The sequence below is a fragment of the Pseudonocardia sp. HH130630-07 genome (assembly GCF_001698125.1).
Classification (GTDB): Bacteria; Actinomycetota; Actinomycetes; order Mycobacteriales; family Pseudonocardiaceae; genus Pseudonocardia.
In genome coordinates this window covers 1,597,916-2,050,026 of the sequence record NZ_CP013854.1, presented here as the reverse complement: position 1 = coordinate 2,050,026, position 452,111 = coordinate 1,597,916, and the positions used below count along the sequence as shown (strand labels likewise).

The following is a 452,111-nucleotide window of genomic DNA, read 5'->3' as shown; positions in this document are numbered from 1 at the left end:
GGGCGACCCGGCTGTTCCTCTATCGCGGTGACATGCGCACGGAGTGGCTGGCCTACGGCACGGCGACCCGCGACGTCGTGACCGCGTTCGTGACCGGGGTCAACGCCTACGTCGACTGGGCGATGGTCGACCCCGACCACCGGCTCCCGCCGGAGTTCCTCGCACTGGGACACCGACCGGCGCGCTGGGCCGCTGAAGACGTCGTGCGCATCCGCACCCACGGCCTGCTCTACAACGCCGAGCAGGAGCTCGCACGGGCCCTGACCGTGCGCGACCTCGGCGCCGCGGCGGAGGAGCTCCGGTCGGTGCGTGAACCGCACACCGACCTCGTGGTCCCCGACGCCGCAGCGCTGGAACATCTCACCGACCAGGTGCTGGAAGTGTACCGCCTGGCCTTCGCCCCGGCCGACCTGAGCAGACCGGCGGGCGCCACGGTGTCCGCGACCGCCGCCCCGCCGGAGACCGCGCCCGCGGGCAGCAACAACTGGGTGGTGTCCGGGCAGCGCACGGCCACCGGCCGGCCGGTGCTCGCGAACGACCCGCACCGCGCGGTCACCGTCCCGTCGCTGCGCTACCTCACCCATCTCGAGGCGCCGGGCATGAGCGTCATCGGGGCCGGTGAGCCGAACCTGCCCGGCGTCTCGATCGGGCACAACGGCCGGGTCGCGTTCGGGCTCACGATCTGGCCCGTCGACCACGAGGACCTCTACGTCTACGAGCTGCACCCCACCGACGACACCCGCTACCGCCACCGCGGGGACTGGGAGTCGTTCACGGAAGTCGAGGAGACCACCGCCGTCGCCGACGCCGGCGACCGGATCCTGCGCCTGACCTACAGCCGGCACGGCCCGGTCGTGCACCTCGACCCGGCGACGCGCACCGCGGTCGCCATACGAGCGGCGTGGCTGGAACCGGGCATGGCGCCCTACCTGTCCAGCCTGGAGTACCAGGACGCCGAGAACGTGGACGCGTTCCGGCGGGCGCTGCGCCGCTGGGGCGCACCCGGGGTGAACCAGGTCTTCGCCGACACCGCGGGCGACATCGGCTGGCAGGGCTGCGGGCTCGTCCCGCACCGGCCCGGCTGGGACGGTGCGGTGCCAGTCCCCGGCGACGGCCGCTTCGAGTGGGCCGGTTTCGCCCAGCTCGACGAACTGCCCGGCGTCCGCAACCCCGACGCCGGGTGGATCTCCACGTCGAACGAGGAGAACCTGCCCGACGGGCACGAGACCGGCGGCGCCGGACCGGTCATCACCACCGACTGGTACTCCTCGGCCCGCCACGAGCGGCTCTCCGGCTGGCTCGACGACGACGACCGGGTCGACGTCGGGACCAGCATGGCGATGCAGGGCGACGCGCTCAACCTCCACGGACGGCGACTGCTCGACCGGCTGCGCCCGCTCGACACCGCCGGGATGCGCCACGCAGCGGACTGGGCGGCGTTGCAAGACTGGGACGGGACGGAGTCGGCGGACTCGCGGCCGGCCCTCGTGTTCCAGGTCTGGGTCCGCAGGCACCTGCGGCCCTGGCTGGTCGATCACGCACTGGACCGGCTCGGGACCGACCCGGAGCGGTCCGCGGCGGCGAGGCAGCGGCTGCTGCGGGCCGACACGCTGTTCTCCGACCTACGTCCGGACCTGCGGATGGTGCAGCTGTTTGACCTCGCCGACACGGCGGACGCCACACTGGTCGCCGAGGGAGTCGACACCACCCTCGGCGCCGCCCTGGACGAGCTCGCCATCCTGCTCGACGGCGACCCGGCCGGGCAGACGTGGGGCGACCTGCACCGCACCGAGCTGCACCACGCGGTGTTCACCCATGTCCGCGACGCCCCGGAGCGGTGGCGTCACCTGCCGTCGGTGGCACGGGCGGGCAGCGGGGACACGGTCGGGCTGGCCGGGCACGACCCGGGCTTCAACGCTGTGATGGGGAGCAGCTTCCGCATCGCGGTCGATGTGGGAGAGTGGGACACGACCCGCGTCCTCAACTCGCCCGGACAGTCCGGGGATCCGCGCTCGGTGCACTACGCCGACCAGCTCAGGCTCTGGGAGCGAGGCGAGGCCTTCGCCCTGGCCTACACCCGTCAGGCCGTGGACGCCGTCGCCGGTTCCACACTGCGACTGACCCCAGCACCCCGTAGAGCTCGGCCCTGATCGAGGACGGGGCCCGGCACCGAGCCTGTCTCCGCTCGACCTCACAAAACTACAGGATTGCTGGCCGCCCGCCGGTCGTCGAACCGGGCCCCGACGCCCTGCGGCTCGTCTCCGACGCCCCTAGGGTGTGTCTCCCAATGCGCGGAGCCAGGTGACGATCGCCTTCAGGACGGCGCCGCCGCGGAAGGTCAGGGCGAGCTTGTCGTAACGGGTGGCCAGCCCGCGCCACTGCTTGACGTGGCAGAACCCGCACTCGACGACGTTGCGGTTTCGGTAGTCGACCGGATCGAATGCGGGCGGTCGGCCACCGCGTGAGCCGCGTCGTTTGCGGTGTCCCTGCTGGTCAGAGGGCTCCGGAATGACAGCGATGATCCGGCGCTCGCGCAGGTGCCGGCGGATCGCGCGTGAGGAGTAGGCCTTGTCCGCGCGCACGCGTTCGGGCCGGGTCCGGGGTCGTCCCGGGCCCGGTCGGGCGATGCTCAGGCGCGCCATCAGGTGCGGAAACATTGGCGAGTCGCCGCCCTGGCCGGGGCCGAGGAGGACCACCAGCGGGCGGCCGTGCCCGTCAACGAGCTGGTGGATCTTCGTCGACAGCCCTCCGCGGGACCGTCCCAGCGCGTGATCTGCTGGTTCGGCGAGCAGATTCGTGTAGTTCGATCCGGCCCCCTGTGTCGCGCTTGAGGGTCGCGGCGTGCTGGTGGGCACGGATGATCGTGGAGTCCACGCTGACCGCCCACCCGAGCACCTCGGCGGCGTCGGCCTCGACCAGAAGAGCAGCCAGGATGTGGTCCCAGGTGCCGTCGCCGCTGTAGCGGCGGTGCCGCTTCCACAACGTCTGCCACGGCCCGAACTCGGCTGGGACGTCGCGCCAGGGAAGCCCGCACCGATACCGGTAGATGATCCCCTCGAGCACCCGGCGGTCATCGCGGAACGGGCGCCCGCGACGACCCTCGGAGGAGGGCAACAGCGGCGCCAGACGGGCCCACTGGGCATCAGTCAGGACAGCGGTACGCGGCACCGATCAAGCATCGCGCACCCCGGTCCGCCTATCTGGGAGACACGCCCTAGCCCGGATCTTTCGTCGGGCAGTCCCGGCTTGATCGACACCGGTGCTCGTCGGTGTGGTGGCGCTGATTCTGCCTGGCGGGTGTGACAGTTCAGCCGAGGTCGCTCGGGTGGGCGCCGGTTTCCACTGGTCCGGTCGGGGTCCTGGGTCGTCGTGACGGCGGGGTCGGGCTCAGCCGGGGACGGCGAGTGCGCGCAGCCGGGCGAGGCCTTCGCAGAGCAGCCTGGCTCAGGGTGCGTGGGCGGGCAGGTGCAGGACGGTTCGGCGGGCGTGCCGGGCTCGCTGTGCGGGCTGGGAGAACAGCCGCAGCCGGAGTCGTTTCGGTTCCCAGCGCCGCGCCGGGTGGTCGGTGTAGGCGAGCATCTGCGCCCAGGCGGTGATCTCGCAGGCGAGCGCGACAACGGCCTGCCAGATCCGGTTCTGGTCGAGCTCGTGCAAGGGCAGGTTGGTCAGCCCGGTGTCCTTCGCCGCCCGGATGCGGTCCTCGGCGCGGGCCCGGCGGCGGTGTCGTAGCTCGAGGTCGGCGAGTTGGCGGCCCGCTCCACCGGGGTGTGTGTTGGTGGCGAATGCGGTGTAGCGCAACCCGTCCGGGTCGGTGATCCGTAGCTGCGCGCCGGGGTGCGGGCGCTCGCGGCGGACGATCACCCGCATCCCTTTCGGCCAGGAGGTCAAGTTCATCAGGCCGGTCGCCTCGATGACCCAGGCTCCGGGACGGGGCTCGCGGTCGGCATCGAGCGCGGTCTGCCAGTCCGTGGCCGGGAGCGCGGCGAGCTGGTCGACCAGAGCCTGGGACAGCCCGAAGCCGACTGAATAGGACAGACGCTGCCCGGCCAGCCAGTCGAGGAGCTCATGCGAGGCACCTGCGCCGTCGACCCGGATCAGAACTTTGCGGCCGGGACGGTTGCCCGGGCGGTGGTCGGGGAGCTGGCGCAGCGCCGCCCGGATGACGGTGACGTGGTCGGTGGCGGTGTTCGACCCGGCGTTCCCGGGGCGTAGCAGCGCCGCGAGAGGCTCACCGGTCCCGGCCGCGCCGTGGTCGCAGAACGCCCACAACGGATGGTGCCCGAAGCCCTTCTTGAACGTCGGTGCGGCGCCCTGCTTGTCCGAGTGGGCGGTGATCAGGGTGGCATCCACGTCGATGACCAGCGGGTTCGCCGCGTCCGTCTGGTGGTCGGGAGCGGCGGAACCGGCCAGCGCCCACACCTTCGCCCGGGCCGTGGCGCGGGCGGCATCGATCGCCGCCAACACCGCGGTCGAGTCGGCGGCGAGGCGATCTACCGTGCGGGAGACCGTCGGGTCTGAGGCCACCGGACCGAACAGAGCGGGCTCCGCACGCAACAGCGCGATGTCGGACAGGCAGTCCCCGCCGGCGGCCAGCGTCAACGCGAGATCGAGCAGGACCTTCGCCGGGTCGTGCACCGCCAACCGCGGCCGCCACGGTTCCAACGCCTGCGACAGAGCGTGGTCGAGCCCGACCTTGCCGATGGTCTCGGTCAGCAGCCTCGTCCCGGCATGCGACACCACCGCTGTCGCGGCCGTGTCGATGTCCGGGCACGAGTAGAACCCGATAGCCTTCTTCACCTGGAGGGTGCTCCTGATTCGCGCGGATACGGGACCTCAGCAATCCCCATCCTTGCTGGTCAGTGGCACCCTCCAGCCTTCTGACACGCCCCGCTCGGCGAACCGCGATGAAAGCCCCGGGTTAGGTTCCGGGGTGGCTTACGGCTGCTATCGCTGTGGCTTGCGAGGCCCAGCACGGCTCGCGGCGGGCCTGGTCCACGACCCGGTCCACGAACTGCACAGCTCTAAGAGGTCGTTGCAGAAGTCGGGGCGTGTTGGTCCTATGTAGATGGACCTGGTCGGGTGATGCTCAGAGTTGATGGCAAGGGCATCGACGGTCGAACGACTGGTCACCGACGAGCTGTGGGAGCTGATTGAGCCGCTGCTTCCCCGTCCTCGGCCACGTCGGCGAGGCGCGCGGACCGGCCGGCCACCAGTACCGGACCGGGCCGCGCTGGCGGGGATCGTGTTCGTGCTGACCACGGGGATCGGCTGGAACGACCTGCCGCCCGAGTTGGGCTGTGGATCAGGGACCACCTGCTGGCGACGGCTACGCGACTGGCAGCGGGCGGGGGTCTGGGATGAGCTGCACCGAGTAGTGCTCGATCGGCTCGGCCAGGCCGGGGTTCTGGACTGGTCGCGAGCTGCGGTGGACTCGGTCAGCGTGCGCGCCAAGCGTCGCGGCGAACAGACGGGGCCCTCGCCGACCGATCGTGGGAAGGCCGGGTCGAAGTACCACGTGTTATGCGACCGCAACGGCCTGCCGCTGCACGCGGTCGTGACCGGCGCGAACACCCACGACAGCCGGATACTGGCCGAGCTGCTCGACACCAACCCCGGCGTCCGCGAACGGCGCGGCCAGGCCGGACGCCCGCGGCGGCGTCCCGGCAAGCTGCACGCCGACAAGGGCTACGACTATCCACGGTGTCGCCGCTACCTGACCGGGCGCGGGATCGGGGTGCGGATCGCTCGCCGCGGAGTCGAAGACTCCTCCCGGCTCGGCCGGGTCCGGTGGGTCGTGGAGCGCACGATGGCCTGGCTGCTGTCGTTCCGGCGGCTCGGGCTGCGCTACGAACGCTCCCGCACCAGCATCGAGGCCTTGCTGAAACTGGCGTGCGCGTTGATCTGTTTGCGCCGTCTGCCCTGAACGACCCCTCGCGGTGGATCAGGACCGCGCCGTCGCGCTCGCCCCGGCCAAACGCTCCAGCGCTCGGTCGGTGGCGACGAGGTCGAAGTGGTGTGGGTCGAACCGGTCCGAGCCCCACCACTCGACCCGCTCGGCGTGCTCAGCATGATCGGGATCGGCGAGCGCGTCGACGAACTCCGAGTAGCCGAACACCCCGCCCACATCCTCGGGCGGACACGCACCCTGACCCTCGACACAGCGTGGGTACCGCACCCCAGGCTCTGGGATGGTGACCGCGTCGACGACCAAAACGTGGTGCCAGTTGTCGCCGAAGTCGTAGACGTAGCCGGCGTCATCACCGGCAGCCAGCACCCGGAACAACTTCGTCTTGGCCTCGTCGAGCGTGCCGGTGTCCCAATCCGGATCAGGCAGCCCGTAGCGGACACCGTCGATCTCGAATTCGTGCAGGTGGGAGTTGGTCCAGCCCATCGCGTCCTGCACGACCTCGTGCAGGACCGCGAGGCTGGCCTCACCCGGAACCTCGACCACCCGTCGCACGGTCGGCTCGACATCGACCAACACGATCTCGATCCGGAAGATCTTCGTCTTCGTCGTCACCCGAGGCCTCGCCATGCTGCGATGCTCCCACCGCTCCTCGCACCCCCAGCACCCGCTCCCGGACTTCTGCAACGACCTCTAATGCCGCTGATGCTCGCCCCGTCACCCGGGGAGCACTCTCGTACCTGCAAATCCAGCCCTGCGGGTGCGGGCGCGCCAACTACGGATCAGAAGGTTAGGGGTTCGAATCCCTTCGGGCGCACTCGTACCGGCACAGGCCGCTCTCCGGAGTCCGGGGGGCGGCTTTCGTCGTTCGGGGCCGGCGGGTCACCCCCGGCGGGGCGTTCACCTCCACCGCTCAGCGGGCCACCAGCCCGATCGCCAGTACCTGCGCGAACAACCGGACGAGGTCCAGGTCCTCGTCACCGAGGTCGCCGGCCTGCAGCGAGTCCACGGTGAGCAGGCCGAGCGGGACGTCCCGGGCCGCGACGGCGACGGCGATGAACGTCCGGTACTCCGAGACGTCGGTCCAGCCGAGCTGGTGCACCTGCCCGACGTCGGTGACCAGCATCGAGTCCAGGCTGTCGACCAGGGCGAACACCTGGGCGTCCGACGGGTCGGCCGGGTCGAACCGCTCGCGCGGCTTGCGGCTGCGACCGTGCCAGGCGCGCAGCCGCAGGGTCCGGCGCCCGGTGGCCGGGTCGTCGTCGAGGTCGTAGAAGCAGGACCGGCTGCGGTCCGGGCCGACGTACTCGGCGGCGAACCCGACCGTCATCTGGCGCAGCGACTGGCGGCCCTCCCGGCGGCCGGTGGCCGTCGTCGCCGTGACGACGTCGGTGACGGCCAGCGACAGCGGGATGAGGATGTCGTTGGTGGTGACCTTGTACGCGGTGATCTGCGCGGCCGCGACCTGCTCGGCGGCGGCGATCCGGCCGCGCTCGCGCCGGATCTCCAGCGCGGGCAGCAGCACGGTCAGCGCCGAGGCGAGCACCCCGACCGTGACCAGGGAGAACTGCGTCGTCGGGGACAGGTCCTCGCTGAAGTAGACCTGGGTGATCCACGCGCCGGACGAGGCGATCGCGGGCAGGGGCAGGTTCCACCACGCGGCAGGGGGGATCCAGCGCCGTCGTCGCTCCGCCACTCGATCTCCCCCGCTGCTCGACCGGGGGACAGTACCGGGTGGACGGTGCGTCCCGTGGTCTCGCCGTGGAGATGGTGTCCGGCTATCCTGAAGGCCTCCGACGACGGCGGGAGCGTAGCGATGACCAGCAGCACGGCAGTGGTGAACGGTCACGTCGACCTGCGTCGTCAGTTCCGCGCGGCCACCGGTGACGCGTCCGGTTACCTGGCCGCCGCCCGGGTGCGCCGGCGGCGGGAGGCGATCGCGGAGCTGTCCGAGGCGGTCGAGGCGAACGCCCGGCCGGCCGCCCCGGCCGACTGGTGGCTGCAACTCTCGATCGTGGTGAGCGTCGCCGGCTGCGTGCTGGCGGCGGTCGGGATCGTCGTGGGCCTCGTCGGCTAGTCGGGCAGGGCGAGCGGTGCCAGCTCGTCGAACCGGTCGCCGGGCCCGGGATTGTCCGGCGCACACGTCCCGCCGAGGTGGTGCACGATCCCCCAGACCGCGTTCAGCGCCGTCTGCACCGCGCCCTCGGCCCAGGCCGGGGTCCAGGACACGTCGTCACCGGCCATGAAGATGCCTCGCTCGGCGGGGGGCAGGTCGTCCTGCACGAAGTGGCAGTACATCCGCCGGTTGTAGCGGTAGTGACCGGGCAGCGCGCCCTTGAAGGCGCCCAGGCTGTGCGGGTCGGACTCCCAGGTCACGGTGATCGGGTCGCCGATCACGTGCGACGCGATGTCCACGTCGGGATAGATCTTCCGCAGGGCCCGCAGCGCCAGCTCGACCCGCTGGGTCACCGGGTACGGCAGCATCTTGAGCGAGTCGCTCATCCACGAGTAGGACAGGCAGATGACGCCGGGGCGGTCCGGGCCGTCGTCGAACAGGTAGGTGCTGCGGGTGAGACGGTCGGTGAGCGTCGTGCTCATGACCTCGCGGCCGGTCGCCGGGTCGACGTCGCGCCAGAACGGCCGGTCCACCATCACGAACGTCTTGGTCGACTGCATGTAGCGGGTGCGGTCCAGGGCCATCCACAGGTCCTGGGCGAACAGCGACTCGTCGGTCTCGATCTGGGTCGAGAGCAGCCAGCTCTGGCAGGTGGTGAGCACGGCGGGGAAGTCCCGGACGCCGCCGAGCACGTCGGTGATCCGGATCGTGTCCGGCCCCGTCCGGTGGATCCGGGCGACGCCGGGGCGGGTCCCGCCGCCGTGCAGCGACGACAGGCTGGTCCCGGCCGGCCAGTGCACCGCGTCCTGCGGGGCCCGCCGCCAGAGTCCCTGTGGGAGCTGCTCCACCCCGCCGACGACGAGCAGCTGGTCCTCGTCGCACGCCGTCGTCACCACGCGCAGGATCTCCAGCATCGAGTTCGGGAAGTCCGAGTCCCACCCGCCGGTACCGAAGCCCACCTGGCCGAACGCCTCGCGGTGGGCGTAGCTCAGCCCGGAGAACGCGGTCGAGGTGGACACGAAGTCGTAGAACGTCCGGTCGTCCCACTGCGGGACCAGCTCGTCCCACAGGCGCTTGACGGTCGCGGAGTCCCGGTCGCGGATCGCCTCCTGCAGCGTCCCGAACGCGGCCCGCTCCTCCAGCGCGGCGTTCCAGGCGTCCGCGACCTCGGTGAAGAACGGCGGCAGGTCCGCGAGCGTCCGGCCGTAGTAGGTCGTCCCCTGCAGGTCGATCACGGTGCTGCCGGCCGCCGGGGTGAGCGGGTTCGGGAACGGCGCGGTGCGCAGGCCCAGCAGGTCGACGTAGTGGTGGAAGGCCGTGGACGAGCGCGGGAAGCGCATCCCGCCGAGCTCGGCGACGACGCCGTCGGTGCCCTCGAACGGCTGGGACCGCAGCCGGCCCCCGAGGTGCGAGGACTCGTAGACGACCGGGCGCAGCCCCATCCGCAGCAGCTCGTAGGCGGCGACGAGCCCGGCGATGCCGGCGCCGACGATCGCCACCTCGCTGCCGTGCCGATGGGCCGGGATCCGGCCGAGCCCGGCGGGATGGGCCAGCCAGTCGTCGTAGGGGAACGGGAAGTCGGGGCCGAACGCGGTGACCGGACGCGGGTCGGGACTCATCGTGGGACTCCTCGGGGTCGGGCCGGGGATCACCCGGCCGGCCGACCCTAATCGCGGGCCCGGCTCAGCGGCGGGAGCGCACCGCGCCGGTCACGATCCGCTGGTAGGCCGTCGGGAGCAGGCGCACCATGGAGTCGATGGCCCAGGCGTCCGGGCCGATGAGGACCCGGCGCCGGTTGCGGCGCACGCCGTCGAGGATGGTGCGGGCGGCCGCGTCCGGGGTGGTGCTGAGCAGCCGCTCGAACTCGGCGGTCGCGGCGTCGGCCGGCTTCCCGGTGGCCGCGGCGACGCTCTCGTGGACCCGTGCGGCCCGCGCGATGTTGGTCTTGATGCCGCCCGGGTGCACGCAGGTCGCCGACACCGGTGACCGGGTGAGCTCGAGGTCCTGGCGCAGAGACTCGGTGAAGCCGCGGACCGCGTACTTGCTCGCGTTGTAGCCGCTCATCAGCGGCTGGGCCGCGACCCCGAAGATGCTGGACAGGTTCACGACGTGCCCGGCACCGGCCGCGCGCAGGTGCGGCAGGAACGCCTTGGTCCCGTAGACCACGCCCCAGAAGTTGATGTCCATGATCCAGCGGTAGTCGTCGAGCGACAGCGCCTCCACGGTCCCGGACAGCGCGACGCCGGCGTTGTTGACGACGAGGTGCACCGAGCCGTGGTCGGCGACGACCTGGTCGGCCCAGCCGGACACGGCCTTCTCGTCGGCCACGTCGAGCTCGGTCGTGGTCACCCGGACCTGCGGGCCGGCGAGCGCGGCGGTCTGCGCGAGCCCGGCGGCGTCGCGGTCGGCGAGCGCCAGGTGGCAGCCGTCGCCGGCCAGGCGCAGTGCGAGCGCTCGGCCGATGCCGGATCCGGCTCCGGTGATCGCGGCAGTGCGGTCGGTGAAGGTCTTCATCGGCGCTCCCCGGACGGCGACAGCGGACCGGGGCAGCCTAACCGAGAACCTACTCTCCGGTAACCAGTGTGGGAGCGGCCACGTACCCCGGTGGCCGTTGCGCCGCCGGGCCGGTCGTGGTGCAGTGGACGACGTGTCCCCCGTCAGCTCTCCGGCTCCTCGCACGTTCGTCGTGTGCCTGATCGCCGTGGACCAGCTGTCGGTGGATGATCGCCGCTGTCGCCCGGGTCGCTGAGCGGACCCCTTTCCCGGTCCGCGTCCGACGTCCGTCCTGCCCGCGACGCTCCGGAGCCGATCCGCCGTGAGTCCCGTAGTGCCCCAGTGCGCGAACCCGCGCCCCGTCGAACCCGTTCCCGCCGCCCGCCCGGCGGCCGGTGGGTCCCTGCCACCGTCCCCGCCGGACACCTCCGGCGCCGGTGACGGCGACCGTCCGCGCCGCGGCCTGCTCGGCCGGGTCGCGGACGCGGTGCGGGCCGCGAACGCCGCGCACGTGCCCTTCTGACCCGCTGATCCACCCGGTCCGGTCCGGGATCTTGCCCGGCCGCGGCGAATGTACGTACATTAGGCGGCATGGAGGTCGCGCACGGTCCGGCGGAGCTGCACCGCCGTCCGGGCCGCCTGCTCTGGGAGCAGCTGCTCGACGACCTCCGCCGCCGGCTCGACGCCGACGCCTTCACCGGTGGGTTCCCCGGGGAGCACGCGCTCGTCGAGGAGTACGGGGTCAGCCGGCACACCGTGCGCCAGGCCGTGAAGGTGCTCCGCGAGGAGGGCCGGGTGGTCGGCACCCGCGGGCGCCCCTCCCGGCAGGCCGAGCCGGTCGAGATCGCTCAGAAGCTGGGCGCGCTCTACAGCCTGCACGAGTCGGTCCGCGCGCTCGGCCTGGACCAGCGCAGTGTGGTGCGGGCCCTCGACGTCCGGGCCGACGGCGTCATCGCCGCCCGGCTCGGCCGGGAGGAGTCGACCCCGCTGGTGTACCTGGAACGGCTGCGCCTCGCCGACGGGGAGCCGCTGGCACTGGACCGGGTCTGGCTGCCGTACGAGCTCGCGTCCCCGCTGCTGGAGATCGACTTCTCCACCGGTGGCCTGTACCGCTGCTACGCCGAGCGGTGCGGTGTCGTGCTCACCGGCGGTGAGGAGACGGTCGCGCCGATCCTGCCCACCCCGGCGGAGCACCGGCTGCTCGGCGGCAGCCCCTCGGCCGCGGCGTTCTCGATCCGCCGGCTCGGCACGGCGAAGGGGCGGCCGGTGGAGTGGCGGCACACGCTCGTGCGCGGGGACCGGTTCGTCCTGCGGGCGGACTTCGCGGCGCGCGAGGGCTACCAGCTGGAGCTGCGCGGGACCCCGGACCGGACGGACCCGCGCCGGTGATCGGGATGCTGGCGGGCCTGCTCGGCCTCGTGGTCGGTCTGGTGATCGGCGCGCTCGGTGGCGGTGGCGGGGTGCTGTCCGTGCCCGCGCTGGTCTACCTGCTGGGCCAGGACGCCCGCGCCGCGACGACCGGCAGCATCGTGATCGTCGGCGTGGTGTCCGCGGTCGGGGTGCTCAGCAGGCTGCGGGACGGCCGGATCGCCTGGGGGACCGGGCTCGCGTTCGGTGCCGTCGGGGTGCCGGCGGCCTGGGCCGGGACGCTGCTGAACCGGACGGTGCCGCAGCCGGCGTTGCTGCTGTCGTTCGCGGTCCTGACGATCGGGGTCGCGGTGCTCCTGCTGGTCCGCGGGTCCGCGGAGCCGGCGCCCGCCGGGACCGCCGGCCCGGACGGATCCGCCGGACCCGACGGATCCGCGGGGCTCGATGCGGCCGCCGGGTCCGCCGAGCCCGTGGCCGGTGGCCGTGGTGCCGCCGTGGCCGCCCGCCGCGGCCGGGCCGCGCAGGCCGTCCGGGTGACCGGCTCGGCGGCGGTGGTCGGCGTGCTGACCGGGTTCCTCGGCGTCGGTGGCGGTTTCCTGGTGGTCCCCGCGCTGGTGATCGTGCTCGGGATGAGCATGCCCGCCGCGATCGCGACCTCGTTGCTGGTCCTGACGTTCAACGCGGCGTCGTCGCTGGGTGCCCGGGTGGGGGACCTGACGGTGGACTGGGCGGTGCTCGGCCCGTTCGTCGGGGTCGCCGTCGGTGCGGCGCTGCTCGGCAAGCTGGTGGCCGACCGGTTGTCCTCGGCGGCACTCGGCCGCGGGTTCGCGGTGCTGCTGCTCCTGGTCGGCGGCGCGGTCGGGGGCGAGAGCGTCGTCGAGGTCCTGCGCTGAGCGGGTTCGCCGGCACCCCGCGCACCGGCGAACCTCCCGCTCAGGCCGCCCGCTGCGTGACGACCTGCGGCCGGTAGCTCTCGATGATCTCCATGAACTCGGTGTGCTCGGGTGCCGGGACGCCGCAGAAGTTGAGCGTGGCCGCGATCTCCATGGCCACCGCGTCGAACTGGTCGTCGGTGATCTGCAGGGTCTCGTGGGCCCGCGTCATGTCCAGGCCGGGATAGCACTGCGGCCCGCCCGCCGCCTGCACCGACCACGCCGTGACCAGGAACTTGTAGCCGGGCGCGTTCGCGGGGTCGCCGTGGTGGGCGTGGACGCCGGCGTTCGCGTTCACCGCGACGTTGGCGAACAACCGGTCGACGAGGATGTCGACCGCCCCCGCGATGCCGTAGGTCCCGCCGAGGCGGTCGTAGAGGGACTGCGGCTCGGACATGCGCTGCTCCACTCCGTCGTGGCCTGCACAGTGACTGCGGTCACAACAACGGTGCCGTCCGGAAGCGGTGCTCGTCAATAGTGCACAACCGGATTCGCTGCGCCGTTCCCCGGCCAGGTGTGGCGCGGGGCGGTGCTCCCGGGGTACGACGACCGGACGGCGGGTCGTCGTCACCCGTCGGCGAACCTCGTCAAGGAGCGTGCATGACCGTCACCGCCGACTCCGGCGCCCGCGCCCAGGCCGCCGCACTGCGCGCGCGGGAGATCTCCGCGCGGGAGCTGCTGGAGCTGCACCTGGACCGGATCGCCCGGCGCAACCCGGAGCTCAACGCGATCGTCTCGCTGGACCCGGAGCGGGCCCGCACCGCCGCGACGGCGGCCGACGAGCGGCTGGCGTCCGGGGCCGCGGTGGGCCCGCTGCACGGGCTGCCGTTCGCGTTCAAGGACACCCACGCGGCCGCGGGCTGGCGGACCACCTACGGCTCGCGGCTGTTCGCCGAGCACGTCCCGGACACCGACGACCTGATCGTGGAGCGCATCCGCCGGGCCGGTGTGGTGCCGCTGGGCAAGACGAACGTGCCGGAGTTCGCGGCCGGCTCGCACACGTTCAACCGGGTCTTCGGCACCACGCGCAACCCGCACGACCCAGGACGCTCGGCGGGCGGGTCGTCCGGCGGGGCGGCGTGCGCGCTGGCGTCCGGCATGGTGCCGCTGGCCGACGGGTCGGACATGGGCGGCTCGCTGCGCAACCCGGCGTCGTTCTGCGGGGTGGTGGGCCTGCGGCCGTCGCTGGGACGGGTGCCGTCCTGGCCGGCGACGAACCTGTGGGAGACCACCTCGACCGGGGGACCGATGGCCCGCACCGTCGACGACCTCGCCCTGCTGCTGTCGGTGCTCGCCGGCCCGGACCCGCGCACGCCGCACGCGCTCGGGGACCCCGGGGCGGGCTTCGCGGACCCGGTGCGGCCGGTCGCGCCGGCCGGGCTGCGGGTGGCGGTGTCGGCCGACCTGGGCGGCGCGTTCGCCGTCGATCCCGATGTGGCCGCGGTCGTCGGTGCGGTGGCGTCGGCGCTGTCGGACGCCGGGGCCGAGGTCGGGTCGGACGTCCCCGACCTCACCGGCGCCGACGAGTGCTTCCGCACCCTGCGGGCCTGGCACTTCCAGGCCGCGTTCGGCGAGCTGCTCGCCGCGCACCCGGACGAGCTGAAGCCCTCGCTGGCCGCGAACATCCGGGCCGGGGAGACGCTGACCGGTGCCGACGTCGCCCGGGCCCACCAGCAGCGCACCGCGCTCGCGCAGGCCGCCCGGGTGTTCTTCGCCGACCACGACGTGCTCGTCCTGCCGGTCTCCCAGGTGCCGCCGTTCCCGGTGGAGCAGGAGTTCCCGGCCGAGATCGACGGCCGGCCGATGGAGTCCTACCTGGACTGGATGCGGTCGGCGTACCTGATCACGGTGACCGGGTGCCCGGCGATCTCGGTGCCGTTCGGCCGGACACCCGGCGGGCTGCCGGTGGGCGTGCAGCTCGTCGCCCGGCACGGCGCCGACCGGTTCCTGCTGGAGGTCGCCGCCATGGTCGAGCGGCTGCGGCCGGTGTGAGGGGACTCATCGCCGATCCGTGGTGACGGCCGGGCCCGCAACGGGAAACCCGGTGGCATGAGTACACGCAACGGCCGCGCGGTCCGGTTCGACCGTCACGGCGACGTCGGCGAGCTGTACGTGACCGACGTCGGGTACGACGACCCGGCCCCGGGACGGGTACTGGTCGAGGTGCGTGCCGCCGGCATCAACCCCGGTGAGGCCGCGTTGCGTGCGGGGGCGTTCGCGGACAGCTGGCCGCTGGAGTTCCCGAGCGGTCAGGGCAGCGACTGGTCGGGTGTCGTCGTCGCGGTCGGCGACGGTGTCACGGCGGTCGAGCCGGGCGAGGACGTCTTCGGCTGGACCGACGAGCGGGCCGCGCAGGCCACCCACGTCGACGTCCCGGCCGAGCAGGTGCTGCACCGGCCCGCCGGTCTGGACGCGGTCACCGCCGGTGCGCTGTACACCGCCGGTGCCGCTGCCGCCGCGGCGGTCGGAGCGGTCGATCCGGAGCCGGGGGAGACCGTCGTCGTCTCGGGGGCGGCCGGTGGCGTCGGGCAGATCGCGACGCAGCTGCTCACGCTGCGCGGCGTCGAGGTCGTCGGCGTGGCCTCGCAGCGCAACCACCGCAGACTGCGCGAGATGGCGGTGACCCCGGTCGCCTACGGGTCGTCCCCGCGCGAGACGGCGGAGAACCTGCGGGCCGCGCTGCCGTCGTCGGTGCACGGGTGGGTGGACCTCGCCGGCGACGGCTACGTCGACCTGGCCGTGGATCTCGGGATCCGGCCGGACCGGATCACCACGATCATCGACTTCGCGGCGGCGGAGAAGCACGGCGTGCGCACCAGCGGCACCGCCGACGCCGCGGGCCGCGAGGACCTGGCCGCGCTCGGCGACCTGGCCGCCGACGGCGCGCTGGAGGTCCCGATCGCCGGCACCCACCCGCTGGACGGGGTCCGCGACGCCTACACGGAGCTGGAGCGGGGCCACACCGCGGGCAAGATCGTCCTGCTGCCACAGGAGTGATCCGGGGCCGCACGGGAACCCGGCCCCGCCCGCGCCGGCCCCCCGCACGTTGCACTCATGGAGCTTCAGCCTCGTCGTACCGGGCCGAAGCTCCATGAGTGGCAGAGGGGCGGAGGGGTCAGGCGCGGCCGAGGGGGCGGGCCAGGCGCCGGAGGAGGACGGCCAGGGCGGCGCCGGCCAGGAGGACGTGCAGGGCCACCTCCACCCAGTGCATCGGCCAGCGCAGCTCGAGCGGGCGGACCAGGACCCAGTTGCCGTCGATGCCGGCGGCGTTCAGGCAGCCGATGTCGTCCTGCATGCAGTTCGCCCCCAGCGGGCGCAGGCCGCCGCCGGTCAGGGTGTAGCCCCCGTCCAGCATCTGGTCCCGGTCGGCGTTCACCGAACCGCCGTAGGGCAGCGGGCCGGTCCGCAGCACCGGCGGGACGAGCACGTTCCGCAGCGCGGCCAGCGCCACCTCGGTCCCGACGACCACGGCCAGCGTGAGCACCGACGCCGCCAGGACCCGCCGCACCAGCAGCCCGACCAGGGCACCGAGCGCGATCGCGGACAGCGTGCGGGCCAGGGGCAGCAGCCCGGTCGCGGAGTACGTCTCCAGCGCGTACCACTGGTCCGGCCCCCGCAGCGGCTGCAGCACCGCGGTCACCGCCGTGACGGCGAGCAGGGCGATCCCGCCCACGAGCGCGAGCGACGTCGCCGCCCAGCGGCGCCGGGACATCCCCTGGCTCAGCAGCAGTACGTGGGTGCCGCGTTCCAGGTCCCCGGCGAGCAGCGGTGCCCCGACGAACGCGCCGGCCAGCGCGGGGGCGAGCGTCGTGAGCACGGCCAGCATCTGGGAGGCGTCGGCCATCAGGATGCCGTCCAGCCCCACCGGGTCCTCGAGCCTCCCGGCCGCGGCGAGCGCGCCCGTCACCAGGCACGCGGCGACGGCGAGGACGACGGTCGTGAGCAGCGCGGTGCGGTGGCTGCGCCAGATCACCCAGGTCATCGGTTCTCCTCCCGGTTCTCGGTGGTGCGCAGGTAGGCCGTGATCACCTCGAGCAGTCCCGGCGCGCTGGTCCGCCAGCCCGGCGTCGCGCCGGTCGGCCCGCCCCGCACCAGGACGGTCTGGTTGCGGCCGTGCACCCGCCGCTCGACGACGGTGTGCTCGGCCGACCACACGGAGTCCTCCGCCGGGCCGTCGAGCAGCCGGTGCTCGGTGAGCAGGTCGTCGGTGTCGGCGTCGAGCAGCACGTGGCCGCGGTCGAGGAACACCACCCGGTCGCAGCTGTCCTGCAGGTCCTCGACCTCGTGCGAGGCGAGCACCGCGGCGGCACCGGTGTCCGCGACGTGCGCGGTGACGGCGGCCAGCACCCGGCGCCGGGTCAGTGGATCTAGCCCGGCCAGCGGTTCGTCGAGCAGCAGCAGGTCCGGGCCGCTCCCGAGCACCAGGGCGAGCGCGAGCATCGCCCGCTGCCCGCCCGACAGCGTCGAGACCCGGCCTCCGTGCGGCAGCGCGCCGGCCAGCTGGGCGGCGCGGTCGTCGTCCCACCGGCCGGGGTTGAGCGCCCGGCCCAGCCGCAGCGTCTCGCCGACGGTGAACCCCGCGGGCAGCGGCCGGGACTGGTCGAGGTACCCGACGGCCGGGTGCGGCCCGCCGGTGGGCACCGGCCCGCCGAGCACCTCGGCGGTGCCCTCGGTCGGCCGGTCGAGCCCGGCCAGCAGCCCGAGCAGCGTCGACTTGCCCGCACCGGGTGCGCCGGTCAGCGCGAGCACGGAGCCGGGCTCGACGGTCAGTGAGCAGTCGCGCAGCGCCCGGGTCCCGCCGTGCCGGCGGCCGAGCCCGGTGGTGCGCACCGCGTGCGTCGCTGCGGTGGTCATGCCTCTCCTCGGTCGTAGTGCCGCGCGAGGGCGGCCCGCGTGAGCGCGTCGGCCTCCTCGCGGCTCAGCCCGGCCGCGACGGCGCGGGCGGCCCAGTCCTCGATCTCGGCCCGCAGCGGCGAGCCCGCGGCGGGCCCGGCGACGGCGGCGTCGGGCCGGATGAACGTCCCGACCCCGCGTTTCGCCTCCACCAGCCCGTCCCGCTCCAGCTCGCGGTAGGCCTTGAGCACGGTGTTCGGGTTGATCGCGGTGGCCTCGACGACCTCGCGGGCCGTCGGCAGCCGGTCCCCGGCCTGCAGCGTCCCCAGCAGCAGGGCTTCTTTCGTCTGCTGGACGATCTGCACGTACGCGGCCACCCCGGAACGCCGGTCGATCCGGTACTCGATCACCGTTGTCCCCCCTCCGGACGGTGTCGTGCCACATCATGCGGGCCGGGTGCCGATCCCCCACCGGCACCCGGCCCGGTGGCCGGCCGGCGCTCCCCGGGTCCCCTCCTCCCGGGATGCGCCGTCCGTGGCTCAGGCGATGATGCCGCAGCTCAGGCGCGGGTCCTCGGGTGCGGGGCGCACCTCGCAGTAGGTGTGCAGGTGCGGGTTGTAGAGCGGGTACTCGCCGACGTACTGACCGTTCTCGGAGATCACGAGCCGGGTGTAGCCGCCCTCGTCGGTCGGGATGTCGACCTGCCCGCCGGCCGGCACCTCGAACGTCGGGCCTTCGCCGTGCACGTTCAGCGCGGTCGCCTGGACGGGGCCGTAGAGCGAGGTCACGGTCATCGGCGTCGGGTCGTCGGTGGCCGGCGGGTCGGCGAGCGCGGTGCCGGCGCCCCCGGCGGCGAGCGCCAGCGTCAGCAGACCGGTGACCAGGATTCGTGCCTTCATCGTGTTCCCCCTCGGTGCGTGTTCCTTGCTTGCTTTCACTAGTTAACTAGTGAAAGCCGGGAAGCGCAACCCCTCCGCCCGGATCGTCCGGCGACCACCGTCCCGTTGCTCCGTTTGCCGGAAGCGGGCCGGCGGAGGTACCTTGCGATGCATGGAACCGGGTCGGGCAGGGCGGTCGGTGAGCGAGCTGCGCCGCGGCACCGTCGCGTTCTGCGTGCTGGCGCTGCTGGACGTCCGGGAGCGCTACGCCGTCGAGCTGGTCTCCGAGCTGGCCGCCAGCGACGCGCTCGCCGCAGGCCAGGGAACGATCTACCCGCTGCTGTCCCGGCTGCGTTCCGACGGGCTGGTCAGCACGACCTGGCAGGAGTCCCCGGCGGGGCCGCCGCGCCGCTACTACCGGCTCACCGAGTCCGGGGCCGCCGCGCTGGCCGCGTTCCGGGAGGAATGGTCGCGGTTCCGCGACGCCGTGGACGGCCTGCTGCTGGCGGGATCGGCATGACGACGCACACCACGACCACGGGGGAACCGTGAACACCGCGACACCAGCCGACGAGCTCGCCGGCCGGAAACCGGCCCGGCCCCGGGGGGCGGGCGCATGACCGACGACGGGGTCCCGGCCGCCGAACTGGTCGAGCGCTACCTGCTGCGGCTGCGCGCCGCGACCGCGGACCTGCCGGCGGACCAGCGCGAGGAGCTGCTCGCCGACCTCGCCGCGCACCTGGCCGAGGCCGTGCCGCCCGGATCCGACGAGCTGACCGCCCGCCGGGTGCTGGACGGGCTCGGTGCGCCCGAGCTGGTCGCGGCCGCCGCGCGCAAGGAGACCGGCCCGGTTGCCCGCCCGGATGCCGGTCCGGTCGAGGTCTACGACGTGATCGCCGTGCTGGTGCTGCTGCTGGGCGGGTTCGCCATGCCGGTCCTCGGCTGGATCGTCGGGGTGGTGCTGCTGTGGGGCAGCCCGCGCTTCTCCGATCAGGACAAATGGCTGGGCACCCTGGCCTGGCCTGCGGTGATCGCCGTGGGCATTGTGGCTTTCGTGGCGGGTGGCCCGCTCATACTGATGGTCGGAGTGCTCGGTCTCGCCGCGCTGATCTGGGTGTGCTGGCACCTGCTCACCGCCGGCCGGAACGCACCGGGCACACCGTCCGTCGCCTAGGGATCTCCGCACTCATGGAGCTTCGGCCCCGTCTCACGAGGCTGAAGCTCCATGAGTACGAAAAAAAGGGGCCGGCTCAGCCGTCGAGTTTGGCCGGGTCCAGGGTCGTCTGCTTCACCCCGAGACGACGGTTCAGCAGCACCGTCACCCCGTACAACACCAGCCCCAGAACCAGCAACAACCCCGCCAGCTCGTACTGGATCGAGTCCCGCCCCGAGAACGGCAACACCAGGTAGAAACTCGCCAACGCCCCCACCACCGGCAACCCCCGCGGCGCCCGGAAATGATCCGCATCCACCCGGTCGCGGCGCAGCACCAGCACCGCGATGTTCACGATCGTGAACACCGCCAGCAACAACAACGACGTCGTCCCACCCAGCGCCGACACCACATCGGAGTCATCACCCAGCGACACGTAACCGATCAACCCGAACGAGATCAACGTCGTGAACACGATCGACACCCACGGCGTCCGCCGGAACGGATGCACCCGCGCCAACGGCCGCGGCAACACCGCCTGGTTCGCCATCCCGTACAACAACCGCGACGCCATCAACATGTTGATCAACGCCGAGTTCGCCACCGCGAACATCGAGATGAACGGCAACACCGCATCCGCCGGGATCCCCGGCGCACCCGCCCGCACCACCTCCACCAGCGGCGTCTCACTCGCCGCCAGCGGACCCACCGGCACCAGCGCCACCGAACAGATCGCCACCAGCACATAGATCACACCGGTGATCGACAACCCGGTCAACATGATCTTCGGGAAGATCCGCCGCGGCTCGTGACACTCCTCGGCCATGTTCACCGAGTCCTCGAACCCCACCATCGCGAAGAACGCCAACGACGTCGCCGACGTCACCGCCAGGAACACACCCTTGTCCTCCGGCGTGTCGAACGCGACCACCCGCGCCCAGTCCGCACCACCACCCGCGATCGCGAACACCCCGACCAGGATGACCAGCAACAACCCCGACAACTCCACCAACGTCAACACCACGTTGACCTTCACGGACTCGCCCACACCCCGGAAGTTCACCGCCGCCACCAACGCCATGAACCCCAACGCGATCAGCAGGATCCCGCCGTTACCCAGCTCCAGCCCGAACCCCGCATCCAGGTTCGCCGCGAACGCCCGCGACGCCGTCGACGCCGACGTGATCCCCGAACACATCACCACGAACGTCACCATGAACGTCAGGAAGTGGATCCCGAACGCCTTGTGCGTGTACAACGCCGCACCCGCCGCAGCCGGATACTTCGTCACCAGCTCCAGATACGAGAACGCCGTCACCATCGCCACCGCGAAGGCCACCAGGAACGGCAACCACGCCGCACCACCGACCTCCTCGGCGACCTGCCCCACCAACGCATAGATCCCGGTCCCCAGGATGTCGCCGATGATGAACAGCAGCAGCAGCTTCGGACCCATCACCCGCCTGAGCGCGGGCTGGCCCTCCGTCGTCGTGGCCTCGGCCATCGGTGTGCGTCCCCCTCCTGCGGCGGGGTGCCCCGTCGCGACCGGGCCAGCCTGGAGGGCGCCCGTCGCGGTGTCGAGTCGAGCGCGTTGCGTCTCGGTATCGGGTCGGTGAGCGGGTTCAGCCCCGGTGCCGCGGGGGAGTCCCCGGCGCGGTGGGCGGCATCTGCCGGGTGACCTGCGCGGCGGCCGGGGCCTGCCGGGCGGCCTGCTCGGCCAGCAGGTCACGGATCTGCCGGAGGACCTCGCCGTCGGTCTCGGCGATCTCGTCCTCCTTGCCCTTGCGGCGCCGCTCCTGCAGCCACCGCATCGGGTAGACGACCAGGAAGTAGATGACCGCCGCGGTGATGAGGAACTGGATGATCGCGTTGAGGAACATCGCGTAGTCGAGCTGCACGTCGTCGGTGAGCGGGATCGTCCCGGGCGGCACCGCGTCCTGCCCGCCGGAGAACAGCCGCAGCAGCGGCTCGAGGAACGCCTTGGTGAACGCCGAGACCACGGCGGTGAACGCCGACCCGATGACCACGGCGACGGCCAGGTCGATGACGTTCCCGCGCAGCAGGAATTCCTTGAAGCCCTTCAGCACGCCGGAGCACTCCTCATGAGGGTCGTGGGGATGGGAACCGTCTCCGGCGTGGGACGGTAACCGCACCGTGATCTGCCGTGCGACCGCGGGCGGGGTCGGTCCGCGATCAGTCCGTGGTGGGGGGTCCGCAGTGGCCCTGTGCGATCAGCCGGTCCAGGAAGTCCCCGGCCTCGCGGGCCGCCCGCTCGACGTCGCGGTCGGCGATCGCCTCGACGATCCCGGAGTGCGAGACGTCGGCGTCGGTGCCGACGGTGCCCGGCATGGTCGCGACGACGCTGCCGGCGACCGCCTCGACGACGCCGCGGTACAGCTCGGTGAGCAGCGTGTTCCCCGCGCACCCCACGACGGTGCGGTGGAAGTCGGTGTCGGCGTGCGCGGCCCGTTCCAGCTGCTCCGGCTCCGGCCGGTCGCCCCGGCGGACGGTGTCCGCGACGGCCCCCACGGCGGCGTCGCGCTCGGCGAGCGCGGCGCGGAGCACGGCGAGGTCCTCGGCCGTGCAGCGGGCCGCGGCGAGCCGGGCGGCCTCCACCTCCAGGGTTCGGCGGACCTCGAGCACCTCCCGCAGCTCGGACCCGCAGAGCGTGCGCAGGGCGCCGGACAGCTCGGTGGTGGCGCGCACGTAGGTGCCGTCGCCCTGGCGCACCTCCAGCAGCCCGCCGTGCGCCAGCGCCCGCACGGCCTCACGCACGGTGTTGCGCCCGACGTCGAGCGAGGACGCCAGTTCCGACTCCGGCGGGATGCGGTCACCGACCGGCCACTCGCCGTCGGTGATGGCGGTCCGGAGCTGCGTGATGACCTGGTCGACCAGGCTGCCGCAGCGGGCTGTGACAAGAGGCACCAGGTCATCCTTCCATCCGAACATCCTACGTCTGTAACAATACCGTTTCGTGAGCATTGCTGAGCACGAGTCCCGCGCGGAGGAGATCGAGATCGCCGGACGTACCGGGCTGACCGGCCGGTCGCGGCACGCGGCCCTGGTGGGCACCCCGATGCTCGTCGTGGGCGTGGCGCTGGCCGCGGCGAACCTGCGTCCGGCGGTGACCAGCATGGCGTCGGTGCTCGGCGAGGTCCGCGACGATCTCGGCGCCTCCGCGGTGTGGACCAGCGTGCTCACCGCCGTCCCGACGATCTGCTTCGGGCTCGCCGCCGTCGCGGCGCCCTGGCTCGGACGGCGCTGGGGGACCGCCCGCGCGATCGGGTTCGCGCTGGCCGTACTCACCGCGGGACTGGTGCTGCGGATCGTGGACGGTCCCTGGGTGGTGCTGGGCGGCACGTTCGTCGCCGCGGCCGGGATCGCGGTCGGCAACGTGCTCATCCCGGTGGTGGTGAAGGAGTCCTTCCCGCATGCCGTGGGCCGGGTGACCGGCGTCTACACGGCCGCGCTCGCCGCGGGCGGCGGGATCGGGGCGGCGTTCACCCCGCCGCTGGAGGCGGTGTTCGGCGGCTGGCGCGGCGCGGTCGGGGCCTGGGCGCTGCTGTCGGCCGGGGCGCTCGTCGTCTGGTTGTGCGGTGCCCGGCACGAGACCGGCGACGGCAGCGCCCCCGCGGCACCGGCCGAGCGTCGCTCGATGCTGCGCCGCCCGCTGGCCTGGGTGATCACCGCGTTCTTCGGACTGCAGGCCTGCGTCGCCTACGTCGCGATGGGCTGGCTGTCGGAGCTGTTCGTGTCCGAGGGCATCTCCCGGACCGACGCGGGCCTCATGCTCGCGCTGATCAACCTCATCGGCATCCCGCTCAGCTTCCTGATCCCGCCGATCGCGCTGAACCGGCCCTCGCAGTCCGGCTGGATCGCCGGGCTGGCGGCCTTCTCGCTGACCGCGGTCGTGGGCCTGGCCGTCGCGCCGGCCGCGGCGCCGTGGCTGTGGACGGTCCTGCTCGGGATCGGGATGGCGGTCTTCCCGCTCGGGCTGGGCGTGATCGCGCTGCGGACCAGGGAGTCGGCGGAGACCACCGACCTATCCGCCATGGCCCAGGGCTTCGGCTACCTGATCGGTGCCGGTGGGCCGTTCCTGTTCGGGATGCTGCACGGCGTGACCGGCACCTGGACGGCGTCGCTGGTCCTGCTCGGCGCGGTGATCGTCGTGGAGATGGTGGTGGGCTGGGTCGCCGGGCGGCCCCGCTTCGTCTGAGCGCGCGGCGGGCTCCGGCCGGAAAGCCGGTGGTGGGCCCGGTGTACCGTCGGTCGCACCCGGCGGCGAGCGGCCCGAGGCCGACCCGCCGACGGTGTGGACAGTGTGAGCGTGCAGCGGCCGCGGGGTCGACCGTGGGGTCCGCAAGATCCGTCAGGGAGTACTCGTGACCGACACCGCCCTTCCCCCGGCCGGGGACACGGCGCGGCTGGTCGACCAGACCGGCCCGTACTTCGGCCGCTTCGGTGGCCGCTTCGTCCCGGAGGCGCTGGTCGCCGCGCTGGAGGAGCTGGAGCAGGCCTACCACGCGGCGATGACCGACGACGCGTTCCAGGCCGAGCTCGCCGAGCTGCACCGCACCTACTCCGGCCGCCCGAGCCTGCTCACCGAGGCGCCGCGGTTCGCCGCGCACGCCGGGGGCGCGCGGATCCTGCTCAAGCGCGAGGACCTCAACCACACCGGCTCCCACAAGATCAACAACGTGTTGGGTCAGGCGCTGCTCACCAAGCGGATGGGCAAGAAGCGGGTGATCGCCGAGACCGGGGCCGGGCAGCACGGCGTCGCCTCGGCCACCGCGGCCGCGCTGATGGGCCTGGAGTGCGTGGTCTACATGGGCGAGGTCGACACCGAGCGCCAGGCGCTCAACGTCGCCCGGATGCGGATGCTCGGCGCCGAGGTCCGCCCGGTCACCTCGGGCACGCGCACCCTCAAGGACGCGATGAACGAGGCCATGCGCGACTGGGTCACCAACGTGGCCGACACGCACTACCTCATCGGCTCGGTCGCCGGGCCGCACCCGTTCCCGGCGATGGTGCGCGACTTCCAGCGGATCATCGGCGTGGAGGCGCGGCAGCAGGTCCGGGACCTCACCGGCGCGCTGCCCGACCTGGTCGCGGCCTGCGTCGGCGGCGGCTCCAACGCGATGGGCATCTTCCACGCCTTCCTCGACGACGACGGCGTCGAGCTGGTCGGGTTCGAGGCCGGCGGCGACGGCGTCGACACCCCGCGGCACGCGTCGTCGATCGGCGGCGGCGACGTCGGGGTGCTGCACGGCTCGCGCAGCTACATCCTCCAGGACGAGGACGGCCAGACCCGCGACTCGCACTCCATCTCCGCCGGGCTGGACTACCCGGGCGTCGGGCCGGAGCACTCCTGGCTGCACGACCTGCACCGGGCCCGCTACGAGTCGGTCACCGACCGCGAGGCGATGGAGGCGTTCCGGCTGCTGTGCCGGACCGAGGGCATCATCCCGGCGATCGAGAGCGCGCACGCGCTGGCCGGTGCCCTGCGCGAGGCGAAGCGCCTCGGCGAGGGCAGGGTCGTGCTGGTGAACCTGTCCGGCCGCGGCGACAAGGACGTCGACACCGCCGCGAAGTACTTCAACCTGATCGACGACCAGGGCAACGCCGTGACGGACGGAGCGGTCTGATGGGCAGCGTGGCGCAGCGGATCGCCGAGATCCGCGCCGAGGGCCGGGCGGCCCTCATCGGGTACCTCCCGGTCGGCTACCCGACCGTCGAGGGCTCGGTCGAGGCGATGCGGGCGATGGTCGCCGGCGGCGTCGACGTCGTCGAGGTCGGCCTGCCCTACTCCGACCCGCTGATGGACGGGCCGGTCATCCAGCGCGCCACCCAGCAGGCGCTGGACAACGGCGCCCGCAGCCGGGACGCGTTCACCGCCGTCCGCGCGGTCGCCGACGCCGGTGCCCCCGCGCTGGTCATGACCTACTGGAACCTCATCGACCGCTACGGCGTCGCGCGGTTCGCCGCCGACCTCGCCGCGGCCGGCGGCTCCGGGCTGATCACCCCGGACCTGCTGCCCGACGACAGCGACGACTGGCTGGCCGCCTCCGAGGCCCACGACCTGGACCGGGTCTTCCTCGTCGCGCAGACGACGACGCCCGAGCGCATGCGGATGACGGCCGGGGCGAGCCGAGGCTTCCTCTACGCCGCGTCGCTGATGGGCGTCACCGGCGTCCGGTCGATCGGGGTCGAGGCCCGCGAGCTGGTGTCCCGGGTCCGCGAGGTCGCCACCCTGCCGGTGTGCGTCGGGCTGGGCGTGCGGACGGCGGAGCAGGCGGCCGACGTCGCGTCCTACGCCGACGGCGTCATCGTCGGGACGGCGTTCGTGCAGGCGCTGGAGTCCGGTGGCCCGTCCGCGGTGGAGGCCACCGCGCGCGAGCTGGCCGAGGGCATCCGGTCGGCCACCCCGGTCGGCGCCTGACCGCGCTGCGCCGCAACGCCCGCGCCGGGTTCAGCCGAGGGTGAACGGGTCGCGGGTACCGCCGGAGAGCTCCACCCACACGGACTTCTCCTCCAGGTACTCGTCGACCGCGTGCACGCCGTTCTCCCGGCCGAGCCCGGAGTGCCCGAACCCGCCGAACGGCACGCTCGGGGCCACCACCCGGTAGGCGTTGATCCACACCGAGCCGGCCCGGATCCGGCCGGCGACCCGGTGCGCGCGGTGCACGTCCTTGGTCCACACCGCGGCGGCCAGGCCGTACGGGGTGTCGTTCGCCAGCGCCACCGCCTCGTCCTCGTCGGTGAAGGTGAGCGCGGCCAGCACCGGGCCGAACACCTCCTCGCGGAACAGGGTGGACCCGGTCGTGACCCCGGTGACCACGGTCGGGCGGACGAAGTAGCCGCCGAGCCCGGCGTCCGGGCCGCCGCCGCAGACGATCGTGTTGCCCTCGGCCCGGGCGGTCTCCAGGTAGCCGAGGACCTTCTCGTACTGCGGGGCGTTGGCGACCGGGCCCATCTCGGTGGACTCGGCCTCCGGGTCGCCCAGCTCGATCGTCGCGGCGCGCTCGGCGATGAGCCGGACCAGCTCGTCGTGCACGTCGGCGTGCACGACGAGCCGCGACCCGGCCATGCAGGTCTGCCCGGTCGCGGCGAACACGCCGGCGATGATCCCGTTGGCCGCGGACTCCAGGTCGGCGTCCGGGAAGACGACCTGCGGTGACTTGCCGCCCAGCTCCAGGGTGACCTTGCTGATGTTGTCGGCCGCGGCCTTCGCGACGGCCCGGCCGGTCGCGGTGGACCCGGTGAACGCGACCTTGTCCACGCCGGGGTGCGCCGCCAGGTGGGCCGCGGTGTCGCGGTCGTTCGTGCTCACCACGTTGACCACGCCGGCAGGGATCCCGGCCCGGTCGATCAGCTCGGCGAAGCGCAGCGTCGAGGCCGGGGAGTGCTCCGACGGCTTGATCACGACCGTGCAGCCGGCCGCGAGTGCCGGGGCGAGCTTCCAGGTCATCAGCAGCAGCGGGGAGTTCCACGGCGTGATCGCGGCGACCACGCCGACCGGCTCGCGGCGGGTGTAGACGAGGTAGTTCGGGTTCGGCGCGGGAATCTGCCGGCCCTCGATCGTCGGGGCGACCCCGGCGAAGTAGTGGTACCAGGAGCCCAGGGCCTCGAGCTGGCCGATCATCTCCCGGTAGAGCTTGCCAGAGTCGGCGACCTCGGCCCTGGCGAGCGGCTCGGCGTTCTCGGCGACCAGGTCGCCGAGCCGGCGCAGGCAGGTCGCGCGGGCGAAGGCCGTCATCGAGCCCCACTCGCCGTCGAGCGCGGAGCGGGCGGCGGAGACGGCGGCGTCGACGTCGTCCGGGCCGGCGTCGGGGACCGTGGCCCAGGCCGCCCCGGTGTAGGGGTTCGTGGTCTCGAAGACGGCGCCGGACGCGGCGTCGGCGGTGGCCCCGCCGATCAGCATCCGGAACGTCTGGAGCTCGGACATCGTGGTCCTCCCGGCGGCGTCGGCGACGTACCGACCCTACGAACGCGGGCCGGTCCGCGCATGCCGGACGGTGCGCCGGATCAGCCCGCGGCGCGGGCGCGGCGCGCTCGGTAGGCGGCCACGTGCGCCCGGTTCGCGCAGTTCCCGGTGTCGCAGAACCGCTTGGAGCGGTTGCGGGACAGGTCGGCGAGCACCGCGTCGCAGTCCTCGCCCGCGCATCGGCGCAGCCGGGACAGGTCGTCGGCCCGGACCAGCTCGACGATCGCCATCGCGATCTCGGCGCCCATCCGGTCGGCCAGCGGGGCGTCCCGCGGGGTGACGTGCAGGTGCCAGTCCCAGCCGTCGTGCCGGGCGAGCCGCGGGCGGGCGTCGGTCTCGGTCAGGATCTCGTTGACCAGCTCGACCGTGCGGTCCCGGTCGGGCGGCTCGGCCGAGCCGGGCGCGGGCCAGAGCGCGCCGATCCGCTCGCGCAGGGCCCGGACCGCGGCGTGTTCCCCGGCGGTGTGCGTGCGCTCGCCGGTGTAGGGCTGCCCGTCGACCCACGCCTCGAACGACGGCGCGTCGGCCAGCGCGTCGGTCCCGTCCGTCGCGGTGTTGACCAGTGCCGCGGCCGCCGCGAGCACGACCTGCGTGTCATGGGCGAATTCCATGTTGACCCCTGACATCTTCGGTTCCTAGTGTCACGAGTCTATGAGTGCTTCGGTCATGACACGGGACCACCTGGTCCGCGGACTCGCGTGGGCGCTGGTGTCGGCGGCCGCGTACGGCTTCTCCGGCCCGCTCGGCGCGGCCTTCCTGGAGGCGGGCTGGTCGCCGGGTCTCACGACGTTGATGCGCATCGCCGGGTCGGCGATCGTGCTGCTCCCGGTGCTGGTGGTGCTGCTCCGCAGGCATCCGCTGGACGGGCCGGGGGCGCGCAAGGTGCTGCTCTACGGCGTGGCCGCGGTGGCCGGGGTGCAGCTCTGCTTCTTCCAGGCGTTGCAGTACCTCTCGGTCGGCGTCGCGCTGCTGCTGGAGTTCCTGGCCCCGGTGCTGCTCGTCGGCTGGACCTGGCTGCGCACCCGCCGGACCCCGGCCGCGATCACCCTCGTCGGCTGCGTCGTGTCACTGGCCGGCCTGGTCCTGGTGGTGGACCCGTTCGGGCCGCAACGGGTGGAGCTCGTCGGGATCGCCTGGGGCGTGGCGTCGGCGGTGGGCGTCTGCGTGTACTTCCTGCTCCCCGGCGGCGGCGGCGACGGCCCCCCGCCGCTGCTGCTGATCTCGGCGTCGATGGTGGTCGGCGCGGTGGCGCTGACCGTCACCGGGCTGCTCGGGATCACGCCGTGGGAGGTCGGCGAGCCGACCGCGGTGCTCGCCGGTGCCCAGGTCGCCTGGCCGGTGCTGCTGGCGATGCTCGTCGTTCTCGCGACGGCGCTGCCCTACGTCACCGGGATCGTCGGGATCCGGATGCTGGACACCCGGGTCGCGTCGTTCGTCGGGCTGTCCGAGGTGATGTTCGGCGTGCTCGCGGCCTGGCTGCTGGTCGCGCAGGTCCCGAGCCTCGTCCAGTTCCTCGGCGGCGCCCTGATCCTGGCCGGGATCGTGCTGATCCGGCGGGCCGAGAAGCGGGCGCCCGTCGCCCCGTCGGAGCTGGCGACGGAGTGAGGCGGCCGCGGAGTGAGGCGGCCGCGGCCGCTCAGCCCTGCAGGACCGACCGGTCGAACTCGCCGTCACGCACGCCGGAGACGAACGCGTCCCACTCCTCGGCGGTGAACCGCAGGACCGGGCCGTCGGCGACCCGGCTCGAGCGGACGAGGATCTCGTCCGCGTCGGAACCGACGGCGACGCAGCCGCCGTGGTGGCAGTAGGAGCTGATCCGGAAGTCGACGTCCACGGAGCAGGAGACTAGGGCCAGGCCCGCCGGCGGCCGACACCGCGGCGGCGACGGGCGGCCGGCAGCGCCCGGCGCTGCCCACGATGCGCCGAAAGGTACCTCGGAGGGAGCATCGGTGCAGGTCATCACCCGATCAAGCCGGTGATGAGCGCCCGGGACCGGTCCGGGTCGAGTGCCTTGGCGACGATGTCGTCCCACACCGCCCGGTACTTGCGCACCTCGGCCGCGGTGTCGAAGTAGGCGTCCACGCCGGTGCTCTCCACGTTGACCACGGTCCAGTCCTGCTCCGAGCGCGGCTCGAAGATGGTGAACGTGCTCGTCGCGCTGGCGTACCCGGCGGAGAACGGCAGGATCCGCAGGTCGACGTTGGGCCGGTGGGAGCGGTCCACCAGCGCGTGGAGCTGCTCGCGCATGGTCTCCGGGGCCCCGGCGAAGCGGTGCAGCGCGGACTCGTCGAGCACGGCGTGCAGCTCGACCGGCTCGGCCGTGGCCCGCGCCGGGTCGACGACACGCTGGCGGCCCATCCGGATGGCCAGCAGCGCCGCCAGCTCGGTGCCGGTCACCGTCGGGTAGGCGCCCTGCAGCATCGCCGTGGCGTAGGACTCGGTCTGCAGCAGGCCGCTGATCGGGGTGCTGTAGATCCGCACCGTCCGGGCCTCGGACTCCAGCGAGATGTACAGGTCCAGGTCCGCCGTGACCCGGACCGAGAACGGCTGCCACCACCCGGGCGAGCGGGCCTCGTTGGCCCACTCCAGCACCTGCTCGCGGACCTCGGGATCGGCGCCGTAGGTCTCCAGGAGCTCGCGGACGTCGCGGAACTTCGGGTCGATGTGGCCCGTCTCGATCCGCGACAGCTTCGACGGCGAGATCGCCAGCCGCCGCGCGACCTCGGACAGCTGCAGGCCACGGCCGGCCCGGAGCTGCTTGAGCACGTTCCCCAGCCTGCGCCGGATGACGACGGGGCCGCGCGACACGGCCATCGGTCCTCCTCGTTCCGCCCCCCTGGCCTGCGAGGGTACCGAGGACCGGATGCCGGTGGCGGCCCCGCCGGTGCGGGTGGTCAGCCCGCGACGGCCCGCCGGATCTCGTCCGGAACCGGGTTCTCCAGGTTCTGCCCGTTCACCCTGATGGTCGGGGTGCTCTGGATCCCGGCCTCGAACGCCTGCTGGGTGAGGCCCTCGGCCCACGGCTCGAAGCGCTCGTCCTCGATGCAGGCCGCGACGTCGCCCTGCGCGCCGGCCTGCTGGGCCAGCTGGGCCATCTGCTCGGTGGTCAGGCCCGGGTCGCCCTCGGTGGGCTGGTTGGCGTACATCAGCTTCTCCCACTCGGGGAACGCGCCGGCCTCGGCGACACAGCCCGCCGCGGCGGCGGCGCGGGAGGAGAAGCGGTCCGGCGAGACCCGGTCGAGGATCGCGATCGGGTGGTAGTTGATCTGCGCCTGGCCGGAGTCGCGCAGCTCGTCCAGGGTCTGCCCGGAGGCCTCCTGGAACTGCTTGCACGCCGGGCACTGGAAGTCGACGTAGACGTCGATCTTCGCGGGGGCCTGGGCGTTCCCGGTCGAGACGCCCTGCGCGGTCGCGTTGGCCGGGACGACCAGCTCCTTGGGCTGGTTGTTCCAGAACACCCCGACCCCGACCAGGGCCGCGAACGCGACGACGACGATGAGACCGATCACCGTCGCCTGCGAGGGCCCCTTCTTGGCGGTGAGCGGGTTCTTGGTCGGGGGCGCCTTGCGCTTTCCGGCCATCATCGGTCCTCCTCGAGGGTCCTGGTCACACCACCGTTGTACTGGTCCCTTGCCGCCGGTGGCGCTCCGGGGTATCACCCGGGCCCGGGTGGGCGGTGTTTGACATCGTGTAGAACCATGGAGGAGTGAGCATCGACAGCGTCACCGACCGCGCGGAGGCGGAGACGGACGTCCGTACGGTCGAGCTGCAGATCGACGGGATGACCTGCGCCGCCTGCGTCGGGCGGGTCGAGCGCAAGCTCGGCAAGCTCGACGGGGTCCGGGCCAGCGTCAACCTGGCGACCGAGCGGGCCACGGTCGAGTACCCGGCGTCGACGCCGGTGGACACCCTCGTCGAGACCGTCCGGAAGGCGGGCTACGGGGCGACCGAGCTGCGCCCGGCCGCCGACTCCGACGTGTCCGACTCCGCCGTTGCCGACGACACCGCGCTGCGCCGGCTGCGCACCCGGATGGCCGTCGCGCTCATCCTGTTCGTGCCGCTGGCCGACCTGTCGCTGGCGATGTCGCTGGTCCCGAGCCTGCGGTTCCCGTACTGGCAGTGGGTCGTCGTCGCGCTCGCGCTGCCCGTCGTCGGCTGGGCGGCCTGGCCGTTCCACCGGACCGCGGTCACCAACCTCCGGCACGGCACGACCTCGATGGACACCCTCGTCTCGCTCGGGGTGGTGTCGGCCTCGGCCTGGTCGCTGGGCGCGATGGCCTTCGAGGGCGACCGGCCGGTGCTCACCGGGTGGGACGCGGTGCTGCACCCGTCCGGCCCGCTGTACCTGGAGGTCGCGGCGGGCGTCACGACGTTCGTGCTGGCGGGCCGGTACTTCGAGGCCCGTGCCCGGCGCACCGCCGGACGGGTCATGCGCTCGCTCGCGACGCTCGGGACCGACGAGGTCACGGTGCTCGCCGGGGGGACCGAACGGACCGTCCCGGTCGGACGCCTGCGGGTCGGCGACCGGTTCCTGGTCCGGCCGGGCGAGCGGATCGCCGCCGACGGCGTGGTCGACGACGGCCGCGCCGCCGTCGACACCAGCGCGATGACCGGCGAGCCGGTCCCGGTCGAGGTCGGGACGGGCGACCCCGTCACCGGCGGGACGATCGCGTCCGGCGGCCGGCTGGTCGTGCTCGCCCAGCAGGTCGGCGCGGACACCCGGCTGGCCCGGATGATCGCGGCCGTCGAGCGGGCGCAGACCGAGAAGTCCGCGACCCAGCGGCTGGTGGACCGGGTCTCCTCGGTGTTCGTCCCGGTGGTGCTCGGGCTCGCGGTGCTCACCCTGCTCGGATGGCTGCTCGGCGGGGCCGGCTGGGCCGGGGCGCTGGCCCCGGCGATCGCGGTCGTGATCATCGCCTGCCCGTGCGCGCTGGGCCTGGCGACGCCGACCGCGCTGATGGTCGCCACCGGCCGCGGTGCCGAGCTGGGCATCTTCGTGAAGGGCTACCGGGCGCTGGAGACCACCCGGGCCGTGGACACCGTGGTGCTGGACAAGACCGGGACCCTGACGACCGGGCGGATGACCGTCGTCGACGTCGCGGTGGCCGGGGGCGGGGACCGCGACGCGCTGCTCGCCCGCGCCGCGGCCGTCGAGTCGGGGTCCGAGCACGCGATCGCCGAGGCGGTCCGGGCGCACGCCGTGGCCGCCGGGCTGGACGTCCGGCCGGTCGCCGACTTCGTCGCGCTGCCCGGGCTCGGCGCCCGCGGGGTGGTCGACGGCGACGTCGTGACGGTCGGGCGGCCGCCGGAGGACGCCGGTGCGCTCGCCGGGCACCTGCGCCGGTGGGAGGAGGCCGGGCACACCGTCGTCGCGGTGCACGTCCGGGCCGATCCCGCCGACCGGGACCACGGCGACCTCGCCGGCCTGCTCGCGCTCGCTGACCCGGTCAAGGACTCCGCGCCCGACGCGGTCGCCGAACTGCTCGCGGCCGGGCTGCACCCGGTGCTGCTCACCGGGGACCGGGCCGCCGCCGCGCACGCCGTCGCGAGCGCCTGCGGGATCACCGAGGTCGTGGCCGGGGTGCTGCCCGACGGCAAGGTCGCGCACGTCCGGGCGCTGCAGGAGCAGGGCCGCACCGTCGCGATGGTCGGTGACGGCGTCAACGACGCCGCGGCGCTCGCGACCGCCGACCTCGGGGTCGCGGTCGGCTCGGGCACCGACGTCGCGCTGGAGGCGGCCGACGTCGTCCTCGTGCGGGACGACCTGCGGGTGCTCCCGGCGACGGTGGAGCTCGCCCGGGCCACGATGACCACGATCCGCGGCAACCTGTGGTGGGCGTTCGGCTACAACGTCGCGGCGATCCCGGTCGCGATGGCCGGGCTGCTCAACCCGCTGCTGGCCGGCGCGGCGATGGCGGTGTCGTCGTTCCTCGTCGTCACCAACAGCCTGCGGTTGCGCAAGGCCGCCGGCTGGGCCGACGAACTGCTCGGCGGAGTCCCCGCCGAGCAGCCCGCGACCGTGGCCGGGGACGTCACGCCGTCCCCGTCACCCCGGTGATCCACGCCGCGTAGACCGACGGGTCCGACGCGACCGTCGGCCCGACGCACAGCGGGTTGCGGTCGAAGTCGCCGTCCCGGCTGAGCACCCCCACCAGCTCCCAGCGCCCGGCGCCGGTGCTGCGCACCATCGGGCCGCCGGAGTCGCCGATGCAGACCTGGGCCGGCTCGGACGGGTGCTCCGAGCAGCGGTCCACGTCGAGGCCGGTGCACCGCTCGTCGGCGACGATCTCGGTGTCCAGCTGCTGCAGGGTGACCGGCGGTTCCGGGCAGAACCGGCCGTCCTCGCAGGTCATGCCCCAGCCCATCGCGCGGACCGGGGTGCCCGGCGCGGCGGGCGAGCCGGTCAGGGCGATCGGTTCCTGCTCGACCGGTGCGTCGAGCCGGAACAGCGCGACGTCCTTGCGCAGCCGCATCGGCTCGCCGGAGAACTCGGGATGCACGACGATCTCCGCGACCTGACGGACGCTGCCGCCGCCGGTGCGGTCGTTGCTGCCGACCTGTACCTCGAGTCCCTGCTCGTCCGGCCCCGACGCGCAGTGCGCCGCGGTGAGCACCCAGTCCGGAGCCACCAGGCTCGCTCCGCACCGGTGGTTGCCGGAGGCGTCACGCACCTCGGCCATGAACGGGTACGGCTCGGTCGCGTCCGTCCCGCCGATCACGGCGTACGCCGGTGCGGCGACGGTGACCGTCAGCGCGGCCATCGCGGCCCCGGCCAGTGCCGCCGTCATCGTCCGCAGCGTCCGGCGCCGTCGTCCTCGGTCGTGGTGCTTGCTCACCGTCGGTGTCCCCTCCGTCGTCGTTCTGACGGGGGTCAGCGTCGCCCGATCCGGTGGTGCGCCACATCGGAGACGAGTGGGATCCCGCGGGCCGGACCACGGTAGGACGACGCCGGTAGCGACCTCATCCTCACCACCAGATCCTCACCACCAGCCGACGACCGCCCAGACCGCCGCCGGCGCCAGCAGCACGGAGACGACGCCGTAGACCAGCAGCCCGCGGAACAGCCGTTCCCGCGCGGACGGCTCGGCGGCCCCGAGGATCAGACCGCCGGTGATGCCGAGCGGGTTGACGTCGACGAGCACCGACGACAGCGCCAGCGCCAGTACCGCGCCCACCGGGGGGACCCCGGCCGCGACCAGCGGCGGGAGCAGCGGCATCGTCGTCACGAAGACCGCGATCGAGCTGGCGGCGAACGACGTCACCCCCGCCACGTAGCAGAGGATCAGCAGGCTCACCATCGGCGAGCCCTCCACCGTCAGCAGCGAGCTGATCCGTTCGAACGCGCCGAGACGCTGCATCAGGCCGACGTAGGTCAGCAGGCCGCCGATCAGCAGCACGACGTTCCACGGGATCCGGGCGACCACGTCGGCGGCGGTCGTGCCGAGCACGAGGTGCAGGCCGACGGCCGCGATCATCCCCAGGTAGCCGATGTTCAGGCCGAAACCGACCGACAGCGTCACGACGGCGAGCAGCGCCAGCACGGTGAGAGCGCGGGTGACCCGGGGCCCGAACCGCCCGCCGTCGGTCTCGGCGTCGGCGGGACGGTCGGTGCCGCTCCCGGCGGGTCCGGACGCGCCCACGGGGACCCGGCGCGGGATGCCACCCGTCCGCAGCCCGACGGCCAGCGCGCCGCCGGACACCAGCACCCCGGCGAGCAGGCCGCCGGCGAGGAACGTCGCCGGTGCGGTGTCCGGCAGCCCGAACCCGAACTGCTCGGCCAGCCGGCGGGCGGTGACGCCGTAGACCGCCAGCGGCGAGAGCAGCCCGCTGACGATGCCGGTGATCCCGACGACCGCGGCGATCAGCGGCGAGATGCCGTAGCGCGCGGCGAGCCCCAGCGCGATCGGGGCGACGATCGCGGTCGCCGCGGCCGGCAGCGTCCCGACCGCGGCCAGCAGCGCACCCACCGGGAACGGGACCAGCGCGATGAGGACCAGCCGGCCGCCGGTCAGGCCGAGGAGCAGGTCGAGCAGCCAGTCCAGGGTCCCGTTCGCCCGCGCGGTGACGAACAGGGCCGCCACCCCGACGATCAGCACCACGAAGTCGGCCGGGAAGAAGCCGGTCACCTCGTCGGCCGGCACCCCGGCGGCGATGCCGACCAGGAACGCGGCCGGCAGCGCGGCCAGGCCGAGATCGAACCGGCGGGTCGTGGACGCCACCACGAACAGCCCGACGAGTACGAGGACCGACACGTCCGCCACGGTCATCGCCGCCCCCTCAGACCGCGCCGTCGCGGCGCAACGCGTCGATCTCGGCGTCGTCGAGACCCAGGCCGCGCAGCACCGGGCCGGTGTGCTCGCCCAGCTCCGGCGCGGGCGTCCGGACCGTGCCGGCGAACCCGGAGAAGCGGCCGGCCGGGGCCTGCACCGGGGGGCCCGCGCCGTCCTCGATCAGCGATCCGCGGGCGCGGACGTGCGGGTCGGCGCAGATGTCGGCGGCCGAGTTCACCGGCCCGGCCGCGATGCCGGCCGCCACGAGCTCGGCCATCAACGGCTCCAGGTCCCGGCCGGCGACGAACTCCGCGACCCGGGCCTCGATCTCCTCCCGGTGTTCGAGCCGGGCCGTCATCGACTCGTGCACCGCGAGATCGGGCGCGCCGAGCACGCCGAGCAGCCGGTTCCACATCTGCTGGGTCGACGCCGGGAGGGCGAGCCAGCGGCCGTCCCGGGTGCGGTAGAGGTTGTTCGGGCTGATGTGCGGGTTCCGGTTGCCCACCCGCCCCCGGCTGTGCCCGGTGCTGCCGAAGTCGACGATGAAGTCCTCCATCATGCGCAGCAGCGGCTCGTAGAGCCCGATGTCGGCGAGCTGCGCCGCGCCGGTCCGGTCCCGCTGGCGCAGCGCGAGCAGCGTGGCGAACGCCGCGTAGATGCCGGTGACGCCGTCGGCGACCGGATAGCCGGCGAACACCGGTGGCCCGTCGGGATCGCCGGTGCGGTGGGTCAGCCCGGCGAACGCCTCGGCGACCCTCGCGAACCCGGGCCGGTCGGCGTAGGGCCCGGTCCGGCCGTAGGCGCTGACGTGCACCATGACGAGATCGGGCCGGTGGGCGCGCAGGTCGTCGAAGTCGATCCGGAAGCGCCGCAGGGTCGCCGGGCGGAAGTTCGTGACCACCACGTCGGCCGTCGCCGCCAGCCGCCCGACGAGCTCCGCGCCGCGCGGGTGGTGGAGGTCGATCGTCACGCTCGACCTGTTGCGGCCCAGCAGCCGCCAGCCCGCGGACGTCCCGGAGTCGTCGAGCGGGGGGTAGGACCGGGCCGGGTCACCCGTCCCCGGCTGCTCGATCTTGATCACCTCGGCGCCGAACTCGGCCAGCAGCGACGCGGCGAGCGGGCCCGCGAGGATGGTCGACAGGTCGAGCACCCGGACTCCGGTCAGAGGGCCGTCGGTCACAGCGGATTCCTTCCACCTCGACGGCGCCGGAACGGCTCCGGTGCCGGTCACGGTGACGATGCACCGCCACCGTCCGCGCCGGAAGCCTCGATCGCGCCTCATCGGTGATAGGCGGAGCCTCTATACCCTCGGGGCATGCGGGTGGAACGGGCGCGGTACTTCCTGGCCGCGGTCCAGAGCGGGTCGCTGCGGTCGGCGGCGGCGCGGTGCGGGATCAGCCAGCCGTCGCTCGGGCAGCAGATCGCGCTGCTGGAGGAGGAGCTGGACCTGGTCCTGCTGGTCCGGAGCCGGCGCGGGGTCCGCCCGACCCCGGCCGGGCAGGCGCTCGTGGAACCGCTGACCCGGCTGGTCGCGGCGCAGGCCACGGTGCAGGAGGCGGCGATGGAGGCCCGCGGCACGTATCACGGGCGGGTGCGGATCGGCGCCGGCTCGGTGACCGCGGAGCTGCTGGTCGCCCCGGTCGTGGGGCAGCTGCGGGAACGGCACCCGGGCCTGCGGTTCACCGTCCGCGAAGGGGGCTCGGCGGACATCGAGTCGGCGATCCGGTCCGGCGAGCTGGACCTCGCGGTGATCACCACCCCGGACCGTCCGCCCGCGGCGGACCTGCGCCGGATCCCGCTGCTGCGCGCACCGCTGGGCGTGCACGTCCGCGCCGATCACCCGCTGGCCGGTCGCGCCCGGCTGAGCTGGGCCGACCTGGAGTCCTGGCCGGTGGTCACGATGCGCCGGGGCACCGTGCTGTGGGACGCCCTGCACCGGAACCTGCCCGGCGCCGACGTGGTGATCGAGGCGATGTCGGCGCGGACGGTCATGGTGATGGTGGGCCAGGGTGCGGGGATCGGGGTCCTCGCCCGGTTCGGGTCCGCCCCGGCCGTGCCCGGCCTGCACTGGATCCCGTTGCTCGACGCCGAGCCCGTCGGGGTCTGCCTGGCCGAGCGGTCCGACACCCGGCCGTCCCGGCCGGAGCTGGTCGTGCGACGGCTGCTCGAGGCCCACGTCGCCCGGTTCGAGGGGGCGAGCGGCTAGCCGCCCCGGCGGAGCTGGGCCAGCATCTCGTTGTAGGCGCGCAGCTCGGCGTCGTTGTCCCGGTCGGCCTGCCGGTCCTTGCGCACCGCCTCCCGGGAGTCGTCCCGCGACCACTGCACCACCAGGGTGACCATCACCAGCAGCATCGGGATCTCGCCGGTCGCCCAGGCGATCCCGCCGCCGACCTTCTGGTCGTTCAGCAGGTCGATCCAGGGCAGCCCGACCTGGGCGTAGAAGTTGCGGCCCAGCACCTCCGACGAGCTCATCACGGCGATGCCGAAGAACGCGTGGAACGGCATGGTCGCCAGCATCACCGCGAGCCGGCCGAGGTGCGGCAACCGGTGCGGCGCCGCGTCCACCCCGATCAGCGGCCAGAAGAACAGGTAGCCGACCAGCACGAAGTGCAGGTTCATCAGCTGGTGGCCCCAGTGGAACCGCAGCGCCTGGTCGAACAGCGAGGTGAAGTACAGGACGTAGAACGAGCCCACGAACAGGATCGCGGCGCACGCCGGGTGGGTCAGCACCCGCGCGACCCGGGAGTGCACGAGCGCCAGCAGCCACTCGCGCGGCCCCGGCGGGTTGCCGCGCCCGGCCGGGCGCAGCGCCCGCAGCGCCAGGGTGACCGCCCCGCCCAGGCTGAGCAGGATCGGCGCCAGCATGTTCAGGGTCATGTGGCTGATCATGTGGACGCTGAACATCGACGGCGAGTAGAAGCCCAGCCCGGACGACGTCGCGAGCACCAGCGTCAGGCAGCCGAGCATCCAGGCCCAGGTCCGGCCGACCGGCCAGGACACGCCCCGGGCCGCGAGCCGGCGCACCGCCAGCGCGTACACCGCGGCCAGCAGCACCGCGCCGGTGCCGAACAGCAGGTTCCAGCGCCACTCGGTGAGCAGGGTCAGCGCGGAGAACGGCCGGTCGATGTCCCAGCCGATCAGCGTCTGCAGCGCGCTGTCGTCGGCGACCCAGAACCGGGGCGGGACCAGCCGGATGGTCGCGACGCCGGCCGTCGCCACCAGCGCGCCGAGCACGGCACCGAGCACGAGCAGCCGTCCGGTCCGCGGCCCGGCGGGCGCGTCGCGCAACGCGGTGCCGATCAGCGCGGTCACCGGCACCAGCGCCACCAGCAGCACCGCCGCCACGGTCGCGGCGCGCACGTAGGCCGATCCGGAGAGCGTGCCCGAGGAGGTCACCACCAGCTGGAAGACGATCTCGCCCAGCAGGTAGCCGACGCCGGTCACGGCGAGCAGGCCGCGGGCCCGGGACACGGTGCGCGGGTCCAGCCGGCCGCCGTGGACCCGGTGCGCGGCCAGCGCGGCCACGACGCCCAGCCAGGCGACCCCGGCGACCGCGCGCAGCACGTTGGCGTCCCCGCTCCAGTCGTGCGCGTCCCCGGTCGCGGCCGGGTTCACCGCGGCGGGCAGCGCGAGTGCGGCCGCCGCGACGACGCCGAGCGCGGCGATCGCCTTCCAGCTCAGTGACCACGCCGAGAGCGCCCCGACGACCAGCAGCACCGCCCCGGCGAGCGCCCAGCCCAGCGGTTCCTGCAGCGTGGCGGCGGGCTCCAGCCAGCCGAACGGGCCGGCCGAGGCCAGCTCGGCGACGGCGTTGCCGCTCGACTCGGCCACCGACAGCCAGCCCACACCGATCGCGAGCACCCCGGCGACGGCGGCGGCGAGCGTCCCGCGGCGGACGGCGCGGTAGCCGTGGACGTCGACGGTGCCGGACGCCTGCGGGGTCGCGAGCAGGCCGCCGACCAGCAGCGATCCGGCGGCCAGCGCGGTCGCGGCCACCGCGAGCACCGTCGTGGCGACGGTCAGCGCCCTGGACCAGGCCGCGGGCTCCGGCAGCCCGCTGAGCTGCCAGAACCCGTAGTCGCCCGCGGTCAGGGCGATCGCCGCCCCGGCACAGACGACGGCGACGACGACGGTGAGCGCGGTGAGCACCGGCCTGCGGTCCCGGACGGGGCGCGCCGGAGAGCCCGCTGCGTCGGGCCGCGACGTCTCGTCCGTCGTGACGGTCGGCTCCGTGCTCGCGCTCACCGAGGGTCCTCCGCAGGTGTTCACCGGCGTGCCGCGTCCTGCGCTACGGCCCGCGCTCCACCCACGATGGTCCCCGAGCCGCCCGGAGCGCGCCGCCCCGGGTCGGCACCGTCACCCGCTGCCGACGAGCTGGGACCACCAGCGCTGGACGCTGTCCCAGAAACCCTGGGCGTCGCGGCCGAGCTCGTCGGGGTCGGGCAGGTTGGTCGGCAGCGGCAGGTCGGTCGGGATCGGGATGTTCGTCGGGATCTCGATGTCGGTGGGCAGCGGGGGCAGGATCCCGCCGTTCTCCGAGGTCGGCGGCGTCGACGTCTCCTCGGTGGTCTCCTCGGTCGTGGTCGTCGTCGGTGCCGCCGAGGTGCTCGACTCGGTGGTCGGCGGCGGGGCGCCGGTGTCCGACCCGTCGTCGCGGAACAGCAGGTAGCCGATGAGCAGCACGAGCAGCGCGACGACGAGCGCGCCGATCGCGATCCACTTCCCGGCGCCGGAGGACCCCAGCTCGCCCTGGCGGGGCTCCGGCTCGGGGCCCGGGGCGACCGCGGCCGGGGCCGGTTCGGCCAGCATCTCGGAGACGACGTGCGCCGGGGGGCGGCGCTGCGGGTCGATCGCGGTCGCCTGGGCGATCGCCGTCCGCAGCGGTTCCGGCACGTCCGACGGGACGACCGCGGGGCGGCGGACCCGTTCCGCGGCCCCCGCCAGCCCCTCGCCCTGGTACTCCTGGCGCCCGGTCCAGGCCTCCAGCAGGACGAGCCCCAGCGCGTAGACGTCGGTCGGCGGTCCGACCTCGCGGCCCTGCACCTGCTCGGGGGACAGGTAGGCGGGCGTCCCGAGGATCTCCCCGGCCGCGGTGTGACCGTCGGCCCCGAGCACCGCGGCGATCCCGAAGTCGGCCAGCCGGGCGCGGCCGTCGGAGTCGACGAGCACGTTCGACGGCTTGACGTCGCGGTGCGTGACACCCTGGCCGTGCACGTAGGCCAGGGTCTGCGCGACCTCGGTCCCGATCCGGCGGATGTCGTCGGGCGGCAGGTCCTCACGCGCGATGACGTCCCGCAGCGACGGCCCGTCGACCAGCTCCATCACCAGGTACGCCCGGTCGGACTCGACCGCGAAGTCGTGCACCGCGACCAGGCCGGGATGGCGCAGGTTCGCCATGACCTGCGCCTCCTGCTCGAAGCGCTGGTCGGCCGTCGGGTCGTCGGCCGCGCCGAAGATCTTCACCGCGACCGGCCGGTTGAGCCGGGTGTCGGTGGCCCGGTGGACGTCCGCCATGCCGCCCTGGCCGATCAGTCCCTCCAGCCGGTAGCGGCCGCCGAGCAGCTCCGGCTGGGTGACCGGGGCCGGGATCATCCGCGTCGCGTCCGGGCGGGGCCGGCGCGGCACGCCGTACGCGGCCGTGGGCGCCGGGCCGATGTTGCGGGTCGTGCCGCCGGGCACGCCGGACCGTCGCGAGCTGGTGGGGCCACCACCGTGGCGGGCTCCGCGCGGTGCGCTACCGGGCGGGCCGACCCGGCGGGTGGCGTCGTCACCGGGGCCTGCCCTGCGGGTCGCGTCGGGTCCCGGGCCGCCGCCCCGGCGCTGGTTCCCGGTCTGCCACGCGCCGGGCTCGGCCCGCCGGGTGCGGTCCGGATCGTCGCCCCGCTGCACGGGTCCTCCCGGTGGTCGCTGTCACGCCCGGTGAACGCACCGGCCGCCCGCCTCGTGGCGGCAAGGGTCGGCCGACCGTACCGCCACGACCGGCCCGTGAGCGGCCCCGGCGCGCTGGCCGCGGGCCCCCGATCAGGGGGTGCTCACCCGTTCCGCGGGCCCGCCCCCGCCCGTCGTCAGCGGGCGCCGGTGGCGGTGGCCAGCCGGTGCAGCAGGTCCGCCAGCGGCTCCGGGTGCAGCTGGACGCCGACGTGGGACGTGTCCAGGTCGTGCACGACGAACGGGTTGTCCGGGGTGAGCGCGTCGGCCTCGGCGATCCAGCGGTCCTGCAGCGCGACCGGCAGCGCGCGGTCGGCGGGCAGCCGTACGTAGTGCCGCGGGATCCGGCCCCAGGTGTCCGCGTCCGCCCGGACCAGGTCGTCGTCGATGACGATGGACTCGTCCGGGTCCTGGGCGTGCAGGAAGGTGAGCAGCTCGTCGCGGGTGCCGTCGGCGAGCAGGGCGGCCTGCAGCGTGTCGAGCAGTTCGGGATCGGCGGTGCGCCAGTTGAACCGCAGTGCCCCGACCACCCCGGGATCGGCGACGACCAGCCCCGCCGTCCGGTGCAGCAGGCTCGACGCGTTCTCCTCGCTCGCGTGGTACTCGGCGACCGAGGCGGTCACCGGGCACTGCGCCGTGACGTAGACCAGCCGGTCGACGAGCTCGGGATGCGCGCCCGCCACCGCGTTGAGGGTGATCCCGCCGCGGCTGACGCCGGCCAGCACGACCGGGCCGTGCTCGCGGACCCGGCGCAGGACCTCGGCGACCGAGCGCACGTCGTCGGCGGTGCCGATGCCGGTCATGCCGCTCGGCTCGCTCGCGAGCAGCCCGGCGTCCTGGGAGCCGAGATAGCCGCGCGGGATCCGGGCGCCGGGTCCGTGCCCCGGCAGGTCGACGGCAAGGGCGCGCACGCCCCGCAGGGCGAGTGCCCGGAGCACCGAGGTCCAGGACGACGAGTTGCAGGCGGCCCCGTGCACGAGCACGACGGTGGGGGAGGCGGGATTCACCCCGCGGATCCTGCCGGTTCGCCGGGCCGTCCGGAACCCGTTTCCCGCCGGGGACGGACCCGGTGCCGGTCAGTGCGCCGGTGCGGGGGTGCGCAGATCGGCGGCGGGGAACGGCGGGCGCTCGTCGAGCCGGACCGACAGCTTCCCGGCGGCCCGCCAGGCGCGGGCGGTGAGATCGCGGTCGTCGTCGGTCACCAGGTTGCCCATCACCCGCAGCGCCACGGTCATGAGCGCGCGCGAGCGCATCCCGACCGGGCCCGCCAGCGGCAGCAGCCGCGGGATCGTGATCAGGCCGGCCAGCCGCCGGGCGATGGAGAACGCGAGGCCGTAGTGCGCCCGCAGGGTGGCGGGCCAGGCGCGGTCGAGATCGGTCCCGTCGACCAGCAGCTCGGTGACGAGCCGGCCGGTCTCCAGGCCGTAGTCGATGCCCTCGCCGTTGAGCGGGTTCACGCAGCCCGCGGCGTCGCCGATCAGCGCCCAGTTGGGGCCGGCGACACCGGACACCGCACCGCCCATCGGGAGCAGCGCCGAGCGCACGAGCTCCACCTCGTCCCCGAGCCCCCACTCGGCGCGGCGGGCGTTCGCGTAGTGCTCGATGAGCCCGCGCAGCCGGATGTTCGCCGGGCGCCGGTCGGTGGCGAGCGTCCCGACGCCGATGTTGACCCGGCCGTCGTTCAGCGGGAACAGCCAGCCGTAGCCGGCCAGGACCTCGTCGGCCTCGCCGCGCAGCTCCAGGTGCGAGCTGATCCACGGGTCGTCGTGCCGGTCGGAGGTGATGTAGCCGCGGGCGGCGACGCCGTAGGCGGTGTCCTGGTGCCACTCCCGGCCCAGCACCCGGCCGAGGGTGGACCGCGCGCCGTCGGCGACGACGAGCCGCCGGCAGCGGATGCTGCGGCCGTCGGCGAACTCGACGGCGGTGACCCGGTCGCCGTCCCGGACGACGTCGACGGCCTTCGCTCCCTCCACCGGTGTCGCGCCGGCGTCGAGCGCCGCCTGCCGGATCCCGGCGTCCAGCTCGGTGCGCGGGATCGCCGACCCGTGCGCCGGGAGCGAACCACCGGGCCACGGCAGCTCCAGCACCTGCCCGAAGCCGTGCGCGCGCAGCCCGCGGTTGGTGCCGTGGCCGTCCACCCAGTCACCGAGGCCCAGCCGGTCGAGCTCGGCGATCGCCCGCGGGGTCAGCCCGTCCCCGCACGCCTTGTCCCGCGGGAACGTGGCGGCGTCGGCGAGCACCACGTCGAGCCCGTGCCGGGCGGCCCACGCGGCGGCGGCCGATCCCGCCGGACCGGCCCCGACGACGAGGACGTCCGTCCGGTCCACCGCGGGCTCGGACGGACGCGACGTCGAGTCGGGGCTGCTCATACCCCCAGTGTCGCAACCGCCCCCCACCCCCCGCCGCCGAGCGTGTCCCCGGTCACGCCTCCGCCCCTTCCCGACCCCGCCCCCCGGTTCCACTCATGGAGCTTCAGCCTCGTGTCACGAGGCCGAAGCTCCATGAGTGCAGGTCGGGGAGCCCCGCCCACGCCGCACTCATGGAGCACGAGCACGGGGAGACGAGGCTGAAGCTCCATGAGTGCGACGAGGGGGAGGGGCGGAGGCGAGGGCGGCCGGCGGTGCCCGATCGTGCGGGGTCCGGCGCGGACGGGTGACGCGGCAGTAGGGTCGGCCGCAGTGGCACCCGTAGCGGGCGGGGCCGTTCGGGGACGGGGGAGACAGGCATGGGCGGAGGATTCCGCGGCCGGCCCCCGCGCGGTGGTGGCCCCGTACCGGGTGGCGGATCGCCGGGTGGTGGCCCGCCCGGGCGTGGGCGTCCGGGGAGCCCGGGCTGGTCCCGGCAGCCCGGGCCCGGCCCGCTTCCCGGGCACGGTGGGCGGCCGCTGCCCCCGCCGTCGCCGCCGCAGCAGCCCGCGCGTGGCCGGGGCCCGCTGCGCAAGCCGCCGCCCGGCCGCGGTGCCGGGCCGCCGCCCCGTGCGGTGCCGCCGGGTGGTGGCGCGATGCCGCGTCCGGCCGGTGCGGCGGGGGCCGGGCCGCCGGTACACCCGGCGTCCCGGGCGCCGCGCGACGGCCGGGTCACCTCGGGCCCGCCGAGCCTGCGACGGGTGGGGCGGGCGTTGCGCGGCCGGTGGCAGGTCGTGCTGGTCCTGCTCCTCGTCGTGCTGGTCGGGTTCGGCGTGTACCTCGACCAGAACATGAGCCGGGTCGAGGCGCTGCCCGCCAGTTCCGAGGCCACCTCCGACGGCACGAACTACCTGATCGTGGGCTCGGACTCCCGGGACGGGCTGACCGCGGAGGACGAGGAGCGCCTCGCCACCGGTGACGCCGCGGGCCAGCGCACGGACACGATGATGCTGCTGCACACCGGCAGCTCCGGCAGCGTGCTCGTCTCGATCCCGCGCGACTCCTACGTGCCGATCCCCGGCAAGGGCAGCAACAAGATCAACGCCGCGTTCGCGTTCGGTGGCCCGCAGCTGCTCGTCGAGACCGTCGAGGGCGCGACCGGCCTGCGCATCGACCACTACGTCGAGGTCGGCTTCGGCGGTTTCGTCGGCGCGGTCGACGCGGTCGGCGGGGTGGACATGTGCATCCCGCAGGCCATCGAGGACCCGAAGGCCGGGCTGAACATCTCGGAGGGCTGCCAGGAGCTCGACGGTGGCACCGCGCTCGGCTACGTACGCACCCGGGCCACGGCGGGATCGGACTTCGACCGGGTGCAGCGCCAGCGGGAGTTCCTGTCCGCGCTGCTGGGCAAGGCCACCAGCCCGCTCACGCTGATCAACCCGTTCCGGATGGTGCCGCTCGCCTCGGCGGTCACCGACACGATCACCGTCGACGACTCCGACCACATCTGGCACCTCGCCGGCCTGGCCTGGGGGATGCGCGGGGTCTCCGGTGGCGACGGCGTGCAGACCACGGTGCCGATCGGCGGCAGCTCCGGATCGAACCTGCGGTGGGACAAGGACCGTGCCCAGCAGCTGTTCGGCGCGCTGCAGCAGGACCAGGCGCCGCCGGAGGAGAGCTTCGGGCCCTGAGCCGGGTGCGATCCGCTGCCGGGCCGGGGGCCGGCTCAGGGCGAGGCGACGCCGGGGCCGGACGCCGCCAGGACACGAGGTACCGCAGGAACCGGTGCCGCCGGGATCGGGTGCCGGGGGACCGGGTGCCGCCGGACCGGGTGCCGTCGGGCGGGCGTGCCCGTGCCCCCCGGGTGGGTCAGGCCGTCTTGCGGGTCGACCGGCGCCGGGTGGTGCCGGACTTCGTCCCGCCCTTCTCCGCGTCGCCGGAGTCGTCGGCCGACTTCGACGAGCGCGACCGGGTCGTCCCGCCGGATGCGGACGCCGGCTTCCGCGTGGAGGAACCGGACTTCGCGCCCCCGGACTTCGCCGCCGCGCCGCCCGAGGACCGGGACGATCCGCCGGAGCCGGAGCCGGAGCCGGAGCCGGAGCCGGAGCCGGAGCCGGAGCCGGAGCCCGCGGACGACTTACCGCCCGAGGACCGCGCCGCGTCCACACTCGCCTGCAACGCCGACAGCAGGTCGCTCATCGAGTCGGCCCCGTCGTCCGCGCGCTCCGCGGCGGGGGCCGGGCGGGCGTCCCCGTCGGACTTCTTGGCCTCGATCAGATCGACCATCGCGTCGCGGTACTCGTCGTGGAACTCGGAGGCGTCGAAGTCCGCGCCCATGCTCTCGACCAGCGACGACGCCATCTGCAGCTCCTGCGGACGCAGCTCGACGTCGGTCTCGAGGATGTCGAAGTCCGGGGTGCGCACCTCGTCCGGCCAGATCAGCGTCTGCAGGACGATCGCCTTCCCGCGGATCCGGAGCAGCGCGAGCGTCTCCCGCTGGCGCAGCGCCACCTTCACCACGGCCGTCCGGTCGGTCTCGTTCAATGCCTCCCGCAGCAGCGCGTACGGCTTGGCGGCCTTGGTCTCCGGCTCCAGGTAGTAGCTCTTGTCGAACAGCATCGGGTCGATCTGGTCGTTCGGGACGAACTCGATGACGTCGATCTCGTGCCCGGTCGAGACCGGCAGCGACGCCAGATCGTTCTCGTCGAGGGTGATCAGCTCACCCTCCGGCGTCTCGAACCCCTTGACGATGTCGGCGTAGGACACCTCCTCGCCGCACACCTCGCAGGTCCGCTTGTAGCGGATCCGGCCGCCGTCGGACCCGTGCACCTGGTGGAACCGGACGTCGTGGTTCGAGGTCGCCGAGTACACCTTGATCGGCACGCTGACCAGCCCGAACGAGACGGCTCCGCTCCAGATCGCCCGCATGCCCGTTCCCCCTGATCGTCATCGGGCGACACGCCGGACCTGGCGCGCCGGCCGTTCGGTGACAGCATGACGGTGTGTTGCCCATGCTCGCCACCCCCGGCGCCCTCCCGACCGGCCCCGGCTGGTCCTACGAGGTCAAATGGGACGGCATGCGCGTGCTCGCATCGGTCACCGAGAGTGACGGCGGCCGGATGCTGACACTGCATACCCGCTCCGGCCGGGACATCACCTCCCACTTCCCCGAGCTGGCCGAGCTGACCGGCCTGGCGCCCGACGTCGTCCTCGACGGCGAGGTCGTGCTGCTCGACTCCGGGGTGCCCAGCTTCGCGGCGCTGGCCCACCGGATGCAGGCCGTGGTGGGTGCGGCGGCGGCGCAGCGACGCCCGGTGACGTTCATGGCGTTCGACGTGCTGCGGCTCTACGGGGTGTCCCTGCTGGACCGGCCGCTGTCCGAGCGCCGGGCCACGCTGGAGCGGCTCGACCTGGCCGGGCGGGCCCACGTGGAGGCGTCCCCGCTGTATCCGGACGGTGCGGCGTTGCTCGCCGTGACCGCGCAGCGCGGGCTGGAGGGGGTCGTCGCGAAGCGCGCGTCGTCGGTCTACCGGCCGGGACGGCGCAGCCCGGACTGGGTGAAGGTGGCGCACCGGCACTCGCAGAGCTGCGTGGTGGGCGGCTGGCGGCCGGAGAAGGGATCGCGGACCCGGATCGGTGCGCTGCTGCTCGGCGTCGGAGGCCCGGACGGGCTGGAGTTCGCCGGCCGGGTCGGGTCCGGTCTCGCCGGCGCGGCGGTGCAGGAGCTGCTCACCGACCGGCTCACGCCGCTGACGACCGGGGACCCGCCGTTCTCCGCCGCCGTCCCGCGGGTGGACGCGGCCGGGGCCACCTGGTGCGGCCCGGGCGTCGTGGTGGAGGTCGCGCACCTCGGCTGGACGACGGCCGGGCGGCTGCGCCAGCCGGTCTTCCGCGGGGTGCGCGACGACGTCGACCCGGGTGACGTGCGGCGCGAACCGGGGTGATGACACGATCGTGGCCCGTGGGTGCACGCGCTGCAGCGTGTGGAACACCGATCCCTGGTCGCGGCGACTCGAACGGTGGTGTGCATGGCGGTCATGCTGAGCTGGCGGTCCGATCCGGAGACCGACGGCGGTTCCGGGCTGGAGGCCGTCCGGATCACCGTCTCCGGCCGTGGGTTCCGCGCGGTCGGCCGGATGATCCGGGGCGGCCCCGGTCAGCTGCTGACGGCGTCCTACCGGCTGGTCGTGGCCGGTGACGGCACCGTGTCCCGGCTGTCGGTGGACGTCGCGGCCGCCGACGGCGAGCAGCAGCTGACGCTGTCCCGCAGCACCGACGGCGTCTGGCTGGTCGACGACGGCTCCGGCGGCACCCGGGGTGGCTTCTCCGGCGCCCGCGACGTGGACCTGGCCTTCAGCCCGGTGTTCCACGCACTGCCGATCCGGCGGCTCGGCCTGCACCGCGACCCCGCCGAGCACGTGCTGCCGGTGGTCTCGGTGGACCTCCCGACGCTGACGGTCGAGGCGACCGAGCAGACCTACCGCACGCTGAGCGCCGGGACCGGCGGCGAGCCCGCGGTCGTCGGCTTCGCGACCGGCGACGTCACCGGCGAGCTGACCGTCGACGCCGACGGTTTCGTGCTGGACCGCCCGGGCGTCGCGTCCCGGGCCGCGCTGTCGGCTCCCTGACCCCGGCCGCGGCTCAGGCCCAGGGCTCGACGACGTCGCCGCGCCGGCCCAGCTCGCGCAGCTCGGCGAGCACGTCGTCCCCCTTGGGTGACACCGGCAGCGCCAGCGGGTCCCGGGTCGCGGACCAGCGCATCCGGGCGTCGTACCCGCTGTGGACGGTCGCGGCCAGTCCGCCGGTCGACGCCAGCGCCCCGCGCATCGCGCCGAGCCGGCCCAGCGCGTCGTCGACGGCGGCGAGCAGCGCGTGCCGGTTCCCCTCGCACATCGCGAGCACCAGCTCCGGCCGGGTCCCGGCGACCCGGGTGCCGTCGGCGAACGACCCCGCGGACAGCGCCAGCGCGAGGTCGTCGCCCTGCTCCCCGGCGCCGACCGAGGCGAGCACGGCGGCGAGCAGGTGCGGGAGGTGCGAGATCCGGGCGACGGCCCGGTCGTGCTCGTCGATCGCGGCCGGGACCACCCGGGAACCGCAGGCCCAGGCGAGCTCGGCGACGTCCCGCCAGACGTCGAGATCGAGGCCGTCGTCGGCCGCGACGACCCAGGCGGCACCGGTGAACAGGTCCGGGTCCCCGGCCGCCCAGCCCGACTCGGCGGTCCCGGCCATCGGATGTCCCCCGACGTAGCGGGCGCGCGGCGCGAACTCGGCGACCGCGTCGGCGACCGCGACCTTCACGCTCACGGCGTCGGTGAGCCGGCAGGCCGGGGCGACGGCGTCGATCCGCCGCAGCACCTGCTCCAGGGCCGGCAGCGGGACGGCGACGACCACCAGCGCGTCCGCGTCCCTGGCCCGGGTCAGCGCGGCGTCGGTGTCGGTCGTGACGTCGAACCCGTCCGCGACGGCGGCCGCCGCGGTGGCCCCGGACGAGGCGGTGCCCCAGACCTCCCGTCCGGCCCGGGCCGCGGCCCGCAGCAGCGACCCACCGATCAGTCCGGTTCCCAGCACGCACACCGCTCGCATGCTCAGAGAGGGTAGGGAGAGATCGGCAGGGGGTGGAGGACGGGTGCCGCCGACGGTTCCGATCCGCCACGAGCCACCGATCAGCGGCGCAGGACCGGCTCCAGCGCGCCGGCCAGGTCCAGCACCGCGGCCTCGCCGACCGTGATCCCGACGAGCTGGATGCCGGCCGGGAGCCCCGGCACCGGGACCGGGAGCGCCACCACGGGCCGGTCGGTGAGGTTGAACGGCGCCGTGGCCTGCAGCATCGCCATCTGCACGCCCGGTTCCGACGGTCCGTCGCCGAGCGGGGTGGCCCGCAGCAGCGTGGTCGGGCAGAGCAGGACGTCGCAGTCGAGCCCGGCCAGGAACGCGGCGGCGAGCCGGTCGCGCTCGCGGCGGGCGCCGAGGTAGGCGTGCGCGGGGGCCTCGCCGCGCGCGGACACCCGGTCGGCGGTCGCCGGCTGGTACTCCCCGCGCCGGGTGGCGAGCCAGTCGCGATGGGTCGCGTACACCTCGCTCCCGGTGATCTCCGCGTAGGTGGCGACGAGCTCCGCCACGTCCGGGGTCTCCTGCCCGGTCACCGGGTGCCCGAGATCGGCGAGTGCGTCCGCCGCGATCCGGACGGCGTCGCCGATCACCGGATCCTGCGGCCGCCACCAGTCGCCGGTCGCGACGCCGATCCGCAGCCGGCCGGTGCCCGGGGTGCCGTCGCCCGCCTCCGGGCCGCCCAGCGCGGCGCGGGCGACCGCCAGCCCGGCCGCGTCCGTCGTGAGGAGCCCGACCGTGTCGAACGACTCGGCCAGCGGGAACACCCCGCCGCCGGGCAGCGCGCCGCGCCGCGGCTTGAGCCCCGCGACCCCGCACAGCGCGGCCGGGGTGCGGACGCTGGCCGCGGTGTCCGTCCCGACGGTCAGCGGGAGGTGCCCGGCGGCGACCGTCGCCGCCGACCCGGACGAGGAACCGCCCGTGATCCGGGTCAGGTCGTGCGGGTTGCGGGCGGGCCCGGTCACCGAGACGTCACCGGTCGGCCCGCAGGCGAACTCGTGGGTGTGCAGCTTCCCGACGACGACCGCCCCCGCGGCCCGCAGCATCGCCACGATCGGCGCGTCCGCCGTCGCGGGCGGGGCGTCGCGCAGGATCGCCGAGCCGCACCGGGTGGGCAGCCCCGCGACGTCGATGATGTCCTTGATCCCCACCGCGACGCCGTGCAGCGGCCCGGCGCTCCCGCCGCGCGCCGACAGCGTGGTCAGCTCCGCGGCCCGGGCCCGGGCCCGTTCCGCGTCGAGCTGCACGACGCTGTTGGTCTCGTCGCCGCCCAGCCGGGACAGGACGTCGTCGACGTGGTCGGCCGGGGACAGCTCACCGGAGCGCAGGGTCCGGATCAGTTCGGGGAGCGGCAGCACCCGGCCAGCCTGCCGCCGCTCCCCGGTGAGGACAAGCGATCACCCGGCGGCCCGGGACAGCTCCCTGGCCTCCTCCTCGTTCTCCGCCGAGGGCTGCGACCCGCGCAGCGGCCGCCCGTTGGTCTCCGGCAGGAACCACAGGCTGACGACGCCGACGACCCCGGCCCCGATCAGGTAGTAGCCGGGCCACAGCAGATCGCCGGTCTCCAGCACCAGCGCCGTCATCACCAGCGACACCGTCCCGGCGAACGCCGAGACGAAGATGTTGAACGCGATCGACAGGCCGCCGTAGCGGATCTGGGTCGGGAACAGCGCGGGCAGCGTGGACGGGCCGGTCGAGGAGAAGCAGATCAGCAGCCCGCCCATCAGGACGAGGCCCAGCAGCACCGACGGGATCGAGCCGTTCTGCATCAGCAGGATCATCGGGATGCCGAGGACGACGAGCCCGCCCGCGCCGACCCAGAGGATGGGCTTGCGGCCGATCCGGTCCGACAGCCGGCCCAGCGCCGGGATGACGAGGACCGCGACCCACAGGACGGCGATCTGCAGCCAGGCCGACGTCTGCGGGTCGATCGTGGCGCCGCCGTGCTCCCCGACGGTGGTCTCCAGGTAGGTCGGCATGTAGCTGGTGAGCATGTAGTTCGTGACGTTCCAGGCGACCACGAACCCGCCGATCAGCATGAACGTCGGGAAGAACCGGGTGAAGATCAGCCGGAAGTTCTCCTTGATCGCCGTGCCCTCGCGCTCCTCGGACTCCGAGAGCATGGTCTGGAACGCCGGTGTCTCCTCCAGCCGCAGTCGCAGGTACACCCCGACGATGCCCAGGGGCAGCGCCACGAGGAACGGGATCCCCCAGCCCCAGCTCGACATGAAGTCCTCGCTGAAGATCAGCGGGAGTACCGAGGCGACGGTCGCGCCGAAGGCGTAGCCGACGAACGTCCCCAGCTCCAGGAAGCTGCCGAACCAGCCGCGGCGGCGGTCCGGGGAGTACTCGGCGATGAACGTCATCGCACCGGCGTACTCACCGCCGGTCGAGAAGCCCTGCACGACGCGGGCGCAGACCAGCAGGATCGGCGCGGCGATCCCGATCGTCGCGTAGGACGGGATGAGCCCCATCAGGAACGTCCCGAACGCCATCATGATCACCGTGATCGACAGGACCTTCGTCCGGCCGATCCGGTCACCCAGCGGGCCGAAGAACAGCCCGCCCAGCGGGCGGAAGAAGAACGCCACGGCGAACGTCGCGAAGACCGCCACCTGGGCCAGTGGCCCCGGGGGGAAGAACTGCGCCTCGATCGTCGTGGCGAGATAGCCGTACACACCGAAGTCGAACCATTCGGTGATGTTGCCGACCGCGGCGGCGGCGACCGCCCGCTTCATCGTGGCGGGCTCGGTCACCGTGACACCCGGATGGCTCCCACCTGCTGCTTCGTCCACGTCCATCCCCCTGCGGACCTCGCCGGGAAGCGATGCTTCCGTCACGTAACTGTCGGTTCCTGGCGATGTGTCCGATTGTGTTCCGGCTGTTTGACGAACGCTAACCAATGGCTCGCGGACCTGCTCGATGGAGGCGGCGAATGGTGTGGCGCGAATCATCGTGAACGAGCCCCGGACGGGGACGACAACGGCTCCGGCGAGTGGGAGCCTCGCAGGTGGGCGCAGTCAGCGTCGTGGTTCGAGCAAGCGCCGTCGTCCCGCCCGGGTCAACCGGACCCGGAGTCCGAGGAGCGGCGCGTGCCCGTGGTGAGGAGGAGCCGTCATGGCGACCGTTTTCCTGTCGATCATCGCAAGCACGGGAGCAGGCCTGGCGGTCGCTTCCGGGCTCGTCGCGTACGCGCAGCGCAACTGGAAGGGCTACGGCCGGGTGTCCACCGCGGAGGAGTCCGCCTGATCGGCGCTGCGGAGGAGTCCGCCTGATCCGCACCGCGGAGGAGCCCGCCTGATCGGCACTCAGCTCAGGGCCGCCAGGGCGAGGCCCGCGTACACCGCGACACCGGCCGGGAACGCGGCCTCGTCGAACAGCACCCGGTTCGAGTGGTTCGGGGCGGCCTCGGCGGGTGCCACGGCGGGCGGCCGCGCGCCGAGGAACGCCAGCGCGCCGGGCACCCGCGCGAGGACGTAGGAGAAGTCCTCGGCGCCCATCAGCGGGTCCGGCATCGGCACGCAGGCGCCGGCCCCGAGCACCCGGCGGCCGACGTCGGCGAGCACCGCGGCGGCACCGTCGTCGTTCACCGTGGGCGGGTAGCCGGGGACGATCGTGACCTCCGCGGTGCAGCCGTGCGCGAGCGCGGTGTGCCGGCAGTGCTCGGTGATCTCCCGGTGCAGCAGCGCACGCACCGGCTCGGACAGGGTGCGCAGCGTCCCGGTCAGGTCGGCGGTCTCCGGGATCACGTTGTCCGTGGTCCCGGCCTCGATCCGGGCGATCGTGAGCACGGCGGGCTGCTGCGGCCCGACCCGCCGGGTGAGCACGGTCTGCAGCCCGCCGACCATCGCCGCGGCCGCGGGGACCGGGTCGCACGCGTCCTGCGGGGCCGAGGCGTGCCCGCCCCGGCCGGTCACCCGCACCCGCAGCACGTCGGCCGCGGCCATGATCGGGCCCGGCCGGTGGTGCAGTTCCCCGCTGGGCACGGTCGAGGAGATGTGCAGGGCGAACGCGAGGCGGGGGTCGTCGTCGAGCAGGCCCTCGTCGATCATGTGCCGGGCCCCGTGGAAGCCCTCCTCGCCCGGCTGGAAGGCGAACACCACCCGCCCGGCCAGCCGGTCGCGGTGCCCGGCCAGCAGCCGTGCCGCCGACGCGAGCATCGCCGTGTGCGTGTCGTGCCCGCACGCGTGCATCGCGCCGTCGACCTCCGAGGCGAACGGCAGCCCGGTGTCCTCGGGCAGCGGCAGCGCGTCCATGTCCCCGCGCAGCAGCACGGCCGGGCCCGGCCGTGCCCCGTCGAGCGTGGCGACGACCGAGTCGCAGGCCGACCCGGTCCGCACCGACAGCGGGAGGTCGTCGAGCGCGCGCAGGACGGCGTCCCGGGTGCGGGGCAGGCGCAGGCCGAGTTCGGGGTGCCGGTGGACGTCCCGGCGGAGCGCGACGGTGCGGGGCTGCAGTGCACGGGCCCCGGCGAGCAGGCCGTCGGGCAGCGCGGCCACCGCGCCCGGGGGCGTCAGGGGCGGCGGAGAAGGGCTCGGCATCAACCGATCGTCGCCCACCACCGCCCGCCGGGCGACCGGCGACGGCGATGTGACCACGCATACCCCGTCGTGGCGTGGCTCACAACAGCCGTCCGACGTACCGTTGTCGCGTGCCCACCCAGAGCGTCGAGGCAGCCCCGGACACCCGGGGCTCCGCCCTGCCCGGATTCGCGGTCGCCGCGCTCCGGGAGGAGGGCCGGTGGCGCTGTGTCCGGCTCGCCGCGACCGCGCTGGTCGATCTCGACGCGGCGATCACGGCACTGCGCGCGCAGCGGTCCACCGGCGCCGTGCTCGGCCTGCTCGACGTGGACGACGAGTTCTTCGTCCTGCTCCGCCCGTCGCCCGGCGGGGTCCGGCTGCTGATCTCCGACGCGGCCGCCGCCCTGGACTACGACGTCGCGGCGGACGTGCTCGACCTGCTGCGCGTCGAGATCCCGCAGGACGACGACGCGCTGGACGACCCGTGGCCGGAGGGCGACCTCGGGATCCTGGCCGACCTGGGGCTGCCGGCCGACGAGCTGGAGGTCCTGGTCGGCGACCTGGAGCTCTACCCCGACGAGCAGCTCGACACGATCGCCCGGCGCTGCGGGTTCGACGCCGAGCTGGACGCGCTCGTCAACTCCTGAGTGTCCGGCTCCGTCCGCCCCGCCGACGACCGCGCGCTCGTCCGGGCCCTCGAGGTCGCCCGGTCCGCCCTCGCGACCGGGGACGTGCCGATCGGCGCCGTCGTGTTCGCCGCCGACGGCACCGAGCTGGCCGCCGCCTGCAACGAGCGCGAGGCGTCCGGCGACCCGACCGCGCACGCCGAGGTGCTCGCCCTGCGCGCGGCGGCCCGCGTGGTGGGGGAGTGGCGGCTCACCGGCACGACGCTGGCCGTGACCGTGGAGCCGTGCACGATGTGCGCCGGCGCGATCGGGCTGGCCCGGGTGGACCGGGTGGTGTTCGGGGCCTGGGAGCCGAAGACCGGTGCCGCCGGTTCGCTGTGGGACGTGCTGCGCGACCGCCGATCGGCCCACCGGCCCGAGGTCGTGGCGGGCGTCCGTGCGGACGAGGCGGCCGCGCTCGTGGCGGGGTTCTTCGCCGGCCACCGTCGGTGACCCCCTGGGCGATCACGCGCGCGGCGTCTAGTAGCCTTCTCGGCGGTAGCGTGTCCGAGCGGCCGAAGGAGCGCGCCTCGAAAGCGCGTGAGGTTCATAGCCTCCGTGGGTTCAAATCCCACCGCTACCGCTGGTCAGAGGGCCGGATCCCGAATCGGGATCCGGCCCTCTGTCGTTTCCGTGTTCCCGTGGCCGTCGCGGACGCTCACGGGCCTGGCTCACGCTCACCCGATCGCGCGAGCATCTGCGGGAGCGGTGAGCGTCCGGGCAGTGATGCGGCTCGGTGCCGGGTGGGTCAGGTCGCCCGGCGCGGGCCGTAGGTCATGCGCCGGAGCACCGTCTCCGCGGGGCCGCGGCGCCCGGCCCGTTCCAGCGCGACCGCGAACCCGATGCCCAGCAGCCACGTCGCCACCGCCAGTACCGCGACCTGCCACACGCTGAGCACCGAGCCGAGGCCCAGTGTCCAGGCGGGCAGCAGCGCGCAGAAGACCACCGACTGCCCGAGGTAGGCCGACAGCGAACGACGACCGGTGGCGAGCAGGGCCGGCGGCGCGACCCGGGTCGCGAGCAGCCCGAACACCGCGGCGAACCCGATCCCGCCGGCGATCCCGCCGACCTGGTGCAGCACCCCGCCGAGCAGCGTCGCGCCGGTGCCGGGATCCCACCAGCCCACCGTGGCGAACGCGAGCGGCAGCCCGGACGGCACCGCGAGGACCAGCCCGGCGACCGCCGTGCGGCGCAGCAGCCGCCGGTGCCGGCCCGGGTCGTCGAGCAGCCCGCGGCGCGCCGCGAGCGCCCCGAGCGCGAGCATCCCGGCGGTGACCAGTGCGGACGCGATCGTCCCGCCGAGCCACTCGACCGTGTGCCGGACGAGTGCGGTCGTGAGGTCCGGCGCCGCCATGCTGGGCCACGCCAGGCCGGTGGGCAGCCCGTTGGAGACACCGACCGCGGCGTTGACCGCGGTCCCGGCGACGGCCAGCGTCACCAGCGTGCCGGTCCGCCCGCGGACCAGGATCCCGGCGCTCAGGACCAGCAGCAGCCCGTAGCCCCCGACGATGTCGGCCGGGAACAGCAGGATGCCGTGCAGCCCGCCGATGACGATCATCCACAGCCCGCGTCGTCGCAGGATCCGGACGGCGTCGTCCGCCGCCCGCCGCCGCGCCGACTGGACGGCGCCGTACCCGACGAGCAGCGCGAACAGCGGATAGGCCCGGCCGTCCACGAGCACCATCTGCAGCACGGTGACGACCTGGTCGGCGATCCCGAGATCGGCCGGGTACCCGCGCAGCCCGGGCGGTCCGTGCAGGTAGAGGTGGATGTTGGCCAGCGCGATCATCAGCAGCATCGCGCCGCGGGCCAGGTCGGGGGCGACGGCGCGGGCCGACGCGGGAACGGAGCCGGTCAGGGTCTGGGACACGGGACGGGAGTCAAGGGTGTGCCGCAGGAACAGGGTCAAGCTCGTGCGTCGCCGGTCACCGCAACGGTTGACCCTGTTCCTGCGGCATGGTTTGTAGTGGTGGCCATGGGGTGGAGCACGCAGGAACTCGCCGATCTCGCCGGGACCACGGTGAACGCGGTGCGCCACTACCACCGCGCCGGTGTGCTCGACGAACCCGGGCGCACCCCGAACGGCTACAAGCAGTACCGCGCCGATCACCTCGTCCGGCTCGTGCAGGTCCGGCGGCTGCGGGACTCCGGGGTCCCGCTCGCGCAGGTCCGCGGGATCCTGGACGGGGACCCGGGCTCGGCCGGGGCGCTGCACGCGTTGTACGGGGAGCTGGGCTCGACGATCGACCGGCTGCAGCGGATGCGGGACCAGCTGGCCGCGGTCCGGGAGCACCGGGTCCCGGTGGACACCCCGGAGCGGTTCGTGGGCGTCCCCCGCCCGCTCGGCGACCGCGACCGGGCCCTGGTCTCGGTCTTCGCCCGGGTCTGGCAGGGCGACCGGCTCGAGGACCTGCGCCGGCTGGTGTCCGAGCGGGACGACTACGAGGACGACCTCGACGCACTCCCCGCCGACGCCGACGACGCGACGATCGACGCGATCGCCGGACGGATGGCCGAGGCGCTCGCCCGGGACCACGCCCGGTTCCCCTGGTTGCGGGACCCGACGAGCGGGTCCACCGGTGGCCGGGCCCTCGTCGAGTCCGTGGTCGGCCCGGTCATCGCCGAGATGTACAACGCGGCGCAGATCGCGGTCTTCCTGCGTGCGGTCGCCCGCCTGGCCCCGGGCACTCCGGTGGGATGAGGCTGCCGGTCGCCGTCGTGGGCCCGGTGGGAACGTCCGGTACGCCCGCCTCCGACCCCGGTCCGACGGCAGGATCCGCCCCCGCTCCGATGCGACGCACCCCCTCCCGGCGGGAACCTGGGTGCACAGCGAGACGAAGAGGGAGCAGGAGATGACCACCATGAGTGCCGACCACAGCAGCCCGGCCCCGCGCGCCGGGGACCCCGACGCCTACCCCGTCCTCACCGTGCTGATGCTGATGCTCGGCGGCTTCGTGCTGCCGGTCGTCGGCTGGCTGGCCGGGGTCGTGATGCTGTGGACCGGCCGGGCCTGGAGCACCGGCGAGAAGTGGCTCGGCACGCTGGTCTGGCCGGCGGTCGTCATCGTGCCGGCCGTCCCGCTGCTCTCCGCCGGCCTGCTGGGCGGGATGAACCAGATCGGTGCCGGTGGTGCCTGGCTGGTCGGGCTCGGCCTGCTGCTCGGGGCCGTCGGCGTGCTGGGCCTGCTGCCCTGGACCTTCGTCCGGCTGCTGCGCGCCGGTCGGCGGTGAGCCCGGGCCCGTCCCGCCCCCACGTCTCCGCACCCGCCGCCGGACCCCCGGCGCGGGTGCGGACCCGTTTCCGCGGTCACCCGTACGGGTGGTTTGCCCTGCGACCAGGCAACGTCGTCATGCGGATCGGGAGAGGGCGTGTCCTCCGCATCTGCGGATAAGGGTGCCCTCACCGAAAGATCGTTGACCTGGGAATCGGGCATCACGGGCGATCGTGACGGCGGAATTCCGTCGACACCGCCGGTTGCTACCGGCGCGTAACCGTCGAACGACGTGCCTCGTTGCCTGCTCCGAGAGCCCGCGGCCGTCCTGCTCCCCGCACCGGACGCCGCCGGGGCCCGAGCACCGCCGCCCCCCGGAGAGGACAACGATGCCCGCTCAGAGCGCCCCCGAGCGCCCGGCGCCAGGCCAGGAAAAGAAGAACGTCAGCCGGCGTCGCTTCCTCGGGTACCTGGTGGCCGCGCCCACCCTGGTCGTCGCGGCCGAGATGGGCCGGCAGACCTTCTTCAGCGGCGTGCCGCAGGCCAACGCGGCGGCGATCCCGTCCCCGCCGTTGCCGGCCGAGCTGTACGACCTGCTCGACGCCCTGCGCGACGCCGCACGGCCGACCGCGAACCTCATCCGGATCGAGGTCAACCGGGACGGCACGGTGTCGTTCGCGCTGCCGCGCGCCGACAACGGCCAGGGCATCATCACCTCGACGCAGATGATCATCGCCGAGGAGATGAACCTCGACCCGGACCAGGTCAACGTCACCCTCGCCGACGCCCGTCCCGAGCTGGTGTTCAACCAGCTGACGGCCGGTTCGAGCACGACGTTCACCACCTACACCCCGATCCGGGTGGCGGCGGCGCTCGCCCAGGGCCGGCTGCTCTCCGCCGCGGCGAACGAGCTCCGCCAGGACGTCAACGTCCTGAAGAGCCGCCAGGGCCTGATCACCGGCCTGAACGGCGAGGAGCTGCCGTTCGGCGAGCTGACCGAGGCGGCGTCGTCGGCGGTCAACGAGGCGAGCGAGGTCGTGCTCAAGGACCGTGAGCAGTTCACCGTCATCGGCACCCCGCGGACCAAGTCCGACGCACGGGCCATGGTGACCGGGAAGAAGCAGTTCGCCACCGACCTGCAGATCCCGGACGCGCTACCGACCGTCATCTGCCGCGGGCCGAACCTGAACTCCGCCCCGCAGGGCGCCAACAACATCGACGAGGTCCGGTCCATGCCGGGCGTCACCGACGTCGTCGAGTGCCGGACCGGCGTCGCGGTGCGGGCGAAGACCTTCGGCCAGGCCGTCGACGCGGTCAACGCGCTGGACGTCAACTGGGACGGCGGCACCGTCGAGGGCGAGAACGACGAGTCGGTGCTGCAGAAGCTGCGGGCCGGTGAGCTGCCGCTGGCCGTGCCGCAGGTGCCCGGCGAGACCGTCGAGGGCGACTTCGCCTTCTACTTCCGCAGCAACTCCTCGCTGGAGACGAACTGCGCGGTCGCCGACGTCCGCGGGAACACCGCCGAGATCTGGGGCCCGGCGAAGAACCCGATCGCCGCCCAGGCCGAGATCGCGAAGAAGCTCGGGATCGCGCAGAACGCCGTGACCTTCCACGTCATCGAGGGCGGCGGCTCGTTCGGCCGCAAGCTGTTCTTCGACGCCGCGGAGGAGGCCGCCGAGGTCTCCCAGCTCATGGGCAAGCCGGTCAAGCTCATGTGGACCCGGGCCGACGACTCGCGCCAGGGCCGCACGCACCCGATGGCGACCACCCGGGTGCGCGCCCAGGTCTCCGGCGACACGGTGACCAGCTTCGAGATCCGGCACACCAGTGTCGCGACCGAGGGCAACCCCGGCCTCGGTGAGGCCGTCACCGCGGCGGCGCAGAAGGCACCGGGCGGGAACTACACGGTCTCCCAGGCGCTCTACCTGACCACCCAGACCAACCCGTACAACGTCGGCGTGGCGACCTCCCTGCTCAACGAGGTCGACATGCGGTTCAACACCAGTTCGATGCGCAACATCTACTCGCCGGACACGGCGACCGCGCGCGAGCTGATGATCGACCAGGTCGCGGCGAGGATGGGCAAGGACCCGTACGAGTTCCGGTCCGCCTACACCAAGCTGACCCGCTGGAAGAACGTGGTGGACCGGGCCGCCGAGGAGGCGGACTGGGGCAAGTCGATGCCCGAGGGCACCGCCCAGGGCATCGCGATGCACGTCGAGTACAAGGGCGTCGCCTGCGCCGTGGTGGAGCTGGACTGCCGTCCGGAGACGGTGAACCGGCAGATCCGCTCGGCCCGCACCGGTCCGCGGGTCACCAAGGTGACCTACGTCGTCGACGTCGGCCTGATCATCAACCCGCGCGGTCTCGAGGCGCAGATGATGGGCGGGATCAACGACGGCATCGCGATGACGCTGACCTCCGGGCTGCACCTGGAGGACGGCCACTTCGTCGAGGCGAGCTGGGACAACTACTTCTACACCCGGCAGTGGAACACGCCGCCGGAGATGAACATCGTGCTCATCGAGGACTCGGAGGCCCCCGAGCCCGGTGGGGCCGGCGAGTTCGGCGTCGCCGCGACCTGCGGTGCCATCGCCTGCGCCTACGCACGCGCGACCGGTGAGGTCCCCACGTACTTTCCGATCCTGCACAAGGATCCGCTGCCGTTCGAGCCGTACCCGACCATCCCGCCCGTGCCGCCGTCGCCGACCGACGGCCGCGAGCTGGCCCGCTGAGGGAGACCGCCATGTCCCAGCACACCTTCACGCTCAACGGCGAGCGCGTCACCGTCGAGGTCGAGGACGACGTCCGGCTGTTGTGGGTCCTCCGCGACGTGCTCGGCGTGACCGGCCCGAAGTACGGCTGCGGGATCAACGTCTGCAAGGCCTGCACCTCGCACCTCAACGGCAAGGCGTTCAACCCGTGCGCGACGCCGGTCGGCACGCTGGCCGAGTCCGACGAGATCACCACGATCGAGGGCCTCGCCGACGGCGACACCCTGCACCCGATGCAGGAGGCCTGGATCGACGGCGACGTCGCCCAGTGCGGGTACTGCCAGCCCGGCCAGATCATGGCCGCGGTCGCGCTGGTGAAGCGCTGCCAGTCCGAGGGCCGCGCGATCGACGACGCCGCCCTCGACGAGATCCGCAACATCTGCCGCTGCGGCACCTACAACCGCATCCGTGAGGCGATCAAGGCCGGCGCCGACAACATGTGACCACCGCGCGGGCGGCGTCGGCCGTCCGCGTCGTGGACCCTGCTCCCCGACGAAGAAGGACGGATGCGATGAAGAACCGGATGCGCCGCACCCTGGTGGCGGCGACCGCCATCGGTGCGGTGGCGTTCCCGCTGGCCGGGATCGCCGCGGCCGACGACGACGAGCACGGCTACCCGAGCACCCAGAGCCCGACCCAGGGGGTGGACGCCGTCGGCGCCACCGCCGGGACGTTCGGCGCCAGCGGTGTGGACGCGCTCGACACGTACTCGCCGAGCAACCGGCAGGACGGCGTCAACGGAACCGACACCGAACTGCCCCAGGCCGACCCTCGGTTCGTCGAGGGACCCCTCGGCGGGCTGCTGGTCAACGGACCCTTCGAGTAAGGGGCTCCCCGGACGGCGGTGGGACCGGTTCTCCCGGTCCCACCGCCGTCACGCCGTGCCCGGGGTGGCGGGCCGCCCGCCGAGGTAGAGTTCCCCGAGCCGCGGGTCCGCGAGCAGCATGGGCGCCGGCCCGCTGATGTGCACCCGGCCCAGGTCGAGCACGCAGCCGACGTCGGCGGTCTCCAGCGCCCGCCGGGCGTTCTGCTCCACCAGCAGGATCGCGATCCCGGCCGTACGCATCCGGTCGATCTGCTCGAACACGACGCCCGTGGTCTTCGGGTCGAGCCCCATCGACGGCTCGTCGAGCAGCAGGACCTTCGGGTCCACCATCAGCGAGCGGGCGAACTCGACCTGCTTCTGCTGCCCGCCGGACAACAGCCCGGCCAGCGACCGCCAGCGCTCGCCGACCACCGGGAACAGCTCCGTCACGAACCGGATGCGCTCGTCGATCCGGGCCCGGTCGGTGATCGAGTAGGCGCCGAGCCGGACGTTCTCCTCGACGGTCATCTCGCGGAACACGCTGTGCCCCTGCAGGACGTGCGCGAGCCCGGCGGCCAGCATCTGCTGCGGGCCGTGCCCGGTGACCTCGCGCCCCTCCACCCGGATGGAGCCCGACCGCGGCGCGAGCATCCCGCTGGCGACCTTGAGGACGGTCGACTTGCCGGCCCCGTTCGGGCCGACCAGGCAGACGACGGAACCGGCGTGCACGTCCACCGAGAGCCCGCGGAGTACCAGCGCGGCGCGCCCGTACCCGGCCTCGATGTCGGTGAGTTGCAGCAGCGGGGTCTCAGACACCGAGATACGCCTCCAGCACCGCCGGGTCGGTACGGACGTCGTCGGGCGGGCCGTCGGCGATCGGCCGTCCGCGGTCGAAGACGACCACGTGGTCGGACAGGCTCATGACCAGCTCCATGTTGTGCTCGACGATGACGAAGGTGCGGCCCTCGGCGTTGAGCCCCCGGACGAGGTCGGCGATCCGGTCGATGAGCGCCGGGTTCACCCCGCCGGCCGGCTCGTCGAGCATGATCGTCTCGGGTTCGGCCATCAGCACGCCGGCGAGCTCCAGCAGCTTCTGCTGCCCGTAGGACAGGTCCCTGGCCTCGGCGTGCTCCAGGTGGTCGATGCCGACCCGGTGCAGCCAGCCCCGGGCGCGGTCGACGTCCTCGGCCGACCGCGAGCCCCGCAGCAGCCGGGCGAACGAGCGGTCGCGCTGGGCGACCAGGACGTTCTCCAGCACGGTGAGCCGTCCGAAGGTGCGGCAGAGCTGGAAGCTGCGGCCGATCCCGGCGGCGGCGATCCGGTGCGGGGCCCGGCCGGTGATCGCGGTGCCGCGGTAGTCCACGGTGCCCGAGTCCGGCCGGATCATCCCGGTGACGCAGTTGAAGAACGTCGTCTTGCCGGAGCCGTTCGGGCCGATCAGCGCGTTGATCCGGCCGTGCTGGAAGGTCACGCTCGCGGCGTCGACCGCGCGCACGCCGCCGAAGGACTTGGTGAGGCCGTCGGTGGACAGGCCGACCTCGGTACTGGTCCGGGTGCCGGTCATCGCCGGGCCTCCGTCGGTTCGGGGGTCTCGGGGACGCGGTCGCGGTCGAGCACCTCGTCCGCGGTGACCTCGCGGATCGAGCTGCGTTGCGGCCGGAAGCGGTCGACGAGGCCGGAGACGGCGGGGATGACCCCGTCCGGCATGAACAGCACGACGACGCCGAGCAGCAGGCCGGTCGCGATCAGGTGGAACTGGGTGTCGCCGAACTCCATCTTGAAGTACTCGATCGCGACCCCGACGACGACGGCGCCGAGCAGCGGCCCGAACAGGTGCCGCACGCCGCCGAGCAGCGCCATCAGCACCATGTAGGAGCCGACCAGGATGGAGAACTGGAAGATCGGGTCGAGGTCGCCGAACCAGAGCCCGTACAGGCCGCCGCCGAGCCCGGTGAACATCGCCGAGACCGTGTACGCGACGAGCTTGTAGGCGAACGTCGGGACGCCGAGCGACTGGGCCTTGTCCTCGTCCTCCCGGACGGCCTTGAGCGCGAGCCCGAACCGGGACCGGTCGAACGCCCACCACACCACGAGGACGACGGCGAGCAGCGCCGCGAACAGGTAGTAGAAGACCAGGTGGTGCTCGGGCCGCAGCAGGTCCGGGAACGGCCGCGGCACGACCAGGCCGTTCGAGCCGCCGGTGAACTCGCCCCAGCTCTGGAAGACCAGCAGCAGGACCAGCACCAGCGCGATCGACACGATGACGAACGAGGCGCCGCGCACCCGCAGCGCCGCGATCCCGATCGGCAGCGCGATCGCCGCGACGATCACCCCGGCCAGCGCGAGCGCCAGGAACGACGGCATCCCGGCCCTGGTCACCAGCAGGGCGGTGCCGTAGGCGCCGAGACCGAACCATGCGGCGTGGCCCAGCGAGATGTAACCGGTGAGCCCGCCCATGACGTTCCACGAGGTGGCCAGCACCGCGTAGGACAGGACGACGACGGCGGCGGAGAGGATGTAGGCGTTCGGCGCGACGAACGGCACGACGAGCACCGCGATCGTGCCGACGGCCAGCGCGAGGGTCCTAGAAACGTTGCGCAAGGCGACCTCCGAAGAACCCCTGCGGACGGAGCATGAGCGTGGCGAACAGGGCGATGTAGAAGACGGTCTGCGCCCACGTCGTGCCCATCGGCAGCTGCAGCAGGCCCTGCCCGATGCCCAGGACCATCGCGGCGATCGCAGCGCCCGGGATGCTGCCGAGGCCACCGACGACGATGATCGCCATCAGCGGGCCGATCCAGTGCCAGTGCAGTGACGGGTAGATCGTGGCGTCCAGCGACAGCGCCGTCCCGCCGACGGCGGCCGTCGCGAGACCCAGGCCGAAGCCGTAGGCGGCGGTCCGGTCGGTGTCGACGCCGACCAGCCGGGCCGCCTCCGGGTGCTGGATGGTCGCGCGCAACGCCGTCCCGAACCGGGTCCGGGTCAGCACCAGCCACAGCGCGAGCAGCGCGACTGCGGCCAGCCCGAACGCGATGAGCTTGACGACCGCGATCCGGGCCCCGAACACCTCGAAGCTCGCACCGCTGTAGCCGAGCTGAATGCGCCGCTGGACGCCGGTGTAGAAGAACCCGAGCGTGCCCTCGATCGCCAGCGCGATCGCGAACGTCAGCAGCACCGACATCATCGTCAGGCTGGCCGGTCGGAGCCGGGAGATGAGCAGCCGCTGCAGCGCGACCCCGACGCCGAAGAACAGCGGCACGGTCACCACCAGCGACAGCAGCGGGTCGATGCCGAAGCGGGTGTTGACGTCCCACGCCAGGTAGGCGGCCAGCACCAGGAACGCGGCGTGCGCGATCATCACCACCCGCATCACGCCGAAGTAGAGCGTGAGGCCCGCGGCCAGCAGCGCGTACAGCCCGCCCAGCAGGATGCCGAGCACCAGGCTCTGCAGCAGGAGCGACCCGGTCACCAGTTCACCTTCGGGAAGGTGAACTCCGCCTGGGCCTGCTCGGCCGGCAGCACGATCCGGATCTCGCCGTCGACGTACTGCTGGATGAGGTGCGCCGACTGCGGGCGGCCCTGCTGGTCCCAGGACAGCGGGCCGACGACGGTGTCCACGGTCGCCCCGCGCAGCCAGTCCACGAGCTGCTGCTGGCAGTCGCCCTGCTCGGCGCAGCCGACCGCGCTGACCGCGGACGCCACTACCTGCCCGGTCGTGTAGGCGTTCGCCTCGTCCTCCGACGGCGGCGAGCCGAACATCTGCGTGTAGTGCTCGACGAACTCGGGGTTGGACGGGAACGACGCCTCGGGCGTGTAGCCGGTCGGCGCGAGGATGCCCTCGGTGCGCGCCCCGATCGCGGCCGGGAACTCCGGGTTCGTCGGCGCGGTCGAGAACGCGGCGAGCCGCGGCTGGTAGTTCAGCTGCTGCAGCGCGACGATGAGGTTCACCGCGTCCTGGTACTGGGTGCCGCCGACGACCATGTCGGCGTTCGAGTCGGCGATCTTGGCCGCGATGCTGCCGAAGTCGGTGGTGTTCGGCGGGTAGACCTCGTCGACGACGGTCCGGACGCCGGCCGCCTCCAGCTTCGCCTTGAGCCCGTACGCGGTGCCCTGGGCGAACGGGTCGTCCATCGCGGCGTACGCCGCCGTCGCGGGCCGCTGCTCCGCCGGCATCGCGATGATCTGCTGGGCGAGGTTGTCGTAGTGGTCGTCGGCGATCGCCGGGGCCGCGTAGAACAGGTTGTCGAAGCCCTGCTCGAAGACCTCGGCGGCGGCCCCGGCCGGTTCGACGAAGAGCATCCCGTACTCCTGGGCGACACGGGCCGACGGCACGACCAGCCGGGTGGAGAACGGGCCGAAGACGAGGTCGACGCCCTCCTGGGCGATCAGCGCCTCGTAGTCGGCGACCACCCGGTCGGCGCTGGACTGGTCGTCGAGGATCCGCAGCTCGACCTGCCGCCCGAGCAGCCCGCCGTTCGCGTTGACGTGGGAGGCCCAGGCCTCGTAGCCGCGCTGCACGCCCTTGCCCGGTTCGGAGAAGTCGCCGGTCAGCGGCAGCGAGACGCCGATGAGGATCGGGTCCCCCGGGCCACCGCCCGCGCCGGCACCGCCACCGCACGCCGAGACGAGGAGAGCCAGTGCGGCGACCACACAGCCCGTCCGGAACCTGCTTCTGACACCCATGGGCTCTCCACACTCATCATCGAGCAACGGAAGCGCTTTCGGAAGCGCTTTCGTACCGTAGGCTGCCGACGTGTCCGGCGACAAGGTGCAGATCGGACGGCGCGACCGAAATCGGAAGGGTGGGCCGGTGGGGGAGGGCTCCACGAACCGGCGGTCGGTGCCCCGGCTGGCCGACGTCGCCGAGCAGGCCGGGGTGTCGCTGGCCTCGGCGTCCCGCTCGCTGTCGGGCAGCGACGGAGTCAGCGAGTCGATGGCCGCGCACGTCCGCGAGGTGGCCGCCCGGATCGGCTACATCGCCAACGTGCACGCCCGCACCCTGGCCGGGGGCGCGACGTCGACGGTCGGCCTGATCGTGCACGAGATCGGGGACCCGTACTTCTCCGAGATCGCCAGCGGGGTCATCGCCGAGGCCGACCGGCACCGCCTGACCGTGCAGATCTGCCACTCCGGCCGGGACCCGGGGACCGAGCTGCGCCAGATCCGCTCGCTGGTGGCGCACCGGACCGACGCGATCATCGTGGCCGGGTCCGGCTACGTCGAGCGCGCCCAGCAGGCCGAGGCGGCGGCCGCGCTGCGGTCCTTCGAGTCCTCTGGCGGCCGGGTCGCCGTGATCGGGCGGCACCACCTGGCGGCCGACGCCGTGCTGCCGGCCAACCGGGAGGCGGGCCGGGCCGTCGCCGCGCACCTCCTGGCCCAGGGCCACCGCCGGATCGGCGTGCTCGCCGGTGCGGCCGCGCTGACGACGGTCGCCGACCGCCTCGCCGGCGTCGAGGACGCGCTGGTCGAGGCCGGGATGGCGCCGGGCGCGCTCGCCGTGCACCACGCCGCGTTCACCCGGGACGGCGGTGCGGCCGCGGCGCACGAGCTGCTCGACGCCCGCCCGGACCTCACCGCGCTGCTGGCGCTGAACGACGCGATGGCCGTCGGTGCGCTGTCGGTACTGCGGTCCCGCGGCATCGGCGTGCCGACGGAGGTGTCGGTCGCCGGGTTCGACGACGTGTCCTTCGCCGCGGATCTCGCGCCGGGCCTGACCACCGTGCGGCTGCCGATGGCGCAGATGGGCGCCTGGGCGCTGGACCTCGCGATGAAGCCTCCCGCGGCCCGGCGGCGGACCCGCCGGACCGGCTTCGAGCTGATGGCCAGGGGATCGACCGGTCCGGTCCGCGCCCCGTCGTGACGATCCTCAGTGCAGGAACTTCAGGCCCGCGACCCCCGCGACGATCGCGACCAGGCACAGCAGCCGGGCCGTCGTCGCGGGCTCGCCGAGTGCCACCATCCCGTAGATCGCCGTGCCGACCGCACCGATGCCGACCCAGATCGCGTACGCGGTGCCGACCGGCAGGTCCCGCAGCGCGAGCGACAGCCCGCCCATGCTGAGCACCAGGGCGACGCCGAACACCACCGACGGGGCGAGCCGGCTGAAGCCCTTGCTCTGGGACAGCGCCGCGGCCCACACGGTCTCCAGCAGACCGGACACCACGAGGTAGATCCACGCCATGACGAGCTCCTTCTCGGGCGTCGTCTTGGCGTTCCGGGTACGGCGCGTCTCGTCCGGGGAACCGCCGGTGGGCGATCCACCCTCAGGATGCCCGGCGCACCGGCGGAGATCCAGTCGTGGTGACCGGTCTGACCAGCTCGCTCAGCCGGGGGAGCGGGCCAGCGCCATCAGGTGCGAGGTCGATCCGGTGATCGCCGGGTCGCGCTCCAGACGTTCCAGGCAGCGCAGGACGAACGCCCGGCCGTCCGGGTCGGCGAGCCGGGAGGACAGGTCCGGTGCCCATTGCAGCGGGCCCTCCACCGGGAGGACGCCGACGTCGACGAGCCCCGCCTCGGCGAGCTCGTCGTGCAGCTCGGCGCAGGTGTGGAAGAACGTGCTGGTGAAGTAGTCCGGGTGCGCACCCGGGTTGCGGTGCTGCCCGCTGCGCAGCGTCTCGGCGACGATCCCGACGAACGTCCCGTCGGCGAAGAACCCGCGGTGGAAGCCGTCCAGCATGCTGGCGTAGCGGGAGATCGCGGCGACGGCGACCGGGGCTCCCGGTCGCGCGACCCGGCGCGCCTCGCGCAGTGCGCGCACCCGGTCGGCGCGCTCGGTGAGGTGGTAGAGCGGCCCGAGCAGGAGCACCGCGTCGTAGCTCGCATCGGGCGCCGTGAGCGCCAGCGCGTCGCCGACGGCCGCCCGGACCGTCCCGGGGGCCGCGGCCTGCTCCACGTGCTTCGGCACGGGATCGACGAGATCGACGGTGTACCCGCGGCCGGCGAGCCAGTGCGCGTGCACCCCGGGCCCGCCGCCGACGTCGAGGACCGTCGCCGGTGCACCGGGCAGTACCCGTTCCAGCAGCACCCGGGTGCGCAGGAGTTCGAGCGACGGCGCCGCGGTGAGCCGGGAGCGCTCGTCGGCCGCGGTGTAGTGCGTGACGAGTTCGGTGCGGTCCTGCATGGCGCCGGACCCTAGGGACGCCCCACAGCCGGAGCCTCCGGTTTTCCCTCGCACCGGCTCCCCGGCCCGGCACGACTCCCCGGCACCCGCACCGGTCCCGGCCCCGTGCGGTGACCCGGATCCCGTGCGGACGTCGCTGCTCAACCGGGCCGTACGTCGTCGCGCAGCCGGTAGTCGTGCAGGAGGACCGGGGCGCCGTCGGGGGTCTTCCACTGCGCCGTCCGGGATCCGGTCCGGACCCACCCGGTCCGCTCGTACAGCGCCACGGCGGCACCGTCGCCGAGCGCGGCGACCTCCAGGGTGAGCGTGAGCCCGTGCCGTTGCGCGTATCCGCGGACGGTGTCGAGCAGCCGCGCCGCGACTCCCCGGCGACGCCCGGACGGACCGACGAACAGCCGGGTGACGACGCAGCTCCCCGGCCCGTCTCCGCACAGCCCCACGTGACCGACGACGGCCCCGGGGGTCACCCCGCCATCATCGCCCTCCCGGGCCGCATCATGGCGGGCATGGTGCGCTCACACGTCGTCACCGGGGCCGGGCGCGGGATCGGCCGCGCGATCGCCGGGAGGCTGCTGGCCGGCGGCGACGCCGTCGTCGTCCTCGATCGCGACGCGCCCGGCTGGGTCCGCGACCATCCCGCCGGAACCCGGGTCCGCGCGGTCACCGGCAGTGCCGACGACCCCGCGGTCGCCGAGGCCGCGGCCGACGCCGCCCGGCAGCTCGGCACGTTCGGCGGCTGGGTGAACAACGCAGCGGTCTTCCGGGACGCTGCCCTCGACACCGATCCGCCCGGGGCGATCGTCGACCTCGTCACCGCGAACCTGGCCCCGGTCCTGGTGGGATCCTCGGTCGCCGTCCGGCGGTTCCGGGACGCCGGCACCGCCGGGTCGATCGTCAACGTGTCGAGCCACCAGGCGCAGCGCGCCGTCCGTGGGGCGCTGCCCTACGCGACGGCGAAGGCGGCGATCGAGGGGTTCACCCGCGCCGCCGCCGTCGACCACGGTCCACAGGGGATCCGGGTCAACGCGGTGGCGCTCGGCTCGGTCACCACCGAGCGGTACGAGGAGTTCCTGGCCGGGCAGGACGCGGCGACCGCCGAGCGGACCCGCCACGAGATGGCCGAGATCCACCCGCTGGGCCGGGTCGGGCTGCCTTCCGAGGTCGCCTACCTGCTGTCCGACGCGGCCGGGTTCGTCACCGGAGCCGTGCTGCCGGTCGACGGGGGGCGTGCCGCGCGGGGTCAGGACCCGGAGGCCCGCTGATCGGGCCACCCCGCCCGGGCGAGGATCTCCTCGATGACCGGGCGTTTCGCCTCGGCGTAGACGTTCACGTCCGGCCACTCCCGCCCGCTCAGGGACCGTTTGACCGCCTCGTAGCGGGAGCGGTCCGGCTCGTCGGATCGCAGCCGGTCGCGGAAGAGCAGGAATCTGCGGACCTCCGGATGCGCGGGCGGGTAGCAGTGCACGTTGACCTGCTCGCCCGGATCGCCGGTCCGCAGGACGCGGTGCGCGTGCTGGCGTACCCGCAGCCGGTACCCCGCAGCGAGGAGATCGGGCAGGTAGGCGGGCTCGTCGTCCGGGTCGTCGATACCCACCACGATGTCCACGATCGGCTTCGCCGCCAGCCCGGGGACCGACGTCGACCCGACGTGCTCGACGAGCCGGGCGCGCTCGCCGAGCAGGGTCCGGAGTTCGGCGGCGCGGGCGGTGAACCGGGCGGGCCAGGCCGGGTCGTACTCGGACAGCGTGACGAGCACGGGCTCGGGCCCGTCCACGAGGGCGGCGTGGAGCGCGGGGTCGGGCATCGGGCGGCCTCCGGGGTGGGCAGCGTTCGAGGCTATCGCCGCCGCCGGCCGGCTGGCACCGTCCGTCCGGTGACCGATCCCGTGGACGACCTGATCCGCTACCTCGGCGAGGCCCGCTCGGCGATGCTGTGGAAACTCGACGGCCTGGACGACTACAGCGTCCGTCGTCCGATGACCCCGACCGGGACCAACCTGCTCGGCCTGGTCAAGCACCTCTCCGCCGGAGAGCTGACCTACTTCGCCCGCGCCTTCGACCGCCCGACCGGCGACCTCGCCTTCCTCGAGACCTTCGATCCGTGGGAGAACGAGGACATGTGGGCCCGCGCCGACGAGCCGCGGGCGGAGATCGTCGACCGGTACCGGCGGATCGCGGCGCACACCGACCGGATCCTGCGGGAACTGCCGCCGGAGACCGTCGGCACCGTGGCGCACTGGCCGGCCGGACGCGACACGGCGACGCTGCACCACCTCGCCGTCCGGATGATCGGCGAGACGCACCGGCACGCGGGGCAGGCCGACGTCCTCCGGGAGGGGCTCGACGGGGCCGCCGGGCACCGCAGCGACGAGTCGAACCTGCCGTCGGACGACGCGGCCTGGTGGGAGCGGTACGTCGGGACGGTCGAGGCGGCGGCCCGGGCCGCAGGGAGGTGACGGGCGACCGGATCGAACGCGTCGACCCGCCGGCGCTGGCCGTGGTGGTGGGGGAGCACCTGGGCGGTGCCCCGGCCGTCGAGGCGGTGTCCACGAATGGCCAGGTCGGGGCGGTGTTCGTCCGCTGGCCGGACGGGCGACGCCGGGTCCTGACCCGGGTCCCCGGCGCCTCTCGGTCGCTCCACGTACTCCGGGCGCTGCGCCGGGGAGGCCACCCCGTGCCCGCGGTCGAGGCCGTCGTCCCGTTCGGGCCGGACGTCGTCTGGGTCCAGGAGGTCCTGCCCGGCGCTCCGGTCCGGCACGTCACGCACGTACTCCTCGACGACGTCCTCTCGTTCAACGCGGGCATGGATCGGGTCGCGCTTCCGGGTGTTCCGGCGGCGGACCTGTATCTGCTCGACGATGGTCCGGGGTTCTGCCTGCACGAGCCCCTGCGCAGGTACGACCGGCGCAGCGCTCGTCTGGACGCCCGCGTGCGTGCGGTCGGCCGGGCGCACCACGGCGCGCTGCCGGGCACCGCCGCCGTCCATCTCGACTTCCACCCGGGCAACCTGCTCACCGATGGGCGACGCCTGTCCGGCGTGGTCGACTGGGGCGGGGCGGCGCGCGGGGACCGACGGTTCGATCTGGTGACGTTCCGGTTCGGACTGCTGAGGACACCCGCGGAACCGGGCGTCGTCGAACGGGTGGACAGGATTCTGGACGGGCTCGCCCCCGACCTGCTCGTGCCTGCCTGGGCGCACATGTCGCTGCGGATGACGGACTGGTCCATCCGGCACTTCGGCTCGGAGGAGACGGAGCGGTGGATGGACCTCGCCGAGACCCGGGACTGGTGAAATGCGCTGTTCCCCCGGCGATCGGCCGGCGACCCTGTCCGGCGTGCGTACGTTCGAGGATCTGGTGTCCGAGGCCGCCGGTGCCGACGTCGACGGATGGGGGTTCGGCTGGCTGGCGGGCCGGGCCACCGAGGAGCGCCCGCCCTGGGGCTACGCCGCGCTCGTCGGCCGGCGGCTGGCGACGGCCGGGTCGGCGCTCGACATCGACACCGGCGGGGGCGAGGTCGTCGCCGGGGCGCCGGTGCTGCCCGAGCGGATGTGCGTCACCGAGAGCTGGCCGCCCAACGCCGTGCGGGCCCGTGAGCTGCTGGGACCCCGCGGCGTCGAGGTCCTGGAACCCGCTCCCGGTGCTCCGCTTCCGGTGCAGGACGGCACGTTCGAGCTGGTCACGAGCCGGCATCCGGTGGCGGCGGACTGGCCGGAGATCGCCCGCGTGCTCGCTCCCGGAGGCCGCTACCTCGCCCAGCACGTCGGCCCGGAGTCCGCGTTCGATTTGATCGAGCACTTCCTGACCCCGACGCTCGGGCAGCGCCGGTCCCGGCACCCCGACGACGACCGGACCTCCGCCGAGGCGGCCGGTCTGGAGGTGCTGGACCTGCGCACCGCCCGGTGCCGCATGGAGTTCCTCGACGTCGGCGCGGTCGTCTTCCTCCTGCGCAAGTGCGTGTGGTGGGTGCCGGACTTCGACGTCGCCCGGCACGACGCGGTACTGCGCCGCCTCGACGCGCACATCCGGACCGAGGGCAGCCTGGTCGCCCACTCGACCCGGCACCTGATCGAGGCCCGCCGCCCGGTTCGAGCTGCACGCTGACGCCCTCCCGGCGGCGGAACCGTGCACGCCGATCGGGCGAGGGGCGTGCCACCCCGGGTCATGCCCGGCGGCGCAGCGTGACGATCCCGGTGAGGGTGAGGCACAGCGTCAGCATGTACACCGCGAACGCCCAGTCCGACGGGTTCCAGGTGGTCAGGGTCAGCAACGTGATCGTCGCCCCGATCCCGACGAGGACGTAGAACAACACGTTCTCCGACCCGGGATCACGCCACGCCTTCCGCACGGTGGGCAGCGCCGCCGCGGCGTCGGCCGCCACCGCGAGGAGCACGGCGAGCGGCGCCGCGTCGAGCGCCAGCCACACGACGAGCGCGATCCCGGCGACGACCGCGCACACGACGTCGAACGCCCCCAGCCGGACGCGCGCGTGGCGGGTCGTCATCCCGGCCACGACGACGATCAACGGCCCGGTCCCCGCCCCGAGGGTGAGGACGGCGGGCAGTCCCACCCCGGCGTCGAGCTGGGCGAGGAACCCGATCAACGGTGCGGCGGCCCACAGCGACCACGTGGCGAGGTTCGGCCGTGCGGTACCCCGGAGGGTGGCGGCCGCGTAGCGGACGCTGCCGGCCAGGCCGAGCGCGGCGCCGAGGAGGACCCAGGCGGGATCGATCATGACGTGTCCGCTCCCGGTCGTCGTTGCGCCGACGGCGAACCCCACCCCGCCGCGGCCCGGCCGTCACTACGGTCCGACGTCATGACAGCGGTCACCACGCGTTCCGTGCGGTACCCGGCCGACGGCCTGACCATGGTCGGGCACCTCGCGCTGCCCGGCGGGACCGGGCGCCGTCCGGGTGTGCTGATCGGCCCCGAGGGCCCCGGACTGAACGACTTCCAGCGTCGCCGGGCCGACGCGCTCGCGAGGCTCGGGTACGTGGCGCTCGCCTTCGACCTGCACGGCGGGCACTGGTTCGGCGACCCGGACGAGATGCTCGCCCGCTGCCTGCCGCTGCTCGATGATCCCGACCGGCTGCGGGACATCGGTCACGCGGCGCTGGACGTGCTGCGTGCCGAGCCCCGCACCGATCCCGCCCGCATCGCGGCCGTCGGGTACGGCACCGGCGGTGCCGTGGCGCTGGAGCTCGGGCGGGCCGGCGTCGACCTGCGTGCGATCGCGACGGTCAACGCACTGATGACCGGACGCCCCGGCGATGCCGCGCGCATCCGCTGCCCGGTGTGGGCCGGGGTCGGGTCGGAGGACCCGATCCAGCCCGTCGCGGACCGGGACGCCTTCGCCGCGGAGATGCAGGCGGCGGGCGTCGACTGGCGGCTCGTGGTCTACGGCGGCGCCCGGCACGCGTTCCACCACCCGCCCACCGATCCGGACGGGTCCGTGCGCCCGGACAGGACCTACGGGCAGCGCGTTCCGGACGGCGTCGCCCATCATCCGCGGCACGCGCGGCGGGCGTGGGACGACGTCGTCGGGGTGCTCGCCGAGACGCTGGGGTGAGGTGCGAGCCCCGCGGTGCGCAGCGTCTCCGCGGTGAAGACGGAGATGAGCCCCACGCCGGAGTCCGCCAGTGCCTCGGCGCCGCCCTCCTCCCGGTCCACCACACACAACGCGTGGTCGATCCGCGCCCCGATGGCCCGTAGCTCGGACGTCGACAGGGCGACCTGACCGCCCGAGGTGACCACGTCCTCGACGACCAGGACCGAACGCCCGTCGACGTCGGCGCCCTCGGCGAGCCGCCGGGTCCCGTACTCCTTCGCCGCCTTCCGCACGAAGACGACCGGCAGCCCGGTGGCAAGGCTCATCGCCGTGGCGACGGGGATGCCGCCGAGTTCGAGTCCGGCGAGGACCTCGGTTCCTGCGGGCACCAGCGCAGCGGCGTGCTCGGCGATCTCCCGCAGGATCCGGGGATCGGACTCGAACCGGTACTTGTCGAAGTACTCGGTGGCGGTACGCCCCGAGCGGAGCCGGAACGACCCGGTCAGGTGCGACGCGTGGTGCAGGGCGGCGGCCAGCTCGTCACGTTCCATGGGGCGATCCTCGCGCGCCGAGATGCACGTCAGCGGGGATTTTCGAGCGCCGCCGCCCGCTGTGCTGCAGCTCGGCACGGATCGCCGCTCGGACCGTGGTGAACCGGCCCGGACGGGGAGGAACGAGACTGGAACCGGGACTGCCGAGTGCTGTCTCGTTCTCGGGTGCGCCCCTTGCGCGCGCCGATCTACGGTTCGGCGGTGACCTATCGACCGCGCATGTCCGAGAGGCGGGTGGAGGACCTGCGTCGGTGGCACGAGCGTGCTTATCAGGAGTTGTCCGCTGCTGGTGAGCGGCGCCTGTCGTATCTGGGTCTCGACCTCGTCGTCCCGCCCACGGTGTTCGCGCCGACGCCGACGTCGGACCTTCTCGGCAGGGCCGTTCTCGACGAGACGCGCGCCGACGATCGCGTGCTGGACAGGGGCACCGGTTCCGGGGTCAACGGTGTCCTGGCCGCCGGCAGGGGTGGCGAGGGTGGGGGAAGAGCGTCGTCGCCCACCTGAAGGGGGCAACTGCAGCCACAACGCCGAACGCCGGGGGCTCCGCGTGGGAACCGCCCGGCGTTCTGCCTGTTCAAGCTGGCGGAGGATAGGGGATTTGAACCCCTGAGGGATTTCTCCCAACACGCTTTCCAAGCGTGCGCCCTAGGCCACTAGGCGAATCCTCCGCAGAGGAGGCTACCCGCCACGACCGTGGGCTCCTCACCGCCCCCTCGCCCCATCGGGCGCCCAGTCCGTGGCACACTGTCCGTGGACCCCGTGCGGCGTCCATCCTGTGAACTCCCCCAGGGCCGGAAGGCAGCAAGGGTCAACAGGCTCTGGCGGGTGCGCGGGGTCCCCTCATGTCTCCGGCCGACCTCCGGAACCGTCAGGGTGCATCGGTAACCTCGGCGGCGTGGCTCTGGCTCTGTACCGCAAGTACCGCCCGGCCAAGCTGGCTGATGTCGTGGGGCAGGAGCACGTCACCGAGCCCTTGGCCGTCGCCCTGCGTGCGGGGCGGATCAATCACGCCTACCTCTTCTCGGGCCCGCGCGGCTGCGGGAAGACGTCGTCGGCGCGGATCCTCGCGCGCTCGCTGAACTGCGTGCAGGGGCCGACGCCGGAGCCGTGCGGGGAGTGCTCGTCCTGCGTGGCCCTCGCGCCGGAGGGGCCGGGCAACATCGATGTCGTCGAGCTCGACGCCGCGTCCCACGGTGGTGTGGAGGATGCCCGCGAGCTGCGCGACCGCGCGTTCTACGCCCCGGCGGAGTCGCGCTACCGCGTGTTCGTCGTCGACGAGGCGCACATGGTCACCAACCAGGGGTTCAACGCGCTGCTCAAGATCGTCGAGGAGCCACCGGAGCACCTGGTCTTCATCTTCGCGACCACGGAGCCGGAGAAGGTCCTCCCCACGATCCGGTCGCGGACCCACCACTACCCGTTCCGGCTGATCCCGCCGGGCACCATGCGGTCGCTGCTGGAGCGGATCTGCGGCGACGAGGAGGTCACCGTCGCGCCGCCGGTGTTCCCGCTGGTCATCCGGGCCGGTGGCGGGTCGGCGCGGGACACGCTCTCGGTGCTGGACCAGCTGATCGCCGGGGCGGGCCCGGAGGGGGTGACCTACGAGCGGGCCGTGGCGCTGCTCGGCGTCACCGACTCCGGCCTGATCGACGACGCGGTGGACGCACTGGCCGCGGCCGACGGGGCCGCGGTCTACGGCGCGGTGGACCGGCTGGTCGAGGCCGGTCACGATCCGCGCCGCTTCGCCTCCGACCTGCTGCAGCGGTTCCGGGACCTGATGTTGCTGCAGGTCGTGCCGGATGCCGCCGAACAGGGCCTGGTCGACGGCGCGGCGGACGAGCTGACCCGGATGGCCGACCAGGCGGCGCTGCTCGGCCCGGCCGCGCTCACCCGGTACGGCGAGATCCTGCACCAGGGCCTGGTCGAGATGCGTGGGGCGACCGCGCCGCGGCTGCTGCTGGAGCTGCTGTGCGCCCGGATGCTCCTGCCCGCGGCGACGATGTCGGACGGCGGCCTGCTCGAGCGTCTCGAACGGATCGAGCGGCGGAACGCGATCGCCCCGGAGCCCGCGGGCGGTGAGGGTGCCCCCGCCAAGCGGTTCGTCCGCGCCAGCGAGCGCGGCGGCGAGGCGCCGGAGCCCCCGTCCCGTCCGGATGCCGGAGCGGCGGATCCCGGTGCGCGGTCCGGTGGGCAGGGCGCGCCGGCGCGGCGCGGTGGCGCGTCCCCGGTGGCAGCTGTGGCAGCTGTGGCGCCGACGGTCGTCGATGGGAACGGTGGACCGGCGCAGGAACCCGGGGACGGGAGCGCGGCGGGCCCGGAACCGGCCGGTACCGGTGCGGCAGCCCGGGTCGACGGCCCCACCGGTAACGGCCCGGCGGCCCCCGGCACGCCGCCCGCCCGCCCGGCCGACGGCGATCCGGCGACCGGCCCGGAGGGGACGGCATCCGGCAGTGGTCCGGCCACGACGGAGGACGGGTCCTCGGCCGCCGCGGACACGGGCCCGAAGGACACGGGCCCGGAGGACACGGCGGCCTCCCCGGCGCCGAGCGGGCCGGGCGAGACCGCCGGGTCGAGCGGATCCGGTACGGCGACCCCTGCACCCGGTGCCGACGCCACCGGAGCGACGGACCAGGGCTCCGGTGACCCCACTCCGGTCGGTACCGGGCCCGGTACGCCCGGAACCGGATCCGGCGCCGCAGCGCCGTCCGGGTCCGACGGATCCGGGTCCGAGGCAGCCGGGTCCACGTCGGCTGGGCCCGGGGAGACCGGGTCAGGGGAGGCCGGATCCGGGACAGCCGGGTCCGGGACGGCGGGGTCCGGGACAGCCGGGTCCGGGACGGCCCGGCCGGACACAGCCGAGCCGGACAGGGCCGGAACCGGGTCCGGCACGCCGAGGACCGGGGCCCGCACCGCCGATGCGGAGCGGACCGGTTCCGGCACGGCCGCGGAGGGCGCAGCCCCGGCGGTGACGGACCATCCCGAGCCCCCGCGCGACGGCGCCCCCGCCGACGCGGTCCCGCCCACCTCCGCCCAGCCCGCGCCCGCGGTCTCCTCGCTGGACGCGACCGCCGTGCGCCGGGTCTGGCCCGAGGTGCTCGCGGCCGTCCGGCAGCGCAGCCGGAGCACCGAGGCACTGCTGGTCAACGCCACGGTCCGGGCGATCGACGGGGACACCCTGGTCCTCGCGATCGGTGCCCCGCCGCTGGCCCGGCGGCTGTCCGAACAGCGCAACACCGACGTGATCAGCGATGCGCTGCGGGCGGTGCTCGGCGTGCAGTGGCAGGTGCGCTGCGACCAGGGGGAGGCCGGGGGCGCGGCGCGCCGGGCCGCCCCGGAGCGGCAGCCGCGGCCGGTGCCGCAGCGGCCGTCCCAGCAGCGCGGGGCGTCTCCCGAGCGTGGCTCGGGCGGCGGGGCGCAGGGCCGTGGGTCCGGCCGGGCCCCCGGGCCGGACGGCGACATCCCGCTGCCCCCCGAGCCGCCGCCGGACGACGCCCCGCCGGACCCGGCCGAGTCCGGCGGGGCCCGTGGTGGCCGCAGCGCACCCGTGCAGCGGGTCAGCCAGGCCGACGCCGAGGAGGCCATGCTCGCCGAGGCCGCCGCCGAGGCGGCGAAGCCGGGGACCCGGCGCGACCCGGAGGCGGCGGCACTCGGGATCCTGGAGGAGCACCTCGGCGCCCGCACGGTCGAGCCCAAGTGACGGAGCCGGGGCTCACCGCCGCAGGTAGGTGAGCACCCCGTCGGCGATCGCCGTCGCGTAGCGGTCCCGGCCCTGCGGGCTCGCGAGCAGGGCGGCGTCCTCGGCGTTGCGCATGTTGCCCGCCTCGACCAGGGCCGTCGGCACGGTCGAGGTGTTCAGCCCGGCGAGGTCGGGGCGACCGTTGAGGCCGTCCCGCCCGATGTAGCCGGCCGGGGCGAGACCGCTGGAGCGCAGGCCGTCCCGCAGCGTCGTCGCCAGCCGCAGCGACTCCGGGCCGGTGCCGTGCACTCCCGGATCGGCGTGGGCGACATGGAACCCCCGGGCCGCCGGCGCCGCGCCGTCGGCGTGCAGCGACACCGCGGCGGCCGCCCCGGCCCGGCCGCCGGCGGCACCGCGCTCGTCGACACAGGGGCCGACGCCGTCGTCGCTGTCGCGGGTGAGGACGACGCGCACCCCGGCCGACTCCAGCCGGGTCCGGACCCGCTGGGCGAGGTCCCAGGCGAACGCGTGCTCGGGGCTGCCGTCCGCGGCCTCGGTGCCGGTGGTGTTGCACGGCTTGGTCCCGCCGCGCCCGTCCGGGACCGGCCGGGCGATCTCGGCGGACGCCGCCCCGTTCCCGCCGTTGTGCCCGGGATCGAGCACGACGACCGGGGCCGGCTCCGGCGGGGCCGGGCGGGTGCTGGCGGCCTCGGCCACCGGCGGCGCGACCGTGGCGGGGGGCGCCGGGGCGGCGGCGGGCGTGCAACCGGCACAGAGCACCGTGGCGAGCAGGGCGGCCGGTACGGCGGTGACGGCGGAGCGGATCGGGGCGTGCACGGTGCGACAGCCTGACACGACTACCCTGGCCGTGGAGACGTCCGCACCGGTCGCGTCGCCGGGGCCACCCGGCCGCACGGAGCCGGGACCCGACAGCGAGGGGTACGCGTGCAACCCGGTCAGCCCGACATGCAGATGATCATGCAGCAGGCGCAGAAGATGCAGCAGCAGCTGCAGGAGGCCCAGGCGGAGCTCGCCGTCGCCGAGGTCACCGGCCAGGCCGGCAACGGTCTCGTCGAGGTCACCCTGACCGCGGGGCTGGAGCCCCGCTCGGTCCGGATCGACCCGAAGATCGTCGACCCGGACGACGTCGAGACCCTGCAGGACCTGGTCATCGGCGCGATGAGCGACGCGGTCGCCCGCGCGCAGGAGCTGCAGCAGCAGAAGATGGGGCCGCTGGCCGGCGGTCTCGACATGGGCGGCCTGGGCCTCCCGGGCGCCTGAGGTGTTCGAGGGACCGGTCCAGGACCTGATCGACGAGTTGGGCCGGCTCCCCGGGGTCGGGCCGAAGAGCGCGCAGCGGATCGCGTTCCACCTGCTCGCGGCGGATCCGGCCGACATCGCGCGGCTGCAGGAGGTCCTGCAGACGGTCAAGCAGGGCGTCGCGTTCTGCGAGGTCTGCGGCAACGTCTCGGCGGACACCCGCTGCCGGTACTGCGCCGACGCCCGCCGGAACCCGACGCTGGTCTGCGTGGTCGAGGAGCCCAAGGACGTGCTGGCCGTGGAGCGGACCCGCGAGTTCAAGGGCCGCTACCACGTGCTCGGCGGTGCGCTCGACCCGCTCGCCGGGATCGGGCCGGACACGCTGCGGATCCGCGAGCTGCTCGCCCGGCTCGGCGGGACCGGCCCGGCGCAGGACGAGACCGAGATCTCCGAGGTCATCATCGCCACCGACCCGAACACCGAGGGCGAGGCCACGGCGACCTACCTGGTCCGGCTGCTGCGGGACTTCCCGGGACTGACCGTCACCCGGCTCGCCTCCGGCCTGCCGATGGGTGGCGACCTGGAGTTCGCCGACGAGATGACCCTGGGCCGCGCGCTCGCCGGCCGCCGCGCGCTGTAGCCCGGACTCGGGCCCGCAGCCGCGAGCGTGCCGGTTCCGCGGGGCCGCGACCACCGGAGCGGGGCCCGCGACCACCGACCGGGCCCGGAAACGACGAACGGCCGGCCCCGTCCTGCGCGGACGTGGACCGGCCACCCGGCGTAGCAACCCCCCGCTACTGCGCCGAACCTCTCTCTCGGGGCTCTCGGGCCCGGGTTCCCGCTCCTTCCACCGATCTCAGTCGGTGTCCTCGTCGCCCCACGCATCCACCTCGTGGTGACCGCCGTGCAGCTGGCGCTGCCTGCGCTCCCACGACCTCCGCCGTTCGGCGGCGATCCGGCGCCAGGCCCCGCTCTGCCGGGACTCCGTCACGCCGATGACGGTCGCGGTGACGACGATGACCGCCAGCCCGGAGAGGACCAGCGCCACCAGGGCGATCACGGGTACCACCGCCCCGTGCGGGCCCCCTCACGCTTGCCGGCGTGCGGCCTCTGTGTCGTGCGGATCATCTGGTTCACCTCGGTTCTTCTCGTTGGTCGTCGTGGTTCCCCCGTACGCGGCGGGCGGTGTGCTGCCCGTCACGATCGGGTACCTCAAGAGTGCCGGATCGGGGCCTGTTGTGCAATTGCAGAACCGGTGAAACTTGCACGGACGGCGAGATTGCACGCACGGTGTGATTGCATGGAGGGCGCACGACCTGGGTGGGGGGAGACGGCGGTGGAGCAGGAACCGGTCGGGGCCCGGCGCCGTCTCGGCGCGGAGCTGCGGCGGTTGCGCGGGAAGGCGGGCCTCAAGCTGGAGGACGTCGCCCGGGCGCTGGCCTGCTCGACGTCCAAGATCAGCCGCCTCGAGAACGGGAAGGGGATCCCGCGCCGCGCCGACGTCGACGGCCTGCTCGACCTCTACGGCGGGGTGGCCGACGTCGAGGCCGAGATGCTCCGCAGGCTGGTGACCCAGAGCCGTACCCGGGGCTGGTGGGAGCCGTTCACCGAGGGACTGAGCACCGACCGCTACGCGCTGCCCGCCCCCGGCCGCTACGCCGCGGTGGAGACCGACGCGACCGGCGTCGACGGGTTCGACCTGTCGGTGCTGCACGGCCTGCTGCAGACCCGGGCCTACGCGCGGGCGGTGCTGCGCGCCCGGCTGCCCCGCCACGACGGGTGGGAGATCGACCAGCTCGTCCACCTGCGCCGCCGCCGGCACGAGGCGCTCGTGGCCGATCCGCCGCTGCGGCTCCGCTCGGTGATCGACGAGGGTGTGCTCGCCCGGGTCACCGGCAGCCGCCAGGTGATGGTCGAGCAGCTGGACCATCTGCTGGAGCTGTCCGAGCTGCCGAACGTCGAGCTGCGGGTGCTGCCGTTCTCCGCCGGGGTCCAGCGGGCGCACGCCGGGCGGTTCGCGGTGCTGGAGATCCCGGACGAGCTCGGCCCCGACGTCGTGCACACGGAGGGTCACGCCGGCGAGACGTTCCTGGACGCGGCCCGGGATCTCGACACCTACCGGCGGGTGCTCGCCGACGTCCGCGCCGACGCCCTGGACCCGGCCACGAGCAGGCAGGTCGTGGCCCAGTGGCGGGACCGGCACCGCTCCGCCGGTCGACCGCTCATGATCGACCAGATGTCACATGATCGGTACGCACGTCCCAATTCGTAGCCCTTTCGTGATGTACAGGTCTACCGGCAGGTAACTCTTCGCTATAGGTTTTCCATCCACCGGGTGTCGCCGCGCTCACATCGAGGCGCCACGTACCGGCAACCGAGTGGGGGACTGATGCAAGCGAAACGGTGGGCCACGGCGATCACCGCTGGACTGCTGGCGCTGACCATGACGGCGTGTGCGGCCTCCGATCGGGGCTCCGGCGGCGAGGACGGCGCGACCGGCGGGACGTTCGTCTTCGGAGCGGCCGGTGCGCCGAAGAACTTCGACCCGACGTTCAACGACGACGGCGAGAGCTTCCGGCCGGCGCGCCAGATGTTCGACACGCTGATCACCTACAAGCAGGGCACCACCGAGCTGGAGCCCGGTCTCGCCACCGCCTGGGAGTCCTCGCCGGACGGCAAGACCTGGACGTTCACCCTGCGCGACGGCGTGAAGTTCCACGACGGCACGGCGCTCGACGCGGCCGCCGTCTGCGCGAACTTCGACCGGTGGTTCCAGATGAAGGGCGCCGCCGCCCAGAGCCAGATGATCTACTACGGCGACGTCTTCGAGGGCTTCGCGCAGAACGAGGGCGACGCCTCCGGCGACCCGGTCTACAAGTCCTGCACCGCGCAGGACCCGACCACCGCCGTGCTGAACCTGAACAAGTTCAAGGGCGCCTTCCCGGCCGCGTTCGGCCTGACCTCGTTCTCGATCTCCAGCCCGGCCGCGCTCGAGCAGTACGACGCCGACGCCGTGACCCAGAGCGGGGACTCCTTCACCTACCCCGCCTACGCCACCGAGCACCCCACCGGCACCGGGCCGTTCCGCTTCGAGAGCTTCGACAAGGCGAACGGCACCATCACCCTCGCCCGCAACGACGACTACTGGGGCGAGAAGGCCAAGGTCGACAAGCTGATCTTCAAGATCATCCCGGACGAGAACGCCCGCAAGCAGGAGCTGGCCGCCGGCACCATCGACGGCTACGACTACCCGAGCCCGGCGGACTACGGGACGTTGAAGGAGCAGGGCAACCAGGTCCTGATCCGGGACCCGTTCTCGATCCTCTACGTCGGCTTCAACACCAAGAACAACCCGGCCCTGCGCGACCTCAAGGTCCGCCAGGCGATCGCGCACGCGATCGACCGGGAGTCGCTGGTGCGCACCAAGATGCCGGAGGGCTCGGCCGTCGCGCAGGAGTTCGTGCCGCCGACCGTCGCGGGCTACGCCCAGCAGGTCACCCAGTACCCGTACGACCCGGCGAAGGCCAAGCAGCTGCTCGCCGAGGCCGGTCAGCCGAACCTGACGCTGAACTTCTACTACCCGACCGAGGTCACCCGGCCCTACATGCCGAACCCGTCCGACCTGTTCTCCGCGATGGCGGCGAACCTGGAGGCCGTCGGCATCACGGTCAACCCGGTCGCGCGGCCGTGGAACGGCGGCTACAAGGACGACGTCCAGAAGGCAGGCAAGCACGACCTGCACATGCTGGGCTGGACCGGCGACTACAACGACGCCGGCAACTTCGTCGGCACGTTCTTCGGCCGGGAGAAGGCCGAGTTCGGCCCGCAGAACCCGGCGATGTTCGACGAGCTGGCCAAGGCCGACGCGATCCCGGACCCGGCCGGGCACGCCGCGGCGTACGAGAAGGCCAACGCCGACATCATGTCGACGTACCTGCCGGCGGTGCCGATCCTCACCACCGGTCCGGCGATCGTCGTCAAGGACAACGTCCAGGGCGTCATCCCGAGCCCGCTCACCGACGAGCGGTTCTACACCGTCAGCAAGAACTGATCCGTTCGCACGCACCGGGCGCCGTGGTGATCCCGCGGCGCCCGGTGACGGCCTCCCCACCACAGAGGACCTCACACGCATGCTGCGCTACGTCGCGCGCCGCCTGCTCCAGGTGATCCCGACGTTGCTGATCCTCTCCGTGCTGTTGTTCGCCTGGCTGCGCTCGCTGCCCGGCGGACCGGCCGGAGCACTGCTCGGCGACAAGGCCACCCCGGAGTCGATCGCGGCGCTCAACCGCACGCTCGGCCTGGACCAGCCGGTCTGGATCCAGTACCTGCGCTACCTGGGCCGGGCGGTCACCGGTGACTTCGGCGCCTCCCTGGTCAGCGGGGACCCGGTGCTCTCCGAGCTCGGCCGGGCCCTGCCGGCCACCATCGAGCTGGCGGTCTCGGCGCTGCTGCTCGCGATCCTGGCCGGCATCCCGCTCGGCTACGTCGCGGCCCGCTACCGCGCCCGGCCGTGGGACAACATCACGATCCTCGGGACGCTCGTCGGCGTCGCCGTCCCGGTGTTCTTCCTGGGCTACATCCTCAAGCAGCTCTTCGCCGTCGAGTTCGGGCTGCTCCCGCCGTCCGGGCGGCAGGCGATCGGCATCGACGCCACCTCCGTCACCGGCTTCGCGATCCTCGACGGGTTCCTCACCCGCGAGTTCGACGCGAGCTGGGACGCGATCGTGCACCTCGTGCTCCCCGCGGTGACGCTCGCGACGATCCCGCTGGCCGTGATCGTGCGGATCACCCGGGCGTCGGTGCTCGACGTGCTGGAGTCCGACTTCGTCCGTACCGCCAACGCCAAGGGCCTCGCGCCCGGCACGGTCCGCGGGCGGCACGTCCTGCGCAACGCGCTGCTGCCGGTGTCGACGACGATCGGCCTGCAGACCGGTCTGCTCCTCGCCGGGGCGGTGCTCACCGAGAAGGTCTTCAACTGGGGCGGGATCGGCACCCTCATCGCCGAGGGCATCGAACGCCGCGACTACCCGCGGCTGCAGGCGGTCGTCCTGCTCGGTGCGCTGATCTACGTGCTGGTCAACCTGCTCGTCGACCTGTCCTACGCGATCATCGACCCGAGGGTGAGGCTCCGGTGAGCGCGGTCTCGCAGTACTCCCGCCGCCGCCGGGACAAGATCGACGAGACGGCCGGCCGGAGCCTGACCGCGGACGCGCTGATCCGGCTCCGCCGCAGCCCCACCGCGATCGTCGGCGCCGTGCTCGTCGGGTTGTTCGTGCTGATCTCGGTGTTCGCGCCGCTGATCGCCCCGCACGACCCGGCCCAGGCGTTCCCCGAGCTGCTCGACGGGCTCCGGCCCGGCACGATCCCCGGCCCGCAGGACGGGTTCCCGCTCGGCTCGGACCAGAACGGCCGCGACGAGTTCTCCCGGCTGGTGCTGGCGTCCCGGCAGACCTTGCTGGTCGGCGTACTGGCGACGCTGCTCGGGCTGTCGGTCGGGGTGCTGATCGGCGCGGTCGCCGGAGCGCTCGGCGGCTGGGTGGACACCGTGCTCATGCGGGTCACCGACGTGCTGCTGTCGATCCCGTCGCTGCTGCTGGCCATCTCGATCGCCGCGCTCGCCGCCCGGCCCAGCCAGGGCACGGTGATCGTCGCGGTCGCGCTGGTCAACGTGCCGATCTTCGCCCGGCTGCTGCGCGGGTCGATGCTCGCCCAGCGCGAGTCCGACCACGTGCTCGCCGCGACCGCGCTCGGCGTCCGGCGCCGGGCGATCGTGCTGCGGCACATGATCCCGAACGCGGTCGGGCCGGTGATCGTGCAGGCCACGCTGACCCTGGCCACCGCGATCCTGGACGCCGCCGCGCTGTCCTTCCTCGGGCTCGGCGACGCCGACCCGGCCCGCGCGGAGTGGGGCCTGATGCTCGCGTCCGCCCAGCCGTTCCTCGACGTCCGCCCGGCGCTGGCGTTCTACCCGGCGATCGCGATCATCGTGGTCGCGCTCGGGTTCACGCTGCTCGGCGAGTCGCTGCGCGAGGCACTCGACCCGAAGGGGCGCCGATGACGCCGCTGCTGTCCGTGGAGGACCTCTCGGTCCGGTTCGTGCGCAAGGGCGAGCCGGCGGTGACCGCGGTCGACGGGGTGTCGTTCGACGTGAACCCCGGCGAGGTCGTCGGCCTGGTCGGCGAGTCCGGCTGCGGCAAGTCGGTCACCTCGCTGGCGATCATGGGGCTGCTGCCCGGCCGTACCCCGCGGGTGTCGGGGAAGGTGCTGCTCGACGCCCCGGACACCGCCGAGCCGGTCGACCTGCTCACGCTGTCCGACGCCGAGCTGCGTGCCCGGCGCGGCCGCGACATCGGGATGGTGTTCCAGGACCCGCTGTCCTCGCTGAACCCGGTGGTGCAGGTCGGGGTCCAGATCACCGAGGCCCTGGTCCGGCACCGCGGGATGGGCAAGGCCGAGGCCCGTACCGAGGCGGTCGAGCTGCTGGACCGGGTGGGCATCCCGGACCCGGCCCGGCGGTTGTCGTCCTACCCGCACCAGATGTCCGGCGGCATGCGCCAGCGCGCGCTGATCGCGATCGCGCTGGCCTGCCGGCCGCGGCTGCTCATCGCCGACGAACCCACCACCGCGCTGGACGTCACCATCCAGGCGCAGATCCTGGAGCTGCTGCGGGAACTCGTCGCGGAGACGGGAACCGCGCTGGTGATGATCACGCACGACCTCGGTGTCGTCGCCGGGCTGTGCGACCGCGTCAACGTCCTCTACGGGGGACGGGTGGTGGAACGGGCGGAGCGGCACGCGCTGTTCGCCCGCCCGCGGCACCCGTACACGTCGGGACTGATCGGTTCGATCCCCCGGCTGGACTCCGACCCGGCCGACGAGCTGCCCGCCATCAGCGGGTCGGTGGCCGACAACCTCCCGTGGGACGACGCCTGTGCGTTCGCCCCGCGCTGCCCGCGTGCCCTGGAGCGGTGCACGTCCACGACACCGGTGGCCGAGTCGGAACCCGACCGGCTGCTCCGGTGCCACAACCCGGTGGGAGCCCGGCGATGAGCCCGCTGCTGGAGGTCGACGGCCTCGAGGTCCACTTCCCGATCACCCGCGGCGTCGTCGTGCAGCGCACGATCGGGCACGTCCGCGCGGTCGACGGCGTCGCGCTGCGGATCGAGCGCGGCGAGACCTACGGGCTGGTCGGTGAGTCCGGGTGCGGGAAGTCCACCCTCGGCCGGGCGATCCTGAAGCTCACCGAGCCCACCGCGGGCTCGGTGACGTTCGACGGGACCGACGTCGCGACGCTGAAGGGCGAGCCGCTGCGCCGGATGCGGCAGCGGTTCCAGATGGTGTTCCAGGACCCGCTGTCCAGCCTGGATCCGCGGCAGTCGGTCGGGGCGATGCTGCGCGAGGGCATGGCGGCGCACGGGCTGGCGCCCGATCCGGAACGGCTGCGCGGGCTGATGAGCGCGGTCGGGCTGCCCGAGTCGGCGCTGCGCCGGTACCCGCACGAGTTCTCCGGCGGGCAGCGCCAGCGGATCGGGATCGCCAGGGCGCTGTGCGTGGAGCCGGACCTGATCGTCGCCGACGAGCCGGTCTCCGCGCTGGACGTCTCGGTCCAGGCCCAGGTGCTGAACCTGCTGCGCGCGCTGCAGAAGGAGCTGGGCCTGACCTATCTGGTGATCGCGCACGACCTCGCCGTGGTCCGGCACGTGTCGGACCGGGTAGGCGTGATGTACCTGGGCTCGATCGTCGAGGAGGCGCCGGCCCGCGCGCTGTACGACCAGCCGCTGCACCCGTACACCAGGGCGCTGCTGTCGGCGGTGCCGCAGCCGGACCCGACCGCGGAGGACACCCGCGAGCGGATCCTGCTCACCGGGGACCTGCCGTCGCCGGCCGCGCCGCCGTCGGGGTGCCGGTTCCACACCCGCTGCCCCTGGCGCCAGGCCGACCGCTGCGACACCGAGCGGCCGGAACTGCGGGAGATCGGCGCCGGGCACCGGGTGGCCTGTCACCACGCCGAGGCGATCCTGGACGGCCGGATCACGCCGCACGAGGTGACCCCGGAGGAGATCGTCACGGCTCCCGACCCGGGCCCGGACCTCCCCGACCCCACCATCTCGATCACCGACGCGATGGGCCGCTGACGTCGCCCTCGCCCTCGGGGGCCGCCCCGGCTGCACTCATGGAGCTAAAGCCTCGTGTCACGAGGCCGAAGCTCCATGAGTGCGGCTGCCGGGGGTGCCGCCCACCCCGCGCCCGTTGCACTCATGGAGCAAGAGCCCGGTGTCACGAGGCTTTGGCTCCATGAGTGGAACCGGGGGCGGGGGAGGGGGCGGGTCAGCGCAGGGCGCGGTTCACGGCGCTCACGACGGCCTTGAGGCTGGCGCTGGTGATCGAGCTGTCGATCCCCACGCCCCAGAACACCTTCTCCTCGACGGCGCACTCGACGTAGGCGGCGGCGCGGGCGTCGTCCCCACCGCCCATGGCGTGCTCGTGGTAGTCCAGCACCCGGACGTCGAACCCGATCCCGGCCAGCGCGTCGACGAACGCGGCGATCGGCCCGTTGCCCGAGCCGGTGATCTCGTGCAGGTCGGACTCCACCCGGACGGTCGCGACGATCTCGTCGCGCCCCTCCCCGTCGCTGCTCACGCGGTGCCGGACCAGCTTGAGCGGGGTCTCCCGGCCCAGGTACTCCAGGTCGAACGCGTCGCGCATCGCCTTCGGCTCGACCTCGCCGCCCTCGGAGTCGGTGTAGGCCTGGATGACGTGGCTGAACTCGATCTGCAGCCGCCGCGGCAGGTCCATCTGGTGCTCGGTCTTCATCACGTAGGCGATGCCGCCCTTGCCGGACTGCGAGTTCACCCGGATGACGGCCTCGTAGGTGCGGCCGATGTCCTTCGGGTCGACCGGCAGGTACGGCACCTCCCACGGGTGCTCGGAGACCGGGTGCCCGGCGTCGGCGGCCGCGGCCTCCATCGCGGCGAAGCCCTTGTTGATCGCGTCCTGGTGCGACCCGGAGAACGCCGTGTAGACCAGGTCACCGCCCCACGGGTGCCGCTCGTGCACCGGCAGCTGGTTGCAGTACTCGACGGTGCGGCGGACCTCGTCGATGTCGGACAGGTCGATCTGCGGGTCGATGCCCTGGGTGAACAGGTTCATCCCCAGCGCGATCAGGTCGACGTTGCCGGTGCGCTCCCCGTTGCCGAACAGGCAGCCCTCGATCCGGTCGGCGCCGGCCTGGTAGCCGAGCTCGGCGGCGGCGATGCCGGTGCCGCGGTCGTTGTGCGGGTGCAGCGACAGCACCAGCGCGTCCCGGCGGTCCAGGTTCCGGTGCATCCACTCGATGGAGTCGGCGTAGACGTTCGGGGTCGCCATCTCCACCGTCGCCGGCAGGTTGACGATCATCGGCCGGTCCGGCGTCGGCTGCCAGATCGCGGAGACCTGGTTGCAGACGTCCACGGCGTAGGCCAGCTCGGTGCCGGTGTAGGACTCGGGGGAGTACTGGAACGTCCAGTCGGTGTCCGGGTACTTCTCGGAGAACCGCTGGACCTCCTCGGCGCCGTCGGTCGCGATCTTGGCGATGCCCGCGCGGTCGGACCGGAACACCACCCGGCGCTGCAGGATCGACGTCGAGTTGTAGAGGTGCACGACGGCCGAGTGCGCGCCCTCGCAGGCGGCGAAGGTCCGCTCGATCAGCTCCGGCCGGGCCTGGGTCAGGACCTGGATCTGCACGTCGTCGGGGATCGCGTCGTCGTCGATGATCTCGCGGACGAAGTCGAAGTCGGTCTGTGACGCGGCCGGGAACCCGACCTCGATCTGCTTGTAGCCCATCCGTACCAGCAGGTCGAACATCCGGCGCTTGCGCACCGGGCTCATCGGGTCGATCAGGGCCTGGTTGCCGTCGCGCAGGTCCACCGCGCACCAGAGCGGCGCCCGGTCGACGACGACGTCCGGCCAGGTCCGGTCCGGCAGCGACACCGGCTCGACCTGCTCGTGGAACGGCCGGTAGCGGTGGAACGGCAGCTGCGAGCCGCGCTGGCGGTTCCAGGCCGGCTGGGCGGCGTGCGGGGCACCGTCCGGGGTGCGGACGTTGCTGCGGGCGCCGGTGGAGTAGGCGTCGGGGGAGGTGGTCACTGCGGTGCTCCTGTGCTGGGTATCGGTCGATGCGACCGGCGAGCACACGAAACCCCGCGACGAGGGGCCGGTCGGTCAGACCCCGCCGCGGCGGCGAAGGAGCAGGCGCGCCATGACCCCACCGTAGACCCGGCACCCCGTCGTCCGGCAACCCCGGTGCACCGGACGGGCGGTCGCGGGCGCAACGAAGTGATCACAACCCGGCGGCCGGCCCCTCGTTGGACCGGCAGCGAGGGCGCCGCGGGTGGACCATGGCGTTCGTCACGATGTGGAGGGTGTTCGATGGCGGCAACCGTGGGGACGACCGTTCGGCAGGGGATCGGGATCATCGCGACGATCGTGCGGATCGTCGGTCTGGTGATCGTGGCGATCCTGGTCGGGCACATCGTGCTGACCCTGCTCGACGCGAATCCGCAGAACTTCCTGACGGAGTTCGTCGCGAGCTGGGCCGCGCAGCTCAACCTCGGTCTGGGTGACCTGTTCACCCCCGAGCAGCCGAAGATGGCGGTGACCCTCAACTACGGCGTCGCGGCGATCCTCTGGCTGGTGGTGACGGCCGTCGTCGTCCGGCTGCTGCGCCGGGTCTGATCACCGGCCCGGGAGCCGGGCGAGGTCGCGGCGCGGGGCGGACGTGGCCGGGTCCAGCCGGATGCGGTGCGCGCCGCAGTGGCACCGCAGGTAGGTGACGACGCCGTCGGACGTGCGGTGCGACGACTCCGGCCGCCACCGGTGGTCGAGGGGTGCGCTCATGCCGTCGACCCTGCTGTAATGACTTCATGCACATCAACCCTTACGGCCAGGATCCGGTGCTGCTGGCGGTGGACCTGGTGAACGCCCGGCCGTCGACGCTCGACGAGCTGGTGGCGCGGTGTGTGCGGGCCGGGCTCGTGCACGACTGGGAGCCGGTGCCCGAGGACCTCACCGCGGTGCTGGCGTTCCTGGACCGCTGGGCGGCGCTCGTCGACGCCGGTCCCGGCGCCGAACGCGCCCGGCTGGTCAACGCGTTGCTCGCCGAGGGGACCGGCCCGCCGCGGCTGACCGACCACGACGGGCACTGGCACCTGCACCACCGTGACGACGGCATCGGCCTCGCCGCCGTGCTGCACGCGCTCGTCGCCATGGGTACCGCGACCCACGTGGCGACGCGGGGGATGGACCGGCTCGGCCGGTGCGCGGCGCCGGAGTGCGACCGGGTGTACGCCGATGTGTCCCGTACCGGGAGGCAGCGCTACTGCAGTGCACGGTGCGGCAACACCGACGCGGTGCGCCGGCACCGGGCGCGTGCGGCGGTGTGAGAGTGCCCGTGCGTGGAGTCGCTGGTGACCGGCCCGGCCGGTGGCCGCGGATCGCTCCCTCCGCGCGCGTTACCCGATCGCACCGCGCGGGGTCCCGCTCGTGTGGCTTCGGTCATCGAGGCCGGGTCAGATCCTGAAATCGGGTGCCCCGCGCCGGTAGTGTGCCGTTCCGACCTGCCGCGGAACACCATCCGTACGTTGCGCGGTCGAAGAGCGAGACCACCCGACGGCTCCAGGTACGGGGCCGGGACAGGAGGCCGGCGTGGCCCTCGTCGTGCAGAAGTACGGCGGTTCATCGGTCGAGAACGCGGAGCGCATCAAGAAGGTCGCCGAGCGTATCGTCCGGACCCGCAAGGAGGGGCACGACGTCGTCGTCGTCGTCTCGGCCATGGGGGACACGACCGACGAGCTGACCGATCTGGCCGAGCAGATCTCGCCGCGGCCCCCGGCCCGCGAGATGGACATGCTCCTCACCGCCGGTGAGCGGATCTCGAACGCGCTGGTCGCGATGGCGATCCACTCGCTCGGGGCGGAGGCGCGGTCGTTCACCGGATCGCAGGCCGGCATGCTCACGACGTCGAGGCACGGCGACGCGCGGATCACCGACGTCAACCCGTACCGGCTGCGCGAGGCCCTCGACGAGGGGTACATCGTCCTCGTCGCCGGCTTCCAGGGGATGAGCGCGGACTCCAAGGACATCACCACGCTGGGCCGGGGCGGGTCGGACACGACCGCCGTCGCGCTCGCGGCGGCGCTGGACGCGGACGTCTGCGAGATCTACTCCGACGTCGACGGCATCTACTCCGCCGACCCCCGGATCGTCCCGCGGGCCAGCCTGCTGGAGACCGTCACCTACGAGGAGATGCTGGAGCTGGCCGCGTCCGGCGCGAAGGTGCTGCACCTGCGCGCCGTCGAGTACGCCCGCCGCTACGGCGTCCCGCTGCGGGTGCGCAGTTCGTACAACGACAAGCCGGGCACGCTGGTCTCCGGCTCGATCGAGGAGATCCCGTTGGAGAATCCGATCATCACCGGCGTCGCGCACGACCGGTCCGAGGGCAAGATCACCGTCACCGGCGTGCCGGACACCCCCGGCATGGCCGCGAAGATCTTCCGCACGGTCGCCGACGCGGAGATCAACATCGACATGGTCCTGCAGAACATCTCCAACTCCGCGGACGGCAAGACCGACATCACCTTCACGCTGCCGCGCAGCGACGGTGACACCGCGGTGTCCGCGCTGGACCGGGCCAAGGCCGAGATCGGCTTCGCCGAGCTGATCTACGACAACGACATCGGCAAGGTGTCGCTGGTCGGCGCCGGTATGCGCAACCACCCCGGCGTCACCGCGAAGTTCTGCGAGTCGCTGTCCGACGCCGGGATCAACATCGAGATCATGAACACCTCGGAGATCCGGATCTCGGTGGTGTGCCGGTCCGACCAGCTGGACGTCGCGGTGCAGGCCCTGCACGAGGCGTTCGACCTGGGCGCCGAGGACGACGCGGTGGTCGCCGCGGGAACGGGCCGGTGAACGACGTGAGCCTCAACGACAAGCCGGTGCTCGCGCTGGTCGGCGCGACCGGAGCCGTCGGCACCACCATGATCGAGATCATCGACTCCCGGGAGTCGGTGCCGTGGGGCGAGATCCGCCTGATCGCCTCCGCCCGCAGCGCCGGCAAGGTGCTGACGGTGCGCGGCGAGGACATCACCGTCCTGGAGCTCAAGCCCGAGGTCTTCGACGGCGTCGACATCGCCATGTTCGACGTCCCGGACGAGGTCAGCGCCGAGTGGGCCCCGATCGCGGCGGCCCGCGGCGCGGTCGCGGTGGACAACTCCGGCGCCTTCCGGATGGACCCGGACGTGCCGCTGGTCGTCCCCGAGGTCAACCCGGACAAGGTGACCGAGCGCCCCAAGGGCATCATCGCCAACCCGAACTGCACGACGCTGTCGATGATGGCGGCGATGGGTGCGCTGCACCGCGAGTTCGGTCTGGAGGCGCTGGTCGTGTCGTCGTACCAGGCCGCGTCCGGCGCCGGTCAGCCCGGCATCGACCAGCTGCAGGCCGAGATCTCGGCGGTCGCCGGCAAGGACGTCGGCAAGGCCGCGGGCGACGTCTCGGCGGTACTGACCGAGGCCGGGATCCCGGTCGGCGACGGCTCGCCGTTCCCGGCCCCGCTGGCGCTCAATGTCGTGCCGTGGGCCGGTTCCCTGAAGGACGACGGCTGGTCCTCGGAGGAGCTGAAGGTCCGCAACGAGTCCCGCAAGATCCTCGGGATCCCGGAGCTGAAGGTCTCCGCGACCTGCGTCCGGGTCCCGGTGGTCACCACGCACGCGCTGTCGATCCACGCCACGTTCTCCCGGGACGTGCCGGTCGAGGCGGCCCGCAAGGTGCTCGCGGACCAGCCGACCACCGTCGTGAAGGACGACCCGGCCGCCGGTGAGTGGCCGACCCCGGCCGACGCGGTGGGTGGCGACCCGACGGTCGTGGGCCGGATCCGGCAGGCGCTGGACTTCCCGAACACCCTGGAGCTGTTCGTCTGCGGTGACAACCTGCGCAAGGGTGCCGCGCTGAACACCTACGAGGTCGCGGAGACGGTCGCCGCAGCAGGCTGATCCGCTCCTCCCGAAGTGGGGCCGGGCCCGGTGGGTCCGGCCCCCTTCTGCGTCAGGGCAGGCGCAGCGTGGTCACGATCGCGCGGTGGTCGGTCCCCGGGACGAGGTGCACGTCGAAGGACTCGGCCGCGATCCCCTGGTTGCTCAGCACGTGGTCGATCTGCGGGCCCATCCACTCCGGCGCGAACGTCGGCCAGGTGCCGGCCAGGCCGTTGCCGGTCGTCTCCCCGGCGTCGGAGCAGCCGGCCATCGCGTTGCGGAACACCGAGTGGTCCAGCGTCGCGTTGAAGTCCCCGGCGACGACGGCCGGTCCGCCCGCCGAGCACCACTGCTGCACCTGCCCGAGGTCCTCGCGCCACTGCCCGACCGAGCTCGGCACCGGCGCGACCGAGTGGAACGCCACGAACCGCAGGTCGCCGAGGCCGCCGCCGGTCGCCTCGATGGCGTGGAAGCGGGTGTTCTCGTCCACCCGGGTACGGACCTCGCCGAGCCGGTCGGACCAGGCCACGGTGTTGCCGCGGACGTCGGCCGTGCGGTGCGAGACCGAGGACTCGACGGAGTAGCCCAGCGGGGAGATCAGCTCCTCGAGCTCCCCCGCGTACCGGCCGCCGGCCTCGGGGACCGAGACGATGTCCGGGTCCTCGGCGCGGATCAGCGCGGCCAGCGAGTCGACGTCGGCCTCGCCCTCGTAGACGTTGAGCGCGAGCACCTTCAGCGTGCGCGAACCGGCCGGCGCCGGGTCGGCCATCGTGCGCGGCAGGACCAGCGCGGCCCCGATCAGCGCGATCAGCGCCAGGAGGACCGGGACCGGCCAGAACCGCCGGTGCAGCGCGGTGACCAGCGCCGCGAGCACCGCGACCACGGCGACCGCACCGACGCTCAGCGGGCGGAACGCGATCAGCTGCGCGAACGGGAAGTAGCGGTCCGCGCCGAGGAGGTCCGGCAGCACGGCGCCGGCCGCGGCCAGGCCGAGCACGAGCGCCCAGAACCAGCGCGGCCGCCCACGACGCCGTGGCCGGCGGGGGATCGGCTCGGTCGCGGGGTCGGAGTGGGGCGGGGCGCTCACGTGATCCAGTCTGCCCGAGCGGTACCCGGCGTCGCCGGGGCCGAACGGTCGTCTGCGCCGATCGCCTGTGAACCCTCTCAGAGTCCCCGCCCCGTTACGCCGAACGGCCGCCCACCGACCGCTCGTCGCCCCCGGACCGTCGTACTCATGGAGCAAAAGCCCGGCGTCACAAGGCTTTTGCTCCATGAGTGCATCGTGGGGAGGGGTGAGGAGAGCGGGAGAGGTGCGGGGTCAGCGCATCAGGAGAGCGGCGCAGCCGGCCAGGGCGACCGCGACCGAGCCGCAGGTCAGGATCGCGACCGCGGGGGAGGCCGTGTCGACGAGCAAACCGGACAGCGGGTTGGCCACGGCGATGCCGATCGTCGTCGCCGAGCCCTGCAGGCCGGTGACCAGGCCGCGCACCTCGTCCGGTGCGAGCTGCCCGACCGTGTCGCTGCCGGCGGCCAGCGTGGACGCCGTCATCAGCCCGGCCGGGAGCAGCAGGAACAGCAGGCTCCACCACGACCAGGCCAGCGCCACCGGCAGCGTCGCCAGCCCCAGCACGGCGAGCAGCAGCGGCAGCGGTGCCGAGCGGCGGGCCGCGCCGTAGACGAAGCCGCCCACCACCGAGGCCAGGCACCAGGCCGCGTTCACCACCGCGATCGCCCACGCGTGCCCGGACGAGGTCAGCGACGCGATGAACGCCAGCTCCGTCCCCATGATCGCGAACACCGCCGCGGAGACGGCGAGCAGCGCACCGACCAGCGGCCGGGTCAGCCAGCTGCGCAGCGGCGGGCGGGTCACGGGGCCGGGACCGCCGCCACCGGCCCGGACCGGCGGGTTCATCCACCACATCGCGACACCGGCCAGCACGAACCCGCCGCCGATCACCCGCATCGACACCGACGAGCCCAGCCACACGGTCAGCAGCGACCCGATCGCCGGGCCGGTCATGTACGACAGCTCGACCGACATCGAGTCCAGCGCGAACGCGGGACGCCGGTGCCCCGCCGGCACCACGGCCGCGATGACCTGCCGGATCACCGAGAACACCGGGATCGTGAGGATGCCGGCGACGAACGCCGCGACGAGCAGCCCGGCGTACCCGAGCAGCGGGGCGACCGACCAGAACAGCAGCCCCGCCACCGTGGTCACGGCGACCACCGGCCGCAGGCCGCGCCGGTCGATCAGCCAGCCGAGCAGCGGTGCGCCGATCGCCATCCCGGTCGGCACCGCGGCGGCCACCAGGCCGGCGGCGCCGAAGCCGTACCCGAGGGTGAGGACGGTGTGCAGGGTCAGGGTGACGCCGATGGCGGTGGCCGGGATGCGCGCCGCCATGCCCAGCGCGGTCACGCCGGCGACGCCCGGCCGGCGCAGGACGTCGAGGAAGGCGCCGATGCCGGTGCGCGGAGCGGTGACGGGGACGGACACACCCCCATCCTGAACCCGGACCCCGACGGTCCGGCGACCGGATTCTGGTTTCGTTCCAGAAAAGCGAGGGAATCCCGCGGAGCACCCACCACCACGAGGAGGCACGGCCGTGACGAGCTCGCAGCCCAAGCCGACCACCACCGACTCCGGCAGCCCCGTCGCGAGCGACGAGCACTCGCTCACGATCGGCCCGGACGGTCCGCTCCTGCTGAACGATCACTACCTGATCGAGCAGATGGCCAACTTCAACCGGGAGCGCATCCCGGAGCGCCAGCCGCACGCGAAGGGCGGCGGCGCGTTCTGCCGCTTCGAGGTCACCGGTGACGTCTCCCGGTTCACCAAGGCGGGGTTCCTGCAGCCCGGCGCCGAGAACCGTGGCGTCATCCGGTTCTCCACCGTCGCCGGCGAGCGTGGCAGCCCGGACACCTGGCGCGACCCGCGCGGGTTCTCGCTGAAGCTGTGGACCGACGAGGGCACCTGGGACATGGTCGGCAACAACACGCCGGTGTTCTTCGTCCGGGACCCGATGAAGTTCCAGCACTTCATCCGCTCGCAGAAGCGCCGGGTCGCCAACAACCTGCGCGACCACGACATGCAGTGGGACTTCTGGACGCTGTCCCCGGAGTCCGCGCACCAGGTCACCTGGCTGATGGGCGACCGGGGGATCCCGCGCTCCTGGCGGCACATGAACGGCTACTCCAGCCACACCTACAGCTGGGTCAACTCCGCCGGCGAGCTGTTCTGGGTGAAGTACCACTTCAAGTCCGACCAGGGCGTCGAGTGCCTGACCCAGGACGAGGCCGACACCCTCGCCGGTTCGGACCCGGACTACCACCAGGCCGACCTGTACAACGAGATCGAGGCGGGCAACCACCCGTCCTGGACGCTGCACGTGCAGGTCATGCCGTTCGCCGACGCCAAGACCTACCGGTACAACCCGTTCGACCTGACCAAGATCTGGCCGCACGCGGACTACCCGCTGCACGAGGTCGGGAAGCTGACGCTGGACCGCAACGTCACCGACTACCACGCGGAGATGGAGCAGGCGGCGTTCGAGCCGAACAACCTCGTCCCCGGCACCGGTCTCTCGCCGGACAAGATGCTGCTGGCCCGCGGGTTCTCCTACGCCGACGCGCACCGCGCCCGGCTCGGCGTCAACTACAAGCAGATCCCGGTCAACGCGCCGAAGGCCGAGGTGAACAACTACCAGAAGGACGGCGCCATGCGGATCACGAACACCCGTGACCCGATCTACGCGCCGAACTCCTACGGCGGCCCGGCCGCGGACCCGAAGCGGGTCGCGGAGGCACTCTGGTACGCCGACGGCGACATGGTCCGCTCCGCGTACGTGCTCCGCTCGGAGGACGACGACTGGGGCCAGGCCGGCACGATGGTCCGGGAGGTGTTCGACGACGCCGCCCGTGAGCGGTTCGTCGGCAACGTCGCCGAGCACCTGTCCGACGGCGTGTCCGAGCCGATCCTCGCCCGCGCCTTCGAGTACTGGCGCAACGTCGACAAGGACATCGGCGACCGGATCGAGCAGGCCGTGCGCAACGGCTCCTGACACCGGACGTCTCGCGGGGAGCCGGGCGCTCCCCGCGAGGCGTTAGGGTCGGCGTCCGTGGCGAACGGAACCGTCGAGATCTGGCACAACCCGCGCTGCTCGAAGAGCCGCGCCACGCTCGCGCTGCTCACCGGGCACGGGGTGGAACCGGTGGTGCGCCGCTACCTCGACGATCCGCCGACCCGGGCCGAGATCGAGTCCGCGCTGGCCGCACTCGGCACCGACGACCCGCGGGCGATCGCCCGGAGGAGCGAGGTCGCGTTCCGCGCGCAGGGTCTCGTCGACGCCGACCGCGACACCGTGCTCGACGCGCTGGCTGCCGACCCGTCGCTGATCGAGCGGCCGTTCGTCCGCGTCGGCGAGCGGGCCGTGCTCGGCCGCCCGCCGGAGAACGTGCTCACCCTGCTGGGGGACTGAGCCCCGGCCCGGTTCGGGGGATCAGCCCGCGAGTGCCCGGCGTACGAAGTCGACCTCGGTCGCGATGAGGTCGAGCTGGTCGGTGACGACGAGCGAGCCGTGCCCGGCGTCGAACCGGCTGACCTCGTAGCGCACCTCCCCGCGGCCGGCCCGCACGGCGAGCGCGTCGAGGTAGTTGTCGATCTGGCGGATCGGGCAGCGCGGGTCGTTCTCCCCGGCCAGGACCAGCACCGGCACCCGGACGGCGTCGACGTAGGTCAGCGGCGACGCCTCCCGGTAGAGCTCCGGCAGGTCCGCCGGGGACCCGCCGAACAACGCCCGGTCGAACGCCCGCAGCTGCTCCATCTCGTCGGCGTAGGCGGCGACGTAGTCGGCCACCGGCACCCCGGCGACGACCGCGGCCCAGCGCTCCGGCTGGGTGCCGGCGGCCAGCAGCGCCAGGTAGCCGCCCCAGGACCAGCCGTCCACGGCGCACCGCGCCGGGTCGACGGTGCCGTCGGCGACCAGCGCGTCCGCGACCGCGGCGACGTCGGCCAGCTCGGTCAGCCCGGGCCGGCCCTCGATGGCGTCCCGCCAGGCCGAGCCGTAACCCGTCGACCCGCGGTAGTTGATCTCGACGACGGTGAACCCGGCGTCGGACCAGGTGGCGCGGCCCGCGTCGAACCGGTCCTCGTCGGCGGCGTGCGGCCCGCCGTGCAGGACGAAGACGGCGGGTGCCGGCCGGTCGCCGTCCCGCGGGGCCTCGGTCACCAAGGCGTGCACGTCGCCGTCCGGGGTGGGGGTCCACACGTCCCGGACCGGCAGCGAACCGGGCGGGCGCTCCCCGGGCGGGGAGACCAGGAGCTCGTCGGTGCCGTCCGGCTGCAGGGCCCGGATCTGCGATGGCGTGGCCGCCGACGACGACGAGTACTCCACGGTGCCGTCGTCGCGGACGTCGGCGGACCCGACGCAGCCGGGCGCGGTCGCCAGCTCGGTGAGGGTGGCGTCGGCCAGGTCGTAGCGGAACAGCCGGGTCCGCGCGGCGTGCGTGTGCGCGACGAGCAGCGCGGTGGCGTCCGGGTAGAAGCCGGCGACCAGCTCGCCCGGCAGGTCGATCTCCAGCTCGGTGACCGCACCGGTGGTCGGGTCCCAGACCAGCAGCTCGTCGCGACCCCGGCGCTCGTGCCCGACGAGCAGCCGCTGGTCACCGGCGACCGGTGCGAACTCCAGCGGGGCCAGGCCCTTGCCGGGCCCGTCGTGCAGCTCGGCGACGGTCGAGCCGTCCTCGATCCGCAGCACCCGCAGCGACGGGTGCCGGGAGTCGCCGTGCTCGGAGTGCGAGATCGCCAGCAGCGTCTCGTCCTCGGACAGCGCGCCCACCCCGGCGTCCTCGGTGTGGGTGTAGACGACCCGGGCGTCGTGCGCCGTGCCGCGCTCGTGCACCAGCAGGGTGGTGCCGTCGTCGGTGGAGACGCCGACGGCGGTCCGGCGGCGGCCGATCTCCAGCCCGGCCGGGTAGCCGTCGCCGGCGCCCGGGACGGCCGGCCCGGTCGCCGCGCCCGGCCCGGCCGACCACGGCTGGGCGACCCAGTGCCCGAACTCGTCGCCGTCGGTGTCGGCGAACCACCACACCTGCTCGCCGTCCGGCGGCAGCACCGCCGAGGTGGTGCCGTTGCGCCGGTCGGTCACCTGCCGGTGCTCGCCGGAGCCCCGGTCCCAGACGTGGATCTCGAAGGTGCCGGTCGCGTTGGACAGGTACACGGCCCGGTCCGGCGCGTCGAGCGCCCAGGACGGCCGCGACATCCGTGCCGCGGTGAACCGGGACCGCCAGCGCTGCTCGCGCTCGTCGTCGAACAGGGTGGCGGGTACGGGGGCGGTGGGATGGGACGTCACGTACCCGATCGTGCCGTGCGCCACGAACGGGTGTACCGGCCGGGGGTCACGGCGGGGGTCGGGCAGCATGGGCGATGTGCGGAGATCGGGCGGAGTCGTGCTCGTCCGGTGGCAGGTGACGCCGGCGGTGCTGGCGGTCCTGGCGGCGCTGTCGGTGATCGCGGGCTGCGGTGCCGTCGCGCCGGTGCGCCCGCCCGGTCCGGTGACCGTGGCCCAGGCCGGTGCGGACGGTCTGACCCCGGTGCGGTTCGACGTCGCCGAGCCGGTCCCGCCGGAGCTGATCCCCACCGTCGTCGTGCCGCGGGGGACGACAGTGGTGCTGACCGTCGGCAGCGACCTGGCCCGCCGGGTGCTCGTCCCGGAGCAGGGCCGCGCGGTGGACGTGACGGCCGGGGGAACCGTGACGATCCGCTTCCTCGCGCTCGGGACGCTCACCGTTCGGGTGGCCGAACCGGGCACGGACCGGGGCGGCGGGACCGTGATCGGCCGGGTCGAGCCGCGGCACTGACCGGGGCCGCGGTCGATCGGGCTGACCGGCCTCAGGCGAAGGCGTCGGTGCGCTCGGCGATCGCGCGGAGTCCGTCTGCGATGTCGCGTCCGGTCGGCGCGGCGTCCGGGTCGAGCATCCACTGCACCATGATCCCGGTGAGCAGGGCCTGGTAGACGGTGCCGAGCACGTGCACCCGGCGGTCCGCGGCCTCGGGGTCGTCGTCGGGCAGCGTGTGGAAGGTGAGTGCCAGTCCCTCGCGGACCTCGTGCTGCGCCTCGGCGAGCCGGGCCCGCAGCTCGGGCAGCCGCTCGGCCTGGGCGAGCGCCTCGACGTGGGTGGCCCACAGCCGGCGCTGGGTGGAGAACAGGCCGATGACCCGGCCCCAGGTGTCCTCCACCCGCCGCGCCGGGTCGGTGGTCACGGCGTTGTCCGGCTCGGCGAGCGCCCGGTCCAGCTCCTCGCCCCACGAGCTGGTGGCGCGCAGCAGGGCCTCGGTGAGCAGCGCGTCCTTGGACCCGAAGTGGTAGCCGATGGAGGCGAGGTTGGTCCCGGACGCCGCGACGACGTCACGCGCCGTCGTCCGGCCGAACCCCTTCTCGTAGAGGCACTGCGCGGCCCCGTCCAGCAGCTCCTCGCGGTGTCCCATGATCGGGAAACCTATCCGGTCCGTACGGACGCTCGTACACCGGCCGCTCGCTACCGGTCGCCCCGGCGGCGCCGTCCCACCCCGGCCGACCAGAGGCACAGCAGCACCGCGCCGGGCGGGGCCGAGACCATGAGGAACCACAGCGGTGACAGGTCCTCGATCAGCAGCGCCAGCACCGCACTCCCGGCCGCCGCGGCGGCCGTCACGCACAGCCAGATCAACGACAGCACCCGCATCGCGACGCCGCCGGGGGTCGCGGCGAAAAGGATGCCGTCGGGTCGCGGCCGGGACCGGGCTGCGGGCAGGTCCCGGGTGACCCGCTCCAGGTCGCCGCGGGTCCGCATCCGCCAGACGTCGGCGATTCGCTCGTCGAACTCGGAGAGGTCGATGTAGCCGTCGTCGTGGGCGGCGCGTAGGCGGTCGGCCACCGCCTGCCGGTCGGCGTCGGCGATCCGGATCTCGTCGGGGCGCACCGGGTCGTTCACCCCGTCGACTATGCCGGTTTCCTCCCGGAGCTGCCACGATCGTGGTCATGGGTGCGCGGGTGGTGCCGGCCAGGGTCCGGTTCGCGGCCGGCCTGGTCGTGACGTCCCCGGCGGACCGGGTGCTCGAGGTCGGCTGCGGCCCCGGTGCGGCCGCGGAGCTGATCTGTCCCCGGCTGCGGACCGGCTCACTGCTCGCCGTGGACCGCTCCGCGGTCGCGGTGCGGCGGACCACCGAGCGCAACGCCGGGCACGTACGGGCCGGGGTGCTCCGGGTCCGGCGGTCCGCGCTGGCGGACCTCGTGCTGCCCGGCGGGTCCCTCGACGTCGCGTTCACCGTGAACGTCAACCTGTTCTGGACCGGGGACCCGGGGCCGGAGCTGGCCGTGCTGCGGGCCGCGCTGGCCCCGGGCGGGGTCCTGCACGTGCTCTACGAGGGCCCGCCACCGGCCGCGGTGACCGCGGGTCTGCAACGGCACGGCTGGACGGTCGCGCCGGTCTCCGGCACCGGGGGAGCCGGGGTCACCGCCCGTCCGGACGCAGGCGGTTCGGCCGATCACCGGACACCCTGACGCCAATCACCGCCCGGACCGCGTGCAGCACGGATCGGTGCAGGTGACGGGCCTGTAACCGGTGGCGCGACCGCCCCGTGGAGGTATACCGTCGAGATCGTCCGGCGGGCGCGCGACCGGCGGATTCGCGACGCCCGGCCCGGGCATGATCAACTGGCCCCGCCCGCCGTGCGCCACCGGACTCCGTCCGAAGGAGGACCAGCACCACCGTGCCCGCCGCCGACCGTCCCGAGAAGAGCTCCGCCGGGAGTCCGGTCGACGGTCGCAGCACCCGCTGGGCCGCCCACCGCACCCGGCGGCGGGAGGAGATCGTCGACTCCGCCCTGGTCGTGCTGGGCCGGGAGGGCCGGGACTTCGGCCTCGACCAGGTCGCGGTCGAGGCCGGGGTCACCAAGCCGGTGATCTACCGGCACTTCGGCGACCGCGGCGCCCTGATCGACGCGATGGCGGACCGGGCGACGAACCTGCTGGTGGAGCGGCTCGTACCGCTGGTGTACGTCGAGGGCCCGCCGGTCGCCCGGATCCGCTCCGCGATGGACGAGTTCCTCCGGTTCCTCGACGGCACGCCGAACGTCTCCCTGCTCTTCCGGCGCCGGCTCCCCGGGCAGAACGACGAGGCCGTCGACGCCGGCCGGGAGCTGGTCGCCCAGGCGCTGACCGGGGTGATCGGCGGTTACGCGGACGCGCTGGGGCTCGAGGAGCCGGCGTTCGTCAAGGTCTGGTCCCAGTCCCTCGTCGGCGCGGCGCAGGCGACGGCGGAGTGGTGGCTGACCACCCGTGAGGTGGAGCGCGACGTCGTCGTGGAGCACCTCACGACGCTGGTGTGGATCCAGATCGAGGGCGTGGCCCGGCGCTGCGGCATCGCCATCGAGCCGGATGTCCCCTTCGCGGTGACGCGCCGGGCCCGATAGCCGTTACCCGGCGTATACGGTACTGTCCGCGTCATCCGGTACGCGGCGCAACTAGTTGACGTGCCGGTGACAGCGTGAACATGCGAACGGGTCGAGGGGGAAGGCCGGGCGCACCGCGTGCGGGAGGGGTCGCGCGCGTGCCGGAGGGGCCGGCGGACATCCCGAGACCGTGACGGGTCGTGCCCGCGACCCGTCTGGTCGGGCGGGCCGGGGAGCGGACCGGGGGGTTCGCGGCCCGGTCCGCCCTCGCGCCGACGAGGAGAGAGCGTGTTCGATCCCGAGCGCGTCACCGCGGAGCTGCACCGTGAGCTGGGTGCGGTCCGGGAGGAACGTCCCGCGGTGCGGCACGCCGGTGCGGTCACCCAGCTGCGGCTCGCGGGCGAGGTGGCCGCGGTCGGCGGGCGCACCGTCGTCCGGGCCGAGTTCGGCTCGCCGGAACCCGCGATGCGGCTGCGCCGCGAGCTGTCGGACCTGTACGGACGGCTGTCGGCCGGTGCGGACGCGCTCGCCGTCGGCAGCCATCCGGTCCGCTACCTCGTCCGGATGGCGGGCCGGGGGTCCGACCTGGCCCGCGCGACCGGCCTGGTCGACCGGACGGGCCGTCCGGTGCTGGGGCTGCCGCCGTCGGTGGTCGGCGGGGGCGCGGTGGTCGCGGGCGGGGTGTGGCGGGGCGCGCTGCTCGCGCGCGGCCGGATCGTCCGGCCGTCCGGGCGGGCCCGGATCCAGGTGGGGTGCCCGGGGCCGGCCGTGGTGATGGCGCTGGTCGGCGCGGCCCGCGGGCTCGGGGTGCTGGCCGTCGCGCACGAGACGGCGACCGAGCACCGGGTCGTCGTCCGGGACCCGGAGAGCATGGACGCCCTGCTGCGGGCCACCGGTGCACCGGGGGTGGCCGACCTGCTGCAACGGTGTGCGTCCAGCACGCCCCGGCCGGTGCCGCGCGGCCCGAGCGTGCCGCTGGAGACGGTGAACGCCCGCCGGGCCGCCGAGGCGGCCGACCGGACCGTCGCCCGGGTGGCGTGGGCGCTCGACGTGCTCGGCCACACGGCCCCCACGCACCTGCGCGCCGCCGGGGTGCTGCGGATGGAGCACCCGTCGCTGTCGCTGTCGCGGCTGGGTCAGATGGCCGACCCGCCGATGTCGAAGGACGCGGTCGCCGGTCGGCTGCGCCGGCTGGTGGCCTGTGCCGAGGAGCTCACCGGCGGCGGCTGACCTCGCCGGGCCCGGCCGCGTGTCCGACCGGCAGGTAGGGTCGGACGGTACGCCCGATTCGACAGGGAAACGTGCCGCAACGCGGGAGTGGTTTGATGCCTCGGTCCGAACCGGTGAGCAAGGACCCGCAGAAGGGCTATGTCGCCCTCCTCGGGTGGAGTTTGAATGCGATCGAGGCGCTCGACCGGTTCGATCGCAGATATGTGGTCGTCGCGCCGGAATGGGCCGAGGATTATTGCACCGAACATGAGATCCCCTATGTCCCCTGGAACTTCGAGCGGCTCAACGACCGCTCGATGGAGATCGCGGAGACGCTGCAGGAACGCGGCGTCGACGTCGCGATCCCGCTGTTCGAGGAGACCGTCGAGTGGGCCGGGGCGATCAACTCCGTCCTGATGGACAACCCCCGGCTGTTCGGGCAGGCCATGCTGCTGCGGGACAAGGCGCTGATGAAGCGCCGGGCCCAGCTCGGCGGCATCCGGGTCGGCATCTTCGAGGAGGCGCACGACCGGGACGACGTGATCCGGTTCCTCAAGCGGGTCAACCAGACCCTGTTGAAGCTCGACGGTGACCCGAACGACCCGATCCACCTCAAGGCGTTCGACAAGGCGGGGTGCCTCGGGCATCGCGTCATCCGCACGCCGGACGAGGTCGACACCATTCCGGACGAGGAGTTCCCGGTCCTCATGGAATCCCATCTCGACGGCTGGGAGTTCGCCGTCGAAGCGTGGGTGCACAACGGTAAGATCAAATTTCTCAACATCTCCGAGTACGTCACGCTCGGATATTCGGTGTTCGTCCCGGCGACCCCGGAGCTGGAGAAGTACCGGCCGCAGATCACGGCCCAGATCGAGAAGCTGATCAAGACCTTCGACATCGAGTTCGGCTTCGTGCACCCGGAGTACTTCGTCACCAGCGACGGCGAGATGTACTTCGGCGAGGTCGCCTACCGGCCGCCGGGCTTCAAGGTCTTCGAGCTGCTGGAGCGGGCCTACGGCTTCAACGCCTACCAGGCGCTGGTGCTGGCGTTCGACCCGAGGACGACGGAGGAGGAGATCGACGCCTTCTTCCCGACCGAGGTCGTCGACGCCGCGGGCGTCGCGGGCTGCTTCGGTGTGTACCCGCGCCGCCGGGTCGTCAGCGACCTGCAGATCCCCGAGGCGACCGAGGACGACGACTACTACGAGTCGCACGACCTCTCGGCGCCGCTGGAGGAGACGGTCACCAAGCGGACCGCGTTCGGCACGCACTGGGGCCTGCTGTACTTCTTCGGCGACGACCCGTACCGCATGCGCGACCTGTTGAAGAAGCAGGAAGAACTCGACTTCTACGTCTGAGGTCCCCGGAGACGGGAACCCGGGCCACGTAGAAGACTCGAACGAGGGAAACCGTGTGAATCCGACCGCCGACGTCACGGGTGGGGACTCGGTGCTGGACAAGCGCCTGGTCTCGCTCGACGACGCCACCCGCGCCCTGGCCCAGACCGCAGACTTCGGCAAGACGACGAAGCTGCGGCGGGTCCTCGAGCAGCTGCGGCGGGTCCTGCTGCAGCCGGGAGGGGCCGCCGCCGTCCAGGCCAGGGCGCAGGCGCTGGAGGAGGCCGGCCTGTTCCTCGGGACGGACTGGGCCACCCCGGAGATCCTCGTCCCGTCGTTCGTCGGGCCGGGGCTGCACAGCGGGGACGCCGACACCGTCGTGATGGAGGCGACCAGCGAGCTGCGGACGCTCGCGGTCGCCCGGGGGGACTACGTCCACCCGTCGCTGACCCCGGAGGACGCCCGACAGTTCCTGTCCCAGGTGCTCGCGATGAACCTGGAGCTGTTGTTCACCCCGCCCAGCGAGGCGGAGCGGACCCGGCAGGGCCGAACGGCGCAGCTCATCCGGGACCTGTTCCGGCACGTGGCCGAGGAGGTGGGCTACGACGTCGTCCTGGACAAGCTGGTCGAGGAGATCTGGCGGGTCCTGCGCCAGCGGCCGATCCAGGTCGACCAGGTCGCGTCGCTGATCACCCGGCTGTCGGTCTGGCGCGGCGACCCGGACGTCGACCTGTCCTCGGGGCAGGGCCTGGACCGGCTGATCACGGCGTTGTTCGGGACCACCGAGGCGTGCCGGGACGATCCCGGCGTCGACGTCTTCCGGTCCCGGCTGCAGGCGATGGACACCGGCGGCCTGCAGTACGAGGCGTCCGGCTTCGCCCGCGCCATGCACGACACCGGGCTGGTCTCGCCGTACCACGCGGAGCTGCTGCAGTTCCTGCGCCACGAGAGCGACTACCTGATCGCCGAGGCGCTCGGGCTGTCCGACACCGGCAAGAACTGCCTGCTCCGCTACCGCGATCTGGTGCACCGGCTGATCGAGGACGCGGTGACCCCGCAGACCGCCCAGTGCATCTACGGGCTGGCCCTGCTGCTCGACCGCGGCATCCTCTACGAGCCGCCGGTGGTGCCGTCGTTGTGGCGGCAGATCGCGCTCGACCTCTCACCGGCCGCCCGGGAACGGCTGGTCGCCGCGTTCGGCGACGATCCGGGCCCGGAGGTGCGGCTGCTGGCCGGGGTGCTGTCGATGCTCGGTCAGCCGCTCGGGATCGGTCAGGGTGACAACCCCACCTGCCAGTCGGCCCGCGCGTTGTCGATGTGGGCCTACAACGACCCGGACTACCTGCTGCAGATGGTCGTCTGGGCGGCCCGCGACGACGAGATCATCATGCACTTCGAGGGCCAGCGGATCTCCTCGCAGGAGAGCACCGCCGGGGTGGCCCAGACGCTGCCGATCGACCTCGACCCGGTGTCGCTGGTCGTCGTGCCGCACCTGGACCGGATCTACGCCGAGATGGGCCGTCGCTGCGCGGACCGCCCGGGTGACCCGCACCGGTGGGTCAACCCGGAGTTCCACGGCTGGTGGGCGGCCCGGGGCTTCCACATCAACGTCGACGTGGCGACCGGCAACCTCGTCGATCTCGACGACTTCCTGCGCCAGTTCCACGCCGGCTACCACCCGGCCTACAACGGCGGGCAGCCGCTGATCCACCCGCAGCCGGCCGGCGTCGCCGTCACCGACAGCGCCGCCCGCTACGTCGGCTGGCACGCCATCACCGTGCTGCGGGTCGCGCCGGACCCGCAGGACGTGATGCGGGTGTACTTCTACAACCCGAACAACGACAGCGGCCAGGACTGGGGCGACGGCGTGGTCGTCTCGACCGCGGGCAACGGCGAGCGCTTCGGCGAGGCGTCGCTGCCGTTCGACCAGTTCGCCTCGCGGCTCTACATCTTCCACGTCGACCCGCTGGAGCGCGGCGCTCCGGACAGGGTGCCCGCGGCCGACATCACGGCGATCGTCGGCTACATCGAGCGCAGCTGGGGTGCGGACCGGTTGCCGGGCGGCGAGCTGCAGGCCGCGGGGAACGGGACGCCGGCCTGACCGATGAGTTGCCGGCCGGCGCCCGGTCGGTACCGGTATGAGCGGATTCCAGACCTATCTCGACAACGCCGAGGCGCAGACCGGGGTCACCCCGCGGCAGTTCCTGGAGCTGGCCCGGGAGCGTGATCTCACCACGGCCAAGGTCGGCGAGGTCGTCGCCTGGCTCAAGGCGGACCACGGCCTGGGGCACGGGCACGCGGCGAACCTCGCGCAGCTGATCACCAAGGGCCCGGACGCCGTCGCGGCGCGCTACAACAACGGCGAGCCGCTGCGGCTGGACGGGCGCGGCACGGACGCGTGAGCACCGCCGCCCCGGTGAGGTGATCACGGATCGGGAAGGATCGCGGCCGGATGTGGCCGCCCGGCTTCCGGATCCGTGATCATCGCCGGGTGAGCTGGTGACCGCCGTCGGGCGTCAGGGTGATCCGCCCCGGCGCCCCGTTCCCGGCTTCGGGTGCCGCGCGCAGCCGGCCCCGAGATCGCCCTCCTCGAAGCGGAGCAGCGTCCCGCTCGCGGCGAGCGGGCGCCGGACGTCCGGGGACAGCCGGGTCGACAGCCGCAGGTGCCGCCCGGAGCGTTCCGCCCGGTCCAGCGCGGCCAGCAGCGCCGACCGGCCGGAGGAGTCGACGAAGTCCACGTCGGCCAGGTCGAGCAGCACGCAGCCGGACCGGACGATCGACTGGCACAGCAGCACGGCCAGCTGCGGTGCCGCGACGACGTCGACCCCGCCGAACAGCCGCAGCACCACCCGGTCGCCCGGCCGCTGCAGGACGTGCACCTGCAGCTCCCCGGCAATCAGGTCGGGCCGCGGTCGCCACGGCGGGATCCGGGAGATCCGGGTGCGGACGTCCGGGGTGCGGGGTCCTGCGTCCGGGGCGTGGAGCTGATCGCCGGCCATCGTGGTGCTCACCTCAGGACGTCGTCGATGACGATGGTGATCTCGGTGGTGTCGAGCCCGGTGATCCGCCGGACACCGTCGGCGACGGCCTGACGTACCCGCGCGGACAGGGCGTGCAGGTCCTCGCCGTAGTCGGCGGCCAGCGTCACCTCGACGGCGGCGCTGCCCCCGGCGACGCCGGCGACCACCCCGGCCCCGGCCGAACCGACCGCGCGGCTCAGCGCCACCCGGACCCCGCGGACCTCCTGCGCGGAGTTCCGGGCGGTCACGACGACGACGCGGGCGGCGATCCGCAGGACGCCGTCCGGACCCGGGATGGTCGCGTACCCGGAGTCGGCCACGGCCGCCCGGAGCTTGCGCAGCAGGGTGTCGATCCGGCCCTCCGGCGGGGCGACCTGCTCGGCCGCGAGGTCCTGGACCGGGGCCCACAGGCGTGCGTACTCGGCGAGCGCGGCCTGGCAGTGCACGCACTCGCGCTGGTGGGCGTCGCGCAGGTGGGCCCGGCCGTCGGCCACCCGGTCGACGAGATCGTCGACGGCCCGGCCGCAGGCGAGCACGTCGGAGCCGTCGTCGCCGTTCCACCGGCCGCTGGTCATGACCACTCCCGCAGGGTGTGGAGGAGCTGGCGCCGGGCCCGGTGCAGCCGTCCGCGGACCGTCGCCTCGGACACGTCGAGGATCGCCGCCACCTCGCGGTAGCTGAGCTGCTCGACGTCGACGAGTACCACCGGTGCGCGCAGGTCCGGGGGCAGTTCGGTGACGGCCGCGAGCGCCGCCCTGGCCCGGTGCCGGGCCTCGGCGCTCGCGTCCGCCCCCGGGGCGGCGAGCAGGTCGGGGTCGAGCAGCGGTTCGTGCCGCGGCCGCCGGTTGATCAGGTTGATGCACCGGTTGACGACGATCCGGTACAGCCACGTGGTGAACAGGCTGTCCCCGGCGAAGCCGGCCAGTGCCGTCCACAGCTGGAGCACGACGTCCTGGGCGACGTCCTCCGCGTCGTGGGTGTCGCCGAGCATGCGCAGCGCGATGCGGTAGATCCGGTCGCGGTGCCGCCGGATGAGCACCTCGTAGGCGTCCATGGAACCCCCGGCGGCCTTGCGGATCAGCCAGTCGTCCGCGGCGGCGTCGAGCCCGCCCCTCTCCGCGCTCACCGGCTCGCCGTCCCCCGTCCGGACGGGCGCCGTCGGGCGGGCACCGGAACACCACGAACGACCACCCCGATCGTCCGCTCCATCCGCGGCACCCCCCTCCCCGTGCGGTGGGACCGGACCCGGTGCGGGCCGGGTCCGGCCGCCGGATCCGCGCAGCTGTCCCCCGACCCGCCACGTCCCCCGGAACCCGACGCCGGTTGGACACGACCCGACATCGTTCGTCACACAACAAGATCGGTGATGCGCATCACAGCATATGAAGACGATCTCCGGGTCCGGGGGTCCGGCGCCGCGGCCCGGACTCAGGCCCGGTGGACCCCGATGCCGTGCGCCTCCAGCGTCCGGACGACCTCCGGATCGGCGTCGGTGTCGGTGACCACCTCGTGGATCCGGTCGATCGGGCAGATCCGGGCGAAGGCGCGTCCCCCCAGCTTGGAGCTGTCCGCGACCGCGACGACCCGCTCGGCGCGGTCGGCCATCAGCCGGTTCACGGCCGCCTCGCCCTCGTGGTGGGCGAACGCCCCGTCGACCGGGTGCAGCGCGTCGACCCCGAGGAAGACGACGTCGATGCTCAGGTTCTCCAGCACCAGGCCGGCCAGCGGCCCGCTCAGCTCGAACGACTGCCGGGCCACGCCACCGGTCATCACGATCTTCATGTTGGGCCGGACGGCGAGCTCGTTGGCGATGTTGAGCGCGTTCGTCACCACCGTCAGTCCCGCCGCGCCGGTGAGGTCCGAGCGCACGGCCAACGCCCGCGCGACGCCCGCGGTGGTCGTCCCGCCGTTGAGGCCCACCACCGCGCCGCTGCTCACGAGCTCGGCGGCCGCGGTGCTGATCCGCTGCTTCTCCGGGGCGTGCCGGGCCGACCGGAAGCGCAGCGGCAGGTCGTAGGCGAGGTCGTTGGCGACGGCCCCGCCGTGGGTGCGGGTGAGCAGCTGCTGCTCGGCGAGGTGGTCCAGGTCGCGGCGGATGGTCGTGGCCGACACGCCCAGCTCGGCCGCGACGTCGTCGACGTCGAGGCCCTCACGCTCCGCGAGCATGTCCAACAGCGTGGTCAGCCGCTCGTGCCGGTTCATCGACTCCGCTCCCGTGCGCTCCGCGTCCCTGCGCGCGTCATTCTCCACCCCGGCCCCGGCGGAACCGTCACAGCTCCCGTGCCCAGGTCTGGCCGACCAGGTCGTGACCGAAGCTGTGGTGCTCCTCCTGCTCGACGAGTGCGAACCCGGTCGCCTCGTAGATCCTCCGGGCCGATCCGAGCACGTCGTTCGTCCACAGGGTCATCCGCCGGTACCCCGCCGCGCGGGCGAACCCCACGCACTCCTCGACCAGGCGGCGCCCGATCCCGTGCCCGCGCCCGGCGGGGTCGACGAGCAGGGTGCGCAGCTTCGCGGTCGCCGGGTCGTCGGTGGCGACGCAGAACACGCAGCCGATCCGGCGGCCGTCGAGCTCGGCGATCCACGCGGCCTCGCGGGCCGGGTCGTGGTCGTTCGCGAACCCGGCCACGATCCGGGCCACCAGCGCCTCGAAGTCGCCGTTCCAGCCGAACTCGGCGCAGTACAGCTCGCCGTGGGCCATGACCACCCAGCCGAGATCGCCCGGTCGGCCGAGCCGGCGCACGACGGCTCCGGACGGTGTCGCGACGTCCACGACGGCCTCCTCACGTCTGCACTGACACGAGTGTGTCAGTAATGGGAGGCTGGTGGGGTGCCGCGCCGGAACCCGAGCCCGTCGGCTCGCGAGCAGGAACTGCTGGAGCTGGCCTACGGACACGTCTGCCGGTACGGCCTGGCGGACGTGTCGCTGCGTCCGCTGGCTGCCGCGATCGGGTCCAGCACCCGGGTGCTGACGTTCCTGTTCGGGAGCAAGGACGGGCTCGTCCGGGCCCTGCTGGCCCGGGCGCGGGCCGACGAGCGTGCGCTGCTCGACCGGCTGCGCGCGGAGGATCCCGGTCCGGCCGGGCCGGAGGGCGTCGCCGAACGGCTGTGGACCTGGCTCTCGGCCGAGGAACACCGGGCGCTGCTGCGGCTGTGGGCGGAGAGCTACGCGCGGTCCCTCGTGGAGCCGGACGGTCCGTGGGCGGGGTTCGCCCGGGCGGCCGTCACGGACTGGCTGGATCTGCTCGCCCTCGCCCAGTCGCAGGCCGAGCGTGACACCCCGGCCGGCGCCGCCCGGCGCACCGCCGTGCTCGCCCTGCTGCGCGGCGCGCTGCTCGACCTGCTGGCGACCGGGGACCGTGAGCGCACCACCGCCGCGGTCGTCAGGGGGCTCCGCGGCGCACCGGCGGAGCCCCCTGACGGTCCCGGCTGACGGTCAGGCCGTGGTGACCGGAGCGTTCCAGTCGACCAGCTGGACGATGATCCCGTTGGGGTCCCGCACCTGGAACGCGCGCTCGCCCCACTCTTCGCTGGTCAGGGGCATCGTGATGGTCACGCCCTCGGCCTGGAGTCGGGCCAGCTCACCCTCCAGGTCCTCGACGGTGAAGGCGAGGATCTGGCCGATCGCGTGGTCGTCGCGCTGGTCGTCCGGCTGCGTGGGGAGACCGCGGCGCAGGAAGATCACGCTCATGCCGACGTCGTCGCGGGTGAGCGAGGCGAAGCCGTCGGCGGACATCTCGGTGACGAATCCGAAGTGGTCGGTCAGGAACGATGCCGACGCCTCGACGTCGTCGACGTTGAGGGACACACCGCTGGCAGTGATCTTCATGGGCTCCTTCTCGGTACGGCGTACGTAGTACACCGTACGCGGATGGACGACGCGCGGCCACCCTCCGACTGCTGGCCCGCGGCGAGGTGCTGGTTCTCGTTCGAAAGACGTGGCGGTTCCTGGTGGTCAGCGACACTGACCTCGAGCGGCCAAGGAGGACCGGCCGGCGTTCGAGAAGCTGAGTCGGTGATGCTCAGCTGAACGTGGAGGGTCGTGTCCCCGTTGATGCTTGATGTTCGGCCGTGGAACCACAGTTGCCTGCCCCGAGCCACGGGGACTCGCGAGCAGGCAACTCTCACGGGGCCGGTCTGGGCCGGACAGCGAGCCAGAGTTCGAAGTCGGCGTGAGCCCCGTTCTCGTCGTGGTAGGTCGCCCGGACGAGCGATGGTGCGGGCACCAGCTCGTAGGGATTGGCGGGTAGCCATTCGCCACCGACAGAGCGCCAGAGAGAGTGCAGCGCCTGTGGGAACGCTCCGGAGGTGGCGAACACCGCCCAGGAGTGCGGTGGAACGTCGAGAACGTCGAACCCGCTGGGGGCAGCCCGGCTGGTGGCCACCCCGATGTAGTACTCGGCCTCGGTGCCCTCGGCCCCGCCCGCCCCGTCGACGTCGTCCCAGACCGAGATGTCGCCGCGCGGCTCCTGGTCCGACAGCTCCTCGAACAGCTCCCAGTCGGCATCTGACAGTGAGCGGACGAGCCGGTCGGCGTCGGGGTTGACACCCTCGTAGGCGACGGTGGATCGGGTCTTGCGACCCACCACGTTGAACGCCGGCTTCTCGACGATGCGGTACTGCATGTCCGTTCTCCCTTCGACGGTGAGGTGAAAGGACAGACGGGGCTGTGACCGCAGCACCGCACCCGGGCGACGTGCCTGCTCGGGCCCGATCCCGTGCACGTTGCGGAACGCGCGGGCGAAGGCATCCGCCGAGGAGTAGCCGAACCGGACGGCGATGTCCTGCACTGCCTCGTTCCCTTCGCACACCGCACTGGCCGCGACGGTCATTCGTCGGCGGCGGACGTACTCCGAGAGCGGCATCCCTGCCAGCATGGAAAAGACGCGGCGAAGTTGGTACTCCGAGGTGAGGGCCACCGCGGCCACGTCCCGGATGGGAACGTCGTGGTCGAGATGTTCCTCGATGGCGTCCATCGCCTGGTTCCACAGCTCCATGTCCGTTCCTTTCTGACATGTCCCAGCGTGGGGAACGCAGACGAGCGGGGCCCGACGATTCGTGCCCGCGATTGTGGGGAGCGCGGTGCAATCGGGTGGAGCGGGCGGGCTCGGACTGCCGTACAGGGCTTCGCCGTTGGCTCGTCGACGACGCTGGATCGCCACACGCGCCGGGCTGGCAACGGTGGTCGCATCTCGCAGGCGCTCGGTGTGGGCCCATGCTGCGGAAGCAACCCCCGGACACGACGAAGACCCTGGTCGGTTCCCACATCGTGAGGAACCGGCCAGGGACTTCGTGTTGTCGGGGTGACAGGATTTGAACCTGCGACCTCTTCGTCCCGAACGAAGCGCGCTACCAAGCTGCGCCACACCCCGATGGCTGAACGGTCTCCCGTGAGCCGAAGGAAACTCTACCCGACGCCCCGCCCGGCCTGCGCGCGGGTTCCCCTCCCGGCGTCGGCGCTGGTCGGGGCCGCGACGAGGGTCAGCAGGGACGCCTCGGGCGGGCAGGCGAAGCGCACCGGCGCGTACGGGGAGGTGCCCAGACCGGCCGAGACGTGCAGCCGGGTGTGGCTGCCCCAGCGGCTCGTCCCGCGGGCCCGGGTGCGGTCGATGCCGCAGTTCGTGACGATCGCGCCGTAGCCCGGCAGCCGCAGCTGCCCGCCGTGCGTGTGCCCGGCGAGGACGAGGTCGTACCCGTCGGCGGCGAAGCCGTCCAGCACCCGGGGTTCGGGGGAGTGGGTCAGGCCGAGGCGGAGGTCGGCGTCGGCGTCGTGCCCGGCGATCTTGCGGTAGCGGTCCAGGTGCAGGTGCGGGTCGTCGACCCCGGCGATCCGGACGCGGCGGCCGTCGACCTCCAGCAGGTGCCGGTCGTGCGTGGCGTCGACCCAGCCGTGCTCCCGGAACGCGGCGCGCAGGTCCTCCCAGGGCAGCGGCGCGCCGTGCGACCGGTGCCCGCTGCCGCGGCGCAGGTAGCGGGCCGGGTTCTTCGGCGTCGGCCCGTAGTAGTCGTTGCTGCCGAAGACGAACGCGCCGGGCCGGTCCAGCAGCGGGCCGAGGGCGGCGAGGACGCCGGGGACCGCGTCCGGGTGCGCGAGGTTGTCCCCGGTGTCGATCACCAGGTGCGGGTCCAGCGCGTTCAGCGAGGCGACCCAGCGGATCTTGCTCCGCTGACCGGGGGTGAGGTGCAGGTCGGACAGGTGCAGGATCCGCAGCGGGCGCGCCCCGGGCGCGAGCACCGGCAGCTCCACGCGGCGCAGCGTCCAGTGCCGCCGCTCGATCCCGGCCGCGTAGCCGAGACCGGCGGCCCCGGTCGCGACGGTTCCGGCGGCCATTCGGACGAGCGTGCGGGCGGTACTCACGCCGCCCAGGGTACGGCGCGGGACTATCGTCGCGTGGCGTGAGCACACTCAAGGAGCAGCTGCGGGCCGACCTGACCGCCGCCATGAAGGCCAAGGACGAGCTGGTCCGCACCACCCTGCGGTCCGCGCTGACCGCGGTGGGCAACGCCGAGGTCGCGGGGGAGAGCGCCCGCGAGCTGAGCGACGACGAGGTCCGCGCCGTCATCACCAAGGAGACGAAGCGGCGGGCCGAGTCCGCCCAGGCGTTCGCCGACGGCGACCGCCCCGAGCAGGCGGCCCGGGAACGCGCCGAGGGCGAGGTGCTGGCGCGCTACCTGCCCACCCAGCTGGACGACGCCGAGGTGGACGCGCTGGCCAGGGCCGCCGTCGCCGAGGTGGCGGCCGAGACCGGCGAGCAGCCCGGGATGCGGCAGATGGGCCAGGTCATGAAGAAGGCGAACGCCGCAGCGGACGGTCGCGCCGAGGGCGGCCGGGTCGCCGCAGCGGTGAAGCGGGCCCTGGCCTCCTGACCGGCCCCTCCCGCCCCGCCCGCGGGGTCACTCATGGAGCTTCGGCCTCGGGTAACCGGGCCGAAGCTCCATGAGTGGCACGTGCGACGGAGTGGCACGTGCGACGGAGTGGCACGTGCGACGGAGTGGGACGGGCGCCGCGGGACGGGTCAGGTGGTGGGGGTCTTGCGGGTTCTCGGGGCCGCGGGCTTCTTGGCGGCGGTGCTCTTGGCCGCGGCGGGCTTCTTGGCGGCGGTGGTCTTCCGCGCGGCCGGCTTCTTCTTGACCGGGGCCTTGGCGCGCCGCTCGGCCAGCAGTTCCGAGGCGCGCTCGTCGGTGAGCGCCTCGACCTCGTCGCCCTTGCGGAGGCTGGCGTTGGTCTCGCCGTCGGTCACGTACGGGCCGAACCGGCCGTCCTTGATGACCATCTTCTTGCTGGTCGACGGGTCCTCACCGAGCTCGCGCAGCGGCGGCTGGGCCGCACCCCGGCCCCGGCCGCGCTGCTTGGGCTGCTTGTAGAGCTCCAGCGCCTCCTCGAGGGTCACCGTGAACAGCTGCTCCTCGTCGGCGAGCGACCGCGAGTCGGTGCCCTTCTTGAGGTACGGGCCGTAGCGGCCGTTCTGCGCGGTGATCTCGTCGCCGGAGTCCGGGTCCTTCCCGACGACGCGTGGCAGCGACAGCAGCTTCAGCGCGTCGTCGAGGGTGAGGGTGTCGACGGCCATCGACTTGAACAGCGATCCGGTCCGCGGCTTCGGCTTGACCGGCTTCTTCTTGCTGCCCTCGGGGACCTCCGGCTCGGGCAGGAGCTCGGTCACGTAGGGGCCGAACCGGCCCTCCTTCGCGACGATCTCGTGCCCGGTCACCGGGTCGGCGCCGAGCTTGCGTCCCTCCTGCGGCACCGAGAACAGCTTCTCGGCGATCTCCTCGGACAGCTCGTCCGGCGGCAGGTCGTCGGGCAGGTTCGCGCGCTGGGACTCGCCCTCGACCATCCGCTCCAGGTACGGCCCGTAGCGCCCGACCCGCACGACGACCTCGCGGTCCTGCGCGTCGGAGAACATCTTGATCGAGTTGATCGTGCGGGCGTCGATCTCCTCCAGGTTGGAGCCGACCAGCTTCTTCAACCCGCCGGCCTTCGCGATCTCCGAGCCGGTGTCGGCGCCGTCGGAACCGAAGTAGAACCCGCTGAGCCAGTGCACCCGGGAGTCGGTGCCCGACGCGATGGAGTCCAGGTCGTCCTCCATCGCGGCCGTGAAGTCGTAGTCGACGAGCTGGCCGAAGTGCGCCTCCATCAGCCCGACGACGGCGAACGCCACCCAGGACGGGACGAGCGCGGAGCCCTTCTTCCAGACGTAGCCCCGGTCCAGGATCGTCTTGATCGTCGACGCGTAGGTCGACGGCCGGCCGATGCCCAGCTCCTCCATGACCTTGACCAGCGCCGGCTCGGTGTAGCGCGACGGTGGGCTGGTGGAGTGCCCGTCCGGGTTCAGCTCGGTCGCGGTGAGCGCCTGGCCCTCGGTGAGCTCGGGCAGCCGGGACTCGGCGTCGTCGGCCTGCTCCTTCGAGCCGTCGTCGACGGTCTCGACGTAGGCCTTGAGGAACCCGGGGAAGGTGATGGTGCGCCCGGACGAGGCGAGGACGACCTCCTCGCCGGTGCCTGCGGTCCCGCTGATCCGGACGCTGACGGTGGTGCCGCGGGCGTCGTTCATCTGCGACGCGATGGTCCGCTGCCAGATCAGCTCGTAGAGGCGGAAGTCGTCGCCGTCGACCTCACGGGCGATGGAGCCCGGCGTCCGGAACGACTCTCCCGCGGGGCGGATCGCCTCGTGTGCCTCCTGGGCGTTCTTCACCTTGCGGGTGTACTGGCGCGGCTTGTCGGCGACGTAGGCGTCCCCGTACAGCTCCCTGGCCTGCGCCCTGGCGGCCTGGATCGCGGTGTCGGACAGCGTGGTCGAGTCCGTACGCATGTAGGTGATGTAGCCGTTCTCGTACAGCCGCTGCGCCCCGCGCATGGTGCGCTCGGAGGAGAACCGCAGCTTGCGGCCGGCCTCCTGCTGCAGCGTGGACGTGGTGAACGGCGCGTACGGCTTGCGGCTGTAGGGCTTCGCCTCGACCGAGGAGACCTGCAGCGGCCGGTCCTGCAGTCCCTCGGCCAGCCGGCGGGCGCCGGCCTCGTCGAGGACGACGACGCCGTCGGACTTCTTCAGCGTGCCCAGCGAGTCGAAGTCCCGGCCGGTCGCGACCCGGCGCTCGTCGACCTGCACGAGCCGCGCGCCGAAGGTGCGCGGGGTGGCCTCGGCACCGGCGTCGAGCGTGGCGGAGATGTCCCAGTACTCGGCGGAACGGAACGCGATCCGGTCCCGCTCGCGCTGCACGACCAGCCGGGTGACCACGGACTGCACCCGGCCCGCCGAGAGCTTCGGCATGACCTTCTTCCACAGCACGGGGGACACCTCGTAGCCGTAGAGCCGGTCCAGGATGCGGCGGGTCTCCTGGGCGTCGACCAGGTCCTGGTCGAGCTCGCGGGTGTTCTCCGCGGCGGCCCGGATCGCGGACTCGGTGATCTCGTGGAAGACCATCCGGCGGACCGGGACCTTCGGCTTGAGGGTCTCCAGCAGGTGCCAGGCGATGGCCTCGCCCTCGCGGTCGGGGTCCGTCGCGAGCAACAGCTCGTCGACCGTCTTGAGGGCCTCGCGCAGCTCGGAGACGGTGCTCTTCTTCTCCGGCGTCACGATGTAGAGCGGGCTGAACTGGTTGTCGACGTCGACGCCCAGGCGGGCCCAGGACTCGCCCTTGTACTTCGCCGGGACGTCGGCGGCGCCGCGCGGGAGGTCGCGGATGTGGCCGACCGAGGACTCCACGACGTAGTCGTTGCCCAGGTAGGGCTGGATCTTCTTGGCCTTGCTCGGCGACTCGACGATCACCAGGCGGCGGACCGGACGGCCGGACGCACTCGCGGTCGAGGTGGGCTTGCGCGTGCTGCCCCCCGACGTGCGTGCCGAACCCGTTCCCGTTGTCGCTGCTGCCACGTGGTCCTACCTCATCTCCTCGGCGGCGTCGCGCCTGGTGCGACGGCTGTGCCACCTGCGTGTCCACCCTGCTCGTCGGTGCACTCGCAGAGCGTGCCGGTCCGGTCGCTCTCCGCGCCCGTATCCGGTCGACGATCGCACGATCTCACACCGTCGCCACCCCGCGTCGTGGGTTCCACCACTGGGGACGGGCGAACGACCAGCGTAACCGGGCCCGCAGTTCGGCAGGTCAGGCGGCCGGACGGCCGTGGTAGCGCGGCCAGCAGGAGGCACCGAGTGTGGTCGGGGCGGGACCCACCAGTTCGACCAGGCGGGCCATCCGCCGGGCACCGTGCAGTCGTAACGCCGGACCCGGGGCACCGTGTTCCCCGGCCGCCACCCTGGCCGGTGGCAATCCGGCGCGGGTCGCGGCGGCGATGAGCGGGCCGTGCGTCCACGGGGCCTGGGGATCGAGCAGCAGCAGATGCCCGCCCCGCAGGTCCCCGACGCCCGCGGCGAGCACCCAGAGCCGCAGCGCCGCGCCGTCGAGCTGGAAGTCCGGCGGGACCCGTTTGCGCCCGTCCGGCCCGCACCAGGTCCGGGCCAGCGGCACGAGGTCCCGGCGGAACGCGCTGCGCAGGCCGGAGGCGCCCGGTGCGAGCGTCACGCCCCGGGCGGCCGCGAGTGCCCCGAGCGACCGCTCCCGGTCGGTGAACGGGAGCGGCACGTCGAACCGGGCCGTGTCCCCGGCCCCGAACCGCTCGATCCGCGCGGGCCCGCAGAGCAGCCCGGCCAGGTCGGTCAGCCCGGCCGGCCGGGCCTCCGCGGAGAACAGCGACATCTGCGGCACCCGCACAGCATAGAACGGATGTTCGACGACCGTCGGCACGCCGACGGTGACGGCGCGCCCCGGCCCGGGCCCGTGGGCTCAGCCCGGCTTGGTCAGCTCGTTCAGCTCGACGCACGGCGGGGCGCTGGCCACCGCCTTGTCCAGCCGGGGGGTCTTGCCGAGCTTGTCCAGGCCCTCCGCGGTGCCGATCGTGCGCAACTTTTCCTCGGCGGACTTGAGCCGGGCCTGGAAACCCGGCACGTCGTTCGGGTCGGCCTGGTCGACCTCGGTCTTGGCCTGGTCGATCGTCGTGCCGGTCTTCTTCAGCAGGTCGTCGATCGACCCCTTGAACTGGTCGCCGCCGGTGATCGGTGCGGCTCCGGCGTCGCCGAGCTGCTTCTTGCCGGCGTCGATGCCGCCCTTGACCGCGCCCAGGTACTCCGACAGCCGGGTCTTGATGCCGGGCAGGTCGGCGCCGCCGTAGTCCGGGCGGGCGCTGAGCGGGCGGTAGTAGGACAGCAGCGCGCCGCAGACCTTGCCGCCCCAGGCGACGGGATCGGCCCCGACACCGGCGGCGGGCCGCGGTGCGGGGTCGGGTGCCGCCGTTCCGGCGACGGTCTGGGCACAACCGCCGGCGAGCAGGGCGGCGAGCAGTGTGGGGAGCAGGACCCGGGCGGCGCGTGCCGGGCGGGGGGTGGCCATCAACGGGCTCCAGGGTCGGGGGGCCGCCGGGGAGCGGGCCCGAAAGATAACGGTCGGGTGACGACGGTAGGACGCCGTCGCAGGTCAGCCGCCGCCACCCTCCCCTGCTGCTCCGTCCGGAGCAACAGCGTCGGGCGTGTTCGGGGCCGATCGGCTGCGGATCTGTTCGGACGACCGGGTCAGCTCGCCGCACGCGGCGGACGCCCGGAAGGCGGGCCCGAGGACGGGATGACCGGTGACCATGGCGAGCGGGCCTGCGGTGCTGCCGAGCCGGGCCACCGGCTCCAGCGCACCGGGGAGGTCCCGCTCGACGGCGGCCGGGTCGTCCGGGTCGAGTGCGGCCACCCGCGACCGGGCGGAGGAGAACGCGGAGCGGATCTCGCCGAGGCCGCCGGCGAGCCCGTCGGACACGGTCTCGCCGTCGTCGACCGGCGCGGGGCCCAGCCGGTCCAGGTCGCCCAGCGTGCGGTCCAGGGCGCCGGTGGTGCGGTCCAGGTAGGCGGCGACGGCCTGTACCTGCTCGCCGGGTGCGGGGCCGGAGCGCGGGGCGTCACCGGCCGTCTGCACGAACGACCGGACGGCCGTGCACATGCCGTCGGTCCATTCCGGCACCGTCGGCCCGGCCGCGCCGCAGCCCGCGAGCACGGCGGCGGCCAGCATGGTGCCGATCACTCCGCCCGTCCGCATGGCCCCTCCCACCGGACGATCTTCGACGTACCGGCGGTCGGAGGGTAACCGAACCGGGTGACGACGCACGACGGCCGCTCGCCCCGTGTGGACGAGCGGCCGTCGTGGAGCGGGGAACCGGTTCAGCCGACCGAACTCTCCGCCGGGGTGTCGGTGATCGTCGACGTGCGGCGCTTGGACACGACGATCGCCGCGGCGATGACCGCCACCGCGACGAGGGCGATCAGGATCCGGATCACCGGGTTGGCGTCCGGGGTCGAGAGCACGACCACCGCCGGGGCGATCAGCACCGAGACCAGGTTCATCACCTTGATCAGCGGGTTGATCGCCGGTCCGGCGGTGTCCTTGAACGGGTCACCGACGGTGTCGCCGATGATCGTCGCCTCGTGTGCGTCGGAACCCTTGCCGCCGTGGTTGCCGTCCTCGACCAGCTTCTTGGCGTTGTCCCACGCGCCGCCGGAGTTGGCCAGGAAGATCGCCATCAGGGTGCCCGCGGCGATCGCACCGGCCAGGTAGCCGGCCAGCGGCCCGACCCCGAGGCCGAAGCCGACCGCGATCGGTGCGAACAGCGCCAGCAGGCCGGGGGTGGCCAGCTCGCGCAGCGAGTCGCGGGTGCAGATGTCGACGACCCGGCCGTACTCGGGCCGCTCGGTGCCGTCCATGATCCCGGGCCGGGTCCGGAACTGGCGGCGCACCTCGAACACGACCGCGCCGGCGGCCCGGGTGACCGCGTTGACCGCCAGGCCGGAGAACATGAACACGACCGCGGCGCCGATGATCACACCGACCAGGGTGTTCGGGCTGAACACCTCGTAGGCGAACGACGTGCCGGCGTTCTCGATGGTCTGCCCGGCGCCCGCGAGCGCCTGGTTGATCGCATCGCGGTAGGAGCCGAACAGCGCGGTCGCGGCGAGTACCGCGGTCGCGATCGCGATGCCCTTGGTGATGGCCTTGGTGGTGTTCCCGACCGCGTCGAGCTCGGTGAGGATGTCGACGCCGTCGCCCTCCACGTCGCCGGACATCTCCGCGATGCCCTGCGCGTTGTCCGAGACCGGGCCGAAGGTGTCCATGGCGACGATGACGCCGACCGTGGTGAGCAGCCCGGTACCGGCCAGCGCGACCGCGAACAGCGAGACGACGATCGAGCCGGACAGCAGGAAGGCCCCGTACACCGCGGCCGCGATCACGAGCGCGGTGTAGACCGCGGACTCGAAACCGATCGAGATCCCGGACAGGATCACGGTCGCCGGGCCGGTCAGCGAGGACTCGCCCACGTCCTTCACCGGCCGGTCCTCGGTGCCGGTGTAGTAGCCGGTCAGCTTCAGGATGACCGCCGCGAGGACGATGCCGATGACCACCGCGATCGAGGCGATGAGCCGCGGGTCGCCGGCGAGCGCCGCGACGGTCGGGTCGGTCGCCTCGGTCAGTTCGCCGAACGAGCCGGGCAGGTACACGTAGGCCGCGACGATCGACAGCACACCGGCGAACGTCGCCGACAGGTAGAAGCTGCGGTTGATCGCGCGCAGCGTGTTCTCGCCCTGGCGGGCCTTCGTCAGGTAGACGCCCAGGATCGCCGTGATGACCCCGATCGCGGGCACGATCAGCGGGAACAGCAGCCCCTGCAGGCCGAACGCCGCGGTGCCGAGGATGAGGGCGGCGACCAGGGTCACCGCGTAGGACTCGAACAGGTCCGCGGCCATGCCGGCGCAGTCGCCCACGTTGTCGCCGACGTTGTCGGCGATCGTCGCGGCGTTGCGCGGGTCGTCCTCCGGGATGCCCTGCTCGACCTTGCCGACGAGGTCGGCGCCGACGTCGGCGGCCTTGGTGAAGATGCCGCCGCCGACCCGCATGAACATGGCGAGCAGGGCGGCGCCGAAGCCGAAGCCCTCCAGTACGCGGGGCGCCTGCCCGGCGTAGACGAGGACGACGACCGCGGCACCGAACAGGCCGAGCCCGACCGTGAACATGCCGACGACACCGCCGGTGCGGAACGCGATGCGGGTCGCCTTCTCCCGGCCACCGGGCTCCCGGGCGGCCGCGGCGACGCGGATGTTCGCCCGCGTGGCGAGCCACATGCCCAGGTAGCCGATGATCGCGGAGAAGACCGCCCCGACGACGAAGAAGATCGACCGGCCGACGCGTTCGCCGACGTCCTCCGCGGGGAGCGCGAAGAGCAGCAGGAACACGGCGGCGGCGAAGACCGCGAGGGTGCGGAACTGGCGGTTGAGGTACGCCGTGGCGCCCTCCTGGACCGCGCGGCCGATCTCCTGCATCTTGGGGGTGCCCTCGCCGTGGGCGAGTACCTCCCTGAGCAGCAGACCGCCGACGGCCAGGGCGACGAGGGCGACCACCGCGACCACGCCGACGACGGCGAGATCTCCCGCACCGAGCTCGAGGCCCTGGGCGAGGGTGGACTGGGACATCCGTCCTCCTGGTTGCAGCGAGGTTCACCAGATCCGTCGTGCCGGAGGGCCCGTCCCGGAGGCGGGACCCGCCCGACGACGACATCACTGGCGCCGACTGGGCCCGTCCGGCGAACCGCCGCCGTCGGGCGCGTGCAGTGTAGGAGTGTGTCGTATCCCTCAGTGCGAGAGGGATCACAAGACGTAACGATCTTGCCAAAGTGATCAATCCCACAGATCTTGGTGTCGATGTCGGGAACCTGCGGACGGCATGGGGCACAACGGGGTCCGCGTCAAGATCCGGCCGGGCGATCCGGCGCCGGCGGTTCCGGGACTCCCGGGGAGCGCGTTCGAACGTCTGTGCCAACCTGGCTGGTCGTGGGATCGACCGGAGAGCCGGACAACGGCGCGGACCGTGGGCTGGAGCTGTTGCGCCGGGTGCTCGCCGGCTCCGGTACCGACCCGGCGGACCTCGACGCCGTCGTCGCGGGCCGGGCGGACACGACGCCCCCGGGCGACGGTCCGGCGGGTGTGGAACCGGGCTCGCCGGGGGCCGGCGGCTCCGTGGAGCCGCTGCGGCACGTCGTCCGGATCCCGCCGCGGACCGGCCGGGTCGCCGGGTGGCCGGACTGGACCCCCGACGAGCTCCGCGCGGCCTGGGCCGGGCGCGGGGTCGAGCGCCCGTGGGCGCACCAGGCGCAGGCGGCGGACCTGGTCCGGGCGGGGGCCGACGTCGTCGTCGCGACCGGTACCGCCTCGGGCAAGTCGCTGGTGTACCAGCTCCCGGTGCTCACCGGGCTGACCGAGGATCCCCGGGCCCGCGCGCTCTACCTCGCACCCACGAAGGCGCTCGCGGCCGACCAGCTGCGGGCCCTCGACGGGCTGGCCCCGCCCGACGTGCGCCCCGCCGCGTTCGACGGCGACACCCCGATGGACGAGCGCGACTGGATCCGGCGGCACAGCCGCTGGCTGTTCTCCAACCCGGACATGCTGCACCGGTCGGTACTGCCGCGGCACCGCCGGTGGGCGTCGTTCCTGCGGCACCTGCGCTACGTGGTGGTCGACGAGTGCCACACCTACCGCGGGGTCTTCGGGTCCCACGTGTCGCTGCTGCTGCGGCGGCTGCTGCGGGTCGCCGCCCGCTACGGGGCCCGGCCGACGGTCGTCCTCGCCTCGGCGACGGTGGCCGCCCCCGCGGACTTCGCCTCCCGGCTGACCGGGCGCGACGTCGTCGCCGTCACCGAGGACGGGTCGCCGCACGCCGGTCGGACGGTCGCGTTCTGGGAGCCGCCGCTGCTCACCGAGATCACCGGGGACAACGGCGCCCCGGTCCGCCGGGCGGCGGGGTCCGAGGCCGCCCGGATGCTGGCCGATCTCGTGCTGGAGCAGGCCCGGACGCTCGCGTTCGTCCGCAGCCGGCGGTCGGCGGAGCTCACCGCGCTCGGTGCCCGCCGCCAGGTCGCCGAGGTCGCGCCGGAGCTGACCGAGCGGATCGCCGCCTACCGCGGCGGGTACCTGCCCGAGGAACGGCGGGCGCTGGAGGGCGCGCTCATGTCCGGCGACCTGCTGGGCGTGGCCACGACGAACGCGCTGGAACTCGGCGTCGACATCTCGGGGCTGGACGCGGTCGTCCTCGCCGGGTTCCCGGGGACCCGGTCCTCGTTCTGGCAGCAGGCCGGGCGGGCGGGCCGGGCGGCGGACGAGGCGCTGGTGGTGCTCGTGGCGCGTGACGACCCGCTGGACACCTACCTCGTCCACCACCCGCAGAGCCTGGTCGGTGCGCCGGTCGAGAGCTGTGTGCTGAACCCGGTCAACCCGTACGTGCTCGCCCCGCAGCTGGCCTGCGCCGCCGCCGAGCTGCCGCTCACCGACGACGACGTGGAGCAGGTCTTCGGCGGCGAGCCGGCCCGGGAGGTGCTCGACTCGCTGGTCGAGGAGGGTGTGCTGCGCCGCCGCCCGCACGGCTGGTTCTGGCCGGACACCGGCGAGGTCCCCGCGGCCCGGGTCGACATCCGCGGATCGGGCCTGGGTCAGATCGCCGTGGTGGAGGCGGCCACGGGCCGGATGCTCGGCACGGTCGACGGGGCCTCCGCGCCGGGGACCGTGCACGCCGGGGCGGTGCACCTGCACCGGGGCGAGAGCTACGTGGTCGACGAGCTCGACCTCGACGGCGGGGTCGCGCTGGTCCACGCCGAGGAGCCGGAGTGGCGGACGGAGTCGCAGTCGGTCTCCGACGTGGCGGTGCTCGAGGTACTGGAGTCCCGTCGGTACGGGCCGGTCCGGGTGAGCTTCGGTGCGACCACCGTGACCAGCCAGGTCGTCGCCTACCGGCGGCGGGCACCGGACGGCACCGTGCTCGACCGGATCGCCCTCGACCTGCCCGCGCAGAGCCTCGACACCCGTTCGGTGTGGTACTCGATCGAGCCGGAGGCGCTGGAGCGGGCGGGGCTGGACGAGACCAGGCTGCCGGGTGCGCTGCACGCGGCCGAGCACGCCGCGATCGGGCTGCTGCCGCTGTTCGCGATCTGCGACCGGTGGGACATCGGTGGCCTGTCGACCGCGCTGCACCCGGACACCGGCCTGCCGACGGTCTTCGTGCACGACGGTCACCCCGGCGGGGCGGGCCTCGCCGAGCGCGGCCACGAGGTGCTGCTGCGCTGGTTGTCCGCGACGCGGTCGGCGGTGCACGACTGCGAGTGCCCGTCCGGCTGCCCGTCCTGCGTGCAGTCCCCGAAGTGCGGCAACGGCAACAACCCGCTGGACAAGGCCGGCGCGGTGCAGGTCCTCGACCTGGTGCTGGCCGCGGTGGGCGAGCCGGGCCACGATCACGGCGAGGTACCGCCGGCCCGCCCGTCGGGGGCGTGGGCGGACCGGCGGCGACCACGTGCGACGGGGTCGGACGGGGGCGCGTGATGCGCTCCGGCCCCATCGCGGTCTGGGGAGCGTGGTCGGTGTGCCGGGGACGAACCGGGCCCGGCCCGTCTCCGTTGCGGATTCCAGTAGGCCGCAGGATGCTCGCCGTGACCAGGGGTGCACGCTCCGACGTCGGTGATCGGTCCGGTCGCGACGACGAAGCAACGCCGCAGCGGGCCACCGGGCCCTCCCGGCCGTGACGCGGGCGTGCTGCGGTGTTCTCCGCCCGTTCACCCGGAACGGGTGACCGTTCGCCGAGAGCATGATCACGTGTCCTCCTCGGGAGCAGGCCGTTGCCGGGCCCGGGACCATCCGTGGGTCCGGTGGGCGTGGTCTGCGCACCGGCTGGTGCCGGACCGGCACGGGCCCGGGCGGTCGCGGGGCCCGCGACCGGGAGCAGGCCGGAGCGGTCGACCCGGGTCCGGACGAGTGCGTCCCACCCGTCGAGCCGGCAGTCGGTGAGCAGAGCGCCGTTGCGGGCGGCCAGCTCGGTCGCCGCCCGGCAGGCCGCGTCGGCGCCCTCGACCGATCGCCCGGCCGCGGCCAGTGCCGACAGGTCCGCCGCGGCCGTGGCGACGTGCCGGGCCCGGACCGCGGCCGCGACGTCGACGCACACCGCCGCGGTGAGCAGCAGGACGGCGGTCGCGGTGGCCGCCCACACCGAGGCGACCCCCGCGTCCTCCGCGCGTAACCGGTGGCCCGCTGTCGTGTCCGCCATCGGGTTCACCCGCCACCCGCGTCACCGGGTGGGGCCGCTCCCACGCCCGCTTCGGTGACGGCGACCGACGAGCCCTCGACGGCGAGGGGCAGCAGACCCACCGGCCGGGCCCGGACGGTCGCGACGACGGTCTGCCCGCCGAGGCGCAGCTCCGTCTCCGCCCCGCCCGGTGCGAGCGCGGCCGCGGCGATCCGCCCCTGGTCGGCGTCGCCACGAGCGGCGAGCCGGGCCAGCTCCCGGGCGGCGTCGGTGCAGCGGACACCGGCGGCGACCGTCGCGACGGCGGCCACCGCCGCGGCGGTCACCAGCACCAGGGTGCCCAGCGCCATCGCCGCCTCGACGGTGACCGCCCCGGTGTCGTCGCGGACCGGGTCAGAACGTCGTGGACAGTGCACGCTGCACGATCCCGGTGAGCGCGGCCATGATGTCGTCGCCGCTGACGATCGCGTAGAGCAGCGCCGCGAAGGCCGCGGCGGCGACCGTGCCGACGGCGTACTCCACGGTGGACATCCCGTCGTCGTCGACGGCGAGTGCGGCCAGCCGGGCGGTGTGGGGGGAACGGGTCATCGGTGTGCTCCTTCGTCGGGACCCGCGGGATCGCGGGCCGGTCCTCGGTGCCCGGTGTCACCACCGGGCGAACGCCTCCCCGGCCAGCCCGATCACGACCGGCACGATGCCGAGGACCAGGAAGGCGGGCAGGAAGCAGAGCCCGAGCGGTGCGGTGATCCGGACCGCGGCGCGTTGCGCGCGCTCCTCGGCACGGTCGGTGAGCCCGGCCCGCAACCGGACCGACTCGGCCGCGGCGGACCGCCCGAGCGCGGCACCGGTGCCGGCCGACCGGGCGGCGGCGCGGGCGAAGACGGCGAGAGCGGGGGTCGCGGCCGCGGCGGACCAGGCGTCCTCCGCGGGGGCGCCGAGCACGAGCAGCCCGGCGACCCGGCGCAGCGCCGCGCCCGGTGCCCCAGGCAGCCTCTGGGCCGCGGCGGCGACCGCGTCCGGAACGGTCAGGCCGGTGGCGAGACAGGTGGCGAGCAGATCCCAGGCGGCGGCGAGGTCCGCGTCCTCGACGAGGGCGTCCCGCCGGCCGGAGCCGTGCCGGGCGAGCAGCACCGCGGCACCACCACCGGCGAGACCCCCGACCACGGCCCCGGCCGGGCCGGCGACGACCCAGCCGAGCGCCGCGCCCGCCGGGACGAGCAGGGCCGGTACCGCGGTGCGCGAGCGCTCCGCCGGCCGGCCGGGAGCGGCCCGGTGCACCAGGCGCAGCCGCCCGGACGCGGGGCGCGTGCAGCCGACCAGCACGGCCGCGGCGGCGATCCCCAGCGCCGCGGCGCTCACGACGACACCGCCGCGGCGCTCATGACGGCACCGCCGCGCGCAGGATGCGGTCGGTCCAGGCGGCGCCGCCGAGGGTGAGGAGCACTCCCGCCCCGAGCAGGAGCGGTCCGTGCAGACCGGTGCGCAGCACCTCCAGCGGCGCGATCCCCATCAGCTGGCCGAGCCCGATGCCGGCCAGCGGCAGCCCGGTCAGCACGCTCGCGGTGGCCCGCGGCCCGGCGAGCTGCGCCCGCACCCGGGCGCCGTGGGCGATCCGCCAGCGGATGTCGTCGAGCAGGCCGTCCAGCAGCGCGGCCAGCGGCACCCCGTGCCGGTCGGCCAGGTCCCAGGCGGCCGCGACCCGCTCGACGTCGCGCCCGGCCGGCCCGTGCGCGGCCCGGCGCAGCGCGTCCGGCACGGGTTCGCCGATCCGGGCCGCCACCGCCGCCGGTTCGATCAGGGCCCGCACCACCGGGCCGTCGTGGTCGTGTCCGGCGAGGGCCGCCGCCGGATGGGCGCCGGTGCGCAGCTCGTCGGTGATCCGGGCCAGCGCACCGGCCAGCTCGGCGGCGGCCGCCGTGTCGCGCGCCGCGGCCCGGCGGGTCGCCAGCCGCCTGCGGACGAACCAGGCGACACCGCAGGCGCACACCGCCCCGGCGGGGCCGAGCAGCAGCCAGCCGCACGCGGCGACGGCGGGGCCGGTGAGCACCGTGATCGGGATGCGGCGGATCCGGCCGTCCGCCCGCCCCGCGGTAAGCGTGCGCAGCCGCCGCCGGGCGGCCGGGCCGGGCGCGGCGAGCAGCGCGGTCGCGAGGAGCACCAGCACGGCGGCCGCCCGCACCGCGGGGGCTCCGGATGCGCCGGGCCCCGCGGTCGGCACCGCGACGGCGAGCACGGCGTGCGGCCCGCTCAGCACGGCGCACCGATCCCGCGTTCGTGCAGCAACGCCCGCAGCTCGGCCAGGCCCGGCCCGGCACCCGACGCGCGGGTCCAGGCGGCCTCGACCCGCAGCGCTCCGTCGGCGCCCCGGCAGAGCACGCCGATCTCGTCCAGCACGCGCCCGACGCCCGGGTGCCGGCGCATCTGCAGCACGACCTGGACGGCCGCGGCGAGCTGCCCGTCGAGCGCCGCCGGTGCCATGCCGCCGAGGCCCGCCAGGGCGCGCATCCGCGCCGGGATCTCGCGCACCGAGTTGGCGTGCACGGTGCAGGCACCGCCGTCGTGGCCGGTGTTCATCGCCGCCAGGAGGTCACCGACCTCGGCGCCACGCACCTCGCCGACGACGAGGCGGTCCGGCCGCATCCGCAACGCCTGCCGGACGAGGTCGCGCAGCCCGATCCCGCCGGACCCCTCGATGTTCGGCGGGCGCGCGACCAGCCGGACGACGTGCGGGGGCGCGGGCGCAGCTCCTCGGCGTCCTCGACGGTGACCAGACGTTCGGACGGGTCGACCGCACCCAGCAACGCGTTGAGGACCGTGGTCTTGCCGCTGCCGGTCCCGCCGGAGACGAGCATCGCCAGCCGGGCGGCGACGATCGCGCGCAGCAGGTTCTCCCGGTCGGCGTCGAAGGTCCCGGTCCGGCGCAGGGCCGCCATGTCGTGGCTGGCGGGGCGCAGCACCCGCAGCGAGATCGCGGTGCCCGCGGCGGCCACCGGCGGGAGCACGGCGTGCAGCCGGACCCCGGCCTCGGCGAGACGGCCGTCGACGCACGGGCTCGCGTCGTCCAGCCGGCGCCCGGCGGCCAGGGCCAGCCGCTGCGCGAGGCGGCGGACGGCGTCCTCCCCGGGGAAGACGACCGAGCTGCGGCGCAGGCCGTCACCGCGGTCGACCCACACCGCGTCGGGCGCCGTGACGAGCACGTCGGTGGTGGCCGGGTCGCGCAGCAGCGCGTCCAGCGGGCCGGCGCCGGTGAACTCCTGGCGCAGCGTCCGCAGGGCGGCGAGCACGTCGAGATCCGACGCGACCCCGCCCGCCTCGGCCCGCACCGCCGCAGCGACGGCGGCCGGGCCGGTCTCCCCTCCGGCGTCGGCCAGGCGGGCCCGGACGCGGTCGACCATCGGGTTCACGACGCCGCCCGCAGATCACGACCGGTGGCGGACAACCGGGCGCAGACGACGCCCGCCGCACCGGTGAGCGGGCCACGGCCGGTACCGGGGGTCCGGCCGCGTTCCAGCGCGGCGGTGAGGTCGCGCTCCGAGCGCATGGCGGCCAGCAGGGGCAGACCGAGGGAGCCGGCGATCTCGTCGGGGGTGAGGCCGCCCGGTGCCGGTCCCCGCACCACCAGCTCGACCACCCGCGCGTGCTCGGCCAGCAGCTCGGCGACCCGGGCCGCGGCGGCGCTGCCCCGCAGCGTCGACGGCACGACCAGGACGGTCAGCTCCGCGGCGCCGATCGCGGCCAGCGCGGCGTCGGTCGGGTACCGCGGCAGGTCGCAGACCACGGTGCCGCCGGCCCGCCGCCCGGAGTCGAGCACCGCGGTGACGGCCGCCGGCTCCGGGCCGTGGGCGGCCCGGGCACAGGACAGCACCGAGAGCGCCGCGCCGCGCGCACCCGCGGTGGGGAGGGCGGCGTGCAGTGCGGCGGCCCGGATCCGCCCGTCCCCGACGGCGAGGTCGGGCCACCGCAGGCCCTGCTCCTGCTCGATCCCCACCAGCAGGTCGAGCCCGCCGCCGAGCGGGTCGCAGTCGACCAGCAACGCATCCCCGGACCGGGCCGCGGTGACCGCGACGGCGGTCGCGAGCACCGAGGCCCCCGCACCACCGCAGCCGCCGACGACGGCGAGGACCCGCCCGGGCCGCCCGGTGGCGCCGGCGCGTTCCCGCGCGTCGTCGAGCAACCCGGCCAGGCCGGCCTCGCCCTGCGGGAGCTGCACCACCCGGTCGGCGCCCAGCACGACGGCCGTGCGCCAGTCGGCGGCCGCCGGTTCCCCGGCCACCGCGATCACCACCCCGTCCCGGCGGGGGAGGCCCGCGTCGTGACAGCGGACGGCCCCGGCCCGGTCGAGCAGGACCACCGCGGCGCCGGCCCACGCCCGCCGGGCGTCGACCGCGTCGGCGGCCCGCAGCGCGTCCATGTCGGCGGCCGCGGCGAGTCGCAGCAGCGCGTCGAGCACGTCCGGGTCGTCGGCCACGATCAGGCAGCGCCGGTCCATGGGGTCCCCCTCCGTCGCGGCCCGCCGGTGCGGGCCCCGACATCGAGCCTGGGGCCGGACGGGCCCCGGAGACGGGTCGACCGCAAACCTGTGGACAACTCGGCGACTCGGGCCGAACCTGTGGATGGATCCGCTCCGGGCGCCCGGAACCGTCGGACCGGTCCGGGAAGATCGAGTCCGGGGGTCCCCAAGACAGGAGACGGGCCGGACGCCGGACATGGGACGGCCCCCGCCAGGGGGATTGGCGAGGGCCGTCGGTGGTTCAGCCCCGGGGGGTCGAGCTGAACCCGCCCGGACCAGGTCCGAGCTCACCCAACTGTAGCCGGAAGTGCCGGTTCGCGCCCATACCTCCGCCGTGGCCTGCGCTGACCGGTCCGGCGGCGCGGGCACCGGAGCGCGCCCGACCGGGTGGTCCACGACGCCACCGACGGGTGGGACCGGGCGGTCGCCGTGTACCCGGTGTCACCGGGTGCCGCTGCGGGGTGAGGCGGGCACCGCCCGTCGCGCGGCCACCGGGATCGGGCACGCTGGACGGGTGCCCGCCCTCCCCACCGACCCCCGACCCGACGTCCCGGCCGATGCGGTGCCGCAGGCGGTGTTCCTCGACCTGGACAACACGCTGATCGCCGGGTCCAGCGCGCTGGCGTTCGCCCGGCCGTTCGCCCGGCACGGGCTGATCGACCGGGCCACCGTGGCGCGCGGTGTGTGGGCGCAGCTGCTGCTGGTGCTCTCCGGCGCCGACGCGGCGACGATGGACACGCTGCGCCGCCGGATGACCCTGATCAGCCGGGGCTGGGAGGTGCGCCGGGTCAGCGAGATCGTCGCGGAGACCCTGCAGGAGGTCGTCGGCCCGCTGGTGTACCCGGAGGCGGTCCGGATGATCGAGCGGTTCCGGGAGCAGGGCTCGGAGATCGTGCTGCTCTCGGCGTCCGGGCTGGAGGTCGTGGAGCCGATCGCCGGGCTGATCGGGATCGAGCGGTTCCGCGCCACCACCATGCGGATCGACGACGGCCGCTACTCCGGCGAGATCGACTTCTACTGCTACGGCGCCGGCAAGGCCGAGGCGGCCCGGGAGATCGCGGCCGAGTCCGGGTTCGACCTGTCGCGCTGCGCGGCCTACACCGACTCGATCACCGACCTGCCGCTGCTCGAGGTGGTCGGGCAGCCCGCCGTCGTCAACCCGGACCGGGAGCTGCGGGCGGTCGCCCGGGAGCGCGGCTGGCCGGTGCTGCGGTTCGTCCGCGCCGCGTCGCGGCGGGACCGGCTGTCCCGGCTGCGCGACCGCCTCTCCGACCGGTTCCCGGCGGACGCGGCCGGAGCGGGCGCGCTCGGCGGGGCCGCCTCGGCGTCGCGGCGGGAGCCGGAGCTGCCGGTGGTGCTCGCGGCCGGCGGGGTCCTCGCGGCGCTCGCGGCCGGGATCCTCCTCGCCCGCCGGAGCCGGTGAACCCGCCGCGGGGGTCCCGTGACCCGCGGCCCCGCGACGGCCGTCCGGGCGAGAGCGCGGAACGGACGGGTGGCCCCGGCGTTCACCCACCGTTGCTGAACCGGTGCACCTGCGCGCGGGTTGTCCGCCACCGCCGGGCAGGACTAGGAACGAGGGCACGGACCCCGGTCAGGCCAGGGGCGGTTCGGAGGAGAAGAGCCCGTCTCCCCCGGCCGGGCTCCGTACGCGAGAGCCGGGTGCTCCACGCCGAGCACGCCGCGGGAGGCATGTCGTCGTGGGCCTGCGCACCGGGACGCCGGGCGCCGAGGCCACCGGACACGACACGTAGTGCACGAACAGGACCCCGGTTCTCGCGTCGGGCCGGGCGGTGCTCTCCGAGGGGCGCCGTCCGGCTCCTTTTCCGCCGGCCGGGTCTCAGGCGGACTGCGCCGCGGCGATCGACAGGCCCTCGCGCGCCCCGGCCTCCCACTCGGTGCAGGTGTGGACGATCCATCCGGTCAGCCCCTCGGCCGACCCGGTGGCGAACGCCTCCGCCGCGGCCCGGTACTCGGTGGGCCGGCGCAGGAATCCGACCTCCGGGACCGACAGGCCACGGGGGTCGAGCCCGGAGGTCATCGCGGTGAGCCGGGCCGCGGCGCGGGCGACGACGCCGTCCGCGGTGCCGAACGGCCGCAGCGTCAGCAGTTCGCCGTGCACGACGGCGACGAGCACCGGCGCCGGCACCGACGTCCCGCCGCCGAGCAGGTCGGCGAGCAGCGACAACCGGCCCGACGCGCCGTCGCGGGGCCGCCCCAGCCGGGCGGTGTGCTCGGCCGCCGGGACGAGATCGGTGGCGGCCAGCACGTGCAGCCGGGCCAGCGCCTGCAGCGGCGCACGCTCCCAGGTCTCGACGAGCCGGGCGCGCTCGTCGGCGATCCGGACCGCGCCCGCCAGTACCGGGTCGGACACGTGGTCGGCGGTGGCCGGCTGCAGCGGGGCGCCGTCCAGCGCCGCCGAGGACCGGGCCGCCCGCAGCGCGGCCTCGGCCGCCGTCGCCGGCCAGCCACGGCGGTTGACCGGCTGGTTGTGCACGCCGGTCGTCGCGTCCCGGGCCCTGGCCACCGCCTCGGGTACGCCGGGCAGCGCCGCGAGCGGGGCGAGCGGGTCCTCCTGGGCGGTGCGAGCCATGCCGTCATGGTGCCAAAGCGACCACCTGTCCGCCCTGACGGTGCGGATGATCTTGCGGTTCACTAGCGTCGGACCGCACACGTGTGCGCACCCCCGTGCGCCCGAGGCCGTTTCCGGGCCCCTATCGCCGCCCCATCGAGGAGGACGCAGGACATGGTCGAATCCGAGAAGAGCAGCGCACTGAGCGCACTGTCCACGGAGAACCGGTCGTTCCCGCCGTCGGAGGAGTTCGCGGCCCAGGCCAACGCCACCGCCGACTGGTACGACCGGGCCGACGCCGACCGCGAGGGTTTCTGGGCCGAGCAGGCGCAGCGCCTGCACTGGACCAAGGAGTGGGACGCGGTCCTCGACTGGCAGCCGCCGTACGCGAAGTGGTTCGTCGGTGGCGAGCTGAACGTCGCATACAACTGCGCCGACCGGCACGTCGACGAGGGCAACGGCGACCGCGTCGCGATCCACTGGGAGGGTGAGCCGGGCGACAGCCGCACGATCACCTACGCCGACCTCAAGGCCGAGGTCTCCAAGACCGCGAACGCGCTGGCCGAGCTGGGCGTCGGCGCCGGCGACCGGGTCGCGATCCAGCTGCCGATGATCCCCGAGGCCATCTTCTCGATGCTGGCCTGCGCCCGGCTGGGCGCGCTGCACAGCGTCGTGTTCGGCGGGTTCTCGCCCGGGGCGCTGAAGGCCCGGATCGAGGACGCCGAGGCGAAGGTCCTCATCACCTCCGACGGCCAGTTCCGCCGCGGCAAGCCGGCGCCGATGAAGGAGAACACCGACCAGGCGGTCGAGGGCACCTCGATCGAGAAGGTCCTCGTCGTCCGCCGGACCGAGACCGAGGTCCCGTGGACCGACGGCCGCGACGTCTGGTGGCACGACGTCGTCGACTCCGCGTCCGAGACGCACACCCCGGAGTCCTTCGACTCCGAGCACCCGCTGTTCATCCTCTACACCTCCGGCACCACCGGGAAGCCGAAGGGCATCCTGCACACCTCCGGCGGGTACCTGACCCAGGCCGCGTACACGCACAACGTCGTGTTCGACCACAAGCCGGGCGAGAGCGTCTACTGGTGCACCGCCGACATCGGCTGGGTCACCGGGCACACCTACATCGTGTACGGCCCGCTGGCGAACGGCGCGACGCAGGTCGTCTACGAGGGCACGCCGAACACCCCGCACGAGGGCCGGCACTGGGAGATCGTCGACAAGTACGGCGTCTCGATCTACTACACGGCGCCGACGCTGATCCGCACGTTCATGAAGTGGGGCGACGACATCCCCGCGAAGTACGACCTCTCGTCGCTGAAGGTCCTCGGCACGGTCGGGGAGCCGATCAACCCCGAGGCCTGGATGTGGTTCCGGGAGAAGATCGGCGGCGAGCGCTGCCCGATCGTCGACACCTGGTGGCAGACCGAGACCGGGGCCCAGATGATCGCGCCGCTGCCCGGCGTGACCGCGGCCAAGCCGGGATCGGCGATGCGGCCGCTGCCGGGGGTCTCGGCCACCGTCGTCGACGACTCCGGGACGCCGGTCGGCAACGGCGAGGGCGGCTACCTCGTGCTGGACCAGCCGTGGCCGTCGATGCTGCGCGGCATCTGGGGCGACGACGAGCGCTACCAGGAGACCTACTGGTCCCGGTTCGCCGAGCAGGGCTACTACTTCGCCGGGGACGGCGCCAAGTACGACGCCGACGGCGCGATCTGGCTGCTCGGCCGGGTCGACGACGTCATGAACATCTCCGGGCACCGCATCTCGACCACCGAGGTGGAGTCGGCGCTGGTCAGCCACCCCACGGTGGCCGAGGCGGCGGTCGTCGGCGCGTCCGACGAGACGACCGGCCAGGGCATCGTCGCGTTCGTGATCCTGCGCGGTGCGTCGGCCACGGACGAGGCGAAGGGCGAGGCGGCGCTCAAGGCGCTGCGCGACCACGTGTCCTCCGAGATCGGCCCGATCGCCAAGCCGCGCCAGATCATGGTCGTGGAGGAGCTGCCGAAGACCCGCTCCGGGAAGATCATGCGCCGGCTGCTGCGCGACGTGGCGGAGAACCGCGAGGTCGGCGACGTCTCGACGCTGGCCGACTCGTCGGTGATGGACATGATCAGCGACGGCATGCAGGACGCCAAGGAGGAGTGATCCCGGCGTGACCGCGTGACGACGTGACGGCCGCGCCGCACAACGATCCACATGTGCACCGCACAATGATCCCCATGTGCACCGCACAATGAACCGCATGGACGACGGCGGGATCGAGGTGCGGCGCGGCTTCGTCGTCCCGGCCCGCGAGCTGCGCTGGCGGTTCTCCCGGGCGTCCGGCCCCGGTGGCCAGTCGGTGAACACCACCGACTCCCGCGCCGAGCTGTCCTTCGACGTCGCGCGCTCCCCGAGCGTGCCCGACGACCTGCGGGAACGGGCGCTGGAACGGCTGGCCGGGCGGCTGGTCGACGGCGTCCTGACGATCACCGCGGCCGAGCACCGCAGCCAGCTCCGGAACCGGGAGGCGGCCCGCGACCGGCTCGCCGCCGTCCTCGGTGAGGCGACCGCGAGCGGCCCGCGCCGCCGTCGTCCCACCCGGCCGACGGCCGGATCGCGGCGCCGCAGGCTCGACGCGAAGACCCGCCGGGGGAACACCAAGCAACTCCGGCGCCGTCCCGACGAGTGAGGATCGAACCCGCCGCCCGGAGCGGCGTGGCGCAGCCGAGCAGGGGCGGTATCCCCGTGGCACGATGGCGGCTCACGCGATCTACAGGCGTCCGGGGACACACCCTCCGGAGGCGGAGGGTGCAGGAGGGTTGACGGTGGCCAGCAACAGCCAGTCCGGTAGCGCGGAGGTTCCGCCCGTCCTGCCCTCGATCCCGCTCTCACCGGAGCCGGGACCGCGCGACGCCTCGCTCGGCGCGCTCGCCAAGGACGTGACGACGCACCTCTCGACGCTGGTCCGCTCCGAGGTGGAGCTGGCCAAGGCCGAGGTCACGGCCGAGGTGAAGAAGGGCGTCCAGGGCAGCGTCTTCTTCGTGATCGCCGCGGTGATCGGGCTGTTCAGCCTGTTCTACCTGTTCTTCACCCTCGCCGAGTTCCTGTCGCTGTGGCTCAACCGTGCGGCCGGTTTCGGGATCACCTTCCTCGTCATGCTGCTGGCCGCGGGGCTCTTCGGCTTCCTCGGCTACCTGCGGGTCCGCAAGATCCGCAAGCCCGAGCGCACGATCGACTCGCTGAAGGACTCCGCGCAGGTGCTGACCCAGCGCGGCCGCGGTGACTCCGGCGGCGACGACCGCGGCGTCCGCGAGCTGTCGGACTCCTCGGCCGGACGGCCCGCCGCGGGCTGAGACGTGTCCGGTGCCCGGCCGGACCCGGCCGTCGTACGGGTCCCGGGGCCGTGGACCCATCGCGCGGTGTCGGCCAACGGCATCCGCATCCACCTCGCCGAACACGGTCCGCAGGACGGGCCGCTGGTCGTCCTGCTGCACGGGTTCCCCGAGTTCTGGTGGACCTGGCGCCACCAGCTGCTCGCACTCGGCGACGCCGGGTACCGCGTGGTCGCCCCGGACCTGCGGGGGTACGGCGACACCGACAAGCCCCCGCGCGGGTACGACCTGTGGACGCTCGCCGGTGACTGCGCCGGGCTGATCCGGGCGCTGGGGGAGCGGCGGGCGCACGTCGCCGGGCACGACTGGGGTGCCGCGATCGCGTGGACGGTCGCGGCGCTGCACCCGCGGCTGGTCGTGTCGCTGACCGGGCTCGGTGCCCCGCACCCGACGACGATGCGCGACGCGCTGCTGCGCGACCCGCTCGGGCAGGGCCGGGCCAGCCGCTACATGGCCGGGTTCCAGCTGCCCCGGGTGCCGGAGCGGTCGCTGCGCGGGACCGACCGGGTCGAGCGGATCATGCGCGGCTGGGCCGGTACCGAGTGGGCCGGCACCGCCGACTTCGCCGAGGCGGTGGCCCGCAACCGGGACGCGATGCGGATCTCCGCGGTCGCGCACTGCGCGCTGGAGTACTACCGGTGGTCGGTGCGGTCGCAGTTCCGCACCGACGGGCGGCGGTTCGCCCGCGAGGTCGACGGGCCGGTCGGCGTCCCCGTCCTGCAGGTGCACGGGGCCGACGACCCGTGCGTGCTGGACTCCACGATGCGGCGCACCGAGCGGCGGGCCGGTGCCGGGTTCACCCACCACGCGCTGCCCGCGACCGGGCACTTCCCGCACCAGGAGCACCCGACCCACGTCAGCACACTGATCGGCGCCCACCTGGCGCGGACCGGCTGAACGACCGGTACACGCATACCGGTTCCCCGGCCCCGGACGTGCACGGATACGCTCCACGACCGTGCGAGTCCTGGTCGTGGGTAACGGCGCGCGAGAGCACGCCATCTCGGTGTCCTTGGCGCAGGATCCGGGGGTGACGGCCCTGGCCTGCGCCCCCGGTAACGCGGGTACGGCGGCCGTCGCGGAGTCCCCGGGTCTGGACGTGGCCGACAACGACGCCGTCGTGGCCCTGGCCCGCAGCTGGCAGGCGGACCTGGTCGTCATCGGTCCGGAGGGGCCGCTGGTGAACGGGGCCGCGGACGCCGTCCGGGCCGCCGGCTTCGCCTGCTTCGGGCCCGGCCGCGAGGCCGCCCGGATCGAGGGGTCGAAGGCGTTCGCCAAGGCCGTGATGAGCGCCGCGGGCGTGCCCACGGCGTCCTCGGTGGTGGTGGACAACCCGGCGCACCTGGAGACCGCGCTCGGCGTGTTCACCCCGCCCTACGTCGTGAAGGACGACAGCCTCGCCGCCGGGAAGGGCGTCGTGGTGTCCCCGGACCTCGAGGTGGCCCGCGCGCACGCGCTGAGCCTGCTCGACGCCGGGCACCCGGCCCTGCTCGAGTCGTTCCTCGACGGTCCCGAGGTGTCGCTGTTCTGCCTGGTCGACGGCGACACCGTGGTCCCGCTGCTGCCGGCCCAGGACTTCAAGCGGGTCGGCGACGACGACACCGGCCCCAACACCGGCGGGATGGGCGCCTACGCGCCCCTGCCGTGGGCCGGTGACGACCTGGCCGCCGACCTCGTCGAGCGGATCGTCCGCCCGGTCGCGGCCGAGCTGGTGAACCGGGGCACGCCGTTCTCCGGCCTGCTCTACGCCGGTCTCGCCATGACGTCGCAGGGGCCGGCCGTCATCGAGTTCAACTGCCGGTTCGGGGACCCCGAGACCCAGGCCGTGCTCGCCCTGCTGCGCACCCCGCTGGCCGGGCTGCTGCACGCCACGGCCACCGGCACCCTGGCCGACCACCCGCCGCTGGAGTGGGCGGACGGGTCCGCGGTGACGGTCGTCGTCGCGGCGGAGGGCTACCCGGCCACCCCCCGGCTCGGTGACGTCGTCACCGGGGCCGACGCCGCGGGCGTGCTGCACGCCGGTACCCGGCGCCGCGACGACGGCGCGGTCGTCTCCTCCGGCGGGCGGGTGCTGTCGGTCGTCGGGACCGGCGCGGACCTCGCCGCGGCCCGCGTCGACGCCTACGCGCGTCTCGAACCGATCCGGCTGGCCGGATCGCACCAGCGGACCGACATCGCGCTGAAGGCCGAGCGCGGCGAGATCCGGGTGCCGGACGCGACCGGGTGACGTTTCCGCGGTGTTGCCGCCGAATGGCCTAGTGACGCTGGTCCTAACGGCGGTGACGTGCGGGTTCCGGTCGGACGGCGGCGCCGGTGTACGGAGCTGGTGAAGACGGGGTAAAACCGGACACCGGAGATTGATCTCCGCCGGTGGATGACGGAATCGTCCTGGTCACGACGGGCACAGCCGGTGCCCGCGAGTCACAGGAGGATCCACCATGGCCACCGCTCCCCGCCGCCGCCGCACCCTCGCGATCGTGGGCGCCGCGATCGCCGCGCCGCTCGCCACCCTGGCCTTCACCGGTTCGGCCCAGGCCGCCGAGCTGACCCCGGTCGCCGAGTACCTCGACGAGACCGTCGCCGACACCGACGCCCAGATCGGCGCCGTGGTCGACGCCCTGGGCTTCGAGGCGGAGTAACCCTCCCCTCGGCCGGGGTCACTCATGGAGCTTCGGCCCGGTGTGGCCGGGCTCGAGCTCCATGAGTGCATCGGCTGGTGGGGTGAGCACCGACCCGTGCGCCCGGCCTGGGCTCCCGGCCGGGCGCACGGTGCTCCGGTGGGCGGGTGCGTTGCACCGCGGGGCAGTGGCGGGCCGGTGCGCAGCCGGGCCGCCTACCCTGGGGTCGTGACCGGATCCACCGCTGCACAGTTCACCGTCGCGGCCCGCGCCGCCGTCGCCCCGTTCCACGTGATGGACGTCTGGGCCGCCGCCGCCGAGCGCGAACGTACCCACGGTGACCTGGTGAACCTCTCCGCCGGGCAGCCGTCCACCCCGGCACCGGAACCGGTGCGGGCCGCCGCGGCGGCGGCGTTGCAGGAGCAGGTGCTCGGCTACACCGTCGCCCCCGGCATCCGGGAGCTGCGCGAGGCCGTCTCCGGTCACTACCGCCGCACCCGCGGCCTGGAGATCGACCCGTCCGAGGTCGTCGTCACGACCGGGTCGTCCGGCGGCTTCCTGCTGGCCTTCCTGTCCGCGTTCGACGCCGGGGACCGCGTCGCGCTGGCCAGGCCCGGCTACCCCTGCTACCGCAACATCCTCTCCGCGCTCGGCTGCGAGGTCGTGGAGCTCCCGTGCGGGCCGCAGACCCGGTTCCAGCCGACGGTGGAGATGCTCGACGCCCTGGACGAGCCGGTGAAGGGCCTGATCCTCGCCAGCCCGGCCAACCCGACCGGGACGATCCTGGAACCGGCCGAGCTGGCGGCGCTCGCCACGTACTGCGAGGACCGCGGGATCCAGCTGATCAGCGACGAGATCTACCACGGCATCACGTTCGCGGGCAGCCCCGCGACGGCGTCGGCGCGGGAGACCTCCGGCGAGGCCGTGCTCGTCAACTCGTTCTCCAAGTACTTCTCGATGACCGGCTGGCGGCTCGGCTGGCTGGTGTGCCCGCCACGGCTGCGCCGCACGGTCGAGGGGCTGGCCGGCAACTTCACCGTCTGCCCGCCCGCGTTGCCGCAGCACGCGGCGATCGCGGCGTTCGACGAGGTCAGCTACGCCGAGGCGGACGCGCACGTGGTCCGCTACGGGCACAACCGCGACCTGCTGCTCGGCGGGCTGCCCGCGCTCGGCATCGAGCGGCTCGCCCCGGCCGACGGCGCGTTCTACGTCTACGCCGACGTCGGGCACCTGCTGCGCCCCGGCGAGGACTCGATGGGGCTGACCTACCGGCTGCTCGCCGAGACCGGCATCGCGGTCGCCCCTGGACAGGACTTCGACCCGGTCGACGGCGGGAACTACATCCGGTTCTCCTGCGCGGGTGCGTCCGAGACGATCGTCGAGGCCCTCGACCGGCTGCGCGCCTGGATCTGAGCCCCGCTCACAGCACCAGCTCGGGTTTCACCGTCGCCGGGGTCCACACCCGCTGCCGCCGCGCCGCCAGCGTGGCGACGAGCACGGCGAGCGCGAACCACCCGGCCAGCACCGGGACCGCGGTCCCGACGACCCCGGCCAGCTCACCGCCGTACATGAGGTGCCGCAACGCGTCGACCGCGTAGCCCATCGGCATCAGGTAGTGCACCGGGTAGAGCGGTTCCGGGATCGTCTGCCAGGGGAACGTCCCGCCCGCCGAGACCAGCTGCAGCACCATCAGCACCAGGCCGAGGAACTGCCCGACGCTGCCCAGCCAGGCGTTGAGCGCGTGCACGATCGCGGTGAAGACGACCGAGACCAGGCAGAGGAACCCGTACGTCGCGAGCGGGTGCACCGGCGTGATGCCCAGGGCGAACACGACGACGGCGTACATGCCCGTCACCTGGGCCACACCCAGCAGGCCGGCCGGGATCCAGCCGCCGAGCGCGACCCGCAGCGGGCTCTGACCGGCCGCGATCGCCCGCCGCGACAACGGCTGGACCAGCAGGAACAGCACGTAGCCGCCGATCCAGGTGGCGAGCGCCATGAAGAACGGTGCGAGCCCGGCGCCGTAGGTGTCGGCCTGGGTGTACGCGACGTCGCGGGTGGCGACCGGGTCGCCGATGGTGCGGGCGGTGGCGTCGCGGACGCCCGGCTCCGGGTTCGGGATCTGCCCGAGACCGTCGGCCAGGCCGTCGCGCAACCGGCCGGCCCCGTCCGCGAGCTCGCCGGTGCCCGAGTCGAGCTGGTGCGCGCCGGCGGCGAGCCGGTCGGTGCCCTCCACGGCGGTGCGCTCGCCGTCGGTGAGCTGCTGCGCGCCGGTGCGCAGGGCGGTCGCCCCGGTGGACAGCTGCGTCGCGCCGTCGGCGAGCCGTCGCACGCCGCCGGACAGCTCGGACGCCCCGTCGCGCAGCGTGCCCGCGCCGTCGGCGGCGCTCGCGATCCCCGAGCTCAGCTGCGGCGCGGACCCGGCGAGCTGCTCCGCACCGTCCGCGACCTGCCGGGCGCCCGAGCCGAGCCGGTCGAGCTGGCCGGAGACCTGCTGGACACGCTCGTTGCCCTGCTGCAGCGGCTGCTTCGCGGTGGCGAGCGCGGCCAGCGCCTGCTGCACCTGCTCCTCGGTGAACCCACGCTCGCGCAGCGCGGCCGCGATCGCGCCGTCGGCGGCGTCGAGGTCCGCGGCCAGTCGTGCGCTCTCCTGTGCGACCCGGTCCCCGGCGTCGGCCAGCTGGGCGTTGCCGTCGGCGACCTGCCGGGCGCCGCCGGCGAGCCGGCGGGACTGCTGGGGCAGCTCGGCAGTGGCGTCGCGCAGTGTCCCGAGACCGGTCGCCAGCTCACCGGCGCCCGCCCCGAGCCGGTCCGCGCCGGCCGCCGCGGTGCCCGCCCCGCCGGCGAGCGTGCCCGCCCCGGTGGCGAGCTCGCCCGCCCCGCCGGAGAGCTGCTGGGCGCCGCCGAGCAGGCGGCGCTGGCCGGACGCCAGCTCGTCCGCCCCGGAGGCCAGCTGCGCGGCACCGTCGTGCGCCCGGGTCGCGCCGGACGCCAGCTCGCCCGCGCCGTTCGCGGCCTCCTGGGTCTTGGCGTAGATCGTCGAGAAGCCGGTGAGGAAGGTGTCCGCGGCCTCGGTGCCGACCTGCTGCGCCACCGACTGGCGCACCTTCGTGGTGAGGGTGTCGGCGATCGTGCGGACCAGGTAGTTGTTGGCGTCGTTGGTGGTCAGCACCATGACGCCCTGGCGGGGCGCGAGGTCCGCCGACGACCGCAGGGCCGCGGTGAAGTCGCGGGGCAGGGTCAGCGCGAAGGTGTAGGAGCTGTCGCGGACGCCGCGGTCGGCGTCGGCGGCCGACACCCGGTGGAAGTCGAACGAGCCGGACTCCTCCAGGTTGCGGGCGACCTCCTCGCCGACGTTCTGCGGGTCGCCGTCCGCGTCGGTCCCGCCCGCGTCCTCGACGACGAGCGCGGCCGGGACCCGGTCGAGGCGGGAGTACGGGTCGCCGTTGGCGTAGAGGTAGAAACCCGCGTAGAGCATCGGGACCAGCAGCAGGGCCAGTACGGCCAGCACCGGCAGGCGTCCGGCGGTGATCCGCCGCAGCTCGCTGACGGCCATCCGGATCGCGCTCATCGGGTCTGCTCCGGATCGTCGGTGGTGCCGGCCGGGATGCGGGGGATCGGGCGGGTGTGCCGCCCGGCGCTCTCGACGACCGGGTCCGGGCCGTGACCGCCGAGGCGCACGACGGGGACGCCGAGCAGCGCCGCCGTGCTCTCCGCGCAGGTCACGACCACGGCGAGGCCCGCACCGGCCTGCTCGCACGCCACCTGCCACCAGGCCGCCGGGGTCCCGCCGTGCCGGTCCGGTGCGGTCAGGACGAGCACCTCCGTACCCGGCCGGGACGCGGCGAGCCCGGTCATCAGCGTGATCCGGACCGGTGCCGGGACGTCCTCGAACCGGGTCCGGGCCCACTGTCCGGCACCGCGCTCGTCGAGCCAGGCCACGACGGAGCGGGGGAGGGTGCCGCGCCCGGCCATCGCCAGCTCCTCGCCGACGACGGTGCGCAGCGGCAGCACCGGCTCCGGCTCGCTCACCCCGGGGGTGTCGACGACGGCGACGGCGCGGCGCAGGCGGTCGGCGGTGTCGCCGCCGTCCAGGGTGACCCGGCCGGTGCTCGGGCGCATCCGCCCGGCCAGGCACAGGGCGAGCGCGGTGTGCCCGGATCCGGGCGGCCCGGCGACGACCACGACGCGGCCGCGCGGGGCGTGCAGCGAGGTCGGTTCGAGCAGTGGCCCGTGCGCCCCGCGGACGGAGACGCCGTCGGCGACGATCCCCTCGGGGAGGGCGGCTCCGGTGGGTGCGCCGGAGTCGGGTTCAGGTGCTTCAGGGCAGGTCATGACGGTCCCGGGTCGGTGGCGGAAGCCTAGGCGGGCGCCCGCTCCGGCGTCCGGCCGTCACCCAGTCTGGACCCGATCGTGCGGCCCGACTTGGCCTCGCGCGACACCGGTTTGACCCTGCGCGACAGTGTGACCGGGGGTACCGGGGGTACCGGGACCTCAGGCGAGGGCGGAGCGCGGCGGCTCCGGCGGCTCCCGGTGCCGGGAGAACTCGGCGGGCGGCCCGCCGGGCGATCCGGTGCTGGACGGGCCGACCTCGCCGATCCGGTCCAGCGCGGCGGCGACGTGCCGCTCGGTCAGGTCCCGGTGGGTCATCAGCCGCAGCTTCCCGGCGATCGCACCGGCCCGCACACCCCGCTCGCCGAACGCGGCGATCGTGCCGCGCAGGTCGGCGACGTCCATCAGGACGATGTTGGTCTGCGGCTCGCGGACCCGCCAGCCCCGCTCGCGCAGGCCCGCGGCCAGCGCGGTGGCGAGCTCGTGGTCCTCGGCGAGGCGGTCGACGTCCTCCAGTGCGACGAGGCCGGCCGCGGCCATGATCCCGCCCTGCCGGACACCGCCGCCGAGCATCTTGCGCAGCCGTCGGGCGTGCCCGACGAACTCGGCCGAGCCCGCGACGACCGATCCGACCGGCGCCCCGAGCCCCTTGCTCAGGCACACCGACACGGTGTCCGCGCCGACGGTCAGCGCCCCGGGCGGGACCCCGAGCGCGACGGCGGCGTTCCAGAGCCGGGCCCCGTCGAGGTGCACGCCGAGCCGGGCCGCCCGGGCCGCCGCGGCGACCGCGGCGTGCTCCTCCGGTGCGGTGACGGTGCCACCGGCGGAGTTGTGCGTGTTCTCCAGGCAGAGCAGGACCGCGCGCAGCGAGGTGTAGGAGCCGTCGGAGTCCGCGGCCGCCCGCCGGACGGCGTGCGGGGTCACCTTGCCCGGCCCGCCGTCGTGCGGGAGCGGGCGTGGCATCCCGCCGGCCAGCCAGGCCGCCGTCCCGAGCTCGAAGTCGAGGACGTGCGCGCCCTGCGGGGCGAGGAAGGACTCGCCGCGGCCGAGCCTGCTCATCAGCGCGATCAGGTTCGCCATCGACCCGGTCGGTGTCCACAGCGCGTCGGCGGCGCCGAGCAGGCCGGCGACCCGCCCCTCCAGCTCGCGCATCGTGGGGTCGCGGTCGAGGACGTCGTCGGCCACATCGGCGTCGGCCATCGCCTTGCGCATCGCCGTGGTCGGTGCGGTGACGGTGTCCGAGCGGAGGTCGATCGGCTCGGCCGGGTCGACGCCGGAGGCGGAGCCGCGCAGGGTGCTGCGCGACGCGCGACGGCTGCGGGGTGACGGACGCACGCTCCCAGTGTCGTGCATCGCGGCCCCGGACGACACAGCAGGGTCACGAAAAGGTTACGACAGTGCCCCCGTCGAGCATGTGACATGGGGACGAATATCGGAACTGGCTCGTAAGACGGGCCGTCCACCGTGCAGGATATGCGGGTGGCAGCCCCGGGCAAGCAGACCGAGAAGGGCGAGCGGCGCCGTGCGCAGCTCGTCGCGGCCGCTGCCGATCTCCTCGCCGAGGGTGGTTTCGAGGCGATCCGGCACCGCGCCGTCGCCGAGCGTGCCGGGGTGCCGCTGGCCGCCACGACGTACTACTTCTCCTCGCTGGAGGATCTCGTCGGCGCCGGCCTGGAGAAGCTGGGCCGCGAGGAGCTGGCCGCCGTCCGCGCGAGCCTCGACGCGGGGGAGGACCCGGAGGGTGTCGTCCTCGACCTGATCCTCGGACCGCGGTCGCGGACCGAGGGCCTCGACGCCGTGCAGCGCCGGTTCGAGCGGCTGATCGGGTCCGGCCGGCGGCCGTTCCTGGCCGGGCTGCTGCGGGGTCAGCGGGTCGACTTCGACGCCCTGCTCGACGAGGCGCTCGCCCGGATGGTCGGGCGGGTCCCGGACGCCGGGGAGGTGCGCCGGGTGACCGCGCTGGTCGACGGCGTGGTCATCAACGCGCTGATCGAGGCCGATCCGGATCCGCGCGGCATCGCCCGCGAGGCCCTGCGGGACGCGCTCACGGTCGTGTGAGCCCCGGCTCCCGGCGACCGTGACGGCCGGACCGGCCATTACCATCGCGCCACGTGATCCCCAACGTGCTGGCCGCGCGCTACGCGAGCCCGGAGCTGGTCCGTCTCTGGTCGCCGGAGTACAAGATCCAGCTGGAGCGACGGCTCTGGATCGCGGTCCTGCGCGCCCAGCGCGACCTCGGGATCGACGTGCCCGAGCAGGTCGTCGCGGACTACGAGGCCGTCGTCGGCGAGGTCGACCTCGCGAGCATCGCCGAGCGCGAGCGTGTGACCCGGCACGACGTGAAGGCCCGGATCGAGGAGTTCAACGCCCTCGCCGGACACGAGCACGTGCACAAGGGCATGACCAGCCGCGACCTCACCGAGAACGTCGAGCAGCTGCAGATCCGGCTGTCGCTGGAGCTGGTCGCGGAGCGCACGGTGGCGCTGCTCGCCCGGCTCGGCCGCCGTGCGGGCGAGTACGCGGAGCTGGTCATGGCCGGGCGCAGCCACAACGTCGCCGCGCAGACCACCACGCTGGGCAAGCGGTTCGCCTCCGCGGCCGACGAGCTGCTGGTCGCGCACGCCCGGCTGGAGGACCTGCGCTCGCGCTACCCTCTGCGCGGCGTCAAGGGCCCGATGGGCACCAGCCAGGACATGCTGGACCTGCTCGACGGCGACGCGGCCAAGCTGGACGACCTGGAGCGCAGGGTGGCCGAGCACCTCGGGTTCGCCGAGGCGTTCACCAGCGTCGGGCAGGTCTACCCGCGCTCGCTGGACCACGACGTCGTCTCCGCGCTGGTGCAGCTGGCCGCGGCGCCGTCCTCGCTGGCGACGACGATCCGGCTGATGGCCGGTGCCGAGCTCGCCACCGAGGGCTTCGCGCCCGGCCAGGTCGGGTCGAGCGCCATGCCGCACAAGATGAACGCGCGTTCCGCGGAACGCATCAACGGCCTGATGGTCGTCCTGCGCGGGCTCTCGGTGATGACCGCGGAGCTTGCCGGTGCGCAGTGGAACGAGGGCGACGTCAGCTGCTCGGTGGTGCGCCGGGTCGCGCTGCCGGACGCGTTCTTCGCCCTCGACGGGCTCTACGAGACCGCGCTGACCGTGCTCGACGAGTTCGGCGCCTATCCCGCCGTCATCGCCCGCGAGCTGGACCGCTACCTGCCGTTCCTCACGACGACGGCGGTGCTGATGGCCGCCGTCCGCGCCGGGGTCGGCCGGGAGACCGCGCACGAGGTGATCAAGGAGCACGCGGTGGCCGTCGCGCTCGCCATGCGCGAGCAGGGCCAGGGCGACAACGACCTGCTGGAGCGCCTGGTCGCCGACGAGCGGCTCGGCCTGCCCGCCGGCACCCTCGACGGGCTGCTCGACGACCCGCTGCGGTTCACCGGAGCGGCGTCCGCCCAGGTCGCGGCCGTGAACGGGAAGATCGCCGCGATCACCGCGACGCAGCCGGAGGCCGCGGCCTACACGCCGGGAGGGATCCTGTGAAGCTGGTCCACTCCGGGAAGGTCCGCGAGCTCTACCTCGACGGGTCGACGGACCCGGCCGAGCTGCTGCTCGTCGCCTCCGACCGGTTGTCGATCTACGACGTGGTGCTCCCGACGCCGGTGCCGGACAAGGGCGCGATCCTCACCGCGCTCTCGCTGTACTGGTTCGACCGGACCGCGGACCTGGTGGGCAACCACGTCCTCGGCACGCACGACGTGCCGGAGGAGTTCGCCGGTCGCGCGGTGCGCTGCCGCCCGCTGCAGATGCTGCCGGTGGAGTGCATCGCCCGCGGCTACCTCACCGGCCTGGGCCTGCAGGAGTACCGGCGCACCGGCGCGGTCTCCGGCGTCGCGCTCCCGGCCGGGCTGGTCGAGGGCTCGCAGCTGCCCGAGCCGATCTTCACCCCGACCACCAAGGCGCCGGGCGGTGAGCACGACGAGTTCATGACGTTCGACGACGTCGTCGCGCTCGTCGGTGCGGACACCGCCGCCCGGCTGCGGGACCTCACCCTGGAGGTCTACCGGCGGGGTGCGGCGTCCGCGGCCGAGGGCGGGATCCTGGTCGCCGACACCAAGCTGGAGTTCGGCCGGGACGCCGCCTGGGAGATCGTCCTGGGCGACGAGGTGCTGACCCCGGACTCGTCGCGCTTCTGGCCCGCGGACTCCTACGAGCCGGGGCGGGCGCAGTTCTCCTTCGACAAGCAGTACGTCCGGGACTGGTCCGCCGGCCTGGACTGGGACCGGACCGCGCCGGGGCCCGAGGTGCCGGACGAGGTGGTCGGGGCGGTGCACGACCGCTACGCCGAGGTGTACCGCCGGATCACCGGGACGCCGTGGCGGTCGCGGGGCTGAGCGGCACCACCGGACGGCGCCGGGGGTCCCGGTGGCGCCCGGGTGATCGGATCCCGGGCGGCGTCCGGTGCCACCCACGGCACCGGATGCGTCCGAGGATCCGATCACGACCGGGGACGGCCCGGCCTGCGGCCCAGGTGCGCCGTCACCCGGCGTCGAGCGCGTCCAGCAGGGACTGAGCCGTCGGCACGTCGGTGACCAGGCGGTTGAACAGCCCGGCCCGGGCCCCGCTCACGATGCTCGGCACCTTCTCCGTGCCGACGGCGACCGCGATCGTCCGGGCGACCTTCCGCAGCTCGTCGGGGGAGATGCGCACCATCCGCTCGCTGCCCGGGAAGTCGATGGCGTCGCCGTCGGCGCGGTAGAAGTTCAGGCACACGTCGCCGACGCCGGCCCGCAGCCCCTCGTCGTCCAGCGGGACCGAGGTGGAGATGGAGTCCCGGCCGGCCGGCGGCGCGCCGACGCCGACCAGTGCCGCGTCCGCCCGGGCCCAGAAGCCGGTGACCCGCTGGAACTCGGGGTCCTCGACGAGCGTGTGCCGCATCGCCGGTGCCGGCATCGCCTGGGTGAACAGGAAGTTCGGCCGGCCCTGCATCCGCTCGGCCACGGCCCGGGTGATCTCGTTCGTCTGGTGCCAGGCCTCGGGCTCGGCCACCCCGCCCACGGTCGGCACGATCTCCAGCCCCGGCACGGCGGGCAGCGCCTCGTGGCTCAGCTCCCAGACCGTGCGCCCGGACGACACGAGCAGCACGTCCCCGGCGCCCAGGCCGGCCTCGCGCAGCGCCTCGCCGACCGGTTCGGCCAGCGCCGGGCCGAGATCGGTGGCGGCGACCGGGGCCAGCCAGACCTTCTCGATCCCGAGCGCTCCGGCGAGCCGGAGCGCCTCGTCGCCGCCGGTGGCCAGGGTGTCCGGATCGTGCACGGTGATCCGCACGATCCCGACCCGCCGGGCCTCCGCCAGCAGCCGGGACACGGTCGGCCGGGAGACCGAGAGCCGATCCGCGATCGCGGCCTGGTTGAGCTCGTCGAGGTGGTACAGCCGTGCCGCCCGGTACATCAGTCCCAGGTCGCGACGGGTGAATCCGCGCGGAGCCATCGACGTCCCCCTTCGGTCAGGAGCGATCCTGCCGCACGAGCGTACTGCACGTTTGTTCAGGTTGGAACCGATGTGTTGACGGATATTCACGATAGAACGCATGCTCAGAACAGACGCTCATGCAGATGTCCGCATGGCACCAATGGAGGTTCCGCCGTGGCTGTCGAGACAGCGATCCCCACCCGGATGCAGGCCGTGGTCGTACACGGTCCGGAGGACTACCGGCTGGAGGAGGTGGACGTCCCCGAGCCGGGAGCGGGCGAGCTGCTGATGCAGGTCGAAGCCGTCGGGGTGTGTGCGAGCGACCTGAAGTGCTACCACGGCGCCGCGAAGTTCTGGGGCGACGAGAACCGCCCGGCCTGGGCCCAGACCGGTGTCACCCCCGGTCACGAGTTCGTCGGCCGGATCGTCGGTGGTGACGCCGACGGGCTCGCCCGGCACGGCGTCGAGCTCGGCGACCGGGTCGCCTGCGAGCAGATCGTCCCGTGCGAGCAGTGCCGCTACTGCCTGCGCGGCCAGTACTGGATGTGCGGGCCGCACGACATGTTCGGCTTCCGCAACTTCAACGGCGCGATGGCGCAGTACATGCTGGTCCCGACCCGGGCCAGGGTGCACCGGGTCTCGCAGGACCTGGAGGCGCAGCACGCCGCGTTCGCCGAGCCGCTGTCCTGCGCGCTGCACGCCGTCGAGCGGGCCACGATCTCCTTCGACGACGTGGTGGTCGTCGCGGGCTGCGGCCCGATCGGGCTCGGCCTGATCGCCGGGGCCCGGGCGAAGAACCCGCGCCTGCTGATCGCGCTGGACCTCGACGACGACAAGCTCGAGCTCGGCCGCCGCACCGGCGCCGACCTGACGATCAACATCGCCCGCGAGGACGCCGTCGCCCGCGTCCGGGAGCTGACCGAGGGCTACGGCGCCGACGTCTACCTGGAGGGCTCCGGCGCCGTCCCGGCGGTCGCGCAGGGCCTGAACCTGCTGCGCAAGCTGGGCACCTACGTCGAGTACTCGGTCTTCGGCTCGGACGTGACGGTCGACTGGTCGATCATCTCCGACGACAAGGAGCTCGACGTCCGCGGCGCCCACCTCGGCCCGCACTGCTGGCCGGCCGCGATCAAGATGCTGGAGGACGGCAAGCTCCCGATCTCCGACATCTGCACCCACCAGGTGCCCCTCGCGGACTTCCAGAAGGCCCTCGACCTCGTCGGCGACACCTCCGGTGCGTCGGTGAAGGTCTCGATCCTGCCGAACGCCTGAGGGGACCGACGATGAGCAGCGCCGCCATCAACCACTCCGCCGGAGCACCGCACGAGACCTTCCTCGACCGCATCGGGATCCCGCACTCGTTGCGCTGGGGCTTCCTCGGCGTGCTGGTCTTCATGACCGGCAACGGCACCGAGTCCAACTTCATCTCACCGCACATCGAGACGGTCCTCGGCTCGCCCGAGGCGACCGTCGCCACGGTCATCACCGGCTACAGCCTCGCCGTGCTGCTGGCCAGCTACCTGTCCGGTGCGCTGGCCGACCTCTGGGGCCCGCGCCGGGTGATGACGCTCGGCGTCGTCGTCTGGGTGGTCTTCGAGGTCCTGTTCCTGCTGAGCCTGCAGCTCGGCAGCCTGCCGCTGGTCGCGGCCACCTACTTCCTGCGCGGGTTCGGCTACCCGCTCTTCGCGTTCGCCTTCCTGGTGTGGATCAACGTGGTCACCCCCTACGAGCGCAACGGCGTCGCGGTGGGCTGGTTCTACGTGATGTTCACCGGCGGCCTGCCCACCCTGGGCTCGCTGTTCGCGCTGGGCATGATCCCGGCGTTCGGCGGGGCGACCGGTGGCGAGACCGCCGCCATGGTGGGCTCGACCGCGCTGGTCGTGGCCGGGTTCCTGATCGCCCGGTTCGGGGTGAAGGAGGAGCACGCCGACAAGCGGCTCGCCCCCGCGGGCGAGTCGAACGGGCAGGTGCTCACCGCGGGCCTGCGGCTGACCGCCCGGAACCCGAAGATCCTGATGGGCTTCCTGGTCCGGCTGATCAACACCGCGCCGCAGTACGGCATGTTCATCATCCTGCCGACGGTGATCGCGGTGGACCTCGGCTGGGGGCAGAGCCGCTGGCTGACCATGACGGTCTTCGTCTACGCGACGAACATCCTGGTCAACGCGCTGTTCGGGGCGATCGGCGACCGCTGGGGCTGGCGCCGCACCGTGCAGTGGTTCGGGGTGTTCGGCTCCGCCATCGGCCTGCTGCTGTGGTGGTACGTGCCGCAGTTCGTCCCGGCCGGATCGACCTGGGGGTTCTGGGTCTCGGTCGCCGCGGGCTGCATCTTCGGCTGCCTGCTCGCCGGGTTCGTCCCGATGGGCGCGATCATGCCCGCGCTCGCACCCGACCACAAGGGCGCCGCGATGGCCATGTACACCACCGCCGCCGGTGGTGCGGCGTTCCTCGGCTCCGGTGTCGTCGCGCTGATGCTCGCGCTCGGTACCGGCAACGTCGGGGTCGTCTGGGCCTTCGTCGTCCTCTACGCCGCCGCCTTCGTGATGGTCTCGTTCCTCAACGTCCCGCAGGACGCGAGGGAACTCCGCGCGACGGCCGCCGCCCACTGACCACTCCCGGGGCGCTGCCGCCGGACCCGCCTGTGAGGAGGGCGCATGACCAGGATCTTCGATGACCCGGCCGAGTTCGCCGACGACCAGCTCGCCGGTTTCCTCGACCTCTACGCCGACCGCGTCCGCGGGGTGCACGGCGGGGTGGTCGCGCACCGCGGCGAGCAGCCGCAGGTCGCCGTCGTGATCGGCGGCGGGTCCGGGCACTACCCGGCGTTCTGCGGGACGGTCGGCCCGGGCCTGGCCACCGGCGCGGTGGTCGGCAACATCTTCACCTCGCCGTCGGCGGCCCAGGCGTACTCCGTGGGCCGGGCCGCCGACCAGGGCCGGGGCATGATCTTCAGCTTCGGCAACTACGCCGGGGACACCATCAACTTCGGGATCGCCGCCGAGCGGCTGCGGGCCGAGGGGATCGACGCGCGGATCGTCGTCGTCACCGACGACGTCGCCTCCGCCGAGCAGGAGTCGCAGCGCCGCGGGATCGCGGGCGACTTCACGGTCTTCAAGGTCATGGGTGCGGCGGCGGCGCAGGGCCTCGGCATCGACGAGGTCGAGCGGCTCGGCAACGCCGCGAACGCCGCGACCCGGACGCTGGGCGTCGCGTTCTCCGGCTGCACCATGCCGGGCGAGGACGAGCCGCTGTTCACCGTCCCGGAGGGGCACCTCGGCCTCGGGCTGGGCATCCACGGCGAACCCGGGATCCGGGACGTCCCGATGCTCCCGGCCCGCGAGCTGGCCCAGCTGCTGGTGGACGACGTGCTGAAGCACGCGCCGTCGGGGTCCGGGAAGCGGGTCGGGGCGATCCTCAACGGGCTCGGCACCACCAAGTACGAGGAGCTGTTCCTGCTCTGGCGACACGTCGCGCCGCGACTGCGCGACGCCGGGCTCGAGATCGTCGACCCGGAGGTCGGCGAGCTCGTGACCAGCCTGGACATGGGCGGATGCTCGCTGACCCTGATGTGGCTGGACGACGAGCTGGACCCGCTGTGGCGCGCCGACACCTACACCCCGGCCTACCGCAAGGTCGGTGCCCCGCTCGCGGCGCTGCGCGCACCCACCGCCGACGAGCTGGAGCAGGCCCGCGCCGTCGTCACCGCTCCGGAGGCGGGCGACGCGGGGCGCCGGCTGGCGGGGACCGTCCGGGAGGTGCTCGCCGTCGTCGAGACGACGATCCGGGACAACGAGCACGAGCTGGGCCGGATCGACGCCGTCGCCGGGGACGGCGACCACGGCCGCGGCATGGTCAAGGGGATCACCGCCGCGACCGCCCGGATCGCCGAGTGCGACGACGGCACCGGCGGCGGCTGGTTGCTGCAGCAGGCCGGGCAGGCCTGGGCGGAACGGGCCGGCGGGACGTCCGGGGTGCTGTGGGGCGCCGCCCTGGAGTCGCTCGGGCGGCACCTGGGCGACACCGCCGACGGGTACCCGCCGGACGTCGTCGCGGCCGGCGTCCGTGAGTTCGCGACGACGATCCAGCAGCTCGGCGGCGCCGAGCCGGGGGACAAGACGCTGCTCGACGCGCTGCTGCCGTTCGTCGACGAGCTCGAGCGCGGGGTCGGTTCCGGCACCGGCCTGGCGCGGGCCTGGACCGCCGCCGCGGACACCGCGACGGCGAGCGCCCGCCGGACCGCCGAGCTGCGGCCGCGGATCGGCCGGGCCCGCCCACTGGCGGAGAAGAGCGTGGGCACGCCGGACGCGGGCGCGACGTCGATGGCGTTGATCGTCACCGCCGTCGGGACCGTCCTGACATCGCAGGAGGAGCGGAAGTGAGCGAGAAGCTGCGCATCGTGGTCGGCGCCGACGACGCCGGTGTCGACTACAAGGAGATCCTCAAGGCCGATCTGCTGGCCGACGACCGGGTGGCCGAGGTGATCGACGTCGGCGTCGGTGCGGACGGGCACACCGCGTACCCGCACATCGGCGTCGCCGCGGCCCGCACGGTCGCCGAGGGACGGGCGGACCGGGCGCTGCTGGTGTGCGGCACCGGGCTCGGCGTCGCGATCTCGGCGAACAAGGTGCCCGGCATCCGGGCGGTGACCGCGCACGACACGTTCTCGGTGGAGCGCTCGGTGAAGTCCAACGACGCCCAGGTGCTGTGCTTCGGCCAGCGCGTCGTCGGGATCGAGCTGGCCCGCCGGCTGGCCGCGGAGTGGCTGGACCACCGGTTCGACCCGGAGTCGGCGTCGGCGGCCAAGGTCGCCGCGCTGAACAGCTACGACAGCCGTGACGGCGACCGGCTCGCCGGATCCGGCACGGCCGGGACGGACTGCTGATGTTCGACCTGGGCGGGAGGGTCGCGCTGGTCACCGGGGCCGCGTCCGGGATCGGGGCGGAGACGGCGCGGGCGCTCGCCGCGGCCGGTGCCACGGTCGCCGGGGCCGACCTGCGCCCGGAGTCCCTGGACCACTGCGCGTCCGGGCACCGGGCCGACGTGTCCGATCCCGACTCGGCCCGGGCCGCCGTCGCCGAGGTGGCGGCCCGGCACGGCCGGATCGACGTGCTCGTCAACTCGGCCGGGATCGCGTTGCTCGCCCCGGCGCTGGATCTGGGGATCACCGAGTGGCGGCGCACCCTGGAGGTCAACCTCACCGGGTCGTGGCTGATGGCCCAGGCCGCGGGCGCGCTCATGGTCGAGCAGGGATACGGCCGGATCGTGAACCTCGCCTCGCAGGCGGCGAGCAGCGGTCTGGAGTCGCACGCCGCCTACTGCGCGTCGAAGGCCGGGATCAACGGCCTGACCCGGACGCTGGCCGTCGAGTGGGGGCCGCACGGGGTGACCGTGAACGCGGTGTCGCCGACCGTGGTGCTCACCGACCTGGGCCGCAAGGTCTGGGACAACCCGGCGGGCGACGCGCACCGGGCCGAGATCCCGGCCCGGCGGTTCGCCGAGCCGACCGAGGTGGCGGCGGCGGTGGTCTACCTGGCCTCGTCCGAGGCGGCGATGGTCAACGGCACCGAGCTGAAGGTGGACGGCGGCTTCACCGCCCGCTGACCGGACCGCCGTGTGCAGCTCATCCGGGGTTCACGTCGGTACGGCCCAATAGGCGTCATGAGCACACTGCTGGTGTCGCTGTCCGGCCTGACCGACGGCGACGACGCCGACCTGGCCCGCGCCGCCACCTTCGCCTCCGAGCTGTACGGGCGGCACGTGCCGCTGACCCACCTCGTGCAGCCCAAGGGCCCGGACGGTCCGCTGCGCCGCGGCGACGCGCTCGTCGGGTGGATCACCGAGCGGGTCGCGGCCGGCGACGACCTGCTGCTGCACGGCTTCGACCACACCGGGTCCCCACTCGGCGTCCGGCCGGTCGGCGCGGTCGGGCGGATGCGGCGGCGCAGCGAGTTCGGCGCGCTGCCCCGGCACGAGGCGACGCTGCGGCTGACCGGCGCCCGCCGGCTCCTCGCCGCGACCGGCCTGTCCACCGACGGGTTCGCCCCGCCCGGCTGGGCGGCGTCCCCCGGGACCGTCCTGGCGCTCGCCGACCTCGGGTTCACCCTGTGCGCCGACGAGACGTCCCTGGGGACGCCCGGCGGCCCGGTGCACCGGGCGAAGGTGCTCACCTTCCGCAGCACCGAGCCGTGGCTCGCCGACCGGGCCGCGGGCGACCGGCGTCGCGGACGCGCCCTGTGGCACCAGGCCGTGCGGACCGCCGAGCGTGGCGGCATCGTCCGGATCGCCGTGCGCGCCAAGGACCTGCGCACCGACCGGCGGGTCAGCGCGGCGCTGGAGGCGATCGACGCGGCCCGCGCCGCCGGGGCGGTCCCGGCGGTGCACCGCGGCATGGTTCCGGCCCTTCCGGCGGCCGCCTGACCACGGGATCGGGGCAGTTGTCCACAGTGTGTGTTCTGCTGTGGACAACCCTGTATCCCTGTGGACGGATCCGTCAACGGACCGCCAGGTCGGCGGTGACACCGGCGAGCACTGCCCGCGCCCGATCGCGTTCGGCGGCGACCGTCCACAAACGGTCGGTGAGCCGGTGGTAGACGGTCACCTCGTCGTCGTCCTCGATCCGGATCTCGGCGGTGATGTTCTCGATCAGAACGACATCGTCGAGCAGCCAGTAGCCGTGCATGGGCATGTACGGCATCTGCTGGTTCAGCGGGAGGATCCCGAACCGGACCGACGGCAGGCCGATCAGCGCGGTCAGCCGGTCGAGCTGGGCCGCCATGATCTCGGGCGGGGCGACCGGGTACCGCAGGGCGGCCTCGGCCACGAGGATCTCGATCGTCCTGGTGGTGTCGTACAGGAGATTCTGCCGAGTCATCCGCGCGACCACGGCAGAGTCGACGTCGAGGTCGAGTCCGTGCAGGTCGGCGTGCAGAGCGAAGACATGCCGGGCGTAGTCGGGGATCTGCACGAGGCCGGGCACGACGCCGAAGTCGACCGCGCGGATCCGGGCGGCATCCTGCTCGTCGGTGGCGGCTCGCCGCTGACGGTTGCGATAGCCGCCGCTCGCCAGGGTGCGACGCCACGACGCGTACTCGACCCGGAGATCTACCAACGTCTCGATCAGCTCGGCCGCAACCGACTCCGATGCACCCGTGGCAGCGCACCACGCGATGACGTCGGAGTCGCCTGCGATCTGCCGGCCGGTCTCCAGCTTCGAGATCTTCGAGGTCGGCCATTCGAGTCGGTCGGCGAGTTGCCGCCCGGAGAGTTCGCTCTCGTCCCGCAGCGCACGGAGGCGGCCGCCGACCTCGACGCGGCGACGGTCGATGTCGGTCACGGGCTCCTCGGTCGGGGTGTCGTCAACTCGGTGGACTCGGCTCGGCGTGTTGCCAGGCGCTGTTCTTCCAGGCGAGGTGTCGGGCGAGGGTATCGGGGTCGTCACGCACCTCGGTGGTGAGGAGACGGCCCGCCGGTGAGAAGTGCAGGATCGCGATCCGGGCGTCGTCGAAGATCCAGAAGTCGTACCGTTGCGGCAGTCCGAGCGAGCTCGCCTGCTCTGTGGTCAGGCTGCGGATGTCCTCTCCGGCCGCCGCATTGTGGGCAGCGACAGCCATCTCGAAATCCTGGTACGGCGTCGGTGGGTCGGCGAGCACCCGAACCCGTTCGAAGCGCCGGCCGGCGACGGTGGCGTTCTCGACGCCGATCAGCCATTCGGAGAGGTAGGACACGTCTACTTCACCGGACTCGGCGAAGCGCCGGAACGGCTCGATCTCCTCGTCCACCTCGTAGGCGGGGTAGGTCTCCAACCGCCAGGCCGAACGCCGGAAGGTGGCGAACAGCCCGGCGAAGTCCGGGCCGGGCTCGACCCACCGCGTCACTCGGCGACCCGGGGGAGGAAGGTCGCCAGTGCCTTCGGTATCGCCACGACGGTCTCGTGATCGGGGATACCGATACCGCGGGCGGCGACCTGGGCCAGGACGTCGGGATCGGTGACGATCGAGCCCTGGATCAGGTACTCGGTCTCGGTCTCGTACGCGGTCGGGCAACTGCCACCGGTCGAGGTGGTGCCCAGGAATCGGATCGTCGTCATAGCGGTCTCCCACGGTCGGCGTTCTGCTGCTCGGCCGGCATCGGCCGGTTCCATGGAAGCGCGAGCCCGACGAGGAGAATATCGGCCATACAGGTGGAAGTTCTCTGAGAAGTTCTAAAATTTCTCGCACCTGCCCGCGCAGTGGTGCAGGATCCCTCTTGTGGCAACCGCTGAAGCCGACGAGTCATCTGCATCGCGACGCTCCATGATCGCCGGTGAACAGGCGGAGGGTTCGTGATGAAGGTGGATGCCTACGTCGAGGTCGAGCCGGGTACGGGCGTGTCGTACGACCTGCTCCCGGTCGAGCAGATGATCGAGATCGAGATCGGCTCTGCCCTCGTGCACACCGGGAGTGCGTTACGCCTGCAGTTCTCCGACCCGGACACCCTGGCGCGGCTCGCGCAGGTGGCGACCGCCGCGCGGTACGCGCTCACGACGGGGTACCGATCGCCGGAGTCGGTTTGCGCCCGACGCCTCCCGGACGTGTAACCGGTCCCTGTGACAGCGGTGCACACCACCCGGGACCGCGAACCGCGCGCACGAGTCCACCGGTCCGGCGCACCCGTCGTCCCGCAGGCGATCCACGGTCCTCTACGGGGCAGGGCTTCGCGCGGCCGAAGCGCTGATGCGGGGCCTGCACCGTCGAAGCGCGGTCCGTTCCGTGGCGGCCACGGTCCGTCGTCGCCACGTCGGTGTCGGGGCGGGGCGAGCAGACGGGCCGACGCAGTGAACTCTCGCGGGTCCTCTTCCGGAGGCCGTGGATTCACCGGACCCGGCGGTGAGTCCAGTCCGGGACACCCCGGGGGCCGGCCCGCCCGGGCGTCCTCAGCACGGGCGGCTCGCCGACCACCACTCACCGGGGCCGGCCCCGCCCCGGCCCGGTCTCCGGGTACGAGCCGGTCGAACGGCACGCCACCTGTCCCGTTACTTGGCTGCAGGGCTCACCGTGTGCCACTCGGCGGGTAGCGGCCCGTTCCCGGACCAGGCAGCGCCCCCGGGCGCCGATACCCGCGCCGAGATGCACGTCAGCGGGCCGAGAGACGCTCCGGCGCCCCTTCCTGTGCATCTCGGCACGGGTGCCTCGGCCCGGTCCCCGTGCCCCGGCGCGGGGCGGCCGCCCGCGATGGCTGCGCCACCGCCGGTGCGCCTCTGACCCGTCCGGACGCGACGGGTCCTCCGGTGCCCCCGGGGTGCAGTCGCCGATCGTGCGGGCGCCCGTCCGCACGGCCTCGCACGCAGTCCCCGGATCCGCACGGGGCCGGGCCCGGTGCGGGCTCGACGACCGCGTGCGGCGCCGATGATTCCGTGCGGCGCCGCGACCCGACGCGGTGCCGACTCCGTGCGGTGCCCGGAAACCCGTGCGAGCCGACGAGCCCGTGCGGGCCGAGAAGCCGAGCGGAGCCGAGGAACCCCGCGCCCGGGAACCGGGAGGCGCCGGGGCGCGGTCAGCTCCGCAGCTCACCCAGGACGCAGAACTCGTTCCCCTCCGGATCGGCGAGGACGGTCCACGGCTCGTCGCTGTGCTGCCCGACGTTGACCCGGGTCGCCCCCAGCATCAGCAGCCGGGCGACCTCGGAGTCCCGGACCCCGTCCGGACGCAGGTCGATGTGCATCCGGTTCTTCGTCCGCTTGCCCTCCTGCACCGAGACGAAGATCAGCCCGGGGGTGACGCCCTCGGCCGGCTGGATCTCGAACTCGTCCCGCGACGGGTTGACCACCACCCAGTCCAGCGCCTCGGCCCACCAGCGGCCCAGGCGTACCGGATCGCGGGCGTCGACCACGGCCTGCTCCCACCGCATGCCCATCAGAGACCGACCGCCACGCCCCGGTCCGGGACCAGCATCGTCGTGGCGTCCGGGCGCAGGTTCTCGAAGAACCGGTAGTGCATCGCCGGGTCGGCCAGGGTCTGCTCGTGGATCGGCACCACCGTCCGGGGCGCCACCGTGCGCAGGTAGTCGACGGCCTCGGAGATCTTCAGCCAGGGCGCGCCGGTCGGCAGCAGCAGCGTCGTGAGGTCGTCGACGCCGGGCGGGACGTAGGCGTCGCCGGGGTGCAGCAGCGCGCCGTCGACCAGGTAGCCGTTGTTCGCGACGATCGGGATGGCGGAGTGGATCTCGGCGTGGTCCCCGGTCCCGACGACGGCGACCTCGGCCCCGCCGAGCGTCAGCCGGTCACCGGGGGCGGCGGTCCTGGCGTCGATGCCGTCGAGCTGCCCTGCGGTCTGCCCGTCGGTGACCAGGGCCGCGTCCGGGTTGCGGCGCAGCAGGTCCTGCAGCGTCCCGGCGACGACGTGGTCGGCGTGCTGGTGGGTGACGAGGATCGCGTCGAGACCGTCGAGCGACTCGAAGCCCGCGGAGAACGCGCCCGGGTCGAACAGCAGCCGGGCGGCTCCGGTGTCGACCAGGACGCAGGCGTGGCCGTAGTGCGTCAGGTGCATGGGCCCAGCATCCCCGTTCCGGCCCCGGTCGTGCGGACCGGCGGGGCCCGGCGCGTCGCGACCGATGAGTTCGGCGCCCACGGCCGGTCCTGATGGGTGTGGACACGCACACACTGCACCTGCCCGACGCCGACATCGTCTACGACGTGCACGGACCCGATCCGGAACCGGGCCGGCGGACGCTGGTCGCCGTCGGCCAGCCGATGGACGCCACCGGGTTCCGCGCGCTCGCCGCACGCCTGCCCGACCGCCGCGTCGTCGCCTACGACCCGCGCGGCCTGGGCCGCAGCACCCGGCGCGACGGCCGCGCCGACTACGACCCGCCGACCCTGGCCGCGGACGTGCACGCACTGATCACCGCGATCGGTGGCCCGGTGGACGTGTTCGCCAGCAGCGGCGGCGCGGTGACGGCACTCGCCCTGGTCGCCACGCACCCCGGCGACGTCGCGGTGCTGGTGGCGCACGAGCCCCCGGCGATCGCCGTGCTGCCCGACGCCGACGCCGCCCGGCGCGGCTGGGCCCAGGCGGAACGGGCCTACACCGAGGGCGGCTTCGGCGCGGGGATGGCCGAGTTCATCCGGTACACCTCCTGGAGCGGGGAGTTCACCGCGGACTACGTCACGGCCGGGCCCGCCGACCCGGCCGCGTTCGGCCTCCCCACCGACGACGACGGCAGCCGCGACGACCCGCTGCTGTCCGGCTGCTCCACGGCGGTCATCGAGTACGTCCCCGACCCGGTCGCGCTCGCCGCCGCCGGCACCCGGATCGTCCTCGCGGCGGGGGTGGAGAGCGGGGACACCGTCACGGCCCGGGCCGCACGCGGCGTCGCGGCCCTGCTCGGGCAGGAGGCGGCGGTGTTCCCGAGCCACCACGGCGGGTTCGCCGACGGTGAGTTCGGCTGGGCCGGCGCCCCGGACGAGTTCGCCGCCGAGCTGCGCCGGGTGGTCGGGTAGCCCGGGTCAGCCCGCGTGCGCCCGGAGGACCGCCTCCTCGTCGGTGCTGCTCAGCCCGGCCGTGCGGGTGCGATCGAGGCCCAGCTCGCGCTCCCGGTCCAGCGCGGCGTCCGCGGTCTCGCCGAGCGGCCGGGCCTGCAGGCCCGCGTCGAGGGTGGCGGTCACGTCCCGGTCCGCCATCCCCCACAGCTCCTCCGGCAGCCACAGTGGCAGCGACCGCGGCCCGGACCAGATCGACACCCCGGCGGCCTGCAGCACCGGCACCGGCACCCGGACCAGTTCGAGGTCCGGCGTCCCGACGGCGGCCGCCACCTCGCGCAGGATCCGGTCGAGGGTGGACCGGGGCCCGGTCCCGTCGAAGGTCCCGGTGGTTCCGGACTCCGCGCACCGGACGATCCACCCGGCGAGGTCGCGGACGTCGACGACCTGTATGGGCTGTTCCGGAACGTCCGGGACGACGGCCCGGCCGCCGCGGGAGAACCGGGCCGCCCAGTACCCGAACCGGTCGGAGAGGTCGCCCGGCCCGACCATGAGGCCGCCGCGCACCACGAGCGCCTTCTCGCCGAGTCGTTCCCGGACCAGCTGCTCGCTGCCGGTCTTGGCCGCCCCGTAGAGGTCCGGGTCGGTGTGCTGCCGGGCCCGGTCCGGCTCCTCCAGCAGCGGCGGCAGCGTGGCCGACCGGGCGGTGCCGCCGCGCTCGGACAGGTCGGCGTAGGCGTTGATCGAGGAGACGAACGTCCAGTGCCCGGCCCGGTCCCCGACCGCGTCGAGCGCGTCGGCGACCCACGGGGCGGACATCGTCGCGACGTCGACGACGGCGTCGAACGACTCCCCGGCCAGTGCCGCGGCCAGCTCGCCGGGCACCGAACGGTCCGCCCGGAGCACCCGTGCCCCGGCCGGGGCGGAGCCGGAGACCCCGCGGGACACGCAGGTCACGTCGTGCCCGGCGGCGAGTGCGGCGGTGGCGACGGCACGGGACAGGAAGATCGTTCCACCCAGGACGAGGATGCGCATGGGCCGATCCTGCGGCCCGGGCGCCGTGGTGTCAGCCCTGTTCACCGTGGGCGCAGCGATCCGCGTGGAGCGAACCTCTAGGCTGGCGGCGTGGCCAGAGTGGTGGTGGACGTGATGCCCAAGCCCGAGATCCTCGACGTTCAGGGTCAGGCCGTGACCCGGGCGCTGGGCCGGATCGGCGTGTCCGGGGTGAGCGGCGTGCGGCAGGGCAAGCACTTCGAGCTCGACGTCGACGACGCGATCGACGACGAGACCCTGCACCGGCTCGCCGGCTCGTTGCTGGCGAACCCGGTGATCGAGGACTGGACGGTGACCCGGCTGTGAGCGGTGCGACCGGTCGCGTCGGTGTGATCACCTTCCCCGGGACCCTCGACGACGTCGACGCCGCCCGCGCCGTCCGGCGCGCCGGTGCCGAGGCCGTCCCGCTGTGGCACGGGGACCACGACCTGCGCGGGGTCGACGCGGTCGTCGTGCCGGGCGGGTTCTCCTACGGCGACTACCTGCGGGCGGGCGCGATCGCCTCGCTCGCCCCGATCATGACCGAGGTCGTCGAGGCCGCCGGGCGCGGCCTCCCGGTGCTCGGCATCTGCAACGGCTTCCAGATCCTCTGCGAGGCGCACCTGCTGCCCGGCGCGCTCGTCGCGAACGCTGGGATGCACTTCGTGTGCCGCGACGTCGGGCTGACCGTGGCGAACACGCGGACCGCCTGGACCGGCGACTACACCGACGGGGACACCCTGCTGATCCCGCTGAAGTCGCAGGAGGGCCGCTACGTCGCCGACGCGGCCACCCTCGACGAGCTGGAGGGCGAGGGCCGGGTGGTGTTCCGCTACCGGGGTGGCGCCCCGAACGGCGCGTCCCGCGACATCGCCGGGATCACCAACGCGACCGGCACCGTCGTGGGGCTCATGCCGCACCCGGAGCACGCGACGAGCGCCCTGACCGGACCGTCGTCGGACGGTCTCGGTCTGTTCACCTCGGTGCTGCGGACCGCGGTCGCCGGCTGACCGGCGCACGGTGGTCGGCGGCGCCCGTGGGCCGCCGACTACCCTGGCGCCGTGACGAATCCCGCCGCCCAGGTGTCCGTCGATTCCGTCAAGCAGGCCGAGGCGACACCGGACCAGCCGCAGCCCTACCGTGAGCTCGGGCTGAAGGACGACGAGTACGCCCGCATCCGGGACATCCTCGGCCGCCGGCCCACCGACGCCGAGCTGGCCATGTACTCGGTCATGTGGAGCGAGCACTGCTCGTACAAGTCGTCGAAGGTGCACCTGCGCTACTTCGGTGAGACCACGACCGACGAGATGCGCGCGAGCATGCTCGCGGGGATCGGCGAGAACGCCGGTGTGGTGAGCATCGGCGACGGCTGGGCGGTGACCTTCAAGGTCGAGTCGCACAACCACCCGTCATACGTGGAGCCCTACCAGGGCGCCGCGACCGGTGTCGGCGGCATCGTCCGGGACATCATGGCGATGGGCGCCCGCCCGATCGCGGTCGGCGACCCGCTGCGGTTCGGCCCGCTCGACGCCGACGACACCACCAGGGTGCTGCCCGGCATCGTCGCCGGGGTCGGTGGCTACGGCAACTGCCTCGGCCTGCCGAACGTCGCGGGCGAGGTCGTCTTCGACCCGTCGTACGCGGGGAACCCGCTGGTCAACGCGCTCTGTGTGGGTGCGCTCAAGACCGAGGACCTGCACCTGGCGTTCGCGTCGGGCACCGGCAACAAGATCATCCTGTTCGGGGCGACGACCGGTCTCGACGGCATCGGCGGGGTCTCCGTGCTGGCCTCGGAGACGTTCGACGCCTCCTCGGCCGGCGGCGGGCGCAAGAAGCTGCCGTCGGTGCAGGTCGGGGACCCGTTCACGGAGAAGGTCCTGATCGAGTGCTGCCTGGAGCTGTTCGCGGCCGGGCTGGTCGTCGGCATCCAGGACCTCGGCGGTGCCGGACTGTCCTGCGCGACCTCGGAGCTGGCCTCCGCCGGTGACGGCGGCATGTACGTCGACCTCGACACCGTCCCGCTGCGCGCCACCGGCATGACCGCCGCCGAGATCCTCTCCTCGGAGTCCCAGGAGCGGATGTGCGCGGTCGTGACGCCGGAGAACGTCGAGGCGTTCCTGGCCGTCTGCCGCAAGTGGGACACGATCGCCACGGTGATCGGCGAGGTCACCGACGGCGACCGGCTCGTCATCACCTCCGGCGGCGAGACCGTGGTCGACGTCCCGCCGCGCACCGTCGCCCACGAGGGCCCGGTCTACGAGCGCCCGGTGGCCCGCGACGACGCCGCCCAGGACGCGCTGAACGCCGACGACCCGTCGACCCTGCCCCGGCCGGAGACGCCCTCGGAGCTGCGGGCCGAGCTGCTGCGGATGGCGGCGGCGCCGAACCTGTCGTCGAGGTCCTGGGTGACCGAGCAGTACGACCGCTACGTCCGGGGCAACACGGTCGCCGCGCACGGTGCGGACGCCGGTGTGGTCCAGGTGGACGAGCAGACCGGCCGCGGGATCTCGGTCGCCACCGACTGCAACGCCCGGTTCGTCGCGCTCGACCCGTACACCGGCGCCCAGCTGGCGCTGGCCGAGGCCTACCGCAACGTCGCCACCTCGGGTGCGGTGCCGCTGGCCGTCACCGACTGCCTGAACTTCGGCTCGCCGGAGGACCCGCACGTCATGTGGCAGTTCCAGCAGGCGGTGCGCGGCCTCGCCGACGGCTGCGCGGTCCTGGGCACCCCGGTGACCGGCGGCAACGTGAGCTTCTACAACCAGACCGGCAGCACCGCGATCCTGCCGACCCCGGTCGTCGGCGTGCTCGGCGTGATCGACGACGTCACCACCGCGGTGCCCTCCGGGTTCGCCGGTGCCGACGACGAGGCGGTGATCCTGCTGGGGCGCACGGCCGAGGAGTTCGGCGGTTCGGAGTGGGCACACGAGGTGCACGGCCACCTCGGCGGCACCCCGCCGACCGTCGACCTGGAGCACGAGCGGCGCCTGGCCGGGCTGCTCGCCGCGGCCGCGTCCGACCGGGTGCTGACCGGCAGCCACGACCTCTCCGACGGCGGGCTCGGGCACGCGCTGGTCGAGGCGGTACTGGCCGGTGGCCGGGGCGCGACGATCGACCTGGCGGTGGTGCACGACGACACGTTCACCGCGCTGTTCGCCGAGTCCGCCGGCCGGGTGCTGGTGACCGTCGCCGACGCCGCGGCGTTCCTGGAGCGGGCGGCCGCGGCCGGCGTCCCGGCGGTCCGGATCGGCACCACCGGCGGATCGGCGCTGCGGTTCGGCGACGCCGCCGGTGAGCTGGAGATCGACGAGCTGCGCGGTGCGTGGGAGGGCACGCTGCCGGCCCGGTTCGGGCCGGTCTCGGTGTGACCCCGGCCGAGGGCGTGCCCCCGGGCGAGGGCGCGGCCCCCGGCGAGCGGTCGACCCCCGGCGTGGGCGCCGCCCCGGATGCGGGCGCGGAACTCGGCGGGGACGTCCTGATCGGCTGGGTCCGTGGTGGCCCGCAGCCGGACCGGGCGGTGCGCAAGGCCGCGGTCCGGGAGTGGCTGCAGGAGCTGACCCGCCGCGCGCCGGGGCACAGCGTCGAGGTCCGGGTGCCGCCGTTCGGCGCGGTGCAGTGCATCGACGGGCCCCGGCACACCCGGGGCACCCCGCCGAACGTCGTCGAGACCGACCCGCGGACCTGGATCGGGCTGGCGATCGGGGAGCTGGCCTGGGCCGACGCCGTGGGGTCCGGCGCGCTGCAGGCGTCCGGCTCCCGGGCCGCGGAGGTCGCGGACCTGTTGCCGCTGCGCTGAGCGCGGCACGGTGTGACCACCCGGATGCACAGCGCAACGTGGGGTGACGTCCGTCCGAAGACCTGGGTCGACGCGGTGGTGCGCGCGTACGATCACCCCTGGTCCGGTACGCCAGTCGAGGAGCGCCGCGTTGAGTTCCGCTCGGGACACCACCGTCAGCCCTGCCACCACCGCACGATGTGACGCACCCGATGCGCTCCTCGACGACGACCCCGCACCCCGTGAGGAGTGCGGGGTCTTCGGCGTCTGGGCGCCGGGCGAGGACGTCGCGAAGATGACCTACTACGGGCTCTACGCGCTGCAGCACCGCGGCCAGGAGGCCGCCGGGATCGCCGTCTCCGACGGCAAGCGCATGGTCGTGTTCAAGGATCTCGGCCTGGTCAGCCAGGTGTTCGACGAGCAGACCCTGTCGTCGTTGCGCGGCAGCCTCGCCGTCGGGCACTGCCGCTACTCCACCACCGGGGCCACGACCTGGGAGAACGCCCAGCCGACCTTCCGGACGACCGCCACCGGGTCCGGGCTGGCACTGGGCCACAACGGCAACCTCGTCAACACCGCCCAGCTGCGCGACGACGTCTCGAAGCTGGAGAACCGCACCCGGCCCGGGCTGCGCGCGACCACCGACTCCGATCTCGTCACCGAGCTGCTGGCGGCCGGCGCCGCGGACCTCGGCGTGTACGAGGCCGCGATGCGGCTGCTGCCCCGGCTGCGCGGCGCGTTCTCGCTGACCTTCGCCGACGAGACGACGCTGTACGCCGCACGGGACTCGCACGGGGTGCGCCCGCTGGTGCTCGGGCGGCTCGAACGCGGCTGGGTGGTGGCCTCGGAGACCGCGGCGCTGGACATCGTCGGGGCCTCGTTCGTCCGCGAGGTGGAGCCCGGCGAGCTCATCGCGATCGACGCCGACGGCATCCGCAGCCAGCGCTTCGCCGCCCCGGAGCCCAAGGGCTGCGTGTTCGAGTACGTCTACCTGGCCCGGCCGGACACCCACATCGCCGGCCGCTCGGTCTACGACACCCGGGTCGAGATCGGCCGGCGGCTGGCCGAGGAGCACCCGGTCGACGCCGACCTGGTCATCCCGGTCCCGGAGTCCGGCACCCCGGCCGCGATCGGGTACGCCCAGGGCTCCGGCATCCCCTACGGCCAGGGCCTGGTGAAGAACGCCTACGTCGGCCGCACTTTCATCCAGCCCAGCCAGACGATCCGCCAGCTCGGCATCCGGCTGAAGCTGAACCCGTTGCGCAACGTCATCCGGGGCAAGCGCCTGGTCGTCGTCGACGACTCGATCGTGCGCGGCAACACCCAGCGGGCGCTGGTCCGGATGCTCCGCGAGGCCGGTGCCCTGGAGGTGCACGTGCGCATCGCGTCCCCGCCGGTCCGCTGGCCGTGCTTCTACGGGATCGACTTCGCCAGCCGGGCCGAGCTGATCGCGAACGGTGCCGACGCCGAGGGTGTCCGCCGCTCGATCGGCTCGGACACGCTGGGCTACGTCTCGGTCGAGGAGATGGTGGCCGCCTCCGAGCAGCCGCGCTCCCGGCTGTGCTGCGCGTGCTTCGACGGCGAGTACCCGATCGCGCTCCCGGAGGAGGCGCAGCTCGGCAAGCACCTCCTTGAGGACATCCCCTCCGAAACCTCCGGCGCCGCGGTGTCGTCGCCCGCCCGCCCGGATCCGGGCCCGTTGGCCGTCGGCTACGGTGCGGGGGAGGCGTTGAGCCGGCCCTGAGCCGTTCTGCGCCCGAGAAGACCCCGTCCGCACGCCTGCTTTCCCTGGAGAACCGACCCATGCCCTCGACCGAGTCCGGCCCTGCCAGCTACGCATCGGCGGGGGTGGACATCGATGCGGGGGAACGGGCCGTCGAGCAGTTCCGCCCGTTCGCCGAGAAGGCCACCCGGCCCGAGGTCATGGGTGGCATCGGCGGTTTCGCCGGGCTGTTCGCGGCGAAGTTCGGCAAGTACTCCGAGCCGGTGCTCGCCGCCTCCACCGACGGCGTCGGGACGAAGGTCGCGATCGCGCAGGCGATGGACAAGCACGACACCATCGGCCAGGACCTGGTCGCGATGGTCGTCGACGATCTCGTCGTCTGCGGTGCCGAGCCGCTGTTCCTGCAGGACTACATCGCCGTCGGGAAGCTGGTCCCGGACCAGGTCGCGACGCTGGTCCGCGGCATCGCCGACGGCTGCCAGCAGGCGGGCTGCGCACTGCTGGGCGGGGAGACGGCCGAGCACCCCGGCCTGATGGAGGAGGGCGGGTACGACCTGTCCGCCACCGGAGTCGGCATCGTCGACGCCGAGAAGATGCTGCGCCCGGACCGGGTCCGCCCGGGGGACGTGCTCGTCGCGCTCGCCTCCTCCGGCCTGCACTCCAACGGCTACTCGCTGGCCCGCCACGTCCTGCTCGACATCGCGCGGCTGCCGCTGGAGGGCGAGCTCGAGGAGTTCGACCACTCCCTCGGCGAGGAACTGCTCGTCCCGACCCGGATCTACGCCAAGGACTGCCTGGCGATCACGGCCGAGACCGGCGTGCGCACGTTCTCCCACGTCACCGGCGGTGGGCTCGCCCGGAACCTGGAGCGGGTGCTGCCGGACGGGCTCGCGGCGACCGTCGAGCGCGGCTCCTGGACGCCGGCCCCGATCTTCAAGCTGATCCAGAGCCGGGGCCGGGTCGACCGGGCCGAGATGGAGAAGACGTTCAACATGGGCGTCGGCATGGTCGCGGTGCTGCCCCCGGAGGACGTCGACCGCGCGCTCGCCGTGCTGACCGCCCGGCACGTCCCGGCCTGGGTCCTCGGCGAGGTCGCCCGGACCGGTGACGTCGAGGGCGCCGACTCCGGCGAGCTCGGCGCCCGGGTGCTGCTGCGCGGGGAGCACCCCCGCTTCTGAGCGGGCGCCCGGCGCGTACGGCCGGGCTCCCTCAGCCGACCGGCTGCACGCGCTCGCCCGTCCGGTGCGACTCGCGCAGCATCGGCGGGTGCAGGGCGGTCGCCGCCCCGCGCCGGAACAGCCGGGGCGGGCGGCCGCGGCCGCCGGTCACCAGCGTCGCCGTCGGGACCAGGAAACCCTCGGTCGAGGTGACCTTGCGCTGGAAGTTGCGGGGGTCCAGCGAGGTGCTCCAGACGGCCTCGTAGACCCGGCGCAGATCGGTGACGGTGAACTCCGGCGGGCAGAACGACGCCGCGAGCGTCGTGTACTCCAGTTTGGACTTCGCCCGCTCGACGCCGTCGGACAGGATCCGCTCGTGGTCGAACGCCAGCGGGCCGACGGCGTCGACCGGGCACCAGGCCGACGCGGTGGCGCCGCCACCGGGCGTGGGCTCCGGCATGTCCGGGACGAACGCGAGGTACCCGACCGACAGCACCCGGCCCCGCGGATCGCGATCGGGTGCCGCGTAGCTCGCCAGCTGCTCCAGATGGCCCACGACGGCGTGGCCGGTGTCGGAGCCGGTCTCCTCGCCGAGCCGCCTGCTCGCCGTGTGCACGAGGTCCTCGTCCGGCAGGACGAAACCACCCGGCAACGCCCACGCACCGGCGAAGGGCCGTTCACCCCGCTCGATGAGCAGGACGTGCAGCCGGTCGGACCGCACCGTGAGCACGACGAGGTTCACGGCGACCGCGAAGAGGTTGCCGCGCATGTCGTGACCACCTCGGACGGGACGGAACCAGGGACGGCGACCCGGGCCGGGTCGTGGACATGATCTTGCCCTATCCGGTCGGCCGGGCGGAACCGCCCGGTACGACCGGCGTGCCGCCCGTATCGACGAGCGGGCCACCCGGCCCTGCGCACACCACGGCGCCCGGGCGGGGCAGGGACTACCGTCCCCGGCTCACCCGGACGTCGGGGCGTGGCTCAACGACGGGGGTCGTCGCCCTCGTCGTTGTACTTCGCGGCGAGGTCGTCGTACTCCCCGTAGTCGTCATCGCGGTTGTCAGTAGTCACCGCCGTCACGCTACCGATCTCGGCCTGCAAGGCGTCGAGATCCATAGAAGGGGAGCTGTACTTGAGCTCACGGGCCACCTTCGTCTGCTTGGCCTTGGCTCGTCCACGCCCCATGGCAGGTCCCCCTTACAACAGGGAAGGGGCGGCCCGGTCAGTTGACACGACCCGGCGGCCCCTCTCGTCTCATCAATGTCGTGCTTACAACCGTACCCTGCGCACCCCGGTATGTGCGACGCGGCACCGCCGTCGTCACAGGTGTGGGTGCGAGGGGCCACCGGGGCCACCCGCCCGCCCGTGCTCCGGGGCGGGTGCGGCCCGGATCTCAGCCGGGGCGCCCCGCGGCGCGGTCCCGGGCGGCCCGCCCGGGTGGCGGGCGCTCCGGGTCGGCCTCGTAGGAGTCCGGGTCGATCGCGGCGGGCGACACCCGGTCGTCGGCACCGGCGGTCAGCTCGGCGTCCACCGGCACGGAGCGTTTCATCAGCGCCAGCGCGACCGGGCCCAGCTCGTGGTGCTGCACGATCGTGCCCACCCGGCCGACGGCGCGGCCGTCGCGGAGCACCGGGTCGCCGGTCCGCGGCAGCTCCTCGTCACCGCCGTCGAGGTGCAGCAGGACCAGCCGGCGCGGCGGGCGGCCCAGGTTCGCGACCCGGGCGACCGTCTCCTGGCCCCGGTAGCAGCCCTTGGTCAGGTGCACCGCCGAGCCGATCCAGCCGACCTCGTGCGGGATGGTGCGGTCGTCGGTGTCGAGGTGCAGCCGGGGGATCCGGGACTCGACCCTGGCCGCCTCGAACGCGATCGTGCCCGCGGCCCGCGCCCCGGCCGCGACGAGTGCCGCACGGTGCTCCTCGGCCTCCGCGCGGGGGACGACGACGTCCGCGGCGTCCCGGCCGGGGCCGGGGGTCCGGCGGACGAAACCGGCGCCCGGCAGCGCGACGACGCCGTGCGGGGCGTCGGGCACCGGCAGCCCGGCGCCGCCGAGCACCTGCGCGGTCTCCGGCCCCACCACCGTGAGCACGGCCAGCTCGGCGGTCGCGTCCCGCGGCGACACGTCGGACCAGAAGACCATCTTGCCCAGGTAGTCGAGCAGCGCGGCGCCGTCACCCGGTTCGGTGTCGAGATGGACCGCGTCGGCGGTCACCGCGACCCCCATGTGGTGCAGCACACGACCCTGGATGTCGAGTACCAGCGCCTCGGTCCCGGTCCCCGGCGGGAGCTCGCTCACGTGCTGGGTGAGCAGCAGGTGCAGCCAGGACAGGCGTTCGGACCCGGTCACCACCAGCACGTCGCGGTGGCCCCGGTCGACGACGGCGGCCGAGCGGGCCATCGCCCGCTGCTCGGCGGGCGGGTCGCCGTGGTGGGCCGGGACGGCGGCGTCCGGCTCCGGTGCCTGGTCGGTGGCCGGTTCGGTTCCGGATGCGGTCATCGTTCTCCCTCCGCGCTCTGCGGTGCGCGCACCCGATCGGTGGGACCGGTGCAGTCCGCGCAGGTACCCGAGAGCGCCACGTGCGTGGCGTCCAGCCGGAAGCCGAGGTCGCCGAGCGTGCGTTCGGCCACATCGGACAGCAGTTCGATGGGGGCCTCGTCGACCCGCCCGCAACGGTGGCAGACCAGATGGACGTGCCGGTGCTGGTGCTCGGAGTAGGTCGGGGCGCCGTGCCCGAGGTGGGCGTGCCGGACGACCCCGAGCTCCTCGAGCAGGTCCAGCGTGCGGTAGACGGTGGTGATGTTGACGGCCGGTGCGGTCTGCTGGACCCGCGTGCACACCTGCTCCGGCGTGGCGTGCCCCAGGTCGCGGACCGCGTCCAGGACCAGTTGTCGTTGAGGGGTCATCCGCAGCCCGCGCTCGTGCAGCGTGCCCTTCAGCGAGGAGTCCACCCACCCGATGGTAGGCGCTGCGACCGGCGCGGTGGTGGCCCGTCGCGTCCCCCGCACGGCAGCCGCGCATCGTGCCACGGAACGGGCCGCGGCGGGAGCCTGCCACGCCGCCGGGTGACCGCTCCGTGCCGTGGAGTTCGCCGTCGCGGTCGGGGCGCGGCTACCCTGTGGTCGGGGGGACGTCGGTCGGTGTACCCGGCCGGGTGCCCCCGCGCAGTGCCGGACGACCCTGTGAGGAGAGGCGATGACGGCAGACGGGGCGGACCGCCCGGGCGGTTCCCCGCGGTTCGACGTCGTACTCCGCGGCTACGACCGCAAGCAGGTGGACGAGCACGTGGTCCAGTTGCAGCGGGTCATGGGGCGGATGCGGGCCGACATCGACGCGTTGCGGAGCCGGCCGATGCCGCCGCCGATGCCGATGTCCCCGCCCGGTGGTTTCGCCGCCACGCCGGGGGCACCCGGTGCGCCGTCGCGACCGGGCCCGCGGCCCGGTGCGCGTCCCGGCCCCGGCGAGCCGGAACGGCACGGCGCCGTCGACGACTTCTCCGACCGCATGCAGGCGATCCTGCAGAAGGCGGAGGAGGAGGCCGAGGAGATCCGGGCCAAGGCGAAGGCGGACGCCGAGCGCGTCACCACCGAGGCACGCAAGCAGGTCGAACGGGCCCGTGCGGACGCCGACCGGGCCCGCGAGCACGGCGACAAGCTCCGCGCCGAGGTCACCGAGCTGACCCGGCGTCGCGACGAGCTGCGCGGCGAAGCTCCCGGCGGCCAGTCCGAGAACGGCCGTCCCGGTGCCCGCGCCGGTGCGGCACCCGGCGCCGACCGGCCGGAGGACCCGGCGCGCGGCGAGGCCGCGCGCAACGGTGCTCCGCAGGCCGGCCGTCCGGAGGACGGCGAGGCGGCCCGCCGCGGGGACAGCGGCCAGAAGCCACGCCCCGGTGCGGCGGGGCGTCCCACGGGCACCCCGCAGCAGCCCAGCGGCACCAACGGCTCCGCTCCCGCCGCGCGCGGCGACGCGGCCGGCCCGCCGCGGCCCGGCCCGCGCCCGTCCGGCCCGGGGGGCCAGCCCGACCAGCGCGCCGGCGGCGCTCCGGGGCAGCCCGCCCCGGCCCGTCCGGGTCCGCGTGAGGGCTCGGCCCCGGACGCCGCCCGTTCCGGCGGGCCGGAGATCGTGAAGCAACCGGTCGCACGGGCCGAGGACCGGGGTGAGCCCGGTCGTCCGGGCCGTGCCGACTCCGGGTCGCAGGCGCGGCCGGTGCCCGGACCGCCGCGTGGCCAGGGCGGTTCCGGTACCCCGGCGGGTGCGGGGCGCTCCGGCGGACCGGCTCCGGCGCGGCCGAACGACCCGTCCTCGGGCGGGGCCGACCAGGCGGCGTCGGGCCAGCAGAAGCAGGGGCAGCCGGCCGCCGCCCAGCAGAAGCCGGGCCAGCCGGCGGCCGCTCAGCAGAAGCCGGGTCAGTCGGGCGCTGCTCAGCAGAAGCCGGGCCAGCCGGGCCAGCCGGGCCAGCCGGGCCAGGGTGCCGGGCAGGCGCCCGGCCAGCAGGGCACGCCCGCGCCGAAGCCCGGGCCGCAGGGCCAGGGCGGACCGCGGCCGGGTCCGCGGCCGTCCCCGACCCCGGGGCCCCGGCCGTCGCCGGGCCCGGGCGCGCCGCCCGCCGACGGCGTCGAGCGCACCACCGCGGTCCGTCCCTCGCCGGTCGAGGAGCCGGAGGCCGCGGAGCTGTTCCGGCCGGCGTCGGAGCCGCAGGCGCCCGACCCCGCGACGTCGGCGGTGCCCCGCCAGGACCAGTCCCGTCCGTCCACCAAGGATCCCGAACGGACCACGGCGGTCGGTGTCGTCCGCCGTTCCGGTGACACTCCGTCGGATGGTTCGCAGAAGCCGTCGACCGGGGATCCGAAGGCGCCATCCCCGGCGTCGCCGCCCGCCGTGGACCCGCCGACGACGGCGAACCCGGCCGCGGCCCGGCCCGCCGGTCCGAACGGCTCGCAGTCGCCGCGTGGTGGATCCGACCAGGGTGGCAGTGGTCAGGGTGGCCGTAGCGGCGGGTCCGAGCCCGCCGATCCGGCCGGTGGACGGCCCGCCAACGGCCGCTCCGGCGGCTCGGGTGGCGGCAACGGTTCGGGAGCGCCCCGGCCGAGCGCCGCGCAGCAGTCCTCGGGGACGCGCAGCCCCTGAGGTTCCCCGCGTGCGGGGCCCGACCGGCATAGGGTCCGGGTCCATGCAGCTCGGCTCGTTCACGGTCCCGCCCATCGCCGCTGCGGCGGTGCTGGGTGCGGGCGTGCTCGTGATCCTGGTCCTGTGGGGGGTCTGGCGGGCCCGCCGGGTCCCGGCGCCGGCTCCGCTGCCCGTCGCACCGCCGGTGCCGACGCCCGGCCCCCATCCGTGTGCCGAGGACTGGACGGGTGAGCGGGCGGGCGGCCCGGCCGACCCGCCGGCCCCGGTCCGCCCCCGCACGGTCGCGGACGCGGTCGCGGAGCGCGGCGATGCCCGGGGCGTGGACCAGCCGCCGCCGGACCGGAACCCGGCGGACGCGGGATCGCCCGGCACCCCGTCCGGCCCCGTGCCGGAACCCGCCGCCGTGCAGAGCACCGTCCCGATGCCCGTCCCGGCGGCCCCGACCGGCCGGCACGCCGCGGCCGGGCCGTCGCCCGCTGACACCACGACAGCACCGGACGACGGCGCCGTGGCGCCGTCGGACGAGCGCCCGGACGCGTTCACGGTGTCCCGCACCGCTCCCGACGCGCCGTGGCCACCGGTGCCGGGCCGCCGCCCGGTCCCCTTCCCGTACCCGCCGGGGCGCACCGCGTCCGGGGACGCCGCGCCGGGCACCGGCCCGGACGCAGCGCCGGACACCGGGCCGGACATCAGGCCGGACACAGCGCCGGATCCACGGCCGCGCACCGTGCCGCCCACGGCGGCGGCCACCGCGTCGGGCACGGCACCTGGCACAGGCCCGGACACGGCGGGCACCGGGGCGGACACCGCCGCAGCCACGGGACCGGACGCGGCGCCGGACACCACCGACACGACGCGGGCCGGTACCGGGCACCAACCGGTGCCCGGTACCGAGCAGGAACCGGCGCAGTGGAGCCCCGCCGCGGACGGGTCCACCCGTGCAGGAACCCGCCTGCGGGTCGTCGACGACGCCCACCCCGGCGCACCGGAACAGCCCGGCGTCGTGCCCGGCCGGCCCGCCGCCGATGCGGGATCCCGGCCCGACGACCCCACCGTGGCCGACGATCTCGCGGTCGCCCCGCTGCCGCCCTGGTCGACGGAACGGACCCTGCCCGCGATGGAGGACCTGCCCAGCGCCGGGCCGGCCCCGTCCGGCCGCCGGCCCGACCCGGACGACGTCGTCGCGGCCACCGGCACCGGGGACACCTTCCCGGGGACCACGGACCCGATGCCCCGGGCCGTCCAGCAGGCACTCGCCGCCCGGGCGGTGCACAGCGCCCGGTTGCGCCGGACCGGGTTCGACGACGCCGGGTCCTGCGGTGGCGACCAGCAGGAGCTGCCGCTCGCCGTGGTGCCCTCCCCGAGCCCGGCCCCGGTGACCGGCCCGGACGCCCGCGACCGGCTGCTCGGGGTGCTGCTCGCCGACCCCGGCCGGGCGGTGGACGCGACGGAGACCCTCGACGCGTCCCGGGACCGGATCGAGCAGCTGGGCGACGTCCTGCGCCGGCGGCGCGCGGAGCTGGCCGGCGCCGTCCGGCACCTGCACGACTGCGGGCTCGACCCGGTCCAGATCGGCCGGCTGTCGGGGATGCCGGCGACGGACGTCCGGACGATCCTGGACGGGCGGGCCGACGACGGCGCCGCCGGGGACGCCGCCGACGAGAGCGGCTGATCAGCCCAGCACGGTGAACCGCACCGAGGTCCCCGGCACCGCCTGCGCCAGGCCCGGCAGGTCCGCGGGCTCCACGACCGCGATCACCGGGTAGCCGCCGGTCGTCGGATGGTCGGCGAGGAACACCACGGGCGGCCCGTCCGGCGGTGCCTGCACCGAGCCGGTGACCATCCCCTCGCTCGGAAGCTCCCGGTCCCGGGTGCCGGCGTGCCGCCGCGGCGGCGGTCCGTCGAGCCGCACGCCGATCCGGTTGCCGTCCGGGGTGACCGTCCATCTCGGGCCGGTCAGCGCGGACCGGGGGTCGTCGAACCAGTCCGCCCGGGGCCCGAGCCGGACCCGCAGCCGCAGCGGCCCGACCGGCAGCGAGAACGGGACCGGCCCGTACGCTGGCAACGTCGGGGGCCGGGGGCCGACGCCGAGCTCGTCGCCGTCGGAGAGCGGGGCCGGGCCCAGGCCGGACAGCAGATCGGTGCTGCGGCTGCCCAGCGCGGCCGGGAGATCGAGCCCGCCCGCGACGGCGAGGTAGACCCGCAGCCCGCCGACCGGCGCGCCCACGTCCAGCTCGGCGCCGTCGGGCAGGTACAGCGCGGTGTGCGATCCGACGGCGCGCCCGGCGAGCCGTACCGGAGCCGGCGCCCCGGTCACCGCGACGACCTGGTTCCCGCGGGCCCGCAGCCGCAGGCCACCGCCGAGCAGCTCCAGCGCGGCCGCACCGGGGGCGTTGCCGGCCAGCCGGTTCGCCAGCTCGTAGGCCGGGCCGTCCAGCGCGCCCGACGGCGGCACCCCGAGATGGGCGTTGCCCGGGCGACCGCGGTCGGTCACCAGCGCCTGCGGTCCGGCCCGCAGCACGTGCAGCGCGCTCACCGGGGCTCGAACCGGACCCGGTCGCCCGGGGTGAACAGGGCGGGTCGCTCGGCCGCCGGATCGAAGAGGACGACGTCGGTCCGCCCGATCAGCCGCCAGCCCCCGGGGGAGCGGCGCGGGTAGACGCAGCTGTAGACGTCGGCGACGCCGACCGAGCCGGCCGGGACGGCGGTGCGGGAACTCTCCAGCCGCGGCTGGCGCAGCGGCTCCGGCAGGCCGGAGAGGTAGCCGAAGCCGGGTGCGAACCCGCAGAAGTCCACCGTGTACTCGGCGCCGGAGTGCAGCGCCACCACCTCGTCGGTCCCGATCCCGGCGGTGTCGGCGACGAGCTGCAGGTCCGCGCCGTCGTAGTCGACGCCGATCGTGTGCAGCACCCCGGTCCCGGCCCGGCCCGCCGCGGGGTCGGCGGTCCGCGCCGCGGCCCGGACCCGGTCGAGACCGGAGCCGGGAGCCACCTCGACGAGCACCGTCCGGGCGGCGGGCACCAGCTCGGTCACCTCGGGCAGGTCTGCGGCGCGCACGGCCGCCACGATCGCCGCGACCGCGTCGGCGGAGCCGGTCTCGAAGAGCAGCGCCCGGTTCCCGCACGGGCGGGCCACGGTGTCCATACCGGTGTCCATACCGGTGTCCATGCCGGTGCCGGGCTCAGCCCACGACGCGGCGCAGTACCGCCGACATGTAGGGCGTCAGGCCGCCGCCGTCGACCGCACGCTCGTCGACGTAGGCCAGGTCGCCCTGGTTGACCAGGCCGTAGAGCCGCTTCGAGGCGACGGTGGCCCGGGCGGTCGCCGTCCGGGCGACGGCGTCGGACTCGATCTGCCAGGACCGCATGTCGCCCTTGGGGCCGTAGAGGATCTCCACGAGGCCGCTGCTGTCGGCGAGCACGACCTCCAGCGAACCGTCCTCCTGCGGCCGCCAGAAACCGGTCTCCCGCTCCAGCAGGTCGCCGATCTCGCCGTCGGGGCCCAGCAGCCAGGTCCGGGACTCGACGGTCAGGAACGCGCGCCCGTCGTGGGCGAAGGTGAGCTGCTGGCCGAACGGGCGGGGCTCGTTCGTGGCCGGGTCGACCAGCTCGCCGTCACCCCGCCACACGCCGACCAGCGGCAGCACGCCCAGGCACCAGTCGTGCAGGTCGGGGCCCTGGCGGAGGTTCGCCGTGTCGTCGGCGACGGGCAGGTCCTCCCACTGCGGACGGTTGCGCCGCGGCGAGTCCGGAGCCGCGTTCTCCGGCCCGGTGATCGTCGTCTGCAGCTGGTCGTCGGGGGAATCGGTCACGGGGCGAGCTCCTCGTCGTGGTCGTCGGCGCCGCGGTCGGCGTCCTCGGCACCGTCTGCGCCGTCGGCGTGGTCGGGGGCGGCTCGGCCGCCGGTCACGGCCGGGGCCGGCTCGAAGACGAACAGGCGCCGCAGGAGCCAGCCCGACCAGACGGCGGTTCCCGCGGAGAGGGCGATCAACAACCCGGTGGAGAACCAGTGCACGGCGCGCGAGTCTACGCACCGGACGAGCCGTCGGCCGTCCGGCGCACGGACACGACGAACGCCGCCCCGGCAACCGGGACGGCGTTCGTCGTAGGGGGGTGGAACGAGCTCAGGCGACGGTGTTGTCTCGCGCCATCGCAAGCTCAGGCGACGGCTATCTCCGCCTGGTGCAGGCCCGGCCCGTCGGCGACGAGCTCGGCCTGGCCGTTGCCCGAGCGCGAGAGCGCACGGACCGTCCAGGTACCGGGGGCGGCGAAGAACCGGAAGTCACCCGAGGCCGAGGACACGACCTCCGCGGTGAACTCGCCGGTGCCGTCCAGCAGCCGGACGAACGCGCCGGCGACCGGCTCGCCACCGGTCACGACGCGCCCCGCCAGCACGGTCTCCTTGGAGAGGTCCGTGCCCGCGGGCAGGGTCAGGGACTGGTCAGGTGCTCCACACATGCTTACTTCGCCCCCAGCTCGATCGGCACGCCGATCAGCGAGCCGTACTCGGTCCAGCTGCCGTCGTAGTTCTTGACGTCGGTGTGCCCCAGCAGCTCGCGCAGCACCACCCAGGTGTGGCTCGAGCGCTCGCCGATGCGGCAGTAGGCGATGGTCGCCTTGCCCTCGTCGAAACCGGCCTCGGCGTAGAGCGTGGCCAGCTCCTCGTTGGACTTGAAGGTGCCGTCCTCGTTGGCCGCCTTCGACCACGGGATGTTCACCGCCGACGGGATGTGCCCCGGGCGCTGCGACTGCTCATGCGGCAGGTGGGCCGGGGCCAGGATCTTGCCGGAGAACTCGTCGGGCGAGCGGACGTCGACCAGGTTCTTGGTGTCGATCGCGTCGACGACCTCGTCGCGCAGCGCGCGGATCGAGTTGTCGGCCTCCTTGGCGGTGTAGGAGGTCGCGGCCCGGTCCTTGACGTCGGTGGTCAGGGTCCGGCCGTCGAGCTCCCACTTCTTGCGGCCGCCGTCGAGCAGCACCACGTCGTCGTGGCCGTAGAGCTTGAACTCCCAGTAGGCGTAAGCGGCGAACCAGTTGTTGTTGCCGCCGTAGAGCACGACCTTGTCGTCGTTCGACACGCCCTTGGCCGAGAGCAGCTGCTCGAACTGCTCCTTGGTGGGGATGTCGCGGCGGACCGCGTCCTGCAGCTCCTCGGTCCAGTTGATCTTCACTGCACCGGGGAGGTGCCCCCCGTCGTAGGCGGTGGTGTCCTCGTCGACCTCGAGGAACACCACCCCGTCGGTCTCCAGGTTCTCTTCCGCCCAGTCGGCGGTGACGAGGACGTCCTCGCGGCTCATGTTCGTAGTACTCCCGATCGGTGTCGACGGTGGTGGACGGTCAGGTGCGCACCGGCCGGTCCGGTGCGCAGGCGGGCGAGGAGCCCGTACAGCTCGCGGCCGGGGCAGTACCCGGTCGCTGCGGTGAGCAGGGCCACCACCAGCATCGACGCCGTGGCGACGGCACCGAGCGTGGTCAGCCCCGAGAGGTAGCCGATCGCCCCGGCGGTGGCGACGACCAGCCCGGCGGCCTGCGCGAAGCGGGCCGGGGCGGCGTCCTCCCCGCCGGAGACCGGCTCCAGGCGCGGCGCGAGCAGGTGGCGGTACAGCACGCCGTAGGGCGCGAACCGCATGCCGGCGAACGCGCCGACGGCCAGGACGACGGCCTGTGCGGTGGCGAGCAGGCCGCTGCCGGACAGCAGGACCAGCGCCAGGACCGCGGCGCTGACGCCGGCGGAGAACCGGATCCCGCGCGGATCGAGCCGGGGCTCGAGGTGCACGGGACCGAGGTCCGTGACGGACATGGAGGGACTCCTGTGAACCGGGTCGGGAACGGCCGGCACGGGCGGTGTGCCCGGCGCCGCGGCCGTCAGGGCACGCGGGTCAGGAGTCCAGACACAGGCAGCCGGCCAGACGGCACAGATCGACCGTGCGGCGTCGGGTCAGCGGCCAGTTCACGGGCCCGAGGGTAGCCGAACGGGCGAGGTGCGTGTAGCCGTTCCACCCGGACGATCGCCTCACACCGGGCCGGTGTCTCAGCTCGTGGAACCGCTGGAGGGCTCGCCGTCGCCGACGGCGAGGTCCCGGACCGAACCGGAGATCTCCAGGACGTCGGGGCCCGGCACCGACGCCGTCGTCGCCGGGACGCCGAGCGGCAGCGGGCCGGGGTCCAGGTCGATCGCGAGCGCGTCGGTCAGGGCCTCCCGCACGGTCGCGGGCACCGGCTCGCCGGTGCCGTACTCGCGCACGTCGCGCGGGACGATCCGGAGCGCCCCGTCGGACACGACGAGCGCGGAGAGCACGGCCACCCGGGTCTCGGCGCCGTCGACCGGCATCTCGGCGGCGAACAGCGCCGCGGTGCGCGGGTCGAGGCCACGCAGCGTCGGATCGCCACCGGCCACGACCGCCTCGTCGATCGTGTCCGGCTCGACCTGCTCGACGGTCAGCCGCTCCACCGTCGCGGCCGGGCCGCCCCGGGCGACGACCATCCGCCGGACGTCCAGCGGCCCGATCTGCACGCTGCTGCGGGCCGCGGCGGCCCGGAACCGCGCGTCCGAGCCGACGAGATCGGCGATCGGGGCCCGCACCCCGTACATCCGCACGCCGATCACCGGCGTGCGCATCGACCCGATCGGTACCCGCTGCATCGACACGTCGACCTGGTCGTAGCGGCCGGTGACGGCCTGGGCGATGAAGGAGAAGCCCTGGACCCGCACCGACGGGTCCTCCGGCAGCTGCAGCCGGTCGCGCATCTGGCGGGAGATCCCGTACTCCGCGGCGGCGGCCGTCCCGAAGTCGGCCAGCACGAGCACCGCCCCGACGGCGAGGACGGCGGCGATCGACCGGCGCACCGTGGCGCGCCGGTCGGTGCCCCGGCGGGCCGGGGGAGCAGGCGACGACACGGTGGTTCCTCCTGGTCGCAGGGTTGACGACCCCCTGAACGGTAGTGAGCCGGGCGGCCGCGGACGCGGGCGGCCCCGTGGGCGTGGTCCCGATCGATCGCGGTACCGATCAAGACCGATGGCGTGAGGCCGGTCGCGATCGTGCTGACCAGCGGATGACGGGGCGGTATCGTCCCGGTATCGCGAGAGGAGGAGTCCATGGAACTGCTCCTGCTGACCACGGCTCCGGACACGACCACCGTGTTGCCCGCTCTGTCCCTGCTCCCGCACACCGTGCGCACCGCCGCCCCCGAGGTGGCGGCCCTGCTCGACGCCGGCCCGCACGACGCCGTCCTCGTCGACGCGCGCAGCGACCTGGTGGCGGCCCGCAGCCTCTGCCGGCTGCTCGGCAGCACGGGGACCGACGTCCCGGTGATCGCCGTGCTCAACGAGGGTGGCCTGGTCGCCGTGTCCGGCGAGTGGGTGGTCGACGAGATCCTGCTCCCCGACACCGGACCGGCCGAGGTCGACGCCCGGCTGCGGCTGCTCCGGTCCCGGCCCGGCGCGGAGGCCGCCGCCGGTGGTGGCGCGCTGGTCCTCGGTGAGCTGGTCATCGACGAGGCGACCTACTCCGCCCGGCTGAAGGGGCGGCTGCTCGAACTCACCTACAAGGAGTTCGAGCTGCTCAAGTACCTCGCCCAGCACGCTGGCCGGGTGTTCACCCGGGCCCAGCTGCTGCAGGAGGTCTGGGGCTACGACTTCTTCGGCGGCACCCGCACCGTCGACGTCCACGTCCGGCGGTTGCGGGCGAAGCTCGGCGGCGAGCACGAACAGATGATCGGCACCGTCCGCAACGTCGGGTACAAGTTCGTCCGGCCCTCGCGCGGTGGGCTCACCGCACCGCCGGATCCCGATGGCGACGAGGATCCCGAGCCCGCCGGTCGCCGGTTGCCCGGTGCGGTCCGTCCCGGTCCGCCGGGGGCGCTGTCGCGCCGGCGGTGACGCGCACCGGGTACGAGGAGATCGCCGCGGGCGAACAGATCTACTCCGGCTGTCCCGCAGGGTCGGCGCCACTGCCCGTTCAGCCCCAACGCCGTAGGACGTGGTCGGGGTGGTCGAGCCAGATCGTGTGATCGGCGGTCGGGGAGACGGCCAGCCCGAGCCGGGTGCGGTCGGGGCGGCCGTAGGTGCTCCACAGCCGGTAGGCGTGTTCCAGCTCGTCCCACAGCGCCCCGTCGGCCGCGACGTGTCGTTCACCGTCGACCTCGGTCAGGACGAATGTGGAGTCGTCGAGTCCGCGGCCCCAGGTCTGTAGCCCGGTCGATCCGTCGCTCGGGGTGAACCCGAGGGTGCGGAAGGGCGGGGCGAGCACGGACAGGAAGAACGTGGCCGGGTGCTCGCCGCCCAACGCCTCGACCGGGACGTCGGTGACGGTGGCCTGGTCGAGCAGCGCCGGGCGGATCACTGGCGCCGCGGGCTCCGGGGAGCGGCGGGTGGGCATGAACCCGCCGAACTGGCGGAGGACCCGGCCCTGGGCACCGACCACGAGCACCGCGCCCGGCCGGGTCTGGGCGAGCCACGCCCCGGGGACGGTCGGGACGGCGACGGTCGCGATGAGCCGGTCGAACGGCCCGTGCTCCGGCGCGCCGATGGTGGCGTCCCCGGCCCGGATGGTGGGCCTGTAGCCCAGGTCGTGCAGCGCGGTCCGTGCTCGTGCCGCGATGCCGAGGTCGACCTCGACGCTGGTCACGTGGTCGTCGCCCAGGCGGTGGGCGAGGAGAGCGGCGTTGTAGCCGGTGCCGGTCGCCGCCTCGAACACCCGGTGTCCGGGTTGCACCTCCAGCGCGTCGAGCATGGCGGCCATCAGCACCGGCGACGACGTCGACGACGTCGGTACTCCGGCCACCGGATCGCCACCGCGGGCGCGGTCGGCGAGCGCGTCGTCACCGTCGAGCTGGGTCACCAGCGCGTCGTCGGAGTACACGGCGTCGAGCCACTCGTCGTCACCCTCCACCAGCCGCCACCCGGGCCTGCCGCGGTGCGGGGTGAAGAAGTACGGAACGAACGGGTGGCGCGGGACCTGCGCGAACGCCGTCCGCCACGCCGGGTCGGGCAGGTGGCCGTCGGCGGTGAGCCGGTCGACCAGGGCCGCGCGCCGCTCGGCGGTCGTGGTGGTCATCGATGGAGGTCCTTCCGGGTCAGCGCCGCGGCGAGAGCGTCGGCGATGTGGTCGCGGGCCGGGTGATCCCAAGCCCACCGCCCGACCGGATCGAGGTCGAGATGGTGCCACCGGCCTTCACGGTCGACCGCGAAGTCGGCGGCGCAGAACCGCAGATCCAGATCCCGCAGCAGCCGGGTCAGACCTTCCCGCACCGGCGCCGGCATCGCGTGCCACTCGTTCGCGGCGTGATGAGCGCGCCGGGCGCGGGCCCCGTGGCGTTCCCTCCCCACTTGTCGCGATCGGCCTCGGTGCCCCGCAGCCGCGTTCTAACGTGCGCCCAGCACCAGCCAGCGCAACATCGCCGCGACCCTGGCCGGCCTCCCCGAGGAACGCATCCAGGGCGACAACACCGGGTTCGGTGACCTTGCACGCAACAACCCCGTGGTTGGCGTCATCGAGGCGCCGATCGTGGTCGGCGATCTTCTCGCCTCCCAAGTGAAGGACTCCTTCGATGCGGACTGACTCCCGGCGACCTCGCCGACACACCAGCACCGCACTCGCACTCGCCCTGCTGTGCGCGTTGAGCGCCGCCTGCGGAATCGGACAGGAGACCACCATCGACCCCCGCGCCGAGCTGAACGCCCGGATGAGCCTGGAAGAGGCCACCATCTACTACCAGCAGATGGATCTGCGGACCCGGGCCGCGACCGAATCCGTCGTCGGCCCCCGTACCTGGGAGGTCACCGACACTCCCGCCCGGGATTCTTGTGGTTTCGGTCGCTTCGAGGACATCGAGGGCGCCCACACTGAGGTGTTCTCAGTAGTGGTGGTCGTTCCGCTGCGACACGCCGAGGGAGTGGAGATGTCTAGGACATGGGGCAGGGCCCCGGTAGAGCAGTTGGTCGACCAAGATCAACGAACTCTCCGAGGCCCCGCATGTCCGATCCTGTCACCTACACCGCTGTCCTCCCGATCGGGGAGCACACCGTGGCCTACCTGGCTCGGCTTCTGGCCGCTCAACGCTGTCGCCGCGGTACCCGCCCCCGGCGGCGGGCGTTGACCCCGTTCGCCCAGGCAGTGCTGGTGATCCGCTGGTTCTGCGACGCCACCCGGGTCCGGCACCTGGCCCGCGACAACGCGATCAGTACCGCGACCACCTATCGCTACCTGCACGAAGGCATCGACGTCCTCGCCAGCGCCGCACCCGGGCTGCACGGTGCCCTGCTCGCCGCCCGCCTCGCCGGACACACCCACGTTCACCTGGACGGCACCCTGATCGCCACCGACCGCTGCCGCGCGCTCGGCCCCACCGCGGGGGTCGACCTGTGGTGGTCGGGTAAACACCACCGCCACGGCGGGAACGTCCAGGTCGTGTCCGCCCCGGATGGATGGCCGCTATGGACATCCCCGGGAAGACCCGGGCGCGAACACGACGTGACCTGTGCCCGAGCCCACCCCGGTCTGCTCGAAGACCTCGATCACTGGATCGATGATGACCACGCCGCGCTGGGCGATCTCGGCTACGAAGGTGAGGCCCACCGACTCACCGTGCCGATCAAACCCATCCCCGCCGGCGGCCGAACAGTCGATCAGCGCACCGTCAACAGCCTGCACTCAGCCACCCGAGCACTCGCCGAACGAGCAAACGCCCTGCTCAAGACCACCTTCGCAACGCTACAGCGAGTCACCCTCTGTCCCTGGCGCACCGGCGCGATCACCGCAGCCGCGCTCGTGTTACTCCACACCGAATACGACCGCACAACATGATCACCACGCTACTGAGAACACCTCACTGTCGGCCTCCCCAGGGCCAGGTTCAAAGGTGGGATCACCGACGCCGAATGGCCCCGCGTCGAACAGGAGATCGACGCTGTCCTGCGTGAGTACGGATTCAGCAGGGACGGGCTGTTCCAGCAGAACCGCAACGGCATCCGCAGCATGAATGCCCTGGACATGGTCACCGGTGCGCACTTCGCGTTCGAGAGCGAGCTCTACACCCTGGTTCGCATCACCGCTGGATGTCACCTGCTCCAGGACCGGAAGTCGCCCGCCTGACCCGCCGCACCCGGCCAGGAGGATCACGCTCCGGACCCGTCGCCCCGCCGCACCCCACAACTAAGCTCGGTGGGATGGACCCGCAGGTGCTCACCCGACCCGACGCCGACACCACCGCCGCGGTGCACGACCTGCTCGCCGCCGCGGCGTCCGCCGACGGCATCGACCCGTTCTCCGAGCAGTTCCTGCTCACCCTGCGCGCGACCGAACCCCGCGACGGCGTGCGCCACGTCGTGGTCGCCGGGAACGACCGCCCGGTCGCCGGATACGCCCAGCTCGACGGCGAGTACGCCGAACTGGTCGTGCACCCGGACGAGCGCCGCCGCGGCATCGGATCGGCCCTGGTCACCGCGCTGGATGGGCTGTCGTCCGACCCGCACGTGTGGGCCCACGGCGACCTCGACGCCGCCCGTGCGCTCGCCGAGGCCCGCGGGTACCGGCGGGACCGGGTGCTGTGGCAGATGCGGCGGACCGCGTCCGGCCCGCCGCCGGAGGTCGTCGTGCCCGACGGTGTCACCGTCCGCCCCTTCGTCCCCGGCCGGGACGACGAGGAGTTCCTCCGGGTGAACAACGCGGCCTTCGACTGGCACCCCGAGCAGGGCGGGTGGACCGGCCGCGAGCTGGCCGCCCGGCAGGCCGAGGACTGGTTCGACGCCGACGGGTTCCTGCTGGCCACCGACCCCGGCGGGACGCTGCTCGGCTACCACTGGACGAAGGTCCACCCCGCGACCGGCGACGAGCCGGCCATGGGGGAGGTGTACGTCCTCGGTGTCGATCCGGCGGCGCACGGCCGGGGCCTCGGCGGGATGCTGACCGCGGCCGGACTGCGGCACCTGCACGACCGCGGGCTCGACACGGTGCTGCTCTACGTCGAGGCCGACAACGCCCCCGCGGTGCGGGTCTACGAGCGACTCGGGTTCACCGTGCACGCGGCGGACGTGAACTACGCCCGTTGACGACCGGTCACGCAGCGGTTGCAGTCCGGGAACGGCCGACCGATCGTGTGACGTGGATCCACCCGTTCCGCGGCCCTGTTCATGCTGCGTTCATCTTCCGTGGGCCCTGCGTCCAACGGCGGCTCCTAGCGTCCTCGCCGGACGGCCACCCCGGCGCCGTCGTACCGAGCGGCACGAGCCGATCACGGAGGAACCTGCAGTGAAGACCAAGCGGCGCGCGCCCCGGGCGCGCCTGGCGGCCGTCGGTGTCGCGACGACCTGTGCGCTGTTCGTTGCGGGTTGCGGCGCGGCCAACGAGGGCGGGGGCGGCGACGCCGCCGAGGGCTCCGGTGTCAGCGGCACGATCGCCGGTGCGGGCGCCAGCTCGCAGCAGGCGGCCATGCAGTCCTGGATCGCCGGCTTCGGCGAGGCCAACACCGGCGCGACGGTCAACTACGACCCGGTCGGTTCCGGCGGCGGCCGGACCCAGTTCATCGAGGGCGGCGTGCAGTTCGCCGGCTCGGACGCCTACCTGGAGGACGAGCAGCTGACGCAGGCGCGCGAGCGCTGCGGCGGTTCGGTCATCGAGATCCCGAACTACGTCTCGCCGATCGCGATCGTCTTCAAGCTCGACGGCGTCCAGGAGCTCAACCTGGCTCCGGCGACGATCGCCGGCATCTTCAAGGGCGAGATCAAGACCTGGAACGACCCGAAGATCGCGGCGGACAACCCGGGCGTACAGCTCCCGGCGTCCCCGGTCACCCCGGTGCACCGCTCCGACGAGTCGGGCACCACCGAGAACCTGACGGACTTCCTGAACAAGGCCGCGCCGGACGTGTGGACCGACGAGGCCGACGGCAACTGGCCGGTGCAGGGCGGCGAGGCGGCCCAGGGCACCTCCGGTGTCGTCGGCGCCGTCAACGCCGGTAACGGCACCATCGGCTACGCGGACGCCTCGCAGGCCGGCGAGCTGGGCAAGGCCAACGTCAAGCTCGGCGAGACCAACGTCGCGCCGACCGCCGAGGCCGCCGCGAAGATCCTCGAGGAGTCCCAGCGGGTCGAGGGCCAGGGCGACACCTCGTTCGCCTACGAGCTCAACCGCACCGCGACCGGCGGCGCCTACCCGGTCGTGCTGGTCTCCTACCTGATGGCCTGCCCGACCTACCCGGACCAGGCCCAGGCCGACGTGACCAAGGCGTTCCTGAACTACGTGGTCAGCGACGCCGGTCAGCAGGCCGCGGCCCAGGCCGCCGGTTCCGCCCCGCTGTCGGAGACCCTGCGCGGCCAGATCACCCCGGTGATCGACCGCATCGCGGCCGGCAGCTGATCGAGTTGCGCGTCATCTAGCCAGGAGCCCCGGGTGGTGTTCATGATGGAATCATCACCCGGGGCTCCCCGGCGTCTCCTGTCCAGCGCACGCACGCACCTCCAGGGACCACTGTGACCACCACCGAAGCCAAGCCCGAGCAGCCGGCCGCGAGGCCGGTCACCCAGCTCGGCGATCGCATCTTCGCCGGTTCCGCGAAGGGTGCCGGGATCCTGATCCTGGTCGTCCTGGCCGGGGTCGCCGCATTCCTGCTGATCGAGGCGTTCCCCGCGTTCGTCGCGTCCGAGGACGACCTGCCCGGCGGGATCGTCGTCTACGTCGCGCCGCTGATCTTCGGCACGCTGCTGAGCGCGGTGATCGCCCTGCTGGTGGCGACCCCGCTGGCGGTCGCGGTGGCGCTGTTCATCAGCCACTACGCCCCGCGCCGGCTGGCGCAGGGGCTCAGCTACGTGGTCGACCTGCTGGCGGCCGTTCCCTCGATCGTGTACGGGCTGTGGGGAGCGTGGACGCTGGCGCCCCTGTCGGTCGGGCTGAGCACCTGGTTCGCCGACTACCTCGGCTGGATCCCGTTCTTCGCCGGACCGCCGTCGACGACCGGTCGCACCATGCTGGTCGTCGGGCTGGTGCTGGCGGTGATGATCCTCCCGATCATCACGGCGGTGACCCGTGAGGTGTTCCTGCAGGCGCCGAAGCTGCACGAGGAGGCCGCACTGGCCCTCGGCGCCACGCGCTGGGAGATGATCCGGCTGGCGGTCCTGCCGTTCGGGCGCTCCGGGATCATCTCCGGTGCGATGCTCGGCCTGGGCCGGGCCCTGGGCGAGACGATGGCGGTGGCGATGATCCTCTCGGTCTCCGGCGCCGTCACGTTCAACCTGATCAGCTCGGAGAACCCGGCCACGATCGCGGCCAACATCGCCCTGCAGTTCCCGGAGGCCTCCGGCATCACCGTGAACGTGCTGATCGCCTCCGGCCTGGTCCTCTTCGTGATCACCCTGCTGGTGAACATGCTCGCCCGCTACATCGTCGAGCGCCGCCGCGAATTCTCCGGAGCGAACTGAGATGGCCACCGGAACCGAACGCAACCGCACCGACACCGAGGTCTCCGTGACGGGAACCGGACTCGAATCCCCCGCCTCCACGACGCCGGCCGTCCTCCGGCGCAAGGGCACCCTCCCGCGCTGGGCCCCGTTGGGCATCCTGGTCGCGACCGCGGTCGTCATGGCCGGTCTGGTGGCGGCGATCGGGTTCAGCATCGGGCTGTGGGTGTTCCTCACCGCCGTGGGGTACGGCGTCGCCACCTATCTGGCGTCGCGCATCGTCGAGGGCGCGCGCAAGGCCGCCGACCGCCTGGTCACCATCGTGGTGACCAGCGCGTTCCTGCTCGCGATGGTGCCGCTGGTCTCCGTTCTGTGGACGGTGGTCAGCCAGGGCTGGGCCCGGTTCGACGCCCAGTTCTTCACCAACTCGATGCGCGGTGTGGTCGGGGTGGGCGGCGGTGCGCTGCACGCCATCCAGGGCACGCTGATCATCACCGGGCTGGCCGCGCTGATGTCCATCCCGGTCGGTGTGCTCACCGCCGTGTACCTGGTGGAGTACGGCAACAACTCCCGGCTCGCCCGGTCGATCACGTTCTTCGTCGACGTCATGACGGGCATCCCGTCCATCGTCGCCGGCCTCTTCGCCTACGCGCTGTTCGCGCTGCTGCTCGGACCGGGCGTCCGGTTCGGGTTCGTCGGCGCGGTGGCGCTGACCGTGCTGATGATCCCGATCGTGGTGCGGTCCACCGAGGAGATGCTCAAGATCGTCCCGAACGAGCTGCGGGAGGCGTCCTTCGCGCTCGGGGTCCCGAAGTGGCGGACGATCCTCAAGGTCGTCATCCCGACGACCGCGGGCGGGATCGCCACCGGCATCACGCTGGCGATCGCCCGCGTCATCGGTGAGACGGCGCCGCTGCTGGTCACCGTCGGCCTCGCCACCGGGGTGAACCTCAACCCGTTCGACGGCCGGATGGCGACGCTCCCGGTGTTCTCCTACTACTCCTATGCGGTCCCGGGCGTGCCGCGCGAGCCGTTCCTCGACCGGGCCTGGGCCGCGGCACTCGTACTGCTGCTCATCGTCATGGTGCTGAACGTGGTGGCGCGCCTGATCTCCCGCATCTACGCCCCGAAGACCCGATAAGGAACCCGGACATGGGCAAGAGTGTCGAAGCCAAGGACCTGAACATCTACTACGGGTCGTTCCTCGCCGTCGAGGGCGTCAACATGACGATCAAGCCGAAGACGGTCACCGCACTCATCGGGCCGTCCGGCTGCGGCAAGTCGACGTTCCTCCGGTCGATCAACCGGATGCACGAGAACATCCCCGGTGCCCGGGTCGAGGGGCGCCTGGAGCTCGACGGCCAGGACCTGTACGGCGCGAACGTCGACCCGGTCGGTGTGCGGCGCCAGATCGGGATGGTCTTCCAGCGGCCGAACCCGTTCCCCACGATGTCGATCTACGACAACGTCATCGCCGGGATGAAGCTCAACAACCGCAAGGCGTCCAAGGCCGAGTTCGACGAGACCGTCGAGCGTTCGCTGCGCGGCGCCAACCTGTGGAACGAGGTCAAGGACCGGCTCGACAAGCCGGGCTCGGGCCTGTCCGGCGGGCAGCAGCAGCGGCTGTGCATCGCCCGGGCGATCGCCGTGCGACCGGACGTGCTGCTGATGGACGAGCCGTGCTCGGCGCTCGACCCGATCTCCACGCTCGCGATCGAGGATCTGATCAACGAGCTGAAGAACGACTACACGATCGTCATCGTGACCCACAACATGCAGCAGGCGGCGCGGGTCAGCGACTTCACCGGCTTCTTCAACATCGAGGGCACCGGCAAGCCGGGCAAGCTCGTGGAGATCGACGAGACCAAGACGATCTTCTCCCAGCCGCGGCAGAAGGCGACCGAGGACTACGTGTCCGGCCGGTTCGGCTGAACCGGCCCACCGCACGCGGGCGGCACCGGTACCCCACGGGGGCCGGTGCCGTCGTCGTTGCGGGTCAGGTCAGGATCTCGTCCGGGGTGCCGCCGGTGACCGCGTAGATCACGTGTTTCGCCAGGTGGACGCAGTGGTCGGCGTAGCGCTCGTGGAACCGCGCCAGGAGCGCGACCTCGACCGCCGCCGGGACGCCGGCCGTCCAGTCCGGGCCGAACATCAGCTCGAACACCTGCCGGTGGGTGGCGTCGACGCCGTCGTCGTCGGTGTCCAGCTCGCAGGCCAGCAGCACGTTGCGGGTCCGCAGCACCTCGACGGCCTTGGCCCCCATCGCCCCGACGCGAGCGCCGTACTCGGTGAACAGCGGCCGGGCCTGCTCCGGCAGTACCGGTTGGTCACCGGCCCGGGCGACCGGCTCCGCGACGTGCCGGGCCAGGTCGCCCATCCGCTCCAGGGCCTGGGCGCACCGCAGGGCGGTGACGACGGCCCGCAACGGGGTCGCCATCGGCGCGTGCAGCGTCATGGTCTCGACGGCGAGGCGCTCGATCGCGGCGCGGTAGCCGTCGATCACCGAGTCGCGGGCCACGACCTGCTGGGCGAGCCGCCTGCGGTCGTTGAGGACGGCGTCGGACGCGCGGTCGAACGCCGCCGACACCAGCGGGCCCATCTCGTCGAGCATCAGCTGGAGCTGCTCGAGGTTGTCGTCGAGCGTCTCCCTGCGCATGCCGACGACCTTAGTTCGCGACCGGGCACCGTCTCGGCCCGGAACCGGTGAACGATCGATGAACGGGTCCCTCCGCTAGGGCGTGTCTCCCAGATAGGCGGAGCGGGGTGCGCGATGCTTGATCGGTGCCGCGTACCGCTGTCCTGACTGATGTCCAGTGGGCCCGTCTGGCGCCGCTGTTGCCCTCTTCCGAGGGTCGTCGCGGGTGCCCGTTCCGCGATGACCGCCGGGTGCTCGAGGGGATCATCTACCGGTATCGGTGCGGGCTTCCCTGGCGCGACGTCCCAGCCGAGTTCGGGCCGTGGCAGACGTTGTGGAAGCGGCACCGCCGCTACAGCGGCGACGGCACCTGGGACCACATCCTGGCTGCTCTTCTGGTCGAGGCCGACGCCGCCGAGGTGCTCGGGTGGGCGGTCAGCGTGGACTCCACGATCATCCGTGCCCACCAGCACGCCGCGACCCTCAAGCGCGACACAGGGGGCCGGATCGAACTACACGAATCTGCTCGCCGAACCAGCAGATCACGCGCTGGGACGGTCCCGCGGAGGGCTGTCGACGAAGATCCACCAGCTCGTTGACGGGCACGGCCGCCCGCTGGTGGTCCTCCTCGGCCCCGGCCAGGGCGGCGACTCGCCAATGTTTCCGCACCTGATGGCGCGCCTGAGCATCGCCCGACCGGGCCCGGGACGACCCCGGACCCGGCCTGAACGCGTGCGCGCGGACAAGGCCTACTCCTCACGCGCGATCCGCCGGCACCTGCGCGAGCGCCGGATCATCGCTGTCATTCCGGAGCCCTCTGACCAGCAGGGACACCGCAAACGACGGGGCTCACGCGGTGGCCGACCGCCCGCATTCGATCCGGTCGACTACCGAAACCGCAACGTCGTCGAGTGCGGGTTCTGCCACGTCAAGCAGTGGCGCGGGCTGGCCACCCGTTACGACAAGCTCGCCCTGACCTTCCGCGGCGGCGCCGTCCTGAAGGCGATCGTCACCTGGCTCCGCGCATTGGGAGACACACCCTAGGCGGCCCGGCGGATCCCTATCCGCAGGTCCACCTGGAAGCGCTCGGCCGAACCCAGCACCGTGGACCGCACACCGGTGACCTCGAACCACTCGAGAGACTGGCCGACCCGGCCCATGCCGTCCCGGATCGCCTCCTCGACGCTCTCGTCGGAGGAGCCGACCACCTCGGTGACGACGCATCCCGCATGCTCCATGGCGGCGGAGTGCCCTGCGGTACACAGGCCCAAACGCGATACGGACACCGCTCGCCGACGGACCAGCGGCACGGTCCGGATGGGCTACCCGGAGTATGTGACCAGGTACGGCAAGCGGTCGCCGTCACACGGCGAGGGGTCCGGGCATCTGTCCGGTGACGACGTAGACGATCCGCCGGGCCACCGCGACGGCGTGGTCGGCGTACCGCTCGTAGAACCGCGCGAGCAGCGCGACGTCGACGGCGGCGGACACCCCGTGCGTCCAGTTGCGGTCCATCAGCACGGTGAACATGTGCTGGTGCAGGTCGTCCATGGCGTCGTCGTCGGCCTCGAGCTCGGTCGCGGCCTCCAGGTCCCGGCTGCGGATGACCTGGCCCGCCTTCTCGGCGAGCTGCACCCCGACCTTGCCCATCTCGGCGAAGTACGGCTTGATCTCCTCGGGGACCACCGACTGCGGGTGCCGCCGCCGGGCGGCCTGCGCCACGTGCAGCGCGAGGTCTCCCATGCGCTCGAGGTCGCCGGCACCGTGGATCGCGGCGACGACGACCCGGAGGTCGGTCGCGACCGGGGCCTGCAGGGCGAGCAGGCCGAACGCCCGGTGCTCGGCGTCGGCACGGACGTCGTCGATCCGGACGTCCTCGGAGATGATCTGTTCGGCCAGCTGGAGGTCGGCGTCGAGCAGGGCCCGGGTGGCGTTCTCCATCGCGCGCGCGACGTCGTCGCACATCCCCGCCAGACCGGAGGCGAGGTCGTCCAGCTGATCCTGGTAGTCGTCGCGCATGCCCCGAGCCTAGAGCGGACCCGGGCGGGGAGCAGCCCTGGCGGGTGAACCCGACATGAACGGTCGGCGACGTCGGCGTCCTCCCGGCGCGGTACCGCCGGTCAGGAGCAGTCGGCGTCGGACGCCGGGACCGCCTGCAGCGGGGCCCGGTCGCCGGAGCCGACGACGAGTTCCAGCCGGTCGGTGCCGGCCGGGTCCGGCGCGGGACGGGCGCCGGGCAGGGTGCCGACGAGCCCGCCCGCGGCGTCGGTGTGCTCGGGGGAGTAGCGGACCTCGGTCCGGTCGGCGGCCGGGCCGCCGGTGATCGTGCCGATCTCGTAACCCCGGGTGCGCAGGGTCTCGACCATCTCCTCGACGCCGGCCCCGCCGCTGGCGTCGACCAGGTCCACGCGGGTGCCGGGGGCGGGTGCGGGCGCCGAGCGCGCGGCCGGTGCCGTGGCCTCGGGCGGCAGCGGTTCGTGCGAGCGCAGGGCGGAGAACAGCGTCCGGGCCTCGCTGCGCTGCAGCTCCAGGTGGCCACGGGTGTTCGGCGTCTCGGACACCGGGACCGGCAGGAAGACCGGGGTGCTGCCGTCCCCCGCGGTGCCGGCCCGGCCGAGACCCGACGCCAGCGCGAGGATCTCCCCGGCGTCGGCGTTGTCGGCGACGACCGCGGCGGACAGCCCGTCCGCGGCCCGGCCGGGCGCACCCGGGGTGAGCAGCGACGGCGCGGACAGCGCATCGTCCAGGGCGCCGGCGAGCACCCGCTGCTGGCGTTGGACGCGGTTGGCGGGCGAGCTGTCCTCGGCCCCGGCCGCGGAGGCGAACCGTACGGCGGACGGCCCGTCCAGCGGGACCGTGCCGGAGCCCTCGACGACCGGGCCGAGCACCGGGTCGATCACCGGTCGCTCGGTGCAGACCTCGATCCCGCCGACCGCCCCGATCAGGTCCGGGGCGCCGGCCAGGTCGAACGCCACGAACGCGCTCACCGGGATGCCGGTGAGCTGTTGCACCACGCCGACGCTGCACGCCGGCCCGCCGACGTCGTAGGCGGTCGCGAACGCCGTCCGGGACTCGGCCGGGACGGTCTCGCCGTACTCGCCGGTCGCCGGGTCCCAGCGCGGGCAGGGCGGCCGGGAGACCTCCAGGGTCGCGGGGACGGACAGGGTGACGGCCTGGGCCTCGCCGGCGGGCTGGTGGACGAGGACGGCGGTGTCGGTCCGGGCCGACTCCGGTACCCCCGCCCGGTCGGCCTGCACGCCGAGGACCAGCACGTTCCGGTCGCCCGCCTGCTGTTCGGCGTCGAGGATCGCGTCGGCGTCCGGCGCGAGCGCGGCGACGGTCCGCACGCCGTCGTGCACGGTGCCGCGGCCGACGAACCCGAACGCGGTCGTCACGAGCACGAGGACGGCCGCGGCCGCGGCGGCGATCCGGATCGCCCGGCTGCGGGGGGCCGGCATCCGGGAGCCGGGCCGGTCGCCGCCCGCGTCGCCGTCGTCCGGGGTGGCCGTGTCCCCGGTCCCGTCCGGTTCCGGTGCGGGTTCCGGATCCGGCTCCCGGTCCGGTCGCCGTTCCGGTCCCGGTTGCTGCTGCGGATCCGCCCGGGTCGTGCACGTGGGCGCGGAACCGTCTGCCGGGGCGTCGGCGCGGCGCCGACGGCGGCGCGGCGGGACGCTCTCGTCGCCACCGGCGGTCCCCGGCCCCGGGCCCGGTGTGGCGCCGGTCGGTGCGCGGTCGGGCTGCGACACCTCGGCCCGGGCGTCGCGCCGAACCCGTCGCCCCGGTTCGGCGGACGCCGGGGGTCCGCCGGGTCCGGGCGCCCCCGGGGCGCCGTGCCCGTCCGCGACGGGCCGCGGCGGCGGTGTGAACCTCCCGGTCCCGGGGGGCGCGCCGTACGGGCCCTCCTCGTGGGCACGCGGGGGCACACCGACGGAGCCGCTCACGCCGTGCGACGGGGGACGTTCCGGGTCGCGGCCGGGCGCGGACCTCCGGTCGGGCGGGCCCTGCGCGGGGGCGGACCGGCCCGGGGACGCCCCGTGCGGTGGTGCGACGGCCCGGCCGTCGGACGGTCCGTGCGGTGCAGCGGCCCGGTCGTCGGCGGCGCCGGGCGGGGGCCCGGAGCGGCGGTCGGCGGGGCGTCGCCGGGGTGCGGACCGGCCGTCGGTGGAGCCGCGGCCCGGGGCGGGCTGCGGTGCCCGCCGCCCGTCGTCCACGGTGCCCGGCGGTCGCCCGGAGGCCGGTCGTTCCCCGCCGGGCGGCGGCGCGGAGCGCTCGGCGCCGGGCTGCGGGGTGGACCGGGCGTCACCGGGGTTGCGGGGCACCGGCCCACCGCGGACACGCATCGTCCCGGTCGGCGGCTGCGGGTTCGCCGGAGCCTGCCGGGGACGGCCGTCGCCGCGGGGCTCCTCGCCGGGCGCGGGTTCCGGCGGGGGCTGCCGGTCGTCGGCCCGGCGACGGGTGCGCCGGGACCGGCGCGCGTCGTCGTCCTGCACCGGGCCTCCTCGCCGCGCGCCCGCCCTGGGGCCGCGCGATGGCCGGGCGCAATTCCGGGTGCGCCGGCCGTGGACGCCCGGTCGGGGACCGTGCGTCCGGCACTGATCTTATTCGCCGGGCGGCGCCGCGGAAGCCCGGGGCGCTACCCCGGGGCACCCGGCTGGGGGATCGAGCGGCGTCCGGAAGCCGCACCGGCCAGGGCCACCCGGCCGTCGGCGACGCGATGGGCGACGGCGTTGCGGCCCGCCTGCTTGGCCGTGTAGAGCAGCAGGTCCGCCTCGGCGACGAGTTGCTCGGTCCCGCCGTCGGACAGTCCGCTGTGTGCGACGCCGATGCTGATCGTCATCCGGAGCTGCGGGTGCAACGACGGCCAGTCGTGCGCCGCGACCCGTTCCCGGGCCGCCTCGCAGGCCGCCACGGCGCCGTCCGGGTCCAGGTCGGGCAGGACCAGCGCGAACTCCTCCCCGCCGTACCGGGCGCAGAACGCACCCCGCGGCAGCGCGCGTCCGAGCTCGTGCACCATCCGCTGCAGCACCCGGTCGCCGAACGGGTGCCCGTGGGTGTCGTTGACCTGCTTGAAGTGGTCGATGTCGGCGAGCGCCAGCCCGACCGGGCGGCCGGGACCCGAGCCGAGCAGGTCGACGAGCCGCTCGTCGAGGTAGCGGCGGTTGTAGGACGCGGTGAGGCTGTCCCGGCGGCTCTGCTCGCGGGCCTCGGCGTGCTCGCGGCGCAGGCGCTCGATCTCGTCCTCGGCGGCGTCCGGGGCCGGGCCGTTGAGCAGCCGTACGGCCTCGCGCAGGTGCAGGTAGGCCTGCTCGTACCGGCGGTGCCGGGCGAGCCGCTCGGCGGCCGCGGTGTGCAGCGCCGCGCGGGCGGCGGGATCGGCCGGTGCGACACCGTCGAGGACGAGGTCGTCGTGGTGCGGCGCGCGGCGTGCGGTGCGCACCAGGTTGCGCACCGACCAGGCCATGTCGGTCACCGTCCACACCTCCCGTCTCCGCGGACGTCCCCGGGATCATCGGCGCCGCGGCGGCCGGACTTGAGGCGGACACGGGGTCCGGTACCCGTTCGGCGGGCCCGGTTCCCCCGGGCCGGGGACCGGCCCGGCTGCGGGCCGTGGCGGCTCAGCCCCCGGAGTGGTCGACGTCTGCTCCGAACGGGACGGTCGTGTCCTCCGGGTCGTCGAGCCAGTGCTCGGGCAGGACGACGCGGCCCGGTGACCCCTGGCGCCCCCGCGGTCCGTCCGCCTCGGCCGGGAACGGTTCGTGCGGGTCGAGCTGGGTCAGCAGCTCGTCGAGGTGGTCGACGGACTCCACCATGCCGAGGTTGCGGCGCAGCTCCGGCCCGACCGGGAAGCCCTTGAGGTACCAGGCGACGTGCTTGCGCATGTCGCGGATGCCCTTGTGGTCACCCATGTGCTCGCACAGCAGCACGGCGTGCCGGCGCAGGGTGGCGGCGACCTCACCCAGGTTCGGCGGGGCGGGCAGCTCCCGGCCGGCGAACGCGGCCTCCAGGTCCCCGAACAGCCACGGCCGGCCCAGGCAGCCCCGGCCGACCACGACGCCGTCGCACCCGGTGCGGGCGACCATGTCCAGCGCGTCCTGCGCGGAGAAGATGTCGCCGTTGCCCAGCACCGGGACGTGTGCCGGGACGTGCTCGCGCAGCCGGGAGATCGCGTCCCAGTCGGCCTGGCCGGAGTAGCGCTGGGACGCGGTGCGGGCGTGCAGCGCGACGGCGACGGCGCCCGAGTCGACCGCGATCCGGGCCGCGTCGAGGTAGGTGTGGTGCTCGTCGTCGATGCCGATCCGCATCTTGACCGTGACCGGCCGGTCCCCGGCGCCCTCGACCGCGGCGCTCACGATCCGCTCGAACAGCCGGCGCTTGAACGGCAGTGCCGCACCGCCGCCGCGCCGGGTGACCTTGGGGACCGGGCAGCCGAAGTTCATGTCGATGTGGTCGGCCAGGTCGCGCTCGACGATCATCCGGGCCGCGAGCCGCATGGACTCCGGGTCGACGCCGTAGAGCTGCATCGAGCGGGGGTGCTCGTCGGCGTCGAAGGCGATCATGCGGAACGTCAGCGGGTTCTTCTCCACCAGCCCGCGGGCGGTGATCATCTCGCAGACGTAGTAGCCCGCGCCCTGCTCGCGGCACAGCCGCCGGAACCCGGGGTTGGTGATGCCGGCCATCGGCGCCAGCACCACCGGCGTGTCCACCTGGTACGGGCCGATGCGCAGCGGGGGCAGCACGCGCTCGCTCCGGGCGGGGGTGTCCGTCCGCCTGGGGCGGACGCCGTCCTGCATGATCGTCACCCCGACATTGTCCCAGGCACCGTGCCGGTGGTCGCCGCGGCGCCCGCTACCGTGGTGCGCGTGACAGCCGAGGTGGTCGAGGAGCCGGACGTGATCGCGGAGCCGGTTCCGTGTTCCCGGTGCTCGAACGGCGCGATGCTGACCATCGTCGGGCGGTGCGCGGACTGCATCTCCGACATGGGGCGCCACCATCCCGAGGAGCGCGAGGCCTGGAAACAGGAGCTGACCGCGGCCATCGAGAGTCGCGGGGAGTGACGCCGGCGCCGGGCGTGGCGACGCACGGTGAGCGACCCGGTCGGGTGTACGGTGAGGGCGACAGCGGCTGACCAGTCGTCAAGACTTGTGGTCGCAGGTCGGGTCGTGGGGGCGACGGGATCCGTGGGGTCGTGCGTCTCCGTGTTCCGGGGCCTCTAGCTCAATCGGCAGAGCAGCGGACTTTTAATCCGCGGGTTGTGGGTTCGATTCCCACGGGGCCCACATCCTCTGAACAGCAACGATGCGCCGTAGCGTAGCTCAAGTGCAGCTCTCGTGGGATCACTTGTGGTGCGGAGCCGCTGCTAGCCTTCCTGGTCATGGCCGGTACACGGAAGCGGTCGACCCGGCCGCGGGGCAGCGTCGAGGAGCTGCCGAGTGGGTCGCTGCGCGTAGTCGTCTACGCCGGGATCGACCCAGTGTCGAAGCGTCGGCACTACCTGCGGGAGACCGTTCCGGCAGGGCCGAACGCCGAGCGTGAGGCCGAGAAGGTCATGCGTCGGCTTGCGACCCAGGTCGACGAGCGACGTAGCCCGCGCACCGGCGCGACGGTCGACCACCTGCTCGACAAGCATTTCGAGATGGCGGACCTCGATCGCAACACGCTGTCCACCTACCGGGGATACGCGGACCGTCATATCCGACCGCTGATCGGCACGACGAAGGTCGGCGCGATCGACGGCGCGCTGTTCGACTCGTTCTACGCCGAGTTGCGTCGCTGCAGGGTGCACTGCGACCGGCGCCCGTTCGTCGAACACCGCACCGACCGTGACCACGAGTGCGACGACCGATGCCGATCGCACGCGTGCCGCCCGCTGGCGGCCGGCACCATCCGGCAGATCCACTTCATCCTCAGCGGTGCCTTGAAGCGCGCGGTTCGCTGGCGGTGGATCGCGACGAATCCGATCGTCGAGGCCGAGCCGCCGGCGGCACCGCGACCGAACCCGCAGCCGCCGAGCGCGACCGAGGCGGCGCAGATCCTCGGCGCGGCGTGGGAGCGGGACCCGGAGTGGGGGCTCCTCGTCTGGCTGGTCATGGTCACCGGGCAGCGCCGTGGGGAGCTGTGCGGCATCAGGTGGCGGGACCTCGATCTCGATCGAGGCGTGCTGACGCTGGCGCGGAGCATCGGCCAGCGTGACGGTCAGGTCTGGGAGAAGGACACCAAGACCCATCAGCAGCGACGGCTCACCCTCGACGAACACACGGTCGGCCTCCTGCGCGCGCACCACGAACTCTGCTGCCGGAACGCCGAGCAGGTCGGCGCTGCCCTGACTCGTGCCGCGTTCGTGTTCTCCCGTTCGCCGGACGGCTCGACTCACCTGCTCCCCGACTCGGTGACCCAGCGCTACGGGAAGCTGGCACGACGACTCGGGATCTCCACGACACTGCACAAGCTGCGGCACTACTCGGCGACCGAGCTGATCGCCGCCGGAGTCGACCCGCGCACGGTCGCCGGCCGCCTCGGTCACGGGGGCGGGGGCACAACCACGCTCCGGGTGTACTCGGCGTGGGTCGAGGAAGCGGACCAGCGGGCGTCCGCAAGCCTCTATGCCCGGCTCCCTCAGCGGCCACCGGTCACCGAGGCTGTGCCAACGGCGCCGGACGCCTTCGTGCCCAGGCACCCGTTCGAGCGCCTGGCCGTCGAGCTCCGGACTGAGATCGACAACGGCAGGTGGGCGCCCGGGCAGACGCTTCCACCGTTCAAGGGGATCGCCGCCGCATGCGGAGGCTCGGCGGCCACCGTGCAGCGCGCGGTGAAGCTGCTGGCGGAGTGGGGCTACGTCGAGGTCGTGCCGGGGCACGGTGCCCGCGTGCTCAACGGGGTGTAGCGCGTCACCGGCAAGCTACGCTCCGTCGGACAGGCATCGATCCGGGGAGCGTGTGCACTGTGGCCCCTCGTGGGACGTCAGGACGGATCGCGGACGAGCTGCGTGCCCGAATCCGCGACGGCCTGCTGCAGCCCGGGGCAATGCTGCCGTCCGAGGCCGGACTCGCAGAACAGCACGACGTCGCCCGTGGAACGGTGCGCGCCGCCCTCGCCGTCCTCGTCGACGAGGAACTGATCGAGGTAGTCCCGGGGGTCGGTCGCCGGGTGATCGGCGGCTCCGGCGCGGATCGAACAACCGCCTACGGGCGGATCGCCGATGACCTCGCTGCGGAGATCCGGGCCGGCACGCTCGCACCGGGGGAGCCCCTGCCGAGCGAGGCGACCGTGATGGGGCGGTACGACGTCTCGCGCAACACGGCTCGGCGGGCCTACAAAGTGTTGGCGGAGTCCGGGGCCGTCGTCGTACGGCATGGGGCCGGTGCGTTCGTGCGGCCGGTCGATTCCTGACCGTAGCTCGCCCTGGGCAGGCTACGGTTGGAGCCATGACGGCCCCGGACGACGTCCCGCCGGACGCCTGGAAAGTGCACGGCGAGCGAGCCATCTACGAGAACGAGTGGGTCACGGTCGGGCTGGCCGACATCTCACAGCCGTCGGGTGAACGGTTCGAGCACCACACCGTCACGCTGCCGGAGGCGGCCATGACCGTTGTCCTGGATGACGCGGGCCGGAACGTGCTGCTGTCCTGGCGGCATCGATTCGTGCCGAGCCTGTGGAACTGGGAACTCCCCGGTGGGCTGCTCGATGCCGATGAGACGCCAGCCGAGACCGCGGCGCGAGAGGTCGAGGAGGAGACCGGCTACCGGCCTCGATCGGTCGAGCACCTCGTGACCTTCGAGCCGATGGCCGGCACGGTCCGCAGTGCGCATCACGTGTTCCTTGCACGCGGTGCCGAGCGAACTGCCGAGCCGACCGAACGCAACGAGGGAACGTTCCGGTGGGTCCCGCTCGCCGAGGTCCCAGGTCTGATCGCGGCTGGAGAAGTCGGCAACTCGGGCGCTCTCGTCGGGCTGCTGCACGTCCTGGCGCTGTCAGGGCCAGCGGCGGCATCACGCTGCGCCGAGTAGATCCCGGATCCGGCGCCGCTGACGTTGTGACCCGGTTCGTCCGGCCAGCTGGCCGGCTCGCTCCGCCTGGGCTCGCGATTCGTCGGCCTCACCGCGCGCCCGTAGCGCCAGTGCGAGGTCGACCCGCAGGCTCACTTCTGCGCGTCCGTACTGGCCCTCCGGCATCGCTGTGAGGGCAGTCCCAAGATCCTGGATCGCAGACGCCTCACCGAGCCGGGCGAGGCAGTGCCCACGCCACCGGGCCAGGTGTCCGGCGTCCAGCATCAGGTACGGCAGCGCCTGCTCCGGCTGAGCGGGCAGCGCTGCCGCGGCTGCGTCGAGCGCGCGTAGAGCGGCGTCCCGTTCGCCGAGAGCCGCCAGGGACTCGCCCTCCGCGGCGCGGAGCCAGGCCAGCAGCTCGTTCGGGACCGAGCCGGCGGTGAGTTCGCGCGCCGAGACGATGAGGTCGTGCGCGTCGTGGGGGCGGCCGGCGTCCAGCAGAATGAACGCCTGCTGCGCCCGTGCGTACCCCAGTCCCGACGGCTGCCCGCTCTCCCGAGCTGCCGCAGTGGCGATCTCGTGCAGACGCCACGCCTCGGGGAGCCGCCCCATGTCGAGCGCCTGCCACCCGGCCAGCGCTGCGGCCTGCCCCAGCTCGTCGGCCGCCTCCTCGCGTGCCGTCCCCGGCAAGGCGTTCCGAACCAATGTCTCGACGGTCTCGACGTGCGCGACCGCCTGGCCGTGCACCGTTGATCCGCCGAGTCGCCGGTCGAGTAGCCGGATCGTCTGCGTCTGGGATCGGAGGAGAGCGACCAAGCCGGAGTCCAGTCGTGCGAACTCGGGAAGCTCGAACAGCTCGTCTTCCGGTGGCGAGGCGCCCCGTGCCGGCACCGCGGGTTGCTCCAGGCCGAGGTCGCTGGCGGAGCACCCGTATGCCTCGGCCAGCAGCTCGCGGTAGAAGTCGCTGACGACGCCTCCCTGGTTCTCCCAGACCGCGATCCGGCGCGCGAGGCTCTCGTCCTTCGGCAACTGCTCGCCTCGCCGCGTGGCTGCAGCCCGCAGCTCGTGAAGCAGTCGGGCCTTCTTCCAGCCGCGCTCCTCCCGCACCTGCGCGAGACGGTTACCCATCGACGACGCCCCCTCGTGCCGGGATCCACGGTGACCCGCTGAGCTGCGGAAATCAACCCTGATGTGGATCGTCGCATCACCTCGCGTCATCCCACGTCATCTCCCGACACCACCGTTCACAGCTGCAATCTCGTCTCCACGGCAGGCAACGGCGATTGACTCTGATCGCCACTCGTGCCTTACTTGTTCAGTACATGTGCCGTACGTGTACAGATTGGGGTCGAGATGAGTCAGCTCCGGACGGAGACGGCGCCGATGGCGCCGAGGTTCTACAGCGTGGCCCAGGCCGCGGCGCTCCTCGGGATGTCACCGATGACCGTCTACCGGGCAATCTCCGCGGGGGAGTTCCCCGCGGTCCGGATCCGCGGACGGCTGATCGTCCCGGCGAAAGCGATCGAGGCGATCGCTGACCTCGCGATCGCCGAGCAGACCGTTGTCGACGCCGCCGGTTGGGTGCCCGCGCAGCAGCAGGGGAGCGCCGGCTGATGGGCGCCGTCGGTGTGGTGCTGCTGGTGCTGGTTCTGGCCGCGGTGGTCTGTGCGAAGGCGCGGTCGGCTGGTGGGGCGGCGTTCTTCTCGGTGGTGGCGGCGGTGGTGTTCATCGCGACGCCGGTTGGTCAGGGCGTGCCGGGTGCGATCGCGACGTTCGTGTCGGCGTTCGATCAGGCGGCGACGCCGGCGCTGACCGGCGAGCAGACCGCCGATGGCGAGGCGCAGGTCGAGTCCGGTGGTGAGGGGCAGTGAGCCCGGCCGCGAGTGGTGCGGGTGAGGGGTTCGCGCTCAGGGCCGCGCAGGCCGAGGACGGCGGAGGTCCCGCTGGGGGCGGGGGGAGGGCCGACCGGCCCGAGCTTGGCCCGGCCTCACTCCCCATCAAGGGCGCTGCGCGTCGCTGCGCGACCGGCCGTGGGCCGGCCCTGGACGGCCAGCCTCGGAGGCCGTGCGCGCTGCGCGCTGAGGCGGCGGGGCGTGCGCCCGCCACCGGGGGCCGGACCGCCCGTCCCTCCACGTCTTCTTTCCCGTCGATCTCGGAGGTCAGCATGACCACAGCAGCAGTTGTCGATGTGCTGGAGCTGGACGACGACGTCGTCTGGGTGGATGTGTCCGAGCTGGTGTGCCCGGGCTGCGGTGGCCCGGTGGTGGACGCGCCGCCGTCGGGGTGGCCGGCCCGTGCCGGGGCGGTGCCGGAGTTCTCGCACCCGGACGGGTCGGTGCTGTGCCCGGACGAGCTGGGCCGGGTCGGGGAGCCGGTCGAGATCAGCGCCGCGTCCACGGCGGCCGGTGTCCCCGCGGGGGGTCTGCGGTGAGCCGCCCGTCGTTCCTTCCGACCTCGCACGTCGGGGTGAGTCTGCACTGGCACGAGGGTGCGCCGGCGCGCGTGGATGCCTATGCCGCGGAGGACCGCGTGACGGTCCGGCTGGGCAGCAACACCGGTGCGGTCACGGTGTTTCTCGACCGGTTCCAGCTGGCCCGGCTGCGGGACGTGCTGGCGCAGGCCGAGGTGGATCTCGACGCCGGGCAGCGGCAGCTGGCTGAGGAGATCAGCGGTGCGGGGGCTCTGGAGTGAGCGCGCATCAGAACCGAGGGATGGGTCGGCCCGGCGACGGGATCTTGGCGGACACACGACGCCGGGCCGCTCTCCCCACCGAACAGATGGAGGCAGGAGAGATGGTCAGCGTAGAGCGCCGGCAGCAGGTCGGCGAGGGTCGGGACTGGCGCGCCCACGGTGCGTGCGGCAGCACGGATCCGGAGGTGTTCTTCCCGGCCGCGGAGTCCGGGCCGGAGCGGGTGAGGGCCGAGGCGGCGGCGAAGGCGGTGTGCGCGGGGTGCCCGGTGCGGGCCCGTTGCCTGGCCTGGGCCCTCGACGCGCTGCCGTTCGGGGTGGCCGGCGGTCTGGGCGAGGACGAGCGCGCCGAGCTGCGCCGGTCCCGGTCGCGGGCGCGGCGGGTGCCGGTGACCCCAGTCCCGGTCCGGACTGCGGGCGCGCCGTGTTCGCCGTCGCGGCGGGCCGGTTACGCCGCGCTGGCCGCGGGCCGGGCCCGCGATGTCGTGGCGGCGCAGTGCGGGGTGTCGCGGCGCACGGTCGACCGCTGGGCCGCAGACCTCATCGCCGCCCGGACCGGGCAGGTGACCCGATGATCGCGCTGTTCACCACGGTCGGAGCAACCCTGCTCATCCTGGCGGCGTTCGCCGCCGCGGCGGCGCTGGCGTGGTCGCGCGGGGCCCGGGTGATCGCGGTCGGCCTCGGTGCGGTGGCGATGCTGCCGGCGGCGACGTTGTTGCAGGCGTTGTCGTGGCCGGCGTTCGCCGTCGCCGCTCTGCTGGTCGTGGCGGTGGTGTGGCACCGGTGGTCGAAGTCCTCGGCCACGATCTCCCGGTGGGCGGCCCGCACCCGCCGTCGCGCCGGTGTCGCCTCCAGTCTGGACATCGTCCGCCACGCCGGGACCCTCGCGGTTCGGAGGAAGGCGTCCACGGTGCGGCCGTCGCTGGCCGCGCTGTCGCGGTGGGAGCGCCTGCGCCTGCCGACCTCGGCGGCGGGCACCGAGTTGTGTCGGACCGGTGGGTTGCGGGTGTGGACCTCGACCGAGGACGTGGTGATCGTCGTCGGTGGGCCGCGGACCGGGAAGACGGGGTGGCTGGCCGGGCGGGTTCTGGACGCTTCGGGGGCGGCGCTGGTGACCTCGACCCGCACCGATCTCCTGGAGCTGTGTGAGCCGTTGCGTGCGGCTCGGGGGCCGGTGTCGGTGTTCAACCCGGCCGGGCTCGGCGGGCGCCCGTCGACGATCACGTTCGACCCGCTCACGGGCTGCATGGATCCGGTGACGGCGACTGAGCGGGCCACCGACATGATCGCCGCGGTCTCGCGCGGGTCGGGTGGGGATCGGGAGTTCTGGGACGGTCAGGCCCGCCGCGTCCTGGCCGCGCTGCTCCACGCCGCCGCGTTGGGCGGGCGCCGGATGGCCGACGTCCTGGGCTGGGTGGCGAACCCGGACCTGGCCGGGCACGACGTCCCGGCGTTGTTGCGCCGCTCGGGGGCGGCGGCGTTCGAGCAGGACGCGATGCAGTTCCTGGAGACCAACGAGCGCACCCGCTCCTCGATCACCTCATCGATCATGCCCGCGTTGGGCTGGCTCACCCACCCCGCCGCCGCAGCGGCGGCCGAGCCCGGTCGCGGGTTCGACGTCGCCCGCCTGTTGGAGGAGCGGGCGACGGTGTTCCTGCTGGGCGCGGAGGAGGCCCAGACCGCTCCGCTGGTGTGCGCGTTGACCGGGCACATCGCCCGCGAGGCCCGCCGCCTGGCTGCCCACCAGCCCTCGGGGCGGTTGGACCCGCCGCTGGGGTTGTTCCTCGACGAAGCCGCCCTCATCTCCCCGGTTCCCCTGGAGTCGTGGACGGCGGACATGGGTGGTCGTGGGGTGAACATCGTCGCGGCGTTCCAGTCCCGCGCCCAGATCCTGGGCCGGTGGGGTGAGCACGGGGCGGCGACGATCCTGAACAACACCGCCGGGCTGATGATCTTCGGCGGTACGCGGGACAAGGCGGATCTGGAGTTCTGGTCGACCCTGGCCGGGGACCGCGACGAGAAGGTCACCACCAGCGACGCGAACGGCAAGGTCAGCTCGCGCACCGTGCGCAAGGTGCCGGTGCTCGCTCCGGCGCAGATCGCGAACCTGCCCGCGGGGCGGGTGGTGGTGATCCGCCGCGGTATCCCGCCGGTGATCGGGCGCACCCGGATGGCGTGGAAGCGCCGCGACATCCGTCGTCGGGCGCGGCTGCTGCGCCGCGTGGAGGCCGAGACCCGCTGGTACCGGCGCCTGGACCAGGCCGCGACGTGGCGTGATCAGCAGACCGAGCGCGCGCTGACGGTGCTGGCCGGCCGGTGGCCGGCGAAGTTCGGCCCGGCCGCGCAGCGGCGGGTGCAGGCGAACGCGATGTTCGCCGAGCTGCGCGCCATCCACACCGGCCCCGCGCAGGTCACCGCCGCACTCACCGCAGCAGCCGATTCCCGCGCCGGTGAGGACCACTCCGAGGGCGGTGACCGGCCGTGACCCGCGCCGACCGCCCCACCACATCGTTCTCAGGAGACCAGACCATGACCACGAACGACCCCATCGACCACGACACAGCGCAGGGCGACTACAAGGACGACCACCAGGACACGACCGCGGCGGCCGGCTACCGGCTGATGACCCCGGCCCAGGGCGTGGACGTCCTGGCCGCCGGGCTACCCGGTGGCCGGGCCGACGCCGAGGCGATGCTGGGCCTCTACCTGCAGGAGAGCACCGGTGAGCACGGCCGCCCCGACGGTGGGTGGCAGGTCGACGACGAGGACCTGGCCGAGGTCCGCCAGCGGTTCAGCTGGGTGAACTCCGCAGACGGGGAGACCGTCGAACAGGCCCAGGCCCGCGCCGAGCAGCGTGCCGTCGACGCGGTGCTGGCCGCCGAGGACGCCACGGCCGATCCGGAGCAGCTGCAGCGGCTCCGCGACGAGGTCGAGATGTGGGGTTATCGCTCGCACCACACCGGGACCCGGGAGCTGACCGAGCAGCAGGGCTGCGACCCGGTGCCGCGCTACGTCACCCTCGGGCGGCAGGGCCGCGAACTGTCCCACCGCGATACGACCCCCACCGCGCCGGAGCGGGAACCCGACGAGCCGGACGACGACGCCGGACGACCCGACACACAGGGCCCGGGTGCGGACGTGGCGGCGCTCGATGACCGGGTCCGGGCCGCGGTCCTCTCGGTCGCGACGGAGGACGACGCCAGCACCGATAGCCGGTTCGGTGCCGGCCACGACGCCATCGACGGCTCGGACGTGGCGGGGTGGGAGCGGTGAGCGGGCGCGAGGAGATGACCAGCCGGCGTTCGTTCTGGGGACGCTGGTCGCAGCCGCGGGCCGGGGTCCTCGACGATGTCCTGGGCCGGATCGAGCGTGGGGAGATCGCGCTGGTCGGCACGGAGCGGGTCGCGCACGTGCGGAACCCGCAGACCGGTCGGCTGGCCGAGCGGGTGTCCCGCCGTCACGAGCGGGCCCTGGTGCGGTTGTTCGAGCAGGATCGGATCCGCGCCCGGGCGCCGTGGCTGGAGATCCTCGACGACGGCAGCGACGAGCTGGTCGCCAAGCTGGGCACCGACACCGGCTGGGGCGAGGGCCTCCACGACGTCGAGGACGACACCCGTGGCGCGGACGCGGACGCGGACGCGCAGGCTCCGCCGAGCGATGAGGCTCCGTCGGCCGGAGAGGAGCGGTCGGTCGGGCGGGTGAAGAACCGGGCTCTGGCTGCGGCGGCTCGGGATCAGGCCCGGGTCGCGCAGAGTGCTGGGCGGCGCTCGATCGCGGAGTGGCTGCAGGTTCAGGCGCTGGTGTGGGAGGCCCGCGCCCAGGCCGACACCGACGGCGCGGAGCTGGACGTCCCGGTGGCTGGTGAGGACGTGTCTGCGGCGGCGGTGAACGAGGTCCAGTGGCGGACCCTGTGTGAGCTGGACCGCCGCGGCGGGAGCCTGGATGAGCCGGCGTCGGTGCGTGCGGAGGCTGCCGCGGTCGCGGAGTCGCTCTCGGCCCGCACCGGGGTCGACGTCGAGCGGCTGCGGGTGCAGGCCAACCACGCCGTCGAGCTGTACTGCACCGACCGCGGCCTGGACTCCGACCCCGACCGGTTCGCCCCGCCCCGCTGGGACGAGCTGACCGGCGACACGACCCGTGCACACGTCGAGCTGCAACTCGGCCCCGTCCTGCGTCCGGGTCGGGACTCCGACGGCGCCGCGCAGTCCGGCCGTGGCGAGGACGTCCAGGCGCCGGGTGACGTCGGGGCCGGCGATCGGCCGGTGCCGGCCGTGCCGGAGCAGTCGGGGCGGGTGGAGACCGAGTGGGAGATCGTGGAGCGGCTGCAGGACGAGCCGGTCGAGGACCACCCGTTCACGTCGTGGGCGTTCATTGAGGGCACCCACCCGCGCCAGCACGACCCGCTGGTGCGTGACCCGGCGACGCTGGAGTCGTGCGCGCCCGCCGACCGACCGGCCACCTACTGGTCCTACCCCGATCCTGCCGAGGCGGCGGCACAGCGGGCGCGGGAGGAGTCATTCGCCAAGTCGCGGGCGACGGCGGAGCGGCTGCGGGACGAGCCGGTCGAGGACCACCCGCTGACCCTGGAGTTGTTCCTCGACGGGCAGCACCCGCGCCAGCACGACCCCCTGGTCCGCGACCCCAAGGTGATCGACGCGTGCGAGGTCAACCGGCCGGACACGTTCTGGACCTCCACTGACCCGGCCACGATCACCAACGCCCACCGTCTCGACGGCGCCGAGTTCCCCGGCCCCCGCCACGACGCAGCCGAACCGGCTGACCGAGCTGATCGAGCTGCCGCCCGGAGCGGCGAGCCGCGGGAACGCGACGACGCGGCCCCGCCGGTAGACGCCGAGCAGGGTGACCCGCTCGCTCGTCAGGTCACGACGAGCTGCGCGGCGGCCTACGCCGACGCCGCGGACGACGCCGACACCGACCAGTCCCCGGCGGTCGCCGCCGGGTCGCGGGTGGACGTCGACGACGACACCGAGGAGGCCGGGCGATGAGCGAGCACGAGATGCCCGAACACCCCCAGCCCACCAGCCCCGGTCTGGGTTCGGGTTCGGAGGGTCCGGTGCTGGCCGGGTTGGCCCGGGAGGTCGACGCCTTGCGTCGGGCGGTCGGGGAGTTGGAGCCGGTGCCCGAGCAGGTCGCGGACCTGGCCCGGCTGGTCGGGCAGCTCTCCGAGGCCCTGGCCGCGTTGACCGCCCGGCGGCGGGTGCCGGCGGCGCCGTCGTGGCTGCTCGCCCCCGCCGACCCGGGGCACGTGCAGAAGCTGCTTGATGAGCTGTGTGGCTGGTTGGAGGCGGTGTATCTGCGCTATCCCGACGCCGCGGGGTCGTTGCCGCCGTGCTGGTTGTGGCACCCCGACGTGGTCGAGGAGCTGCTGTGGTTGATGCACGCCTGGCTCGCGGCGTATCAGGGTCCGGCGGCGTCGGTGGGGGCGGCGGGGGACTGGCACGACCGCCAGCGCCCGGGGGTGGTTGCTCGGATCGGGCGCCAGGCCAAGAGCTGTTCGGTGGAGAAGCACCAGACCCGCGCGGGGTGGGCGAGCCCACCGTCCGGGCCGGTCGCGGTCCCGGGCCGCGACGCGATCGCCTCGATGGCGCGCTGGTGGGCGCTCGACCGTGACGGCGCCGCTCCTGAACCCGCGGCGGCCGACACGGCGTCCGGGTCGGGTGAGCGGAAGTGGAGCGCGTGAGCGGCGCGGCGCGGGGCGGGGGCTACTGGTCGCGGCTGCGGGACGCGGTGTCGGCGGTACGTGAGGTCAAGCGCGCCTACGACGCCGACCAGGCCGCGCTCTCGAGCGAGGACTTCGTGGGCAGCGACGCGGTCTATGACGCGGTCGAGGATCGTTCGCGGCGGCTGTTTGCGCTCGTCGAGGACGCGAGGACCGGGCTACGTGACGCCGCCCTGGGCCGGGACGTCGACACGCCCGCGATCGCCGAGCGGGCCCGGACGCTGCACGACAGCGCCGCCACCGCCTACGACCCCGCCACCTACACCACCGAGCAGCCGCGCACGGCGGACCCGCGACCGGTCGAGGAGGCCGTCGACGACGCGCTGGAGCACACCGGCACCGTCGACCAGCCGGACGACAGCGCCGCCACCGACGCGGGCACCGAGCAGGCCGGCGCGGTCGTGGACTGGCCCGAGCCGCGGGCCGGGGCAGCGACCGGTAGCTACGACGACCTGGCTGCGGCGATGGAGGAGATCACCGCAGGCGATCGGGCGGGGTGGCAGGCGTGGTTCGCCGAGAACGACGAGCTGGGCGCGATCGTCGCCGGCGCCGACTACGAGCAGCTCATGCGCGACGGGTTCGGCGAGTACGACGAGCAGGACGACAGCGCCGACGACAGCGCCGACGAGGTCGACGCGGACGGCGGCGCCGGTGAGCGGCTCGTCATCGACCGGGACCGGCCGCACGTCGACCCGTGGGAGGTGGGCAGCAGCACCGAGCCGTCGGACCGGGTCGACCTCGACCAGGTGGTCCCTGCCTGGGGTGTGCCCGATCCGCTGGAGCAGGCCCGTCGCGCGCTGGCCGAGGTGCAGCTCGATCTCGATGCCGGCCTCGACGCCGAGGACGAGGCGCCGGGCTGCCGCTACGACTGCGATCCGTGGCGCGAGTCCGGTCTCGACGATGGGGACGGAGACGACCCGTGGACGCGATGAACGACCCGAACCCGGACCGGGACGCCTTCGCCGAGCTGGTGGGCCGCTACCGCGACACCACCCCGGACACCGACGCGGTGCCGCTGGACGGGACGGCGGTGGACGGGGGACCGGTGGTGCGGGCGTCGGTGCCCTCGGTGTGGCAGATGCGGGCGCTGGCTGATCGCAACGACGAGTTCCGGGCCCGGACCGGGGTCGCTGATCCGGAACCGGGGCGCTCACGGGAGCTGCGTGAGCGCGCCGACGAGCTGGAGCAGACCCCGGTCACCGAGCTGATCGCCCGCTATCCGGACTACCTGCGGTTGCACCCCGACCAGGCGGTGCAGCGCTTGGCGACCTGTGGCTACGAGCCGGGGGCTGCGCGGGCGGAGGTCGCGGCCTACCTCGATGAGCAGACCGCCCGGTTCGGGCGTCCCGCGGGCGGGTGGGAACTGGACCTGCTCGGTCTCGCCGACGTCGAGGACCGCCTCTACGCCGAGGGCCACCACCAGCACCGCCACCCAACCGACAGCACCGACTCCAGCGACCTCTACGACGACGGGAGCGGCTGATGAACACCCACACCGCCGAGCACGCCGCAGCGCCGTCCGCCCCGCCGTCCGTATCGCCGTCGGGCGCGCGGCCGGGGTCGGGGCAGCGGTGGTCCCGGGCCGGGTTGTGGCTGCCCGGGCTCGCGGTGGCGGTCGGCGCGGCGGTCGCGACCGCGCACGGTCTCTACGAGGTCGCCGTCGCTGCCCGCGTACCCAAGGGCATTGCGTGGCTCTACCCGTTGATCACCGACGGCCTGGCGCTGGTCGCCTACACCGCGACCGCCCGGCTGCGCGGTGGCGCGGCCCGCTACGCCTGGGCTGTGGTGATCATCGCCGCGGGCTTGTCGGGGTTGGCGCAGGCGATGTTCCTGGCCGCTCCGGTCCCGGCGCCGGGCGCTGCTCCGGTGCCGGCGGAGCCGTTGCTGCGCTTCGGTGTCGGGGCGTGGCCCGCGGTCGCGGCCGCGGTGGTGGCGCACCTGCTCTACCTCCTCGCCGCCGCGCACCCCACCCACACCGGCGTCGAGCCCGTGCGTGAGGAGACGGCCGGACCGGTGGCGGGGCCGGTGCAGGCGACGATCCGGGTACAGACCCGCGAGCCCGCCGCCCCCTCGCCCGTCCCGCCCGTCCCGTCGGTTCCGGTGGGACACGGGTCGGGACACCCAGAGCGTCCCGTGTTGGACGGGCCGGTGATCCCGGGCCCGTCCCAGGAGCTGTCCCACCCGGTGTCCCACCGAGAGCCGACCGCGGCCCCGGTGGTGTCCCACGATGACGGGGCGGGGGTGACCGGGGCGGGTGCCCCGGTCCTGGACCGGGCCCGAGAACTGGCCGTGACCCACCGGGCACGCCACGGCGGCCTGCCGACGGTCCGGGAGCTGGAGGAGCTGGCCGAGGTCGGCCGGGGAACCGCCGCCCGGGCCCTGAAGCAGCTCCGCGAACAGCCCCAGCAGGCCGAGACCGGCCTGCACCTCGTCGCCACCGAACACACCGCCAGGACTCAGCCATGAGTAGCCAGCACCAGGACACCCAGCCGAGCACGCACACCAGCAGGAAGGACCAGCGCAGCATCAGCATCGAGCAGCACTACACCGAACAGAGCAACACCACCCCAAGATCAAAGGACTCACACCCTTGCATCACGATCTGTCGGTCCGGGTCGGCCTTCGGCCTCCCGGAAGGGCTGCACACCGTCGCTGAGGCTCGCGCCACCCGTTTCATGATCGTTTCGGGGTGGTCGTCGTGCTGAGGATCGTCAACGGCTACAGCCCGGAGTACCTGTTGAAGGAGGTCGCGACCGGTCGGGAGAACTACTACACCGGTGCGGTCGCCGAGGGCGAGCCGCCGGGGCGGTGGTGGGGTGCCGGCGCGGAGAAGCTGGGTCTGTCCGGGCTGGTCGAGGCCGATGACATGCGGGCGGTGTACGAGCGGTTCCTCGACCCGCGGGACACGGCGTTCGGCGACCGGTCGCGGTGGGACGAGGCTGGGACGCTGGGACACACGGGACGCCGGTACCCGTCCGAGGACGAGATCTATGCGGAGGCGTTGGAACGCGAGCCGGACGCGTCGGCGGAACGCCGCGCGGAGCTGCGCACCGAGGCGGGACGCTCGGCCCGGCACAACGTCGCGTTCTACGACGCGACGTTCAGCGTGCAGAAGTCGGTGACGCTGCTGCACACGGCGTTCGAGGCCCGCGAGGTCGCCGCCCGCGGCACGGGCGATGAGCAGACGGCGGCGGCGTGGGGTGAGTTCCGCAAGGCGGTCGAGGACGCGATCTGGGCGGGCAACAACGCGGCGCTGGCGCTGCTGCAGGACGAGGCCGGCTACACCCGGGTCGGGCGCCACGGCGGCGCGGCGGGCCGCTACGCGGATGCGCACGCGTTCACGGTGGCGTCGTTCTTCCAGCACGACTCGCGGGATCGGGACCCGCAGCTCCACATCCACAACACGATCTTGAACCGGGTCGAGGGTCCGGACGGGGTGTGGCGGACCGTGGACGGGCGCAGCCTGCACCGGTGGCGCCCGGCTGCGGCGGCGGTCGCGGAGCGCACGACCGAGGAGCGGATCACCGCGTCGTTGGGGATGCTGCTGGCGACCCGCCCGGACGGGAAGGCCCGCGAGGTCGTCGGGGTCTCGGCCGAGGCGATGGGGTTGATCTCGACGCGCCGGCACAAGGTGACGGCCAAGACCACCGAGCTGGTCGAGGCGTTCGAGGCCCGCTACGGGCACGCCCCGAACGGTTATCAGCTCGAACGCCTCGCCCAGCAGGCCACGTTGGCGACGCGGGCGTCGAAGTCCCACGACGGGGAGACCCGCGAGCAGCTCCTGGACCGGGTCGCGGCCCGGATGGACGCCGAGATCGGGGGCGGGCTGGCCGGGATCGCCGATGCCGCGCTGGCCGCGCGGCCGGGGCAGATGGAGCCGGCGCAGTGGTCCCCGGCCGAGGTGATCTCGGTGGCGTTGGACGAGGTGCAGCGGTCGCGGTCGTCGTGGGAACGTCCGGACCTGATCCGGGCGCTGAACAGCGCGTTGCCTGATCACCTGGGGATCAGCGACGGCGCCCAGATCACCAAGCTGCTCGACACCCTGGCCGATGAGGCGATGACCAGCGACCTGGTGAAGTTGAAGACGCAGCGTCCGGCGGCTGAGTTCGAGCCCGACGTGTACAAGCTGGCGAACGGGGCGTCGGCGTTCGAGGCACCGGGCGGGGCGCTGTATGCCACCGCCGCGCACGTGCACACCGAGCGGCTCCTCGCCGGCGCCGCCGGGGCCTGCGACGGGGCCCGGATGGCCGAGTCGTCGATCGAGCGGTTCATGGCCGGTCTCGGCGCGCAGGGCACCCGGCTCGGCGCCGCGCAGGAGGCCGCGATCCGCGGTGTCCTGGGTTCCGGTGCGCGGGTCGAGACGCTGGTCGGGCCGCCGGGGACGGGGAAGTCGTTCACCGTGGGCACCCTGGCCCGCGCGTGGACCGACCCCGAGCTGACCGGCGGGCACATGCGGCGGGTGTTCGGTCTGGCGACCGCGCAGGCCGCGACCGAGATCCTCGCCGGGGAGGGCTTGGCGGCGCGCAACATCGCCGCGTGGCTGGCGACCCAGCAGCGCCTCGCCGACGGGCGGCCCCGCGACGACGCCGATCTCGGGTTCCGGCTCGGGTCCGACGACATCGTGGTGGTCGATGAGTCCGCGATGACCGACACCCCGGCCCTGGCCGCGATCCACGCCCACGTCGACGCGGCCGGGGCGAAGCTGTTGCTGGTCGGGGATCCGCGCCAGCTCGCCGCGGTCGGCGCCGGTGGCGGGATGGACCTGATCAGCAAGGCCGGTGGGGCCCGCTACGAGCTCAACGAGGCCCGCCGCTTCCAGCACGCGTGGGAGCGCGAGGCGTCGCTGCGGCTGCGCGAGGGCGACACCGAGGTACTCGACGAGTACCACCGCCGCGGACGGCTCCTCGACTGCGGCGACCTCACCGCGGCGGAGGAGTCGGCGGCGCGGGCGTGGCTGGGCGACACCCTCGACGGGAAGGCGTCGCTGCTGCTGGTCGACACCAACGAGCAGGCCGACCGGCTCTCCGCGCAGCTACGTGCCCAGCTCGTCGACCTCGGCCTGGTCACCGAGACCGGGGTCCGGCTCGGGCGCACCGGCGCGTTCGCCGGCGTCGGCGACGTCGTCGAGGCCCGCGCGATCGGACACACCCTGGTCGGCTACCAGGGCAACCGCCGCGGCCCGCACACCCGCGAACGGTTCCGCGTCCTCGGAGTACGCGCCGACGGCGGCCTGGACGTCACCACCGACCTCACCCACAGCCCCACCGGCCCCGACGGCGCGGCCGGTGCTGATGGGGCCGGGCGGATGGTGCTCTCGCCGCGGTTCGTGGCCGAGGATCTCGCTCTGGGCTACGCCGGTACCCGCTACTGCGGGCAGGGCGCCACAGTGCAGACCTCGCACTCGGTTTTCACCGACCGCACCGACCACGCCGCCGGGCTGGTCGGGATGACCCGCGGCACCGAGGCGAACACCGCCCACGTCGCCACCGTCACCGCGCTGCCCGACCGCGCCGACGGCAGCACCGACCATCAGCTGCACCGCTCACCCAAGGCCGTCCTGGCCGCCGCTCTCGACACGGCCGAACCGGACCGCTCGGCGTTGACCGTCGCCGAGGAGTCCGCCGACTGGGCCGGCTCGGTGGCCACGGCCGCGGAGCTGTTCGCCGCCGCCGCGCACGACGCATCGGTGCTCCGCACCAGCGCATGGCTCGACCGACTCACCGACACCGAGGTCCTCACCGCCTCCCAGCGCGACCAGCTCGCCGCCGAGGACGCGGCCAGCTCCCTGACCCGGATACTGCGCCGGGCCGAGGTCGCCGGCACCGACCCCTACACGGCGCTACGCGACACGATCACCGCCCAGCCCCTGACCGGTGCCCGAAACCTGACCAACGTCATCCACGCCCGGCTGCGCGATCGCCGCCGCTTCCAACCGCAGGTCAGCACCTGGGCCGCCCGGGTGCCCCAGCTCGACGACCCGCAGATGAGCCGCTACCTCGACCACCTCGCTGGCCACCTAGGGCGTGTCTCCCAGATAGGCGGACCGGGGTGCGCGATGCTTGATCGGTGCCGCGTACCGCTGTCCTGACTGATGCCCAGTGGGCCCGTCTGGCGCCGCTGTTGCCCTCCTCCGAGGGTCGTCGCGGGCGCCCGTTCCGCGATGACCGCCGGGTGCTCGAGGGGATCATCTACCGGTATCGGTGCGGGCTTCCCTGGCGCGACGTCCCAGCCGAGTTCGGGCCGTGGCAGACGTTGTGGAAGCGGCACCGCCGCTACAGCGGCGACGGCACCTGGGACCACATCCTGGCTGCTCTTCTGGTCGAGGCCGACGCCGCCGAGGTGCTCGGGTGGGCGGTCAGCGTGGACTCCACGATCATCCGTGCCCACCAGCACGCCGCGACCCTCAAGCGCGACACAGGGGGCCGGATCGAACTACACGAATCTGCTCGCCGAACCAGCAGATCACGCGCTGGGACGGTCCCGCGGAGGGCTGTCGACGAAGATCCACCAGCTCGTTGACGGGCACGGCCGCCCGCTGGTGGTCCTCCTCGGCCCCGGCCAGGGCGGCGACTCGCCAATGTTTCCGCACCTGATGGCGCGCCTGAGCATCGCCCGACCGGGCCCGGGACGACCCCGGACCCGGCCTGAACGCGTGCGCGCGGACAAGGCCTACTCCTCACGCGCGATCCGCCGGCACCTGCGCGAGCGCCGGATCATCGCTGTCATTCCGGAGCCCTCTGACCAGCAGGGACACCGCAAACGACGGGGCTCACGCGGTGGCCGACCGCCCGCATTCGATCCGGTCGACTACCGAAACCGCAACGTCGTCGAGTGCGGGTTCTGCCACGTCAAGCAGTGGCGCGGGCTGGCCACCCGTTACGACAAGCTCGCCCTGACCTTCCGCGGCGGCGCCGTCCTGAAGGCAATCGTCACCTGGCTCCGCGCATTGGGAGACACACCCTAGACCAGCGCACCGCCGACCTCGGCGCAGCCGCCGCGGATGAACTGCCCCGCTGGGCCCGTGATCTGCTCGGCGACGTCCCCGACGAAGACCAGAACGAGGCTCGGGCCGCCTGGGAGACCAAGGCCGGTGCTGTCGCGGTCTGCCGCGCCCTGACCGGGCGCGACGCCACCGATTCCGCCCCTGACGCCGACGATGTTGCCCCGGGCGAGGAGGCCGGAGCGGCCGGTCAGGTCGAGGCGCTAGATGTTCTCGGGCCGGCACCGAAGCCCGGTCTGGTCGAGTACCACGCCGCCTACTGCGCCGGATGGGAAGCGCTGGGCCGTCCGCAGGCCGACCGGGAAGAGTTCGAGCTGTCCGATGGCGCGCTACGGGCGCGGGTCCGCGCCTACGAGCGCCAGCAGACCTGGGCGCCCCGCTACGTCGCCAACGAGCTGGCCGGCACCCGCCAGGCCGCCGCGCACCACCGCCACACCGCCACGCTGCGCCGCACCGAAGCCGACGCCACCACCGACCCGCAACAAGCCGCCGAGCTACGCCGCGCCGGCACCGACGCCGCCGCGCTCGCCGCCGAGCTGGACCGGCGCACCACCGAGCTGGAACAGGTCGAACAGGCCCGCGGCGAGTGGCTCGCCCAAACCACCGTCGACCGGATCAAGCACGACCGCGCCCTGATCGCCCTGACCCACCGCAACGCCGACCGCGACGACGTCGACGACCGCGTCACCGCCGAGGACTGGCTCAGCGCCCACACCGAGGCGATGGCCGCCGAGGACGACCACCGGCCCATCACCGAGTCCGACGTGCACGACCAGCACGAGGAGAACCACGCAGACACCGGCAGCGACGCCGGCGTCGACACCGCCGGGGCCGAGCACCACGGCCCCGTCCTGGAGACCGAGGTCCCCGACGTCCGCGATCTCGGGGCCGCCGAGCCGGACGAGGTCGGCGAGGACGACGTACGGGTCCCGACCGCGGCCGAGTCCGAGGACGCCGTCACCCGCGCCCGCCGGGCGCTCGATGAGATCCGTGCCCAGCAGGCATACGAGGCCAGCCTCGACACCGCCGAGGACCGCGATCTCGACCCGCACATCGAGCACACGAGCGAGCAGGACCACGACGAAGACGACGACGGGTACGGCTACGCCGACGAACGCGCCTGACCCCGCTCGTGCAGTATCGCGGCGATGACGTGCCGCCACTGCGGCCACCGCTGCAGCGGCCCGTCATCGGGGCGCTGCGCCCAACTGACCAGGTAGCCGCCGTCCTCCATCGCCGAGTACAACGCGGCCATCTCCTCCCCGGACCAGCTACGGCGGTGACGCCACAGCTCCAACAGCCCCGAGATCGGCTCCGGCAACCGCCCGCCGGCCACGTCGTGGCCGCGTTCCCACTGCGCGGCCACGACCGGCAGGCCGTCCGACCGGGTCCCGGTCTGCACGAGGCCCATCGGGCGCCACCGCACCACGTGCTCGCCGTCGCGGGGCGCATCGAGCACCACCAGCCCCGACGGCAGCGCCGGCCCCGGGCGCTGCAACGCGACCTGCAGGTCGGCCTGCTCCCAGACGACGACCAGCCGGGAGGCGTTCACCATCGACGCCAACAACCCCATCAGCTCGATCGCGGTATGCGCGTCCTGCCCGGGGTAGAACGCCCGCGACTGCGGTTCCCCCGAGATCGTGGAGGGTTCTTATGCCGCGTCTCGGGTGAGGGCGGCGTTCTCGTAGTTGATCGGTGAGAGCCCGGCGGCGGCACTGTGTCGCCGCCGGTGGTTGTAGAAGCCGTAACACCAGTCGATGACCGCCGCCCGCGCCCTACTGATGGTGTCGAATTCGTTGCGGGACAGCACTTCCCACTCCAGGCTGGAGAAGAACGCCTCCGCCGCGGCATTGTCGAAACACGACCCGACCCGGCCCATCGACTGACGGATGTCGAGCCGCCGACACAGAGCGGTGAACGCGCCCGCGGTGTAGGTCGACCCGCGGTCGGTGTGGAAGATCACCCCGGCGATTCGGTCCGCCCCGCCGCGGGCCGCCACCGCCATCCGGATCGCCGCACACGCCAGCTCGGCGTTCGGGTGCAGCCCCGTGGCCGCGCCGAGCAGCCGCCGCGAGTACAGGTCGATCACCGTGGCCAGATACAACTTCCCGGCCGCGGTGGGGATCTCGGTCATGTCCCCGACCCATCTGCGGTTCGGCTCGGCCGCAGTGAAACCCCGACGAAGCAGGTCCGGGAACTTCGGCGCCGTGCGGTCCTGGCGGGTCAGCCCGTTGTGCCGCTTGATCCGGCGGGCGACCAGGCCCTGGCGGCGCATCGAGTCCGCCACGGTCTTCTCCGACACCCGCCATCCGGCCTCACACAGGTCGGCGTGCAGACGGGGTGAGCCGTGTAGCCGCTGGGCGTCGTCGAACGCCACGGCCACGGCGGCGTCCAACGCGCAGCGGCGCTTCTCGGTCGCGGTGGCACCACCGTCGGAACGCGCGGCGCGGTCGAGCCACTTGTACAACCAGGAGATCGACACCCCCAACAGGGCGCAGGCCAGCGTGTGCGGCACCCGGTGGAAGGTCCTCTGGTCGGCGATGAAACGGGCCACGCTCACTTCGTCGCCTCCTTGACCCACAGGACCACGGATCGCTTGAGGACATCACGCTCCATCCGCAGCTCGGCGTTCTCCGCGCGCAGCCGCTTGAGCTCCTCGACGCCGCCGCGAGACAGGCCCTCGGTGTCCTCGCGGGCCTCTCGTGCACGGGCCACCCAGTTGCCCAGCGTGCCCTCGTTGACCCCCAGGTCACGGGCGACCTGGGCGATCGGCTTGCCCGTCTCCTCCACGACCCGGACCGCTCCGTCACGGAACTCCCGGTCGTAGCGCTTCCGTACCTCTGGCATCGCTACCCCTTATAGCTGATGCCTCCCCGATCATGGGGGAACCGCACGACCGCACGTACCCCGCGTACGGCTGGCGCCCCAGCGCCTCACACCACAGATGCATCGTCGGCGCCGGCACGAACCCACCCGCGTCCAGCATCGCCACGGTCGTCGCGACCGCGACCGCGACCGCGACCCGCTCCAGCTCCTCTACCCACCCCTGCTCCGTCAGCTCCTCCATACCGCGGGAGTATGCGACCACCTACCGACAGTTTCCGAGACGAACCGGGCAGAACCGCAAGACCGTGGGGCCAGGCCCCACACCCCGGCCCGGGTCTGTAACAGGAACGGTGGTTCCGGCGTTGTTGGTCAGTAGTGCTCGGCGGACGGCCAGCGGTCACCGAACGTGATCGCGAAGGCGTTGATCACCGGCTTCCAGCGGATCGTCCACCGTGCGCGGCCTCGCCCGGTCGGGTCGAGGCTGCGGGTCACAAGATACAGGCATTTCAACGCGGCCGCCTCGCTGGGGAAATGCCCTCGCGCCCGTACCGCTCGGCGGTAGCGGGCGTTGAGTGATTCGAAGCTCTCTTGTCAAGCAGCAGCTGCGGAGCTGGTCGGTGTGGTCGCCGTGGAGCGTCTTGCGTCGGTCCACATGTGTCTGATGATGATGTTCGCGAGCTGCCGCTTGTGGCTTCGCCGAGCCTCACGTTTTGTCTTGTTGTCGGTGACCCGTTTCGCCATGTACTCTTTCGCCGGCGGGTGGCATCGGACTTGCGTGACGTGCACGATGTGCAGAACAGAGTTGACAGCTCGATTGCCGCCGAGGTCGAGTCGGTGCCGACGGGCCGGCCCGTGACCTTCACCCGACGAGAGGGCGACGGGCGCGATTCCGCACCAGCGTGCAAACTGGGCCTCGGTCGTGAACCGGCACGGATCGCCGATCTCGACCAGAAGATCCATGGCTGTGACCACGCCGACACCGCGGACCTCTGTGAGGGTGCAGCCAAGGTCGCTGAGGAGGGCGGGAATCTGTCGGTCGAGTTCCTTGATCCGCGCCGTCAGGGTGATGATGTCGTTCAGGCTGGCCGCGAGCCGGTCGAGCTTGAGCCGCTCGGCTGGGCTGAGCAGATCGGGGTTCGCGACGCCGTCGACCAGGGACTGGAGCTGCGGGAGAACGCGGCTGGTCGAGGGCAACGTGGCGCGGATGGCGACGGGGAGCGTGACGAGTACTGCTTCGGACTCGGTGAGCAGCCGAACACGCTGCAGGACAAGAGATTCACGCCAGTCGCGGATCACCGTGAGCGTCTGCCATGTCGGGCTGGGCGCGGTGTGCTTCCCGGCCGGAGGCAGCTCGGGGTCGCTGAGGGCCTCTCGGGCGATGGCCTCCGCGTCCTCGGCGTCGGTCTTGGCCCGACGACGACGCTTACGCCGCTCCGCGGTGCGGTTGGCTTGGACTTCGCGCACGTCGTAACCCGCGGCCGCGAGCGCGAGGACCAGCGGCTGGCCGAGAAATCCCGATCCTTCGATGCCGATCCGGTCGATCGTCAGCTCGACACCGAGCAGGAACGTCAGCAGCTCATCGATACCGCCCTTGGTGATGGAGAAGGACTTGTTGTCGACCACGCCGCCTCGATGATCGAGGACTGCGATGGTAGCCGTATTCTTGTGAGGATCGATCCCCGCGACACCGTGTTCGTGCGTCAACACTTGTTCCCGTCTGCGTGGCCTATCGTGGACAGCGCAGGCCCGCGGTGTCGGCAGATCTGGGTTGAGTCAGGCAGGCTCTCTTCAAGCCAGGCACCGCGGGCCTGCGCTCACGCGGCCAGCCCGACACTTCGAATCGAAGACAGCCTCACGGCGTCAATAGCGTTCAGAGTCAGGGCTGGCCGCCTCGAGCATCGGCCGGGGAAGCAACGCCCTGACCGACTCCTTGATCTAAACACCCAGATCGCGTTCGTCGAACACAACACGGCACGGATCTCGGCATCGTAGTCGAGGAACGGAACGAACTCGGTCCAGGCGTTGCGCCACAACCGGATCATCGCCGGATAAGTGCGACCCCATTTCTCGTCGAGGTCATCGAGAGCAGCGAGAGCGGCGTCGGCGGTGGGGGCCGTGTAGATCGCCCGAATCCCTCGCTTGATCGCATCGGTGTCACGCCGCGACGTCAACCGGAACGAGATCCTGATCAAGTGCACGATGCATGTCTGCACGATGGTCTGTGGCCACACGTTCTCCACCACCTCGGGCAGGCCTTTCAACCCGTCGCAGACCAGGAAGAACACGTCCCGCATGCCGCGGTTACGCAGGTCGGTCAGCACCCCCAGCCAGAACTTCGCGCCCTCACCACCGGAGCCGGCCCACAGGCCCAGCACGTCCTTGCGGCCGTCGACGGTGACCCCGATCGCCGCGTAGACGGGCCGGTTGGCGACCTGCCCGTCGCGGACCTTCACCATGATCGCGTCCACGAAGACCGCGACGTACACCGCATCGAGTGGCCGCGACACCCATTCCTGCATCTCGGCGATCACCGAGTCGGTGATCCGTGAGACGGTCTCCTTCGACACCGACGCCCCGTAGATCTCCGAGAAATGCGCCGAGATCTCCCCGGTCGTCAAACCCTTCGCGTACAGCGACAACACGATCTCATCGACATCCCCCAACCGCCGTTGCCGTTTCCGAACGATCTGGGGTTCGAACGTCGAGTCGCGGTCTCTCGGCACCTCGATCTCGACCTCCCCGACAGCATCGGAGATCACCGTCTTCGACCGGTGACCGTTCCGGTTGTTCGTCGATTCCCGGTCCGGGTCGGCCCGGTTCTTTGCATGCCCGAGGTGCTCGGTCATCTCCTCCCCGAGCGCAGTCTCCAGAACGTTCTTGGTGAACAGCTTCAACAGCCCATCCGGGCCGGTCAGCTCCAGGCCGCGTGCTCGCGCGTCGGCCACCATCGCCGCCGCGGCGGCCTGCTCGGGCGAGAGCTGACGCCCTGAACCCGTCTCATCCTTGGCTGAACCCACAAGGTCCGATGTCATCACTCACAGTGCCCATCCCACCGGACCCGAGCCCGGCGTGTCGGACCGGAACCACCGTTCCTTGCACAGGCCCCCCGGCCCTCGCCGGGCAGGCAGGTCTCCGAAATGGGGGCAGGGATCCGAGACCGGCTGCAGTGAGGAGGTGGGTGGCTGTGGCGCGCGCCATGTCGTCGACCTCCCGGAGGGCTATCACACCCCGGTCAGGGGGCAAGCCTGCTCTGGTGGCCGGGTGGCAGCGGCGCCCAACCCCGGGGCGCCGGCTGTAGGTGGTCGGGTGAGGTGCGAGTGGTTGCCCCCTGCCCGGGGCGTGATCGGGGCAAGCCAGGTCGACGAAATGGCACGAGCCACAGCCGTAGGTTGCAGAGCACGCGACCGGGCAGCCGGCGCACGCCCTCGGCCGCGCCCCCGGCACGTGAGGCCACCGGCATTGAGCCTTTTTCAACCTGCCGTTCCGGCAGCTCAGGGGCCTGGTTGTGTGGGTGCAGACGCCGAGCTGGCGAGCCGGTGACCTGTGCAGCTGTGGTCAGAGCAGTTGCGCTGCAACCTTCGCGATCTCCTGACGCAGAAGCTCGCTGGTCAGGTTGAAAAAGGCTCATTGTCGGTGCCGGATGCGACCCTGCATCGCGAAGGTTCGACCCGAGCCAGGAGGTTCCGCGATGCTGAGCACGACTCCCGGTCCGGCCCGAGCGTGGCTGGACGTCCCCTACGGCGACAAGGACCAGGCCAAGGCCCACGGCGCCCGCTGGGACCCCGGCGCCCGGCGCTGGTTCGACCCCCGCCCACCCACCGCCGGGCTGGCGCGGTGGGCCGCGCTGCCCGAGGTCCCGGACCTGCTGCCGGGTGAGGACCGCTCGTTCGGATCCGGCCTGTTTGTCGACATGGTGCCCCGGACCTGCTGGTTCACCAACGTCCGCACGTGTGTCTCGGAGAAGGACTGGGAGCGCCTGCGCCGGATGATCCTCGGCCGTGCCGGCCAGCGCTGCGAAGCCTGCGGCGCCGAGCCGGACCGGGGTGCCGGGCGCTACCTGGAGGCCCACGAGCGGTGGGCCTACGACGACGCCACCTCGACCCAGGCGCTGCGCCGGCTGATCTGTCTGTGCTCGCCGTGCCACCTGAGCACTCACATCGGCTACGCCAATGTCACCGGCCGCGCCGAGCAGGCCCTGGCCCACCTCGGCGAGGTCACCGGGATGAACCGGGCCCAGGTCGCCCGCCACGTCGACGACGCCGGCCAGCTCTGGACCGCCCGCTCCGCGCGGCGCTGGCACCTCGACCTGACCATGCTCACCGACGCCGGAGTGACCCTCCGCCGGCCCGAGGCCCCAGCCCAGCGGTCCCGCACAGCTGACCACACTCTCAGCCGTCATCGAGGCCGGTCGTGATCACGAGGTAAACATGCTTGGACCTCTGATCTAGTGCCGCGTCCGGGAACGTTGGGGACGTAATCGTGTCGGCTTGATCCGTCCCGGTCTGGCGCAGGAGGCTGTGCGCCGGAGGTGATGGCCGTGGCGCGACAGCCGGAGGTGTTCGTCCGGGGACTGACCCCGGACGAGGCCCAGCGATTGGTCAGGATCACGCGCACGGCGCGGGACCGGGTCCGGTTGCGGCGGGCGGGGATCGTGCTGGCCTCGGTGCAGGGCCGGACCGCGACCGAGGCCGCGATGATGTTCGCGGCGAAGCCGCAGTACGCGCGGGAGGTGATCCACGCGTTCAACCAGCAGGGCTTCGCCGCTTTGGACCCAAAATGGAGCGGGGGCCGACCCCGTAGGTTCGGTCCCCACGTCCGTGAGCTGATCTGCCGGGTCGCTCGCACCCCGCCCCAGCAGGTCGGGTTGCCGTTCACCACCTGGAGCCTGGCCAAGCTGGTCGAACACCTCGCCGCCGCACACCGGGTCGTGATCAGCGTCGAGACCGTCCGCCAGGTCCTGCGTGACGCCGGGGTCCGCTGGCAGGCCACGAAGACCTGGAAGGCCAGCCGGGACCCGCGGTTCGTGGAGAAGATGAACCGGATCCTCGACCTCTACGACCGCGCCGCCGACGGTCGCCTCGAACCGGGTGCGCGGGTGATCTGTGTCGATGAGTTCGGGCCGCTGAACCTGCTGCCCCGCCCCGGTCGGGGCTGGTTCCCGATCCGGCGCCCGGCCCGGCTACGGGCCACCTATAGCCGTCACAGCGGGGTCCGGCACATGTTCGCCGGTCTGGACCTGGCCTCCGGGCAGCTGTTCTACCGGCTCCGTGACCGCAAACGCGGCCGCGAGTTCCTCGACTTCCTCCGCCAGCTGCGCCGCCGTTTCCCCACCGGCGGTCTGCACGTGGTCTGCGACAACTTCTCCCCGCACCTGCGCACCGATGTCGCGCACTGGTGCCACGACCACGACGTCGAGCTGGTGCTCACCCCCACGAACGCGTCCTGGCTGAACTGGATCGAGTCGGAGTTCACCGCGCTGCGCTACTTCACCCTCGACGGCAGCGACTACCCCTCCCACACCGCCCAGGAAGCCGCGATCGCCGGCTACATCCGCTGGGCCAACCGCCACGCCCGACCCAAGAAACACTTCGCGCCCGAGTCCAAGATCCGCAGGCCGGATTACCTACCCAACGTTGCCTGACGAGGCACTAGAGATTCCGAGATCGTCGTTCTGGACGGTCCGGGGGAGCGCGGGACGGCGCCTCTGAGCTGCGGGGACGTATCGGGGTGATCGTGGCCGGTGGGTGCTGTTGTGTAGGTCAAGCTGGCGCATGGCACTTACGAGAACTCGACTATGGACGTTCGATATCTCGATTGGTCGAACGTCGACTACCAATGCCCGTCCGGCGTTCGTAGCTCGCCGACTGGCGCATACGTCGTTGTTCGTGGAGCATCTGAGACTGCAATTCGCTACAGTGTCGGCCATGACTCAAGCGGATGGAGGTGGCCAAGTGGATCCAATCACCACTAAGGCTGCTACCGAAGCAGTGCAGACGACGGGCAATCTCTTGGCGCGGCTTCTCGGCCCAACCGCGGACCGACTCGGGCTCATGCTGGCGGATTGGTCAGAAGCACGTATCCGTAATCTCCGCAAGGTGGCGCAGAATGCAGATCGAAAAATTGAAGCGAGTCCGGCGGAGCTATCCGGATTGTCTCCTCGCGTCGCGTCTGGACTTCTTGAGGTTGGTTCGTACGCCGAGAACGAGATTCTCGTAGAGTATGTCGGCGGCATCCTCGCGTCCTCGCGAGGCCTGGGGCCTGACGATGACCGTGGATCGAGTCATGTAGAACTGATAAAGCGGCTTTCGACATTTGATCTACGTCTTCATTACACGTTAATGCATAGTACACATTGAGCCTTTTTCAACCTGCCGTTCCGGCAGCTCAGGGGCCTGGTTGTGTGGGTGCAGACGCCGAGCTGGCGAGCCGGTGACCTGTGCAGCTGTGGTCAGACTCGAATCCGCGAGTAGGCTATGAGCTGATCTTGGTCGGCCAAAGTTGATGTTGCTTGGGTCGGGAGTGGGGTGGTGGGCAAGCGGGCGGCCCGAGTGTCGCCTCGGGTGGCGGGTTCCTGTGCTGGTCGGGGCCGGTGCGGCCGGGTCAGGACGGAGCGGGCAGGGCGCGGACGCGGGCGAGGACCTCGGCGAGTAGGTGCTCGCCGGGTGGTAGGCGCAGGGTGAGGCCGCGGGCGTGGCGCACGAGGCGGGCGGGGATGGTGATCAGCCGCCGGCGCAGGGTGGCGATCATGGCCTGGCCGCCGCGGACGCCGTGCCCGACCAGGCGCCCGTCGCGGGTGCGGGCGGTGAGGTGGTGCAGCCACCCGCTGGTGGTGGCGGCCAGGAGTGCGCCCCACATCCAGGCTCGGTTCACCGCGAGGTGTCCGGAGGGGAGGTGGCGCAGCGCGGCGCCGTGCTTGGTGTCGCGGAACAGGTTCTCCACCTTCGTGCGGTGGCGGTACCAGTACTCGGCCTGCGCGGCTGCGGCAGGTGTGGAGACGTCGAGGTTGGTCACGATGAACGAGTAGGCGAACACCCCGTCGACCTTGGCCACCGTAGCGAGGTCGTCGAGCGGGAGCGCCCGCTGGGCGGGGTGCAGGGTGCGTCGGCGCCGCGCTCGCGGGTCACCGGAGACCTGGCCGTGGTCCAGGTCGAGCCGGACCCGACGGATCAGCAGCTGGGTCGCTGCGGGCCACCAGTTCGGGCAATAGTCGGCCACCGCGACCTGCGCGCCGGTCATGTCGATCGCGTCGGTCCACCCGTCGGCCGCGACGCCGTCGAGGATGCGCCACAGCGGCGCGATGCGTCGGGCGCCGATGGCGAACTCCACGCCGACGAACAGGGCTGCGCGGGCGAGCTGCCCGGCGAAGTAGCCCGCGTCCGCACGCACGCGGACTCGCCCCGCCCGCGCCTGCGCGGGGAGCGCGGCCAGCGCCCGGTGGAACAGCTCGGCGCTGGTGGCGCGGGGGTCATCCCGGCCCGAACCGAGGTCAGCGGCCAGCACCACCGCGGTGTCGGCCCAGGTCGCGACGTGCGGGCGGGCGACCCGCTGGCCTTGGTGGTTGAACGCCACGCCCTGCTTGAGCCGGCCGTAAACCTCGACATCGGTGGTGTCCAGATCGATCGTCACGTCCGCCGTCAGCTGCTCGGCCCGGTCCGGGTCGACCTGGGCGAGCAGGTCCAGCGCGGTGGTGTGCACGTCACCGAGCCCGGTCTCCACCGCCGCCCACTGCCCCTCGATGAACTTGCGCGCGAGCCCGGCGGCGGTCGTGGACGCCAACCCCGGCACCGGCGTGAGTGCCTGCCCGGCGGTGTCGGCGCGGTGCCGGTCCAGCCCGACCAGGAAGTCCTCCCCGCACAGCTGCGCCGCCGACATGCCGACCAGCATCTGCCCGGCGCTGCACCCGCGGTCGCGGTCCTTGATGGGCCCGACCGCGGCGTCGAGCTTGTCGATGATCCCGAGCCGGTCGATCAGCTCGGTCACCGCGGCCAGCCCGGAGAACCTGGTCAGCGCCGCGTCCGGCGCGCCGAGACGCACCCGCGCACACCGCGGGCGTCGCTTGCGTACTGTTCGCACCTGATAGGTGTCCTCTCAACCCGCAATGTCGTGTCGTCGCAAACACGATCATCGCAGGTCAGCGGGCACCTATCGCCATCTCCCCAGTCCGGCCACCAGCGCAACTCGCGGATTCGGGTCAGAGGGCTCCGGAATGACAGCGATGATCCGGCGCTCGCGCAGGTGCCGGCGGATCGCGCGTGAGGAGTAGGCCTTGTCCGCGCGCACGCGTTCGGGCCGGGTCCGGGGTCGTCCCGGGCCCGGTCGGGCGATGCTCAGGTGCGCCATCAGGTGCGGAAACATTGGCGAGTCGCCGCCCTGGCCGGGGCCGAGGAGGACCACCAGCGGGCGGCCGTGCCCGTCAACGAGCTGGTGGATCTTCGTCGACAGCCCTCCGCGGGACCGTCCCAGCGCGTGATCTGCTGGTTCGGCGAGCAGATTCGTGTAGTTCGATCCGGCCCCCTGTGTCGCGCTTGAGGGTCGCGGCGTGCTGGTGGGCACGGATGATCGTGGAGTCCACGCTGACCGCCCACCCGAGCACCTCGGCGGCGTCGGCCTCGATCAGAAGAGCAGCCAGGATGTGGTCCCAGGTGCCGTCGCCGCTGTAGCGGCGGTGCCGCTTCCACAACGTCTGCCACGGCCCGAACTCGGCTGGGACGTCGCGCCAGGGAAGCCCGCACCGATACCGGTAGATGATCCCCTCGAGCACCCGGCGGTCATCGCGGAACGGGCGCCCGCGACGACCCTCGGAGGAGGGCAACAGCGGCGCCAGACGGGCCCACTGGGCATCAGTCAGGACAGCGGTACGCGGCACCGATCAAGCATCGCGCACCCCGGTCCGCCTATCTGGGAGACACGCCCTAGCTCGGTGTGCGCCGGATCGTCTCCGCAGGCTGACTAGCGTTCGAGCTTGAACGCTCGGCCGTCGGCGTTGGCCGGCGCTGTTAGTTGCTGGTTGGCCGTTACATCAACTCCAGACTTTCGAGCTTTTCCTAGTGTTATGTCATGTTTTCCCATTCAGGGCGGAGTATTCCATGGCGACGCAGCGACGTCAGACTGCCAGTAAAGACATGAATGAGTCAGGGATTCGGCCCACCGTGTCGATATATCAAAATCCCGACTATGTAGCTGGAATTCTGCAGCAGATTCATTTCCAGCCTTTAGTAACGGACGAGAGCCGTGAGCGTGGGGAAGGATCGTCGTCCGCCGACAAGACTGAAGGGCAGGCCCATGTTGGCGGCAAAGTGGGTGCAAAAATACCAATCGTCGGCGACCTTGGTGTTGAGGCTTCAGGGGGTAGGAACCGTGCATCCGATAGCAGCTTTCGAGCAGACGAAAAGACAATTCAGAATTTTAAGTATTCACAGGCGTATTATTTAGCTGAGGTTCGCAACGCGCTTAGGCAGCGCGGTCTGATTAGATCAGTGAACTCTGCGAGCGAGGCTCGAGGGTCAAGTAGTGGCGACTTTGTCGAGTTTCAAGCTACGTTTCAGCCAAGCGCGCTGCACGCCCTGCTGGACATCTTGACGCCCGATCTTATTGCTGCATTCACGGAGCACCAGGTCAAGAATAGCGGATTACAGTTATATCCCGAGTACTCAAGTATTGACGATCTAAAGATTTTCGCTGAGGGTCTTTTTCTGAAGGCGCAGATTCGAGCTGATATCGCTCGTGCTGCCGCAGAAGCCGTGCGAACCGATTTTCGGACACAGAAGACGCGCGAGTTCTACGGTAGAGTGGGGGATGTAACTGCAATTACGATATGCGACAACGCGCATTTCGTCGTTGAAGACGAGGATCGAATCCTCGACGGTGAGTTCTCGGTGCTTGGGAAGATTACGTCTGCGGTAGAAGATGACCGACCGATTCTATCTCGCAACAAGCTCTTGAATCGCCTGAGTCCGGAGCTGGTTGACTCACTCTTTGAGTCGCTCCGAAACAGTGCCAATTCTCGAGCTGTGAACCTTGATCTTGGGGATGGACAGGTGGCGGAGATTGAGGATGCATTTGATCTGGCGCTGCCCTCCCGGATTGATGGGCCGTCGTTCAAGGTTGTTCCGATTGCCATTTTCGTTTAGCTCGGAGTGGGACGCTGATGCGGCTTCGCCGCGTTCGGGCTGGACCATGGTGGCGGGCGTGCGCGCGGCGGCGTGGAGCAGGTCCGGAGGCAGGAGACGGACGGCAGCGACGCCGCCCGTCAGGGCCGGCTTGAAGGCGTAGGGAAGGTTGTCATTACAGCGGGCTGGAGTGCTCCGGCGCCGGCTAGATGGCCCCATGACCTGGGCGAGCTGTCCTCGCCCGGAGAGAGCTGCAGGGCCCAGTGCATCGGTCGTGGCGTGACGGGGCTGCGCCCCCAAGCCGCGGTCCCGACTCGACGGCCGGACGGGGCGGAGGTTGATGGTGACGCTGCCTGCCGCTACGTCTAAGCGCCTCTGATGGTGATTCGAGTGCCCAGCGGTGCGGGCTGTGCGAGGTCGCTGACCTGCTCGCCGTCGAGGAGCAGTGCCGCGTTGTCGAAGTGGGTGGACAGCCGGTCCTCGGGGATCCCGGCGGTGAGGGCGCGGGATCGGACGGTCGGGGCCTGGTCGTCGCTCACGGTCTGGACGTTATCGCCGTGGCCGGGTGGTGCGCTCGTCGGCCGAGTCGTCGATGACGAGGTCTGGCCAGTCGGGGGCAGGGTGGCCGGCCCTGCGTAGTTGGGTGGCGGCGTCGGCGCGGCGGGCCCGGATGATGGCTGCGTCGCGGAGGGTTAGTGGTTCGGCGTTGGGGTGTTGTGGTCCGCACTGGTCGCATACGTAGAGGCGGACGATGCGACGTCGTGGGTAGGTGTAGGTGTGCGGGACCGCGTAGGCCTCCGGGCGGGCGCATTGCGTGGCTGCTGTGGTCGATGCGGCGACGCAGCCGAGGTTGGTGCCGTAGATCAGGTCCGGGACGCCCACGGGCAGCGACTGTGCCACGCGGTACCGGGGTGCCGCGAGGGCCAGCCTGGTGGTCGAGGCGGCTGTCGCTGGCTATCGCGGTCCGGCGGTCGTGACACCCCGCGTGACCCGCTCGTTGTGCGCATCGTGGGTCCGGGTGTGCACGGTGGGACGGTCCGTGTGCAGGGATCGGCAGGTCGGAGCACGGTGTGACCGCCGTGGACAGCCTTGTAGGTCAGCTGTGTAGGAGTTAGGACAGTGCGTGTCCCAGTTCGCCGGCCCCGGCGAGGAGCTCGTCGGCGTCGCGTGCGGTGAGTACGTGGTCGAGTAGTCGGGCGTAGTCGTGCATGGCGCAGGATGCCTGGTTCCAGTAGCGCTGTGGTTCGGGGGTGATCCACCCGACCCGGTATGCCCGGCGTGTCAGTTTCTGTAGCTCGTCGGTTCCTGGGGGCAGGCCGTTGGAGCGGCCGTCGCCGACGAATAGGACCGCGGTGCGGTTGTCGATGGCGTCGGTGAAGCGTTCGTTGAGCTCGCGTAGGACGCGGCCATAGTCGCTGGTGGCGTCGAGGTCGATGCCCGGGGCGGCGAGTACGGCGGCCAGCGCGTGGTCGTCGTGGGCGCCCTGCAGCAGGTCGGTGACCTCGACCGGGGTATCGGTGTAGGCCAGCACGCGGCAGCGGAACGCCTGGCGGTGCAGTGTGCGGGCCAGCTGCAGCACGAATGCGGTGATCGATCGGACCGAGAGCGACACGTCGGCGACGACGAGTAGTCGGACCCGGTCGGGGACCTTCGTCCGGTGGTGGAGGTGGAAGGGGACACCGTCGCTGCGCATGCTGTGTCGCATCGTGTGCCGGACGTCGAGGGGGCCGTGGGCGTGTTCGCGCGGGACCCGCCGCGGGGCCCCGTGCATGCGGTGCAGGAGCTCGTGACAGGCCTGCGCCATGTCCGCGGGGTTCATCGTGTCCGGCCCGGCGTCTGAGGGATTCTCTCGGCGTGGCGCGCCGGCCTCGACCCGCTCGGCGAGTTGGGCGACGAAGTCGGTGATCGCCTCGACGAGTTTCCCGAGCTGGATCGCGGAGAGTTCTTCTCCCGGTGGGCCGTCGGTGTAGAGGGTGTGCGGGTCGTAGGTGGCGAGCCAGGCCAGGATGGCCTCGGGATCGTCGAAGGAGACCGTGCCCGAGACCGGGGTGCTCGCGCCGGAGGTGAGTTCTTTGCCGACGGCTGCCCCGGCCCGCTCCAGGTCGACGGTGTAGGTCATGCCGCGGCGGCCGCGGTCGTCGCCGGAGGAGACCGACAAGTCGGACTCGGAGCCGCCGAGGGAGACGTCGTCGTCGTCGCGGTGCGGGTTGAAGCCCTTCTCCTGCTCGTCGGCGTCGATCATGTCGCCGACCTCGGCCGCGTTCGGGTCGTAGTCGGCGAAGCGCCCGAGCGGGTCGTCGTCCTCGGTCAGCTCGATCTCGGTCGGAAGCCCCTCGGCGCCGGGCTCGCGGATGCCGGGGCCGTGGCCCCTGGTGGCGTCGGCGTTCGGGGCCGGTGCCGGGTTGAAGAACGCGTCGAAGGCGCGCTCGAACCCGTCACGCTCGTGGGCGTACTTCACGGTCACCGCGCGCAGCCCGGCGCGCAACCGGTCGAGATCACCGGCGCCGAGGAGCGCGAGTACCCGTCGGACCTCGATGGACTCCGCGGGGGAGACCTGCACCCGCTGCGTGCGCAGTACTCGGCAGAACGCGGCCGACAGCACGGCCAGTAGCCGGTCCGCGGTGACGGAGGTGGTCATCGACGGCCGCGGCGGGACCGGTCGGCCTGTGCCCGGGATCCGGTGCTCACGCCGCCGCCGGAGGATGCGCGGCCCTTGCCGAACGCGCCCGAGGTCGTGTCTGCAGGCCGGCTCGATCGCCGTACCCACCCGGAGTCCTCGGCCGGCTGCACCTCGGGTTCCTCGGGCGCGCCGTCGAGTCGGCGCACCGCCAGCTGCCGGTCGGTGCCGTACTTGAGCAGGGCGGCGAGCAGCGCCGATCGCACCTTCTCGATCTCACCCGAGGACTCCAGTCCGAGCACGGCCGCGGCGCGGGCGGCGTCGATGACCTCGGAGATCGATGGGGACTTGCGTAGTGGGAGCTCCCGCAGCCGCCGGGCCAGCTCGACCACGTCGGCCACGACGTCGCCGGCGACCTCGGGCGCGCGGCGGGACACGATCTCGGTCTCACGCTCGGGCGTCGGGAACTCGACCTGGTAATGCAGGCAGCGGCGCTTGAGCGCCGGGGACAGCTCGCGGGTGTCGTTGGATGTGAGGACCACCCACGGTGTGGAGCGTGCGGTGAACGTGCCGATCTCGGGAACGGTGACCTGGCGCTCGGCGAGCACTTCCAGCAGCAACGCCTCCATCGACTCCTCGGTCCGGTCGACCTCGTCGATGAGCAGCACGACCGGCTCCTCGGACAAGACGGCATCGAGCAGCGGGCGGGTGGACAGGAAGTCCTCGGTGTAGAGGCCGGTGTCCTCGGCCCGTAGCCGGGCCGAGGCCTCCGCCATCGTCGCGGCGCCGGAGAGCAGCTCACCGATCCGGTCGCGCAGCATCTGCACGTGCATGAGCTGCTTGCCGTAGTCCCATTCGTAGAGGGCGCGGCCGTCGTCGAGACCCTCGTAGCACTGCAGACGGACCAACCTGCGCCCGCTCGCCGCTGCGAGTACCTTCGCGAGTTCGGTCTTGCCGACACCTGCCGGTCCTTCCAGCAGCAGCGGTCGTTCGAGGGCCGTGGCCAGATGGACGACCACGGCGAACTCGGGGTCGATGACGTAGTTCTCGCCGGCCAGGGCCTCGGTCAACGTCTCGGGACTGTCGAACACCGTTCTCCTCAGCTGGTGGGCGCGCGGGGCCGCCGCACCCGGGGCCTGATCCCGGGCGCGGCGGCGGAAGCGGTGCCGGTCCTAGTAGGACTTGGTGAACGCGTGGTCGACCAAGGGGACCAGAGCGTCCACGGTGCACTCGCGGGGGTTACCGGGGGTGCAGTAGTCGCCCATCATGTGCTCGGCGATCTTGCGGACGGTGTCACCGTCGGTCGGGATCGAGTCGCCGACGCCGGAGTACTTGCCTGTGTTCATCCGGTTCTTGTCGTAGCTGTCAGAACGCAGCGTCCCGAAGTTGTCCGGGATACCGACGTCCTTGGAGAGCCGGATGGCTTCCTCGACCGCGGCGTCAGCGGCCTGCACGGTCGTCATTCCTGTGGTGTTGACGCCCAGCGCGACCGCGATCTTGGCGTAGCGCTCGTAGCGCGAGGGCAGGTTGTACTCCCACACCCGCGGTAGGGCGATCGCGTTGTTCAGGCCGTGGTGGGTGTCGAAGAACGCCGACACCGCGTGCGAGGTCGAGTGGACCAGGCCCAGACCGCCGGAGTTGAACGCCTGGGCCGCGATGTATTGCGCATGCATCATCTTCGACCGCGCCTGCAGGTTGCGCGGCTCATAGACGGCCTCGCGCAGGTACTGGCCGACCAGCTCGATCGAGTACAGCGCGTTGCCCAGCGACGGCTCGAAGTCCAGTCGGGAGACGAACGGCTCGGAGCCGTGGGCCAAGACGTCGAAGCCGCAGAACGCGGTGAAGTGCTGCGGGCAGCTGTAGTAGAGCAGCGGATCATCGAGCGCGAGGGTGGTGACCACGGCGTCGTCGAACCCGACCCACTTCTGCGGCTTGTCCATGTCCGAGGTGTTGGTGATGACGTAGGCCCACGACGTCTCGGACCCGGTCCCGGCGGTGGTGGAGACCGCGATGTGCGGCGGGTTCTCCATGTTCGTGGACTTGGAGAAACCTTCGAACTCGTTGATGTTGCGGCCGTCGTGGGCGATGACGACGCGAGCACCCTTGGCGGCGTCGTGTGACGAGCCACCGCCGATCGAGATGATCCCGTCGCAGCGCTCGCTCGTGTAGAGCGCGGCCGCGTCCATGCAGTTGTAGTCCTTCGGGTTGGACTCGACCTGGTCGTAGACGACGACGTCGACGCCCTGGTACTCGACCTTGCCCTTGAGCTCCTCGATGATCCCCGAACCACGCAGGCCGGAGGTCACGAACAGCACCCGCGTCATGCCGAGGTTCTTCGCCTCGACACCCAGGATGTCGTGCGCCCCCACCCCCAGAAGCGCCCGCGGGAACGGATGGAACTCCTTGATCGGGAAGTCCCAGATCTGGTTGAGCTCGATGGCCATTGGCTCTCCTCGACGACCTCGGTGGCGCAGCGGACAAGCACAACAGTGGCTGTTGCGAACTAGTAGCAACAGCTACAGATGGGTACCTGACCTGCTCTGCGAACGACGGGTCAACGACCCCTCCGACGGTCGAGGTCACCGCCCCTACGTCGGTAGGGGGCGGCCAAACACACCGAGGTCCTAACGCTGGCACGGTGCCAGCGCACGGCCCACGCCCCGACGACACCTCACTGAGCCTTTCCCAGTAGTGGGGAGCGGCTGGCGGCGACACGCCGGGGGCGTGGAGGTGCTCAACGAGGGTGCGGGACCCCGGTAGAAGAGGTCGGTCCGCTCAAAGATCGACTCACCACCGAGGTCCCGCGTGCCCGATCCTGTCACCTACACCGCCGTGCTCCCGATCGGGGAGCCCACCGCGTCCATGTTGTCGCGGCTGTTGGCCGAGGAACGCCTCCGGCGCGGGACCCGGCGCGGGCGCCGCGCGCTGGACTGTGACCGCCACGCGGTGCTGGTGCTGCGCTGGTTCCTCGACGCCACCCGGGTCGCCCAGCTCGCCGCCGACAACCAGCTGAGCCTGTCGAGTACCTACCGCTACCTGCACGAAGGCATCGACGTCCTGGCCGCCGCCGCGCCTGGACTGCCCGGCGCGCTGCTCGCGGCCCGCACCGCCGGGCACACCCACGTTCACCTCGACGGCACCGTGATCCACACTGACCGCTCCCGCACTCCCGGACCGACCCCGGGAGTGGATCTGTGGTGGTCGGGCAAGCACCACGTCCACGGCGGGAACGTTCAGGTCCTCACCGCGCCTGACGGGTGGCCGTTGTGGACATCCCCGGTGCGCCCGGGCCGCGAGCACGACACCACCTGCGCCCGCGGCCACCCCGGCCTGCTCGACGCGATCGAGGACTGGACCGACGACACCCACGTCGTGCTCGCCGACCTCGGCTACGACGGTGAGAACACCCGCCTGACCTGCCCGTTCAAGACCCCCACCGGCAGTGGGCTGTCGGAGGACAAACGCACCGTCAACACGCTGCACTCCGCCGTCAGGGCTGTGGCCGAACGCGGGAACTCCCTGCTCAAGACCACCTTCAAGGCGCTGCGTCGGGTCAGCTTCTGCCCCTGGCGGATCGGCGCGATCACCGCCGCCGCGCTCGTTCTCCTCCACGTCGAGCACGACCGAACCACATGATCAACCAGGGGCCTGTGCAAGGAACGGTGGTTCCGGCCCGACACGCCGGGCTCGGGTCCGGTGGGATGGGCACTGTGAGTGATGACATCGGACCTTGTGGGTTCAGCCAAGGATGAGACGGGTTCAGGGCGTCAGCTCTCGCCCGAGCAGGCCGCCGCGGCGGCGATGGTGGCCGACGCGCGAGCACGCGGCCTGGAGCTGACCGGCCCGGATGGGCTGTTGAAGCTGTTCACCAAGAACGTTCTGGAGACTGCGCTCGGGGAGGAGATGACCGAGCACCTCGGGCATGCAAAGAACCGGGCCGACCCGGACCGGGAATCGACGAACAACCGGAACGGTCACCGGTCGAAGACGGTGATCTCCGATGCTGTCGGGGAGGTCGAGATCGAGGTACCGAGAGACCGCGACTCGACGTTCGAACCCCAGATCGTTCGGAAACGGCAACGGCGGTTGGGGGATGTCGATGAGATCGTGTTGTCGCTGTACGCGAAGGGTTTGACGACCGGGGAGATCTCGGCGCATTTCTCGGAGATCTACGGGGCGTCGGTGTCGAAGGAGACCGTCTCACGGATCACCGACTCGGTGATCGCCGAGATGCAGGAATGGGTGTCGCGGCCACTCGATGCGGTGTACGTCGCGGTCTTCGTGGACGCGATCATGGTGAAGGTCCGCGACGGGCAGGTCGCCAACCGGCCCGTCTACGCGGCGATCGGGGTCACCGTCGACGGCCGCAAGGACGTGCTGGGCCTGTGGGCCGGCTCCGGTGGTGAGGGTGCGAAGTTCTGGCTGGGGGTGCTGACCGACCTGCGTAACCGCGGCATGCGGGACGTGTTCTTCCTGGTCTGCGACGGGTTGAAAGGCCTGCCCGAGGTGGTGGAGAACGTGTGGCCACAGACCATCGTGCAGACATGCATCGTGCACTTGATCAGGAACTCGTTCCGGTTGACGTCGCGGCGTGACACCGATGCGATCAAGCGAGGGATTCGGGCGATCTACACGGCCCCCACCGCCGACGCCGCTCTCGCTGCTCTCGATGACCTCGACGAAAAATGGGGTCGCACTTATCCGGCGATGATCCGGTTGTGGCGCAACGCCTGGACCGAGTTCGTTCCGTTCCTCGACTACCACACTGAGATCCGTGCCGTGTTGTGTTCGACGAACGCGCTTCGAATCACTCAACGCCCGCTACCGCCGAGCGGTACGGGCGCGAGGGCATTTCCCCAGCGAGGCGGCCGCGTTGAAATGCCTGTACCTTGTGACCCGCAGCCTCGACCCGACCGGGCGAGGCCGCGCACGGTGGACGATCCGATGGAAGCCGGTGATCAACGCCTTCGCGATCACGTTCGGTGACCGCTGGCCGTCCGCCGAGCACTACTGACCAACAACGCCGGAACCACCGTTCCTGTTACAGACCCTCAACCAGCACCTACTGGGAAAGGCTCAGTGGCTGACTCGCGAGCCCGACGAGCCCACCGAGCGCCGTGCGCGTGATCTCCGCGGCAGCGGCCCCTTGCCGCCGACCGACAGGCGACCATCGCAACCAAGGAGCGCCACGCCTACCTGCCGCCTGCAGATGCGAAGCTGGGCGAGTTCGGCCGGCGGTTGCGTCGAGGGCCGCCCCCGGACCGCCACGCGGTCGGGCGTTGCCAGGTCTACGGGATGCCACACGAGCACCGGGCGCGTGTTCACGGCGCGTCGGCCCCACCGATGGCCCGGACCGCCTCGCACGGAGTGAAGCGGACAGCCGTGCTCGTCGTGCCGTCACCGGCGACTCCGACCAGGTCTCCGACGGGTGGTCCGTCGCGATACGTCTGCGCCCATGGGCGTCGGCATCGAAGAACCGGCGGTCACGCGTAGCCATGATCGGCCTGCGGACCACGGCACCTGCTGTGGCGAGTCAGGTGTCGGCGCCTCGCCCACGACGGCCCGGCGACTCGGCCGCGTACGCGACGACCTCCAGGACGAGCTGCAGGACACCCGTTGCCCGCACGACGCCGTGGCTGCCTGCGGATCTCCTGCAGGTGGTCGGCATCGAGATCACGACGGCCGACCCACCAGCGGCCGCCCCGGAACCCCCGGAGTCCGCTCGCAGACCAGGACCCGCCCACCCTTCGCCGCGGTCACGACCAGGAGCTCGAGCCCCGGCCCGGCGAAGCACAGGTTGGTGGGGAACGTCGGCTCCGCGAACCGGATCTCCTCCTCGACGGTGCCGTCCCGCCCGAACACGACGATCGAGTTCGCCTCGGGGGCTGCGGCGTAGACCCGGCCCTCCGCGTCGAGGGCCAGGCCGTCCGGTCCGCCCCGCGGCAGTACGAGATCGGGCCCGCCCGGGAGCAGGCGGTCGCCGTCCCACCGGTACCGGCCGACGGTGCCTCGGGAGGTCCGTGCGACGTACAGCTCGTCGTCGGAGAAGGCCAGGCCGTTCGGGTAGTCGACATCGGCCAGGACCGTCTCGACGGCCCCCGACGCCCGGTCGAGGGCGTGGACGCATCCGTGGTCGGTGGCCCCGGGCGGCCCCGGGTCGGTGAACCAGATGCGCCCGTCGGGTCCTTCGACGAGGTCGTTCGGGGCTCGGACGCCGGGCACCGGCAGCTCGGCGACCCCGTCCGCGGTGAGGCACTGCAGTCCCGGGCGAGCCGGGCGCCCCGAGCTGCTGGGCCGGACCGTGCCGCCGTTCTGGGCGATCCAGACCGTTCCGTCGCGGTCCTCGGCGAGGCCGTTCGGGCCGCCGCCGACGTCGACGCGTCCGCGGACACCGCCGTCGAGCCCGATCTCGACGACGGCGCCCCGGGAGAGCGCGACCACGAGGAGCCGCTGGTCGGTCGTCCACACCGGGCCCTCGGTGAAGCCGATCCCTGCGGCCAGGGTCCGCACGGTCACCGGTTGCCGCCGGAGAGCCGGTCGCGCAGCAGCCGTTTGCTGGGCTTGCCGGTGTCGGTGAGCGGGAGGTCGTCCGGGGCGATGATCTCGATGCGGGCCGGGACCTTGTAACCGGCGGCACGCTCCCGGACGTGGGTGTCGAGCTGTCGCACGAGGTCGTCGGCGGGGATGCCCCGGGGCACGACGGCGGCGACCATCTCCTCGGTCCCGAGCCGGTCCTCGATGCCGACGACGAACGCCTGGTCGACGTCGCGATGGCTGCAGAGCAGCTCCTCGACCTCGGCCGGGGCGATGTTGATCCCCTTGATCTTCAGCATCTCCTTGCGCCGGCCGACGACCCGCAGCCGCCCCCGGTCGTCGAGGGTCCCGAGGTCTCCGGTCCGCAGCCATCCGCCCGGCCGGAACGTTCCGTCGCCGAGCGCCGGGTCACCGAGGTAGCCGTCGATCACGCAGCCGCGCAGCTCGATCTCGCCGGACCCGCCGCCGGGCACGACGTGGCCGTCGTCGTCGGTGATCCGGAGTTCCTGGGTGTCGAGCGGGCGGCCCGCGGTCTCCAGGACGACGTCGGGCGGGTCGCCGGCCTCGGTCATGGTCGAGTGGCCGTAGGCCTCGCTCAGGCCGTAGACGCTGCAGATGCCGCTGACCCCGAGTTCGTCGAGGACCAGCCGGCGGTCCTCGCGGGTGAACCCGGTCGTCCCGGTCCGCAGCGAGGAGATGTCGTGGGTGCCGAAGCCGGGCGCGGCCAGCAGGTTGCGGGTGGTCGGCCCGAACCCGTAGTAGACCGTGCAGCGCTCCCGGGCGATGAACGCCAGCGAGGCGTCCCCGGCCGGTCGTTCCTCGATGCACAGGGTGACGCCGTGGACGAGGGCGACCGGCAGGGCGTTCGAGCACCCGTACCCGAAGAAGAACGGCGCGGAGATCCACAGCCGGTCGCCGGCGACCAGGTGCTGACGACGGCCGATCTCGGTCGCGTTGCGGAGCATCCGGTCGTGCCGCAGCGGGACGGGCTTCGGCCGGGACGTCGAACCGCTGGTGAACAGCACGTAGGCCAGGGCGTCCGCGCGGGCGCCCGGAACCGCCGGCGTGCCGCCGAGCGGACCGGACGCCGGGGGCGCCGGCTCCTCCGCCGGCCAGACGAGGACCCCCGACCGGCCGTCCGGCGCCCGTCCGGTGAGTCCGGCGGCCGCGAGCTCGGCGAGGGTGTCGCGGCCGAACACCCGGTCCTCGGTGATCACCAGGCCGATCCCCGCCTCGTCGAGCACGTGGGCGATCTCGGCCGACCGGTACCACGTGTTGATCGGGACGACGGTCGCTCCCGCGTGCTGCACCGCGAGCGTGGCCACGATCCAGCGGAGTCCGTTCGGGAGCAGCACCCCGACCCGGGCTCCCGGCTCCATCCCGCCCGCGACCAGGTCGGCCGCCAGGGCCCGGACCCGGTCGGCGAGCCCGGACCAGGTCTCCCGGCCCTCGGGGGCCACGACGGCCTCGCCGTCCGGGTCGGCCGACGCCCGCCGGAACAGGGTCCCGGGCAGGTCCACCACGGCCGGGTCGCAGGCGGGCTGGGCCGGATCCCTCGGGTCATGCGGCATCGGATGATCCCTTCTGATCTTTGATACATAGGGGCGGCGCGACGGTGCCGCGGCCGGACGTGGTCAGCTGGAGAGGATGCCGTTGCGCTTGAGCACGGCGACGACCTCGTCGCCCTCGGCGCGTACGTGTTCCTTGTTCAACCGGTCGGCGGCTGCGGCGTCCCTGGCGCGCAGGGCGTCGATGATCGCGGCGTGCTGCTGCGACGCGGCCGGGCGCGCCGGGTGCGGGATGCTGTAGACCTCGCGGGGGAGGTTGTGCGAGAGCTGGCGGAGCACCGACAGGGTCCGCCGGCTCGCCCCGGTGTGGTTGATCAGGGAGTGGAACTCCCAGTTGAGGTCGTGCGCGAGATCCGGGCCGGGATCCTCCGACATCGCCCGGTGCAGCTCGTCGAGCCTGCTCAGGACGGGTTCGGTGATCCGTCGCGCGGCCCCGCCCGCGGCCAGGCCCTGGGCCATGCCGTAGAGCGTGTAGTGGTCCTCGATGTCCTCGGAGCGGATGGGGACGACGAACGTCCCGCGGTGTGGTTCCGAGGCCACCAGGCCGTCGGACTCCAGGGTGATCAGCGCCTCGCGCACCGGGAGCCGGCTGACGCCGAGCTCGGAGGCGATCGCGTCCTGCGGGACGCGCTGTTCCGCGGACAGCCGGCCGTCGAAGATCATCGAACGGATGTGCTCGGCGACCTCGACCGCCATCGCGCGGCGCTGCACCCGGGGTGCCGCGGTCGCCCGCCCGCCCATGAGCTCTCCTCGGCGTCGACGGTCCGAACTCGAATAAACTATCAGTTCCGCCGGTCGGGCCCGGCCCATCGCGGTCATCGCTGCTCCTCCGGCGGCACACCCCAGCGGGTGAGGACCTCGGCCGTCGAAGAGGGGGACCGTACGCGCAACGGTGTCCGGCTCAGCCGGGGCGCCGGGGCGGGCTGCGTCCCGCCGGGCCCCGTACGGAGGGTTCCCCGGGCGGCGATCTGCGGGGCCTGCGGTGCTTCGGCCATGGTCAGCACGGGGGTCACGCAGGCGTCGCGGTCGGCGAACTCGGCCGTCCACTCCTCGCGGGTGCGTCCGGCGAACGCCACCGCCAGCTGCTCCTTCGCCGCGGGCCACCGCTCCCGGTCCCACTGCTCGGGCAGCTCGGCCGGGTCGAGTCCGAGACCGTCGAGCAGGCGGGCCCAGAACCGGGGTTCGATCGCTCCGACCGCCATGTACCCGTCGTCGGCGGTGCGGTAGACGTCGTAGAACGGGGCGCCCGAGTCGATGTCGTTGGTGCCGGGTTCACCGGACCAGCGGCCCTGCGCGGCCCGGCTCCAGATCCCGGTCATCAACAGGCTGATCCCGTCGGTCATCGCGGCGTCGACGACCTGGCCGCGCCCGCTCGCGTGGCGTTCGAGCAGGGCGGTGGTGATACCGAAGGCGAGCAGCATCCCCCGCCGCCGTAGTCGCCGACCAGGTTCAGCGGCGGGACCGGTGCCTCGCCGCGCCGCGAGATGGACCGCAGTGCGCCGGTCACCGCGAGGTAGTTGATGTCGTGCCCGGCCTCGCGGGCCCGCGGGCCGTCCTGGCCCCAGCCGGTCATCCGCCCGTAGACCAGTCGTGGGTTGCGGGCCAGGCACGTCTCGGGCCCCAGCCCGAGACGTTCCATGACACCGGGACGGAAGCCCTCGATCAGCACGTCGGCGCTGCGGACCAGCGCCAGCGCAGTCGCGTGCCCGGAACCGGACTTGAGGTCGAGACCGACCCACGGCCGCCCGCGGGTCAGGGCGCCGCCGTCCACCGGTCCGGCCGGGCGGTCGACCCGGATGACGTCGGCCCCGGCGTCGGCGAGCAGCATCGCGGCGAACGGGCCCGGTCCCAGGCCGGCGAACTCGACGACCCGGACGCCGTGCAGCGGCCCGTCCGGTGCCTGCCCGGCCATCAGGACCGTCCCGCCGCGTACGGGGCGCCGATGCTGCGGCCGCCGCAGGCGACGAGCACCTGCCCGGTGACGTAGCCGGCGCCGGCGAGGTAGGCGACCGCGGCGGCGGCGTCCTCGGGCGTCCCGGCCCGTCCGACCGGGATCGCGGCGATGCTCCGGCGGCGGATCTCGGCCGGCAGCCCGTCGGTCATCGGGGTCTCGACGAACCCCGGGGCCACCGCGTTGACCGTGATCCCCCGCGGCCCCAGCTCGAGCGCCAGCGAGCGCGTCGCGCCGATCAGCCCGCCCTTCGCGGTCGAGTAGGCGGTCGAGCCGAACGTGCCCAGCCAGGCCCGCGAGGCGACGTTGACGACCGCACCCCGCCCGCGCTCGGCCATCCCGCCGGCGGCGAGCCGGGTCAACGCCAGCGGGCCGACGAGGTTGATCTCGATCAGCCGGCGGAAGGTGCTCGGCTCCAGCGTGCGGATCCGGGCGTCGCGCAGCACCCCGGCGCAGTTGACCAGGAGATCCACCCCGCCCAGTTCGCCGGCCCGGGCCACCGCCGCCCGGCGGGATCCGGCGTCGGCGACGTCCAGCGCCCAGGGGACGACCCCGGCCCCGATCGCGGACGCGGCGTCGGCCACGGCGCCCGGATCGAGGTCGGCGAGCAGCACGGTGTCGCCCTCGGCGGCGAGCCGGGCGCACACCGCGCGTCCGATGCCGCCGGCCCCTCCGGTGACCAGTGCGGTCCTGCTCACGGGCGCAGCCTCCCCAGGTCGGTGCCGGCGGTCAGGTAGATCTCCTGGCCGGTGACGGCGTCGCCGGCGTCCCCGGTCAGCACGGCGAGCTGGCCGGCGAGGGCCGCGACCGCGGGCGCGGCCGCGTCGACGGCGACGACGTTGACCGTGATCGCGTCCCGGGCGAGCTCGATGGCCAGCGTGCGGGCCATCGAGAGCACGCCGTTCGCCACGGCGGACGCGGCGGTCGCTCCCGGTGCCCCCATCAGCGGGTCGTGGGGCAGCACGAACACGAGGCGGCCGACGCCGTCGAGGACCGTCCGGACATCGGTGAGGACCGAGTCGAGGACGTCGGTGACCTCGCTCGTCAGCAGGGCGTCGGTCAGGTCGGCGAGCGGTCCCGGCGCGGGCAGCCGCGGTACGAGGACCGCGGCCGGGACGGCCGGAACGACCCGGCCCAGCGCGTCCCGGACGGCGGGGGCGAGCTCGCCGTCGCCCCGGACGACGGCGCTGTCGGCGCTGACGGCGCTGTCGGTGGATCTCATGCCGTCATCACCACCGTGGTGACCGACCCGCCGTCGGTGCCGTTGACCGTGCCGCCCTTGCAGTAGGCCAGTCCCGTGCGGGCCCCGTCGACCTGCCGGCCACCGGCCGTGCCGCGCAGCTGCCAGGTGAGCTCGCAGACCTGCGCCGCACCCGTCGCACCGACGGGGTGGCCGCGTGACAGCAGCCCCCCGCTCGGGTTGACCGGCAGCCGGCCCCCGAGGGCGGTCGCCCCCTCCGCGGCCCAGGCGGCGCCCCGCCCGCGCGGGACCAGGCCCAGTCCCTCCATGCGGACGATCTCCGCGATCGTGAAGCAGTCGTGCATCTCGTCGACGTCGACGTCGTCCGGTCCGACCGAGGACAGGCGCCACGCCTCCTGCCCGGCGCGGCGGGAGACGTCCTCGGCGTTGAGGTCGCCGAGGCCGGTCTGCACCGAACCGCTGACCAGCCCGACGGCGCGCACCCGGGGACCGGTGGCACCGAGCCCCAGCCTGCGCAGGCCGGCGCGGGTGCAGAGCAGCACCGCGGCGGCGCCGTCGGAGATCGGGCTGCAGTCGAGCAGCCCGAGCGGCTCGGCGATCGGCCGTGCCGACAGGACCTGGGCCAGCGAGATCGGCTTGCGGTACTGGGCGAAGGGGTTGTGCACGGAGTGGGCGTGGTTCTTCACCGCCACCGCCGCGATCTGCTCCCGGGTGGCCCCGTGGTCGGCCATGTAGCGGCGGGCGCTCATCGCGTGACCGGCCGCCATCACGAAACCGACGGCCGCGTCGAGGTCGCCCGGATCGGGGCGGACCCCGCCGGCGATCCGGTCGGTCATCTTCTCCACCCCGATCACCAGGACGACGTCGTGCAGGCCGGCGGAGAGCGCCACCCACGCCTCGCGGATCGCGGTCGCACCGCTGGCGCAGTAGTTCTCGTGGTTGGACACCGGACGCCCGTCGAGGCCGAGCTGGGCCGCGATCCGCTGACCGGCCACCGGCCCGCCGAAGACGTGGCCGACGTGGAGGGCGTCGACCGACGCGGGCCCGGCCCCGGCGTCGGCGAGGGCCGCCCGGGCCGCGGTGACGGCCATCGACTCCAGGGTCACCTCGGCGGGGTACCTGCCGAAGCGGTTCATCCCGACGCCGGCGACGTGGGCCGGGGCCGGGCTCATGCCGGCACCCCGGTCGCGGCGCGGAAGCGGTACCCCACCAGCTCCGCACCGTCCTCGTCGACGCCGAAGGGGGCCTGCTCCAGCTCCACCGGCATGTCCAGCGCGACCGACTCCGGCGGCACGCCGACGACCTGGGCCATCAGCCGGACCCGGTCGGTGGGCAGGTCGATCCAGGCCAGCGTGTACGGCACGTCGGTCCCCGGGGGCGCCTGGCGGACGACGGTGAACGAGTGCACGCGGCCGGCGGGCGAGAGTTCGACCGGGTCGACCGTCGCCGCCCGGCACGCCGGGCAGAAGCTGCGCGCGGGGAACGCGGCGCTGTCGCAGGCCGTGCACCGCGATCCCAGCAGGCGCGGCGGATCGAGGGTGAGCAGTCCCGCCCGGAACGGGCGGGGAGCGGTGGACGGCGGGGTCTCGGTGGACGGCATCGATGCCTCCAGGAACGACGAGCGACCGACCGGACGGCCGGGGCGGCATCCTTGATTCTTGATACAAAAATCCGAAAGTCAAGCTTGCGCCGACGGGCCGACGTCTGTGACTCTCTGCTCGCTCGCTCCGCTAGTTCGCCTGGATGGCTGGTCACGGAGCTGGTGTGTCGCTCGACGAGCTCGCTCGGCGTCCTTCATTTTGTATCAAGTATCTACGGAGATCATCGATGACCTTCACCGGAACCACGCACCGAGTGACGACGGTTCTGCGCGCGGGCGCCGCCCGCCGCAGTCCCGTCCTCGTCCGGGAGCGGACATGAGAACCCGCGCCGCCGTACTGACCGGGTACCACCGTCCCTTCGAGATCCGCGAGATCGAGCTCGACGAGCCCCACGCCGGCGAGGTCCTGCTGCGGATGTCGGCGGCCGGCCTGTGCCACTCGGACCTGCACATGGTCGACGGGGACAACGTCGTCCGGTTCCCGATCGTCGGCGGTCACGAGGCCGCCGGTGTCGTCGAGCAGGTCGGTCCCGGGGTCACCAGGGTCGCGCCCGGCGACCACGTCGTGTGCAGCTTCACCCCGGCCTGCGGTACCTGCCGCTACTGCTCCACCGGCCGGCAGAACCTCTGCAACTCCGGTGCCACCATCCTCGAGGGCTCCATGCCCGACGGCACCTTCCGGATGCACGACCCGGAACTGGGTGACATCGGCGGCTTCTGCATGCTCGGCGCCTTCGCCGAACGTGCCACCGTCTCGGAGCTGTCCTGCGTCAAGGTCGACGACTGGCTGCCGCTGGACAAGGCGGTCCTCGTGGGATGCGGCGTCCCCACCGGCTGGGGGAGCGCGGTCAACGCCGGCGGCGTCCGGCCCGGCGACACCGTCGTCGTCTACGGGCTCGGTGGTGTCGGCATGAACGCCCTGCAGGGGGCCGCGCACGCGGGTGCGAAGTACGTGATCGGCGTCGATCCGGTCGAGTTCAAGCGCACGACGGCGCTCGGCTTCGGTGTGACCCACGTGTTCGCCACCGCCGAGGAGGCGGCGACGGCGACCCGGGAGCTGACCTGGGGGGAGGGCGCGGACCAGGCCATCTGCACGGTCGGTGTGATGACCGAGCAGGTCGTCTCCGACGCCTTCGGCGTGATCGGCAAGGGCAGCACCGTCGTCGTCACCGGCGTGGCCGACCCGGCCGAGCTGACCGTGCACGTCTCCGGGTCGGACCTGGTCTTCAACCAGAAGACGATCAAGGGGACGCTGTTCGGCTCGTCGAACCCGCAGTACGACATCGTCCGGATGCTGCGCCTCTACGACGCCGGCCGGCTCAAGCTCGACGAGCTGGTCACCCGGACCTACACCCTCGACCAGATCAACGAGGGCTACCAGGACCTGCGGGACGGCACGATCGTCCGCGGGGTCATCGACTACTCGCCGGGAGTGCGTGGACGTGAGTGACCAGCCGGAGAAGACCGCCGCGGAGTTCGGCGGGACCGTCGCGATCGTGACCGGTGCGGCGAGCGGGATCGGCCGGGCGACCGCGGAGCTGCTCGCCGAACGCGGCGCCCGGGTCGTCGCCGAGGACCGTGACCCCGCCGTGTCGGCCCTCGGGTCCGACACGGTCGCGCCCCTGGTCGCGGACGTGACCGAGGAGGACAGCGCGCGCCGGGCGGTCGAGCTCGCCGTGGACCGGTTCGGCCGGCTCGACGTCCTGGTCAACAACGCCGGGGTCATCATCAACCGGACCGTCGCCGAGATGACCCTGGAGGAGTGGAACCGGGTGCTCGCGGTGAACGCCACCGGCGCGTTCCTGCACTCACGGGCCGCGCTGCGTGCGATGTCGCCGCAGGGTTCGGGCGCGATCGTCAACGTGGGGTCCTACGCCTGCTACCAGGCGTTCCCCACCATCGCGGCGTACGCCGCCTCGAAGGGCGCGCTCGCCCAGCTGACCCGCGCGACCGCGCTGGAGGCCATCGACTCGGGCATCCGGGTCAACGCTGTCGGCACCGGTGACACGGTCACCCACATCCTCGACGACATCCACGACGACGGTCCCGGCTTCCTGACCGCGCACGGCAGCGGGACCCCGATCGGTCGCGCGGCGCAGCCACGGGAGATCGCCGAGGTGATCGCGTTCCTCGCGTCGGACCGGGCCGCGTACCTCGTCGGTTCGGTCGTCATGGCCGACGGCGGCATGAGCGTCGTCGCGGGCTGACCCCGCCGCGTCCTCCCGACGCCCCCGTTCCCTCCCGTCCTGGAAAGGACAACGATGTCCGATCAGCACGCGACGACCCCGGCAGCGGACGCCACCGCGCTCCGCGCGACGGACGAACCGTCCCGGAGCGACGTCCGCAGGGCCACGTTCTCCGGCGCCGCCGGCTTCTTCATGGAGACCTACGACTTCACGATCTACGGCCTCGTCGCCGCCTACCTGACCGTCGAGTTCTTCTCGACCGCCGACTCGGCGACCTCGTTGCTGGTGACCTGGGCGGTGTTCGCCATCCCGTTCCTCGTCCGGCCCGTGGGCGGCATCGTGCTCGGGTCGTTCGCCGACCGCATCGGCCGCAAGGCGGTGATGCTGCTCAGCGTCGTCGCGATCGCCGTGGCGACGGCCCTGATCGGGCTCGTCCCCTCGTACCAGACCATCGGGATCATCGCGCCGCTGGCGGTCCTGCTCTGCCGGCTCGCCCAGGGGTTCGTCTACGGCGGCGAGACCGCGGCCGCCATCACCTTCGTCGGTGAGTGGACCCCGTTGCGGCGGCGGGCGAGCCGGCTCGCCCTGGTGCAGACGGGAGCCTCGGTCGGCAACCTGTTCGGCTCGGCGTGCGCGTTCACGCTGAGCTTCGTGCTCGGGCCCGTGCTCATGCAGGCGTGGGGATGGCGGGTGCTGTTCCTGCTCGCGATCCCGCTGGCCGCGGTCGCGGTCTACATCCGGTTCAAGATCGGGGAGACGCCGGTGTTCCGGCGGATGCAGTCGGCCGGCGACATCTCGCCCACCCCGTTGCGCGACGCGGTCGCCGATCCGGCGACCCGCTCCCGCATGTACCGGTCCGCGCTGCTCGGAGCCCTGATGTGCGCGGGTTTCTACATCATCTACATCCAGCAGCCCGCGCACCTCGTCGCCGAGTACGGGTTCAGTGCGCAGGAGGGACTGCTGGTCACCCTCGTCGGTCTGGGCCTGCTCGTGGTGCTGACCCCGCTGTTCGGTCTCGCCGCCGACCGCTTCGGCCGGCGGACGATCTGTCTCGTCACGGCCGGGGTGCTCGCGGTGACGGCGGTCCCCCTGTTCGTCCTGATCGGGTCCGGGACCCTCGGGGCGGCCGTCGTGGGGGTGCTGTTGCTGACCGCGCCGTTCGCCGCGCACAACGCGCTGACCCTCGGGGCGATCTTCGAGACCCTTGCGGCCCGCACCCGCGGCACGGCGTTCGCCATCTCCTGGGGGCTCACCGTCGCCGTCTTCGGCGGTGCGGCCCCGTTCCTCAGCACCGGCCTCGTCGCCCTCACCGGGTTCGTGCACAGCCCGGCCCTGCTCATCTCGTTCGCCGCCGTGCTCAGCGCGATCGGCTACGTGCGGTACGCGGAGCCGGTCGAGTGACGGGCACCGGGCGAGGATGTGTGCTGGTGACCGGGGCCGCCTCGGGCATCGGCCGGGCCGCCTGCCTCCGGCTCGCCCGGGACGGTCGCACCGTCGCGGCACTCGACCGGGACGGCGACGGCCTGGCCCGCCTGCGGGACGAGATCGAGAGCGACGGCGGCCGGGTGTACACCAGGGAGGTGGACGTCATGGATGCGACCGCCGTCCGGGAGGCCGTCGAGGACGCCGCCCGGTCGGTGGGCGGGCTCCGGGCGCTCGTCCACGCCGCCGGGGTGATCGTCCGCAGGGACCTGGCGTCGACCACCGGGGACGACTGGACGCGGACGCTGGCGACGAATCTCAGCAGCGCCTTCCACCTGGCTCAGGCGGCCGTGCCGCACCTGGTCGCGGCGGGCGGCGGCGCGATCGTCATGATCACGTCGGCGGCGGCGCACCGGGGCGACGTCGGGTATCCCGCGTACGCGGCGTCGAAGGGCGGGCTGCTCGCCATGAGCCGGAGCCTGGCCGTGGAGCTGGCCCCGCACCGGGTCCGGGTGAACTCGATCAGCCCGGGGGTGATCGGCACGGCCATCAACCGCGACGCCTTCGCCGACCCGGACACGGTCGGCCGGTTCACCTCCGCGATCCCACTGGGCCGGACCGGCACACCGGACGACGTCGGGGAGGTCATCGCCTTCCTCGTCGGACCCGGGGCCGAGTACGTGACCGGGGCCGATCTCGCCGTCGACGGCGGGCTCACCAGCCGGGTCGGACTGTCCTGACCGGGCACCACCAGCAGACGACGACAGCGGGAGGATCGGGCATGGCCGTGCTGGACACCGAGGAGCGGGCGATCGTCGACATCGTCCGGGACTTCGTCGACCGGGAGGTGAAGCCCCGGGTCAACGAGTTCGAACGCTCGGGGGAGTACCCCGAGGAGTGGATCGGGCAGATGAAGGAGCTCGGCGTCTACGGTCTCGCGATCCCCGAACCGTGGGGTGCGGCGCCGGTCTCGATGCCGTGCTACGCGCTGGTCACGGCGGAGCTGGCGCGTGGATGGATGAGCCTGGCCGGCGCCATGGGCGGACACACCGTCGTCGCGAAGCTGCTGGTGCGGTTCGGCACCCCGGAGCAGCGCGACCGCTACCTGCCGCGGATGGCGACCGGCGAGCTCCGGGCGACGATGGCGCTGACCGAGCCGGGTGGCGGCTCGGATCTGCAGGCCATGACCACCCGGGCGCGGCGGACCGCCGACTGCTACGTCGTCGACGGGGCCAAGACCTGGATCACCAACGCCCGCCGCTCCGGGCTGATCGCGCTGCTCTGCAAGACCGACCCGGAGGCCGAGCCCCGGCACGCGGGGATCTCGGTGCTGCTGGTGGAGCACGGCCCCGGCCTGACCGTGTCCAAGGACCTCCCCAAGCTGGGTTACAAGGGCGTCGAGTCCTGTGAGCTGCTCTTCGACGGCATGCGGGTCCCGGCCGACGCGGTCCTGGGCGGGACCGAGGGCCACGGTTTCACCCAGATGATGACCGGTCTGGAGACCGGCCGGATCCAGGTCGCCGCACGGGCGCTCGGTGTCGCCGACGCCGCACTGGAGGACGCCCTGCGCTACGCGCAGGACCGCGAGTCGTTCGGCAAGCCGATCTGGCGCCACCAGTCCGTCGGGAACCTCCTCGCGGACATGGCGACCAAGGTGACCGCGGCCCGGCAGCTGATCCTGCACGCCGCCGACCGGTACGAGTCCGGGCAGCGGTGCGACATGGAGGCCGGGATGGCGAAGCTGTTCGCCTCGGAGACCGCCATGGAGGTCGCCCTGGACGCCATCCGGGTGCACGGCGGGTACGGCTACTCGACCGAGTTCGACGTCGAGCGCTACTTCCGCGACGCGCCGTTGATGATCGTCGGTGAGGGCACCAACGAGATCCAGCGCAACGTCATCGCCGCTGCACTGGTGAAGCGCGGCGGGCTGGACCGCACGTAGCCCCTGCCCGGGGACCGCCCGCCCGTGCGTCCCGGCTACCGCACCGCGGGGGCGAGCCGGTCGCGCAGCACCGCGACCCCGGGACCCGAGAGGTCGTCGAGGTAGGCCGGGCGGGCGGCGAGTGCCATGGTGAGCGCCACGGTCGTCCCGGTGACGACCGGGCCCGCGCCGTGCCGGAACGGACCGTCGGTCGCCTCCAGCCGGAGCCCGGCGGCCAGTGTCCGGCCGGGGACGGTGAAGTCGCGGCCGACGAAGAACCGGGCGACCTCGGTCACGGCCGCGGTCTGCGCGGTCCTGGCGAGCCCGAGCGGCCGGCGGACGTCCTGACCGTGGACGACGACCTCGCCCAGCCAGGCCGCGGTGTGCCCGGAGGCGGCGGTCGAGCTGCCGGTCACCGCCCGGAAGCGCGCCAGCGTCCCGGCCGGGGTGGCGCCCCGGTGCTCGGCGAGCCGCCGGTCGTTGTGCACGTCGAAGTCGAACCGGGCGGCGAGGACGCTGCGGAACCACCGGAAGGCGCCGATGGAGGCCCCCGCGGTGAGGTGGGCGACGACCTCCTCGACGGTCCAGCGATCGCACAGCGACGGTGCGGACCACTGCTCGTCGGTGAGATCGGCGAGGTCGTCGGCGAGGCGGGCCCGCTCGGTGTGGATGTGTGCCCACAGCTCGGCACGGGCGGCCGGCGCGGCGGAGTCGGTCATGGTCGTCCTCGGGCGGTCGGTGGTGCGTCCGAGGGGGGACCGGCACCGCGGCCGGAAATCATCGTCCGGCGGGGAACGGCTGCTCAGCCGACCGGTCGGGCGTGGACGCCCCGGCGGTCATGTGTCGGAACTCCTCGGCCGGCGCGGTCGATCTCGACGTCCGAGCGGTTTCCGGTCCACGGACCGGGTGGTCGGGTGGCCCGCGCCGCGTGTGCGTTCCGGGGACGGCCCGTTCTCCTGCGTAGGGTCCTGTCCGGCCCGGACAGGCCGAACAGGAGAGAGAGGACCTCGATGTCGCATCCGTACCCACCCCCCGGCGCCCGGCCGCCCGAGACCAGCCGGATCGCGGCGATCCTCGCCCATCTCTCGGCGCCGATCGCGGCTCTGCTGAGCGCGGGACTGCTGAGCCTGGTCGGTCCGCTGCTCGTCTGGCTGGTGAAGAAGGACGACCCGTTCGCGCGCCGGGCCGCCGCCGGGGCGTTCAACTTCAACCTGTCGTTCTGGGTGCTCTTCGTGCTCAGCTGGATCCTGGTGTTCACGCTGGTCGGCGCGCTCGTCGGGTTCCCGCTCATGATCGTGCTGTTCGTGGTGTCCGCGTGGTGTCACATCAAGGGCGCGGTCCGGGCCTCGAACGACCAGGTCTACGACTACCCGTTCCAGCTGCGCGTGCTGTCCTGACCCCGGGCCCGCGACGGCTGCATGTCGGGTCGGGCGCGGTTCAGCCGGACCCGAGTGCGGCCAGCGCGGTCGCGACGATGTGCCCGCGCCACTCGTGCTGCCGGCCGCGGGAGGCGGCGGACTCGGCGGCGTGATGGATCCCGATCGCCACGACGATCATCCGCACGAGCCGCCCGGGATCGGGCTGCTCCGGATCGACCCCGAAGACGTCGGCCAGGGCCAGCCCGGCCCGCCGCACCTCGGGTGGCGGTTCGCCCGGGCTCCCCGGATCGGAGAGCGCGTACAGGAAGGCCGAGGTGCCGGGGTGGCGCAGGGCGTTGTCGACCAGCGTCTCGACGAGGACGCGGTCGCGGTCGGGTCCCGCCGGGACGTCGGTGAGGCGGGCGACGAGATCCTCGGAGCGTTCGAGGGCCGACCGGACGGCGGCCTGGTGGATGGCCTCCTTGCCGGGGAACCGGTGGAGCAGTCCCGCCTTGGAGTACCCGACGGCGTCCGCGATCTGCTGTACGGACGTGTGCCGGTACCCGTGGCGGGCGAAGAGTGCCGACGCGCGGTCCACGATCTCCGCGTCGATCTCTTCCTGGGTCGGGCGCGGCATGGGGCGACCCTAACCAATGGTGGCGGCGGGGAACCGCCGGTGATGCAGGTCTAGGGCGTGTCTCCCAGATAGGCGGAGCGGGGTGCGCGATGCTTGATCGGTGCCGCGTACCGCTGTCCTGACTGATGTCCAGTGGGCCCGTCTGGCGCCGCTGTTGCCCTCCTCCGAGGGTCGTCGCGGGTGCCCGTTCCGCGATGACCGCCGGGTGATCGAGGGGATCATCTACCGGTATCGGTGCGGGCTTCCCTGGCGCGACGTCCCAGCCGAGTTCGGGCCGTGGCAGACGTTGTGGAAGCGGCACCGCCGCTACAGCGGCGACGGCACCTGGGACCACATCCTGGCTGCTCTTCTGGTCGAGGCCGACGCCGCCGAGGTGCTCGGGTGGGCGGTCAGCGTGGACTCCACGATCATCCGTGCCCACCAGCACGCCGCGACCCTCAAGCGCGACACAGGGGGCCGGATCGAACTACACGAATCTGCTCGCCGAACCAGCAGATCACGCGCTGGGACGGTCCCGCGGAGGGCTGTCGACGAAGATCCACCAGCTCGTTGACGGGCACGGCCGCCCGCTGGTGGTCCTCCTCGGCCCCGGCCAGGGCGGCGACTCGCCAATGTTTCCGCACCTGATGGCGCGCCTGAGCATCGCCCGACCGGGCCCGGGACGACCCCGGACCCGGCCTGAACGCGTGCGCGCGGACAAGGCCTACTCCTCACGCGCGATCCGCCGGCACCTGCGCGAGCGCCGGATCATCGCTGTCATTCCGGAGCCCTCTGACCAGCAGGGACACCGCAAACGACGGGGCTCACGCGGTGGCCGACCGCCCGCATTCGATCCGGTCGACTACCGAAACCGCAACGTCGTCGAGTGCGGGTTCTGCCACGTCAAGCAGTGGCGCGGGCTGGCCACCCGTTACGACAAGCTCGCCCTGACCTTCCGCGGCGGCGCCGTCCTGAAGGCGATCGTCACCTGGCTCCGCGCATTGGGAGACCCGCGCCCGGCGACGGCCGGGACCGTCCGCGCAGGTGGTCGCGGAGGCGGTCGAGGGCCGAGCGGTGCGTGCGACGGCGGCCCTGCCCGGGGCGCTCCGGTGGTGCGTGGGGTGGGGGATCGATCCGGTACGCCGCTCTGGTCTTGCCGAACCCGGCCACGGTCGTGCTCCCTTCCGGGGGTCGCGCGATCCCGGAGTGCTCCACGCAGGCGCGCGTGGGTGGCGGGTCGCTCCATTCGGTGAGGACGCGGAAGGCGCCGCAGGCGCACACCTGGTACTGGACGCGGCCCAGCGGGGTCCCGTGGGTCGAGATGGTCGCGAACAGGTGTTCCAGCACGTCTCGACCATGACGTAATGCTGCTCCACAGGACAACCATTACGTATCGAGAGGGTGTCGTAATGTGCGTTCCACATCGAGGACCACGTCGTCGACGGCTCGGTCGGCTGTGACGACCGAGCCGAGTGCGTGGAGGTTGCGCTGCATCGTCGTCCAGCACTCGGCGACCCGGGGCCCCAACCGCGCCCGCCCGGGCCGGGCCTCCTCCCGTGCGACGACGACGGCCAGCGGCGCCCAGAGCGTGACGACCTGCACGGTGGTTCCGGGCGACACGGACCGCCGGAAGCGCGACACGTGTTCGTCGTGCTCGAAGACGAACTCGAACACGACGAGTTCGAACCCGGCGTCGAGGTAGACCTCGGTCAGCGCGGCTGCCGCGCGGAACGCCATGCCCCGAGGCCGACGGTCGTCGCGGGAGACGACGAACTCCTTGAGCGAGTCACCCGAGATGCAGACGCCGTTGGGTACCCGCTCCGCGAGCCGCCGGCCGACGGTCGTCTTGCCGACACCCGCCGGGCCGTTCAGCAGGACGGCACGCCGGGCGGTCATGGCGGGAGTCTCGCACCGGGGGGTCCGCACATCGAGCCGGTTCCGGAGCTGGCCCGCTGCGCCCGGCTCCCGCTACCGTGTCCCCGGGCCCGGCGTGGCCCGCCGCCCGCTCGCCGCAAGGCGTGGTGAACACGCCGACCACGGTCGTCATCGGCAGCCTGTGCACGGTGTCCGCCCAGCAACGCGGGCACTGGACGAGCGACACCGGGACGGGTCGACATGGATCTCACCAGCACCGACGCCAAGGCCGCAGCCCGCACGCTGCGCACCGACCTCGCCGCGCAGGGCGTCACGATCGGCCACGGTGCCGCCCTCGAGCTGGTCGCCCACCAGCTCGGGTTCCGCGACTGGAACACCGCGAGCGCCGTACTGGACCGGTCGGCGGCCGACGGCCCGGGGATCGGCGCGCCGGTACCGATCCTGCGGGTGCAGCGCTTCGACGACGTCCGCTCGTTCTACCTGGACTATCTCGGTTTCGCCGTCGAGTGGGAGCACCGCTTCTCCCCGGGGATGCCGCTCTACGCGCGGGTGGCTCGCGGGGACGCCCGGATCGACCTGTCCGAGCACCACGGCGACGGCACGCCCGGCAGCACGGTCTGGATCCCGGTCGCCGACGTGACCGCGCTGCACAGCGAGCTGAGCAGCAAGAACTACCTGTTCATGCGGCCGGGCATCGACCGCGACGCGCCGGGCGGCCCGACGGTGAGCGTCGTCGACCCGTCCGGCAACGGCCTTCGCTTCTGCGAAGCGGAGTGAGCGGGGCGGCGACCGGTGCGGAGGACCAGGTCCGGGGACTGCTCGACGTGCTCCGGCGTGACGGGTTCGGTTTCGAGCCCGTCGGGTCGAGAGGCGCCTATCGGCTCTCCCCGCCGCCCGAGCTGGTGTTCCTCGTCGATCCCGTCCTCGTCGCGCTGCCGGACGTCGTCGCGGAGTACCTGGACGACATGGCCGACGGGTCGGCGGACGCGTTCGACCTGACCTGCATCCATCTCGTCGAGGATCTCGGGACGGACTTCGGAGCCGCCGGGAACCGGATCCGGTCGCTCGGCTTCCGGCGCCACGGCGGTCGTGCCGAGTACTTCGTCGATCGTCTCCCCGACCGGTGACCCGACGGAGGAACGCAGCACTCACCAGGGCAGCCGGATCGCGACCCGCCACCCACCGGCCGCGGTCGGGCCGTGGTCGAGGTGCCCGCCGACCAGCGTCGCCCGCTCCGCCAGGCCGCGCAGCCCCTCCCCGGACCCCGGCGGCCGCTCGAACGCCTCGGACGGCCGGACCGGCGCCCGGTTCTCGACCTCCGCGTCGAGCCGGTCGCCCGGCTCCCCGGTGATCCGGACGGCGATCGGGGCCTCCGGCGCGTGCTTGCGCGCGTTGGTGAGGCTCTCCTGGAGGAACCGGTAGAGCGTGCGCCCGACGGTGTCGGTGACCAGGCGGTCGCCGGCCGTGACGCCGTGCTCGTCGTCCAGGGTGACCGGGGTCCCGGCGCGACGGGTCTCGTCGAGCAGCTCGCCGATGTCGCCGACCCCGGGCAGCGGCATCTCGCCGACCGGCGCCCGCAGCACCCCGATCACCTCGCGGAGGTCCTGCAGCGCGCCGTGGGCGTTCTCCCGGATCACGTCGGCGGCCCGGGAGGTCTCCTCCGGTGTCGCGTCCCGGTAGTAGGCCAGCGCGCCGGCGTGCACGCTGAGCAGCGACAACCGGTGGCCGAGGACGTCGTGCATCTCCCGGGCCAGCGTCTCGCGGGCCTCGTGCTGGGTGCGCTCGGCACGCAGCTCGGCCTCGATCTCGGCCATCGTCGCGCGCTCCTGCAGGGACGCGATGAGCTGGCGACGGCTGCGCAGGAGCAGGCCCCACGCGATCGTCGCGGCGAACAGGCTGCCGACCAGCAGCGTCATCGCCCACGCCGGGACGCTGGTCTCCGGGCGCAGTACGTAGAAGATCGAGACGGCGGCGAGGGTCGCGACGGCCACGATCGCCGTCGTCCGGACCGAGCGGTGGATGGCCACGGTGAACAGCGCGGCCATCGCCGCCGTGGCGACCGACTCGGCGAACGTGCTCAACACGATGATCAGCGCCGCGACCTGCACCGGGAACCGGCGGCGCCACCAGAGCGCGAGGCAGCCGACGGCGCCGGCGGCGATGTCGACGTAGAGCAGCCACGGCGGCAGGGCAGCGGTGAGGTTGACCCGGATCCGGAGCCCGAGCAGGCCGATGACGAGGGGGACGAAGACCAGCAGGACATCGTGCACACGGGGCAGCCAGCGCTGTCGTCCCGTTCCGGCGGCCGTGGTCATGGCCGTGAGCCTAGGACGGCCGGGTGCGGTACGGCGTCCCCCCGGCGGCGGTCCCGGCTCCGACTTCGGTCTCCCGATCGGAGTCGGTCGACCGATCCGGGGCACCGGCCGAGGTTCCTAACGTTCCTGTCATGCCGATCGCCGAGCAGGCCCACCCGACGGAACGGAAGGGACGCACGATGTTCACCGACTACAAGCGTCGCTGGCAGCTGTCGAAGGTCAAGCCCGGCGACGGGACCCCGTTGCAGCCGTACCGGTTCTGGCAGCTGTTCGCCCGCTCGGTGTTCGGCCTCCGGCTCCCGGACGGTCACTTCTACGAGGTCGACGTCCGGCACACGGCGGACAGCACGACGAGGCGCAGCCCGGCGTCGCTCTACCGGGACGGCGTCCAGATCGCCAGGGCCGGGCTGCCCGTCACGTTCCCGGTGCCCGGTGGGGTGATCGAGGTGGCGAAGAACCAGTACGGCGTCAAGCGCATCCACCACGTCCGCGACGACGGCACCGCGCAGGTCCTGAGCCCGCACCCGAAGTCGCAGGAGGGGCGGCGGGCACGGTTCGCCGAGCGGTTCCCGCGGGCCAGCTCCGCGGTGGGGATCGCGTCCGTGGCCGTCCTCGTCGCGGTCCTGGTCGTCAGCGCGCTCAACGGTGCCGCCGCCCTCACCACGATCGACGTGGTGGCCGAGCACGTCGGCCGCTTCACCTCGCCGGTGCCGCTGACCGGCTGGCTGAAGGTCGCGGTGCCCGCCGCCGGGTTCGTGGCCGGCCTCGAACGTGCCACGGCACTGCGCTCGCACTGGCTGCTGCGCGGCTGAGCCCCGGCGATGAGTTCGCCCGCGCCGGGCGGTCGGATCGTCGACACCGACCGCACCCCGCCGGAGGACGACCGTGAACGCCGTCTGGAGTCTCGTCCGCGACGAGCGCACCGCACTCGCCCGTGACCTGCAGCCGATCACCGGCGACGCCTGGGAGACGCCCTCGCTCTGCCCGGGCTGGACCGTGCACGACGTGATCGCCCATCTCGTCGACGGTGCCCGGACCGGACGGGCCCGGTTCGTCGGGCAGATGATCCGGGCGCGGATGGACTTCGACCGGCTGAACGGGACGGGCATCACCCGGGAGCGCGGCGCGTCCCCGGCGGAGACCCTTGAGCGGCTGACGGCCACGATCCCGCTCACCCGGACACCGCCCGCCCCGCCGGCCACCCGCCTGGTCGAGATGGTCGTGCACGGCGAGGACGTCCGCCGTCCGCTGGGCATCAGCAGGACCTACCCGCTCGCCGCCGTGCTCCCGGCGCTGCGGCTGCAGGCCCGCACGTCGGCGTCGTTCGGCGGGGCCAGGGAGCGCGTCGCGGGGCTGCGGCTGACGGCGACCGACACCGATCTCGTCCTGGGTGACGGTCCCGAGGTGGCCGGGATGGCCCTCGCGTTGCTGCTCGCGATCTCCGGACGCCCGGTGCGGGCGGACGAGCTCACCGGCCCGGGGGTGCCGGAACTCTGCCCCTGAGCAGCGCATGGCGATCATTCTGTCTGTGCGTATAGGATTCTGGTTGTGCGTACAGGAGGGTCCTTCGTCGAGCGGGCGCGGCGGGACCAGATCGTCCGGGCGACGATCGAGGTCCTTGCCGAGCGCGGGTACGCGGCCAGCTCGTTCAAGCAGATCGCGGCGCACGTCGAGGTCAGTCCGGCGCTGATCACCTACCACTTCCGCACCAGGGACCTACTGATGCGAAGTGTCCTCGAGACCGTCGAGGCCCGGTTGGACGCCGCGATGGCCGGCGACGGCGCGGAGCCCGACAGCTACCCGGGTGCGCTGCGGGGCATGTTGGAGCGCTACGTCGGGCACTGCTCCGAGCACGGCGACGAGATCAGTGCGATGACCGAGATCCGCCGGCACGCCCGCGGCGAGGGCGTCCGGGCCACCGTCGCCGGGAACCACGCCGGCGGCACCGCCGAGCTCGTTGCCTTCGTCGAGGAGGGTCAGGCGCACGGCCAGTTCCGGGGCACCGACCCGGCCCTGTTCGCGACCGTCCTGATGTCCGCGATGGGCGAGGTGCCTCGGCTGCTGACCGGGGACCGGGCCTCCGACCGGGCGCTCGCCGCCGAGTGGGCCGGTCTGTTCGTCGCCGCACTGTCCGCCACCGGGGAACCGACCGAGGAGCAGGGATGACACACGCGACCGCCGCCCCGACGACCGTCCGGCACGGGATCGGTCTGCACCTCCTGCTCTGGGTGGGCCTGCCGGCCGCCGGAGCCCTGCTCGGTGTCGTGCTGGCCCACGTGCCGGGCTGGATCGCTGTGCTCCCCTGGTTCCCGAACCAGGAGCAGATCACCGAGCTGGCCGGGGTGATCGGACCGACGGCCACGGTGGTGCTCGCCGTCATCGGTGCGCTCGCCGGCGGGGTGCTGGCGCTGATGGCCCACGACGACGTCGTGACGGTCACCGTCGGCGAGGACACGGTGACGATCGCGCGGCCCGGCGAGCGGGCGTCGTTCCCGCACGGCACGGTGACCGGCGCCTTCGTCGACACCAGACACCTGGTGCTGCTGGGTGCCGGTGGGGCGGAGATCGCCCGGGAACGCGTCGACCTCGCCTCCGGGAAGCTGCGGTCGGCGTTCCTGGCGCACGGCTACGGGTGGTCGGAGACCGATCCCCACGCGGCGGACTTCGCCCGCTGGATCGACGGCTGCTCAGGGCTTTCGGTGGACGCGCACGCGATCCTGCGCGTCCGGCAGGCCGCGCTGGAGTCCGACGACGCGAAGGATCTCCGGGAGCTGCGGCGGGCACTGGCCGGGCACGGCGTCGCCGTCCGCGAGGACGGCAAGCGGCAGTACTGGCGCACGGCGGGCTGAGGCGCACGGCGCGCGCCGCCGGTCACCGGGGCCGTGCCGCCCAGAACGCCAGGTGGTGCCGCTCGGCGAGACCGGCCGCCGGGTGGATCCCGCCGGGGCCCGGGGCGAGCACCTGGAACGAGTCCGGCCCGGTGTGCGGCGGCCAGGCCGGTGCGTCGCCACCGTTCGGATCGCCGGTGCGGGCGAACCGCGACCAGTACCCGACCATCTCCGTGGCCAGCTCCCGCTGCGGGGGATCGAGTGGCTCGGCCCAGTCGACGTCGAACAGGTACGGCAGCTCCGCGGTGTGGTAGGCGCCCTGCGGGAACCGGGCCGGTGGGAGCTCACGGAACCAGGGCGCCCGCTGGTCGGCGAACTCGAAGGCGAACACCGGCGCGCCGCCGGACAACCGGTGCGCGGCGTCGGTGGCGCCGCGGGCGTAGTTCCGCGCCGTGAGCAGCTCGGCGAGGGTGGTGGCCGCGCAGCCGTCGTCGGCGCAGGGGTACTCGGCGAGTACGGCCGGCGCGTCCGGGCCGTCGAGACGGGTCACCTCGTCCCGCAGGTGGGCGAGCGTGGTCGGGCCGCGGCCCAGCTCCTCGCCGTAGATCCGGAAGCGCTCCTCGTCCCGGTTGAAGCCGATCATGGTAGGGACGTCGCGGAGCGCACCGGCGCGCAGGACGGCGGCCGGGTCGCGCGGCAGCTCGGGCGTGCCGAAGACCGGGCCGACGCCGGCGCCGTCGCTCTCGGAGGCGGCGCGCACCTCGGGTACCGGCCTGCTCCGCAGGCAGTCCGCCGCGGTCGCCGGGTCCGGGCATCCGAGCCGCTGCGCGATGACCTGCCCGCGCCGCTGCGCGATCTCGTGCGGCCGGGGCGCGGTGGACCGCTCCGGTGACCAGGTGGCCGTGCAGTCGGCGCTGCTCACGATCGCCTTGTCGAACAGGCCGTCGGCCGCGGGGGAGGCGAGCTGGGTGCAGACCGCCGCCCCGCCGCCGGACTCCCCGGCCAGGGTGACGTTGCCCGGGTCGCCGCCGAACGCCGTCGCGTTGCGCCGCACCCAGCCCAGCGCGGCCTGCTGGTCGGTCAGGCCGAGGTTGTCGGCGCCGGGCAGGGCCGGATGGGTGAGGAAGCCGAGCGCACCGAGCCGGTAGTTGATCGTGACGACGACGAGCCCGCCCTCGGCCGCCAGCCGGGCCGCACCGTAGAGCCCGCCACCGCCGTCGACGTTGCTGCCGCCGTGCACCCAGACCAGGACCGGCCGCGGCGGACCGCCGGGCTCGGCCGGGGTGGTGACGTCGAGGGTGAGGCAGTCCTCGTCGGTGCTGGGGCGGCCGAGTTCCAGGCCGTCCTGCGCGCACAGCCGCCCGGGGGCGGTCGCGTCCCGCGGTTCGGTCCAGGGCTGCGGCGGCCGGGCCGGTGCCCAGTGCAGCCCACCGACCGGCGGGGCCGCATAGGGGACGGCGCGGAACGTGTGCACGGCGCCGGTGACCGCCCCCCGGACCGGCCCCGCGTCGGTGCGGACCACCGGGCCCGGCCCGGCGCCCACCGGCTCGGTGGCGGCGCATCCCGCCAGCACGGCGAGTGCGGTTCCGACGGCGGCCAGTACCGCGCTCGGACGGTGATGCATGGGTCCTCCCGGTGGCCCCGCGCCGGGAACGGCGGGGCGGCCGGTCCGACGGTGCCAGAGATTTGGGCAAACGCGCAATGCATATGCATCATGCGATCGCCCAAACCAGGGGATCCCGTAGGCTCCGCCCCCGTGGGGAACCGGGACGACCTGCTGGCCGGCGCGAAGCGCTGCCTGCTCGAGCGCGGGTACGCGGCGTCGACCGTGCGCGACATCGCCACCGAGGCGAACGTGAGCATGGCCGCGATCGGCTACCACTACGGCTCCCGCGAGCTCCTGCTGACCCGCGCGATGGACGACCTGATGGGGGACTGGGGACGGGCGGTGGCGGCGTCGATGAGCACCGCCGTCGACTACCGCGACGCCTGGGTGCGGATGATCGGGTCCTTCACCGCGCACCGGGCGTTGTTCGCGGCGAGCATCGAGGCCGCGGTGCTGGCCCAGCGCTCGGACCCGATCCGGGAACTGCTGGGCGCGAGCCTGGAGCAGGGCCGGTCCGGGCTGGCCGCGGCCCTGCTCGCCGCACCGGAGGACGGGCTGGACCCCGCCGACGTCCGGTCCGTCGGGTCCGCCCAGCTGGCCCTGATCTCGGGTGTGCTGCTGCAGCACCTCACGGACCCGGAGCACGCGCCGTCGGCCGACGAGGTGGTCGCGGGGCTGCAGCGGATCGCCGGGCTCCGGTGACCGGTACCGCTAGGGCGTGTCTCCCAGATAGGCGGAGCGGGGTGCGCGATGCTTGATCGGTGCCGCGTACCGCTGTCCTGACTGATGTCCAGTGGGCCCGTCTGGCGCCGCTGTTGCCCTCTTCCGAGGGTCGTCGCGGGTGCCCGTTCCGCGATGACCGCCGGGTGATCGAGGGGATCATCTACCGGTATCGGTGCGGGCTTCCCTGGCGCGACGTCCCAGCCGAGTTCGGGCCGTGGCAGACGTTGTGGAAGCGGCACCGCCGCTACAGCGGCGACGGCACCTGGGACCACATCCTGGCTGCTCTTCTGGTCGAGGCCGACGCCGCCGAGGTGCTCGGGTGGGCGGTCAGCGTGGACTCCACGATCATCCGTGCCCACCAGCACGCCGCGACCCTCAAGCGCGACACAGGGGGCCGGATCGAACTACACGAATCTGCTCGCCGAACCAGCAGATCACGCGCTGGGACGGTCCCGCGGAGGGCTGTCGACGAAGATCCACCAGCTCGTTGACGGGCACGGCCGCCCGCTGGTGGTCCTCCTCGGCCCCGGCCAGGGCGGCGACTCGCCAATGTTTCCGCACCTGATGGCGCGCCTGAGCATCGCCCGACCGGGCCCGGGACGACCCCGGACCCGGCCTGAACGCGTGCGCGCGGACAAGGCCTACTCCTCACGCGCGATCCGCCGGCACCTGCGCGAGCGCCGGATCATCGCTGTCATTCCGGAGCCCTCTGACCAGCAGGGACACCGCAAACGACGGGGCTCACGCGGTGGCCGACCGCCCGCATTCGATCCGGTCGACTACCGAAACCGCAACGTCGTCGAGTGCGGGTTCTGCCACGTCAAGCAGTGGCGCGGGCTGGCCACCCGTTACGACAAGCTCGCCCTGACCTTCCGCGGCGGCGCCGTCCTGAAGGCAATCGTCACCTGGCTCCGCGCATTGGGAGACACACCCTAGGGCCGGGCGTTCCGCAGCCGGATCCCGCTGAACCCCAGGGTGCTCGCCGTGACCGCGGCCCAGAAGGCGTCGAGCCGGGGCAGCACGCGCAGCTCGATCCCGGCGTCGGCGTGCCGGGCGAACAGGTCCCCGACCGGCTCCGGCCGCCCGATCGGCCGGACGGCCGTCGTCGACACGACCGCGTGCGGCTCGGGCTCCCCGATCGGCCGGAAGGTCCGGTCGGGGAGCCGGTAGGCGAACAGCTCGACCGTGCGGATGCGATCCAGCCAGGCGTACTCCACGGCGTGCACGCGCGGCAGGGCGCCGGTGCCGAGCACGGTGCGCGCGTCGTCGTCGCTGGTGGACGGCGTGCGCCAGGCCATCGCGCGCGGGCACTGGCGCGGGAACCAGTAGGCCGGCGCCAGCCCGGCGTCGACGGCCCACACGAACGCGTCCGGCCGGGCCGCGGTGTGCGCGACGTGCGGGACGAACTCGGTGATCGTCGGGTCCTCGGAGAAGTGCAGGACCTGGCCGGGATCGGGGCGCATCCGGAGGATCCTCGCGGGCGCCGGCGGCGCCCGCCTCGGTGATGACCCCGAGCCCGGCCCCGGGGTCGCTCAGACCGGCTGCGGTACCCCGGCGAGCCGGTGCAGGTCGTCCCAGATCCGGATGCGCTCGGCGGGACCGAGTGCGACGGTGCTCGGTGGCGGGTTCGTGTCCGGTTCGGGGCGGCCCCGCAGCGCGCCGGTCGGGGCGAGGTAGTCGCCGCCACGGGCGTCCGGGTCGGTGAGGGCCCGTACCGCGGACCAGGCCGCGGTGTCCTTGCCCTGCGCCCACGGCGTCATCGGGTTGGGCTGGCTGCGGGTGGTCGCGTCGTGGATGCCGGTGCGGCGCGGGGTGCGGGCGTCGACCCCCACTCCGGGACGGCTGAGCAGCGCCCGGACGGGCAGTTCCCGCTCGCGCAGCCGCCGGTCCAGCTCACGGGCGACGACCTCGGTGAGCGCCTTGGCCTTGGTGTAGGCGTTGACCGCGAGCCGGGGGACGGCGGCGACGTCGTTCAGCCGCTGCCGGAACAGCCGGACGAAGCCGGTCGAGGTGAAGACGACCCGGGCGGCATCCTCGGGGGTCCCGGTCGCGGTCAGCCGGGGCAGTGCACCCGCGGTCAGTACCAGGGCCGAGAGCAGATGGGTGCCGAGCAGCATCGGGTGGCCGTCGGCGGTGGTCGCGCGCCCGGCCCGGCCCATGTCCATCGAGCCGCCGTTGAGCAGCAGGCCGTCCAGGCGGGGCAGCGCGGCGAGTCGCCCGGCGCCGCGCCGAACGCTGTCGAGGTCGGCGAGGTCCAGGGTGATCTCCTCGTTCGTCCCCTGCGGCGCGTGCACGGCGAGCGCGGCCATGGCGTGCCCGAGCTTGGCCGGGTTGCGCCCGATCAGGACGACGTGCGCCCCCGCCCCGGACAGCTGTTCGGCGGCGAAGTACCCGATGCCGGCGGTCGCGCCGGTGACCGCGAACGTGCGGCCGGTCAGGTCCGGGAGGTGTGCGGGATTCCAGGTCACGGTGCGCTCCAGAGCTATACGGATGAACTATCCGGTTAGCGACCGTACACGAAGTGGATGAATAATCCGGTTAGCGGTAACCTGCGTCCCATGAGCCCGGCCGCCCGCATCGACGCCCGGCGCAGCCGTGCGCGCATCCTGGCTGCCGCCCGCGGGCGCGACGTCGGCGAGCTGCGGCTCAACGAGGTCGCCCGGGACGCCGGAGTCGGGGTCGGCACCGTCTACCGGCACTTCCCGACCGTCCAGGCGCTGGTCGAGGCGCTGAGCCTGGAGACGTTGCGCAACCTGGACTCGCTCGCCCGGCAGATGGCGGACGAGCCGGATCCGCTCCCGGCCCTGCAGCGGTTCCTCACCGGGGCGCTCGACCTGCAGCTCGCCGACGGCGGCCTGCAGGCGGTGCTGGTCGCGGCCGCTGCCCCGGAACAGGAGAGCCGGCGGTTGCTGGAGTCGGTCACCGGGGCGTTCGCCGCCGTGCTGACCCGCGCGCAGCGGGACGGGCGGATCCGGCCCGACGTCACCGTCGAGCAGATCCAGCGGATGCTCTGCGGGGTGGAGCACGCGGTCCGGATCGGCCCGCCGGAGGACCGGGCGCTGCAGCTCGGCGTCATGCTCGCCGGGCTGGCGGTGGTTCCGGCCGAGCGGTAGCGCCTGGGCGCCGTGGACCGCTGCCTCGCCGAGCCGGACGGGCCGCCGCCGGTGACCCTCGCCGAGTGGCTGCGCGCCGCGGGTGCGGACGCCGACGAGTACGCCCGTGCGGCCTGCGCGGTGAACCGCTGGATGGCGCCGTACGGCTCGTCGCGTGCCGCGACCTCGGACCTGGTCGCCCGGCTCACCGCCGGCGAGCCGTTCACCGCGGTGGTCCGATAGCGCCTACCCGCGGGACCGGGGCGGGTCGGCCTGGGCGGCGAGATGGACGAGCCGGGCGGCGTCCAGCGGGTCCAGCCGGTCGGACCGCAGTGCGAGCGTGACGCGTTCCGCGGCCCGGTGCAGTCCTGCGGCGGTCTGTTCCCAGCGCCGGGACCACCGCCGGTCGAGTGACGCCCCGTGCCCGGCGGCCCGCAGCCGCTGCTCGGCACGGTCGCGCGGGCAGTGCAGCAGCACGGTCAGCCAGCCGCCGGGCTCGTGGGTGAACGCGACGAGCGCGTCGGCGTCGGCGACGCAGACGACCGGGGTCCGCCCCTGCGCGCGGAGCCGGTCCGCCCGCTCCCGGTCGTGCGCGACCCGGGTCCCGCCGACCGTGGACTCGTGCACCAGTGCGGCCCACGACCGCAGTTCGGCCAGCTGGGACGGCGGGACCTGCTCGGCGTCGACCAGTGGGTGCGGGGTGGTCGTCAGGCCGGGGACGTGGGCGTAGCTTCGCCGCAGGCTGGTGAGGGCGAACGCGAGCGTCCGGCGTCCGCTGCCCGGTGGCCCGGCGAGGACGACGCCGCCGCGGGCCGGGCCGTCCTGCTCGCCGGGCCGTGGGTCCTGGTCCATTTGCCACCCCCGGACGCCATGGTGTCACGCGGCGCGGGCAGCGGGCGCTACCCCGACATCGTCAGCACGATGGCGCAGAGCGCGAAGACCCCCGGCCCGCCGACGAGCCGGTCGCGGATCTGATCGACCGGCAGGGTCCCGACCGGGGTGTCCAGCAGGGTCGAGGTGAGCTGCGGTTCGGGACGGGTCGCGGCGCGCACCACCACCGCGACGGCGGCGACCGGCAACAACGTCAGCGTGACGAGCGAGCCACCGACCGGCGCGACGGCGGCGGTGACGAGTCCGGCGGCCACGACCGGCGGAACGGTGCACGCGACCGGTACGGCGCGGTCCGTGCCACCGAGAGCCCGCCGCAGGGCGGGGGACCGGGCGACCGTCGTCAGGGCGCCGGAGCACGCCGAGGCGGCCGTCGTCACGGCGCCCAGGAGAACCGTGGGGAGCAGGAGCGGCGGGACGACCAGCGCGACGACGTGCGGCACGACCGCCGCGGCCACGACCCGCTCGACGGCGGAGCGATGACGCCCGGTCGCGACGAACGCGGCCGTCATCGCCGCAGCGGTCCGCCCGGCCGGTAGCCGGCGGGATCGGACGGGCCCGCGCCGGCGTAGCCGTCGTTCCCGGACGACGTCGGCGACCAGACCGCGTTCGAGCAGCCCGCTCCGGAACGCGGCCAGCAGCGGCGCTCCCGCGGCCAGGTCCCGGACGCCGATCCGGCGCGGCGCCCGGCGGGCCGGAACGGCCAGCGCGAGGCACAGCACGGTCGGGACCACGACGGCGACGACCCCCGTAGCGGGATCGGCCGCTCCGGTACGGGGCGGGACCGCCACGCCCGGTGCCGCGGTCAGCGCGACCACGCCGGCGGCGAGCAGCGCTGTCATCAGCAGTGCCCGGGCCACCGCGGCGGTGCGGACGGCCACGGCGCGGTGCACCTGCAGGATCAGCGCCAGCTCGCCGATCGCCAGGCCGGCCGGCGCGCCGACGACCGGAGCCAGTGGATGCAGTCCCCAGCCGGCGGCCCCGGCCACGACGAGCGACCCGGCCGCCCCACCGGCCGTGCAGAGGGCGAGCGCCGTCCGGGCGGATGTGGCGAGCAGCCCGGCACGGTCCACGGGTGCCGGCAACAGCCATCCGGCGCGCGCGGGGTCGGCGACCAGCGGCCCGACGGCCATCGCGGCGAGTCCCAGCCCGGTCACCACGACGGTCGCGACGGCCAGCGCCAGTGGGCCCGATGCGGTCGGCGGCGGGGCTGTGAGCCGGGCGAACGCGTCGCCGAGCAGCCCGACGGCGACACCGCCGAGGACAGCGCTCGTCAGCAGGATCTCGTAGACCGTTCCGGCCACGGCGCGCGCCGTCCTGCCGGTGCGCGCCCGCTGGGCATCGCGTAGGAACCGCCGGACCGACGACCATCCGACGCCGGTCGCCGGATGCGGTTCCCCGGTCATCGGCCGATGCGGACCACGGCGTCGGCGACCCGTTCGACGAGGACGGAGTCGTGCGAGGCGAACAGCACGGCGGTTCCCGCGCCGCGTTCGGCGCGCAGCCGCTCGGCCAGCCAGGTCCGTCCCTCGTCGTCGAGATGGTGTTCGGGTTCGTCGAGGAGGAGCACCCGCCGGGGGCGGACCAGCCAGGCGCCGAACGCGAACCGGCGTCGCTGGCCGCTCGACAGCGTCGCCGGCATCCGGTCGGCGGCGGGGACCAGGTGTAGCTCCTGCAGCGCCGCGTCCACGACGGTGCCCGGATCCGGTGTGGCGTGCGCGCGGGCGAGCAGTTCGAGGTGTTCCCGCACGGACAGGTCGGGGAATGCGGGCAGCTCCTCGATGTCGGCGGCGACCGCGGCCCGGACAGCCGGATCGCGTTCGTCGAGTTCGACGTCGTCGAGCAGGACACGGCCGCGGTCGAACGGTTCCGTGCCGAGCACTCCTCGCAGGAAGGTGGACTTCCCACAGCCGTTCGGCCCGACCAGCGCCGTCGCCGTGCCGGGGGCCACCGTCAGCCGGACGTCGGAGAAGAGTGCCGTCCCGGCGTAGGTCTTGCCGACGTCGACGATCTCCAGCACGCGCACCGCCTCCCGCCGACGGACCCTAGTCGTGCGGCCCGGGGGCGGTCGGGTGACGCGCTACAGTCGCACCGACGCCCGCGACGGCCTGATGACACCGACGCCGGCGTGTCCCTGGCCCCGGCCGTGCCGGTGCCATCCCGCGCGCCCCGGCGCGCCGTCATCAGGAGTCGTCGATGCTCGAACGCCTTCCCGCCCTGTCCCTCGCCGAGCGGGGCGCGTCCCGCCCGGATCCGGTGGATCTCGCCGGGGTCCCGGTCCTGCCGATGCCCGACCACGTCGTCGAGGCGGTGCGCCGGGTGGCCGGTGTCCCGTTCCCGCGGGTCAGCCGCGGGTCGCCGACCCTGCGGGCGGCGCTCGCCACCTCGATCGGTGCCGCGGACCCGGAGCACGAGCTGCTGGTCACCCACGGCGCGCAGCACGGCATGAGCGTCGCCCTGCGGGCGCTGCTGGAACCGGGCGACGAGGTGCTGATCCCGGTGCCGACGTACTTCTTCGACGGGATGGTGACCATGGCCGGGGCGCGCCCGGTGCACGTCCGCACCCGTGCCGAGGACGGCTGGGCCGTGGACCCGGCGGCCCTCGAGGCGGCGGTCACCCCGGCGACCAGGGCGTTGCTGCTGTGCAACCCGAACAACCCGACCGGGCACACCCCGGACGCCGCGGAGCTGGGCGCGCTGGTCGATCTCGCGGCCCGCCGTGGCCTGGTCGTGCTGTCGGACGAGTCCTACGAGAGCTACGTCCACGACGGGCCCGGTTACGTCCCGCTGCAGCACCTGCGCCACCGTCACCCAGATCTCGTCACAGTGACGAGTCTGAGCAAGAACTACGCCTTCACGCACTGGCGGATCGGCTACGTGCACGCCCCGCGGCACCTGCTGGACCGGGTGCACACGGCGTTCGAGTGGGACGCGGTCAACGTCGGGGACATCCCGCAGGCCGCGGCCGAGGCGGTCGTCACCGGGCCGCGGGACTGGCTCGACGCCGTGTTCTCCGGGTTCCGGGCCCGGCGCGACCTGCTCGTCGACGTCCTGGGCCGGGCCGGGATCGGGGTGGTCCGGCCCACCGCCGGGATCTTCGCGCTCGCCGACCTCGGTCGTCTGGGCGCGGGCCGGGCGCTGGAGGACCTGCTGCTCGGCCGCGGGATCGTCGCGCTCGCCGGGGACGCGTTCGGCGGCCCGGCCGACCACGCCCGGCTGCTCTACGGCGGGCCGGAGGCCGGGATCGCCGAGCTGGGCCGCCGCCTGGGCTGACCGGCGCGGAACTGCTCGGCGCGGGTCAGGACGGCAGCATGATGGACATGCTGGTCACCGCGCTGCTCCCGGCCAGCGCGCCCAGCAGTTCCCGCTGGGCGGAGGCGGTCCGCCGGGCCATCGCCCGGCGGGCGGCCTCCGGGTCCCGGTCGACGATCGCCTCGACCAGCGCCCGGCGCTCCTCGATCCGGCCCGGGGGCATCGACGGGTCCAGGCGCAGCGCCAGCCGGACGATCCGCTCGATCTCGTCCAGGACGTCGATCGAGGCCACCGTGAGCCGGGCGTTCCGCGTCCCGTTGGCGATGATCGACTCGAAGACGTAGTTGCGCCGGAAGCGCTCCTCGAAGTGCGGGCCGCCGAGCTGGCCGTACTCGGCGTCGTCGCACAGTTCCTGCAGCCGGGCGGCGTCGGCCGGGGCCAGCCCGTGCTGTGCGGTCAGCGCCGCGGTCTCGGACTGCAGCAGCGACCGCAGCGCGCACAGGTCGGCGACGTCGCTCAGGGTGATCGCCGAGACGACGTAGCCGGCCCGCGGCTGCGGGGTGACCAGCCCGTCGCGGTGCAGCCGGGCCAGCGCCTCCCGGACCGGGGTCTTGCTCAGGCCGAACTCGCGGGCGACCGCCTGCTCGGAGAACTGGGTGCCGGGCGGGCGCTCCAGCTCGATGATCGAGCGCTTCAGGCGCCGGTAGGCGGTCTCCATCAGCCGGTCGGCCGGTGGCGGATCGCGGAGCAGGTCCGGCTCGTGACGCACCGTCGAAGACTAGCAGCGGGACCTTTCTGGAATCCGTGGTCGGCAAGCTGAGACAACACGAGACTCTTGCTGAGATCGCAGTTGCTCTTTACTGTGCACTCCAGGCGACGCCGCCGTCATCACGGCGTCGCCCCCACGACCGGCGACGGACGGGAGTCAGCGTGTCGAGTGAGTCGGGTGGAATCTCCGGGTGGCGGGTGGGCGCCGACGTCGGTGGCACGTTCACCGACGTCGTCGCGCTCGGGCCGGACGGGCGGATCGTGCCGGTGAAGGTGCTGTCGACACCGCCGTCCTACGGCGAGGGCGTCGTCACCGCGACCTGCGCGGCCGTCGACCTCGCGGGCGCGGACGCCGCCGGGGTGAGCGGCATGCTGCACGGCACGACCGTCGCGACGAACGCGATCCTGGAGAAGGACGGCGCGACGACCGCGCTGGTCACCACCCGCGGGTTCCGGGACGTGCTGGAACTGGGCCGGTTGCGCCGCCCGACGCTCTACGACCTCGGCTGGACCAAGCCGGTCCCGCTGGTGCCGCGGCGCCGCCGGTTCGAGGTCGGCGGCCGGATCCACGCCGACGGCTCGGTCGCCCCGGACACCCCGGACGCCGACCTCGCCCGGGTCGCGACCCGGATCCGGGAGTCCGGCGCGACGGCGGTCGCGGTGTGCCTGGTCAACTCCTACCTGCGGCCCGACGCCGAGCGGCGGGTGGCCGGGTCGCTGCGGCGGCTGCTGCCCGGGGTGTACGTGACGGCGTCGGTGGACCTGGGGGCCGAGCCCGGCGAGTTCGAGCGGACCAGCACCGCCGTCGTCAACTCCTACGTGGGTCCCGTCGTCGGCGACTACCTGGCGCTGCTGGAACGCGGACTGGCCGACGCCGGTGTCGCCGCCCCGCTGCTGGTGATGCAGTCCGGCGGCGGGCTGCTCGACGCGGCCCGGGTCGCGCACCGTCCGGTCGAGATCATCGAGTCCGGCCCGGCCGCCGGGGTGACCGCGGTCGCCGCGCTGGCCAGGGCGATGGAGCTGCCCGGGGTGGTCGCGTTCGACATGGGCGGCACCACGGCGAAGGCGTCGCTGATCGAGCACGGCCGCCCGTTCGTCTCCGCCGACTACGAGGTCGGCGGCGGCATGAACGTCGCCCGCGGGCTCGGCTCCGGCGCGGGGTACCCGGTCCGCGCCCCGTCGATCGACATCGCCGAGATCGGGGCCGGCGGCGGGAGCGTGGTCACCGCCGACGCCGCCGGTGCGCTGCACGTCGGCCCGGGCAGCGCGGGCTCGCGGCCCGGTCCGGCCTGCTACGGCAACGGCGGCGAGCGGCCGACGCTGACCGACGCCAACGTCGTGCTCGGCTACCTCAGCCCGGAGTCGCTGGCCGGGGGCCGGGTACGGATCCATCCGGACCTGGCGGTCAAGGCGCTCGACGGCGTCGCCGCCCAGCTCGGCACCGCGACGCCGGACACCGCCCGCGGGGCCTACGACGTCGCGGTCTCCGGCATGACGACCGCGGTCAAGGCGGTCACCAGCGAGCGCGGCCGCGACCCGCGGGCGACGACGATGGTCGCCTTCGGCGGTGCCGGTCCGCTCTACGGCGCCGCGCTGGCCCGCGAGCTGGGCATCGACACGGTCGTCGTGCCGGTGCATCCCGGCCTGTTCTCCGCGCTCGGCCTGCTCGTCGCCGACATCGAACGCAACGCCTCCACCAGCTTCGACCACGGGCACGGCGATCCGGCGACGCTCACCGCCGAGCTCGACCGGCTGGCCGACGGCGTCACCGCGGAGCTGCGGTCGGCCGCACCGGACCGGGAGGTGACCGTCGAGCGGATCCTGGACATGCGCTACCGAGGCCAGCGGTTCGAGCTGCGGGTCCCGCTGCCCGGCGGCCGGGTCGACGACCGGGCACTCGCCGCGGCCCGCGAGCGGTTCCACGCCGAGCACCTGCGCACCTACGGCCGGCGCGGTGCCGACGCGCTGGTCGAGATCGTGACCCTGCGGGTGCGCGGCACGGTGCCGGCCGGGGTCCGGCTCGACGCCGCGCTCGCCGCGCCGCTGCCCGCCCCCGGGCCGGCGCGGAGCCGGTCCTGCCACTTCGACGGCGCCCCGGTCGACGTCGAGGTGATCGACCGGGCCGCGCTCGGCGCCACGCCCCGGCCCGGCCCGCTGGTCGTGGAGGACATGGACGCGACCACCCTCGTGCCCCCGGGAGCGTCCGCGTGGCGCGACGGCCTCAACAACATCGTCGTCTCGTGGAGCCGTTCATGATCCGTGATGCCGCGACCTTCGAGGTCTTCCGCAACGCCGTCACCGGCGTCGCCGACGAGATGGCGATCACCGTGCTGCGCACGGCGCACAGCCAGATCGTCGCCTCCAGCATGGACTTCTCCACCGCCCTCTGCGACGCCGGCGGCCGGGTGATCGCCCAGGCCAACACCTGCCCGGTGCACCTCGGCTCGATCCCGGACGCGATGGCGGCCGTGCTCGACCGGTTCGGGGACTCCGTCACCGACGGCGACGTCTACATCCTCAACGACCCGTCGCAGGGCGGCATGCACCTGCCCGACGTGTTCGCGGTGACCCCGGTGTTCGACGGCCCGGAGCCGGTCGGGTTCGCGGTGAGCGTGGTCAACCACGCCGACGTCGGCGGGTGGGCGGCCGGGTCGATGGCCGTCCAGTCGACCAGCATCTTCGCCGAGGGCGTCCAGATCCCGCCGTCGCGGCTGGTGGACGCGGGCCGGAGGAACGAGACGTTCCTCGATCTGGTCCTGCGCAACGTGCGCGAGCCGGAGCTGTTCCGCGGAGACCTCGACTCCCAGCTCGCCGCCAACCACACCGGTGCCCGCGGCCTGCTCGAGCTCGTCGGGCGGCACGGGACCGCGGAGTTCGGCCGGCTGGCCGACGAGCTGCTCGACTACTCCGAGACGCTGCTGCGCGCCGAGCTCGCCGGAGCCGTCGCGGGCACCTACGCGTTCGCCGACCAGATCGACGACGACGGCCTCGGCGGCGATCCGATCCCGTTCCGGGTCCGGGTGACGGTGGACGACGACGGCCTCGGCTTCGACTTCACCGGCAGCTCGCCGCAGGTCGCGTCGGCGCTGAACGCGACCGCGTCGTTCACCCGGTCGGCCTGCTACGCCGCGGTGCAGGGGCTGCTCGCCGCGGACGTCCCGGCGAACAGCGGCTTCTACCGCGCGTTCCGCTTCACCATCCCGTCCGGGTCGATCCTCGACGCGACCCGGCCCGCCGCCCGCGGTGCCCGCGGCCTGGTCGCCTACCGGGTCATCGACACCGTCCTCGGTGCGCTGGCGCCGGTGTTCCCGGACCGCACCCCCGCGGCCGGGGACGGCGGTCCCAACTCGGTCGCGATCGGGGTGACCGGCGCGGACGGGGGATCGACCGTGCTGTGGGACGTGCTCTGCGGCGCCTGGGGCGCGCGCCCGGACCAGGACGGGATCGACGGCGTCAGCCCGCTCGGGGCGAACCTCGCGAACACCCCGGTGGAGGACGTCGAGCGGTCCGGCCACATCCGCATCGACGGCTACGGCTACCTGCCCGACAGCGGCGGCGCCGGCCGGTACCGCGGCGGGCTGGCGACCTTCCGGGACATGACGGTCCTGGCGGACGAGGCGACCGTGCAGATCCGCTCGGACCGGCGCAGCTCGCTGCCCTACGGGCTCGCCGGCGGCCGGGACGGCACGCCGTCGGCCAACCTGCGCGACCCCGGCGGTCCGGACGAGGTGCTCCTGCCCGCCAAGCCGTACCTGGTGCTCTCGGCCGGGGCCCGGCACCGGCAGACCACCGCCGGAGGCGGCGGCCACGGGGATCCGGCCACCCGCGAGCCCTGCGCCGTCCTCGCCGACGTGCTCGACGGGAAGGTGACCCGCTCCGCGGCCCGCACCGACTACGGCGTGGTCGTCACCGACGACGGCCGCGTCGACCACACCGCCACCGCACGCCTGCGCACCGACCGGCACGACCCGACACGGAAGGCACGGCCATGAGCAACGACGCCACCGGCGCCCGTCCGGACACCGACCAGGACGCCGAGCACCGCCTGTGGCGGCGGATCGCCTGGCGGATCATCCCGGTCGTCGGGCTCGCGTACCTGATGAGCTACATCGACCGGGCCAACCTCGGCTACGTGGCCCAGCCGATGTCGCGCGAGATCGGCCTGGACGCGGCCCAGATCGGCCTCGCCGGTGGGCTGTTCTTCATCGGCTACGTGCTCGTCGAGGTCCCCAGCAACATGGCGCTGCGCCGGTTCGGTGCCCGGAAGTGGATCACCCGGATCATGGTGACCTGGGGCCTGGTGACGGCGGCGACGGCGGCCGTCGACTCGCCCACCACGCTGTACCTCGCGCGGCTGCTGCTCGGCTTCGCCGAGGCCGGGCTCGCGGCCGGGATCCTGCTGTACCTGACGTCGTGGTTCCCCCGGCAGCAGCGGTCCTGGGTGATGGCGGCGTTCTTCCTGATGATCCCGCTGTCCTCGATCGTCGGTGCGCCGCTCGCGGCGGCCCTGCTGACCTGGGGCGACACCCTGTTCGCGATGTCGGCCTGGCGGTCGCTGTTCCTGGTCGAGGGCGTGCTGACGCTGTTCATCGCGGCCGCGGTGTTCGTGCTGCTGCCGGACCGGCCGTCCGACGCCCGCTGGCTCTCGGCCGCCGAACGCGACCGGGTCGAGGCACTGCTGCGCGCCGACGAGGAGAAACGGGCCGCCGGCGGCGCGATCAGCGGGTTCGGGGCGTCGCTGCGCAGCGGCCGGGTCTGGGTGCTCGCCGTGACGTTCTTCGCCGTCGTGTTCGGCCTGTACCCGCTGGCGTTCTTCCTGCCGACGATGATCGCCTCGATCGGCGACGCGGCCGGTGGGGAGGTCAGCAGCGTCCTGGTCTCGGCGATCCCGTCGGCGGTCGCGATCGTGGTCATGGTGCTGTGGGCGCGCTACGCCGGACGGATCAGCGCGGTCGTCGCGACCGCCGTCCCGATGGCCGTGGGTGCCGCGGGCCTGCTGCTCGCGACGTTCGCCGGCAGCGGGGTGCTGTTCGTCCTCGCGGTGTGCGTGAGCGTGGCCGGGATCTACACGGCGATGCCCCAGTTCTGGCGGATCCCGCCGCTGGCGCTGACCGGCGCCGCGGCCGCGGCCGGGATCGCCGTGATCAACTCGGTCAGCAACCTCAGCGGGTTCGTCGGGCCGTACGTCACCGGCGCGATCCAGGACGCGACCGGCAGCTACACCTGGGCACTGGTGACGATCGCCGTCGTCATGCTGGCCGGGGTCGGCGTCCTGCTGACGACCGGCCGGCGGATCGAGGCGGAGGCGGTGGAATGAGCCCGACGACGGCGCTGCTCGTGGGGGACCTGCAGACCGGGCTGGTGCGCGACCATCCGTTCGTGGCGGGGGTCGTCCCGACGGCGGTCACCGCCGTGGGACGGGCGCGGGCTGCCGGGCTGCCGGTGGTGTTCGTCCGGACGGCGCTGCGGGCGAACCGGGCCGATCTCCCCGGCCGGAACCCGGTGCTGACCGCCTTCTTCGAGTCCGGCGACGCGCTGCACGAGGGCGGCGCGGCCACCGAGGTCGACCCGCGGCTGGCCGTGCGGCCGGAGGACGTGGTCGTCGTGAAGCGGCGGACCGGCGCGTTCGCCGGGACCGACCTCGACCTCGTCCTGCGGGCCCGGGGGGTGCGCCACCTCGTCGTCACCGGGGTGGCGACCGGTGCGATGGTCGCGGCGACCGTGTACGCCGCGTCCGACCTGGACTACGGCCTCACCGTGCTGCACGACGCCTGCGCCGACGACGATCCCGCCCGGCACGCGGCGTTCACGACCTCGATCTTCCCGTCCCGCGGCGTCACGGTGCTCGGAACCGGTGACTGGCGGCCCTGACGGCTGACACACTCCGCACCCGTGGCGCGTGAACTCCCGGAGCCGAACGACCCCGCCGCCGGGGCGGTCGAGCTGATGCTGACCTAGGGTGTGTCTCCCAATGCGCGGAGCCAGGTGACGATCGCCTTCAGGACGGCGCCGCCGCGGAAGGTCAGGGCGAGCTTGTCGTAACGGGTGGCCAGCCCGCGCCACTGCTTGACGTGGCAGAACCCGCACTCGACGACGTTGCGGTTTCGGTAGTCGACCGGATCGAATGCGGGCGGTCGGCCACCGCGTGAGCCCCGTCGTTTGCGGTGTCCCTGCTGGTCAGAGGGCTCCGGAATGACAGCGATGATCCGGCGCTCGCGCAGGTGCCGGCGGATCGCGCGTGAGGAGTAGGCCTTGTCCGCGCGCACGCGTTCGGGCCGGGTCCGGGGTCGTCCCGGGCCCGGTCGGGCGATGCTCAGGTGCGCCATCAGGTGCGGAAACATTGGCGAGTCGCCGCCCTGGCCGGGGCCGAGGAGGACCACCAGCGGGCGGCCGTGCCCGTCAACGAGCTGGTGGATCTTCGTCGACAGCCCTCCGCGGGACCGTCCCAGCGCGTGATCTGCTGGTTCGGCGAGCAGATTCGTGTAGTTCGATCCGGCCCCCTGTGTCGCGCTTGAGGGTCGCGGCGTGCTGGTGGGCACGGATGATCGTGGAGTCCACGCTGACCGCCCACCCGAGCACCTCGGCGGCGTCGGCCTCGATCAGAAGAGCAGCCAGGATGTGGTCCCAGGTGCCGTCGCCGCTGTAGCGGCGGTGCCGCTTCCACAACGTCTGCCACGGCCCGAACTCGGCTGGGACGTCGCGCCAGGGAAGCCCGCACCGATACCGGTAGATGATCCCCTCGATCACCCGGCGGTCATCGCGGAACGGGCGCCCGCGACGACCCTCGGAGGAGGGCAACAGCGGCGCCAGACGGGCCCACTGGGCATCAGTCAGGACAGCGGTACGCGGCACCGATCAAGCATCGCGCACCCCGCTCCGCCTATCTGGGAGACACGCCCTACCTGGACTTCTACCGCGGCCGGATCGTCGCCAAGTTCCACGATCTGCCCGACGACGAGCGCCGCACCAGCCGGCTCGCGTCCGGCTGGTCGCCGCGGGACCTGCTGACCCACCTGCGCCACGTCGAGCGCCGGTGGCTGGAGTGGGGCTTCCTCGACGCCGATCTCCCCGACCCGTGGGGCGACGACCGAGACGGGCGCTGGCACACCCCGCCCGGGGCGACCGACGACGAGGTGGTCGCGTCCCTGTGGGCGCAGGGACGGCGGACCAGGGAGATCGCGGAGCGGCTCGGCCCCGGTGCACGGGGGATACCGGGCGGACGGTGGCGGGGCGGGGAGCCGGGGACCGTGGAACGGGTCCTGCTGCACCTGGTGCAGGAGTACGCCCGGCACCTCGGACAGCTGGACGTGGTGGTGGAGATCGTGACCGGCTCGGTCGGGGAGTGACACACCCGCCGGTCCGGCGCCCGCCTCGTCCCTCTCGCACCTCCGCGCCGTAGACGCTCACACATCACGGGGACGCTCGCGGGATCGGGTGAGCGGGAGGCGATCCCGTGAGCATGGCCGGTCCGCGCCGGTGAGCGGGCGGAGGTTCCCTTCCGGGGGGCTCGCGGGTGGGGCAGCTCGGGTGGCCGGGTCGTGGCCCCGCACCTCGACGTGGCTCGTGCTCCCCGCTGCGGCGTGCCGCACCCGTCTCGTGGGGTGCGAGCCACGGCTGTGATGTGCGCCATTCGGCTATCCGGTTTGCCGCGCGCATATGTCGACGGTCTCGTTCCGAGAACGCGCCGGGCTGGTCGCTGCCGCGCTCGTTCATCTGCGGGTATACCGCGCACCGTGCTGGTAGATGGGATGTACTGCCACTCGCCGACGACTCACTGAGCCTTTCCCAGTAGTGGGGAGCGGCTGGCGGCGACACGCCGGGGGCGTGGAGGTGCTCAACGAGGGTGCGGGACCCCGGTAGAAGAGGTCGGTCCGCTCAAAGATCGACTCACCACCGAGGTCCCGCGTGCCCGATCCTGTCACCTACACCGCCGTGCTCCCGATCGGGGAGCCCACCGCGTCCATGTTGTCGCGGCTGTTGGCCGAGGAACGCCTCCGGCGCGGGACTCGCAGCGGGCGTCGGGCGCTGGACTGTGACCGCCACGCGGTGCTGGTGCTGCGCTGGTTCCTCGACGCGACCCGGGTCGCCCAGCTCGCCGCCGACAACCAGCTGAGCCTGTCGAGTACCTACCGCTACCTGCACGAAGGCATCGACGTCCTGGCCGCCGCCGCGCCTGGACTGCCCGGCGCGCTGCTCGCGGCCCGCACCGCCGGGCACACCCACGTTCACCTCGACGGCACCGTGATCCACACTGACCGCTCCCGCACTCCCGGACCGACCCCGGGAGTGGATCTGTGGTGGTCGGGCAAGCACCACGTCCACGGCGGGAACGTTCAGGTCCTCACCGCGCCTGACGGGTGGCCGTTGTGGACATCCCCGGTGCGCCCGGGCCGCGAGCACGACACCACCTGCGCCCGCGGCCACCCCGGCCTGCTCGACGCGATCGAGGACTGGACCGACGACACCCACGTCGTGCTCGCCGACCTCGGCTACGACGGTGAGAACACCCGCCTGACCTGCCCGTTCAAGACCCCCACCGGCGGTGGGCTGTCGGTGGACAAGCGCACCGTCAACACGCTGCACTCCGCCGTCAGGGCTGTGGCCGAACGCGGGAACTCCCTGCTCAAGACCACCTTCAAGGCGCTGCGTCGGGTCAGCTTCTGCCCCTGGCGGATCGGCGCGATCACCGCCGCCGCGCTCGTTCTCCTCCACGTCGAGCACGACCGAACCACATGATCAACCAGCACCTACTGGGAAAGGCTCACTGTTGCCGCGGAATTGCTGTTGACCCGTTGGGGCGATCTCTTTTCCGCCGTACGCTTCCGTCGATTTCTCGGATGGGGGTCGGATGCGTTCGCTGCTCGCTCAGACCCGAATCCGCGAGTTGCGCTGGTGGCCGGACTGGGGAGATGGCGATAGGTGCCCGCTGACCTGCGATGATCGTGTTTGCGACGACACGACATTGCGGGTTGAGAGGACACCTATCAGGTGCGAACAGTACGCAAGCGACGCCCGCGGTGTGCGCGGGTGCGTCTCGGCGCGCCGGACGCGGCGCTGACCAGGTTCTCCGGGCTGGCCGCGGTGACCGAGCTGATCGACCGGCTCGGGATCATCGACAAGCTCGACGCCGCGGTCGGGCCCATCAAGGACCGCGACCGCGGGTGCAGCGCCGGGCAGATGCTGGTCGGCATGTCGGCGGCGCAGCTGTGCGGGGAGGACTTCCTGGTCGGGCTGGACCGGCACCGCGCCGACACCGCCGGGCAGGCACTCACGCCGGTGCCGGGGTTGGCGTCCACGACCGCCGCCGGGCTCGCGCGCAAGTTCATCGAGGGGCAGTGGGCGGCGGTGGAGACCGGGCTCGGTGACGTGCACACCACCGCGCTGGACCTGCTCGCCCAGGTCGACCCGGACCGGGCCGAGCAGCTGACGGCGGACGTGACGATCGATCTGGACACCACCGATGTCGAGGTTTACGGCCGGCTCAAGCAGGGCGTGGCGTTCAACCACCAAGGCCAGCGGGTCGCCCGCCCGCACGTCGCGACCTGGGCCGACACCGCGGTGGTGCTGGCCGCTGACCTCGGTTCGGGCCGGGATGACCCCCGCGCCACCAGCGCCGAGCTGTTCCACCGGGCGCTGGCCGCGCTCCCCGCGCAGGCGCGGGCGGGGCGAGTCCGCGTGCGTGCGGACGCGGGCTACTTCGCCGGGCAGCTCGCCCGCGCAGCCCTGTTCGTCGGCGTGGAGTTCGCCATCGGCGCCCGACGCATCGCGCCGCTGTGGCGCATCCTCGACGGCGTCGCGGCCGACGGGTGGACCGACGCGATCGACATGACCGGCGCGCAGGTCGCGGTGGCCGACTATTGCCCGAACTGGTGGCCCGCAGCGACCCAGCTGCTGATCCGTCGGGTCCGGCTCGACCTGGACCACGGCCAGGTCTCCGGTGACCCGCGAGCGCGGCGCCGACGCACCCTGCACCCCGCCCAGCGGGCGCTCCCGCTCGACGACCTCGCTACGGTGGCCAAGGTCGACGGGGTGTTCGCCTACTCGTTCATCGTGACCAACCTCGACGTCTCCACACCTGCCGCAGCCGCGCAGGCCGAGTACTGGTACCGCCACCGCACGAAGGTGGAGAACCTGTTCCGCGACACCAAGCACGGCGCCGCGCTGCGCCACCTCCCCTCCGGACACCTCGCGGTGAACCGAGCCTGGATGTGGGGCGCACTCCTGGCCGCCACCACCAGCGGGTGGCTGCACCACCTCACCGCCCGCACCCGCGACGGGCGCCTGGTCGGGCACGGCGTCCGCGGCGGCCAGGCCATGATCGCCACCCTGCGCCGGCGGCTGATCACCATCCCCGCCCGCCTCGTGCGCCACGCCCGCGGCCTCACCCTGCGCCTACCACCCGGCGAGCACCTACTCGCCGAGGTCCTCGCCCGCGTCCGCGCCCTGCCCGCTCCGTCCTGACCCGGCCGCACCGGCCCCGACCAGCACAGGAACCCGCCACCCGAGGCGACACTCGGGCCGCCCGCTTGCCCACCACCCCACTCCCGACCCAAGCAACATCAACTTTGGCCGACCAAGATCAGCTCATAGCCTACTCGCGGATTCGGGTCAGAGACGGTTCCGCAGGCTCTTCGCGGCGCAGGTCGTCGCGCTCGTCGGTACCGGTCTCACCACCGTCGCACTGGGCCTGCTGGCCTACGACCTGGCGGGAGAGCGGGCGGCGCTCGTCCTCGGCACGGCGCTGGCGATCAAGATGGTCGCCTACGTCGTCGTCGGTCCGGTGGTCGGAGCCGTCGCCGATCGGGTCGCGCGGCGTCGGCTGATGATCGGTGCGGACGTCGTGCGCGCCGGGATCGTCCTGCTGCTGCCGTGGGTCGGCGAGGTCTGGCAGGTCTTCGTGCTGGTCGGGGTGCTGCAGACGGCGTCGGCCACGTTCACCCCGGTGTTCGGATCGGTGCTGGCCGACGTCGTCCGCGGCGAGGCGGACTACGCCAGGGCGCTGTCGGCGTCCCAGGTGGCGTCCAGCCTGGAGACCGTGCTGAGCCCGCTGCTGGCCACGGCGGCGCTCGCCGTCGTCGGGTACTCGTCGTTGTTCGCCGGGACGGCGGCCGGTTTCGTGCTGTCGGCGCTGCTGGTCGCGGGCACGGCGGTGCCGCCGGTGGCGCGACGGGCGCCGGGCGGATTCCGGAGCCGGCTGCTGCTCGGCGTGCGGATCGTGCGGGCCACCCCGCGGCTGCGCGGCCTCGTCGCGCTGAACGCCGTCGTCGCCGCGGCCGGCGTCATCCCGCTGGTGTCCACCGTCAACGTGGTCCGGGACCTGCTCGGCGGGACGGGGACCGAGGTGGGGCTGCTGCTCGCGGCGTCCGGGGCGGGCACGGTCGTCGCGGCGGCGACCGCGCCGTGGCTCGCCCGCACGGGATCGCCGCGGACGATCATGCTCGCCGGTGCCGCCGTGTCCGTGCCGGCGGCGGGATCGGCCGTCGTGCTCGCGGCGTACCCGTCGTGGCCGACCGCGGTGCTCGTGTGGGTGCTCGCCGGTTTCGGGCCCGGATGGATCATGGTCAGCACCGGACGGGTGCTGCGCGACTCCGCCGCCCCGGCGCAGCGTCCGACGTTGTTTCAGCGCGCAGTTCTCGCTGTCGCACGCCTGCTGGCTCGTCACGTACCCGCTGACCGGATGGCTCGTGGTCGCCGCCGGGTTCGGGTGGGCCTGGGCGGTGCTCGCGGTGCTGGCTGCCGGTGCGGCGGTCGTGGCCGTGCGCTGCTGGCCGGCGACGGGTGCCGACCGCATCCGGCACCGGCACGACCACGCCGTCGACCGGGCCCACGTCGAGCGGGCGCACTGGGACGGCCGGGCCTGGACCCACGCCCACCCGAGTGTGGTCGACGAGGCGCACCCGCACGGGCCCGTCCCGGTGTGACGGCGAGAGGGTGTTGCGAGGTGCCCGGGCACCGGTTGGTCATGACCGGGGAGGAGGTGCGCCGGTGGACATCGACGGCGTCACGATCACCGCGGGCGATCCCGCCGCGAGCGTCGGCTGGTACCGCGACGTCCTCGGCCTGCCCGGGACGGTCTCCGGCGGAGCCGGCCGGATCGCCGTCGGGCGCTCGGCGCTGGTCCTGCGGCCGGGCCTCGTCCCGGAACCGGGCCGGGGGCACCACATCGCGTTCGACGTACCGGTCCACCGCTTCGACGCCGGTGCCGACTGGCTGCAGGACCGGGCCACCGTCCTGACGAGACAGGGGCGGAGCCGGTTCGTCGGCACCGCGGGCTGGAACTCCCGCTCGATCTACTTCGCCGGGCCCGACGGCGCGGTCCTGGAGCTGATCGGACGGGCCGACCTCACCGGCGACCGACCCGACGACGGCACCCCGTTCGGTCCGGCGGACCTGCTGTCGATCAGCGAGATCGCGCTCGCGGTGACCGACGCTCCCGGCACCGCCCGCCGGATCCGGGACGGGGCCGGTCTGGTCCCGTTCGTGCCCGAGCTGGAGCAGTTCGTCCCGGTCGGCGACCAGCACGGACTGCTCATCCTGACCCACGTCGACCGGGTGCTCATGCCGACGGCGTCCGACCGGGTGCTCGCCGCCCCGGTGACGGTGCACGCCCGCGGCCCGCGGGCAGCGAGGGTGCACCCGACTCCGCACAGCACCCTGGTGCTCGCCGCGGGCGGCTCCCCGTACCGGGGACCGGGCGACCCGGGACGACTCTGAACGCGGACTTGTCGTGGCCCCCGGGGAGTGGCACCGTCGAAGATCGAGTGGAGTACCCGGGACGACTCCGCCGGTCGGGGAGCACCGCGACGGGGGTGAGCACCATCGTCGCCGATGACGACTGCGTCGCGTTCCTGCAGTGGGCACTGCCCCGGCTGGGCCGTCGCTGGGATGGCTATCGCAAGGTGCGTCGCCGGGTGTGCCGCGTGATCTGGCGCCGGGTCGGCGAACTCGACCTGCCGTCCCTCGCGGAGTACCGCCGTCGGCTGGAGCACGATCCCGCGGAGTGGGTGCATCTCGACCGGCTGGTCGACGTGACCATCTCGCGGTTCTACCGGGACCGGTCGGTTTTTGACCATCTCCGCTCGGAGATCCTCCCGCTGCTGGTCCGGCGGGCCCGCGCGGCGGGCCGGGACACCGTGCACGCCTGGTGCACCGGCTGTGCGTGCGGGGAGGAGCCGTACACGCTCTCGGTGATGTGGGACCTGTGCGTGGCCGAGCAGGCGGGCGGGGTCGGGTTCGACGTCCTGGCGACCGACGTCAAGCCGGTCGTCCTGCGGCGAGCGCGGGAGGCCCGCTATCCGCCGTCGTCGGTCCGGGACCTTCCGCAGGAGTGGCGGGCCGCCGCGTTCCGCGGGGAGGGCGAGGACGTCCTGCTGACCGTGGAGCACCGGCGGCGGGTGCGGTTCGTCGAGCACGACGTGCGGGATGCTCCGCCGGGGCCGCCTGCCGGCTTCGACCTGATCCTCTGCCGGTACCAGGCGTTCACCTACTTCGACGAGGCCGGCCGCCGGTCGGCGCTCGACGCGTTCGCCCGGGTGACCCGCCCCGGCGCCGTCCTGGTGCTGGGGCGCCGGGAGACGGTTCCCGAGGACGAGCACCGGTTCACCCCGTTGTCGGCCACGCAGTCCGTGTTCGAGCGAACGGTCTGAGCGAAGTCCGGGTCGGCCATCTTGAGGTCACTACGCCGGATGTGCGCCTAGGGTGTGTCTCCCAATGCGCGGAGCCAGGTGACGATCGCCTTCAGGACGGCGCCGCCGCGGAAGGTCAGGGCGAGCTTGTCGTAACGGGTGGCCAGCCCGCGCCACTGCTTGACGTGGCAGAACCCGCGCTCGACGACGTTGCGGTTTCGGTAGTCGACCGGATCGAATGCGGGCGGTCGGCCACCGCGTGAGCCCCGTCGTTTGCGGTGTCCCTGCTGGTCAGAGGGCTCCGGAATGACAGCGATGATCCGGCGCTCGCGCAGGTGCCGGCGGATCGCGCGTGAGGAGTAGGCCTTGTCCGCGCGCACGCGTTCGGGCCGGGTCCGGGGTCGTCCCGGGCCCGGTCGGGCGATGCTCAGGTGCGCCATCAGGTGCGGAAACATTGGCGAGTCGCCGCCCTGGCCGGGGCCGAGGAGGACCACCAGCGGGCGGCCGTGCCCGTCAACGAGCTGGTGGATCTTCGTCGACAGCCCTCCGCGGGACCGTCCCAGCGCGTGATCTGCTGGTTCGGCGAGCAGATTCGTGTAGTTCGATCCGGCCCCCTGTGTCGCGCTTGAGGGTCGCGGCGTGCTGGTGGGCACGGATGATCGTGGAGTCCACGCTGACCGCCCACCCGAGCACCTCGGCGGCGTCGGCCTCGATCAGAAGAGCAGCCAGGATGTGGTCCCAGGTGCCGTCGCCGCTGTAGCGGCGGTGCCGCTTCCACAACGTCTGCCACGGCCCGAACTCGGCTGGGACGTCGCGCCAGGGAAGCCCGCACCGATACCGGTAGATGATCCCCTCGATCACCCGGCGGTCATCGCGGAACGGGCACCCGCGACGACCCTCGGAGGAGGGCAACAGCGGCGCCAGACGGGCCCACTGGGCATCAGTCAGGACAGCGGTACGCGGCACCGATCAAGCATCGCGCACCCCGCTCCGCCCATTTGGGAGACACGCCCTAGCAGGGGGCCCAGATCGGCGGCCAGTCCCGGTGCTCCGTAATCCTGGGCGTCGGCGCGCAGCATGGCGAGGTCCCTGTGCACTCTGGCTGATCGGACACCGGCCGCATCGGCGAGAATCTGGTATCCGGCCGCCTCGCCGTCGGTCGTCTCACCGGTACGCAGCGACAGGCTGGCGAGCCGGATCCGGCAGCGGAGTCCGGTTCGCGTACGTCCCGTGTCGAGGTCGGACACGGCCGAATTCAGACGCGTGCGGGAACGGTCCGTGTCTCCGAGCGCGAACAGGGCGAGACCGAGGGCGCTGTCGTGGTGACCGGGGCTGTAGGTGATCCGCCGTGCCCACTCCGGCCCGGTCGTCGCTTCGGCTCGTCCGAGTTCGTCGTCGGCCAACTCGACGTGTCGTCGCCCAGCGGCCGTCTGGCCGGCAGAGGCGCAATGCCGTGCGCACACCGCGTGCAGGTTCGCGCGCTCGGAGACGGAGATGCGGTCGTCACCTATCGCTGCCCTGAGGACTTCGACCCCGTCGGCGGGATGTCCGGCGTCCGTCATGACGGTCGAGAGGTCCAGCATGACGTGTGCTCGTAGATCGCGGTCGCCGCCACGAGCAGCCTGGTCGAGTGCGAACGCGAGCATTCTGCCGGCCCTGTCGATCTCACCCGAGTCGAAGAGGGCCCAACCGAGTCGATCGGCGAGAAGCCCGATTACCGAGCAGAGTCGCTCTCGCGTCGAGTCCTGCATCTCCGCGTCCAGGAGACCGGTCGACCAGCGCAAGGCAGAACGTGCGAAGCCTGCCGCGGTCTCACCGCCTCGGGCCAGATCGAGTCCCATGTAGGCGTCCGCGGCGGCTTCGACGGCTTCGACGTCGGTCAGGCCGACCCGGTGCGCCGGACCCGATTCGAGACCGTCCAGCAGGCGGGCGAGCGGCGTGGGATCAGCGGCACCGACAGCCGCCGCCGCGACGGTGGCGAGGAACTGTCTACGACGCACATCCGCATTCAACGGCATGCAGACGTCCTGTGCACCGATCGTGACCCCGGCTGTCGGCGGCAGACCCTCCGTCCGTCGACCAGGATCGGAAGCAGGGTGATCTCGGTGCGAGCGCGCAGTGTGCGGACGGGACGCTTCGCGAGCTGCGGCTGCCCGAGCGTGCAACACGACCAGCGCGCCCCGTGCGTCCAGGGCTGTGTCCAACGCGGCGACCAGCGCCGCTGAGGGAAAGCCGCGCGAGGGACGTTCCGCATAGCCGACGTACTGCTTGCTGTATCCCACCATCTGTGCCAGATCGGCGTTGCTGAGACCCGCTGCTTGCTTTCGGCGCCGGATGTCACGGGCCAGTTCGACGGCAGCCGCGCTTGCGGACACCACAGGCTCGCGCGGCTCCGTCGCCATTCCCGCCCTCCGCTGTGCGCTTGTTCGCGGGGTAACTCGCCCGCCAGGTGTTTTTACCCCTCGTTGCCCCGTTCCGGCAGCGTAGCGGGTTGCGGTCCGCTTTCGGCATGACCCGTCAGTGGCTCGTTCTCCGTGATATCGGACGTTCGTGATGACGTCGCGTTCTGCTTGGGTGGACGGACGGATCGACGTCCTGGACATGACGTCAGTGCTGGACGGCCGTAGTCACGTCGTCTCCGCCGCGAATTTCGACGCGGGAGTATGGGATGGGAGCGGCCGCTATCGGGCGATCTGCGGAACCGACGTCGTGGTCGCCTCACTCGTCGCCTCTCCCGGACGTCGCTGTGGCGCGTGTGCACGCCGCTGCTCCGATGCGGCGCGAACTCGCGGGGCGGCGGCTCGGCGACCGACCGTGTTCGAACGCGGCTCGCGATGGCTGAGGAGGAGGCGATGAGTGTCCCCGGGTACGCTCCCCGGTGAAGGCGATGGAGCTCGCCGACAACCGCACCCGCTGCTGATGGCTCCTACCGATCCGGTTTCCGACCGTAGGTAGGTGGCGTATGTCCGTTCGTCGGTCCGGCGCAGGTGGATCCCCGTACCGGCCCTCCGTCCTGGCGGCCGTCGCCGTCGGCGGGGTGCTCGGCGCCGAGGCCCGGTTCGGCCTGGGGATGCTGTTCCCGTCCCCGCCCGGTGCCTGGCCGTGGACCACGTTCTGGATCAACGTCTCGGGGTGCGTGCTCATCGGCGTCCTGCTGACGCTGCTCGCCGTCGCCCGCCCCCCGCACCCGCTGCTGCGTCCGCTGTTGGGCGTCGGCGTGCTCGGCGGGTACACGACGTTCTCGGCCTGGGCCGTCGACTCGGTCGGGTTGGCCGTCGCCGGCCGGTCCGGCACCGCACTGCTGCACGTGCTGGTGACGCCGGTGGCCGCGGTACTGGCGTGTGCCGCCGGTGTCGCCGCGACCCGCCGTCTCGTGCGACGGGGTGGCCGGGCATGAGCGTGTGGACGGCCGTGCTGGTCGGGATCGGTGCCGCGGTCGGCGCGCCGCTGCGCTACCTCGCCGACACCGCGGTCAAGGCCCGCCTCGGGCCGGGCTTCCCGTGGGGCACGTTCGCGGTGAACGTCGCCGGGTCCGCGCTCCTCGGCGCCCTGACGGCCGGTGCGGCGCTGCTGCCGCCCGGCGTCGCGGCACTGGCCGGGATCGGCTTCTGCGGCGCGCTCACGACCTACAGCACGTTCGGCTACGAGATCGTCGAGCTGTCCGGGCGCCGCCGCACCGGCACCGCGCTCGCCTATCTCGTCGCGAGCATGCTGTCCGGGCCGGCCGCGGCCGGTGCCGCCTGGCTGGCCGTCGACGCACTCATCGGCGCGCGGTGAGCTGCAGCACCGGGGAGCTGGGGTTCCACTGCGGACCCAGGGTGAAGCGCTCCTCGGCCTCGACGGCGAACCCGGCGTCCCGGATGGCCGCGCCGGTGTCCCGGTCCAGCCGGCAGCCGGCCAGCATCCGGGTCCACAACGGACCGACCGCGTCCTGCACCCTGGCGGTCCGGCCGGTTCCCCGCACGTGCTCCAGCACGGCGAGCCGCCCGCCGGGGCGCAGCACCCGCCGCATCTCCGACAGCGCCCGCACCGGATCCGCCACGGTGCACAGCACCAGCGTGGAGACGACCGCGTCGAACGAGTGGTCCGGGTGCGGCATCCTCGGCCCCGGCGTCGTCGACCTGCACCGGTACCGGGGCGGTCGGCACCCGGCCGTGCAGCCGTCGCCGCATCGCCGGGTCGGGCTCGGTCGCGACGACCCGCTCGGCCGCCCGGTAGTACGGCAGGTTCGCGCCGGTCCCGGCGCCGACGTCGAGCACCGCGCCGGTCAGCCCGCCGACCAGCGCGGCCCGGCGCGGACCCACGAACGAGCGCTCGGCCGCGGCGTTCATCCGGTCGTAGAGGGCGGCGAAGACGCGATGGCCACGGTCACCCCTGCTCGGCATGGCCGGAGCGTACCCGCCGCACTTGACCTTGGACCCGGCTCGAAGGTCTACGGTCGCGCCGTGCCCCGGTACCGCATCTCCCAGCTCGCGGAGCGGGTCGGCGTCCCGGCGACGACGCTGCGCTACTACGGGTCCCGGGGGCTGCTCCCGGCCCGCCGGACCCCGGGCGGCTACCGCAGCTACGACGACCGCGACGCCGACCGGGTCCGCTTCATCGTCGTCGCCCGGGATCTCGGTCTGTCGCTGGACCTGATCCGGGACCTGCTCGGGGTGTGGGAGCAACGGCCGTGCCGCGACGTCCGGGCCCGGCTCCTCCCGCTGGTGACCGAGCAGCTCGCCGCCGTCGACGACCGGACCGCCGCGCTGCGGCGCTTCCGCGACCACCTCACCGGCGCCCGCGACCGGCTCGCCCGGCTGCCCGACCGGGACGAGCCCTGCGATCCGGCGTGCACGTTCCTGGCCACCGCACCGGTGCCCGAGCCGGTGCCCGTGGCCTGTTCGCTGCCCGCCGCCGAGCACGTCGACCGGATCGGCCGCTGGCGCACCGTCCTGGCCGGTACGACCTCGCACCGGCTGCCCGGCGGCACCGTCCGGACCGAGCTGGAGCACGGCCGGATCGCCGGCGTCGCCGCGCTGGTCGCCGACGAGGTCGGCTGCTGCCCGTCGCTCACCTTCACCCTGACCGTGACCCGCACCGGGGCCCGGCTCGACGCCACCGCCCCGGAGCACGCCGGCCCGCTGCTCGACGACCTGTTCGCCGCGGGCCCGACCGGAGGCCCCCCGTGCTGACCCTGAAGCCCGTGACGCTGTTCGTGCTCGCCGCCCTGCTGGAGATCGGCGGGGCGTGGCTGGTCTGGCAGGGCGTGCGTGAGCACCGCGGCTGGATCTGGATCGGCGCCGGGGTGCTGGCCCTCGGGTGCTACGGGTTCGTCGCGGCCCTGCAGCCCGACGCCGAGTTCGGCCGCATCCTCGCCGCCTACGGAGGGGTGTTCGTCGCCGGCTCGCTGGTCTGGGGCGTCGTCGTCGACGGGTTCCGGCCGGACCGCTACGACATCGTCGGTGCGCTGGTGTGCCTGGCCGGCGTCGCCGTGATCATGTACGCGCCGCGGTCCGGCGCGGTGTGATCAGGGCGGCCCGACCTCGGAGATCGTGTACCGCGCGACGTCGGCGTCGAGGATGCGGGCGGCCGTCTCGGCGTCGGGGCCCGAGCCCCGGAAGGCGAGCAGCTCCGCCTCCGACGCCCACCGCTCGACGACGTTCACCCGTCGCGGGTCGAGTGTGTCGGCGGTGATCGCGAAGTCGAGGCAGCCGGAGCTGCCCCTGGCGAGTTCGACGACCGAGGCGCACGCGGCGACGTAGGTGTCCCGGTCGGCGGCCTCGACGATCAGGTGTCCGGCGATGAACAGCATGGAAGTGGGGACCGTCGCGGGCCCCCGGACTCATCGCTCGGCGACGCGGTGCAGGTCCCAGCCCGGCAGCGGGACCCCGGGCGTCCGCCACGCGTGCCGCACCGCGGCGGTGTGCGCGAACGACGGTTCCGGCAGCTCGTCGGGGTCGGCCCAGACCCAGGCGTCGATCGCGTGCGGCTCGGTGACGACGAGCTCGGCCCCGGCCGGGGCCGGGACGTGCACGGCGAGCGTCACCCCGCTCCCGCCGGTCCGCACGCACAGCGCGAACAGCGTCGCGGTGCCCGCCCGCACCCCGGTCTCCTCGGCCAGCTCGCGCAGCGCGGCCGCCACCGGGGTCTCGCCGCCCTCCAGGTGCCCGCCGGGGAACGACCAGCTCGACGTCTCGCCCGCGGTGACCCGGTGGCCGACGGCGACCAGTCCGTCGGCGCGCTCCAGGACGACGCCGACGCCGCACACCGGCCGGGGAAGGTGATCCACGGGTGCACTCTCGCATCCCGGCCGGGGCGCGCCCATCATCGTGTGATGGACCTCCGTGCCCACGTCGACCGGGTCGACGCCAAGATCGGCTCGCTGCGCACCCAGCTGACGGCCCTGGCCGACGAGCAGGCGCTGACCAGCCACGACGACGAGCACGACCCGGAGGGCGTCACGATCGCCGTCCAGCGGGCGCAGCTGCAGGCGTTGCTCGCCGGGGCCGAGCGGGACCGCGCCGAGCTGGACCTGGCCGCGGAGCGGATCGCCGCGGGCACCTATGGCAGCTGTGCCGTCTGTGGCGACCCGATCGCGGCGGAACGGCTGGAGGCCCTGCCCGCCACCCGGACCTGCATCGTGTGCGCCACCACGCGGCGCGGCCGTCAGCCGGGGACCTGACCGCCGGGGGAGTCCGGATGGACGCTGACCGTCGGGGGCGGTGACGGGGTCCCGGCGGACGGGACCAGCGGCTCGGGCTCGTCCTGCAGCGTCACCCCGCAGCCGCCGAGCAGCACGACCAGGAGCGGGAGCGCCGCGACGGCCGCCCGCCTCACTGCTGTTCCCCGGGCAGTTCCACCACGACCCGCGCGCCGCCACCGGGGCGTTCCGATATCCACACCCGGCCACCGTGCCTGCGGACGTGCGCGGCCACCAGGGACAGCCCCAGGCCGGTGCCGCCGCCGTCGCCGCGGCTGCCGGCCAGTGTGCCGCGGGAGAAGCGCTCGAAGACCTCGGCGCGCCGGTCCGGCGGTACGCCGGGGCCCGCGTCGTCCACCTCGATCCGGGCCCGGTCCCCGTGCCGGGAGACACCCACCCGGATCGCTCCGCCGCCGTGCGCGTCCGCGTTGTCGAGCAGGTTGCCGAGCACCTGGTCCAACCGTCGCCGGTCGGCCGGCACCGGGACCGGCTCGGGGGCGTCGACCTGCGGGACGTGCGACCCGCCGCGTGCGGCGACCAGTTCGCGGACGAGTTCGCCCAGCTCCCACGGCTCGCGTTCCAGGCTGTCGCTGCGGGAGATCTCCAGCAGGTCCAGCACCATCCGGCGGAACCGGTGCACGTCGCCGTCGAGCAGGTCGACGGCCTGCTGCGCCGCCGGTGGCAGCTCGGCCCGCCGCCGGCGCAGCACCGCGACGGCGTTGATCAGCGTGGTCAGCGGGGATCGCAGCTCGTGGCTCACGTCGGCGGCGAACCGGGCGTCCCGGCGGACCCGCTGCTCCAGGTCGTCGGCGGTGCGGTTGAAGGTCGCGACGAGTGGCGCCAGCTCGGCGTCGTGGCTGTCCGGCAGCCGTGCGGACAGGTCCCCGCCGGCGACCCGGCCGGCGGCCCTGGTCAGCTCGGTGAGCGGGAGCAGCGCCCGGCGCCCCGCGCGGTGCCCGAGCGCCAGGCCGAGCACCGCGCTGATCGCGACCCCGGCGGCGAGGAGCAGTCCGAGGAACCGCAGGGTCGCGTCGAGCTGGTCCAGCGGGAAGACCTCGACGAACAGGTCGCCGCCCGGCAGCGGCACGGCGACGACCAGCGCCGGCATCCCGCCGATCGTCAGCCGCTGCCGGGCCGGGGTGCCGGACTGCGCCAGCTCCAGCAACGGCCGGGGGAGCAGCTCCGGATCGACGTCGCGCCCGCTGGTGGTCCAGCTGCCGCCGCGGTGCAGCAGGACACTCGTGTCCGGGGTCCCGGCGAGCCCGGTGAGCAGGTCACCGAGCCCGTCGGAGTCGGTCCGGTCGGCCAGCGCCCGCTCGACCAGCCGGACGTTGACGTCGGCCTGCCGGGTCGCACCCTCGACCCGCTGGTCGACCAGGTACCCGGTGGCCAGGTTCCAGGTCACCGTGCCGAACAGGCCGGTCACCACCAGCGAGACCAGGGCGAACGCGAGCCCGACGCGGTGGCGCAGGGGCAGCCGGCGCAGCGGCAGACGGTTCAGCACGGGCCCTCATTGTGCCGCGCCGGCTCACCCGGCCCGGCCGGGCACCGGGTCGGGGTCCGGCACGTGCCCCACCTTGTACCCGGCCCCGCGCACGGTCAGCACGACCGTCGGCCGGTCCGGGTCGGCCTCGACCTTGCGGCGCAGCCGGCGCACGTGGACGTCGAGCAGCCGGGTGTCGCCGTGGTACTCGTAGCCCCACACCCGCGACAGCAGCTCGTCCCGGGTGACGATCCGGCCCTCCGCCGCGGCGAGCTCGCTGAGCAGCCGGAACTCGGTCCGGGTGAGGTGCACGGGCGCACCGGCCCGCAGCGCGACACCCTCGTCCGGGCGCAGCTCCACCTCGCCCAGCGTCACCCGCCGCGGGGCGGCCGGAGCCGGCCGGCGGCGCCGCAGCAGGGCGCGCACCCGGGCGGCGAGCTCGCCGGCGACCAGCGGTTTGGTGACGTAGTCGTCGGCGCCTGCCTCCAGCCCGGTGATGACGTCCGCGGAGTCCGACCGCGCCGTCACCATGATGATCGGCAGGTCACCCGCGTCGCGGAGCCTGCGGCACACGGTGAAGCCGTCGATGCCGGGCAGCATCAGGTCCAGCAGGACGACGTCGACGTCCGGGTCACCGGCCCGCTCCAGCGCGTCCTCCCCGGTGTGCACGACGTCGACGGCGAAACCCTCGTCGTCGAGTGCGAGCACGAGCGAGCGGCCGACCCGGACGTCGTCGTCGACCAGCAGTACCCGGGTCCGCGTCACGCCGGACAGTGCACCCGATCCGGGGCCCGCGGTCGAACCGGGCGCGCCGGGAGGCCCGTGATCGTCAGCGGATCGCAAGCCCGCAGCGCCAGCAGCGGCGCGGTCCGCCGTCGGCCGGGGCGGGCTCGTCGGACGGCATGGCCCCGCACTCCGGGCACAACCGGTCCAGCCAGCAGACGGGATCGCCGGGCTCGTCGTCGGGCACGGGTACACCGCACCACCGGGCCGGCCGCCGGGTCCAGTCCCGGCGGCGGCGTCATCGGCGGGCGGTCGCCACCAGCACCGAGTTCACGACGTCGGTGCGGGGATGGACCTCCAGCAGGACGTCCAGGCCGGTCAGGTCGGCGGCCGTCACCTCGGGGTAGAGCAGCGTCCGCAGGCCCGCCGCGGTGCGCACCAGCTGGGTGGCCTCCGGCGCCGCGGCCGCGATCCGGGAGGTGATGCGGTCCTTCGCCGCCGCGTCGGTGCCCACGAGCGCGCCGAGCAGCACCAGGTCGGCCCCGGCCAGGACGTCCGGCCCGACGTCGGCGACGTCGGTGCACACGGTGCGGGCCCCGATCCCGAGCGCGGTGGCCACCGCGGCACCGGCCCGGGCCGCCTCCGGGTCCCGGTCGACGTGCACGACGTCGACGCCGTGCCGGGCGGCCAGCACCAGCCCGGTGAGCGGCAGCGGCCCCGAGCCCAGCACCACGGCCCGGCGCGGCACCGGGCGCCCCACCGCGGCGAGCGCGGCCAGCTCCAGCCGGACGAGGTCGTGGTAGTTGCCCAGGTAGGGGAACCGGTCCAGCTCGGCGGCCGGATCGGCGGCGGTCGCGATGCGCCGGGCCCAGTGCCGCTCCATGTGCCCCTCGCCCGCCGAGCTCAGCGCCCGCAGCCCGGCGGAGTGCGCCGCGACCCGTGCCAGCACCCCGCCGGTGCAGCCGGCCGGCGGATGACAGCACAGCCGCACCAGCTCGGAGAACGCGGCGTCGACCTCGGCCCCGGGACGCAGGTCGGTCCGCTCCAGCAGGGCCCGCAGTGCGACCAGCCGCTGCGCCGTCCGGTTCTCGGCGTCGGCACCGCGTGGCGGGTGGGGAACTGTGATCGGACGACTGCTCTGCGTGGTCACGATGATCCACCGTATCCAATGAAAACCGTTATGCATGTGGGTCGTCCGGGTGGCGTAGAAAATGGAGCAAATGCTCAGGAGTTGGTCTAGCCTGGGGACGGAAGCACGGACGAGGAGGAAGACCGATGTGGGGATGGCTGGCGCTCGCGGTGGGCGCCGAGGTGACGGCGACGCTCTCGCTGCGCGCGTCGAACGGGTTCAGCCGGTTGCTGCCCTCGCTGGTCACCGTGGCCGGGTACGGGACGGCGTTCTGGGCGCTGTCCCAGGCGCTGACCAGGGGAATGGCGCTCGGTGTCGCCTACGGCGTCTGGGCCGCGGTGGGTGTCGCGCTGGTCGCGGTGATCGGCGCGCTGTTCCTCGGCGAGTCGCTCAGCTGGGTCCAGGCGGGCGGGATCGTGCTGGTGATCTGCGGGGTGCTGGCCCTGGAGCTGGGCGGGAACACCTCGCATGCCTGAACCGGGCGACGGCCGGTTGCGCAAGGGCGAGCGCCGCCGCCGGGCCCTGCTGGAGGCGACGATGCGCCTGGTCGGCCGGCGCGGCACGGCCGCGGTGACCCAGCGGGCGGTCGCGGCCGAGGCCGGGGTGCCCCCGAGCGCGGTGCTCTACTACTTCGCCACGGTCGACGACCTGCTCGTCGCGGCCCTGACCGACGTCAACGACGACTACGTCGCCCGGCTGGCCGCGATCGCGACGGTCGAGGACCTGGTCGGGCTCATCGAGGACTGCGCCCGCCAGGACCGGCTGCGCACCGTCGCCGAGTACGAGCTGCTGCTGCACGCCGCCCGGCGCGACGAGCTGCGGGCGGAGCTGCACCGCTGGGACACCGCGCTCGCCGGTGCGGCGCAGCGCCTGGTCCCCGGCGATCCGGAGGTCCGGTCGCTGCTCGTCGCGGCGGCGAACGGGTTGTTCCTGGCGGCCGCCCTCGGCTCGCCGTGCGACACCGCGGCGCTCGCCCGGCTCGTGTGCCGCACGGGATAACGTGGGGCCATGAGCCCGGATCGCCACTCGGAGTCCGTGGAGAACTACCTGAAGACGATCTTCCTGCTCGCCGAGCGGTGGGAGGGGTCGGTGGGCGTCTCCGCGCTGGCCGAGCGTCTGGGGGTGTCGTCGCCGTCGGCGTCCGGGATGGTCCGCAAGCTGGTCGACGCCGGTCTGGTCGACCACGCCCGGTACGCGGGCATCACCCTCACCGAGGCCGGCCGGGAGTCGGCGCTGGCGGTCGTCCGCCGGCACCGGTTGATCGAGATGTTCCTGGTCACCGAGCTGGACCTGGCCTGGGACGAGGTGCACGAGGAGGCCGAGTCCCTCGAGCACGCCGTCTCCGACCGGCTGCTCGACCGGATCGACGACCGGCTCGGCCACCCGCGGTTCGACCCGCACGGCGACCCGATCCCGGGCCGGGACGGGCGGCTGCCCGTGATCGAGGCGCGCCGGTTGCCCGAGCTGCGGTTCGGCGAGGGCGGTGAGCTGGTCCGCGTCGACGACACCGATCCCGAGGTGCTCCGCTACCTCGACGCGCACGACGTCCGGCTCGGCGACCGGGTCGATCTGCTCACCCGCAAGCCGTTCGAGGGTCCGTACGTGGTGCGGCTGCGCCGGACCGCGGACCGTGCGGCCTCCGACGCCGAGCACGAGTGGGGCCCGACCCTCGCCCGGGCGCTCTGGGTCGGCGCCACCGAGAGCAGCTGATCCGGGCGAACCACACTTTCGGGACTATTCGTCCCTAACGGCCGTATCACCTGGTACGGCTGGCTGTGGCCGCCACTCCTGCCTACGCTCGGCGGACGCGTTCCCCGCGCACCGCCGAAGGAGCCCCCGTGCGGCAGGACCGGCCCGAGAGACCGCTCGACGACGACGAGCGTCGCGCGCTCGCGCAGATCGCCGCGGCGACCCAGCGCGACGATCCCGGCCTGGCCCATCGGCTCTCCGGGACCGAGGGCATCGAGCATCCGCCGGTGCGCCGCACCGGGACCCCGCTGCGCTGGTGGGTCGTCGGCGCGGTGATGACCGTCGCCGTGCTGTTCGCCCTGGTCGTGACCTGGCTGCCGCCGGTCGTCGCCCCGGCCGTGGTGTTCGGGGTGCTGCTGATCGGCATCCCGGCCGCGTGCGTCGTGTGGGCCCGCCGGCGCAACGAGCTCTAGGACGAGGTCGGGCCCGGCCGGGCCTGTGCAAGGAACGGTGGTTCCGGCCCCCGCGGTGCGGGAACCGGGCCCGGGAGCCTCGGCGCGGGAGTCGTTACCGCGCGGCGTTCGCCGCGCCGGCCTCGGTCGCGTTGCCCGCGGTGTTCAGCGAACCGTCGGAGTTCTCCAGGTGCGCGCGGACGAACCACTGGTACTGCTCGAGCGCCCCGGCCTGGGCGATGAGCATGTCCTGGGTGACCGGGTCGAGGGTCTCCAGCTTCTCGATCTGGCTGCGGTGGTCGCCGATGACCCCGGTGTAGACGAGGTCGAGCGCGCCGAGGTGGGCGATGGCGTGGTCACGGCCGATCGAGTAGTCGTCCCAGGTGCGCTCGCGGACGAGCGCGCCCGGCGTGCCGTCCGGCGAGCCGCCCAGCGTGGCGATCCGCTCCGCGACGTCGTCGACGAACCCGCGGACCGCTTCGACCTGCGGGTCCAGCATCTCGTGCACCGCGATGAAGTTCGGTCCGATGACGTTCCAGTGCACGTGCTTGAGCGTGAGCTGGAGGTCGTTCAGCGCGTGCAGACGGTTCTGCAGCAGCGCGACGACCTGCTCGGCGTCGCCGTGCTCCAGGCCCGGAACGGTGTAACGGATGGTGCCCATGGTGTTCGGTGCTCCTTCCGGAGAGCGGTGCGGGATGGTCAGGACGCGGCGGGACGGTCGTCGTCCCGGCGGACGGGCTGCTCGCCCAGGTGCACGCCGTCGCCGTCCGGGGACTCGTCCACGGGCGTGTCGCTCTGCTCGGTCGGCACCGGGCCGCGATCGTTCGGCGTCGTCACGGACGGCGGGTACCCGCGCACGCCGGGGACCATGTACGCCGCGGTGCGGATGTGAGCTGGATCAGGTGTCGGACAGTTCCTCGCGGCTGCGGCCCGCCCCGCCGACGAGGTGGTCGAGCGTCCGGGTGACCTGCAGCAGGCGCTCCAGCGCGGGCCGGCGGTTGTCCAGGTGCAGGACGACGCCCGCGGCCGCCGTCCGGCGCCGCACCATCAGCAGCGAGGACAGGCCGTAGGAGTCGCAGTAGCCGAGCCCACCGCAGTCCAGGTGCAGCTCGCGCAGCCCGCCCCGGTGCAGCCGGGCACCGACCTCCGAGGTCAGCGTGTCGGCGCTCTCGTAGTCGAGGTCCCCGGCGACGGCCGCGCACACGACGCCCGGCTGCGGGCTGCTCCAGGTCAGCGAGAGCTCTCGCGCGTCACTCATGCGGGCCTCCCCGTCCGGTCCAGTGCCCCCGCCCCGGCCGCCTCCACCGTCGCGTCGGCCGGTTCCGCGTCCGCCGCGGTCCGCCGGGCGGAGGCCGAGCGCAGCAGCTCGGCGGCGCGGGTGAAGTCGCGCAGCTCGTCGGCCAGCAGGTCCAGCACCGGGGGCAGCACCCGGGCCGGCACGGACCGCGCGGTCAGCACCGACGCCGTCCAGTCGAGGAAGTCGGTGAACACCTGGGCGTCGCCGGTGTAGAGGGCGACGCAGAGGAAGTCGACGATGTGCCGGACGTCCTCGGCCGTACGCAGGCGCTGCTCGTCGTCGTAGGACGCCATCACCGGGAGCCGCTCGGGCAGCCGGTCCAGCACGGTCGCGACGAGCTTCGGCGTGTTCCGGCTGACCAGGGTGAACTCCTGGTCCGACAGGTGCGGCAGGTCGTCCAGCGGCTGCGCGTGCGGGTGCGCCGGGGCCGGCAGCCCGGAGGCGAGGGTGTCCGCGGCCGACCGGGCGTCGGGGGCCCACGCGTCCGCGCCGAGCAGCCGGGCGTGCCGGCCGTCCGCGCCGAAGGCGGCCCCGCCGACGATCACCGGGACCCCGGCCGCCTGGCACGCCGAGATCGTCGCGTGCGCGGTCGGCAGCCGGGTGGCGATCGACGACGACAGCGCCACCGCGTCCGGCCCGGTCCGGTGCAGGTGGGTGACCAGGTGCGGGGCCGGTACCTGGGCCCCGAGGTAGTCGACGGTGAACCCGCGCAGCCGCAGGACCTCGGCCAGCAGCCGCGCGGGCAGCGCGTGCCACTCGCCGTCCACGCAGGCGACGGTGATCCGGCCCCGCTCCCCGGAACCGCGGTCCCCGGTCATCGCGAGGGTGCCGACCACGCGCTCGTTGATCGCGGTCGCGGCGTGCTCGGTGGCGACCGAGATGCGGTTGGCCGCCCACTCGGCCCCGACCCGGGCCTGCACGGCGCCGATCACGTCGATCAGGATCGACTCGGGGTCGATGCCGTCGCGGACCGCGTCGACGACGACGTCGACGGCGGTGTACTCGTCACCGCGGACCACGGCGTCCCAGAGCAGGTCGACGTAGCGGGCGATCATGCGGTGTACCTGCCCCGGCCGTGCCCGCCGACGGCGGTGAGGTGCTGCCCGCGGGGCGCGGTGATCGCGAGCACGGCCATGTCGTCGTGGGTGTTGTGGCCGACCCACTCGGTCGCCAGCATCTGGATCCGCTCGACGACGGCCTCGGCCGGCAGTCCCGCGCACTCCGCCGCGGACCGCTGCAGCCGCTCCTCGCCGAACTGATCGCCGCCGAGCGGGCCGCCCCGGCCCTCGGTGATGCCGTCGGTGTAGAGCAGGCAGGTCTCGCCGGGAGCCAGCCGCGTCTCGTAGGTCGTCGCCTCGATCGTGGGCAGCGCGCCGACCAGGGTGCCGAGCGTCGCGGCCTCCTCGGCCCTGCCGTCCGCCCGGATGATCAACGGCGGTGGGTGCCCGGCGCAGGTCAGCCGCAACCGCACGTCGGCACCCTCGCGGGCGACCGACGCCAGCACCAGGGTGACGAACCGGGCGTGCTGGTCGCTGAGCAGGGCGTCGTTCAGCAGGCGGAGCAGCCGCAGGTGGTCGCCGGCCATCGGCCGCAGCGCGTGCAGTGCGCTGCGGATCCGGCCGGTGAGCACGGCCGCCTCCAGGCCCTTGCCGCACACGTCGCCGAGCACGGCGAGCGTCTCGTCGGTGTGCTCGTTCGGCGGGTGGACGTCGTAGAAGTCGCCACCGACCCGCTCGTGGTCCTGGGCGGGGCGGTAACCGCCCGCGAAGTCGACGCCGCCGACGTGCTGCAGCGTCGGCGGGAGCAGGTCGCGCATCAGGGTCTCGGTGATCGAGGCCTGCTGGGCGAACATCCGGGCCGCGGACATGGCCAGGCCGGCCCGCGCGGCGAACTCGCGGGCGGTCGTCTCCTCGCCCTCGCTGAACGGACCGGAACCCGCCCGGCGCAGCAGCACCAGCGCGCCCGCCGGGATCCCGTGTCCGGGCAGCGGCGTCACGACGATCGAGCCGACCGCGCCGAAGTCCTCCGGGGTGATCCAGGACGGCGCGACCGACGGGTCGATCCACCGCGAGGGCACCGGCGGGAACCCGCGCAGGGCCTCGGCCAGGCCGGGAACCTCGTCCGGGTCGATCCGCAGCAGGGTGCCGCGCGGCGGGCCGGACGCACCCGCCACCGCGGTGACGAGCTGGAACCGGCCGCGCTGGGACGGGGTCAGCACCAGCGCACCGTCGGCCAGGTTGCCGACCGCGAGCTCGGCGGTCACCTCCATGCAGCGCAGCAGGTTGAGCGATCCGAGCAGGGCGGCCGACGCCTCCGAGAGGAACGCCGCGCGGGCCTGCTCGACCCGCAGCTCGTCGCAGATCGACTGGACGTCGGTGACGTCGATGAGCCACCAGGTCACCGAGTCGTCGTCGTGGCGCACCGGCTGGACCTCGAGCGCCCGCCCGTCGACGACGTCGGCGAACGGTGCCGGCGCGGACCCCGCGGAGGCGGCGTGCGCGGTGGACAGCCAGGGGACGACGCGGGACACCGGCTCACCGGTGCGCAGCTGCGGGAGCATCGCCCGGGCGGCGTCGTTCGCATCGAGCACGGTGCCGTCGCCGTGCACCGTCACGGCGGCACACGGCGCTCCTGCCCAGCGGGTCTCGGCGAGTGGGCCGGCCACACCGGTCGTCGGCTCCGTCACGTCGCTTCCTGGCCTCCTCGTCCGGCCGGGGATCGGCACCCAAGTGTCCCAGGTGGAGTACCCGACGGTACCGCTGCCGGGCCCGGCCGGCACACGGCGGCCGGGCCCGGCAGCGGTTCGTCCCCCGCCGGGCGTCATCCGGACGGGGTGTCCCCCCGTTCCCGCCGCCAGGCCGTGCGCCGCCCCGCCTGGTCGCGTTCCGCGTCGGCGGCGGCCAGCATCCGGCGCTGCTCCTCGGTCCCGCCGCCGGCCGCGACCAGACGTTCGGTCTCGGCCAGCGAGCGCGCCGCCGCGATGTCGGCCGCGTCCCGCGGGAGTTGCTGTTCACGGTCGGAGTCCGTCTCCGGACGCTGTTCGGCCGCGTAGGGGTTGTCGTCGGGCAACCGCCCGCTGAACCGGCCGTACGCGGCGAGCGTCAGCAACAGCAGCCCGACGACCAGGCTGAACACGACGTTCGGCATCCGGAAGGACAGGATGTTGTACGCGGTGCCGAGCACCAGGACGTTCGCGACGCCGGAGAGCAGGAACGCCGCCCCGACGACGACCCCGACCGTCGAGGCGAACCGGCCACCCCGGATGCCGGCCGCGACCAGCACCGTCCCGACCACCAGGGAGATGGTGGAGAGCAGGTTGTTCGTGCTCATCCCGAGCAGCGGCGCCCCGGAGGTGGTGAAGAACCCGAGGCCGCCGGAGAACCCGAGCGTCCCGAAGATCCAGAGGATCACGCCGACCAGGGCCGAGCTGATCCGGTGCAGGCCGTTCAGCAGGCGCGGGTCGGACCCGTGCAGTGACATGTCGTCCTCCGTCCGTCGAGCGGGGCCCTTCGGGGTCCCCGGTCACCACGTCCGGCAAACGGCGGTACCGGCCACGCTCAGGTGGCTGCGGGCCTGCTCCGTGGCCCGGGCCCGGCGGCGGACGGGGGCGGGCCGAACGCGGGTCGAGCGGATCGACCGTCGCGGGTTCGGTCAGCGCGGCATCCCCCGGCCGGCGCAGCGACCGCACCCCGGCGTCGGCCAGCGTCACCAGCGGGACGGCGAGCAGCCCACCCGGGACACCGGCCACCACGAGCCCCGCGGTGATCGGCAGGACGACGGCCAGCGGGTGCAGCCGCACCGAGCGCCCGAGCAGCAACGGGGCCAGCACGTAGCCCTCGACGTTCTGCACCAGCACCAGCAGCCCGAGCACGAGCAGGGCGTCGAACCACCCGCCGGACGCGAGCGCCACCAGCACGGCGACGACACCGGTCACGAACGCCCCGATGGTGGGGACGAAGGCACCGAAGAAGATCAGCGTCGCCAGCGGGACGACGAGCGGGACCCCGATCAGCCACAGCCCGACGCCCGCGGTCACCGCGTCCACGGCGGCCACGACGACGGTCGCCCGCACGTATCCGACCAGCGAGGCGAAGGCCCGCCGCCCGGCCACGTCGGCCCGGCGCCGGGCGGTCCGCGGCACCGCGCCGAGGACGAACGCCCAGATCCGGGACCCGTCGTGCACCAGGAAGATCAGCACGAACAGCATCAGCAGGGTCTCGGCCGCGAGCTCGCCCGCGGTCCCGAGCGCACCGAGGACGTTGTTCGCGAGCGCGGCCTGGTTGCGCTGCAGGGTGTCGAGCACCGACTGGAAGGTCGCGGCGAGCCGTGCGTCGTCGAGGTGGAACGGTGCGGCCGCGAGCCGGTCCCGCAGGGCGACGACGCTCTCGCCGATCCGTGCCGACAGGTCCGGGAGCCCGGTCAGGAACGCCGCGACCGCCCACCAGAGCACCGCGATCGCGATCGCCAGGCCACCGGCGACGACGACCCCGGTCGCCACCGCGCGGGGGACGTACGGGACGCCGGCGAGCAGTCGCGCCACCGGTGCCAGCAGCGCGGCCAGGATCAGCGCCAGCACCGCGGGCACGACGAGTACGGCGAGCTGCGCCAGCACCCACCCGACGACCGCGAGCGCCGCCGCGATCAGCAGGACCCGCCACGCGATGCCGGAGGCGGTGCGCAGACCACCGGGGATGCGGGGGTCGTCGGGATGTTGCGTCACGAGACGACGGTAGTCCGCAGCGGGCCCGGCGCACCCCGGACCGGACGTACTCAGGGCCGTCTCAGGTCCGGCGGGCATGGTGGAGGGACGACGGTGCCCGCTGCGGTGCCGCGGGACCGGACCGGAGGGGGAGACGATCCATGACCGCGCTCGACGTCCTCGTGGTGATCGTGGTGCTGGCGGCCGTGATCGGCGGCTTCCGCCGGCTCGACGGCGCCGGCCGGGCCGGAAGCCTGCTCGGGCTGGTCGTGGGGGCCGGTCTCGGTGCCGCATGGGGGTCGAACCTGAGCCGTTACGGCGACGGCGCCGGGTCCGCGTGGCTGTGGGGACTGCTCGGCATCGCGGCCGGGCTCCTGGTGGGTTCGCTGGTCGGCGGGGTGCTGGGCCGTCTGCTGAGCCGGGTCCTGACCCGGGCGAAGCTGACGTTCCTGGACCGGATCGTCGGCGGACTGGCCGGTGGCGTGGCCGCGCTGCTGGTGATGTGGCTGGTGTCCTGGGTGGTGCCCGCCGTGGTCGGGCCGGAACCGCTCGCGCCGGTCACCTCGATCGTCGACGCGCTCGGCGGGCACAGCCGGGTACTGGCCTCGGTCGGGGACCTGTTGCCGAACACGACCTCGGCGGCCCAGGACATCGTCGACGCGGCTCGGCCCCCGGCATGATCCGGCCGGTTCGGGGAGTGCTCCTCGTCCGATCGCGACGCGCATTCGCCCCCGACGCGCTGCAGGACCGGACGAGGAGCACTCGACGGACCAACGCGCCAGGCGCGGTCCGGATACCCCCCTGATGCGGTGACGGCGGCCCACGTGCCGTGACCCGGCGGGGGCCAGACCGCCCCGCCGAACGGTTTCCGCAGGTAACGCCGCTCCGGACGGGGCGAAGGCCCCGCTCCGCGCCCGGGGTGCCCGGCGTCACACGATCGCGTCGGGGCCGCCGGGCCGGTGCGATGCCCTGTCGGCAACCCGGATCGCGTCCGACGCCGTGCCGCTGACCTGCGACGACACCGTCCGTTTCCCGAAACGACGCCCCGGTTTGACCCTGCCCGACCCGGTGCCGTAACTTTCTTCCTGTCAGCGAGTGAGCCGGACAGAACGGGCCTCAGAGTCCGGTCAACAGGCCCGCTGGCCACTACGACCCCCCGGTCGGCCCGAGAGTTTCTTGAGGGTTTACGGTTGTGGGGTCAAGGCGATCCGTCTTCTGGATCCTGCCCCTTGTCGGGGGTGTGGTGATGGTGGTGCGGGTGTCTTTTGAGAACTCAACAGTGTGTCGAGCTATATTATGGTTTGGCGTTTTTGTGCCAGATTGTTTGTTTGGTTGAATTCGGTGCGATCCCGTCGTGCCGGGTTTGCCGGTTGTTTGCAAGTCAGGGTTTTTGTTGGAGAGTTTGATCCTGGCTCAGGACGAACGCTGGCGGCGTGCTTAACACATGCAAGTCGAGCGGTAAGGCCCTTCGGGGTACACGAGCGGCGAACGGGTGAGTAACACGTGGGTGACCTGCCCTCCACTCTGGGATAAGCCCGGGAAACTGGGTCTAATACCGGATAGGACCTCTCAACGCATGTTGGGTGGTGGAAAGTTTTTTCGGTGGGGGATGGGCCCGCGGCCTATCAGCTTGTTGGTGGGGTGATGGCCTACCAAGGCGGTGACGGGTAGCCGGCCTGAGAGGGCGACCGGCCACACTGGGACTGAGACACGGCCCAGACTCCTACGGGAGGCAGCAGTGGGGAATATTGCGCAATGGGCGGAAGCCTGACGCAGCGACGCCGCGTGGGGGATGACGGCCTTCGGGTTGTAAACCTCTTTCGCCAGGGACGAAGCTTCGGTGACGGTACCTGGAGAAGAAGCACCGGCCAACTACGTGCCAGCAGCCGCGGTAACACGTAGGGTGCGAGCGTTGTCCGGAATTATTGGGCGTAAAGAGCTCGTAGGCGGTGTGTCGCGTCGGCCGTGAAAACTTGGGGCTTAACTCTGAGCGTGCGGTCGATACGGGCATCACTTGAGTTCGGCAGGGGAGACTGGAATTCCTGGTGTAGCGGTGAAATGCGCAGATATCAGGAGGAACACCGGTGGCGAAGGCGGGTCTCTGGGCCGATACTGACGCTGAGGAGCGAAAGCGTGGGGAGCGAACAGGATTAGATACCCTGGTAGTCCACGCCGTAAACGTTGGGCGCTAGGTGTGGGGACCATTCCACGGTTTCTGTGCCGCAGCTAACGCATTAAGCGCCCCGCCTGGGGAGTACGGCCGCAAGGCTAAAACTCAAAGGAATTGACGGGGGCCCGCACAAGCGGCGGAGCATGTGGATTAATTCGATGCAACGCGAAGAACCTTACCTGGGTTTGACATGCACAGGACCGCGGCAGAGATGTCGTTTCCCTTGTGGCCTGTGTGCAGGTGGTGCATGGCTGTCGTCAGCTCGTGTCGTGAGATGTTGGGTTAAGTCCCGCAACGAGCGCAACCCTTGTTCCATGTTGCCAGCACGTAATGGTGGGGACTCATGGGAGACTGCCGGGGTCAACTCGGAGGAAGGTGGGGATGACGTCAAGTCATCATGCCCCTTATGTCCAGGGCTTCACACATGCTACAATGGCTCATACAGAGGGCTGCGAGACCGTGAGGTGGAGCGAATCCCTTAAAGTGAGTCTCAGTTCGGATCGGGGTCTGCAACTCGACCCCGTGAAGTTGGAGTCGCTAGTAATCGCAGATCAGCAATGCTGCGGTGAATACGTTCCCGGGCCTTGTACACACCGCCCGTCACGTCACGAAAGTTGGTAACACCCGAAGCCGGCGGCCCAACCCTTGTGGAGGGAGTCGTCTAAGGTGGGACTGGCGATTGGGACGAAGTCGTAACAAGGTAGCCGTACCGGAAGGTGCGGCTGGATCACCTCCTTTCTAAGGAGTCCCACCATGTGGTGGGGCGCCAACTGTTTCTTCTGAGATGTGTTGGTTCCTTAACTGAAATCATGCTGTCGGCCCCGGATGTGGGTCGGGTGTGACTGGGTGGAACGCAATGGGCGTCAGGCTTGTGGTTCGACACACTGTTGGGTCCTGAGAAGACACCGCTGTTGGCGGGTGTTCTCTGGCCGCGTTGGTCGGGGGTTGTCCTAACGCCTTCCTTGGTGGGGGTGGTGGTTGCTTCTGGTCTTGTGTGGTTGTGGGTTGAGTGTTGCATAGTGGATGCGAGCATCTTGTTGTGGTCAAGTTGTTAAGAGCACATGGTGGATACCTAGGCATCAGGAGCCGATGAAGGACGTGGGAGACCGCGATAGTCCTCGGGGAGTTGTCAACCGAACTGTGATCCGAGGGTGTCCGAATGGGGAAACCCAGCACCCGTCATGGGGTGTTACCCGTACCTGAATTCATAGGGTGCGTGGAGGGAACGTGGGGAAGTGAAACATCTCAGTACCCACAGGAAGAGAAAACAATAGTGATTCCGTGAGTAGTGGCGAGCGAAAGCGGAAGAGGCTAAACCGTGTCCGTGTCAAGCCGGCAGGTGTTGCGGGTGCGGGGTTGTGAGGCGTGTCGTTCATCTTCTGCCGAGGGTGGGACAATTGATGACTGTGTTAGCGGAACGATTCTGGGATGGTCGGCCGTAGTGGGTGAGAGCCCCGTACGCGAAAATGCAGTTGTGGTTGTGGGCATTGTTCTCGAGTAGCAGCGAGCTCGTGGAATTTGCTGTGAATCTGGCGGGACCACCCGTCAAGCCTAAATACTACCTGATGACCGATAGCGGACTAGTACCGTGAGGGAAAGGTGAAAAGTACCCCGGGAGGGGAGTGAAATAGTACTTGAAACCGTGTGCTTACAAGCCGTCAGAGCCTGAAGTGGTCTTGTACTGCAGGGTGATGGCGTGCCTTTTGAAGAATGAGCCTGCGAGTTATGCTTCGTGGCGAGGTTAACCCGTTGTGGGGTAGCCGTAGCGAAAGCGAGTCCGAATAGGGCGGTGGAGTCGCGGGGTGTAGACCCGAAGCGGAGTGATCTACCCATGGCCAGGGTGAAGCGTCGGTAAGACGTCGTGGAGGCCCGAACCCACCAGGGTTGAAAACCTGGGGGATGAGCTGTGGGTAGGGGTGAAAGGCCAATCAAACTTCGTGATAGCTGGTTCTCCCCGAAATGCATTTAGGTGCAGCGTCGTGTGTTTCTCGCCGGAGGTAGAGCACTGGATGGCCTAGGGGGCCTACAAGCTTACTGAAGTCAGCCAAACTCCGAATGCCGGTGAGTGAGAGCGCGGCAGTGAGACTGCGGGGGATAAGCTTCGTGGTCGAGAGGGAAACAGCCCAGATCACCGGCTAAGGCCCCTAAGTGTGCGCTAAGTGGGAAAGGATGTGGGATCGCAGAGACAACCAGGAGGTTGGCTTAGAAGCAGCCACCCTTGAAAGAGTGCGTAATAGCTCACTGGTCAAGTGGTCCTGCGCCGACAATGTAGCGGGGCTCAAGCGCACCGCCGAAGCCGTGGCAATGACACTTTAGTGTGTTGTTGGGTAGGGGAGCGTCCTGCATCTGGTGAAGCCCGGGAGTGATTTACGGGTGGAGGGTGTGGGAGTGAGAATGCAGGCATGAGTAGCGAATGAAGAGTGAGAATCTCTTCCGCCGGATGACCAAGGGTTCCTGGGCCAGGTTGTTCCGCCCAGGGTGAGCCGGGACCTAAGGCGAGGCCGTCAGGCGTAGTCGATGGACAACGGGTTGATATTCCCGTGCTCGTGATAGTGCGTCCATGCTGAGGCCGGTGATGCTAACCATCCGAACCTACCTCGGTTCCTTCGGGAGCTGTGTTTGTGGGGGAGCGTGGGATCCGATCCGGTAGTAGGCAAGTGATGGGGTGACGCAGGAGGGTAGCTCCGCCACGCGGTGGTTGTCGTGGTGTAAGCCTGTAGCCTGGTCTTCTAGGTAAATCCGGAGGATCGTGAAGGGTGAGAGGTGACGCGTAGCCGATTGAGGCGAAGTGAGTGATCCCATGCTGTCGAGAAAAGCCTCTAGCGAGTGCTGTTGCGGCCCGTACCCCAAACCGACACAGGTGGTCAGGTAGAGAATACCGAGGCGATCGAGCGAACTGTGGTTAAGGAATTCGGCAAAATGCCCCCGTAACTTCGGGAGAAGGGGGGCCATCTGTCGTGAAGCCATGTGCTGGTGGAGCGGTGGGTGGTCGCAGAGACCAGGCCCAAGCGACTGTTTACTAAAAACACAGGTCCGTGCGAAGTCGCAAGACGATGTATACGGACTGACGCCTGCCCGGTGCTGGAACGTTAAGAGGACCTGTTAGTCCCTTCGGGGGCGAAGCGGAGAATTTAAGCGCCAGTAAACGGCGGTGGTAACTATAACCATCCTAAGGTAGCGAAATTCCTTGTCGGGTAAGTTCCGACCTGCACGAATGGCGTAACGACTTGGGCGCTGTCTCGACCACAGACTCGGCGAAATTGCATTACGAGTAAAGATGCTCGTTACGCGCGGCAGGACGGAAAGACCCCGGGACCTTTACTATAGCTTGGTATTGGTGCTCGGTTCGGCTTGTGTAGGATAGGTGGGAGACTGTGAAGCGTTCACGCTAGTGGGTGTGGAGTCGTTGTTGAAATACCACTCTGGTCGAATTGGGTGTCTTAACCTCGGGCCATGATCTGGTTCAGGGACAGTGCCTGGTGGGTAGTTTAACTGGGGCGGTTGCCTCCTAAAGAGTAACGGAGGCGCCCAAAGGTTCCCTCAGCCTGGTTGGCAATCAGGTGTTGAGTGTAAGTGCACAAGGGAGCTTGACTGTGAGACTGACGGGTCGAGCAGGGACGAAAGTCGGGACTAGTGATCCGGCACCTCCTGGTGGAAGGGGTGTCGCTCAACGGATAAAAGGTACCCCGGGGATAACAGGCTGATCTTGCCCAAGAGTCCATATCGACGGCATGGTTTGGCACCTCGATGTCGGCTCGTCGCATCCTGGGGCTGGAGTAGGTCCCAAGGGTTGGGCTGTTCGCCCATTAAAGCGGTACGCGAGCTGGGTTTAGAACGTCGTGAGACAGTTCGGTCCCTATCCGCCGCGCGCGTTGGAGACTTGAGGAAGGCTGTCCCTAGTACGAGAGGACCGGGACGGACGAACCTCTGGTGTGCCAGTTGTCCCGCCAGGGGCACGGCTGGTTGGCTATGTTCGGGAGGGATAACCGCTGAAGGCATCTAAGCGGGAAGCCTGTTCCAAGATGAGGTCTCCCACCACCTTGAGTGGGTAAGGCTCCCAGTAGATGACTGGGTTGATAGGCCGGAGATGGAAGCCTTGTGAGGGGTGGAGTTGACCGGTACTAATAGGCCGAGGGCTTGCCACAACATGTTGTTCGCATCCACTGTGTGACCCTGAGTCCACAACCATTGTTTGTGTGTTCACGGCTCCCACACCCTTGTTCGCGCTGTGCGCGTGTCGGGGGTGGTGGGGGATAAGTTGATAGTGTTGTCGGTGGTTATGGCGGTAGGGGAACGCCCGGTCCCATTCCGAACCCGGTAGCTAAGCCTTCCTGCGCCGATGGTACTGCACTCGTCAGGGTGTGGGAGAGTAGGTCGTCGCCGACATTCAACGTGTGATGCTGGGGGATGTTCCCGGAACCTGAAACAGGGTTCTGGGGACATCCCCCAGTTTTTGTGTTTCAGGGTGTTTCGTGGGGTGGTGTCGCTACCGCGGTTCGTGGTGTGGCGGCCGGCCGTGGTCGGCGTGACGTCGGCGGGCTTGACATCGCCGGTACCGGCGACGGTGTCACCGCGACACCGACACCGACGGTCCGCTGCCGTGGCACCGGAGCCACGAAGGGTCATCTGCCGGGATTCGGCAGATGACGCGGCACCGGCACCGGCACCGGCACCGGCACCGGCACCGGACCGGCACCGGCCCGGCGTCGGCCGAGGTACCGGGACCTGCGTCTCCGACCTCACAGTGCATCTTTCGACGGCGCAGGCCCCACCGCAGCTGCGAGGTCGCAGCGCGGGCTGCGAGGTCGATGCATACCGCGGGCATCGGGACCCAGGACACCGGACATGGTGCGGTCGAGGTGCAGGAGCGGGGCCGCCTAGGGTGTGTCTCCCAATGCGCGGAGCCAGGTGACGATCGCCTTCAGGACGGCGCCGCCGCGGAAGGTCAGGGCGAGCTTGTCGTAACGGGTGGCCAGCCCGCGCCACTGCTTGACGTGGCAGAACCCGCGCTCGACGACGTTGCGGTTTCGGTAGTCGACCGGATCGAATGCGGGCGGTCGGCCACCGCGTGAGCCCCGTCGTTTGCGGTGTCCCTGCTGGTCAGAGGGCTCCGGAATGACAGCGATGATCCGGCGCTCGCGCAGGTGCCGGCGGATCGCGCGTGAGGAGTAGGCCTTGTCCGCGCGCACGCGTTCAGGCCGGGTCCGGGGTCGTCCCGGGCCCGGTCGGGCGATGCTCAGGCGCGCCATCAGGTGCGGAAACATTGGCGAGTCGCCGCCCTGGCCGGGGCCGAGGAGGACCACCAGCGGGCGGCCGTGCCCGTCAACGAGCTGGTGGATCTTCGTCGACAGCCCTCCGCGGGACCGTCCCAGCGCGTGATCTGCTGGTTCGGCGAGCAGATTCGTGTAGTTCGATCCGGCCCCCTGTGTCGCGCTTGAGGGTCGCGGCGTGCTGGTGGGCACGGATGATCGTGGAGTCCACGCTGACCGCCCACCCGAGCACCTCGGCGGCGTCGGCCTCGACCAGAAGAGCAGCCAGGATGTGGTCCCAGGTGCCGTCGCCGCTGTAGCGGCGGTGCCGCTTCCACAACGTCTGCCACGGCCCGAACTCGGCTGGGACGTCGCGCCAGGGAAGCCCGCACCGATACCGGTAGATGATCCCCTCGAGCACCCGGCGGTCATCGCGGAACGGGCGCCCGCGACGACCCTCGGAGGAGGGCAACAGCGGCGCCAGACGGGCCCACTGGGCATCAGTCAGGACAGCGGTACGCGGCACCGATCAAGCATCGCGCACCCCGCTCCGCCCATTTGGGAGACACGCTCTAGGCCGGCTGAGGACACCACCTGCCGTGCACGCCGGACACACCAGCCCGTCACGAACGCGCCGAACATCGGTCACGGCGCTCCACCACACAGCCCGCCGGTCACACCGACCGATCCGCAGATCGGCGCGCATCCGTGGCCATGACGGAGCGGCCATCCGCGCCGAGATGTATGTCAGCGGGGATCGCCCGGCCGGACGGCCCGCTGACGCACACCTCGGCGCGGTCTCTGCGGCAGACCTCACGGCAGACCTCTGCGACCGAGCGCGGAGCCGGGATCCACTCGTGGTCGCACCCGCGACACGAGTGGGTGCTGCCCGCTCGGTCGGGTTCGTGTCGGCCTCCGCGCGGCGAGCTAGAGGTCACGAGTCGAGACTGCATTCCCGGTCGGGCACGTGCGGTGCGGGAGCAGGCGCGAGGCCTGTCTGCTCCCGCCGGGTACGTGCCGGTTCCGCTCGGTGAGTGAGGGCCCGAAGTCAGAGCTGCCGCCTGGTGGGGTGGCCGGCGGTCTCTGCGTGCGAGGGCACGTGGCCCGGTCGGGTGTGTACCGGCCCGCTCCTGGCGAACGAGGCGTGCGCAGGGTGCGCGGGACGTGCCGCGGCCCAGCGCCGGGGCGCAGCACGAAGGTGGCCGAGCGCCACCGGGGTACGGGCAGTACTAAGGCGGTCGAGCGCCACCGGCCAGGGCGGCACGCAGGTGGCGGAGCGCCATCGGGGCACGCCGGGAATCCGGGGCGGGCACCGCGACACCCGGCACCCCGGAGCGGGTGTCAGGACCGGAGATCGGCCCCCACGGCCTGTTCGATGCCGGTGAACCCGTCGGCACGTACCAGTGCCGCGAGCTCACGGTGCAGCCGCGACGGCCACAGCAGCCCGCCGTAGACGAAACCCGTGTAGGCCTGAACCAGCGCGGCGCCGGCCCGGATCCGCAGGTAGGCCTCGGCGGCGTCGTCGATGCCCCCGACCGAGATCACGACCTGGTCGTCGGTGAGGCGGGTGCGCAACCGGCGCAGGACAGAACGGGCCGCGTCCCGCAGCGGGGGACCCGACAGGCCACCGGCGCCGGCGGCGGCGACCTCCGCTGCCGAGGTCTGCAGGCCGTCCCGGGAGACCGTGGTGTTCGTGGCGACGACGCCGTCGAGCCCCAGCTGCACCGCGAGGTCGGCGACGGCGTCGACGTCGGCGTCGGCCAGGTCGACGGTGATCTTCACGAGCAGCGGGACCCTGCGGTCCGGGGCGACCCGGTCCAGCTCCTCCCGGACCGCCCGCAGCAACGGTTCCAGCACGTCGACCTGCTGCAGGTCCCGCAGGCCCGGGGTGTTCGGGGAGCTGACGTTGACCACGACGTAGTCCGCGTAGGCGCCCAGCGCGGCCGCGCTCGCCCGGTAGTCCTGCACGGCCTCGTCGGCCGGCACGACCTTGCTCTTGCCGATGTTCACCCCGAGCACCGGCATCCCCGGCACCGTCCGCGCACGCAACGCGGCGAGCCGGGGGGCGACGGCCGCGGCGCCGGCGTTGTTGAAACCCATCCGGTTGACCAGCGCGCGGTCCTGGACGAGCCGGAACAACCGGGGTGCCGGGTTACCCGGCTGCGGGCGCCCGGTCACGGTGCCGATCTCCACCGCCCCGAAACCGAGGCGGCCCAGGGCGAGCACCCCCTCGGCGTCCTTGTCGAACCCGGCGGCCATGCCGAGCGGCCCGGCGAGATCGAGACCGAGCACCCGGGTGCGCAGCACCGGATCGGTCGTCACCAGACGCTCGGCGGTGCGCTCCCCGACGACCGGTGCGCCGCCGAGCGCCCGGACGACCCCGAAGCCCATCCGGTGGGCGGGCTCGGACGGCAGGTGCCGGAGGACGGTGCGCATCAGGACGTCGTACATGCGCCCATTCTCCCAGGTGCGCTCACTGGTCCCCGCGGGACAGCCCCAACTGGTCGAGCATGCGCCGGTCCCGTTTCGTCGGACGCCCGGCGCCCCGGTCCCGGCGGGCGAACACCGGGGCCTCGCCGCGGGGCGGCTCCGGCGGGGTGTGGTCGACGTAGCACTCCTGCGCGATCGGTGCCCCGACCCGCTTCTCGATCACCCGGGAGACCTCGACGATCCGGTTCCGGTCGTACACCCGGGCCCGCACGGTGTCGCCGACCCGGACCGGCGCGGCCGGCTTCACCGGGCGGTCGTTGACCCGGACGTGCCCGCCGCGGCAGGCGGTCGCGGCGTCGGCGCGCGTCTTGGCCAGGCGTACCGACCACAGCCACCGGTCCACGCGGGTCGCGTCCATCCGGTCATCGTGCCACCGCCGCGGACACGGCCGCAGCGCCCGCGGCCGGCTCAGTAGTGAGTGGCGCCCGGTGTCCCGCCGCCGGCGGCGACGGCGTCGCCGTTGACCGCGACCGAGCGGGGCGAGCAGAGGAACGCGATGACGTCGGCGACCTCGGCCGCGGTGGTGATGCGGCCGATCGTCGTCGTCGCACCCAGTTCGGCGCGGGCCTGCTCGGTGGTGGTGCCGGCCGCGGCGGCGCGGTCCGCGAGGACGCCGGGGGTCCGTTCGGTCTCGGTGATCCCGGGATGCACGACGGTGACGTTGACCCCCTGCGGCCCGAGCTCGGCGGCGAGCGCCGCGGTCATCGACGCGACGGCGACGTTGCGCACCGAGCCCACCAGCGACGCCGGCTTGCGCGCGTTCAGCCCGCTCACGTTCACGATCCGGCCCCAGCCCTGCGCCGTCATCAGGGGTGCGACGGCACGGGCACAGCGCAGGTAGCCGAGGACCTTCGTCTCGAACTCGGCCCGCACCACGTCGTCGGTGGTGGAGCCGAGATCCGACGGCACCCCGGAGCTCGCCGGCCGGGCCGCGGCGTTGACCAGTACGTCCACCCCGCCGAAGGTCTCCGCGACGGTCCGGACGGCGGCGCGTACGGCCGCGTCGTCGGTCGTGTCCGCCGGTACCGCCAGCACCTGCGCACCGGTCCGTTCGCGGAGCCCGGCCGCGGCGGCCCCGAGCGCGTCCGGGTCCCGGGCCAGCACCGCGACCCTGGCGCCCTCGGTCGCGAGCACCCGGGCCGTGGCGAGCCCGATCCCGCGGCTCCCACCGGTCACGATCGCCCGCCGTCCACCCAGTTGCAGATCCATGCCGACCACCGTGCCGTACGACCGGCGGAGCGTGCCGTTTACGCTGCGTACGTGGCCGAGCCGATCGACTCCGTCCTCGTGGTGTTCAACCCGGGGAGCACCGGCAACGCCGACGCGCTCGCCCGCGAACTGCGCGACGACCTCGCAGCCGTCCGTCCCCAGCTCCCGGTGGAGCTGCGGCCCACCGAGTACGCGGGGCACGCCCGGGAGATCGCCCGGGACGCGGCGTCCGGGCCGGGGCACCCGCTGGTCGTCTCGGCCAGCGGCGACGGCGGCTACAACGAGGTCGTCAACGGCATCCTCGACGTGCCCGACACCCGGGCCGCCGCGGCGGTGCTCGCGGCCGGAAACGCCAACGACCACCGCCGGGTCACCGCGCGGCGCCCGCTGGCCGAGGCGATCGTGGGCGACGAGCCGGAGCGGATGGACGTCCTGGAGCTGCGCCGCGGCGACCTGCCCCCGCACCACGCGCACTCCTACATCGGGTTCGGGCTGACCCCGGTCGTCGCCCTGCAGATCGAGAAGGGCGGCAAGGGTTCGCTGCGCGAGGTCGTCAGCACCGTGCGGTCGTTCTGGGCGTTCACCCCGTTCGAGATCGAGTTCTCGACCGGGAGCCGCCGCCGGATCGACAACCTGGTGTTCGCCAACATCGGCGAGATGGCCAAGGTCGCCGAGGTGAGCGAGGACAGCCGCCCGGACGACGGCCTGTTCGAGGTCGTGCTGCTCGAACACCGCCCGAAGTGGCGGCAGCTGGGGATCGCGGTGAAGGCGGCGCTGTTCGGGCTGGGCCGCCAGCCCTCGACCCGCGAGTTCCGGTTCACCGCGTGCGGGCCGATGCCGGTGCAGATCGACGGCGAGATCGACGACGTCGAGGCCGGGACCGAGGTCCGCGTCCGGTGCCTCCCGGGGGCGTTGCGCGTCCTGCGCTGAGCGCCGGCGTCCTCAGGCGGGCGCGAGCGAGAACTCGACGACGCCGAGCGTGCCGTCCGGGCCGAACGACGCCCGGACCGTGGCGCCGGGCCGGATCGGGACCGGCGCCGTCGTCGTCCCGGTCGTGACGAGGGTGCCGGCCCCGAGGCGCACACCGTGCTCGGGCAGGGCGTCGGCGAGCCAGGCCAGCGCGGTCCACGGGTCACCGAGGACAGCCGCCCCGCTGCCGTGCGCGCCGTTCTCACCGTCGGCGGTCGTGACCTGCAGCGCCGTCGGGGTCGAGGCGAGGTCCAGGCCGGCGCCCCTGGCGATCTCCGGGCCGAGCACGAAGCGCCCGGCGCACGCGGCGTCGGCCAGCAGCGACGGCGCACCGGCCGCGGCGAAGTCGTCGAACCGCGACTCGGGCAGCTCCACCGCGCAGTGCACCGCACCGACCGCGGCCCGCAGCTCGTCCGGCCCGGCCCCGGGACCGACCGGGGAGCGCAGCAGGAAGGCGAACTCCGCCTCGGCGACCGCCATGTGCGGTGCGTCGGCCGGGACGACGTCGCCGGGCGCGTGCCGGAACCGCTCGAACAGCAGGCCGGGCAGCGGGGCGTCCACCCCGATGTGCGCCTGACCGGCCGCCGACGTCGCCGCCAGCTTCCAGCCGTAGGACGCCCCGGCCCGCTCGGACAGGCGCTGCTGCGCCGCGAAGCCCTCGGCCGGGGTCCGCGGCCGCAGCAGCTCGGGCAGTGCGGCGATCCGCTCACCGGTCGTCCACGCCTGCCACAGCGCGCCCGCGGTCCCGTCCGCACGGACCAGGTCGACGGCGGACGGGGCGACGGCGCCGTCCGCCGCGGAGCGCTCGGGATCACCCTGTGCTGTCATCGGTGGTGGATACTGCCAGGTCACCCGCCCCGCCGGGCCAGCACCTGCGCGACCCGGCGGACCCGGTCGTCGGCCAGCGCGTCGTCGAGGTCGACCGGCAGCGGGATCCGCCAGTTCGGGTACTCGTCGACGGTGCCCGGGAGGTTCGGCTGGCGGACCTCGCCGAGCACGTCGTAGAGCGAGGCCAGCACGATCCGCGACGGCGCGGAGGCCAGCAGCGCGTGCATCGCGACGACGATCGTGTCCTCGTCGGTCTCGTCCGGCGAGTCCAGCAGGCCCTCCGCGGTGAGCAGCGCGAGCAGCTCGTCGCGCTCCGCACCGGCCTTCGCCTCCTCGGCCGCCGGGTCGTCGAGCAGGCCGAGCTCGGCGCGCGCCCGGACGTGCTCGCCGCGCAGGAAACCGGGTGCGGTGGGGAGGTCGTGCGTTGAGACGGTCGCGACGGAGCGCTCCGGCCAGCGCCGCGGCGGGCGCAGCGGGCCGTCGTCGCCACCGGTCACCGGGTCGGGGTCACGGGAGAACCACAGCACGGTCGACCCGAGCAGGTTCCGCTCGGCCATGTCCTCGCGGATCCGCGGGATCACCGTGCCCAGGTCCTCGCCGACGACGAGCGCCCGCGCCCGGTGCGCCTCCAGGAGCAGGACGGCGAGCATCGCGTCCGCGTCGTAGTGCACGTAGGTGCCGCGGTCCGGGCTCGCACCGGACGGCACCCACCACAGCCGCCACAGGCCCATCACGTGGTCGATCCGCAGCCCGTCGGCGTGCGCGAGCAGTGCCCTGGTCATGTCGCCGAACGCGGCGTACCCGGTGTCGGCGAGCCGGTCCGGGCGCCACGGCGGGAGACCCCAGCTCTGCCCCTGCTGGCTGAACGCGTCCGGCGGGGCGCCGACCGTCGCGTCCAGGGCCAGCACGTCCTGCAGCATCCAGGCGTCGGCGCCCTCCGGGTCGCAGCCGACGGCCAGGTCGTGGATCACGCCGACCGGCATCCCGGCCTCCCGCGCGGCGGTGCGGACGTCCGCCAGCTGGGCCTGGGTCCGGCGCTGCACCCAGGAGTGGAAGGCGATCCGCGGCGCCAGCTCGCGCCGGGCGGCGGCGATCCCGGCGCCGTCCGGGCGGCGCAGCCCCTCCGGCCACAGCGACCAGCGGCCGCCGTACCGCTCGGCGAGCGCGCAGTAGGTCGCGAAGTCGTGCAGGTCCGCCGCGTCGGGGCCGGGGACGCCGTCCGAGCTGCCCGCGTCGCGCCACAACGCCTCGAGCGCCGCGCGCTTCGCCGCCCAGACCCGGTCGTGGGCGATCCGGTCACCCGTCGTCTCCGGCCGCAGGGCGTCGACCTCGGCCCGGGTGGCCGGCGCGGCGTCGCGGTAGGCGGGCAGATCGGTGATCCGCAGGGCGAGCGGCGTGGAGTAGCGCCGTGACGACGGCGTGTACGGCGACGGCTGCACCGCTGGCACCGGCGTGATCGCGTGCAGCGGGTTGAGCAGCACCGCCCCCGCGCCGTGCCCGCCCCGGATCAGCGTGGTCAGGTCACCGAGGTCGCCGATGCCCCAGGACGCCGACGAGTGCAGCGCGTAGAGCTGGAGCATCCAGCCCCAGGTCCGCGGCGGGTCGGGCAGCCCGGGCGGCGCCACGATCACGGCGGACCGCCTGGCGTCGGTCTCCAGCAGGTAGCGGCCGGGGGTGAGGCCGGCGGGCAGCGATCCGTCCACATCGGATCCGGTACCGGCGGCGTTACCGTCGGTGGCGGTGAGCCGGCCGCGCCTGGGCACCGGCCGGGACCGGTCCGAGCGCAGCCCGATGGTCGGCGGCAGCGCCCCGGCGGACGCCCGCTGCCGGGCCCCGGCCAGCGCGACCCGCTCGGCCCCCGGTCCGGAGACGTCGACCTCCAGCAGGCCGAGCACATCGCGGACCACCGCGGCGTCGATCCGTCGCTCGGTGCGCGAGCCGTCCAGGTACGAGGTCGCGACGCCGTGCGCGTCGGCGATCTCGGCGAGTTCGGGGGACACCGGGTCGCTGGTCATACCGGTAGATCCTGGTGGATCCGGCGGTCCGCGGCCCGTCCGGTGTGGCGTACCGCCCGCGGGTCGGCGTCGACACGCGGGCCGGGTTCGCTCCACCCCGGTCGGGCGGTGATCGGTGCTACGGTGCGTCGCCGGATGCGCCGACCGGGTCACGGCCCTGCCGGGCCGCGGCCGAGGCGGCGCGCCGGACCTTCGCAGGGCCGTCCGTCGTCGTCGCGCCCGGTTCGTCCGTTCCGGCAGGAGGATCTCCAGGTGTCGACGTGGGCCCCGCTGGGGCTGTTGGTGGTGGTGCTGGTGGCCGTCGGGATCGCAGCGTTCCTGCGGTGGGGGCGGAACCGGGACGGGCACCCGAGTACACGGGACGACACTCCGCCACGCACCGTGGCCGATCTCGTCGACCGCCGGGCCCGCGGGCTGGACGACGGCCGTCGCCGTCCCGCGGCCGGCGAACCGGTCGACCGGCCCACGGCGCCGGACGCCGAGGACCCCGCCGCTGGCCCGGATCCGGACGCGGGCGTGGAACCGGACCCGACGGGCGAGCCGACCGAGCGGATCGGTGCCGTCGCCGCCGACCGGTCGGTGCCGGACCCGTCCACGTCCGGCGACACCTCCGATGACGACGCAGCCGCCGCCGGTGACGCGGAGGACACCGACCGGATCGTGGCCGCCGCGCCGGTCCCGGACACCGACCGGGATCCGGACGGGGAGGCCGACACCGCTCCGGTGACCGAAGCCCCCCTGACCGACGACCCGGTGACCGACGACCCGGACGAGGCCGGCTCGCTGGGCGACACGCACTCGTCGGTACCCGACATCTCCCGGGCGTCCGACGGCGAGCCGACCGACCGCATCCCCGAACTGCGCACCGACGTGCTGCGGGTGACCCCGGACGTGAGCGCCGGACCGGTCGGCCCGCCCTGGTCGCGCGGGTTCAAGGACGGCAAGCCGGTCGAGCCCGTCGAGCGGCCGGCCCCCCGCCGGCCGCGCCCGTCGCCCACAGTGCGGCCGCGGCCGTTCGTGGCCGCTGCGGAGCCGGTCGACCCCGGGCCGGGACCGGACAGCTCCGCACCGGACATCAGCACCCCCGAGCAGGGGGCCCCGGTGACGCACCTGCGTCCGGCGTCCGTGCCGTCGCCGACCCGTTCCGGGGAACCGCGGTCGATCGTCGACGCCCGGTCCGGGATCTCCGACGACACCGCCGAGGTCTCCGACGCGGGCCCGGTCGACGACCCGGCCCGGCCGGTGGACCCCGACGGGCCTGCCGGTCCGGACGGGCCCGCCGATGCCGACGGGGCCGCTGCTGACGACGCCCCGGTCGCGGACGGCGAACGGTCCGCCGATGTGACCGGGCCGACGGCCATCGCGGCGACCGGCACCGCCGTCGGGACCGGCACCGACACCGCCGACGCGACCGACGCCGACTCCGCCGATGGAACCGGCACCGCGCTCGGGACCGACACCGCGGAGGGGACCGACACCGCGGAGGAGACCGACACCGCGGACGAGACCGGCGCGACTGCCGCGGCCGACGGTTCCGACGCGACCGACGGCTCCGAAGCGGCCGACACCGCTCTCGCCGACGACCCGGCTCCGGCCGACCAGGCCCACGCCGACGCCGACGCCGCCCCGGACGCCGACGGCGTCGTGGCCGCCGGGGCCGCCGGTGTACTCGGTGCGACGGCTGTGGCCGGGGCGGCCGCGAGCCGCACGGGCAGCGGATCCGACACCCCGGACGAGGCCGCCCGGCCCACCGCGACGGGCCCCGGTGACCCGGACACCACGGAGCCCGGCACCGACCTCCCGGCGGACCGTCCGGCGGCCGAGGTCGAGGTCGACGAGATCGCCGGATCGGAGCGGCCGTCCCGGACCCCGACGGTGCCGCAGCAGATCGACTTCGGGCAGGGGGCGGCCGCGGCGTCGAGGTCCGAGGCCCGCAACCCGGTCGATCCCGACCTGGTCCGCCGCGTGACGAGCGCGCCGGCCGACCGGCGGACCCCGCGCGGTGCTGCGTCGCCGGACACCGAGCGGGAGTTCCGCGAGGCCCGCGACCGGATGGGCGTGCCGCAGGGCTGGTCCGGGCGGGTCCCGGAGAAGCAGGGCGGGCCCGGCTCCGAGCGCTCCGTCCCGATCGGCCTCGTGACCGGCGGTACCCGGTTCCGCGACACCGAGGACGGCCAGGAGCCGCCACCGCGCCCGGCGCCCCGGGTGCTGCGCTCGGCCCGCCCCGCGCCGCCGCCCCCGGCCGACCCCGAGGACGTCGACACCGGTTCCGGGGTCGATCTCGGCCTCGGCGCGGGACCCGGCCCGGCTCCCCGGCGGGCCCCGGAGCCCGCCGCCCCGGGAACGGATCCCGCGGCGACCGGTGACGCGAGCCGGCCGGGCACCGGACCGGGCGAGGACGCCCGGGCCGACGACACGCAGGCCGGGCCACCGGAGGAGAACCGCACCGTGGACAGCACCGCAACCCCGGCCGCCGGCACCGACCGGGACGGGGCCATCGCGCTCACCGTCCAGCGGCCCGCTCCGGCGCCGGCCGCCGTCGTCCCGGGGACCGCGCCGCGGGACGTCGAGATCCGGGTGCTCGACCCGGAGGGCCTGCCGCTGACCGGCGCCCGGGTCGACGTCCGGGACCGGTCGGGTGCCCCGGCCGGGACCGCGCTCACCGGTGCCGACGGCGTCGCCCGGATCCCGGTCCCGGGGGCCGGCGACTTCGTCGTCGTCGCCACCCAGCACGGTCACCGGCCGGGGGTCGCCGCGTGCGCCGTCGGGGACCTCCCGGAGGGCGTCGTGCTGCGGCTGAGCCGCTCCGCCGCCGTCCACGGCCGGGTCACGGATTCCGGCGGCGCACCGGCTGCGGACCTCGCCGTGACCCTGCTCCAGGACGGCGAGCAGGTCGCGGACACGCGCAGCGACGCCGACGGGGCGTTCCGGCTGCCGGACCTCGACCCGGGCCGGTACCGGCTGACGGCCGGCTCGGCCGGGGTGGACGTCGAGGTGACCGCCGGGGCGGATCTCGAACAGGACGTGACCGGGTCGTGACGCCCGGGCCGGACGTGCAGGGCCGGTTGCCCGGTGTCGGAGGAGTGGAACTCTTCTGGCAGGGCTGGCTGCCCGACGCCGATCCGGCCGGTGTCCTGCTGGTCAGCCACGGGATAGGCGAGCACTCCGGGCGCTACGGCCGGGTCGTCGACGCCGTGCGCCCGGACGGCTGGGCGGTGTACGGGCTCGACCACCGCGGGCACGGCCGGTCCGGCGGGGCCCGGGTGCACGTCCGGCGCTACGACGACCTGCTGCAGGACTTCGAGACCTTCCGCCGGGAGGTCGTCGGCCGGCATCCCGGGGTGCCGGTGTACCTGCTCGGGCACAGCCTGGGCGGGCAGATCGCGCTCGCGTACGCCCTGCGGCACCAGGACCGGCTCGCCGGCCTCGTGCTGTCGGCGCCCGCGCTGGCGTCCGACGTCGTGCCGGCCCCGCTGGTCCCGGTGCTGTCACTCGTCGCGCGGGTGCTCCCGGCTCTGCGCCCGGTCGGGATCGACGTCTCCGCGCTCAGCTCGGCCCCGGCCGTCGTCGCCGCGTACGAGGCCGACCCGCTGGTCCACCACGGGAAGCCGACCCTGGCGCTGGGCGCGGCGATCTACACGCAGATGGACCGGCTGCCCCGCCGGACGGCCGAGCTGCGGCTACCGGTGCTGGTCCAGCACGGCACCGCGGACCGGCTCACCGATCCGGCCGGGACCCGCAGGTTCGCCGAGTCCAGCGGCTCCGCCGACACCACGGTGCGCTGGTACGAGGGCCTCTGGCACGAGCTGTACAACGAGCCGGCCGGGCAGGGCCCGCTCGGCGACCTGCGGGAGTGGCTGGCCGCGCACCGCGACGCCGTCCGCCGCACGGACTGACCCTCCGCGGCCCGACCTGCCGGACACCCCGTGGTGGTGGGATCGTGGTCGGCACCGGATGCAGGAGAGGGTGGCGCGCAGGGTGGACGAGAGCCGGCAGGCAGCGGCGCAGGACGCCGTCGCCGTGAACGACCTGCTGCGGACCGTCGACTGGGCGGGGACCCCGCTGGGACCCCGGGCGGGCTGGGACCGCGAGCTGGAGGACACCGTCCGGTTCATGCTGGAGAGCCGGCACCCGCTGGTGACCTGGTGGGGACCGGATCTCGTGCTGCTCTACAACGACGAGTTCGCCGCGCACGCGGGCCTGCGGCACCCGTCGGCGTTCGGGCGGCCGCTGCGCGAGGGCTGGCCGGAGGTGCACACGCACCTGGTCGAGGAGCTCGGCGAGCTGCTGCGGGGCGGCCGGGAGGGACTGTTCCGGTCCGCCGACCGGCTCGTGCTCGACCGCTGGGACCGGCCCGAGACGACCTGGTGGGACTACTCGACCACCCCCGTCCGCGGGCCGCGTGGGCAGGTGCTCGGCCTCATCACCCTGGTCACCGAGGTCACCGAGAACATCACCGGCGCCGCCCGGCTGTCGGTGCTCGCCGCGCTCGGGGAGGTCGCCCGCGACGCCCCGACCCTGGACGTCGCCTCCGAGCGGCTGAACGCGGCGCTCGCCGGTGCCGGGGAGCAGCTCGGCTGCGTGCTGGTGTCCGCGGTCGGGGCCGAGCCCCGGCAGCTGGCCGTGGTCGGGGTCGACGAGCCGCCGGCCGGCTGGCTGCCCGCGGACCGCGGTGCCGACGTCGGGTCCGACACCGAGTTCGTGCGCGTCGACCCGGTCCCGGTGCACGGTCACGACCAGCCGGTCACCGACATCGTCCGCACCGTGCTGCACACCCCGGACGGGGCGACCGGCATCGCCGTCGTCGTGGGTGCGTCGCCGTTGCTGCCGCTGGACGCCGGGTACCGGTCGTTCCTCCGGCTGGTCGCCGGGAACATCGGGACCGTGCTTAGCACGGTCCTGGCCCGGGACCGCGAGCGGGACCGGCGGGCCGACCGCACGACGGCCGAGCGGGCGCGCATCGAGTACTACGCCGGGCTCGGTGACGAGTTCCGCAGCCCGCTGACGCTGGTCCTCGCCCCGCTGGAGCGGCTGCGCGGGCACGCCGACCCCGCGGTGCGCACCGAGGTCGGCCTCGCCCACCGCAACGCCGAGCGGATGCTGAAGCTGGTCGACCGGCTGCTGGACGTGTCGGCCCTGCAGGCGGGGCAGCACGACGGGATGTTCGCCCCGACCGAGCTGGGAGCCACCACCGGCGAGGTGGTCGCGGTGTTCGCGCCGGTGGTCGAACGGGCCGGGCTGTCGCTGACGGTGTCCTGCCCGCCGCTCGGGCGTCCGGTCTGGGTCGACCGCGACGCCTGGGAGAAGATCGTCCTGAACCTGCTGAGCAACGCGCTGAAGTACACGATGACCGGCGGGGTCACCGTCGACCTGTCCCAGGACGGCGAGCAGGTCGTGCTGCGCGTGTCCGACACCGGCGTCGGGATCCCGCCCGGCGAGATCGGCACGGTCTTCGACCGCTTCCACCGGGCGGGCAGCCAGCGCGGCCGGACGAGCGAGGGCAGCGGTCTCGGGCTGCCCCTGATCCGCCAGCTGGTCCGGCTGCACACCGGCAGCATCGGGGTGGCGGCGAACCCCGGCGGCGGCAGCGTGTTCACGGTGCGGCTCCCCCTGGGGTTCGGGCACCTGCCGCAGGACCGGCTGGTGCGGTCCCGGACGGGTGCCCGCTCCACCCCGGCGCTGGCCGCGCCCTACATCACCGAGGCGATGCGCTGGCTGCCCGACCCGGCGGCCGGCGAGCCCGCCGGGGCCGGGGACGCGCCGCGCGGACGCTCGCTGGACGGCTCGGTCGTCGGCGGGCTCGACGTGGACCGCTCGGACCGGGTCCTCGTCGTCGACGACGACCGCGAGATGCGTGGTTACCTGCGTGACCTGCTGTCCGAGAACTGGACGGTGCAGGCCGTCGCGGACGGTGCGGCCGCGCTGGAGGCCGCCCGCACCGATCCGCCCGACCTCGTCGTCGCGGACGCGGGCCTGCCGTCCGGCGGGGGCATCGAACTGCTCCGCGCGCTGCGGTCGGACTCGCGCACGGTCGGCGTCCCGGTGGTGCTGCTGTCCTCGCGGGCGGGCGAGGAGGCGGCCGTCGAGGGCTTCGCCGCCGGCGCGGACGACTACCTGGTCCGTCCGTTCTCGGCCCGCGAGCTGCTCGCCCGGGTCACCAACCACCTGCAGCTCGGCCGGGTCCGGCGGGCGGCCGAACTCCAGTTCCGGGCGATGGCCGACTCGACGCCGGCGCTGATCTGGGTCGACGACCCGGGCGGGCACCGGCTGTTCGTCAACCGGGGCTGGCTGGACTTCACCGGGCTCGACGACCCGTCGCACGAGCTGGGCCTGGACTGGCGCCGCCGGATCCATCCCGACGACCGCGAGCGCTACCGGTCGGTGACCTCCGCCGCGGTGCGCGCGCACGCCCCGTTCGAGGTCGAGTACCGGTTGCTGGACCGGGCCGGCCGGTACCGGTGGGTGCTCGACCGCGGTGCCCCGGTCCGCGACGGCGAGCGGTCCGCCGGGTACGTCGGTGGCTGCCTGGACATCGACGTGCAGCATCGCGAGCAGCGGCGGCACCGGATCTACTCCGAGGTCGCGGAGTCCCTGGAGCGGGAGATCACCCGTACCGGGCGCACCGACCAGCTGGTCCGCGCGGTCGTCGACGACCGGCTGGCGGACATCGCACTCGTGCACGACGCCGACCCCGCGGACCCCGCCGGGACGCTCGCGGTGGCGGCGGACCCGGCGGCGCTGGAGCCGTCGCTGTGGCGGCTGGGCCCGCTGGCTCCGGTCGACGAGCGGATCGGGCGGCCGGAGATCGTCGGGCCGGACCGGCTGGACGAGGTGCTCGGCCGGCTCCCGACGCCGCAGCGCCGGGCCTGGGAACGGTTGCGCGCCCGCTCGGCGATGATCGTCCCGCTGCCGGCCCGCGGCCGGACCAGCGCCGTGCTGACGGTGGTCCGCACCGAGCCGGCCGACCCCTACACCGCCGACGACCTGGACCTGCTGTCGGAGATCGGGCGCCGGGCCGGGCTGGCCGTGGACAACGCCCGGCTGCTGGAACAGGAGCGGTCCACGGCGCAGCGGCTGGGCCTGCTGCACCGGGCCACGGCGAAGATGTCGGCCGCCGCCACCGCGGGCGAGGTCTCGGCCATCGCCGCCGACCACATCGTCGACCTGCTCGACGCGGACTTCGCCGGGGTCTGGGAGGTGCGTGGCCCGTGGCTGCGCGCGCTCACCGGGCACGGCTGGGACCAGGAGCTGTGGCGTCGTGCCGGGCGGATCGCGGTGGACGCGCCGATGGCGTTCGCCGAGGTGCTCGCGGAACGCCGGCCGATGTGGTTCCCGTCGGCCCGGGAGTGGGCGGCCCGGTTCCCGGCCCAGATCGGCGTCGTCCCCGACCACGCCCAGACGATCGGCGTCCTCCCGCTGGTCGCCGGCGGCCGGGCGCTGGGCGTGCTGGCGGTGTCCATGCTGACCGAGCGCCGGCTGTCGGCGGCCGACCGGGAGGCCGCGGTCGGTGTCGCCGAGCTGGCGGCGCAGGCGCTCGACCGGGCGTCCATGCTGGACGCCGAGACCCAGGCCCGGCGCAGCGCCGAGCGGCTGGGTGCGGTCGCGACCGGCCTGGCCCGGGCGACCGACCTGGAGTCCGTCGCGGAGGTCGTGGTCGAGCACGGCCGCAGCTCCGTCGGCGCCGAGGCGGTGGCGTTGCTCGTCGTCGGGGAGCAGGGCACGCTCACGTCGCTGCGCGAGGCGGGCTGGTCGCCCGGCGGGGCGCGGTTCCCGGCCCCGGACCGCAACCATCCGCTGGTCCGGGCCGTGACCGGCGGGGAACCGATCTGGAACGCCGACACGACCGGCTCCGCAGGCCATCCGGTGCACACCGCGGTCCCGCTGATGGTCGCGGCCCGGCCGATCGGCGTGATCGGCCTGCGGTTCCCGCACGAGCCCTCGTTCGGCCCGGAGCAGCAGAGCTTCATCCGGACGCTGGCGAACCAGTGCGCGCAGGCCATCGTGCGGGCCCAGCTGCACCAGGCCGAGCACGAGGTCGCGGTGACCCTGCAGCGCAGCCTGCTCCCGCAGCGGCTGCCCGAGATCGAGCGACTGTCGCTGGCCACCCGGTACCGCCCCGGCACCCAGGGGACCGAGGCCGGGGGCGACTGGTTCGACGTGCTCGAACTCGACGACGGCGTGGTCGCACTCGTGGTCGGCGACGTCGTCGGCCGTGGCCCCGCGGCGGCCGCCGTCATGGGGCAGCTCCGCAGCGCGGTCGCGGCGAACCTGGTCAACGGGCAGCCGCCGGCCGGTGCGCTCGAGCAGCTCGACCAGTACGCGCTGCGGGTCAGCGGTGCGACCGCCAGCACCGTCGCGATCGCCGCCATCGACACGCTGTCCGGGGAGTTGCGCTACGCCAGCGCCGGGCACCCGCCGCCGCTGGTCGCGGGGGCCGGTGGCGTGCGGATGCTGGCGGAGGGCCGGGGGGTGCCGCTGGGCATCTCCGGCCGTCCGCCGTTCGCCGAGGCGTCCGCCCGGATGGAGCCGGGCGAGACGATCCTGCTGTGTTCCGACGGGCTGTTCGAGCGACGCCACGAGGTGATCGACGACGGTCTGGCCCGGCTCGCCGGTGCCTTCGGCGACCTCGCCGGGTCGCAGCCCCGGGACATGGCCGACACGCTGCTGAACCGGATGTCGGAGGGCTCCTCGGTGCCGGACGACACCGTGGTCGTCGTTGCCCGGCTGATGCCGGCGCCGCTGCGGGTCGCGATCGAGGCGGACCCCAAGCGGCTGGCCCCGCTGCGCCGGGCCGTCGGCGGGTGGGCCGACATGTGCGGGATGGGCCCGGACGCCGCCAGTGACCTGCAGCTGACCGTCGGCGAGGCGGTCACGAACTCGATCGAGCACGCCTACGCCGACGCCGAGGACACCTCGGCCGGCGTCGAGGTGGAGCTGGCGCTCACCGCCGACGGGGCGGTGACCGTGCGGGTCACCGACGGCGGGACCTGGCGGCCCCCCGCCGCCGACCCCGGCTACCGCGGGCGCGGGATCGCGCTCATCCGCGAGCTCGGCGAGGACGTGCACGTGGACTCCTCCGAGGCCGGAACCGTCGTCCGGTTCCGGCTGCCCGCCAGCCCGGTCGAGATCGGCACCCCCGGCGCCGGGCCGCCGGTGGAGTTCGTCGCCGGTGAGGCCGACCGCGGTCCCGCCGGCTCGGGCGGCCCCGGCGGCGCGAGCACGCCCGAGGACGACACCCGCCCGGCGGCGACCCGGCTGCGGGCCGTCCCGGACGCGTACGGGGTCCGGCTGACGATCGTCGGGGACCTCGATCTCGACGGGGTGTCGGCGGTCCGGGACCCGCTGATGGAGCACCTCGACCGCGGGGTACCGATCACGCTGAACCTGGCCGCGGACGCGTTCGTCAGCAGTGCCGGGATCGCGCTGCTGTCCGAGGCGGCCCGCCGGATGCGGACCGACGGCATGGCGCTGACGCTCGTCGCACCGGCCGGCAGCCAGGCGCGGCGCTCGCTGGTGCTGTCCGGTTTGGACACGGTGATCGGGATGTCCGACGACACCTGACCGGGATGTGACGACGAACACGCAGGTCGGAGCGGTTGTCCGGACAAGGCGTCCAGGGCTCCCGATCACCGGACCGGATGTTGTACGAACCCGGTCCGATGTGGTGACATCGTGGGTATGGGCCAGGCCGCGAATCTCGGACCCCTCTGGGGCACCCGTCGCGCCGACCATTTCGATCAGGGCTGTCGCGCGAGCTGAGGATTCCGTCCCCGCTCGTCCGACATCGCACCTGGAGTACCGATCGTGTCCGCACCCGTCCGTGCATCCCGCTCCCTCGCCCCGGCCGCACCGCGCCCGGCGTCGTTGCACGCCCGCCCCGTCACCGCCCCCACCCCGTACGGCCTGGACGACCTGCAGGACCTAACCCGTGAGATCGCCGCCGATGTCCGGGCCGGGCGGCACGAGGTCGTCATCGACCCCGACAGCCGCTGGTACCGGCTGCTGCGCAGCGACGGCCTGGTCGACGTGTGGCTGATCAGCTGGGCCACCGAGCAGATCGCCGAGCTGCACGACCACGCCGGATCACTCGGCGCGCTGAGCGTCGTGTCCGGGACCCTGACCGAGCGCCGGTGGAGCGGCCCGTCCGGGCTGCGGACCCGCACGCTCCGGCACGGCCGCGGCGCCGGGTTCCCGCTCGGCCACGTCCACGACGTCGCGAACACCGCGGACGAGCCCGCGGTGAGCGTGCACGCCTACTCGCCGCCGCTCTCGGCGATGTCGTACTACTCGGTCGAGGAGGTCGGCCCGACGGACGTCCCCGGCGCCGCCCCCGGCGTCCGGCGGCTGCGCCGGGTCCGCACCGAGCTCGTCGAGCCGGGTCAGGGCGTCGGATGAGCCGGTCCGTCGGTGACCTGCTCGCCGCGGCGCGGGACCGGCTCGACCGGCCGGACCCGCAGCGGGCCGCGGCGCTGGCCGCGGCGGGAGCACACCTCGTCGACACCCGTCCCGGGTGGCAGCGGGTGGAGGAGGGGGCGGTCCCCGGGGCGCTGGTGATCGAGCGCAACCACCTGGAGTGGCGGCTCGACCCGGCGTCGGACGCCCGGATCCCGGAGGCGGTCGACCACGACGTCGCGTGGATCCTGTTCTGCTCCGAGGGGTACAGCTCCAGCCTCGCCGCGGCGTCGCTGCAGGACCTCGGTCTGCACCGGGCCACCGACCTGGACGGCGGTTTCCGGGCGTGGGCCGCCGCCGGCCTGCCCACCGAGGAGGGCCGGGACGGCCCGACGGACGCGACCCGGCCGCCGCTGCACCGGTCCACCTGAGTCCGGCCCGCGCACGCGTTGAACGCGGGCTCCGGCGCGTGCCAGCATCGGTCCATGGTCGCCGAGGTCCCTGCCCGCCCGCGACGTTTCCGCAGCTCACCGGTGCGGGCGGCGCGGATCGCCGGTCCGCTCGGCGTCGTCGCCGGGGTCCGCGGGACCGATCACGGACTGGTGGACGAGATCGGCCGCCGGATGCTGACCCGGGACGAGACGGGCGCCGCCCTGGCCCGCGCGATGGGCCGGGGCCACGACGACCCGGACCGGGTCACGATGCGGGCGCTTGCACCGGGCACTCGCCGCCGGGGCCGCTCCGCCCGACGCGCCGCCCGCGTTGCGGGACCTCCTGGCGGCGGTCACCCCCGACCCTGCCTGGCTGGACCGGGACCTGGCCGAACGGGGGGCCCGGGCCTACCGCAGGCTCGGACGCAGCCGGGACGACGTCCTGCTCGGGCTGTCGCTGATCGGTGGCTACCGCTTCGGCGGGCCGACCGAGCTGCTGGTCCGGACGGGCGGGCTCAGCGGCCCCGGGGCGATGCGCCGCCTGGCCGAGACCCAGGCTTGGGCGTTCGCGGTGAGCCGGCCCGGTGGCATGCGTCCCGGCGCCGACGGCTGGCGGGCGACCCTGCACGTGCGCGCGATGCACGCGCTCGTCGCGAACCGGTTCGAGGACCGCCACGACGTCGCGACCCACGGTCTCCCGATCAACCAGGCCGACGCGGCCGCGACCCTCGGGCTGTTCAACAGCACGGCGTTGCTCGGCTGCCGGTTGCTGGGCCGCCCGGTCACCCGTGCCGAGAGCCGCGCGGTCATGCACCTCTGGCGCTACGTCGGATGGCTGCTGGGGGTCGACGAGGACTGGCTGTTCGACGACGAGCGCGCCCAGAACAGGTTCAACCACCACGTGCTGCTGGCCCAGGGTGACGTCACGCCGAACGGCGCCGCGCTGGCCGGTGCGCTGGTCGAGGGCCTGCGGTCCGAGCGCACCGGCGGCCGGCTCGACCGGCTGCGCGGAGCGTGGGAACGGCGGCGGCTGCTGAGCCTGCTGCGGGTGTTCCTGCGTGCCGAGGGCCTGCGTGACCTGGGGCTCCCGGTGACGCTGCCGTGGGCGGTGCCGGCCCAGGTGGTGCGCAACCTCGTCGAGGCCGTGCTGGTGTCCCGGACCCGCCGCGGCCGGCGACTGCTGGAGCGGTGGTCCGACCGCCGGGTGCAGGCCGATCTCGCCCGCCGGTTCGGGCCGGACCGCCCGGGGCCACGGGCCCTGGCGATCTGACGGAGCGGCCGTCGCGCGGCGACCTCGCCCGCGCCGGGGCCCGGCTCAGGTGAAGGCGCTGAACCCGGTCACGTCCCGGCCGACGATCAGGGTCTGCATCGTCTCCGTCCCCTCGAAGGTGTGGATGGCCTCGATGTCGGCCCAGTGCCGCACCACGTGGTGCTCCAGCAGGATGCCGTTGCCGCCGAGGAGGTCGCGCGCCTCGGACAGGATCGAACGGGCGGTGCGCGTGTTGTGCATCTTCGCCAGCCCGGCGACCGTCGGCGAGAGCTTCCCGGCCTCGGCCAGGCGCGCGGTCTGCATGCAGTACAGCTGCATGCCGGTGAGATCGGCGAGCATCCGGACCAGCCGTTCCTGCACGATCTGGAAGCTCGCCAGCGGACGGCCGAACTGCTCGCGCTCCGTCGCGTAGCGCAGGGCCGCCTCGTAACCGGCGGTGGCGTGCCCGAGTGCCATCCAGGCGCAGGTGGAGCGGGTGGTGGCGAGGACGGCGGCGCAGTCGGCGAAGGTGCGCGCCTTCGCGAGGCGGTTCTCGTCCGGCACCCGGACCCGGTCCAGCGTGATGTCGGCCTGCCACAGCGCACGCAGCGACACCTTGCCCGGGATCACGGTGGCGGAGTAGCCCTCGGCGGGGGTCTCGACGACGAAGCCGAGCACGTCGCCGCTGTCGGTGTCCCGGGCCCAGACGACCACCAGGTCGGCGACGGTGCCGTTGCCGATCCAGCGCTTCGTCCCGCGCAGGATCCAGTGGTCACCGTCGCGGGTGGCGGTCGTCTCCAGGGCGACCGAGTCCGAGCCGTGGTCCGGCTCGGTCAGGGCGAACGCACCGGTCCGTTCCAGGGCCGACATGGACGGCAGCCAGCGCGCCCGCTGCTCGTCGGAACCGCACATGTCGATCGCCTTCATGGCGAGTCCGGCGTGGACACCGAGGAAGGTGCCCAGCGAGCCGTCACCGCGGTGCAGCTCCATGTGGACCAGGCCGAGGGCGAGCGGGCTCATCGCGGCCGCGCCGTACCCCTGGATGTCCTCACCGACGATCCCGAGCCCGGGGAGCCTGCGGAACAGGTGCCAGGGCAGCTCGGCCCGTTCCCAGTAGTCGTTGATGTCGGTGAGGACCTCGGTGTCGACGAACCGGCGGACGTCGGTGAACCGCTGCCACTGCTCGTCGGTGAACTGGTCGCGCACCGAGAAGAAGTCGGTGCCCAGCGCCTCGCCCAGCTCGGTGTACGGAGTGGTGCTCACGGGACTCCTCGCGGTCGGCTCGGGGATCCTCACATCTTCCCGCGCGATCCGCCGACCGTGGACCTCAGGAGATGACCAGACAGAACGGCTGCCCGATCGGATCCAGGAACACCCGGAAGCTGTCCGGGCCGGGCTGCACGTCGTGCTTGCGGGCGCCGAGCGCGAGCACCGCGGCCTCCCCGGCGTCGAGATCGGGCACGTTCAGGTCGATGTGCGCGCGCTGCGGGTGCTCCTGGCCGGGCCACTCCGGCGGGACGTAGGTCCCCTCGGAGATCTTCTGGAACGCCAGGGTCGCACCGGCGCCGCCGGCGTCGAACTCCACCCAGTCGTCGTGCCGCTGGGGGGCGAGGGGCCAGCCGGTGATCCGGGAGTAGAAGCGGGTGAGCTCCACCGGGTCCGGGCAGTCGATGGCGATGAGGGCGAAGGTGGCCACGGGGGCGGTGGACTCGCCGGTCACGTCACGTGCGTCGTCGGGCATGGGAGCAGTGTGCACGGCACCCCCGACGTTTTCCGTGACCTTTTCCGGGATCGGCGCCTACGCTCTCCCGGTGTGAGCCGTGCCCTCACCGAACGCGAGTCCGCCGTGCTGACGGCGATGATCGAGCGGGGCGAGCCGTTCGATCCCGACCCACGGCTCGACGGTGCCGCCCGCCGGTCCTGGCTGCAGCGGGTGCCGGCGACCCGGGCCGGGGCCCGCTGTGGCTGCGGGGCCTGCCCGTCGATCGCGCTCCTCGCCGTGGACCGGGAGGGGCCGTACCCGTCCGGGCGGCGGGTGGTGCTGACCGCGCACGTCCCGGGGGCGCTGCTCCTGCTCGTCCTCGACGACGGGCAGCCCGTCGAGCTCGAGCTCGCCCCGGCCGGTGACATGCGGTTCCCCGAGTTCCCGCCGGTCGGCGAGATCCGGTTCGGCTGAGCGGGATCAGGCGGGCGGCGGCAGCTCGTCGATGGCCCGTTCCACGCGCTGCACCGACACCGGGTGCCGGGTCCGGATGGGGTGCGCGTAGAGCGAGACCCGCAGCTCCTCGATCATCCAGCCGATCTCGCGCAGCGCGGGTGACGGCTCGGTGCCGTCGGCGAGTGCCGCGAGCAGCCCGCGGTACTCGGCCTCGACCGGGGCCATCTCGGCCGTCCACCGGCCGTCCCGGCCCGGGTCGGCGCGCAGCTTGTCCAGGCGTAGGCCGAGGCCCTGCAGGTAGCGTCTGACGTCGCCGAGCCGGGTCGCGCCGCTCGCGGTCACGAAACCGGGGGCGACGAGCCGGTCGGAGATCGCGCGGACGTCGGCCACGCCGTCCCGGGTCGCGGGGCCACGCAGGTCCGCCAGCGCGGCGCCGACGGCGTGCCAGGCCTCCAGGACACCGCGTACGGCGTCCAGGACCTGCAGCGTCGTCGCCGGCAGCCGCATCCGGAGCAGCTCGGCCAGCCGGGCGAACCGGGCCTCGTCGAACGGGTCCCCGCCGCCCCGGGCGACGAGATGGTCGGCGGCGGCCGTCGTGCAGTCCGCCAGCAGCGCGTCCAGCGAGCCGTGCGGGTTGCGGGCCAGCGCCAGCCGGGTCCGGCTGTCCAGGCCGCGCTGCACCTGCTTACCGGGATCCGGGGTCGCCAGCAGCAGCAACCGGCGGGCGCCCCGGTGGTGCGCCGGGTCGCGTTCGGCGGCCGTGGAGTGCACGTGGACGTCCACGCTCGTCCCACGGTCGCGCAGGCCCGGGTAACCGGTGACGACGTGCGTCCCGCGCCGGATCGGGAGTTCCCGGGGGAGCTCGCCGATCGTCCACGCGGTGAGCCCGGTGGCCTCGATGCCGGTGCCGGCGGCGGCCAGCTCCTCGCGCACCTTCGGTGCCAGCCGGTGCCGCAGCCGGCCCAGGTCGGTGTCGCGGGCGAGCTCGGTCCCGGCCTCGTCGAGCACCCGGAACGTGACGGTGAGGTGGTCGGGCAGCCGGTCCAGCTCCCAGTCCGAGCGCTGGATCTCGACGTTGCGCATCCGGCCCAGTTCCAGCTCCAGGACGTCGAGCAGCGGCCGGGCCGGGCCGCCGTCCGGGGTCTGCGCGTGCAGCCGTCCCAGCACGGCCCGCGCGTGGTCCGGGGCCGGGGAGAAGTTGCGGCGCAGGTTCCGCGGCAGCGTCCGGATCAGCGCGGTCACCAGCTCCTCGCGCAGGCCGGGCACCTGCCAGGTGAACGGTGTCGGGTCCACCTGGTGCAGCGCGGCGACCGGCACGTCGACCGTCACGCCGTCGGTCTGCTGCCCGGGTTCGAAGGCGTAGGACAGCGGCAGTGTCAGCCCGCCCGCGGCCAGGTGGTCGGGGTAGTGCGAACGGTCGACCTGCTGCGCGGCCTCGGTCCGCAGCATCTCCTCGGTGAAGTCGAGCAGGCCGGCGTCCTGCCGCGACGCCTTCTTCCACCACCGGTCGAAGTGCTTGCCGGAGACGACGTCGCCCGGGACCCGCTCGTCGTAGAAGGCGAACAGCGTGTCCTCGTCGACGACGAGACCGCGGCGGCGTGCGCGGTGCTCCAGCTCCTCGGCGTCGTCGAGGAGCTCGCGGTTGGCGTGGAAGAACGGGTGCCGGGTCTCCCAGTCGCCCTCGACGAGTGCGTGCCGCAGGAACAGGTCCCGGCTGACCTCCGGGTCGATCCGGCCGTACGCGACCGTCCGGTCGGCCACCAGCGCCAGCCCGTGCAGGGTGACCCGCTCGGTCGCCACGGCGCTCGCCCGCTTGCGTGACCAGCGCGGTTCCGAATATGTCTTCTTGACGAGATGTTCGGCGAGGGGCTCGATCCACTCCGGCTGCACCGGCGCGACGGTGCGCGCCCAGAGCCTCGTGGTCTCGACGAGCTCGGCCGCCATGACCCAGCGCGGCGGCTTCTTGGCGATGCCGGAGCCGGGCCAGATCGCGAACCGCGCGCCGCGGGCCCCGAGGTAGTCCTTGGGCCCCTTGCGCTCCTTCTTCCCGTCCTTGCGGGCGCCCGGCCCGCTGTCCGTCGCGTCCTGCATCCCGACCTGGGAGAGCAGCCCGGCGAGCAGGGACTGGTGGATGCGGTCGGCGTGGGCGGCCCAGTCGGGGCTGGACTCCCCGGGGGTCATGCCCGAGCTGCGCGCCGCCTGCCGGAGCTGGCCGTGCAGGTCCCACCACTCGCGCACCCGCAGGTAGTGCAGGAAGTCCTCGCGCAGCTCGCGGCGGAACCTGCTGCCGCTCAACGCGTCCCGGCGCTCGGTGAGGTGGTCCCACAGCCGGAGGTAGGCCAGGAAGTCCGACCCGTCGACGGCGAAGCGCCGGTGCCGCTCGTCGGCCGCCTGGCGCTGCTCGGTGGGGCGCTCCCGCGGATCCTGCACGCTCAGCGCGGCCGTGATGACCAGCATCTCGCGCAGGCAGCCGTTGCGGTCCGCCTCCACCAGCATCCGGCCCAGCCGCGGGTCCACCGGCAGCCGGGACAGCGAGTACCCGACCGGGGTGAGCGAGCGGCGGTCCGGGCGGAGCGCGCCGAGCTCGTGCAGCAGGTCGAGGCCGTCGGCGATCGAGCGGCGGTCCGGCGGCTCGACGAACGGGAACTCGGCGATCTCCCCGAGGTCCAGCGCGATCATCTGCAGGACGACCGAGGCGAGGTTGGTCCGCAGGATCTCCGGGTCGGTGAACTCGGGACGGGCGTCGAAGTCGTCCTCGGCGTAGAGCCGGATGGCGATCCCGTCCGAAGTACGCCCGCAGCGGCCGGACCGCTGGTTCGCCGAGGCCTGCGAGATCTTCTCGATCGGCAGCCGCTGCACCTTCAGGCGGCGCGAGTAGCGGGAGATCCGGGCGGTGCCGGTGTCGACGACGTAGCGGATGCCGGGGACGGTCAGCGACGTCTCGGCGACGTTCGTCGCGAGCACCACCCGGTTCCCGGCGTGCGCCTGCCAGACCCGCTGCTGCTCGGCCGTCGACAACCGGGCGTAGAGCGGGAGGATCTCGGTGTTGCGCAGGTTGCGGCGTTCCAGCGCCTCGGCGGCCTCGCGGATCTCGCGCTCGCCGGGCAGGAAGACCAGCACGTCGCCGGGGCCCTCGCGCTGCAGCTCGACGACGGCGTCACCGATCGCGTCGTCGAGCCGGCGGTCCGGGTCGGCGTCCGAGTCGTCCGGGTCGACGACCGGCCGGTACCGCACCTCGACCGGGTACGTCCGGCCGGAGACCTCGACGATCGGCGCCGGGTCCCGCTCGCCGCCGAAGTGCCGGGCGAAGCGCTCGGGATCGATCGTCGCCGAGGTGATGATCACCTTGAGGTCGGGACGGCGGGGCAGCAGCCGGGTCAGGTACCCGAGGATGAAGTCGATGTTGAGGCTGCGCTCGTGCGCCTCGTCGATGATCAGCGTGTCGTAGGCGCGCAGGTCCTTGTCGCCGGCGAGCTCGGCGAGCAGGATGCCGTCGGTCATCAGCTTGACCATGGTCGAGTCGCCGACCTGGTCGGTGAAGCGGACCTTCCAGCCGATCAGCTCCCCGAGCTCCACGCCCAGCTCGTCGGCGATCCGCGCGGCGACGGTGCGGGCGGCGAGCCGCCGTGGCTGGGTGTGGCCGATCATCCCGTGCAGACCACGGCCCAGCTCCAGGCAGATCTTCGGCAGCTGGGTGGTCTTCCCGGAGCCGGTCTCCCCGGCCACGATGACGACCTGGTTGTCCCGGATCGCGGCGGCGATGTCGTCGCGCCGGGCGGAGACCGGGAGGATCTCGGGGTAGGAGATCCGCGGCGGCGCATCCCCGCTCGTGCCGCTCGTGCCGGTGGCCGCTGCGAGGGCGGCGCGGCGGCTCTCCACGCGGGCCGCCCGTCGGCTCTGGGCGCGCGTCACGGTGCCGGGGGCCGCCGGATCGGCGGGTGCCCGGCCGGTGGGCTCTGCGCCACCGTGGGCGCTGCGGGCAGGGGCACTGCCGCCGGGTGCAGCACTTTCGGGTGCAGCACTGTCGGGCGCAGCGCCGTCGGGCGCAGCGCCGGGGGGACCGTCGCGGTCGGGGCCGCGACGGCCGGGCTGGTCGGGGCCGGGCGCCGTGACGGTGGCGCTCCGGCCCCGCGGCCCGCGGCGGCGCGGTCGGCGCTGCGGCTCACGGGCCGGGCGGCCGCGCGCGGCGCCCTCCGTCCCGGAGGCGGCCTGCGCTGCGGCCTGGTTCGTGGTGGGAACCGGTGAAGTGTCGTTCTGACGAGAATCCGGGCGGCGACGGCGACGAGGTCGTCGGGGCCGGTCGGAGCGGCCGTCGGTGTTCTCGGGCCGGTCGCTCGGGGACGGTGCGGGTTCGGTGGACATCGCTCGTTCAGTGTGCCTGGTCGCCCGCGGTGCCGCGGACGACGACCATGGTGATGGCCCTCGCAGGCCGCGGCAATCGGATTATCGCTGCACCGGGGCGGGTCGTCGGGATACGAAGGTGGTGTCCGAACCGGGCGCCGGTCGCCTCGCGGCGAGTGGCACACCGCGGCTCCAGCCGGACGGTAGTCCGCGGCGGCTTTCCATAATGCGGCCCGGGGACTCGTGTCGCCCGGCTCGGACAGTCCTTCCAACGGCCGCACCCCCCGCGGCATTCCCGCCCCGCGCCGTCCCGCTCCACCGATCTCTCCCGCACTCATGGAGCTTCGGCCCGGTGTCACGAGGCCCGAGCTCCATGAGTGGGAAAGGGCGGGGGTGGGGGAGCGGGCGAGGGGGAGGAGCGGGGTCAGGTGCGGAGTTCGGCGAGGACGGCGTCGGTCCAGGCGGGCCACGCCTCGACGGCCCACGGGCCGAACGCCCGGTCGGTCAGGACGACGGCGGCCGCCCGGGCCTCGGGGTCCACCCAGAGGAACGTTCCGGACTGGCCGAAGTGGCCGAACGTCCGCGGTGCGGACCGCGTGCCGGTCCAGTGCGGGGACTTGCCGTCCCGAATCTCGAAGCCCAGCCCCCAGTCGTTCGGCCGCTGCCGCCCGAAGCCGGGGAGCAGGCCGTCGAGCCCCGGGTACGCGACGGTCGTGGCCTCGGCGACCGTACGCGGGTCGAGCAGGGTCGGGGCCTGCAGCTCGGCGGCGAACGCGGCCAGATCGTTCGCGGTCGACACCGCGCCCGCCCCGGCCGCACCGTCGAGCCGGGTGTCCGGCAGGCCCAGCGGTTCGCACACGGCCTGGCGCAGGTAGTCGGCGAAACCGATCCCGGTCGCCTCGGCGACCGCGTCGGCGAGCACGGCGAAGCCGGTGTTGGAGTAGATGCGGCGCTCGCCCGGTGCGGCCTTGACCTCGTCGGTGTCGAACGCCAGGCCCGAGGTGTGCGCGATGAGGTGCCGCACCGTGGAGCCCTCGGGGCCCGCCGGATCGTCCCAGTCGACGGCGCCCTCCTCGACCGCGACCAGCACCGCGTACGCGGACAGCAGCTTGGTCACCGAGGCCAGGCCGAACACCCGGCCGGTGTCGCCGGCGTGGGCGAGTACGGAGCCGTCGGCGGCGACGACCGACGCCGCGACGTGGTCGACCGGCCAGTCCAGGACCCGGCGGACCGCCGGGGCGAGCCCGGTCACGGCGCGGGGAGCGGTCGGGTGCGCATACCGGCCATCCTGTCAGCCGTCGATCACCGCCTGCCGGGCCCGGCAGCATCGGGCGCCGGTCCGTGGCCCCGTGCGACGCGACCGCCCTGCCCGACCGGTCGGGGGCCCCGGTACCGGGGGATCGGGACGGCTGCGGCCCGCCGGGCCTCAGCGGCTGGCCGCCCTCCGGTACCGGCGGCCGGCCAGCGGCCCGAACACCGCGATCACCACGACCGACCAGATCAGCGTGTATAGCACCGGATGCTGCAGCGACCACGCCTGCGACGACTGCGTCGCCGCGGCGACCGCGTCGGTGTTGCCGAACAGCTCGCGGGCCGCCTGGGTGACCGCGGACACCGGGTTCCACTCGGCGAAGACCCGCAGCGGGCCGGGCAGCGTGTCCAGCGGGACGAAGGTGTTCGCCAGGAACGTCACCGGGAAGATCACGATGAACGAGGCGTTGTTCACCACCTCCGGGCTCGGCACGAGCAGCCCGATCCAGGCCATCACCCAGGAGAACGCGTAGGCGAACACCAGCAGGACCCCGAATCCGGCGAGCGCCTCGAGGAACGAGGTGTGGATCCGCCAGCCCACCAGCAACCCGGTCAGCGACATCACGACCAGGACGATCACGTTGTTCACGACGTCGGACAGCGTCCGCCCGGTGAGCACGGCCGACGGGGCCATCGGCAGCGAGCGGAACCGTTCGATGATGCCCTTCTTCACGTCCTCGGCGAGCCCGGCGCCGGTGTTCGTGGCCCCGAAGATCACCGTCTGGGCGAAGATCCCGGCCATCAGGAACTCCCGGTACCCCGCACCGCCGCCGGTCGGGTCGATCGCGCCGCCGAACACGTAGGCGAACAGCAGCACGAACATGATCGGCGAGAGGGTGGTGAAGACCAGCAGGTCGGGCACCCGCTTGATCTTGATCAGGTTGCGCTTGGCGACGACCGAGGCGTCCGCCAGCATCGTGGCCGCCGCGTTCACGACGACACCTCCGGGTGCTCGTCGGCCGCCGCGGACGGGCGGCCGGTCAGGGTCAGGAACACGTCGTCGAGGGTGGGGCGGCGCAGCCCGGCGTCGTCGACCTTGGTCCCGGCCTCGCGCAGCCGGTCCAGCGCCTCGCGCAGCACGTCGACGCCGCCGGTGACCGGGATCGTGAGCGACCGCCGGTGCCGGTCGAGCACGGCCTCCCCGACCCCCAGCGGGGCCAGCAGCCGGGCCGCGGGCTCCAGGTCGGCCTCCGCGCTCGTGGTGACCTCCAGGCGCTCCCCGCCGACCCGCGCCTTGAGCTGGTCGGCGGTGCCCTGCGCGATCACCCGGCCGTGGTCGATCACGACGATCTCGTCGGCCAGCGCGTCGGCCTCCTCCAGGTACTGGGTGGTGAGCAGCAGCGTGGTGCCGCGCGCCACCAGCCGCCGGATGACCTCCCACAGGTCGATGCGGCTGCGCGGGTCCAGCCCGGTGGTCGGCTCGTCGAGCAGCAGCACCGGTGGATCGGCGACCAGGGCTCCGGCGAGATCGAGCCGGCGCCGCATCCCGCCGGAGTAGGTGCGGGCCGGCCGGTCGGCCGCGTCGGTCAGGGAGAACTCGTCGAGCAGCTCGCGCGCCCGCTCCCGGGCCCGGCGGCGCCCCAGGTGGTAGAGCCGCCCGACCATCTCCAGGTTCTCGAACCCGGTGAGGTACTCGTCGACCGCCGCGTACTGCCCGGAGAGCCCGATCCGCCCGCGCACCCCGGCCGGGTCCCGCCGCACGTCGGCCCCGGCCACGGTGGCCTCGCCCGCATCCGGTTCCAGCAGCGTGGTCAGGATCCGGACGACCGTGGTCTTCCCGGCGCCGTTCGGGCCGAGCAGCCCGAGCACGGTGCCCTCGGGGACGGCGACGTCGACCCCGTCGAGCGCGCGCACCGCGCCGTAGTGCTTGACGAGCCCGGTCGCGCGGATCGCGTCGGCCATGGTGGTGGTCCCCTCGGAACGTGCCGGACCGCGGGCGGCGGGCCGATACCGAGCAGACTGCCCGATGCCCCCGACAGTTCCGACCGGGTTCCGCGGGCGGCTCAGCCGGCCGCGGCCGCCCGCGCGGCGTGCGCCAGCAGCATCCGGCGCCCGACCAGCATCATCCCGGCGGCCCCGAGCATGACCACCGCGTTCACCGACCAGGCCACGGTGAACGACGCGTGCGCCGCCAGCCAGCCGAAGACGATCGGCCCGGCGAAGCCACCGGCGTACACCCCGAGCTGCACCACCGACGTCGCCGCGGCCGGTGCGGACGGGTTGAGCCGCACGACCGCGAACTGCAGCAGCCCGGGCCAGGCCCAGCCGAGCCCGAACGCCAGCACGGTCCCGGCGATCAGCGCCGGGGTGCCGGGTACCGCGAGCAGCCCGAACCCGATCGCCCCGGCGGCCAGGCTGGCCGACACCACGGCGACGTGCCCGCCGCCCCGGCGGACCTCGCGACGGTCGGCGAGCCAGCCGTGCAGCAGCCGGATGCTCAGCCCGATCACGCTGCCCATGGTCAGGACGAGCCCGGCCGGTCCCGGGGCGACCCCGCGCTCGACGGCCGAGGCGACGAGGAAGATGCCCAGCGCGGTCGCGGTGCCCGCGGCCATCCCGGAGGCGGCGCCGATCACCCCGAGGGCGGCGGTCGCCCGCGCACCCTTCGCCGCCCGGGCCGGGGGCCCGGCGTCCTCGCGCGGGCACAGGGCGAGCGCGGCGAGGGCGAGCACGGCGCCGATCACGTACGCCCAGCGCCAGCCCACGGTCAGTGCGACGGCCGGCACCGCGACCCCGGCGAGCAGTGTCGCGGTCGGGATCGCCGCCTGCTTCACCCCGAACGACAGGCCCATCCGCCGGGCCGGGACCGATCGGGCCAGCGTCAGGTTCGACGACAGCTGCCCCATCACGTTGCACCAGGACGCACCCAGCAGCAGGGCCACCAGCGAGCCGTAGGACCGGGCACCCACGGCCAGCCCCGCCAGCAGCACCGCGGCGCCGAGCACGGCGATCCGGCTGGTCACCCGGGACCCGAACCGTTCGACGATCATGCCGACCGGCAGCGAGCACAGCGCACTGACACCGAAGTAGAGCGCCACGACCAGGCCGAGCCCGGACGGGTCGAACCCGAGGTCGGCCGAGAGCTGGACGGCGAGCGCTCCGGTGAGGAAGACCGGCAGCACCGACACCGTCGTCACCGCGACCGCACCGCCCGCCACCCGGAACGCGGACGGTCCGGTGCCGGTCCGGGAATCGCTCGCGATGCTCACGATGAGCAACGCTAACCGATTCGTCCGCCCCGCACGGTGCGAACGTGACTCATCCCCGGATGCGGGCGCCGTCCGTCCCGGCCCACTCCTGCTCGCGCAGCTCGAACTTCTGGACCTTCCCGGTGGAGGTCTTGGGCAGCTCGTCGACCAGCTCGACGTGCTTCGGGGCCTTGTACCGGGCGATCCGCGACCGGACGTGCTCGACGAGCTCCTGCGGCTCGACCGTGCGGCCCGGCTTCAGCACGACGAACGCCTTGCCGACCTCGCCCCACCGCTCGTCCGGGACGCCGACGACGGCGGCCTCCAGCACGGCGTCGTGGGTCACGACCGCCTGCTCGACCTCCACCGTCGAGATGTTCTCGCCGCCGGAGATCACCACGTCCTTCGCGCGGTCGCGGAGCTCCACGTAGCCGTCCGGATGGACGACGCCGAGGTCACCGGAGTGGAACCAGCCGCCCCGGAACGCCTCCGCCGTCCGTTCCTCGTCGCGGTGGTAGCCCTTCATGACGTTGTTGCCGCGCATCACGATCTCGCCCATCGTGGTGCCGTCGGCCGGGACGTCGGCCAGCTGCTCGTCGACCACCCGTACCCGGTCGGCGCACACCATCCCGACGCCCTGACGCGCCTGGAGCCGGGCGCGCTCCTCGCCGTCGAGGCCGTCCCAGGACCGCTGGTACTGGTTGACCGCGTACGGGCCGTAGGTCTCGGTGAGGCCGTAGACGTGCACGATCCGGAAGCCCATCCGCTCCATCTGCAGGATCGTCGTCGGCGACGGCGGCGCCCCGGCCGTGGTGACGACGAGCGGATAGTCCAGCGTCACCGCCTCCGGCGCGTTCATGATCGTCGTGACGACGGTGGGCGCGCCGTTGAGGTGCGTGACCCCGTGCTCGGTGATCAGCTGCCAGATGGCGTCGCCCCGGACCTCGCGCAGGCAGACGTGGGTGCCGCCGACCGCGGTGACCGCCCACGGCGTGCACCAGCCGTTGCAGTGGAACATCGGCAGCGTCCACAGGTAGACGCTGCCGGCGGAGTGGGCGGAGTGCACGATCTCGCCGAAGGAGTTCAGGTACGCGCCGCGGTGGTGGTACTCGACGCCCTTGGGGTTCCCGGTGGTCCCGGACGTGTAGTTGATCGAGATCGTGGCGCGCTCGTCGGCCACGGACCAGGGGCGCGGCTCGTCCGAGCCGCGCGCCAGCAGGTCGGCGTAGGACAGCCCGGACCCGGCGCCGTCGCCGGGGGCGGCCGGGTCGGTCACGGTCACGATCTCGCGCACCGTCGCGAGGTCGCCGGCCAGCGGCCGGACCGTCTCGTACAGCACCGCGTCGACCACCAGCACCGTCGCGCCGGAGTGGTCGAGGATGTAGCGGACCTCCTCGGTCGCGAGCCGGGTGTTGATCGCGACCAGGACGGCGCCCGCCAGTGGCACCGCGAAGTGCGCGACCAGCATCTCGGGCACGTTCGGCAGCAGGTAGGCGACCCGGTCGCCGGGCTGCACACCGGACGCGGCGAGCCCGTTCGCGACCCGGGTGGCCTCCGCCCCGAACTCGGCGTAGGAGTACCGCCGGTCGCCGTAGACGATCGCCGTGGTGTCGCCGAAGACCTCGGCCGACCGGCCGAGGAAGGCCAGCGGGGTCAGCGGCGTGGTCCAGACGTCAGCGGTCACGGTCGGCTCCTTCGCGGGCGGGGCACGTCGGGGTGATCCTCGTCGCACCCGTGCGCACCCGGCAACCGCGCCGGGGAGCCGCCCGGACCGCCGGGTCCGCTCAGTCCTCGATGGTGATCGCGGCCTTGGGGCAGCCGCGCGCCGCCTCCTCGACCTTCGGCCGCAGGGCCTCCGACGGGTTCTCGTCGAGGATGTAGAGGTAGTCGTCGTCCCGCACCTCGAAGACCTCGGGGGCGGCACCCATGCACACCGCGTTGCTCTCGCAGCGGTCGAAATCCACGATGACCTTCATGGGGTCCATGGTGCCCCTCCGCGCCCCGATGTGCACGAGTAAGGTACGCCTGACCTGCGGTTATGCTTCCCTACCCGGACGTGGCGTCACGTCGCCCCCGCGGTCCGTGCGGGGGTCGTGGCGGGGGCGGTGGCCCGGTGCCCGGGGTGTTCGGGTGCCGGTCGCGGCGTCGTGCGCGGGACGTCGAGCCGGGCGGTCGAGACGTCGGCGCGGCCGGTCGCAGTGCGGTCCGCGGCCGGCCGGACCCCGGTCGTCCCGTCCTCGCGGGATCGTTCGTCGGTCTGGCCCAGCACCGCGGCGAGACCCAGGGCGGCGACGAGTGCGAGTGGGCCGAGCGCCGCGACGAGCCGGATGCGCGCACCGTCCATGCCGAACCTCCACGTCGGTCGACGACCGCGGGGAGCGGGGAGCGGGTGTGCGGCCGTCGAGCCGTGCATCGGAGGGACGGTGGGCCCCGTTACCGGGCGGGCCGGGTCGGGTCAAGCGTGTCGCGCCCGGGCGGGTCGCGCCGGGCCGGATCGCGGCCCACGCTCACTCCCGCCGCAGGACCGGGCGCAGCGTGTCGAGCACCGACGCGTCGTCGATCGTGGAGGGGACCGGCTCCTCGGCGCCGTCGGCGATCCCGCGCATGGTCTTGCGCAGGATCTTCCCCGAGCGGGTCTTGGGCAGCGCCGGGACGACCGCGACGTCCTTCAGGGAGGCCACCGCGCCGATCTGGTCGCGGACCATGGCGACGAGCTCGGCGCGCAGCCGGTCCTCGACATCCCCGGCCGTGGTGTCGACCCCGGACTTGAGCACCACGAACCCGCGCGGGACCTGCCCCTTCATCGTGTCGGCGACGCCGATGACGGCGCACTCGGCCACGTCCGGGTGCGCGGCGAGGACCTCCTCCATACCGCCGGTGGACAGGCGGTGCCCGGCGACGTTGATGACGTCGTCGGTGCGGCCCATGACGAACACGTACCCGTCGTCGTCGAGATGGCCGCCGTCCCCGGTGAGGTAGTAGCCCTCGAACGCGGACATGTAGGAGCTGACGTAGCGCTCCTCGTCGTTCCACAGGGTGGGGAAGGCGCCCGGCGGCAGCGGCAGCTTCGCGACGATGGCGCCGTCGACGCCGGGCTCGGCCGGCCGGCCGGACTCGTCGAGGATCTGCACGTCCCAGCCGGGCATCGGGCGGGTCGGCGAGCCGGGCTTGATCTCCAGCAGCTCGATCCCGGCCGGGTTCGCGGCGATCGGCCAGCCGGTCTCGGTCTGCCACCAGTGGTCGATCACCGGGACGCCGAGCAGCTCGGCGGCCCACCGGTAGGTCTCCGGGTCGAGCCGCTCACCGGCCAGGAACAGGTACTGCAGCGAGGACACGTCGTACTGCGCCACGAAGGTGCCGTCCGGGTCCTCCTTCTTGATCGCCCGGAACGCGGTGGGTGCGGTGAACACCGACTTCACCCGGTTCTCCTGGACCACCCGCCAGAACTGCCCGGCGTCGGGGGTGCCGACCGGCTTGCCCTCGTAGAGCACGCTCGTCGCCCCGGCCAGCAGCGGCGCGTAGACGATGTAGGAGTGCCCGACGACCCAGCCCACGTCGGACGCGGTGAAGATCGTCTCGCCGGGGCCGACGTCGTAGATGTTCGGCATCGACCAGGCCAGCGCGGTCGCGTAGCCGCCGCAGTCGCGCACCACGCCCTTCGGCTTCCCGGTGGTGCCGGAGGTGTAGAGGACGTATAGCGGGTCGGTGCTGCGCACCGGCACCGGGTCGGCCGGGGTCGCGGCGGCCACGGCCTCGGCCCAGTCGACGTCGTTCGGGCCCAGCTCGGCGACCGCCTGCTCGCGCTGCAGCAGCACCGTGACCTCCGGCTTGCGCTCGGCCAGCTCGATCGCCCGGTCCAGCAGCGGCTTGTACTCGATGACCCGGCTGCCCTCGATGCCGCAGGACGCGGACACGACGACCTTCGGCCCGGCGTCGTCGATCCGGACCGCCAGCTCCTTCGCGGCGAACCCGCCGAAGACGACCGAGTGGATCGCGCCGAGCCGGGCGCAGGCGAGCATCGCGATCGCGGCCTCGGGGACCATCGGCAGGTAGATCACGACCCGGTCGCCGTGGCCGACGCCCTGGTCGCGCAGCACGCCGGCGAACAGGGCGACCTCGTCGCGCAGCTCGGAGTAGGTGTAGGAGCGCCGGCTCCCGGTGACCGGCGAGTCGTGGACCAGCGCGACCCGGTCGCCGTTCCCGGCGTCGACGTGCCGGTCCAGCGCGTTGTGCGCGACGTTCAGCTCGCCGTCGGGGAACCAGCGGTAGAAGGGCGGGTTCGCGTCGTCGAGCGCGGTCGTCGGTGCGACGTGCCAGTCGAGGGCGCCCGCGGCACGGAGCCAGAACCCCGCGGGGTCCTCGACGCTGGATCGGAAGATCTCCTCGTAGCCGGCCACCGACGCCTCCCTCGTCCACCGGTGGCCCGCGACGGCCACCTCCGTGTGGGGCACGACACTAGGAGGTCACCCCGACACTCCGCAGCCTCGCCCGGCCCGATCCGCCCGACGCCCGTCCGTCCGGAGGGGCCGTTCGCCGCCCACGGCCCGCCGGTCGTCCTGAGTGATCGGTCACCTACGTAACGTGATCGAGTGACCGCCCGACACAGCGCGTGCGAGACCGGCCGGTCCAGCTGCCGGTCCGGACCCGATGGAGGCGGTGCCCGTGGTGCGGGCGACGCACGGAGCGTGGCAGTCCCGCGAGCACCGTGAGCGGTGGCGCCGGACGGCGGCCTGCGCGGTGCTGGGGACCCTGCTGGCCGCCCTCGGGCCGGCCGGCTGCGGGGGTCTCCCGCCGGCGTCCGCGACGGGGTGCGGGCCCAGCTGGGTGGCCGCCTGGCACGCCGCCCAGCAGGCCGTCCCCGGCGACCGGCTCGCCGGTCGCACGCTGCGGATGGTGGTGCGCCCGCAGACCTCGGGCGAGGCGGTCCGGCTGCGGCTGTCGAACCGGCACGGCGACGGCCCGCTGACGATCGGCGCGGTGACCCTGGCCGGTGCACCGGGGGAGCCGCCGTCGCCGCTGCTCGTCGGCGGGCGCCCGGACGTGGTGCTGGAACCCGGTGCGGAGGCGTTCACCGATCCGCTGCCGGTCCCGGTGACCGGCGGTTCCGCCGTCACCGTTGCGCTGTTCCTGCAGCGGGTCCCGGCGACGATCAGCTCGCACCCGGTGGCGATGCGGACGGCGTGGCTGTCCGGTCCGGGCGACCACACCCGGGCGACGGGTCCCGACGGGTTCGGTACGACCCTGCAGTCCTGGCCGGTGCTCGCCGGGCTGGAGGTGCACGCCCCGCGTCCGGACGCCGCCGTGCTCGTCGTCGGGGACTCGCTCGTCGACGGGGTCGGCAGCACCCCCGACGGCGACGACCGCTTCCCCGACCAGCTCGCCGCCCGGCTGGCGGCCGAGCGGCCGATGACCGTCCTCAACGCGGGGCTGTCCCGCAACCAGCTGCTGCGCGACGGACCACCGTCCGGCGGTGACTCGCCGCAGACCCGGTTCGACGACGACGTCGCCCGCGTCCCGGGCGTCCGTGACGTGGTGCTGTTGATCGGCACCAACGACCTCGCCGCGGGGGCGGGCGCCGGGGAGCTGGAGTCCGGCCTGCGCTCGTTCGCCGAGCGGGCCCGGGCGGCGGGCCTGCGGGTGTTCCTCGCCACCGTGCCGCCGTCGACGAGCGGCGACCGGGACGCCCCGGACGTCGTCGCGGCCCGGGAGCGGACCAACGGCTGGCTCCGCACGGAGGGGGCCCGCTACGCCGACGGGGTGATCGACGCCGCGGCCGTACTGGCCGATCCCGCCGATCCGCTCCGGCTGCGGCCCGGGTTCGACTCCGGGGACGGCCTGCACCCCTCACCCGCCGGGTACCGGGCCCTCGCGGCATCGGTGCCGGTCGACGCCCTCTCCGGGAGCGCATGCCGGGCGGCGTCGCCCGGCTGACGAGCGTGTCGCGACCTTGTGCAGTCGTGACCTTGTGCAGTCGTCCCGTCACCCGGGAAGGGGCATGCAGTCCACCCGCACGATCGGTAACGTCTTGGTCACGACCACAGCACGTGGTGGTCGCGGCGGATGCGAAGCCTGGACGGCCAACGGGGAGGCCTGATGACCATCGGCGCGAAGCGCGGCATCGACGACGACACCGGGTCCATCCCGGCACCGCGGAGCGCGGCCGACGCGTTCCGGGTGTCCGACGAGCAGGTCCAGAAGGCCCGGCTCGTCGTCGCGAAGAACTCGGCCGACAGCGAGGACCTCCGGGACCTGCTCGACATGCTCGGGCTGCTGTCGTCGGCGCCGGACCAGCCGCCGCCCGTCGCGCGCTGACCGGCCACGATGTACCTAACGGGGGGTGCCTGCAGGGCGGCTTCCGAGGGTGTCGTATGGTTTACCCGCTCCCAACGGACAGCCGTTGAGGGAAGGACAGGGCCTCCGGGACCGGTCCAAGCCCCCATCGTCTAGCGGCCTAGGACTCCGCCCTTTCAAGGCGGCAGCGCGGGTTCGAATCCCGTTGGGGGTACGGTTACACAGCAAGGCCCAGTGGCGCAGTTGGTTAGCGCGTCGCCCTGTCACGGCGAAGGTCGCGGGTTCGAGTCCCGTCTGGGTCGCTCCACTCCCTGGAAAGTCTGTTCCGGGGCCGGGGCCAGGTAGCTCAGTTGGTACGAGCGTCCGCCTGAAAAGCGGAAGGTCGGCGGTTCGACCCCGCCCCTGGCCACCTCTTTTCGCCGGTGAAACTTCCCGGCTGATTCCGATCCACGGTCGCTCACCCGTTGTCCCGCCGTTCGCGCGATCCCGTGCGCGCCCCCGGAACGCTGAGCATGTCGAACACGGCCGGACCGGGTCGTCCACCGGACGGCGTGCGCCGGGGCACGGCGCTGCTCGGCCTTAAGGACGATGCCCGCCGCCCATGATCGGCTCCCGGGCCGAGGTGCGAGGGGCACCCCCCGCGGCAGGCTCCGCTCGACCGATCCGGCGAGCGAGACGAGGAACCCATGCCCCCCACACCGCTGCTCGGGGCCGTGCTGGCCGCCGCGGCCGTCCTGCCGGTGACCGCGGCACCCGCGCCGGTCGCACCCGCCCCGGCGTCGGCGATCGCGTGGGCGCCGTGCCGGGACACCGTGGCGGACTGGGACCCGGCCGATGCGCGCTCCGAGTGCGGGACGGTCACGGTGCCGGTCGACCACGACGCCCCCGGCGGACGCACCCTCGACCTGCGGATCAGCCGCATCCCGGCCGCGTCCCCGGCGCAGCGCCGCGGTGTGATCGTCACCAACCCCGGCGGGCCGGGGAACCCCGGTCTGTCCATGCCGGCGGACCTGAGCACCTCCGCCGTCGGCGGGCTCGCGACCGACCACGACATCATCGGGTTCGACCCGCGCGGCGTCGGCCAGAGCGCCGGGATCGCCTGTGCGGTCGACGCGGGACCCGACCCCGGCGCGGCGACCGACCCCGAGCAGCGGTTCCACGACGCCCACGCCCGCACCGCCGCGGAGAACACGACCTGCGCGCAGGACGACCCGGAGCTCGTCGGGAGCCTGTCGACGAACACCGTCGCCGACGACGTCGACGCGATCCGGCGGGCGCTCGGGGAGGAGCGGATCGGCTTCTACGGCGTGTCCTGGGGGACCGCGCTCGGCGCCGTCTACCGCAGCCGCCACGACGCGCACGTCGACCGCATGCTGCTCGACTCGGTCATGCCGCCGGACTTCTCGGTCCGGGAGATGAACGACGGCCCGGTCCGGGCGGCCGCGGCGAACCTGGACCGCTTCGCCCGCTGGGCCGCCGACGGCGGGGCCGGGGGGCTCGGCGCGACCCCGGACGAGGTCGCCGCCACGGTGCACATGCTGGCCCGCCGCCTCGACGCGGCCCCGGTCACCGTGACCACCGCCGACGGCGAGCGGGTCGAGGTCGGCGGGGCGAACCTGCGGATGCTGCTCGACCACGGGCAACGGCTCTGGCCGCAGATCGCCGAGAGCGTGCGCGCCCTGCGTGACGGCGGCACCCCGCCGCTGGTCGGTACCGCGCACGACCTGGCGAACCTCGGCCTGCACCCGAGCACGTCCGGCGGGATCTTCATGCAGACCGCGGTGATGTGCAACGACCAGGGCGCCGACCCGGACGCCGCCACCCTGTGGCGCGAGCAGGAGCAGCGGCGTGCCGCGTACCCGCTGACGGCCTGGAAGGCCGGGTACCAGAGCTGGTGCGCCGGCTGGCCGCTGCCGGCCCGGCCCTGGCACCCGCCGGCCCCCGGCGACAGCGCGTTGCAGCTGGTCGGACACCGGTACGAGACCACGACGCCGTACGAGTGGGCCGAGGACATGCAGCGCCGTGTCGGCGGCGCCCTGCTGACCGTCGAGGACGACGTGCACGGCTCGCTGAGCCGGACCGGCTGCGGCGACCGCGCGGTCGCGTTCTTCCGGCACGGCCGCACCGACGACGGGGCCTGCTCCGGCTGACCGGGGACCGGCCCCGCCCGGGCTCAGCCGGCGGCCGGGGTCACGTCGACGATCCAGGTGATGCCGAAGCGGTCGACGACCTTGCCGTAGAGCGGCGCGAAGACGGCCGGTCCGAGCGGCTCGACGATCGTCCCGCCCTCGGCCAGCGCCGTCCAGTACCCGGTGATCTCCGCCCGGTCCGAGCCGCTCAGCGAGACGTAGAAGGCGTTCTCGCCCGGGTTCCAGGGCAGCCCGTCCTGCACGTCGTAGGCCATGATCCGCACGCCGTTCGGGGCGCTGACCTGCCCCCAGGCGAGCTGTTCTGCCTGGTCGGGGCCCTGCCCGGCCGGTACGTCGCCGTACCGGGCGAGAACGATGTCACCCCCGAACACCGAGTGGTAGAACCCGAGCGCGGCACGGGCGTCGCCCCGGAAGTTCAGGTGCAGGGTGCTGGTCACGCTCATGCCGTCGCTCCGGCGGCGTCGTGCGCGGCGACCACGTCGAGGATCCAGGTGACGCCGAACCGGTCGGTGACCATCCCGAACGCCGGTGCCCACTGCGCCGGCCCGAGCGGCTCGACGACCGTCCCGCCGTCGGACAGCCCGGCCCACAACGCCTCCACCTCGGCGACCGTGTCCGCCGAGACCGCCACGAAGAACGGCTGGTCGGTGAGCGTCGTGCCGTGCTCGCGCCGGGTCGTCGGTGCGGGTGCGGCGGTACCGGCCGCGGACGGGACGTCGTAGGCCATGATCCGGAACCCGCTGCCGGAGTCGACCCGGCCGAAGACGACGTTGCCGGCGTCGGGCAGCTCGGCCGGCATGCCGAAGTCGCCGTAGGTGGCGACGGTGACCGTCCCGCCGAACACCGTGCCGTAGAACTCGAGCGCCGCACGGGCGTCGCCGTGGAAGTTCAGGTGGGTGGTGGTCGTGACCGCCATGAGGTGCTCCTTCGAGGTGTGCCGCCGGTCCGTCCCGGCGACGAGGTCGATCCTGCACGGAGTACCGGCCAGGGTTCGTCCTCTTCTCCGGGCAGACTGCGGGACATGCCGACGACCTCCTCCGCCGAGACCTCCGGCCGCATGCTCGCGATGCTCTCGCTGCTCCAGGTCCGGCGGGACTGGCCCGGCGGGCTGCTGGCCGAGCGGCTGGGGGTCAGCGAGCGCACGGTGCGGCGCGACGTCGACCGGCTCCGCGATCTCGGCTACCCGGTCCGGGCGGTCAAGGGCCCCGACGGCGGCTACCGGCTGGAGGCGGGGAGCCGGCTGCCGCCGCTGCTGTTCGACGACGACCAGGCCGTCGCCCTGGCCGTGGCCCTGCGCGGCGCCGTCGCCACCGGCGCCGGGATCGAGGAGGCAGCGATGCGCGCCCTCGCCACCGTCGGGCAGGTGCTCCCGGCACGACTGCGGGCCCGGATCGACGGGCTGGAGAGCACGACCGTCGACCGGGCTGCGCGTCCGCAGGCCGATCCGGACGTCCTGCTCGCGATCGGCGCCGCCGTCCGGGCCCGGGAGGAGCTGCGGTTCGACTACCGCTCGCCGTCCGGGGCGGAGGACGGGGGACCGCCACGCCGGGTGCAGCCGCACCATCTCGTCGCCCGCGGCGGGCGCTGGTACCTCGTCGCCTGGGTCCCGGGCCACTCCGACTGGCGGGTCTACCGCGCCGACCGGATCGAGCCCCGGGTGCCGAACGGCCCCCGCTTCACCCGGCGCGAGGTGCCCTTCGGTGATCCCGTCGCGTTCCTCGCCGACCGGTTCACCGGCTCGTCCGGGACCGGTACCTGGCCGTGCATCGGTGAGGCCGTGCTGCACCGGCCGGTCGGCGAGGTGCTGCCGTTCGTCGGGGACGGCACCGTGGAGGCGGTCGACGACGACCGGTGCCTGCTCCGGCTGGGGGCGTGGTCCTGGGTCGCACTCGCCGCGTCACTCACCCGGTTCGACGCCGAGATCGTCGTCGTCGGGCCGCCGGAGCTGCGGGACGCCTTCGCCGAGCTGGCCCGCCGGGCGGCCCGCGCCGCCGCATCGGAACCCGGTCCCCGGCCCGGGCGTTGATCGTCCGTGCTCGTCGACACGGCCCTCCGCACCGCGGTGCGGTTGCTCCCCCGCCGGTTCCGGGTCGACCGGCGCTCGGCGCTGGTCGGGGTCGCCGCGTTCCGCCCGCACCTGGCGGCGGGCGCCGCCGGGCTCGCCGGGGTGCTGGCGCTCGCCGGGTTCCGCTGGGGCGCGCTGGTCCTCGGGGCCGCGGCAGTGGTCGTGGCCGGTCCCACGCTGGTCCGGCTGGCGGGCTCCCCCACGCGCGGACCAGGCGGACGGGTACCGGAGCAGCAGGATGGACAGGCTCCGGAACGGCCGGGTGAGTCGGTGCCGGGCCGGCCTGACGAGCGGGCACCGTCCCGGCCCGGCGATCGGGTGCCGGCCCGGCCGGGCGGGACCGTGGTGCCGGCGCCGGGGATCCCGGTGCGGAGGAGGTTCTCGATCCGGCGCAGCCCCGACGGGCGGGGGACGGCGAGGTCGGGGCCGACCGTCACCGTGCTGGTCGCGAACGTGCTGCTCGGCCGGGCCGATCCCGGCGCGCTCGCGCAGCTGGTCACGACCGAGCGGCCGGATCTCGTGGTGCTCCCGGAGGCGGGCACGACCTACCGCGACGCCCTGCTCCCGCTCCTGCCCGGGTACCGCGGGTGGTCGTCGGTGCCACCCGGGATCCCGGACAGCGGGGGCACGGTCGTGGTCGCGTCGGCGCGGGCCGGTGACGTCCGGGTACGGGCCGGGCGGGGGATGCGGGTGCCGCACCTGGAGGTCGACGGCGGGCTGCTCGGCGACCGCACCCTGTACGCGGTGCACACCAGCGCCCCGACCGCCCCGCGCCGGCTGGTCGGCTGGCGTTCCGATCTCGCGCTGATCGGCCGCTGGACCGGCGCGGAACCGGCGCCGCTGGTGGCCGGTGACCTCAACGCGGTGCTCGACCACCGGGAGCTGCGGCGGGCGCTCGGCGGCTGCCGGGACTCCGCGACCGGGGTGCGGCCGGCCGGCACGTACCCGTCGTCCTGGCCGCGGTGGGCGGGTCTGCGGATCGACCACGTGCTCGTCCCGCGGGGCAGCGCCACCCGGCGGTACCGGGTGTTCGACCTGCCGGGCAGCGACCACCGCGGCGTGCTGGTGGAGGTCACCCTCCCGGCTCAGCCGGTGGACGGGTACTGACGCCGCGAGCGGTCCTCCTGCGCGATCCGGCGCAGCGCGGCGAGCAGCGAGTCCCCGAGCACCGTCCCGACCAGTGCGGTCTCCGCGACCTCCTCCCGGCTGCCGCTCCGGGCGACGGCCAGCAGATCGCCCTCGGCCGCCCGGTCGGCCGCCTCCGCCCAGCAGGCCAGCGTCTCCGGGGCGGGGCCGTGTCCCAGCTCGTGCATCCGGGTCAGCACGCTGCGGGCGCCCGCCGGTGCGGGCGCCCCGTCGCGCAGCGTCCATCCGGCGTGTCCGGCGAGGGCCTCCAGGTCGGCCGCGGCCCGCTCGGCGTGCGGCCCGGTGCCGGCCTCGGACCCGGTTCCGGTGACGGCGTAGACGGTGCGGCCGAGCATCTCGTGCAGCCCCGTCCCCGGGTCGTCGACGGCCCCCAGGACGTCCTTGACGACGGCGATCGGCAGCCCGCCCACCTCCACCAGCGCCCGGATCAGCCGGAGCCTGCCGAGGTGCGAGTCGTCGTAGCGGGCCTGGTTGGGTGACGTCGTCTCCCCGCGGTGCAGCAGTTCCTCGCGCAGGTAGTACTTGATCGTCGCCACCGGGACACCCGAACGGCGGGACAACTCCGAGACGCGCATGTGGAGAGTCTAACTATCCACTCCGCGGACGTGGTCGACGATCCCGGCCGCCGCGGCCTCGGCCGCGCCCAGCCACCGCTCCCGGGGGCCGGCCACCGGGCCACCGCAGTAGCGGGCGGTGAGCTCGTCGATCTCGGTGCGCCGCTGCTGCAGGTGCTCCGCCAGCACCCGGACGTCGCCCGGGTGGCTGCCGCGGACCGACGCCGTGCCGGCCGTCCCGGTCGCCGGCACGTGGAAGGACGCGTGCGGCAGCGCGAACCGCCGCCCCGGCGTGCCGGACGCCACCAGGAACGGCACCGGCCCGGCCAGCGACCCGTTCGCGACGGTGACGACGTCGACCGGCAGCGACCGCACGGTGTCGTGCACCGCCATCGCGGCCACCGGCGACCCACCGGGGGAGAGGATCTGCAGGGTCACCTCGCGGCGCGAGTCCTCCGCGGCGAGCAGGAGCAGGCGGCCGCAGGTCTCGGCGGCCACGTCGTCGTCCAGCTCCCGGGCGAGCAGGACGATCCGCGGGCCGAGCAGCCGGTCGGCGAGATCGGGCACGGTGGACAGGACGGGCATCGGGGCCTCCGTTCTCTGTGGTGCGCCCCGACGCTAGGTCGGCGCCCGGACCGCCGGCCGCCCGTTCCGCCCACGGCGGACGCGGTTCGCCGACGGCGAGCACCCCGCCGCTGCGGTCAGACCGTCTTGGGCTCCCACAGCTCCGGTGCATCGGCCAGCTTCAGCGGCAGGCCGAAGTAGCCGAAGAGATCCTTGTTCAGGAAGATGCTGAGGCCGGTGACCGCGCCGTCCTCGATCCGCAGGGCCTGGATGCCCCAGGCCTCGAACTCGCCGTCCGGGCCGGACGGCTTCCACTGGGCGAACCCGACCGTCCCGTTGATCTCGACCGGGGCGACCCGCGAACCGCGGCAGCCCTGGCCGGGGCCGGTGGCCATCCAGGCGATCACGTCCTCCCGACCGCGGAACCACAGCTCCAGCGGCGGCATGTTCTGCTCGACGTCGGCGTGCAGCAGCGCCGTCAGCGCCTCCATGTCGAACGCCTCGAACGCCGCCATGTACCGCATCAGCAGGTCGGTCCGCTCCGCGTCGAGCGCCGGGGCCTCCTGCGGTGCGGACTCGGAGATGCCCTGCTCGGAGAGGGTGGCGCGGGCCCGCTGCAGCGCGCTGTTCACCGACGCGACCGAGGTGTCGAGCAGCGTGGCGACCTCGGCGGCCTTCCAGCACAGCACCTCGCGCAGGATGAGCACGGCGCGCTGCCGGGCCGGCAGGTGCTGCAGTGCGGCGATGAACGCCAGCCGGATCGTCTCCCGGGCGATCGCCTTGTCCGCCGGGTCGCCGGCCGGGGTGGAGACCCGTGCGTCGGGCATCGGCTCCAGCCACTCCGCGTCCGGCAGCGGCTCGCGCAGCGACTCCGCGACCGGCGCACCGGGCCCGCCGATGTCCATCGGCACGGCCCGGCGCTTGCGCCCGTTCAGCGCGTCGATGCAGACGTTCGTGGCGATGCGGTAGAGCCAGGACCGCAGCGAGGACCGGCCGTCGAACTTCGCGAGGCCCTTCCACGCCCTGATCATCGTGTCCTGCACCGCGTCCTCCGCCTCGAAGGCGGAACCGAGCATGCGGTAGCAGTAGCCGGTGAGCTCGCGACGGTGGTCCTCGATCTGCAGGTCGAGTGGCCGGTCGACCTGGTCGGTGCCGTCACCGGTCCGTGCGGGTGCACTCATGCCGATCCCCCTCGAGACGTCCCCCTGCGGGGTGGCCCGGGGCGATCCCGGTCCGTCCGTGTGGGCGAGTGTGCCGCGACACCCCGACAAAATGGAGTCCTTTCCGGTGAACGGACGGGTGGCCGGGGCGACGTGCGGTGCCCGGGGCGGCCGACGGCCCTGCGTGGGATGATCCGCCGGCGCGCCCGAACGGCCTCCCCGGCGCGCCCGCGGCGGTGCGGTGGGGCCGGGAGCGCGGGGAACCGGCGATGTCGGCCACGGCCGGGAACGACACCGAGGGCAGCACCCGTGGCGGTGCCGGGCCCGGCGCGGGGGCCGGGCCGTCGCGGCGGGTCGGCAGGCGCCCGGTCACCTCCCGCTCCGAGATCGAGCACGTGGCCCTGGAGATGTTCGCCGAGCAGGGCTTCGAGCACACGACCGTCGACGACATCGCGCAGGCCGCGCAGATCGGCCGCCGTACCTTCTTCCGCTACTACGCCTCGAAGAACGACGTGGCCTGGGGCGCCTTCGACGAGCAGCTGGTCCGGATGCGCGCGGTGCTCGCCGCGCAGCCGCCGGACCTGCCGGTGCTCGCGGGCATCCGCCGGGCGGTGCTGGAGTTCAACCACGTCGAGCCGGCCGAGCAGCCCTGGCACCGGCGCCGGTTGGAACTGATCCTGCGTACGCCCGCGCTGCAGGCGCACTCGACGCTGCGCTACGCCGCGTGGCGCCAGGTCGTGGCGGACTTCGTGGCACAGCGGCGTGGCGAGCCGGCCTCGGCGCTGGTGCCGCAGAGCGTCGGACACGCCTGCCTCGGGGTCTGCCTCGCGGCCTACGAACGCTGGCTGGCCGACGACGGCGCCGAGCTCGCCGCGCTGCTGGACCGCGTCCTGCGCTCCCTCGAACGCGGCTGGGCGACCGAGCTGTCCTGAACCCGGTGATCACCGATCGGGAAGCGGAACGGCCACGGGTGGCCGGATCCCTTCCCGATCGGTGATCACCCCGGGTCCGGGGGCGGGCGACGGATCAGCGGGGCGAGCCGAACAGGCGCTGCCAGAGGCTCGGGGCGGACGGCGCCTCGACCGCGTCCGGTGCGACGACCGGGTCCGCTGCCGGGGCCTCCTGGGCGGCGGGTACCGCGGGGGCGGCCGGCAGCGCGGGCGCGCCGGGCACCGCGGGCGCACCGGGCAGCGCAGGGGCACCCGGTACCGCGGGTGCGCCGGGCACCGCGGGGGCGCCGGGCAGCGCAGGGGCGCCCGGCACCGCGGGCGCACCCGGCACCGCAGGCGCGCCGGGGACCGCGGGATCGACCGGCGCCCCCGGTACCTGCGGAGCGCCCGGCACGGCCGGTGCCTGCGGGAGGGTGGGGGCCGGCACCGGCGGGGCGGGCACCGGCGGCGGCTCGGGAACCTGCTGGTCGGCGACCGGTGCGACGGGCGCACCGGCCATCAGGGGCGCCGGTGCCGCACCCGGGGCGGCCACGGTCCCCGCCGGGGCACCGGGGTTCGCGACGGCATCGGGTGCGACGACGGACTCCGGAGCGGCACCGGTCAGCGCGGCCGGGTCCTGACCGGCCGGAGCAGGCACCGGCAGCGCCGGAGCGCCGGGTGCCGCCGGCAGCATCGGCGCCCCCGGGACGGGAGCGGCCACGGCCCCCGGCGCCGCCGGGACGCCGGGCAGGACGGGCGCGCCCGGGACGCCGGGCTGGAGGGATGCCCCCGGAGCACCGGGCACGACGGGTGCCCCCGGGACGCCGGGCTGGCCGGGCGCCCCCGGGACGAGCGGCTGCGCGGCGTCGGCCGGGAGGGCGGCCTGGCCCGGCACCGCCGGTGCGGCGGGCGCGGGCAGTGCGGCCGCCGGCGCGGCCGGTGCCCCGCCGACGTCGGCGGGTTCGTCGAAGAAGGTGTCGGCGTCGGTCGAGCCGCCGCCGAACAGCGTGTCGACCAGGCGGTCCAGCGGACCGTCCATCGTGTCGGCCGGTGCGGTGCTGAAGGCCGGGGCGATGCTGCCGGCCGGGGCGACGGAGGCACGGACGGGTTCGGCCGCGCCGGCCACGCCGGCGCCGCACACACCCAGGGTGCCGATCATGAAGGTCAGGGCGACGGAGGTGGTGACTCGGGATCGCACGTTCGTTTCTCCAGAGGGCGGTGCTGCACGAGGTGACTGACGGCGCAGAGCTTGCGGTGACCGCGGGTGTTCCACCAGTGACCTGATCGTGGCCACACCCGCCACGGGAGCCCCATCGGTCACGCAGAGACCGATTCGGATCGGGCCAGTCCCGAAACGGGCGACCTCGATGGGGGTACCGGAGGGTTCCGGGAGGGGGCCGGGGCCCGTCCGTCACCCGGCCCGGTGTGTCCCGCCGGGCGGCGCTCACCCATCGGCGTGGAACCCGCTCCGTGCTCACCCGTTCGCGCAGCCGGTGACCGGCGGTGCTCGGATCCGGCCCCGTCGATAACGGTCGGTGATCTCGTTCCGGAGCACCGCGGACGCGGTGCGGAAGATCGTTCGCGCGGTCCGGGTGGGATCCGCTTCGGAGGGTGGTAGCGTCCGCTCCGGTTGCAGTCGTTCTTCTCCCGATCGCCGTGAAGCGTCCGTGTGAAGTTGTGACGGTGGGCTTCGCCGGTGATGCGGACGTGTCTCCGACGCCGCCCGCGCGACCTCCGGCGCCTCGCCGTGAGGCCCGGAACCGCTCCATCTGAGAAGGACAAAGCTATGCCGCAGGGCACCGTCAAGTGGTTCAACGCCGAGAAGGGCTTCGGCTTCATCGCCACCGACGACGAGGGACCGGACGTTTTCGTCCACTACTCCGCGATCGAGGCCAACGGCTTCCGTAGCCTGGAGGAGAACCAGCGGGTCGACTTCCAGGCCAGCCAGGGCAAGAAGGGCCCGCAGGCCGACTCGGTCCGCGTGATCTGACTTCCCGCGGGGCACGACCCCGCGTCGACCGGCGGCGCCGGCGTTCCACGGGAACGTCCGGCGCCGTCGGCATGTCCGGGCCCGGTCAGCCGAACGCGGCCCGGGTCCCGGCCCTGGCCCGGAGCGCGGCCACGACCAGCACGCCGATCCCGCCGGCCGCCGCGACGGCCGAGACCACCCCACCGGCCTCGGTCGTGATCCACAGCAGCGCCCACACCGCCGTCGCCGCGTAGGGCAGCGCCGCCGTCGTCCGCAGGGTCGCGTAGCCGACCGCCAGCACCGCGACGGCCAGCACCGGCGCCGCGCCGAGCGGGCCCAGCTCCGCGCCGGCGTAGGTCAGGGTCACCGACGCACCGGCGACCGTCGCCAGCGACACCCAGCCCGCGTAGAACGCCATCGGGCCGTGCACCAGCAGCCGGTCGGCGGTGCCGGCCGCCGGGACACCGGCGAGCCGCCACAGGACGACGGCCAGCGTCGCGAGCAGCGCGACGATCAGCACCTGGGCCGGGACCAGGTACTCCTGGGAGAAGACGACGATCCAGCCGGCGTTGCACACCGCCGTCAGGACGAACGGCCACCCGGTCGCCCGGTGCACCGGCCGGGCGGGCTGGCCGGGCAGCGACTGGTACACCGCGAACAGCAGCAGGGCCAGGTAGATCACCGGCCAGACGGAGAACGCGATCGTCGCCGGGGTCAGCAGCGACGGGTAGCGGTCGCTGAGCACGCGCTGGGACTCCCCGAAGAAGCCGCTGCCGCCCAGCGACCCGGCCACCGCCTGCAGGACGGCGGCGACCAGCACGGCCCCCGATCGCACCGTGTCGGCCCTGGTCGCCGGGTGCCGGGCCGCCGGTTCGGTGAACGCCGTGGACATGATCGCCTCCTGGAACGGGATTTTCTCTCGATGGTAAAGAAGATCGGCGATTGAGGCATGTCGAGCGGTACGACGACCGGCGCAGCGCCGTGAGCTGCGGGGGGTTGCCACCGGTCGTCGGACCGCGTCGCCCGGTCATCTGCCGTTCACCGGCCGTCGATACGCCACACGGTCGCCCGTTCCCGCTCGTCTCGCCGTCACGTGCCCTCGCCGCGAGGTGCTCGCGAACCCGTGACCGGAGCCCGCATCATGGTGTTGCACTTCACAGACGGGCTCCACGGAGGCGCTCGGCGACACGGAAGGAAGTGGATCTCGATGTCCCGCTGGGACAGCTACCGAGCCGTCTATGGCGCGGAGCTGCGTGCGGCCGCACGCGAGTACACCGACCACGGCTGGCCCCTCGTCCCGGGACCCGGTGCGGAGGTGCTCCTCGCGACCGGGGAGGTGCTCGACGTCGTCGAGGTGCCGACCGCGGTCGGCCGTCAGGTCTGCCGGACGCTGCGCGAGGCGGGCGAGGTCGTGCCCGTCGCCGCGACACCCGAGGGAACGTGGTGGTTCCCGATGTCCCCGCGGCACACGCTGCCGGCCGAGCTGAGCCTGCACGCCGACGTCGTGCTGCACACCGACGGCATCGGCGTCGTCGCCCCGCCGACCGAGCGCCCCGACGGCTGGGTCCAGTGGCGGGTCGCCCCGGCGCGGGTCGGGTACCGGGTGCCCGAGGCCTCGGTCGTCGTCGACGCGATCTGTGACGCGGTCCGGAACCGGGCAGCCGTGTCGTCCGAGCCCGAACGGGTCGAGGCGCTCCAGCGCTGACCCCGAACACGCGCGACCCGGCCGGAGCCGAGGAGCCGGACCGCGCGACCGTGCGTACTCCGCCCGGTGTCGTCCCGCTGCCGCCTCCCACCTGCGGAGGCGCCGGGACCGGCCGGAGCGCACACCGGTAGCGGCGCCCGAGGGGGCACTTCTCCCTCGCCGCGCAGCCGCTCCACCGGCTACGGCCGGGTCCGGCGGGACAGCCCCCGGACCCGGCCGGACCTCCTCGGGGGGCCCCCGGAACGTTCCCCGCGTGCCCCTGAACCGGCCGGTGCCCGATACGCGGCACTATGGAGCCCGTGCAGACCTCGCGAGCGCCGGAACGCCCGGCACCGAGCCCGCAGCGGGACCGGACCGTCGGTTCGGTGCCCGCCACGCCGCTCGGCGGTTTCGGCCCCGGTGACGAGCAGAAGCGACGCGACCTGCGCCGGATGAAGATGGTCGCGACCGGCTTCCTGGTGGGGGCGACGGTCGTGTTCTTCGTCGCCAAGTACCTGGAGGTGGTCCAGGGGCTGCCGTGGGCCGCGTACCTGCGGGCCAGCGCCGAGGCCGGCATGGTCGGCGCACTCGCCGACTGGTTCGCCGTCACCGCGCTGTTCCGGCACCCGCTGCGGCTGCCGATCCCGCACACGGCGATCATCCCGCGCAAGAAGGACGCGATCGGCGACAGCCTCGGCGACTTCGTCGGCGAGAACTTCCTGTCCGAGGCCGTGGTCCGGGACAAGCTGGAGCGGATCGGGGTCAGCGAGCAGGTCGGGCACTGGATCGGCCAGCAGGCCAACGCCGACCGGGTCACCGCCGAGCTCGTCACCGCGGCGCGGGCGGTCGTCACCGTGCTGCGCGACGAGGACGTGCAGAACGTGATCGAGACCGTCGCGGTCCGGAAGCTGATGGAGGTCCCGGTCGGGCCCCCGATGGGCAAGGCGCTGGAGGGCGTGCTCGTCGACGGCGCGCACCGGCGGCTGGTCGATCTGGTCTGCGACCGTGCCTACGACTGGGTCGCCGACAACCAGGACATGGTGCTGCGGGTCGTGCACGACCGGGCGCCGTCCTGGACACCGCGGTTCGTCGACGACATGGTCGCGGACAAGCTCTTCGCCGAGATCCGCGGCTACGCCTGGGCGGTCAAGACCGATCCGGAGCACCCGCTGCGGCACGCCGTCGACCGCTACCTCGCCGAGTTCGCGCAGGATCTCCAGCACGACGAGACCACGATGGACCGCGCCGAGCAGGTCAAGCGCCAGGTGATCGAGCACCCCGAGGTGCAGCACTTCATCGGCCGGGCGTGGACGGTCGTCAAGGGCATGGTGCTCGACGCCGCCGACGACCCGTCGAACGAGCTGCGGCTGCGGGCGCGGGACGCGCTGATGGCCTTCGGCCGCCGGCTCGGCCGCGATCCGGAGCTCACCGCCAAGCTGAACGGCTGGCTGGCCGACGCCGCGTGCTACGTCGTGCGGCACTACCGGCACCAGATCACCACGCTGATCACCGAGACGGTCGCGCGCTGGGACGCCGAGGAGACCTCGCGCAAGGTCGAGCTCCAGGTCGGGCGGGACCTGCAGTGGATCCGGATCAACGGCACCGTCGTCGGGGCCCTGGCCGGGCTGGTGATCCACACCGTCGGCGAGCTGCTCGTCGGCTGACACACCCGCGTCACCCGCCGGTGACGAACGTGGCGCACGCCACGTGACCAGCGCTAGCACTGTGCTTGCAAGAGTTAGCACCCGTGCGTACGGTCGGTGACGTCAGTACGGAGACGGATCGAACCGGAAGGTGCGGCGAATGGCCACCCAGCCCAGGCGCGGCGACGGTGACCGGGCGCCCGCCGACTCCGCGGAACGGGTCGGTCAGGCCGCGGTCGAGCACGTCGGCCAGGTCGTCGGACAGGCCCAGCAGGCCGTCGGGCACGCGGTGGAGGACATCGGGTCCTACATCCGCACCCAGCGGGAGGCCGCCCAGGTCTCGATGCGGCAGCTGGCCCGCTCGGCGGGGGTGAGCAACCCGTACCTGAGCCAGGTCGAACGCGGACTGCGCAAGCCGTCCGCGGAGATCCTGCAGCAGATCGCCAAGGGCCTGCGGATCTCGGCCGAGGCGCTCTACGTCCGCGCCGGGATCCTCGAGGAGCGCCCCGCGGGCCGGGTCACCGACGCGGTCCTCACCGACCCGACGCTCACCGAGCGGCAGAAGCGCGTGCTGCTCGACGTGTACGAATCGTTCCGCCGGGAGAACGGCCTCCCTGTCAGCGCTACCGACACCACCCAGACATTCGACCAGACGAGGACGTGATCACCATGGCCGTGAACCTCCCGACCAGTGCCGACGTGAAGAAGCTGCGCGAGCAGACCGCCGAGCAGGCCGAGATCGTCCGGACCCCGCTGCTGGCGGTGCTCGGCGCCGGCGACCTGGCCTACAGCACCGTGAGCCGGGCCGTCACCGACGCCCGCGCCACCGCGTCCAAGCGCGCCGGCGAGGTCCAGGTCCGCGTGCAGGAGCTCCCGGAGGAGCTCAAGGAGCTGCGCGGCAAGCTGGCCTCGGAGAACGTGCGCAAGCAGATCGAGGAGTTCCGCTCCGAGGTCGAGGGCGTGTACGTCGGCTTCGCGCAGCGCGGTGAGAAGGCCTGGGGCCGGCTGCGCAAGCAGCCGCAGGTCAAGCAGGCCATCGACACCGTCGAGGACCTGACCGAGAAGCTCGACGCCCGGGTCGACGGGTTCGTGGACGAGACCCACGAGGCCGCGACCTCCGCGCTCGGCACGATCACCACGCAGACCCGCTCGGCCGGTGAGAAGGTCGCCCGGCGCACCCAGTCGGCCGCCGGCAAGGCCGCCGAGGCCGTGACCGAGGCGTCCCAGGACGCCGCCGAGGCGATCACCGAGGCCGGTGACGAGGCCGCGTCGACCGCGCGGTCCACCACCCGCAAGGCGGCCGCCAAGACCGACCCGAAGACCGCGACCGGTGCGCGCACCGCCGCGACCCGCAAGCCGGCCACCCGCCGCGCCGCGGGCAACGGCACCACCAAGTGACACCCGGCCGGGCATACCGCCCGGCCCCCTGACGGATGCCCCGACGGCCCGAGCCGCCGGGGCATCCGTCGTGACCGGCGGGCACGGCGTCGACGGCGCGCGTGACCGCGGGTGCCGCGGCCCGTACCCTGGCCTCGTGGAGCTGCTGGCCGACCTCGATTTCTACATCATTCGTGCGATCTGGATCCTCGCGCTCCCGGTGGGCGGCTACGCGTTCCTGCACGCACTGCGCCAGCGCGCCGACGCGTTCACCGCGGCCGGGAAGCTGAGCAAGAACGCCTGGCTGGGGATCACCGGCGTCGGGCTGGTGCTGCTCGTCATCACCCAGGGTCCGATGTACGGCGGTGCGATGTTCTGGCTCGCCGCGATGGTCGCCGTGCTGGTCTACCTCGTCGACGTGAAACCGGCCGTGGTGGAGGTCCAGGACGGGGGACCCCGCTGGTGAGCTGGGCCGTGCTCGGCACGCTCGACGTCGTCCCCGCACTGGAACGGCCGGACCTGCTCGCCGATCCGGTCGCCGTCGCGCTGAAGGAACTCGACGCCGAGCGGGTCGGGGTCGCCGAGATCGACCCGGACCTCGCGGACACCGCGGCCTTCTGCGCGGCGTACTCCTCGCCGCCGGAGCGGGCGGCGAACTGCGTCGTGGTCGCCGGGAAGCGGGCGGGCGAGGTCCGCTACGCGGCCTGCGTCGCGCTCGCCACGACGCGGGTCGACGTGAACGGTGTCGTGAAGAAGCGGCTCGACGCCCGCAAGATCTCCTTCGCCCCGATGGACGACGCCGTCGGGCTGACCGGGATGGCCTACGGCGGGATCACGCCGATCGGGCTGCCCGCGGACTGGCCGCTCTGGATCGCGCCGGACGTCGCCTCGGCCGACGCGGTCGTCGTCGGCAGTGGCCTGCGGGCCGGCAAGCTCGCGGTGCCCGGCGACCTGCTCGCCGCGCTGCCGAACGCGACCGTCGTCGAGGGCCTCGCGCGCTGACCCGTTCGCCCTGAGCGGACACGGCTCAACTCCGGGAAGCAGCGGTGGTGTCCGGCGGTTGGAGCGGACATGAGTGACGTGCTGACGCTCCCGGTCCTGCCCCTCGACGACACCGTTGTCCTGCCCGGCATGGTGGTGCCGGTCCGGCTCGACGCCCCCGACACCCGCGCGGCGGTGGACGCCGCCACCACCGGATCGAACGAGAACGGTGACGACGACGACGGCAGACGGGTGCTCGTCGTCCCCCGGATCGACGGCCGCTACGGCGCGATCGGCGTCGTCGCCGTCCTGGAACAGATCGGCCGGCTCCCCGGCGGGGAACAGGCCGCGGTGGTCCGCGGCGAGCGCCGTGCCCGGATCGGGACCGGCGTCTCCGGCCCCGGCTCCGCGCTGTGGGTGCAGGCCGAGCCGGTCGCTGACGGCGAGCCCACCGGTCGCGTCCGGGAGCTGGCGACGGAGTACAAGGCGCTCGTCGTCGGCATCCTGCAGCAGCGGGGCGCCTGGCAGGTCATCGACTCCGTGCAGCAGACCACCGACCCGGGCCAGCTCGCCGACCTGGCCGGATGGGCGTCCTGGCTGGACGTCGCGCACAAGGCCGAGCTGCTCGCCGAGACCGACCTGACCGCACGCCTGGAGAAGCTCCTGGAGTGGACCAGGGAGCACGTCGCGGAGCAGGAGGTCAGCGAGAAGATCTCGAACGACGTCCGCGAGGGCATGGAGAAGCAGCAGCGCGAGTTCCTGCTGCGCCAGCAGCTCTCCGCGATCCGCAAGGAGCTGGGCGAGGACGACCCGGACGGCGAGGCCGACTACCGGGCCCGGGTCGAGGCGGCCGACCTGCCCCGAGCACGTCCGCTCCGCGGCGCTGACCGAGGTCGGGAAGCTGGAACGGGCGTCGGACCAGAGCCCGGAGTCCGGCTGGATCCGGACCTGGCTCGACACCGTCCTCGACCTGCCGTGGAACGACACCACCGAGGACTCCTCGGACCTGGTGGAGGCCCGCCGCATCCTGGACTCCGACCACGCGGGCCTCGACGACGTCAAGGAGCGCCTGATCGAGTTCCTGGCCGTCCGGGCCCGGCGCAACCGCCGGGGTACCGACACGATCGGCGGCCGCGGTTCCGGCGCGGTGCTGTCGCTGGTCGGCCCGCCCGGTGTCGGCAAGACGTCGCTGGGCGAGTCGGTCGCACGGTCGCTGGGCCGGAAGTTCGTCCGGGTGGCGCTCGGCGGCGTCCAGGACGAGGCGGAGATCCGCGGGCACCGGCGCACCTACGTCGGCGCGCTGCCCGGCCGCATCGTCCGGGCGATCCGCGAGGCCGGGTCGATGAACCCGGTCGTGCTGCTCGACGAGATCGACAAGGTCGGCTCGGACTTCCGAGGCGACCCGACCGCGGCGCTGCTGGAGGTCCTCGACCCGGCGCAGAACCACACGTTCCGCGACCACTACCTCGAGGTCGATCTCGACCTGTCGAACGTGCTGTTCCTCGCCACCGCGAACGACCCGTCTCAGATCCCCGGCCCGCTCGCGGACCGGATGGAGGTCGTCACGCTCGACGGCTACACCGAGCCGGAGAAGGTCGCGATCGCCCGGGACCACCTGCTCCCGCGGCAGATCGGGACGGCCGGTCTGGACGACGGCGACGTCGAGTTCACCGACGTCGCGCTGTCGATGATCGCCGCCGAGTACACCCGCGAGGCCGGGGTGCGGCAGCTGGAGCGGGGCCTGGCGAAGGTCCTGCGGAAGGTCGCCGTGCAGCTGGACTCCTCGGACGGGTCCGGTGCCGGGCGGCCGGTGCACGTCGACGCCGACGCACTGGTCACCTACCTGGGGCGGCCGCGGTTCACCCCGGAGCCGGCCGAGCGGACCTCGGTGCCGGGCGTGGCGACCGGGCTGGCGGTGACCGGCACCGGCGGGGACGTGCTGTTCATCGAGGCCACCTCGATGGACGGCGAGCCCGGCCTGCAGATCACCGGGCAGCTGGGTGAGGTGATGACCGAGTCCGTCTCGATCGCCCTGTCCTACCTGCGGTCCAAGGGCCTCGCCGGGGACCTCGCGCAGCACAAGCTGCACGTGCACGTCCCGGCCGGTGCGGTGCCGAAGGACGGCCCGTCCGCCGGCGTCACGATGACGACGGCGCTGGCGTCGCTCGCGTCCGGGCGTCCGGTGCGGTCGAGTGTCGGTATGACCGGTGAGGTGACCCTGCAGGGCAAGGTCCTGCCGATCGGCGGGGTGAAGCAGAAGCTGCTCGCCGCGCACCGGGCCGGGCTGACCGACGTGATCATCCCGAAGCGCAACGAGCCCGACCTGGACGACGTCCCGGAGTCGGTGCGCGGTGAGCTGCGGGTGCACCCGGTCGCCGACGTGGCCGAGGTGCTGGAGATCGCCCTGGAGCCGGCGGTCGAGCACGCGGCCTGACCGTCCACGATCCGGCGCCCGTCCCGCACTCCGCGGGGCGGGCGCCGTCGTGTGACCCGCTCCTGCTTCGCTGCGGCCCCGCCCTGCTCGCCGCATCCTGGCCCGCTGCGCCCCGCCTGCCGCCGCACTCCGGCCACGGCGCAGCGTCGCGGATCCGCGTGTCGCGCTCCGCGCGTGGGGCGCGACACGCCGCGCCGGGGTGCGGGGGACGGGCACCCCGGCCCGGGTCCGGTGCCCGAGGCGAGTGGGCGGGCCCGGCGGACAGCGACCACCCGGCGCACCCCTGATCAGCTCGTGCACCTCTGCACAGCGTGCCGGGCCCCGCGCGAAGGGTGCGGCGCACTGGAGAACGGTGCACGAGGGCCGGGGTGCGGCACGAGGGCCGGGTGTCGGGGGCTGCGGGGCGGGGTGGGGCCGCTCGCCGGGGTCATCCCGCGGCTCGTCGTGCCGAGATGCAGTGCAGCGGGCCGTGCACGGCTTCGGAGCCCGCTCACGTACATCTCGGCACCGGCCATCCGGGTCGCACGGCTCCCGCGGGCCTCGTCCCGTGCGCACGCGCCGGGTTCCGCTTGCGTCGTCCCCTCCTTGCCTCGGGCCGCGCACCCGTACACCGATCGCGCCCCGCTCCGGTGCGCCGCATCCCCGCTGTCCCCTGCGGCGGGCGCGGGGAGCAACAGAGCGCCGGGATGACGGCTGGGCCTTCGGCGGTCTGCGTTATTTGCAATGATGATGCGAATATTGCAAGAGACTGGGTGTGGCAGCTAGCGTCCCGGGTGCGGGCCGGCGGACCGGCCTGCGCGACGCGGAGAAGAAGGCGAGCGGTCGCCGCGGGCGGCCCGAGGAGGATCGATGCGGATCGCCCGGCTGGAGACGTTCCTGGTGGCACCCCGGTGGGTGTTCCTGCGGCTGGAGACCGACGACGGTCTCGTCGGCTGGGGCGAGCCGGTGGTGGAGGGGCGGGCGCACACGGTCGTCGCGGCCGTCGAGGAGCTGGCCGACGTCGTGATCGGGGCGGACGCGACCCGGATCGAGGACCTGTGGCAGGTCATGACCCGCGGCGCGTTCTACCGGGGCGGACCGGTCTTCTCCAGCGCGGTCAGCGGCATCGACCAGGCGCTGTGGGACGTGCGTGGCAAGGCGCTCGGTGTCCCGGTGCACGACCTGCTGGGCGGCGCCGTCCGGGACCGGGTGCGGATGTACGGCTGGATCGGCGGCGACGACCCGTCGGAGGTCGGCGAGGCCGCGGCGGCCCGGGTGGCCGCGGGGTACACCGCCGTCAAGATGAACGCCGGTGGCCGGATGCGGCCGGTCGAGTCGGTGTCCGAGGTGCGCGAGGTCGTCGAGCGGGTGGCCGCGGTCCGCGAGGTGCTCGGCCCGGACCGCGACGTCGCGGTCGACTTCCACGGCCGGGTCTCCCCGGCGCTGGCCCGGGTGCTGTGCCGGGAGCTGGAGCCGCTGCACCCGATGTTCGTCGAGGAGCCGGTGGTCCCGGAGCTGTCCGGGGAGCTGGCCCGGATCTGCGACTCGACGACGATCCCGATCGCGACCGGCGAGCGTCTGTTCTCCCGCTGGGACTTCGCGCCGGTGCTGCGGTCGGGGATCGCGATCGCCCAGCCGGACCTCTCGCACGCGGGCGGGATCTCCGAGTCGCGGCGGATCGCGGCGGCCGCGGAGACGCACGGCGTCGCGGTGGCGCCGCACTGCCCGCTCGGGCCGATCGCGCTGGCCGCCTGCCTGCAGCTCGACCTGGCCGCACCGAACGCGCTGATCCAGGAGACCAGCCTGGGCATCCACTACAACGTCGGCGGGGACACCCTCGACCACCTGCTCGATCCCGGGGTGTTCGCGCTCGACGACGCCGGGAACGTCGGGCGGCTCACCGGCCCGGGCCTCGGCATCGAGATCGACGAGGCCGCGGTGCGCCGGGCCGCGGAGGACGGGCACCGGTGGCGCAACCCGGTCTGGCGGCACGCCGACGGCAGCCTCGCCGAGTGGTGACCGGCCGTCGGCGGTGATCGACGGAGCGGCGTCGTAGCGGTGCCGTCCCGCCGTGCGGGCCGGGCGGTCAGCGGAAGACGATCGTCCGGCCGTCGTGGACCAGCACCCGGTCCTCCAGGTGCCACCGCAGGCCCCTGGCCAGGACCAGACGCTCGATGTCGCGGCCGCGCCGGATCATGTCGGCCGCGGTGTCCCCGTGGTCGACCCGGGTGACGTCCTGCTCGATGATCGGGCCGGCGTCGAGGTCGGCGGTGGCGTAGTGGCAGGTCGCGCCGATCAGCTTGACGCCGCGCCGGTGCGCCTGGTGGTACGGACGGGCCCCGGCGAACGACGGCAGGAAGCTGTGGTGGATGTTGATCGCGCGCCCGGCCCACGCCTCGCACAGGTGGGCCGGCAGCACCTGCATGAAGCGGGCCAGCACGATCGCGTCCGGCTCGTCGGCGTCGACCAGCTCGCGGATCCGTTCGAACGCCGTGACCTTGGCCTGCTCGCGGAACGGGTCGCCCGGCCGCGGGAACGGCACGTGGTGGAACGGCAGGCCGTGCGCGGTGACGATCCCGCCGAGCGACTCGTGGTTGCCGATCACCCGGGTGATCTCGACCGGGAGCTCGTCGGCCCAGACCCGGCCGAGCAGGTCGTGCAGGCAGTGCTGGTCCTTCGTCACCAGCAGCACGGCCCGCTTGCGCTCGCCGGTGTCGGAGATCCGGTGCGCGCCGCCCAGCTCCTCGGCGACCGGCGCGAACCGCTCGCGGAGCTCGTCGACATCGCACGGCACCGACCCGGCGTCGACGACCTGGCGGGTGCAGAAGACCCCCGCGTCGGTGTCGGCGTGGTAGGCCGCCTCGGTGATCGAGGCACCCAGATCGGCGAGGAACGCCGAGATGCGGGCGACGATCCCGGTGCGGTCCGGGCAGGACAGCGTGATGACGTAGCGGCGGTTCACGACACCCGGGCCAGGGTGAACTCCGTCTCGGCGGCCAGCAGCTGCTCGATCTGACCGGCGACCGCCTGCTCGATCCGGGAGCCGACCAGCGGGACCTTGACGGTGACCTCGGCCCGGATCCGGATCTCGCTGCCACCGGTGCCGACGTCGGCGACCCGCATCACCGAGCGGGCCGTGGCCGGGGTGCCGACGACGGTGACCGAGCCCGTGCCGTCGTAGACGCCGTCGCCGCCGGCCCGCCACTGCTCGGCGCGGTCGATCACGAGGTTCCCGCCGGGGACGAACGACGTCACGATCGACGGCAGGTGCTCGGACGGGATCCCGTGCCGCAGGGTGTAGCGGACGCCGTCCGCGGTCGCCTCGTACGCGGTGACGCCGGCGCCCGGACCGCCCAGGTGCCGCAGCTGCTCGTCGAGCAGGTCACGGTCCACCATCGCCGCGTACACCTTCGACGCCGGGTGCGCGGAGGTGGCGCGGTAGTCGATCGAGCGGGGCATGGGCGCAGGTTACCGTTCACCCGTGAGCTTCCCCGGAACGACCACGACCGATCCCCGGCTGAGTGCGCACACCACGCTGCGCCTCGGTGGCCCGGCTGCCCGGATCGTGCGTGCCGAGGGATCCGCCGAGGTGGTGGACGCGGTCGGGGGCGCCGACGCGGCCGGTGAGCGCGTGCTGCTCGTGGGCGGGGGCTCGAACCTCGTCGTCGCCGACACCGGGTTCGACGGCACCGCCGTCCTGCTCGCCGGGCGCGGCGTCGCCTACGAGCGCGCCGGGGACTCCGTGCTGGTCACGGTGGAGGCCGGCGAGGACTGGGACGACGTCGTCGCGGCCACGGTGGCCGAGGGGCTCGGCGGGCTGGAGTGCCTGTCGGGGATCCCCGGCCGGACCGGCGCGACACCGGTGCAGAACGTCGGCGCCTACGGGGTGGAGGTCGCCGACCTGCTCGTCGACGTCGATCTCTACGACCGCCGCACCCGCACCGTCCGCACCCGGGTCCCGGCCGCCGAGCTGGGCCTGGCCTACCGGACGAGCGTCCTGAAGGGCACCGACGACGCCGTCGTCCTGCGGGTCCGGTTCGCGCTGCGGGCCGACGGCCGCTCCGCCCCGGTCCGCTACGCCGAGCTGGCCCGGACCCTGGGCGTCGAGCCGGACTCGCGCACGGAGCCTGCGGTCGTGCGGGACGCGGTGCTGGCGCTGCGCCGCGGCAAGGGCATGGTGCTCGACCCGGACGACCACGACACCTGGTCGGCGGGCTCGTTCTTCACCAACCCGGTGCTGCCGGTCGCCGACGCCCCGGTGGTCGACGGGCTCGCCGCCTGGCCGGCCGGGGACGGCCGGGTCAAGCTGTCGGCGGCCGGACTGATCCAGCAGGCCGGGTTCACCCGTGGGTTCGCCGGTCCCGGTGGCCGGGTGGCGCTGTCGTCGCGGCACGTGCTGGCGCTGACCCACCGCGGGGGCGGGACCACCGCGGACCTGCTGGCGCTGGCCGCCCAGGTGCGCGACGGGGTCGCCGGCCGGTTCGGCGTCGAGCTGACCGCGGAGCCGGTCCTGGTGGGCTGCACCCTCTGAACCGGCTGCGGACCCACTTCCGGACGACCTTCGATCACCCTCCGGGCCGAACCCCGGGCGCGGCATCCGGCGTACCGTCGGTTGCGGGACGCAAGCGAGTCGGGGGGACGGGCCGTGCGCCGAGTGCTGATCGTGGTCGTGGCGCTGCTCGCCGCGCTGGGTGTCGCCGGGGCCGTCGCGATCGCCGCGACTCCGGCGCAGGACGGGCCCCGGGCCGCGCCACCGCCGGCCGGTCCGCAGCTCAGCTACCAGCCGGCCGCGAACGCCACCGCGGTGAACCCGGCCGGTCCGGTCTCGGTGCGGGTGGCCGGTGGCACGCTCGACGGCGTCACGCTGACCGGCCCCGGCGGGGAGCCGGTCCCGGGCGGGCTCTCCCCGGACCGCACGACCTGGACCAGCAGCGGGAAGCTCGACTACGCGACCGTCTACACCTGGCACGGCACCGCGGCGGGCCCGGGCGGCTCGGCGCCGGTGCAGGGCACCGTCGGGACGCTGGAGCCGGCGCACACGGTGCGGGGCACCCTCAACATCGGTGACGACCGGACCGTCGGCGTCGCCGCCCCGATCGAGATCCAATTCGCCCGGCACGTGGCCGGCCGGGCCGCCGTCGAGCGGGCGCTGACGGTCACCACCTCGACCCGGGTCGAGGGCGCCTGGGGCTGGCTGCCGGACGAGGGCGGCGGGTCCCGGGTGCACTGGCGGCCGAAGGAGTACTGGCCGGCCGGTACCGAGGTCCGGGTGGAGGCCCCGCTGAAGGGCGTCGCCTACGGCGACGGGGACTACGGCGCGGCCGACCTGTCGACGTCGTTCGCGATCGGCCGGGCCCAGGTGGTGAAGGCCGACGCGGGATCACACCGGATGGTCGTCGAGCGGGACGGCCGGGAGATCGCGAACTACCCGGCCAGCTACGGGCTGGCCGACGACCCGGAGCGCAACACCCGGTCCGGGATCCACGTCGTCACCGAGAAGTTCACCGACAAGCGGATGACCTCGCAGCAGTACGGCTACGACGTCGTCGAGAAGTGGGCCGTGCGGATGAGCAACAACGGTGAGTTCATCCACGCGAACCCGGCCTCGGCGTCGGCGCAGGGCAGCGCGAACGTGACCCACGGCTGCGTCAACCTGTCCGAGGCCGACGCGAAGGCCTACTACGACACCGTGCTCTACGGCGACCCGGTCGAGGTCACCGGCACCCCGGTGCAGCTCTCGCCGTCCGACGGCGACCTCTGGGACTGGACGGTCCCGTGGGACGAGTGGCAGAGGTTGTCCGCGCTGCCGTAGCGGGTACCCGCGATCATGACCGCTCCCGAGAACCCCGACGTGCCCGCCGAACGCGCGCAGAGCCGCGCCACCCCGCTCCCGGAGGAGCAGGGGACCCGCCCCGGTGCGGAGGAGATCCTCGCCGAGTCCGAGGAACGGATCGCCGGCGCCCTCGACGGCGACGAGCCGGCCGACGCCGCCGAGGAACACCGCCGCTCGGAGGAGACCCTCTGACTCAGGTGCGCCGGTGCCGGCGGGTGCCGGAGGCCTGGTCCCGCGGCTTCAGCACGATCTGGTCCAGGTTGACGTGCGACGGCCGGGTCGCGGCGAACACGATCGTCTCGGCGACGTCGTCGGCGGTCAGCGGGGTCAGGCCCGCGTACACCGCGGCGGCCTTCTCGGTGTCGCCGTCGAAGCGCACCTCGGAGAACTCGGTCTCGACCATGCCGGGGAGGATCTCGGTGACCCGGATCGGCTCGCCGAGCAGCTCCCCGCGCAGCGTGCGGTGCAGCATCGCCTGGGCGTGCTTGGCGCCGGTGTAGCCGGCGCCGTTGTCGTAGAAGTCCTGGGCCGCGATCGAGGTCACGGTGATGACGTGGCCGTCGCCCGAGGCCCGCAGCTTGGGCAGGAACGCCTGGGTGATCCGCAGCGTCCCCACCACGTTGGTCTCCCACATCCAGCGCCACTCCTGCTCGTCGGCGTGCTCGACGCTCGCCAGCCCCTTCGCCCCGCCGGCGTTGTTGACCAGCACCCGCGCCCCGTCGACGGCCTCGCCGAAGGCGCGCACCGAGTCCGGGTCGGTGACGTCGAGCGGCAGCGCGGTCCCGTCGATCTCCTCGGCGATCGCGGCGCAGCGTTCGACCCGGCGGGCACCGAGCACGACGTGGAAGCCCGCGGCGCCGAGCCGGCGGGCGGTGGCGGCGCCGATCCCGGAGGAGGCCCCGGTGACGACGGCGGTGGGACGGTCGGAACTCATGACCCGAGCCTAGGCGGGGCGCTCCCCGGCGATCAGCGCACGTCGCGCTGGGCGGAGCGGTCCCCGCGCCGGGACGCCGCGCGCTGCACGGTGAAGACGGTGGCGCCGAACAGGCCGACGCCCAGCCCGGCGACGCACGTCCAGAACCAGCCCGACAGCCACGGCCCGCCCAGCAGCCACACCAGCAGCAGGATCGCGATGGCCAGCGCCCACAGCAGCATGCCGCCGAGGATCACCGGCGGGGACTCGTAGAACCGCTGCGGCAACGGCGGCGGGGGCGGGGGGTCGCCGGGCTCCGGTGCGGTCACGGATCCGTAGCGTAGACGTTGCGCGCCAGCAGCCCGGAACCGTTGCACTGTGTCTAGTGTGTCGCCGTGATCGAGCGCCTGTTCCGCGTGTCCGAGCGCGGGTCCACCGTCCCCCGTGAGCTGCGCGGCGGACTCGTCACGTTCATGGCGATGGCCTACATCATCGTCCTGAACCCGCTGATCCTCGGCAGCATCGCGCCCGGCGATCCGTCGGCCAAGACCGACGCACTCGGCGGCATCCTGCCGGTCGCCCAGGTCGCCGCGGTGACGGCGCTGGTCGCGGGCGTGATGACGATCCTGTTCGGGGTGCTCGCGAACTACCCGTTCGCGATCGCCACCGGGCTCGGGATCAACACCCTGCTCGCGGTGACCATCGCGCCGATGATGACCTGGCCGGAGGCGATGGGCCTGGTCGTCATCGACGGCCTGATCATCGTGCTGCTCGCGGTCACCGGGTTCCGGACGGCGGTGTTCAACGCCGTCCCCACGGAGCTGAAGACGGCGATCGCGGTCGGCATCGGGGCGTTCATCGCGATGATCGGGCTGGTCGACTCCGGGTTCGTGCGCCGGCTTCCGGACGCGGCGAACACCACCGTCCCGGTCGGGCTCGGCATCGACGGCTCGATCGCGTCCTGGCCGACGTTCGTGTTCGTGCTCGGGCTGGTGGTCGTCGGCGTGCTCGTCGCCCGCGGGGTCCGGGCCGGGATCCTGATCGGCGTCGTGATCAACACCGTCGTCGCGATCGTGGTGGAGGCGATCGTGGGCGCCGGGCCGGCCGGGCCGGACAACCCGAAGGGCTGGTCGCTGGCCGTCCCGGCGCTGCCCGATCAGGTCGTCGGGCTGCCGGACCTGTCCCTGGTCGGCCAGGTCTCGTTCGGTGCGTTCACCCGGCTGGACATCATCACCGTGGTCCTGCTGATCTTCACCCTGGTGCTGGCGAACTTCTTCGACGCCATGGGGACGCTGACCGGCCTCGGCAGGCAGGCGGGTCTGGCCGACGCCGACGGCAAGCTCCCCAACGTCGGGCGGGCGCTGGTCGTCGAGGGCGCGGGTGCGGTCGCCGGTGGTGCCGGGTCGGCGTCGTCGAACACGCTGTTCGTGGAGTCCGCGGCGGGTATCGCCGAGGGCGCCCGGACCGGGCTGGCGAACGTGCTGACCGGCGTCCTGTTCCTGCTCGCGATGTTCTTCACGCCGCTCTACGCGATCGTGCCGGTGGAGGCCGCGGCCCCGGCGCTGGTCGTCGTCGGGGCGCTGATGTTCCGGCAGATCACCACGGTGGCGCTGGACGAGCTGCGGACGGCGATCCCGGTGTTCCTCACCGTGGTCGTCATGCCGTTCACGTACTCGATCGCGAACGGCATCGGCGCCGGGTTCATCAGCTACGTCGCGCTGTCCGCCGCGACCGGGCGGGCACGGCAGGTGCACCCGCTGATGTGGGTGGTCGCGGTGCTGTTCGTGGCCTACTTCGGTGTGGGACCGTTGCGGGAACTGATCGGCTGACCCGGCAGGGCTTGCCAAGTAAGGCAAGGCTGCGCTAACTTCTGGGTGTCGCTTCGTGGTGGGAGCGGCGCGTCAGTTCGGGACAGGAGAAGGCCCCGGCTCCCCAGTGGAGCCGGGGCCTCCTTCTATCCCCAGTCACACCGGCCCCGCCGCCGAGCGGGAGCCGATGATCCGTTCTCGTCAGGGTGCGTAGATCCGCACCCAGTCCACCTGGAAGTCGAGTGTCTCCGGCGAGCTCGCGTCGAGCGGCGGGATCCAGTCGTCGCCGTAGGGGCCGATGTCCTGCTGCATGGCCAGGTGCATCGGGCGCGGCGGGATCTGCTCCGGATCGGTGGTCCGGAAGACCTCCCGGCCGTCGATGTAGAACACGACCCGGTCCGCCAGCCACTCGACGGCGTAGTTGTGCCACTGCGTGAAGTCGCCGCGGATCGTCTGGCCGACCTGGCTGTTGTCCTCGCCGTAGTGGACGATCGTGTGGGTCTCCGAGCGGTCGCCCTTCGGGATCTCCATGAAGTTCAGCTCGCCGCCCTCGGGCCAGTCCTCGGCGTCCGGCCAGAGCAGCGCGACGTCGCCGTACCCGGTGCCCGGGTTGGTCTTGGCCCGCATCTCCCAGCGGCCGTACTGCTGACCGCCCCGCCAGGCCAGCCCGGCGGAGGTGCGGCCGCGGCTGGTGAGGACGAGCTGGCCGTCGCGGACCGCGATGTTCTCGGCGCGGTGCCGCCCGATCCCGCCGGTGGTCTCCCCGGTGTAGGGGCTCCACTTCGAGCGGTCGAGGGCCGCGCCGTCGAACTCGTCGTTCGCGGCGAGCTGCCAGCCGTTGCGGACGGCGGCCTCGGAGTCCGACCGCGACGCCGGGTCCAGCTCGCTGATCTGGCCGGGCCGCTCCTGCTCGTGCATGCCGCCGGGTGGCGGTGCCGACCGCGGCGCGGGCGGGGGCTGCGACGTGCCGAGCAGGTCCACGTTCGCCGCGACGGCGACGATGCCGGCGAGCGCGCCGACCGCGGCGATCGCACCGAGGACGGTCGGCCAGCGGCGGCGGGCCGGAGCCTCCGGGTCGTCGGGAACGTCGTCCCGCCCCGGCTCCGGATCCTCCTGCTGCACGCCCGTCCTCCTCGTCCCGCGATTGCCTGGAGGGCACGCTAGGAAGGGGCTGCTGTGGGTGCGCTGAGAGCGTGTTTGAGAAGGGTCGGCGTGTCTGCGCTGGATGCGTCCGGGTGTGGTCCATCGTGGAGGAGTGGCTCGGCGTAGGCGGCGGTACCCCTCGGACACCAGCGATGAGCAGTGGGCGTTGATCGAGCCGCTGCTGCCAGCGGCGGGGGCGGGAGGCCGGCCGGAGAAGCACGCGCGCCGTGATGTGGTGGATGCGATCCTCTACGTCGTGCGCGCCGGGTGCGCGTGGCGGGCTCTACCAGTGGATTTCCCGCCGTGGCAGACGGTGTACTGGTACTTCAACCGGTGGGAGCAGCAGAGGGTCACCGAGCAGATCCTCCCGATCGTGCGCCGTCAGCTACGCGCTGATGAGGGCCGCGACCCCGAACCCAGCGCGGGGATCATCGACTCGCAGTCGGTGAGGGGCGCTGACACGGTCGGGCGGGACACCCGCGGCTATGACGCCGGGAAGAAGATCAACGGTCGGAAGCGGTTCATCGTGACCGACACCCTCGGCCTGCTGCTGACCACGATGGTGTGCTCGGCGTCGGTGCAGGACCGCGATGGCGCCAAGTCGATCCTGCTCGACCTCTACCTGCGCACGAGGGTGCGGTTCGTCTACGCCGACGCCGGGTTCGCCGGGCGCCTGCTGGACTGGGCGACCACGATCCTGCACACCAGCGTCGAGATCGTGCGCAAACCGCCTGAGCAGCGCGGATTCGCCGTCCTCCCGCGGCGGTGGGTGGTCGAGCGGACCCTGGCCTGGGTCACCGCACACCGCCGCCTGGCCCGCGACTACGAACGCCACCCCGCAGTGTCCGAGGCCATGATCCGCTGGGCGGCGATCAACACCATCACCCGCCGCATCGCCCGTGGCGAACCCGCCCGACGCCAGCAGAAGTACGTAGTCACACCCTCAACATGATCTTCTCAAACACTCTCTGAGAGGCTCACCCGTCCGGGTTCAGTTGTTCGTGCCGCCGCCCCCGCCGTCCGCGGCGTACTGGCGGACCCAGTCCACCTCCATCCGCGACTCCTGCACGTCACCGCCCTTGGGGAACCAGTCCAGCTGGATGGCGAGGTGCATCGGGCCGGGCGGCTGCACCTTCTGCTCGGTGGTCTCCCACCACTGCTCGCCGTCGACGTAGGCGGTGATCCGGTCCGGGGTCCACTCCACGGCCCAGTTGTGCCACTCGGTGGCGTCGATCTGGACCGAGCCCTGCACCTGGGAGTTGTCCGCGCCGTAGTGGACGAAGATGTTCGTCTCCTGCCGGGACTCGTCCATCATCTCCATGAAGTCGATCTCGCCGCCCTCGGGGAAGTTCTCCGCGGTCGGCCACAGCAGCAGCAGGGCGTTGTACGACGGGTCCGACGCGGGTGCCCGCACCCGGCCCTCCCAGCGTCCGTACTGCTGGCTGCCCTCGGTCCAGGCCATGCCGGCGGTGTTGCCCTCGGAGTCGCCGGTGATGGTGAGGATCCCGTCCTGCACGCTGGCAGCGTCCGGGGTGCGGCGGCCGTTGCCGGCGTGCCCCGCGCCGTCGTAGAGGTTCCATCCGGACAGGTCGCCGGTGAAGTCGTCCGCGCGGACGGGCTCGCCCCAGCCCAGCGTGGCCGCCGCGGTGGTGCCCTCGGCGTCCCCGCCGCCCGTGCCCGCCGTGCTGCCGTCCCCGGAGGGTGCGCCGCCTGCGGTCGGGGAGTCGCCCGAGCCACCTGAGGTGCCGGAGTCCCCGGAGCCGGAGCCTCCCGAGCGGCCGGAGTCCCCGGAGCCGGAGTCCCCGGACCGGTCACTGCCGTCGCGGGAGGTGTCGCCGCCGGTGGTGCCGCCGTCGGACGGGGTGCTCCGGGTCCCGTCCGGCGGGCAGCCGGTGCCGGTGGACCCGCCGGTCGAGGGGGAGCCGCTGTCCGTGCCCGGACCACCCGGGTCGGTGCCGCGGCGCGAGATGTCCTCGGAGCCGGAGCCCGCGTCGGTCCCGGTGTCTCGGCCGGTCCCCGGTCCCGGGGCGGGGTCACCGCCGGATCCGGTGTCGCTGTCGGATCCGGTGTCGCTGCCGGAGCCGGAGCGGTTGTCGGCGTCGGATCCCGAACCGGAGCCCGAGTCCGATCCCGAGCCGGAGTCCGATCCCGAGCCGGAGTCCGATCCCGAGCCGGAGTCGGAGTCCGAGTCGGACCCGCTGTCGGAGTCACCGTTCGCACCGGACCGGCCGTCGGAATCGTCGCTGGAGCCGGAGCCGGAGCCGGAGTCGGAGTCGGAGTCGGAGTCGGAGTCGGAGTCGGAGCCGGAGTCGGAGCCGCTCCCGCCGCCGGATCCCGCGTCCGGATCGGTGCCGGGGCGGTCGCTCCCGGTGTCGCCGGTGTCGCGTGGACCGGAGCCGGTGCCGTCGGCGCTGCCGCCCGGGCCGGTCCCCGGGCGGCTCCCGCTCCCGGTGTCCCCGGAGCCCGTGCCGCCGGACCGCGACCCGGACCCGCCGGGATCGACGCAGACCTCCCCGTCGGCGCCCAGCTCCAGCGGTGGCCGGTCGCGCGCGGCGTCCTGGGCGTTGGAGACGCCCGCCGCCGGCTCGTCGCCCGGGGTGACGCCGAGGACCTCCCCGGCGGGGCCGAGCGTGAACATCAGCACGGTCACCCCCTGGGTCACCAGTCTCTTGATCAGTTCTTCCAGCTCGTCGGCGGTCATCGCCCTGCTCCTCGAGGTCAGTCGTTCACGTCGGGCGTGTCCGTGGTGATCGGGGTGTCGGCGGCCACCGCCCAGCGGCCGTCGATCCCGCGGTGCAGGACGAGCCGGGTCCGCCACCGTTCGGTGCGCGGCGCCGCCCCGGGGGCTGCGGTCGTCGTGCGCACCTGCGCGACGAACGCCGTCCGGTCGCCGCCGGTGGCCGTCCCGGCCGGGTCGAGTGCCTCGACCTCGGCGATCCGGCGCTCACCGGGTCCCGGGGGATCGAGCACCGGCGCGCCGAGCGCGGCCGGGCTGCCCGGCGCGGCGTAGGCGACGGCGTCGCGGCGGCTGCGACCGTCGTCGCCGGGGTCACCGCCGTGCGCCGCCCGCAGGTAGGCCCTGGCGACCGACTCCGCGGCCGACGGCAGCGCCGCCGGGGGCACCGGGTCCGCGCCGCGGTCGAGCCCGGGATCGCCGATCGCCTCCCGGTCCGCCGAGGTCAGGACGGCGGGCCCGGAGTCGCCGGGCAGGAACACCGGCACCAGGATCACGACCGGCACGACCAGGACGGCCGCCAGCACGAGCATCGGCAGTGCGCGTCTCATCGGCTCACTCCGCGAAGCTCACGTGGATGTGGTCGAAGTGACCGCCGGTCGGGTCGGACGTGTCGTACACCCCGCCGCCGGTGTACCGGCGGCCCCAGCCGGTCCCGTCCTCGCGGACCGACGGGTCCCAGTAGCGGCCCTGCCAGATCAGGTACTTCACCTTCAACGGCTCCGCGTTTGTGGCGAACCAGCGCGCGACGCGCCAGCCCTCGTCGAGGTCGCCGTCCTTCGCGAAGCGGCCCGCCGGGCCGGTGAACAGGTCGCATGCGCGTCCCTTCGGATGGTCCGAGCGGGGATTCTGGGCGTGCTCGTCCCAGCAGCCGACGGTGTCGATGACCGGCTCGAAGACCGCGGTCGCCGCGGCGAGGCCGTGCTCGGCGGCACCGGTCAGGCAGCCGCCGGACCGGACCGGGTCGGGCCGTTCGCACCCGGTGGCACCGCCGGTCCACGCCGGTGCCGGGGCGGCCGCGGGATCGGCCGGACGCTGCTCGGGGGCCGCGCCCTCCCGGTCGTCGGCGGGAGGTGCACCGGAGTACCGGCCCACCAGGTCGTGCACGCTGTCGAGGTAGCGGCGGATCGCCGTCGAGCAGGCCTGCGAGCAGTCCGCCTCGCCGGCCGCCGGCACCCCGGACTCCGACCCGGTCACCCGGCGGCAGCCCGCGAGATGGCACACCAGCATCGCGTCCAGGACCGTGACGTCCTTCGGCGTGGTCGCCAGATAGCCGGCCGCGGCCCGCAGCGTCGCGCACAGCCACGGCACGACGACGCGCAGGTGCTCGGCCGGATCGGTCAGCGCCGGGTCCGGCCACGGCGCGCCACCGGCGGCCACCCAGGTCCGCTCGGACACCTGGAGCAGCCCGGTTGCCGTCCCGGTACGCAGGTCCGCGTCCCACCCGGACTCGGTCTGCACCTGCGCGACCACCCACGCCGGCGGCAGCTCCGGGCAGTTCTGCGTGGTCAGCTCGGTGATCAGGTCCAGCTGCGACCGGGCGGCCTCCGGCACCGCGGCCGAGTCCAGGTCGGCGGCGGGCTCGGCGGCCGTCGCGGGGGTCGTCACGGCCAGCAGGACGGCAGCCGTCGCCAGCGCCACGAGGAGTACCCGCACGGTTCACCGGCCCGATCCGGTGCGGAGGACGACGCCGCGCACCGGGCGCAGCTGCCCGCGGTGCCGGGGGACGAGCGACCGGTCGAGCCGGCCACCCGCGACCAGCGCGTCGACGATCCGGCCGAGCGCCTCGGCGTACCGGCGTACCGCGGCCGACGGCGTCTTCTGGCCGAGCACCGCGGCGGCGTCCGCCCACGGGTCGGCGGACCGCGACCACCCGGGTACCCAGGGCAGCGCGACGACGGCGGCCCAGCCCGTCCCGGCGGCGTCGGCGTCCACGCCGTCGGGTTCGGCCGAGCGCGGGTGGATCGCGAGGACCGGCCCGCCGGGCCCGGCACCGGGGCCCGGTGCGATCCGGGCCGCGGTGGCGAGCCCGGAGACCGTGTCCCGGCAGAGCAGCACGTCCGGCAGCACCCCGGAACCGGAGACGACGCCGAGATCGCGCGCGTACAGCGCCCGGGAGACGCTCGTCGTCCCGATGCCGCCGGCGAGCCCGCCGACGACCGGGATCCGGCGGATCATCGGCCCTGGCCCGCGGCGTGGGCGGCGAGATCGGCCGGGGTCGGCCGGTGACCGGGCGCGGTGTCCGGTCCGGCGTCGACGACGAGGTGGGCACCGGCGCGGACGACCGGTACCTCGATCCGGACCCAGCGCGCGGCGAGACCGCGCCAGCCGCGCGCCGACGGGGCCGGGGCGGCGGCCGGCTCACCGATCGAGTCGTCCGGTTCCGGTTCCGGGACGCCCGGCGCCCTGGTGTCCACGCGGCGGTACGGCACGACCCGCACCCGGACGTCGACGTGCACCCGGTCGCCGTCGGCCCGGACCCGGCCGGGGAGCACCAGGTCGGCTCGCTGACGCCCGGTACCGGTCCAGCCCAGCAGCCCGGCGCCCTGCGCGGACTCCAGGTGGGCTCCGATGGCGCGGGCCCGGCGTGCCGGGTCGTCCTCGTCCCAGGAGAGCAGGTCCACCGCGAACGCCCCGGCCAGCGCGGCCGCCTCGGCCGGGTCGATGCCGGGGTCCGGCGCCCCGGCCGCCGGTCCGGCCTGCGGCTCGGCCGAGGCCCAGGGCATCGCGCGTCCGGTCCCGCCCGCCCGCGGCGGCGCCGGGACGGGCCCGTCGGGCACCGCCCCGTCCGGCTGCTGCGCCGCGTGTGGCTGCTGCGCCGCGCCCGGCTGGTGGGCCGTGCCCGGCTGCCCCGCCAGGTCGGGCCGCTCGGCGGTGGCGGTGGGCGCCGGACGGACCGGCGGGTCGTCGACCGGCGTCGGGATGTCCGGGGAGGCCGGGATGTAGGTCGGCAGGATGGCGCCGCCGCGGGCGGCGGCGGTGGCCTCGGGCAGGTGCGCGGATCCGGCCGTGGCGTCGGCGGTGGTCGCCGGGTGCGGTTCCGGAGTCGCCGCCGGGGTGGCGACCGGCGCTTCCGGCGTGCGCGCCCCGTGGTCCGGTGCGACCGCCGCGGACCGTCCGGCTCCGGGGGCCGGTGCCGTCGTGACGGGGATGGCCGGGGGATCCGGTGCGCCGGCGGGCGCCGGGACCGGAGTCCGCGCCGCATCGGGAGCCCCGGGGGGTTCCGGTGCGGATCCGCCGTCGGGAGCCACAGCGGGTTCCGGTGCGGGCACGACCGTGGGGAGCGCCGAGGGCGACGGTGCGGGTGCGGCCGGTGGTGCCACGGGCGCCGCGGCCGCGGGCGTCATGGTGGTCGCGGGCGTGACGGTGGTAGCGGGCGGGACCGGGGCCCTGGTGGTCGCGGGAGGAACGGTGGTCGTGGGGGCCATGGTGGCCACGGGGGCCGGAGGCGCTGCGGGTGTCGCGGGTGTCGCGGCCGGCGTCCCGTGCTCGGTCGGGGCCCAGCCCGCCGCGGTCGCGGGCCGCGGTGCGGTGGCCGGGATCGCGGCGACCGGGGGGAAGCCGAACGGGTCGGTCACCGGCTCGGGGACGTCGGGCTCGCGTTCCGGCGGCCGGCGCGGCGTCCACACCGACGACGGCCGCGCCGCCGCGGTCGCGGGGCCGTCGGTGCCCGGCCGGTGCTCCCGCGCCGGGGCCGAGCGGCCGGATCCGCCGGTGCCCGGCCGCTCGGCGGGAGCCGGTGCGGCGACGGGCCGGTCGTGGGGACCGGGACCGCCGTGGCCGGGCGGCGTGCCGTGCGCGTCGCGCTCGGCCCGATCGAGCGGGCCGGGGCCCGCGACCGGCGGGACCGGATCGTCGAGCCAGGGGTCGGGCCCGTCGTAGGCGGGTTCGGAGGAGCGGCCGAAGAGGCGGAACGGGGACATGGCACCCACTCGCGTCATCGCCGCGGGCCGGGATCGCCGGCCGGCGGGAAACGATGCTGCGCGGACATGGTCCTCCGTCCAGGTTCGCGTACCCGTACGGGTGACGCGGACGGGGACGGTAGGAACCGGGCGGCGCGAGCGGGCGTACTCCGGCGAATGTCTTCGCGATGGTGAAGACGATCTGGCGGTGCCCGGTCAGGAGCGATACGGTGTCACGAAGGAAGTTCCCAGGTGTGCACCGGTTGGTTCGCCGCGGACTGGGCCAGGTACCGGTCCAGCATCCCGTGCAGGGCCGACATCCGGTCGGCGCCGCGTGCCTCCAGCGCGGCGACGGCATCGACCTGCCAGGAGGCGCCCGTCTGCCGGGTGACACAGCGTCGTTCCAGCACGGTCAGATAGCGATCACAGACGGCGGAGCCGACCCCCCAGCGGGCCAGGCCCTCGTGAGCAAGGGGAAGGAGCTTGCGCAGCGTCAGCTCGTCGGGCCGGATCCATCCGGTTCCCGGCCAGTACAGCGGGGCGTCCATGCCGTGCCGGGCGGCGGTCTGGAAGTTCTCCCGGGCCGCCTCGAACGAGACCGACCGCCACAGCTGCTGGTCGGACTCGACGAGGGTGCGGAGCAGCCCGTAGAAGAACAACGCGTTCGCGACCATGTCGACGGTCGTCGGGCCGGCGGGGAGCACCCGGTTCTCCAGCCGGACGTGCGGGGTCCGGCCGGTGCTGTCGTAGATCGGCCGGTTCCAGCGCCAGATGGTGCCGTTGTGCAGGGTGAGCTCCGGCAGCTCCGGGAAACCCTGTTCCCGCATCTGGGCGGCCGGGTCGATGTCGGTCGTGAGCGGCATCAGGGCGGGGAAGTAGCGGGCGTTCTCCGAGAACAGGTCCAGGACCGAGTCGATCCACCGCTCGCCGAACCACACCCGTGGGCGGACACCCTGGTTGTGCAGCTCCGGTGTGCGGACGTCGCAGGCCTGCTCGAACAGCGGGATCCGGGTCTCCGCCCAGAGCTGCGAGCCGAGCAGGAACGGCGAGTTCGCCCCCAGCCCGAGCTGCACGCCGGCGAGGCACTGCGCCGCGTTCCAGTACCGGCCGAAGTCCGCGGGCGCGACCTGCAGGTGCAGCTGCATCGAGGTGCAGGCGGCCTCGGGGATGATCGTGTCGAAGTCGGCGTTGACCCGCTCGTCCGGGTCGCTGCCGGTGATGTCGATCCGGACCGGCTCGCCGCGGGCGTTGAGCATCTGGTCGTTGAGCGCCCGGTAGCGGTCGTCCGGGGTGATCGCCTCGCCGGTCATGTGGCTCGGGTCCAGCGTCGGGAGGATCCCGATCATGGCGAACTGGGTCCGCAGGTCGCCGGCCTTCGCCCCGGCGCCGGCGAGCAGGTCGAGCAGCTCGTGCTCCAGCTGGCGCCACTGGTCGCCGGGCAGCGGGCGGGGCGGCAGGTTCAGCTCGAGGTTCCAGCGGCCGAGCTCGGTCTGCCACTCGCCGGAGCTGATCGTCTCCAGGACGTCGTTCCCGTTCAGCGACGGCGCGAGCTGCGGATCGACAAGGTTGAACTCGATCTCGACGCCGGTCATCGGATCGGTGTCGCCGAACGGGTAGGACCGCAGCAGCTCCGCCAGCGAGTCGAGGCACCGCTGCACCTTGATCCGATAGCGCTGGCGGTCGCGCCGGGTGAACGTCGTCCGGTCGACAACCTGACCCATGCGCGAACCGACCTCCATCGAACGGGGAGCGCCTCCTCACCCGGCCGGGCGAGCCGGTGGAAAGGGAGACGGCACTACACGTTGTCACATCACCGGACCGGGCGGTACCGGCTGAAAGGGCGACCAGGCGCGGCGAACGGTCAGTGACATGGGATGATCGGGCGTCGTGGCAATACTCACTACGATCGACGACGCGGCGGACCCGCGGCTCGACGACTACCGGGACCTGACGACCGCCGACCGGCGTCCCGACCGGCCCGGTGGCCGTGGCCTGGTGATCGCCGAGGGTGTCGTCGTCGTACGACGGCTGCTCGACTCACCCTATCCGGTGCGGTCGCTGCTGGGGGTCCCGCGACGCCTGGCGGAACTCTCCGACGATCTCGCCGGCCTGGACGTACCCGCCTACGCCACGGACGCCGACACGATGGCCCGTGCGGTCGGCTTCCACCTCAACCGGGGGGTGCTCGCCGTCGCCGACCGGGCGGCGGCGCCGGATCCCGCCACGCTCCTGGCCGGCGCCGGGACGGTGGCGGTCTGCGAGGGCGTCGGCGACCACGAGAACCTCGGGTCGCTGTTCCGCAACGCCGCGGCGCTCGGGATCGGCGGGATCCTGCTCGGCCCGGGCTGCTCGGACCCGCTCTACCGGCGCAGCGTCCGGGTCTCGATGGGGCACGTGCTCCGCGTGCCGTTCGCGTCCCTGCCGGGTCCGTGGCCGGGCTCGCTGGACGTGCTGCGGGCGGCCGGGTACACCGTCGTCGGCCTGACGCCGTCGGCGAGCGCCGAGCCGCTGGCCACGGCGGGCCTGGCCGGGCGGCGGGTCGCGCTGCTGGTGGGCGCGGAGGGCCCGGGGCTGACCGACGAGGCGCTCGCCGCCGCCGACCGGCTGGTGCGGATCCCGATGGCGAGCGGGGTGGACTCGCTCAACGTCGCCACCGCGGCCGCCGTGGCGTTCCACGCGGTCACCGGGGGCGGCTGAGGCCTACCGCGGGCCGGCCGCCGCGGGGAGCACGGTCATCAGGTCGGCCGCGTCGTCGACGGAGAAGCCGGGGACCGGTCCGTCCGGATCGGGGACGTGCCCCGGCCGGACGAGGCGGACCGTCCGGATGCCCGCGGCCAGCGCGCCGCCGACGTCGCGGGGTGACGCGGCGACGTGCACGAAACCCTCCCCGAGCAGGTCGCGGGCCCGCCGGTAGAGGGCCGCGTCGGGCTTGTAGGCACCGAGGCGCTGCGAGGTCAGGACCAGGCCGGGATCGACCAGACGGTGCGCCCGGGTGGTGGTCACGAGTGCGTCGTCGACGTTGGAGAGGATCCCGACCCTGGCGTGCTCGGCGACGGCGCGGATCCCGTCGGGGATGTCCGGCCACAGCGGCCATTCGGCGACGGAGCGTTGCACGCGATCGATGTCGGCCTCGGGGTCGGCCGCCAGGCCGAGGGCGGTGTAGGCGGTCGCGAGGGCGTCCCGGGACAGGGTGCGGAAGCTCGTCCAGCCGGTACGGGTGTCGACGTTCTTCTGGGCGGCCTTGTTGTGCCGGTCCCACTCGTCGTACAGCTGGTGGCCGGTCACCGGCCAGCCGCGCTCGGCGGCCATCGCGCCGAACGTGGTCGCCGCGCCGCCGCGGGCATCGGTCATGGCGCTGAACAGGTCGAACGTGACGATCACCGCTGATCCCCCCGATGTGGTGCCGGTGACCGGCACGGTCCTCAGCGCTGGCCGCGGACGCCCAGCAGGACCTCGTCCCAGGACGGCATGACCGGCTTGCCCTTCTTGGTCCGCCGGGAGGCGGCGCCGGTGCCCCGCGGGCGTGGCGGCGTCTCGGGGCCGTCGGTCGCGTCGGCGGCGACCGTGACGGCGGCCGGGTCGTCCCCGATGACGGCGGCGTCCGGCTCCGTGGCGCCGGTGGCCCCCGACGGAGCGGCGGGCTGCGTGTCGGTGGGCTCCGGCGTGCTCGCCGCGGTACCGGCCGGGGCGGACGCGGTCTGGGAAACCTCCTGCGGCGCGCCGTTGCGGGGCGCCGGGGCGTCCGGTTCCGTGTCCGTGGACGCGACCGGCGCCGCCGGTGCCGGTCCGGCCGCGACCGGGTCCGTGCCGCGGGTGTCCGTGTCGTGGCCACCCGGGGTGGCCGGGTCGGCGGACCGGGGGACGGCGGCGGCGGCGGGGACGTCGGCGGAGACGGTGCCGGTGTCGGTGTCGGTGGATCCGGCGGCATCGACGGAGCCGGTGGACGCGGTGCCGACGGAGCCGGTGGACGCGGCAGTGCCGGTCACCGGGGTGCCGGTGTCGGCCGGGGTGGATCCGGCCGTGACCGGGTCCGGCGATGCGGGTCCGGTTGCCCCGGGCTCCGCGGTGCCGGGCTCCACGGTGCCGGGCTCCGCGGTGCCGGGCTCCGCGGTGCCGGACGTCGCCGTGCCGGACGTCGCCGTGCCGGACGTCGCCGTGCCGGACGTCGCCGTGCCGGAGGTCGCTGCGCTGGAGACGGCTGTGTCGGAGGTCGCGATGTCGGAGACAGCGGTGCCGGACGTGGCGGTACCGGACGTGGCCGTGCCGGACGGGCTCGTGCCGGTGGCGGCCGATTCGGAGACGGCCGACTCGGAGGCCGGGCCCGCGGCGGCGACGGTCGCGGGCGTGACGATCCGGGTGTCCGGTGCGGCGGTCGTGCCGGGGGTGTCGGCCTCCGCGGCGACCTTCTCGTCGGCCGGGGGCGTGGTGCCGGCGTCGGCGGCCGCCGGTGCCGGACCGGGCTCGGTGCGGGTCGCGACCGGTGCCGCCGCAGCCGGCGGGCGGGCGTCGTCGGAGCGCGGGACCGCCCGGGACGGCGGCTCGATCCGGTGCCGCGACGGCGGGCTGGACCGGCGCTGCTCCGGCGCGATGCCCCGGCCGTGCCAGGCGTCGGTGGACGCGGGCGCCGCCTCGCCGGCGACGGCCCGGGCCGGCTCGGCGGGTGCGGCGGGGGGCTCGTCCTCGCGGGCCATGTCGACCACGGCGCCGAGCGGCCGCAGCGGCCGGGCGGGCAGCCCCTCGACGAGGTCGGAGGCGTGCTCGTCGAGTGCGACGACGGTGCCGCCGTGCGCCCCGGGCTGGAAGGCCCAGTGCGCCGCGTTGTCCGACCGGCCGGTCTGCCAGGTGAGGACGACGACCCACTTGCCGTCCTCGCCCTTCCACGAGTCCCAGCCGGCGGAGGCGTAGTCCTGGCCGCGGAGGCCGAAGGTGTGGGCGACGGTCTCGCCGAGGGTGCGGGAGTCGGGGCCGTCGGCCCGCTGCGGGTGCGCACCCTGGGCCAGCTCGGCGGTGCGGGACCGTTCGAGCAGGACCGGGTAGGCGAAACGCTCGATCTTCTGGGTCGGGACACCGGCCGCGGCGGCGACCTCGTCGACCGACGCGCCACCCCGGATGCGTGCCTGGATCTCCCGTGGGCGCAACTGGCTCTCCAACTCGATCGCGATCTGGCCGAGCCGCGTCACGTCGCCGCGGGCGGCGGCGCGGAGCTGTTCGTCGGCCGGCACCGTGTAGCGCTCGCGGCGCCCCGGGTCCTCGAGGACGACCGAGCCGTCCCCGGTCACCCCCACGACCCGCAACGCACGCATGGATCAGCCCTCCTGCTGCTCGTCCCCGTCCGGGTGACGGTAGATGCCCGGGGGTCCGCGCCGGGTGAGGCGCGCCGGGCGAGTCCTGCCTGGTAGTCGACGCCCACCTGCCCGAGGGATCCGGACGGCGCTCTCACGCACCGTGTGCAGCGTCTCACAAATTGTGATTCGTGTTGCAACTGGGGCGCATGGGATTTCTGTGACTACAACGGGTCGCTATCAATCACACAACGAACGGCCGACGCACAGGCGGCCGGGCCCCGCGGACGCGGGACCCGGCCGTCGGCGTGCGCGGGGTCAGGAGCCGAGCTGCTCCACGACCCAGTCGACGCTCGCGGTCAGCGCCGACACGTCGGCCGGCTCGACCGCCGGGTACATGCCGATCCGCAGCTGGTTGCGGCCGAGCTTGCGGTACGGCTCGGTGTCGACGATCCCGTTCGACCGCAGCGCGGTGGCGATCGCGGCGGCGTCGACCGCGGCGTCGAAGTCGATCGTCCCGACGACCTGGCTGCGGTGCGCGGGGTCGCGCACGAACGGCGTGGCGAACGCGCTCCGCTCGGCCCACGAGTAGAGCCGCTCGGAGGCGTCCCGGGTCCGGGCCACGGCGCCGTCGAGGCCACCGAGGCCGTTCAGCCAGTCCACCTGCTCGGCGAGCAGGAACAGGGTGGCGACCGCGGGCGTGTTGTACGTCTGGTCCTTGGCCGAGTTGGCGACCGCGGTGCCCAGCGACAGGAACGGCGGGATCCAGCGGTCGGACGCCTCCAGCTCCGCGACCCGCTCCAGCGCGCGCGGGCCCATCAGGGCGACGAACAGGCCGCCGTCGGAGGCGAAGCCCTTCTGCGGGGCGAAGTAGTAGACGTCGGACTGGGTCACGTCGAGCGGCAGGCCGCCGGCCGCGGACGTCCCGTCGATCAGCACCAGCTGGTCCTCGCGCGCGTCCGCGGGGCGCTGCACCGGCACCGCGACGCCGGTCGAGGTCTCGTTGTGCGCCCAGGCGATCGCGTCGACCGACGGGTCGCCGACCGGGACGGGTGCGCTGCCCGGCTCGGCGGCGACGACCACCGGGTCGGCGAGGAACGGGGCGCCGGTCGTGGTGTCGGCGAACTTCTGCGAGAACTCGCCGAAGGTCAGGTGCAGCGAACGCTCGCGGATCAGGCCGAACGCGGCCGCGTCCCAGAACGCGGTCGCCCCGCCGTTGCCGAGGACGACCTCGTAGCCCTCGGGCAGCGAGAACAGCTCGGACAGGCCGGCCCGCACGCGTCCCACCAGGTCCTTCACCGGCTTCTGCCGGTGTGAGGTGCCCATCAGCGAGTCGCCGGTCGCGGCGAGGGCGGAGAGCTGCTCGGTGCGCACCTTGGAGGGCCCGCAGCCGAAGCGGCCGTCGGACGGCAGGAGATCGGTGGGGATCTTCAGATCGGCTGGAGAGGTCACGGCGACCAGTGTCGCAGCACCGGGCCGAGTAGGCGGCGACGGTGGACGGGGCGCTCCCGCGACGTGTGGCGTGCGACCGCGATCGGTCATTCGGCCATGGCGACCGCTCCTCGTCGGGTAGGCCGTACGGGTTATCCGAGGAGAGGACACAAAATGACCGAGAACTACGCGGGTGCAGGGCCGGTGGACGACGCCCCGGGGCCCGGGATCGTGCCGTTCCGTGCGTTACGGGCCGGTGAGATCGTCATCGGGGCGATGCGGTTCGTCCTGGCCAACCCGGTACCGGTCCTGCTGGCGTCGCTGGTCCTGGCCCTGCCCACGGCGGTGGTGCGGGGGATCGGTGTGGCGTCCGCGTCGGTCGATCCGTTCGTCGTCGTCATGTTCGACGGTCTCGTACCGGCCCTGCTCATGCTCGCGCTCGCGCCGCCCGCGACCGCGATGGTCCTGGCCACGCTCCGCACGGCTGTGCTGGACCGGCGCCCGGTGGTGCTCGGGGAGGCGTGGGAGGCGGCCCGCCCGAGGCTCGGCGCGCTGTACGGGCTGACGCTCGCCGTGACGGGTGTCGTCGTCGTGTTCATGCTGCTGGCGGGGGGCGCGGTACTGCTCTCGGTGTCGCCCTCCTCGGCCGCCGCCGGAGCGGTCCTGACGGTGCTGGTCCTGGCGGCGTACCCGGTGATGCTGTGGATGACGGTCCGGTTCGTGCTGGCGCCGGTGGCCCTGGTGCTGGAGACCCTGCCGGTCGGGGCGGCCCTGCGGCGCTCGGTGCACCTGGTCCGTGGCTCCTGGTGGCGGTGCCTCGGGACCCTGCTCCTCGCCGGGCTCCCGGCGGCCCTGGTGCTGCTCGTCGCGTCGTTCGTGGCGACGCTCCTGAGCCAGGTCTACGGCCCGCCCGCCTTCGTGGCGATCGGGATCCCGATCCTGGCGATCGCACAGGCCGCGATCTTCGGCTTCGGCGTCGGCGTCATCGGGTTGCTGCACCGGGATCAGCACATCCGGCAGGAGGAGCGCGCGGCCGCGTTCGGCGCCGTGGCGGGGCTCGAACGCTGACGGGTGGCCGTGAGCCCGCCGTTCGGCGGGTGCACGGCGGAACCCGGCCGCCTACGGTCGGGACGACACGCCCGCCGGAGAGGGAGAGCCATGACCGACGCACCGGGCCTGGAGCGGATGCGGATCGACTACGCGAGCCGCCCGCTCGACGTCGCCGATCTCGCCCCGAGCTGGCACGACCAGCTCACCGGCTGGCTGGACGAGGCCCGGGCCGCCGGGACGGCCGAGCCGAACGCGATGGTCCTCGCCACCGCGGACCCGGACGGCGTGCCCTCCTCGCGCACCGTGCTCTGCAAGGGGATCGACGCCGCCGGGATCGTCTTCTACACCAACTACACCTCGTCCAAGAGCCACGACCTGAACCGGACGCGGGTCGCGTCGGCCACCTTCCCCTGGTACGACCTGCAGCGTCAGGTCCAGATCGCCGGCCGGGTCGAGCGGTGCTCCGACGCCCAGTCCGACGCCTACTGGGCGCTGCGCCCGCGCGGGTCGCAGCTGGGGGCGTGGGCGTCGGCGCAGTCGACCGTCGTCGCCGGGCGGAACGTGCTGGACCAGGCGCTGGCCGGGGTGACCGCACGGTTCGAGGGGAACGAGGCGATCCCGCGGCCACCGCACTGGGGCGGCTGGCGGATCCTGCCGTGGCAGGTCGAGTTCTGGCAGGGCCGGGAGGACCGGATGCACGACCGGCTCCGCTTCGACATCGGCCGCGACGACAGCTGGTCGGTCCGGCGGCTCGCGCCGTAGCCCGCGCGTCTCGTCACCGGCGTCTCGTCACCGGCGCGGCGTCGCCGGCACCGGGGCCGCGCGCCTTCCTGCCCGCGCAACCCGGCCCGGCACCCGCGTACTCGCCCGGCGTGCCGCGCCCCGTGCTAAAGGAGCGGCGCGCCGGACCGGGGCGCGCCACGGGCGGTCGGGTGCGCCGGGCGCGGTGTCGGGGGGCGGGTGTAGACCTGGTCTCGTGAGCAGGCGCAACGACCCGGGCGAGGGCCCCACCGAGCCCGTACCGGGCCCGGACCGTGACTCGCCGACCCGGCCGGTCCCGGGCGAGCCCACCGGCCCGGTCCTGAACGAGTCCTCCGCCGACGCCGCGACCGCGCGCACGGCGCGGACGACCCGGTCCCGGACGACCCGGTCCCGGACCGTCGGGATGCGCGTCACCGGCGCGCTGCGGTCGGCGTTCGCCGACACCACGCCGCTGCGCACCCCGGCCTACCGCCGGTTGTGGACGGCCGGGATCGTGACCGTCATCGGGGCGCAGCTGTCCGTCGTCGCCGTCCCGATCCAGATCTACGAGCTGACCGGCTCCTCGGTCTACGTCGGGCTGACCGGGCTGTTCGGGCTGGTCCCGCTGGTGGTGTTCGGCCTGTGGGGCGGCGCGATCGCCGACGCCGTCGACCGGCGGGTGATGCTGCTGTTCACCGGCTCGGGGATCGCGCTGACGTCGCTGGCACTGTGGGTGGTGTCGGCGACCGGGCTCGGGAACGTCTGGTTCGTGCTGTCGCTGTTCGCGGTGCAGTCCGGGATGCTGGCGATGAACCAGCCGACGCGCAGCGCCGTCATCCCCCGGCTGCTCCCCGCCGAGCAGCTCCCGGCGGCCAACGCGCTGAACATGACGGTGGTCCAGGTCGGCGCGGTGCTCGGGCCGCTGCTCGCCGGGGTGCTGATCCCGTTCATCGGTCTGTCCACGCTCTACCTGCTCGATGCTGTCGCGCTGCTCGCCACGCTGTGGGCGACCTGGCGGCTCCCGCCGCTGCCGAGCTCGGCCCGGTCCGCCGACGGCGGGCGCCCGAAGGCCGGGTTCCGCGCGGTGGTCGACGGCTTCCGCTACGTCGGCATGCACCGGATCCTGCTGGTCTCGTTCCTGATCGACGTCATCGCGATGGGCTTCGGCATGCCCCGCGTCGTCTTCCCCGAGATGGCGGCGACCACGTTCGGCGGCTCGGCCGAGGGCGGGATCCAGCAGGGCCTGCTGTTCGCCGCGATCCCGCTGGGCATGGTCGCCGGTGGGATCCTGTCCGGCTGGCTGCAACGGGTGCAGCAGCAGGGCGTGGCCGTGGTCGTGGCGGTGTGCGTGTGGGGCGGCGGGATCATCGTGTTCGGCCTCACCGGGTCGCTGTTCCTCGCGGTGCTGGCCCTGGCCGTCGCCGGTGCCGGTGACCTCATCAGCTCGGTCTACCGGGCGTCGATCCTGCAGACCGTCGCCACCGACGAGATGCGCGGCCGGATGCAGGGCGTGTTCATCGTGGTCGTCGCCGGCGGGCCGCGGCTGGCGGACCTGTGGCACGGACCGGCGGCCGCCGGGATCGGTCCGGGGCTCACCGCGACCCTCGGCGGCGTCGCCGTGATTGTCGGCACACTCGCGTGTGTCGCGCGGTTCCCCGAGTTCCTCCGATACCGGGCACCGGTGACGAAGGAACCGCCGGGGTGACTCTCGTCGCCGCGTTCTGCGGATCCCGTTCGGCGGACTAGTGCCGCGTCCGGGAACGTTGGGGACGTAATCGTGTCGGCTTGATCCGTCCCGGTCTGGCGCAGGAGGCTGTGCGCCGGAGGTGATGGCCGTGGCGCGACAGCCGGAGGTGTTCGTCCGGGGACTGACCCCGGACGAGGCCCAGCGATTGGTCAGGATCACGCGCACGGCGCGGGACCGGGTCCGGTTGCGGCGGGCGGGGATCGTGCTGGCCTCGGTGCAGGGCCGGACCGCGACCGAGGCCGCGATGATGTTCGCGGCGAAGCCGCAGTACGCGCGGGAGGTGATCCACGCGTTCAACCAGCAGGGCTTCGCCGCTTTGGACCCAAAATGGAGCGGGGGCCGACCCCGTAGGTTCGGTCCCCACGTCCGTGAGCTGATCTGCCGGGTCGCTCGCACCCCGCCCCAGCAGGTCGGGTTGCCGTTCACCACCTGGAGCCTGGCCAAGCTGGTCGAACACCTCGCCGCCGCACACCGGGTCGTGATCAGCGTCGAGACCGTCCGCCAGGTCCTGCGTGACGCCGGGGTCCGCTGGCAGGCCACGAAGACCTGGAAGGCCAGCCGGGACCCGCGGTTCGTGGAGAAGATGAACCGGATCCTCGACCTCTACGACCGCGCCGCCGACGGTCGCCTCGAACCGGGTGCGCGGGTGATCTGTGTCGATGAGTTCGGGCCGCTGAACCTGCTGCCCCGCCCCGGTCGGGGCTGGTTCCCGATCCGGCGCCCGGCCCGGCTACGGGCCACCTATAGCCGTCACAGCGGGGTCCGGCACATGTTCGCCGGTCTGGACCTGGCCTCCGGGCAGCTGTTCTACCGGCTCCGTGACCGCAAACGCGGCCGCGAGTTCCTCGACTTCCTCCGCCAGCTGCGCCGCCGTTTCCCCACCGGCGGTCTGCACGTGGTCTGCGACAACTTCTCCCCGCACCTGCGCACCGATGTCGCGCACTGGTGCCACGACCACGACGTCGAGCTGGTGCTCACCCCCACGAACGCGTCCTGGCTGAACTGGATCGAGTCGGAGTTCACCGCGCTGCGCTACTTCACCCTCGACGGCAGCGACTACCCCTCCCACACCGCCCAGGAAGCCGCGATCGCCGGCTACATCCGCTGGGCCAACCGCCACGCCCGACCCAAGAAACACTTCGCGCCCGAGTCCAAGATCCGCAGGCCGGATTACCTACCCAACATTGCCTGACGAGGCACTAGCGTGTGCCGCAGACCCGATATAGATCCCACAGCTGTGAGAGGGAACCTCCACATGTCCGACGAGACCACCGCCACAGCCGACTCCGCCGTACTGAAGTACTCCGGCGGGGAGCACGAGATGGCGGTGCACACCCCGACGGAGGGGTCGCAGGCAGTCGACGTCAGCAAGCTGCTCGGGAAGACCGGCCTGGTCACCTTCGATCCCGGCTTCACCAGCACCGCCGCCTGCTCGTCCGCGATCACCTACATCGACGGCGACGCCGGAATCCTGCGCTACCGCGGGTACCCCATCGACCAGCTGGCCCAGAACTCGTCGTTCCTGGAGGTCAGCTACCTGCTCATCTACGGTGAGCTCCCCACCCAGAGCCAGCTGGACGCGTTCACCAACGACATCAGCCGGCACACCCTGCTGCACGAGGACCTCAAGGGGTTCTTCGACGGCTTCCCGCGCGACGCGCACCCGATGCCGGTGCTGTCGTCCGCGGTCAGCGCCCTGTCGACCTTCTATCAGGACGCGCTGGACCCGTTCGACTCCAAGGCCGTCGAGCTGTCCACCACCCGGCTCATGGCGAAGGTCTTCACGATCGCCGCCTACGCCTACAAGAAGTCGGTCGGCCAGCCGTTCCTGTACCCGGACAACTCGCTGGGCCTGGTCGAGAACTTCCTCCGGATGACGTTCGGGTTCCCGGCCGAGCCCTACGAGGTCGACCCCGATGTCGCCCGGGCCCTGGACACCCTGCTGATCCTGCACGCCGACCACGAGCAGAACTGCTCGACGTCGACCGTGCGGCTCGTCGGCTCCAGCCAGGCGAACCTGTTCGCGTCCATCTCGGCCGGGGTGAACGCCCTCTTCGGCCCGCTGCACGGCGGCGCCAACCAGGCCGTGCTGGAGATGCTGACCCGCATCAAGGACGTCGAGGACGGCAACGTCGACGCGTTCGTCGAGCGGGTCAAGAACAAGGAGCAGGGCGCGAAGCTGATGGGCTTCGGGCACCGGGTCTACAAGAACTACGACCCGCGCGCGAAGATCGTCAAGGAGCAGGCCGAGACGATCCTGAACAAGCTCGGCGTCAGCGACCCGCTGCTCGACATCGCCATGAAGCTCGAGGAGAAGGCGCTCGCCGACGACTACTTCGTCGAGCGCAAGCTCTACCCGAACGTCGACTTCTACACCGGCGTCATCTACCGGGCGATGGGCTTCCCGGTGAAGATGTTCACCGTGCTGTTCGCGCTCGGCCGGCTCCCCGGGTGGATCGCCCACTGGCGGGAGATGATGGACGACCCGCAGAACAAGATCGGCCGTCCGCGCCAGCTCTACACCGGGTCGGCGGAGCGCCCGTACGTGCCGCTCGTCCAGCGCTGACGCTTTCTCGTCGCGTTCGTCGTTGCACTCATGGAGCTTCAGCCTCGTGTCACCGGGCTGAAGCTCCATGAGTGACTCCGGGGCGGGGCGGGGCGCACCGGGTCGGCGGGCGGGCGGGGCGGTGTCCCGCTAGCGTCGATCGGCATGTCGTCCAGTACCGCCGTCGTCTGGTTCCGGCGTGACCTCCGGGTCGCCGACCAACCGATCTTCCTCGCCGCCGCCGATGCCGCGGACCGAGCGCTCGCGCTGTTCGTGCTGGACCCGACGCTGCTCGGGCCGGCCGGGGCGGCGCGCACGAACTTCCTCTACGGCTGCCTGCGGGAACTGGACTCCGCGCTCGGCGGGAGACTGCTCGTGGTGAAGGGCGACCCGGCCGACGTCGTCCCGCGGGTGGCGGCGGCCGTCGGGGCCGGGACGGTGCACATCGCCGCGGACTTCGGTCCCTACGGGAGCGAACGCGACGGCAGGGTCGAGCAGGCGCTCGCCGAGGGCGACGTCGAGCTCGTCCGCACCGGGTCCCCGTACGCCGTCGCACCCGGCCGGGTCACCAAGGGCGACGGTGACCCCTTCAAGGTGTTCACCCCGTTCAGCCGGGCCTGGACCGACCACGGCTGGCGGTCCCCGGCCGAGACCTCGGCGTCGACCTGTACCTGGATGGATCCGTCCGGCAAGGACGGCGGGCCGCGCGCGGTCCAGGTGCCGCACGACGAGTCCTGCGAGTCCGACCTGCCCGAACCCGGCGAGCAGGCCGGTCTGGACCGCTGGGACGACTTCCTCGACGAGGGCGTCATGGACTACGACTCCGACCGCGACCTGCCGGCGAAGCGCGGGACGTCCGGGATGTCGCCCTACCTCAAGTACGGCTGCGTGCACCCGCGCACGATGCTCGCCGACCTCGCGAAGCACCGCGGCGACTCGGTCAAGGCGTACCGCACCGAGATCGCCTGGCGGGAGTTCTACGCCGACGTGCTGCACCGCCGCCCGGACTCGGCGCGGGGCAACTACGACCGGTCCTTCGACCACCTGCCGCTGCGCACCGACGAGAGCGCCCGGGCCGACTTCGAGCGCTGGCAGAAGGGCCGGACCGGGTTCCCGATCGTCGACGCCGGGATGCGCCAGCTCCGGGCCCAGGCGTGGATGCACAACCGGGTGCGGATGGTCGTCGCGTCGTTCCTGGTGAAGGACCTGCACCTGCCGTGGTGGTGGGGCGCCCGGCACTTCATGCAGCTGCTGGTCGACGGCGATCTCGCCTCGAACCAGCACGGCTGGCAGTGGACCGCCGGGTCCGGGACCGACGCGTCGCCGTACTTCCGGGTCTTCAACCCGATCACCCAGGGGGAGCGGTTCGACCCCGACGGGGACTACGTGCGCCGGTGGGTCCCGGAGCTGGCCGAGGTGTCCGGGAAGGCCGTGCACCAGCCCTGGAAGCTCGCCGACGGCATCCCGGAGGGCTACCCGGAGCCGATGGTCGAGCACAAGGCCGAGCGGCAGGAGGCGCTGGCCCGCTACGACGCCGTCAAGGCCGCCCGGTAGCCCGCACGGCGTCCCGCCACCCGACCCGGGCGCCGGTCCGCAGCACCGAGTTGCGGTAGATCCGCGCGGCCAGCCGCACCGTCCCGGCCAGCGCGAGGAGCGCCAGCGCGAACGCCAGCAGCGGTTCCCACCAGGCGGTCACGCCCAGCGCGGTGCGCGCGGGCATGATCGTCTGGGAGAGGAACGGCACGAACGACAGCACGGTCACCACCGGGTTGCGCGGATCGGCCGGGAGCACCGCGACGCTCAGCACGAACGGCACGAGCAGCAGCACGGCGACCGGGGCGGTGACCGACTGCAGCTCCTCCTGCCGCGACACCAGCGCTCCGGCCGCCGCGTACAGCGAGGCGAACAGGAAGAAGCCGACCAGGTACCAGAACGCCGCCGCCAGCACCGGGCCCGGGAGCAGGCCCGGGTCGGCGAGCAGCCCGGTGGCCAGCGCCGCGCCCGTCCCGATGCCGCCGAGGATCAGCAGCTGCAACAGCCCGACCAGCCCCAGGCCGATGACCTTCCCGGCGAGCAGCTGCCGGGCCGGGATCGCCGACAGCAGCAGCTCGACGACCCGCCCCGCCTTCTCCTCGACCACCCCCTGGGCGACGGCGGCGCCGTAGGCGGTGACGGAGAAGAACAGCAGCGCGGACAGGGCGAGGGCGGTCACGACCCGCTGGCCCTGCTCGCTGTCGGCCGGTTCGAGCGTGCGGATCCCCACGCCGGACAGGGTGCCGACCTGCTCCGGATCGGCGCCCGCGGCGAGCAGGGCGGTCCGGACCGCCTGCTGCTCGACGACGTCGGAGACCAGCTCGCGCACCCCGATCCCGACGTCGGTGAGCCCGGCGAGCCGGTAGCTGCCGGGCCCGCCGCTGAGCATCGCGTCCGCCTCGCCGGAACGGACCATCGACTCGGCGGTGCTCTCGTTGCCGGCCTCGGTGAGCGTCAGCACCATGCCGCGCCGGTCGGCCGTCGCCTGCAGTTCGGGCCGCAGGTCGCGGGCGGCGCCGTCGAGCACCAGCGCGGACGACGCCGTCTGGGTCCCGGCGAACGCGAACACCGCGCCGTACCCGCCGAAGACCAGCAGCATCAGCAGCAGCCCGATGACGAACGTCCGCGACCGCACCTGGGTGCTGATCTCGCGGCGCGCGACGAGCGCGACCGTGCCCACGGCGGTGCCGGTCACGACGGCACCACGGCGGACCCGGTCCCCGACCGGTCGGCGACGGCGTCGCGGTACAGCTCGGTCAGCGGCGGGAGGTGCCGCCCGAACGCGTGCACCGGCCCGGCGGCCAGCGCGGCGCCGAGCAGCTGCTGGTCGTCGGTGCCGGGGCCGAGCTCGACCCGGGTGCGGTCGCCGTCGGTCCCGACCACCCGGACCCCGTCCAGCCCGTCGGCCCAGCCGGGCGGGGGACCGGTGACGTCGTACCGGGTCCGTTCCCCGGCCCGCAGCTCACCGACCGTGCCGACGGCCACCATCCGCCCGGCCGAGATGATCCCGACCCGGTCGCAGAGCCGTTCGACCAGTTCGAGCTGGTGCGAGGAGAAGATCACCGGGGTCCCGGCCGCGGCCTGCTCGCGCAGCACCCCGGCGAGTGTGTCGACGGCCGTCGGATCCAGCCCGGAGAACGGCTCGTCGAGGACCAGCACGTCCGGGTCGTGGACCAGCGCCGCGCACAGCTGCACCCGTTGCTGGTTGCCGAGCGAGAGTTTCTGGACCTCGTCGTCGCGGCGTTCGCCGAGCCCGACCCGCTCGGTCCAGCGCTCCGCGGCGGCGACGGCGGCCGAGCGGCGGAGCCCGCGCAGCCTGGCCAGGTAGACGAGCTGCTCGGTGACCCGCATCCGCGGGTACAGCCCGCGTTCCTCGGGCAGGTAGCCGATCCGGCGGCGGAGCGCGGGATCGAGCGGTGCGCCGTGCCAGGAGATCGTGCCGGCGTCGGGTTCGAGGACGCCGAGGACGATCCGCATCGTGGTCGTCTTCCCGGCCCCGTTGCCCCCGACGAAGCCGAACACCTCGCCCGGCCGGACCTCGAACGTCACCCCGTCCAGGGCCGTCGCGGTACCGAACCGCTTGGCCAGCCCGTCGATCGCCAGCACCCGGGCGACGCTACACGCAAAGCCCTGTCGCGCACCTGCTCCACGACGGTCGCTCGGGGTGGCAGTCGATCAACGCGCTCTGTACGCTCTCTCCACTGCTAAAACGGTTTAATATGTCGATCGTGTAACGGAATGCGGTTCGCGGTTGCGATGACGTATTTCGTGAATGGGGGAGCACCGAATGGCATCGGTTCCGGCCGGCCCAGGTCAGCAGGACAGCGAGGACGAGGTCGAGCCCTCGGTCCTCCGGCGGGCGGTCGCCGCTTCGGCGATCGGTAACGCCACGGAGTGGTTCGACTACGGCGTCTACGCCTACCTGACGACCGAGATCACGGCCAACTTCTTCCCCGGTGAGTACGGCACCCTGGGAACGTTGCTCGGCCTCGCGGTCTCCTTCGTCCTGCGGCCGCTCGGCGGCATCGTGTGGGGCCCGCTCGGCGACCGGTTGGGTCGGCAGAAGGTCCTGTCGTTGACGATCGTCCTGATGGGTGTCGCCACCTTCCTGATCGGTGTGCTGCCCAACTTCGGCACGATCGGGATCTTCGCCCCGATTCTGCTGATCCTGCTGCGGGTGGTGCAGGGCTTCTCGACCGGTGGCGAGTACGGCGGCGCGGCGACCTTCATGGCCGAGTACGCCCCGAACAAGAAGCGCGGGTTCTGGGGTAGCTTCCTCGAGTTCGGCACGCTGGCCGGTCTGACGCTGGCGATCCTGGTCGTGTTCGCCCTGGAGACCGCGATCGGTGCCCAGGCCATGGAGGACTGGGGCTGGCGCATCCCGTTCATGATGGCGCTCCCGCTGGCGCTCATCGGGCTCTACATCCGGACCAAGCTCGAGGACACCCCGGTCTTCCGGGAGCTCGAGGAGTCCGGTGAGACCGAGAACGCCGCGACCGGCGCGCTGAGCAGCCTGCTGTCCGTGTACTGGCGGCCCATCCTGGCGCTGTTCGGCCTGGTCGTCGCGCTCAACGTCACGAACTACACGCTGCTGACGTACATGCCGACCTATCTGCAGAACACGATCGGCGTGGACTCGCTCGACACCGACACGATCACGACCGTCGGCCAGGTGGCGATGATGATCGTGATCCCGATGGCGGGGGCGTTGTCGGACCGGATCGGGCGGAAACCCTGCTGGTGGATCTCGCTGATCGGCATCTTCGTGCTGGCGATCCCGATGTACCTGTTGATGGCCCAGGGGCTCGGGTTCGCGATCCTCGGGTTCACCGTCCTCGGCCTGATCTATGTGCTGCAACTCGGCACCATCTCGGCCACCTTCCCGGCGATGTTCCCGGCCCACGTCCGGTTCGCCGGCATGGCGATCTCCTACAACGTCTCCACGGCTGCCTTCGGCGGTACGGCACCGCTGATCAACGAGGGGCTGATCGGGGCGACCGGGGACCAGCTGTGGCCCGCCTACTCGATGATGATCGCGTCGGTGGTCGGCATGGTGGCGCTGTACTTCGTCATCGAGACCAAGGGCACCTCCATCCGAGGCCGCGAGATTCCCGGCCTCGCCGAGCACCAGGCGAAGCAGGCGGCCAAGGCCGGCGCCTGACGCCGTTCGATCCCGTCATCGGGCCCGCTCCTGCAGCTCAGGAGCGGGCCCGGTCCCGTTCCCGCCGGACCGCCGGGGCGAACCGGTGCAACAGCAGCGCGAGGATTGCCATGACCACGGCAACGAGCACGCCACAGGAGACTGCCTGCAGCCACGTGGGCCACCCGTCCGGTAGGAGCGGGAGCAGGACGAGCGTGGTCATCAGGACCGACAGGCCCGCCACGAGTCCCCGGGCCCAGGGGCGGAGCTCGTCGAGCAGGAGTATCCGGTACCACCGCGACCCAGCTGAACGTTCCATCACGACACCATGGTTCAATCTGCTGCCCGAGTGCAACCGCCGGGTCAGCCCCGGCGCCGGGCCGCCCATCCGCCGGGCAGGGCGGTGTGTCCGTCCCGCTGCCCGGTCCATCGCCACGACCAGCAGACGGTGCCGTCGTCCAGGGTGAACCGGGCCCGCTGGTGGCCGGGGCCCGCGTACCGGTCCAGCTCCGGCAGCGCACCGCACGGATCGGCCAGCTCCACGGTGAACCCGGGCACCCCGGCACCGGTGTCCGGCGAGAGTGCGGGTCGGCCGAGCCCGGTGTCGGCGAGCCCGCCCACCGGCAGGAACGACGGCTGCGGCAGCACCGCCGCAGCGTGCTCGCGCAGCAGCGGCCAGGCGTGCTCGCCCGGCATCAGGGTCCCGTACACGAACACCCGCGACGGCCACCCGTCCGGCGTCGGGACGCCGTCGACGGTCGTGACGTCGAGCCCGTCGGGTCCCGGCACCCCGTCGAGTGCCGCGGCCCCGGCCTGGTCCACCGCGGTGCACGGCACCGGCACCCCGTCGAGGAGCAGCGGACGGCGGTCGGTGCGCGGGGCCCCGGACGGCGTCGCGGGCGCGACGTAGGCCCACGGCCGGTCGAGTCGCCCGCCGCCGTCGAGGAGGGAGACCGTGCCCGTCGCGACCCGGGCCAGCCGGTACCGGGGCGGGTCCGCCGAACGGCCCTCGACGGCGTCGAGTGCGGCGAACTGGTCCGGCGCGGCCAGCCACACCGCGTGCTCCTCGACGGTGCCCGGTGCCGCGGCGAGGGTGGCCGGCCGCTGGTCGTCGACCACCCGGGTGCCGGCCGACCACACCGCCGACAGCCCGTCGCACCGGACCCGCAGCACGACCACCGGTCCGGTCAGGCCGCGTTCGGCCCGCATCCAGGAGATCTTCGACGGGTTCGCGTTCGACCCGTACGCCAGCACCGGCACCCGGCCCGCGCAGGGCACCGCGCCGTGGCCGGCGAGCCACGCGTCCAGGCACCGTCCGGCCACCCGCAGCCCGGACGGCCGAGCCGGGTCGGCGACCAGCGGATACGAGTAACCGCCGAGGTGGACGTACGACGCGCCGACCCGGGCACCCGGGTAGGGGTCGGCGGGGAACTCCGAGTCCGGCCGGCCCCCGGCGGTGTCGGGTCGCACCGGTCAGTCCCGGCCCGCCCGCCCGCGGGCCACGGCCCGGCGCAGCAGGGCCGCCGTGAGCACCACCAGCCCGAACATCACGAGCACCCCGACGATGGACCGCACCCACAGCGGCACGTCACCCAGCAGCAGCGGCACGACGAACACACCGACCATCGAGCTGCTCAGGATGACCATCAGCAGCAGCGGGGGCGGCATCCCCTCCGGGAACGACAGCAGCCGCACGAACCGGTTGCGCCGGGCCGGATCGGACATACCGCAGGACCCTACCCGGGCATGGTGGTGCTCTCGGGCACGGCGATGCCGTACCCGCGGATCTTGCGGTAGATCGTCGCCCGGCTCATCCCCAGCCGCCGGGCGGCCTCGGCCTTGTTGCCGGACGCGTCCAGCAGGGCGTCGACGATCGCGTCGCACTCGATCGACTCCAGCGGCGTGAGCACCCGGCGGGTCAGCGCCCGGGTCTCCGGCGGCAGGTCCTCGACCCGGATCACGCCGCTGCGCCGCCGGGCCACGACCTTGCGCAGCACCTGGTAGAGCTGCTCGACGTTGCCCGGCCACCGGTTGCGCATCAGGACCCGCAGCGCCTCCGGTGCGCAGGTCAGGTCGCTGCCCCGGGTGAGGCGGGCGAGCAGGTAGGGGACCAGCTCGGCGACGTCCTCGACGTGGTGGCGCAGCGGCGGGACCTCGATGGTGCGGGGGAACGCCCGCAGCAGCGCCGAGAGCTCGGCGGTGTCCGACGTACCGGAGCCGCGGGTGGCCGCGACCCACGGTCGCTCGGGACAGGTCGACTCGCGGTAGGGCTCCAGCACGTCGGCGAGCGCGGCCGTCGCGGCCGGGGACAGCGTGTCGATCTCGCGCAGCACCAGCGTCCCGCCGCCGCCCCCGGAGAGCTCGTCGGACACCTCGCCCAGCCAGCGCGGCCCGTACTCCGCGGCGTCGAGGATCCGGACGTGCCCGGCCGGGGCGTGCAGGTGGTGGGTGGCCCTGGCCAGGGTGGTCCGGCCGGAGCCGGGTTCGCCCTGCAGCACCACCCACTCCGAGGTGCGCAGGTGCCGGTCGACGGCCTGCGCGCACTTCGTCCACAGCGCGCCGGACCCGACGGCCGTCGGCAGCGCCGTGGTGATCGTCGGGGTCGAGGTGGACCGCGACGCCGTCTCCCGGTGGGCCAGCGACACCTGCAGCACCCCACCGGCCGAGCCCGGCTCGACCCAGCTCGGGCGGCACTGCACGCGGGCCGTCGTCCCGCTGGGCAGGTCGACGACCAGCTGCCGGGACCGGCCGCTGCGCAGCGCGTCGGTCGCCTCGGCGAGCAACGGCACCTGGTCGGCCGGTGCGATGAGCTCGCGGGCGCGGTCGTTCATCATCACGAGGTCGTCGCCCACCGCGAGGACGGCGGTGTTCCCGGCCCGTGCGACGGCGGCGAGATAGTCGTGCAGGAGCGTCAGCTCGTGCCGGCCGGAGGCGGCCAGCAGCGCCTCCTCGATCCGCCGGGCCGTGGTGGACGCCGTCGCCACCATCAGCGCGTTCGCCTCGCGCCGCCAGCAGGTCAGGTCGACGACCCCGAGGATCTTCCCGGTGACCGGGTGCCGGATCGGTGCCCCGGCGCAGGCGAGGTCCTCGAGGTGCTCGACGAAGTGCTCGTGGCCGAACACCTGCGCCGGCCGGCGCCCCTCCAGCGCGGTCCCGATGCCGTTCGTGCCGACGTGCCGCTCGGCGTAGGAGAAGCCGGGTGCCAGCCAGACCCGGTCCAGGTGCCGGCCCAGCGCACTGTCCCCGGTCCGCCGGTCCAGCACGACGCCGTCGTGGTCGCAGAGGATCAGGCTGACCGGCTCGGTGGCGAACTGGTCGCACAGCTCCGCGACGATCGGCCGGGCGGCCCTGGTCAGCGGGCTGTCGGTCTCGCACTCGGTCTCGGGGAGGTCGAGCTGCTCGGAGGAGACGGCCATGTCCCTCGACCGGATCCAGGACGCGAGGATCGGCGGCCGGACGGCGTCGGCGGAGACGGTGTCGCGGTGCAGGAAAGCGACCCGGGCGGCGGCGATGCGCTCGGCCGCGGCCGTCGAGAGGGCGGAGGCGGGCAGGGACGTCACGCGGCCTCCTCGCCTGCGCCGGTGTCGGGACCACACCAGGAGTCCGTACTCCGAGCAGCGGTGACCTGCCCCGGACCGCGGTGTGACGGCGACGGTACGCGCCGTGAGGTGAAGATCACCAGACGTGGCGGCCGCGCAGTGTCTCATATTGAGACCTCGCAGGCCCGTCGGACCCGGTGTGATTCACAGCACGGAACGACCGGCCCGATGCCGGCGCGGCAGCCGGCCGCGTCGCTCCGGGCCGGTGGTGCCGTGCACGCCGGGGCGCCCGCGCTGGCTCCGAACCCGACCACCACCCACCACCGTGAGGAGACGACGTGAGTCGGCAGAGCTTGGCGAAGGCTCACCAGAAGATCCAGGAACTGTCCTGGGAGCCGCAGTACCACGAGCCGTACATGAAGTACGGAACCGACTACACCTTCAAGAAGGCGCAGAAGAAGGACCCGCTCAAGCAGGTCCTCCGCTCGTACTTCCCGATGGAGGAGGAGAAGGACCACCGCGTCTACGGTGCCCAGGACGGCGCCATCCGCGGCAACATGTTCCGGCAGGTGCAGGAGCGCTGGCTGGAGTGGCAGAAGCTCTTCCTGTCGATCATCCCGTTGCCCGAGATCTCGGCGGCGCGGTCGATGCCGATGCTGTTCCACGTGGTTCCGAACCCGGAGCTGCACAACGGCCAGGCGATCCAGATGATCGACGAGGTTCGCCACAGCACGATCCAGCAGAACCTCAAGCGCCTGTACATGAACAACTACATCGACCCGGCGGGCTTCAACAACTCGCTGCGGAACTTCCAGAGCGACTACTGCGGCACCATCGGCCGTCAGTTCGCCGAGGGGTTCATCACCGGTGACGCGATCACCGCGGCGTCGATCTACCTGACGATCGTCGCCGAGACGGCGTTCACGAACACCCTGTTCGTGGCGATGCCGGCGGAGGCCGCCGCGAACGGCGACTACCTGTTGCCGACGGTGTTCCACTCGGTGCAGTCCGACGAGTCGCGGCACATCTCCAACGGTTACGCGACGCTGCTGATGGCGCTGTCCGACGAGGACAACCGCCAGCTGCTGGAGCGTGACCTGCGGTACGCGTGGTGGAACAACCACCGCGTCGTCGACGCCGCGATCGGCACCTTCATCGAGTACGGGACGAAGGACCGCCGCAAGGACCGCGAGTCCTACGCCGAGATGTGGCGGCGCTGGATCTACGACGACTACTACCGCAGCTACCTCCTGCCGCTGGAGAAGTACGGGCTGGTCATCCCGCACGACCTGGTCGAGGAGTCCTGGAACCAGATCTGGAACAAGGGCTACGTGCACGAGGTCGCGCAGTTCTTCGCCACCGGCTGGTGCGCGAACTACTGGCGGATCGACGGCATGACCGACACCGACTTCGAGTGGTTCGAGTACAAGTACCCGGGCTGGTACGACCGGTACGGCAAGTGGTGGGAGAACTACAACCGCCTCGCCAAGCCGAACGGGCACCACGCGATCGTCGCCGAGGACGTCGACTACGTGTATCCGCACCGCTGCTGGACCTGCATGGTCCCGTGTCTGGTGCGCGAGGGCATGGTCGTCGACAAGGTGGACGGCCAGTGGCGCACGTACTGCCACGAGGTCTGCCGCTGGACCGACGCGGAGGCGTTCCGCCCGGTCTACCAGGGCCGCGAGACCCCGAACATGGGCAAGCTCGTCGGCCACCGTGAGTGGGAGACGCTCTACCACGGTTGGAACTGGGCCGACGTGATCCAGGACATGGGCTTCGTCCGCGACGACGGGAAGACCCTGACCGCCCAGCCGCACCTGGATCTGGACCCGAAGAAGATGTGGACGCTGGACCACATGCGACGGATGCCGCACCTGGCGAGCCCGAACGTCATCCTCAACGAGATGAGCGATGCCGAGCGGGAGGCCTTCGTGGCGGACTACAACCGTCAGGGGCCGGGAGGTAGGCCCGCGCCCACCGACGCCTGAGCGCGGGTCAGGCGAGGGGGGAGGGCGCCCGTCACGCCATGACGGGGCCCTCTTCCCGCGGTCCGGCCGGGAGGTCGTCTTCCCGGCCGGACCACCCCGCCCGTTCCTCCGGGGCACCCGTGTGCCCGCCCATGTCCGATTAGTCCTATTTATCAGTTCGGTCAGACGGTGACCCACCACCAGAGAGGCGGTCGACGGCCGTGGGTGACAAACACGTCGTGCGGTTCGAACCGGTCGGCATCGAGATCGAGGTCGACTCCGACCAGAACATCCTGCGTGCTGCCGCCGAGCAGGGTGTGCAGCTCATGCACGGCTGCAAGGAAGGCCAGTGCGCGGCCTGCAAGTCGTTCGTCCTCGATGGTGAGGACATCGAGTACGACAGCTACTCGACGTTCGCGCTGCCGGACTACGAGAAGGAGGAGGGCTCGACCCTCCTCTGCCGGGCGCACGCGTACGAGGACCTGGTCATCGAGCTCCTCAACTACGACGAGGAGATCATCCGCTCCGGTCTGCCCCTGACGAAGGGGACGGTCGAGGTCCTGTCGAACGAGGCCGTCACCCACGACATGCGCCACCTGACGGTCAAGCTGGTCGAGCCGTCGGAGATCAAGTTCTTCCCCGGCCAGTACATGGACTTCGTGGTCCCGGGGACCGAGGAGACCCGCTCGTTCTCGATGGCCAACGTCCCGAACCGGGACGGCGTGTTCGAGTTCGTCGTGAAGATCTATCCGGACGGCCTGTTCTCCGAGTACCTCGACAAGCAGGTGCAGGTCGGGGACCGGCTGGCGGTCGAGGCCCCGTTCGGCACGTTCACCCTGCGCCAGAACCGCAACTCGCCGGTGGTCTTCGTCGGGGGCGGGGCCGGGATGGCCCCGGTGCTGGGACTGCTGCGGGCGATGGCCGAGGGCGGGGTCGAGCGGCGCGCCACCTTCTACTACGGCGCCCGGACCGCGCGGGACCTCTGCTTCGAGAAGGAGATCGCCGCACTCGCCCCGCAGCTCACCGGATTCCGGTTCGTCCCAGCGCTCTCCGAGCCGGAGCCCGGCACGGAGTGGGACGGCGAGACCGGCCTGATCACCGATGTCGTCAGTGCGCACGAGACCGACCTGAAGGGAGTCGATGCCTACGTCTGCGGACCGCCGCCGATGGTCGATGCGGCCATCGCGACGCTCACCCGGCTGGGCGTGAGCGAGCAGAACATCTTCTACGACAGGTTCACCACGACCGGTGAGCCGGAAGGCGACGGAACGGTATGACTTCGACACAGCCGGAGACGCCTCAGCGGAGCGTCCCGAAACCCGTCTTCACCGACGCCGAGGCCGGGGCCAGGGAGTTCCCGGACTCCAGTTCGACCGCGCGCCGCTACAACTACTACAACCCGGCGAAGCGCAAGCAGACCCTCTACGAGGACACCACCGTCGAGGTCCAGCCGGACCCGCGGCACTACCTGGCCCAGGGCTGGATCTACGGGTTCGCCAACGGCGAGGGCGGCTACCCGCTGCACTGGACCAAGCTGAAGGCCTGGGGCGTCGACGAGCCCGAGCCGCAGCGCGGGCCCGGTACCGGCGGCATGCACGTCAAGAACTGGCCGGCGCACGGCTGGCACGAGTTCCGCGACCCCAACGAGGAGTGGGAGCAGAGCCTCTACCGCTACAACGCGAACGTCGTCCGCCAGCTCACCCAGAACATCGACAACGCCCGGCACGCCAAGGCGTTCGAGCTGTGGAACCCGAACTGGATGCGGTTCGTCGAGCGCAACGTCGGCGCCTGGATGCACATCGAGCACGTGCTCGGGCTCTACGTGTTCGCGTCCAACGAGCGCTCGGCGCCGACCAACATGCACAACACGGCACTGGCCGCGAACTGCACCCGCAAGATCCGGTTCGCCCAGGACCTCGCGCTCTACAACCTGACGCTGTCCGAGGAGATCGACGGCTTCGACGGCACCGCACACCTCGACGCCTGGGACAACGCACCGGAGTGGCAGGGCGCCCGCAAGCTCACCGAGGCGCTCACCGCGGTCCAGGACGACTGGGGCGAGGCCGTCTTCGCCGCCAACTGCGTCTTCGAGCCGCTGATCGGGGAGCTGTTCCGGTCGAACCTGGTCATGCAGTCCGCGGCCACCAACGGCGACTTCGTGACCCCGACCGTGATGGGGGCCGGTGAGTACGACTACGCGCAGCGGGACCTGCGCTGGACGGTGGCCTGTTTCGCACCGCTCAACTCCGACCGCGAGTTCGCCGAGCACAACCGGGCGCTGATGAGCGGCTGGTTGCGGACCTACGTCCCGCAGGCGATCGAGGCCGCCCGGACGATGCAGCCGATGTGGTCGCAGTCGGACTCGAAGCCGCCGACGTTCGAGGATTCCCTCGACCGTGCCAAGAGCCGCTTCGCCGGGATCTGCGCCGATCTCGGTCTCGACGCCCCCGAGGAGCTGAGGCAGTGATGTCGAACCCGACGAGCACCGACAGTCCGTTCAAGCAGGACAGCACCGCGTCCAACATGTGCGGCTTCACCCTGATGAACAACCAGATCGGCGCGATCATGGCGACCGTCCTGGACCGTCAGGACAACGTGACCGTGCAGCACCTGCCGTCGATGATCCGCGTCGACGGGCACGGGATGTTCGAGGTCGACTACGCCTCGATGGACGAGGAGGCCGGCCGTGAGGACGGCTGGTTCGACGCCGCGGAGTTCGAGGAGAACATGTCGACCCACTACGGGCGCATGGTCCACCTCGACGAGAAGACGATCATGTTCGCCAATCCCGAGGACGCCGCGGAGTACATCGACTTCGACCTGAAGCCGGTGACCTGACCCGCAGGGCCCGATCCGCACGACCCATCGCACCACCCGGGGCGACGACCCGGCCCCTCCGGCCGGCCCGGGTGGTGCGACGGCGCACCACGAGATCCGTTCCGCACCCGCGCACGCAGACCGACTCTCTCCGGGAGGACCCACCATGGCCAAGGAACTCCGATTCGGTGCCGAGGGCAGGCACCTGCTGCAGGCCGGCGTCGACCAGCTCGCGGAGGCCGTCAAGAGCACGCTCGGACCCAAGGGCCGCAACGTCATCCTGGAGAAGATCACCGGCTCGCCGGAGGTCACCAACGACGGCGTCACCATCGCCCGGGAGATCCACCTGCGCGACCCGTTCGAGAACATGGGCGCCCAGCTGGTCAAGGAAGCCGCGGTGAAGACGAACGACACCGTCGGCGACGGCACCACCACCGCCACCGTCATCGCCCAGGCGATCGTGCGCGAGGGCATGGGCGCGATCGAGGGCGGTGGCAACCCGGTGCTGGTCAAGCGGGGCATCGACATCGCGGTCGGCGCGCTCGTGGACCGGCTGCAGACCGTCGCGCACCCGGTCGGCACCGAGGAGGACTACGCCAGGGTCGCGGCGATCTCGGCCAACGACGACTGGACGATCGGCACCGTCGTCGCCCGCGCCCTGCACACCGTCGGCGACGACGGCGTCGTGACCGTCGACGACACCCCGGTGCCGGGCGTCTCGGTCGCGTTCGTCGAGGACTTCGAGTTCGACAACGGCTACGTCTCGCCGTACATGGTGACCAACCCGGGCACCCTGGAGGCGGTCGTCGAGGACCCCTACATCCTGTTCTCGGCGGAGAAGATCCGCGACGTCCAGCAGATCATGCCGGTGCTCGACCGGATCATGCGCAACGAGCGCCGGCCGCTGGTGGTCGTCGCCGAGACCGTCGAGGGCACCGCCCTGCAGATGCTCGTGCACAACCACGTCAACGGGCACTTCCAGGCCGTCGCGATCAAGGCGCCCGGCTTCGGGGAGAAGCGGATCCACCTGCTGGAGGACATGGCCGCGCTGTGCGGCGGCAAGGTGCACTCGAAGAGCTCGTCGTTCTCCCTGGAGCAGATCGACGTCACCCACCTGGGCCGGGCCGCGCAGGTCCGGGTGAACAGCGAGAGCACCACGTTCATCGGCGGCAAGGGCGACAAGCAGGCCCTGGAGTACCGGCTGTCCCAGCTGCGGGCGGAGCTGGCCAGGGCCACCATCGGCACCGACGAGGACTTCTTCTCCGACCGGATCGCGCGGCTGTCCGGTCGGGCCGCGATCATCTCGGTCGGCGCGCCGACGAACGCCGAGGCCCGCGAGATCCGGCACCGGGTCGACGACTCGCTGCAGGCCACCCGGGCCGCGGTCGCCGAGGGCATCGTCGCCGGTGGCGGTGCCGCGTTGCTGCACGCCGAACCGGCGCTGGACTCACTCGACGTCTCCGGGGACTACCGGCTCGGCGTCGAGATCGTGCGGCACGCGCTCACCGAACCGGTGCACCTGATCGCGGCCAACGCCGGCTACGACGGTGACGAGGTGGTCAAGCAGGTGACCGCGGGCGGCACCGACGTCGGGTTCGACGCTTTGGAGGGCCGCTACGGGAACATGGTCGAGATGGGGATCATCGACCCGCTGCGGGTGGTGCGCTCCGCCCTGCAGAACGGCGCCTCGGTCGCCGGTCTCATCCTCACCACCAACTCGCTGGTGGCCGAGGAGGTCACGCCCTGGAACAAGGCGTTGATGACCGAGTTCGGCCAGCTGGACGAGGGCATCCCCCAGCCCAGCCCGGACTCCAGCACCCCGCAGTCGATGGGGCTCGGCCCGTCGGTGGGCTGAGCGGGGAGTCCGGCAGGGGGAACCGGCCCGGTACGTCGTGCGCGTGCCGGGCCGGACCGTGAGGGTGGAGGCGTGGTCGTGGTGGATCGGTGGTGCGGGGCGACGGGCCGGTTCCCGGTGGTGGACGCCCAGGTCCACGGCTGGGACGGCCGCCCGCACAACCAGGCGGGTCCGGCCGGCGAGCAGTTCGTCGCCGACCTGCACCACCGGCACCGGATGCTCGACCCGTCGCCGCGGCCGCTGTCCCTCGACGCCTTCGGTCTGGTCACCCCGGATGCGCTGGCGGCGGACGTGCTGTCGGCGGTGGACCGGGCCGTCCTGGTCCCGGCGTCGTTCGAGGACCTGTTCGTCCTCGGGTTCGCGGCGCCCGCCTGGCACGCCGAGCTGGCCGCGGAGCACCCGGGCCGGATCGTGGCGGCCGGGGAGCTGGATCCCGCGGACCGGTCGCGGGCCCGCGGGATCGGGGCCCGGGTGTCCCGGGCGGGGACCGGGGCGCTGACCGTGCTGCCGTCGCGCCGTCCGGAGACGGCGGTGTCCCTGCGGGCGCCCTGGCTGCGCCGCACGCTGGCCCGGGCCGAACAGGCCGGTGCCGGGGTGGTGCACCTCGGCGTCGCCCCGACCGCCCGGCCGTCGGTGCACGCACCGGGGTGGGCGCACGCCGGCGTGGTCGACGCCGGCGCCGCCGCCCCACGCCCCCGCTGGCCGAGCTGGGCCGACCCGGTGCGGGCCGGCTCCGCGCTGCCGGTCCGGGCCCGGACGGCGGGGCCGCTGCCCGCGGGCGCGGTCGACCCGGCCGAGGTCCGGATGCTCGCCGACGCGCTGCCGCGGGTCCGGTTCGTCCTGGGCGCGGCCGTCGCGCCGACGGCGACGCTGGTCCGGCTCGCCCGCTGCCCGAACGTCCACGTCGTGCTCACCGAACTGCTGGTCGCGCTGCGCCGGGACCCGGTCCCGGCGGCCGGGGCGCTGGGGGAGCTGCTCGCCGCCTACGGCCCGGACCGGCTGATGTTCGGCAGCGGCTACCCGCTGGTGCGTCCGGCCCGGCTGGTCCGCGACCTGCTCGCGTTCCGCTATCCCGAGCCGCTGCGCGGCCGGTACCCCGAGCTCGACGACGACGTCCGCGAGGCCCTGCTCGGGGGGACCGCGGCCCGGGTGTACCGGATCGACCTGCCGGGCCGGTCGCGGTCCGGGCCGCACCGCGTCCGGCGTCCGGTCGCGGCGGTCCGGGCGCCGCGGCACTGAGCCCCCGGGAGCGGTGTGACGTACTCCGGTGTCTCAACTCAGGGTGACCTGTGTGCAGGTAAGCCAACGCTGGCTAGGATCCGCCCGGGATCGAGCGACGGAGGCCCGGCATGGAGTTCACACGGCGGCAGATGCTGCTCGGATCGCTGGCCGCGGGCGGTGTGCTCCTGACCGGGTGCGCGTCCGGCGGGGAGTCCGCCGACGGCGGTGCCGCGGACGCGGGGGAGGGTTTCCCGGTCACGATCGAGCACGAGTTCGGGTCGACGACGATCGAGCGCGCCCCGCAGCGGGTGGTCAGCATCGGCTACACCGACCACGACGCGATCCTGGCGCTCGGCGTCGGGCCGGTCGGGGTCCGCTACTGGTACGGCGACGAGACGAACGCCGTGCAGCCCTGGGCGGCCGACGCGCTGCGCGGCACGGGCGCCCAGCCCCAGGTCCTGAACATGACGACGCTGGAGCCGGAGAAGATCGCGGCGCTGCAGCCGGACCTGATCATCGGCGTCTACTCCGACCTGGACCAGCAGAACTACGCTACGATCAGCGGTATCGCGCCGACGCTCGGCCCGCCCGCCGGCTTCGCCGACTACGGCGTGCCGTGGCAGGACACGACCCGGTTCATCGGCCGGGCCCTGGGGCGCACGCCGCAGGCCGAGCAGCTGGTCACCGACCTGGACGCCCGGTTCGCCGCGCTGCGCGACGCGAACCCGCAGTGGGCCGCCAAGCAGGTCGCGGTGGCGACCCGCAGCGCCGACAAGCTCGGGGTCTTCGCCTCGCAGGACCCGCGATCGCGGTTCTTCACCTCGCTCGGGTTCGTCGTGCCGCCCGAGTTCGACGAGTTCGCCGGCTCCAAGTTCTACGCCGACCTGAGCTTCGAGCAGTCCACCGAGCTGGACCGCGACCTGCTCGTCTGGGACCAGCTGTCGTTCACCCCCGGCGGGCGGGCGACCGTGGAGGGCGACCCGCTGATCTCCCGGCTGGCCGCGACCCGGAAGGGGCGCACCGTGTTCCTGGACGGCCCGACCGAGCTGGCGTTCGCCTGGCAGACGGTGCTCAGCCTGCCCGCCGTGCTCGACGGCGTGGGGCCGCAGGTGGAGCGGGCGCTGCCGAGGGCCTGACCGGCGCTCTGCGAGGGTGGGGCGTGCCCCGTTCGCTCTCCTCCCCGCCGTTCCTGCTGCTCCTGGCGGCCACCTCGCTCGGCTTCGGGGGCTACGCCGTGCTGCTGCCGGTCGTCCCGCTGTGGGTGGCGCGCGGCGGCTCGGGGGAGTTCGGGGCGGGGCTGACCACCGGCGTCCTGATGGCGGTGACCGTGGGCACCCAGCTGCTGGTGCCCGCGATGCTCCGCCGGATCGGGCACCGGCCGGTGCTCGTCGCCGGGTCGCTGCTGCTCGGCCTGCCGACGCCGCTGCTCGCCCTGACCGCGGACCTCGCCCCGGTGCTCGGGGTGTCCGCACTGCGCGGGATCGGGTTCGGGATGGCGACCGTCGCGGGCAGCGCACTGGTCGCCGAGCTCGTCGAGCCGTCGGCGCACGGACGCGCGTCCGCCCGGTACGGCTATGCCGTCGGGCTCCCGCAGCTCGTCCTGCTGCCGGCCGGGGTGGCGGTCGTCGACACGGCCGGGTTCGCCGGGGTGTTCGTGGCCGCCGGGATCGCCCCGGTCGCCGGGGCGGTGGTGGTGGCGTTCGTCCGGGGGCCGGAGCCGGTCGGCCCGGTCGCGGCGGCCACCGCCCCCGACGCTGCAGGGTCCGGGCACCCGGTTCCGGGGGAGCGGCGCGGCGTCGGTCCGGTGCCGCGGCACGACGGCCGTCGCTCGCGGCTGCCGGTCTCCCCGGTCGTCGCGATGCTGGCCTGCTCGACGGCGCAGGGCGGCGTGATCACGTTCGCACCGCTCGCGGCACCCGGCTCCCGGTTCGCGGTGCCCGCCGCGCTGTTCGCGACCGCGCTGGGCGCACTCGTCGGCCGGGGTGTGGCGGGATCGCTCACCGACCGCAGCGGCCGCCCCGGGGCGCTGCTGCCGGTCGGGACGGCGCTCGCCGCCCTCGGCATGCTCGGTGTGCTCGCGGCCCCGCTCGGTGCCGCACTGCTGGTGGCCGGTGCGACGGCCGTCGGGCTCGGGTTCGGGCTCGTGCAGAACGACGCGATGGTGGCGCTGTTCGCCGCCGCGGGCCCGCTGCACTACGGGGCGGCCAGCGCGGCCTGGAACATCGCCTACGACGCGGGGACGGGGCTCGGCGCCTCCGGTCTCGGTGCGATCGCCGAGCCGTTCGGTTTCGCGGCCGCCTTCGGCGCGACGGCCGCGGTGCTGCTGATGGTCACGCCCGTGGTGCGGCGCCGTCGCGGGCCGGGCTGAGGCCGGCGGTCCGTCTCGCCGGGTCCCGGACCGGCCCGGCCCGGTGCCGGGGGCCGGGCCGGCGTCGGCCGGGTCAGGATCCGTTGCGGATCCATTCCTCCAGGTGCGGTGCCTCGTCGCCGATCCTGGTGGAGTCGCCGTGCCCGGTGCGGACCTGGGTGTCCCCGGGCAGGGTCAGCAGCGTCGTCCGGATCGACTCGATGATCGTGTCGAAGCTCGAGTACGACCGGCCAGTGGCGCCGGGTCCGCCCTGGAACAGGGTGTCGCCGGTGAACACGATCCCCAGCTCGGGGGCGTACAGGCAGGACGAGCCCGGCGAGTGGCCGGGGGTCTGCAGGACGCGCAGGTCGATCCCGCCCGCGGACAGTTCCTGCCCGTCGGCGAGGGTGTCGTCGGGGCGGCGGTCCGGCCAGGTCATGTCCCAGAGGACCTTCTCGGCCGGGTTGAGCAGGATCGGCGCTCCGAACCGGTCCGCCAGCGCCGGGGCCTGGTTGACGTGATCGTCGTGGGCGTGGGTGCACACGATCGCCTTGACGGTCCGGTCGCCGACGGCGGCGGCGATGGCGTCGGCGTCGTGCGCGGCGTCGATGACGAACACCTCGCGGTCGTCGCCGACGATCCAGACGTTGTTGTCGACGTCGAAGGACCCGCCGTCGAGGTTGAACGTGCCGGACGTGACGACGTGGTCGATCGGGGAGGCCATCAGAGGACCACCACCGAGCGGAGGACCTCGCCGTTGTGCATCTTCTCGAACGCCGCCTCGACGCCGTCCAGCGTGGTCTCCTCGGTGACGAACTTGTCCAGTGGGAACTTGCCCTGCAGATACAGGTCGACATACATCGGGAAGTCACGGCTGGGCAGGCAGTCGCCGTACCAGGACGACTTCAGCGCCCCGCCCCGTCCGAAGAAGTCGATCAGCGGGATCTCCGGGACCATCATGTCCGGGTAGGGCACGCCGACCAGGACCACGGTGCCGGCCAGGTCGCGGGCGTAGAACGCCTGCTTGTAGGTCTCCGGGCGGCCCACCGCCTCGACGACGACGTCCGCGCCGTTGCCGCCGGTGAAGCGGCGGATCGCGTCGACGGTGTCCTCGTCCTTCGGGTTCACGGTGTGCGTGGCCCCGAACTCCTGCGCCCACGTGAGCTTCTTCGGATCGGTGTCCACCGCGATGATCGTGGTGGCACCGGCCAGCTTGGCCCCGGCGATGGCCGCGTCGCCGACGCCGCCGCAGCCGATGACCGCGATGGAGTCGCCGCGCCCGATCTGGCCGGTGTTGACCGCGGCGCCCAGCCCGGCCATGACGCCGCAGCCGAGCAGGCCTGCAACCTTGGCGGGGGCGTCGGGGTTGACCTTGGTGCACTGACCGGCGGCGACGAGGGTCTTCTCGACGAACGCGCCGATGCCCAGGGCGGGCGAGAGCTCGGTGCCGTCGGTGAGGGTCATCGGCTGCTTCGCGTTGTGGGTGTCGAAGCAGTACTGGGGCTTGCCCTTCTTGCAGGCACGGCAGACGCCGCAGACGGCGCGCCAGTTGAGCACGACGTAGTCGCCCACCTCCAGGTCGATGACGCCCTCGCCGATCGACTCGACGTGCCCGGCGGCCTCGTGGCCGAGCAGGAACGGGAACTCGTCGTTGATCCCACCCTCCCGGTAAGACAGGTCGGTGTGACAGACCCCGCAGGCCTGGATCTTCACCACGGCTTCGCCGGGCCCGGGGTCCGGGATCACGATCGTCTCGACCGTGACGGGTGCGCCCTTGGACCGGGCCACGACTCCACGTACCTGCTGTGCCATCGCTCGTACTCCACTCGTCCTCGATGCCGCCCGCTGGGACGGATGCTCGGATGGCGACTGTGGCATGGGTGCCCGGCCGCTGCCAGAGCGGATCCGTCGACACCGGCCGGCAGCGACCCGGGAATCGTCCCGCCCCGCCGGACCGCCGGATCGCCTACGGGCGAGCGCCGTGACGACCGCCTGGCGGGAGGGCGTCGAGTGGCTGCGCGGGTGCACGGATGCCCGGGTAGCGACTCTGGCATGCGTCGAGGGGTGGTGTCTCGCCGAACCCCGGACGCACTCGTGGAGCTTCGGCCCGGTGTGGCCGGGCCGAAGCTCCACGAGTGGGGAAAGGGTGGGGGTGTGGGTCAGAAGTCGAAGTCGCCGCCCATGTCGAAGTCCCCGCCGCCGTCGTCGAGGCCGGGGTCCTCGGCGGGGGGCTCCTCGCCCGCTGCGACGTCCTCGCCCGCCGCGTCGGCGCCCGGATCGTCGAACATCGCGCCCGCGATCGCGGTACCGATGAACGCTCCGGCGACACCGGCGAGCAGCGAACCGGCGATCATGCCGCCCATCCCCGGCCCGCGGCCACCGCCCAGCGAGCGTTCCATCGTGCCCGGCTCGCGCATCTCGGCCCGGGTCGCCATCCGGGCCAGCGCCTGCGGGTCGGTGGAGGTGGCCCGCTCGGACTCCGGGACGGCCGAGCCGACGTCGGTGAGGACCTTCTGCCGCTGCTCCGGCGTGAGCTTCGCGAACGCCTCGGCGTGCGCCTGCTCCACCTGCTCCGGCGGGGCGGTCCGGAGCATGTAGCGGTACCGCTCGACCGCCTGCTGGTCCGGGTCCTGCGGCGGCTGCTGCTGCAGGTGCTGGGGCGCGCCGCCGACGCCGGCGGGCTGCTGCGGGGCCGCCGCCTGGCCGCCTCCGGTGAGGCGTTCCTTGATCTTGTCGAGCAGGCCCATCTGCGGGTGTCCTCCTGGAATCGGGGTCGCGCGCCGGTCCGGACGAACCGGGCACACCGGTCGAACGTCGTCACCCCACCGGAGGTTCCCGATCGCCGGTACGGTCCACCCCGTGACGACCGCGCCGCAGCCCACGTCCGTCCCGCCGCCGGGACTCGCACTCGGCGCCGTCGGCGGGGCCGGCCGCCCCGGCAGCTCCCGGATCGCCTGCCCGCTGCCCGACGGCGGCCTGCTCGACGTCGGCTCGCTGGCCACGGCCCAGCGCGGCCCGTTCCCCGACCTGCTGACGGCGCCCAACCTGGACCGCCTGCTCGACGCCGGGGCACCGGTCTGGCGCGAGGTCGTCGACTGGCTGCGGAGCTGGCGCGACGACCACGAGAAGGCCGTCGCGCACCGGCTGCCCGCCGAGGGACTGGTCCCGGTCCTGCCGTTCACCGTCGCCGACTACGTCGACTTCTACGCCTGCGAGCAGCACGCGCGCAACGCCGGGTTGATCTTCCGGCCGGACGCGGAGCCGCTCACGCCCAACTGGGGCCACATGCCCGTCGGGTACCACGGGCGGGCCGGGACCGTGCGGGTCAGCGGGAGCCCGGTGACCCGGCCGGCCGGTCAGCGCGCCGCGGGCGACTTCGGCCCGACCCGGGCCCTGGACGTCGAGGCCGAGCTCGGGTTCGTCCTCGGCGGCCCGGTGCCCGGCCCGGTCCCGGTGGACGACGCCGGCGACCACGTCTTCGGCGTCGTGCTGCTCAACGACTGGTCGGCCCGCGACGTCCAGGGTTTCGAGAGCCGCCCGCTCGGGCCGCACCTGGGCAAGTCGTTCGCCACCTCGATCTCGGCCTGGGTGACCCCGATCGGCGAGCTCGACGCCGCCCGGGTGCCGCTGCCGGAGCACCGCGACCCGGCGTTGCCCCACCTCACCCCGCGCGAGCCGGCCCGGGGGCTCGACGTGGCCCTGTCGGTGTACCTGAACGGGCACCGGATCGCCGACCCGCCCGCGGCGGACCTGTACTGGTCGGCCGAGCAGATGGTGGCCCACCTGACGTCGAACGGGGCGTCGCTGCGGGCCGGTGACCTGCTCGGGTCCGGCACCGTGTCGGGCCCGGACCGCGACGGGTTCGGGTCCCTGCTGGAGCTGTCCTGGAACGGCCGCGACCCGATCGCGCTGCCCGGTGGCCCGCCCCGCACCTGGCTGGCTGACGGCGACGAGGTCGTCATCACCGCGACCGCCCCCGCCGCCGACGGTTCCCGGTTCTCCCTCGGCGAGGTGCGCGGCCGGATCCGGCCGGCCTGAGCCCCGGCCCGGACTACGGCAGCGGCTGCAGCGGCCGGGGCTCGCCCAGCGCGTCCCGGATCAGCTGCGGGACCTCCTGCTTGCCGGAGCCGTCGACCGCGATCACGACGTAGACGGTGCGGCAGTCGCAGGTGACGCTCGGGTTCCCGGCGGCGTCGGTGCTGCGGACCTGGAAGTCCAGGGCGAAGCTCGTGCGCCCGAGCCGTGCGGTGGACACGGCGACGGCGACGTCCTCGCCCCAGCCCACCCCGGCCCGCCAGTCGATCTCGGTGTGCACGAGCTGGACGTCGTAACCGGCGTCGAGCATCGTCCGGTAGGTGAGGCCGCGGGCCTCCAGGAACTCGGTCATCGCCTCGTCGAACCAGGCGAGGTACCAGGCGTTGAAGACCACGCCCTGCGCGTCCACCTCGTGGTAGCGCACCCGTACCGGGAACTCGAAGGTCTCCATGGCGCGATGCTACGGCCCGGTGAGCGCGGCGAGCAGCCGATCGAGGTAGCCGTCGAGGTCGGCACCCCGCGGGACCAGACCGGGGGTCGCGGTGGCGAGCCGGACCTGGCCGAGGTAGGCGGTGAACGCGAGCAGCGCGCGGTGCCGGGCGTCCGCCGGGGCGAAGCCGAGCCGGTCGAACAGCGACGTCAGGTGGTCCACCCGCCGGTGGCTCACCCGGTCCAGCGCGGCCCGCACGAGCGGATCGTGGGCGCCCGCCTGCAGGGCGACCTCGACCGCGTGCCCCCGCCCGGCGTCCGGATCGGCCCGCGACGTCGTCGAGACGAAGACGGCCAGCATCAACGACCGCAGCGCCGCGCGCGGGTCGTCCGCGTCGGTCGTCGCGATGACGGCGGTGGTGTTGCGCTGCTCCCACAGCTCCAGCGCCGCCTCGACCAGCGACTCCCGGTTGCGGAAGTGCCAGTAGAAGCTGCCCTTCGTCGTGCCGAGGCGGGCTGCGATCGGTTCCACCGCGATCCCGGCCAGCCCGTCGGCGGCCACGGCGGCCAGCGCGGCGGCGGCCCAGTCGTGACGGGTCAACCGCTTCCGCCCGGGCATGACCGCACGCTACCGTACGGAAAACATACGGTGGCGTATGGAACGGTTGGGGGCGGCATGCGGGTGCGGAACGTGCACGTTCGGGAGATCGCGGCCCCGGCGGAGGCCGCCGGAGCGCTGCTGGCGGACCTCGGTGGCCCCCGGGACGTCCTGTGGCCGTCCCCGCAGTGGGCCGCGATCGAGCTGGACCAGCCGCTGCGGATCGGTTCGGGCGGCGGGCACGGCCCGATCCGGTACCACGTCACCGATCTCGTGCCCGGCCGCCGGATCGGGTTCACCGTCGAACCGGGGATCGGGTTGCGGGGCACGCACACGTTCACCGTCGAGCCGCTGGGGCCGCAGCGCTGCCTGCTCCGGCACGAGATCGACGGCCACGCCACCGGAGCGATGCGGCTGCACTGGGTGCTGGTGGTCCGGTGGCTGCACGACGCGGTGGTCGAGGACCTCCTCGACCGGGCCGAACGGGCGCTCGGCACCGGTCCGGGCCGGGCGAACCGCTGGTCACCGTGGGTGCGGCTGGTGCGCGGACTGTCCGAGCGGCCCGTCGTGCGCGCGGTCCCGGTGCCGGTCGGCGGTCTGCTGGACCCGGCCGGGGCCGACGCGGCGGACGCGTTCGCCGTCGACCTGCAGCGCGGGCTCCCCGTGGACCCGCAGCGCTGGGCGGACGCCGTCTTCCGCGATCCACCGCCGGTCGTGCTCGCCCTGCTGGGACTGCGGCAGCTGCTGGTCGGGCTGGCCGGGATCGAGCGCGGCACCGGCGCCGAGTTCGACACCTGCGAACGGGGCGACGGCGAGGTCCTCCTCGGCGCCGACGCGGGGCACCTGGACTTCCGGTGCGTCGTCCGCCGGGAACCGGACCGGCTGGTGGTCGCGACGGGGGTGTGGCTGCACGGGTTCCGCGGCCGTCTCTACTGGGCGGTGGTCCGGCGCTTCCACCCCCCGGTGGTGCGGGCGATGCTGCGCCGTGCCGTGCGCCGCGCCCGTGTCGGCGACGCGGTGCCGGCCGGGTGAGCGGTCAGCCCGTCGCGCGGCCCGTGCCGCCGTCGGTGCCACTGCCGGTGCCGCCGTCGGCTCTGTCGGTGCTGGCGGTGCCGTCGTCGGTGCTGTCGTCCACGCGCTGGCGGATCGTCCGGTTCACCGCCCGGCCGAACGTGGCGACGACTCCCTGCACCGTGATCGGCTTGAGCCGGGACAGCGCCGCGGCCAGCTGTCCGCGCTCGGTCGCCGGGTGCCCGCGGTCGCGGTAGGGCTGCAGCACCTCGTCCTGGAACAGCGCCATCAGGTCCTCGGCCAGCGCCGCGGTGTGCCGCTCGATCGTGGCCTGGGCGCGCTGCCACAGCTCCGGCGGCAGGCCGGAGTCCAGGGCGTCGAGCGCGGTGGCCAGCGAGATCTCGCCGTGTACCCGGACCGTGCCCGCGCGGCGGGTCAGCGCGCCCAGGTTCTCCAGTGTGGACAGGTCCTCGGCGGTGAGGTGCCGGCCCGCGCGCTGGTCCAGCTCGGCGTACCCGATCTCCTCGGGATGCTCCGGGACCCACGGCGTGAGCAGCGCCCGGTGCAGCGCCAGCTCCTCGGGGCCGGCGTCCAGCGGCACCCTGGCCAGCAGTTTCTCGATGGCGGCCAGCGTGAAGCCCAGTGCGGTGAGCTCGCTGACCAGTTCGAGACGGGCTCGGTGACCGGCGTCGTAGAGGCCGGTCCGGCCGCGCAGCCGCGGCGCGCGGATGAGGCCGCGGCCGGCGTAGAACCGGATCGTCCGTACCGAGACGCCGGTCCGCTCGGCGAGCTGGTCGACGGTGAGGAGCTCCTCGTCGGGAGTGGCCGGTGCGGACATGCCGAGCAGGTTACGGCGAGATCGATGAACGTGACAGTCTTGATGGAACATCGATGCTGTCACATAATCGGGTGCGTGCCTTGACCCATGTGACAGCGTGGCTGTAACAAAGGTTACCGAGAAGTAGGGCAGCGCTGCCAGCGCCGTCCGGTGCCGATGACCCACGAGAGGTTCGGATGAGCGAGATCCCCGAGGCCTACATCTACGACGCGATCCGCACACCGCGCGGCCGGGGCAAGGCCTCCGGCTCGCTGCACGAGGTCAAGCCGATCTCGCTGGTGGTCGGCCTGATCGACGCGCTGCGCGAGCGCCACCCCGAGCTGGACCCGGCGGTGATCGACGACCTGGTGCTCGGCGTCGTCTCGCCGATCGGCGACCAGGGCGGTGACATCGCCAAGACCGCGGCCATCGCGGCCGGGCTGCCGGACACCGTGGCCGGTGTGCAGCTCAACCGGTTCTGCGCGTCCGGCCTGGAGGCCGTGAACACCGCGGCGCTGAAGGTCCGCTCCGGGATGGAGGAGATGGTCGTCGCCGGTGGCGTCGAGGTGATGAGCCGGGTGCCGATGGGCTCCGACGGCGGCGCCTGGGCGATGGACCCGGACACCGCGTACGAGACGGGCTTCGTCCCGCAGGGCATCGGCGCCGACCTGATCGCGACCCTGGAGGGCTTCTCCCGCACCGACGTCGACACCTTCGCCGTCGAGTCGCAGACCCGCGCCGCCAAGGCCTGGGCCAACGGGTACTTCGCGCGCTCGGTGGTCCCGGTGACCGACCGCAACGGGCTCACCGTCCTCGACCGCGACGAGCACGTCCGCGCCGGGGCGACGCTGGAGAGCCTGGGCGGGCTGAAGCCGTCGTTCGAGATGATGGGCCGCGACGGCGGGTTCGACGCCGTCGCCCTGCAGCAGTACCACTGGGTCGAGAAGATCGACCACGTGCACCACGCCGGGAACTCCTCGGGCATCGTCGACGGCGCCGCGCTCACCCTGATCGGCACCGAGGCCGCCGGGTCGGCGAACGGCCTGACCCCGCGGGCCCGGATCGTCTCCACCGCGCTGTCCGGCGCCGACCCGACGATCATGTTGACCGGACCGGCCCCGGCGTCGCGCAAGGCGCTCGCCAAGGCGGGCCTGACCGTCGACGACATCGACCTCTTCGAGATCAACGAGGCGTTCGCCGCGGTGGCCCTGCGCTACATGCGCGACATGGGCATCTCGCACGAGCAGACGAACGTCAACGGCGGTGCCATCGCGATGGGCCACCCGCTCGGCGCCACCGGCGCGATGATCCTGGGAACGCTGGTCGACGAGCTGGAGCGCCGGGACCTGCGCCGCGGGCTGGCCACGCTGTGCGTGGGCGGCGGCATGGGCATCGCCACCATCGTCGAGCGAGTCTGAGAGGGACTGGAACAGTGACTGAGCACAAGGCCGTCCGCTGGGAGACCGACGCCGACGGCATCGCGATCGTCACCCTCGACGATCCCGGCCGCAGCGCCAACACGATGAACGACCGCTACAAGGCGGCCATGCGCCAGGTCGTCGACGAGCTGGTGGCCGCGAAGGACGACATCGCCGGTGTCGTCGTCACCTCCGCCAAGAAGACCTTCTTCGCCGGGGGCGACCTGCAGCAGCTCTCCGCCGCCGGTCCGGACGACGCCGCGCAGGTGTTCGAGAACGTGACCGAGGTGAAGGCCCAGCTGCGCGCGCTGGAGACCCTCGGCAAGCCGGTCGCCGCGGCGATGGCGGGCACCGCCCTCGGCGGCGGCCTGGAGATCGGGCTGGCGTGTCACCACCGGGTCGGGATCGACGCCAAGGGCGTGGTCTACGGCCTGCCCGAGGTGTCGCTGGGCCTGCTGCCCGGTGGCGGCGGCGTCACCCGGATCACCCGGATGCTGGGCATCGCGAACGGCTTCATGAACGTCCTCGCGCAGGGTCAGCGGCACAAGCCGGCCAAGGCGCTGGAGCTGGGCCTGGTCGACGAGCTGGCCTCGACCCCGGAGGAGGTACTGGCCCTGGCCCGGGCCTGGGTGCTGGCCCACCCGGAGCACCCCGGCCAGCCCTGGGATCAGCCGAAGTACAAGATCCCCGGCGGGACGCCGTCGAGCCCGTCGCTGGCGTCGATCCTGCCCGCGTTCCCGGCGAACCTGCGCAAGCAGATCAAGGGCGCACCGATGCCGGCCCCGCGCAACATCCTCGCCGCGGCCGTCGAGGGCTCCCAGGTCGATGTCGAGACCGCGCTGCGGATCGAGGGCCGGTACTTCGCCGAGCTGGTCACCGGCCAGGTCTCGAAGAACATGACCAAGGCGTTCTTCTTCGACCTGAACGCGATCAACGGCGGCAAGTCCCGCCCGGACGGCCCCGAGAAGTGGCAGCCCACCAAGGTCGCGGTGCTCGGCGCCGGGATGATGGGCGCCGGCATCGCCTACGTCTGCTCGCTGGCCGGCTGGGAGGTCGTCCTCAAGGACGTCTCGCGCGAGGCGGCCGACAAGGGCAAGGCGTACTCCCAGGGCCTGGTCGAGAAGGGCGTCAAGCGCGGGAAGACCACGCAGGAGAAGGGCGACGCGCTGCTCGGCCGGATCACCCCGACCGACGACTACGCCGATCTCGCCGGCTGCGACGTCGTCATCGAGGCGGTGTTCGAGTCGGTCGAGCTCAAGCAGGAGGTCTTCCGCGAGGCGGCCAAGCACATCGCCCCGGACGCGCTGCTCTGCTCGAACACCTCGACGCTGCCGATCACCGAGCTCGGGAAGGGCGTCGACCGCCCGGACGACTTCATCGGCCTGCACTTCTTCTCGCCGGTCGACAAGATGCCGCTGGTCGAGATCATCAAGGGTGAACGGACGAACGACGAGGCACTCGCCAAGGCGTTCGACCTGACTCTGGGCATCAAGAAGACGCCGATCGTCGTCAACGACTCCCGCGGGTTCTTCACCAGCCGGGTGATCGGCACCTTCATCAACGAGGGTGTCGCGATGATCGCCGAGGGCATCGACCCGCAGACGATCGAGCAGGCGTCGTCGCAGGCCGGGTACCCGGCCCCGGTGCTGCAGCTGATGGACGAGCTGACCCTGACCCTGCCGCGCAAGATCCGGGAGGAGACCCGCAAGGGCGTCGAGGCCGCCGGTGGCACCTGGACCCCGCACCCGTCGGACGCGGTGATCGACCGGATGGTCGACGAGTTCGACCGCAAGGGGAAGAGCTCGGGCGCCGGGTTCTACTCCTACGTCGACGGGAAGCGGGACGGCCTGTGGCCGGGCCTGCGCGAGCAGTTCGGCGCGACGAACCACGACGTGGACCTGGCCGAGCTGTCCGAGCGCATGCTGTTCATCGAGTCCATCGAGACGGTGCGCTGCGTCGACGAGGGCGTGCTCACCACCGTGGCCGACGCCAACATCGGCTCGATCTTCGGTATCGGCTTCCCGGCCTGGACCGGCGGCGTCCTGCAGTACATCGAGGGCTACCCCGGCGGACCGGCCGGGTTCGTCGCCCGCGCCGACGAGCTGAAGGCGACCTACGGGGAGCGGTTCGACGTGCCCGCCTCGCTGCGCGAGCGCGCCGCGAAGGGGGAGACGGCGACCGCAGCCGCCTGACCCGGCAGCACGTTCCGGCCCCACCGGTCACCCGGTGGGGCCGGATTCGTGTGGTGTCCCCGGACACACTACGTCCCGACAACCGGACACTCGGGACACGACGGACCCGTCACGTGCACCATGGTGTGTGTGACGCAGTGGGTGTTCGACATCGTGGACCGGCTCGGGGCGGCCGGGATCGGGCTTCTGATCTTCCTGGAGAACGTGATCCCGCCGATCCCCTCGGAGGTGATCCTGCCGCTCGGCGGCTTCCGGGCCTCGACCGGCGGGATGGACCTGGTCGGGGTCTGGGCGGCGGCCACGATGGGGGCGGTCGCCGGGGCCCTGGTGCTCTACGCGCTGGGGGCCTGGCTCGGGTTCGACCGGGTGCACCGGCTCGCCGGGAACCGCTGGTTCATCCTGTCGAGCCAGAAGGACCTGGAGAAGGGCCTCGACCTGTTCGAGCGCTACGGCAACTGGTTCGTGCTGGGCGGGCGGTGCATCCCGATCGTCCGCAGCCTCATCTCGATCCCGGCCGGGATCGCCGGCATGCCGCTGCTCCGGTTCACCGCGCTGTCCACCCTGGGCAGCGGCGTGTGGAACGCGATCTTCGTCTACCTCGGGTTCGCCCTCGGCGAGCGCTGGGAGCTGATCGAGGGCTACATGTCCCCGATCAGCAAGGTGGTCGCGGTGATCGGGGTCCTGGTCATCGTGTGGCTGGTCTGGCGCAAGCTGCGCCAGCGCCGCGCACGCACCCGCACCGCGGACGGTGACCCCGCGCCCTCGGACCCCGCGGCGCGCTGAGTCCGGCCCCGGCGCCGTGCCCACCGGTGCCGGACGGATGCCGAACGGATCATGCGGTGGGCTCTGCGTGCCGGTCCCACCACTCGGCGCGACACTGTGCTACCGCCCGCAGGGCCGACCGTGCCGCTGTGCGAACCTGATCGAAGGCAGGAGCAGGTTCTTCGACGGGTGGAGGTGGACGTGCGCCTCGTCGACGTCCACCACACCCACGCGTCGGGGACGGTCGCGCTGCGCGGCGTCCACCTCGACGTCGACCCGGCGGTCCCGACGGTGCTGCGCGGCGGCAACGGGGCCGGGAAGTCGACGCTGCTGCGGATCGCCGCCGGCGCGCTGACCCCGACGGCCGGGCGGGTCGAGGACCGGCCGGTCGTCGTCGGCTACCTGCCCGACCGGTTCCCCGCGACGATGCGGATCCCGCCGCGGCGCTGGCTCGACCACATGGCCCGGCTGCGCGGGCTGGACCCGGACGGGCTCGCCGAGGGCGCCGACGAGCTGCTCGAGCTCCTCGGCTACACCGGCGACGACAAGGAACCGATGTCGGAGCTGTCGAAGGGCAACACCCAGAAGATCGGCCTGGTGCAGGCGCTGGTCTGTGACCCGGGAGTGCTGGTCCTCGACGAGCCCTGGTCCGGTCTGGACGACGACGCGGCCGCCGCGCTGACCGAGCTGCTCGGCACCCGAGCGGGCGCCACCCTCGTCACCGACCACACGGGCACCGCCCTCGGCCTGCCCGGCGCCCGGACGCACCGGCTGCGCCAGGGCCGGCTCGCGACGGCCACCGATCCCGAGTCCGTCCCGCTCCCCGCCGCGCCGCCGCCCGGCGCCACCATGCGCCTGGACCTCGCGTGCGCCGGTGACCCGCGCCCGCTGCTCGAACGGGTGCTCCCGCCGGCCGAGGTCGAGGGTGCCGCCCCGGGCCGGTTCACCGTGCTCGTCCCGGCCCCCGACGCGGACGCCTGGCTCACCGCCGCGCTCGCCGCGGGCTGCGCGGTGCGCTCGGTCCGCCCCGTCCGCCAGGACGGCACCTCCCGCGCCGGGGACACCGGCCCCCGGCCGGCCCGGGGGCCGCGGTCCGGTGGGTACCCCGCGGCCCCGCCCGGCCCGCTGCCGCACCAGGAACGGGGTCCGGGATGGTGAGACGACTGCGGTCCGCGTTCGCCGTCGCGATGCTGCTCGGTGAGGACGTCGGCCGGTCGGAGCGGTTCGTCGCGCCCGCCGTGCTCTACGTCGTGTTCCTGGCGATCCTCTTCGGTGGCGGGCCCACCGCGCTGCCCGAGCCCTGGGCGGGCAGCGCCCTGTTGCTCTACCCGGTCGGGGCCTGGCTGGCGCACGCGCTGGCCGAGTCCGAGGACGAGACGACCCGCACGCTGACGCTCTCGGCCGCCGGCGGTCCGCTCGCCGTCGCGGCCGGGGTGCTGCTCGCGGCGACCGCCGGGATCGCCGCGCTGGGGCTGGTCGCCGTCGTCTGGGGGGTGGTCGCGGCGTGGGGCACGGCGACGACCGGGATCCTGCTCGACGGCCTGCTCGCCCACCTGGCCTGCGGGATCACCGGCGCCGCGGTGGGATCGGTGTTCGCCCGGCCGCTGTTCCGCAGCCAGGGGGTGGCGCTGGTCGCGGCCCTGGTCGTGCTGGTGATCACCGGTACCAGCCCGTGGCTCCCGCCGGTCGGCACGGCCGCGGCGTCGCTCGGCAGTGGCCGCGGCGGCGTCGGGCCGTTCGGGGACCTGCTGCTCGCGCTGCTGGTGGCGGTCGCCGCGCTCACCCTCGTGGCCGGGACCGAGCTGGGGCGGTTCGCCGCGTGGCTGGAGCAGTGGTCGGGCCTGCTGGAGCGGATCCGCCCCGGTTCCTGACGCCGGTCAGGCCACCAGGCCGGCCAGCCGCCCGAGCCGCTCGACGGTGCCGGCGAACGCCTGCTCCCGGTCCTCGACGACGTTCTGGAACTGGCCGAACAGCTCGAAGGAGATGTGCCCGAACAGGCCCGTCCATGCGGTGACCGCGGCGAACAGGGCCTGGTCGGGCAGCTCGGGGAGCTCCAGCGCGGCGCGCAGCCGGACGGCGTCCGCCGGCGTGCCGCCGACGCCGGGGCCGGGTTCGGGGTGCAGCACACCGGCGGCGTGCGCGTCGGCGAGCAGCGCCGCGAGCGGGGCGAGCACCTGCCCGGCGGCGGGGAGCGTGTCCACGGGGGCCCGGTAGCCGGGGACCGGCGAGCCGTAGAGGAGCGCGTACTCGTGCGGGTGGGCCAGTGCCCACGTCCGCACGGCGCCGGCGAGGGTCCGCCAGCGCCGGGCGGGACCGTCGGTGCCCGTCGCCGCCCCGGCCCCGACGGCCGCACCGAGCGCCTCGTAGCTCTGCACGATCAGGGCTGTGAGCAGGTCGTCCCGGGTGGGGAAGTAGCGGTGCAGTGCCGAGGACACCATGCCGATCTCCCGGGACACGGCGCGCATCGACAGGGCCGCGGCGCCGGTCTCGGCCAGCTGGCGCCGCGCGGCCGCGGTGATCTCGGCGACGAGCTCGGCCCGGGCCCGGTCGCGTGCGGTGCGCGAGGCGTTCATCCCCGGCACGGTAGACCACCGCACAACGACGAGAGCACTGCTCTTGAATTCATCGCTCTGATACGCGAGCATTGCTCTCGTTGTCGGCGTGGGAGGGGTGCGGGATGGATCGGACCGGTGCGGGTGTGGTGGCGATGGGTGGGGCGGGGATCGCCTTCGCGCTGTACCCGGCGCTGCGGCCGTACGTCGACGGGCCGCAGGTGTGGGCGCAGCCGCTGTGGGTGCCGTCGCACCTGCTGGGGGTGGCCGGATTCGCCCTGCTGGTGCCGGGCCTGGCGGCCGTGTGGTCCCGGACCCGGGGGACGGTGGGGGCCTCCGCGGCCTGGCTCGCCGTCGTCCTGGCCGGGGTGGGGGCGGCCCTGGTGCTGCCGTACTACGGCGCGGAGGCCTTCGGGCTGGCGCAGCTCACCGGACTCGCCGCCCCGGACGCCGTCGCGGCCGCCGAGGCGATCCGGATGGGCCCCTACGCCGTGACGACGTTCGGTGCCGGTCTGCTCGCGCTCGCCGTCGCGGGGGTCGCGGTGCCGCTCGCCGCCCGGCGCTCCGGGGTGCTGCCGGTCGGTGCGGCCGGGGTCCTCGCCGCCGGGCTGGTGCTGTACCTGCCGCAGTTCTTCGCGGCCCCGCCGCTGCGGATCGCGCACGGGGTCCTGCTGGGCGCCGGGTGCCTGCTGGTCGCCAGGGCGGTCGTCCGCCCGGCCCCGGTGGCCACCGCGGTCCGGCCCGGCTGACCCGCCGGTCCCGCCCGGCTCGCCGCGGCACCCCGGCCGGGTGGCACGTCACGCGTCCCGCGGCGGTGCGGCCGGCGACGTGGAGTGCCGCCCGACCGGGGCGACCGCCGGGGGATGCCTCAGCCGGTCCCCTCGGCGTAGTGCGCGGAGGTCGCGGCGAGGGTCTCGTCCCAGTCCGGCATCGGGCCGCCGGACAGCACCGCGGCCAGCCGGTCGAGGTACCAGTGCCAGCCCGGGCCGGCGTCGGCCGGGGAGAAGCCCTGCGGCAGCACCTGCTCGAACTCCAGCACGGTCCCGGCGCCGGCGGGGGACAGCGCGACCGCGAGCTCCCACGGCGCCCCGTCGCCCTCGGCCAGTTCGATCGCGAGCCGCCGCGGCGGCTCGCACACCACGATCCGGGCGTCGGAGGGTGGGCCGCCGCCGTCCTCGTCGCTGGTCAGTTCGAGTGCGACGGTCCCGCCGGGACGGGCGTCGCCGGTCCAGCGACCGAACCAGCGGGCGCACCGGTCCGGATCGGTGATCGCGGACCAGACGTCCTCGACCGGATCGGGGAGCCGGCGGTGGAAGGCCAGCCGCTTCCGGCCGTCCTCGCCGGTCACGATCCGTCCGGCTCCGGGGGGTTCCTCGGTCATGGTTGCTCCTCCGTGCGCCGGGCGCGACGGCCGCGGGCGAGTTCGGTTCCGAGTGCGTCCAGTCGCTGCGACCAGAAGCCGCGCAGTCCGTCCAGCCACCCCGTCGCGGCGTCCACACCGGACGGGTCCACGGCGTAGATCCGCCGGGTCCCCTCCGCGCGGACGGTGGCGAAACCGTTCTCCCGCAGCACCTTCAGCTGCTGGGAGACGGCGGGCTGGGAGATCCCGAACTCGGCCCGGATGACCTCGGTGACCCCGCCGGCGGTGTGGTCGCCGCGGGCCAGTAGTTCGAGGATCCGGCGCCGGACGGGATCGCCCAGGACGTCGAACGCATGCACATCGGCAGCTTATATAAGTTAGAACGAAAGTAAAGACCTGGTCTGGACGGGCGCGGGGATAGGCTCTATGGTTCATTACATGAGTAATGAACAACCGCACTACAACACCGGGAGGTCGCCGTGAACGACGACGGCCGCCCGCTGTTCCTGCAGATCGCGGAGGAGATCGCCTCCGCCGTGGTGGACGGCACCTATCCCGAGGAGACCCAGGTGCCGTCCAGCAACGAGCTCGCCGCGTTCCACCGGATCAACCCGGCCACCGCGGCGAAGGGCCTGAACCAGCTGGTCAGTGACGGTGTCCTCTACAAGAGACGGGGGATCGGGATGTTCGTCGCCGAGGGGGCACGGACCCGGTTGCTGGAGACCCGGCGGGAGGACTTCGCCCGCCAGTACATCGCTCCGCTGGTGACCGAGGCCCGCAAGATCGGGATCGACCCGGAGCAGCTGAAGAAGATGATCGACGTCTGGGGGGACGAGGGGACATGAACGCCGTCGCCATGCACGGGGTCACCAAGCGCTACGGCGACGTGACCGCACTCGACGACGTGAGCTTCGCGCTCGCGGAGAACCGCATCCACGGCCTGCTCGGGCGCAACGGAGCGGGCAAGACCACGGCCATGCAGATCCTGACCGCGCAGAACTTCGCGACCTCGGGCACCGCCGAGATCTTCGGCGAGCGGCCGTACGAGAACGCCGGTGCGCTCGCCCGGACCTGCTTCATCCGCGAGTCGCTGAAGTACCCGGACTCCTACAAGGTCCGGCACGCGGTGGCCGCGGCCGCGCACGTCTACCCGCACTGGGACCAGGCGTTCGCCGACGAGCTGGTCGAGGAGTTCGCGCTGCCCGCGAACCGGGCCTGCAAGAAGCTCTCCCGCGGGCAGCAGTCCGCGGTCGGGGTGGTGATCGGGCTGGCCTCGCGCGCCCCGCTGACCTTCTTCGACGAGCCCTACCTCGGGCTCGACGCCGTAGCCCGGCAGCTGTTCTACGACCGGCTGCTCGCCGACTACGCGGAGCACCCGCGCACCGTCGTGCTGTCGACCCACCTCATCGACGAGGTGTCCGACCTCATCGAGCACGTCGTGCTCATCGACGGCGGGCGGGTGCTGATCGACTCCGACTCCGACGAGCTGCGCGGCCGGGCGGTCACCGTCACCGGGCCGCTGGAGGCGGTGGAGCGCTTCGCCCGCGGGCACGTCGAGCTGCACCGCGAGCAGCTCGGCGGGTTCCTGCGGGTGACGCTGTCCGGCGCCCGTCCGGAACCCCTGCTGCCCGAGCTGCAGTTCGAGCCGGTCAGCCTGCAGCAGCTCGTCGTCCGCACCACCCAGCAGAACACCGGGGCCCGCTCCGGACGGGAGGTCCTGTCATGACCGCCGCCACCTCCGTCGCCGGGGCCGCCCGGCCCGTGACCGGATCGAACCGGGTCGCCGCCGTGCTGCGGATGAACCTGGTCGACGTCCGGGACCGGTTCGGCGGCGCCTGGGTGATCCTGGCCGCCATCTTCGCGGTCAACCTCGTCATCTGGTGGGCGATCCGGGTCAACGTCGACGACGCGGGCGCCGGCACCACCGGTGCGGTGTCCGCGGTGTTCTTCATCGTCGGCTCGACGTACCTGATCGCGATGACCCAGGTGATGCCGTTCGCGTTGAGTCTGGGGATCACGCGCCGGCACTTCTACACCGGCGTCTGCCTGTTGCTCGCGATCGAGACGCTGGCGCACGCCGTCCTGCTGACCGCGTTGCTCGGGATCGAGCGGGCGACCGGGGGCTGGGGCGTCGGCATGGACTTCTTCTCGATGACGTTCATGCCGGTGCAGAACCCGCTGCTGCAGGTCCTGACCTACTGGGGACCGTTGCTGACGATCGGACTGGTGTTCGTCGCGATGGGTGCGGTGTTCCGCCGGTGGGGCCAGTACGGGATCTGGGCGGTCGGCCTCGTCGTGCTGGCCGTGCTCGGCGCCGTGGTCGTCGGGTTCACCCTGCAGAACGCCTGGCCGGCGTTCGGCCGGTTCTTCGTCGACACCCCGGTGCCGCTGCTGATGGCCGGCTATCCGCTGGTGATCGCGGTGATCGCCACGGTCGGCGGCTACCTGGTGGTCCGGCGGGCCCGGGTCTGACAGCACGGACACGCGGACAGCACGGGCACCGCGACCGCGGTCCGGCACCCACCGGGGGGTGGAGCCGGGCCGCGGTCGCGGCGTTGGTCGGCGCTCAGGCGGGTACGAGCAGCACCCCGGCCCGTTCCCGGGCGCGGCCGGTCGCGGCGAGCGCTGCCTCGGCCCGCCGCCACGTCTCGCGGTACGGCCGGTACAGCGGCCAGTCCGCGCGGTCGCGCAACCGTTGCTCGCGCACCGCGGCCGGGACGTCCACCCAGAACGCCAGCGAGGTCACCGGGTGCATCGGCCCGGCCCCGGACCCGCACCCCTCCAGCACGACGATGCCGGCCGGTGCCCGCTCCCGGACCGGCCCCCAGCCGTCGCCCGCCCAGTCCCACGCCGTCCAGCGCAGCGTCTCGCCGGCCGCGAGCGGGTCACCGATCCCGCGCCGGGCCAGCTCCGGCACCCGCTCCAGCCCGGACCACCCCGGGCAGAGGTCCTCGGCCTCCAGCAGCGGGGCGGCCAGCTCCCGGGACAGCTCGGCGGCCAGGGTCGACTTCCCGGCCCCGGAGAACCCGTCCACGGTGACCAGCCGGTTCCCCGCCGGCCCCGGACGCGCCGCGCGCACCAGCGCCGCCGCCCGCTCCGTCCAGCCCGGTCCCGTCGCCAGGACCTCGGGTGTCACGGACGGACCACGACCTTCACCTGGGACGGGTCCGGCGCCAGCGCGTCGCCGACGTGGTCGAGATCGACGTGCGAGGTCACCAGCCGGTCGAGGTCGACCGCCCCGGACGCGGCGAGGCGCACCGCGGTCGGCCAGGTGCCGGCGTAGCGGAACGTCCCGGTCAGCGAGATCTCGCGGGACTGCAGCACGGACACCGGCAGCGTCATCTCGTCGGCGCCCATGCCGACCAGCACGGCGTTGCCGCCGGGGCGGACCGCGTCCAGCCCGGCGAGCACGGCCCGGGGCGCCCCGGAGCAGTCGACGAACGCGTCGACGTCGGCCGGGCCGTCGGACCCGCCGTCGGCCGGGTCGAACGTCGCGGTGGCGCCGAAGTCCGACGCCATCGCCCGGCGGCCCGGGTCCGGGTCGCTCACCAGCACCTCGGCGGCCCCCTGCACCGCGGCGACCTGCGCGACCAGCAACCCGATCGGACCGGCCCCGGCGACCAGCACCCGGGCACCCACCCCGGTCCCGGCCCGGTGGTGCGCCCACAGCGCCACCGACAGCGGTTCGAGCAGGGCCGCGGCGTCGTCGGAGACGTGGTCGGGGACCGGGTGGGCGAAGTCGTCGGCGATCGTGACGTACTCGGCGAACGCACCGTCGACCGGCGGCGTCGCGAAGAACACGACGTCCGGGCAGAGGTTGTAGGCACCGGTGTGGCAGTAGCGGCAGCGCCGGCACGGGACGCCGGGTTCGACCGAGACCCGCTGCCCGATCCGCCCGGTGTCCACCCCGGCGCCGACGGCGACGATCCGCCCGGCCGGCTCGTGCCCGAGCACCAGCGGCTCGCGCACGACGAACCCGCCGATCCGGCCGTGGGTGAAGTAGTGCACGTCGGAGCCGCAGGTGCCGACCGAGGCCACCCGGACCAGCACCTCCCGCGGCCCGGGGCGGGGCACCGCCCGCTCCTGCACCTCCAGTTCACCGGCGGCGCGCAGCACGCTGCACCGCATCGACTCGGGGATCTCGACGCTCGCGGTCACGGTGGGAGACGGTTCCATGCGCCCCGGCCCCTCGGCAATCCGCCCGCCGCAGCCCACGACACCCGGCACGGCCCGGGTACCCAGCGCGGATCCGGGTAACCGCCGGGCGGCGCGGACGCGGCCGGGCTCCTGGTGTTGACTGTGACCCGTCGTACGGCTGCCGGACGAGGAAGGGTGCCGATGGCTACGGGCATCGAACGACCGGCGGTCACCGGTTTCCACCACGTGTCGGCGGTCGTGTCGGACGTCGAGTCCAGCGCCACGTGGTACCAGCGCGTGCTCGGGATGCAGCGGCTCCCGATGACCTTCCCGCACCACGACGCGGGCGGCGGCGACCCGGAGAAGGCGGCGCTGCTGCTCGACTCGGCGACCGGCGTCATGATCGAGCTGCACGCACCGGCCGACGGCGACGGCGGCCCGGTCCGCGGCGCACTCGACCACCTCGCGTTCGGGGTGGCCGACCGGGCGACGCTCGACCACTGGGCGGCCTGGCTGGACATGCTGTCGGTGCGGCACGGCGGCGTCGTCGACCGCAGTGACCCGACCGACTACGCGACCCTGGAGTTCCGGGACCCGGACGGCGTCGCCCTGGAGTTCATCCACTTCCCCGGACGCGGGTAGCGCGGCTCAGGGCGCGACGCAGACCAGGCCCCACGGCCGGTCGTCGACCCGGGTCATCACGACCGTCGCGTGCCGCGAGCCCCGCCCGCGCAGGGTGCGGGCGAGCGCCTCGACGTCGCCGGCCAGCCCGCGCCGCCGGACGTCCACCGCGCCGACGTCGAGTTCGCGCAACAGCCGGGGCAGCCGCTTCTGGTCCCACGGGCGGGAGTCGAGCACCCGCAGGACGCGGGCGAACGGCGTCGGGGCCGGTTCGTCGTCGGTGGTGAGGAACGCGATCCGCGGATCGATCCGGGTGGTGGCGGTGCGCCGGGCCAGCTGCGAGACCAGGCCGGCCCTGGTGACCGCCGGGTTCGGGTCGAGCAGCCAGGCGCCGGGCGGGCCGACCGCGACGCCGGTGTCCCCGTCGGCCGGATCCGGGTCGCCGGCGATGGTGTGCGTCCCGGCGGGGTCGAACACGGTGGCCCTGGTCCGGGCACCGGCCAGCGCGGGGGACCAGAGCGCCGACTCCTTCAGCTCGCGCCCGAGCGCGAGGAACTCCAGCTCCCACTCCGGCGGGACGGTGCCGTGGTCGATCCCCGGCGCCGCCTTGATGCCGGCCGCCCCGGTGCGCCCGGCCAGGTCGAGGCACCAGCCCAGCGGGGGTTCGGAGTCGCCGGTGCGCATCCGCCCGCCCGCCGAGCGCCGGGCCGGGTCGACGAACACGCCGTCCACGCCGGACAGGTCGGCGTCCCGGACGTCGGCGCGGACCGTCCGCACCGCGGCGCCGTGGGCGGTCGCGTTCCGCCCGGCCATCCACAGATGGGTGGGATCGAGGTCGACGCCGGTCACCTCGTGTCCGGCGACGGCCAGTGCGACCAGGTCGCCGCCGATCCCGCAGCACAGGTCGGCCACCCGGTCCCGGCCGGCGAAGCGGGCGGCCCGGTGCCGGGCGAGCACCTCCGACGACGCCTGCTCCAGCCCGTCGCGGGTGAACCACATCCGCCCGGCCAGGGTGAACTTCGCCGACGCCCGGTCGCGCAGCTCGGTGAGGGTCATCGCGTCGGCGACTAGCCCGGCGTCGTACTCGCGGCGCAGGGCGGTCCCGAGCCGCAGCGCCGCGTCCCCGGACCGGTCGGCCCCGGCCAGCCGGTCCAGCAGGGCGGTGCCGTCCGTCCCGGCGAGCCGGTCCCACCGGGAGGTGTCGTCGCGATCCACGCCGCACACCTTCCCGGACGGCTCCGCGGGCGCCCGGACGGCCCCGGATGCCGGGCACCCTCGCGTGGCGCCTGCGTCCCCCCGGTCACCTCCGTCCCCCGCGTTGCGCGGGGCACCGGTCCTAGCGGTTGCGCGGGCTCCTCGTCCGGGTGGGCTCACCCCACTGTCGGGTGGTTCCGGGGGCGTCGTGCACCGAGCGCTCCTACCGTCCGGAATATCGGACAAGCCGGACACGGACGGGACGGATCGGTGCCCCATGAAACGTGGACTTGCACGACGCACGGTGATCGCCGCGACGACGGTCGTGACGGCGGGGGCACTCGCCGTGACCGGTACGGGCACGGCGCTCGCCGACGGGGTCCACCCGTCGGGGACTGTGGGTGCACCGTCGGTGTCCGGGGCGGGGTTCGTGCCGGCCCAGCGCACGGCGCCGGCGGCGGAACGGCTCCCGGCCTCCGACGGCGCCGGGCCCCCCGTGCCCACGGGTGCGGCAGCGGCCGGTGCCGTGCCGGAGCCCGTCGCCGCGTCCCGCGCGGATGCGGGCCGCGGTGCACCCGACGGGCCACCGGCGCCGCCCGCCGGTACCGACGCGCCGGCGCCGGACCCGGCCGGGGATCCGGCGGCCCGGCGCGCGGAGGATCCCGATACCGGGTCCGCCGGGGCGCCGGGCGCCGACCCGCCGGGGGCGGGCCGCACGGCCGGAGACGCCGACGACGCTGCGTCCGGCGCCGGGGGTGCGGTCGATCGGCCGGAGCCGGGGCCCGCGGACGGTCCGGTGGCGGAGCCCGGCCCGGGGAGTCCGGAGGTTCCGGTGGCGGGACCCGTGAAGGGTCCGGGCACGGGCCCCGGCGCCGGAACCGCGGACGACCCGGGTCCCGGCACCGGGACCTCCGACGACCCGGGGACGGGCCCCGGCAGCGGGACCGCGGACGACCCGGCGGTGGAGCCCGGGCCGGCGAACCTGGATGATCCGGTGGTGGCGCCCGGCACCGACGATCCCCAAGCCGCTCCCGGCCCGAGTGACGCCGAGGAGCCCGCCGTCACCGACCCGTCGGCGCGGCCGGCCGACCAGAGCGTCCCGAAGCCGGGGGCGCCCACCGCGGCCGAGCGGTTCGGCTGGGGCACGCCGCTGCCCGCCTCCGACGAGTTCGACTACACCGGCCCGCCCGACCCCGAGCGCTGGAACACCGCGGGCGAGTGCTGGCCCGGGCACGCCGGCAACGGTGGGCGCTGCGCCAGCCGCTCCACCGTGAAGGACGGGAAGCTCGTCCAGGCCGGTCTCGAGAACGGCGACTCGGCGTGGCTCGCGTCCCGGTTCGACCAGCAGTACGGCCGGTGGGAGGCCCGGGTCCGGTCCGAGGGGACCGGGCCGGACAACGGACGTCAGTACCACCCGTTGCTGATCATCTGGCCGCAGTCGGACCGCTGGCCCGACGACGGCGAGTACGACTTCCTGGAGAACGGCGCCCCCGGTGAGCAGTGCGCCGAGGCGTTCATCCACTACCCGCACGGCCGCGGGGCGATCCAGCAGGAGTTCGTCCGCGAGTCCGACTGCGGCGCGCCGCTCTCGGAGTGGCACAACGTCGCCGTCGAGTGGACGCCGGACCACATCGCCGGGTTCATCGACGGCGAGGAGTGGTTCCGTTTCTCCGGCGGCGCGAAGGGCAACCGCCGGGCCATCCAGGACATGCCCAGCGGGCACCTGACGATCCAGCTCGACAACTTCTTCGGCGGCGACATGCAGCCCGCCGAGTACGAGATCGACTGGGTCCGGATCTACTCCCTGGACGACGACTGACCCACTGCGGTCGCCGGCGCTCCCGGGCGGTCCGGTCGCAGGCACCTCACGGTGCGGACCGGCACGCAGATTCCGCACCGACTCCCCGCCGCCGCACGAGGATGCGGTTCCCGCACGGGAGCCGGTCCCGTGCGGGAACGCAGTGCCGGTGCGGGAGCGGGCACATCGTGCGGGGTGCGGGACGGTCGGTCCGGCGCACCACCGGCCGGGTCCGGCGGGGAGCCGGACCCGACCGGGGGCGGTTCAGGACGCGGTCACGCCCATCGCCTCGGCCAGGCGCAGGTGCGGGGCGGCCTCGTCGTGCCGGGACCGCCGCTGCAGCGTCCGGCCGAGCAGCAGGTGGACGTACCCGTCCGACGGCGTCCGGTCGAGCAGGTCACGCAGCTCGGTCTCGGCCCGCCCCAGCTGTGCGGAGTGGTAGTACGCCCGCGCCAGCAGCAGCCGGGGCGCCGTCGCGGTGGTGTCCTCGGCGACGAGATCGGCGAGCAGCCGGGCGGCGCCGAGGTGGTCACCGGAGTCGAACAGGTAGGTCGCGCGCTCCCAGCGGGCCGCCGGAGTCGCGGCCGCACCCGTCGTCGGGAACAGGGCGTCGAGGGTCATCACGGGCTCCTTCCCGGTCACCGGAAGTGGTGTACCAGCCGGAACGCCGATGTCCCCGCGGCTGTTCCCGCGCTCCCGACCAGCATCGACGCACCTCTGTAGCCGAACGGCACCCCGCGCCGGCTCCCCGCTCCCCGCGCGACGGGTGCGGCACGCCGATGACAGGCGCGGCACACCGGCGGCGGTGCGGCACGTCGGCGGAGGACGCGGCTCGCCGACGCGGTGCGCGGGGGACGCGCGGGCAGCGCGGTCCGGACGCGGGTGCCCCGGCTACCGGGTCCTGGCGGTGTGGCCGGAGCGGTCCGACGCAGGGCGACGACGCGGGTACGGGGCGCGACGCGGGCGGCCGTCCGGCGCGTCCGCGGGGCGCTACGGCGACCCGGTACGGAGATCTCAGCGTCATCACAGGAGCGATGAGCACGATGGTGGGCATGGCGATGATCCCGGACGAACCGACCTGGGTGGGCGAGCTGGACCGGCTGGCCCCTGCGCGCGACCTCGTCGTCGACCCGCGCTTCGGTGCCGCACGCCTGCTGGTCACCGTCGGGGGCACCCCGCAGGGCCAGATCACGGTCCCGCTGTCGGACGGCCGGGCGAGCGCGACCGAGCTGGAGTTCGCCACCGCGACCCTGCCGCCGGTCGACGACGTGGAGCGGGCGCCGGTGGCGTCGGACCCGGTCACCGTCGTCATCGCGACCCGCAACCGGCCCGACTCGCTCGCCCGCTGCCTGCGCGCCGTCCTCGCCTCCGACCACCCCGACCTGTCGGTCATCGTCGTCGACAACGACCCCGACGACGAACGCACCCAGCACGCGGTCACCGCCACCGCATCACCCCGCGTGCGCTACGTCCGCGAACCCCGCCGCGGCGCCAGCGTCGGACGCAACCGCGGACTCGCCGAAGCCCGCACCGACCTCGTCGCCTTCACCGACGACGACACCGAGGTCGACCCCGCCTGGGCCTCCCGCATCGCCGGAGCCTTCGCCACCGACCCCGAACTCGCCTGCCTGTCCGGCCCCGTCCTCGCCGCCCGCCTCGGCAGCGGCGAAGAACGCGCCGCCGACATCGCACTCGCCTGGAACAAGGGCTTCACCACCCGCCGCTTCTCCATGGCCAACCCCCCCACCGACTCCCCGATCTTCCCCTTCGCCCCCGGCCTGCTCGGCATCGGCGCCAACCTCGCCGTCCGCGCCACCGCCGCCCGCTCCGTCGGCGGCTTCGACGAAGCCATGGGCCCCGGCACCCCCACCCACGGCGGGGAGGACTGTGAGTTCCTCGTCCGGCTCATCCTCGCCGGACACACCCTCGGCTACGCCCCCGGCGCCTACCTCTGGCACCACCACCGCCCCGACGCCGCCGCCCTGCGCACCCAGCTCGAGGGCTACGCCGTCGGCCTCGGCAGCTTCCTCGCCAAGGTCGCCCTCTCCCCCCAGGGCCGCACCGTCGCCCTGCGCCGCCTGCCCGCCGCCGTCGCCCGCCTGCGCCACATCTCCGCCCGCGAGGCCGGCGCCGGCGACGCCATGCCGGACGCGGGCGCCGCGCTGCGCGGTTCGCGCCTGGTCCGCGGGGGAGTGGCCTACCTGCGCCGGTCCCGCGAGGTGCGTCAGGTCGGTGGCGCGGTGCCGCCGATGACGCTGCCGCGCCGGTTCACCACCGTGCCCGCGCACATCCGCCGGGCGGCGGCCGAGCAGGCCGCGCGCTCCGGCGCGCAGGAGGTGCCCGGACCGGCCGCGCTGCCGCAGCCGCGGTCCGGGTCGACCGGCCCCGCGATCTCCCAGCAGCTGTCGGCCTGATCCGGGCCGGCGGGAACGGGGCCGGACGGTCCGACCGGCCCCGGCCGACGGAGCAGGGGGCGCCTCAGAGGCCGTAGGTCTTGCCGATGATGTCGCGCTGGATCTCGCTGGTCCCGCCGTACACGGTGGACACCACGCTCTGCCGGAGCAGCCGCTCCATGCCGTACTCGGTGGCGTAGCCGTAGCCGCCGAGCATCTGCATGCCCTCCAGGGACAGGTGCTTGGCGAGCTCGGTGGCCTTCAGCTTCGCCATCGACGCCTCCCGCGGGAACAGCGCCCCCGGCTCCGCCTCGTCGATGGTCCGGGCGGTGTCGTGGACCAGCAGCCGGGTCGCGGCGAGCTCGGTGGCGTTGTCGGCGATCCTGTGCCGTATCGCCTGGAAGCTGCCGACCGGGCGGCCGAACTGCTTGCGTTCCTTCACGTAGGCGACGGTGTCGTCGAAGGCCCGCCGGGCCAGCCCCAGCATGAGCCCGGCGAGGATCATCCGTTCCAGGTTGAGGCCCGCCATGAGCTGCTTCCAGCCCTGGCCCTCGGTCCCGACGACGGCGTCGGCGGGCAGCTCGCACCCGTCGAAGTAGAGGTCGTTGACCTCCTTGCCACCCATCGTCTCGATGCCGTGGATGCTCAGCCCGTCCGCGCCGGCCGGGACGACGAACATGGTCAGGCCGTCGTGCTTGCCGCCGTCGGTCGAGGTGCGTGCGACCAGCAGGATGTGCGAGGCGATGTGGGCGTTGGAGCACCACGTCTTCTGGCCGTCGATCCGCCAGCCGGTGTCGGTCTTCGTCGCGCGGGTCGTGAGGCCGCCGACGTCGGAGCCCGCCTCGGGCTCGGACATCGAGATCGACAGCACGTCGCCGCGGCACATGCCGCCGAGCAGTTCGCGCTTCTGCTCCTCGGTGCCGAACTTCTCGATCGCCGCCGCGGTGATGACGGTCGTGCCGAAACCGGAGATGGGGGCCTGCCCGTACGCGGTCTCCTCCAGGAAGACAAGCAGCTCACGCATGCCCTGGCCGGCGCCGCCGTACTCCTCGGGGGTCGCGATGCAGAGCCAGCCGAGGTCGGCCATCCGGCGGTAGATCTCGGCCGAGTGCGGGTGGCGGCCGTGGTCGGTCAGCTCGTCGCGGCGCGCGGTCGAACCGACCTCGCGCCGGCAGAACTCACCGACTGCACGGGCCAGGTCGGCCTGGTCCTCGGTCAGGGTCACGGGCATCGTCGCCTCCGGTGGGTCGTACGGGTACGCAGGATCAGGTCCACATCCCGATGCCGTCGAGATGGGCCAGCAGCAGGTCACGGCCGTCGAGCACGTGCCGTTGCATCGCCGCGCGGGCGGCCTCGGGATCGGCGGCGCCGAGCGCGTCGAGCAGCGTGGTGTGCGCGCGCAGCGCCCCGGCCCGCCACGCGGCCGAGCCGGTGTAGAAGTGCGCGGGCAGGTAGTGCGACGACCGGCCCGCCAGCCAGGCCAGCTTGCGCGACGCGGCCATCCGGTTGATCTCGGCGTGCAGCCGGTGCTCGGCCGAGACCAGCGGTTCCAGCTCGCCGGGCCCGGCGTCGGCCCCGGTCCGCGCGCAGAGGTCGGCGACCCGGGCGGCCAGCTCGTGCAGGTCGTCGAGATCGGCCGGGACGAGCCGGGCGGCGGCCCGTGCCGCCAGCCGGCCGGTCAGCTCGGCCTGGACCTCGAACAGGTCGGCCACGTCGCCACGGGTCAGCTCGGCGACGACGAAGCCGCGCCGGGGCAGCGCCCGCACCATGTCCTCGGCGCGCAGCGACTGCAGCGCCTCCCGGACCGGGGTGTGGCTGACGCCCAGCTCGGCGGCGATCCGGTCCATCCGCAGGAAGGTGCCGGGGCGCAGCTCACCGGAGAGGATCCGGTCCCGCAGGACGAGCGCGATGCGATCGGGCAGTTGCGCCGTGCGGCCCGGGGCGTCGGCCGGGAAATCCGGCGCGAGATCCGGCAGAGACACGCCGACTATCATATACGATTCTGCGGCATTCCCCCGCCGACGTCGTCCAGGGAGGCCGAGATGCCGGATCCGAGCAGCGCCCCGACACCCGCCGCGAGCCCGGGCGGCGACCCGGGGTTCCGGCTCACCGACCTGCTCGCCGACCCGGAGCGCGCCGGGCTCGTCGCCATCGCCGACGGGGGCCGGGAGACGACCTACGGTGAGCTCGACCGGCGGGCCGGCCTCGCCGGTGCGGCCCTGCAGGCGCTCGGGCTCGGTCCGGGTGACCGGGTCGTGTGGATCGGGAAGAACCGGACCGAGTTCTTCGAGCTGCTGCTCGGCGCGCCGCGGATCGGCGCGGTGTCGGCCCCGCTGAACACCCGGCTGACCGAGTCCGAGCTCCGGGCACTCGTCGACGACGCCGGCGCCGGCCTCGTCGTCCTCGGCCCGGACTTCGCGGGGCTGCGCGAGCAGCTGTCGCCGTGGCGGGTGCTCGTCGTGGGGGAGGACTACGAGGCGTGGCGGGACGCACCGGCCGAGCCGCTGCCGCCGTCGGCGCCGCCGGGATCGACGTTCGACGACCCGGTGCTGCAGCTCTACACCTCGGGGACCACCGGCCTGCCCAAGGGCGTGCTGCTCGCGCACCGGCAGTTCTCCGCGCTGCTGCGTGCGGCCGGGCACTGGTCGATCGACACCAGTTCGAGCGCGCTGGTCGCGATGCCGCTGTTCCACATCGGCGGGGCCGGGTTCGGGCTGGTCTGCCTGGCCGCCGGGGCCCGAATGGTGCTGGTCGCCGACATCGTGCCCGCCACGCTGCTCGACACCATGTCCACCGAGCGCGTCACGAACGCGTTCCTGGTCCCCGCGGTGCTGCAGATGCTGGTCGCGGTGCCGGGTGCGGCCGAGCGGGACTGGTCGGCCCTGCGCTCGATCGCCTACGGTGCCTCGCCGATCACCGCCGGCGCGCTGCGTGCGGTGGTCGAGACGTTCCGGGCGCCGTTGTTCCAGGTCTACGGCGCGACCGAGACGACGGGCTCGATCACCCAGCTCGACCCCGACGACCACGACCCGGAGGGTCCGCGGGCGCACCTGATGCGCTCGGCCGGGCGGCCGTACCCGTGGGTCGATCTCGTCGTCGTCGACCCGGAGACGGGGGCGGAGCTGGGGCCGGGCGAGGTCGGCGAGGTGCGGATCGGGTCGGACCAGGTGACCCAGGGGTACTGGCGCCGCCCCGAGGAGACGGCGGCGGCGCTCGGCCCGGACGGCCGCTTCCGCACCGGTGACGCCGGCTTCCTCGACGAGGAGGGCTTTCTCTTCCTCACCGACCGGATCAAGGACATGATCATCACCGGTGGGGAGAACGTCTATCCGATCGAGGTGGAGAGCGTGCTCTCCGAGCACCCGGACGTCGCCGACGTCGCGGTGATCGGCGTCCCGGACGAGCGCTGGGGCGAGACGGTGAAGGCGGTGGTCGTCGCGCGGGAGGGCGCGACGATCGATCCGGAGGCCCTGCTGGACTGGGTGCGTCCGCTGGTCGCGGGGTTCAAGCGCCCGCGGTCGGTCGAGATCGTGGCCGCACTCCCGCGCAATCCCAGCGGCAAGATCCTGAAGCGGGAGCTACGGGCGGCGCACCGGCCCGGGTGAGCCGCACCATCGGCCCTTCACCTCACCGTGATCTGCGGTTAGCCTGACCTGAGTAGCGGTGAGGGAGGGCTGATGTCAGGACCACGGCCACTGCGGCTGCCGGTCGGCAGCGTCACCGTGCTGCTCGGCCCGCTCGTGCAGCGGCGGCGCACGATGAACCGGCTCGACGACGCGAGCGGCCGCTGTGCCGACGGGCACGACGCCCTGGTCCGGCGGCTGGGTGCGCGTCGGGCCGAGTCGGCCGCCCAGCGGCTGGCGACCGTCGAGTCGGCCCGCACCGGGCCCACCGCGATGGTGCTGGCCGACCGGCTGACCGACGGGCTCGACGCCCGCGACCGCATCGCGGTGCTGGCGGCGCTGCGTGAACTCGCCGCGAGCGGGGTGGCGGTGCTGGTCGACGACATCGACCCGGTCGCGGCCCTCGCCGTCGCCGACAGCGCGCTGCGGGTCGACGAGCGGGGCGAGGTCCGCCACGAGGAGCTGGCCTACCTGGCCTCGTAGGTGAGGCAGTCGGCGGCGTCCGCGCCCTTGCCGATGTTCACCGACGCGGCCGTGCACTCGAGCTTCTCGTTGTGCCGGCAGTCCGAGCGGTGGCAGGCCCCGACGAGGCCGTTGCCGTTGCCGCCGCGGAACGAGATCTCGACGAAGGTGCCGCAGGCGGCGTGGTCACCGGAGATCGTGATCGCCCCCGCGCCGCAGCTGGAGTCGGAGTTGTAGGAACAGCTCGTGGCCGAGCACTGCTGCACCTGGGGCATGTCCTGAGCCGTGGTCATGGGAGCAGAGTGGCGGCACCGGCGACGGTGCACCAGCCAACGCAGGCTCCCCTGACCTGCGGTGCGGTCGTCCTCAGAGCCTCGCCGGACCTGCGGGAACGTGACACGAAACTCTCGACAGGAGTGGCGTGAGTCACACCCTGATGCATCTGTTCGGGTGACCTCCGCAGGGGTGGGCGGCCGGGCCCGCGATCGGTCCGGGCATGCTCGGCGGGGTGGACAGCGACCTGATGACCCGGCTGATCCGGTTCGCCGACCTCACGGCGTGGCCGGCGTTCGCCGCGCTCGGGGTCCAGGAGGAGGAGATCGACCGCGTGCTGGCCGCGACCGCGGGCCTGGACCCGTCCGGCGTCGCGGGGGTGCGGGCCGAGCTGGCCGGGCGGGTGCGCGCCGCGGCGGGGGCGCTGATCGAGGAGCGTCCGGTCGCCGCCGGGTTGCACCGGATGGCGCTGCGGCCCGGCGAGCGGATCGTCGTCGTCGGCGACTCGATCTCCGCGGACCGGCTGAGCTGGGCCCGGCTGCTCGCCGAGCTCGTGCCCATGGTGGAGCCGGAGGCGTCGGTCGAGGTGCTCGCGCTGTCGGGCCGCACCAGTTCCGAGGCGCTCGCGCTCGGCCCGGTGCTGGTCTCGCGGGTCCCGACCCGGGTGCTCGCCATGCTCGGGACCAACGACGTCCGCCGGGAGGGCACGACGACCGGGGTCCGGATGGTGTCGGCGCCGGAGACCGACCGGAACCTGCGGGCGCTGCGCATGCTGCTGGAGACCGACGCCGGTGCGCGGGTCCGGTTCGTCGTCCCGCCGCCGGTCGACCCGGGCCGGGTCGGGTCGACCCGCGAGCTGACCGGCGAGTGGTGGCACCCTGCCGACCTGCCCGAACTCGTCTCGATCATCCGCGAGGTCGATCCCGACGCCGTCGACCTGAGCCGGATGCCGGTCCGCCCGGACTTCTGGGAGGACGACGGCCTGCACCCCAGCCCGGTCGGGCAGGTCGCCATCCTGCGCGCGGTGCTGTCCGCGATCTGATCAGCCGCGCAGTGCCGCCACCGCGGCGCGGGTGGTGGCGGCGACGGCCTCGGCGCCGCGCTCGTCGTCCGGGTCGCCCGGCACCGTGAACACGGTGAGGACCAGCGGCGCGCCGCCGGGCGGGTACAGGACGCCGGAGTCGTTCTTCTCCCCGAGCGGGCCGCTGCCGGTCTTGTCGCCGACGCCCCAGCCGGCCGGCACCCCGGCGCGGATCTGCCCGTCTCCGGTGGTGTTGGCGCGCAGCCAGCCGGTGAGCCGGTCGCGCTGCGCCGGCGGGAGCAGGTCCCCGGTGGTCAGCCCGGCCAGTGTGCCGGCGAGCGCCACCGGGGTGCTGGTGTCGAGCTCGCCGTCGACGTCGTTGAGGTCGGTCTCGGTCCGGTCCGCCCTGGTCACCGTGTCGCCGGTCGCCCGCAGCCAGGCGGTCACGTCCGCGGGTGCGCCGACCTCGCGCAGCAGCAGGTTGTGCGCGGTGTTGTCGGAGACGGTGACGGCGGCCTCGCAGAGCTGCGCGACGGTGAGCCCGTCGGCCAGGTGCAGCTTCGTGGTCGGTGCGTGCTCCAGCAGGTCGGCGGGGCCCCAGCGGACCCGGCGGTCGAGCAGGGCCGGATCGGACACCGAGCGGTGCAGGACGAACCCGGCCATCAGCGACTTCACCACCGAGCACATCAGGAAGCGTTCGCCGTCGCGGTGCCCGGCCGTCGCGCCGGAACCGGTGTCGAGGATGTGCACCCCGATCCGGCGGCCGAAGTCGCGCTCCAGCCCGTCCATCGCCGGGATCGGGCGCGGCGGGGCCGGCGCCGGCGGCGCCTGGGGCGGTGGTGCCTGGACCGGCGCGGAGCAGCCGAGCAGTGCGGCACCGAGCCCGGCGGCGCCGGTGAGGAGCAGGGAACGGCGGGAGAGCGTCATGGGACCACCGCAGCAGAGCGGCTGCGATATCGCGAATATGCTCGACCCGCGCGTCTCATATCGAACGGATATGGAGGGAGGTGATCGGTTCCGGTGAACCTGCTGCGGCATCTCGCGTTCTTCGTCACGATCGCCGAGGAACGGCACTTCGGCCGGGCCGCGGCCCGGCTGGACATGGCACAGCCGCCGCTGTCCCAGGGCGTGCGACGGCTGGAGGCGCAGCTCGGCGTCGCGCTGTTCGACCGCGGCCCCGGCGGCGTGAGCCTCACCCCGGCCGGTCGCGACCTGCTGCCCCGGGCCCGGGCGCTGCTGGCCGACGCCGACGCGTTCGCCCGCGCCGCCGACCGGCACGCCGAGGCGGCCCAGGTGCTGCGGATCGGGGTCGTCGGCGACCTGGGCCCGCGGACGGCGGCGGAGCTGGCCGCCCGGGCCGGGACGGTCGCGGGCCGCCGGGCCGCGCTGACCACCGGCAGCACCGTGACGCTGGTCGACGCCGTCTCGGTCGGGACGCTGGACGTCGCGGTCGTCGCGCACCCGGCGGTGCTGGAGTCCGCGCGGGCCGGGCCGGTGGTCGCGCTGCCGACGGAGATCCTCCTCCCGGCGGCGCACCCGGCCGCCCGCGGCGACGGGCCGGTGGTGCTGCGGACGCTGCGGGACCTGCACCTGGCGACGGCGCCGCGGCGGCACGCGCCGGCCGTGCACGACCTGCTGCTCGACACCCTGGAGACCCGCGGCCGCCCGGTCCGCCCGCTGGACGCGGCGACCCCGGCCGAGGCGTTGACGCTGGTCGCGACCGGGGTCGCGTTCACGCTCAGCCCGGACCCGGCGCTGGGTGCCCGTGGGGTCGTCCGCCGCCCGGCCGCCGGGGACCCGGTCCCGTTCCGGGTGCGGGTGGTGCACCGCGACGGGCTCTCCGACGGTGTGGCCGGTGTGGTCGAGGCGCTCGCCGCGGTGCTGCGCGAGCCGCCGGGTACCGGGCAGGACAGCGCTGCCTGCGGCCCGGACGGCCGGAGCCCGCGATGAACGGGCCGGGGGTGCCGCCGGGCACGGTCGGCGAGGTCCGGTCGGTGTTCCGGGAGGCCGGGGTGCGGGGCTGGCTGCACGCCGTGCCGGTCAGCACCGACGGCCCGGGGCCCCCGGACGAGGTCGCGGTCGGCGCGGACGTCCCGGTCGTGATGGCCTCGGTCTACAAGCTGCTGGTGCTCGTCGGGTACTGCCGGGCGGTCGACGACGGGCGGCTCGACCCGCGGGAACCGGTCGTCGTCGGGCCGGGGTGGCGCACCCCCGGGCCGACCGGCGTCTCGGCGCTGGCCGACCCGGTGACGATGAGCCGTCGTGACCTGGTCCGGTCGATGATCACGGTCTCGGACAACGCCGCGGCCGACGTCGTGCACGCCGAGGTCGGGCGGGACCGGGTCGCGGCGCTGCCGGGCGAGCTGGGGCTGACCGGCACCCGGGTCCGGGGCGGGACCGCGGAGGTGTTCGCCGAGCTGATGGCCGACACCGGCGCCGACGACGTCTCCGCCGCGTTCGCCGTGCTGGCCGACAACGACGTCCCGGCACAGGTGCGGGCGCTCAGCCCGGCCTTCGGGTCGTCGACCACCGCCGCCGACAGCACGTCGCTGCTGGCCCGGCTGTGGCGCGGCGAGCTGGCGTCGGCGGCCGGGACGGCGTTCGCCCGCGAGGTGCTGTCCGGCCAGATCTGGCCGCACCGGCTGCGTGCCGGGTTCCCGGCCGCGGCCGCGGTGGCGGGGAAGACCGGGACGGTCGGCGCGGTCCGCAACGAGGTCGGGGTGGTGACCTACCCGGGGGAGCACCCGGTGGCCGTCGCGGTGTTCACCCACGCCGCCCGCAGCGACGCCGCCGTCCCGCGGGCGGACGCGGCGATCGGGGCCGCCGCGCGGGTGGCGGTCAACGCGCTGCGGGCCCCGGCGCTGTGACGCCGGGGCCCGCGCGGTGCGTCACCGGGCCGCGGTGGCCTCCCCGGTGTGCACGGGGGACTCGTTGGCCTCGGCCTTCATCAGCTCGTCGACGTCGACCTGCTTGGGGTCGTCGAGCACCGACTTGAGCCGGTCCCGGTCCAGCTCGCCGGTCCACCGGGCGATCACCAGGGTCCCGATGCCGTTGCCGGTCAGGTTGGTCAGCGCGCGGCCCTCGGACATGAAGCGATCGATACCGACGATCAGCGCCAGCCCGACCAGCGGGATGATGTGGTCGAACGCGGCGATCGACGCGGCCAGGGTGACCAGGCCGGCGCCGGAGACACCCGCGGCCCCGTTCGACGAGATCAGCATGAACAGCAGCAGCCCGATCTGGGTGGCGATCGGGACGTCGACGCCGAACGCCTGGGCGATGAACATCGCGCCCATCGTCATGTAGATCGCGGTGCCGTCGAGGTTGAACGAGTAGCCGGTCGGGATGGTCAGCCCGACGACGTGCTTCGGGGTCCCGGCCGCCTCCAGCTTGGTCATCATCCGCGGCAGCACCGTCTCCGAGGACGACGTGCCGAGCACGATCAGCAGCTCGTCCTTGATGTAGCGGATGTACTTCAGCAGCGAGAACCCGGCGGCCATGCAGATCGGCCCGAGGCACAGGAAGATGAACAGCAGGCAGGTCACCCAGAAGGTGACCATGAACTGGGCCAGGCTCCCGAGGATCGCGCTGCCGTGCTCGCCGATCGTGTAGGCGATGCCGCCGAACGCGCCGACCGGGGCGACCCACATGACCATCTTGATCACGCCGAACATCACCTTGGCGAACGAGTCCAGGGCGTGGGTGATGGCCTTGCCGCGCTCGCCCAGCATCGTGATCGCGATCCCGACGAGGATCGCCAGCAGCAGCACCTGCAGGAGCTGGCCGTCGACGAAGGCGGAGACGAACGAGTCCGGCACCAGGTTCAGCAGGAAGGCGGTGAACCCGCCACCGGCGTCGGCGCCCGCGGACTCGATGGTGTCGTTTGCCGCGGAGCCGTCGAAGGTCTCCCGGTCGTAGCCCAGCCCGGCGCCGGGAGCCATGATGTTGATCGTCACCAGGCCCAGCGCCAGCGCGACGACGGTGGTGGCGTTGAAGTAGACGATGGTCCGCAGCGCGAGCCCGCCCACCTTGGCGAGGTTGCCGAGCCCGGCGATCCCGACCACGACGGTCGCGAAGATCACCGGCGCGATGACCACCTTGACCAGGTTGATGAACAGCGTGGCCAGCCACTGCATCTGCGCGCCGACGTCGGGCAGCGTCAGCCCGACGACGATGCCCGCGCTGATGCCGATCAGCACCCAGAAGTACAGGTGCTTCCAGATCGGGGTCCGTTTCCGCTGGGCGACGGCCGTCGTGCCGCTCTCCGCCGGACTGCTCATGAATCGCTCCCTCGCGTCACGAATGCTCGCGGCGAGCGTTCCGGTCGGCGGTGATCCTCTCCAGCTCCGCCAAGCTTTCTTGGGGTTAGCTTGAGACTTTCTTTACCTTCGGTGGAGCCATAGGCTCGGCCGGTGGGGATCACGCGCCGGGGGGTGCTGCGCGCCGCCGGGGCCGTGGCGGGCGGGGCGCTGTGCGCGGGTCTGCTGCCGGCCTGCGCGAGCGCACCCCCGCCGCCGCCCGCCCGGTTCCGGCTGGCCACCGGCCCGGACGGCGCGGTCTACCGCGAGATCGGTGCCGTGCTGGCCGAGGTGCTGGACCGGGCGTGGGGACGGCCGGTCGTCGAGATCGTGCACACCGAGGCGGCCCCGGAGAACGCGGACCTGCTGCTCGCGGGCGGGGCGGAGCTGGGGTTCGTCAACGTCGACGTCGCGGCCGGGCACGGTGCCCGGATCGTCGCGCTGGCCCGGGTGTTCGACTCGGTGCTGCACGTGCTCGTCCCGGACGGGCCCGGCGCGCGGGACCTGCGCGATCTCGACGGCGCGACGCTCGCCGCCGGGCTGCCGCGGTCCGGGACCCGGTACCTCACCCGGCGGCTGCTGGCCGCGACCGGCGGCCGCGCGACGCTGCTGTCCTACTCCCAGGCCGACTCGGTGCGGGCGTTCCGCACCGGCGCGGTGGACGCGGTGTGCAGCCTGACCGGGATGCCGACCCCGGCGGTCAGCGAGCTGGCGCGCTCCGGCGGCACCCGGCTGCTCGACCTGTCGCCGCAGATCGACGCGCTGGTGCGGGCGCACCCGCTGGAGTACGTGCCGGTGGTGATCCCGGCGACGATGTACCCGTCGCTGGGCACGGCGCCGGCGCCGGCCGTGCCGACGTTGCTGGCGGTGCCGCCGTCGATGGACGAGGGACTGGCGCACTGGCTGACCGGGATGCTGTTCACGCACGCCCCGGAGCTGTCCCGGGCCCGGCCGGAGGCCGGTCAGATCAACCCGCGTACCGGCGCCGCGACCACACCGGTCGTGCTGCACCCGGGTGCGCGCCGCTGGTTCCGCGACCGCAAACCCTGACGTCCGCCCGGCCGTCCCGTCCGGCTCAGCCCTGCGCCGGGCCCGCATCGAGACGGACGACCGCGGTGAGACCGCCGCCCGGCGTCTCGTGCAGCTCCAGCGCACCACCGGCGTCGGCCAGCGCCTGGGCGACGATCGCCAGCCCGAGCCCGGTGCCCGGCACGTTCTGGTCGCGTGGGGAGCGCCAGAACCGCTCGGTCGCCCGGTGCCGCTCGCCGGGATGCAGGCCGCGGCCGTCGTCGGCGACCTCGATCCGGTATCCCGCCGGCCCGGCCGCGGACCCGGATCGTGCGACCCGCCGAGAGCCGGCAGGCGTTGGCGACCAGCTCGTCCACCGCGGGGGCGAGGCCGCCGACCGGCTCGCGCACGCGCGTCCCGGTGCCGGTGAGGTCGCCGGTCAGCGTCAGCCCGGCGGCCTCGGCGGCCGCGCGCCACACCGGCAGCCGCCGGTCGAGCGCCGGCCCGACGGCGCCGACGGTGCCGTGCGCGGCCGGGCCCTCCTGCAGCGCCGTGGCCGCGAGCATCCCGTTGACGACGGTGCTCATCCGGTCCAGGTCGTCGATCGTGTCCCGGTAGGTCTCGCGGGCCTCGGCGTCGGCGGCGAGGTGCGGTTCGAGGTTCTCCACCGACAGCCGGGCCGAGGCGATCGGGTTGCGCAGCTGGTGGGCGGCGTCCGCGGCGAACCGGTGCTGGCGTTCCACGGTCCGGCGCACCGCGGCGAGCATGGCGTTGAACCCGGCCGTCAGGTTGCGCAGCTCCGGCGGGCCCGAGCCGGGTGCGGCGCGCGCGCCGAGATCCCCGGACCGGACGGCGGCCGCGCTGCGTTCGAGATCGGCCACCGGTCGGAGCACCCAGCGGGTCATCGGCCCGACCAGGCCGATCACGAGCATCCCGACGACGGCGAACAGCCCGCCCAGCAGCGCCCAGTCGCGCAGGATCTCGGCGCGGACCGAGGCGGTCGGCACGGCGAGCACCAGCGCCGCGACCACCTGGGAGTCCCGGCCGACCGGCGCGACGATCAGCTCGTCGGCGGTGCGCCACGGCCAGATCGTCGACTCGGCGCCGGGGATCCGCCCGGCCAGCACCCCGGCCAGGTGCGGGCGCGCGGCCTCCGGCGGCGGGCCGGGTGCGGTGGCGTGCAGGACCCGCTGCTCGCGGTCGAGGAACCAGACACCGGTGTCGTAGAGGTCGGCGTACTCGTCGAGCTCGGCGCGCATCCGGGCGAGATCGGGCTCCGGGGCGGTGCCGCCGGTCAGCGTGGTCAGGGCGAGCACGGAGAACCGCCCGGCGTCGCCCAGCCGGTCCGAGACCACCGTCGCGGTGTGCCGCTGCGCGAGGGTGACGGCCGTCGGGACCAGCACACCCAGCAGCAGCAACGCCAGCAGCGGGGCGACGGCCACGACCAGCCGGCGTCTCACGGGTCGACCCGGAACCCGACGCCGCGCAGGGTGCGGATGGCCAGGCGGTCACCGAGCTTGCCGCGCAGGGTCGCCATGTGCGTGTCCAGGGTGCGCGAGCCGGGTTCGGCCGGCGAGGACCACACCTGGTCGAGCACGAACCGGCGTTCCACCGGGCGGCCCGCGCGCTCCAGCAGCAACGCCAGCACCGCGGACTCGATCGAGGTGAGCGCGACCGACCAGCCGTCGTCGCCGTCCCGCAGGACGCGGGCGGTCACGTCCAGTTCGAGCGTCCGCAGCCGATGCACGACGGCGGCCGCCGGAGTGGCCTGGCGCAGCGGGCGGGTGCGCCGGCTGACCGCCTCGACCCTGGCCAGCAGCTCGGCGAGGCTGAACGGTTTCACGACGTAGTCGTCGGCACCGGCGCGCAGGCCGACCACCCGGTCCGCCTCGCCGTCCCGGGCGGTCACGACGAGGACGCCGATCGCCGGGTGCTCCCGCAACCGGCGGAGCACGGCGCCGCCGTGGCCGTCCGGCAGGCCCATGTCGACGAGTGCGAGGTCCGGCAGCTGCTCGTCGATCAGTGCGTGCGCCGCGGCGATGTCGGCGGCGCGGACGACCTGGTACCCGGCCCGGCCCAGCGCGCGGACGAGGCCGCGCGCGACCCGGTCGTCGTCCTCGACCACCAGAACCCGCACCACCGCAGGGTAGCCAAACCGGACATTCCGGCGAAACCATCGCCGACGCCGCGGATGCCTCGAGTCCGGCCGGTCGCCGTGGCCGTGACCACGGCTCGCTCCGTGGACGCGCACCCGTTGTCGCCGTGCGCACCCGATCGCGTGAGCGTTGACGTGACCGGCGAGCGGGAGCGGTGGCGGGCACGGGGCGGGGCGGGGGGTCAGGTTGTTGGGGGGAGCCAGGTGCGGGCGGCGGCGGTCAGGGCGGCGACGCCGGTGGACAGCGTCGGTTCGATCACCGGGGCGTAGCGGGGGGAGTGGTTCGACGGCAGCCCGGCGATGCGGGTCCGGATGTCCTCGACGCCGGTGCAGTCCGCGAACTCCGCCGGATCGGCGCCGCCGAGCAGCCAGTACACGCAGGGGACGCCCGCGGCGACGGCGAACCGGCCGACGTCCTCGCTGCCGGTGACCGGGCCCGGGTCGATGACCGGCAACGGGGTCGCCGTCGCGAGTGCGGGACGGGTGCGCTCGACCGCGGCCGGGTCGTTGACCAGGGGCTCGAAGGTCTCCACGACGCGGATCTCCGGGTCCCGGGGCGCGCCGGAGGCCATCGCCTCGCCCCGGACGATCCGCTCGATCGCGGCCAGCAGCCGGTCCCGGACGGCGGGGGTGTAGGACCGCACGGTCAGCCCCAGCTCGGCGGAGTCCGGGATGACGTTCTCCTTGGTCCCGGCGCGGAGCATGCCGACGGTGAGCACCGCCGTCTCGGTCGCCGCGATCTCCCGGGAGACGACGGCGTGCAGGCGCTGCACGGTCGACGCGGCCAGCAGGACCGGGTCCACGGTCGTCTCCGGGCGGGAGCCGTGGCCGCCCGCCCCGTGCAGGCTCACCCGCAGGGTGTCGCTGCCCGCGAACGCCGGCCCCGCGGTGAGCCCGATGACGCCGGCGGGCAGCGGCGCGACGTGCTGGCCGAGCACGACGTCGGGGACGCCGAAGCGGCTGTACAGGCCGTCGTCGAGCATCGCGTCGGCCCCGGCGCCGAACTCCTCGGCCGGCTGGAAGACCGCCAGCAGCGTCCCGGACCAGGTGTCGCTGGTGGCGGCCAGCTCGGCGGCGGCGCCGGCCAGGCAGGTCACGTGGACGTCGTGCCCGCAGGCGTGCGCGACGGCGGTGTCCGCGCCGTCGGGCGTCGTGCCGCGGGCGGTGCTGGCGTAGTCCAGGCCGGTGTCCTCGGCGACCGGGAGTGCGTCCATGTCGGCACGCAGCAGCACGGTCGGGCCGTCGCCGCTCCGCAGGACGCCGACCACGCCGGTCCGTCCCACCCCCTCGGTGACGTCGAACCCGGCGGCGCGCAGCCGGTCCGCGGCGATGCCCGCGGTGCGG

Annotated in this window: 434 protein-coding genes, 7 tRNA genes, 3 rRNA genes, 1 other RNA gene, 14 pseudogenes and 2 riboswitches (2 of these 461 running past the window's edge); of the genes and pseudogenes, 236 read left to right on the top strand and 223 right to left on the bottom strand. The window is 73.5% G+C overall.

The features are described 5' to 3' along the window. On the top strand, positions 1–2,150 hold the 3' portion of the coding sequence (locus tag AFB00_RS09900; protein WP_068800169.1) for a penicillin acylase family protein. Its footprint begins 256 nt before the window's first position; 2,150 of the gene's 2,406 nt are visible here — the last part of the coding sequence; its start codon lies beyond the left edge, outside the window; the stop codon is at positions 2,148–2,150. Positions 2,151–2,270: 120 nt separating this feature from the next. Here AFB00_RS09900 and AFB00_RS31630 read toward each other — a convergent pair. Beyond that, positions 2,271–3,168: pseudogene (locus tag AFB00_RS31630) on the bottom strand (IS5 family transposase). 276 nt (positions 3,169–3,444) lie between these two features. Next, the gene (locus tag AFB00_RS09885; protein ID WP_068796984.1) at positions 3,445–4,797 is read right to left on the bottom strand and encodes an IS1380 family transposase; all 1,353 of its coding nucleotides are present in this window, start codon (positions 4,795–4,797) and stop codon (positions 3,445–3,447) included. Between the two features lie 298 nt (positions 4,798–5,095). Between AFB00_RS09885 and AFB00_RS09880 the strand changes: the two genes are divergently transcribed. Next, on the top strand, positions 5,096–5,923 hold the full coding sequence (locus tag AFB00_RS09880; RefSeq protein ID WP_060713947.1) for an IS5 family transposase: 828 nt from the start codon (positions 5,096–5,098) through the stop codon (positions 5,921–5,923). 18 nt (positions 5,924–5,941) lie between these two features. On the opposite strand, the gene AFB00_RS09875 is transcribed toward AFB00_RS09880, so the two are convergent. Beyond that, positions 5,942–6,535 (bottom strand): plasmid pRiA4b ORF-3 family protein, encoded by a 594-nt coding sequence (locus AFB00_RS09875; RefSeq protein ID WP_060713948.1) that lies wholly within the window; start codon positions 6,533–6,535, stop codon positions 5,942–5,944. Between the two features lie 283 nt (positions 6,536–6,818). Then, a complete protein-coding gene (locus tag AFB00_RS09870; RefSeq protein ID WP_068796983.1) occupies positions 6,819–7,601 on the bottom strand; it encodes a hypothetical protein in 783 nt (260 codons plus the stop codon). 120 nt (positions 7,602–7,721) lie between these two features. On the opposite strand from AFB00_RS09870, the gene AFB00_RS09865 reads away from it, so the two are divergent. Then, entirely contained in the window at positions 7,722–7,982 is a 261-nt protein-coding gene (locus tag AFB00_RS09865; protein WP_156819473.1) for a hypothetical protein, read from the top strand. Here the strand turns inward: AFB00_RS09865 and AFB00_RS09860 are convergent. Together AFB00_RS09860 and AFB00_RS09855 are read right to left on the bottom strand one after the other, a co-directional pair. Then, the gene (locus AFB00_RS09860) at positions 7,979–9,640 is read right to left on the bottom strand and encodes a flavin monoamine oxidase family protein (protein ID WP_068796981.1); all 1,662 of its coding nucleotides are present in this window, start codon (positions 9,638–9,640) and stop codon (positions 7,979–7,981) included. The two genes, AFB00_RS09865 and AFB00_RS09860, sit on opposite strands and share 4 nt — an antisense overlap. A 64-nt stretch (positions 9,641–9,704) precedes the next feature. Further along, a complete protein-coding gene (locus AFB00_RS09855; protein ID WP_068796980.1) occupies positions 9,705–10,535 on the bottom strand; it encodes an SDR family NAD(P)-dependent oxidoreductase in 831 nt (276 codons plus the stop codon). A 301-nt stretch (positions 10,536–10,836) separates the two neighbouring features. Between AFB00_RS09855 and AFB00_RS09850 the strand changes: the two genes are divergently transcribed. The 3 genes from AFB00_RS09850 (at position 10,837) to AFB00_RS09840 (ending at position 12,775) form a co-directional block, all read left to right on the top strand. Then, the gene (locus tag AFB00_RS09850) at positions 10,837–11,037 is read left to right on the top strand and encodes a hypothetical protein (protein ID WP_156819472.1); all 201 of its coding nucleotides are present in this window, start codon (positions 10,837–10,839) and stop codon (positions 11,035–11,037) included. A 68-nt stretch (positions 11,038–11,105) separates the two neighbouring features. Continuing rightward, positions 11,106–11,903 (top strand): GntR family transcriptional regulator, encoded by a 798-nt coding sequence (locus AFB00_RS09845; protein WP_068796978.1) that lies wholly within the window; start codon positions 11,106–11,108, stop codon positions 11,901–11,903. Between the two features lie 5 nt (positions 11,904–11,908). Beyond that, complete coding sequence (locus AFB00_RS09840) at positions 11,909–12,775, top strand: sulfite exporter TauE/SafE family protein (RefSeq protein WP_197519911.1); 867 nt, start codon at positions 11,909–11,911, stop codon at positions 12,773–12,775. Between the two features lie 40 nt (positions 12,776–12,815). Here the strand turns inward: AFB00_RS09840 and AFB00_RS09835 are convergent, their stop codons facing one another. Continuing rightward, positions 12,816–13,211, bottom strand: coding sequence for a group I truncated hemoglobin (locus AFB00_RS09835; RefSeq protein ID WP_068800167.1), 396 nt, complete (start codon positions 13,209–13,211; stop codon positions 12,816–12,818). Between the two features lie 203 nt (positions 13,212–13,414). Between AFB00_RS09835 and AFB00_RS09830 the strand changes: the two genes are divergently transcribed. Beyond that, the gene (locus tag AFB00_RS09830; RefSeq protein WP_068796977.1) at positions 13,415–14,806 is read left to right on the top strand and encodes an amidase; all 1,392 of its coding nucleotides are present in this window, start codon (positions 13,415–13,417) and stop codon (positions 14,804–14,806) included. Positions 14,807–14,863: 57 nt separating this feature from the next. Beyond that, on the top strand, positions 14,864–15,811 hold the full coding sequence (locus tag AFB00_RS09825; RefSeq protein ID WP_068796976.1) for an NADP-dependent oxidoreductase: 948 nt from the start codon (positions 14,864–14,866) through the stop codon (positions 15,809–15,811). Positions 15,812–15,929: 118 nt separating this feature from the next. Here the strand turns inward: AFB00_RS09825 and AFB00_RS09820 are convergent, their stop codons facing one another. The 4 genes from AFB00_RS09820 to AFB00_RS09805 form a co-directional block, all read right to left on the bottom strand. Then, on the bottom strand, positions 15,930–16,796 hold the full coding sequence (locus AFB00_RS09820) for an ABC transporter permease (RefSeq protein WP_068796975.1): 867 nt from the start codon (positions 16,794–16,796) through the stop codon (positions 15,930–15,932). Beyond that, a complete protein-coding gene (locus tag AFB00_RS09815; RefSeq protein WP_068796974.1) occupies positions 16,793–17,668 on the bottom strand; it encodes an ATP-binding cassette domain-containing protein in 876 nt (291 codons plus the stop codon). Before AFB00_RS09815 ends, AFB00_RS09820 begins: the two co-directional genes overlap by 4 nt. Further along, positions 17,665–18,057: a GntR family transcriptional regulator gene (locus tag AFB00_RS09810; RefSeq protein ID WP_068796973.1), complete on the bottom strand. Its 393-nt coding sequence runs from the start codon at positions 18,055–18,057 to the stop codon at positions 17,665–17,667. The genes AFB00_RS09815 and AFB00_RS09810 overlap by 4 nt, the downstream gene beginning before the upstream one ends. A gap of 129 nt (positions 18,058–18,186) precedes the next feature. Further along, positions 18,187–18,546: a hypothetical protein gene (locus AFB00_RS09805; RefSeq protein ID WP_068796972.1), complete on the bottom strand. Its 360-nt coding sequence runs from the start codon at positions 18,544–18,546 to the stop codon at positions 18,187–18,189. Between the two features lie 178 nt (positions 18,547–18,724). Here AFB00_RS09805 and AFB00_RS09800 point away from each other — a divergent pair, with 178 nt between their 5' ends. Then, the gene (locus AFB00_RS09800) at positions 18,725–19,045 is read left to right on the top strand and encodes a PadR family transcriptional regulator (RefSeq protein WP_231974300.1); all 321 of its coding nucleotides are present in this window, start codon (positions 18,725–18,727) and stop codon (positions 19,043–19,045) included. Between the two features lie 96 nt (positions 19,046–19,141). Further along, entirely contained in the window at positions 19,142–19,699 is a 558-nt protein-coding gene (locus AFB00_RS09795) for an HAAS signaling domain-containing protein (RefSeq protein ID WP_068796970.1), read from the top strand. A 76-nt stretch (positions 19,700–19,775) separates the two neighbouring features. Here the strand turns inward: AFB00_RS09795 and AFB00_RS09790 are convergent, their stop codons facing one another. The 3 genes from AFB00_RS09790 to AFB00_RS09780 all read right to left on the bottom strand — a co-directional run bounded on the left by AFB00_RS09790 (position 19,776) and on the right by AFB00_RS09780 (position 22,603). Further along, a complete protein-coding gene (locus tag AFB00_RS09790; protein ID WP_068796969.1) occupies positions 19,776–21,182 on the bottom strand; it encodes an APC family permease in 1,407 nt (468 codons plus the stop codon). Between the two features lie 118 nt (positions 21,183–21,300). After that, a complete protein-coding gene (gene mscL, locus AFB00_RS09785; RefSeq protein WP_068796968.1) occupies positions 21,301–21,765 on the bottom strand; it encodes a large conductance mechanosensitive channel protein MscL in 465 nt (154 codons plus the stop codon). A gap of 106 nt (positions 21,766–21,871) precedes the next feature. Beyond that, a complete protein-coding gene (locus AFB00_RS09780; protein WP_068800166.1) occupies positions 21,872–22,603 on the bottom strand; it encodes a FadR/GntR family transcriptional regulator in 732 nt (243 codons plus the stop codon). 49 nt (positions 22,604–22,652) lie between these two features. Here AFB00_RS09780 and AFB00_RS09775 point away from each other — a divergent pair, with 49 nt between their 5' ends. From AFB00_RS09775 to trpA, 3 genes are all read left to right on the top strand, one after another. Then, the gene (locus AFB00_RS09775; protein WP_231974298.1) at positions 22,653–23,894 is read left to right on the top strand and encodes a CynX/NimT family MFS transporter; all 1,242 of its coding nucleotides are present in this window, start codon (positions 22,653–22,655) and stop codon (positions 23,892–23,894) included. Between the two features lie 166 nt (positions 23,895–24,060). After that, positions 24,061–25,323 carry a tryptophan synthase subunit beta gene (gene trpB, locus AFB00_RS09770; RefSeq protein ID WP_197519809.1) on the top strand — a complete coding sequence of 421 codons (1,263 nt, stop codon included), beginning with the start codon at positions 24,061–24,063 and terminating at the stop codon, positions 25,321–25,323. Beyond that, on the top strand, positions 25,323–26,117 hold the full coding sequence (gene trpA, locus AFB00_RS09765; protein ID WP_068796967.1) for a tryptophan synthase subunit alpha: 795 nt from the start codon (positions 25,323–25,325) through the stop codon (positions 26,115–26,117). The genes trpB and trpA overlap by 1 nt, the downstream gene beginning before the upstream one ends. Before the next feature lie 30 nt (positions 26,118–26,147). Here the strand turns inward: trpA and AFB00_RS09760 are convergent, their stop codons facing one another. Beyond that, complete coding sequence (locus AFB00_RS09760; protein WP_068796966.1) at positions 26,148–27,623, bottom strand: aldehyde dehydrogenase; 1,476 nt, start codon at positions 27,621–27,623, stop codon at positions 26,148–26,150. 80 nt (positions 27,624–27,703) lie between these two features. Then, the gene (locus AFB00_RS09755) at positions 27,704–28,273 is read right to left on the bottom strand and encodes a CGNR zinc finger domain-containing protein (protein ID WP_068796965.1); all 570 of its coding nucleotides are present in this window, start codon (positions 28,271–28,273) and stop codon (positions 27,704–27,706) included. 55 nt (positions 28,274–28,328) lie between these two features. Here AFB00_RS09755 and AFB00_RS09750 point away from each other — a divergent pair, with 55 nt between their 5' ends. Then, positions 28,329–29,267, top strand: a complete 939-nt coding sequence (locus AFB00_RS09750) for an EamA family transporter (RefSeq protein WP_068796964.1) — start codon at positions 28,329–28,331, stop codon at positions 29,265–29,267. A 31-nt stretch (positions 29,268–29,298) separates the two neighbouring features. On the opposite strand, the gene AFB00_RS34715 is transcribed toward AFB00_RS09750, so the two are convergent. The 3 genes from AFB00_RS34715 to AFB00_RS09735 all read right to left on the bottom strand — a co-directional run bounded on the left by AFB00_RS34715 (position 29,299) and on the right by AFB00_RS09735 (position 31,246). Beyond that, complete coding sequence (locus tag AFB00_RS34715; protein ID WP_068796963.1) at positions 29,299–29,496, bottom strand: DUF397 domain-containing protein; 198 nt, start codon at positions 29,494–29,496, stop codon at positions 29,299–29,301. A 125-nt stretch (positions 29,497–29,621) separates the two neighbouring features. Beyond that, positions 29,622–30,476: a helix-turn-helix domain-containing protein gene (locus tag AFB00_RS09740; RefSeq protein ID WP_068796962.1), complete on the bottom strand. Its 855-nt coding sequence runs from the start codon at positions 30,474–30,476 to the stop codon at positions 29,622–29,624. 80 nt (positions 30,477–30,556) lie between these two features. Then, positions 30,557–31,246 (bottom strand): DsbA family protein, encoded by a 690-nt coding sequence (locus AFB00_RS09735; RefSeq protein ID WP_068796961.1) that lies wholly within the window; start codon positions 31,244–31,246, stop codon positions 30,557–30,559. A gap of 122 nt (positions 31,247–31,368) precedes the next feature. Between AFB00_RS09735 and AFB00_RS09730 the strand changes: the two genes are divergently transcribed. Then, positions 31,369–33,720, top strand: coding sequence for a heavy metal translocating P-type ATPase (locus AFB00_RS09730; protein WP_068796960.1), 2,352 nt, complete (start codon positions 31,369–31,371; stop codon positions 33,718–33,720). On the opposite strand, the gene AFB00_RS09725 is transcribed toward AFB00_RS09730, so the two are convergent. The 3 genes from AFB00_RS09725 to AFB00_RS09715 form a co-directional block, all read right to left on the bottom strand. Then, positions 33,695–34,498 (bottom strand): S1 family peptidase, encoded by an 804-nt coding sequence (locus AFB00_RS09725; RefSeq protein WP_231974297.1) that lies wholly within the window; start codon positions 34,496–34,498, stop codon positions 33,695–33,697. The two genes, AFB00_RS09730 and AFB00_RS09725, sit on opposite strands and share 26 nt — an antisense overlap. Before the next feature lie 144 nt (positions 34,499–34,642). After that, complete coding sequence (locus AFB00_RS09720; protein ID WP_068796958.1) at positions 34,643–35,929, bottom strand: SLC13 family permease; 1,287 nt, start codon at positions 35,927–35,929, stop codon at positions 34,643–34,645. Between the two features lie 10 nt (positions 35,930–35,939). Continuing rightward, positions 35,940–37,112 carry a CaiB/BaiF CoA transferase family protein gene (locus AFB00_RS09715; protein WP_068796957.1) on the bottom strand — a complete coding sequence of 391 codons (1,173 nt, stop codon included), beginning with the start codon at positions 37,110–37,112 and terminating at the stop codon, positions 35,940–35,942. Positions 37,113–37,247: 135 nt separating this feature from the next. Here AFB00_RS09715 and AFB00_RS09710 point away from each other — a divergent pair, with 135 nt between their 5' ends. Next, a complete protein-coding gene (locus AFB00_RS09710) occupies positions 37,248–38,138 on the top strand; it encodes a LysR family transcriptional regulator (RefSeq protein ID WP_068796956.1) in 891 nt (296 codons plus the stop codon). Here AFB00_RS09710 and AFB00_RS09705 read toward each other — a convergent pair. The 4 genes from AFB00_RS09705 to AFB00_RS09690 all read right to left on the bottom strand — a co-directional run bounded on the left by AFB00_RS09705 (position 38,135) and on the right by AFB00_RS09690 (position 44,229). Next, positions 38,135–40,177 (bottom strand): cytochrome c oxidase assembly protein, encoded by a 2,043-nt coding sequence (locus tag AFB00_RS09705; protein WP_083275396.1) that lies wholly within the window; start codon positions 40,175–40,177, stop codon positions 38,135–38,137. The two genes, AFB00_RS09710 and AFB00_RS09705, sit on opposite strands and share 4 nt — an antisense overlap. Before the next feature lie 111 nt (positions 40,178–40,288). Then, entirely contained in the window at positions 40,289–41,821 is a 1,533-nt protein-coding gene (locus AFB00_RS09700; RefSeq protein ID WP_068796955.1) for a serine/threonine-protein kinase, read from the bottom strand. Between the two features lie 176 nt (positions 41,822–41,997). After that, positions 41,998–42,867, bottom strand: a complete 870-nt coding sequence (locus tag AFB00_RS09695) for an alpha/beta fold hydrolase (RefSeq protein ID WP_068796954.1) — start codon at positions 42,865–42,867, stop codon at positions 41,998–42,000. 69 nt (positions 42,868–42,936) lie between these two features. Then, positions 42,937–44,229 carry a geranylgeranyl reductase family protein gene (locus tag AFB00_RS09690; RefSeq protein ID WP_068796953.1) on the bottom strand — a complete coding sequence of 431 codons (1,293 nt, stop codon included), beginning with the start codon at positions 44,227–44,229 and terminating at the stop codon, positions 42,937–42,939. A 632-nt stretch (positions 44,230–44,861) separates the two neighbouring features. Between AFB00_RS09690 and AFB00_RS31620 the strand changes: the two genes are divergently transcribed. Beyond that, positions 44,862–45,896 carry an LCP family protein gene (locus AFB00_RS31620; protein WP_156819469.1) on the top strand — a complete coding sequence of 345 codons (1,035 nt, stop codon included), beginning with the start codon at positions 44,862–44,864 and terminating at the stop codon, positions 45,894–45,896. Between the two features lie 178 nt (positions 45,897–46,074). On the opposite strand, the gene ku is transcribed toward AFB00_RS31620, so the two are convergent. Next, positions 46,075–47,133 carry a non-homologous end joining protein Ku gene (ku, locus tag AFB00_RS09675; RefSeq protein ID WP_068796951.1) on the bottom strand — a complete coding sequence of 353 codons (1,059 nt, stop codon included), beginning with the start codon at positions 47,131–47,133 and terminating at the stop codon, positions 46,075–46,077. Between the two features lie 83 nt (positions 47,134–47,216). Between ku and ligD the strand changes: the two genes are divergently transcribed. Next, complete coding sequence (gene ligD / locus AFB00_RS09670) at positions 47,217–48,149, top strand: non-homologous end-joining DNA ligase (protein ID WP_083275393.1); 933 nt, start codon at positions 47,217–47,219, stop codon at positions 48,147–48,149. Positions 48,150–48,233: 84 nt separating this feature from the next. Further along, complete coding sequence (locus AFB00_RS09665; RefSeq protein WP_083275392.1) at positions 48,234–48,833, top strand: putative glycolipid-binding domain-containing protein; 600 nt, start codon at positions 48,234–48,236, stop codon at positions 48,831–48,833. A 13-nt stretch (positions 48,834–48,846) separates the two neighbouring features. Here the strand turns inward: AFB00_RS09665 and AFB00_RS09660 are convergent, their stop codons facing one another. From AFB00_RS09660 to AFB00_RS09650, 3 genes are all read right to left on the bottom strand, one after another. Continuing rightward, positions 48,847–49,788 carry a prephenate dehydrogenase gene (locus AFB00_RS09660; RefSeq protein WP_068796949.1) on the bottom strand — a complete coding sequence of 314 codons (942 nt, stop codon included), beginning with the start codon at positions 49,786–49,788 and terminating at the stop codon, positions 48,847–48,849. 80 nt (positions 49,789–49,868) lie between these two features. Beyond that, positions 49,869–51,170, bottom strand: coding sequence for an amidase (locus tag AFB00_RS09655; RefSeq protein ID WP_083275391.1), 1,302 nt, complete (start codon positions 51,168–51,170; stop codon positions 49,869–49,871). Positions 51,171–51,209: 39 nt separating this feature from the next. Then, positions 51,210–52,568, bottom strand: a complete 1,359-nt coding sequence (locus AFB00_RS09650) for an MFS transporter (RefSeq protein ID WP_083275390.1) — start codon at positions 52,566–52,568, stop codon at positions 51,210–51,212. A gap of 361 nt (positions 52,569–52,929) precedes the next feature. On the opposite strand from AFB00_RS09650, the gene AFB00_RS35475 reads away from it, so the two are divergent. Beyond that, on the top strand, positions 52,930–53,061 hold the full coding sequence (locus tag AFB00_RS35475) for a hypothetical protein (RefSeq protein ID WP_257785251.1): 132 nt from the start codon (positions 52,930–52,932) through the stop codon (positions 53,059–53,061). 59 nt (positions 53,062–53,120) lie between these two features. Here the strand turns inward: AFB00_RS35475 and AFB00_RS09645 are convergent, their stop codons facing one another. Continuing rightward, positions 53,121–54,353 carry a M20 metallopeptidase family protein gene (locus tag AFB00_RS09645; protein ID WP_083276004.1) on the bottom strand — a complete coding sequence of 411 codons (1,233 nt, stop codon included), beginning with the start codon at positions 54,351–54,353 and terminating at the stop codon, positions 53,121–53,123. Positions 54,354–54,463: 110 nt separating this feature from the next. Here AFB00_RS09645 and AFB00_RS09640 point away from each other — a divergent pair, with 110 nt between their 5' ends. From AFB00_RS09640 to AFB00_RS33095, 3 genes are all read left to right on the top strand, one after another. Continuing rightward, a complete protein-coding gene (locus AFB00_RS09640; protein ID WP_083275389.1) occupies positions 54,464–54,979 on the top strand; it encodes a tRNA adenosine deaminase-associated protein in 516 nt (171 codons plus the stop codon). Beyond that, the gene (locus tag AFB00_RS09635) at positions 54,980–55,450 is read left to right on the top strand and encodes a nucleoside deaminase (RefSeq protein ID WP_068796947.1); all 471 of its coding nucleotides are present in this window, start codon (positions 54,980–54,982) and stop codon (positions 55,448–55,450) included. A 44-nt stretch (positions 55,451–55,494) separates the two neighbouring features. Next, positions 55,495–55,580 (top strand) — tRNA-Ser (locus tag AFB00_RS33095). Positions 55,581–55,745: 165 nt separating this feature from the next. Here AFB00_RS33095 and AFB00_RS09630 read toward each other — a convergent pair. Continuing rightward, positions 55,746–56,867 (bottom strand): DUF418 domain-containing protein, encoded by a 1,122-nt coding sequence (locus AFB00_RS09630; RefSeq protein ID WP_068796946.1) that lies wholly within the window; start codon positions 56,865–56,867, stop codon positions 55,746–55,748. A 105-nt stretch (positions 56,868–56,972) separates the two neighbouring features. Here AFB00_RS09630 and AFB00_RS09625 point away from each other — a divergent pair, with 105 nt between their 5' ends. From AFB00_RS09625 to AFB00_RS09605, 5 genes are all read left to right on the top strand, one after another. Next, the gene (locus tag AFB00_RS09625; protein ID WP_068796945.1) at positions 56,973–57,698 is read left to right on the top strand and encodes a helix-turn-helix domain-containing protein; all 726 of its coding nucleotides are present in this window, start codon (positions 56,973–56,975) and stop codon (positions 57,696–57,698) included. A gap of 151 nt (positions 57,699–57,849) precedes the next feature. Beyond that, entirely contained in the window at positions 57,850–58,227 is a 378-nt protein-coding gene (locus AFB00_RS09620; RefSeq protein ID WP_156819467.1) for a hypothetical protein, read from the top strand. Between the two features lie 370 nt (positions 58,228–58,597). Next, positions 58,598–60,943, top strand: a complete 2,346-nt coding sequence (locus AFB00_RS09615) for a molybdopterin cofactor-binding domain-containing protein (RefSeq protein ID WP_068796943.1) — start codon at positions 58,598–58,600, stop codon at positions 60,941–60,943. Positions 60,944–60,954: 11 nt separating this feature from the next. After that, positions 60,955–61,425, top strand: a complete 471-nt coding sequence (locus tag AFB00_RS09610) for a (2Fe-2S)-binding protein (protein WP_068796942.1) — start codon at positions 60,955–60,957, stop codon at positions 61,423–61,425. A 68-nt stretch (positions 61,426–61,493) separates the two neighbouring features. Beyond that, positions 61,494–61,808, top strand: a complete 315-nt coding sequence (locus AFB00_RS09605) for a hypothetical protein (RefSeq protein WP_068796941.1) — start codon at positions 61,494–61,496, stop codon at positions 61,806–61,808. A 48-nt stretch (positions 61,809–61,856) separates the two neighbouring features. Here AFB00_RS09605 and AFB00_RS09600 read toward each other — a convergent pair whose 3' ends face one another. From AFB00_RS09600 to AFB00_RS09580, 5 genes are read right to left on the bottom strand one after another with little or no spacing between them, the layout of a single operon-like run. Then, positions 61,857–62,603: an ABC transporter ATP-binding protein gene (locus tag AFB00_RS09600; RefSeq protein ID WP_068796940.1), complete on the bottom strand. Its 747-nt coding sequence runs from the start codon at positions 62,601–62,603 to the stop codon at positions 61,857–61,859. Further along, positions 62,596–63,351 (bottom strand): ABC transporter ATP-binding protein, encoded by a 756-nt coding sequence (locus AFB00_RS09595; protein ID WP_068796939.1) that lies wholly within the window; start codon positions 63,349–63,351, stop codon positions 62,596–62,598. The genes AFB00_RS09600 and AFB00_RS09595 overlap by 8 nt, the downstream gene beginning before the upstream one ends. Beyond that, positions 63,348–64,388 carry a branched-chain amino acid ABC transporter permease gene (locus AFB00_RS09590; RefSeq protein ID WP_068796938.1) on the bottom strand — a complete coding sequence of 347 codons (1,041 nt, stop codon included), beginning with the start codon at positions 64,386–64,388 and terminating at the stop codon, positions 63,348–63,350. Before AFB00_RS09590 ends, AFB00_RS09595 begins: the two co-directional genes overlap by 4 nt. Then, positions 64,372–65,256, bottom strand: coding sequence for a branched-chain amino acid ABC transporter permease (locus AFB00_RS09585; RefSeq protein WP_068796937.1), 885 nt, complete (start codon positions 65,254–65,256; stop codon positions 64,372–64,374). Before AFB00_RS09585 ends, AFB00_RS09590 begins: the two co-directional genes overlap by 17 nt. Further along, a complete protein-coding gene (locus AFB00_RS09580) occupies positions 65,253–66,470 on the bottom strand; it encodes an amino acid ABC transporter substrate-binding protein (RefSeq protein ID WP_068796936.1) in 1,218 nt (405 codons plus the stop codon). Before AFB00_RS09580 ends, AFB00_RS09585 begins: the two co-directional genes overlap by 4 nt. 70 nt (positions 66,471–66,540) lie before the next feature. Here AFB00_RS09580 and AFB00_RS09575 point away from each other — a divergent pair, with 70 nt between their 5' ends. Beyond that, positions 66,541–67,647 carry a LacI family DNA-binding transcriptional regulator gene (locus tag AFB00_RS09575; RefSeq protein ID WP_231974296.1) on the top strand — a complete coding sequence of 369 codons (1,107 nt, stop codon included), beginning with the start codon at positions 66,541–66,543 and terminating at the stop codon, positions 67,645–67,647. A 6-nt stretch (positions 67,648–67,653) separates the two neighbouring features. Here the strand turns inward: AFB00_RS09575 and AFB00_RS09570 are convergent, their stop codons facing one another. From AFB00_RS09570 to AFB00_RS09560, 3 genes are all read right to left on the bottom strand, one after another. Beyond that, on the bottom strand, positions 67,654–67,968 hold the full coding sequence (locus AFB00_RS09570) for a DMT family transporter (RefSeq protein WP_068796934.1): 315 nt from the start codon (positions 67,966–67,968) through the stop codon (positions 67,654–67,656). A gap of 14 nt (positions 67,969–67,982) precedes the next feature. After that, a riboswitch (guanidine-III (ykkC-III) riboswitch) is annotated at positions 67,983–68,048 on the bottom strand. A gap of 61 nt (positions 68,049–68,109) precedes the next feature. Continuing rightward, positions 68,110–68,907 (bottom strand): class I SAM-dependent methyltransferase, encoded by a 798-nt coding sequence (locus tag AFB00_RS09565; RefSeq protein ID WP_068796933.1) that lies wholly within the window; start codon positions 68,905–68,907, stop codon positions 68,110–68,112. A gap of 140 nt (positions 68,908–69,047) precedes the next feature. After that, a complete protein-coding gene (locus AFB00_RS09560; protein WP_068796932.1) occupies positions 69,048–69,374 on the bottom strand; it encodes a GNAT family N-acetyltransferase in 327 nt (108 codons plus the stop codon). Positions 69,375–69,413: 39 nt separating this feature from the next. Between AFB00_RS09560 and AFB00_RS09555 the strand changes: the two genes are divergently transcribed. Beyond that, positions 69,414–70,169, top strand: coding sequence for an SDR family NAD(P)-dependent oxidoreductase (locus AFB00_RS09555; protein WP_083276002.1), 756 nt, complete (start codon positions 69,414–69,416; stop codon positions 70,167–70,169). Here the strand turns inward: AFB00_RS09555 and AFB00_RS09550 are convergent. Next, entirely contained in the window at positions 70,148–70,711 is a 564-nt protein-coding gene (locus AFB00_RS09550) for a GrpB family protein (protein WP_068796931.1), read from the bottom strand. The genes AFB00_RS09555 and AFB00_RS09550 overlap by 22 nt on opposite strands. Positions 70,712–70,780: 69 nt before the next feature. On the opposite strand from AFB00_RS09550, the gene AFB00_RS09545 reads away from it, so the two are divergent. From AFB00_RS09545 to AFB00_RS09535, 3 genes are read left to right on the top strand one after another with little or no spacing between them, the layout of a single operon-like run. Further along, positions 70,781–71,362, top strand: coding sequence for a DinB family protein (locus AFB00_RS09545; protein ID WP_083275388.1), 582 nt, complete (start codon positions 70,781–70,783; stop codon positions 71,360–71,362). Next, positions 71,359–72,198, top strand: coding sequence for a phosphotransferase family protein (locus tag AFB00_RS09540; RefSeq protein WP_197519808.1), 840 nt, complete (start codon positions 71,359–71,361; stop codon positions 72,196–72,198). The genes AFB00_RS09545 and AFB00_RS09540 overlap by 4 nt, the downstream gene beginning before the upstream one ends. 43 nt (positions 72,199–72,241) lie before the next feature. Continuing rightward, positions 72,242–73,009 carry a methyltransferase type 11 gene (locus tag AFB00_RS09535; protein ID WP_068800154.1) on the top strand — a complete coding sequence of 256 codons (768 nt, stop codon included), beginning with the start codon at positions 72,242–72,244 and terminating at the stop codon, positions 73,007–73,009. A gap of 58 nt (positions 73,010–73,067) precedes the next feature. Here AFB00_RS09535 and AFB00_RS09530 read toward each other — a convergent pair whose 3' ends face one another. Next, a complete protein-coding gene (locus AFB00_RS09530; protein ID WP_068800153.1) occupies positions 73,068–73,640 on the bottom strand; it encodes a hypothetical protein in 573 nt (190 codons plus the stop codon). An 81-nt stretch (positions 73,641–73,721) separates the two neighbouring features. On the opposite strand from AFB00_RS09530, the gene AFB00_RS09525 reads away from it, so the two are divergent. Beyond that, a complete protein-coding gene (locus AFB00_RS09525; RefSeq protein ID WP_068796930.1) occupies positions 73,722–74,474 on the top strand; it encodes a dienelactone hydrolase family protein in 753 nt (250 codons plus the stop codon). On the opposite strand, the gene pyrE is transcribed toward AFB00_RS09525, so the two are convergent. Next, positions 74,408–75,004 (bottom strand): orotate phosphoribosyltransferase, encoded by a 597-nt coding sequence (pyrE, locus tag AFB00_RS09520; RefSeq protein WP_068796929.1) that lies wholly within the window; start codon positions 75,002–75,004, stop codon positions 74,408–74,410. The genes AFB00_RS09525 and pyrE overlap by 67 nt on opposite strands. 174 nt (positions 75,005–75,178) lie before the next feature. Here pyrE and AFB00_RS09515 point away from each other — a divergent pair, with 174 nt between their 5' ends. Beyond that, positions 75,179–75,508, top strand: coding sequence for a hypothetical protein (locus AFB00_RS09515; protein ID WP_156819466.1), 330 nt, complete (start codon positions 75,179–75,181; stop codon positions 75,506–75,508). Between the two features lie 76 nt (positions 75,509–75,584). Here AFB00_RS09515 and AFB00_RS09510 read toward each other — a convergent pair. Next, positions 75,585–75,672, bottom strand: a tRNA-Ser gene (locus tag AFB00_RS09510). Between the two features lie 81 nt (positions 75,673–75,753). Here AFB00_RS09510 and ffs point away from each other — a divergent pair. The 3 genes and pseudogenes from ffs (at position 75,754) to AFB00_RS35750 (ending at position 78,701) form a co-directional block, all read left to right on the top strand. After that, an RNA gene (gene ffs, locus AFB00_RS09505) (signal recognition particle sRNA small type) lies at positions 75,754–75,848 on the top strand. A gap of 51 nt (positions 75,849–75,899) precedes the next feature. Beyond that, a pseudogene (locus AFB00_RS34710) lies at positions 75,900–77,537 on the top strand (DNA polymerase III subunit gamma and tau); the annotation flags it as partial. A gap of 432 nt (positions 77,538–77,969) precedes the next feature. After that, positions 77,970–78,701, top strand: coding sequence for a hypothetical protein (locus tag AFB00_RS35750; RefSeq protein WP_335726575.1), 732 nt, complete (start codon positions 77,970–77,972; stop codon positions 78,699–78,701). 12 nt (positions 78,702–78,713) lie between these two features. Here AFB00_RS35750 and AFB00_RS09495 read toward each other — a convergent pair whose 3' ends face one another. Then, on the bottom strand, positions 78,714–79,517 hold the full coding sequence (locus AFB00_RS09495) for an N-acetylmuramoyl-L-alanine amidase (protein ID WP_068796927.1): 804 nt from the start codon (positions 79,515–79,517) through the stop codon (positions 78,714–78,716). 129 nt (positions 79,518–79,646) lie between these two features. On the opposite strand from AFB00_RS09495, the gene AFB00_RS09490 reads away from it, so the two are divergent. Both AFB00_RS09490 and recR read left to right on the top strand, forming a co-directional pair. Beyond that, positions 79,647–79,961: a YbaB/EbfC family nucleoid-associated protein gene (locus AFB00_RS09490; RefSeq protein WP_068796926.1), complete on the top strand. Its 315-nt coding sequence runs from the start codon at positions 79,647–79,649 to the stop codon at positions 79,959–79,961. 1 nt (position 79,962) lies between these two features. Then, positions 79,963–80,580, top strand: a complete 618-nt coding sequence (recR, locus tag AFB00_RS09485; RefSeq protein ID WP_068796925.1) for a recombination mediator RecR — start codon at positions 79,963–79,965, stop codon at positions 80,578–80,580. Between the two features lie 216 nt (positions 80,581–80,796). Here recR and AFB00_RS09480 read toward each other — a convergent pair whose 3' ends face one another. Further along, complete coding sequence (locus AFB00_RS09480; RefSeq protein WP_068796924.1) at positions 80,797–81,000, bottom strand: hypothetical protein; 204 nt, start codon at positions 80,998–81,000, stop codon at positions 80,797–80,799. 276 nt (positions 81,001–81,276) lie between these two features. Between AFB00_RS09480 and AFB00_RS09475 the strand changes: the two genes are divergently transcribed. The 6 genes from AFB00_RS09475 to AFB00_RS09450 all read left to right on the top strand — a co-directional run bounded on the left by AFB00_RS09475 (position 81,277) and on the right by AFB00_RS09450 (position 88,075). Next, positions 81,277–82,212, top strand: coding sequence for a helix-turn-helix domain-containing protein (locus AFB00_RS09475; RefSeq protein WP_068796923.1), 936 nt, complete (start codon positions 81,277–81,279; stop codon positions 82,210–82,212). A 117-nt stretch (positions 82,213–82,329) separates the two neighbouring features. After that, positions 82,330–83,991, top strand: a complete 1,662-nt coding sequence (locus AFB00_RS09470; protein WP_068796922.1) for an ABC transporter substrate-binding protein — start codon at positions 82,330–82,332, stop codon at positions 83,989–83,991. A 79-nt stretch (positions 83,992–84,070) separates the two neighbouring features. Beyond that, positions 84,071–85,075, top strand: a complete 1,005-nt coding sequence (locus AFB00_RS09465) for an ABC transporter permease (protein ID WP_068796921.1) — start codon at positions 84,071–84,073, stop codon at positions 85,073–85,075. Beyond that, complete coding sequence (locus AFB00_RS09460; protein ID WP_068796920.1) at positions 85,072–85,998, top strand: ABC transporter permease; 927 nt, start codon at positions 85,072–85,074, stop codon at positions 85,996–85,998. Before AFB00_RS09465 ends, AFB00_RS09460 begins: the two co-directional genes overlap by 4 nt. After that, the gene (locus AFB00_RS09455; protein ID WP_068796919.1) at positions 85,995–86,990 is read left to right on the top strand and encodes an ABC transporter ATP-binding protein; all 996 of its coding nucleotides are present in this window, start codon (positions 85,995–85,997) and stop codon (positions 86,988–86,990) included. Before AFB00_RS09460 ends, AFB00_RS09455 begins: the two co-directional genes overlap by 4 nt. Then, positions 86,987–88,075: an ABC transporter ATP-binding protein gene (locus tag AFB00_RS09450; protein WP_068796918.1), complete on the top strand. Its 1,089-nt coding sequence runs from the start codon at positions 86,987–86,989 to the stop codon at positions 88,073–88,075. Before AFB00_RS09455 ends, AFB00_RS09450 begins: the two co-directional genes overlap by 4 nt. A gap of 193 nt (positions 88,076–88,268) precedes the next feature. On the opposite strand, the gene leuA is transcribed toward AFB00_RS09450, so the two are convergent. Further along, a complete protein-coding gene (gene leuA / locus AFB00_RS09445; protein ID WP_068796917.1) occupies positions 88,269–90,065 on the bottom strand; it encodes a 2-isopropylmalate synthase in 1,797 nt (598 codons plus the stop codon). A gap of 282 nt (positions 90,066–90,347) precedes the next feature. Between leuA and AFB00_RS09440 the strand changes: the two genes are divergently transcribed. Further along, positions 90,348–90,653, top strand: coding sequence for a hypothetical protein (locus AFB00_RS09440; RefSeq protein WP_231974295.1), 306 nt, complete (start codon positions 90,348–90,350; stop codon positions 90,651–90,653). On the opposite strand, the gene AFB00_RS33935 is transcribed toward AFB00_RS09440, so the two are convergent. After that, on the bottom strand, positions 90,654–90,815 hold the full coding sequence (locus tag AFB00_RS33935) for a hypothetical protein (protein WP_197519805.1): 162 nt from the start codon (positions 90,813–90,815) through the stop codon (positions 90,654–90,656). Between the two features lie 26 nt (positions 90,816–90,841). On the opposite strand from AFB00_RS33935, the gene AFB00_RS09435 reads away from it, so the two are divergent. The 3 genes from AFB00_RS09435 (at position 90,842) to AFB00_RS09425 (ending at position 93,970) form a co-directional block, all read left to right on the top strand. Beyond that, positions 90,842–91,360 carry a CGNR zinc finger domain-containing protein gene (locus tag AFB00_RS09435; RefSeq protein ID WP_068796915.1) on the top strand — a complete coding sequence of 173 codons (519 nt, stop codon included), beginning with the start codon at positions 90,842–90,844 and terminating at the stop codon, positions 91,358–91,360. Positions 91,361–91,622: 262 nt separating this feature from the next. After that, complete coding sequence (locus tag AFB00_RS09430; RefSeq protein WP_068796914.1) at positions 91,623–92,888, top strand: aspartate kinase; 1,266 nt, start codon at positions 91,623–91,625, stop codon at positions 92,886–92,888. Between the two features lie 68 nt (positions 92,889–92,956). Further along, positions 92,957–93,970, top strand: coding sequence for an aspartate-semialdehyde dehydrogenase (locus tag AFB00_RS09425; protein ID WP_231974421.1), 1,014 nt, complete (start codon positions 92,957–92,959; stop codon positions 93,968–93,970). Positions 93,971–94,022: 52 nt separating this feature from the next. Here the strand turns inward: AFB00_RS09425 and AFB00_RS09420 are convergent, their stop codons facing one another. Both AFB00_RS09420 and AFB00_RS09415 read right to left on the bottom strand, forming a co-directional pair. Then, entirely contained in the window at positions 94,023–95,036 is a 1,014-nt protein-coding gene (locus AFB00_RS09420) for an endonuclease/exonuclease/phosphatase family protein (protein WP_068796913.1), read from the bottom strand. Between the two features lie 231 nt (positions 95,037–95,267). Beyond that, positions 95,268–96,446, bottom strand: coding sequence for an MFS transporter (locus AFB00_RS09415; RefSeq protein ID WP_156819464.1), 1,179 nt, complete (start codon positions 96,444–96,446; stop codon positions 95,268–95,270). 109 nt (positions 96,447–96,555) lie between these two features. Between AFB00_RS09415 and AFB00_RS09410 the strand changes: the two genes are divergently transcribed. Beyond that, positions 96,556–98,010: a catalase gene (locus AFB00_RS09410; protein WP_068796912.1), complete on the top strand. Its 1,455-nt coding sequence runs from the start codon at positions 96,556–96,558 to the stop codon at positions 98,008–98,010. 57 nt (positions 98,011–98,067) lie between these two features. Continuing rightward, positions 98,068–98,427: an arsenate reductase (glutaredoxin) gene (gene arsC / locus AFB00_RS09405; protein WP_068796911.1), complete on the top strand. Its 360-nt coding sequence runs from the start codon at positions 98,068–98,070 to the stop codon at positions 98,425–98,427. Between the two features lie 21 nt (positions 98,428–98,448). On the opposite strand, the gene AFB00_RS09400 is transcribed toward arsC, so the two are convergent. Beyond that, entirely contained in the window at positions 98,449–100,299 is a 1,851-nt protein-coding gene (locus AFB00_RS09400; protein ID WP_068800150.1) for a prolyl oligopeptidase family serine peptidase, read from the bottom strand. 97 nt (positions 100,300–100,396) lie between these two features. Here AFB00_RS09400 and AFB00_RS09395 point away from each other — a divergent pair, with 97 nt between their 5' ends. Then, entirely contained in the window at positions 100,397–100,807 is a 411-nt protein-coding gene (locus tag AFB00_RS09395) for a hypothetical protein (RefSeq protein ID WP_068796910.1), read from the top strand. A 31-nt stretch (positions 100,808–100,838) separates the two neighbouring features. Here AFB00_RS09395 and AFB00_RS09390 read toward each other — a convergent pair whose 3' ends face one another. Together AFB00_RS09390 and AFB00_RS09385 are read right to left on the bottom strand one after the other, a co-directional pair. Further along, positions 100,839–101,435 carry a TetR/AcrR family transcriptional regulator gene (locus tag AFB00_RS09390; RefSeq protein ID WP_068796909.1) on the bottom strand — a complete coding sequence of 199 codons (597 nt, stop codon included), beginning with the start codon at positions 101,433–101,435 and terminating at the stop codon, positions 100,839–100,841. A 50-nt stretch (positions 101,436–101,485) separates the two neighbouring features. Beyond that, positions 101,486–101,920, bottom strand: a complete 435-nt coding sequence (locus tag AFB00_RS09385; RefSeq protein ID WP_068796908.1) for a DUF1707 SHOCT-like domain-containing protein — start codon at positions 101,918–101,920, stop codon at positions 101,486–101,488. A 47-nt stretch (positions 101,921–101,967) separates the two neighbouring features. On the opposite strand from AFB00_RS09385, the gene AFB00_RS09380 reads away from it, so the two are divergent. From AFB00_RS09380 to AFB00_RS09355, 6 genes are all read left to right on the top strand, one after another. Beyond that, the gene (locus tag AFB00_RS09380; RefSeq protein ID WP_068796907.1) at positions 101,968–102,489 is read left to right on the top strand and encodes a class I SAM-dependent methyltransferase; all 522 of its coding nucleotides are present in this window, start codon (positions 101,968–101,970) and stop codon (positions 102,487–102,489) included. Positions 102,490–102,698: 209 nt separating this feature from the next. Next, positions 102,699–103,400 (top strand): TetR/AcrR family transcriptional regulator, encoded by a 702-nt coding sequence (locus tag AFB00_RS09375; RefSeq protein WP_068796906.1) that lies wholly within the window; start codon positions 102,699–102,701, stop codon positions 103,398–103,400. A gap of 267 nt (positions 103,401–103,667) precedes the next feature. Further along, positions 103,668–104,609, top strand: coding sequence for a DNA-binding protein WhiA (gene whiA / locus AFB00_RS09370; protein ID WP_068796905.1), 942 nt, complete (start codon positions 103,668–103,670; stop codon positions 104,607–104,609). Positions 104,610–104,704: 95 nt separating this feature from the next. Next, entirely contained in the window at positions 104,705–105,946 is a 1,242-nt protein-coding gene (locus AFB00_RS09365; protein WP_068796904.1) for an ATP-grasp domain-containing protein, read from the top strand. A 55-nt stretch (positions 105,947–106,001) separates the two neighbouring features. Further along, positions 106,002–108,026, top strand: coding sequence for a hypothetical protein (locus AFB00_RS09360; RefSeq protein ID WP_068796903.1), 2,025 nt, complete (start codon positions 106,002–106,004; stop codon positions 108,024–108,026). Positions 108,027–108,063: 37 nt separating this feature from the next. After that, on the top strand, positions 108,064–108,327 hold the full coding sequence (locus AFB00_RS09355; protein WP_068796902.1) for a DUF4287 domain-containing protein: 264 nt from the start codon (positions 108,064–108,066) through the stop codon (positions 108,325–108,327). A 114-nt stretch (positions 108,328–108,441) separates the two neighbouring features. Here the strand turns inward: AFB00_RS09355 and AFB00_RS09350 are convergent, their stop codons facing one another. The 5 genes from AFB00_RS09350 to AFB00_RS09330 form a co-directional block, all read right to left on the bottom strand. After that, the gene (locus AFB00_RS09350; protein ID WP_068796901.1) at positions 108,442–108,936 is read right to left on the bottom strand and encodes an STAS domain-containing protein; all 495 of its coding nucleotides are present in this window, start codon (positions 108,934–108,936) and stop codon (positions 108,442–108,444) included. Beyond that, positions 108,933–109,520 carry an Asp23/Gls24 family envelope stress response protein gene (locus AFB00_RS09345; protein ID WP_068796900.1) on the bottom strand — a complete coding sequence of 196 codons (588 nt, stop codon included), beginning with the start codon at positions 109,518–109,520 and terminating at the stop codon, positions 108,933–108,935. Before AFB00_RS09345 ends, AFB00_RS09350 begins: the two co-directional genes overlap by 4 nt. Continuing rightward, entirely contained in the window at positions 109,517–110,071 is a 555-nt protein-coding gene (locus AFB00_RS09340; RefSeq protein ID WP_231974294.1) for an RNA polymerase sigma factor, read from the bottom strand. Before AFB00_RS09340 ends, AFB00_RS09345 begins: the two co-directional genes overlap by 4 nt. 302 nt (positions 110,072–110,373) lie before the next feature. Next, complete coding sequence (locus AFB00_RS09335; protein ID WP_068796899.1) at positions 110,374–111,147, bottom strand: DeoR/GlpR family DNA-binding transcription regulator; 774 nt, start codon at positions 111,145–111,147, stop codon at positions 110,374–110,376. 67 nt (positions 111,148–111,214) lie between these two features. Further along, entirely contained in the window at positions 111,215–111,718 is a 504-nt protein-coding gene (locus tag AFB00_RS09330; protein ID WP_068796898.1) for a GNAT family N-acetyltransferase, read from the bottom strand. A 57-nt stretch (positions 111,719–111,775) separates the two neighbouring features. Here AFB00_RS09330 and AFB00_RS09325 point away from each other — a divergent pair, with 57 nt between their 5' ends. Next, positions 111,776–112,378 (top strand): TetR/AcrR family transcriptional regulator, encoded by a 603-nt coding sequence (locus AFB00_RS09325; protein ID WP_068796897.1) that lies wholly within the window; start codon positions 111,776–111,778, stop codon positions 112,376–112,378. A gap of 3 nt (positions 112,379–112,381) precedes the next feature. Here AFB00_RS09325 and AFB00_RS09320 read toward each other — a convergent pair whose 3' ends face one another. From AFB00_RS09320 to AFB00_RS09305, 4 genes are all read right to left on the bottom strand, one after another. Then, positions 112,382–112,774, bottom strand: a complete 393-nt coding sequence (locus AFB00_RS09320) for a VOC family protein (RefSeq protein WP_068796896.1) — start codon at positions 112,772–112,774, stop codon at positions 112,382–112,384. 295 nt (positions 112,775–113,069) lie between these two features. Beyond that, positions 113,070–113,942, bottom strand: coding sequence for an AraC family transcriptional regulator (locus AFB00_RS09315; RefSeq protein WP_068796895.1), 873 nt, complete (start codon positions 113,940–113,942; stop codon positions 113,070–113,072). 301 nt (positions 113,943–114,243) lie between these two features. Next, positions 114,244–114,317, bottom strand: a tRNA-Pro gene (locus AFB00_RS09310). Between the two features lie 35 nt (positions 114,318–114,352). Beyond that, a complete protein-coding gene (locus AFB00_RS09305; protein ID WP_068796894.1) occupies positions 114,353–115,276 on the bottom strand; it encodes a metallophosphoesterase in 924 nt (307 codons plus the stop codon). A 65-nt stretch (positions 115,277–115,341) separates the two neighbouring features. Here AFB00_RS09305 and AFB00_RS09300 point away from each other — a divergent pair, with 65 nt between their 5' ends. Beyond that, a complete protein-coding gene (locus AFB00_RS09300; RefSeq protein ID WP_068796893.1) occupies positions 115,342–115,812 on the top strand; it encodes a GatB/YqeY domain-containing protein in 471 nt (156 codons plus the stop codon). 149 nt (positions 115,813–115,961) lie between these two features. On the opposite strand, the gene topA is transcribed toward AFB00_RS09300, so the two are convergent. The 5 genes from topA to AFB00_RS09275 form a co-directional block, all read right to left on the bottom strand. Then, positions 115,962–118,712, bottom strand: a complete 2,751-nt coding sequence (gene topA, locus AFB00_RS09295) for a type I DNA topoisomerase (protein ID WP_068796892.1) — start codon at positions 118,710–118,712, stop codon at positions 115,962–115,964. 334 nt (positions 118,713–119,046) lie between these two features. Next, positions 119,047–119,637 (bottom strand): hypothetical protein, encoded by a 591-nt coding sequence (locus AFB00_RS09290; RefSeq protein WP_231974417.1) that lies wholly within the window; start codon positions 119,635–119,637, stop codon positions 119,047–119,049. A gap of 87 nt (positions 119,638–119,724) precedes the next feature. Further along, complete coding sequence (locus AFB00_RS09285) at positions 119,725–120,327, bottom strand: hypothetical protein (RefSeq protein WP_068796891.1); 603 nt, start codon at positions 120,325–120,327, stop codon at positions 119,725–119,727. An 84-nt stretch (positions 120,328–120,411) separates the two neighbouring features. Further along, positions 120,412–121,014: a hypothetical protein gene (locus AFB00_RS09280; RefSeq protein ID WP_156819463.1), complete on the bottom strand. Its 603-nt coding sequence runs from the start codon at positions 121,012–121,014 to the stop codon at positions 120,412–120,414. A gap of 122 nt (positions 121,015–121,136) precedes the next feature. Continuing rightward, positions 121,137–123,437, bottom strand: a complete 2,301-nt coding sequence (locus tag AFB00_RS09275; RefSeq protein WP_068796889.1) for a sodium-translocating pyrophosphatase — start codon at positions 123,435–123,437, stop codon at positions 121,137–121,139. Positions 123,438–123,947: 510 nt separating this feature from the next. Here AFB00_RS09275 and AFB00_RS09270 point away from each other — a divergent pair. Beyond that, positions 123,948–126,329: a DEAD/DEAH box helicase gene (locus AFB00_RS09270; RefSeq protein WP_083275999.1), complete on the top strand. Its 2,382-nt coding sequence runs from the start codon at positions 123,948–123,950 to the stop codon at positions 126,327–126,329. A gap of 412 nt (positions 126,330–126,741) precedes the next feature. Here the strand turns inward: AFB00_RS09270 and AFB00_RS36135 are convergent. The 7 genes and pseudogenes from AFB00_RS36135 to ssd all read right to left on the bottom strand — a co-directional run. Further along, positions 126,742–127,047, bottom strand: a pseudogene (locus AFB00_RS36135) (Rv3654c family TadE-like protein); the annotation flags it as partial. A gap of 5 nt (positions 127,048–127,052) precedes the next feature. Then, a complete protein-coding gene (locus tag AFB00_RS09265; RefSeq protein WP_156819462.1) occupies positions 127,053–127,442 on the bottom strand; it encodes a TadE family type IV pilus minor pilin in 390 nt (129 codons plus the stop codon). Next, positions 127,420–127,614 (bottom strand): DUF4244 domain-containing protein, encoded by a 195-nt coding sequence (locus AFB00_RS09260; RefSeq protein WP_068796887.1) that lies wholly within the window; start codon positions 127,612–127,614, stop codon positions 127,420–127,422. Before AFB00_RS09260 ends, AFB00_RS09265 begins: the two co-directional genes overlap by 23 nt. Before the next feature lie 57 nt (positions 127,615–127,671). Next, positions 127,672–128,385 (bottom strand): type II secretion system F family protein, encoded by a 714-nt coding sequence (locus AFB00_RS09255; RefSeq protein WP_068796886.1) that lies wholly within the window; start codon positions 128,383–128,385, stop codon positions 127,672–127,674. A 19-nt stretch (positions 128,386–128,404) separates the two neighbouring features. Continuing rightward, positions 128,405–129,280, bottom strand: a complete 876-nt coding sequence (locus AFB00_RS09250) for a type II secretion system F family protein (RefSeq protein WP_083275383.1) — start codon at positions 129,278–129,280, stop codon at positions 128,405–128,407. Next, a pseudogene (locus tag AFB00_RS09245) lies at positions 129,274–130,421 on the bottom strand (TadA family conjugal transfer-associated ATPase). The gene AFB00_RS09250 and the pseudogene AFB00_RS09245 overlap by 7 nt, the downstream one beginning before the upstream one ends. Before the next feature lie 5 nt (positions 130,422–130,426). Beyond that, entirely contained in the window at positions 130,427–131,515 is a 1,089-nt protein-coding gene (ssd, locus tag AFB00_RS09240; protein WP_068796885.1) for a septum site-determining protein Ssd, read from the bottom strand. Between the two features lie 535 nt (positions 131,516–132,050). Here ssd and AFB00_RS09235 point away from each other — a divergent pair. Next, entirely contained in the window at positions 132,051–132,959 is a 909-nt protein-coding gene (locus AFB00_RS09235) for an HAD family hydrolase (RefSeq protein WP_068800146.1), read from the top strand. A 414-nt stretch (positions 132,960–133,373) separates the two neighbouring features. Here AFB00_RS09235 and AFB00_RS09230 read toward each other — a convergent pair whose 3' ends face one another. Continuing rightward, positions 133,374–134,126 (bottom strand): oxidoreductase, encoded by a 753-nt coding sequence (locus AFB00_RS09230; protein ID WP_068796884.1) that lies wholly within the window; start codon positions 134,124–134,126, stop codon positions 133,374–133,376. A 153-nt stretch (positions 134,127–134,279) separates the two neighbouring features. On the opposite strand from AFB00_RS09230, the gene acs reads away from it, so the two are divergent. From acs to AFB00_RS09195, 7 genes are all read left to right on the top strand, one after another. Next, a complete protein-coding gene (gene acs, locus AFB00_RS09225; RefSeq protein ID WP_068796883.1) occupies positions 134,280–136,256 on the top strand; it encodes an acetate--CoA ligase in 1,977 nt (658 codons plus the stop codon). 97 nt (positions 136,257–136,353) lie between these two features. Further along, positions 136,354–136,782 (top strand): alternative ribosome rescue aminoacyl-tRNA hydrolase ArfB, encoded by a 429-nt coding sequence (arfB, locus tag AFB00_RS09220; RefSeq protein ID WP_068800145.1) that lies wholly within the window; start codon positions 136,354–136,356, stop codon positions 136,780–136,782. Positions 136,783–136,912: 130 nt separating this feature from the next. Then, positions 136,913–137,446: a phage holin family protein gene (locus AFB00_RS09215; protein WP_068796882.1), complete on the top strand. Its 534-nt coding sequence runs from the start codon at positions 136,913–136,915 to the stop codon at positions 137,444–137,446. Between the two features lie 3 nt (positions 137,447–137,449). Beyond that, positions 137,450–138,382: an alpha/beta fold hydrolase gene (locus tag AFB00_RS09210; RefSeq protein ID WP_068796881.1), complete on the top strand. Its 933-nt coding sequence runs from the start codon at positions 137,450–137,452 to the stop codon at positions 138,380–138,382. A 61-nt stretch (positions 138,383–138,443) separates the two neighbouring features. Further along, positions 138,444–139,712 carry a phosphoribosylamine--glycine ligase gene (gene purD, locus AFB00_RS09205; RefSeq protein ID WP_068796880.1) on the top strand — a complete coding sequence of 423 codons (1,269 nt, stop codon included), beginning with the start codon at positions 138,444–138,446 and terminating at the stop codon, positions 139,710–139,712. 211 nt (positions 139,713–139,923) lie between these two features. Beyond that, a complete protein-coding gene (locus AFB00_RS09200; protein WP_068796879.1) occupies positions 139,924–140,124 on the top strand; it encodes a hypothetical protein in 201 nt (66 codons plus the stop codon). Between the two features lie 207 nt (positions 140,125–140,331). Continuing rightward, positions 140,332–141,516 (top strand): pyridoxal phosphate-dependent aminotransferase, encoded by a 1,185-nt coding sequence (locus AFB00_RS09195; RefSeq protein WP_231974293.1) that lies wholly within the window; start codon positions 140,332–140,334, stop codon positions 141,514–141,516. A gap of 7 nt (positions 141,517–141,523) precedes the next feature. Here AFB00_RS09195 and AFB00_RS09190 read toward each other — a convergent pair whose 3' ends face one another. The 3 genes from AFB00_RS09190 to AFB00_RS09180 form a co-directional block, all read right to left on the bottom strand. Beyond that, positions 141,524–143,674, bottom strand: a complete 2,151-nt coding sequence (locus AFB00_RS09190; protein WP_068796878.1) for a YhgE/Pip domain-containing protein — start codon at positions 143,672–143,674, stop codon at positions 141,524–141,526. Next, positions 143,671–144,438: an ATP-binding cassette domain-containing protein gene (locus AFB00_RS09185; RefSeq protein WP_068796877.1), complete on the bottom strand. Its 768-nt coding sequence runs from the start codon at positions 144,436–144,438 to the stop codon at positions 143,671–143,673. Before AFB00_RS09185 ends, AFB00_RS09190 begins: the two co-directional genes overlap by 4 nt. Positions 144,439–144,597: 159 nt before the next feature. Next, the gene (locus AFB00_RS09180) at positions 144,598–145,770 is read right to left on the bottom strand and encodes a threonine aldolase family protein (RefSeq protein WP_442965850.1); all 1,173 of its coding nucleotides are present in this window, start codon (positions 145,768–145,770) and stop codon (positions 144,598–144,600) included. A gap of 138 nt (positions 145,771–145,908) precedes the next feature. Between AFB00_RS09180 and AFB00_RS09175 the strand changes: the two genes are divergently transcribed. Genes AFB00_RS09175 through AFB00_RS09165 form a run of 3 tightly spaced genes read left to right on the top strand, consistent with a single transcriptional unit; the run spans position 145,909 to position 148,816 of the window. Beyond that, complete coding sequence (locus AFB00_RS09175; RefSeq protein WP_068796876.1) at positions 145,909–146,493, top strand: TetR/AcrR family transcriptional regulator; 585 nt, start codon at positions 145,909–145,911, stop codon at positions 146,491–146,493. Positions 146,494–146,546: 53 nt separating this feature from the next. Beyond that, on the top strand, positions 146,547–147,965 hold the full coding sequence (gene purB, locus AFB00_RS09170; protein ID WP_068796875.1) for an adenylosuccinate lyase: 1,419 nt from the start codon (positions 146,547–146,549) through the stop codon (positions 147,963–147,965). Then, a complete protein-coding gene (locus AFB00_RS09165; RefSeq protein ID WP_068796874.1) occupies positions 147,962–148,816 on the top strand; it encodes a phosphoribosylaminoimidazolesuccinocarboxamide synthase in 855 nt (284 codons plus the stop codon). Before purB ends, AFB00_RS09165 begins: the two co-directional genes overlap by 4 nt. Before the next feature lie 145 nt (positions 148,817–148,961). Here the strand turns inward: AFB00_RS09165 and AFB00_RS09160 are convergent, their stop codons facing one another. Further along, positions 148,962–149,912, bottom strand: coding sequence for a sugar-binding transcriptional regulator (locus tag AFB00_RS09160; protein ID WP_068796873.1), 951 nt, complete (start codon positions 149,910–149,912; stop codon positions 148,962–148,964). Between the two features lie 156 nt (positions 149,913–150,068). Here AFB00_RS09160 and AFB00_RS09155 point away from each other — a divergent pair, with 156 nt between their 5' ends. From AFB00_RS09155 to AFB00_RS09130, 6 genes are read left to right on the top strand one after another with little or no spacing between them, the layout of a single operon-like run. Beyond that, on the top strand, positions 150,069–151,166 hold the full coding sequence (locus AFB00_RS09155) for an alcohol dehydrogenase catalytic domain-containing protein (protein WP_269466026.1): 1,098 nt from the start codon (positions 150,069–150,071) through the stop codon (positions 151,164–151,166). A gap of 11 nt (positions 151,167–151,177) precedes the next feature. After that, positions 151,178–152,503, top strand: coding sequence for an RbtT/DalT/CsbX family MFS transporter (locus AFB00_RS09150; protein WP_068796872.1), 1,326 nt, complete (start codon positions 151,178–151,180; stop codon positions 152,501–152,503). A 45-nt stretch (positions 152,504–152,548) separates the two neighbouring features. Next, positions 152,549–154,273 (top strand): dihydroxyacetone kinase family protein, encoded by a 1,725-nt coding sequence (locus AFB00_RS09145; protein ID WP_068796871.1) that lies wholly within the window; start codon positions 152,549–152,551, stop codon positions 154,271–154,273. After that, on the top strand, positions 154,270–154,776 hold the full coding sequence (locus AFB00_RS09140; protein ID WP_068796870.1) for a ribose-5-phosphate isomerase: 507 nt from the start codon (positions 154,270–154,272) through the stop codon (positions 154,774–154,776). The genes AFB00_RS09145 and AFB00_RS09140 overlap by 4 nt, the downstream gene beginning before the upstream one ends. Beyond that, positions 154,776–155,495, top strand: coding sequence for a GolD/DthD family dehydrogenase (locus AFB00_RS09135; RefSeq protein WP_068796869.1), 720 nt, complete (start codon positions 154,776–154,778; stop codon positions 155,493–155,495). The genes AFB00_RS09140 and AFB00_RS09135 overlap by 1 nt, the downstream gene beginning before the upstream one ends. A 57-nt stretch (positions 155,496–155,552) precedes the next feature. Further along, positions 155,553–156,311: a DUF2334 domain-containing protein gene (locus AFB00_RS09130; RefSeq protein WP_083275382.1), complete on the top strand. Its 759-nt coding sequence runs from the start codon at positions 155,553–155,555 to the stop codon at positions 156,309–156,311. A gap of 73 nt (positions 156,312–156,384) precedes the next feature. Here the strand turns inward: AFB00_RS09130 and AFB00_RS09125 are convergent, their stop codons facing one another. From AFB00_RS09125 to AFB00_RS09115, 3 genes are read right to left on the bottom strand one after another with little or no spacing between them, the layout of a single operon-like run. Continuing rightward, complete coding sequence (locus tag AFB00_RS09125; protein ID WP_068796868.1) at positions 156,385–157,227, bottom strand: helix-turn-helix domain-containing protein; 843 nt, start codon at positions 157,225–157,227, stop codon at positions 156,385–156,387. A 22-nt stretch (positions 157,228–157,249) separates the two neighbouring features. Continuing rightward, the gene (locus AFB00_RS09120) at positions 157,250–157,768 is read right to left on the bottom strand and encodes a DUF6879 family protein (RefSeq protein WP_068796867.1); all 519 of its coding nucleotides are present in this window, start codon (positions 157,766–157,768) and stop codon (positions 157,250–157,252) included. Next, a complete protein-coding gene (locus AFB00_RS09115) occupies positions 157,765–157,980 on the bottom strand; it encodes a hypothetical protein (RefSeq protein WP_068796866.1) in 216 nt (71 codons plus the stop codon). Before AFB00_RS09115 ends, AFB00_RS09120 begins: the two co-directional genes overlap by 4 nt. 243 nt (positions 157,981–158,223) lie before the next feature. On the opposite strand from AFB00_RS09115, the gene AFB00_RS09110 reads away from it, so the two are divergent. Next, on the top strand, positions 158,224–158,469 hold the full coding sequence (locus AFB00_RS09110) for a hypothetical protein (protein ID WP_156819461.1): 246 nt from the start codon (positions 158,224–158,226) through the stop codon (positions 158,467–158,469). A gap of 956 nt (positions 158,470–159,425) precedes the next feature. Here the strand turns inward: AFB00_RS09110 and AFB00_RS09105 are convergent. Both AFB00_RS09105 and AFB00_RS09100 read right to left on the bottom strand, forming a co-directional pair. Further along, complete coding sequence (locus AFB00_RS09105; protein WP_068796864.1) at positions 159,426–159,785, bottom strand: VOC family protein; 360 nt, start codon at positions 159,783–159,785, stop codon at positions 159,426–159,428. Then, positions 159,785–160,417 carry an MBL fold metallo-hydrolase gene (locus tag AFB00_RS09100; RefSeq protein ID WP_068800140.1) on the bottom strand — a complete coding sequence of 211 codons (633 nt, stop codon included), beginning with the start codon at positions 160,415–160,417 and terminating at the stop codon, positions 159,785–159,787. Before AFB00_RS09100 ends, AFB00_RS09105 begins: the two co-directional genes overlap by 1 nt. Before the next feature lie 92 nt (positions 160,418–160,509). Here AFB00_RS09100 and AFB00_RS09095 point away from each other — a divergent pair, with 92 nt between their 5' ends. Next, positions 160,510–161,370: an alpha/beta fold hydrolase gene (locus tag AFB00_RS09095; protein ID WP_197519803.1), complete on the top strand. Its 861-nt coding sequence runs from the start codon at positions 160,510–160,512 to the stop codon at positions 161,368–161,370. A 6-nt stretch (positions 161,371–161,376) separates the two neighbouring features. Here the strand turns inward: AFB00_RS09095 and AFB00_RS09090 are convergent, their stop codons facing one another. After that, positions 161,377–162,384, bottom strand: coding sequence for an NAD-dependent epimerase/dehydratase family protein (locus tag AFB00_RS09090; RefSeq protein ID WP_068796863.1), 1,008 nt, complete (start codon positions 162,382–162,384; stop codon positions 161,377–161,379). 90 nt (positions 162,385–162,474) lie between these two features. Between AFB00_RS09090 and purS the strand changes: the two genes are divergently transcribed. The 6 genes from purS (at position 162,475) to purM (ending at position 169,057) form a co-directional block, all read left to right on the top strand. Next, positions 162,475–162,708: a phosphoribosylformylglycinamidine synthase subunit PurS gene (gene purS, locus AFB00_RS09085; RefSeq protein WP_068796862.1), complete on the top strand. Its 234-nt coding sequence runs from the start codon at positions 162,475–162,477 to the stop codon at positions 162,706–162,708. Then, positions 162,705–163,391 carry a phosphoribosylformylglycinamidine synthase subunit PurQ gene (gene purQ, locus AFB00_RS09080; protein WP_068796861.1) on the top strand — a complete coding sequence of 229 codons (687 nt, stop codon included), beginning with the start codon at positions 162,705–162,707 and terminating at the stop codon, positions 163,389–163,391. The genes purS and purQ overlap by 4 nt, the downstream gene beginning before the upstream one ends. A 51-nt stretch (positions 163,392–163,442) precedes the next feature. Beyond that, positions 163,443–165,749, top strand: a complete 2,307-nt coding sequence (gene purL / locus AFB00_RS09075) for a phosphoribosylformylglycinamidine synthase subunit PurL (RefSeq protein WP_068796860.1) — start codon at positions 163,443–163,445, stop codon at positions 165,747–165,749. 62 nt (positions 165,750–165,811) lie between these two features. Beyond that, positions 165,812–166,177, top strand: coding sequence for a sterol carrier family protein (locus AFB00_RS09070; RefSeq protein WP_197519905.1), 366 nt, complete (start codon positions 165,812–165,814; stop codon positions 166,175–166,177). A 130-nt stretch (positions 166,178–166,307) separates the two neighbouring features. After that, positions 166,308–167,900 (top strand): amidophosphoribosyltransferase, encoded by a 1,593-nt coding sequence (gene purF, locus AFB00_RS09065; RefSeq protein ID WP_068796859.1) that lies wholly within the window; start codon positions 166,308–166,310, stop codon positions 167,898–167,900. A gap of 59 nt (positions 167,901–167,959) precedes the next feature. Continuing rightward, positions 167,960–169,057, top strand: coding sequence for a phosphoribosylformylglycinamidine cyclo-ligase (gene purM / locus AFB00_RS09060; RefSeq protein ID WP_068796858.1), 1,098 nt, complete (start codon positions 167,960–167,962; stop codon positions 169,055–169,057). A 31-nt stretch (positions 169,058–169,088) separates the two neighbouring features. Here the strand turns inward: purM and AFB00_RS09055 are convergent, their stop codons facing one another. From AFB00_RS09055 to AFB00_RS09040, 4 genes are all read right to left on the bottom strand, one after another. Next, on the bottom strand, positions 169,089–169,805 hold the full coding sequence (locus AFB00_RS09055; protein WP_068796857.1) for an NUDIX hydrolase: 717 nt from the start codon (positions 169,803–169,805) through the stop codon (positions 169,089–169,091). A 215-nt stretch (positions 169,806–170,020) separates the two neighbouring features. Then, positions 170,021–170,224 (bottom strand): DUF3073 domain-containing protein, encoded by a 204-nt coding sequence (locus AFB00_RS09050; protein WP_068796856.1) that lies wholly within the window; start codon positions 170,222–170,224, stop codon positions 170,021–170,023. Positions 170,225–170,432: 208 nt separating this feature from the next. Further along, positions 170,433–171,533, bottom strand: a complete 1,101-nt coding sequence (gene ygfZ / locus AFB00_RS09045; protein ID WP_068796855.1) for a CAF17-like 4Fe-4S cluster assembly/insertion protein YgfZ — start codon at positions 171,531–171,533, stop codon at positions 170,433–170,435. Further along, positions 171,530–171,940 carry a Fur family transcriptional regulator gene (locus AFB00_RS09040; RefSeq protein WP_068800137.1) on the bottom strand — a complete coding sequence of 137 codons (411 nt, stop codon included), beginning with the start codon at positions 171,938–171,940 and terminating at the stop codon, positions 171,530–171,532. Before AFB00_RS09040 ends, ygfZ begins: the two co-directional genes overlap by 4 nt. Positions 171,941–172,229: 289 nt before the next feature. Between AFB00_RS09040 and AFB00_RS09035 the strand changes: the two genes are divergently transcribed. Both AFB00_RS09035 and AFB00_RS09030 read left to right on the top strand, forming a co-directional pair. After that, positions 172,230–174,161: a hypothetical protein gene (locus AFB00_RS09035; RefSeq protein ID WP_068796854.1), complete on the top strand. Its 1,932-nt coding sequence runs from the start codon at positions 172,230–172,232 to the stop codon at positions 174,159–174,161. A 10-nt stretch (positions 174,162–174,171) separates the two neighbouring features. Then, entirely contained in the window at positions 174,172–175,833 is a 1,662-nt protein-coding gene (locus tag AFB00_RS09030; protein ID WP_197519802.1) for a hypothetical protein, read from the top strand. Here the strand turns inward: AFB00_RS09030 and AFB00_RS09025 are convergent, their stop codons facing one another. The 8 genes from AFB00_RS09025 to AFB00_RS08990 all read right to left on the bottom strand — a co-directional run bounded on the left by AFB00_RS09025 (position 175,834) and on the right by AFB00_RS08990 (position 181,058). Beyond that, on the bottom strand, positions 175,834–176,697 hold the full coding sequence (locus AFB00_RS09025; protein ID WP_068796852.1) for a biotin-dependent carboxyltransferase family protein: 864 nt from the start codon (positions 176,695–176,697) through the stop codon (positions 175,834–175,836). Continuing rightward, a complete protein-coding gene (locus AFB00_RS09020; RefSeq protein WP_231974292.1) occupies positions 176,694–177,317 on the bottom strand; it encodes a 5-oxoprolinase subunit B family protein in 624 nt (207 codons plus the stop codon). The genes AFB00_RS09025 and AFB00_RS09020 overlap by 4 nt, the downstream gene beginning before the upstream one ends. 25 nt (positions 177,318–177,342) lie before the next feature. Next, on the bottom strand, positions 177,343–177,972 hold the full coding sequence (locus tag AFB00_RS09015) for an FABP family protein (protein ID WP_083275381.1): 630 nt from the start codon (positions 177,970–177,972) through the stop codon (positions 177,343–177,345). Next, the gene (locus AFB00_RS09010; protein ID WP_068796851.1) at positions 177,969–178,175 is read right to left on the bottom strand and encodes a hypothetical protein; all 207 of its coding nucleotides are present in this window, start codon (positions 178,173–178,175) and stop codon (positions 177,969–177,971) included. The genes AFB00_RS09015 and AFB00_RS09010 overlap by 4 nt, the downstream gene beginning before the upstream one ends. Positions 178,176–178,318: 143 nt before the next feature. Next, positions 178,319–178,618: a DUF1416 domain-containing protein gene (locus AFB00_RS09005; protein WP_068796850.1), complete on the bottom strand. Its 300-nt coding sequence runs from the start codon at positions 178,616–178,618 to the stop codon at positions 178,319–178,321. 2 nt (positions 178,619–178,620) lie between these two features. Next, entirely contained in the window at positions 178,621–179,457 is an 837-nt protein-coding gene (locus AFB00_RS09000) for a sulfurtransferase (RefSeq protein WP_068796849.1), read from the bottom strand. After that, positions 179,454–179,960, bottom strand: a complete 507-nt coding sequence (locus tag AFB00_RS08995; RefSeq protein ID WP_068796848.1) for a DUF4395 domain-containing protein — start codon at positions 179,958–179,960, stop codon at positions 179,454–179,456. The genes AFB00_RS09000 and AFB00_RS08995 overlap by 4 nt, the downstream gene beginning before the upstream one ends. 231 nt (positions 179,961–180,191) lie before the next feature. Then, on the bottom strand, positions 180,192–181,058 hold the full coding sequence (locus tag AFB00_RS08990) for an LmeA family phospholipid-binding protein (protein ID WP_083275380.1): 867 nt from the start codon (positions 181,056–181,058) through the stop codon (positions 180,192–180,194). A 198-nt stretch (positions 181,059–181,256) separates the two neighbouring features. Here AFB00_RS08990 and AFB00_RS08985 point away from each other — a divergent pair, with 198 nt between their 5' ends. Further along, positions 181,257–182,039 carry a winged helix-turn-helix transcriptional regulator gene (locus AFB00_RS08985; protein WP_068796846.1) on the top strand — a complete coding sequence of 261 codons (783 nt, stop codon included), beginning with the start codon at positions 181,257–181,259 and terminating at the stop codon, positions 182,037–182,039. 79 nt (positions 182,040–182,118) lie between these two features. On the opposite strand, the gene AFB00_RS08980 is transcribed toward AFB00_RS08985, so the two are convergent. Further along, positions 182,119–183,216, bottom strand: coding sequence for a hypothetical protein (locus AFB00_RS08980; protein WP_068796845.1), 1,098 nt, complete (start codon positions 183,214–183,216; stop codon positions 182,119–182,121). Continuing rightward, positions 183,213–183,410, bottom strand: coding sequence for a hypothetical protein (locus tag AFB00_RS08975; RefSeq protein ID WP_156819458.1), 198 nt, complete (start codon positions 183,408–183,410; stop codon positions 183,213–183,215). Before AFB00_RS08975 ends, AFB00_RS08980 begins: the two co-directional genes overlap by 4 nt. Positions 183,411–183,709: 299 nt before the next feature. Here AFB00_RS08975 and AFB00_RS36130 point away from each other — a divergent pair, with 299 nt between their 5' ends. Beyond that, positions 183,710–184,258 carry an LppA family lipoprotein gene (locus tag AFB00_RS36130; protein ID WP_083275379.1) on the top strand — a complete coding sequence of 183 codons (549 nt, stop codon included), beginning with the start codon at positions 183,710–183,712 and terminating at the stop codon, positions 184,256–184,258. Then, the gene (locus AFB00_RS08970; protein ID WP_442965849.1) at positions 184,186–184,965 is read left to right on the top strand and encodes an HARBI1 family protein; all 780 of its coding nucleotides are present in this window, start codon (positions 184,186–184,188) and stop codon (positions 184,963–184,965) included. Before AFB00_RS36130 ends, AFB00_RS08970 begins: the two co-directional genes overlap by 73 nt. On the opposite strand, the gene AFB00_RS33090 is transcribed toward AFB00_RS08970, so the two are convergent. Further along, entirely contained in the window at positions 184,966–185,280 is a 315-nt protein-coding gene (locus tag AFB00_RS33090) for a hypothetical protein (protein WP_156819457.1), read from the bottom strand. A gap of 47 nt (positions 185,281–185,327) precedes the next feature. Between AFB00_RS33090 and mshD the strand changes: the two genes are divergently transcribed. The 5 genes from mshD to pstB all read left to right on the top strand — a co-directional run bounded on the left by mshD (position 185,328) and on the right by pstB (position 190,484). Continuing rightward, positions 185,328–186,209: a mycothiol synthase gene (gene mshD / locus AFB00_RS08965; protein ID WP_068796843.1), complete on the top strand. Its 882-nt coding sequence runs from the start codon at positions 185,328–185,330 to the stop codon at positions 186,207–186,209. Positions 186,210–186,408: 199 nt separating this feature from the next. Then, positions 186,409–187,515 (top strand): phosphate ABC transporter substrate-binding protein PstS, encoded by a 1,107-nt coding sequence (gene pstS / locus AFB00_RS08960; RefSeq protein WP_068796842.1) that lies wholly within the window; start codon positions 186,409–186,411, stop codon positions 187,513–187,515. Between the two features lie 113 nt (positions 187,516–187,628). After that, the gene (gene pstC, locus AFB00_RS08955; protein WP_068796841.1) at positions 187,629–188,573 is read left to right on the top strand and encodes a phosphate ABC transporter permease subunit PstC; all 945 of its coding nucleotides are present in this window, start codon (positions 187,629–187,631) and stop codon (positions 188,571–188,573) included. A gap of 1 nt (position 188,574) precedes the next feature. Further along, a complete protein-coding gene (gene pstA / locus AFB00_RS08950) occupies positions 188,575–189,693 on the top strand; it encodes a phosphate ABC transporter permease PstA (protein ID WP_068796840.1) in 1,119 nt (372 codons plus the stop codon). Between the two features lie 11 nt (positions 189,694–189,704). After that, positions 189,705–190,484, top strand: coding sequence for a phosphate ABC transporter ATP-binding protein PstB (pstB, locus tag AFB00_RS08945; protein ID WP_068796839.1), 780 nt, complete (start codon positions 189,705–189,707; stop codon positions 190,482–190,484). 64 nt (positions 190,485–190,548) lie between these two features. On the opposite strand, the gene AFB00_RS08940 is transcribed toward pstB, so the two are convergent. Further along, positions 190,549–191,208, bottom strand: coding sequence for a phosphate signaling complex PhoU family protein (locus tag AFB00_RS08940; RefSeq protein ID WP_068796838.1), 660 nt, complete (start codon positions 191,206–191,208; stop codon positions 190,549–190,551). 125 nt (positions 191,209–191,333) lie between these two features. On the opposite strand from AFB00_RS08940, the gene AFB00_RS36125 reads away from it, so the two are divergent. Continuing rightward, positions 191,334–191,786, top strand: a complete 453-nt coding sequence (locus AFB00_RS36125) for an IS5 family transposase (RefSeq protein WP_083276061.1) — start codon at positions 191,334–191,336, stop codon at positions 191,784–191,786. Further along, on the top strand, positions 191,710–192,231 hold the full coding sequence (locus tag AFB00_RS36120; protein WP_442965863.1) for an IS5 family transposase: 522 nt from the start codon (positions 191,710–191,712) through the stop codon (positions 192,229–192,231). Before AFB00_RS36125 ends, AFB00_RS36120 begins: the two co-directional genes overlap by 77 nt. Here the strand turns inward: AFB00_RS36120 and AFB00_RS08925 are convergent. The 5 genes from AFB00_RS08925 to dusB form a co-directional block, all read right to left on the bottom strand. Beyond that, the gene (locus AFB00_RS08925; protein ID WP_068796837.1) at positions 192,228–192,425 is read right to left on the bottom strand and encodes a dodecin family protein; all 198 of its coding nucleotides are present in this window, start codon (positions 192,423–192,425) and stop codon (positions 192,228–192,230) included. The genes AFB00_RS36120 and AFB00_RS08925 overlap by 4 nt on opposite strands. Positions 192,426–192,549: 124 nt before the next feature. Further along, positions 192,550–193,206, bottom strand: a complete 657-nt coding sequence (gene phoU, locus AFB00_RS08920; protein WP_068796836.1) for a phosphate signaling complex protein PhoU — start codon at positions 193,204–193,206, stop codon at positions 192,550–192,552. A 101-nt stretch (positions 193,207–193,307) separates the two neighbouring features. Then, positions 193,308–195,677, bottom strand: coding sequence for an LCP family protein (locus tag AFB00_RS08915; RefSeq protein ID WP_068796835.1), 2,370 nt, complete (start codon positions 195,675–195,677; stop codon positions 193,308–193,310). Between the two features lie 143 nt (positions 195,678–195,820). Continuing rightward, positions 195,821–196,648 (bottom strand): GGDEF domain-containing protein, encoded by an 828-nt coding sequence (locus AFB00_RS08910; RefSeq protein WP_068800134.1) that lies wholly within the window; start codon positions 196,646–196,648, stop codon positions 195,821–195,823. A gap of 154 nt (positions 196,649–196,802) precedes the next feature. Next, on the bottom strand, positions 196,803–197,978 hold the full coding sequence (gene dusB / locus AFB00_RS08905) for a tRNA dihydrouridine synthase DusB (protein WP_068800133.1): 1,176 nt from the start codon (positions 197,976–197,978) through the stop codon (positions 196,803–196,805). 69 nt (positions 197,979–198,047) lie between these two features. Between dusB and AFB00_RS08900 the strand changes: the two genes are divergently transcribed. The 5 genes from AFB00_RS08900 to AFB00_RS08880 all read left to right on the top strand — a co-directional run bounded on the left by AFB00_RS08900 (position 198,048) and on the right by AFB00_RS08880 (position 201,191). After that, positions 198,048–198,242: a hypothetical protein gene (locus AFB00_RS08900; protein WP_156819455.1), complete on the top strand. Its 195-nt coding sequence runs from the start codon at positions 198,048–198,050 to the stop codon at positions 198,240–198,242. A 149-nt stretch (positions 198,243–198,391) separates the two neighbouring features. Beyond that, positions 198,392–198,464, top strand: a tRNA-Lys gene (locus AFB00_RS08895). A gap of 95 nt (positions 198,465–198,559) precedes the next feature. Further along, positions 198,560–200,068, top strand: a complete 1,509-nt coding sequence (locus tag AFB00_RS08890; protein WP_068796833.1) for a tyrosine-type recombinase/integrase — start codon at positions 198,560–198,562, stop codon at positions 200,066–200,068. Further along, a complete protein-coding gene (locus AFB00_RS08885; protein WP_083275378.1) occupies positions 199,960–200,574 on the top strand; it encodes a GntR family transcriptional regulator in 615 nt (204 codons plus the stop codon). The genes AFB00_RS08890 and AFB00_RS08885 overlap by 109 nt, the downstream gene beginning before the upstream one ends. Positions 200,575–200,609: 35 nt before the next feature. Next, on the top strand, positions 200,610–201,191 hold the full coding sequence (locus tag AFB00_RS08880; RefSeq protein ID WP_068796831.1) for an NUDIX hydrolase: 582 nt from the start codon (positions 200,610–200,612) through the stop codon (positions 201,189–201,191). On the opposite strand, the gene AFB00_RS08875 is transcribed toward AFB00_RS08880, so the two are convergent. Then, on the bottom strand, positions 201,174–202,298 hold the full coding sequence (locus AFB00_RS08875; RefSeq protein WP_068796830.1) for a hypothetical protein: 1,125 nt from the start codon (positions 202,296–202,298) through the stop codon (positions 201,174–201,176). The two genes, AFB00_RS08880 and AFB00_RS08875, sit on opposite strands and share 18 nt — an antisense overlap. Positions 202,299–202,553: 255 nt before the next feature. Here AFB00_RS08875 and AFB00_RS08870 point away from each other — a divergent pair, with 255 nt between their 5' ends. From AFB00_RS08870 to AFB00_RS08795, 16 genes are all read left to right on the top strand, one after another. Further along, positions 202,554–202,784, top strand: a complete 231-nt coding sequence (locus tag AFB00_RS08870; RefSeq protein ID WP_231974291.1) for a helix-turn-helix domain-containing protein — start codon at positions 202,554–202,556, stop codon at positions 202,782–202,784. Next, positions 202,784–203,041, top strand: a complete 258-nt coding sequence (locus tag AFB00_RS08865) for a hypothetical protein (protein ID WP_068796828.1) — start codon at positions 202,784–202,786, stop codon at positions 203,039–203,041. The genes AFB00_RS08870 and AFB00_RS08865 overlap by 1 nt, the downstream gene beginning before the upstream one ends. 293 nt (positions 203,042–203,334) lie before the next feature. After that, positions 203,335–203,601, top strand: coding sequence for a hypothetical protein (locus AFB00_RS08860; RefSeq protein WP_156819454.1), 267 nt, complete (start codon positions 203,335–203,337; stop codon positions 203,599–203,601). Beyond that, complete coding sequence (locus AFB00_RS08855; RefSeq protein WP_068796826.1) at positions 203,598–203,861, top strand: hypothetical protein; 264 nt, start codon at positions 203,598–203,600, stop codon at positions 203,859–203,861. The genes AFB00_RS08860 and AFB00_RS08855 overlap by 4 nt, the downstream gene beginning before the upstream one ends. Before the next feature lie 101 nt (positions 203,862–203,962). Then, on the top strand, positions 203,963–204,433 hold the full coding sequence (locus AFB00_RS36115; RefSeq protein WP_068796825.1) for a WhiB family transcriptional regulator: 471 nt from the start codon (positions 203,963–203,965) through the stop codon (positions 204,431–204,433). Further along, positions 204,430–206,343 carry a type IV secretory system conjugative DNA transfer family protein gene (locus AFB00_RS08845; protein ID WP_068796824.1) on the top strand — a complete coding sequence of 638 codons (1,914 nt, stop codon included), beginning with the start codon at positions 204,430–204,432 and terminating at the stop codon, positions 206,341–206,343. Before AFB00_RS36115 ends, AFB00_RS08845 begins: the two co-directional genes overlap by 4 nt. A 44-nt stretch (positions 206,344–206,387) precedes the next feature. Next, positions 206,388–207,131, top strand: coding sequence for a hypothetical protein (locus AFB00_RS08840; protein WP_068796823.1), 744 nt, complete (start codon positions 206,388–206,390; stop codon positions 207,129–207,131). Then, entirely contained in the window at positions 207,128–208,864 is a 1,737-nt protein-coding gene (locus tag AFB00_RS08835; protein ID WP_156819453.1) for a hypothetical protein, read from the top strand. The genes AFB00_RS08840 and AFB00_RS08835 overlap by 4 nt, the downstream gene beginning before the upstream one ends. Then, on the top strand, positions 208,861–209,559 hold the full coding sequence (locus tag AFB00_RS08830; protein WP_231974289.1) for a hypothetical protein: 699 nt from the start codon (positions 208,861–208,863) through the stop codon (positions 209,557–209,559). Before AFB00_RS08835 ends, AFB00_RS08830 begins: the two co-directional genes overlap by 4 nt. Then, positions 209,556–210,530: a hypothetical protein gene (locus tag AFB00_RS08825; RefSeq protein ID WP_156819452.1), complete on the top strand. Its 975-nt coding sequence runs from the start codon at positions 209,556–209,558 to the stop codon at positions 210,528–210,530. The genes AFB00_RS08830 and AFB00_RS08825 overlap by 4 nt, the downstream gene beginning before the upstream one ends. Next, positions 210,518–211,081 carry a hypothetical protein gene (locus tag AFB00_RS08820; RefSeq protein ID WP_068796820.1) on the top strand — a complete coding sequence of 188 codons (564 nt, stop codon included), beginning with the start codon at positions 210,518–210,520 and terminating at the stop codon, positions 211,079–211,081. Before AFB00_RS08825 ends, AFB00_RS08820 begins: the two co-directional genes overlap by 13 nt. Then, positions 211,081–212,064, top strand: a complete 984-nt coding sequence (locus AFB00_RS33085; protein ID WP_068796819.1) for a hypothetical protein — start codon at positions 211,081–211,083, stop codon at positions 212,062–212,064. Before AFB00_RS08820 ends, AFB00_RS33085 begins: the two co-directional genes overlap by 1 nt. Before the next feature lie 223 nt (positions 212,065–212,287). Further along, a complete protein-coding gene (gene mobF / locus AFB00_RS08805; RefSeq protein WP_068796817.1) occupies positions 212,288–215,686 on the top strand; it encodes a MobF family relaxase in 3,399 nt (1,132 codons plus the stop codon). Next, positions 215,665–216,117: an IS5 family transposase gene (locus tag AFB00_RS36110; RefSeq protein ID WP_060710991.1), complete on the top strand. Its 453-nt coding sequence runs from the start codon at positions 215,665–215,667 to the stop codon at positions 216,115–216,117. Before mobF ends, AFB00_RS36110 begins: the two co-directional genes overlap by 22 nt. Further along, positions 216,041–216,562, top strand: coding sequence for an IS5 family transposase (locus tag AFB00_RS36105; protein ID WP_442965863.1), 522 nt, complete (start codon positions 216,041–216,043; stop codon positions 216,560–216,562). The genes AFB00_RS36110 and AFB00_RS36105 overlap by 77 nt, the downstream gene beginning before the upstream one ends. Next, a complete protein-coding gene (locus AFB00_RS08795) occupies positions 216,454–217,722 on the top strand; it encodes a hypothetical protein (RefSeq protein WP_068796816.1) in 1,269 nt (422 codons plus the stop codon). The genes AFB00_RS36105 and AFB00_RS08795 overlap by 109 nt, the downstream gene beginning before the upstream one ends. Here AFB00_RS08795 and AFB00_RS08790 read toward each other — a convergent pair. The 7 genes and pseudogenes from AFB00_RS08790 to AFB00_RS08770 all read right to left on the bottom strand — a co-directional run. Then, on the bottom strand, positions 217,701–218,171 hold the full coding sequence (locus AFB00_RS08790) for a hypothetical protein (protein ID WP_068796815.1): 471 nt from the start codon (positions 218,169–218,171) through the stop codon (positions 217,701–217,703). The genes AFB00_RS08795 and AFB00_RS08790 overlap by 22 nt on opposite strands. A 78-nt stretch (positions 218,172–218,249) precedes the next feature. Further along, positions 218,250–219,158: an IS3 family transposase gene (locus AFB00_RS08785; RefSeq protein WP_068796814.1), complete on the bottom strand. Its 909-nt coding sequence runs from the start codon at positions 219,156–219,158 to the stop codon at positions 218,250–218,252. Beyond that, entirely contained in the window at positions 219,155–219,445 is a 291-nt protein-coding gene (locus tag AFB00_RS08780) for a transposase (protein ID WP_060710840.1), read from the bottom strand. The genes AFB00_RS08785 and AFB00_RS08780 overlap by 4 nt, the downstream gene beginning before the upstream one ends. After that, on the bottom strand, positions 219,405–219,665 hold the full coding sequence (locus AFB00_RS33080) for a hypothetical protein (protein WP_071339567.1): 261 nt from the start codon (positions 219,663–219,665) through the stop codon (positions 219,405–219,407). Before AFB00_RS33080 ends, AFB00_RS08780 begins: the two co-directional genes overlap by 41 nt. Before the next feature lie 128 nt (positions 219,666–219,793). Further along, positions 219,794–220,009, bottom strand: a pseudogene (locus AFB00_RS33075) (transposase); the annotation flags it as partial. A gap of 6 nt (positions 220,010–220,015) precedes the next feature. Beyond that, positions 220,016–221,131: an IS110 family transposase gene (locus AFB00_RS08775; protein ID WP_083275376.1), complete on the bottom strand. Its 1,116-nt coding sequence runs from the start codon at positions 221,129–221,131 to the stop codon at positions 220,016–220,018. Between the two features lie 215 nt (positions 221,132–221,346). Beyond that, positions 221,347–222,456 (bottom strand): annotated as a pseudogene (locus tag AFB00_RS08770) (IS256 family transposase); the annotation flags it as partial. 656 nt (positions 222,457–223,112) lie between these two features. Here AFB00_RS08770 and AFB00_RS08765 point away from each other — a divergent pair. Both AFB00_RS08765 and AFB00_RS08760 read left to right on the top strand, forming a co-directional pair. Next, on the top strand, positions 223,113–223,838 hold the full coding sequence (locus AFB00_RS08765) for a DUF5710 domain-containing protein (RefSeq protein WP_068796812.1): 726 nt from the start codon (positions 223,113–223,115) through the stop codon (positions 223,836–223,838). A 123-nt stretch (positions 223,839–223,961) separates the two neighbouring features. Beyond that, positions 223,962–225,065, top strand: coding sequence for an IS630 family transposase (locus tag AFB00_RS08760; protein ID WP_083275996.1), 1,104 nt, complete (start codon positions 223,962–223,964; stop codon positions 225,063–225,065). A gap of 959 nt (positions 225,066–226,024) precedes the next feature. On the opposite strand, the gene AFB00_RS08755 is transcribed toward AFB00_RS08760, so the two are convergent. From AFB00_RS08755 to AFB00_RS33925, 3 genes are all read right to left on the bottom strand, one after another. Then, entirely contained in the window at positions 226,025–227,458 is a 1,434-nt protein-coding gene (locus AFB00_RS08755) for an IS1380 family transposase (protein WP_068796312.1), read from the bottom strand. Positions 227,459–227,566: 108 nt separating this feature from the next. Then, positions 227,567–227,854 carry a transposase gene (locus AFB00_RS33930; protein ID WP_231974412.1) on the bottom strand — a complete coding sequence of 96 codons (288 nt, stop codon included), beginning with the start codon at positions 227,852–227,854 and terminating at the stop codon, positions 227,567–227,569. Further along, entirely contained in the window at positions 227,838–228,290 is a 453-nt protein-coding gene (locus tag AFB00_RS33925) for an IS5 family transposase (protein ID WP_068796811.1), read from the bottom strand. Before AFB00_RS33925 ends, AFB00_RS33930 begins: the two co-directional genes overlap by 17 nt. Positions 228,291–228,510: 220 nt before the next feature. Between AFB00_RS33925 and AFB00_RS33065 the strand changes: the two genes are divergently transcribed. Beyond that, on the top strand, positions 228,511–229,554 hold the full coding sequence (locus AFB00_RS33065; protein WP_156819449.1) for a DUF6414 family protein: 1,044 nt from the start codon (positions 228,511–228,513) through the stop codon (positions 229,552–229,554). Positions 229,555–229,898: 344 nt separating this feature from the next. Here the strand turns inward: AFB00_RS33065 and AFB00_RS33060 are convergent, their stop codons facing one another. From AFB00_RS33060 to mdo, 4 genes are all read right to left on the bottom strand, one after another. Beyond that, complete coding sequence (locus AFB00_RS33060; protein ID WP_156819448.1) at positions 229,899–230,072, bottom strand: hypothetical protein; 174 nt, start codon at positions 230,070–230,072, stop codon at positions 229,899–229,901. A gap of 572 nt (positions 230,073–230,644) precedes the next feature. Beyond that, positions 230,645–232,171 carry a MadC family VWA domain-containing protein gene (madC, locus tag AFB00_RS08745; protein WP_068796810.1) on the bottom strand — a complete coding sequence of 509 codons (1,527 nt, stop codon included), beginning with the start codon at positions 232,169–232,171 and terminating at the stop codon, positions 230,645–230,647. Beyond that, on the bottom strand, positions 232,168–233,241 hold the full coding sequence (locus AFB00_RS08740) for a MadB family AAA-type ATPase (protein WP_068796809.1): 1,074 nt from the start codon (positions 233,239–233,241) through the stop codon (positions 232,168–232,170). Before AFB00_RS08740 ends, madC begins: the two co-directional genes overlap by 4 nt. A gap of 81 nt (positions 233,242–233,322) precedes the next feature. Continuing rightward, positions 233,323–234,594: an NDMA-dependent methanol dehydrogenase gene (mdo, locus tag AFB00_RS08735; RefSeq protein ID WP_068796808.1), complete on the bottom strand. Its 1,272-nt coding sequence runs from the start codon at positions 234,592–234,594 to the stop codon at positions 233,323–233,325. 418 nt (positions 234,595–235,012) lie between these two features. Here mdo and AFB00_RS08730 point away from each other — a divergent pair, with 418 nt between their 5' ends. After that, positions 235,013–235,786 (top strand): HARBI1 family protein, encoded by a 774-nt coding sequence (locus tag AFB00_RS08730; RefSeq protein WP_068800130.1) that lies wholly within the window; start codon positions 235,013–235,015, stop codon positions 235,784–235,786. 165 nt (positions 235,787–235,951) lie between these two features. Beyond that, positions 235,952–237,164 (top strand): annotated as a pseudogene (locus AFB00_RS08725) (IS256 family transposase). Positions 237,165–237,823: 659 nt separating this feature from the next. Here the strand turns inward: AFB00_RS08725 and AFB00_RS08720 are convergent. From AFB00_RS08720 to AFB00_RS08685, 8 genes and pseudogenes are all read right to left on the bottom strand, one after another. After that, on the bottom strand, positions 237,824–238,666 hold the full coding sequence (locus AFB00_RS08720; protein ID WP_068796807.1) for an SMP-30/gluconolactonase/LRE family protein: 843 nt from the start codon (positions 238,664–238,666) through the stop codon (positions 237,824–237,826). Continuing rightward, the gene (locus AFB00_RS08715) at positions 238,663–240,255 is read right to left on the bottom strand and encodes a class I adenylate-forming enzyme family protein (protein ID WP_083275373.1); all 1,593 of its coding nucleotides are present in this window, start codon (positions 240,253–240,255) and stop codon (positions 238,663–238,665) included. The genes AFB00_RS08720 and AFB00_RS08715 overlap by 4 nt, the downstream gene beginning before the upstream one ends. A 63-nt stretch (positions 240,256–240,318) precedes the next feature. Beyond that, the gene (locus AFB00_RS08710) at positions 240,319–240,993 is read right to left on the bottom strand and encodes a GntR family transcriptional regulator (protein WP_231974287.1); all 675 of its coding nucleotides are present in this window, start codon (positions 240,991–240,993) and stop codon (positions 240,319–240,321) included. Positions 240,994–241,067: 74 nt separating this feature from the next. Next, a pseudogene (locus AFB00_RS36100) lies at positions 241,068–242,164 on the bottom strand (CaiB/BaiF CoA transferase family protein). Beyond that, positions 242,164–242,901: an SDR family NAD(P)-dependent oxidoreductase gene (locus tag AFB00_RS08700; protein WP_068796805.1), complete on the bottom strand. Its 738-nt coding sequence runs from the start codon at positions 242,899–242,901 to the stop codon at positions 242,164–242,166. Before AFB00_RS08700 ends, AFB00_RS36100 begins: the two are co-directional and overlap by 1 nt. Further along, positions 242,898–243,425: a hypothetical protein gene (locus AFB00_RS33055; protein ID WP_068796804.1), complete on the bottom strand. Its 528-nt coding sequence runs from the start codon at positions 243,423–243,425 to the stop codon at positions 242,898–242,900. Before AFB00_RS33055 ends, AFB00_RS08700 begins: the two co-directional genes overlap by 4 nt. Further along, positions 243,422–244,576 carry a thiolase family protein gene (locus AFB00_RS08690; protein WP_068796803.1) on the bottom strand — a complete coding sequence of 385 codons (1,155 nt, stop codon included), beginning with the start codon at positions 244,574–244,576 and terminating at the stop codon, positions 243,422–243,424. The genes AFB00_RS33055 and AFB00_RS08690 overlap by 4 nt, the downstream gene beginning before the upstream one ends. Further along, positions 244,573–245,004 (bottom strand): Zn-ribbon domain-containing OB-fold protein, encoded by a 432-nt coding sequence (locus AFB00_RS08685; protein WP_068796802.1) that lies wholly within the window; start codon positions 245,002–245,004, stop codon positions 244,573–244,575. Before AFB00_RS08685 ends, AFB00_RS08690 begins: the two co-directional genes overlap by 4 nt. A 316-nt stretch (positions 245,005–245,320) precedes the next feature. On the opposite strand from AFB00_RS08685, the gene AFB00_RS08680 reads away from it, so the two are divergent. From AFB00_RS08680 to AFB00_RS08660, 5 genes are read left to right on the top strand one after another with little or no spacing between them, the layout of a single operon-like run. Continuing rightward, entirely contained in the window at positions 245,321–246,454 is a 1,134-nt protein-coding gene (locus AFB00_RS08680) for an NDMA-dependent alcohol dehydrogenase (RefSeq protein ID WP_068796801.1), read from the top strand. Continuing rightward, positions 246,447–247,211 carry an SDR family NAD(P)-dependent oxidoreductase gene (locus AFB00_RS08675; RefSeq protein ID WP_068800128.1) on the top strand — a complete coding sequence of 255 codons (765 nt, stop codon included), beginning with the start codon at positions 246,447–246,449 and terminating at the stop codon, positions 247,209–247,211. Before AFB00_RS08680 ends, AFB00_RS08675 begins: the two co-directional genes overlap by 8 nt. A 54-nt stretch (positions 247,212–247,265) precedes the next feature. Continuing rightward, the gene (locus tag AFB00_RS08670; protein WP_068796800.1) at positions 247,266–248,591 is read left to right on the top strand and encodes an MFS transporter; all 1,326 of its coding nucleotides are present in this window, start codon (positions 247,266–247,268) and stop codon (positions 248,589–248,591) included. A 26-nt stretch (positions 248,592–248,617) separates the two neighbouring features. Next, a complete protein-coding gene (locus AFB00_RS08665; RefSeq protein WP_197519801.1) occupies positions 248,618–249,352 on the top strand; it encodes an SDR family NAD(P)-dependent oxidoreductase in 735 nt (244 codons plus the stop codon). Positions 249,353–249,393: 41 nt separating this feature from the next. Further along, complete coding sequence (locus AFB00_RS08660; RefSeq protein ID WP_068796798.1) at positions 249,394–250,554, top strand: acyl-CoA dehydrogenase family protein; 1,161 nt, start codon at positions 249,394–249,396, stop codon at positions 250,552–250,554. Positions 250,555–250,589: 35 nt separating this feature from the next. On the opposite strand, the gene AFB00_RS08655 is transcribed toward AFB00_RS08660, so the two are convergent. After that, positions 250,590–251,252, bottom strand: coding sequence for a maleylpyruvate isomerase family mycothiol-dependent enzyme (locus AFB00_RS08655; protein ID WP_068796797.1), 663 nt, complete (start codon positions 251,250–251,252; stop codon positions 250,590–250,592). Positions 251,253–251,543: 291 nt separating this feature from the next. Here AFB00_RS08655 and AFB00_RS08650 point away from each other — a divergent pair, with 291 nt between their 5' ends. Continuing rightward, on the top strand, positions 251,544–251,930 hold the full coding sequence (locus AFB00_RS08650; RefSeq protein ID WP_068796796.1) for a DUF4870 domain-containing protein: 387 nt from the start codon (positions 251,544–251,546) through the stop codon (positions 251,928–251,930). Between the two features lie 40 nt (positions 251,931–251,970). Here AFB00_RS08650 and AFB00_RS08645 read toward each other — a convergent pair whose 3' ends face one another. Beyond that, the gene (locus AFB00_RS08645) at positions 251,971–252,528 is read right to left on the bottom strand and encodes a TetR/AcrR family transcriptional regulator (protein WP_068796795.1); all 558 of its coding nucleotides are present in this window, start codon (positions 252,526–252,528) and stop codon (positions 251,971–251,973) included. A gap of 100 nt (positions 252,529–252,628) precedes the next feature. On the opposite strand from AFB00_RS08645, the gene AFB00_RS36095 reads away from it, so the two are divergent. Together AFB00_RS36095 and AFB00_RS36090 are read left to right on the top strand one after the other, a co-directional pair. Next, entirely contained in the window at positions 252,629–253,081 is a 453-nt protein-coding gene (locus AFB00_RS36095) for an IS5 family transposase (RefSeq protein ID WP_442965844.1), read from the top strand. After that, entirely contained in the window at positions 253,005–253,760 is a 756-nt protein-coding gene (locus AFB00_RS36090) for an IS5 family transposase (RefSeq protein ID WP_442965866.1), read from the top strand. The genes AFB00_RS36095 and AFB00_RS36090 overlap by 77 nt, the downstream gene beginning before the upstream one ends. Positions 253,761–253,893: 133 nt before the next feature. Here AFB00_RS36090 and AFB00_RS08635 read toward each other — a convergent pair whose 3' ends face one another. Then, complete coding sequence (locus AFB00_RS08635; protein ID WP_068796794.1) at positions 253,894–254,403, bottom strand: AAA family ATPase; 510 nt, start codon at positions 254,401–254,403, stop codon at positions 253,894–253,896. Between the two features lie 219 nt (positions 254,404–254,622). Between AFB00_RS08635 and AFB00_RS08630 the strand changes: the two genes are divergently transcribed. Together AFB00_RS08630 and AFB00_RS08625 are read left to right on the top strand one after the other, a co-directional pair. Beyond that, complete coding sequence (locus tag AFB00_RS08630) at positions 254,623–255,159, top strand: glyoxalase superfamily protein (protein ID WP_068796793.1); 537 nt, start codon at positions 254,623–254,625, stop codon at positions 255,157–255,159. After that, a complete protein-coding gene (locus tag AFB00_RS08625; RefSeq protein ID WP_068796792.1) occupies positions 255,156–255,509 on the top strand; it encodes a hypothetical protein in 354 nt (117 codons plus the stop codon). Before AFB00_RS08630 ends, AFB00_RS08625 begins: the two co-directional genes overlap by 4 nt. Before the next feature lie 21 nt (positions 255,510–255,530). Here the strand turns inward: AFB00_RS08625 and AFB00_RS08620 are convergent, their stop codons facing one another. Then, on the bottom strand, positions 255,531–256,697 hold the full coding sequence (locus AFB00_RS08620) for a sensor histidine kinase (protein ID WP_068796791.1): 1,167 nt from the start codon (positions 256,695–256,697) through the stop codon (positions 255,531–255,533). Positions 256,698–256,828: 131 nt separating this feature from the next. Between AFB00_RS08620 and AFB00_RS08615 the strand changes: the two genes are divergently transcribed. The 4 genes from AFB00_RS08615 to AFB00_RS08600 all read left to right on the top strand — a co-directional run bounded on the left by AFB00_RS08615 (position 256,829) and on the right by AFB00_RS08600 (position 259,546). Beyond that, the gene (locus AFB00_RS08615) at positions 256,829–257,509 is read left to right on the top strand and encodes a hypothetical protein (RefSeq protein WP_231974285.1); all 681 of its coding nucleotides are present in this window, start codon (positions 256,829–256,831) and stop codon (positions 257,507–257,509) included. A gap of 73 nt (positions 257,510–257,582) precedes the next feature. Next, complete coding sequence (locus AFB00_RS08610) at positions 257,583–258,200, top strand: maleylpyruvate isomerase family mycothiol-dependent enzyme (RefSeq protein ID WP_068796790.1); 618 nt, start codon at positions 257,583–257,585, stop codon at positions 258,198–258,200. A 45-nt stretch (positions 258,201–258,245) separates the two neighbouring features. Beyond that, positions 258,246–258,863 carry a TetR/AcrR family transcriptional regulator gene (locus AFB00_RS08605; protein WP_068796789.1) on the top strand — a complete coding sequence of 206 codons (618 nt, stop codon included), beginning with the start codon at positions 258,246–258,248 and terminating at the stop codon, positions 258,861–258,863. Next, positions 258,860–259,546 (top strand): YqeB family protein, encoded by a 687-nt coding sequence (locus AFB00_RS08600; RefSeq protein ID WP_068796788.1) that lies wholly within the window; start codon positions 258,860–258,862, stop codon positions 259,544–259,546. Before AFB00_RS08605 ends, AFB00_RS08600 begins: the two co-directional genes overlap by 4 nt. A 22-nt stretch (positions 259,547–259,568) precedes the next feature. Here the strand turns inward: AFB00_RS08600 and AFB00_RS08595 are convergent, their stop codons facing one another. Beyond that, complete coding sequence (locus AFB00_RS08595) at positions 259,569–261,149, bottom strand: carboxylesterase/lipase family protein (RefSeq protein ID WP_068796787.1); 1,581 nt, start codon at positions 261,147–261,149, stop codon at positions 259,569–259,571. Positions 261,150–261,281: 132 nt separating this feature from the next. On the opposite strand from AFB00_RS08595, the gene AFB00_RS08590 reads away from it, so the two are divergent. Genes AFB00_RS08590 through AFB00_RS36080 form a run of 3 tightly spaced genes read left to right on the top strand, consistent with a single transcriptional unit; the run spans position 261,282 to position 262,790 of the window. Next, complete coding sequence (locus AFB00_RS08590) at positions 261,282–261,833, top strand: TetR/AcrR family transcriptional regulator (RefSeq protein ID WP_068796786.1); 552 nt, start codon at positions 261,282–261,284, stop codon at positions 261,831–261,833. A 59-nt stretch (positions 261,834–261,892) separates the two neighbouring features. Further along, positions 261,893–262,345, top strand: coding sequence for an IS5 family transposase (locus tag AFB00_RS36085; protein ID WP_442965844.1), 453 nt, complete (start codon positions 261,893–261,895; stop codon positions 262,343–262,345). Further along, a complete protein-coding gene (locus AFB00_RS36080; protein ID WP_442965863.1) occupies positions 262,269–262,790 on the top strand; it encodes an IS5 family transposase in 522 nt (173 codons plus the stop codon). Before AFB00_RS36085 ends, AFB00_RS36080 begins: the two co-directional genes overlap by 77 nt. Here the strand turns inward: AFB00_RS36080 and AFB00_RS08575 are convergent. Further along, positions 262,787–263,317, bottom strand: a complete 531-nt coding sequence (locus AFB00_RS08575) for a DUF6886 family protein (RefSeq protein ID WP_068796785.1) — start codon at positions 263,315–263,317, stop codon at positions 262,787–262,789. The genes AFB00_RS36080 and AFB00_RS08575 overlap by 4 nt on opposite strands. Positions 263,318–263,386: 69 nt before the next feature. Continuing rightward, positions 263,387–264,322, bottom strand: a complete 936-nt coding sequence (locus AFB00_RS08570) for an SDR family NAD(P)-dependent oxidoreductase (RefSeq protein ID WP_068796784.1) — start codon at positions 264,320–264,322, stop codon at positions 263,387–263,389. Positions 264,323–264,412: 90 nt separating this feature from the next. Between AFB00_RS08570 and AFB00_RS08565 the strand changes: the two genes are divergently transcribed. Together AFB00_RS08565 and AFB00_RS08560 are read left to right on the top strand one after the other, a co-directional pair. Beyond that, positions 264,413–264,967, top strand: a complete 555-nt coding sequence (locus tag AFB00_RS08565; protein WP_068796783.1) for a TetR/AcrR family transcriptional regulator — start codon at positions 264,413–264,415, stop codon at positions 264,965–264,967. Positions 264,968–264,979: 12 nt separating this feature from the next. After that, positions 264,980–265,189, top strand: a complete 210-nt coding sequence (locus tag AFB00_RS08560; protein WP_068796782.1) for a hypothetical protein — start codon at positions 264,980–264,982, stop codon at positions 265,187–265,189. 3 nt (positions 265,190–265,192) lie between these two features. Here the strand turns inward: AFB00_RS08560 and AFB00_RS08555 are convergent, their stop codons facing one another. The 3 genes from AFB00_RS08555 to AFB00_RS08545 all read right to left on the bottom strand — a co-directional run bounded on the left by AFB00_RS08555 (position 265,193) and on the right by AFB00_RS08545 (position 267,860). Beyond that, positions 265,193–265,798 carry a hypothetical protein gene (locus tag AFB00_RS08555; RefSeq protein WP_068796781.1) on the bottom strand — a complete coding sequence of 202 codons (606 nt, stop codon included), beginning with the start codon at positions 265,796–265,798 and terminating at the stop codon, positions 265,193–265,195. Positions 265,799–265,845: 47 nt separating this feature from the next. Beyond that, positions 265,846–267,138, bottom strand: coding sequence for a DUF6297 family protein (locus AFB00_RS08550; RefSeq protein WP_156819447.1), 1,293 nt, complete (start codon positions 267,136–267,138; stop codon positions 265,846–265,848). A 98-nt stretch (positions 267,139–267,236) separates the two neighbouring features. Continuing rightward, a complete protein-coding gene (locus AFB00_RS08545) occupies positions 267,237–267,860 on the bottom strand; it encodes an ABC transporter ATP-binding protein (RefSeq protein ID WP_197519800.1) in 624 nt (207 codons plus the stop codon). A 170-nt stretch (positions 267,861–268,030) separates the two neighbouring features. Between AFB00_RS08545 and AFB00_RS08540 the strand changes: the two genes are divergently transcribed. Further along, positions 268,031–269,107, top strand: coding sequence for a pyridoxal phosphate-dependent aminotransferase (locus tag AFB00_RS08540; RefSeq protein ID WP_068796779.1), 1,077 nt, complete (start codon positions 268,031–268,033; stop codon positions 269,105–269,107). Positions 269,108–269,132: 25 nt separating this feature from the next. On the opposite strand, the gene AFB00_RS08535 is transcribed toward AFB00_RS08540, so the two are convergent. After that, positions 269,133–269,855, bottom strand: coding sequence for a GntR family transcriptional regulator (locus AFB00_RS08535; RefSeq protein WP_231974283.1), 723 nt, complete (start codon positions 269,853–269,855; stop codon positions 269,133–269,135). A 161-nt stretch (positions 269,856–270,016) separates the two neighbouring features. Here AFB00_RS08535 and AFB00_RS08530 point away from each other — a divergent pair, with 161 nt between their 5' ends. The 4 genes from AFB00_RS08530 to AFB00_RS08515 are packed head-to-tail and all read left to right on the top strand — an operon-like array spanning position 270,017 to position 275,725. Further along, positions 270,017–272,110, top strand: a complete 2,094-nt coding sequence (locus tag AFB00_RS08530; RefSeq protein ID WP_068796778.1) for a hydantoinase/oxoprolinase family protein — start codon at positions 270,017–270,019, stop codon at positions 272,108–272,110. After that, complete coding sequence (locus AFB00_RS08525; protein ID WP_068800124.1) at positions 272,107–273,846, top strand: hydantoinase B/oxoprolinase family protein; 1,740 nt, start codon at positions 272,107–272,109, stop codon at positions 273,844–273,846. Before AFB00_RS08530 ends, AFB00_RS08525 begins: the two co-directional genes overlap by 4 nt. Further along, positions 273,843–275,171, top strand: coding sequence for an MFS transporter (locus tag AFB00_RS08520; RefSeq protein ID WP_068796777.1), 1,329 nt, complete (start codon positions 273,843–273,845; stop codon positions 275,169–275,171). Before AFB00_RS08525 ends, AFB00_RS08520 begins: the two co-directional genes overlap by 4 nt. Further along, positions 275,168–275,725, top strand: coding sequence for a cysteine hydrolase family protein (locus AFB00_RS08515; RefSeq protein ID WP_068796776.1), 558 nt, complete (start codon positions 275,168–275,170; stop codon positions 275,723–275,725). The genes AFB00_RS08520 and AFB00_RS08515 overlap by 4 nt, the downstream gene beginning before the upstream one ends. Positions 275,726–275,808: 83 nt before the next feature. Here AFB00_RS08515 and AFB00_RS08510 read toward each other — a convergent pair. Then, positions 275,809–276,706 (bottom strand): annotated as a pseudogene (locus AFB00_RS08510) (IS5 family transposase). A 2-nt stretch (positions 276,707–276,708) separates the two neighbouring features. On the opposite strand from AFB00_RS08510, the gene AFB00_RS08505 reads away from it, so the two are divergent. The 7 genes and pseudogenes from AFB00_RS08505 to AFB00_RS33915 all read left to right on the top strand — a co-directional run bounded on the left by AFB00_RS08505 (position 276,709) and on the right by AFB00_RS33915 (position 283,500). Further along, entirely contained in the window at positions 276,709–277,200 is a 492-nt protein-coding gene (locus tag AFB00_RS08505) for a mycothiol transferase (protein ID WP_068796775.1), read from the top strand. Between the two features lie 616 nt (positions 277,201–277,816). After that, a complete protein-coding gene (locus AFB00_RS08500) occupies positions 277,817–278,590 on the top strand; it encodes an HARBI1 family protein (protein WP_068799934.1) in 774 nt (257 codons plus the stop codon). Positions 278,591–278,881: 291 nt separating this feature from the next. Then, positions 278,882–280,315 (top strand): IS1380 family transposase, encoded by a 1,434-nt coding sequence (locus AFB00_RS08495; protein ID WP_068796312.1) that lies wholly within the window; start codon positions 278,882–278,884, stop codon positions 280,313–280,315. A gap of 97 nt (positions 280,316–280,412) precedes the next feature. Then, positions 280,413–281,069: pseudogene (locus AFB00_RS34700) on the top strand (MFS transporter); the annotation flags it as partial. Between the two features lie 469 nt (positions 281,070–281,538). Then, on the top strand, positions 281,539–281,775 hold the full coding sequence (locus AFB00_RS34695) for a hypothetical protein (RefSeq protein ID WP_231974281.1): 237 nt from the start codon (positions 281,539–281,541) through the stop codon (positions 281,773–281,775). A gap of 64 nt (positions 281,776–281,839) precedes the next feature. Further along, positions 281,840–282,568: a VOC family protein gene (locus tag AFB00_RS33920; protein WP_068796774.1), complete on the top strand. Its 729-nt coding sequence runs from the start codon at positions 281,840–281,842 to the stop codon at positions 282,566–282,568. A 95-nt stretch (positions 282,569–282,663) separates the two neighbouring features. Further along, a complete protein-coding gene (locus AFB00_RS33915; protein WP_197519799.1) occupies positions 282,664–283,500 on the top strand; it encodes a CheR family methyltransferase in 837 nt (278 codons plus the stop codon). Positions 283,501–283,547: 47 nt separating this feature from the next. On the opposite strand, the pseudogene AFB00_RS31565 reads toward AFB00_RS33915, so the two are convergent. Further along, positions 283,548–284,445 (bottom strand): annotated as a pseudogene (locus tag AFB00_RS31565) (IS5 family transposase). Continuing rightward, positions 284,424–285,881, bottom strand: coding sequence for a helix-turn-helix domain-containing protein (locus AFB00_RS31560; RefSeq protein ID WP_197519798.1), 1,458 nt, complete (start codon positions 285,879–285,881; stop codon positions 284,424–284,426). Before AFB00_RS31560 ends, AFB00_RS31565 begins: the two are co-directional and overlap by 22 nt. Before the next feature lie 472 nt (positions 285,882–286,353). Continuing rightward, a riboswitch (Fluoride riboswitch) is annotated at positions 286,354–286,415 on the top strand. A gap of 26 nt (positions 286,416–286,441) precedes the next feature. On the opposite strand from AFB00_RS31560, the gene AFB00_RS08460 reads away from it, so the two are divergent. Continuing rightward, positions 286,442–286,876 (top strand): fluoride efflux transporter FluC, encoded by a 435-nt coding sequence (locus tag AFB00_RS08460; RefSeq protein ID WP_068796771.1) that lies wholly within the window; start codon positions 286,442–286,444, stop codon positions 286,874–286,876. Then, the gene (locus AFB00_RS08455) at positions 286,873–287,256 is read left to right on the top strand and encodes a fluoride efflux transporter FluC (RefSeq protein ID WP_068796770.1); all 384 of its coding nucleotides are present in this window, start codon (positions 286,873–286,875) and stop codon (positions 287,254–287,256) included. Before AFB00_RS08460 ends, AFB00_RS08455 begins: the two co-directional genes overlap by 4 nt. Here the strand turns inward: AFB00_RS08455 and AFB00_RS35735 are convergent. Then, positions 287,240–287,578, bottom strand: coding sequence for a class I SAM-dependent methyltransferase (locus tag AFB00_RS35735; protein WP_335726562.1), 339 nt, complete (start codon positions 287,576–287,578; stop codon positions 287,240–287,242). The genes AFB00_RS08455 and AFB00_RS35735 overlap by 17 nt on opposite strands. Positions 287,579–287,924: 346 nt before the next feature. On the opposite strand from AFB00_RS35735, the gene AFB00_RS08445 reads away from it, so the two are divergent. Both AFB00_RS08445 and AFB00_RS08440 read left to right on the top strand, forming a co-directional pair. Beyond that, entirely contained in the window at positions 287,925–288,653 is a 729-nt protein-coding gene (locus AFB00_RS08445; RefSeq protein WP_068796769.1) for a MerR family transcriptional regulator, read from the top strand. Continuing rightward, positions 288,647–288,988 carry a YnfA family protein gene (locus tag AFB00_RS08440; protein ID WP_068796768.1) on the top strand — a complete coding sequence of 114 codons (342 nt, stop codon included), beginning with the start codon at positions 288,647–288,649 and terminating at the stop codon, positions 288,986–288,988. Before AFB00_RS08445 ends, AFB00_RS08440 begins: the two co-directional genes overlap by 7 nt. Here the strand turns inward: AFB00_RS08440 and AFB00_RS08435 are convergent, their stop codons facing one another. After that, positions 288,989–289,273 carry a putative quinol monooxygenase gene (locus AFB00_RS08435; protein WP_068796767.1) on the bottom strand — a complete coding sequence of 95 codons (285 nt, stop codon included), beginning with the start codon at positions 289,271–289,273 and terminating at the stop codon, positions 288,989–288,991. A 30-nt stretch (positions 289,274–289,303) separates the two neighbouring features. Beyond that, complete coding sequence (locus AFB00_RS08430; RefSeq protein ID WP_197519797.1) at positions 289,304–289,750, bottom strand: NUDIX domain-containing protein; 447 nt, start codon at positions 289,748–289,750, stop codon at positions 289,304–289,306. Between the two features lie 45 nt (positions 289,751–289,795). Between AFB00_RS08430 and AFB00_RS08425 the strand changes: the two genes are divergently transcribed. Further along, entirely contained in the window at positions 289,796–290,143 is a 348-nt protein-coding gene (locus AFB00_RS08425; protein WP_068796765.1) for a TraR/DksA family transcriptional regulator, read from the top strand. On the opposite strand, the gene AFB00_RS33050 is transcribed toward AFB00_RS08425, so the two are convergent. From AFB00_RS33050 to AFB00_RS08410, 5 genes are all read right to left on the bottom strand, one after another. Next, a complete protein-coding gene (locus tag AFB00_RS33050) occupies positions 290,128–290,298 on the bottom strand; it encodes a hypothetical protein (RefSeq protein ID WP_156819443.1) in 171 nt (56 codons plus the stop codon). The genes AFB00_RS08425 and AFB00_RS33050 overlap by 16 nt on opposite strands. Beyond that, positions 290,295–291,665 carry a sensor histidine kinase gene (locus AFB00_RS08420; RefSeq protein ID WP_231974280.1) on the bottom strand — a complete coding sequence of 457 codons (1,371 nt, stop codon included), beginning with the start codon at positions 291,663–291,665 and terminating at the stop codon, positions 290,295–290,297. Before AFB00_RS08420 ends, AFB00_RS33050 begins: the two co-directional genes overlap by 4 nt. Before the next feature lie 24 nt (positions 291,666–291,689). After that, complete coding sequence (locus AFB00_RS08415; protein WP_068796764.1) at positions 291,690–292,409, bottom strand: response regulator transcription factor; 720 nt, start codon at positions 292,407–292,409, stop codon at positions 291,690–291,692. Between the two features lie 64 nt (positions 292,410–292,473). Continuing rightward, positions 292,474–292,614: a hypothetical protein gene (locus tag AFB00_RS33045; protein ID WP_156819442.1), complete on the bottom strand. Its 141-nt coding sequence runs from the start codon at positions 292,612–292,614 to the stop codon at positions 292,474–292,476. 51 nt (positions 292,615–292,665) lie between these two features. After that, complete coding sequence (locus AFB00_RS08410; RefSeq protein ID WP_068796763.1) at positions 292,666–293,517, bottom strand: nicotianamine synthase family protein; 852 nt, start codon at positions 293,515–293,517, stop codon at positions 292,666–292,668. A 125-nt stretch (positions 293,518–293,642) separates the two neighbouring features. Here AFB00_RS08410 and AFB00_RS08405 point away from each other — a divergent pair, with 125 nt between their 5' ends. The 4 genes from AFB00_RS08405 (at position 293,643) to AFB00_RS08390 (ending at position 295,658) form a co-directional block, all read left to right on the top strand. After that, complete coding sequence (locus tag AFB00_RS08405) at positions 293,643–293,972, top strand: DMT family transporter (protein ID WP_068796762.1); 330 nt, start codon at positions 293,643–293,645, stop codon at positions 293,970–293,972. Continuing rightward, positions 293,965–294,495, top strand: a complete 531-nt coding sequence (locus AFB00_RS08400; RefSeq protein WP_068796761.1) for a TetR/AcrR family transcriptional regulator — start codon at positions 293,965–293,967, stop codon at positions 294,493–294,495. The genes AFB00_RS08405 and AFB00_RS08400 overlap by 8 nt, the downstream gene beginning before the upstream one ends. A 9-nt stretch (positions 294,496–294,504) precedes the next feature. Further along, a complete protein-coding gene (locus tag AFB00_RS08395; protein ID WP_068796760.1) occupies positions 294,505–295,206 on the top strand; it encodes a metal-dependent transcriptional regulator in 702 nt (233 codons plus the stop codon). 128 nt (positions 295,207–295,334) lie between these two features. Continuing rightward, the gene (locus AFB00_RS08390; protein WP_068796759.1) at positions 295,335–295,658 is read left to right on the top strand and encodes a DUF3040 domain-containing protein; all 324 of its coding nucleotides are present in this window, start codon (positions 295,335–295,337) and stop codon (positions 295,656–295,658) included. Between the two features lie 94 nt (positions 295,659–295,752). Here the strand turns inward: AFB00_RS08390 and AFB00_RS08385 are convergent, their stop codons facing one another. From AFB00_RS08385 to AFB00_RS36075, 7 genes and pseudogenes are all read right to left on the bottom strand, one after another. Then, positions 295,753–296,298: a Dps family protein gene (locus tag AFB00_RS08385; RefSeq protein WP_068796758.1), complete on the bottom strand. Its 546-nt coding sequence runs from the start codon at positions 296,296–296,298 to the stop codon at positions 295,753–295,755. A gap of 38 nt (positions 296,299–296,336) precedes the next feature. Then, positions 296,337–296,474, bottom strand: a complete 138-nt coding sequence (locus AFB00_RS33040; RefSeq protein WP_156819441.1) for a hypothetical protein — start codon at positions 296,472–296,474, stop codon at positions 296,337–296,339. A gap of 61 nt (positions 296,475–296,535) precedes the next feature. Beyond that, entirely contained in the window at positions 296,536–296,895 is a 360-nt protein-coding gene (locus tag AFB00_RS08380; protein ID WP_068796757.1) for an STAS domain-containing protein, read from the bottom strand. Beyond that, positions 296,892–297,989, bottom strand: a complete 1,098-nt coding sequence (locus tag AFB00_RS08375) for a cobalamin B12-binding domain-containing protein (RefSeq protein WP_068796756.1) — start codon at positions 297,987–297,989, stop codon at positions 296,892–296,894. The genes AFB00_RS08380 and AFB00_RS08375 overlap by 4 nt, the downstream gene beginning before the upstream one ends. Continuing rightward, entirely contained in the window at positions 297,986–299,620 is a 1,635-nt protein-coding gene (locus AFB00_RS08370) for a PP2C family protein-serine/threonine phosphatase (protein ID WP_231974279.1), read from the bottom strand. The genes AFB00_RS08375 and AFB00_RS08370 overlap by 4 nt, the downstream gene beginning before the upstream one ends. 134 nt (positions 299,621–299,754) lie before the next feature. Continuing rightward, positions 299,755–300,414 carry a DUF4383 domain-containing protein gene (locus AFB00_RS08365; protein ID WP_068796755.1) on the bottom strand — a complete coding sequence of 220 codons (660 nt, stop codon included), beginning with the start codon at positions 300,412–300,414 and terminating at the stop codon, positions 299,755–299,757. A gap of 271 nt (positions 300,415–300,685) precedes the next feature. Continuing rightward, a pseudogene (locus AFB00_RS36075) lies at positions 300,686–301,732 on the bottom strand (AI-2E family transporter); the annotation flags it as partial. A 62-nt stretch (positions 301,733–301,794) separates the two neighbouring features. Between AFB00_RS36075 and AFB00_RS08355 the strand changes: the two are divergent. The 4 genes from AFB00_RS08355 to rrf all read left to right on the top strand — a co-directional run bounded on the left by AFB00_RS08355 (position 301,795) and on the right by rrf (position 308,189). Continuing rightward, the gene (locus AFB00_RS08355; protein WP_068796753.1) at positions 301,795–302,313 is read left to right on the top strand and encodes a CvpA family protein; all 519 of its coding nucleotides are present in this window, start codon (positions 301,795–301,797) and stop codon (positions 302,311–302,313) included. Between the two features lie 710 nt (positions 302,314–303,023). Continuing rightward, positions 303,024–304,541 (top strand): 16S ribosomal RNA (locus AFB00_RS08350). A 303-nt stretch (positions 304,542–304,844) separates the two neighbouring features. Further along, positions 304,845–307,948: ribosomal RNA gene (locus tag AFB00_RS08345) — 23S ribosomal RNA — on the top strand. A gap of 124 nt (positions 307,949–308,072) precedes the next feature. Continuing rightward, positions 308,073–308,189: ribosomal RNA gene (gene rrf / locus AFB00_RS08340) — 5S ribosomal RNA — on the top strand. Together the 16S, 23S and 5S rRNA genes form the textbook arrangement of a ribosomal RNA operon. Positions 308,190–308,680: 491 nt before the next feature. Here rrf and AFB00_RS31550 read toward each other — a convergent pair. The 4 genes and pseudogenes from AFB00_RS31550 to AFB00_RS08315 form a co-directional block, all read right to left on the bottom strand. Beyond that, a pseudogene (locus AFB00_RS31550) lies at positions 308,681–309,578 on the bottom strand (IS5 family transposase). An 815-nt stretch (positions 309,579–310,393) separates the two neighbouring features. Then, the gene (locus AFB00_RS08325; protein WP_068796752.1) at positions 310,394–311,503 is read right to left on the bottom strand and encodes a quinone-dependent dihydroorotate dehydrogenase; all 1,110 of its coding nucleotides are present in this window, start codon (positions 311,501–311,503) and stop codon (positions 310,394–310,396) included. A 22-nt stretch (positions 311,504–311,525) separates the two neighbouring features. Further along, positions 311,526–311,900, bottom strand: coding sequence for an RNA-binding S4 domain-containing protein (locus AFB00_RS08320; RefSeq protein ID WP_068796751.1), 375 nt, complete (start codon positions 311,898–311,900; stop codon positions 311,526–311,528). A 50-nt stretch (positions 311,901–311,950) separates the two neighbouring features. Next, positions 311,951–312,751, bottom strand: a complete 801-nt coding sequence (locus AFB00_RS08315; RefSeq protein WP_068800120.1) for an SDR family NAD(P)-dependent oxidoreductase — start codon at positions 312,749–312,751, stop codon at positions 311,951–311,953. A gap of 51 nt (positions 312,752–312,802) precedes the next feature. Between AFB00_RS08315 and AFB00_RS08310 the strand changes: the two genes are divergently transcribed. Further along, positions 312,803–313,681: a diacylglycerol/lipid kinase family protein gene (locus AFB00_RS08310; RefSeq protein WP_068796750.1), complete on the top strand. Its 879-nt coding sequence runs from the start codon at positions 312,803–312,805 to the stop codon at positions 313,679–313,681. A 12-nt stretch (positions 313,682–313,693) separates the two neighbouring features. On the opposite strand, the gene AFB00_RS08305 is transcribed toward AFB00_RS08310, so the two are convergent. Next, positions 313,694–314,548, bottom strand: coding sequence for a 2-keto-4-pentenoate hydratase (locus tag AFB00_RS08305; RefSeq protein WP_197519794.1), 855 nt, complete (start codon positions 314,546–314,548; stop codon positions 313,694–313,696). Between the two features lie 20 nt (positions 314,549–314,568). Further along, complete coding sequence (malQ, locus tag AFB00_RS08300) at positions 314,569–316,563, bottom strand: 4-alpha-glucanotransferase (RefSeq protein ID WP_068796749.1); 1,995 nt, start codon at positions 316,561–316,563, stop codon at positions 314,569–314,571. Between the two features lie 252 nt (positions 316,564–316,815). Between malQ and AFB00_RS08295 the strand changes: the two genes are divergently transcribed. From AFB00_RS08295 to AFB00_RS08270, 6 genes are all read left to right on the top strand, one after another. Then, positions 316,816–319,602, top strand: a complete 2,787-nt coding sequence (locus AFB00_RS08295; protein ID WP_068796748.1) for a carboxypeptidase regulatory-like domain-containing protein — start codon at positions 316,816–316,818, stop codon at positions 319,600–319,602. Next, a complete protein-coding gene (locus AFB00_RS08290) occupies positions 319,599–320,459 on the top strand; it encodes an alpha/beta hydrolase (protein ID WP_083275365.1) in 861 nt (286 codons plus the stop codon). Before AFB00_RS08295 ends, AFB00_RS08290 begins: the two co-directional genes overlap by 4 nt. Positions 320,460–320,541: 82 nt before the next feature. After that, positions 320,542–326,124, top strand: a complete 5,583-nt coding sequence (locus tag AFB00_RS08285) for a SpoIIE family protein phosphatase (RefSeq protein WP_068796747.1) — start codon at positions 320,542–320,544, stop codon at positions 326,122–326,124. Between the two features lie 243 nt (positions 326,125–326,367). Continuing rightward, complete coding sequence (locus AFB00_RS08280; protein ID WP_068796746.1) at positions 326,368–326,958, top strand: cysteine dioxygenase; 591 nt, start codon at positions 326,368–326,370, stop codon at positions 326,956–326,958. Further along, entirely contained in the window at positions 326,955–327,386 is a 432-nt protein-coding gene (locus AFB00_RS08275) for a rhodanese-like domain-containing protein (protein WP_068796745.1), read from the top strand. Before AFB00_RS08280 ends, AFB00_RS08275 begins: the two co-directional genes overlap by 4 nt. Positions 327,387–327,666: 280 nt before the next feature. Next, complete coding sequence (locus AFB00_RS08270; RefSeq protein WP_197519793.1) at positions 327,667–328,656, top strand: oxygenase MpaB family protein; 990 nt, start codon at positions 327,667–327,669, stop codon at positions 328,654–328,656. A gap of 45 nt (positions 328,657–328,701) precedes the next feature. Here the strand turns inward: AFB00_RS08270 and AFB00_RS08265 are convergent, their stop codons facing one another. After that, entirely contained in the window at positions 328,702–329,898 is a 1,197-nt protein-coding gene (locus AFB00_RS08265; protein WP_068796744.1) for an acyl-CoA dehydrogenase family protein, read from the bottom strand. 64 nt (positions 329,899–329,962) lie between these two features. Then, positions 329,963–330,376: a VOC family protein gene (locus AFB00_RS08260; RefSeq protein WP_068796743.1), complete on the bottom strand. Its 414-nt coding sequence runs from the start codon at positions 330,374–330,376 to the stop codon at positions 329,963–329,965. Positions 330,377–330,448: 72 nt separating this feature from the next. Between AFB00_RS08260 and AFB00_RS08255 the strand changes: the two genes are divergently transcribed. Next, the gene (locus AFB00_RS08255) at positions 330,449–330,811 is read left to right on the top strand and encodes a hypothetical protein (protein ID WP_068796742.1); all 363 of its coding nucleotides are present in this window, start codon (positions 330,449–330,451) and stop codon (positions 330,809–330,811) included. Between the two features lie 6 nt (positions 330,812–330,817). Here the strand turns inward: AFB00_RS08255 and hrpA are convergent, their stop codons facing one another. From hrpA to AFB00_RS08210, 9 genes are all read right to left on the bottom strand, one after another. Beyond that, complete coding sequence (hrpA, locus tag AFB00_RS08250; protein ID WP_335726561.1) at positions 330,818–334,672, bottom strand: ATP-dependent RNA helicase HrpA; 3,855 nt, start codon at positions 334,670–334,672, stop codon at positions 330,818–330,820. A gap of 886 nt (positions 334,673–335,558) precedes the next feature. Continuing rightward, complete coding sequence (locus tag AFB00_RS08245) at positions 335,559–336,386, bottom strand: serine hydrolase domain-containing protein (protein ID WP_068796741.1); 828 nt, start codon at positions 336,384–336,386, stop codon at positions 335,559–335,561. Between the two features lie 174 nt (positions 336,387–336,560). Further along, on the bottom strand, positions 336,561–337,379 hold the full coding sequence (locus tag AFB00_RS08240; RefSeq protein WP_442965848.1) for an ABC transporter permease: 819 nt from the start codon (positions 337,377–337,379) through the stop codon (positions 336,561–336,563). After that, entirely contained in the window at positions 337,376–338,347 is a 972-nt protein-coding gene (locus AFB00_RS08235; protein WP_068796740.1) for an ATP-binding cassette domain-containing protein, read from the bottom strand. The genes AFB00_RS08240 and AFB00_RS08235 overlap by 4 nt, the downstream gene beginning before the upstream one ends. Before the next feature lie 101 nt (positions 338,348–338,448). Then, entirely contained in the window at positions 338,449–339,654 is a 1,206-nt protein-coding gene (locus tag AFB00_RS08230; protein WP_231974277.1) for an MFS transporter, read from the bottom strand. Positions 339,655–339,703: 49 nt separating this feature from the next. After that, the gene (locus AFB00_RS08225) at positions 339,704–341,317 is read right to left on the bottom strand and encodes an acyl--CoA ligase family protein (protein WP_068796738.1); all 1,614 of its coding nucleotides are present in this window, start codon (positions 341,315–341,317) and stop codon (positions 339,704–339,706) included. A 100-nt stretch (positions 341,318–341,417) separates the two neighbouring features. Next, positions 341,418–341,609, bottom strand: a complete 192-nt coding sequence (locus tag AFB00_RS08220) for a ferredoxin (RefSeq protein WP_068796737.1) — start codon at positions 341,607–341,609, stop codon at positions 341,418–341,420. An 86-nt stretch (positions 341,610–341,695) separates the two neighbouring features. Beyond that, entirely contained in the window at positions 341,696–341,977 is a 282-nt protein-coding gene (locus AFB00_RS08215; RefSeq protein ID WP_068796736.1) for a hypothetical protein, read from the bottom strand. A gap of 163 nt (positions 341,978–342,140) precedes the next feature. Then, positions 342,141–344,030 (bottom strand): AMP-binding protein, encoded by a 1,890-nt coding sequence (locus AFB00_RS08210; protein WP_068800116.1) that lies wholly within the window; start codon positions 344,028–344,030, stop codon positions 342,141–342,143. 259 nt (positions 344,031–344,289) lie between these two features. Between AFB00_RS08210 and AFB00_RS08205 the strand changes: the two genes are divergently transcribed. The 6 genes from AFB00_RS08205 (at position 344,290) to AFB00_RS08180 (ending at position 348,074) form a co-directional block, all read left to right on the top strand. Continuing rightward, positions 344,290–345,564, top strand: a complete 1,275-nt coding sequence (locus AFB00_RS08205; protein ID WP_197519792.1) for a GDSL-type esterase/lipase family protein — start codon at positions 344,290–344,292, stop codon at positions 345,562–345,564. A gap of 162 nt (positions 345,565–345,726) precedes the next feature. Then, positions 345,727–345,945 (top strand): hypothetical protein, encoded by a 219-nt coding sequence (locus AFB00_RS08200; protein WP_083275362.1) that lies wholly within the window; start codon positions 345,727–345,729, stop codon positions 345,943–345,945. Between the two features lie 120 nt (positions 345,946–346,065). Next, positions 346,066–346,138: transfer RNA gene (locus AFB00_RS08195), tRNA-Glu, on the top strand. Between the two features lie 14 nt (positions 346,139–346,152). Next, positions 346,153–346,226: transfer RNA gene (locus AFB00_RS08190), tRNA-Asp, on the top strand. Positions 346,227–346,259: 33 nt separating this feature from the next. Then, positions 346,260–346,333, top strand: a tRNA-Phe gene (locus AFB00_RS08185). Positions 346,334–346,610: 277 nt separating this feature from the next. Then, positions 346,611–348,074, top strand: a complete 1,464-nt coding sequence (locus tag AFB00_RS08180) for an alpha/beta fold hydrolase (protein ID WP_068796733.1) — start codon at positions 346,611–346,613, stop codon at positions 348,072–348,074. Positions 348,075–348,097: 23 nt separating this feature from the next. Here AFB00_RS08180 and AFB00_RS08175 read toward each other — a convergent pair whose 3' ends face one another. Both AFB00_RS08175 and AFB00_RS08170 read right to left on the bottom strand, forming a co-directional pair. After that, a complete protein-coding gene (locus tag AFB00_RS08175) occupies positions 348,098–348,517 on the bottom strand; it encodes a VOC family protein (protein ID WP_068796732.1) in 420 nt (139 codons plus the stop codon). After that, positions 348,514–348,990, bottom strand: coding sequence for a VOC family protein (locus tag AFB00_RS08170; RefSeq protein ID WP_068796731.1), 477 nt, complete (start codon positions 348,988–348,990; stop codon positions 348,514–348,516). Before AFB00_RS08170 ends, AFB00_RS08175 begins: the two co-directional genes overlap by 4 nt. A gap of 105 nt (positions 348,991–349,095) precedes the next feature. Here AFB00_RS08170 and AFB00_RS08165 point away from each other — a divergent pair, with 105 nt between their 5' ends. Beyond that, positions 349,096–350,100: a helix-turn-helix transcriptional regulator gene (locus AFB00_RS08165; protein WP_068796730.1), complete on the top strand. Its 1,005-nt coding sequence runs from the start codon at positions 349,096–349,098 to the stop codon at positions 350,098–350,100. A 6-nt stretch (positions 350,101–350,106) separates the two neighbouring features. After that, positions 350,107–351,246 carry an endonuclease/exonuclease/phosphatase family protein gene (locus tag AFB00_RS08160; protein WP_068796729.1) on the top strand — a complete coding sequence of 380 codons (1,140 nt, stop codon included), beginning with the start codon at positions 350,107–350,109 and terminating at the stop codon, positions 351,244–351,246. Here AFB00_RS08160 and AFB00_RS08155 read toward each other — a convergent pair. From AFB00_RS08155 to AFB00_RS08145, 3 genes are all read right to left on the bottom strand, one after another. Further along, positions 351,225–351,860: a MerR family transcriptional regulator gene (locus AFB00_RS08155; protein ID WP_068796728.1), complete on the bottom strand. Its 636-nt coding sequence runs from the start codon at positions 351,858–351,860 to the stop codon at positions 351,225–351,227. The genes AFB00_RS08160 and AFB00_RS08155 overlap by 22 nt on opposite strands. Before the next feature lie 9 nt (positions 351,861–351,869). Further along, positions 351,870–352,424: an ATP-dependent Clp protease proteolytic subunit gene (locus tag AFB00_RS08150; protein ID WP_068796727.1), complete on the bottom strand. Its 555-nt coding sequence runs from the start codon at positions 352,422–352,424 to the stop codon at positions 351,870–351,872. 116 nt (positions 352,425–352,540) lie between these two features. Continuing rightward, positions 352,541–353,584 (bottom strand): sigma-70 family RNA polymerase sigma factor, encoded by a 1,044-nt coding sequence (locus AFB00_RS08145; protein ID WP_068796726.1) that lies wholly within the window; start codon positions 353,582–353,584, stop codon positions 352,541–352,543. 248 nt (positions 353,585–353,832) lie between these two features. Between AFB00_RS08145 and mftR the strand changes: the two genes are divergently transcribed. Next, positions 353,833–354,495: a mycofactocin system transcriptional regulator gene (gene mftR / locus AFB00_RS08140; RefSeq protein ID WP_068800115.1), complete on the top strand. Its 663-nt coding sequence runs from the start codon at positions 353,833–353,835 to the stop codon at positions 354,493–354,495. Between the two features lie 94 nt (positions 354,496–354,589). On the opposite strand, the gene AFB00_RS35585 is transcribed toward mftR, so the two are convergent. Further along, positions 354,590–355,690, bottom strand: coding sequence for a hypothetical protein (locus AFB00_RS35585; RefSeq protein WP_068796725.1), 1,101 nt, complete (start codon positions 355,688–355,690; stop codon positions 354,590–354,592). Positions 355,691–356,278: 588 nt separating this feature from the next. On the opposite strand from AFB00_RS35585, the gene AFB00_RS08130 reads away from it, so the two are divergent. Beyond that, positions 356,279–356,482 carry a cold-shock protein gene (locus AFB00_RS08130; protein ID WP_068796724.1) on the top strand — a complete coding sequence of 68 codons (204 nt, stop codon included), beginning with the start codon at positions 356,279–356,281 and terminating at the stop codon, positions 356,480–356,482. Between the two features lie 85 nt (positions 356,483–356,567). Here the strand turns inward: AFB00_RS08130 and AFB00_RS08125 are convergent, their stop codons facing one another. Next, positions 356,568–357,353, bottom strand: coding sequence for a hypothetical protein (locus AFB00_RS08125; RefSeq protein WP_068796723.1), 786 nt, complete (start codon positions 357,351–357,353; stop codon positions 356,568–356,570). Positions 357,354–357,668: 315 nt separating this feature from the next. Here AFB00_RS08125 and AFB00_RS08120 point away from each other — a divergent pair, with 315 nt between their 5' ends. From AFB00_RS08120 to dgoD, 8 genes and pseudogenes are all read left to right on the top strand, one after another. Beyond that, entirely contained in the window at positions 357,669–358,166 is a 498-nt protein-coding gene (locus tag AFB00_RS08120) for a bifunctional DNA primase/polymerase (RefSeq protein WP_068796722.1), read from the top strand. 299 nt (positions 358,167–358,465) lie between these two features. After that, entirely contained in the window at positions 358,466–359,809 is a 1,344-nt protein-coding gene (locus AFB00_RS08115) for a DUF445 domain-containing protein (RefSeq protein ID WP_156819439.1), read from the top strand. A 139-nt stretch (positions 359,810–359,948) separates the two neighbouring features. Continuing rightward, positions 359,949–360,452 (top strand): helix-turn-helix domain-containing protein, encoded by a 504-nt coding sequence (locus tag AFB00_RS08110; RefSeq protein WP_068796721.1) that lies wholly within the window; start codon positions 359,949–359,951, stop codon positions 360,450–360,452. Between the two features lie 5 nt (positions 360,453–360,457). Beyond that, the gene (locus tag AFB00_RS08105) at positions 360,458–361,186 is read left to right on the top strand and encodes a hypothetical protein (RefSeq protein WP_068800113.1); all 729 of its coding nucleotides are present in this window, start codon (positions 360,458–360,460) and stop codon (positions 361,184–361,186) included. 136 nt (positions 361,187–361,322) lie between these two features. Beyond that, a complete protein-coding gene (locus AFB00_RS08100) occupies positions 361,323–361,631 on the top strand; it encodes a DUF2516 family protein (RefSeq protein ID WP_083275990.1) in 309 nt (102 codons plus the stop codon). Then, the gene (locus AFB00_RS08095) at positions 361,628–362,167 is read left to right on the top strand and encodes a YbaK/EbsC family protein (protein WP_156819438.1); all 540 of its coding nucleotides are present in this window, start codon (positions 361,628–361,630) and stop codon (positions 362,165–362,167) included. Before AFB00_RS08100 ends, AFB00_RS08095 begins: the two co-directional genes overlap by 4 nt. Before the next feature lie 69 nt (positions 362,168–362,236). Beyond that, positions 362,237–364,580: pseudogene (lon, locus tag AFB00_RS08090) on the top strand (endopeptidase La). An 849-nt stretch (positions 364,581–365,429) separates the two neighbouring features. Further along, the gene (gene dgoD / locus AFB00_RS08085) at positions 365,430–366,578 is read left to right on the top strand and encodes a galactonate dehydratase (protein ID WP_068796720.1); all 1,149 of its coding nucleotides are present in this window, start codon (positions 365,430–365,432) and stop codon (positions 366,576–366,578) included. Positions 366,579–366,645: 67 nt separating this feature from the next. On the opposite strand, the gene purU is transcribed toward dgoD, so the two are convergent. Beyond that, positions 366,646–367,521, bottom strand: coding sequence for a formyltetrahydrofolate deformylase (gene purU, locus AFB00_RS08080; protein WP_068796719.1), 876 nt, complete (start codon positions 367,519–367,521; stop codon positions 366,646–366,648). Continuing rightward, positions 367,518–368,018 (bottom strand): DUF2505 domain-containing protein, encoded by a 501-nt coding sequence (locus tag AFB00_RS08075; protein ID WP_068796718.1) that lies wholly within the window; start codon positions 368,016–368,018, stop codon positions 367,518–367,520. The genes purU and AFB00_RS08075 overlap by 4 nt, the downstream gene beginning before the upstream one ends. A 22-nt stretch (positions 368,019–368,040) precedes the next feature. Here AFB00_RS08075 and AFB00_RS08070 point away from each other — a divergent pair, with 22 nt between their 5' ends. The 3 genes from AFB00_RS08070 (at position 368,041) to AFB00_RS08060 (ending at position 370,584) form a co-directional block, all read left to right on the top strand. Next, positions 368,041–369,090 (top strand): UDP-N-acetylmuramate dehydrogenase, encoded by a 1,050-nt coding sequence (locus AFB00_RS08070; RefSeq protein WP_068796717.1) that lies wholly within the window; start codon positions 368,041–368,043, stop codon positions 369,088–369,090. A gap of 114 nt (positions 369,091–369,204) precedes the next feature. Continuing rightward, entirely contained in the window at positions 369,205–370,371 is a 1,167-nt protein-coding gene (locus AFB00_RS08065) for a L,D-transpeptidase (protein ID WP_068796716.1), read from the top strand. Between the two features lie 15 nt (positions 370,372–370,386). Then, the gene (locus tag AFB00_RS08060; protein ID WP_068796715.1) at positions 370,387–370,584 is read left to right on the top strand and encodes a hypothetical protein; all 198 of its coding nucleotides are present in this window, start codon (positions 370,387–370,389) and stop codon (positions 370,582–370,584) included. A gap of 1 nt (position 370,585) precedes the next feature. Here the strand turns inward: AFB00_RS08060 and AFB00_RS08055 are convergent, their stop codons facing one another. Together AFB00_RS08055 and AFB00_RS08050 are read right to left on the bottom strand one after the other, a co-directional pair. Next, a complete protein-coding gene (locus AFB00_RS08055) occupies positions 370,586–371,326 on the bottom strand; it encodes an SDR family oxidoreductase (protein WP_068796714.1) in 741 nt (246 codons plus the stop codon). 32 nt (positions 371,327–371,358) lie between these two features. Next, positions 371,359–371,634: a DUF2530 domain-containing protein gene (locus AFB00_RS08050; protein ID WP_083275360.1), complete on the bottom strand. Its 276-nt coding sequence runs from the start codon at positions 371,632–371,634 to the stop codon at positions 371,359–371,361. A 66-nt stretch (positions 371,635–371,700) separates the two neighbouring features. On the opposite strand from AFB00_RS08050, the gene AFB00_RS08045 reads away from it, so the two are divergent. Continuing rightward, on the top strand, positions 371,701–373,134 hold the full coding sequence (locus AFB00_RS08045) for an NCS2 family permease (RefSeq protein WP_068796713.1): 1,434 nt from the start codon (positions 371,701–371,703) through the stop codon (positions 373,132–373,134). 180 nt (positions 373,135–373,314) lie between these two features. Here AFB00_RS08045 and AFB00_RS08040 read toward each other — a convergent pair whose 3' ends face one another. After that, complete coding sequence (locus tag AFB00_RS08040; RefSeq protein ID WP_068796712.1) at positions 373,315–374,235, bottom strand: glycoside hydrolase family 16 protein; 921 nt, start codon at positions 374,233–374,235, stop codon at positions 373,315–373,317. 103 nt (positions 374,236–374,338) lie between these two features. Between AFB00_RS08040 and AFB00_RS08035 the strand changes: the two genes are divergently transcribed. Then, positions 374,339–375,208: an IS5 family transposase gene (locus tag AFB00_RS08035; RefSeq protein WP_068796711.1), complete on the top strand. Its 870-nt coding sequence runs from the start codon at positions 374,339–374,341 to the stop codon at positions 375,206–375,208. 39 nt (positions 375,209–375,247) lie between these two features. On the opposite strand, the gene AFB00_RS33905 is transcribed toward AFB00_RS08035, so the two are convergent. The 6 genes from AFB00_RS33905 to AFB00_RS08005 all read right to left on the bottom strand — a co-directional run bounded on the left by AFB00_RS33905 (position 375,248) and on the right by AFB00_RS08005 (position 382,613). Further along, positions 375,248–376,957 (bottom strand): glycoside hydrolase family 16 protein, encoded by a 1,710-nt coding sequence (locus tag AFB00_RS33905; RefSeq protein WP_197519790.1) that lies wholly within the window; start codon positions 376,955–376,957, stop codon positions 375,248–375,250. A 17-nt stretch (positions 376,958–376,974) separates the two neighbouring features. Next, the gene (locus AFB00_RS08025; protein ID WP_156819437.1) at positions 376,975–377,541 is read right to left on the bottom strand and encodes a hypothetical protein; all 567 of its coding nucleotides are present in this window, start codon (positions 377,539–377,541) and stop codon (positions 376,975–376,977) included. A gap of 4 nt (positions 377,542–377,545) precedes the next feature. Continuing rightward, positions 377,546–378,646, bottom strand: a complete 1,101-nt coding sequence (locus tag AFB00_RS08020; protein ID WP_156819436.1) for a hypothetical protein — start codon at positions 378,644–378,646, stop codon at positions 377,546–377,548. 3 nt (positions 378,647–378,649) lie between these two features. Next, complete coding sequence (locus tag AFB00_RS08015; RefSeq protein WP_068796708.1) at positions 378,650–379,168, bottom strand: hypothetical protein; 519 nt, start codon at positions 379,166–379,168, stop codon at positions 378,650–378,652. Further along, on the bottom strand, positions 379,165–380,913 hold the full coding sequence (locus tag AFB00_RS35580; protein WP_068796707.1) for a hypothetical protein: 1,749 nt from the start codon (positions 380,911–380,913) through the stop codon (positions 379,165–379,167). The genes AFB00_RS08015 and AFB00_RS35580 overlap by 4 nt, the downstream gene beginning before the upstream one ends. A 212-nt stretch (positions 380,914–381,125) precedes the next feature. Then, positions 381,126–382,613: a glutamate--cysteine ligase gene (locus tag AFB00_RS08005; RefSeq protein ID WP_068800109.1), complete on the bottom strand. Its 1,488-nt coding sequence runs from the start codon at positions 382,611–382,613 to the stop codon at positions 381,126–381,128. A 166-nt stretch (positions 382,614–382,779) separates the two neighbouring features. On the opposite strand from AFB00_RS08005, the gene AFB00_RS08000 reads away from it, so the two are divergent. Further along, positions 382,780–383,589, top strand: coding sequence for a TrmH family RNA methyltransferase (locus tag AFB00_RS08000; RefSeq protein ID WP_068796706.1), 810 nt, complete (start codon positions 382,780–382,782; stop codon positions 383,587–383,589). Positions 383,590–383,592: 3 nt separating this feature from the next. Here AFB00_RS08000 and AFB00_RS07995 read toward each other — a convergent pair whose 3' ends face one another. The 3 genes from AFB00_RS07995 to serC form a co-directional block, all read right to left on the bottom strand. Continuing rightward, on the bottom strand, positions 383,593–384,273 hold the full coding sequence (locus tag AFB00_RS07995; protein ID WP_083275359.1) for an HAD family hydrolase: 681 nt from the start codon (positions 384,271–384,273) through the stop codon (positions 383,593–383,595). Between the two features lie 41 nt (positions 384,274–384,314). Then, on the bottom strand, positions 384,315–386,195 hold the full coding sequence (gene sepH, locus AFB00_RS35405; RefSeq protein ID WP_083275358.1) for a septation protein SepH: 1,881 nt from the start codon (positions 386,193–386,195) through the stop codon (positions 384,315–384,317). Positions 386,196–386,492: 297 nt separating this feature from the next. After that, positions 386,493–387,626, bottom strand: a complete 1,134-nt coding sequence (gene serC, locus AFB00_RS07985) for a phosphoserine transaminase (protein WP_068796705.1) — start codon at positions 387,624–387,626, stop codon at positions 386,493–386,495. Between the two features lie 153 nt (positions 387,627–387,779). Between serC and AFB00_RS07980 the strand changes: the two genes are divergently transcribed. The 6 genes from AFB00_RS07980 to AFB00_RS07955 all read left to right on the top strand — a co-directional run bounded on the left by AFB00_RS07980 (position 387,780) and on the right by AFB00_RS07955 (position 395,242). Then, positions 387,780–388,673 carry a hypothetical protein gene (locus AFB00_RS07980; RefSeq protein WP_068796704.1) on the top strand — a complete coding sequence of 298 codons (894 nt, stop codon included), beginning with the start codon at positions 387,780–387,782 and terminating at the stop codon, positions 388,671–388,673. A gap of 90 nt (positions 388,674–388,763) precedes the next feature. Further along, entirely contained in the window at positions 388,764–389,417 is a 654-nt protein-coding gene (pdxH, locus tag AFB00_RS07975; protein ID WP_068796703.1) for a pyridoxamine 5'-phosphate oxidase, read from the top strand. A 403-nt stretch (positions 389,418–389,820) separates the two neighbouring features. Further along, complete coding sequence (locus tag AFB00_RS07970; RefSeq protein ID WP_197519900.1) at positions 389,821–391,101, top strand: MFS transporter; 1,281 nt, start codon at positions 389,821–389,823, stop codon at positions 391,099–391,101. Positions 391,102–391,231: 130 nt separating this feature from the next. Further along, positions 391,232–392,335 (top strand): IS630 family transposase, encoded by a 1,104-nt coding sequence (locus tag AFB00_RS07965; protein WP_083275968.1) that lies wholly within the window; start codon positions 391,232–391,234, stop codon positions 392,333–392,335. Between the two features lie 63 nt (positions 392,336–392,398). Continuing rightward, positions 392,399–393,709 carry a citrate synthase gene (locus AFB00_RS07960; protein WP_068796702.1) on the top strand — a complete coding sequence of 437 codons (1,311 nt, stop codon included), beginning with the start codon at positions 392,399–392,401 and terminating at the stop codon, positions 393,707–393,709. Positions 393,710–393,853: 144 nt separating this feature from the next. Continuing rightward, complete coding sequence (locus tag AFB00_RS07955; RefSeq protein WP_068796701.1) at positions 393,854–395,242, top strand: cryptochrome/photolyase family protein; 1,389 nt, start codon at positions 393,854–393,856, stop codon at positions 395,240–395,242. Here AFB00_RS07955 and AFB00_RS07950 read toward each other — a convergent pair. Together AFB00_RS07950 and AFB00_RS07945 are read right to left on the bottom strand one after the other, a co-directional pair. Then, positions 395,226–396,416 (bottom strand): ABC transporter permease, encoded by a 1,191-nt coding sequence (locus AFB00_RS07950; protein ID WP_068796700.1) that lies wholly within the window; start codon positions 396,414–396,416, stop codon positions 395,226–395,228. The two genes, AFB00_RS07955 and AFB00_RS07950, sit on opposite strands and share 17 nt — an antisense overlap. Further along, a complete protein-coding gene (locus AFB00_RS07945; RefSeq protein ID WP_068796699.1) occupies positions 396,413–397,327 on the bottom strand; it encodes an ABC transporter ATP-binding protein in 915 nt (304 codons plus the stop codon). The genes AFB00_RS07950 and AFB00_RS07945 overlap by 4 nt, the downstream gene beginning before the upstream one ends. Before the next feature lie 181 nt (positions 397,328–397,508). Here AFB00_RS07945 and AFB00_RS07940 point away from each other — a divergent pair, with 181 nt between their 5' ends. After that, positions 397,509–398,882 (top strand): MFS transporter, encoded by a 1,374-nt coding sequence (locus AFB00_RS07940; RefSeq protein WP_068796698.1) that lies wholly within the window; start codon positions 397,509–397,511, stop codon positions 398,880–398,882. A 37-nt stretch (positions 398,883–398,919) separates the two neighbouring features. Here the strand turns inward: AFB00_RS07940 and AFB00_RS07935 are convergent, their stop codons facing one another. From AFB00_RS07935 to AFB00_RS07920, 4 genes are read right to left on the bottom strand one after another with little or no spacing between them, the layout of a single operon-like run. Beyond that, positions 398,920–399,180, bottom strand: coding sequence for a hypothetical protein (locus tag AFB00_RS07935; protein WP_156819434.1), 261 nt, complete (start codon positions 399,178–399,180; stop codon positions 398,920–398,922). 44 nt (positions 399,181–399,224) lie between these two features. Continuing rightward, the gene (locus AFB00_RS07930) at positions 399,225–400,331 is read right to left on the bottom strand and encodes a gamma-glutamylcyclotransferase (RefSeq protein ID WP_068796696.1); all 1,107 of its coding nucleotides are present in this window, start codon (positions 400,329–400,331) and stop codon (positions 399,225–399,227) included. A gap of 3 nt (positions 400,332–400,334) precedes the next feature. After that, complete coding sequence (locus AFB00_RS07925; RefSeq protein ID WP_068796695.1) at positions 400,335–400,586, bottom strand: hypothetical protein; 252 nt, start codon at positions 400,584–400,586, stop codon at positions 400,335–400,337. Positions 400,587–400,597: 11 nt separating this feature from the next. Next, entirely contained in the window at positions 400,598–402,421 is a 1,824-nt protein-coding gene (locus tag AFB00_RS07920) for a sigma-54-dependent Fis family transcriptional regulator (RefSeq protein WP_231974272.1), read from the bottom strand. A gap of 332 nt (positions 402,422–402,753) precedes the next feature. On the opposite strand from AFB00_RS07920, the gene AFB00_RS07915 reads away from it, so the two are divergent. From AFB00_RS07915 to AFB00_RS07880, 8 genes are all read left to right on the top strand, one after another. Beyond that, positions 402,754–404,391, top strand: coding sequence for a methane monooxygenase (locus tag AFB00_RS07915; protein WP_068796694.1), 1,638 nt, complete (start codon positions 402,754–402,756; stop codon positions 404,389–404,391). Positions 404,392–404,591: 200 nt separating this feature from the next. Further along, positions 404,592–405,647 (top strand): FAD-binding oxidoreductase, encoded by a 1,056-nt coding sequence (locus AFB00_RS07910; protein WP_068796693.1) that lies wholly within the window; start codon positions 404,592–404,594, stop codon positions 405,645–405,647. After that, the gene (locus AFB00_RS07905) at positions 405,644–406,837 is read left to right on the top strand and encodes a toluene hydroxylase (RefSeq protein WP_068796692.1); all 1,194 of its coding nucleotides are present in this window, start codon (positions 405,644–405,646) and stop codon (positions 406,835–406,837) included. Before AFB00_RS07910 ends, AFB00_RS07905 begins: the two co-directional genes overlap by 4 nt. Beyond that, a complete protein-coding gene (gene mimD / locus AFB00_RS07900) occupies positions 406,837–407,208 on the top strand; it encodes a propane 2-monooxygenase effector subunit MimD (RefSeq protein WP_068800105.1) in 372 nt (123 codons plus the stop codon). The genes AFB00_RS07905 and mimD overlap by 1 nt, the downstream gene beginning before the upstream one ends. Positions 407,209–407,353: 145 nt before the next feature. Then, positions 407,354–409,042 (top strand): chaperonin GroEL, encoded by a 1,689-nt coding sequence (gene groL, locus AFB00_RS07895; RefSeq protein ID WP_068796691.1) that lies wholly within the window; start codon positions 407,354–407,356, stop codon positions 409,040–409,042. 72 nt (positions 409,043–409,114) lie between these two features. After that, positions 409,115–410,281, top strand: a complete 1,167-nt coding sequence (locus AFB00_RS07890; RefSeq protein WP_068796690.1) for an amidohydrolase family protein — start codon at positions 409,115–409,117, stop codon at positions 410,279–410,281. 110 nt (positions 410,282–410,391) lie between these two features. After that, positions 410,392–411,399, top strand: coding sequence for an iron-siderophore ABC transporter substrate-binding protein (locus AFB00_RS07885; RefSeq protein ID WP_068796689.1), 1,008 nt, complete (start codon positions 410,392–410,394; stop codon positions 411,397–411,399). A gap of 23 nt (positions 411,400–411,422) precedes the next feature. Beyond that, the gene (locus tag AFB00_RS07880; RefSeq protein WP_068796688.1) at positions 411,423–412,631 is read left to right on the top strand and encodes an MFS transporter; all 1,209 of its coding nucleotides are present in this window, start codon (positions 411,423–411,425) and stop codon (positions 412,629–412,631) included. Positions 412,632–412,704: 73 nt separating this feature from the next. Here AFB00_RS07880 and AFB00_RS07875 read toward each other — a convergent pair whose 3' ends face one another. From AFB00_RS07875 to AFB00_RS07865, 3 genes are all read right to left on the bottom strand, one after another. Beyond that, on the bottom strand, positions 412,705–413,334 hold the full coding sequence (locus tag AFB00_RS07875) for an MBL fold metallo-hydrolase (RefSeq protein ID WP_068796687.1): 630 nt from the start codon (positions 413,332–413,334) through the stop codon (positions 412,705–412,707). Then, a complete protein-coding gene (locus tag AFB00_RS07870; protein WP_068796686.1) occupies positions 413,334–414,422 on the bottom strand; it encodes an S-(hydroxymethyl)mycothiol dehydrogenase in 1,089 nt (362 codons plus the stop codon). Before AFB00_RS07870 ends, AFB00_RS07875 begins: the two co-directional genes overlap by 1 nt. A 347-nt stretch (positions 414,423–414,769) precedes the next feature. After that, entirely contained in the window at positions 414,770–415,357 is a 588-nt protein-coding gene (locus AFB00_RS07865) for a hypothetical protein (RefSeq protein ID WP_068796685.1), read from the bottom strand. A gap of 112 nt (positions 415,358–415,469) precedes the next feature. Between AFB00_RS07865 and AFB00_RS07860 the strand changes: the two genes are divergently transcribed. Further along, on the top strand, positions 415,470–416,648 hold the full coding sequence (locus AFB00_RS07860) for a fumarylacetoacetate hydrolase family protein (RefSeq protein ID WP_068796684.1): 1,179 nt from the start codon (positions 415,470–415,472) through the stop codon (positions 416,646–416,648). 13 nt (positions 416,649–416,661) lie between these two features. Here AFB00_RS07860 and AFB00_RS07855 read toward each other — a convergent pair whose 3' ends face one another. After that, positions 416,662–417,096, bottom strand: coding sequence for an acyl-CoA thioesterase (locus tag AFB00_RS07855; protein ID WP_068796683.1), 435 nt, complete (start codon positions 417,094–417,096; stop codon positions 416,662–416,664). Between the two features lie 9 nt (positions 417,097–417,105). Further along, the gene (locus AFB00_RS07850) at positions 417,106–417,693 is read right to left on the bottom strand and encodes a TetR/AcrR family transcriptional regulator (protein WP_068796682.1); all 588 of its coding nucleotides are present in this window, start codon (positions 417,691–417,693) and stop codon (positions 417,106–417,108) included. A 57-nt stretch (positions 417,694–417,750) separates the two neighbouring features. On the opposite strand from AFB00_RS07850, the gene AFB00_RS07845 reads away from it, so the two are divergent. Next, positions 417,751–418,704: a DUF2867 domain-containing protein gene (locus AFB00_RS07845; RefSeq protein ID WP_068796681.1), complete on the top strand. Its 954-nt coding sequence runs from the start codon at positions 417,751–417,753 to the stop codon at positions 418,702–418,704. 4 nt (positions 418,705–418,708) lie between these two features. Here AFB00_RS07845 and AFB00_RS07840 read toward each other — a convergent pair whose 3' ends face one another. Continuing rightward, entirely contained in the window at positions 418,709–419,521 is an 813-nt protein-coding gene (locus tag AFB00_RS07840; RefSeq protein ID WP_083275355.1) for a MerR family transcriptional regulator, read from the bottom strand. Between the two features lie 176 nt (positions 419,522–419,697). Between AFB00_RS07840 and AFB00_RS07835 the strand changes: the two genes are divergently transcribed. The 5 genes from AFB00_RS07835 to AFB00_RS07815 all read left to right on the top strand — a co-directional run bounded on the left by AFB00_RS07835 (position 419,698) and on the right by AFB00_RS07815 (position 425,743). Then, entirely contained in the window at positions 419,698–420,918 is a 1,221-nt protein-coding gene (locus AFB00_RS07835) for an acetyl-CoA C-acetyltransferase (RefSeq protein WP_068796680.1), read from the top strand. A 14-nt stretch (positions 420,919–420,932) separates the two neighbouring features. Next, positions 420,933–423,110 (top strand): 3-hydroxyacyl-CoA dehydrogenase NAD-binding domain-containing protein, encoded by a 2,178-nt coding sequence (locus AFB00_RS07830; RefSeq protein WP_068796679.1) that lies wholly within the window; start codon positions 420,933–420,935, stop codon positions 423,108–423,110. 129 nt (positions 423,111–423,239) lie between these two features. Then, positions 423,240–423,893: a DedA family protein gene (locus tag AFB00_RS07825; protein WP_231974270.1), complete on the top strand. Its 654-nt coding sequence runs from the start codon at positions 423,240–423,242 to the stop codon at positions 423,891–423,893. A gap of 168 nt (positions 423,894–424,061) precedes the next feature. Next, complete coding sequence (locus tag AFB00_RS07820; RefSeq protein ID WP_068796677.1) at positions 424,062–425,030, top strand: ATP-binding cassette domain-containing protein; 969 nt, start codon at positions 424,062–424,064, stop codon at positions 425,028–425,030. Beyond that, positions 425,024–425,743, top strand: a complete 720-nt coding sequence (locus AFB00_RS07815) for a hypothetical protein (protein ID WP_068796676.1) — start codon at positions 425,024–425,026, stop codon at positions 425,741–425,743. Before AFB00_RS07820 ends, AFB00_RS07815 begins: the two co-directional genes overlap by 7 nt. Before the next feature lie 6 nt (positions 425,744–425,749). Here AFB00_RS07815 and AFB00_RS07810 read toward each other — a convergent pair whose 3' ends face one another. Next, positions 425,750–426,445, bottom strand: coding sequence for a TetR/AcrR family transcriptional regulator (locus AFB00_RS07810; RefSeq protein WP_068796675.1), 696 nt, complete (start codon positions 426,443–426,445; stop codon positions 425,750–425,752). A gap of 104 nt (positions 426,446–426,549) precedes the next feature. Between AFB00_RS07810 and AFB00_RS07805 the strand changes: the two genes are divergently transcribed. Beyond that, positions 426,550–427,173 (top strand): hypothetical protein, encoded by a 624-nt coding sequence (locus AFB00_RS07805; RefSeq protein ID WP_068796674.1) that lies wholly within the window; start codon positions 426,550–426,552, stop codon positions 427,171–427,173. Between the two features lie 119 nt (positions 427,174–427,292). Here AFB00_RS07805 and AFB00_RS07800 read toward each other — a convergent pair whose 3' ends face one another. Then, positions 427,293–427,805 carry an SRPBCC family protein gene (locus AFB00_RS07800; protein ID WP_083275353.1) on the bottom strand — a complete coding sequence of 171 codons (513 nt, stop codon included), beginning with the start codon at positions 427,803–427,805 and terminating at the stop codon, positions 427,293–427,295. Next, positions 427,802–428,143, bottom strand: a complete 342-nt coding sequence (locus tag AFB00_RS07795; RefSeq protein WP_068796673.1) for an ArsR/SmtB family transcription factor — start codon at positions 428,141–428,143, stop codon at positions 427,802–427,804. The genes AFB00_RS07800 and AFB00_RS07795 overlap by 4 nt, the downstream gene beginning before the upstream one ends. Positions 428,144–428,263: 120 nt before the next feature. Here AFB00_RS07795 and AFB00_RS07790 point away from each other — a divergent pair, with 120 nt between their 5' ends. The 3 genes from AFB00_RS07790 to AFB00_RS07780 are packed head-to-tail and all read left to right on the top strand — an operon-like array spanning position 428,264 to position 430,256. Next, positions 428,264–428,629 (top strand): GntR family transcriptional regulator, encoded by a 366-nt coding sequence (locus AFB00_RS07790; protein ID WP_068796672.1) that lies wholly within the window; start codon positions 428,264–428,266, stop codon positions 428,627–428,629. Further along, positions 428,626–429,510 (top strand): ABC transporter ATP-binding protein, encoded by an 885-nt coding sequence (locus tag AFB00_RS07785; RefSeq protein WP_068796671.1) that lies wholly within the window; start codon positions 428,626–428,628, stop codon positions 429,508–429,510. The genes AFB00_RS07790 and AFB00_RS07785 overlap by 4 nt, the downstream gene beginning before the upstream one ends. Further along, the gene (locus tag AFB00_RS07780) at positions 429,507–430,256 is read left to right on the top strand and encodes a hypothetical protein (RefSeq protein ID WP_068796670.1); all 750 of its coding nucleotides are present in this window, start codon (positions 429,507–429,509) and stop codon (positions 430,254–430,256) included. The genes AFB00_RS07785 and AFB00_RS07780 overlap by 4 nt, the downstream gene beginning before the upstream one ends. A gap of 94 nt (positions 430,257–430,350) precedes the next feature. Here the strand turns inward: AFB00_RS07780 and AFB00_RS07775 are convergent, their stop codons facing one another. Further along, positions 430,351–430,920, bottom strand: a complete 570-nt coding sequence (locus tag AFB00_RS07775) for a hypothetical protein (protein WP_083275352.1) — start codon at positions 430,918–430,920, stop codon at positions 430,351–430,353. Continuing rightward, complete coding sequence (locus AFB00_RS07770) at positions 430,917–431,942, bottom strand: NAD(P)-dependent alcohol dehydrogenase (RefSeq protein WP_068796669.1); 1,026 nt, start codon at positions 431,940–431,942, stop codon at positions 430,917–430,919. Before AFB00_RS07770 ends, AFB00_RS07775 begins: the two co-directional genes overlap by 4 nt. Before the next feature lie 180 nt (positions 431,943–432,122). On the opposite strand from AFB00_RS07770, the gene AFB00_RS07765 reads away from it, so the two are divergent. Continuing rightward, on the top strand, positions 432,123–432,563 hold the full coding sequence (locus tag AFB00_RS07765; protein ID WP_068800102.1) for a VOC family protein: 441 nt from the start codon (positions 432,123–432,125) through the stop codon (positions 432,561–432,563). Between the two features lie 6 nt (positions 432,564–432,569). On the opposite strand, the gene AFB00_RS07760 is transcribed toward AFB00_RS07765, so the two are convergent. Continuing rightward, on the bottom strand, positions 432,570–433,757 hold the full coding sequence (locus tag AFB00_RS07760; RefSeq protein WP_068796668.1) for a class I SAM-dependent methyltransferase: 1,188 nt from the start codon (positions 433,755–433,757) through the stop codon (positions 432,570–432,572). An 811-nt stretch (positions 433,758–434,568) separates the two neighbouring features. Between AFB00_RS07760 and AFB00_RS33895 the strand changes: the two genes are divergently transcribed. Next, the gene (locus AFB00_RS33895; protein ID WP_197519789.1) at positions 434,569–435,555 is read left to right on the top strand and encodes a family 16 glycosylhydrolase; all 987 of its coding nucleotides are present in this window, start codon (positions 434,569–434,571) and stop codon (positions 435,553–435,555) included. 243 nt (positions 435,556–435,798) lie between these two features. Here AFB00_RS33895 and AFB00_RS07750 read toward each other — a convergent pair whose 3' ends face one another. Next, positions 435,799–436,155: a tetratricopeptide repeat protein gene (locus AFB00_RS07750; RefSeq protein ID WP_068800101.1), complete on the bottom strand. Its 357-nt coding sequence runs from the start codon at positions 436,153–436,155 to the stop codon at positions 435,799–435,801. Between the two features lie 413 nt (positions 436,156–436,568). Here AFB00_RS07750 and AFB00_RS07745 point away from each other — a divergent pair, with 413 nt between their 5' ends. Beyond that, on the top strand, positions 436,569–437,948 hold the full coding sequence (locus AFB00_RS07745; RefSeq protein WP_068796666.1) for a glycosyltransferase family 2 protein: 1,380 nt from the start codon (positions 436,569–436,571) through the stop codon (positions 437,946–437,948). A gap of 64 nt (positions 437,949–438,012) precedes the next feature. Here the strand turns inward: AFB00_RS07745 and AFB00_RS07740 are convergent, their stop codons facing one another. After that, entirely contained in the window at positions 438,013–439,158 is a 1,146-nt protein-coding gene (locus tag AFB00_RS07740) for an acyl-CoA dehydrogenase family protein (protein ID WP_068796665.1), read from the bottom strand. 34 nt (positions 439,159–439,192) lie between these two features. After that, a complete protein-coding gene (locus AFB00_RS07735) occupies positions 439,193–439,909 on the bottom strand; it encodes a GntR family transcriptional regulator (protein ID WP_231974268.1) in 717 nt (238 codons plus the stop codon). Between the two features lie 60 nt (positions 439,910–439,969). Here AFB00_RS07735 and AFB00_RS07730 point away from each other — a divergent pair, with 60 nt between their 5' ends. Both AFB00_RS07730 and AFB00_RS07725 read left to right on the top strand, forming a co-directional pair. Beyond that, positions 439,970–441,532 (top strand): AMP-binding protein, encoded by a 1,563-nt coding sequence (locus AFB00_RS07730; RefSeq protein WP_083275348.1) that lies wholly within the window; start codon positions 439,970–439,972, stop codon positions 441,530–441,532. 72 nt (positions 441,533–441,604) lie between these two features. Continuing rightward, positions 441,605–442,033, top strand: coding sequence for an ABC transporter ATP-binding protein (locus AFB00_RS07725; RefSeq protein WP_068796664.1), 429 nt, complete (start codon positions 441,605–441,607; stop codon positions 442,031–442,033). Here AFB00_RS07725 and AFB00_RS07720 read toward each other — a convergent pair. Continuing rightward, a complete protein-coding gene (locus AFB00_RS07720; RefSeq protein ID WP_068796663.1) occupies positions 442,018–442,305 on the bottom strand; it encodes a DUF1540 domain-containing protein in 288 nt (95 codons plus the stop codon). The two genes, AFB00_RS07725 and AFB00_RS07720, sit on opposite strands and share 16 nt — an antisense overlap. A 215-nt stretch (positions 442,306–442,520) precedes the next feature. Here AFB00_RS07720 and AFB00_RS07715 point away from each other — a divergent pair, with 215 nt between their 5' ends. Then, entirely contained in the window at positions 442,521–443,327 is an 807-nt protein-coding gene (locus tag AFB00_RS07715) for an SGNH/GDSL hydrolase family protein (RefSeq protein ID WP_197519788.1), read from the top strand. Here AFB00_RS07715 and bla read toward each other — a convergent pair whose 3' ends face one another. After that, a complete protein-coding gene (gene bla, locus AFB00_RS07710; protein ID WP_068796661.1) occupies positions 443,328–444,233 on the bottom strand; it encodes a class A beta-lactamase in 906 nt (301 codons plus the stop codon). Positions 444,234–444,326: 93 nt separating this feature from the next. On the opposite strand from bla, the gene AFB00_RS07705 reads away from it, so the two are divergent. Beyond that, entirely contained in the window at positions 444,327–445,256 is a 930-nt protein-coding gene (locus tag AFB00_RS07705; protein ID WP_068796660.1) for a LysR family transcriptional regulator, read from the top strand. Beyond that, a complete protein-coding gene (locus AFB00_RS07700) occupies positions 445,253–446,173 on the top strand; it encodes a serine hydrolase (protein WP_068796659.1) in 921 nt (306 codons plus the stop codon). The genes AFB00_RS07705 and AFB00_RS07700 overlap by 4 nt, the downstream gene beginning before the upstream one ends. Before the next feature lie 21 nt (positions 446,174–446,194). Here the strand turns inward: AFB00_RS07700 and dctA are convergent, their stop codons facing one another. After that, positions 446,195–447,586: a C4-dicarboxylate transporter DctA gene (gene dctA / locus AFB00_RS07695; RefSeq protein ID WP_068796658.1), complete on the bottom strand. Its 1,392-nt coding sequence runs from the start codon at positions 447,584–447,586 to the stop codon at positions 446,195–446,197. Between the two features lie 132 nt (positions 447,587–447,718). Here dctA and AFB00_RS07690 point away from each other — a divergent pair, with 132 nt between their 5' ends. After that, a complete protein-coding gene (locus AFB00_RS07690; RefSeq protein ID WP_083275347.1) occupies positions 447,719–448,654 on the top strand; it encodes a TAXI family TRAP transporter solute-binding subunit in 936 nt (311 codons plus the stop codon). Here AFB00_RS07690 and AFB00_RS07685 read toward each other — a convergent pair. The 3 genes from AFB00_RS07685 to AFB00_RS07675 form a co-directional block, all read right to left on the bottom strand. Next, positions 448,567–450,072, bottom strand: a complete 1,506-nt coding sequence (locus AFB00_RS07685) for a HAMP domain-containing protein (protein WP_083275346.1) — start codon at positions 450,070–450,072, stop codon at positions 448,567–448,569. The genes AFB00_RS07690 and AFB00_RS07685 overlap by 88 nt on opposite strands. Further along, on the bottom strand, positions 450,069–450,749 hold the full coding sequence (locus tag AFB00_RS07680; RefSeq protein ID WP_068800097.1) for a response regulator transcription factor: 681 nt from the start codon (positions 450,747–450,749) through the stop codon (positions 450,069–450,071). The genes AFB00_RS07685 and AFB00_RS07680 overlap by 4 nt, the downstream gene beginning before the upstream one ends. 200 nt (positions 450,750–450,949) lie before the next feature. Beyond that, positions 450,950–452,111: the 3' portion of an amidohydrolase gene (locus AFB00_RS07675; protein ID WP_068796657.1), read on the bottom strand. The gene runs 68 nt beyond the window's last position; 1,162 of the gene's 1,230 nt are visible here — the last part of the coding sequence; the start codon falls outside the window, past its right edge; the stop codon is at positions 450,950–450,952.

What these genes read in the sequence shown, in the direction of transcription:
- AFB00_RS07840 (WP_083275355.1), bottom strand. Translation starts at nt 419,521, where the DNA reads ATGTCCGCACCGGCCACTCCCGACGAGGAGCTCCTCACCGTCGACCAG.
- AFB00_RS09320 (WP_068796896.1), bottom strand. Translation starts at nt 112,774, where the DNA reads ATGAAGATCACTGCCAGCGGTGTGTCCCTCAACGTCGACGACGTCGAG.
- AFB00_RS07955 (WP_068796701.1), top strand. Translation starts at nt 393,854, where the DNA reads ATGTCGTCCAGTACCGCCGTCGTCTGGTTCCGGCGTGACCTCCGGGTC.
- AFB00_RS09610 (WP_068796942.1), top strand. Translation starts at nt 60,955, where the DNA reads ATGTCCCAGCACACCTTCACGCTCAACGGCGAGCGCGTCACCGTCGAG.
- AFB00_RS09855 (WP_068796980.1), bottom strand. Translation starts at nt 10,535, where the DNA reads ATGAAGACCTTCACCGACCGCACTGCCGCGATCACCGGAGCCGGATCC.
- mftR (WP_068800115.1), top strand. Translation starts at nt 353,833, where the DNA reads ATGTCGGCCACGGCCGGGAACGACACCGAGGGCAGCACCCGTGGCGGT.
- AFB00_RS08320 (WP_068796751.1), bottom strand. Translation starts at nt 311,900, where the DNA reads ATGGACGCGACCCGCGTGGACCGGTGGCTGTGGTCGGTACGCCTGGCC.
- AFB00_RS09150 (WP_068796872.1), top strand. Translation starts at nt 151,178, where the DNA reads ATGAGCAGCGCCGCCATCAACCACTCCGCCGGAGCACCGCACGAGACC.
- phoU (WP_068796836.1), bottom strand. Translation starts at nt 193,206, where the DNA reads ATGCGCGACGACTACCAGGATCAGCTGGACGACCTCGCCTCCGGTCTG.
- AFB00_RS09260 (WP_068796887.1), bottom strand. Translation starts at nt 127,614, where the DNA reads ATGACCCGTTCCCCCCACACCGCCCGGCTGGCCGCACTCGCCGTCGAC.
- dusB (WP_068800133.1), bottom strand. Translation starts at nt 197,978, where the DNA reads ATGCAGGACGGCGTCCGCCCCAGGCGGACGGACACCCCCGCCCGGAGC.
- AFB00_RS08165 (WP_068796730.1), top strand. Translation starts at nt 349,096, where the DNA reads ATGCCGACGACCTCCTCCGCCGAGACCTCCGGCCGCATGCTCGCGATG.
- AFB00_RS07905 (WP_068796692.1), top strand. Translation starts at nt 405,644, where the DNA reads ATGACTTCGACACAGCCGGAGACGCCTCAGCGGAGCGTCCCGAAACCC.
- AFB00_RS07780 (WP_068796670.1), top strand. Translation starts at nt 429,507, where the DNA reads ATGACCGCCGCCACCTCCGTCGCCGGGGCCGCCCGGCCCGTGACCGGA.
- AFB00_RS07940 (WP_068796698.1), top strand. Translation starts at nt 397,509, where the DNA reads ATGGCATCGGTTCCGGCCGGCCCAGGTCAGCAGGACAGCGAGGACGAG.
- AFB00_RS09565 (WP_068796933.1), bottom strand. Translation starts at nt 68,907, where the DNA reads ATGCAGGACCGCACCGAACTCGTCACGCACTACACCGCGGCCGACGAG.
- AFB00_RS08060 (WP_068796715.1), top strand. Translation starts at nt 370,387, where the DNA reads ATGACCGCTCCCGAGAACCCCGACGTGCCCGCCGAACGCGCGCAGAGC.
- AFB00_RS07960 (WP_068796702.1), top strand. Translation starts at nt 392,399, where the DNA reads ATGTCCGACGAGACCACCGCCACAGCCGACTCCGCCGTACTGAAGTAC.
- AFB00_RS09355 (WP_068796902.1), top strand. Translation starts at nt 108,064, where the DNA reads ATGAGCGGATTCCAGACCTATCTCGACAACGCCGAGGCGCAGACCGGG.
- AFB00_RS09815 (WP_068796974.1), bottom strand. Translation starts at nt 17,668, where the DNA reads ATGACCACCGCAGCGACGCACGCGGTGCGCACCACCGGGCTCGGCCGC.
- AFB00_RS08130 (WP_068796724.1), top strand. Translation starts at nt 356,279, where the DNA reads ATGCCGCAGGGCACCGTCAAGTGGTTCAACGCCGAGAAGGGCTTCGGC.
- AFB00_RS09440 (WP_231974295.1), top strand. Translation starts at nt 90,348, where the DNA reads ATGGCGGCAACCGTGGGGACGACCGTTCGGCAGGGGATCGGGATCATC.
- AFB00_RS09285 (WP_068796891.1), bottom strand. Translation starts at nt 120,327, where the DNA reads ATGGCCACCCCCCGCCCGGCACGCGCCGCCCGGGTCCTGCTCCCCACA.
- AFB00_RS08925 (WP_068796837.1), bottom strand. Translation starts at nt 192,425, where the DNA reads ATGGAGCATGCGGGATGCGTCGTCACCGAGGTGGTCGGCTCCTCCGAC.
- mimD (WP_068800105.1), top strand. Translation starts at nt 406,837, where the DNA reads ATGTCGAACCCGACGAGCACCGACAGTCCGTTCAAGCAGGACAGCACC.
- AFB00_RS07785 (WP_068796671.1), top strand. Translation starts at nt 428,626, where the DNA reads ATGAACGCCGTCGCCATGCACGGGGTCACCAAGCGCTACGGCGACGTG.
- AFB00_RS08235 (WP_068796740.1), bottom strand. Translation starts at nt 338,347, where the DNA reads ATGGCCGACGCGATCCGCGCGACCGGGCTCGTCAAGCACTACGGCGCG.
- AFB00_RS09315 (WP_068796895.1), bottom strand. Translation starts at nt 113,942, where the DNA reads ATGGAGCTGTGGAACCAGGCGATGGACGCCATCGAGGAACATCTCGAC.
- arfB (WP_068800145.1), top strand. Translation starts at nt 136,354, where the DNA reads ATGGACGACGGCGGGATCGAGGTGCGGCGCGGCTTCGTCGTCCCGGCC.
- AFB00_RS08460 (WP_068796771.1), top strand. Translation starts at nt 286,442, where the DNA reads ATGTCCGTTCGTCGGTCCGGCGCAGGTGGATCCCCGTACCGGCCCTCC.
- AFB00_RS08385 (WP_068796758.1), bottom strand. Translation starts at nt 296,298, where the DNA reads ATGGGCACCATCCGTTACACCGTTCCGGGCCTGGAGCACGGCGACGCC.
- AFB00_RS09795 (WP_068796970.1), top strand. Translation starts at nt 19,142, where the DNA reads ATGACCGACGACGGGGTCCCGGCCGCCGAACTGGTCGAGCGCTACCTG.
- AFB00_RS08155 (WP_068796728.1), bottom strand. Translation starts at nt 351,860, where the DNA reads ATGCGCGTCTCGGAGTTGTCCCGCCGTTCGGGTGTCCCGGTGGCGACG.
- AFB00_RS08145 (WP_068796726.1), bottom strand. Translation starts at nt 353,584, where the DNA reads ATGAGTGCACCCGCACGGACCGGTGACGGCACCGACCAGGTCGACCGG.
- AFB00_RS08150 (WP_068796727.1), bottom strand. Translation starts at nt 352,424, where the DNA reads ATGCCCGTCCTGTCCACCGTGCCCGATCTCGCCGACCGGCTGCTCGGC.
- AFB00_RS09380 (WP_068796907.1), top strand. Translation starts at nt 101,968, where the DNA reads ATGGGTGCGCGGGTGGTGCCGGCCAGGGTCCGGTTCGCGGCCGGCCTG.
- AFB00_RS09530 (WP_068800153.1), bottom strand. Translation starts at nt 73,640, where the DNA reads ATGATCGATCCCGCCTGGGTCCTCCTCGGCGCCGCGCTCGGCCTGGCC.
- AFB00_RS08355 (WP_068796753.1), top strand. Translation starts at nt 301,795, where the DNA reads ATGACCGCGCTCGACGTCCTCGTGGTGATCGTGGTGCTGGCGGCCGTG.
- AFB00_RS08125 (WP_068796723.1), bottom strand. Translation starts at nt 357,353, where the DNA reads ATGTCCACGGCGTTCACCGAACCGGCGGCCCGGCACCCGGCGACCAGG.
- AFB00_RS31620 (WP_156819469.1), top strand. Translation starts at nt 44,862, where the DNA reads ATGCCGCGTCCGGCCGGTGCGGCGGGGGCCGGGCCGCCGGTACACCCG.
- AFB00_RS08405 (WP_068796762.1), top strand. Translation starts at nt 293,643, where the DNA reads ATGTGGGGATGGCTGGCGCTCGCGGTGGGCGCCGAGGTGACGGCGACG.
- AFB00_RS09175 (WP_068796876.1), top strand. Translation starts at nt 145,909, where the DNA reads ATGCGGGTGGCAGCCCCGGGCAAGCAGACCGAGAAGGGCGAGCGGCGC.
- ligD (WP_083275393.1), top strand. Translation starts at nt 47,217, where the DNA reads ATGCTCGCCACCCCCGGCGCCCTCCCGACCGGCCCCGGCTGGTCCTAC.
- AFB00_RS36115 (WP_068796825.1), top strand. Translation starts at nt 203,963, where the DNA reads ATGGTCAGCGTAGAGCGCCGGCAGCAGGTCGGCGAGGGTCGGGACTGG.
- AFB00_RS08180 (WP_068796733.1), top strand. Translation starts at nt 346,611, where the DNA reads ATGCCCCCCACACCGCTGCTCGGGGCCGTGCTGGCCGCCGCGGCCGTC.
- AFB00_RS08515 (WP_068796776.1), top strand. Translation starts at nt 275,168, where the DNA reads ATGAGCCCGACGACGGCGCTGCTCGTGGGGGACCTGCAGACCGGGCTG.
- AFB00_RS08220 (WP_068796737.1), bottom strand. Translation starts at nt 341,609, where the DNA reads ATGAAGGTCATCGTGGATTTCGACCGCTGCGAGAGCAACGCGGTGTGC.
- AFB00_RS09435 (WP_068796915.1), top strand. Translation starts at nt 90,842, where the DNA reads ATGCACATCAACCCTTACGGCCAGGATCCGGTGCTGCTGGCGGTGGAC.
- AFB00_RS09825 (WP_068796976.1), top strand. Translation starts at nt 14,864, where the DNA reads ATGAGTACACGCAACGGCCGCGCGGTCCGGTTCGACCGTCACGGCGAC.
- AFB00_RS09455 (WP_068796919.1), top strand. Translation starts at nt 85,995, where the DNA reads ATGACGCCGCTGCTGTCCGTGGAGGACCTCTCGGTCCGGTTCGTGCGC.
- AFB00_RS09760 (WP_068796966.1), bottom strand. Translation starts at nt 27,623, where the DNA reads ATGTCCGAGCTCCAGACGTTCCGGATGCTGATCGGCGGGGCCACCGCC.
- AFB00_RS09555 (WP_083276002.1), top strand. Translation starts at nt 69,414, where the DNA reads ATGGTGCGCTCACACGTCGTCACCGGGGCCGGGCGCGGGATCGGCCGC.
- bla (WP_068796661.1), bottom strand. Translation starts at nt 444,233, where the DNA reads ATGACGCTCTCCCGCCGTTCCCTGCTCCTCACCGGCGCCGCCGGGCTC.
- AFB00_RS09130 (WP_083275382.1), top strand. Translation starts at nt 155,553, where the DNA reads ATGAGCACACTGCTGGTGTCGCTGTCCGGCCTGACCGACGGCGACGAC.
- AFB00_RS09805 (WP_068796972.1), bottom strand. Translation starts at nt 18,546, where the DNA reads ATGAAGGCACGAATCCTGGTCACCGGTCTGCTGACGCTGGCGCTCGCC.
- malQ (WP_068796749.1), bottom strand. Translation starts at nt 316,563, where the DNA reads ATGACCAGCGACCCGGTGTCCCCCGAACTCGCCGAGATCGCCGACGCG.
- AFB00_RS08175 (WP_068796732.1), bottom strand. Translation starts at nt 348,517, where the DNA reads ATGAGCGTGACCAGCACCCTGCACCTGAACTTCCGGGGCGACGCCCGT.
- AFB00_RS09425 (WP_231974421.1), top strand. Translation starts at nt 92,957, where the DNA reads ATGATCGAGATCATCGACTCCCGGGAGTCGGTGCCGTGGGGCGAGATC.
- AFB00_RS08670 (WP_068796800.1), top strand. Translation starts at nt 247,266, where the DNA reads ATGTCCGATCAGCACGCGACGACCCCGGCAGCGGACGCCACCGCGCTC.
- AFB00_RS08870 (WP_231974291.1), top strand. Translation starts at nt 202,554, where the DNA reads ATGGCGCCGAGGTTCTACAGCGTGGCCCAGGCCGCGGCGCTCCTCGGG.
- AFB00_RS07970 (WP_197519900.1), top strand. Translation starts at nt 389,821, where the DNA reads ATGCGCGTCACCGGCGCGCTGCGGTCGGCGTTCGCCGACACCACGCCG.
- AFB00_RS08650 (WP_068796796.1), top strand. Translation starts at nt 251,544, where the DNA reads ATGTCGCATCCGTACCCACCCCCCGGCGCCCGGCCGCCCGAGACCAGC.
- purM (WP_068796858.1), top strand. Translation starts at nt 167,960, where the DNA reads ATGCCCTCGACCGAGTCCGGCCCTGCCAGCTACGCATCGGCGGGGGTG.
- AFB00_RS08500 (WP_068799934.1), top strand. Translation starts at nt 277,817, where the DNA reads ATGTTGTCGCGGCTGTTGGCCGAGGAACGCCTCCGGCGCGGGACTCGC.
- ssd (WP_068796885.1), bottom strand. Translation starts at nt 131,515, where the DNA reads ATGGACCGGCGCTGCCTGATCGTGGCCGACGACCCGGACGTGCTCGAC.
- AFB00_RS08680 (WP_068796801.1), top strand. Translation starts at nt 245,321, where the DNA reads ATGAGAACCCGCGCCGCCGTACTGACCGGGTACCACCGTCCCTTCGAG.
- AFB00_RS07865 (WP_068796685.1), bottom strand. Translation starts at nt 415,357, where the DNA reads ATGGGCCTGCTCGACAAGATCAAGGAACGCCTCACCGGAGGCGGCCAG.
- AFB00_RS07720 (WP_068796663.1), bottom strand. Translation starts at nt 442,305, where the DNA reads ATGACCACGGCTCAGGACATGCCCCAGGTGCAGCAGTGCTCGGCCACG.
- AFB00_RS08830 (WP_231974289.1), top strand. Translation starts at nt 208,861, where the DNA reads ATGAGCGAGCACGAGATGCCCGAACACCCCCAGCCCACCAGCCCCGGT.
- AFB00_RS09845 (WP_068796978.1), top strand. Translation starts at nt 11,106, where the DNA reads ATGGAGGTCGCGCACGGTCCGGCGGAGCTGCACCGCCGTCCGGGCCGC.
- AFB00_RS08375 (WP_068796756.1), bottom strand. Translation starts at nt 297,989, where the DNA reads ATGATCGCCCGCTACGTCGACCTGCTCTGGGACGCCGTGGTCCGCGGT.
- AFB00_RS08380 (WP_068796757.1), bottom strand. Translation starts at nt 296,895, where the DNA reads ATGAGTGACGCGCGAGAGCTCTCGCTGACCTGGAGCAGCCCGCAGCCG.
- madC (WP_068796810.1), bottom strand. Translation starts at nt 232,171, where the DNA reads ATGACCACCTCCGTCACCGCGGACCGGCTACTGGCCGTGCTGTCGGCC.
- AFB00_RS08170 (WP_068796731.1), bottom strand. Translation starts at nt 348,990, where the DNA reads ATGGCGGTCACGACCACCACCCACCTGAACTTCCACGGCGACGCCCGT.
- AFB00_RS33065 (WP_156819449.1), top strand. Translation starts at nt 228,511, where the DNA reads ATGGCGACGCAGCGACGTCAGACTGCCAGTAAAGACATGAATGAGTCA.
- AFB00_RS09625 (WP_068796945.1), top strand. Translation starts at nt 56,973, where the DNA reads ATGGGGTGGAGCACGCAGGAACTCGCCGATCTCGCCGGGACCACGGTG.
- AFB00_RS08660 (WP_068796798.1), top strand. Translation starts at nt 249,394, where the DNA reads ATGGCCGTGCTGGACACCGAGGAGCGGGCGATCGTCGACATCGTCCGG.
- AFB00_RS35735 (WP_335726562.1), bottom strand. Translation starts at nt 287,578, where the DNA reads ATGCCGCACCCGGACCACTCGTTCGACGCGGTCGTCTCCACGCTGGTG.
- AFB00_RS07740 (WP_068796665.1), bottom strand. Translation starts at nt 439,158, where the DNA reads ATGCCCGTGACCCTGACCGAGGACCAGGCCGACCTGGCCCGTGCAGTC.
- AFB00_RS08105 (WP_068800113.1), top strand. Translation starts at nt 360,458, where the DNA reads ATGGCCGTGAACCTCCCGACCAGTGCCGACGTGAAGAAGCTGCGCGAG.
- AFB00_RS09720 (WP_068796958.1), bottom strand. Translation starts at nt 35,929, where the DNA reads ATGACCGTGGCGGACGTGTCGGTCCTCGTACTCGTCGGGCTGTTCGTG.
- AFB00_RS08910 (WP_068800134.1), bottom strand. Translation starts at nt 196,648, where the DNA reads ATGGCCTGGTCGGTGCGCAACCTGGTGCGCACCGCACGCCGCGCGCCG.
- AFB00_RS08690 (WP_068796803.1), bottom strand. Translation starts at nt 244,576, where the DNA reads ATGAGCCCGGCCCCGGCCCACGTCGCCGGCGTCGGGATGAACCGCTTC.
- AFB00_RS09830 (WP_068796977.1), top strand. Translation starts at nt 13,415, where the DNA reads ATGACCGTCACCGCCGACTCCGGCGCCCGCGCCCAGGCCGCCGCACTG.
- AFB00_RS09115 (WP_068796866.1), bottom strand. Translation starts at nt 157,980, where the DNA reads ATGACGACGATCCGATTCCTGGGCACCACCTCGACCGGTGGCAGTTGC.
- AFB00_RS08425 (WP_068796765.1), top strand. Translation starts at nt 289,796, where the DNA reads ATGGACCTCCGTGCCCACGTCGACCGGGTCGACGCCAAGATCGGCTCG.
- AFB00_RS08365 (WP_068796755.1), bottom strand. Translation starts at nt 300,414, where the DNA reads ATGTCACTGCACGGGTCCGACCCGCGCCTGCTGAACGGCCTGCACCGG.
- AFB00_RS09100 (WP_068800140.1), bottom strand. Translation starts at nt 160,417, where the DNA reads ATGCACCTGACGCACTACGGCCACGCCTGCGTCCTGGTCGACACCGGA.
- AFB00_RS33905 (WP_197519790.1), bottom strand. Translation starts at nt 376,957, where the DNA reads ATGACCGCCGACGAGCTGGAAGAACTGATCAAGAGACTGGTGACCCAG.
- AFB00_RS08015 (WP_068796708.1), bottom strand. Translation starts at nt 379,168, where the DNA reads ATGATCCGCCGGATCCCGGTCGTCGGCGGGCTCGCCGGCGGCATCGGG.
- AFB00_RS07845 (WP_068796681.1), top strand. Translation starts at nt 417,751, where the DNA reads ATGCGGGTGCGGAACGTGCACGTTCGGGAGATCGCGGCCCCGGCGGAG.
- AFB00_RS09710 (WP_068796956.1), top strand. Translation starts at nt 37,248, where the DNA reads ATGCGGGTGGAACGGGCGCGGTACTTCCTGGCCGCGGTCCAGAGCGGG.
- AFB00_RS09335 (WP_068796899.1), bottom strand. Translation starts at nt 111,147, where the DNA reads ATGAACCGGCACGAGCGGCTGACCACGCTGTTGGACATGCTCGCGGAG.
- AFB00_RS09035 (WP_068796854.1), top strand. Translation starts at nt 172,230, where the DNA reads ATGACGGCAGACGGGGCGGACCGCCCGGGCGGTTCCCCGCGGTTCGAC.
- AFB00_RS08075 (WP_068796718.1), bottom strand. Translation starts at nt 368,018, where the DNA reads ATGCCCCGCTCGATCGACTACCGCGCCACCTCCGCGCACCCGGCGTCG.
- AFB00_RS07850 (WP_068796682.1), bottom strand. Translation starts at nt 417,693, where the DNA reads ATGCCCGGGCGGAAGCGGTTGACCCGTCACGACTGGGCCGCCGCCGCG.
- AFB00_RS08845 (WP_068796824.1), top strand. Translation starts at nt 204,430, where the DNA reads ATGATCGCGCTGTTCACCACGGTCGGAGCAACCCTGCTCATCCTGGCG.
- AFB00_RS07875 (WP_068796687.1), bottom strand. Translation starts at nt 413,334, where the DNA reads ATGGCCTCCCCGATCGACCACGTCGTCACGTCCGGCACGTTCAACCTC.
- AFB00_RS08595 (WP_068796787.1), bottom strand. Translation starts at nt 261,149, where the DNA reads ATGCATCACCGTCCGAGCGCGGTACTGGCCGCCGTCGGAACCGCACTC.
- AFB00_RS07870 (WP_068796686.1), bottom strand. Translation starts at nt 414,422, where the DNA reads ATGGCACAGCAGGTACGTGGAGTCGTGGCCCGGTCCAAGGGCGCACCC.
- AFB00_RS07805 (WP_068796674.1), top strand. Translation starts at nt 426,550, where the DNA reads ATGGATCGGACCGGTGCGGGTGTGGTGGCGATGGGTGGGGCGGGGATC.
- AFB00_RS08035 (WP_068796711.1), top strand. Translation starts at nt 374,339, where the DNA reads ATGCGTCCGGGTGTGGTCCATCGTGGAGGAGTGGCTCGGCGTAGGCGG.
- AFB00_RS07935 (WP_156819434.1), bottom strand. Translation starts at nt 399,180, where the DNA reads ATGGAACGTTCAGCTGGGTCGCGGTGGTACCGGATACTCCTGCTCGAC.
- AFB00_RS08520 (WP_068796777.1), top strand. Translation starts at nt 273,843, where the DNA reads ATGAGCAACGACGCCACCGGCGCCCGTCCGGACACCGACCAGGACGCC.
- AFB00_RS07750 (WP_068800101.1), bottom strand. Translation starts at nt 436,155, where the DNA reads ATGACCCTCGACGCCCTGTTCCCGACGACGGGTGCGGCCGCGACTCCG.
- AFB00_RS09145 (WP_068796871.1), top strand. Translation starts at nt 152,549, where the DNA reads ATGACCAGGATCTTCGATGACCCGGCCGAGTTCGCCGACGACCAGCTC.
- AFB00_RS08615 (WP_231974285.1), top strand. Translation starts at nt 256,829, where the DNA reads ATGCCGATCGCCGAGCAGGCCCACCCGACGGAACGGAAGGGACGCACG.
- AFB00_RS09095 (WP_197519803.1), top strand. Translation starts at nt 160,510, where the DNA reads ATGGGTGTGGACACGCACACACTGCACCTGCCCGACGCCGACATCGTC.
- AFB00_RS09105 (WP_068796864.1), bottom strand. Translation starts at nt 159,785, where the DNA reads ATGGGCATGCGGTGGGAGCAGGCCGTGGTCGACGCCCGCGATCCGGTA.
- AFB00_RS09790 (WP_068796969.1), bottom strand. Translation starts at nt 21,182, where the DNA reads ATGGCCGAGGCCACGACGACGGAGGGCCAGCCCGCGCTCAGGCGGGTG.
- AFB00_RS08765 (WP_068796812.1), top strand. Translation starts at nt 223,113, where the DNA reads ATGCTGAGCACGACTCCCGGTCCGGCCCGAGCGTGGCTGGACGTCCCC.
- AFB00_RS08305 (WP_197519794.1), bottom strand. Translation starts at nt 314,548, where the DNA reads ATGACAGCACAGGGTGATCCCGAGCGCTCCGCGGCGGACGGCGCCGTC.
- AFB00_RS08540 (WP_068796779.1), top strand. Translation starts at nt 268,031, where the DNA reads ATGCTCGAACGCCTTCCCGCCCTGTCCCTCGCCGAGCGGGGCGCGTCC.
- pyrE (WP_068796929.1), bottom strand. Translation starts at nt 75,004, where the DNA reads ATGGAACGTGACGAGCTGGCCGCCGCCCTGCACCACGCGTCGCACCTG.
- AFB00_RS08575 (WP_068796785.1), bottom strand. Translation starts at nt 263,317, where the DNA reads ATGCGCCCCGATCCCGGCCAGGTCCTGCACTTCTCCGAGGACCCGACG.
- AFB00_RS07745 (WP_068796666.1), top strand. Translation starts at nt 436,569, where the DNA reads ATGAGCACGATGGTGGGCATGGCGATGATCCCGGACGAACCGACCTGG.
- AFB00_RS33935 (WP_197519805.1), bottom strand. Translation starts at nt 90,815, where the DNA reads ATGAGCGCACCCCTCGACCACCGGTGGCGGCCGGAGTCGTCGCACCGC.
- AFB00_RS08790 (WP_068796815.1), bottom strand. Translation starts at nt 218,171, where the DNA reads ATGGGGTTGTTGGCGTCGATGGTGAACGCCTCCCGGCTGGTCGTCGTC.
- AFB00_RS09470 (WP_068796922.1), top strand. Translation starts at nt 82,330, where the DNA reads ATGCAAGCGAAACGGTGGGCCACGGCGATCACCGCTGGACTGCTGGCG.
- AFB00_RS09465 (WP_068796921.1), top strand. Translation starts at nt 84,071, where the DNA reads ATGCTGCGCTACGTCGCGCGCCGCCTGCTCCAGGTGATCCCGACGTTG.
- AFB00_RS07855 (WP_068796683.1), bottom strand. Translation starts at nt 417,096, where the DNA reads ATGGAGACCTTCGAGTTCCCGGTACGGGTGCGCTACCACGAGGTGGAC.
- AFB00_RS07980 (WP_068796704.1), top strand. Translation starts at nt 387,780, where the DNA reads ATGACCGAGAACTACGCGGGTGCAGGGCCGGTGGACGACGCCCCGGGG.
- AFB00_RS08715 (WP_083275373.1), bottom strand. Translation starts at nt 240,255, where the DNA reads ATGCCGCATGACCCGAGGGATCCGGCCCAGCCCGCCTGCGACCCGGCC.
- AFB00_RS09620 (WP_156819467.1), top strand. Translation starts at nt 57,850, where the DNA reads ATGACCACCATGAGTGCCGACCACAGCAGCCCGGCCCCGCGCGCCGGG.
- AFB00_RS08880 (WP_068796831.1), top strand. Translation starts at nt 200,610, where the DNA reads ATGACGGCCCCGGACGACGTCCCGCCGGACGCCTGGAAAGTGCACGGC.
- AFB00_RS09865 (WP_156819473.1), top strand. Translation starts at nt 7,722, where the DNA reads ATGACCAGCAGCACGGCAGTGGTGAACGGTCACGTCGACCTGCGTCGT.
- AFB00_RS09570 (WP_068796934.1), bottom strand. Translation starts at nt 67,968, where the DNA reads ATGGCGTGGATCTACCTCGTGGTGTCCGGTCTGCTGGAGACCGTGTGG.
- AFB00_RS09200 (WP_068796879.1), top strand. Translation starts at nt 139,924, where the DNA reads ATGGCCACCGCTCCCCGCCGCCGCCGCACCCTCGCGATCGTGGGCGCC.
- AFB00_RS08875 (WP_068796830.1), bottom strand. Translation starts at nt 202,298, where the DNA reads ATGGGTAACCGTCTCGCGCAGGTGCGGGAGGAGCGCGGCTGGAAGAAG.
- AFB00_RS08655 (WP_068796797.1), bottom strand. Translation starts at nt 251,252, where the DNA reads ATGACCGACTCCGCCGCGCCGGCCGCCCGTGCCGAGCTGTGGGCACAC.
- AFB00_RS08645 (WP_068796795.1), bottom strand. Translation starts at nt 252,528, where the DNA reads ATGCCGCGCCCGACCCAGGAAGAGATCGACGCGGAGATCGTGGACCGC.
- sepH (WP_083275358.1), bottom strand. Translation starts at nt 386,195, where the DNA reads ATGCGTGCGTTGCGGGTCGTGGGGGTGACCGGGGACGGCTCGGTCGTC.
- AFB00_RS08860 (WP_156819454.1), top strand. Translation starts at nt 203,335, where the DNA reads ATGACCACAGCAGCAGTTGTCGATGTGCTGGAGCTGGACGACGACGTC.
- AFB00_RS33055 (WP_068796804.1), bottom strand. Translation starts at nt 243,425, where the DNA reads ATGAGATCCACCGACAGCGCCGTCAGCGCCGACAGCGCCGTCGTCCGG.
- trpA (WP_068796967.1), top strand. Translation starts at nt 25,323, where the DNA reads ATGGGCAGCGTGGCGCAGCGGATCGCCGAGATCCGCGCCGAGGGCCGG.
- AFB00_RS08685 (WP_068796802.1), bottom strand. Translation starts at nt 245,004, where the DNA reads ATGCCGTCCACCGAGACCCCGCCGTCCACCGCTCCCCGCCCGTTCCGG.
- AFB00_RS09755 (WP_068796965.1), bottom strand. Translation starts at nt 28,273, where the DNA reads ATGGAATTCGCCCATGACACGCAGGTCGTGCTCGCGGCGGCCGCGGCA.
- AFB00_RS08455 (WP_068796770.1), top strand. Translation starts at nt 286,873, where the DNA reads ATGAGCGTGTGGACGGCCGTGCTGGTCGGGATCGGTGCCGCGGTCGGC.
- dctA (WP_068796658.1), bottom strand. Translation starts at nt 447,586, where the DNA reads ATGAGCAGTCCGGCGGAGAGCGGCACGACGGCCGTCGCCCAGCGGAAA.
- AFB00_RS08260 (WP_068796743.1), bottom strand. Translation starts at nt 330,376, where the DNA reads ATGCCCGACGACGCACGTGACGTGACCGGCGAGTCCACCGCCCCCGTG.
- AFB00_RS09185 (WP_068796877.1), bottom strand. Translation starts at nt 144,438, where the DNA reads ATGACCTGCCCTGAAGCACCTGAACCCGACTCCGGCGCACCCACCGGA.
- AFB00_RS09860 (WP_068796981.1), bottom strand. Translation starts at nt 9,640, where the DNA reads ATGAGTCCCGACCCGCGTCCGGTCACCGCGTTCGGCCCCGACTTCCCG.
- pstA (WP_068796840.1), top strand. Translation starts at nt 188,575, where the DNA reads ATGGCCACCGGAACCGAACGCAACCGCACCGACACCGAGGTCTCCGTG.
- AFB00_RS08315 (WP_068800120.1), bottom strand. Translation starts at nt 312,751, where the DNA reads ATGGATCTGCAACTGGGTGGACGGCGGGCGATCGTGACCGGTGGGAGC.
- AFB00_RS09690 (WP_068796953.1), bottom strand. Translation starts at nt 44,229, where the DNA reads ATGAGCAGCCCCGACTCGACGTCGCGTCCGTCCGAGCCCGCGGTGGAC.
- AFB00_RS08985 (WP_068796846.1), top strand. Translation starts at nt 181,257, where the DNA reads ATGGAACTGCTCCTGCTGACCACGGCTCCGGACACGACCACCGTGTTG.
- AFB00_RS07725 (WP_068796664.1), top strand. Translation starts at nt 441,605, where the DNA reads ATGTCAGGACCACGGCCACTGCGGCTGCCGGTCGGCAGCGTCACCGTG.
- AFB00_RS09280 (WP_156819463.1), bottom strand. Translation starts at nt 121,014, where the DNA reads ATGCGGACGGGCGGAGTGATCGGCACCATGCTGGCCGCCGCCGTGCTC.
- AFB00_RS09490 (WP_068796926.1), top strand. Translation starts at nt 79,647, where the DNA reads ATGCAGATGATCATGCAGCAGGCGCAGAAGATGCAGCAGCAGCTGCAG.
- AFB00_RS09345 (WP_068796900.1), bottom strand. Translation starts at nt 109,520, where the DNA reads ATGACCAGCGGCCGGTGGAACGGCGACGACGGCTCCGACGTGCTCGCC.
- AFB00_RS08005 (WP_068800109.1), bottom strand. Translation starts at nt 382,613, where the DNA reads ATGGGTCAGGTTGTCGACCGGACGACGTTCACCCGGCGCGACCGCCAG.
- pdxH (WP_068796703.1), top strand. Translation starts at nt 388,764, where the DNA reads ATGACCGACGCACCGGGCCTGGAGCGGATGCGGATCGACTACGCGAGC.
- AFB00_RS07810 (WP_068796675.1), bottom strand. Translation starts at nt 426,445, where the DNA reads ATGAACGCCTCGCGCACCGCACGCGACCGGGCCCGGGCCGAGCTCGTC.
- AFB00_RS09050 (WP_068796856.1), bottom strand. Translation starts at nt 170,224, where the DNA reads ATGGGGCGTGGACGAGCCAAGGCCAAGCAGACGAAGGTGGCCCGTGAG.
- AFB00_RS07700 (WP_068796659.1), top strand. Translation starts at nt 445,253, where the DNA reads ATGAACGGGCCGGGGGTGCCGCCGGGCACGGTCGGCGAGGTCCGGTCG.
- AFB00_RS08620 (WP_068796791.1), bottom strand. Translation starts at nt 256,697, where the DNA reads ATGACCACGGCCGCCGGAACGGGACGACAGCGCTGGCTGCCCCGTGTG.
- AFB00_RS09290 (WP_231974417.1), bottom strand. Translation starts at nt 119,637, where the DNA reads ATGTCGCTGTTCTCCGCGGAGGCCCGGCCGGCCGGGCTGACCGACCTG.
- AFB00_RS08565 (WP_068796783.1), top strand. Translation starts at nt 264,413, where the DNA reads ATGAGCCCGGCCGCCCGCATCGACGCCCGGCGCAGCCGTGCGCGCATC.
- AFB00_RS09660 (WP_068796949.1), bottom strand. Translation starts at nt 49,788, where the DNA reads ATGCGAGCGGTGTGCGTGCTGGGAACCGGACTGATCGGTGGGTCGCTG.
- AFB00_RS09880 (WP_060713947.1), top strand. Translation starts at nt 5,096, where the DNA reads ATGGCAAGGGCATCGACGGTCGAACGACTGGTCACCGACGAGCTGTGG.
- AFB00_RS09595 (WP_068796939.1), bottom strand. Translation starts at nt 63,351, where the DNA reads ATGACCGGCACCCGGACCAGTACCGAGGTCGGCCTGTCCACCGACGGC.
- AFB00_RS08885 (WP_083275378.1), top strand. Translation starts at nt 199,960, where the DNA reads ATGCGGAGGCTCGGCGGCCACCGTGCAGCGCGCGGTGAAGCTGCTGGC.
- AFB00_RS09550 (WP_068796931.1), bottom strand. Translation starts at nt 70,711, where the DNA reads ATGCCCGACCCCGCGCTCCACGCCGCCCTCGTGGACGGGCCCGAGCCC.
- AFB00_RS07765 (WP_068800102.1), top strand. Translation starts at nt 432,123, where the DNA reads ATGGCTACGGGCATCGAACGACCGGCGGTCACCGGTTTCCACCACGTG.
- AFB00_RS07925 (WP_068796695.1), bottom strand. Translation starts at nt 400,586, where the DNA reads ATGTCCGATCCGGCCCGGCGCAACCGGTTCGTGCGGCTGCTGTCGTTC.
- AFB00_RS09005 (WP_068796850.1), bottom strand. Translation starts at nt 178,618, where the DNA reads ATGTGTGGAGCACCTGACCAGTCCCTGACCCTGCCCGCGGGCACGGAC.
- AFB00_RS09390 (WP_068796909.1), bottom strand. Translation starts at nt 101,435, where the DNA reads ATGGGACACCGCGAGGAGCTGCTGGACGGGGCCGCGCAGTGCCTCTAC.
- AFB00_RS09645 (WP_083276004.1), bottom strand. Translation starts at nt 54,353, where the DNA reads ATGCCGAGCCCTTCTCCGCCGCCCCTGACGCCCCCGGGCGCGGTGGCC.
- AFB00_RS36130 (WP_083275379.1), top strand. Translation starts at nt 183,710, where the DNA reads ATGCGGACTGACTCCCGGCGACCTCGCCGACACACCAGCACCGCACTC.
- AFB00_RS09160 (WP_068796873.1), bottom strand. Translation starts at nt 149,912, where the DNA reads ATGGCTCCGCGCGGATTCACCCGTCGCGACCTGGGACTGATGTACCGG.
- AFB00_RS07835 (WP_068796680.1), top strand. Translation starts at nt 419,698, where the DNA reads ATGAGCGAGATCCCCGAGGCCTACATCTACGACGCGATCCGCACACCG.
- AFB00_RS08865 (WP_068796828.1), top strand. Translation starts at nt 202,784, where the DNA reads ATGGGCGCCGTCGGTGTGGTGCTGCTGGTGCTGGTTCTGGCCGCGGTG.
- AFB00_RS09365 (WP_068796904.1), top strand. Translation starts at nt 104,705, where the DNA reads ATGCCTCGGTCCGAACCGGTGAGCAAGGACCCGCAGAAGGGCTATGTC.
- AFB00_RS08890 (WP_068796833.1), top strand. Translation starts at nt 198,560, where the DNA reads ATGGCCGGTACACGGAAGCGGTCGACCCGGCCGCGGGGCAGCGTCGAG.
- AFB00_RS08055 (WP_068796714.1), bottom strand. Translation starts at nt 371,326, where the DNA reads ATGAGTTCCGACCGTCCCACCGCCGTCGTCACCGGGGCCTCCTCCGGG.
- AFB00_RS09580 (WP_068796936.1), bottom strand. Translation starts at nt 66,470, where the DNA reads ATGGGTGTCAGAAGCAGGTTCCGGACGGGCTGTGTGGTCGCCGCACTG.
- AFB00_RS09190 (WP_068796878.1), bottom strand. Translation starts at nt 143,674, where the DNA reads ATGAGCGCGATCCGGATGGCCGTCAGCGAGCTGCGGCGGATCACCGCC.
- AFB00_RS09135 (WP_068796869.1), top strand. Translation starts at nt 154,776, where the DNA reads ATGTTCGACCTGGGCGGGAGGGTCGCGCTGGTCACCGGGGCCGCGTCC.
- acs (WP_068796883.1), top strand. Translation starts at nt 134,280, where the DNA reads ATGGTCGAATCCGAGAAGAGCAGCGCACTGAGCGCACTGTCCACGGAG.
- AFB00_RS08215 (WP_068796736.1), bottom strand. Translation starts at nt 341,977, where the DNA reads ATGGACGGTGCGCGCATCCGGCTCGTCGCGGCGCTCGGCCCACTCGCA.
- AFB00_RS09820 (WP_068796975.1), bottom strand. Translation starts at nt 16,796, where the DNA reads ATGACCTGGGTGATCTGGCGCAGCCACCGCACCGCGCTGCTCACGACC.
- AFB00_RS09305 (WP_068796894.1), bottom strand. Translation starts at nt 115,276, where the DNA reads ATGGCCGCCGGAACCGTCGCGACCGGGGCCGCCGGTCTCGGCTACGCG.
- AFB00_RS33080 (WP_071339567.1), bottom strand. Translation starts at nt 219,665, where the DNA reads ATGGAGGAGCTGACGGAGCAGGGGTGGGTAGAGGAGCTGGAGCGGGTC.
- AFB00_RS09090 (WP_068796863.1), bottom strand. Translation starts at nt 162,384, where the DNA reads ATGCGCATCCTCGTCCTGGGTGGAACGATCTTCCTGTCCCGTGCCGTC.
- AFB00_RS08630 (WP_068796793.1), top strand. Translation starts at nt 254,623, where the DNA reads ATGGATCTCACCAGCACCGACGCCAAGGCCGCAGCCCGCACGCTGCGC.
- AFB00_RS08025 (WP_156819437.1), bottom strand. Translation starts at nt 377,541, where the DNA reads ATGAGACGCGCACTGCCGATGCTCGTGCTGGCGGCCGTCCTGGTCGTG.
- AFB00_RS09735 (WP_068796961.1), bottom strand. Translation starts at nt 31,246, where the DNA reads ATGATGGCCGGAAAGCGCAAGGCGCCCCCGACCAAGAACCCGCTCACC.
- AFB00_RS08325 (WP_068796752.1), bottom strand. Translation starts at nt 311,503, where the DNA reads ATGTACGACGTCCTGATGCGCACCGTCCTCCGGCACCTGCCGTCCGAG.
- AFB00_RS09840 (WP_197519911.1), top strand. Translation starts at nt 11,909, where the DNA reads ATGCTGGCGGGCCTGCTCGGCCTCGTGGTCGGTCTGGTGATCGGCGCG.
- AFB00_RS09615 (WP_068796943.1), top strand. Translation starts at nt 58,598, where the DNA reads ATGCCCGCTCAGAGCGCCCCCGAGCGCCCGGCGCCAGGCCAGGAAAAG.
- AFB00_RS09835 (WP_068800167.1), bottom strand. Translation starts at nt 13,211, where the DNA reads ATGTCCGAGCCGCAGTCCCTCTACGACCGCCTCGGCGGGACCTACGGC.
- AFB00_RS08995 (WP_068796848.1), bottom strand. Translation starts at nt 179,960, where the DNA reads ATGTCCGTCACGGACCTCGGTCCCGTGCACCTCGAGCCCCGGCTCGAT.
- ygfZ (WP_068796855.1), bottom strand. Translation starts at nt 171,533, where the DNA reads ATGACCGCATCCGGAACCGAACCGGCCACCGACCAGGCACCGGAGCCG.
- AFB00_RS08980 (WP_068796845.1), bottom strand. Translation starts at nt 183,216, where the DNA reads ATGACCACCACGACCGCCGAGCGGCGCGCGGCCCTGGTCGACCGGCTC.
- AFB00_RS31560 (WP_197519798.1), bottom strand. Translation starts at nt 285,881, where the DNA reads ATGGCGACGGAGCCGCGCGAGCCTGTGGTGTCCGCAAGCGCGGCTGCC.
- AFB00_RS08710 (WP_231974287.1), bottom strand. Translation starts at nt 240,993, where the DNA reads ATGGGCGGGCGGGCGACCGCGGCACCCCGGGTGCAGCGCCGCGCGATG.
- AFB00_RS09605 (WP_068796941.1), top strand. Translation starts at nt 61,494, where the DNA reads ATGAAGAACCGGATGCGCCGCACCCTGGTGGCGGCGACCGCCATCGGT.
- AFB00_RS35580 (WP_068796707.1), bottom strand. Translation starts at nt 380,913, where the DNA reads ATGTCCCCGTTCCGCCTCTTCGGCCGCTCCTCCGAACCCGCCTACGAC.
- AFB00_RS09740 (WP_068796962.1), bottom strand. Translation starts at nt 30,476, where the DNA reads ATGGCCGTGTCGCGCGGCCCCGTCGTCATCCGGCGCAGGCTGGGGAAC.
- AFB00_RS09525 (WP_068796930.1), top strand. Translation starts at nt 73,722, where the DNA reads ATGACAGCGGTCACCACGCGTTCCGTGCGGTACCCGGCCGACGGCCTG.
- AFB00_RS07885 (WP_068796689.1), top strand. Translation starts at nt 410,392, where the DNA reads ATGGAGTTCACACGGCGGCAGATGCTGCTCGGATCGCTGGCCGCGGGC.
- AFB00_RS08200 (WP_083275362.1), top strand. Translation starts at nt 345,727, where the DNA reads ATGACCATCGGCGCGAAGCGCGGCATCGACGACGACACCGGGTCCATC.
- AFB00_RS33085 (WP_068796819.1), top strand. Translation starts at nt 211,081, where the DNA reads ATGAACACCCACACCGCCGAGCACGCCGCAGCGCCGTCCGCCCCGCCG.
- AFB00_RS08395 (WP_068796760.1), top strand. Translation starts at nt 294,505, where the DNA reads ATGAGCCCGGATCGCCACTCGGAGTCCGTGGAGAACTACCTGAAGACG.
- AFB00_RS08110 (WP_068796721.1), top strand. Translation starts at nt 359,949, where the DNA reads ATGGCCACCCAGCCCAGGCGCGGCGACGGTGACCGGGCGCCCGCCGAC.
- AFB00_RS35475 (WP_257785251.1), top strand. Translation starts at nt 52,930, where the DNA reads ATGGCGACCGTTTTCCTGTCGATCATCGCAAGCACGGGAGCAGGCCTG.
- AFB00_RS09665 (WP_083275392.1), top strand. Translation starts at nt 48,234, where the DNA reads ATGGCGGTCATGCTGAGCTGGCGGTCCGATCCGGAGACCGACGGCGGT.
- AFB00_RS08940 (WP_068796838.1), bottom strand. Translation starts at nt 191,208, where the DNA reads ATGCGCAGGGAGACGCTCGACGACAACCTCGAGCAGCTCCAGCTGATG.
- AFB00_RS09055 (WP_068796857.1), bottom strand. Translation starts at nt 169,805, where the DNA reads ATGCGCGGCAACCTCTTCGCGGTCGCCGTGAACCTCGTCGTGCTCACG.
- AFB00_RS08275 (WP_068796745.1), top strand. Translation starts at nt 326,955, where the DNA reads ATGAGCCGGTCCGTCGGTGACCTGCTCGCCGCGGCGCGGGACCGGCTC.
- AFB00_RS09450 (WP_068796918.1), top strand. Translation starts at nt 86,987, where the DNA reads ATGAGCCCGCTGCTGGAGGTCGACGGCCTCGAGGTCCACTTCCCGATC.
- AFB00_RS08635 (WP_068796794.1), bottom strand. Translation starts at nt 254,403, where the DNA reads ATGACCGCCCGGCGTGCCGTCCTGCTGAACGGCCCGGCGGGTGTCGGC.
- AFB00_RS08600 (WP_068796788.1), top strand. Translation starts at nt 258,860, where the DNA reads ATGACACACGCGACCGCCGCCCCGACGACCGTCCGGCACGGGATCGGT.
- AFB00_RS07800 (WP_083275353.1), bottom strand. Translation starts at nt 427,805, where the DNA reads ATGACCGAGGAACCCCCCGGAGCCGGACGGATCGTGACCGGCGAGGAC.
- mshD (WP_068796843.1), top strand. Translation starts at nt 185,328, where the DNA reads ATGGACCCGCAGGTGCTCACCCGACCCGACGCCGACACCACCGCCGCG.
- AFB00_RS09750 (WP_068796964.1), top strand. Translation starts at nt 28,329, where the DNA reads ATGACACGGGACCACCTGGTCCGCGGACTCGCGTGGGCGCTGGTGTCG.
- ku (WP_068796951.1), bottom strand. Translation starts at nt 47,133, where the DNA reads ATGCGGGCGATCTGGAGCGGAGCCGTCTCGTTCGGGCTGGTCAGCGTG.
- AFB00_RS09275 (WP_068796889.1), bottom strand. Translation starts at nt 123,437, where the DNA reads ATGTCCCAGTCCACCCTCGCCCAGGGCCTCGAGCTCGGTGCGGGAGAT.
- AFB00_RS07730 (WP_083275348.1), top strand. Translation starts at nt 439,970, where the DNA reads ATGCCGGATCCGAGCAGCGCCCCGACACCCGCCGCGAGCCCGGGCGGC.
- AFB00_RS08840 (WP_068796823.1), top strand. Translation starts at nt 206,388, where the DNA reads ATGACCACGAACGACCCCATCGACCACGACACAGCGCAGGGCGACTAC.
- pstB (WP_068796839.1), top strand. Translation starts at nt 189,705, where the DNA reads ATGGGCAAGAGTGTCGAAGCCAAGGACCTGAACATCTACTACGGGTCG.
- AFB00_RS08555 (WP_068796781.1), bottom strand. Translation starts at nt 265,798, where the DNA reads ATGGACCAGGACCCACGGCCCGGCGAGCAGGACGGCCCGGCCCGCGGC.
- AFB00_RS09000 (WP_068796849.1), bottom strand. Translation starts at nt 179,457, where the DNA reads ATGAGCCGCGAGGACGTCCTCGTCACCGCCGACTGGGCGGAAGAGAAC.
- AFB00_RS07815 (WP_068796676.1), top strand. Translation starts at nt 425,024, where the DNA reads ATGGTGAGACGACTGCGGTCCGCGTTCGCCGTCGCGATGCTGCTCGGT.
- dgoD (WP_068796720.1), top strand. Translation starts at nt 365,430, where the DNA reads ATGCGGATCGCCCGGCTGGAGACGTTCCTGGTGGCACCCCGGTGGGTG.
- AFB00_RS09230 (WP_068796884.1), bottom strand. Translation starts at nt 134,126, where the DNA reads ATGGCTCGCACCGCCCAGGAGGACCCGCTCGCCCCGCTCGCGGCGCTG.
- mdo (WP_068796808.1), bottom strand. Translation starts at nt 234,594, where the DNA reads ATGGCCATCGAGCTCAACCAGATCTGGGACTTCCCGATCAAGGAGTTC.
- AFB00_RS08730 (WP_068800130.1), top strand. Translation starts at nt 235,013, where the DNA reads ATGTTGTCGCGGCTGTTGGCCGAGGAACGCCTCCGGCGCGGGACCCGG.
- AFB00_RS08435 (WP_068796767.1), bottom strand. Translation starts at nt 289,273, where the DNA reads ATGCTGTTCATCGCCGGACACCTGATCGTCGAGGCCGCCGACCGGGAC.
- groL (WP_068796691.1), top strand. Translation starts at nt 407,354, where the DNA reads ATGGCCAAGGAACTCCGATTCGGTGCCGAGGGCAGGCACCTGCTGCAG.
- AFB00_RS09020 (WP_231974292.1), bottom strand. Translation starts at nt 177,317, where the DNA reads ATGGACACCGGTATGGACACCGTGGCCCGCCCGTGCGGGAACCGGGCG.
- AFB00_RS08120 (WP_068796722.1), top strand. Translation starts at nt 357,669, where the DNA reads ATGTCCCGCTGGGACAGCTACCGAGCCGTCTATGGCGCGGAGCTGCGT.
- AFB00_RS08780 (WP_060710840.1), bottom strand. Translation starts at nt 219,445, where the DNA reads ATGCCAGAGGTACGGAAGCGCTACGACCGGGAGTTCCGTGACGGAGCG.
- AFB00_RS08400 (WP_068796761.1), top strand. Translation starts at nt 293,965, where the DNA reads ATGCCTGAACCGGGCGACGGCCGGTTGCGCAAGGGCGAGCGCCGCCGC.
- AFB00_RS09875 (WP_060713948.1), bottom strand. Translation starts at nt 6,535, where the DNA reads ATGGCGAGGCCTCGGGTGACGACGAAGACGAAGATCTTCCGGATCGAG.
- AFB00_RS08525 (WP_068800124.1), top strand. Translation starts at nt 272,107, where the DNA reads ATGATCCGTGATGCCGCGACCTTCGAGGTCTTCCGCAACGCCGTCACC.
- AFB00_RS09040 (WP_068800137.1), bottom strand. Translation starts at nt 171,940, where the DNA reads ATGACCCCTCAACGACAACTGGTCCTGGACGCGGTCCGCGACCTGGGG.